The sequence below is a fragment of the Vibrio sp. 1078-1 genome, assembly GCF_033340475.1.
The window spans coordinates 173,015-634,387 of the sequence record NZ_JAWOWM010000002.1 but is presented as its reverse complement, the minus strand read 5'-3'; the positions used below and the strand labels follow the sequence as shown (position 1 = coordinate 634,387).

Genomic DNA, 461,373 nt, shown 5'->3' with positions numbered 1-461,373 from the left:
TTCAGAAACAATCAACATACATGCAATATTAGCCTTAATGTTTGGCTGAAGGTCGCACAAACAGTGTTGCTCAGAAACCTGGCAATATTGGCAACGAACCACTTTACATCCACGCGCGTTGAAAGGCTTGGTTGAGATAGATTGTCGGTACTGATATAAACGGTGGAAAGCGTGAATTCTCATGGTAAGTAATGCCAAGTAAAAAGTAGAGCGCGATTCTACTGATATTATGGTTTCGCCTCAAGATAAGCCCATCAGCAGTGTGTTGAAATAATTTCACACTTATCTCGGTCATAGATAAAGAAATAAATAAGGGAATGACAGTGACAGAAACGACATTTCAAGAACCCTCATGGCTCAGATTAGGCTTTTTCCTTGGCGTATTATTGCTTTGTGCCATTTGGGAGAACAAATTGCCTAGAAAAACACTGACCGCTTCGCGCAGGTTTCGCTGGGTCAATAACTTGTCATTGGTTGCTTTTAACAGCCTAGTTATTGCTTTAATCATGCCTATCGCCGCCTTTCAAGCTGCGGTCATAGCTCAGGAGCAACAATGGGGGCTGCTGAATATTCTGTCCCTCCCCGATTGGTTAAACATTTTCCTAACCGTCATTTTGCTTGATTTCGTCATTTACGCTCAGCATGTTGTCTTTCATCATGTAAAACCGCTGTGGAAGATTCACCGAATGCATCACGCCGATCTCGACATAGACGTCACTACAGGCGCACGCTTTCATCCCTTCGAAATAATCATTTCAATGGGAGTAAAAATTGCAGCCGTGTTTATCTTAGGTGTTTCACCTATCGGAATTGTGGTATTTGAAATTGTGCTTAATGCGAGCGCGATGTTTAATCACAGTAATGCAAAACTGGCTTTATCTATGGACCAAAAACTGCGAAACGTCATCGTTACACCAGACATGCATCGCGTGCACCATTCAGTGATAGTAAAAGAGACCCACTCAAACTTTGGTTTTTTCCTTTCAGTTTGGGACCGCTTTTTTGGGACATACCGAGCTCAGCCTAAGTTGGGTCATGAAGATGTTGTTATTGGTGTGCCGGAAATTAGAGACGAAGAAGAGCAAAGATTAGATAAGCTGTTAACGCAGCCCTTTCGCTACAATAAAGAGAAGAAGTAATGGTTGAAAAAATATTGTTGGATGAAGTATGTCAACAAAACGAATAGACCAAGCCTAAACCCCAGTTAAACACTACTTCATCCTCATGATGTGTAAGAGCAGATTAGTTTTCTGCTAGCTGACGCTTTTTGTTTAGCTGAGTAATACCAACAAATAAACCAACAACACCAAGCACTGCACATGCCAAAGCATTGGTGTTCATTACTTGCTGTGCCTCTATTGAGCTGTATAGAAAAGCAAGGCTGAAGAAAGTGGTGGCAAAGCTCAAACCTGTCAGTACGCTGAAACCAGCAAAACTGGCCAAGTCTTTAAAATCGTTCATAACGAGTCCCTGTTTACAATCCTTAATCGAGTGTTGTGAAAATAATAATTAACGAAATATTTGGCGCGATTGACTATGTTTTCGCGCATTCCATAACCAGATAGATACCCCAAATGAGAACCCTAAAAACAGTGTCTTCATTTGTAGGGCGACGTTGTTATCTAATATTTCTAATGTATAGTGAGCGTGGGAACTAAAGATAACATTGGTTATAAGAATCAATAACATAACGACTATGCCAGAGCGGTGATGCTTGACCAATAGATACGCTGCTAATAAGTCCAATAGTCCCAAAGCGCTCCAATACATATTCAACCAGCGTGGCGCAAAATCGTAAGGTAAAAAGCCACCAACAATGTTGTCATAAAGATGAACCACTCCGCCAACTGTCATAAAAAGGCATAAGAGAAACAAGACGAATTTATCCATTACCGTTTCCTTATCTGAATGAATGAGCAAAGCATATAGAAGTCACTTAAACATTTGTAATCTCATCGCCATTTTTGAGATCGACAGTGCCATTATCAACACGATGAGAACAGTAACGGCTACTCTACCTTCTTTATTTGCTTCTAGTAGAAGCATAGTGTTTGCTTTGTCATTGTCCCAAATCCGCCAATGCAACGACAGAATCCTCCTTTAAATCACGCCTTGGTTTAGCAACTCTCGTACCTTTTCCAGCCCGCGCTGAAACACAGTATGTGCATTCGCGGGAAGGCCGCTCTCGACATCGTGCCAGAAGAACGCGAAATCATGTCCACCATCGTCTTGCGTATGAAACAGCCATGAATTAGCGAGATCAGCACACTCACACAAAACAAAATGCCATGCTTGATTTTGAAAGCCACTGTCCCATGAGCATAAATATCGTGCGGAACGAACATGTGTGATACCAGACTCCTCAGCGAGCTCCCGCTTGGCCGCTATGATGTAACTTTCATCAAACACTTCAACAGTACCCTTGACGAGCTGAACACCCGCCAACGGATGTTTAAAAAGTAGGATCTCTTGATTTTGATTACGTAGAACGACGGGGCAAACTTTATCGATCACAAAACCACTCCTTATGGTTCAAGCAAAAGGCTTTAGCTTTCTCTGGATATAAAGAAATCGAGTGAAGCTGCATGATTCGTTCCTTTGAATTCTGGCGACATTCTAGTCAACGAGTCCCTCGAACAAAGCATTAACATCACGTTGTGATAGCTAAACCCTTTAGAAATGAACGAGATGAGATGTAACTCACTCTTGCAATGCAAATAGGAGCCATTGAATGGGTAGCCGTAACAAAAAAGCAGAACCGAGGTTCTGCTTTTAGTCGGTGGAAACATCTCATTTACTTGGTCTGATGAAGCTCATACTTGTGCAGCATTGCTTGCTGGTGCCCGGCAATTTCCGCCACTTGCTCAGAACTCTCAACCATAGACTCAAGCTGCAGCTTTGTGCGTTCGCCAAGATCAGAAATATGCGTGATGGATTGAGATACATCTGCCGTCGCTCGTTCTTGTTCTTCTGTAGCAACTGAGATTTGCTCAACACGTTCTTGAATGTGCTTAACCGCGAGGTTGATATCAGAGAATGTCGATTTCACTTCATTACTGGACTTTAGCGCGTGGGTCATTTCTTCTCTTGAATCATTAACTGCTTGGCGCGAACGCTCTGCGGCAGTAATAAGCTCGCTCATCATTTCTCGGATGTTCGTAGTTTGTTGAGAGGTATCACTTGCAAGTTTGCGAACTTCATCAGCGACAACCGCAAATCCACGCCCTTGCTCACCAGCACGGGCAGCCTCTATTGCCGCGTTGAGAGCAAGCAAGTTGGTGTTGTCCGCGATCCCACTGATCATATCCACCATTTCACGAATCTGTTTAACACGCTGGTCTAGCTCTAACATTGACTGTTCATTTACATCCAAAGAGCTTTCTAATGACTCCAAACGTTCGCGGTTTTGTTCCACGACTTGAACCCCTTTTTCAGTGTGTTGGGTTGCAAGGAGCGAGTCCTGTGAAGATGCATTTGTCACCATTGCTATTTCACGAATAGAGGCTTCAAGCTGCGTTATGGTCGTGATCATACTAGACAACGCTTCATTTTGTGTTGCCAACCCATCACTTGTTTGTTCGGCTGCACTGTGACTTACTTCTGCCGTCTGATAAAGCGTTTCACAATTGCGCGTCACCGTTTGAATGGAGTCATGTGTGGAATCGATTACTTGATTCAACTTTCGTGCTACTTCTTTCAGCTCATAGGGGCCGACTTCTTCTGCCTTGTCACGAAAATCATGTTCGGTAAGTGCTGAAAGACGCGTTAGTACATTCCTTAACCCTCGGTTTGTCCATGACTTGAGACTAAACCAAGTAACCAGAATAATAAAAGAAATCACACACGCCGCAAACACGAGCACAACGCTCACCGATTCAATGGTCTCGTTGACCACCCGCTCTTTTTCATCGATCAACTGACCAGCGGTTTGGGAGATTTGATCAAGTAACCGCATGGTTTCATCCGCAAGCATCGAAGCCTGTTTAAACTCTGAACGTTGCAATTCCCCTTGTTCTAGTTTGGCGAGGATCAAACGCAGCACGCCCTTTTCACTAAAGCCTTGTTTCACCATCTCATATGGTGCGGTTAAGCTTGCATATTCACTTACTTCAGGATGGAAAGATTGGAAGTCTTCATAGGCGAGTTTAATACCTGCTATGCGATTTCGCATTTCTCGGTATTCTTTTTCGGCTTTGTTTAATTCTGAGTGCATCATCATGACTAAGAACGTACTTTCCATTGAGCTTGCAGAAGCAATGAAACGGTTAGCGGCATCGCTCGACTCAGGATTATCAGCACTAAGGAACGAACTGATTCGATTCATTTCCGGGCCGATAGAGCTAAGCCCATAGCGAAACCCACCTACAGCGGCATCAATATCCATTTGAATTTGTATCACCGAAGATTGCTTCAACAAAATGGACTGCGTGATGTTATGTAAACGCGCTAGTTTGGTGTCTAACTCCTCCGAGAGTTGCTGAGCTACACCAGACGCTTCCACAACCAAAGTTGTGCTTTGAGTTGCAAGAGAGTCGATTTGCTCTTTTATGAGAGGCAACTCTTTCGGCTCAGTAATCTGCATACCATGGTTGAGTAGCTTAACCATCTCCAATACATTCCTGGTTAACTTTGCGTTTGCCATCGCGATTGGTAATGCTTTTTGCGACAAGTCTTCAAATTGTTCCCCTACCTGTTCCATTCCTTTGAAACTTGAGACAGAAAGGGCTATAACAAGAACAATGATAGTTAAAAATGTTGCACTGACAGCCTGAATCAGTGAAAGTGATGTGCGTGAGCGTTTTCGCTTTGCCATAATCAATTTTTATTCTTTCTTAAGGTTGAATCGGTTCTGCAGTGATTCCGTCACATTTGTGAGACAAAACCGTGATTTGCAGCCCATACTATGGATTGGTTATGACACTAATATTTCAGTTGTGAGTCATAGAGATGACAGGTGGTGATTTGCGTCGAGTATATTTTCCTTTGATAATCAGTGTGCTACTAAGCGCCTGCTCTTCTGGGCCTGAGCCTAGTGAGCAAGCACAGGTGACAACACCTACAAATCAGCTATTGTCGGACAACCCTGACTTGTTCGACTTTTACTCAGAGTGGCACGGCACGCCTTATCGCTTAGGCGGGACACAGAAATCTGGAATTGATTGCTCAGCATTTGTACAAAAAGCGTTTATTGAGGCTTATCAGCTCTCGTTACCAAGGACAACGAAGCAGCAATCAAAGCAAGGTGTGGAGTTAAGTTGGACGGATGCCAAGCAAGGGGATCTAGTGTTTTTTAAAACAAGACGTACAACTTATCATGTCGGAATTTACTTGGGTAACAAGCAGTTCATGCATGCATCGACGTCTAGAGGTGTGATTATTTCAAGAATCGACAACCCATACTGGGCATCTAAGTTTTGGCAAATAAGAAGAGTTACAATGTAACTCCTCTCACTCTTTAACCGGACATTGCTGTAAGTTAAAACAATATCAGTCGTAAGTCGCAACAGCATTATCGAACAGATTTTTGACCAGAGCGATGTATTCATCAAGGAACGTGATCTGTTCATTGGTCGCTTTTTTATGCCATACCCCAGCCAATATCTCACCAAGATCTTCAACAACTGCATCAGCCTCTTTCAATAATTTGAAGCGTACGCTCGAGTGAAGTTCTGGATTTTGCTCAAAAATCGCCATGATGTTTGAAGCCACCATATCGGTGACAACATCTTCGATGCTTTCGGATCCAGTGTCGCCAATTTCGGTCGTAAAAATATCTAGATTTAGAGACAAGTGCTCGATAAGAGCGAGATATCCATCGGTTTCTAAAACCACTGTTTTTCTCCGTTTATTGCAAGCCTTCGAAGCTGAAAGCAGAATAGTTTCAATAGTAAGACATGCCGAGAAAATTTCATTAACTTATTTCATATTAACAAACATTCACGAACCAACTGGATGATTTTCAAACAATTGAGCTTTGCTTCACTGAATTCGGATACAGGGTTTCTTCAAACCTTTTTATATTTCAGTCATTTTCATGCAAACAGGTTTGGTTACGACCATTTTCTTTTGCACGATACAGCGCAGCATCGGCACTCTTTAACCATTGAGTGTGAGTTTCAAAATAAGGCTTATACTCGCAAACACCAATACTTATCGTGTAATTAATCAAAAAATCTTCCACTTTCACGATCTCTTGCTCAATTCTTTTGCGCAAACGCTCTGCGAAATAGCAAGCTTGCTCCTGGTTTGTGTGAGGAAGTAGTACGGTAAACTCTTCACCACCAAAACGACCGCAGATGTCACTGCTCCTTGCTGTTTTTCTCAACAAGGCAGAGGTTCGACGAATGACTTCGTCCCCTGTCGGGTGACCATAAGTATCATTCACCTTCTTAAAGTGGTCGATATCGAATATTACTAATGAGCATGGTCCGTCGATAACTTTTAAGTGAGCAAACTCATCTTTCAATGATTGCTCCCAATAAGCGCGATTAAATAAACCTGTTAAACCATCTTTGCGACTGATTTCCGACAAATGTTGATTTGTTTCTTTCAAATGAATGCGATTTCTCGCAGTTTCAGAAACATCATTGACTTGAATCGCTATGTGGCTGACCTCTCCTGAAAGCCCAATTAACGGCGTGATCACGATATCTTGATACATAAAATCACTGCTGTTTGAAACCGGAGAAAAATTGTTGAACTTAAAAAGGTACGGTCGGTTTTCCCAGCTAGAAAAAGAACGAGTTTCCAGATCGGCGGCAGCTTTTATCTTGGTTTCTAGCCAAGTTCTTGGCAGCTCTTCAAAATGCTCAAATAAACATTCACCAAGAATTTCTTGTGATAGAACGCCACTGTATGACTGCATAAAACTGTTCCACACACACACTTTATACTCTTGATCCAAAACAATAAGCCCTGAATCCATCGTATCGAGAATTTGTGTGACCCAATGAAAGTCTGCTATGTCCAGCGTGATATCGGACATTAGATTAGCTCCATGATTTCATAGATTATTTCTACGGATGGCTTATCAATTAAAAACAGTACCTCGCACTCGAAATCGAGCGCTTCTGCCATGTAGGTGTATTCGATAGTAAAGAGCTCACCCAACTCGCCTTGCTCTTCACAATAAGGTGTTAAGGTATCCACAATGCCTGGCTGACGAAGTGAGAACTGCTTGTCGAGTTGATCGCCCAATGATGTGAGAAATGACGAGACCAGTAGGTTAGAGATATTCAAGATGATTTCATTATGAGGCGTAAACTCAAGGAGGTAACCTAATTTTTCCCCAATCTGATTGATATCCCTACCACGTAAGCACACCAGTGCCTCTCCGTGAATACCACCACCGACAAACCTCTGCGCTACCGCAACGGAACTGTCACGCCCAACCACATCAACCAGTGTCATATGAAGCTCGCCGTAGGACAACGGTCCAACATGAGGAACAGGAAGTTGGATGAACTCATGTAAATGGTCAGCCATAATCGCAGCCCCTTTACCAAGGGCAATGTTCGCAATTTCACGGAATTTGGCTAGTAAGGAAAGCTCTTCGCAACCCTGGTTTTTAGAATCAACCGAATGACTAGGTTTGAACGCATAATGCAGCCCTAATTGTTCGTATAGTGGGAGCACCTGCTCTTCTGTCAGAGGCTTAGCGATAAAAGCTTGAGCACCAAGATCGAGACAGCGCTGTTTTGCCTCTTGTTGAACATCTCCAGAAATAATGACGATTTTGGTCGGGTACTGACTAACAGGTAATGATTCGAGGACCTCAAAACCATCCATTATGGGCATCGTTAAATCGAGAAACAAAATATCGATATTTTGCTCAGCAAGAATATTAAGCGCCTCATAACCATCTTGCGCTTCAATAAGATGCAATGATGTATCTTGTACGATAGAACGCGCAATAAGCTTTCTTGCAACAGCTGAGTCATCACATATCAGTATTTTCATGCCACCAATGGAACTAACGTCAAAAAAATCATAATACCTGTTGTAAACGTCCATCTCCATATGCTAAGCCAACAAATCAGAGGCTTATAAGCGATTTGATTCACATTTATACAAATTGACTACACTAAGAGGAAGGTTTCTTTACTAAGTATGCTCAACATAGCGCCAACTCCCTGCTATTTATCCTAAACTATTGGTGGTCAAATAGATTCGCGAGGTTTTGTATGTGGCAAGCAATATCGCAACAGCTTTCTGATACTTTATTGTTCGATTACCAGATCACGGAAAAAGTAAGGCTGTCTGGTGGGGATATCAGTGAAAGCTACATGATCAATGATGGCGAGCAACGTTATTTTGTGAAAATTAACGATCGCGAGTTTTTGTCGAAATTTGAGGTAGAAGCTGAAAGCCTGCATCTTTTGCGTGAAACATCCACCCTATTTGTACCTGAGGTGGTATTGGTTGGTAAAACCAAAAATGCCTCATTCTTAATTCTTAACTACCTTCCAACGAAACCATTAGAAGATGGTCCCAACAGCTTTAAATTTGGGCAGCAATTAGCTCACCTACACCAGTGGGGCGAGCAAAAAGAGTTTGGTTTTGATACCGACAACTATCTCGGTTCGACTCTACAGCCCAACAAATGGCACAAGAAATGGTGTGTATTCTTTGCTGAGCAACGTATAGGATGGCAATTACAGCTCCTTAAAGAAAAAGGCGTCACCTTGGTTGATATCGATGACTTTATCGATGTCGTAAAACAGCGGCTAGCAAACCATGCTCCGGAACCTTCTTTGTTGCATGGCGATTTATGGAATGGAAATGCGGCACTCACTGCATTCGGTCCTATCTGTTACGATCCTGCGTGCTATTGGGGGGACAGGGAGTGTGATATTGCGATGACGGAGCTTTTTGGTGGATTTCAACCAGAATTTTATCAAGGCTACGAATCGGTTATGCCACTTTCTTCAAGCTATGAAGAGCGTAAAGATATCTATAACCTTTACCATGTTCTCAACCATTGTAATTTGTTTGGCGGCCATTACTTGGAACAGGCTCAACTGGTTATTAATAAAATCATTTCTTATTAATTTGGAAGCCACTGCATATTTCAATATGTAAAATCTCGAGGCACATCACTACAGAAGATCACCCTAAGCTCAAGGTTGAGTTTGGGGTCAAGTTTTGTACTTATTTCGACTCAATTAGCAACAACTCGACCTAATATCAAAGGAGACTTAACTTTGGATTGTGCCTATTTTCCTTGTAGGCAAAGTAAGTAAAGGGCTGTACTTCCTTGATGAATAGTGTGTTTAAAAGCCCTGCGAGATTAGGAGTTGTTGTATGAAAAATTATACCGAAAGGTATGTAAAGTGCCCGCATTGCGGACACTCTATCGGCATTACATTGGATGCAAGTAATGGTGACCAAGAGTTTTATGATGATTGCCCAGCTTGTTGCCACGCTATCCACCTAAATATGCGAGTGGATGAGTTACAAGATAAGGTCGAACTAATTATCGATGACAATTACGAATAACAGCTCGAGCATGTGAACATCAGAAATATAAAAACGCTTAAATGAAAAAGGAGCATTAGGCTCCTTTTTCTCATTCTAAAGCTGTTTTGCTGCAAGAACGCGCTCAACAGTATCAACAATTGCTTGAGTCTGAGGATCAAACTCAATATTAACACGCTCCCCTACTTGTCTCACTCCGAAAAGCGTTCGCTGCAAGGTTTCTGGAATTAGGTGTACCGAAAAACGACACGCTTCAACTTCACCAATAGTTAGCGAGCAGCCATCTAAACCAATGTAACCTTTCGCTAATACATATTTCATTGATTCTTGCGGCAGTTGAAACCAAATCGTGCGGTTATTGGGCGTATCGATGATATCGACAATATCTGCCGTCAAACTAATATGACCAGACATGCTATGCCCGCCTATTTCGTCACCAAACTTAGCCGCGCGCTCAATGTTTACGCTATCCCCTTCCACCAGCCGACCTAAATTAGTAAGAGCCAATGTCGCTTGCATTAAATCAAAACTGATAAGGTTGCCTTCGATCTTAGTCACAGTTAGACAACATCCGTTGTGTGCAACGGATGCACCAATTTCTAACCCTTTACAAAGTTCATCGCTTAACTCGACAACGTGCGTTTGAAAGCGTTCTTTTTTATCAATTTTAACGACCTTCGCCGTACCCTGAACTATTCCTGTAAACATTTCTTTTTACCTATTGATTTCATACCAACTGTAGTTGAAGACTAAGCCTTAAACACTGCGCTACGGGCCGGAAATAAAGACCGCAGACGATAAAGCAACGGCTTAATGAACACTGGTCTGCTCTCATGCATGTTTCAACATTACCATGATTCGCTGCTGTTCTCAGTAAAAGCGTATCCTTAGCGTGGAGAGCGTCCAGTCAGTGTTATCGACTATTCACTACCTAGCTATGGAATATAAACATACAATTGTTTATCATTTGCGCGGAGTTTCTCCGAGGCATTTTTTCACCTTATCGTGACTAAAATCAACCATCAGATCCGTTCACCACATCTTTTGCCCTCGAGTACTCTCATTCTTTCAACTTATTGTTCCGCTCTGGAGTATTTTTCGTGCATCGCTATAAAGAAGAAGCATCAAGTCTTATCAAATTGGCGACCCCGGTATTGATCGCATCTGTCGCTCAAACTGGTATGGGGTTTGTTGATACCGTAATGGCTGGCGGCGTTAGCGCCACCGACATGGCTGCGGTTTCTGTCGCTTCAAGTATTTGGCTACCATCCATTTTGTTTGGGGTGGGTTTATTAATGGCATTGGTCCCTGTTGTCGCACAGTTAAATGGCTCTGGTCGTCGAGTGAAAATCCCGTTTGAAATTCAGCAAGGCGTCGTTTTGGCATTGCTGATCAGTGTGCCGATAATTGCAGTCCTGCTTCAAACCCAGTTTATTCTCGGGCTGATGGATGTTGAAGCACTGATGGCTGAAAAAACGGTGGGATACATTCATGCCGTTATATTAGCAGTACCCGCTTTTTTACTTTTCCAAACGCTTAGAAGCTTTACGGATGGTATGTCATTGACGAAACCGGCAATGGTTATTGGCTTTATCGGTTTGCTGCTCAACATTCCTCTAAACTGGATTTTCGTGTACGGCAAGTTTGGTGCACCTGAATTAGGCGGTGTTGGCTGTGGTGTCGCAACCACGATTGTTTACTGGGTCATGTTTGCCATGCTATTGCTGTATGTGATGACATCAGAGCGATTGAAAAGCATCAACCTATTTGGAGAATGGCATCGCCCACAATGGAAAGCGCAAGTTCGTCTATTCAAGCTCGGCTTTCCTGTTGCAGCAGCGCTGTTTTTTGAAGTGACACTGTTTGCTGTTGTTGCACTGCTCGTTTCACCACTGGGTCCTATCATTGTGGCAGCGCATCAAGTCGCGATTAACTTCTCCTCGTTGGTATTTATGCTACCAATGAGTATTGGTGCAGCAGTAAGCATTCGTGTCGGCCATCGACTTGGTGAAGAAAACGTAGATGGCGCGCGCGTAGCGTCACGAGTCGGCATTATGGTTGGTCTAGCTTTGTCCGTTCTCACAGCGATTTTAACCGTCTTGTCTCGTGAGTGGATCGCCGAGCTTTACACTAGCAACCCAGAGGTAATCACTCTAGCGATGCACCTGCTCGTGTTTGCCGCTGTTTATCAATGTACGGATGCGGTTCAAGTGATCGCAGCTGGTGCATTACGCGGCTATAAAGACATGCGAGCTATCTTCAACCGTACTTTTATTGCTTATTGGATTCTTGGGCTGCCAATTGGTTACGTCCTTGGCCGTACAGACTGGATTGTCGAGCCAATGGGAGCACAAGGCTTCTGGCTTGGTTTTATCATCGGCCTATCTTCAGCGGCCTTTATGTTAGGCGTCAGAATGCGTTGGATGCATCGCCAAGAGCCAGAAGTGCAATTGAACTTTTCAGTTCAATAAAAAGTAAAAAAAGCCAGCATCCGCTGGCTTTTTTGATCGAATAATCACACGGTTGAGTATACTTATAACAAGATTACAAAGCGGTTGATTTTGCTCTCTAGACAACGGATACGAAGTTAGAAAAAAGGATATTTGTGCGGTCTATTTTATTGTTCTTAATCTTGATTCTTAATGGTTGTGATAACTGGTTCAATCCAGAGAACGCCATGTTTGATAAGTATCATCAACGTGTAGCCAATGTATTGGACGTTCCTGCTATTCCAATAACACTACAGTCTACGGTAACGATTCCTGCGAAACGCGTTTTGTTCGAGCCATTGCCAAGGCTATCTATTGGCCTGCTAGAGAGCTATCAATTACGACAGTGCGGACTCTTTAATTTACTTGCCGAGAAAAACTCACAACTTGGCAAGGTGCAGGATGCCTTTCATGATTTTGATTATCAAACTGCCCTTTTAAGAGTCATGAATCGATGTTTATCCGAATTTCCACTTAGCGATGAAGAACGCGCGACATTGGCAGAGCTTTACGCAACCAAGTGGCAACATTTAGACATTCATCTCGACAACTTACTACTCGTAAGTGACGCCATGCAAAAGCAACTAACTGCCTCTGATTGGCTATCTCAAAATACGACGAATGATATTGCACGCATTAACGATGTCTATCGTATTTTCAGCGAAATGTATGATTTACCCCACCGCGCCGTCTCACGTCTACCCGATGTAGAAGTTACGCAATATCAAGAAGAGTTAGAGAAATCTCGTTTACTCGGACGACTTTACTATTCAATGGTAAATACATCCCTTTGGTTAAAAGCGACAACTCAGCTACTTGAGCAGAACCAGAGCAATGTATTGTGCGGGCCGAACAGAGACACCACTCAGTTCCGCTACTTAAGAAATGTCTTTCAATCCATTTACGTTGAAGAAGTGCAACCTTATTTGGCTTATTTAGACAGTACCTATCAACAACTTAATGATGGTGCCACTTTGGTGGAGAACCGTATGCAACTCCATGGTCACCAGTATGGCATAATTGAGGCACATAGGACATTTAGGCAAGAAACCCTAAACCACGTTCAGTTTTGGCAGGGTCTCTTCAAACGATGTGGCGTAACCGTTGGCAACTAGTAAGTGCAGAGCGTTCTATTCCTTCAACCTTTCACGCAAGAATCGAGCAAAACGCGGTTTACCAGTATGTGTAAAACCGTTATATCTAAATGTAATGGTTGAACCAATTTTCGGAGGCTGGCGACGCACTTCATCGGTAAATCCGCTACCGATGTAAAACTCAATGCCATTTGGTAAGCGAACTAACATTGCTCCCATCATACCTAATAAGCGCCCTGTTCCTGGCTTATAACCCACAACTAACGCTTCATCATCTGCGTATCGTTTTAGTTTAAGCAAATCACTACCGCGTCCAGCCTGATAGCGGCTTGATACCTTCCGCAACATCACCCCTTCACCGTCGGATATTGAAATTTTATCCAACTGTGTAAACAGATGAGCTTCATTTTGAATCGCTCGGTGCTCGACATATTTGATATGAGGCTGGTCGACTTCAAGCACTAAATCTTTGATGTTGTAATAACGCTTCCGATAATCACCAGCGGAATATGGCATATCAAAGATCATAAAGTCGATGTGTCGCCAAGCAGACTCTACAGGAGTTTTATCTAATACCGTTTGCTGAACAAGATGGAAGTTACCTCTCCCAGCCCAAAGTTCACCGTCCAACGGATAATCAGGCAAAGGTCCTGTAAACCAGTCTGGGGCGTAGATTCGATTACCATTTCTCGTCACGAGATGTTGCCCAGTCCAATAAGCGCGAACACCATCAAGTTTTTCGCTATACCAATATTCAGACACATCAATGCCATCCTGATAGCTTTGTGCAAGAGAAACTGGTGGTGCGAGAGACGTATCCGCTTGAGGCTGTGAAGACGCAGCCATAACAGCCAACGCAATTAATGTCATTTTTAATGGCATAAGAAGACCTTGTACAAAAAATCGCCTTTATTGAAACGTAAGTCCTCTCGATGACCTATTTATTACTAGTTATTCTTCGACTCATAACAATCAACATTAGTAATAATTTGCAAAGGTAATCATAAACTTTATGACAGGTTTTGCATTTAGTCGTTACACGTTATTCACGTAAGGCGGATGGTTCGTCAATCGAGGTGGAATCTAATTATGATGCCCCCGCTCTAACGACTTCTTTCGGCTCAACACCTCTTATAAGCAAACCATTTCTGTGTGCGTTTTTGATTCTCAATTTGAGAATCAGTCCTTTCTCAAATTGAACAATATCATTAACAATATTTAACTATTTGATTTTTAATTAATTTCAAATTGGCACGTTACCTGCTCTATATCCAATTAGAAAAACAAACGGAGACAGAGTCATGGAATTACGCAAACTAGAAATCAATCAAGACAAGTTAGCCATTGAGTTTTTTGGTGACTTAGACGCAAGTGGCTGTCGACAAGCACAACATCACATTGATGAAGTAATTCACAACAATCATCACAAAGAAGTCGAAATTAACCTACAGCACGTCCAATTTCTTGATTCTTCAGGGATTGGTGCCATTGTTTACTTATATAAGCGTCTAGTTGAACGTGAAAGAAGCATGAGTATTGAAAACGTATCAGGCCAACCTTTAGAAATCATGAGCTTGCTTCGTATCAACCATGCCATTCCCGTTAACTCAAAAGGACACTAAAAATACCGGTTTAAACGGAGGTTGGCATGGTAAATCTTATACGACGATATGCAGTAAGCGGTCTTGTTGTCGGCATGTTTGGTTGTTCGTCGTTTGACTACCCAGAACACGGGAAAGGTGGCTTGGCGGAAAGCTATCAAGATATCTCGATCGAGAATTATCAGTTTTCCCCAGTGATGCCTGACGAGCCTTTAGGTCCAGAACATGGGTTAAGGTTTGATTGGCAACTGACCAAGTTACATCTAGACGCACTAATCCAAGAGGGCGCGCGCTGGTGTTTTCCTGCGGCAGTTGTTCAGGCCCTTGAAAAACAAAATAGAATTGCGCGCGAGTTAGAAGGTGGGCTTTTACTCGACGCTGCCAACGACCTTGTGATTCAGCGTCGACGCTTAAACCAGCTCGAACAACAACTCGACTACGTACTGAGCCAAACCACTTGCACACCGCCCGATGATATTGAAGCTCTACGTAGCGACCTAAACATAGTCTCGGATATCTATGCACTACTTAATATCGACAACCAGTTTGCTGTCGATTCAGCAGAAATCAACCCGAAGTACATGGGACATTTGGCAGAAGCAGCCTACATTTTACGTGACCACCCCAACCTATCTCTTGTAGTAACGGGGCATGCGGATGCAACTGGAACACCCGATTACAACCAGAAACTTGCTCAAGCGCGTGCGGAACAAGTAAAGCGTTACCTAACCGTATTTGGTATCACTTCAGAGAGAGTCACTACCAAATCTGTCGGAGATAACCTGCCACTCTATGAAGGTGAAACATCCGCCGTGCGTTTAACTAATCGTCGAGTAAGCATCGAGGTTATTAGCCCTAATTCAGATAGCGATAGCTCAATAAACCGCAACCCAACGGCAGGAGGCGCGCTATGAACACGATGAAACCATTTATCCTCTTAATGTTGTTGTGTCTGGTCGCGTGGGTACCTTCTTCCATAGCGGATGAGAGCAATACTGTTAAGGTCGGTGATTTAATACAGATTAACTTACCTGGAGAGGCGTCGTTAAACCAAGGGTTTCAGGTTGATCGTCGTGGACGAATTAATTTACCAGAAGTCGGCCCTGTATTAGTGGCCGGCTACAATGAAAAACAACTCCAAGACGTGATTATCGACAGGCTAAAGACCGTGTATCGTGACGTTAACAACGCTCGAGTTTTTATTAAACAGCAACAGTTGTTAGTGTCCGTTCAAGGCTACGTGGTCAAACCCGGTGAATATACCTTACCTTCTGGGTCCAACATTCAAATGTTTGTGTACGAAGCTGGCGGCCTGCGCGCTGGGGCTCAGCTTGATAAAATGATCGTGAAACGTGGAAATAAAAACATTGAATTTGACTACAAACGCTTCCTTGATACGGGTGACAATAGCCAACTGCCAAAACTAGAATCACTGGATGTCTTATTTGTCCCCGCTTCCCCACTCGTAGGGAATATTGAGCAAGAGTTTGATGCAGCAAAACTCGCGAATTCAGGTGACAGCGCAGATTCCGCTCGTGCAATCAAAGTCTTTGGTGAAGTCAACGCACCTGGCTCGTTCTCATACAAGCCAAACACCACGCTAGTTGATGTCGTAATGCGAGCTGGCGGCGTGACACGATATGCCAGTGTTGAGCAAATTCGCGTGATAACAAACAATAACCCAACCATGTTTAACCTGAAAAAGTACCTTGATACTGGAGACCAAAGCCTACTGCCAGAGATCCTGCCAGGTGCCACCATCTTTGTCCCAAAACAGGAAGAAGAAATCAAAGCAGGTGCAAATGTGGTTTACGTGATGGGTGAAGTCGCCCATCCTGGGGCATACGAAGGCAAGCAAGGCGCTAGCTTCATGGATATCCTCGCCAACGCTGGCGGGCCCACTCGCTACGCAGAATCTCGCCAAATTCGCGTTATAAAAGCCGATGGCAAAGTCATCAAATTCGATCTTACCGCGCATACAGAAGGACTATCTTCAGCCAGACCACCAAATGTTGGACCAGGAGATGCGATTTTCGTGCCGGAGAAAACCGATTTCAATGAGAAGTCTTGGTTAAAAGTAGCACCTAGTCGAGCGGTCGCAGTGATGGGAGAAGTTGTTCGCCCTGGACGCATCGAGTGGTCAGACGAAATGGATTTGATTGATCTGCTTGCACACGTTGGTGGCCCAACTCGACGAGCTGATACCACCAAAATTGAAGTCGCCAATAACGGTCAAATGACACAATTTGACTTAGACCAATACATTCTGGATGGCTCACCAACATCAAGCCTACCTCGAGTTTCCGCTGGTACAGTCGTAAGGGTACATGCATTGCCTGACGACCCATCCGATAATAAGTCGCAATGGGTAAGCCAAAGCTCTGACGCATCGATATACGTTTTCGGGCAAATCAATGCACCTGGGCGCTATCGTTTCACCGAAGATATGCATTTTCTGGATATTTTGTCTGCCGCCGATGGACCGACAATGGATGCAGATATTCACAACATTCGTGTCACACACCGAGGCCTAGGTTATGCCAAAGTGAGTAAATTGAATTTATCGATGTACTTTGAAACAGGCGATGAGTCAATTCTGCCCCACGTTCGTCCTGGTGATACCATTTACATTCCAGAAAAAAACAAAAACTGGTTAGATCGTTCAAAAGAATCCACGGTACGCGTATTAGGTGAAGTAAGAGACCCGGGGCGGTACGTATTCAATGACAACATGACTGTGCTTGATCTCTTAGCGGAAGCAGGAGGACCAACTGATAATGCCTACCTTGAAAAGATCAGTGTGGTCAATATGTCTTGCTGCCAGGGCCAAGCCCGAACATTTGATTTGGTGAACTTTAGTAAAACAGCCAACATTTATGAACTGCCAGTCATTCGCGCAGGCGACACGATTTACATTCCCCATAAAGACGAAAGCTTTGTTGAAAAAGCGAGGGCCGGATTAAGAGATATTTTACAAATCACCACAACCATCGTGTTAATAGGAGCGTTGTAATGACTATTCCTGCAACTCACGCTGAGATTGAGCAAATTTATCTTCAGAGTGAACAGAAAGGCCACAAAACGATTTGTGTTGTGGGTTGTAAATCTGAAGATGGTGTCACTTCCGTGGCGTCATCTCTTGCAGAGCGCTTGGTTTTAGCAGGCCACAATACTTTGTATGTAGACCTTAACTTATTCAAACCCGCTTATCACACTGTTCACGAATTTGATGATGACGAGAAGGTTGGCCATTTGATCACACGAGAGAATACACATCAAACTTTAGTCGGCCTCCCTGCTCCGTCTCTCGCCAGCACTCAGTTAGCGTACCGAGACCCAACAACGCTGAAACAAAACATTGCGCAATGGTTAACGCAGTACGAGCGCGTCGTGATAGATACATCGCCACTTCTTAGTGTCAACCGAAGCAATATTGCGCCTCAAGTGATTGCTGGCGTATGTGATGCTACTTTGTTAGTAGCGCATTATGGCTCTACGACTGCAACCCAGCTCGAGCAAGCCAAAAAGCTACTCGATGCTAGCGATGCGAACTTGATTGGTTCTGTACTGAACATGAAGCACACTCCAAGCCTGAAAGATGAGTTAATCCGCCAAGTTTCCAAGCTGCGTTTCTTACCAAAAAAGTGGAAAGAAAAACTGTCTCAGCAAATTAAAAAAAGCGAACTGTTTATGTTATAGGGAGCGCTATTATGACGATAAATAACACATTGACTATCGAGCAAGAATTAGTGGATGAGCATATTCTTCAGCAAATGATCAAAGATACGTGCGCCGAAATCATCCCTACCTTGATTGATCACTATGTCGAAGAGTCACGCGATCGCATGGAGAAAATAGAGCAAGCATTAAGCACAAAAGACCTTCAAACATTAGAGTTCGAGGTTCACACACTGGGCAGTTCTGCTCTCGCTCTAGGCAATCGAACGCTTTCAAGACAAGCAAGAATGATTGAGAAGTACTGTGTCGAAGGAAAAATACCAAAAGCATTGGAGCTTTGTGAAACACTTCCTCAACTCGCCAATGAATCGTTTGATGCGTTAGAAAAGCGAAAAGCTCAAGGGTTTGAGTAGTATCAGTGTCTTACTCCCTAGCAAAGCATCGCGTTTGATAAAGCGCGATGCCGACATCATCTCAGAAATTTAGGCTCCAAATTCAGTCACCCTCGCCAAGCCACACACCTTGAAATTATTTGGGTATAACTTAATCAATTAAAAAGTATGGATTTTTCGCAAATTTCCTACCTTGTGCTAATACTTAAATAACGCTTTTCTCAAATTGAGAATTTTCAGCACTAGAGAGCTATAAACCACTCATAATGCCAAATAGTAGTGCTGACAAAAATCATAAAAAATGAAACAAACTACGTTGGGATGGGACTATGAGACCAAGGGTGTTACTGGTAGAGGACTCTACTTCACTAGCCATACTTTATAAGCAGTATGTGAAAGACGAACCTTATGACATTTTTCATGTCGAGACAGGTCGCGAAGCGATTCAATTTATTGAAAGAAGCAAACCTCAGCTCATCATTCTCGATTTGAAACTGCCCGACATGTCTGGCGAAGACGTGTTGGATTGGATCAACCAGAATGACATTCCTACGTCCGTTATTATTGCTACGGCACACGGCAGCGTCGACTTAGCCGTTAATCTAATTCAAAAAGGTGCGGAAGATTTCTTAGAAAAGCCCATAAACGCTGATCGCCTAAAAACATCAGTCGCATTGCACCTTAAACGCGCCAAATTGGAAGATTTGGTGGAAAATATTCAGTCCAAGTTTGATCGCCACAACTATCACGGATTCATCGGTTCAAGCCTCCCGATGCAGGCGGTATACAAGACCATTGATGCTGTTGCGCCAACTTCTGCCAGTGTGTTTATTGTGGGAGAAAGCGGCACAGGTAAAGAAGTTTGTGCTGAAGCCGTCCACCGCCAGAGCGACCGTAAAGACAAGCCTTTTATTGCAATTAACTGTGGGGCTATTCCACGAGATTTGATGGAAAGTGAGATTTTTGGTCACGTTAAAGGGGCCTTTACTGGAGCAACAACAGATCGAAAAGGTGCGGCGACGCTGGCACATGGTGGTACGCTTTTTCTTGATGAGCTGTGTGAAATGGAACTTGAGATGCAAAAGAAGTTGCTCCGTTTTCTACAAACGGGCACTTACACCCCTCTTGGTGGCACTAGAGAAATGAAAGTAGATGTGAGAATCATTTGTGCCACTAACCGAGATCCATTAACAGAAGTAGAAGAAGGTCGTTTTCGTGAAGACTTATACTACCGTGTGCACGTTATACCTATCGATATGCCCCCATTACGTGAACGAGGAAGTGACATCGTCACGCTTGCCAAGCACTTCTTGACCACTTACGCCAAACAGGACAAAAAGAAATTCTCAACAATCGACAGTGAAGCTCAACATATCATCAAGCATTACGAATGGCCGGGTAATGTAAGGCAACTACAAAACATCATACGTAACATTGTGGTGCTTAATAACGACGAAAAAGTCACGGTGAGCCACCTACCCGCTCAACTTACTAAAAAGTCTAAAGTGACGAAAACAACGACGCCTGCGCATGTTGCTCAAGAGTCAACAAACATTGCACCAATCACACCACCACCTGTTTATACTGAGGAACCTTCACCTTCTGCGGTCGAACCGTCGATTACCGCAGCAGAGCAGCCTGGTACACCGGCCTCTGCTGCTACCTCACCGTACTTTAACTCTGATGGAACCATTCGCCCTATGTGGCAAGTAGAGCGTGAAGCAATTCAAAACGCAATTGCGTACTGTGATGGCAACGTCCTCAACGCCGCTGTCATGCTGGAGTTAAGCCCATCTACGGTTTACCGAAAAAAACAAGCGTGGGAAGCGGATGAAATTAATCTCGAACAATCTTGATAAACCTGCCATTGGTGAAATTTGGATCTTGCTTGATAGCCGTCTATTCGGCGGCATTGAAAGTCACGTTATCGAGCTAGCTCGGGGATTAATCGCCTTTGGAAACAAAGCTCGAGTTGTGCTAACCACTGAGTATTCGCCAGCCGCTCAAATTGTACAGAAGGCAAAAGAAGCCGCGATCCCTGTGAGTTACTTAAACTATTTGTCTGGCGAGCCCAATAAAGCTTTAAAAATTAAACACCTAACAAGCGCTGTCGCCAATAACCAACCCTCAGTGGTTCACTCCCATGGTTATAAAGCGTCGATTTTGTCGCGCTGCGCCAAACTGCTCACCCGTACGTTTCCTCGTTTGATTTCAACTTATCATGCTGGTGAATCGTCCTCAGGGAAGCTATGGCTATACGATTGGCTTGATAGAAGCTCAGGCAGCCTATCTGACTATTGCTTTGCTGTCAGTCCAAGTATTCAGCGCAAAGTTTTTTGTTCTTCAGAACTGCTGAATAACTTTGTTTCGATTCCCAACAGTCAACTCAACTATCAGGAGATCGCTTTTGTCGGCCGATTGAGTCAGGAAAAAGGCGCCGATCAATTTATTGAGGTAGCGAGGCTCTGTCCAACATTACAGTTTAGTGTGTACGGTGATGGCCCAGAAAAAGAATCGCTTAATCAAACTGCCCCTCCAAATGTGACTTTCTTCGGCCATCAAACCGATATGGAAGGTGTTTGGGAAAATATCAGCGTACTTATCATCTCTTCTCGTTATGAGGGTCTTCCAATGGCGGCGCTTGAAGCCATGTCGAGAGGCATTGCCGTGATGAGCTTACGTGTAGGTCGTCTTCCAGATATTATCCAAACGGGTAAAAATGGTTTTATCGTCGAAGACATTCCCTCTCTTGCTAAATGTCTTCATGACTGGATGTCGATTGGTGAAGCGCAACAATCACTCATTCGCCAGAATGCTCGACAAACCATCATTGATGATTTCTCAGCGCAAAGTGTGATTCCCGTATTGCTACAAAAATATCAAATTGAAACGGATCACTAATCCATATTGGTTCTCAATATGAGAATGATGAGTTCCAAACATAAATATCACATAAGATTCAATCACATAAACTAATGGCATATTTTGGCATCTCTATTGCAGCTCAGCAGTTAACGCAGATTAATGATGAGACAGAGGTGACTTATGACTACGCCAAAACGCATTCTATATGTTCATTATGGTGATAATTGGATTCGCGGCAGTGAAGTGGTGCTTCTGGATCTCATTTCAGGAATCGACCGCGATAAGTTTGAGCCATTCGTATGGTCCAACTGCCAACCATTAATCGATAAGTGCCAATCGCTCGGAATTGAAGCGGAACATTCAGCCTTCAATTTGGTGGGTGGTTGGAGCGCTCCGCGCTGGGATATTAGCGGGTGGAATAGCCTTATCAAACAAGGCTCAGCATTGATCGAAAAGCACAACATCGACTTGGTACACGTCAATAGCGGCGGCCCTTGTCAATGGATGTGTTTGGCTGCTCGCATGAATCATATACCACTTGTCACGCAACTTCATTGCCATTATACATTGCGCGATCGCTTCTCTCTCGGACTTCACCTCTCTCCAAAATTGATTTGCGTTAGCAAAGATGTTGGACGCGAAATTCTTCAGGACGGCTACCCACAAAACCAACTTCATGTCGTACACAACGGCGTGTCACTTCAAGGCGTGGATACACCCATCGACATTAAAGATCGCCTCGGAATCCCATCACAGGCCTTTACCTTTCTGTCGGTGGGTTCGCTGATTAAGCGCAAAGGGTTCGACCGCCTTATTCGCGCAATGCGCATGCACAACTACCACCACAACAACCCTCACCTTGTTATTGTTGGTGACGGCGAAGAAAGAGAAGCATTGCAACAGCTTGCATCGGATCTTGGTATCCAAGAGCGAGTGCACTTTGTCGGGGAGCAACACAATGCCGGAGAGTGGATGTGTGGTAATGCAGACGCTTTTATTAGCGGCGCCTATGAAGAGGCCTTTGGTCTCGTGCTCGGGGAAGCGGCTTTAGCTCAACTGCCTATCGTGGCTCCTAAAACGGGAGGCATTCCTGAGTTGTTCGAGCATAATCACTCTGCATTGCTGTACCAGAACAGTGGAATGGCGAGCCTGTTAAACGCGATTCAACAAGTCATGCAAGACGCGGCATTAAGAAACAAGCTGGCGGAAAACGCTTACCTACATGCTAGCCAGCACTTAACGACGACTGCATCTATCAACGCTATTGAACGTATTTACGAAGGTGAACTTAATAATAACGCCATTACACCAATGCCAATGACTCACTGCATGAAGCCTCTTTCACGCTGGTTGAGCATCAATTGAGGAGCCCGGTCATGAAACGTGTATTGATGTTCGACGCCATCCCAATGCAAGGTGGATCCAAAATCGCGAATGCAGAGCTCCTTAAGCAGTGCGATAAGCTGAACGTGATTGGTTATCTACTCACTACAAATCCAGAGCATTGGGCGTCACTGCTTAGTGATACACCGCGTGTGCAAGTTATAAAAATAAAACCATCACCATTTAACTCGACTCATGGCCTGACCTACTGGTTGATGAACGCTTACTACTTTCTCCAACTTCTCTACGCGTGCATGAAGCTGCCAAAAATAGATAGCTTTTTGGGCCTATCTTGCCCAAGTAATGATATGCCTTTGTACTTACTACGATTAATTAGCAAAAAGCCTGTGGTACAGATGGTTCATGGCCCTATCGGACGATCGAGATCTGCTGGCTACTGCTTAGTAAAAGCATCGGCAATTTACTACTTGGCAAACACCCGCGAATCAATGGTAGAAGCATTACAGGCCTACCTCAAAACAGAGAAGCCAGCCACCGAACGCTATTGGTGTGGTTTGAATACATCTACGTTTGTTAATGGATTATCGAAAGATCGCTGGCCAAAACAAGCGAATCCGATTTCAAGCCGCGTTTTCTGGGCAGCTAGCTTACTAAAATGGAAGAACATCGATCTTTTGCTTGATGCTTTAACACTTGATGAGTCGAAAAAGATCAAATCCACCGTGTGTTACATCAAACCTAACGTGGCAGGTGTGGAATATTCAACACCGGACTTCAACACACAAGGTGTTGAATGGCATGAGTGCCCAAACAACTTAGATGAATTGCGTTCACAGTGTGGTGTGTTTGTTTCCACCAGTCTCAACGAACCTTTTGGGTTATCTATTTTGGAAGCGCTCGCTGCAGGTATGTGTGTCGTCATTCCACATGATGATAGTTATTGGGACCGCGTGTTAACTCACGGCCGAAATTGTATTAAATACTCGCCTAACAATGTGGCTTCGTTACACAACGCAATTCGCCTTTTGAATGAATCGCCGTGGATGAAAGTAACGATGGGTATCGAAGCACTCAATGTTTCTCAACTATACACAGCCGAACGTTGTTATTTGCCAATCGCCCAGCACCTTGCTGCCGAAATTGCTACCAACAATGATTGCACACTCAAGACACCGCGAGACATCAAAGGATATGATCATGTCTAAAGCAATGACCAACATGACGCTATTTGCTATCGCCTTAGTGATCAATAAAAGCATCAGCCTAATCATGCTGCCTGTATTGCCCCACTTTCTCTCACCAGAACAAATGGGCAAGCTTGAGCTTCTAACAACCTTTGGTGTTGTTACGACCTTGTTTGTCAGTTTCGCTTTGCATGAAGCGCTTTATCGATTCGTCGGCGTTGAAAAGGATAAAAATACGCGCACAAGCCTACTAAACCAGCTGTACTCACTTGCTTTACTCATCGCTGGCGTCGTCGCTCTTAGCTTGCTCACTATCATTTTAATCGCCCCCATTCCCGCGCCTTTTACGCGAGTCGAATTTGCTATTGTTATGTTTGCCATCGTTCTAGAAGGCAGTATTGCAATCGGCACTGCCTGGTTAAGAACACAAGACGACAAAGCAAGAACTCTGCTTAACGTCATGGTCACTACCACCATTTTTCAGGTCATTTTTATCGTCGCGGCGCTGTCTGTTCATCCCCATGTTATTTCTGTTTTGTGGGGTGGCTTGTTGGCTGCTATTACTCAATTTGTTTGGCTGCACATCGTTAACCGTTACAATGTCACCCTGCCTAAGCTGACATTGGCAAAACAATACCTAAACTACTGCCTACCAATGATGATGGCCGGTTTAGTAGCATTTTGTCTCAATGGCGCTGAACGCTGGTTCATTGGTGCCAACACTTCTCTTGCGACGTTAGGGATTTACGCGATAGCGGTAAAATTTGCAGTGGGCATGTGTATTTTAGTGCAGCCGTTTGGCATGTGGTGGATGCCACGTCGATTTAACTACTTAGAAGGGCGCAAGAACACTGAAGCAGTGCGCATCACACACTTAGGTATGATTTACATTACAGGTTTGAGTGTAGTGGTCGGTACATTAGCAATGGTGATGATCACCTACTTACTGCCAGAAACCTATCATGAGGCGGTACTATTCAGCTTATTCTTGCTACCTATCGCCATGTTAAAAGAATGGAGTGAGTTGATTAACATCTCCATTTTGTACAAGCGTCGTACTCGCTGGCTACTGGGTATAAATGTCGTCTCTGCGTGCGTTGCGATTGCTTTGCTGTTTGGCTTATCTTCTCTGGGTATTTATGGTGTGTTCATTGCGCTTTATTACGCACAACTGTGTAAGCTGGGCCTGACTTATGTAGTAGGCCAACAATGTATGACGTTGCCTTTTCACCTAAGTCTGATGGTTTTATTACAGATTATATCCGGTGTGGCACTGTTCCTGCTTCACTCTTCACAATCAATAGGAATCGCCATCGCAATTTGCATTTTGACATGCAGTTTGCTGGCAGGGATAGCCACTCGCTACATGACTAAAGAGACGCTCAATGCTCTCACTCGATACATAGTGAAACGGCGTGGACAGGTGAAGAGATACTCGTTATGAATGAAACCAAGGTGAGAACAAAACAGTCCATCGCAGCACTGACGATCACTGTCGGTATCGGCCTGCTTTGGGTTGTTATGCCTCATCCCATTTTGATTGTTGCGTTGTGTTTCGCACCACTCGCGTTACTGTTTGTTCTCAATCAAACGTTTTGGCTTGTCACACTGTTCGTTATTTTTTCATTCTTTCGTATTCACGAAGCCTTTCCTGTTATCTATAACTTCAAGATCCCATTACTGTTATCATTGGGGGCACTCGCCGCACTCGCTTTTCACCTTCTTATAAGCCGCCAGATTACAGCTTTTTGGCACCCTTCATTAAAGTGGCTGTGTATATTTTGGGGTCTGGTGATCATCGGAATCATATTCGCTTCCAGTCGTGATATCGCAATAACGGTGTTCAAAAACACCTATTGGAAAATCATCATTATGACGTTGGCCATCACCTGGCTTATTACTAAACCTTCACAGCTCGCTCAGATGTCAAAAGCAATTATTTTCGCCGGATTATTGATTGGTCTAGTGGCATTACAAAACGCTGCGAATGGCATTGATCTGGTTGAAGGGACGCGCGTGTCGATAGGACGATCCATAGGTTCCGTACTTGGTGATCCTAACGATTTGGCACTAGTGCTGATGTTTCCCCTTGCCTTTACCGTTAGTCAATTGATGGAGAAACATTCCCCCAAGCATCTCAGACTCTTTGCCCTTATCACCTGTTTGGTTTTGTTCTTTGCGATCATCGAGACGCAGAGCCGCGGGGGGTTACTAGGTTCACTGTCTGTATTTGCCTACTTTGCTTTTAAACACATCAAAAGCAAAACATTAGTCTTGGTATTAGGCGCTATCGCAGCGATCGTACTCTACGCATTCGCTGGTATTTCAGGACGAGAATCGGGGGGAGCCGCTGAGGATGGTATAGATGCCTCTGCGATGGGGCGACTTTATGCGTGGGAAGCGGCATTTAAAATGGCGCTGCATCACCCGTTGACTGGCGTAGGTCTAGATAACTTCTACTTTAATTACTATTTCTATAGCCCACACTGGGATGGTATCAACCACGCCGTCCATAGTACTTGGTTTGGCGTGTTAGCAGAAACGGGTTTTGTCGGGCTCGCGGTGTTCATTACTTTAATTGTGTCATTGATCCGCACCTCTTTGCATTCCATCTCATTGCTGACACCAAAATCAGATTACACCCTCTCTGTAGGAGCAAACGCCGTGTTAAGTGGGCTTATCGGTACCATCGTATCAGGTACGTTTCTGACTCAAGGTTTCACTTGGCCAATTTACATTCTAGCGGCGTTAACGGTTGTCGTTAGCCGAATCGTTCAAAGTGATTGTCAAAATGAGAAATCCTAGTTTCAAACATAAACAAAACCCATAACTCACTGTTTTAAAATGGCTAATTCCTTGGCACGCATTGTGATTACTCACTTAATTAGTAATCAAATAACCAAGACTCAAGGAGAGCCACATGACGGACATCGTAGTATTTGGAGAAGATTTTGGTGGGTTACCCTCTTCCACTCAGCATATTGTCAAGCAACTAGCAGCGAACCATCGAATCCTTTGGGTGAACTCCATTGGCCTTCGTCAACCTAAGCTGGATTCTAAAGACATACAGCGTGCGTTAAACAAACTCACTCGTGTATTTCATAACGTAGGCTCACACAAGCCAACATTGGACTCTGAAACAAACCCAAACATTCACATCATCAACTTGCTCACCATTCCTGCCCCTAGTTCTGCATTAGCAAGAAAAGTGGCCGCTAAGATGATGAAACACCAACTCAATAAACAATTACAAGCTCTTGGTTTTGATAAGCCTGTATTTTGGACGTCGCTCCCGACTGCTGCCGATCTTTGTGCAGAAATGAACCCACGTGGACTGATTTACTATTGTGGCGATGACTTTAGCGCTTTAGCTGGTGTTGACCACGACACGGTGGCCAAGCACGAACGTACTCTTGTTAATGCGGCCAGCGTTATCTTTACGGCAAGCGAAACACTCTCCACCAAATTTCCATCTGGTAAAACCGTCACTTTGCCTCACGGTGTCGACTTTAGTCTGTTTTCTGAGCCAGCACCTAAGGCTGAAGATTTTCCTAATAATGGTCGCAAAGTGCTGGGCTTTTATGGCAGTTTGTCTGAATGGTTAGACTACGACTTAATTGCCCAAGTCGCAGACCAAGCGCCTGACTGGGATCTCGTGTTCATCGGCCCTAACGAGTTCAGTGATAATCCACTTCCACAAAGATGCAACGTATACTACCTGGGCCCGAGAGCGCATCACACTCTGCCACGTTACTCCCAACACTGGGATGCCAGTTGGTTGCCCTTTGTTGATAACGCTCAAATCAAGGCATGTAATCCGCTTAAACTTCTTGAGTACTTGGCAACAGGAACCCCTGTTATCAGCACACCGTTTCCTGCATTAATGCCCTACAAACATATGCTTCATGTGGTTCAAGATGTCGAAGACGTGCGTGCCAGTCTCGATCACCTCCTACCGCCACCGACAGATTCAAAGTCATTTGTTCAACAGCAAAGCTGGGAAGCAAGAGCCAACCAAGTTGATAAATTAGTGAGGGCGCTATGAACGATTTAAGAGAAAACCTCAGCGTACTGTTACATGGAGCTTGGAGACGTCGCTACATGATCGTTATTCCTATGCTTGTATTGCCTGTGCTGGGTTTCATCGTAAGTAAACTGGTTCCGACGACTTATGTTGCTCATACCAGCATGCTTATTCAAGAGACAGCGAAAATGAACCCGTTCCTTCAAGACCTTGCCGTCTCAACAATGCTTAAAGACCGATTGAGCGCACTCAGTACTCTGCTAAAAAGCCGACACGTTTTGTATTCTGTCGCAAAAGAACAATCGCTGATCAATGACGAGATGAGTGCAAAAGAGCAAGAGTTCATCATAAAAGATCTTGCGTCGCGCCTGTCTGTTCAGCCACTCGGTAAAGACTTCATTCAAATTCAATTGCAAAGTGGTAAATCAGAAGGAATGGAGTCGATGCTGCTGTCTGTCAGAGAGCATTTTGTCGAACAGCTTTTGGCTCCTGAGCGTTCTTCGATTAAAGATTCGAGCCATTTTTTGACTATCCACATCAACAAACGCAGGGAAGAACTAGACAAGGCAGAGCAAGCCTTTGCAGAATATAAAAATACTTACTCAGACGCGACACCCGAAATGCAAGCTCAAAGCCTTACTCGCCTTGCTAGCCTCAAACAAACGCTAGCCGAAAAGGAGGCGGAGCTTGCTGGTGTTTCACGAAGTCTAGGCAGTTTGGATCAACAACTATCCAAAACGAACCCGGTTATCGGTAAACTGGAAGAGCAAATCATCGACATTCGTAGTGAACTTACCCTGCTTCGCGCTAAATACACAGAGGCGCATAGTTTAGTTCAAGGTAAGTTGCGAGAATTAAACCGGTTGGAGCAGGAACGCTCGGTACTCTTAAACTCCAAACAACCAGAACTAAACAGTGCTCAACTATGGGATATCGCGAGTAATACCACAGTAAATAGTCTTGGCGAAGCACAGCCTCTACTTGTCTCCCAACTACATCAATTACAAATGATGCGCGGACGTTTTGAAGCACTTACGGAAGAAACCAACAGCTTGCGAGACATGATCCAAGAATTAGAGCGAAATGCGCACCAATTTGGGAGCACGGCAACAGAAATCAACCGCTTAGCTCGTGACGTCGCAGTGAAGAGAGAAATGTATGATGAACTCGTCGAACGCTATGAGATGGCCCAACTAACGGGTTCTTTGGGAGAGTTTGAAGAGAATAAGCGCGTAAAAATCATTGATGAACCGTTCACGCCAACGATTCCAACTAACTTACCTAGTTTTGTATTTGTCATTTTAGGATTTATTGGTGGCGCTGGTTTAGGCATTGGATTAGCGACGATACTTGAGTTAGCCGATAACTCTATCCGCTCAAAAAGAGCATTAGAAAAACACCTTGGTGTTCCTGTCATTACCACTTTACCTAACGTAGTGTACGGAAACTAACCGCCATAAGAACCCATTTACAAGCACTCGGTCGGCGAGTGCTTTTCTTTTACTACTGCCTTATACAGCCTCATAGCATGTCCACTAATATGAATCTCAAATTGAGAATAAACATAAAATCTCACAAGCATTAATATTAACTTATTGTTTTTAAATGATTAATTTTTTGGCACACAGTCTGCAATTCCTAAATAAACAAAGAACTCAACGAGGGTTTGAAAATGGAAGTCAGACAAAAACACAATAACACTAAGCACAGCAAAAAAGTGATATTACACGTCGTGCAACACTTAGCTCCTGGCGGTTTAGAAACGCTCGTACTAGAAATGCTTCGTTTTGCGCCGCCAAACCATTCCGTTTTTGTCGTGAGCTTAGAAGGAAGCAAAGAACATGCACTACAAGGCTGGCAAAAACTATTGCCCTACCAAGGCCAACTGCACTTTCTTAATAAAAGACCTGGATTCAGCGGGAAGACCATCGCTACACTGACTTCAATGATAAAAAGAATGCGACCAGACGTGGTCCACACCCATCATATCGGCCCACTTCTGTATGGTGGTATTGCTGCACGTTTAGCGCACGTACCTGTAGTTATTCATACCGAGCACGACGCATGGCACCTTAATAACAAAAAATCAGCTCGACTACAGTCCCTTTTGCTAACGATGATTCGCCCGCAAGTAGTTGCCGATGCGAACTTTGTCTCCTATCAAATACAGACTAAGCTAAAGTATCGCAAAGTTTGTACTATCCATAACGGGATTGACTGTCAGAAGTTTAAAAGCGGTGACCAAACGGCAACAAGACACTTGTTTGGACTTCCAACCGACAAAATCGTGATTGGCGTTGCCGGGCGTCTAGAAGCAGTTAAAGGCCATAAAGTGCTTATCGAAGCCTTCTCTCATCTTACGCCAAACACACACCTAGCCATTGCTGGAGATGGTTCTCAGCGAGCTCAATTGGAAGCACAAGTTAGAACGTTAAAACTTGAAGATCGAGTAACCTTTTTAGGCTTGGTCGACGATATGCCCAGCTTTTACCAAAGCCTAGACTTGTTTTGCTTACCATCACTTCAAGAGGGATTTCCTCTCTCAACCCTCGAGGCTCAAGCATGTGACATTCCTTGCGTCGCGACGGATGTTGGCGGCGTGAAAGAGACGCTCTGTCCGAACAACAGCACACTGGTTGAAGCAAATCGCGTGTTTTCGTTGGCCGAAGCGTTATCACAGCAACTGGAATCATCACACCATTCTCCTCGAACTTTTATTCTCAAACACTTTGATATCAGAGACATGGTGAGTCGCTACTCACGTTTGGCCAAGGAGGCTAGCTATGAATGATTTACTTTGGATTATAGGGTTTGGTTTATCCGCGTTTTTGATTGTCTATCATCACGTTGGGTATCCACTGCTCCTTAAGTGGCTTCCTTTAAAACAGCAAGACGAAACCAAAGCACCATTTGTAGAGCGAGCTTACAAAGCCTCCAAAACAGACAGCCAGCTACCCTCTATTACTGTCATCGTGCCCGCCTACAATGAAGAACAATGGATAGCAGAGAAGATCCGTAACCTTGCGAGCCTAGACTACCCGAGGGATAAATTAAGAGTAGTGATCGCATGTGATGGCTGCACAGATAACACAGCCGAGATTGCTCAAGCGACAATTCAAGAAGCAATCTGCTCTGATACTCTGTTCATTATTAATGATCACCAAGTCAATCGCGGTAAAGTTGCCCTACTCAACGAAGAAATGCGTCATGTTAGCTCGGACATTACCGCACTGAGTGACACGTCGGCATTGATTTCTTGCGATTCTCTATTGCTAGCTAGTCAGCATTATCAAAATGAGAACGTTGGAGTGGTTAACGCAACATATCAAATAATGAGCACTGATAACCAAGGTGAAGCGGCGTATTGGCAATACCAGTCTCGAGTAAAGCACCAAGAATCTTTGTTAGGTTCAACGATTGGTTCCCACGGTGCGTTTTACACTTTCAGAACTCACTTATTTGAACCACTGGAAGTTAGCACCATTAATGACGACTTTATTCTCCCTATGAGAATCGTTTTGCGAGGCTATAGCGCTATTTACGAGCCAAACATGCTGGCTCTTGAACTAGAACAGAGCTCAGACAACGCAGATTTCAAGCGGCGCCTAAGAATTTCAGCGGGTAACATGCAGCAGCTCATGCAATTAAAGAAATTACTGCTACCTCGTTATCGTGGCACTGCCTTTGCATTTCTATCGGGAAAGGTTCTGCGCTTAGCAACACCCTATTTGATGATTGTTTGCTTTATTTGCTCACTACTACTGGCACACAATCCGCTGTTTCAAGTAATGCTGTTCGCACAAGTTGGTATTTACAGCATCGCGCTTATTACTTACTTAATGCCAGCACTTAACACTATTAAACCTTTTAAGCTGATTAGCTACATCGTCATTGGTCATCTCGCCAACTTTATCGGCGGTATGAAGTATTTGCTCGGAATGGAAAATGGACGTTGGAAACGCGTCAACCAATAAGGAAAGCATCATGAAAAACTCACGCTACGATTCAAATGTATGCCACGCAAAAAGAACGTTTGATGTACTGGTTGCAATGCTTATTTTGGTCGTCACTGCACCACTATTCCCATTTATCGCGCTAGCGATCAAAACCACATCGAAAGGCCCTGTGATTTATCGCCAACTGCGAGTAGGACGCTGCACACCAGAAAAAATGGATCTTTTTCAAATCATGAAGTTTCGCACCATGTATATTGATGCAGAGCAACGCTCTGGCGCAGTATGGGCAACTGAAAATGATCCCCGCATCACGCCAGTAGGACGCTTTTTACGCAAAACGCGTTTAGATGAACTACCTCAACTGTTTAATGTGTTGAGAGGTGAAATGTCGATGATTGGGCCGCGCCCAGAACGCCCAGCTTTCTACCAGAAATTAGAAGATGAAATCCCCTATTTTGTAGAGCGCACATATGGCGTGTTACCGGGTATCACAGGCTTAGCTCAGGTTAACCAAGGCTATGATGCATGCATTGAAGATGTAAGACGCAAAGTTGGGTTTGACCACAGTTACGCACTAAGCTTAGGTTCGTTTTACTCTTGGATTTCAATGGACCTTTCAATCATGAGCAAAACATTCGTTGTGATGATTGACGGACGAGGTCAATAGCTTCCGGTTCTGGTAACGGTCACTCTTGCCACTGGCGGCGCATCTTTTCTATCGTCGCTGGTGGCACGTCATGAATGCTTTGATACGCTCCGTGACACACTTTAATTTCCACCTCGATGCGCTTCTTCATGCAGTAGTCCATGTAACGCTTCATCTCCCAATGTCGAACAAACGTATTGCTCACAATCACGACTCTCCCTTTGTTCAACCACTTTCTAGTTTGCTGAAAACACCACTCATGCGCTTGAGGTAATTGAACCGGTTCAAAGTGATAATCACCTTCATCATTTTCAAAATACATGTCAGCTTCAAAATGCTTAGCACCAAGCTCTATTGCCAGTTGTTTTGCTAAGGTTGTTTTACCTGAACCCGGAAGTCCACGAATAAGAATGAGTTTAGCCAGTGACATAATGCAGTTTAATGAGGTGGAAATAAGCCTAAACTGTAACGAAATTATTGGAAAAGAAAAGTAGAAATAAAAAATGCCGAGCACATAAGGCTCGGCATTTAAACTCAATCATGGATCGCGTTGTATTTATTTGTAAGCTGGCAGTTCAGTTCTTAACCCTTTCACCAAACTTACGCACATCAACAGCAGAACAAAAGTAAACGGTAACCCTGTTGCAACAACGCCTGATTGCAATGCTTGCAAGGCTTCTTTACCACCAACCCAAAGCATTACGGCTGCAATTGCGCCTTCAATACACGCCCAGAAAATGCGTTGCGGTACTGGTGCATCAATCTTACCACCGGCGGTAATACTATCGATAACCAGCGAGCCAGAGTCTGACGATGTAATAAAGAATACCAGAATCAGCACGATAGAAAGAATTGAAATCACTGAGCTATACGGAAGCGCATCGTAAACATGGAACAGAGTCAATGAAATATCAGTTAGGCCATTTGCACCTAGCTCACCAACTTTATTCACCACTTGGTCAAGCGCGATACCACCAAACACAGACATCCAAATCAAAGTAACAACTGTAGGAATAACGATGACTGCGAATAAGAATTCTCGAACCGTACGACCTTTAGACACACGCGCGATAAACATACCAACAAACGGTGACCAAGATACCCACCAAGCCCAGTAGAATACCGTCCAGCCGTGCATCCAAGTTTCATCTTCACGACCGTGAGGGTTACTCAATGGAATAATATTTTCAATGTAAGCCATTGTTGTGTCGCGTAGCGAGCTCCACGCCGTATCAAACGTGATGAAGGTAATGAAAATAAGCAGCGCAAACGCAACCACCATATTAACGTTACTCAGTAGCTTAACACCACCATCAATACCACGAATCACTGATAGCACCGCGATAAAGGTAACGAAGGTGATCACAATCATTTGTGTACCAATGCCGCCTTCTAGACCAAAGACATGGTTAATACCACTGGTCGCCTGCTGAGCACCTAGACCTAGCGACGTTGCAAGACCAAATAGCGTCGACAAAACGGCAAGGATATCAATAACGTGACCTAACCAACCCCATGCACGGTCACCAAAAATTGGATAGAACGCCGCGCGCAATGAAAGTGGTAAACCTTTGTTAAAGGCAAAAAACGCTAATGCTAGTGCAACGAGTGCGTAAATACTCCAACCATGTACACCCCAGTGGAACATAGTGGCACCCATCGCGAGGGATTTTGCTTCTTCGGTGTATGGTACTGCGTTAAGTGGCATTCCCCACCAATCAGTGAAATACGCGGTCGGCTCAGCCACACTCCAGAACAGAAGACCAATACCCATACCCGCGGCGAAAAGCATCGACAACCAAGAAACGGTTGAGTGATCCGGCGTTGCTTCTTTGCCTCCTAAGCGGATTTTACCTAGCGGAGAAAAAAGAAGAGCAACGGCGAACAATAAGAAGAAGTTTGTCGACCACATAAAGAACGCATCAAACTGTTCGATAATTCCGTTTTTTAGACCGTTTAATACGTCACGAGCAGTGGTTGGCTCAACAAGAAGAAGTGAAATCAGACAGAAAACAACGAGCCCCGCACTAATGCCAAAAACCGGGTTATGTATATCGAATCCCCACTTTTGAACGTTATCCTGTCCAACCTGATAATCGGTTGTATCAATACTATATTTTTTAAATGCATTATCCATAAATACAAATTTAACGTGAATTTGAAACGCCCCTCAGGTGAGAAGAACTCCAATACCGCCCTCCATTAATTTGAACTCTAAAGTTTTAAAGCGGGACGAATTTTAGCAGCAATCACATATTTTTGCAAAAAGTCGTGGTTTATTGCATTTTAGGCTCAATTCGAGACAGATGAAGGGGAAATAATATCAACACAAAAATTATGAGGTCTAACGATTGATTTTGTCGTAGGTTGTAGACTAGAAAAGACACAAGAAATACTTAAGTTCATAGCCAGTCACTGCGCAAATAGAGAAGACCTGCGCTGATTTGGTTTCACAATTAACGACGAAACCAAATCAGCAAACCTTTCATCCAGCGAGCGTTATAAGAAATGGAAGGTGATGTTCCCTGTTACGCTGCTAACGGTATCGCTATCGCCTTCAATATCCACGCCAAACGCTTGATAACTCGCGCCCACAGACACATTGTCAAGCAAGAAGTATTCGGCACCAACACCATACATGTAAGAGACGCCGTCATCTTTGTCTAAGTTTCTCAGTCCGCCGTCATAATCAACGTTGAATGCATTGATGCCGCCTTTTGCGTAAACGTGTAACGGGCCGAAGTCGATACTAGGTTTCGCCGCTAAATAGAATGAATCAAAATCAGCACTACCCCTGCTGCCACTCAAAGATAAATCCACTTTGCCGTGGTTAAAGTAGCCTGCTTCAATGCCAATGAATGGCAAAATACCAGTACCGACATGAATACCATAAGTTGTATCATTTTCGCTGTCGATATCGGACTGACCAATTTGACCACCAGCGTAAATCCAAGAGTCAGCCATTGCTGACGTTGAGCACAACGTTAGAGCGAATAACGAGAGTGTTTTTTTCATACTATCCCTTCCTGATCGATTCCTAAGCGAAACATTACGCAAATATGCGCATTTAATCGCCACTATATATTGGAAAGCATAGGCATTTTAAGACTCTAAAAGTGAATAATTTATGTTCAACTTTTGTTTTGTGACTTCCAGACAAAAAAACACCGACATAAAGCCGGTGTGTTTCATATGGTGTTAGAAAGCTTGACGCTTATAGGAAATGTAGTGTTGCGTTAACAGAGAACGTGCTGATATCGTCTTTACCAGCAGTGTAGTTCATGTAGCTAGCACCAACAGACATTGGGCCAAAAATGAAGTACTCAGCACCCACACCGTACATTAGGTCCAAATCGTCATCGTCTTTGCCGCCTTTCACTTTTTTGTCCCACTGATGGAAACCACCTTTTGCGTACACGTGTAGCGGACCGAAGTCGATGCTTGGCTTAAGTGCTGCGTAGTAAGAAGTTAGCTTAGTGTCTTGACCATTTACGTTGAACTCACCGTGTTGTGTTACACCAGCTTCAACACCAATGATAGGTAGAATGCCTGTACCAACGTGAACAGAGTATGATGTGTCCGTTTCACCTTTGTAGTCAGACTGACCTACTGTTGCACCACCGTAAATCCAAGAATCCGCCATTGCCGCAGAAGATGCGCCAAGTAGCGCCACTGCTAATAGAGTTTTTTTCATCATCTACCTTTACTCTTTATTATTCCCACGTCTGCATAACTCAGTCGTTGGTACTACAAATAAAGGGAGGCGAACTATTGCCTCCCGGAACTAAAAAATAATGCTTATTGAGTTACTAGCAATTAGTGTACCAGCAACTTCTTAAGCGATAATTACAAATCTGACACTATTTTACTGGTTGATTAGCAAGCATCAATCGCGTTTTTGACTCGTTTATCAGAAACAGGATAAGGAGTGCCTAATTGTTGAGCAAAGTAACTCACGCGAAGTTCTTCAATCATCCAACGCACTTCTTTTACATTTTCAGGAATGGCCACACCTTTCGGGATCTTGTTCAGCAACTCTTTATAGTCTTGAGTCACAGATTCAATCTTCAGCATATGTAAACGATCTTTGTTTGGATCGATTGGCAACTTCTCCATACGGCGCTCTATCGCGCGCATGTAGCGAAGAATATCCGGCAAGCGCTTCCAGCCACATTCCGTTGCAAAGCCTTTGAAGATCAAGCCTTCAATTTGTGCTTTGATATCGGACAGAGCAAACGCCATTGTGAAGTCGATCTTGCCTTTTAGCTTCTTATTGATGCTAAACGCCGTGGTCAGAATAGTCTCAACCTGTTGAGCGATCTCTACAACGGTGTCACCCAATTCAGCACGAACGTGTTCTTTCAACGCTTCGAACTTCTCTGGCTCCCAAACTAAACCACCCTGCTCTTCAATAAGCTTATCGACACCGCAGGCAATGCAGTCATCTATCAGATCAAGCACCTTGCCGTAAGGGTTAAAATACAACCCCAACTTCGATTTGTTCGGTAAGTTAGCGTGCAAATATTTAATTGGAGACGGTACATTCAACAAAATCAAACGACGCTGGCCAGCGCGCATTGCGGTGATCTGCTCAAATTCGGTTTCGTAGAGTTTGATTTCAACGCTGTCTTTGCTATCAACAAGCGCCGGATACGCTTTTACATCGTAGCCGCCACGTTTTTGTTGATACACTTTCGGCAATTCGCCAAAACTCCACGTATGCAGACCTTGCTGTTCGATATCGTCATCCGCAACTTTGGAAAGCGTTTCTTGAACTTTGTCTTTCAAACTTTCTTTCAGTTCATGAAGGTCTTTATGTTCCTTCAGTTTACGATTTCGATGATCAACCGCGCGGAACGTGACTTTCAAGTGCTCAGGTACTTGTTCCAAGTTCCAGTCTTCACGCAGTACCTCTACGCCCGTCATGCGTCGCAACTCTTTCTCTAATGAATCTAGCAGCGGCGCTTCCATTGGCGTGACACGTGCTAAGAATGCATCGGCATAGTTTGGCGCAGGCACAAAGTTCTTACGAATTGTCTTTGGCAACGATTTAATCAAGCTAACCACAAGCTCATGGCGTAAACCTGGGATCTGCCAATCAAAACCCGCTGGTTCAACTTGGTTTAAAATCGGCAACGGCAAATGCACTGTGACACCGTCACTATCATCGCCTGGTTCAAATTGGTAACTCAATTTGAGCTTCAAACCATTTTGATGCCAGAAGTTCGGGTAATCCAAATCGGTCACATGGCTAGCATCACCCTTGAACAGCATCTCTTTTTCAAAGTTCAGCAGTTCCGGATTTTCTTTAGATGCCTTTTTCCACCACGTATCGAAGTGTTTGCCAGAAACGACTTCAGTACCAACACGTTGGTCATAGAAATCAAACAGCTCATCATCATCCACCAAGATGTCACGACGACGAGATTTATGCTCAAGCTCTTCCACTTCTTGCAGAAGCTTACGGTTTTGCTTAAAGAACGCGTGTTTGGTTTCCCATTCCCCCTCAACCAATGCACTACGAATGAAGATTTCGCGACTTACGGTCGAATCGATACTGCCGTAGTTGACCAAACGTTTCGGTACGATTGGTACGCCGTAAAGCATCACTTTTTCGTGCGCCATCACCGCAGCGCGTTTCTTCGACCAATGTGGTTCGCTGTAACTACGTTTAATAAGGTGTTTAGCTAACGGTTCAATCCATTCTGGCTGAATCTTTGCGATGATACGACCCCAAAGTTTTGAGGTTTCCACCAACTCAGCAGACATGATCCACTTAGGCTGTTTCTTGAATAGACCTGATGCAGGGAAGATATGGAAACGAGCATTACGCGCGCCTTGATATTCATTCTTTTCTTGGTCTTTCATGCCGATGTGCGACAGCAAACCAACCAAAATGGCACTGTGTACGCCATGGTAAGAAGCGGGCTCATCGTTAAGCTTGAACTCCATCTCACGCATCGACTGATGAATTTGGAAGTACACGTCTTGCCACTCGCGAACGCGCAAGTAGTTCAAATAGTCTTGCTTACACTGTTTGCGGAACTGATTGCTAGACAAGGCTTTTTGCTGCTTTTGGATGTATTCCCACAAATTCACAAATGTCAGGAAGTCCGACTCTTCATGGAAGAAGCGACGATGTTTATCGTCTGACGATTGTTGTTTGTCGGAAGGACGCTCGCGTGGATCTTGAATCGACAAGGCCGCTGCAATGATCATCACTTCTTTAAGCGCACCATATTTTGGTGCTTCCAATACCATACGCGCCAAGCGCGGATCGATTGGCAAACGCGCTAATTGGCGACCAATGGAAGTCAGGCGTTTTTTCGGGTCTTTTACCTCAGAGTTAATCGCACCAAGCTCTTCCAGCAAACGTACGCCGTCTTGGATGTTACGTTTATCCGGTGCTTCCACAAATGGAAACGCTTGAATATCACCCAAACCAAGTGCCGTCATTTGCAAGATAACCGACGCTAGGTTGGTACGCAGGATTTCAGGATCAGTAAACTCTGGGCGCGACTCAAAATCTTCCTCTGAGTACAGACGAATACAGATACCCTCTTCCACACGACCACAACGACCTTTACGCTGGTTCGCACTCGCCTGAGAAACTGGCTCGATTGGAAGACGCTGAACCTTAGTACGGTAACTGTATCGACTGATACGCGCCGTACCCGGGTCGATAACGTATTTAATGCCCGGAACAGTTAGCGAGGTTTCTGCCACGTTGGTTGCCAGTACAATTCGGCGACCAGTGTGAGGTTGGAAAATCTTATTCTGCTCACCTGCCGACAAACGCGCGTAAAGCGGCACAATTTCCGTGCTCTTCAGATTACGTTTGGACAATGCATCTGCGGTATCACGGATTTCACGTTCACCGTTCATGAAAATCAGGATGTCACCTAAACCTTCATCGCACAGTTCATCTACCGCTTCGAAGATGCCTTCAAGCTGGTCACGATCATTGTCGTCATCACCGCTTAGTGGGCGGTAACGTGTTTCTACTGGGTAAGTACGACCCGATACTTCAATGATTGGTGCATTGTTGAAGTGTTTTGAGAAGCGTTCTGGGTCGATGGTTGCCGACGTGATGATCACTTTCAAATCAGGACGACGTGGCAGCAACTCTTTCAAGTAACCCAAGATGAAATCGATGTTGAGGCTGCGCTCGTGCGCTTCATCGATAATGATGGTGTCGTATTGATTCAAGAAACGGTCATGCTGAATTTCAGCTAGCAAGATACCGTCCGTCATCAATTTGATTTGGGTATTTTCAGAGATCTGATCGTTGAATCGAACCTTGTAACCAACAAACTCACCAAGCTTGGTTTCCATCTCTTCGGCAATACGGTTAGCAACCGAACGCGCTGCAAGACGACGAGGCTGAGTATGACCAATCAGACCAAATTTACCGCGACCAAGCTCAGCACAGATTTTGGGTAGCTGAGTGGTTTTACCTGAACCGGTTTCACCCGCGACGATAACCACTTGGTTTTCTTCGATCGCTTTCGCAATATCGTCGCGTTTTTGGCTGACTGGAAGAATTTCAGGGTATTCAATCGTTGGTTTGTAGCTACTACGTTGCTCCACAACCATCATGGATTGGGCGATGTCTAATGCGATTTCGTCGAACACAGCATTACGCGCTGCGTCCTTCTTAATTTTGCTTGCACCAGAAATACGTTTACTCAAGCGGAAACGGTCGCGCATCATGCACTGATTCAGCGCTTTACGCAGAGATGCAGCACTATTCACTTGAGCCTGAGGTGTTTGAGCTTGTTTCGCTGTCGCTTTTTGCGCACCATTTGACGGTGTCGCTTGCTCTTCAGCTAGATTCTTTTTTGGGGGCTGTGACGAAGTCAAAGCGTTTCCTATTCTTTTCATTACAAAAACTGCGCGGATTGTATCACACAAGATCTGTAACAAGATAACCGAAAGCTCATTCAATTTTTTCGAACATGTTCAGCGAATCGCTAGGCTTTTGAACTCACTTACGTTGCTTATAATAGCTCCCATAGTCGAAAGCACTTATTTAAGGAATAACCATTATGTCTCGTGTACTAGCTCTAAAATCAAGCATCCTTGGCGATTACTCTCAATCAAACAAATTGGTTGAAAACTTCATCAAAAATGTAGACCAAGACAAGCTTACTGTTCGTGATTTGGCTGCAAACCCTCTACCTGTTTTGGACTTCGCCGTTGCGACTGCACTGCGCGCTACGGAAGATCTTTCACAAGAACAGCAAGCGGTGGTCAACTTGTCTGACACCCTTATTGAAGAAGTAAAGGCCGCAGACACTTTGGTTATTGCCGCTCCAATGTACAACTTCACCATCCCGACTCAGCTTAAAAACTGGATTGATTTGATTGCTCGTGCAGGCGTGACATTCAAATACACAGAAAACGGCGTTCAAGGTTTGATTGAAGGTAAAAAGGCGATTGTAGTAACGACTCGCGGTGGTATCCATAAAGATTCACCAACTGACAACGTTACGCCATACCTACGCACTGTGCTGGGTTTTGTAGGAATCACTGATGTGGAATTTGTTTACGCAGAAGCGCTAAACATGGGTGAAGATGCGGCTGCAAAAGGCATTTCAGAAGCGCAAAGCCAACTTGCAACAATGGCGTAAGTTAGAATAAACCAGAATACAAAAGGGATTGGTTCGCGCCAATCCCTTTTTGGATCCTGATGCCTTAATCGTATTTATAGGGTCTCTTACATCGTCAAAAACGATTCACTTTCTCCAAGTTGCGTATTGCATCAAGGTAGACTTTTTCTAAAGACCGCTCAGCTTCGCTTATCATATTCTCGATCATCGCATTAAACGCGACATCGCTACGGATTTCTATATTGTCTCCCGCCTTAACGTCAAGAGAGTTGACGTACAACACCAACCATTCATCGCCCTCCAAGTGCCCTTCTCCGTGAATGGCAAAAAAGCGTTTGGCAAATTCAGCGTTGGTACAATTTATCGCTTCAATTTGAAGATTGAATGAGGAGTCGATACTCATGGTGCTCATCCCATCCGATTCATCAGATGCATCACAAACAGCCTTAACTCTGGCACGATATACGAAATTTCTCGTTGAAAGCAGCATAGTATTATTCATCATTACTCATAATGGGCGATAAATAAGTCAGTTGCAAATCCGACTTATATGCATCTCGCGATGCGCTAAAACTCGAACTGGAAATAAATAGTATTGTAGTTACTCCCACCTTTAATTCGCCCAAACTGGGAAGCGCTTTCAAAAATCGCCGAGCGGTGATGCAATGAATAGCCCACCCACATATTGTTCCAGCTCTTTTGGTTGAAGAGATCGCCTACATTGACATCAAACGAGAAATCTAAGTAGTTGAGCAACTTGCTTGGTGTATAACCCTTGTCTTCCATTTCTGTGCCTTCAATATAGGTAATGCTATCAATGTATGACACACCTTCCGCTACACCAAATCGCCAAGTCGTAGGCCAATTAACCGTATAATAAGCCTTAATCGCCATGACGTATTCTGTGCTCGCAGACTGAACACTGGACGACCAGTGATGAACCAACCCTGGCGTTAAATAAATATCAAGAGGAAAACCAAACAGCTCATCCGTTAATGGATGCCCATAAAACAATGAAGTAAGTTGATTGTCGTATGGGTCTTTTTCTCTCTCAAAGCTAAATATTTCACCGATGTTCGAAGGCGTCGCCCAACCATGCGCAATACGTAGATATGCTTTATTGCTCAGTGTCGGTTTCGGAGCTTTGCTTTTATCGTTGAAAAAGCCAAAACCGACAAACACTTCTCCCTGATATCGATCTTCTACAAGCTGACTGTTGTAGGCGTTATCATCTAAGCGAGTAACACTCGTCTCACCCAATAAATACAAATTTGAAGTTACATGGTAACGCGCTTTAATACCAAGATTGGTGTCAAGCCCAGCTCCAATTCTCTCGCCAGTAATATCCTTAAAGGAATAATATTCACTATTGAAATCAGCGTCTTTGTATCGAATCGTAATCGATGGCTCTAATTCCCAATCACCAAATACATAATTGGCAGCAAGGCGGTAATTAGAGTGAAACTGGAGTTCGTCGTCCGTCATCAACTCTACTTCTGCGCGCCAAGTGTCGTTAATGCTATAACGCACTTGCCCACCGAAATCGACTCTGTCCCCTTCATTAGCATTTTGTAGCGACATGGGAATATCGACAAATCTCAATCGCATGAGTGCGCTCGCGCGCCAGTCGGAATCACTCTCGTTATACAAAAAAGCGCCACCTTCAATGCCATTGATATACACATGTTCGTTTTCAAAGAACATCATTGGTACAAATGTACTCACCGTAGAGTCATTATCGGCGGTGTAAAACGGAATCGATGCTGTGCGATACATCGCAGCAATCCCCCACGTTTGTTCGTCTGCACCATGCGCAGAAGAAACTGCCGCAGCTAAAGGTAAAGCGAGTGTTGTTAGAATTAATCTCTTCATGAGTTCGAAAAATGTTGGTTGAGAAGCAGGCAAACATCAATGATTTGCCATTAAAAGCTTATGTTCTGCTGATGATAGCCGTTACAATGGCAAATGTTGTCATCCTCGTGACAGTTTGAGTCCCAAGATCATATTAATATTGCACGACTAGGTGAGCTTGTTTGCGAATATTTTACCATTACAACAAGCGCTTAAACTCTAGCTTAGTTCTAAATCAAACATAATGAAGTAAAAAGTGAAAGCATCAGAACTCATCTCTACCTTGAATCATTTACCCGCAGACACAGACCCAGACATTGTGATGGGAGAAGCATGGCTGCCAGAGAGGTTGATAGGGACTCAACTCGATGGTGACATGTTGTTTTTGCACTTTGATAATGCACCAGAAGATGGTCAAGGTGACGAAGAAGGGCGTGGCTTCGTCGAACACGAAATCGACCTAATTAGAACTCGGCTTCAGCAAATTTTGGATGAAGACAGTAATAACGCGTCAAAAGCCGATGCGATGCTTGGTTTGTTCCTTATGGGACATGAACTTAGTAGCTCGCAAGTTATCGAAATATTAGAAGAAGAAGCTGACACATAAGGAGCCGTTTTGCCAGCATTGATGAACACGACTGAAATTTCTTCACTTCCTCTTGTCGTTGCAGGTCCGATCCTACGTAAAGTGACCGCAACTGAAATCAATATTTGGCTAGTCACCACCCAACGCTTGGAGGGTATGGTGCAAATTACGGATGAAAATGCCTCCATCCTTTATCAAGCCCCTTTAAGTGAACAAAAAGAACAGCTTCAAATCGGCCTCAATGCGTGGTGTTGCTTACTTAAATTAGAAGGCGAGTTTCCAACCCATCAAGCGTTACGCTATCAAATAAAAACGCAATATGGATTAGTGACGGAACTGCTCCCTCACCTGACTTATGAGCGAGATAATACGCCAAACTTGGGTATTGAGTTCCTCGTTAGTGAAAAAGCGGATTATCTCCTACATGGCTCTTGCCGTAATCCCCATCACTTCAGTGATGATACATTGGTCGCTGCGGATCATAAAATCGCGTCTCAATCCATTGAAGAAAGACCGGATATGCTCATCATGAGTGGTGATCAAATCTATGCAGACCATGTTGCAGGCCCCACTCTCGATGCCATTGAGCAAGTCATAGCTTTATTGGGTTTGCCAGGCGAAGAATTCGATCAAGCTCCGATAAAAAATACCAATGAGCTCTACCAACACCCTGCTTGCTATTATGGTCGAGATAAATTGTTGCCTCATTATGTGAGTGATGACAGTTTACTAAGTAAGTTTTTTCCACACCGAGGGACACCAATATTCAGCGCCAAAGAGTGTGAGAATCACCTAATAAGCTTTGCTGAGTGCTTTGCAATGTACTTATTGGTTTGGTCTCCGACCTTGTGGAAGCTTGTTCGAACGGATCGTTTGTTAGAAAACGAATTTACTGTCGGCGGAGAAGTTCTTGAACCCAAATGGCAGCAGCAATGGCGCGAAGAAAAAAAGCAAATTGATAAATTCGTCGCAGGTCTGGACAAGGTTCAACGCTTACTCGCTCACATTCCAACCTATATGATTTTTGATGATCACGATGTCACCGACGATTGGAATCTCACCATAGGCTGGGAACAAGCCGCATACAGCAACACGTTTGCAAAACGCATTATCGGTAATAGCTTGATTGCTTACTGGCTTTGCCAAGGTTGGGGAAATGCGCCAGAAAAATTCAATGATGAATTTATGAGCCTCGCTCAACGCTTTATCGATGAGCGAACCTCGCAAACCCAAGATGCATTTATTCAATATTTGTATCGCTTTGAGAATTGGCACTACACCATTCCTACGACACCAAAAGTTGTCGTGCTAGATACACGAACCAGACGCTGGCGTTCTGAGTCTAAAATGAACAAACCTTCTGGCTTAATGGACTGGGAAGCGATGATTGAGTTCCACCAAGAACTCGTGCACCAAGACAAAGTTGTTATTGTTTCTGCCGCGCCAATGTTTGGTGTGAAATTTATCGAAGCACTACAACGTGTGGTGACCATGCTTGGTAAACCATTGATGGTTGATGCTGAAAACTGGATGGCTCACCCCGGAAGTGCGAATACTCTTATTAGTATTTTCACACACACAAAGACACCAACTAACTTTGTTATTCTCTCTGGCGACGTACACTACTCTTTTGCATACGATATTAAGCTCCGCTATCGAAAAAACAGTCCGAATATCTATCAAATCACCTGTAGTGGAATTAAAAATCAGTTCCCTACACAACTGCTCAATATTTGTGATGGCCTAGATAGACTGCTATACAGCCCTCGCTCACCTTTAAACTGGTTCACAAAACGTAAACGACTCAAGATTTACAAACGCGCACCAAGTACGCACAACTTTTATCGCTTGGTTAACCATAGTGCCATTGGTGAGCTACGTCTTGATGATGAAGGCAAACCAAGTCAAATTAGTATTCTGACGAGTGATGGTGACGAAGTTCATTTTCCACCGACACGTGCTGAAAGCTGAGTATCAATCCCAAAATGACTTGCCCTTTGTAAGAGGCAAGTCACCTTGAACTAACTCAGGAGTTTAGGTTTTTTGGGGAGAAAGTGGCCGTGCTTAAATGTCAACGGCGTGCTAAATTTGGTATCGCACCTTGAGATCTTCCGTATTTATTACCATGTTAACCAAATAAACAATAGCTCGGTGTTCATTATGTTTAATTCTCTCACATCATTATTTAAACAACTCATTGATGGCTCTGATTTAAGCCAAACCAACACACTTTCCCCTAACATGGCTATCGCGTGTTTGCTTTGTGAAGTTTCTGGTGCAGACCATAGTGTCGATGATAGAGAACAAGAAACAAAGCGCTCTTTATTGATGAAACTGCTTTCGTTAAATGAAGAAGAATCAAATACTTTGTTAGAGCAAGCGCAACAGAAAATAAAAGATTCCGCTTCGCTGTACGACTTTACCTCTCAACTAAGAGAACTGACTCAAGAAACTCGTTACAACTTAATCAAAAGCATGTGGGAAGTCGCTTACGCAGACGGCGAAATTGACCCGCTAGAAGACGCGGTGATCCGTAAAACAGCAGAGCTACTCTATGTTGATCACAGCGAGTTCATTCGAGCGAAGTTACAGTCTCAGTAAAGTGACGAGATGAGTATATAAGTCGCTGGCTAACTCTAAGCTACCCCTAGGATGACAACAGATATCGCTTCTGTAGCCATAAAAAAACGCGCACTCTGCGCGTTTTTCAATAAGCCAACGACATTGTTATTAAAATACTGGTCAAGGTATGTGTTTAGCTCTTTCCACACTAAACAGACTGCATGACAAAACAACAATGGTTGGATGATAATTTAATTACAAGCTAGCTAGGTTCGAATAACTAAAACATGGTCAAAGCAAGCTTAGCTAAGTTGTATGCATCTACATAGCCAGAGTGTTGACGCCCTTCCCAGTCTATTCCTTTTGCTTCTTGAGCGGCTCGATGGCCTATACGTTTATCTTTAAGACGATTTTGAATACGGTAGAGTGTCGCTAAGTTGATGAACTCTGTGAACGGTGCTTCAATACCTTTTTGCTTACACTCTTCTAGAAGAATGAGGTCATCTCGCCCCCAAGATGCAAAGATTTTGTTGCGACCACCGAAGTTCTTAACCATGGATTTAAGCACTTCTTCTAGTGGGCGTCCTTGTTTTTCAATCTTACGTGGTGTGATGCCCGTTAACTCAGCGCAGAACAGAGACACTTCATCGTGTTCTGGTTTCACGTAGTATTGAGCACGCTTGACTATCTCACCTTTAGACAAATCTATTTCAGCTAACCCCACTTCGATAATTTCACCCGTGCTGCCGACGCCATTTTCGTTCCAGCAACACATTTCTAAATCGAAGCATACAATACGGTTATGGTTCATAGTTTGCCTTGGTTCCTAACATAAAAATTTAAAGCGTGCGATTCTATCGTAACACGGCGTAAAACTCGAATTTGTGCGCCCATTTAATCGCCGATCGACACATTATTACGGCCGTTTTTTTTACTCAAATAGAGTTGACTGTCCATTTTGTGATACAAGCTCTCAGGATCTTCTTCTTTATGGATAACCGCACCGATACTCAACGTACAGATGATTGACGCATCACCATAATCAAAAGCCGTACTTGCCACAACACTCCGTAATTTTTCTAGGTAAGCTTCTAGCACTGCTCTATCAATGACTTTAGAAATAATACAAAACTCGTCACCACCAGCTCGGTAAAACTTATCTCCCGGTTTTAAATTAGCACTGACCAGCTTAGTGACATGTTGTAACGCTTCATCTCCACCTAAATGGCCGTGTTTGTCATTAATCACTTTGAAGTGGTCGATATCAAAACCAACCAAGGCGAAGTTAACACCTTTGTTTATCTGATTAAGCAAATGATCGTTGAATGCTCGGCGATTCAGTAGTTGAGTTAGAGGGTCTCGCTCTGCCATTCTTTTTAATTCAACGGTTTTGAGCTCCAACATGACCGCTAAGCGCTCTTTTTCTCGAGACTGTAAATTCACAATCCAACTGATCAAAAAGGCGATTACCAATCCGGCTAGCGTCGTGCCCGCTAAAATAGAACGCTCCCAAGCTGAGACTGCGTCAGAAAGCTTAAAGTCAATACGCCATTCACGGTTAGGCAGTTGAATGGTTCGGCTTATAACGGTTCCTCGAATGTTATCCCAGCTAGCACTTTGAAAGAGAACAGGGTCATCTGCTGCGTCGAATCCCAAGTCTTCTACGCGCACCGACATATCGAGCTCCGTCGCGGTTTTCGTAATCAAATCCTCAAAGTAAACCGTACTTCGGATAACGCCGGTCACTACTCCTAATAAATATTTGTTCTCGAAGTCGAACACTGGATGGAACACCAGCAACCCAGTCTTAGGTATGGACTTGTCATAACCATCTTGCAGTAAGCGAACTTTATCCGAGACATTCGCTCGCCCATTTTCGGAAATATCATCCAAGATTAAATCGAAGCGTTTGCGCGAAAAATAGAAACCCAATAGAGAAAGGTTTTCCGGTGTTCTTGGGTAGATATCCGACGCGATAAAAATTGGCTCATTGTGTTCAAAAATGTACCCGTAGGTTTTGGGACCATCTTTAGGAACGGTAAACGGTTGGAAGTTTGGAAATTTTTGACGGGTCTTTAAAATATGTTCATCAAGATCTTCGAATTCGACCTTTTGCATCCATTGAAGTCCAATAAGACTTCGTGAGCTATTAATCACTTGTTCCGCATACATGGGAAACGATGGCCAATAGCTTCGCTCAATCGAATGGAAAAAGTTTGCGCCCGCACCAATGAACTTTAGATCATTCTCGACGTTTGCTTTAAGTGATTCTGCTTGTCGGTCGGCTAAAGTATCAAACGTCGTCTGTGTATACCGTTGCTGCATTGTATAAGCAGCACCAACTACACCAGCAGTGACACATAAAGTCGCCAAAAAAGCTAAAATAGAGTCTGAATGTCGTTTTATAAAGCTCTTATGAGCGGTGCTTTGTGTCATATCGTAATTTTTGATACTTCCGTAAGTTAAACTTCGGGATCTATTGAAATACTGCGTTAGCAATGCACAAACATCAAGCAACAACCTATATTGGGGAGTCTGATCGTCGATTTTTCACGCTGTTCGTACGGTATAGTCACGAATTATTACAGCCTTAAGCCTTGAATATGCTACCATCCGTCATCATTTTAATGTCTAAACTTGGTGCAAGATCGCAAAGACGATCGTTTTAGTGAACAAATATGAGCCAATACTGAGCACCAATAAATCAATAGAAAGAGAAAAAACGTCATGAACATTGATTTGAACCTAATTCCTCAAACGTTCGATATGCTTCACGCTGGCCTAACCGCATCGAGCGTTTTGCTTCTTCTAGTTGCAGTGTCGCGCAAATCAAAAGTGGTCGAGAAAGTGGTAGAAAAACCAGTCGAGAAAATCGTCGAGGTTGAGAAACCAGTTGAGAAGATCGTTGAAGTAGAAAAAGTAGTGGAAGTAGAGAAAGTCGTAGAGCGTGTTGTAGAAGTTGAATCAAAACTTGCAACCGCATCAACAGACTCTGCAATGCAGCTGCTTTCTATCATGCAACAAGAAGCTCGTCTGATTGACTTCTTAAAAGAAGACCTAACGTCATTCTCTGATGAAGAAGTAGGCGCAGCCGCTCGCGTAATCCACACTGGTGGTCAGAAAGTACTGAACGACTACGTGACGCTAGCGCACGTTCGTAACGAAGACGAAGAAACTCGCATTACGGTTGAAGAAGGCTTCAACCCACAAGAAATCCGCCTAACTGGCAACGTAACAGGCAGCGCGCCATTCAACGGCACACTAGTTCATAAAGGCTGGAAAGCAACATCAATGACGTTGCCTAAACTGGCTGAGAACTACGATGCATCTGTGATCGCTCCAGCTGAGGTTGAGCTGTAATGGAACACATGAACCAAGAAAACCATTCTCAAGAAGCGTCTGTTGAAACTCAACAGACACCTAAATTCAGTGTTGGTATCGACTTAGGTACAACACACTGTGTCATGTCTTTTGTTGATACACACAACGAAGACGCTCGCGTTGAAGTGATGCCAATCCCGCAGTTAACTGCGCCAGGTACGGTAGAGACTCGTAGCCAATTAGGCTCTTTCCTTTACCAGCCGCACGAACACGAAATGAACCCGCAATCACGCGTTCTTCCGTGGTCGAGCGAGCCAAAAGCTCTAGTTGGTGCAATTGCACGTAACCTAGGCTCAAAAACACCAATTCGTCTTGTTGCAAGTGCGAAATCTTGGCTTTGCCACGCAGGTGTGAACCGTCGTGATGCTTTCCTGCCAGCAGGTAGCCCAGAAGAAGTGGAAAAAGTCTCCCCTCTTCGTGCGACAGAGCTTTACCTAGAGCACCTAAAAGACGCTTGGAATCACGCGAACCCAAATCACAACCTTGCCGATCAAGACGTAACCATTACGGTTCCTGCTTCTTTTGATCCTGCTGCTCGCGATCTAACTGCAGAAGCAGCACGCAACGTTGGTTTTGTGCACCTAACACTTCTAGAAGAGCCACAAGCTGCACTTTACAACTGGATCGATAACAGCAACGACAAATGGCGCGACGAAGTTGAAGTTGGCGACATCGTGCTTGTGGTCGATATCGGTGGTGGTACAACCGACCTTTCTTTGGTTGAAGTAACTGAAGACGACGGCAACCTAACTCTGAACCGCATCGCGGTAGGTGAACACATCCTACTTGGCGGTGACAACATGGATCTTGCACTTGCGTACCGCTTGAAGATGAAGCTAGCCCAAGAAGGTAAAGAGCTACAGCCATGGCAAGTTCAGGCAATGACACACGCATGTCGCGACGCGAAAGAAGCGCTATTGAACGACAGCGAACTTCAGTCAGTGCCAATCGTAGTACCAAGCCGTGGTTCTAAACTGCTTGGCGCAACGCTGAAAACAGAACTGACTCAAGAAGAAGTACAACAAACACTGGTTGACGGCTTCTTCCCTCAAGTTGCGATTACTGACCACCCTGTTCAACGTAACCGTGGTGCACTAACGCAAATGGGTCTGCCTTACGCGCAAGATGCAGGTATTACTCGTCACATCGCAGCGTTCTTGTCTAAGCAAGCTAATGCCCTTTCTGCTTCAGGAAATGGCGGCGAAGCAGCAGCTCAAGATTTCAACCCATTCGCTAACATGCCTAGTATGCCAGGTGCGGATGCGGCGCAATCAGCTGACTTCATCAAGCCAACCACAATCCTATTCAACGGTGGTGTTCTGAAATCGAAACTTCTAGCATCTCGTCTAGAAGACACGATCAACGAATGGCTAATTGAAGCAGATGCGGAAATGGCTAAACGCCTAACAGGTGTAGACCTAGACCTTGCGGTTGCTAGCGGTGCGGCTTACTACGGCTCTGTTCGTCGTGGTCAAGGTGTTCGTATCCGTGGTGGTATTGCTTCTGCGTACTACGTGGGTATCGAAAGTGCGATGCCAGCGATTCCGGGCATGGCGCCTCCAATGGAAGCACTTTGTGTTGCACCATTTGGTATGGAAGAAGGTTCAAGCGTTGACGTACCAAGCCAAGAGTTTGGTTTGATCATCGGTCAGCCGGTTAACTTCCAATTCTTCGGCTCAACGGTTCGTCGTGATGACCTAGCAGGTACTCACCTAGACTACTGGGCACCAGAAGAGCTCGAAGAGCTACCAGAAATTCAAGTAACGCTGCCTGTATCTGAAGGTCGTCGTGAAGGTGAAGTGGTTCCGGTAACCCTAGCCTCTCGCGTCACAGAGCTTGGTACGCTTTACTTAGAAGCCATTGCCGCTGATAACGGTCAAAAATGGCATGTTGAGTTCGATGTGCGCGAAGACGCGAAAAGCAACTCAAACGAAGAAGAATAAATAGAAATCAAACGGCATCCAATCGGGTGCCGTTTTTAAATACGCGAAGGTTTGTATGGCATCTCCTCGTTTTCTTGTTGGTATTGACCTTGGCACCACAAACACTGTGGTGGCGTACTGTGAAATCACCGACAACCTTGAACAATCCGAAGTATCCCTATTCGACATCGACCAATTGATTGGCCCGGGTGAAGTGGTTCGTAAGCCATTGTTGCCCTCTTTCCGCTATCACCCAGCGGTTGGTCAAATCTCCCCTTCTGACCTAACACTTCCTTGGGAAAACGAACCTGTATCTGGCGACATTAGTAATGTGATCGTGGGTGAATGGGCTCGTGAATTAGGCGCTAAGGTGGAAGGACGTCAAGTATCCAGTGCTAAAAGCTGGCTATCGCACCAAGCAGTGGATCGTAGTTCAGACATTCTTCCTTGGGCTGGTGCGCAAGACGTAGATAAAGTCTCTCCCGTCATTGCCAGCGCAAGCTACCTCAACCACATTCGCCAAGCATGGAACTACCGTCATCCTAGCAATAAGTTAGAAGACCAAGATGTGGTTGTGACCGTTCCAGCGTCGTTCGATGAAACCGCTCGTAAACTCACGCTTGAAGCGGCACAGCTAGCTGGTTTAAAGAAAATCGTCCTGCTCGAAGAACCACAAGCCGTATGTTACGACTGGTACGCACGCCACCAGCAAACCGCAGCTGATAAACTCAAAGAGTTACCGCTGATTCTGGTGTGTGATGTGGGCGGTGGTACTACCGACTTGAGCTTGATTGAAGCCAGTTTCTCTTCTCAAGATGAGCTAGCCCTTGACCGCATTGGCGTTGGCGAACACTTGATGCTTGGTGGTGATAACCTCGATTTAGCATTAGCACACCTTGCAGAAAGCCGCTTCAACCAAAGTAAGAAGCTCACTGCCGCAAGCCTGACTAAGTTGATTCAGCAAACGCGTAAAGCGAAAGAAAACCTGCTTTCAGCGAATGCACCTGAAGAAGTGAAAATCACCATGCTGGGCAGCGGCTCGAAACTTCTTGGCGGAACAAAGAGTATTGGGCTGAGCAAACAAGAAGTGCACCAAATCGCTTTAGATGGCTTCTTCCCGCTTTCTGATTTCAGTGAAGTACCAGATAAACGCCGCAGCGCGGTTGTCGAGTTTGGTCTTCCATACGTTGCCGACCCAGCAGTGAGCAAACACGTTGCCGAGTTCTTAACGACGCATCAGCAAGTCTCTCGTGCCGCACTTGGCATTGAAGACGACAAACAAAATGCCATTCCAGTCGGTTTGCTACTCAATGGTGGTGTGTTCAACAGTGAGCTTGTGACTGAGCGTGTCACTACCCTACTTTCCGATTGGCGCGGCGCACCAGTTACGGTATTAGACAACCCACATCCAGATTGGTCGGTTGCACTGGGTGCTGTTGCATTTGGTAAAGCGCGTCGTGGCGCACAACTTAAAATTGGTGGTGGCGCAGCGCGTTCTTACTTCTTGCATCTTCAAGAAAAGAACAAGATGGGCAAAGCGCTCTGTTTGCTTGCAAAAGGCACAGAAGAAGGACACGAGATCCGATTAAGTGGTCGCCGCTTCTCGCTTACCCTAGGTGAGCCCGTTCGCTTTAACCTGCTGACTTCTACCCACGACACCTTAACCAATAACACCGCCATTCAAAACGGTGTAATGGTTGACGTTGATCCGGACTTGTTTGCTCCCCTGCCGCCTTATATCACCACCCTTGAAGGTGAAGGTGCCGAACTGCAAGCCAACCAGAAAGAGCGCGTAGAAGTGCAACTGGCGTGTCAGTTGACTGAAGTCGGCACGCTTAAGATGGAATGTGTCAGCGCAGAAGACGACAACAAACGTTGGGAGCTAGAATTCGAAGTTCGTAACAAGCAAACCGATGACAGCGAGCAAGTTAAACTTCACCCTAAGTTGAACGAATGTAAGGAGCTGATCGCTCGCCTTTACAGCGGTAATAAGAAAAGCGCGGAAAGCAAAGAGATCAAAACCTTAGCCAAAGATCTTGAGAAGAAACTTGGCAAACGCGATGAATGGGATTTCACGACCCTACGTCAACTGTTCGATACCTTTGCACAAGGTCGTAAGCGTCGCCGCCGTTCAGAACAACACGAGAAAAACTGGCTTCGTTTGGCTGGCTTTGCACTGCGTCCGGGCTTTGGCGATCCAACCGACTCATGGCGTATTGAGCAAGTTTGGGGTCTCTACCAACAAAACATTCAGTTTAAGAACCATCAAGGTTGGACCGACTGGTGGGTGTTCTGGCGTCGTATTGCCGGTGGTTTAAGCCAAGAGCAACAAGAGACCATCTTGGCGGACATCGCGAAATACCTACATCCTGGTGCGATGAAAAACCCACAATCCGCCAAAGCGGCACAAGATATGGGTTACGAGTCGATGGTGCGCTTGTCTGCCTCTCTGGAGCATTTAGAAGTCGAAGACAAAGTTCTATTGGCAACGTGGTTCTTGAGCAAAGCCATCAACCATAACCAGTTCGAACAAGCACACTGGTGGGCAATGGGTCGCTTGGCATCACGTACGCCTTTATATGGCAGTCAGCATAACGTCGTTCCTCGTGAACAAGCGGAACAGTGGTTGCCTAAGCTGCTAGAGCAGAACTGGCAGAAAGAGCCAATGATCGCTTTCGCAGCCGTAATGATTTGTCGTAAGACGGGCGACCGCCTATTCGATATCTCAGACGACTACCGTGAGCAGGTACTGGCTAAGTTGAAGCAAAGCAAGGTACCTGAATCTTGGGTATCACTGGTTGAAGAAGTCAAAGAGCTATCTGAGAGCGAATCGAAACGTATCTTCGGTGATGCACTCCCAAGCGGTCTGACACTGGTAAATAACTAGGCTCTCACGCTTATAAACGCAACAAAGCCCTTCTCGTGAAGGGCTTTGTTTTATCTGATTCTAATAGCTGACGAAAAACGACTCGTTAGTTCATTTCCGTATTGATCACCACATCACGCGTTTCATTATCCATATCACTAATGCCGACAACTGAGATTTCACGGTCAGATAAATTCTCAATCATGCTGTCTTCTAACCCACCGTCCGTCATCCACGCATAGAATTTTTCTGCAATACGATCCGAACCTTCCCCGACAAACGTTAATGTGACCTTCTTCATTTGTGACACTCCATCAATTTACGATTCAGCCACTTAAGCGTAGTATGTTTCACAAATATCGACATAAACTAGGACTAACTTCTTTTATGAGTATCGAAAAATTTGACGCGATTTATCAGCGCGCTGCCGAGCGTAAAGGTGGTGAAGATCAACTTGAAGCGCTTTTGTCTCATCCACTAAGCAAAGAAGAATTGGCAGCGATTCCCGACGACCGTTGGCTAGCCGCTTTTTCGATGAAGGTATTCCAAAGTGGGATTTCGTGGAGCGTGGTTCGCAACAAGTGGCCGAACTTCGAAGAAGTGTTCTTTGGGTTTAAGATTGAGCCGCTATTGATGCTGTCAGATGAGCAATGGGAAACCAAAGCAACCGACAAACGCATCATTCGCCACCTCACTAAAGTCATGTCGATTCCTGCCAACGCTCGTATGATCCACGAAGCAAAAATCGAATATGGCTCGTTTGGCAAAATGGTTGCCGATTGGCCGCAAGAGAAAATCACCGACCTATGGGCGTATTTGAAGAAACGCGGCAATCGCCTAGGCGGAAATACTGGCCCTTACACACTTCGTCAAATGGGCGTTGATACCTTTATCTTGTCTAGCGACGTGGAAGCTTACCTGCGTAATTGCAAGATCATTGAAGGTGGCAAAGATACGAAAAAATCGCTCGATGCAACCAACAAAGCGTTTGTTCAATGGCAGCAAGAAAGTGGCAGAAGCCTGTCTGAAATCAGCCAAATCATTGCGTTCAGTACCGGCGATAATCGCATTTAATCCAGACTGAACCCAAAATACAAACGGCGCACTGATCATTGGATTTAGTGCACCGTTTTTATGTTCATTGGTTCAAGTACACACTTACTTTAAAGCCAGTGATTCCCACTCAGTCAGTAGCTGCATAATACGGTGAGAGTCTTCCCATGTTGCACAAGGGTTTTCTAACGAGGTACGCCCCTCTTCAACCGCTTGGCGAATATTGCGCACTTGATAGAAGAAAGCGTCCCCAGTTGCCGGTACAGACACTTCCCGCTTCGACGTCTCGTAAATTTCCACACTAAACTGGTTATCTTGCGTTGGTAGCCATGGGTTTGAATCTAAGGTAATACAGCCTTTGCTACCCAGAATGGTGAACTGGTGTTTCAATCCATGATCTTCGGCAGTATGTACGCTCACCGTTTGTTGCTCACCAAATTGCATCATCAAGCTCGACTCGCAGATATTCCCATCATTACCTCGTCGGCCAATCGCTTTCATTGAACGGTTCTCAAAGGTTTGTTCACCCAACATGGTTTTAACCACCAAATGCACTAATGACATTGGATAGCAACCTAAGTTATACAAAGCACCTTTGCTGTCTGGATTAACAAACTGCGCAATCGACGCAATATAAGACGTATGGATGGAGCGAAGTTCACCAATCTCTCCCGATTTAAGCACCGAAACCAACTCACTGATCAATGGGTGATGCAAGTACATTAAGCCTTCAGCAAAGAATACCTTGTGCGCTTCTACGGCTTGAAGTGCCAGCTCGGTTTTTTCCATATCTACCGAAAGTGACTTTTCACACAGGATCGCTTTGCCCTGCTCAGCCGCTTTGACGATAAAGTCATGATGAAGGTGATTTGGCAATGCGATATAAATAATGTCGACTTGCTCATCAGCAATCAACGCATCGTAATCGTTGAACGTATTCTCGATGCCATATTGCTCAGCGAATGCCTGTAAGTTCTGCTCCGAACGCCCAGCAACCGCGTACAGTTCACTCTTGTCATCGCCTTGGATTGCCTCAGCCATGACTCCTGAGATAAAGCTTGTGCCTAAAATGCCCCATTTCATGTTCACGTCTCCTATTGAGCTTGGGTTTCGAATGCTTGAACTAACTCTGCCATTTCAGCCGCAATAAACGCTTGTGTATGCGGCATAGCAAAATGCGCTTCAATCGCGGCGCGGTTTTCATATCGCTCCCAAAGAATCACACGTTGTGGAGCTTTAGAATCGTAGGTCGCATTCGCTTGCAAGCACCCCGCTTCGCTTTGCATATCAAGGCAAAATTGTTCAATGGCTTCAACCACTTGTTGTCTTGGCTTATCGGCATTCATTTTCAGTTCGGCGGTAACAAAAATCGTCTCGCTCATGATGGCTCTCTTTCTCCATTCTTAATCATACGCCCACTGTAATTAACCTCATTTGATTGATAAACTCTGCTTTAGTTATTTCTTTATCAACTCTGGGTGTGCAATGGATAAATTAACAAGCATGAAAGTTTTCGCTTACGTGGTCGAACACGGCAGCTTTCGTAATGCAGCACACCACTTTGATATTTCACCGACCATGGTTGGCAAGCACATGAGCTTTCTTGAGCAAAGCTTAGGTACGCAGCTGATTCATCGCACCACGCGCAAACAGTCCTTGACCGAAGCTGGCAGACTCTACTATCAAGAGTGCCACCGCATTATTGAAGACATCACCAACGCAGAGAACCTAATCCAGACGCTGATCAACCGCCCAACTGGAACAGTAAAAGTTAACTGCCCAGTTACCTATGGTAAAAAGGTGATTGCGCCCATCGTGGCTGACTTCTTAGCAGAATTTCCCGAACTGAACGTTGAGTTAATGTTGGATAACAGTTTGATTGACCCATATCGAAGCGAAGCAGACGTGATTATTCGTATTGGTGAGTTGGTCGATTCATCGTTAGTTGCAAGAAAACTCGGGCAATACGACATGACTTACTGCGCCTCACCCTCTTATCTTAAGCTGCATGCCCCTATCCAATCGCTTGATGACCTTGAACATCATCATTGTTTGGGATTTCAGTACCACCAAGGGGAAAGCCAACAGGTGTTGAACATGCCATCTAATACCTTTGGAAACAGCAACACCCGATTAACGTCTAATAATGGTGATGTGCTTAAGTTTGCCGCGTTAAAAGGCTCTGGTGTTCTTCTTCAACCAAAGATCTTAGTTGAACAGGAAATTCAATCTGGTGCCTTGGTAGAAATTCTCCAGCAACATACTCCCAAGCCAAAACCGATCCACCTGCTTTACCGTTCAAAACAGCTTTCCCTTGAAAACCGCACCTTGGTTGATTTTGTTCTTTCGCATGTGAATCCGTAACACCACCTCATAAAGCGGCGGCAATTTAACCATTTAATTAACTTTTATTGTCGATATGACAAATATTATTACTTGTTAATTGTCGTTATTTTTCATGTTGTTAGTCAGAGATACCCATTAACTAGGCATAATTTATTGATTCACACCAATTGCATTGCTCTGACAAAGTGACTAGGATTGCCGCCTTTCCTGAGTGAACTATCAAAAAAATATCGAGAAATTTAATCTAATTTCTCTTCCTGTTCGTGTGCAATCACAACATTTACACTCATTTCAAATTGCATAAGCACATTCCTTTGCTTATGAAAACGACATTGATTTCTCAACGCTTTTAGTCACGTATGTGACTTTTTGGCTTGAGAGAGATTTTTATTCAAGGTAGGTCACAAGGACGCTACCCCTTGACTGCATTTACTGGAGGATAAGATGCCTAAAGGTCTAATGCTGACTGACTTAGCCATCGCTGGCTTACTATTGATTTTGGCAAAAGTCATTCGCGTTCACGCGCCATTACTACAGCGTATGTACATTCCATCGGCGGTTCTCGCAGGATTATTCGGTCTAATTTTTGGACCAGCCCTGTTAGACGTACTGCCTTGGACCGATACGTTTACCGCTAACGCAAGCCTATTAACTGCTGCACTTTTTTCTGCGTTAGGTCTGGCAACGGATGTTCCATCACCTAAAACCGTCGCACAGCGTGCTGGCTCATTGTGGGCGTTTAACCAAATCGCTTCTGTTTCTCAGTGGTTGTTTGCGGCAATGTTTGGTCTAGTTCTCACAACCTTCTTCTGGCCAGAGATTAATCCCGGCTTTGGTGTGACAATGTCTGCGGGCTTTATGGGCGGACATGGCTCTGCATCTGTTGTTGGTGAAATCTTCACGGGGCTTGGTTGGGAAGATGGCTTCACACTTGGCTTAACGTTCGCAACCGTGGGTATTTTCATTTCAATTTCTGTCGGCATGCTCATGCTGCAATTCGCATTGAAGATGGGTTGGATTCGTAGCTTTACGACCTTCGACAGCATGGATGAACACGAACGCAAAGGCCTTGTTAAGCCTGTTGATCAAGAACCGGTAATGAAAGACACCATGTCTTCCCTGTCAGTCGATTCTTTCGCGATTCACGCGGCGTTGGTTGTAGTGGTAACGGCTTTCTCGTATGTAGCGGCTAACTACTTATCCTCTTTCCACGATAAGGTACAAATTCCTACGTTCGTAACTGGCTTCCTTGGCGGCATGCTCGTGCGAATCGTCGCGAAACAAACGAAAGCTTCACGCTATCTTTGTGACGGTGCATTCAAACATGCTGCGGGCATCAGTACCGATTATTTGATTATCTTTGGTATCTCAGCCATCAAGATTACCGTCTTAGCCCAGTTTTTAATGCCGATGGTCGTGCTTGCAATCGGCGGTATCGCCTTCACACTATGGCTAATCTTCTGGGTTGCCCCACGTATCATGGGAGAAGATTGGTTCGAGAAAGGCATTTTCTCTTGGGGTTGGTTAACCGGTACAGTTGCCATGGGTATTGCGTTGCTTCGCATTGTTGATCCAAAAATGCGTAGCAAGGTGCTTGATGATTACGCCATCGCTTATGTCCCTGGCTCAATCACTGACATCTTCATCATCTCTTTGATGCCAATCGCGATGTATAACGGCATGCACTGGCAAGCGCTTGGTGTAGGATTAGGTTACATCGCAATTGTCTTATTTATTTGGCGATTCATTTTTAAACGTAACAGCAGTGCTCTGACACACGAATCTTAGTCGCTTTACTCGGGAGGATTTTATCCTCTCGAGTTCATTCCTTGGTTTTTATCAAAATCACTCCTCATCTCGAAAGCAAGCAACTTGTTTTATATTTGAGATTTGCAATCCCGATCTCTTACTATCATCCTTTTTTAATACTTGACCTGAAAGTTTCTATATCAGAATAGCCGCCTATTCGTTTCTAAAACATGGAGAAAGGCTGTGCGTCGCTCTCAAGGATTTACTCTTATTGAACTCATTGTGTGCATCATCATTCTTGGTATTGTAAGCGTCGTTGCATTTCCTAAATTTCTTGGCTTACAAAAAGATGCCAGAGTGGCGGTTCTATATGGAGCCAGAGAAGCACTCATGACCGCCAACAACTTTGTCTACACCAAAGCAGTGATTCAATCTCAAGAGACAGTAGATGGCGGCATACAATATAACATTGATCTAGATAATGACGGCCATAACGACCTAATTGGTTACTTTGGATTTATCAAAAATGTTATTCCAGCAAAAGAGCTAGCAGGCTTTGATCCGCAACTCACTATCAACACTTGGTATGGGGTAGATAGCCCAGACGAGCCCTACTTCCTTATTGGTTTTGCAAACAAGCCTGTTGGTCCAGAACATATGTGTTATGTCGAAGTTTACTACCCAGAAACTCCTGGTGGCCAAGTGAAATACAAAATACAAACTGACGATTGCTAATTCCCATAGAGAGTGGCAGTAACACTTTTACTTTTGGTGTCTTCATCGTTATTGCAAGGTCATGGCTCCAAAACCACCATTAACAACTATTTCACATAATGTCGTCGCACAGTTAGCTCATAGAGATAAAACCAGTAATTTGCGCCGACACATGGTTATAATTGAAACAATCTATCGTTTTTAAACCCGCCTATAACTTGTGCTTGTAAACTCATCATTTCGCTCAATAATAGTTCTATAACAAATTCAATAATTTAAAGCGGGAGGCGTAATGAGAATATTCTGGCAGCTACGTTGGTATTTCCAACAAAAGTGGAGGCACTATGTCGGATCCATTCTGCTTTTCGCTGTGATATCAGCACTACAGCTTGTTCCGCCCAAAGCAGTTGGCATCATAGTTGATGGCGTCGTAGACAACACTTTAGATACAAATACGCTGATTCTATGGCTCTCAGGGTTAACTGTACTGATCTTTACTATTTATGGGTGTCGCATCTTATGGCGAATTTGGCTTTTCGGCGCAAGCTGGGAACTCGGGACCATTCTACGTAACCGTCTATATAGGCACTTATCGACACAGCCACCTCGTTTTTTTGAACGTTACAAGACGGGGGATCTGATGGCTCGTGGCACTAATGATGTGCGTAATATCGTTATGACAGCCGGCGAAGGGGTTTTAACCGCCGCAGACTCTTTGATCACTGGTATTGCGGTTTTAATCATTATGGTAACGCAAGTAAGCTGGAAGCTCACCGTAATGGCGCTTCTTCCAATGCCATTTCTTGCCATCATCATCTTCTTTATTGTGCGTATCCTACATCAACGCTTTCGTGTCGCTCAGGAAGCCTTTTCTACCATGTCAGACATGACACAAGAGTCACTTAATGGCGTGCGAATGCTGCGTGCTTTCGGATTAGAAAACCAAGAGCAGCAACGTTTTGAAGAGGTTGTGGATGATACTGGCGAAAAGAACATCGCTGTCGCAAGAGTCGATGCTAGATTTGACCCGGCAATTCAGTTAACCATCGGTCTTTCTTTCCTTCTTAGTGTCGCTGCTGGTGCTTACCTTGTTGATAAAGGTGAGATCACGCTTGGTGATCTGACCGCATTTACGATGTATTTAGGGTTGATGATATGGCCGATGTTGGCATTCGCATTCCTATTTAACATTTTAGAAAGAGGCTCTGCTGCATGGAACCGATTACAAGAGATCTTTGATGAAAAGCCAGAAATTATCAGTGGCAATAAGCCAATAGAAAATAAACCACTTCCGTTAAAAATTGATATCGACGATTTCCATTGGTCTAGTGATTTACCGCCCGCTTTGACGGAAGTAAACATCGAACTGGAACCCGGAAAAATGTTGGGAGTTGCAGGGCCGGTAGGAAGCGGAAAATCGACCCTGTTAACACTACTTTTGCGTCAACATGATTTAGAAAACGGCTCAATTAAATTCGGGGATGTCGAGATCAAGAATGCCCTACTACCGCAGTGGCGCAACCGTTTTGCTGTCGTTAACCAAAGTCCGTTTCTATTCTCCAAATCTATCTTCGAAAATATTGCCTTAGGCAACCCTAATGCAGAGAAAGAAGAAGTCTATAGAGCAGCAAAGTTAGCCTGTATACATGACGATATTGAAAAGTTTCCTGAAGGCTATCAAACAGAAGTTGGTGAAAAAGGCATTACACTCTCCGGCGGGCAAAAACAACGTATTGCGATAGCACGCGCTATGCTGATGAATGCCCAAGTGTTGGTTTTGGACGATGCACTTTCCGCTGTTGATGGACGGACCGAACATCAAATCCTTAAGAATTTGGAAACATACTACCGTAATCAGGCCCTAATCGTTATTGCGCACCGCCTCACCGCTTTGGAAGCAGCAGACGAGATCATTGTATTGAATCACGGACACATTACTGAACGTGGGCAACATAGCGCGTTATTAGCGCATAAAGGCTGGTACGCCGAAATGTTCGAGTACCAAAAACTAGAACAGGCGATGGAGGAATAATGAATGAACCAGACCAGCACGTTTAAACGGTTAATGTCTTACCCATTATCTCAACCAAAGCCAATGATTAAAGGACTCGCCTTGCTGTTTATTGCTGCGTTAGCCAGCGCCGGCGGCCCTTGGTTGATTCAATATTTCATTGATGAGCACATCGCTAAAGGTGACTATTCACAAAATGTTCTGATTTCGCTAGCAGTATGTTATATCGCTCTTCAGATCGTATCGGCAACATTCCAGTATTTTCAGTCATTGCAATTTAGCATTGTCGCGGCTAACACGATCAAAGCGATTCGTAAGCAAGTATTTTCTGGCGTGATTAAGCAGCCGTTATCTGCGTTTGATTACACTCCTGCTGGAAAATTGGTGTCGCGAATCACCAACGATACGGAATCTTTACAGCAATTTTATGAGCTTTTGATCGCGACCGTGGTGAAAAACGTGGTCATGATTGTCGTAATGCTTGGCGTTATGTTTTTCATGAGTTGGAAGCTCACACTCGTTGTGCTTGTATTGCTGCCGATCGTCATCGGCTTTATGTACTTGTTTAAGCAGCTAAGTACAGAAAGCTACCGAAAGATGCGTGACCTATTGACCGATATAAATGCGAATCTGAGTGAATCCATTCAAGGGATGAGTGTCATCCAATTAATGCAACAAGAAGAGCGTTTTAATAAACAGTTCAACGAGCTAACCGCAGAGCATCTGGTGGCATCTAAACGAGTGATTCGGCTAAACGGCTATCTGCTAAGACCATTAATGGACTTACTCGCTGGTCTTGCGTTGCTTTGCTTGGTTGCGATCTTTGGTTTTAATGGTATTGAGTTGATTGGTGTGGGGGTACTGTATGCATTTATCAGTTATCTTGCGCGAGTTACTGAACCACTAATTGAGATGACTCAGCAACTTGCTCTACTTCAGCAGGCGTTAGTATCAAGCGAACGTGTTTTTGAATTGATTGATGCGAAAGAACAAACTTACGGGGGCGATCATCAACCATTAAGGTCAGGTGCTATCGAACTTAAAGACCTCTCATTTAGCTACGATGGTAAACAGGACGTCCTAAAAGACATTTCGTTGAAGGCCAACCACCAAGACTTTATCGCGCTTGTCGGGCATACAGGAAGCGGTAAAAGCACATTAGCGTCACTGTTAATGGGCTTTTATCCAACGCAATATGGTGAACTGCTCATAGATGGTCGTCCACTTAAAACATTAGGGAAAGACGTACTTCGCAAAGATGTGGCAATGGTTCAACAAGATCCACATATTCTCCCTGCTTCAGTCAGAGAAAACATCTCTCTCAGTCGGGCGGTTGATGACAATCAAATATGGGATGCGTTAGACAAGGTAGGTTTGGCAGAACAAATTCATCGTTACCCTAACGGGCTAGACACGCAGTTAGGTCAAGGCGAAACTAATTTATCTGCAGGTCAGAAACAGCTTTTGGCGTTAGCACGTGTGCTTGTGGTAAAACCTAAGATATTGATATTAGATGAAGCAACCGCAAATATTGACTCAGGAACAGAGGCTTTAATCCAAAAGAGCTTGGCGGTCCTCAGACAAGACATGACGCTCGTTGTTATTGCTCATCGGCTTTCAACTATCTTAGATGCAGACCAAATCATTGTTCTTCATCATGGGGAGTTAGTCGAGAAAGGCACACACAAAGCACTCTTAACGCAAAATGGTCGTTATGCTCAAATGTATCAGTTACAGCAAGCAAACCGACACCTACAACAGATTGAAGAAGACACCAAGCAACTCGAAGAAGCGGTGTGATTTTATGCCCGTGCCTTCTTTTTATTTAGTCGGCATGGGCATAATTGGTGTAACTTCAAAATTTAACCTGTTAGCTTCCAATTTCTTCATAATGTGAACTAATTTTCTATTTCTTACCTATTATTGACATAACCCCTCGCTATATCGCGCAAGGTCGTTGTAAAATCGTACGGTACTTAAGTCTACTGCCTGTGGCATTGGACTGAATTCCGCTTTCTAATTATGCACATTAATCTCATGACACAAGTCCATGGACAAAGATAAGTTTACTAACATCTATCGCTTGCCTGGTTCGATTCAAATTCGTATCGGTAAATGGCAAAAGACGTTCCGCGGCACCTCTGATTTAGTTTTACATCAGGCGCTAATGGAACGTAATAAGCAATTTAAGAAGCCAGACTTTTTACCTAAAGGCTGGTGTGTCACTCCTATTGATGAAAACGACATTACCATTACGCATCACGGTAAATATATCCAAACCGTTATGCGCACAATGCTGGACAGAAAGGTCTCATACAAGCGACTGTTCCTATCTCGAATGGCTCTCGAAGAAGGTGAAAAAGTGCTCCACAATTACAAGCTGGAGTGGGTAAGAAAACATAACCAGATCGCCAAAAAGTACAATCAAATTAAAAAGAAACAATATATGAACTTTGCAAGAGAAGAAGAGGAAACCCTCTACCCTTCGATTCCAAAGGGTGAGTTTGACAAAACATTATGGAACAAACTTGTCATATCATCGTTTGGCCCGCAGAAAAAGTACAAAAACCCGCACTTTGTCCGTAAAGCCGATTTCTAAATAAACACCCCTAAAGTGAGGGGTGTTTATTTATACGTTAACTCACCAGTCGTAAGTTAAACTTGCAATAACATTTTGTCGGTCGCCATACCAACAAAAGCCATCACATGTCGCTATGTACTTTTTATCCGCGATGTTTTTAGCTGCGACTTGTAGCTTGTAATCGCCGATTCGATAACTGACCGTCGCATCCATTAAGAAATAACTTGGTACTTTTAGTCTCTCTTCGTTGTCTCCGTATGACTCACCTGTATAGCGCGCGCCCAAGCCAACAGCAAAGCCATCAAGAGGTCCATCAAAGAAACGATATTGTGCCCAAGCTGATGATACGGTATTCGCCACTTGGGAAGGTGTTTTGCCAACCCATGCCTTATTGATGTCTTCTTTTATCTCTGCATCAACGTACGCAATGTTCCCGATCAATGTTAAGGATGGTGTCACATTAGCTACAGCTTCAAACTCAACGCCGTTATTTTCTATTTTTCCTATTTGCGTTAATTCACTCAAGTAGATACGAGCCAAGTTTTCTTTTGTTGCTCGATACGTTGCAATATTGAAATAACCATCAAATGAATCCGGTTGGTATTTCATACCGATTTCAAATTGATCACCGCTTTCAGGCTTCGCTGGCTTACCATTGCTGTCTTCTTGAATAATTGGATCAAAGTACTGAGAGTAACTAAAGTATGGCGTGAAGCCAGAATCAGAAATATAAGCCGTTCCCACGCTAAACGTCCACTCTCCATGATCGACTTTCGTGCGAGCCCCCGTGGTAACATTATGTACTTCATTACTTGTATCGTCGTAACGTGCGCCCAATAACATCGCCCATTTATCGTTGATCAGCATATGATCTTGAAAGTAGACGCCGAGCTGCTGATTATCGATTTTCGTTCTTTGTTTATCGGTTTCGCTCAATGGTTGTAGCGTATTCGGATCGAGTAACATTATGTTATCCGAATAAGTAGGATTAAATACATTAAACCTAGGATCGGGCAAAGCTCCCATTGGTGTGTTTAATAATGCATTACCATTAGCAACGATAGGGTCATTGGCAAAATCTTTACCATCGATACTGATCATTTGAAAATCTATGCCCAACATCAAGTTATGCTCAACACTTCGCCAATTTACTTGGTGCATCAAACGATTATCGATATTAAAAGCATCAGATGACCCATCTTCTGTTGAAGCACCCCGAAGTATGGTTTTGCGTTCATTTGATGGGTCCAAAACCGGCCCCAACGCAGGCACGTCAGCCGAGTAAACGTACGAATACATTTGTCTTAGCTTAACATCCATTTCGCTGTAACGAGCTGCTTGAACAAATGAAGTGGTATCATTAAATGCATGAGAAAACTCATAGCCTAAAGACACCTGCTCACGCTCAAACGTCTCCCAGTTAGGATTGCCTATCGCTAAACTATCACTGATCTTTCCATTTTTGTTTGGCGTTAACGTTCCTTCAACTGGCAAAAATTGCAGATAAGGATCTGAGTCGTCTTTTTGATAGCTCGTTAGAAAGGTAATTTCAGACGTCTCATTAAATTTGTACGTTATCGATGGAGAGAGAAGAATGCGCTCTGCTTCTACCCCACTAATTCTCGTCCCATTTTTTCTCGCTAACCCTTGAAAGCGGAAAGCTAGCTGCTCACTCACCTCAGAGTTTACGTCAAGAGAAAGTTGTTTACGGTCTTCAGAACCGTACTCCAAAGATACAAGTCCTGACCCCCCATCAAATTGAGGTCGCTTACTGACAACATTGATAACCCCACCTGGAGGGTTTTGCCCATAAAGAACAGACGTTGCACCACGTAAAACTTCAACCCTCTCTAACGCAAACGGATCTATTTGCCAACTATAGAAGCCAGAAGAATATAAACGGGTACCATCTTGATACAACCCACTGTTCGCTTGTTTAAAACCACGAATAATAAACCAATCTTGCTTGTTATCTTCGCCGAAATAATTAGTTTGAATGCTTGGTGTGTACTGTAGTGCGTCAGAAATGCTAATAGAGGCACGATCATCCATTTGCTCTCGCGTAACAACAGACACCGCTCTTGGAGTCTCATTGATAGCAATATCAGTTTTCGTCGCTGCCCGACTCTTCGCTCCGAGATAACTAAAATCTGGACCAACTGCACTGTCTTGCTGCTGTCCAATCACAACTATATTTTCATCTTCCTGAGCCAAGACATTTGGCGTTGATACAGCTAATACAACCGCCATCGACGTTGGTGTCAGCATAAACTGCCGAGTCATATTCTCTCCTTTTTATCGGTAGCCAAACCAACCCTTCATGACTTCAGCGACCGCTGAAAGAAAAGCGAGTTACGGCATCGCCAGTTGTTTCCGTAAAAGACAAACCAGAGGTTTTGCATAAAGCACTCGCATAGGTTACGAATGCCACTACGAGTGCTTATTTGTATAAGTACTTTCTTGGTTGAGGCTTAACTCATCTCTATAAACGGCGTAAACCCCACATTAAATACAAACCGCCAATGAGAGACGCCATAAGTCCTGTTGGTATTTCTTGCGGGTAAAGGACCTGTCGTCCCAACCAATCAGCCAACAACATCACCCCTGCCCCCAGTATCGCGGCGCATAACATGTGTTGTGACGCTTTGTTAAAACCAAATAAGCGAGCTAAATGCGGAGCCAACAACCCAACAAAGCTAATCGGGCCAACAACCAATGTCGCACTGACCGTGAGACAAGCAACTAAAAGAAGCAGTATTGCGCGTGAACGATCAACTCGAATTCCAAGTGCTTTAGAGGAAGCGGCACCGACAGGAAGAATATCTAGCCATCTTACGCAGAGAAAACTCAACCCTATAAAGACAAGCGCAGATAAAGACAATGGGAGTAACGTTTCAACCGAGACATAGTAGGTAGACCCAGACAACCAAGCCAATGCTTGATAACTTCTTGGGTCACCAGTGGCTAGAATAAAGCTCTGTATTGCATTCATCAGTGCGGTTATCGCAATACCAGTCAACAAAATACGCTCCGGCTGAAAGCCTGACTTACGGTTTAGCAGCACAATGACTAATACCGTCGCTAATGCGCCTACGAGCCCGCCTAGAGAAAGAGTGAAAATTGACGAACCAAACCCAGTAAACATCGCGATGATCAATCCCATCGCTGTCCCTGAACTGATACCGATCACTTCAGGACTTGCCATTGGGTTTCCACTTAGGCGTTGAATCATGGTTCCAGCAATCGCTAACATTGCCCCCGCAATTGCTGCTGCAAATAATCTAGGTGCGCGCCATTCCAAAAAAATCCAATTTTGGCTAGCAAATAAGTTTGTCCACCCTTCATTTTGCACAGCAACCGTGGCAAAAAGAACAACAGAAATTAACGTGCCGATCAACGCCAATGAGATCGCTTTAGGGTTTAGCTTGTAAACATGTTGACGGTGTCGAGTTAACACTGTTTGAGTATGGCCCTGCGTCTTTTGTGATAAACGAGGTAACAGCCATAACAGTAACGGAGCGCCCAATGCAGCCGTTGCTGCTCCCGTTGGTATAAAACTCGCCATTAGCCCTGGCAGTTGCTGAATAACCAAATCGGTTAAAGTCAATAACATGGCACCAATAAGCATTGATACCCAAAGCTTATGCTGGACTTTATTGATACCTATCAATCGAGTAATTGCTGGCGCCGCTAACCCGATGAAACCGATGATTCCTACGGCAGAAACCACCCAAGAAGTGATTAACACCGCAAGCCCAAGACAGACAAAACGCAACTTAGCTAGCGAGACACCTAAACTCTTGGCACCTTGCTCGGAGAGTTCCAACAGACTTAACGGCTTTGCAATCACAAATGCAACGACCGTAGCAAGTGCGATTCGAGGGGCAAGATACGAGAAATCTCCCCATCCACTCTGAACAAGCGAACCGGCTCCCCATATCATTAACCCATTCAGCTTTTCGGTATTCATCATCAGAATAACCGTACTTAATGATGCAAAGTACAGGTTTATCACTAACCCAGAAACGACGACAACCGTTGGAGATAACGCTCGTCGCCATGACAACAGCATCACCAACCCCATCGATATCACACCGCCGATGAGAGCAACCAAATTAGGCGCGATATCCAACATCCAAGGTGCGAATAGCGTAGCTAACATCAAAGCAAAACTTGAACCGCTCGCCACACCAAGTGTCGTGGGTGAAGCGAGAGGGTTACGCAGCACTTGCTGCATCAATACCCCAGCAACCGCTAATCCAGCACCAGATATAATCGTGGTGAAGACTCGAGGCCACCAGCTAAAGTGAAGTAAAACAGAATCGATAGATTGAAAGTTAGGCTCCCATAAACTGATTAGAGCCAACGAAAATGAGCTTACTTGGTACAATTGGAAAGCACCAATAGAAAAGGTAAATGCCGAAAGTAACACCACAAAGCTTAAAGGCATCGTTTTCATTGTGTTAACTCCTCGACCTTACTCGCCGTAACTAACTCTGCGAAACGGAGGGCTGAAGGCATAGAACCAAAACTCCAAACGGGCGCGACTTGCATGACCTTTTCACCAGATTGTTGAACAACATATTGCCAAAATGGGTCTTGAGAGAGCTGCTCCGCTCCACCATAAGGTAATGGCTCTACGATAACGATTTGAGCTTTTATGCCAGCTAACTTGTCGATGCCAACTAGGCTGAAGCCCCAGCTATTCGTCTTTTCATTCCATGCATTACTCAGCCCAATCTTTTCGATAGCCTGGGAGTAAAGACTATTTTGACCAAAAACACGTACGTGCTTTGTATCCATAAACTGAATCATTAGAAGTGGCGGCTGGCCTTTATTTATACGCTGTTTTAATAAAGACAAACGTTTTTCATATTGTTGGATAAGCGCCTCTGCTTCCGCCTCTCTTCCCAGCTCTTCACCAAACCTCCGAGTGAAACTGGTAAGTACCGACCAATCCGTAATCCCGCTTTCATATAAGTCAATGGTGGTAACCGGGGCGATATCAACTAAGCGATGCTTCATTGAGGAGAAGTACGGGGCAATAAAAATACGATCAGGTCTGAGCTCGTAAATGCGCTCTATATTGGGTTGAGTCCTTAACCCTACATCCTTTGTTTGAGGCGGTAACGGTGGTGACTTTACCCAAGCATCGTAATCTTGCCCTTGAGCAACGCCTACAGGTACGACCCCTAAAGCCAACATCGTTTCAGTTTGTGTCCAATCAACCGACATCACCCGAGGTGATGCGTCAGCTAGTGCTTGAAAAGAACTGACCAAAAGCGCACTAAGTGAGAGAGCGAAAGAGAAATGTTTAAGTCGAGTGTTTGTACTGCTCATTATTCCAACCTTTAGCTTGGCATCGCCACCGGATAACCCGCAGGGTGGTCAGAGATCATCATCTCTATCCCATATATGTCCCTCAGCTTAGGTTCAGTAAACACCTGTTCAACATTGCCTTGTGCAATCAAATCACCTTGATGTAATGCAACGATGTAGTCGCAAAATCGTGCAGCCAAGTTGATGTCGTGCAATACGATAATAACGCCCAAACCCAGTTCTTGACTGAGTTTAGAGATAAGCTTCAACATATCTACTTGATGGCTGATATCTAGCGCAGACAAAGGCTCATCAAGAAGCAAATACTCGGTTTTTTGGGCTAACAGCATAGCTAGCCACACACGTTGACGCTCTCCTCCAGATAACGTGTCCACTAAGCGATCTGCGTATTTTAGTGTGCCTGTCATCGCCATTGCTTCTTCAACAATGTCGTGATCTTTCTGACTCAAACGTCCAAGTAAACCATGCCATGGATAACGACCAAAACCGACTAAATCTCGACCTAAAATACTGTCGGTCACTGGAAGATGCTGAGGCAAGTAGGCAATGTGTTGGGCGAACTTTTTCGCTGAGAGATCGTTAATGCTCGTGCCATGCAAAACCACATCCCCTGCAGTATATGGCTGTTGCTGTGCCAGCAACTTTAACAATGTGGATTTTCCTGAGCCATTATGCCCAACAAGAGCGTATGTTTTTCCGGGTTCAAATGTCACATCAAACGCTTTAAGCAATGACTTGCCTTCAATCTCAAACTGGAGTGCTTTAGCTTCCAACATCCCTACTTCACCTAATAGCCATTTACGAATAACAGTTATTCAAAGCTCTCATTCGTTGATCACGTTTGCCGTTCTTATTCAACAGAACGATTAATAAGGGAGGTTTTATATAACAACAAAGATACAAATGCAAACCGTTGTCATTATCATTACATCAACAAAATCATTGAGAGAATTGCTAAGTGTTAGTGATGATTTGCTCGGCTGAACTTCATTAGTAAATTATCGGCAGGTCAACGAGAGCAGCGGTCTCACACTGCTCTCGAATAAATTTGAACGAATACTGCAGCGTATGAAGAAATGAAAAATGCCGCAGTGAATACATTAATGACGAGCGTCAGCGCCAAACTCTACTTCTTTATAGATATCGGCCAGCGACTTTTTACCTTGTTTGTCTTTGGCTGAACGCTTTTTCTTAGTTTGATAATGGTATTCTTGCTCCTGAAGTGCTTGTTCGTGCTCTTTTGCTGACTCAACAAACTCAGGATTTGCAAGTGCTTGTTGGCGTAAGCGGTTTACTCTTTCAAGGGTTTCCCACAACATACTTCACCTCCAAACTTATTACTGTATATAAAAACAGTATTGTTTAAATATTCCTCCTCGTCAACATTTCAACTCCTTTACTGATCTTCACATCAGCCCCAAGCCTGTATAGTGCTCGGGATATTTGTGGATGATTTGCTTTATATAACCTTGATGCTCTCGCAGAGCATTAACACATTCTCGAGATAACCATCCCTGATATACCCATTTTTCAAGCTCTAACAATGCGTATGGGATGGACCACGCTTGTCTATACGGATGGTGCGTTGTCATAAAATCAAAGGCATTCGCGACAGCCGTAATTTGCGCGGCGATTGGTATATCGTCACTGGTTAAACCATACGGATAACCAGTACCATTTAAGTTTTCGTACTGATAAGTAACCATCTGCAAAAACAAAGTCATACTCGGGTGAACCGGATTTCCGATACGGGCAACTATGTCATCCGCTGAATCGATACAACGCTCAATATGTTGAATCAATATCGCCTCTTGTTCTTGAGAGTAATTTGTTCGGCGGCTAGCAATTTCAACTGGCAGCTGACTATCACCGAGCGCATGGAACTGAGCAAAAATACCAATATCTTCGACCATTTCGTCATTCAGGTGATAACGATCCGCTAACTGCGTTGCGATGATTTGACTGTAGTACTTCATGCGTTTGGTATGCGCGTAATACTCAGGTGAATAGCCTGGCATCATACATTGCATTCGGTTCGCTAGCGTTTCTATCGCATTGACTACTTGAGTTTCTGATTCAACCGCAAATCGAATCATTTCGAAATAAGGTTTAAGACCATTCAGCGCTTCTAAACTAAACGCATCACGTTGAGTGGAGTTCAAAAATACAAAACCAGTAAAAGCTTTATTGTCATAACAAGGAATAGCAGCCGACGACTGATATCCGTGTTTGAGTAAAATTTGAACCCGAGGACAGTGATTAATATCATGAAGGTCTTCGACGATACGAGGAACCGCGTTTTTAGAGGCAATATTGAGGTGGTGGAGTTTACGGAATGCTGATTCGTGATGGGCTAAACACCAAGTGTCAAACTCACTTTCTGCAAATGATTTGAGCACATCTTGGTCTGGGTGATATTTTGCAAATGACACCCTATCAATACATGGCAAGTGCGCCTGCATCCTGCCTTTTAGCGTTTGCAGTTGCTCGTTAAGCAGTTTTGCAAACGGGTAAAAACTCCGGTGCGCCATGCTTCACCTCCACACCAAAGCAGAGAAACAAGAAAAGCTCATTGTGTTGCAAATTCAATGGTATTTTGAGCGGTTTTCTCCACTTAAATTATCGATATACCACAACTTAAGTGTACGAAATAAAAGCACATTTCTACCAATTTTTTCACCGGATATCTTACGGTAATTTGATCCAGATTAAAAAAGCCAACGAGCGAAACTCGTTGGCCTAACAATACTGATTGATTACGATGGATTCAGTAACTAGAAGTTGTTCAAAGAACGTTCTAAACAACTAGCCTAGAGCAGGAAGCACACCCAGCGTAATTAACACCTGAGCGAATACGATGCCAGTGCCAGCGATGCCCGTTATCACTAACGCACCTTGACCACCTGCGACGCGGTACTCCCCAGTAAAATCATCCGATTTACGAACCTTGATCACCATAACCAAAGGCAAAAAGATGGCTAAAATCGCTAAGGCAATCGCTGCATAGCCCAAAGCCATAATAAAGCCTTGAGGATAGAAAAGTGCGAAGCCTAGCGGTGGAGTAAACGTCACTAGTGCCGCAATCAAACGATTAGGCTTATCGTTACTTCCTTTGATGGTATCACCCAAAAATTCGAATAGACCCAAACTCACGCCAAGGAACGATGTCAACAATGCCAAGTCAGCAAACACACCAACAATGCTACCCAAATTTGATTGGTGTACTGTCTGAGATAGTTGACCAATCAGTGCGCTCAACCCTCCGTTCTCAACAAGCGTACTTTGGCTAACCACACCCAACGTCACGATTTGCCAAAAGATATAAATAACGAGTGGAATCGTCGAACCAATAATAACGGCTTTGCGTAAAGAAGAAGTGTCACCGTCTAAGTAATTCACAATTGCAGGTATACTTCCGTGGAAACCAAACGAAGTAAAGATCACCGGAATCGCCGCTACAACAAGGCCTTGTTCGATTGGCATACTTAACAAGTAAGATTCCGTAACGTTTGGAGCAAGAAAAGAAAGCACCGCAACCATCGCAATAAGCTTCATCGCGAACAGAACTCGGTTTACTTTATCGACCGTACCGGTACCCACTGTCACAACTAAAGTCACAATCAAGGTAAAGATTATCGTTGATGTAGGCCCTGAAATATCGAGGTCAAACCATTGTGCAAGGCGGTCTCCGAACTGAGCACCACCGCCAGCGATATACGCTGCACACAACGAGTAGAAAAGGAACAACATCGCAAAACTTGCCACCCACTTGCCTTTTTGACCTAGGATCTGTTTCGCCAAAGTATGAAGTGTAGCACTACTCTCCGCATGTTGATGAAGCTCAAGCATAAGCAAGGCAGTGAAAGCCATCAGAGCCCATAAGCCTAGCATGATGATAATAGAAGTTGAAAAACCAATGCCGGCAGAGGCAAGTGGAAGCGCTAGCATACCAGCGCCTATTGTAGTGCCCGCAATAATTAGCGTACTACCGAATACTTTAGAACGACTCATTGTATATTAATCTTTACACTTTATCAGAAATTATCAGTATTAGATCGGGCAACGGCGGACCGAAACCAACACCATATTTGTATTGCCGTCGATATTGTAGGATCTTTAGCAGAAGATCAAGCAAAGTGTAAGGATAAAAAACCACACATGTAAACTATAATTTACACCTCGCTGATATTTAACAATAACTGTGTGCATTCTTCCCTGTTCATGAACTTGGGAACAGGGTAATTCCAGTGCGCCTCTTTCAGAATTAAATCAACAAGCGCATCAGCCTCTTCACGTTGAATGAGCGCACTGGTTTGCTCAATATCAATAGTTGAAAACAAGGACTCCAGATTCGCCAAAAAATGCTGAGCACTTGCGTTACCTAACTGCCCCTCGGCCGTCAACTCATCGAGCTTTCTTAGTTGAGGCTCAATCTCTGATAATGAAAAGCGCAGCACAGGCAACAAGGCTAATCCGTTTGCCATACCATGAGGTATTCCATATCTCGCACCGAATGTGTGAGCAAAGGCATGAACATAACCCAAACTCGCTTTGGTAAATGCTAAACCCGCGTAATAGGATGCCATAGCCATTTTATGCCGAGCTTCGACATCATCCCCTTGCATCACAGCCCTAGGAAGATATTTAAAAATGAGTTTAATAGCGGCAACCGAATAAGCCATCGTTTCTTGAGTAGCGTTTTTCGATACATAGGCCTCAATAGCGTGGGTTAATGCATCAACGCCAGTATCAGCCGTGATCTTAGGAGGTAAACCAATCATTAAATTCGCATCTACAGCTGCCATTAGTGGCACCAACTTTGGATCCATTAAAGGGGTTTTAATGTGTGAGGAGGGATCTGACACGACCGCAGCGATAGTAACTTCACTTCCGGTTCCAGCCGTTGTTGGAATAGCAAAAAGCGGCGCTGGCATTCGCCATACCTTCAATAGTCCAGCTAATTTTTTTATTGGCCGTTTATTGGTAACTTTCGCAGCGATGACTTTTGCACAATCCATTGCAGAGCCGCCACCCAAAGCTAATATGCCCTCACAATGAAAACGATGATAAGCCTCTAGACCGCTCTCAACCTGATCATAGGTAGGATCGGGCTTAACTTGCGAGAATACATCTAACTGTAAATCGAGTTGTGCTGCTGCCTCAAGCACCTTATCTACAATACCGACTTGGACTAACCCTTCGTCGGTAACTAACAAGACGCGTTTAAATCCCAGCTCGGTCATCGATTCTAATAGCTCATTCATCGAACCAGGGCCGGAAAACAAGGTTGGTCTCGGCATAGGAAGGATAAGGGCTGCTATTTTTAACCCTGCGGTGTAACTCCGATATAAACGATGCTTCAACATACGAAATCCTTTTCATTTAGAGCTATCATTCTAGCTACTTTTACTACCTATGCTTACTTTGCAATCACACATTTTCAATAAACTTATCTCACTAAAAGGGCTAGCATCGCTGGGAAACCGTACCATTTTATTATCTTTCCTCAACGACATGAGCTACAGAGAAAATGTTTTCAACGACGCTCTATTGTCATGTAGTTAACAAGCTGCTTTCCCTATTACTCTGTTAGTTACAGAGCAAGCCTCGAAGAAGTCCTCTTATTTTTTGCCTTCAAAAGCAACAATATGAATTCTGTTAATCACACATCAATACCGTGTGTCTCTGGTTAAGCCCGAACACGATTTACAAAAATAAAAATAAGAATGCGTTACATCATGATTTATTGTCGTTTTCAAATAAGTCAACAAGAGCAACAATAATCTTTCAAAACTTATACTTAGTTCAAATATCTGACTCTTAACCATGAGCTTCAGGTGATATTATTATGCAACTAGGATTATTATCCCGCCCATAATCAAAACTATGTCTAAACGCCCACCTTTTTGGGGTCTATTCGCTGTCGTACCCAATTTTTCCTATCACCTTCTGATTTGGGTTTAGCGTGGGCTAATTAGCAATGTCGGTATAAACCATGAATCATTCTTGCCATTCCCATACGGACATGGGCTTTGAAGTCGATCTGAAACAAGCACTTATCTGGGTTGCTCGAGCACTCGACTATGTCGGTGTTGATGATACGCACCATAGCCATCGTGTCGCTTACATCGCTTACCAATGTGCTCGGGTCATGAACTGGGAACCAGAAAAAGCGGAGTTTTGCTACTTCGCAGGGATGATCCACGATTGTGGGGTCTCCGAAACACAAGAACATAAAATGTTACTTGAGGAGTTGGTGCCACAAGATGTAAAAACACATTGCTTAAGAGGATACCGAAGCCTCAAGCAGTGTCGTTTGTTGCGTCAGTTTGCTACACCTGTTCTTTACCACCATACACATTGGAGTGAATTAAAATATCTTGATTTACCGCCTTTTGAAAAAGAGGTCGCTGCCCTACTCTATTTAGCCGATCGTCTCGATTTTATGCGTTCCAAATACGTCATGAACTGCCACTGTGACATTGTCACACTTCATGAAGAGCTAATTGCAGAATGCATCATGGCAAACGCTGGAACTTTGTTTAATCCAGACATGGCTAAGGCAATGGTTAAGCTCGTTATGACCGACGCATTTTGGTTCGCGATGGAGTCTGAAAATATAGAAACCATCGGATTAAACTTTAAAAGCATTGATTGGCTTCAAAAACAGCTCACCATCCAAGATATGAATAGTTTGGGAATGTTTATCGCTCGAATTGTTGACGCAAAAAGCCCATTTACTTATCAACATTCGCAAAAAGTGGCGGAGTTATCTCGGTATCTAGCCATCAAGCTTGGGTTTTGTGAGCACGACCAAGAGATGTTATTTATTGCTGGGTTGGTGCATGATATCGGAAAGTTAAAAACACCAGATGAGATTCTTCATAAAGAAGGCTCTCTTAATAAACAAGAGTATACGCGTATTAAACGCCATACAATTGATACTCAGCTCGCATTACACAAAGTGTTTCCCAACGCTAAAATAGCGGAGTGGGCCTCTAATCATCACGAGCGTTTGGACGGTTCTGGCTATCCTTATCATAAAACAGGAGACGAACTCGATGTACCATCGCGTATTGTCGCGGTTGCCGATGTTTTTCAAGCTCTGTCTCAGGACCGGCCCTACCGAGGACGAATGGCTCAAGCACAAATCGCCGCGATTATGGGTGAGCAAGTCGCTAAACAAGAACTTTGTTCTGACGTCTATGCAGTGCTAGAGCGAAACATGACCGAGTGTTACGAGCTATCAACTAATGTTTAATCGATAAAGGGCGTATCTACGCCCTTTGCTGATTTTATGCTGGTTGCAAACCAATCATTTTGCAATATCAAGTACATTGTCTCGCACACCATTGATTCTGAACCAACCTGCAATACTGAAACGCTCAGCATTGGTCGGTAAAACCTCATGCGGGAATTGCTCAGATAAGAATAAAAGTAAGCGTCCCGATTGAGGAGGGATGGTTGCTATCTTATTATCATTTAGATCGTAAACCACCAATTCACCTGCATCCTTTTCCGTCCAAGATTCGTTCATGTAAAAAACGGTTGTCAATCGACGGTTTTCATTGCCCTTAAAACAATCTAGATGCTTTTGGTAGAAATCCCCTTCCTCGTACTTGGCAAAGTGAGCTTCATACTCAAAAAGCCCCAGAAACAAGTGACGGTTCACTTCTTGGCGTATTTCTTCCATCTTATCTAAGTAAGAAGTAACCGCGTGCCCCATATTGGGCGATAACCATTGAATTTTGTCACTTCGAATTGACTCAATACGAGTCACATCGTCATTACGACCAATACGCGCTTTTTTCCAGTTACTTGGAATGCAGTCTCGTAATTGAGCCACTTCTTGTTCAGAAAGAAAATCATCCCAGATGTAGTAGCCATGGGTTGCTAACGCATCGATCATTTTATCCATTATTGTCGTTCACTCATATTAGTTGGGCGGTCTATATAAAAAATCTTCAACCTCACAACAAATGCGATTTTTTGTCGAAACGACAACAAAATAAAAAGAGAGTAAAAATAGGTGATGACGAATATAAAAATGCCGCTCATATGAGCGGCAATATCTTTTATTATTGACGAGCTTCTAATCTGGTTGGATGAACTCGCAACGGACTAAGACGTTTAATAGTCGGGCGTTGTTTGTTTTTTAACTGGATATGACAAAGTTCCAGAATTAAGCCGAATGCCATCGCAAAATACACATAACCTTTGTTGATATGAATTTCGAAGCCTTCTGCCATCAATAAACCACCTAACAAAACGAGGAATAACAAAGCAAGTGTCTTAAAACCAGGGTAACACGACACCAGGTTATTGATTTTTTCTGCTGTCATGACCATCACGATAGCAGAAGAAACAATCGCTGCGACCATAAGTGGGACATCACTTGTCAAACCAACGGCGGTTATCACCGAGTCCATCGAGAATACAGCATCCACGGCAACAATCTGCAACAGAACTACCGCTAAACCAGTACGGGCGTGAGTTGAGTGAGCAGACTCGTTGTGATTTAACCAACTCCACAACTCTTTCAGGCTTTTAGCCAAGAGGAATGCACCACCCGCAATCATGATGACGTCTCTTCCGGTAAACGCTTGGTTCGCCAAAGAAAATAGCGGTTGAGTCAATTGCATGATCCAAGAGATTGAAAACACTAAACCAATACGAGCAATAACAGCAAGACCAATACCAAGGTTTCTTGCCAGTTTACGTTGGTGCAGCGGCAGTCTTTCACATAAGACAGAGATAAAAACGACGTTATCAACGCCTAAGACAACTTCAAGCGCAAACAAAGTGGCGAAAATAGCCCAAGCTTCTGGTTGCATAAAAAGTTCTAGCATGAGCATGTCTCCAATAATAAGAAGACATATGGTGAAGGGTTTTGTCGACTAAAGGGGTCGTCCATTAATTATTTATACCTTTGTTACTGAGGGAGCATGAGTAAATCACCAAACAATCAACAAAACAATATCTATTTTAATTAACAAGGAACAAGTTTAATTCGTGTACAAATCAATCAACTCCTCCAAATTGATTAAAATTACATAGAAGCTTTAGAATTGAATAAATGAAAGCATTAAAGTCCAACAAAAATAAGATAAATTTCTAGACTTATAAGCACCATCAATCCTTATGCAACCCATTAAATGCATTGAGCTCAAAGAGAAACAGGCGTATTTCCGAGATAAACAATAGTAAAAATTTGTTTCATGCTGATATACTGCCAAAAATCATAAGAAACCATGCTATTTATGGACTACATTGCTCTTTCGCGTATAAGCCTTAAACATCTAACTGTTTTACATATGTTGTTAACCACTCACAGCGTCACACTTGCGGCAGAACGCTTGTGTGTAACACCATCGAGCGTCAGTAAAACGCTCGGACAGTTGCGCGAAACGCTAAAGGATGACCTTTTTTACCGTGATGGCACTCGCTTAGTGCCGACAGCATTTGCGCTGCATATAGGCCCGTCAATCCATGGCATACTCTCCAGTATGAATGGGTTATTACATCAAGGCTCTTTTAATCCGGCTTACTATCAAGGTAGTTTTTCATTAGCAATGCGTGAAAGTTCGTTTGAGCTCTTTGCGCCAGTTCTACAGCACTTGTCCCAACAACTGAGCAATCACGCGCACTTGAATGTCCATGCGAAAGAAGAAATGAGCTTCGATGCATTAGCAAGAGGTCAAGTAGATTTTTTGTTGCTTCCTCACGATCTCAGCCAACCACCCACACAAAATAAAGACTTGGTCTGGAAAACCATTTTGAAAGACGAAATGGTTTGCTTAATGAGAGCATCGAACCCACTCGCTGAGCAACCCTTATCTGTTGAAAGTTACCTTTGTGCAAGACACATCGGTATTCATGATAAAGATCTGTCACAACCTTATTTTGAGCAAAATCTCACCCAAAGGCATTCAAAACGAAACTTGGCCATGCGTGTAGCCGACTTTGGTTCAGCTGCGGTGATGTGTCAGCACTCGGATTACTTGTTCACATGCTCCAAGCTTTGGGCAAGAGCGGCAATGCAAGCAAAAGGTTTGGTTGAGCAAGCTCTTCCATTCGATTACGGGCAAGTAGCCTACAGCCTCGTTTGGAACAAAGCGAGCTTAAACGATCCCGCTTTAAAATGGTTACAGCAACAATTACTCGACGCTTGCGCCATGTTAGATGCCTGTGATGCGTAAGCATAGATAAACAACGGTACTACGTGAGTACTGTCGGCACTGTGATAGGGTTACTCACGTAGCATCGAAGCTCTGATTTTAAGCGTTCGATATCATGATGAGAGCACATATCCCAAGTTAACGCCTCCCCCACTACTCCATGATGCTGAAAGGCATTTAAACGGATAAGCACCGATTCAGGAAGAGTACTCAAGTAACGTCCAATTGCTACGATTTCTATATCTAAATCACTTTTTTGGGGAATATGCAGTAAGCGGACCTCGTACAATTTTTCGTGTTCAACTAGGTATTGAAGGGTTTTAAATACACGATGATTATCACGCCCAGTTAGCCACTGATGCGTCTCCGTCTGCCACGCTTTCAAATCGATCATTGCGCCATCCAGAAAAGGTAGAATACGCTGCCAACCAGCAACCGCTAAAGAGCCGTTACTGTCGATGAAACAAGAGAGGTGCCGTAATTCAGGATCTTGTTTTATCCCTTTAAACAGCTCAATAATGAAAGGAAGTTGTAAGGTAGATTCCCCACCGGATACTGTAACACCACTGATGAAAAAGCGATGTTTGCGTATCAAATCGAGCATTGTTACTACAGAGTAGTCAGTAATTTTTGGATTAGATTGGTTCTGACATATCTCTATACAATGATCGCAGTGGGTGCACTCCTCTTTAAGCCAAACAACGTTGTTGTTTTCGTCGAACTTCAATGCGCCTGCTGAACATTCACTCACACACTCACCACAATGATTACAATGGTTTATCGTGTGAGGATTGTGGCAGTTCAAACACTGATAGTTACAACCCTGTAGAAAGATGACTAGACGATTTCCTGGCCCATCAACACAAGAGAAAGGAAGGATACGAGTGACTTTTGCCAAAAGGCTTCCACTTCGTCTAGACATCTTGTTCTTTCCTAAACCGAACTTATGCCTGCGTGTAAGTCGGTGTTACTTCATGACTCACCACACGTGGTGAGCGTTCTAAAATTTTGGTATTTTTTGCTGCTTCTGCACCTAGAAACGTCGTGTTGGTTCTCGAACCTTCTTCATCATATTTCGCGACGTCTGAAAGTTTGATCATGTAGCCTGTCACGCGAATTAAGTCATTTGAAGTGACATTCGCGGTAAACTCACGATAACCAGCATTTAGTGCCCCTTTACATAAATTGAACATCGCTTCTGGGTTAGATTTCACCGTTTCATCAATCGTCAAAATATCGCTGATACCCGCACGATAATGCTGATGATGCTTCGCCGTTGCTTGTACATAAGTGACAGGGTCTAGCTCTGCACCATAAGGCAGACGTACACCTGGCGTAACATCATGATCTAAGCTAATGCCGCCTTGTGCATGTAAGAGCGCTTTGCCATCTAAACCATATTTCACCGGGGTTGAGTCCACCAGTTTAGCCAGTGTTGCTGAAACATCATGAGCAAAAGTATTTGCTCGATCATTTTTTCCGTATCGCCCTATTTGCCCTTCTTTTTCAAATAGAAGGTTTACCGCTTCGGCCATGCCGTAAACGCCATACATTGGCGCGAAATAGGACTCTTTTATCAACCCTTCTTGCGTCAAAAAGCCTTGAAAGAAGTTCGATTTTTCATGCAAGTGCGTGCTTCTTGCGTTTATGAGCTCGACCATTAATCGATGGTAAGAAGGCAACGCATTTAAGAAGTCGTTACAGTCTGATGCTCGTTTTGCAACTTCTTTTAAATTCATTCGCACCAATGTGTTCGAGCCACCTGCTAATGGAAGCGAGTTGTAGCAACTTACAATACCAAAGCGTGAGCCGTTGTAGGCTTTCGCGTGCATTGGGTAATTGGCGATATGCGGTTTACTGCATTCACAAATGTTCTGTGTCGCTTGACGAAGTAAATCATCAGGTGTAACTGTCTCGTCGTACATAAAGGTGAGATTCGGTGCGATCTGCTTGAGCTCCGCATCTACTTTTAAAACAGTGCGACAAATAATGTTGTCTGTCGGTCCGACATTCACATGCATAAACGCATCTGGCAATGTGCGATCCAGCATGATCCAAAAATGTTTTAACTTTTTGTAAATCTGGCTCTCTGTTAGGTCGCCTATGTAAGGCAACAAGACATCATCTAACTGGCCTAAGTAAACCGGAATGTTCGTTACCGAAGGAACATGATGGTAAATGATGGTCAGCATGTTCAACGCATCATCGAAATCATCAGCCGGAGACAACTCTAAATAGTCTGAGCCTTGCGATAGAAATTTAGCGTAATCAGGCAACACATAGCGAGGTTTAAACGGTGCATGACCTTCAAACATATCGCAGATGATGCCTTCATCCATTGCTTGTCTCAGTGATGGAGATACGGTCATGTAAGGAATGCACGCTTCCGCTTCTAAAGCTAAAAAACTCGACTTCTGTTTTGGAGAAAGACGGACGTCGGTCGCGATATCTAGAAAACGTTGTTGTAGTTTAGAAAGGCTTGTCATCTAAGATATTCCTACAAAGTAACCACAAGCCCACAAGACAAAATACGAGCTCTACCCCTAAAGAGTAACGTGATTTTACTCCTGCTTGGCTGTTGCCACTAATGAAAATAAACAAAACGTCTATTTCCATTCTGGAAATAAGACAAAGCTAAATTAGCGCATTCCAACTTACTATATGGGAAAACCTAACTGCGTACCGAAGTCTGTCTTATTTATCGGTTTGCCGTCGACAACATCACGCCAGCACCAATAAATACTCCACCAGTCAAACGATTGAACAACTTCGCTCTTCCAGCGACAAACAACCAATCAGAGGCTTTTACCCCTAACAATGCATAAAATGTTAGCCAGCTAAGCTCAAAAACCACAAATGTAGACGCGAAAATCGCGTATTGAGCCAGTAGCGGTGCGGAAGGTTCAATGAATTGAGGAAACAAAGCGGTGAAAAAGACTATCGCTTTGGGGTTACTAGCGCCAACAATGAAACCACTAGTGAACGCGCTGAACGCTGTCGCGGAACTTTGAGTCGTTGCCGTTTTATTAAAATCTGTCTGAGATGAGCGCAACGCTTGAATACCTAACCAGATTAAATAAGCGGCACCACACCATTTGATAATATTAAAAACTAACTCAGATGAAGCAATGACAACTCCCAGCCCGGTAAATGAGAGCGTAAGGATGATCGTAATCGCAGACAAACTGCCAAGTGCAGTCATGAAAGCAATACGAAACCCACTACTCACTCCTTTACTTAAACACAACAGTGAGCTTGGTCCTGGTGAAGCTGTGAGCACGAGAATGGCAAGAGTGTAAAAAATCCATGTATCTATTTGCATTGGCATCCCTTCCAGCAAAATGAGGTTTATAGCCCATTGTGTATAGAACTATTTTATCGCCCGGTTTCTATCCATGAAGCCGAGGTCTTAATAACCATCTTGCATCTAAATAACTTAGAAAAAATTAATAGATAGTTATGCAAATAAAATACGATCTACATGCAAGGATGTAAAGCCTGTTGTATAAGCTTATCTATTTCTCTTAATCATAAAAAGGCTTAGGATCGATCTCTAACGATGAAGGCGCTATCGCTCTTTCAATTTTGTACGCACTCGTTTTTAAGTCCACCATCGTGACATCAATGTATCGTTTATACTTGCGGGAGTAGAAACATTTCACTTCTGGCTTTAATGCTTGAGATTCATTTGAAGACCAAACAATACCAACACGCCCATCGTTCAACTCAACAATGGAGCCTACGGGGTACATCCCAATGCAATTAATGAATTTGTAAACTAAGTCGGCGTCTAAATGAAATGGCGTTAGACTCAACAAGATTTTAAACGCTTCCGCAGAACTCATGCCTTTTTTGTAACAGCGATCAGCCGTTAGCGCATCGTAGATATCTACAATACAGCTCATACGGCCGTGAATTGGAATCTCATCCCCCTTCAAGCCTCTAGGATAACCATTGCCATCTAACTTCTCGTGGTGCATCAAACAAACATCACGGCTTACGTCACTAAGTCCTTTTACGTGAAGGATTATCTCACCTGCGAACACTTGATGTAGCTTCATATGTTCAAATTCTTCAGGCGTTAGCTTCGCTGGCTTGTGCAAGATCTTATCATCGACTTTAATTTTACCTACATCATGAATAATGCCACCTACAGCAAGCTGTTTTAGCGTTGGCTTATCCAAGCCCAAGTACTTACCGAATGACACTAAAAGACAAGCGACATTGACGGAGTGTTCCAATAAGTAAGAGTCTTTTTTTCGGAGTGCAGAGACACACTGCAACGCATCTGAGTCAATCAAAACACTTTCAATGACATCGTCAGCCCAAGCTTCTACTTCATCAACTTCAATGATTTTTCCTTCAAAAGTTTGATTCAATAGTTTCTGCGCCAAATCTTTTGCTTCGGCGATCAGCTTTTTGGCTCGCTTGTGTTGGATGTCTCTCGAACGATAAGTTCGTTGACCCCTCTTAAAATCTGAGTGTTTCTGCTCTCTCGTCTCTTTAGTGGCATCAGTTGATTCATCTACAGGCTTGAAGACACACTGCTGCGAAGATAATGTTTGATCTACCCAAACATACTTTACGCCACTTGTAGCAAGCTTCTTAATGCCTTCAGGGCTAGATATCCGCCCTGCATTGGCTAAATTGACGCGCTTGTTGTGCTCTATCGCGGTAACAAACATACCAACGCCGATATCAGCGAGCGCAATTTTGATTGAATTTTTCGGATCGTACTGCATATAAAGAAGGCTTACTCGATATTAACGTCCGCATTATAAGAGATTTGATTACTTGGCGTGATAATAAATTTGAATTGATTACAATTAATGAGCATCCTGTCAATTAATAATCGGTCGCGCTCATTAAGTCCTTTTTGTTATTATGGTTTTATCCAAGATAACATATATACAAATGACGTTAGAAAACAACACATTGATACCGACACAACTGAAAATAACTTTAGGATAATTATTCATAAATATTTATAGATTGCGGACGGCATCAATAACTGTATTTTATAAATGATTTTTACTGTTGACTATTTTTTATAAATGTCGATGATTAGCCGCCTAATCTTAGTATGTTATTAACCTAGTAGCGCATAAAATGATAGCCAAACAATTTGAACTGACACTTTTGTGATTGTAATGTACGCCAGCAGATCAACTCTATGTTATCAACCCCAACACTCATCTCTGATGCTAAAAGGCTCGAGGAGGAAATATCTTGACCACCATATTTGACCAACAAGTCTCAGATAGTGACCGAGAGTTCCTAAAAATCGTCGAAGAACGATTCATTCATATCTTCGATGTATTTAACGAAGGCCTCTTTTACATGGATGAGTTTGGCACCATGGTATTTTATAACAAGGGCTTTTATGAGCAGCTTGGTATCAACGCTGGTCGAATCAGCTTAGAGCAATGGTTAGACCTTGTTCACCCTCTCGATCGAGAAAGACTCTCCACTCGGGTCGATGCTCACATCATTACCAACAACACGAGGGTCACAACGACCTACCGCGTGCGTAAACCCAATGGACAGTACGTCTGGATTGAAGGCGTAGCCATGACCAAAGAAACAGAACATGGTCATTATATGGTTGGTAGCCACCGTGATATTTCTGAACGCAAGCTGATGGAAAGCTACATTCATCAAGTCGCATTTCATGACAATGCGTCAGGTATGGCTAATCGCGCCCATCTCTTGCTGGATATTGAAGATAGTGTGCGAGCCACCGATTCTTGTGCATCTATCTGTTACATTCAGATAGAAGAGATTAAATCTTACTTAAATCAATATGGCAGCGAGTTGGTCGATGGGTTAGTGGAAAAATTGCTACAAACTCTCAGTCACCTACCTTCTCCAAATAGTTCTGTATATCGCGTACATGATGATGACTTTGCGATTTTGATTCACGATGAATGCTCGGTAGAAACGCTGCAAAGTTATGCCGAAAGTTTAAAGGAAACCTACCACGAGGCAGTGATTGAAGAGGGCCAATACTTAGGAAGTAACATTAGTATTGGTTTGTATCCTTGCATAGATCCAAGTCACTCAGCAGAGGAAATATTACGTAAAGCAGCACGAACTTGTCAGTACGCAAGCGAGCAGAATAAAGACCGTGTTGCGGTTTACAGTGAGAAAACTCAGCATGCCGTAGACCGTTATTTCTTTATTGAACAAGGTCTAAAAAGTGCACTAGAAAAACAGACATTAAGCGTTAAGTTTCAGCCAATTATTGACGCCAAAAGCTCAAAAGTGGTGAGCTTCGAATCTCTGGTTCGCTGGCGTAGCAAAGAGTTTGGCGAAATTTACCCAGACGAATTCATCCCCGTCGCAGAGAACAAAGGTTTGATTGTCGAGCTCGGATATCAAGTCTTTGCCAAAGCGTGTGAATTTATCAAAAACTACCGTGAGCGTTACCAAAACCAAGTTCGCGTCAACGTGAATGTTTCTGTACTTCAGTTAATGAACAGTGAATTCCCTGCGCGAATTAAAGCCATGGCGGATGAGGTTGGTGTCGATCCTGAGTCTATTGTGTTGGAACTAACAGAAACGTTTATTTTGGATAATAATCAGACAGCCATTGCCCCTCTGAATACCCTCAGGGAACTAGGATTTGCACTCTCTCTGGATGACTTTGGATCTGGTTACAGTTCATTAAATAGCTTCTTCGACCTCCCGATGACACAAATCAAAATAGATAGGTCGATGGCGTGGAAAACACTAACCAACCGCTCTTCACAAGAATATCTGAAGTTTCTTATCACTATGTGCCAGGAAAATAATATTGAAGTAGTGATTGAGGGAATTGAAGACGCCAAAATGTGTGAATTTTTTACCGAAATGGGCGTCGATTATCTGCAAGGTTATTGGTTCTCTAAGCCACTTTCTGTTGCCAGTGCAAGCCGCTATTCGTTGAGTTAAGCATACTAGAGCAATATTCCGCACGGCCACGTTAAACATGCTGAACTATTCACTATAGATTTCAGACACTAACTGGCCGTGACGAAAACAAGCTTAATGTCCCCCGATTAACGTAGACGTTCAAACACCACACTCTGATCTAAATGTTCGTGATACTGAGTGTAATCTAAGCCCACATCAAAGATATATTGGGTCACCAGGTTTCTAACGCACTCTATTAATTGGCTTGCTTGCCATGGTTTTTCAAAGTAGCGGTCAATGCCTGCGGAGTTGATCGCATTAATCGTATCGGTGTGCGTCGCTTGCCCGGTAAGAAGCACTTTCCTCGTAAAGCCAAAACGACCGTCCTTTGATACATCGGTCAGCAGCTCTACTCCCGTTTTACCTGGCATCACATGATCGGAAATAATCAATGCGATCATCTCGCCTTCTGCATCAAATTCATCCATCAGTTCTAGAGCCTCACCTGCTGATTCGCAGTCTTCGACATTCAACCACTGATTTAACGGCTCTAAATCTTGTAGAACCGCGCTTAGTACCTCTCGTTGGTCATCAACGCAAATTACATTAAGCTTCTCCATGTTCACCCTCTACTGGTAACTTGATTCTAAAAATCGTTTTTTCACTGTCGCTCTTTACTACAATAGAACCGTTATATCCGGCGATAATGCGCTTCACAATCGACAGACCTAACCCTAAACCAAACGACAATCCCCCCTTTTTAGTGGTGAAGTTTGGCCGGAAAATTTTTCTACGTGTCGCTTCATCAATTTCTGGTCCGTTGTTAGCAATCGTGACCAAAATTTTACCCTTACTCTCCCGAGTATGTATTTCGATACCGGGTTTCTCCGTTTCACCAAGTGCATCGCACGCATTCTTTAATATATTTACCCAAACTTGGACGAGTTCGGTTTGAGAACCAATAAAAGCAGGTAAATCCGCAGGGCTAAAACGAACACTCACTCGTCTTAAGTCACTTTGCAATAGAGCCAAGGCGCGATTGATTGAATCATTGATGTTAATCGCTTCATCCAAGTCGATATCCGTGCGCCCCAATTGTTTTACGGATCGTACAATGCCAACGGTATGTTTAGAGGCAATGCGTAAGTCATGGAGATCTCGTCCCATTTGCCAGAAACGTATCGCTTCTTCTGGTCTTTTTAGCCAATGTTCCGAAAGGAAATTATTTGGAACGGCACGTGCAAGATCACGAGCAACCTCCTTGGTTAAACCGTAGTATTTTTCGAAGTGGCGCCCCCACTTTCTCGCTTCGCTAGAAGAGACTTTCTGCCCTTGCATTAAACCAAAATCAAAAAATTGACTCGCTTCCGGATGAACTTCTTCAAGCAGTTCCATGATAACTGTCTCTAGCCGTTCTGATTTACTGCTTACAACGCCTATCGCATTGTTCAACTCATGAGCAATACCCGCTGCAAGCTGCCCCAACGTTGTCATTTGCTCTGCGGTATGAAGCTTTTGTAGTGCTTTTTCTTTAGCCAATGCCTCTTGCATTGCGCGCCGTTGACGACGAGATAATTCGTTAACCATCACAGGCATAAATTGTGTCGTCAATGGTCCGTATGTCGCCTCTTCCACGGCAGGCGTATCACGCTGTATCCAAGCCAATTCAACATCTGTTTGAGCAATCACTGTCGAAGAGGCAGTCCACGTACCAGAAAAGAAACTATGTACGCCAATAAACGCACCTTGAGACGCAGAAAATACCTGAATCGGTTTCTTGTCATCTTCCGCGTAATAGCCCGCCAGTTCTCCCGACAGCACATAGTACAAGCGATCGTTGTAGCCAGCTTGCTCAATAAGCACCGACCCGGATAAAACCGTTAATCGGCGTTCAAGGTGATTAAAGTAGCGTTGTACTAACGCGTCTAACTTCGTTTCGTACATGGGTTATCCAATATGCCCAACAGTATGTAAAATCCACACCATCACAAAGCTGAGTAATACGCCAATCACGCCTAGCACGGCACCGATACGAGCCATTTGGCCGCTCTCGACATGCCCTGTTGCATGAGCTAACGCGTTTGGTGGCGTACTGATTGGTAACGACATACCGAGTGAAGCAGCAAATGTCACGACCAAGATCAGAGTAACTTCACCGCCGAGAGGCGTTAGCGAAGCCATAGAAGTACCCAGCGCAGCCATAATCGGCATCAGCAAGTTTGCGGTGGCTGTATGCGACATAAAGTTTGCCATTAACAAGCACAAGAAAGCCGCACCAAACAAGACAACATATGGCGAGAACTGATCAAACGGAATGCTGTGTACCACCAGCTTCGCAAGCCCGGTTTTATCTAGAGCAAGGCCCAGAGCAATACCGCCTGACACCAACCAAAGCACATCCCAAGAGATTTTCTTCAAGTCTTCTTTGTTGATGATGCCCGTCAATGAGAACACTGCCACCGGAATTAATGCTACTGTGTAAGAATTCATTCCATGTGCAGAACCCATCAACCAAAGAATAATCGTGCCGGCAAAGGTGACGTAAACCATTATTGCTTTGGGTGTTTTCAAAAACTTGCTTTTAATGTTCAGATCGATGGTGGTTTGTTCGGCTTTATACAAAAAGCCAATCAGAAACCAAGCTAACGCCATCATCACAATAACGAATGGCACACCAAATACCATCCATTCACCAAACGTAATTAAGTTGTCACCAACCAAATATTTTAGGGCGATGGCATTCGGTGGCGTGCCGATTGGAGTACCAATGCCACCAATGTTGGCTGCAACAGGAATACACAAGGCGAATGCAATTCGACCTGGGTCTTTAGGCCCGAAAACCGCTATCACAGGGGTTAAAATGGACAACATCATCGCTGTTGTTGCGGTGTTTGACATAAACATGGAAAAAACAGCGGTGATCAGCATCAACCCCAGCATAACGAACTTTGGTTTTTGTCCAAATGGTTTGAGTAACACTCGGGCTAAGTTGACATCTAACCTGTACTTTGTCGCCGCCATAGCCAAAAAGAAACCGCCGAGGAAGAGCATGATAATCGGACTAGCGAAGGTCGCCATTATCTCGTTGTATTGTAATGGCTCACCAAAATGTGGCTGCCCTTCTTGCAAACGAAAGAGCACAATACCTTTATTTGATACAAGCAATAGCTCTAGGACAATGATCACAACCGAAGTGGCGTAGATTGGAATTGGCTCGAATACCCAGCAAAGTGCGGCAAGCAAGAAGATTGCAATCACTCTTTGCTGGACGATAGTAATGCCATCAAATGGGAACGCAGAGAGAGGCATCAACCAAACAAGCAATGGTATCAATGTTGGAGCAACGTATTTGAGATAAGGGCGCATAGTACTACTTCTCTTCCTGAGATGGTTAGCCAGACACATTTGGCGTTTGGAACGCTATTACCCGCCGCAAAACCAAAACTTTCAGACTGTTTTTAAGCCTTCAGAGACGAAATGCGGTAATGGCGTTCCAGAGAAGATTATGTACACTGTTTTCAAACAAAACATTGGTGCGAGATCAATGAACTCGTTTTCACATTGGAAAACATTTTATATCTGTGTTCAAGCTCACTATTTAAGTTAAATATACTTTTCCATCATAAAGTTAGTTAAGGTTTCTCCCCTAACCTCAACATGTTGTCGAGACTTAACTGTGAAACCCATTTTCTCGTAAAAAGGTCGGGCGGTAATACTCACTTCAGAATACAGTCGTTTTATCCCCTGTACTTTCGCCTGTGAACAAAGAAAAGACATCAAATCACGACCTACACCTTGTCCTTGGTATTCATGATGGCAAAAGAAATGATCAATCAAGCCGTCACCTTGCAAATCACAATAGCCAACGACCTGCCCTTCTATCTCCGCGACGTAGGGTTGAATATCGTCCATTTTGCGTTGCCACACATCGAGGTCAAAATCTGATGGTGCCCAAGCGGAAACTTGTGATTCCGTATAATCACGACGATTAATGATTCGCACAGTATGGTAAAAGAGTGCCCACAGTGTTGGGGCATCCTCGGTGCGATAGCAGCGTATTGAGAGCATCAATTTCCTCATTCCTATTCAATAAATACTAAGCATTAACGCAAAGTGATACTAGTGAACTCATCATTTTCAATGCCAATCACTAAAGGCTTCCCAATCTGATCACTGTTCATCAATACGGTAGTATTCAGCTCACGGCTTGATCTGCGTATATTGCTTTTTCTTATGATATGAATATTCACAATATAATCGGAATACTCCTTTGTGATTCCGCCGGAAAATTCTACGTGCTCACTTTCATTGTCTCGGACAACATGAAATTTTCGATTGGCTTGAATATCAGTACTGATGGAGGAGTCGCCATAGCTCAGCACAACGGACGTTGGTTCGCTATCTTGATTGGCAAAACAGCCAAATGCGAACATGCTTAATGCGAGTATACTTTTTGATTTAAACATTAATTATTCTATTTCTAGTTATTTTTCTGCTATTTGCATGACCAAACAGCACTTGTTCTGTGAGCGCCTATTGTGCCATAGCTGAACGCTGACTCTAAACGCGCAAAAAGATGAGCGATGAAAATTCCGCCCAAAACAAGCAAATGTGAGACAATGTGAGGGTCCCAAACTCACTCAATCAGTGAAAACATACTGTAAACCTCTGTTTTTTAATGCTTTAAATTTATTTAGCCGTGTAAGGAATACATACAACCTCTTACTTTTTCATACGCAACTAGACGAATAGTTCGAGAAATACGGCATCGTCTATGCCACATGTTACAAATCGGCTTACCTTATTATTACGTATGAACTTGAATTATGGCACTAACTTCCCTCTCTCTTTTAATAAGGAGAGGATTTCAACAATCAGACTTGCCACGTTTTTATAGCTAAAATCAATAGAGCGTTACCAGCATCGGTTGGTCTAGGAGCAATAAATGAAAGACCCTCTCAACTTTACTCACCATGTAAAAATTTGGCTCATGTCAATCGCGGTTATGCTGGGTGGATGCACTCAAGGAGATTGGCGTACCGCTAGCAGAGAACCTGCGGGTATCGCACCCGATCCTTCCAATGTTAAGCATGCTGTGATTGAGTTTTACGCCGCAGACGCGTTTGGTTGGCGAGGCTGGTTTGCTGTTCATACATGGTTTGCAATAAAGCCTGAAAATGCGAACGAATATACAGTGTATGAAGTAGTCGGCTGGAGAGTGAATCGCGGACAACCCGCTCTATATCAGTACCAAACTGGGACGCCAGATCGATATTGGTATGGTGCAAAACCAGAAAAGATCCTCTCCATACAAGGTGAAAAGGCCCGCCAGCTTATCCCTAAAATACAAAGTGTTATTAACCAATACCCTTGGGCTGAAGAATATACGCTGTTTCCAGGGCCAAATAGCAATACATTTCCGGCTTGGGTGGGTAAACAAATTCCAGAATTAGAGCTGAGCTTGCCGTTTCGCGCAATTGGTAGTGGTTACGCCAGCGATTAACAGCAAAGGTTAGTCACTGGCTCGTTTTATGTTCAGCATAAAGCGCAATATCTATTGTGCGTCGTCACCCAACTCCGTTCTATTTCTTCCATTATGTTTCGCTTTATAAAGTGCATTATCGGCGTCTTTCATTACCGCTTCAATTGGTGTGTCATTGCCTTTCCAGTGAGAAACGCCCAACGAAACCGTGACTTTACCAACCACCTGGAAGTCATGTTGTTCCACGTTGTGTCTAATACGCTCTGCAACATCCATAGCGTGGTTTACGTCTGTTTTTTCCAAAAACATCATAAATTCTTCACCGCCAGAACGACACAGGTGATCATTAGAGCGAGCTTGGTCTTTCATTAACTGCGCAAACTCTCTAAGTAAATTGTCACCCACGTCATGGCCATAGTTATCGTTTACGCTCTTAAAGTGGTCAATATCTAGCGCCAAAACAGAGAACGCGGTATTTTCCTGCTTAAACAAACCAAGAACTTTATCTAATCCACGTCGATTCAATAATCCAGTCATCGAATCTGTTAATGTATCCAGTTGCAGCTTATCAATGGTTTTTGACACGATACCAAATGCTTTAAGAAAGCTAAGCTTCAAATGTGAGACCTCAAAATACCAAGACTTAACCAGTTTGAGATCATCGATAGATGATGAATGTTCTTCGACACCTCGCACAGCACCAGCTAACTGCCAAAGTGGTCTAGAAATAAGAAGGGACAAGAACCAAATTAGCAGCAAAGTTAATAAACCAATTGGAATCGACTTAAGGAAAACATTCCACATCTGTTCATCTAGCACAGATAACGTCATCGATTTCGGGCGCTGAGCAACAATTCCCCACCCTGATGACTTTACTGGTGCATAACCAGCAAGCATTTCGACGCCGCGAGAGTTAACAATTTCTTTGTTACCGCTCTGCCCCATCGTCACCGCTTTGATTGCCTCATTATCGTCGATTACTTCACCAACTCTCGATTGATCTGGGTGATAAATCAGAGTGTTACTCTCATCGACAACGTAAAGGAAAGAACCATCTTTGTATGCGTGCTGGCTGAGTAACTCTGCGAGAATATTTTCTTTTTCTAGATAAATAGTGCCGCCGATATAACCTAAATATTCATTAGATTGAGAAAATATAGGGTATGAGATGGTTAACAAGTAATTTCCAGCGGGCGATATAAATGGTTCAGTAACAACCGGTGCTTGAGCGTTTAAAGACTGGCGTTTTCTTTCACCCACTAACCTTACACCTTTCACCTGAAGTGTTTCAGGTGATACAGAAATAATAACCCCTTTTGCATTAACGACAACCACGGAGTTAAATGATTTGGTTTGCGTTCTTAATCTCTCAGCCTCTTTATCAAGAAGCTGAGCGTCATGCATCTTGTCTTTTAGCACGTTCGCACTGTATTTTAGCTGCGACATTGAGCTTTCTATGAAAGAGTCTGTCATTTCAGACATTTTTTGGGCGTAAACACGGTTTGATTCTAACGTGTTATTGATGATGAGATCCCTTTGAACACGATAAATCGAGTAGAATGCGTTGATCAAAGTGACAAGCACACTGAACACACATAGGGTGACAATAAGATTTCTAAGATTGAGTTTTTCTTTTCTTCTAAAAGACATTGCCAATGGCCAACTTTGAAGGCTTTCTATATGAATGAGCGTATAGGTTATATGAAATTGATTTGATTTTCAGGTAGTAAGTTGGGATCAATGTTAATATTTGCTCACATTAAAGAACACTTTATGAGCTAAAAAGAGAATTCAGTAGCACGATAAAGAAACCGTGCTACTTTCATATTTGGCGTTTAAGAGGGTTTTGTCTCTGTCATCGTTTTTAATATCTCCACAACTAGCTGATGATCATCTAACTGCGGTAAACCCGATACCGTCACAACCCCAACCAAACCAGACCCAGAAAGCCGAATTGGGAACGCGCCACCATGAGCACAGTACTCACGAGCATCGAGATGAGGCTGGTTTTCGAAATCACGTTGCTTTTGCTTGTTGTACAGAGAAAGATAGTAAGAGCTGTGGCCATACCTTAACACTGAGTTTCGCTTCCTACGGACCCAATCTACATGATCAGCGCAGGTTCCTGCCATCGCGTATTGAAATAGCGTTTGTCCAAAGCCGTAAACCTCAATAGCAACAGCCGCGCCGCGAGCTTCAGCCTCTTCTTTTAGAGCGAGGCCGATAGACCACGCAATATGGTGATTAAATTCGGCCAACTGAAGTTCATGCTCTTGCAGGGCCACGAGTTCAAGCGTCAAACTCATGGTTTCACCTGAATCGTTTTACCCGTTTTACTGCTTTCCAATGCCATCTCAATCAGAGCGATATTCTGTACTGCTTGAGCGGCAGGAACCGGGTTATCAGTGCCCAAACGAATGGCGTCTGCCACACCAACAAAGTAAGCTTGGTACGCGCCTCTCTCCGTTTTGATAGTTTGCGCACCGTCTTCGTCGTAACGGACGCCGTATAACGCCTCATCTTCTTCCGACCAAGCATCGTTTTCCGGCAAACGGCCTTCTTTTAAGTAGCCCTCTTGAGGATCTAATCCGAACTTTTCATATTTAGCTTCCGTACCCAATACTTTGTAGCGGAGATTCGGCTCTGGGCTATACAAGTTTGAATGCAAGTGCACAATATGCTCAGGGTAATGAAGTATCAAGTTGTAATAATCAATCGTTGTCGCACCCGGGCGCATCATTCGACATTGTGCGTCTATCGCATCTGGCAAGCCAAACAACACCAATGCTTGATCGAGAAGATGAGGAGCAAGGTCGAATAGAATACCACCACCATCTTGGGCTAGCTCTCGCCAGCGTTGACGAACTTCAGGGCGGTAACGGTCAAAGTGTGACTCGAATAGCTTTATATCACCTAACTTACCTTGTTCGATAAGAGATTTAACCGTGAGAAAATCTCCATCCCAACGTCTATTGTGAAAAACGCTCAGCACCAGACCTTTCTCTTCCGCCAAGGCGATAAGTTCATTACCGTCTTCTATACGAGTAACAAACGGTTTCTCGACGATGACGTGTTTCCCATTGTTCAACGCACGCTTTGCAAGTTCGTAATGTACGTCATTTGGCGCAGTAATGATTACGAGCTCTGCATCACTATCATCGAGTAAAGTATTCGCATCAGAAAACCACTTAGCATCTGGCCAATCATTTTGAACCGCCTCCTGTTGACGAGAGCTTATCGCGCTCAGCGTTAAATTTGGTAGCGCTTTAATGAAGGGTAAATGAAACGTTTTTGCTGAATATCCGTAACCAATCACAGCGGTTTTTACGGGATCGTAAGCCATTCTAAGATTCCTTATTTCGGTGACACAACAATACATTCAATATCATTGTGATCGAGGAGTTGTTGAAAATCTGATTGAGGGGGATGATCGGTAATAATGATGTCGATCTTTGACAAATCACATACGTGGTGGAAATTGTCGCTACCAATTTTTCGGGATTCACAAACGACGATGACCTGCTGAGCTTGAGCAATCATCGCTTGTTTCATTGTTGCTTCTAACAAACTATTTGTTGTCAGCCCTCGGGATGTCAATGCACACACGCCAATGAACGCTTTGTTCACGTGATACTGCTGCATTTGCTGCTCTGCTTGCGCCCCTAAAACTGCTCTGGCATAAGGGTCAAAGTGTCCGCCTAAGAAATAAACGTCCATTGTGTCGTTTGTCTCAGCAGCGGTCAGCACATCAATGCTGTTAGTAACGACGTTGAGCTTGTTTTCTCCACAACGCGCTTTTCCTGCATAGAGTGGGAGCAGAGATAAAATGGTGCTGGTATCAATAACAAGATGGTCGCGCTCATCCAACAACGCTGCGGCAGATTGAGCCAGTCGATGTTTAACGTCACTCACGGGTCGACTCGCGTATGCCTCGGTATGGGAAGAGATCGGCGCAAGCATGACACCACCTCGTATTCTTTGTAACCCAGGTTGCTGACTCAACTTAACTAAGTCTCGGCGAGCTGAATCTCGCGAGATACCAAAGTACTCACAAACTTCAGACAACGTTACTTTGTTTTGCTGCTCCAGCTTCGCTCTGAGCGCTACGAGTCTTTCTTCTTGTGTCATAACTTAAATTCACTTAAGTAGTTTTAAGTAAACTTGCCACAATGATAGAAAAATTACCAACAAAACCACTTACAACCAACTCAATTGACCAAAGGTTAACCAAAGATAAATGAGCAGCAAGGCAAACTTCCTAGAGCGGTACGTTCACTCAAGCCCACATAGTTAGGCGTATGAAGTTTATTTATACCCGTTTAAAACAACTGGCTCATCTAGCCCTAACTTCACCCTATTTATTTTAATAAGCGCTTTTGGTAGTGGAATAAACCCAGCATTTCGTACCTGTTGTGTATTGTTGTCGGTTGTAAGGAGTTCAAATAGCTTTGATTTTTTGATCTTCTGATTAGTGTCGAATTGTTTATTTATATAAACGTAATAGACCACGGAAAATGGATAGCGAAGAGAATAGATGCAATCTGTGCTCAAAGAGCATGAGTCATCGTTATGATGAACAGAGAGAGCCTTGTAGCTCGACCACTGTTCTGAGTATTTAAAATCGGAGTATCGCATATAAGCTTTGGCTGACAAGTCGTCGCTTAAAGCCCGTTTCAATCGGTCTTCATCAAGCATTTGAATCGATGATTGACAACCATTAGAGCTCACATCTGGGTTACTTAAACGCATCTCCCCGAAAGCATACGTATTTGCATCACAGCGTTTCAATTCACTAACGGAAACACTATCTACCGTACTCTTTTGACTATTGATTACGACAATAGCGTTTGCCATTAAAAACAAACGTGTAGGCCTGTGGCCTCTTTCTCGTTGAAATCGGGAGATGTTTTCATCTGACCATTTCTTAGATGTGATCGCAATAGAGGCTCCGTCATTTAGCATGTCGTTAAAACCACCAGACTGAGATGCAAGCGCTACATTTACACTTGGCTCATCTATCAATGTTTCTATCGTTTCTAGTATCTCTGGTTCGACAAAAATCGATGTTCGAGCCTCAGAGTCAGCAAATGCCAGCGGTGAAATCAAACATGAAGCTAGAGTAAAGAAAGGTAAGACTTTAATTTTCATAATTCAGCTCCAACTTCGAATTAGGTGTCAACTCGCTGTCCGAACTAAATATAGTCCACGCTTGTTCAGTACTTTCAGCTTTCGTGTTTACAACAGCAATTGTGCGCCTTTCCCGTTTTTTTAGTTGTACCGTCAATGCCGTATTCTGATAAAACTCTTGCTCTTCAATTCGATTGTCTTGAATGCCGTTTCTCACTAGCAATTCTCGTATAGCTGCCGTTCTTTTCTTTGCCAACGCTTTGTTGTATTCGAGTGACGCTTCAGGGCTTGTGTCTCCTATCAGTATGACTTGCGCATTTGGGTTACTCTGAAGCAATGCTTTCAACTCGCTTAGCGGCATATCATGAGATGACGTTACCTGATGCTCATCCATCGCAAAGAAAAAACTGATCAGGTGTGTCTGCGAGTCGTTGACCCAATTCGCACAGCCTTCACTGTCAACAACGACACCTTTTGGCGTATCTGCGCAGTTATCTCGTTGGTTTATCACGCCATCACTATCATTGTCTTTAAGGTCGTTGTACTGGTAAGTGGTCAACGTCGTATTCGGTGATTCAGCACAGCCTGCTAACATAAAAACTAGAAGACTCGTCACTGCGAATTTATCCATTATTGTTCTCCTTCCAGTTCTCTGGATACTCAACTCGCAACGCATAAGTCAGAATCCCCATCGAGTTGAATAAACGGTAAGTGGCAACCAAATGATCGTACTTTGTTCGGGTATAGTTCCGTCTCGCAACAAACGTTTCAACTTTGGCATCTAATACATCTAACAAACTGCGTCGCCCTACATTGAACTGCTGGATGTACCCTAATTCAGTTACTTTCGCCGCATCAACGTTGACTTTTAAAAACTCCATTTGCTGTTGAAGCAATGTATGTGCGTCCCATGCCAGCCTTACACCTTCATTCGCATCTAGTTCTGCATTTGCTCGAATAGCCCTCGCCTCCTCTACTCGCCAGGCAGATGACTCCACTCGGGAGTCTGTAGAAAAGCCGTTAAAAAGATCGTAGTTGACCGTCAGCATAACCTTTGCATCTTCGTTAATGCCTTCAATATTATCCACGTTGTCTGTTTTGTTGGCTGACAGCTCAAGCTTGAGCTCTGGGTAGTAATCCCCCTTTTCTCTTTTTACTTCATGTCGAGCCGCCTCTAAATCTTTCATCGCTGACTGTATGGATGGGTGCAACCTAACCGCTTGTTTGAGTGCTTCGTCAAGCTTATTCGGAAGCAACTCCTGCGGGTAAACAGGTTCAACTAAGTTTTGCGGCGCTCGACCAACCAAACGTACAAATCTTGTTCTAGCATCGGAAAGATTGTTTTGGGCGGCAATCAATGAGGACTGTGTTGTCGCGACACGCGAAGAAACCTGCGCTAAGTCGGAGTTGCTGGTTAAACCTTTTTCTTTTTTATCTAGAATGAAACGGTAGATCTCTTGGTGTTCACTTAGGTTTCTTTCTGTCAGTTTCATCAACTCTCGGGCATGTAAAACGTCCACATACGCTCTGACAGTATCTAATGCGACATTTTCCGCAGATGCCAATAAGCCCAAGCGTTCAGCTTCAGCCTCGTAAGATAAGCGATCAACGTCAGCACTTGTTTTAAATCCATCAAATAACAGTTGGGAGATTCTTACGCCCATCTCCGTTCTTTCTAATGTTCTATCTTCACTGTCGATGTAGTTTCCGTTGTTATATCGAGTACCTTCGTACCCTGCTGCTGCATACAAATTAACCTGAGGAAGAAATGAACCATTTATGGCATTTCGGTCTCGTACCATCGACTCATAGCGAGAATAGCGAGCAAGCAAACTTGGGGAGCTATCGAGAGATAACGTAACTGACTCTTCTAAAGTCAAAGCGTTTGGCGACGATGATACTGCAAACAAGACCAATAACGTTGATTTAAGCCGCATCTTATATCCTTATGTCTATCTTTCTCTGAGCGAATTCTCTTTCGCACGTAATATAGGTTTTAACCAATAATTCAGTACTGTTTTTTCTCCTGTAAGAATGTCTACCACAACCTGCATTCCCGGGATGATCGTAAACTTATCATCAACCTTGAAAGTAACGTTGGCACGGTAGTAGGCATTGCCCTCTTCATTTTGAAGTGCATCGGCGCTTACGTAGGTCACTTCTCCTTCTAGGCCTCCGTAAATGACAAAGTCATAGGCAGACAACTTTACCGTTGCCGGCAGGCCAGGCCTTATAAAGGCGATATTCTGAGGAGAAATTCTCGCTTCAACGATTAACGTGCTATTACGAGGGACTATTTCTAAAATAGGCTCACCCGGCTTAACCACACCTCCGATGGTTCTGACAAAAACATCTTTGATGGTTCCATCGACCGGAGAAAGTAACTGCGTTCGATTCAACTGATCCGCAATCGCCTGACGACTTTCATTGAGCTGCGCTAGTTGCGTCACAACTTCATTGAGCTGCCCTTGTGCCTCTGCCCTAAAAGCAAGCGCAGTACCACGATAATCCGCGATGGATTCAGAATACACAGCCCTTTGCTTTTGGGCAGCAGCTTGTGAACTCGCGATGTCTCCTTTGAGCTTTATAACGTCTCTATTCAGTTTTAATAATTCCACTTCAGCCACCGCGCCACTAGAAACCACCTCTCTCAGCATATCTCGCTCTTTCGAGACAATAACCAGACTGCTTTTTAGTGTTTGAATGGTATTCAAGGTATCTAGATAAGCTTGCGATTGTTGCTCAATTCGCAATTTAGCCTCCTCCAGCTCAGACTCCAGTTGGCTCAACCGCTCAAGATAGTTTGCTTTGGCATTCAGATAGGCAGAGTGGCCGGTCATCGAAATATCAAATGGCTGAGGCTCGATACTCACTTGTTGTTTCCAATCCAGTTGGAGGCTATTCACTTTTACCGTTTCTAATTCAATTTGAAGCCTCTGCTTTCTGGCGAGCAAAGATTCTACTTGTTCAGAGGTCTCCGAATAGGTCGACTTAAACCTTGTATCATCCAGAATGGCGATGGTTTGCCCCTTAGTGACGCTTTCACCAGGCATGACAAGTAACTCCTTTAGAATGCCTCCCTCTAAGCTCTGAATCGTCTGAACAGACAAAGTAGGAACAACTTTTCCTTCGCCGACAACCACTTCGTCTAACCTCGCCCACGAGGCCCAAATAATCACACTCAGCACTAACGCGGCAGACAACCAAATCAACGTTCTCGAACGGTTTGCTAAATGAGCATTACTCCAACGAACTGTGCTCATCATTGACCTCCTTCGCGTACAATTGATACTGCGCGTACTCTGTTCGTCTTCGCGTTAGACTGTTGTTTAGCAAAAATTTCTTGGGGCGATCCTTCCCTCAAAATTGCGCCTTTATCAAGCACAACAATTCGATCACAAAGCGATAATAAGGAATGTTTATGAGAGCTAATAATCATCGTCGTCGAGTGCGGCAACGATTTAAGAGCATTAAACAACGCATTCTCAGCAGGTTGGTCTAAGGAACTGGTTGGCTCGTCTAAAATTAATGCTGCTGGGTTTCGATAAAAAGCTCTTGAAATCGCTACAGCTTGCCTTTGCCCCCCCGACAAATAACGCCCTCCTTCTCCGACTTGCGTTTCTAGACCATGAGGAAGGCGACTCATGTACTGGTTCAAACCCGATAATTCTATCGCACGGCGTAAACGTTCTTGATCAATAACATGATGTCCTAATACTATGTTTTCCATAATGCTGCCGTATATAAGATGCGAATCTTGGCCAACCCAACCCGTTTTCTCTCTTATCAATTCGGCGGGCCAAAGCTGACTGTCAATGTCATCAAAATAAACGCTACCCTGTAAGGCACTGAGTTGATTGGTCATAATGGAAAGGAGTGTAGACTTTCCTGCTCCTGCACTACCAATAACGCCAACGCGTTCGCCTTGCTTGATAGTAAGATTAATATCTCTCAAACATGGCATATCAACATCTGGGTATTGGAAGCTCACGTTTTCTAAACGTATATTCCCTGTAAATTCGGCAGACGTGATGACCTGACTGCGTTGCGCCTCCTGAGGTAAAGACATGATAGAATTTAAGCCTTCAACCGCTGTTTTTGTCTGTTGATAGCGAAGTAACAGCATAGCTAACTGGTTAATCGCCCCTGCAGCACGACCGCTAAGCATGACAATAGCAATGAGCCCCCCCATGCTGAGCAATCCCTCAGAAATTCTGTACACGCCTGTTACAAGTAACATTACGGTAATTATCTGCTGGCTAGATTGAATGGAGTAAGCAACGATATTCGAATAGTTTCGCGATTGATTTTGCCAATCAGAAAGCATGGATACCGTTTGCTCCCAACGCTTTTGTGCTTCTCCCGTAGCGTTATTTTGCTTAATCTCTTTTAAAGAGGACAATGAATCAAACAAGTGAGCTTGTCGCTTCATGGATAGTGCAGCACTTTCCGTATGTGATTGTTCTATTTTTGCTTTTACCGCAAAGCCAAGGATCAGCAGGATAAACATGACGGCAATAGGTATGAACATCATTGCCCCACCTAGCCAACCTATTAAGACTAAAAATAATAACGTAAATGGGAGATCAACTAAGGTCACAAGAGATGCAGAAGTAAAAAAATCGCGAACACTATCAAAATCTTGTAGTTGTCGAGCGAATGCACCGACTGATGCAGGACGGTGTTCAAGTTTCATCCCCATAACTTTAGAAAAAAGTATCGAAGAAAGCTTGTTATCGATGTACTTACCCGCGGTATCAGTGACAACTCCCCTTGCTTTACGCAATAGCCAATCAAAAATAATGATGACGGAGACACCAGCGACCAAAACCCATAATGTACTGAAAGCTTGATTAGGCACTACACGATCGTAAACGTTCATAGTGAAAAGCGGAATAACTAGCGCTAGCGTATTGATAAGGAAAGAGGCAATCAAAAGATCTCGATACCACGGAGACATTTCTTTCACTACGGCGAAAAGCCAATGTTCATTATAATCCGCTTGAATAGAACTTATCCGTTTGTCCAGCTCTGGACGCATAGAAACTTGCCATGCTTGAGGCTGGAATTGATTATGCAGCTCCTCGCTCGTGACGTATTGCGTTTCACCTTGATCTTCATTAAATAACGTGACTTGATAATCGCTGTTATGTCGCTCAGATATAATAGCGGGTTGTAACGTCTTCCTATTGATTACCACCAATGGAAAGCTCAACATTGCGGTGGATTTTAAATCGATTAATGTGAGTTCAAGATCGGCTCGCTCAGCGGCTCTGATGAATAAGTCACTATCCAATCTACCCTCAACAAGAGGTAATCCAGAAAGCACCTTTTTTGTATGGTGTCTAACCTCAAAATAACGCATCAACCAAGTTAACGATTGCCCCCAAGGATCGTTAGTCAGCTCACTTGATGAGGATGAGTGATGCTTCATGACATACCACCTACTAGCAAGTTGTTGTCATCAATCATCTTCTGTAAGACATTTTCTTCGGCTACGCCAGTCGAGTCACCTTTGTAAAGCTGATCGAGAGTGACGCCCTGCATAAGAATCTGTTGTTTTGTCCCCGTCTCTTCTGGTTTTATGTGAAGCGTTACGCCATCATCATTCTCTGTTAAATCGAGCTTATTATCGACTTCTGTTATCGAGGTAGCGGTGATTATCGAGGCGATGTCAATTGTGTCATTATCATCACCAATAACGGATATTTGGAAATCGTTGATCACATCGTACGAGGGCTTTAACTCGTTACCGAGCCCTGAACTGTCAAACTGGAATACATCGCTGCCACTTCCTCCAATAAGCAAATCATTAGCATCTGTCGCATGTAATGTTTGGCCCCCTTCTTCCACTAAGGTAACATTGACTGTCTGAGCAGCACCTTCTGCGACTGTAGCACCCAGTGTTGCAATCGGTTTTATCGACAACGTAAAATCACTTGCACCGCTAAACCCGCCAACGATGGAAAGATCAGCGACATCCTCTTGATCAACAGTATAAATGCCGTTCAATCTTTCACCATGACTCAACTCTAGATCTGTTGGTAATCCGCGAATCTCCACACTTCCAAACTCTTCGGGTGCAGGATTGACTAAATTCATGCTCAACCCCAAAGGAATACTCCCAGACGCTTCAGACACAATAGACTGATAATCGGCCGTTAGTGTTGGCTCATCAGCTTCAGGGGTAACAACAATGGTTAGATCGGTAGTTTGCACATCTCCAAAATCGGTTTCGAGTGTCTCTGACACTATCGCTTGATCAAACGTTCTAACATTGAGAGCAACATCCATCGTTCCAAATGCATCCTTCGGAATGAACTCCAAACCTGACACTTCATTTGCTCGCACTAATACCGTCGCCACGGCATTGCCCGCGTCATCGAAGGTAAAGGATGAGAATTGAGTTCCAATACGAATCCTACCTAAGCCTTCCAATGCAGAGGGTTCAGAGCTTGCTTTGATCAACATCGACACTTCTATATATTCGTTGCTATTTGTTTCAAAACCGCTCGCTAAAAAGTCAATCGAAATGGAATCACCTTCATCTCCAGTGAACGTGTTAGAGGTTGTATTCAACGATACATCGTCGCCAATCGGTTTTACGCCGACGTTGAACTGAGAAGTGGTATAGTTATAGTCGTTTGATCCAGACTCTTGGGTAATAGCTTGCAGTGTTAGTGAAATATCCCCACTAAAATCTAGTGGCGGTAGAAAGTAAACCTTATCAAGTTGCGCTTGAGTTAGCTGCCACTCCTTGCTCTCACCATCCGTTGAACCGTTATCAGGGAGTAATTCGAACGTCCCATTATTGTCCCAAACCAACACGGCTCCGTCTGGCACTCCTGTCATGACCAAAGACATCGACTCAGAACCATCTTGATCGATTAATGATGCAGATAAGTTTCCTAAATAAATATAATTATCTTCATTACCAACTACGTCTTCTGTTTCCAGAACCGCTTTATCAACCACTGGGGCAATGGTAACGGTAACTTCTGTTGATTTAGTTTGAGTATCTTTCGCACTGTCAGTACTTAAACAACTTCCCGTGACTTCATCAGTAATGTTTGCGTCAACGGAAATAACAAGCTCTCCACTGTAGTTTTCAGGTGGGATTAACTGAATTTCGTTTAGACGCGTAACATCTGTCACTACCCATGTTCCATCACCGTTGTCAATGAGTAGGCTCGGGTCCACGGCAGTAAACCGCGCATTCTCGTCAGACACCGATAAAGAAACCCAATTGACACTTTCAAGGCCAGTCGCTGCGTCACCTTCTCCAGTAATGGACTGCATTGGTCCTTCACTATCGCCCAATACAAGAGCAAGATTCAGGTTGGTTATAGTATCTTCTTGAACCGTAACTTGGCTTGGTGCTATCGCAATATCATCGACAACAGGAGAGATTTGTACCGTAATGGTCTGAGCGGTTGTTTTCGAGTCACCATCGCATGGGGCCGTTTCTGTCACTTCTAAATTGAAAGTAATGCATCCAGCAAAGTCCTCATCCACGCCAGTAAGCGTCAAGGAAGACAATCCAGCGCTAGAAATTGAATAACCCAACAGATTGCCCGCATTATCATAAGCAGGTATCACACCTTCGCCAGTAAGCTCGACTCCTTCAGGTAAAGAATCTGCGGCGACAAAGAAGGAAACTAAGTTACCGTCACTACTCGCTACATCAGGGTTTAAAAACGCCCCAATTGAGACATCTTCACCTTCTTTACCTACAATATCCCCACTTTGAACGCTTCCTGGTTCACCAGGATCAGCACACTGGTCTCCATCTCCTTCATGGCCAGTAATTTGAATTTGGAACTGACCAGTGATGTATTGAGCATCCGTTCCATCTCGAACATACGCTAACACATTCACATCAAGTATCTCTGTGTTAGATGGGCTATAAATCGATGCGCTAGCAAGCAAATCTTGAGCGGTTTCCAACACGCTATCACTTGTGATTCCTTCCATTGGAATCAGCCAGTTCCCATCGGCATCTTGAGAAGCACCGTTCGGATGAGTAACAATGAGGTCTTGACCCTGCGGTATCTGTAAAACGATGTAATCGAGATACTCTGAACCATCAATATCCGCTTCTGTAAATGTAATGCCTCCACTCACGTCGACAGCAGACCCATCGGTACTTGTGAATACTTCAGTCGCACCTTCTAAACGTGTTTTGTCAATATCTTCATTACCAATATCCACTTTGCCAGAAACCACGACGCTCAAAGAGCCATTGATTGCCTTTACATCAGTCTCCATCGTCGGAGACGTGTCTGTCACTTCGTACTGAACTTCCAGGCTAAATGTCCCACTTAGGTCTTCATTAGCTTTTACAGTGATTCGTCCACTGTTTAACAACTCAGATAATGTTGCCGAGCTACCATCAAGTAGTTCATTGAGTTCTAACGGTAAGTTACTTTCCTCTACTGCATTACCATCAAAGTAAAGTGTTAAGCCATCTGGAATGGATACAATGGTGTATCCTGTCAAGGACTCACTAGAATCTATATCTTGATTAACGACAGGCTCAAGATTTAGTGTGATGAAATTGTCCTCAATACCATTGCTTTGTAATTCTTGGCCGTCAGTTTGATCAACAATAGGTGATATTTCCATTTCCACTTTAAGAGGGGTTTCAGCAGAATCACCATCCGGCTCTGTTGAAACGACGATAACATCCATGCTCAGTGTTCCACTAAAATCTTGCTCTGTTTTGAGGTAAGTGTTTTCAAGAACAGCGTTTGAGACCTGATAAACTGGCCCCGTTATCAGGTCCACGTAAGCAATTGGAAGAACAATAGGGTCACCATTTACATCTGTCAGTTGTGTTCCCAAAGGGATGTTCTGAAGCAAGATATTAATTTCTTCTGATAGATCGTCGTCTGATGTCTGGATGATAAAATCCAGTTGTATCAGGTTATCTTCGTCTAACGTAGAGAGATTACTAATTACTTTAGTCGCTTGATCATATTGCCAATTCCCCTGTCCACCATCTAGGACAATTGGTTCATCGACCACGCCTTTTAGCTTAATGTCAATGGTTGCAGATTGGCTCTCGGCGGTTTCATTAAGAGGTGCTAAGCCATCAATAGTCGACTCTGTTGAAATGGCGGTTACTTGAAGGGATAGAGATTCAGTAAATGAGCTGATATCCGATTTTGGTTGAAGTAACGCCTCCGAATTGGCTAGAGCATTGGAGGTCACTAGGTAGGTATTAATACCGATAAGCGTAATCCCAGCTCCGACAGGCAATGTCCAACCATCTTGAACTTCTATGCGATAAGACAGAGACTCCGAGCTATCTGTGTCAGTGAGCCGCCCTAAGATGTACTCTTTTAAGTCAATCGCTTGGTCTTCAAGCCCCTGAATGTTTTTAACGGTCAGCGTAGGCACATCGGCATCTGGAGATATATCGATAACAACTTGCTCAGTAATCTCCGCTGTTTTATCTTGCTCATCGGCAAACACACTACCCGACTCAGTCGTTACTGCCGTTACATCAAAAGTAAATCTTCCGGCTAAGTTTTCGTTAGATGTGATTTCAATTTGATCTAACTCGGATTGGCTATACGCTTTCCCTTCCTCAATAGCACTTCCGTTAAGTGTTAATATAAGTCCATCTGGAATATTCGAAATTTGGTAGTGGAGCGTTTCAGAACCGTCTTGGTCAAACTTTTCAGCGACAATATTGAGTGAAAGTGATTCAGCGGAATCTTCAACACTTTGATAAGAAAAGTCCGAATCATTAGACCACTCTGGCAAATCTGCAACCGGTAAAACGTTAACATTTAACGTATTATTGCCTTGTAATACAAAACCATCCGGTTCGACATCAGATACGATTAATGCAGACACTGCTAACGAAACTTTGATAGTGTTGCCCGACAGGTTTAGTGCTGGTTGATAAGTGAGATCACCATTTGGAACAGTGAATATACCCACCCCCATTAGCTCTGTACCAGAAAGACTAATAAATCCGTCATTATCATCATCTTCAAGGCGCGCTCCGTCTAAAAACAGAGCCCCTCCTTGTAGAGATTCAACAGAGATCCTTATCGCTTCAACACGCTCATTATTCTCCGTATCCCCAGGAGAAACTCTAATCGGTAACGCGACTGGCGTAGGGTCTCCACTGTTATTCGCGCCATTATCTTCTAACGTATCTACATTAACGGTTCGAATAAAGCCCCTGGCATCATCAAGAATTAATTGAGCTTCACTGCTTGCTTGGTCACCGTCTGCATCCGTCACAGTTATCGTTAGATCATCAAGCAAACCACCTACAGGCGTATTAACAATAAGCTCGGTAGTTAGCGTAAATGTCCCATCTTGAGCAATAGTCAGCGTTCCATATTTTAAGTTACCATCACTACTATTGATTAAATCGATGGTCCAAGCATCATTGCTAAATACCGAACTCGCCGTATCGTATGTTTCACCTGCATAGGTCAAACTTGAAATCAACGTGCCATCTGAACTGATTAAGTCGGCATTATTGCTAAACCAGTTTCCCGAAAACTCATCCCCCTCGGTAAGTTCAATTTCTATTGGTGAGCTTGTGTCTTCAGGGATATCATCCACTACACTAACGGTATATGTCTCAGCTTCAGACTGGTCGCCATCCTTATCAACGGCATAAATTGAAAAACTGAGTTCTAATGTGTTCTCGTCCGCTGGAACACCGTCAGGTTCATCGTGTTCAAGTGCACGGTATAGATCAAACTCGACAGTCCCATCGGTATTAAATCTAATTCTAAAGACGTCTTGCTCGCTTTCATCTCTTGCATATAACCAACCATTCGAGTCCGGTGAATCAAGCGAAACCAAGCTACCACTACTTGTTTTATAGCCGAGCGCATTGAACATATCGATATTCACGCTCACACTGGCGATAGAGTCTGAACCTTGTAATAGCGTAATGGATGGTGACGAGCCCTCGATGCCAGAATCAAGCGAATCATCATTCAACCCGCTTTCATTGACTGTGATTCCCTCTGTAATTACTAGTTCCGGAAACAAGCCATCATAGACCAGTATGTTGGACTCCGTAGAGATCTCGCTTCCATCAGAATCTCTCGCCACGATGGGCATAGAGATCGACAATTGCGTCCCATCACCTAAAACATGGTCAAGCGAGTGATAAAGCTCTACAGTTATATTAACGGTAGACGTATCATTTGATGGCAAAGAGAAGTCACTAGGTAACGTGACCCTAAATACAACGTCTCCAGTGTCTGAAATTGCGTCAAAGCTTCCATCATTGTTATCGTACCAAGTGACAGCCTCTCCGTTATAAGTAACAGCATCACCAAGTGTAGTTTTGACAGTATCTCCATCATTTATGTCAACACCCAGATACACAATCGGATCGAATGATGACGTAACTATCACATCCGTATTCGCTATGGCTGAAACCCCATCAGGAGCAATGTTTGTATCGACAGGTGTTTCGGTTAACTCGACATTGCCACTATTGATTAGCGCTTGTCCATTGTCGTTATCTATAACATTAATGTCTAAAACGACCGACGTGTTATCTTGGTCTGAGTCGATTGCAGTAACAACGAGAGGTACGTTTGGATCAGTATTTTCTTGTTGGTCGAGAGCCTGAAAAAGCTCAAAGGAGTAGGTAATGTCGCTATTTGCATCAATAGGTAATGAAGCATTAAGGGTAGCTTGAAAGATGGGAATCTGAGTTTGCCCATCTTCGTCAAGAATATAACCATCAAGTGTTTTGCCATCCGCAGAGACTTGATAAAGCACAACTTGTTCACCACTCGTCAACAAGGGTTGTTCAGAGACGATGAACGACAAAGATTCGAGGTAATCACTGCCAACCTCAACTTGAAAATTCCCTGAGCTCAACACACTTCCATTTGCGAGATCAGATTCTTTTACTTCTACCCCATTCAAATTATTTAAAGTTGGGTCTGCGCCATCCTTTAGAACATAGTCAATTTCATTCTCTACAAGCGGTGTGGCATCTAAATCTACGCCACCAATGGTCAACGGGAAAGTGACCGTATCACTGCTATTGAATTGATCGATAGGGTGCTCAAGAGTAAGTGAAATTGAAGCTAATACATCGTTACCCGACTCAACGCCACTCAATGTTAACGTAAATACAGTGACACCATTCGCAAATGCTGTAATTTGCTTTCCACTGGAACTTAACGTGTAGCTAAGCTCATTATCAGAGACTGAGCTTGTAAGCCCTAATGCTTCTAACTTAGTAATAGATGACCCACCGAAATACAAACTACTCGGATCCGGATTGTCAGATCCCGCGACAATATTGACAGTTCCTTCAAAGTTCAATATCGGGCCATCCAAAGGGACTTCTGTTACGTCTATAGTCGCATTGCCTACGTAACCTGCTTGTCCATCAGTAATGTCAATGGTCGCGTTAGCCAAGCCATAGTCTTGGGAGTCATCTGCAGCTAAATAGCTGAAAGAAACACTTTGCTCGACCGAATGATCTAGGTTTCGACCTGCATCAAACTGCCAAGAGCCATCAGAAAATACGGTTAATTCGCCTTTTTCTAAACTAAAACTTACGGATCCCCCCTCTAGAATTGACTTCTGCTCCCCGCCAGCCTCTACAAATTTCACATAAAGTGTTCCATCAAGATCAATATCATTTTCAAGTAGATTGCCCGTAATTGTTTGATCTTCTAAGACTGAGTATGTGTCATCTCTAATCACCGGATCAGAGTCATAAATAGTAATCGTTAACGGTGCCACAACCGTCTCTTGTGTACCATCAGCATCACTTTGAGTGCTTTCAACCAATACGTTAGTCACCAGCTCATCTTGACCTACACCATGATCAATCGCTTCATAAAAAGTAATTTGAACCGTACCATCATCATTGACTTCTGCTGAGAAAACTAATCGGTCGTCAGTCGATGTTCCTTGTAAGCTCAACCCATCTTCTGCAACAACAACGTTAATAGATTGACCGACCGATGTAAGCGCGCTCAAACTTGGCTGCTCTGCATGCAGTGCTGGCACACCATTTTCTATGTTGATGGCTGCCGAGCTGCTTTGCTCACCAAAAAATCCAACGATGTTTTCAGAAAATACCGTTGAACCGGGTAGCACTATTGTCGGCATGGTATCTACCGCGTGGTTGCCGGCGGTATCCAACACTTCTGCTTCAATGGTCCACGTGTTGTTTAGATTGAGAGTGTTTACGTCAATTCCGGTTACTGTCCACGAACCTGATGCATCAACAAGGCCAGTAAAATTCAGCGTGCTGTCTCCGTCACTTACCCGAATCGTCACTGCCAGACCTTGCTCTACACCACTGGTTGTCCCTCTCATTTCCGTGACTATACCCTCACGGAAATCATCAATGGCAAGACCACCGCTAATATAAAAATCCGTATCGATATCAATGGTGGGAGCAGTGGCATCTATGGTCGTAGCCTCATCCATCGCTTTCGCTTGGTTGCCCGCCACATCATTCACGGAGGCAGATACGGTTAACGCCCCATCGGCTAACGTGGATAAGTTCGCCCCTTCGACTTGCCACATACCATCAACGACAACGGCATTGAACGAGAGCATCACCCCCAAGCTGTCTTGAACCGTGACAGAAACCGTCTGACCATTTTCAACATCACTGACTTGCCCTGACAAAGTGACAGATTGGCGCTCTTCAATGTTTAAATAGCCGTCTCCGCCATCGTCAACGTCCACCGTCACACTTGCGAGCGTATCTTTGATGATGGTGTTTTCACTGGTTGCAGGGTTGCCCGCTATATCTATACTCTCAGCAACAACGGTCAGCGTACCTTCAGACAATCCAGAAAGGTCAACGTCGTCCAGAGACCAACTTCCACCAGTCACCACCGTTTCTAAGTTTATGACCGCTCCTAACGAGTCGGTTACCGTAACTTGGATACGCTGGCCATCTTCAATGTTTTCAATCGTCCCTTCGAGGCGAGTAGTCGCGATTTCGTACTGATTTAAATACTCATCCCCTCCACCATCAAAATTGACGTTCACCGTTGCAAGCGTATCTTTAATGGTCGTATCGACGGCGTTCAGGTTATTGCCATAAATGTCAGAAACCACAGAAGTCACCGTAAGCGGCCCTTCAGCAAGAGAAGACAGATCAACGCCTGATAGGGTATACGCCTCATTCTCTACGGTCGTTGTAACAGTAATGGAATTATTGAGGCTGTCGGTAATGGTGATAGTAACAAGCCACTCATCGCTTATCTTGAGTGCGTCACCTTGAATCGTGACACTAGGAACTTCAAACTGGTTTTCGTATCCATCGCCGCCATCAAGAATATCCACCGTTAATATAGCATCGGGATTCAACCGCTCAGGAGCCTGAGTCTCAGAAGTTGGGTTCTCTCTTTCTTGCACTGCTGGCCTAGTAACATAGCCATTAGAAACGAGTTGTTCAGGTAAAACAGCGCGAATATAGGCAACAAAACTTAACCCACCAGAAGACTCACTAAAATCTCGAACGCTCTGATTAAAAGTGGATTCAATACCGTTTTGAGATGCAATTAAAAGATCATTCGAACTCGATTCATCCTCACTTGTTGTATCTTCATTAAATGCAATATCGAGAATGTCAGTATTAAGAACAACCACCTCTACTTCTGGAACTAATTGTTCGTTGGGCAACATTTGGATCCAAGAACCGTCACTTAAAACCGCCCAAAGAACATTACCGATTTGAATGTAGAGTATTGGCTGCATAATTCGCCCCATATGAAACAACGAACTTTAAGTATGGTCGACGAATATGACTGTTCAAATGAAACTAGAAAAAACATGGCCCTAAATGGCTCTAATGAGATATTGAACCAAAAACATACCTCATGTATGCGAGAAAGAGCCATTGGGGTAAACTACTTCTGGCGTAATCCATCCACTGGAAATTGATTGAAATTCCCCTTGCTACAATCGGGCTCATATCCAAATGGAGCAGGGAAAGGAATCGTATCGCAGCTTGTTGAAACGGAAGATTCAAACTTTACTCTCTTTCCTATCATGATAGGAAATAACCATGTGGCATTATTTCTTAAATCAAACTCCTCTTTAGGGTCATCAATCAAATTGTATATTTCAGGGATCTGTAATGGGCGCCCTTTCTCCGGCATGATATCTTGATCAATAAAGTGCATCTTGTAATTTTCCCACTTATAAGCGTAGGTTTCAGATCCATTGTTAACGATGAAACCATCTCGATTAGACTTTTCACTATCTCCCTTTAAAAAGGCCCACTGATCAATACTATCTATTGTTCTATCGCTTGGTAATTTGTATCCACCGACATGAGAAAGTGAGGCAAATAGATCCACAACATGGATAATTTCATCACTCACTCTGCCCGGTTTGATGTGGTTAGGCCAAGAGGCAATAAATGGTGTTCGGAGAGAGCCTTCAAGAGCCGTAAAGTACGCACCACGCCATGGTCCGCTAGAGCCTTGGTATGGCATATGCCACTCTGGACCGTTGTCAGAAAACCAAATCACTAGTGTATTGTCTTTAATTCCTGCTTTTTCTATTGCACCAATAACTTGCCCAGCTCGAAAATCTATCTCAGCTAACACATCTGAGTAATTTCCTTTGCCTGTTTTACCAATAAAATCAGGATGAGGTAGCGTCGGTAAATGTGGTTGAGTAAAAGTAATTACAGAGAAAAATGGCTTATTCTCTTTCACATTTCGATTTATAAAATCTGTGGCATGTTCAACTAGCTCACTGTCAATCGTTCTACGTGAGTCCAAATTATATTCTTTGACCCCTTTAGGATCCTGCCCTGCTCTAGCTGAAAGGATTTGAGGTTTAGGTAATATAGCTTTATAACCGGGTTGAGAGCTATATTCTGACTCATCCGTCGTATTTGCAATGCCATACCATTCATCAAAGCCTTGATCCGTTGGAAAGCGCCCTTTTTGGTCTCCCAAATGCCATTTCCCGTAAAGGCTCGTGTTATATCCTTGTTCCTTAAACTTCTCTGCAATGGTTATCTCCCAGTTCACCATACCGTAAGGCACTCCCCAAACAACCTTATCTGTCCCAGATCTAAGCGCTCGCCTCCCCGTCATGAATGAGGAGCGAGTTGGCGTGCATTGCGGTTCCACATTAAAATTAGTAAGGCGTACACCTTCTCTAGCAAGTTGATCTAAGTTTTTAGTTTCAACACCTCTGGTACTCCCATAGGAACTTAGTTCCCCCCACCCAAGGTTATCAACCAACATTACCACGACATTTGGTGTCTCTTCCGCAACCACTTCTAACGGGATACATAGAAACAGGATAGTTGCTAGTTTATTTTTCATAGTGTCGCCTTTCATTGAAATTCAATCCTGTAAGTGCGTCTTATCACACTTAAAACACACTAAAGTCTAGTCCATGTTAGTTAACATTTTTGAAAAACAGGGATTACTTGGAAGCAACAAAAAACCTCTACTATATTCAACTGACTACATTGTCTCATTTGGTGTCATCTCACTCGACTTCGCCATGATGAACACAATTAGTAACGTTATATAACGATAATGGATTCATTTATCGCGGAGGATTTTCATGCGAAACTCGATTAAAAAGGTAATGGCATTGGTCGGTACATTAGCTGCGTCCACAGCCTTTGCTGCCGATAAGCCCAACATCCTTGTGTTCTGGGGTGACGATGTAGGTGTATACAACATTAGTGCATATCACAATGGTATGATGGGAGGGAAGACTCCTAACATTGATAAAATCGCCAATGAAGGTGCCATTTTCACAGACGCTTACGCACAACAGAGTTGTACTGCCGGACGAGCCTCATTTATTCTGGGTCAACATCCGTTTCGTACCGGTCTATTGACTATTGGTATGCCCGGCGCAAAAGAGGGTATTCAATCGAAAGATCCTACTATCGCAGAGTTACTTAAAAATCACGGCTATGTGTCTGGTCAGTTTGGTAAAAACCACCTTGGTGATCAAGATGAGCACCTACCAACTAACCATGGGTTTGATGAGTTCTTTGGTAACCTATACCATTTAAACGCGGAAGAAGAGCCTGAGTCTGAGTTTTATCCAAAAGATCCAGAGTTTCGTAAAAAATTCGGACCTCGAGGCGTGTTGAAGGCGACTGCGGATGGCAAAATCGAGGACACAGGTCCCCTTACTCGTAAGCGTATGGAAAACGTAGACCGAGAGTTCATGGATGCTAGCTTGGCCTTTATGGAAAAAGCAGTAAAAGAAGACAAACCATTCTTTATTTGGCATAACTCAACCCGTATGCACGTCTGGACACATTTGAGTGAAGAATATCAAGGGAAGTCAGGTTACGGCTTATACGCCGATGGCATGATGGACCTAGATGATCAAGTAGGTGTCATGCTTGATAAACTTGAAGAGCTAGGCGTAGCAGATAACACCATTGTTGTTTTTAGTACTGATAATGGCGCTGAGAAATTTACCTGGCCAGATGGTGGTACTACACCGTTCAAGGGCGAAAAAGGTACGACTTGGGAAGGCGGATTCCGCGTTCCGATGATGGTACGCTGGCCTGGAAACATTAAACCAGGAACGGTTATCAACGATATCTTTTCACAAGAAGACTGGATGCCAACTCTACTCGCAGCTGTGGGCGAACCTGATGTGAAAGAAAAACTATTGAAGGGTCATAAAGCAGCGGGCAAAACCTTTAAAGCACATTTAGATGGCTACAACCAACTTGATCTGCTGACTGGTAAAGCTGATGAAGGCGCACGCAAAGAAATCTTTTACTTCGATGCTGGTGGTAATTTAAACGCCGTTCGTTATAAAGACTGGAAGATCCACTTCAGTATTATGGAGGGTGCCATTAATGAGGCATACCGCAAAACACCTAGTTGGCCTTTGATTGTAAACCTTCGTATGGATCCATTTGAGGTCGGTCCAGATGCAGCACTTTACGTCAGACATTTTTACGCTGATCAAATGTGGATGTTCGTTCCTGCTCAAGCTATCGTGCGTAAGTTCCTAGAGACATTTAAGGAGTTCCCTGCAACGAAAGGTAGCTCGTTAAGTATTGAAAAAGTGGTAGAAACAATGACACAGCAACCTAGAAACTAGACCCTAGGTATCGAAGCTATTGTGGAATTAACTAAGGCCTCAATTGTGAGGCCTTTTATTTCGTTGCAATTGTTTGGTTGCAGCAAGTTATGGTCAAACAAAGATTATCATTTAGTGCTCTCTTTAAACACTTGATTCCAATCTTGTTTCATATCGACAAATAGCCAACCTTGCTCTTCACCTACTTTAAACGATTTATCTAACTTACCAACATGCGAATCTTTATCATACGCCCATTCACGCTTGTCATCCGTGTGATGGATAATCGCAGAAAATCTTGGACCTGAACCTGCTTTCGTCCACTCTAACATCTGTAAATCACCATCAGAATTACCAAACGCCATTACCGGACGTTTGCCAATGAAGTTTTGAATCGTCACAGGCTTTACTGCTTTGTCATTGACAAAGTCTATTTCCGGCATGCGTTGGATGGTAGGTTTTCCATCAACACTTTGATATTCCGCCTTTAACGTCGTTCCCACGATGTTTTGCGTTGGAATGCCGTATACTTCCGGCGCCCAAACGCGCATAAATTCAATTCCGCCTCCAGAAACGATGTAGGTCTGATAGTCGTTCGCTCTTAAATAGTCGAGCAGTTCGAGCATAGGTTGATAGACCATTTCAGTGTATGGTCTACCCGTTGTTGGATGGACAGCCGTTTTCAACCATTCCTTAACTTCTTGATGAAACTGTTCAGTAGACATTCCAGAATGGGTTGCCATAACAAGCTTCATTACACCTTCGAGTCCTTGTTTACCAATCCCCTCCATGTCACCTTTTAATGCGGAAGCAAAGGGTTCGGTTGTCTTCCAATCAGGATGCTCAGAGGCCATTTCTTTTACTCTATCGATCGCAAAAAACAACTGTAGATAAACAGGCTTTTCTGCCCAAAGTGTTCCATCATTATCAAACGTCGCGATTCGTTGGCTTTCAGGAACATAGGAATCCGAACCTTGGGTCGTTGTTTTCGTAACAAACGCCACAATAGCTTGCTTAGCGTCAGTGTTGTTCCATGACGGAAGTGGATCTTGCATATCAGCAGCAACAGCGTAACTAGACAGAGCAAAACCTGTTGCTAAGACAATCGCCTTTAACTTTATAGCCATCTTAATTCCTTATATTGAGGTGCTAGGTGCGAATCCAATCAAAAGTATAGTTCAATTGAAACAGGCGCATATTGAACTGAAATATGCAACGGCTACCAAAAAGTGACAATGTCACCAATCTAGTCCACTATTTTATTAAAATAGAAACATGGAATTTAACGATTAGAGTTTAAATTCATTGGCTTCAACTGATGTAGGGGCACTTTTACGTCCCTTTTTCTGATTGAGCTCTTCAATAACATAGTCGGGAGCGACCTTCGTTAGCTCTGTTAAACAGTCATCCGTTTTAGGGTTGCCGTATCTAACATAGATGTCACACACGGCATACAATTGTTCTGGAGCACCGGATATCAAATACGCTTGCTCAAAAGCGTTGACAGACTTCTTCAAGTCTAACTCTTCTTGCAGAACACCATTTAAGTACCAAAAGTAACTGTTCGTCTTTGCCATCGTCGCAGCTTTGTCTATTTCAAACGCCGCTTCTTTCTTTTTGTCTAATCTAACCAAAGCGAGAGATTTAGAATAATGCAGCGAGGCATCTTCTGAATTTAGCTTGATACCCTCGTCAAGCACGTTGATAGCTTTTTGGTCTAGCTGTTGCGCTCGGAAGTTGTCTGCGTAGCTTAACCAAACTTGAGGGTTGTTTGGCTCAAGCTTAGTTAACTCTGGGTATATCAGCGCCGCTTTATCCCAATCACGATGCCAACGGTAAACGTCTGCAAGTAATAACTTGGAAACATTATCGTTCTTACTGGACAAGTGTGCTGTCAGCTCTGAAACAGGCCCTTCAAGTGACTGCTGTTGCTCTGAACTCAAATTGGCGTAATCTCGAACGAGGTTAATCGCTGCTGTAATTCGCACCATGGCGGCGTCATCACTCAATAATGGTGAAATCAAACGCCAACGGTGCTCAATCATATATGGCTGTGCTCCCACAATCGCAGCTTCGCGAATACCTGCATCTTCATCCTGCAACCCACGCGCAACTGCAACCAATGCATTTTGGCTTGGATAGTTGGCTAACTCACGTAAAGCATCAATACGTTTTTCTGAAGACAACTTTTTATTTTGCGAATCATAAGACAGCTTTTCGACTCGTTGCGCCGGTGTCATTTTCGCTTCTTGTGGAGTGACAACCGTTGTCGGCGATACTTGATCTGGGTCTAGCAATGTTGTTTCTTGTGCCACTGCTGCTTGACTCGCAGCAATGCCGATCGAGATCACGAGTAATGATTTAGAGAGCAGCTTAATTTTTTGCATTCAATAACCTATATTCTTTCATTTCCGGGCCTGTAGCAGGCGTAGTGACTATCTTAAAACTTCGTTTCAAACACAGTCTGTGTTTGAGTAGCTTGCTGGCGTAGAATCTGTTCACTGTATTTACCGTGAACAACTGGGTTACCTGTCGCTCGTAAGATGTACGCCATCGACTGATCAACATGGGTAAAAAACTTCTTCCAACCCGCGCAGAGATAATTAAGACCAGGCTCACCTTGCCTAGTACGGATAAAACGGTTTTTGGGACATTCTCCAAAACATGCAAATTGATAATCACATTGAAGGCACTGTTGGGGCAGCGTACGACTTTTAGCAAACCCAAATTTCTGCTGCTCAGAGCTATAAGCGAGCGTATCGAGCTTTTCGTGATGAATGTTTCCAACCTTATATTCTGGGTACACGTAATGATCACACGCAAACACATCACCATTAGGCTCCATTGCTAAGCCCTTCCCGCAGATTTCACCTAACGTACACAGTGGGTTTTTTCTGCCCATCCAGGTTTCGATACTGGCTTCAAAGTACTGCACAAACACGTTGCCGATATCGTGTAAAACCCATTCATTGAAAATCGCGATCAGAAAATTTCCCCATGCTTCATCCGCAACGCAAAAAGGCTCAACAACGGCATCTTTATGACCTGGGATCAACCGTTTATCTCCTTGCTTTAGTTGCTCGTTTGGCTCCCAAGTTTGAGGGGCGGTTGTTCTGAATGTTTTCTGCTCAACTATTGGAATAAACTGCATTTGAGGGGAGCGTACTTCATCTCGCAAGAATCGGTACACTTCAAGTGGGTTACGGCTGGTCAAGTTGTTAACACAAGTGAGCGTAGCAAACTTTACTTCGTGCTTATGTAATAGTTCAACCGCATTCATGACTTGCCGGAATGTGCCTCTACCAGCTCGGTTTGTTCGATAAGCGTTATGCATCATTTCTGGACCATCAATGCTTAAACCGACGAGAAAGTTTTTCGCCTTTAAAAACTCACACCATTCATCGTTAAGCAGTGTGCCATTAGTCTGGAGATCATTGGAGATCGTAATGCCATCGGGACGGTATTTATTCTGTAGCTCAACAATTGTCTTGAAATAATCCAAACCTAGCATTGTCGGCTCACCACCCTGCCAAGAGAAAATAATTTCAGGTGTATTTTGTCCCGCTATATATTGACGGATATAGGTCTCTAGCGTTTCCTCATCCATGACTGGTGAGCAGCCTGGCTTGTACTCAAGTAAATCTTGTTTGCTTAGGTAATAACAATAGGTGCAATCGATATTGCACACTGCACCGATAGGTTTCGCCATGACATGTAATCGCTTGGATGCTTTTCCATTGAACTGCGGACCTTGAGTTATGTGCATTCATCACCTTCTTAGTTGCTAGCCTGTGCCCAACGGCGTTAAGACTAATCATTAAGTTAATCGCCTAGTGTGATGATAATGTTCAATTATTCGTGGCGCTTGTTATAGTGTGTATAACTGTTTTTCATAGACTTGCCTGATAAAATTCTTTGATCATAAATGTTGATGGAGCTCCCCTATGAAGCATTCCAAAAGTAATACTCTTTACCTTGGTGCCGCTATTTCGATTTCGCTAATTATGACTGGATGTGCAACAACACAACCTAGCCCTCTTGCTCAAAAAATCGATCAAGATATGGTTCTTATTGAAGGTGGACAATTTATGATGGGCTCGGATAATCCATCAGCAAATAAATCCGAGCACCCGGCTCGCACCGTTCGCGTGGATGATTTCTATTTGGCAAAATTTGAGGTAACCCAAGAGTTATTCGAATCGGTTACAGGCTCTTCTCTGAGTTATTTTAGAAACCCAAATACGCCCGTGAATAACATTAGCTGGCAACAAGCCAATTATTTTATAAAGAAATTGAATGAAAAAACGGGAGAGCACTATCGTTTACCCACCGAAGCAGAATGGGAGTTTGCAGCGAAAGGGGGGAATCTAAGTCAAGGATTCACTTACGCGGGGTCTGATGATATTAACGACGTTGCCTGGTATGCCAGTAACTCAAACAATAAGGCACACAAGGTAGGTCAGAAAAAACCGAATGAGCTTGGCTTATACGATATGACGGGTAATGTTGGTGAGTTTGTTATTGATGCGTTTGATGAAGGCTATTACAAATCAGCACCAAGTGATAATCCGGTAAACGCAAAAGATGAAAAAGAAAGCCTTGCACACAAGTCTGTACGAGGTGGTAGCTTTGCCTATAATGCTGACGAATCCGAAAACTATCGTCGCGATTTTGCTAGCCAGTCAGTCATCATGTCCGACATGGGGCTGAGATTAGCGAAAGACGCTGATTAAACTAAGCAAGAAAAAAGTGGAGCGATAAAAGCTCCACTTTTGGTAATTAGCTCCTATTGACCCCGACAATAGAGGCTTTAAGCTGATCAATAGCTTGTTTAGGTGCATATTGACTAAGCTCTTGTATGCACCTATCGAAAGCAAAAGCGACAGCACCTTTTTTATGATTTCTCGCTAGAACCTCGCATTGAGCATACAAGTGCTGTGGATTGCCACCGACTTCAAATGCTGTTTGCAACGCTTTACTAGCTTCTAGAACATCGCTTTTTTCTAGAGCTAGACCGTACACGTACCAATAATGAGCATTAGTTTCACCAATTTCTGCGGCGCGTCTAAGTAGCTTTTTCGCATCATCAGCTTTGCCTTGACGCAACAAAGAAAGACCTGCGCTGTATGGTAACGTGCTGGATTTAGGTTGAGCTTTCATCCCTTGTTGTAGCACCGTGAGCGCAGCTTCTTCTTTACCTAGGTGACGATACAAATCTGCTAGGTTAACGTAGCTATTTTCGAAATAGGGTTCGATGCTGATCGCTTGTTTATACAGCTCGGCCGCTTTGTCGATTTCACCTAAGCTGCGGTACACATTCGCCAAATTGGTTCTTCCGAAACCACGATCGGCATTAAACTCTTGAATTTCCATGTACTCTTCTAAGGGCAATTTAATGATATCTTTTTGTAAAGGGGTCATTTGTTCGTAGTTCGCTACCAGCACCGAGGCAGCTTCCGCTCTCACTGAAAGCACCGGGTCACCAAGCAATGGCTCTAGAATCCGCCACCGATCATGAAATTCATAACCAGACGAGCCTGAAATTGCCCCTAATCGAACCATTTCATTCTCATTCTTAACGGCCCTAGCCAAAGATACTGTTGTATTTTGGTCAGTGTTGCCCCCCATTCTCTCCAGGGCTGAGGCGCGAATAATGTCTTTTAAAGACGAATCCTGAGCAGAGTATGCCAACGCATTTGCTGCTTCTTGATGACCAATTGAATCCGCATAAAATGCGACAGCAAAATGTTGTTGATTACGATACTTCGAATTCGGGTACCATTCTGCTATCTGTTCATCGGCCCATTGATTGCTTTTATCTTCATGGCATGACATGCAAACATTGGGCGTTCCAATGTGTTTGCTCAAATCCGGTCGTGGAATATGCCAACTGTGGTCTCTACGAGGATCGACTTGCATGTAAGTCGTTTCTGGCATGTGACAAGCCGTACATTGCGATGCTTCAGATCCAGCCTTATGAAAGGTATGCTTTTCAGGTGTATATTCCGATGCAATATGGCATTGCGAACATACTGCCTCTTCTGGGATCGTTAACTCTGCCGTGTGTGGATCATGGCAATTAGTGCACGTGACCCCCTTCTCCGCCATTTCAGATTGAAGAAACGAACCATAAACATAATCTTCGTCGTAAATCTGTCCATCATGATAGTAGAGTTCAGGTGTTATAAGACTTAAGCGATATTTATCAAAAAAAGAACCTTTAACATGATCACCTGTTTCATTTAACTGGGTTCGGCGACTATGGCATTGAGCGCATGTTTGCACTTGATTGGTTGCTTCAATTGATTTCGGCTGTAACGTACTATGGCCTTCCTCAAACACCCAATCCGACACTGCTTTAGACAAATTTCGATCAAAGCCATAATGGCTGTCATGCTCAAAAGAAGTGCCAGCATTTTTGTATTTCTTGGCCAGTTCTATGTGCTGACTAGCGGGACCATGGCATGCTTCGCATCCCACATTAATCTCTGACCATGAGCTGTTGTAAGTGTTTTTGTCAGCGTCGTAATTCTTCTTTAGGTTCGTTGAATGGCAATCAGCACACATGAAGTTCCAATTTTGCCCGGTATTGGTCCAATAGAATTCATCCGTTGTTGTCGTTTCTGGATAAAGATGAAACCAACGCTGTCCCCCTTCAACTTTAGCTCTTGTGTCCCAAGCAAAAGGAATAAGCTGCACGCGGCCATCTTCAAACTCGACCATGTACTGCTGTAATGGCTCCCAGCCAAATGTATAGCTGATCTTATAGTCACGCCATTGCCCGTCAGCACCTTGAATATTAACCCAAAATTCGTCGCCTTTTTTAAAAAAACGATTAGGCATTCCTTTGTGCGTTACAACATGGTTATCAAAATCACCACGCACAGAGGTTGTACTTGCATGCTTCATGGCCATATCGTGATGTGACCCTTTCCAGGCCTCCACCTCGTTTTGGTGGCAATCTATACAAGCTTGTGTGCCAGCATATTCTGGATTTAAGCCTGAAGGAATATTTGGTTTCTCTGTTAATAACTCTTGAGAAAAAGCCATAAAACTGACAACAACGTTGACCAGCAATAAAATGCGAAACCGGCCTGCCCACTGACTCATAGATATCCTTATATTTATAATGTACAACCTAAATCAATATAGACACTAAATCACTGGTTATACAAATAATTACAAGCAATACATAACGACTTTAGTATTGCTTTAGGACCGTAAAACAAGCGAGCATCCTATTGTTTTTCATTTCCATCCCCTCTTCTACTACGCAATAAAAATAAGGCTCTTAAGTGATCTAAATCTACTTTACGAATCTCTACAAACTAACAGAACAATCCTATTTCTTTTTAATTAACAAATGGTTACAACCTAGCAATAACTTATGGTTATATCGAGTATAAGAGGATTTTTCTATATACATCATTAACTTATGCAGCAACTAAGCATAAGGCTCACTTGTGCTTATCTTTACTCTCAACAATCTGGAGTTTTTATGGCAAATCAATTGAGCAAAATCGCTGTAGGCGCAGGAATGTTAGCGGCGTCCAGTGCCGCTATGGCAGCCGACAAACCGAATATTCTGGCAATTTTTGGTGACGATATCGGCTACTGGAATATCAGCGCATACAACCAAGGTATGATGAGTTACAAAACGCCAAACATCGACCGTATAGCGAATGAAGGCGCGTTGTTCACAGATCACTACGGACAACAGTCTTGTACTGCTGGTCGCGCGGCCTTTATTACAGGTGAAGAGCCATTTCGTACGGGTTTGTTAACAATTGGTATGCCAGGCTCTGACCACGGTATACCTGATTGGGCGCCAACCATTGCAGATCTGTTAAAAGAACAAGGTTACATGACGGGTCAATTTGGTAAAAACCACTTAGGTGACCAAGATAAGCACTTACCGACCAAACACGGCTTTGACGAATTCTTCGGTAACTTATATCACCTAAACGCAGAAGAAGAGCCTGAAACTTATTACTACCCTAAAGACCCAGAGTTTCGTAAAAACTATGGCCCTCGTGGTGTCATTAAGTCTTATGCCGACGGTAAGATTGAAGACACTGGCCCGATGACACGAAAACGTATGGAGCACGCAGATGAAGAGTTCCTAGAGAGCTCTTTGGCATTTATGGAAAAAGCAGTTAAGGCGGATAAACCCTTCTTTATTTGGCATAACGCCACTCGTATGCACGTTTGGACTCGCTTGCAGGAAAAATACCAAGGTAAATCAGGTGTAAGCATTTATGCCGATGGTATGCTGGAACATGATGATCATGTAGGTGTTTTACTCGACAAGCTGGATGAGCTAGGTGTTGCAGACAACACTATCGTTATCTACTCAACGGACAACGGCGCAGAAACCATGACTTGGCCAGATGGTGGCGCAACACCATTCCATGGTGAAAAAGGTACAACTTGGGAAGGCGGTATGCGTGTTCCTCAACTGGTTCGTTGGCCAGGCGTCATTAAGCCAGGAACCAAGATCAATGAAATGATGGCACACCAAGACTGGTTGCCTACATTATTGGCAGCTGCTGGCGTACCTGATGTAAAAGAAAAACTGGCAGAAGGCTACAAAGCAAATGGCAAAGAATGGCGTGTGCATTTAGATGGTTACAACTTCATGCCATACTTTGAAGGTAAGGAAGAAAAAGGCCCTCGTGAGTCGCTGCTTTACTTTACGTCTAATGGTGAATTAAACGCTGTCCGCTGGAATGACTGGAAACTTCACTTTGCAACGCTTGAAGGGAACCTAAGTAACGCAGTTCGTTTTGCTCCGAACTGGCCTAAAATCATCCACCTACGCGCTGACCCATTCGAAAAAGGCCCAAGCGAATCACAAATGTACTTGCGTTGGATGGCTGACAACATGTGGCTATTTGTACCTGTACAAGACGTTGTGGGAGAGTTCTTTAAAACACTTCCAGAATACCCAATGCAACGTGGCACAGCGATGAACCCTGCTTCACTAAACTACGACTCTCTAAAAATGCAAGAGAAGCTGCAACAACTAGACAAAGTTGAACAAGAAATCAGCAAGTTTAAGTAAACTAAGTTAACGTTAGTTAATCAGTAACATAAGCCAGCAGACCATTCTGCTGGCTTATGTGTATCGCCACATAGGAACTTACTTAAATCGCCTGTTTAGCCTATACAAAGTGGGCATTGTGAGTACAAACTGAAAAACAAAAAAAGGAGAGCTAACCTGCTCTCCTTTGTATTTTAACCGTGGATAAACTAAGCCACATTAACCGATTTAGCTAAACTGCTACTTTGGAAAAACTCATCATGCAATGCGCAAATCGCGTGCTGGTATTCCTTATCACCGACAACAAATTGAACATTTACATTTCTCAATGATGAGTGCAGTGCAACTGGCGTAACGCCATTATTCATCAATGCAAGCACACCTTTCGCCAACGTCTTATTGGTATCAATTTGAGAACCGATGGCTGAGATAAGCGCGACCATACGGCCTTTAATCGAGGCATTCGGATAACGTTTCTCTGCTTTGTACAATACTTTGTTTAAGCTATCAGTACTGCCACCTAGATAGTAAGTAATAGAGTTCGCGTTCATCTCTTTACCAACCAAACTTACACGAGCATCGGAGATGATTTCCATCAATTCGTAACTAACGTTATCGGCTTTTCCTACCATTGCTTGGTCAAACAAATGCAGTGCAAATACTTTTTCTTTACCTGCGATGATCTCGACTTTGTCTTCTTCCGGACGATAGCTTGAAGAGATCAAAGTACCTTCGTGTTCAGGTTCGAATGTATTTTTAATCTGTAGCTCAATACCACTTTCACGCAAACCCGCAGCGGCATTTGGGTGAATCGCTTCCATGCCAAGGTTGGCAAGTTGGTCTGCTACGTCATAGTTTGTACTACCAATTGGTAATACTTTTTCAGGGCCAACAACGCGTGGGTCCGCTGAGCTCAAGTGGTACTCTTTGTGAATTACTGCTAAATCCGCTTTTGTTATTGCTGCAATTCGGCTAAATGTCATCTCACTATAACCTCGGTCATAAGTGTGCATTAGGCCCTCTTTACAGTAAGCATAACCTGTCACGATTGGCAGTTCTTTTGATACATCGATATCAGCAAACGCGTCACTGATCGACTCATCAAGGCTTCTTGGCGCTTGATTATCCCAACCAGACAGGTCAACGAACTTAGCGTTAATACCCATATTTTTTAGTTTTAGTGCTGTGTTGTAAGCACTATGTGCCTCACCGATAGACGAGAGAAACTCTCGAATTTGAGGCAAGTACTGGCGCAACGAAAATTGACCGTACTGACAGGTTTCTAAAATATTCGCGATACAGTTTTTCGCTTCAGCAATACGGGAGCGAATGAATTTATCCGCACGGATACGATTCATTGGGTCCGCAAAAATATTTTCATTGGTCAGCAACATACGGCTTTCAACGTACGCTAACGCTTCTTCCCATTTGTCGTCGCGTTTCGCGATAAGCTGATAAACGCCTGGTTTACTGGTTTTTTTACACTCGAGCAGCGCATCGGTCATACCACCGTATGCAGATACGACAAAAATACGATTGTATGGTGTTTTGGGACGAAGAATAATATTGTCGAGAACAGCATCAAATGCTGTCATTGATGTACCGCCGATTTTTTCTACGGTAAATGTCATGATAAGCCTTTTTTGATTGGTAACTTTAAAAAGAAAAAAGAAGAGATAGTAAAGTGTGGGGTGGCAAAGCACCCCACCATCATCTTTTAGTCAACGAGAGGATAAACACCGTTTTCATCGTGCACTTCAGCGCCAGTAATCGGTGGGTTAAACACGCACGCCATTACCATTTCTTTATTCTTATAAGCTCTCAAGTAGTGCTCATCGTGTTTATCAAGGATGTATAATGTACCTGGTTTGATTGGGTACGTTTCTCCACCTACAACTTCAATCTCACCTTCACCACTCATACAAAACACCGATTCAAGGTGGTTTTGATAGTGAATATGAGTTTCTGTATCTTCATAAATCGTTGTGATGTGGAAAGAGAAACCCATGTTGTCGTCTTTCAACAACATGCGGACACTTTCCCAGTTATCTGAAACAACACGTCGTTCGCTGTTGCGGCATTCATCTAGAGTTCTGACGATCATAATTAAAATCCTTATTAAGATGCTTGTTTGAAATGTTTCGCAGCGATAGTCTCTACTGCATTTTCAAAGATGCTTAGTCCTTGATCTAGCTCTGATTCGCTGATGGTTAGTGGACAGAAGAACTTCACAACTTCATCGTCTGGACCCGCTGTCTCTATCACCATTCCATTCTCGAAACAGTTTTTCGCAATTTCAGATGCCATGTCACCATTGATACATTCAATACCAACCATCATGCCGCGGCCTTTTTTCTGCACAAACATTTGTGGAAAGCGACGAACACAACGGTCAATAACTGCACTCACCTTGTCTGAACACTGCTTGATGTGTGTTTCAAAATCATCGTTTGCCCAGTAAATTTCTAGTGCTTTTGCAGCAGTAATAAAGGCGTGATTATTGCCACGGAACGTACCGTTATGCTCGCCTGGCTTCCACTGGTCAAGCTCAGGCTTAAGTAATACGACAGCCATCGGCAAACCGTAACCACCGATCGACTTCGATAGCGTCACGATATCCGGTTGGATACCAGACGGCTCGAAACTAAAGAAAGTACCGGTACGTCCACAACCTGCTTGAATGTCATCGACAATCACAAGAATGTCATTGGCTTTACAGATTTTGCTCAAACGTTGTAACCACTCGTTTGAAGCAGCATTTAAACCACCTTCACCCTGCACAGTTTCAAGAAGTACAGCAGCTGGTTTATCCATACCTGCAGAGTTATCATTTAGCATGGTTTCGAACAGCGCGAGACCATCTACGCCAGCGTAACCTTCAAATGGAATACGAGTGACGTTACTTAGGCTAGAGCCGTTACCTTGTCTGTGGTGCTGGTTACCCGTTGCAGCCAGTGCGCCAGCAGTACAACCATGGAAACCGTTAGTAAACGCAACGACGCTGTCGCGGCCTTTTACTTTTTTAGCCAGCTTCAATGCCGCCTCAACAGCGTTAGTACCTGTTGGGCCCGTAAACTGAACCTTGTAATCCAAGTTTCTTGGTTTAAGGATGTAAGTATCCAACGCTTCCAGAAACGATGCTTTCGCTTCTGAGTGCATATCCAAACCGTGAGTAATACCGTCCATTTCAATGTACTCAAGCAACGCTTGTTTTAGTACTGGATTGTTATGGCCGTAATTTAGAGATCCCGCTCCAGCAAGGAAGTCTAAGTATCGTTCACCTTGTTCTGTTTCTAGCCAGCAGCCTTTCGCTTTACGAAAAACGACCGGGAAATTGTTTGAATATGAGCGTACGTTGGATTCCTGCTTTTTGAAAATATCCATGATGAGACCGTTTTTAATTCCTATTGTTTGAGGATTATTTGAGAGGAATGCGATACAAATATTCTGTATCGTGTTTGCCTTTAAAGTGGGCTTCTTCATCCAAAAATGTGCTTACTTGGCCAGAATTGCCGTTCATCGCATCTAACTTTTTGAACAGTGCCCAAGAGGCTTTATTATCTTCCGTGATGGTAGTTTCTACCGATTTAACACCGCCTAATTCCTCTCGGGTGAGAAGTTCTTTCAACATGCGGAATGCTAAACCATGACCTCTAAAGCGAGGTGAGACTGCAACTTGCCAGACAAATAAAACGTCTTGCTCGTCTGGTTTCTGATAACCGGAAATGAAACCTGCGATTTCGCCTTTTTGCTCAACCAAAATACTGGTTTTGCTGAAATGCGTAGACTGTAGGAAATTGCAATAAGATGAGTTCATGTCCAATGGAGGACAGTCTGCAATCAAGCTGTAAATGTCGTCACCATCAGAGATTTTAGGCTCACGAAAAATCCATTTTTTACTTGAGTCTTCTCCAATCTCTGGATAAAGGACCCAAGGTGCTGATGTGATCATGTGAAAATACATATCCTTTGAGGTCTAATTAAATTTCCTTTTTATTATGGCCATCCCTCGCGACTAAAAATCAAATAATCCGCCTTTTTATCGGTATTTTTGTGATACAGATCACAAAAATAAACCTATTAACCAAAAATTAAAATAGTTCGAGGTCTAATTTATTAAATAGTCACCTAAATGCACAGTACAAAAAACAACCAGAATAAGACCATTTTCCATGCTGTTCATTTCTCAGAGAAAAATAGAAATCCAAAAAAAAGCGGCATGCTTTCGCATACCGCTTTTATCAATAATTTAACTGCTGATACTAGTTATTTTGATTTCTTAGAAACCGCCTTTGGACGAGGTTCATCCATCAAACCTTTTATCAAAGATACCGTTGCAACAAGCAAAACAATAGTAAATGGTAAACCAGTCGTCACCGCCATTGCTTGAGCAGCAGCTAGACCACCACCCAACATCAATGCAATCGCAACCAGACCTTCAAACGTACACCAGAACACGCGTTGTGGCGTTGGTGCATCGACCTTACCGCCCGCAGCAATAGTATCAATAACCAGTGATCCTGAGTCAGAAGAGGTAATGAAGAACACCACGACTAAGATAATGCCGACAAAAGATGTTATCTCAGCCAATGGCATAACATCTAACATGGCAAAAAGTTTTAAAGGCAGTTCTGCGTTAAACACCGCCTCGTAGCCATCATTAACGTATTGGCTAATTGCGTTACCGCCAAAAGCCGTCATCCATAACACACAAACTGAAGATGGGATAAGAATAACGCAAATAATAAACTCACGAACTGAACGACCGCGAGACACACGTGCGATGAACATACCCACAAATGGTGACCAAGAAATCCACCACGCCCAGTAAAACGCCGTCCAGCCTTGAGAGTAATTCACATCCTCTCGTCCAAATGGCATAGATAAGGCAGGGATATTAGCCACATAGGAAACGATGTTCTCGAAGAAACCAGTTAAAATCGCAATCGTCGGGCCAACAACAATAACAAATAGCAATAGCAGTGCTGCAAGACCCATATTGATTTCAGATAAGATTTTCACGCCCTTATCGAGTCCAGCCACAACAGAGATTAAAGCGAGCGCAGTAATACCAATAATCAATATAACCTGCGTCGTATTGGTCATTGGGACATCAAACAGGAAGTTCAAACCCGTTGCGGCTTGAGATGCACCGTAGCCTAGCGATGTTGCTAAACCAAAAACCGTCGCTACCACTGCAAGAATATCGATAATATGACCAGTCCAACCCCATACACGCTCACCAAACAAAGGGTAAAAAATTGAGCGCATGGTGAGTGGCAAACCTTTGTTAAATGAAAAGATAGCCAGCCCAAGAGCCAAGAGCGCGTATATTGACCACGGATGAAGTGCCCAGTGGTAAATCGTCGCAGCCATCCCTAATGCCGAAGCTGCAGTTGCATCGCCCTCTGCACCACCTAGCGGTGCCCAGTCAGTACGTACACCATTCTCAACGCTCACGCCACCAATCGCAGAACTAAAATGGGACATCGGTTCTGATACACCGAAGAACACGAGACCAATGCCCATACCTGCAGCAAATAGCATTGCCAACCATCCGGCATAGGAGTAATCCGGTGTTGCTTCAGTACCACCGATTCGCACACGGCCCAATGGTGTGAAGATCAATCCGACACAGACAATGACAAAAATATTACCTGAAGCGAGAAAAAACCAGTCTAAATTGTGTAACAAACCCGCTCGTAGGTCTGCAAAAAACGGCTCTACCTGTTCTCGGAATAATAGTGTTATCACAACAAACATGACGATTGCTAAGCCAGAAATTGCAAAAACACGGTTGTGAATATCAAGGCCAAATGGGCCTACCTTTAGCGCAACGTTATCCTGACCAATTTGATAGTCAGTATCTATTGCGTTTACTTTTCCATCGGGGCGTTGAATGCCACCGTTATTATCGGTGCTCACGGATAATCTCCTTAAAAATACGTGACCAAGTTTAAATTACTTTCGTCGGAGTTCGAGTAATGAAACGTCTTCATCACTACCAAGCACATGTTCATAAAACATTGTTCTTATAAGCGGTTACTCAATCCGCCATCATAATCTTAAAGCCCCCTATCTCTCATTGCATTTTATTGTTTTCACCATAAATAACGCCTATTGCCAAACCGAAGATATTGGCATGTTTCGATTAAAGTGATACTGCAGTTGTGCTTGAAACAGCTCCGCAGTTGCTAACGCATCCGTCAGGGCATGGTGAGGTTGATAAGCAGGGAGGCCATATCTTTCACGAGCGTGCCCTAATCGTACAGAACCGGGTTTCTTGCCTTTCAACTTATTGATAAAACCTCTGCATTCACGGCGTTGTATCGCATACTCAATATCTAACGTATCAACAACAGGAAACTGTATCCCCTCTCCTATGCTATTTAGCAAGGCGTTATTAAAGAACTGCCTTTCAATGTTCTTGTAGTGAACAAGTACCACTTTGCCTGACAACGCATCCAATATTTCACCCAAGATCTGAGACAGCTGCGGCGCGTTTTTAACCTCAGAGTCAGTGATACCGTGAATAATGACAGACTCGTGGTTTAACTCTCTGTTTGGGTTAACGACCCAATGAGCAGAGCCATTACATTGAACACGATCAATAGTAAACGGGACAAGTCCGATCGTGAGAATGACATCCTCTTCCGAGTTCAATCCTGTTGTCTCAAAGTCTACCGAGACAAATGGCACTTGTTCAATTGGTGTTTCCCCATTAACCATCGGTGTCGAATAATAGCGTTTGAGCCTCTCGTCTTTCGCTTCTTTAGCGAGTTGCTTGAACAACATTGACCACTCTGGCGTCTGGGATGTATCCAACAACGGATGTTCTTTTTCTGCCTTTTTTGAGAACCACATCATTTGCTACTTCTCTGGTATCGAAACTTAATGAAGTTCTGTGCGTTACTTAGAATTTGAAATGCTGCTTTTAAGTTTCGACGTTCAAATTCAGACATGTTCTCCGGCTCAATATTGTTGTCTGGCTCTTCTCCATTTTCTATATCAAGGGCTTGGTGACGAATTCGAACCATGTAGATTAGCTCCATCGCATCCCTTAAATCCAAACCTCGACCTTTCGGTAAAATGCCAGCATCATTAATGTCATCTAAACGGTCGAAAGAGTTTTGCGATCGCGAACCGATTGCCAGAGAATGCACCCGTATTAAATCGGCCAACGGAGCCGTCCCCCTTCGCTTCAAGTTAATCGAGTTGCGATGACGACCATCTTTCTCCATCACAAAGTCTTTGAAAAAGCCCAGTGGAGGCGTCCTACGTATTGCGTTATACGCCATACAAGCAAGAAAGCGGTTATTTCTTTTCGCTCGTCTCACAATAAAGCTGCTTAATTGCTCCGCCCACTTCACTCGCCCATGCACACCGAGGAGATCAAAAAAGATATTACTATTTAACAATCTCTCAGGGGTTGGATTGTCTATCCAGTTTCCAAAGCATTCTTCCCATTCTGCACGAGTTTTTCGCCATTCTGGGTTGGTAGCCATAATGTCTCCAGTACAATAAGCATAGCCGCATGCCGCTAAACCATCACAAACAAATTTAGCAAACTTTTCAAAGTACTCTCCGTGAATCTCAACGTCATAACTGTTATCGAGAATAAGCGCGTTATCTTGATCCGTTACAATTAGCTGCTCATCCCTCGCCATTGAACCCATTGCGACTAAACAATAAGGAATGGGCGCTGGGCCGAACTCTTGCTCAGCTAATTCAGCGAGGCGTTGTTTGAAACTACTGCCTATAACCGACATGGCTCGACCAATCATGTGCGCGTTGGCATCTTCATTGACCATTCTTACGAAACAGTCTTTTACTTGTTCAGAAACCTGCTTGAGATCCTCGACACTGGTTTGCTGAAAAATAGAGCTCACTAGCAATAGGCTGTTCTGAGATTCGTAACGAACGATGTCCGTCATGCCAATAATTCCTATCGGCTTTTTATCTTTTAAAATTGGTAAATGATGCACGTTGTAACGCAACATGGTTAACATGGCCTCAAACACATAGGCGTTATAATCCAATGAAACCACGTCATAACTCATGACCTCACTCACTGGAATATTGGTATCAATACCCTGAGCTAGTACGCGAATGCAAAGATCGCGATCAGTCAATATTCCAAGCAGCTGTTCGTCATCTTCTTCTGTGAGCTCCTCTGTCGGGCGAATAATGAGCAGAGAGGTGACATTTTCCTCTGCCATTAGTATCGCAGCTTCCTGAATTGAAGCCGTTGCCTCCAGGGTTACTGGATCTCTTGCTAAGATTTTACGTGCCTTAGCGGTGGTAAAGTCATTGCTTTCGGAGCGGCTAGATATTGCGCTTCGCAAACGCGCGCTATCTTCCAGTTCCATGTAGTCCGCAAAGTTTTCAAACTCATCACAAAGTTCATTGAAGATGTTTTCCGGAATACAGTAAACGAGAGTGTCTTCTATCGCTTTGGCTGGCATCCGTACGCGGTTGTTCATCAACAACCCCATCTGACCAAACAGTCCACCAGCATCAATCCTGTTGTAAAGTTCACCTTTACGCCGATAAATCTCTACCGCCCCACTTCTCACCATATACAAGTCGCGGATCGTATCTCCGAAGTTAAGGATTTTTGTTCCTTGCCGAAAGTATGCAACCTCGGCATTGAGAGCAATTTTTCTAAGCTGCTCTTCAGGTAGGTCATCAAAAGGTGGGTACTGGCTAATGAAATTGAGCACTTCTAACTGTTCGGCTTCCATTTTTTATTCCATACGTTGCCTAAACTACAGCGATAAATATCACCCTGAGTGAAATCAAGCAATAAATAAATCTAAGGATAACAGTACCTAACCGATTTCACAGGACCAAGTCTTAATCAAAAATTAGAGCTCTAACCTTTTTATATGTAGAGTTCTAAGCTATCACAGCTTATATCTATGCAAGCGAGTTGAGTTGAAATGTACAAAAAAATTCAAAATAAATTCAACCCTACGTCAGGGCAACGTTATGGCGGATAAAAACACATCACAAGCAATTGTTTTAAATATAAAAAACAAGAATTGAACATACCTTGCTCAACGAACTCTCTATGCACGGCAGAACTAGTTAACCAACCCCCTTTCGTTGAAAGTTGAACTAAAATTAATTAGAGTACAAATCGTTAAACAGTTATAAACACACGAAAAAGGACAGATAACATGGATCCCATACTGGAAGTTAAGGGACTGTATAAAGTGTTTGGAGAAGACCCAGAGAGAGCCTTCTCGCTTATCGACAAAGGCGTCGATAAAGACGGTATTTTTGAACAGACAGGTTTAACAGTCGGCGTAAACGATGTATCTCTCACCATAAATGAAGGGGAAATTTTCGTAATCATGGGCCTTTCTGGCTCCGGGAAATCCACCCTTGTTCGACTTCTTAACCGGCTCATTGAGCCGACTAAAGGTAGTGTTTATCTCAAAGGAAGAGATATCGCCCACATCTCCGAAAATGAACTTCGAGAAGTTCGTCGTAACAATATCTCAATGGTGTTTCAAAGTTTCGCACTCATGCCACACATGACGGTGATTGAAAATGCCGCCTTTGGTTTAGAACTTGCCGGCATCGACGTTAATGAGCGTCAGAAAAGTGCCCTTTCCGCCTTAGAAAGAGTGGGTTTAGACCCTTATGCAGAATCTTTCCCTGACGAATTATCCGGTGGTATGAAACAGCGCGTTGGTTTAGCGAGAGCGTTAGCTTGTGATCCAGACATCCTATTAATGGACGAGGCGTTTTCCGCTTTAGACCCATTGATCCGTTCTGAGATGCAAGATGAGCTTATTCGTCTACAGAACGATGACAAACGCACAATTGTCTTCATTTCTCATGATTTGGATGAAGCAATGCGCATTGGCGACCGTATCGCCATCATGCAAAACGGTGAGGTTGTTCAGGTTGGTACACCTGATGAAATATTACACAGTCCAGCAAATGATTATGTCGAAGCCTTTTTCCGCGGCGTAAACATCGCAAGTGTCTTGACAGCAAAAGATATCGCGCGCAAGAAGCCAGCGGCTGTTTTTAAGAAATCGGAAAATGACGGTCCAGGCTCTGCGATGCAGATTCTGATGGATCACGACCGTGATTACGGTATTGTCGTCGATAAATCTAGCCGATATTCCGGCATCGTATCTCTTGATTCACTACGTTTGGCTCATAAAGAAAACCGTTCGTTAGCCAGTGCTCAATTACCGGATGAAGTTACTCTTCAGCCTGATCAGTCAATTAATGACATTTTGGGTCTGGTTGCTGGTGTTCCTTATGCCGTGCCTGTCGTAGATGAGCAAGGAACTTACTTTGGTGTCGTGACTAAATCACGTCTTCTACAAACACTAGATAAGGATTAACACGATGTCTTCAGAGCAAACTAACAATGATCCCTGGTCAAATACTGCTCCTGCGCAAGATGATCCTTGGTCGCAAGGTACAGAGGCCGCGCCAAGTAATGATTGGCTCAACTCAGAAACTGTAGAGCAAGCACCATTCGATATTATGAACCCATTCCAAGATGCGGTTTTACCCCTCGATAGCTGGGTAGAGTCCGGTTTGAACTGGCTGGTGGAACATGGTCGACCTGTTTTCCAAGCAATACGAGTTCCAATCGACTTTATTCTAACGTCGTTTGAAACTGCTTTGGTGTCTACACCTGCGCCTATAATGGTACTCATTTTATTTTTGCTAGCGTGGCAGTTTTCCAATGTAAAACTTGGTTTTTCTACTCTTGTATCCCTTGTTTTCATCGGCCTAATTGGTGCGTGGTCACAAGCGATGACAACGCTAGCACTGGTGTTAACCGCCGTTTTCTTCTGTTTGCTTATAGGGCTACCAATGGGGATATGGTTGGCAAGGAGCCAAACCGCTGCCAAATTTGTTAGGCCAATATTAGATGCAATGCAAACGACTCCCGCGTTCGTTTACCTTGTGCCAATTGTTATGTTGTTTGGTATTGGTAACGTTCCTGGCGTAGTAGTAACGATCATTTTCGCCCTGCCTCCCGTTGTGCGCCTGACTATTTTGGGTATTCAGCAAGTACCTGAAGAGCTTATCGAAGCTGGCCACTCTTTCGGGGCAAACAAAAAACAGATGCTTTATCGCATCCAGTTACCGTTGGCGTTACCAACCATCATGGCAGGTGTAAACCAAACCTTAATGCTGTCACTTTCTATGGTAGTGATTGCTTCAATGATTGCTGTTGGCGGCTTAGGCCAAATGGTACTTCGTGGTATTGGCCGACTTGATATGGGTCTTGCTGCCGTTGGTGGCTTAGGCATCGTTATTCTTGCGATTTTGTTAGACCGTATCACCCAGGTGTTAGGGGTTAATGCGGGCAACACTAAACTTCGCTGGTATCACACAGGTCCTGTTTCATACCTATTAAAACTGAAAACAAAGACGAACCAAGACGATCTAAAACTTAGGAGAAACATCAATGAATAATTCATGGAAGAAAGCGCTCTCTGTTGGAGCTCTAAGTACTATCGCATTTTCAACTTATGGTGTGGCAAGTGAACTACCGGGTGAAGGTGTCACTGTTCAGCCTGTTCAATCAACCGTTGCAGAAGAAACATTTCAAACGTTGATCGTAAACCGCGCACTTGAAGAGCTTGGTTACGATGTTAAACCGACCAAAGAAGTGGACTACAACGTAGGCTACACCTCTATTGCTAAAGGTGATGCTACTTTCTTAGCGGTTGGTTGGTTCCCTCTTCACGCCGATAAGTACACGATGTCTGGCGGTGATGATAAGTTCTTCCGTAAAGGCCAATACGTAAGTGGTGCTGCGCAAGGTTATTTGATCGATAAGAAAACCGCGGAAAAATATAACATCACGAACATTGGTCAGTTAAAAGATCCAAAATTGGCGAAGCTATTCGATGCAAACGGCGATGGCAAAGCGGACTTAACTGGCTGCAACCCAGGTTGGGGTTGTGAAATGGTTGTTGAACATCAGTTGGATGCTTTCAAACTTCGTGACACAGTAACACACAACCAAGGTAACTACGCGGCGATTATCGCTGATACAATCTCACGTTACAAAAAAGGCGATCCGATTCTTTACTACACTTGGACACCGTACTGGGTAAGTGGCGTTTTAGTTCCAGGGAAAGATGTTGTGTGGTTAGAAGTGCCATTCTCTTCACTTCCTGGTGAGCGTAAGGACATTGATACGACACTAGAGAACGGTAAGAACTACGGCTTCGAGATGAACTCTATGCGCATCGTTGCTAATAAAGAGTTTACAGAAAACAACCCTGCTGCTGCAAAGCTGTTTGAAATCATCAAACTAAATATCAATGATGTTAGTGCTCAGAATATGATGATGAGCCAAGGTAAGAACAGCTCAGCGGACATCGAGTCTCATGTAAATGGCTGGATCAAAGCGAACCAGAAAAAGTTCGACGCATGGGTCGAAGAAGCGAAGAAAGCCGCAATGTAATCATGCCTTTATCAACCTCTAGAGCCAGTTGGTGTTATCAACTGGCTCTTTTTTTTTACACAAACGCCCCTCCCCCTTACATAGACATACCAACACTTACACTACTCGACCATAAACCCACATTATAATTCACGTTTATTTCACGCTTGCTTTGCTAAAAACAACACAACATAACAATTAAACTATTCGAATAAATATGAAAAACTTATCAAAGAGCTCTGTGTGGGGGCCTTTGCAGCCAATTGCTGCCTTTTCTTTGTTTTCGCTTCTATTTCTGTCTATCTCAAGAGTTTTGCTAGCCTTTTGGAAGATTGACCGTATTGACTCTCTAAACGACTTAATTTACATCCTAGGTCAAGGTTTGCGCGTAGATATTGCAACGCTTTGCTGGTTATTTATTCTTCCAGCACTGGTTTCAACCTTCATGCCATTAACCGGTAAGATGGGAGAGTGTTGGAAGCGAATATTACGCATATGGATGGTTTTAGGGCTTTGGGTGCTTGTATACATGGAGCTAGCAACAGCGCCATTCATTCAGGAATACGACCTACGTCCAAACCGCCTGTTTGTGGAATATTTAATCTACCCAAAAGAAGTCTTGAGTATGCTCTGGATTGGCTACAAATTAGAACTGTTTATTGGTGCGTTAGGTACAGTTTTAACCATCACTTTAGGTTGGAAGTGGAGTAAGAAACTGACCGATAAGGCGCAGCAGGTCAACTGGAAATGGCGACCACTATTGGCACTTTTCGTTGTTCTTTTTGGGGTTGCAGGTGCTCGCTCATCTTTAGGGCACCGCCCGCTAAATCCTGCTATGGTCGCCTTTTCTAACGATCCACTGCTTAACGACTTAGCACTGAACTCATCTTACTCATTGTTGTTTGCGGTTAATAGCATGAAGTCAGAAAAGAGTGCGGAGCAGTTCTACGGAAAAATGGACACTCAAAAGATGTTGGAATTAGTTCGCACTTCATCAACAAAATCCGACTTCAACCCTTCATTACTCCCAACCATGAACAGTAACCCCGCGACTTACCAAGGTAAACATAAAAACTTAGTGATTTTGCTACAAGAAAGCTTAGGCGCCCAATTTGTCGGTGCTTTGGGTGGTTTGCCTCTAACACCAAACCTTGATGAACTCATGAAGGAAGGTTGGCAGTTCACACAAATGTACGCCACTGGTACTCGTTCTGTTCGTGGAATTGAAGCTGTAACCACGGGCTTTCCTCCATCTCCGTCTCGCGCGGTAGTGAAGCTGAGTAAAAGCCAAACGGGTTTCTTTACCATCGCGGACTTACTGAAAGCTCAAGGCTATCACACGCAATTTATTTACGGCGGTGAAGCCAACTTTGACAACATGAAAACTTTCTTCTTTGGTAACGGTTTTGATCAAATAGTAGAAGAAGACGATTATAACAACCCAAGCTTTGTTGGCTCTTGGGGTGTTAGTGATGAAGATCTATATAACAAAGCAAACGAAGAGTTTGAACGCCTTTCAAAAAGCGACAAACCTTTTTTTAGCTTAGTTTTTACGTCAAGTAATCATAGCCCTTATGAGTATCCAAAAGGCAAAATTGAGCCATACGATTCAGAACATATGACGCGTAACAACGCCGTAAAATATTCCGATTACGCTTTGGGCACTTTCTTTGAAAAGGCGAAAAAGTCATCTTATTGGGATGATACCATTTTCATTGTAATTGCAGATCATGATGCACGTGTTTCTGGCGCTAACCTTGTTCCGGTTAAGCACTTTCACATTCCAGCATTGATCCTTGGTAAAGGCATTCAACCACGTAAAGATGACCGCATAGCAAACAACATCGACATGCCGCCTACACTGTTATCTCTAATTGGGGTAGATGCTAAAACACCGATGATTGGTCGTGATTTAACGAAGCCACTAGCTCGCGAAGATGAGCGCGCAATGATGCAATACGACAAAAACTTTGGTTATTTAACGCGCGACAATCTCGTTGTGCTTTCACCTGGTGAAAAGGTATCGACCCTGGCGTACGACTTTAACGGCCAAACCATGGAGCCGCTAGAGGTGGACGAGTCTATTGTCGAGCGTGCAAAAGCAAACGCATTATTTGCATCTAAAGCTTATCAAAACAACTGGTATTCTTCCAAACACACTCATTAATACCAATGATTCCGCTGATAAAAAGGAGCTAAACGGCTCCTTTTTCTTATTCTTTCACTTACCTTCGAGAATGTGCTACTGACAACTCCTGTCGTTCCTTTCCGTTAGATTGCCCCTACTATTTCTAATTGATTAAGGAACAAACCATGCTGACTATCAATTCATTCGTTCTCTACGTTGAGGACATCCACATAAGCCAAGTTTTTTATTCGAAACTGTTCGAACGCAAAGTCACGCAGTTGTCTCCAACCTTCGCCGCTATTCCACTGACCGAAGGCTTAACGTTGACACTCAAGCAAAGAGATAATCTTTCACCCTACAGCGGCATTCGAGGTGGTGGTACCGAGTTGTCTTTATCAGTGCCCAATAGTCATATGCTAGAGCGCATTTACAAGCGCTGGAAAGACCTAGGTGTTGAGTTTGTTCAACCACCAGCGACATCAGTGTATGGGTTAAATTTTATGGCTATCGATCCAGATAAGCATCGCATTCGTGTTTTCATAAATGAATAAAAATGCGTTAAAAATGCTTTTTACCCATTCCCAATGTGACTTCAATAAATTAGACTCAAGGAAACATCAAAAGCGGCGTAGTAATAAGAAGGAATGCCCATGAGCTCAAGTATGATCCTTAGCGAATCCCTAATCGAGAGCGGAAGAGATATCCCCCTCAAAGAACTGCTTTATGCAAAGCGCGTGCTGGATAACTACATGGCAGTAGCCAAAGAAAGTAGCCCGCTTGAGCTATTAACTGAGATGAAATCGGCAGCAAAGCAAGTAGAATACTTTACAACGACGAGTAACCCGTGTGAGGCTCGTAATGTCATCAGTCAGATGATTGATAAAATCGACACCGCGGAATCTTTTGCTTCGTTCAAAGCATTAGCAGGTAAGCCATCTCAAGCACTCAATGAACTAATTGAAGATCGAGCTCAGCTGATTAAACACGAACGAGAACTCCTGCTCGCCTCAGGCTATGACGCCTCACGAATCTAATATACGCGATAGGCTAAAAGTCATAGCTAACAACGAAAAAGGAGCTCTTAAAGAGCTCCTTTTGCTTTTCAAAAATCGGATACAAAAGACTTAAAGGCCGATATCTTCCGTTATTGCTTTGATTTGTTTGAGGTCCATTTTATAGACTTCAATCATTTGATCGACCTGACTTAGTCGTGAATTAGCTTCATCATGTTTATCACACGCGTCCGACTTCACGTCCCAAGATTTGCCTTCTAAAAATACGTCACACTCTTTCTTGAGTTTCTCAATCTTAGGTAATAATTTTGACCGTTCTTTCTCGAGAGACTCTAATTCTTGCGAAATTTTTAGCTCTTTCTGGAATACTTCGCGGGACCGCTCAAACATAGTCGCTTGCATATCCGCTTGACGACTCAACTTCTCATTTTCTGACTTCGTCGTGTTGATCTTATCTGCCTGCTGCTTCAATTGAGACTCTAGTGACAAGTTGACCTTCTCGACCTCAGTCAATTGCTTTTGCAACTTCTTAAGTGCTTTCTGATGAGCTTCATCTTTCGCGGCGAGTAACTCACTAACTTGGTTTTGTATTTCTTGGTCGAGCGCCTCTTCCCGCACTTTTACTTGAGATGCCAACTGGGTTCTATCTTGCGTTAGTGCTTGATACTTTTCTTCTAATACGTGGTAAGTCGATTCCCACTTGTTCGCAGTGACAACCGATCCAACAAGGCCACCAAATGCCAAGCCTAACACCGCAGCGATTGCGATATAGATATGCGTACGTTTGTCACGCTCTTCAATGACAACTACGTCGTCTTGCTCTTCCATTTTGTTCTGAGAACTCACCGTATACTACTCCAAGGACTCTTTTACTTTGCTAGCGGATCAATTCCGCAAACATAATTGATGCTGTATAAATCAGAAATGCGCCAATTAATGTTATAACGGTCGCTTTTTGGACTTTTTCATTGGTTCGATAACGAAACAGCACAAATGCTACTGCAATCAACACCGCAATGGCTAATAATCTGGTCATACCGCCTCCTTGTCCACTCATGAAAAACTGCCTAGGTCCGTAGACTGTTTCACAAAGATTCATTGTAACCCATTTATACGTACCATAAGGTCAACTTAGCGTAGATTTTAAAATAAGTGCTCCGATTTTAATCAATTTTGTGTTCTTAATTGAATAACTTATGTCGTAACGATCGAAACACATTTATCGTTCTGAAGTGTTTTTGGGTTCCATTCCCTAACCCAATAAATTTTATTTATGCCGTGACTCGCACAAAAAGATTGGCAAACATACCTTCATGAAAATAGATGAGGTTATTTCATTGAAAATAAATTGACATAGGGTGTTGAAATGGACCAAAAACATGATAGAGTTCACACGTTAATGATGACCAGCATCATTAACTAACCTTTACTCATTTAATTGAGTAATTGTTCCGATGAAGACTGCAGGAGAGTGGTTATTAATCAAATTTTAACATTTGATTAGCATAACTCGCCGAAGAATTAACTATTTCAGGTGCTACCTAGGTAGCGGAGACTGTAGTTGGAGGAACCTCTGGAGAGAACCGTTAAATCGGTCGCCGAAGGAGCAAGTCTTGCACTCACGCAAGGTGAAACTCTCAGGCAAAAGGACAGAGGAGTGGAAAGTTACAACCTAACTATTTTGGCTTGGCCTTCCCGCCTACAACCAATAGCTTAGTTCTTTTAGAGATCGTTGATCTCGTCCTTTCCCTCTTCTCCTTATTAGTTGTTTTATTAAGGGGAAATCATGAACAACCTACAATCTTTACTACAAACCATCGATAATTTTGTCTGGGGTCCACCGCTGCTTATTTTGCTAGTAGGTACAGGTGTTTACTTCACTTTTAGCCTTGGCTTGATCCAGTTTAAACACCTCCCAACAGCGCTAGCGATGGTATTCAGTAAAGATAAGTCATCTAATACTCAAGGTGACGTTTCTAGCTTTGCAGCTCTTTGTACTGCGCTCTCAGCAACAATTGGTACTGGTAACATTGTTGGTGTTGCCACAGCAATCAAACTCGGTGGACCAGGCGCTCTATTCTGGATGTGGCTCGCTGCCCTTTTCGGAATGGCGACTAAATACGCCGAATGTTTGTTGGCGGTTAAGTACCGAAGAGTCGATGATAAAGGCCAAATGATTGGTGGCCCAATGTATTACTTGCAATACGGTGTTGGCTCAAAAGCTCTCGCGATCATGTTTGCAGTGTTTGCTTTGGGTGTTGCTTGTTTTGGTATCGGTACGTTTCCACAAGTAAACGCGATTCTGGATGCAAGTGAGATATCTCTTGGTGTTAACCGTGAGCTATCTGCCTTTGTACTAACTCTTTTGGTTGCTTTCGTAACTTTGGGTGGCATCAAATCCATTGCTAACGTTGCAGGAAAAGTGGTTCCTACCATGGCTGTATTTTATGTGTTGGCGTGTTTAAGCGTGATCATCATGAATGCAGACCAATTGTTCAATGCCGTTGAATTAGTGCTGGTTTCAGCCTTTACATCAACAGCAGCGACTGGTGGTTTTTTAGGTGCAAGCATCATGCTGGCAATCCAATCAGGTATCGCTCGCGGTGTGTTCTCAAATGAATCAGGTTTGGGTAGCGCGCCTATGGCAGCAGCAGCAGCGAAGACAGACTCTTGTGTTAAACAAGGCCTAATTTCAATGACGGGTACCTTTTTCGATACCATCATTATTTGTACCATGACAGGCCTTGCTTTAATCCTGACCGGTGCATGGCAAAGTGACCTAGCAGGCGCCGCGATGACGACTCATGCTTTTGCGGTGGGTTTAAATGCAGATACATTTGGCCCTATGCTCGTCTCAATCGGTTTGATGTTCTTCGCTTTTACCACCATTCTTGGTTGGAACTACTACGGTGAGCGTTGCGTTGTGTTCCTGTTCGGAACTAAAGCTGTGCTTCCATACAAACTGATTTTCGTTGGCTTGGTGGCATCTGGTGCATTCCTTCACCTCGATATGATTTGGCTACTGGCTGATATCGTAAACGGTCTGATGGCAATTCCTAACCTGATTGGTTTGATCGCACTGCGTCACGTCGTACTGGCAGAAACCAAACTGTTCTTTAGCTCAACATCGCAATCAGGTGAAGTTGAAGCAGTGAAAGCTTAGTGAAACGACAGCTGTTCGGTCACAAACTACCAGTAACGGAGAGCAAAGCACATTAGAAATGGTAAAAACATAAAGCCCGCTATTATTTAGCGGGCTTTATTTATCTTCGGTTAAATGGTTAATCTCTCAACCATTGATGCTCAACGTTTTCTCCACGTTCTTCAAAAAACTTCGCATTTTTTTGCTTGAATTGATCCGCTTTCAACTCTGATAGCGGCCAGTCTAAAAATGCTTCTGTTACAAACGAGTCGCCGACACCAACCTCAATCGATTCCAGATGTTTCCCGATGTAGCGATAAAAGTAGCCTTGCCCAAACGCATCGCACACCATAGGTACATGCCTGACACGTTGATGATTGACAGAGACCGAAGCCCAAGTCGTCGTTTTAGGTTCACAGGTTTGCTCTTTTACAACGTCGACCTCAAATTTATTGTCCATAGTTGTCGAAACAAAAACGACAATAGCGTCATGCAAATACACACGCCTGAGCAATAACTGTTTAGTGTCTTGAGTTCGCGTTTGTTGTATTCCATTAGCAAAAGGCTCGAAGTAGCCCCAGTGCCAAGACCAGATCATGCCGCGTTGCGCAAACTGTACTTGTGGCCACGTATGCCAAGCAACAGCGGCACCTATCCCCACAATAAATACAGCGAGTAGTATCAACAATCGATAAATATTACGCATTAAACGGGTTTTTCAATTAATAACTTCACACCAAGTGCGACTAATACTGCGCCCGTCGCGCCTTCCATCCACTTCATAAAGCTTGCATTCTTTAGTAGATTTTTAGCCGAGTTAAGCGCGCCAGCTAAACCACACTGCCAAACCATCGCAATAGCAAAGTGTACAGATGCCATCATCATTGATTGAAGCAAGGGTGAACCTTCTGGATTCACAAACTGTGGCAAGAAAGCCAAATAGAAGACCGCCGTTTTCGGGTTCAAGACGTTAGAAAGAAAGCCCTCTCTAAAAGAGCGCTTACCATTAAACACTTCGTGAATCTGCTCGGTCACGGTCAATCCATCTTTCGACGACATTAGCGCTTTTAAACTGCTCAAACCAAGCCAGATAAGATAAGCTGCGCCAATCATTTTTACGATTTGGAACAACTCTGCTGATTGCGCAAGAATCGCCGAGATACCAACCGCAGAAAAAAAAGCATGTACGAATAAACCAAAGCAAATCCCTAGACTGGTTGTACATCCATCTTTTAGGCCCGAGCGGCTAGTGTTACGGATAACAAGTGCAGTATCTAAACCTGGCGTTAACGTTAAAATCGTAATGGCAATAATAAATGCCTCGAAATTCAAAATATCCATATTATCGTGATAATTAATTGTTAATCCTTCATCAATACCGCCAATCCACAAGATTCGCAAGCTTCTTTTTTAAGAGAGCTATACAACTGGGTGAGTTTATGGACAATGGGTTGGAGTTAATTGTTAATTATTAGTAAATTAACGCAGGTTGCTTAGTGCACACCATATGAAGGACCCGTTATCGGGTGTTTAGGGAAAGAACAAAAGAATAAGAGTAGTCACATGAACGCATTTACAAAACTCGTTGAACATTCCAAAAAAGTGGCAAATTTTGAGCATCTATCAGCCATCATAGATTGGGATCAAGCGGCGGTCATGCCACCTGGTGGCGCTGAAGCACGCTCGAATGCCACGGCAGAGCTCGATGTACATATCCATTCTTTAATGACTCAACCGCACTTGGGAGAGCTTTTCGCTCAGGCAGAAGAAGAGACGCTGTCTACAAAAGAAAAATCTATCCTAAGAGAAATGAAGCGTGGGTGGCAGCAAGCTAACTTACTACCAGAATCATTAGTTCAAGCTCAATCTCTTGCTGGCTCCAAATGTGAACATGCATGGCGTACGCAACGTGGAGAAAATGACTGGGCTGGTTTTGAAAAGAACTGGGCTGAAGTCGTAAAGCTATCGCAGGAAGAAGCGCAAATTAGAGCCGAAGCAAATGGCACGACTCCTTATGATGCCATGCTCGATGTTTATGAACCTGGCACAACGTCTGCGTCGTTAGACATTCTTTTTGCTGACGTGAAAACCTGGCTTCCTACTTTGATCGATGAAGCGCTTGAAAAACAACAATCAGACAACATCTTATTGCCAACTGCACACTACCCTGCGGAAAAGCAAAAAGCGCTCGGTTTGGAAGTCATGAAGCTACTTCAATTCGATTTTGAACACGGTCGACTTGATGAGAGTACCCACCCATTTTGTGGCGGTGTACCGACAGATGTGCGTATTACGACACGTTATAATGAAAACGAGTTTGTCCAATCATTGATGGGGATTGTCCACGAAACTGGCCATGCTCGATACGAGCAAGGGCTACCAAAAGATTTATCAGGAACACCCGCGGGAGAAGCTCGCTCTATGGGTATTCATGAATCACAATCACTCTTCTTTGAAATGCAAATAGGACGAAGCAGCGCGTTTATCGATCACCTCGCTCGACTGGCTTCTAACCATTTTTCTGGTAGTGAATTCGAAAAAGACAATTTAGCCAAAATTTACACTCGCGTAGAAAAAGGCTTTATTCGCGTAGATGCTGACGAACTAACATATCCTGCTCACGTTATCCTTCGATATGAAATTGAGCGAGATCTCATGAACGGCGTCATCAAACATACAGATGTACCAGAACTCTGGAACGAAAAGATGAAAGCGTACTTGGGGCTATCAACCGAAGGAAACTTCAAAAATGGCTGTATGCAAGATATCCATTGGACAGACGGAAGTTTTGGCTATTTCCCGTCCTACACGCTCGGTGCGATGTACGCTGCACAATTTATGGCAGCAATGAAACAAACCGTCGATGTAGATGCGGTTATTCGTTCTGGCGACTTAGCTCCGATATTCAATTGGCTCTCGGAAAACATCTGGAGTAAAGGTAGCTTATTCACCACTGATGAGTTGGTAAAACAAGCCACGGGTGAAACACTGAATGCTAAACACTTTCAAGCTCACCTAAAAGATCGCTACTTATAAAGCGAAAAGAATAGAAAGTAAAAGCCCAAGGTTCGTATGTTCCTTGGGCTTTTTGTAGGCTCTCTATGTGTTATGCCAAGCTAGGGATGAGCCTAGGCTTGTACAAACAGTCCTCACCCTCTGGTCTAGTTTTAAACCGACGATGAAGCCACATATACTGGCTCGGACTTGCCATGATTGATGTTTCAACTATTTGATTCACGAATGCGGCGGCGCGTTGATGATCCTCTTTCGGGAAACCTTCGACGGGCGCACTAATGGTTAGGGTATAGTGTCCGTCTTTTCCTCTTACCATCGTAAAAGGCACAATGGCGCAATCTGTAGAATCAACCAACAAACTTGTACCTGTCGTAGTACAAGCATTTTTAACGGCAAATAACGGTGCAAATGTCGAGCGTCGGTTACCATAATCGTGGTCCGGTGCATACCAAACCCGCTCACCCGCTTTAAGTGCTTCAAGCATGGCTTTGACGTTTTTACGATCAATCAGTGTACGATTAGAGCGAGAGCGTCCCTTATACTGAAAATAATCAAAGCACGGATTATTGTTTGGGCGATAAACACCGGTTCCAGACTTTTTAATGCCAAAAGCTCGAGCACCTAACTCTAGATTCATTGAGTGTACGGCCAACATTAATGCACCTTTGCCTGACTTCTCTAAAGCCTCTAGATGCTCCATGCCTTTTATCGTGACGTGTTTGTTTACCCGTTTATCTGACCAAAACCATGCCATTGCGGTCTCAAAAAGTGCGATGCCAGTATTGTCGATGTTGTCTTTTAGAATTGCTTCGCGTTGGCATTTTTCCATATGAGGGAAGCAAAGCTCAAGATTGCGTCTGATCGTAACTTGACGTTTTCTCATGAATCGCATAGCTAAACGACCAATGTTGCGTCCCAAAGCTAGTTGAACTTTAAAAGGAAGGAGGCTAAGTAAGTACATCACGCTAATGATAATTAACGTTCCCCAGTAACGAGGCAAAAGAAATTCGGCCTTGAATGCAGGCTTTTTGTATTTGTTCATGTAAGTATTGTCAGATGTGCCCATCTATAAGTGATAAAAACAATGATAATGGACTGCACTTTTATCATTGATAACGCTAATAACATAAATTAAAGCGCGCGGATTCTATGGTTCTTCGACACACTACACAATAAGAACTTTGCAGAAATATGTAGGGAATGAAAAAGCAGTAAAGATGAGTCGCCACGTTAACATCTATCGGAGTGATTTATCTACTGCCCTTTCCTAAAGTTTGAAGAAACATAACTTTGTATTTTCAATGCGCTAAATAATGTCTATTTTTCAATCACATAATGCGACCGTTATGAATACAACAATAAGACGTCATATCAATACTCGCCATTAGCGATTGAATTTGCACTAAAAAGCCGCAGCAATTTCTCGCTGCGGCTTCTTATTCACTTAACAAGTAGAGTGGCGTTATTCGTGCCCTACTGTTTTGGATAATAAATTTACGATCAACACACCAGCGATGATAAACCCAACACCAACTAGGGCTGGTAAGTCTAGACGCTGTCCGTAAACAAAGTAACCAACCGTCGCAACCAAAACGATCCCAGCACCACTCCATATGGCATAAACAACCCCAACAGGCATTGTTTGCACTGTGACGGAAAGCAAGAAGAAAGCGATGCCGTAACCAATCAAAACGACTGTGCTCGGCATTACTTTCGTAAATTGCTCTGTTTTGGGAATATAAGAAGTGGCAATCACTTCACATACAATCGCTATCGACAGCGCCAACATTGGTGGCATAGAGACAAGCATTTTGAACATAAGGCATTAACGCTCAACAGAAATGTAACCGACAACATGTCCGGATAATTAGGCCGCGCATTATACCCAACTCATCTCACGATGGAATACCACTAACGATGTTTACACACCATCACTTTCGCTTACTTTTTGATGACCAGGTGAAAGGCTGACGTTTTGGTGCTGACGAGAAATTTCAAAGTAGATATGCATATCAATCGGCTCAGGTGTATTGAGTAGCATCTTACCTACTTCACGTTGGAAATGACCATAATTACCTAGCTCATCCGTTAGTTCTAGGAGCTCGTAAGAGGCTTCATCGGCAAACATTCCATACGCATACTGATAATGACTGATATCCTTGCTCTTATCATAACCCAGCTTTTGAAGAGCTTGATCAATCTCTTCCGGCGTATAAATGTCTTTATCACCAAACGAATGCAGTAGCACGCAAGGAACTTCTTGAGCGATGCCCTGAATCTTTGTCTTTCTCTTGAAAATACCGAACATAATGTCCTCCACTGACGATGTTTCCAAATATGCACATTAATGCAAAATGGTGAGCTGATTGTTTTTAGTATGGCTCATTAATTTGAGACTTCCTTACTACGAAGTCACCTTCACATATTAACGTGATCGCATAATTACCAGCAAATAGTACACACTGCGTTTCAAACCTATCTCATCAGAAACTCTGCTTTAGTCACAATTGTGTGACAACCCCGAGTACGGTTTACCATAATGTAAAGAGTAGATTGAAAAGTCGGATTTCGTATCGACATCTAAACTTAATTAAGTTAGCTTTAGAAGTATAGACGTCTAGATTGACTATACTTAGGGAGAGAAAGTCGTGCCAATTAGAATTCCAGATCAATTACCAGCTACCGATGTATTAAGGACAGAAAACATCTTCGTGATGAGTGAAACGCGTGCAGCGAGTCAGGAAATACGTCCTTTAAGAGTGCTGATCCTTAATCTGATGCCAAAAAAAATAGAGACTGAAACTCAGTTTCTGCGTCTACTCTCAAACAGCCCACTACAGGTTAACGTCGAATTACTGCGCATTGATAACCGCCCGAGTAAAAATACGCCAACTGAACATTTAGACACGTTTTATCGCCAATTTGAAATGGTGCGAGATAAAAACTTCGATGGCATGATCATTACTGGGGCTCCATTAGGTTTGGTGCAATTTGAAGATGTCATTTATTGGGATCATCTCAAAACCATCATGGAGTGGGCAAAAGATCATGTGACATCCACTCTTTATGTTTGCTGGGCTGCGCAAGCAGGGTTAAAGCTACTCTACGATCTACCTAAAAAAACGCGTAAAGAAAAACTTTCAGGCGTGTATCATCATCAAATCCATCATCAGTTTCACCCTATCTTACGCGGATTTGATGACACGTTTTTGGCTCCTCACTCGCGTTACGCAGATTTTTCGCCTCACTTTCTAGAAGAGCATACTGACTTAGACATTTTAGCGACATCGGATGTCGCAGGTGTGTACTTGGCCACCACAAAAGACAAACGCAATGTCTTTGTCACAGGACACCCTGAGTATGATTCTCACACCTTACATAATGAATATATCCGAGATTTAAGCGAAGGTATGGAGCCCGCTATTCCTGTCAACTATTACCCAAACAACAACCCAGATAACCCACCAATTGCAAGCTGGAGAAGCCATGGACACCTCCTCTTTTTAAACTGGCTGAACTACTGTGTTTATCAGCAAACACCGTACGATCTCGATCACTTCAGTGAAGATGCTTTCACTAAAGACGATTAGCTTCAAAATAAGCAAACAAAGCACTCATCATTACCGAAATGTAATATGTGAACCAAGCCGCCATATGGCGGCTTTTTCATAACAGTTTGCAAACCTGATCGCATAGTGTTTTTTCCTCAATAGGTTTTTGCTAAGTAATTCATATCATGCAGAAAGATTCAGGGATGTAGGGATAAAGAATGAAAACAGCAAAGCTCGGTGCACTAATATTATTGTCTCAGTTTGCACTCGTGGGTTGCGTGACGGTGAAAGAAGATGGAAGCCCTGTCGTTAAAGCCGATCCTGTGGCAATGGCAGAATCACGTATCGCACTTGGCTTAGGTTATTTAGACGGCGGTAACATGATTCGCGCGCATGATAACTTACAACAAGCCTTAAACCACGCACCTCAATACTATCGCGCGCAATTATCTATGGCTCACTACTACGAAACGGTTGGTGAAGATATTAAAGCCGAACAGATGTATAAACGCTCTCTACGCCAACACACTAAAAACGGAAATGTGCTCAATAACTACGGTACTTTTCTTTGCAAGCGAGGTGACTTCGAAAAAGCCGATCAGATGTTTAATCGAGCCATTGAGCAGCCTTATTACTACCTTATTCCAGCAAGCTATGAGAATGCAGCTTTTTGTGCGCTAAAATCACAAGATAAAGACAAAGCGAGATACTACTTTACTAGAGCTATCGATCATGACCCTCATAGACCAAAATCGATTTTGCAACTCGCTAAAATAGAAATTGATAGCGGTGATTATACTGAAGCTAGAATTCGATTAATGAGATTCAATCAAATGTATGGCGTGAAGAAGCCCTCTTTGCAACTCATGATTCAACTTGAACGTGCAGCAGGCAATGAAGCTCTCGAGAAAAAGTATCAAAAACAATTGGAAAAATTTTCTTAGTACAAAATAGCGATACATAAGGCGCATTAGCTCACAGCCAATACAGCGCTTGACCAAGAATCCAGTGAATTCAGACTCACGGTGATACATTCATCCTGTACATAAACGTCAAATTCGGTACTATTTGAACGGAATAAGTGACCAAGTCACATTATAAAAAGTGCGCACACAACGAAATTTGTACATCATACTGTTTTTAAGATTGATTTCGGCACATTGATAAATACTAAATATTACTGACATGCACCAGAAGGAAGTTGAAGCCGGATGAAACCTGCCTGCACTCTGTTATTACTCACTTTGCTGAGTTCACCTTTTGTTGTCAGTGCACAAGAAAATATTGAGAAAACATTCACATTTGGCATTGTGTCCAATAAAGCCCAAAGCAAAATCAAAAAAGCGACGCCCCTTACTCAGTATGTAACTGAAAATATGACTGAATATGGTTACGCAAAAGGGGTGGTAAAGGTATTTAAAAATTATCGTCAGCTCGCGGTTGCGCTTGAAAATGGCACCGTTCAAATTGCAACGGCGACCCCCTTTAATGCGATGACCTTAGAAAAGGAGTCTAATAGCCAAGTTCTTGCTATACGATGGAAAAAAGGCCTGCAAAAATATCATACGGTGTTCTTTACTAATAAAGAGAGTGGCATTGAGTCACTTTCTGACCTGCGCGGAAAAACGCTTGTTTTCGAAAAGCGCACGTCTACCAGCAGCTATTACCTACCTGCGATTACATTGCTGAATCACGGAGAAAAACTGCAATACCTTCCCTCTCCTGATGACAAACCGGCCAAAGACAGTATTGGTTATTTATTCCTTGATGAGCAACTCGCTCAGTCAAATGAAATCAACCTATCTGTATGGGTATATAAACAGAGAGTTGCAGCAGGAGCATTCAGTAACTTCAACTGGAACAATCCCAAAGATTTGCCAGAAAACATGAAAGACAAACTAGCGATTTTTTCTCGTTCTGTTGAAATACCCAGGGATTTAATTCTCGCTTCTCCAAGCATGAGCCTAGAGCAACAGCGTAAAATCACGTCCATACTGCTTGATATGGATACAACTCACGAAGGCTCTCTCGCACTTAAAAAGTTTCAGAACACCAAAAAATTCAGCGCGCTTACTCCAGAAATGCGAGCCTCCTTAAGTACAGTGCGCAAGTCAGTTCACTTATTACCGAAGGTGGATTGATGTTTCAAAAGCTCTCACTCGAAACCAAATACATTTGCTCGACAATGTTCGTTGTCTTGTTTGTTGTGGTGATAAATCTTGCGTTATACATGCACGGTTACGATGCGTATTCAAATAGCTTAACTCAACAAATCACGAACAACTCTCAAGAAAAAACAGAATCTTACGTTAAGCAAAAAGGGTTGGTTTATGCAGAGCTATTATCAAAACAGCTTTTTGATCCACTCTATACAGACAATATCAGTCAAGCGTATGAGCAAATTAAGGCAACATTGAGCCAGCCAGATGTCTCGAAAATACATGTTGTTGACAATGAAGGGCTAATCTTTCACGACGGCACTACTCAGCTAAGGATGTTTGCCCAACCTCATTACCGCTCTCCTTTTATTTTGAAAGCAATAGAAGAATCTAGAACTCTCGTTTCCTTTTCCAAGCATCAGTTGGAGATCGCAGCGCCGATTCAGCAATCAAACATTACTCTTGGGGCGGTGTATCTTGAGCTTAACTTGATACACCTACTGGAAGAGAAAGAACAGAACATTGAACAAGTCCAAGCGATTACCTCAAACGATAAACAGAAGATGTTTAACTTGCTGCTAACGATCAGTGGGATATCCGTTCTATTCGGTAGCATCATCGCTTATGCTTTGGGGCGGTCGTTAACTAAGCCACTCAAGCAACTAAAAGATCAATTTTCAGAGTCAAATACCCAAGCGCTGCCAGTCACCGACATACAAAGCAAAGATGAAGTGGGAGAACTTATTTCAGCGTACAACAAAATGTCAAACAAAGTGAACCGATACACCAGCCGAGTTGAGTTCATGGCATACCACGATATTCTGACTTCCCTGCCAAACCGAGAAAAGTTACTCATTGATATTCAAACGCAAATAACTGACCACAAATCCCCCTCACTCGCGGTTGTGTTTATTGACTTGGATGACTTTAAGCACATTAACGATAACTATGGACATAACATTGGGGATAAATTGCTAGGCCATCTTGCCTCAGAGCTTCAAGGCCGTTTGCCGAGTTATTTTAAGCCGCTTTACCGCCTTTCTACCATCGTAAGTCGAGTAGGTGCGGATGAATTTGTACTGGCCTTTCCGTGCTCGGACAATCATGAAGCTAGAGAAAAAGCGAACGATATTCATCGCCAACTACTCTCTCCCTTTAGTTTGGAAGAGAACGATATTCAAATTACGGCAAGCCTCGGAATTGCCGTGTATCCAGAATTTGGTTCAAACGCTGAGTCTCTTTTACAGCTTTCCTCTCTTGCGGCGCAGGAATCTAAAAGACGCGGTAAAGACATTATGACGATATACGATTCCACGTTTGATGAAACGATTAAACAACGTTTATACATAGAACGAGAACTGCGTCGTTCAGTACGTGACTTGTCTCAATTCGAGCTGTGGTATCAACCACAATTTGATCTAAAAACCTATCGCCTAATTGGGGTCGAAGCATTGGTTAGGTGGAATCATCCCGAGAAAGGTTATATCAGTCCAGAATCGTTTATCCCGATCGCAGAACAAAGTGATTTAATATTGGAGCTTGGAGAACATATCATTGAGACGGCAGTTGCTCAGCGGGCAATGTGGGCAGAACATTTCGGTACTGATTTTCACATCGCACTAAACTTGTCCCCAAGACAAATCTATCGCCAAGATTTAAGTCAATTATTTTCTAAGTATTTACGACGACATGATGTCGCCCCTCAAACCATTCATGTTGAAGTGACAGAGTCACTTTTTATTGATGATACAGAGAAAGCTCAATATGTGCTTAAAAAACTACAAAGTATCGGAGTGGAAGTTTGGCTAGATGACTTTGGTACGGGGTATTCAGCCCTTGCCTACCTACAACATATGGCTTTTGACGGGCTCAAGATTGATCGTTCATTTATCGCTCAAATCCGAAAAAGCGATCAAGACGATTCATTAGTTCGCGCGATTGTATCCATGGCTCACAACCTAAGAATGAAAGTAGTAGCCGAAGGCGTAGAAACTCAAACTCAACTCACACGAATGGAGTCTCTCCACTGTGACATCGTACAAGGTTTTTTCTTAGGTAGACCTGTACCTGCCGAGGAATTGATTGCATTTGAATACCAACGAGGGAGTGGCGCTCAAAACGTCAATCACTTTGCTTAGAACGCCGTTTTGTTAACTATTGCCGCTTAGCGCGTTAGTACTCGTAATGCAATATCGGTCACACTTCCCCCACCTCATTAATATGAATTTTCTCTTAAAATCTAACATCTGAGATAAATAAACTACACTTTTCATATCAACTTCTTGGATATGGAAATGCGCGTGGTAGGAATCTTTTCTTGGAACAACCTGTCGGTAAAACAAAAGCTATTTGGGTTGGTTTTGCTGCCAATTTTATTGTTGCTTGTCCTCGCGGGTAAACATGTACAAAGCCTTTCTATCCAGGCTCAGGAACTACAAAAAGCACAGTTATTCTCTGTCTACATAGACCGCGTATCTTCGCTTTATCACCTACCGAATAACCCTGATGTAATAGATAAGCAACTAAAAACTCAGCAGATATCTCAATTGTTACGCGACACCGCTGCACCAGTATTCGGTGAAAACGCTGAGATACTAAACCAGTTGACAAGCTTTGAGGAAGCAACCCTCTCGATGCTCTCTTCGCAAAATCAAGAAGAAAAGTTAGATGCGGCAGAGTGGCGCGCTGATACGTTCAAAGAAATCCTCATGAGCTTAGACAAAGTCTATTTTAGAAATGTGAGTTATGAAACAAACACTCACCTTTCTTCTTTGATGCAACTTGAATGGTTGATGTTTTGGTCCACTGAAGAGCATAGATTAAGCGAATATTTGATTCGATCTTCAGAGGAAAATAACGAGTACGACCTCACAACACAGGCTTCTATCCAATCTTTAATCCAGAACCAACAACTATTTCTAGAGCGTTTTGTGACGCTAAATGCCAATCAACAACAAGTAGATCTGCTCATTGAGACGTTTACGGGTGAAGTCTTTATCAAAAGCCAAGAGTTTCGTGCTTATTTATTGCAACCAGCTCAACTCAAATCATTAACCCCGGATGAGATTGATGCGGGGTTATCTGCACTCAACAAACGCTTATCGTTATTACAAAGTGTTGACGACAAAATGGAACAACAGCTGAGTGATGATATATCAAAGACAATCAACACGACGACACAGCACCGCTTTACCTTTATCGCAATGATGAGCCTTTTAACGCTGTTGGTCGTAAGTTTAACGCTAAGATTGGTGCGAAAAGTTACTGGAAACTTGAATCTAGTCCTCAAATTTCTCAGTAACGAAAGCAATGAACAAAGTAACACTGAAAATTCACCTCTTGCTCAACTAATAAAGGGTAAAGACGAGCTGAGTAAGTTTGCTCGAGAGGTAAAAAAGCTTAGTGATGAGCGGATGTTGTCCAGACTAAAGCTCACACAAGCTAAAGAAGATGCAGAACAAGCAAAAGATGATGCAATTAAGGCGAGTAAAGCCAAAAGTAGCTTTTTGGCCAACATGTCCCACGAGATCCGCACGCCGCTAAATGGCGTTATTGGTATCTCTGAAGTCTTATCCGATACTTCCCTGACTGCCACACAACGCGATTACGTCGACACGATTGAAACCTCCTCCCAACTGCTTTTGAGTTTAATTAATGACGTTCTAGACTTCTCAAAAATTGAATCTGGGATGTTGCTCATTAGCCCACATTCAACTTGTGTTCGAGAGTCTATCTATGACATTGCTTCTATCATTTCACCGAAAGCAAAGGAAAAAGGCATCGATGTGCAAGTCAACATTAGCCGTAACACGCCTTACCACGTAATGTTGGATGACCATCGTATACGCCAAGTTGTCATGAACTTCATGTCTAACGCGGTAAAATTTACCGAACAAGGCAGTGTTGAGCTATCGGTCATCACCCGCGAAATAAAAAATGGTGAAGCGGTCATCGAGTTTTCCGTTAAAGATTCTGGGATTGGTATTGATGCCCAGCAGCAAAAGAAAATATTTGCTCCATTTGCCCAAGAGGATAACTCTACTACCCGACAATTTGGGGGAACTGGACTTGGGCTTGCCATTAGCACGCAATTAGTTGAGCTAATGGGTGGAGAAATTCAACTTGAATCCGAGAAAGGTAAAGGCAGTCGCTTCTTCTTTGAACTAACTGCTCCTGTTGTGACGCAAGAGTTTAACGCTTATCACGCTCTGAATCACAACGATATATGGATTGTATGCAGCAGTACTCAACTAGAACAAAAACTGCGTAACGAGTTAAGTTTTTTCAACATCAATATAACGCAGTCAGTAGATACCTTAAGTGCGTTGCCAACGTGGATTGATAACGAGCGCGTTATCGTTATTCATGTAGAAGCATCACCAAATGCAGCGGCGATGCATATCGATGAGATAGAAAGCCTTTGTAAACGAAACATTCGTGTCTGCCTTATCAAGCACCTTCATAGCCCACAATTCGACTTTAGAAGCAGTATCAGCGCCTTGGTCACTCAGCCACTACTAGGGCAGCGCTTAATTAAAGCACTTGAAAGTTGTGCGGCAAATTTCTCGCACGCACAACAAGAGAGCATTTCAGCGCAACATGTTAAATCTTTGCCGAAAATTTTGGTCGTTGATGACAATACGGTCAATCAAAAAATCGCGGGGCTACACGTCACAAAAGCTGGCTTCGACTTTGATGTCGCAGTAAACGGACAAGAAGCGGTTGAGAAATTTCAACAGAATCAATACAGCCTAATTTTAATGGACTGCATGATGCCCGTAATGGATGGATTTGAAGCCACCCAAATAATTCGTCAAATAGAAGTAAAAGAAAAACGCGCTTTCAGAATTCCGATTATTGCTCTAACGGCAAGTGTGGTCGATGACGATATACAAAAATGCTTTGACGTTGGAATGGATGACTATGTGCCCAAACCGTTTAAAGCAGGGTTGCTTAAAGAGAAGTTAGATAAGGCAATTGGGTTACGTGTTTCCAACACGACGCCTGCTGAACCACACCAAGAGAACACCACCCCCGATAAAACTCATGAACTACCTGCAAGTTCTGAGCAACCAGAAGCAACGGTAACGCCTATTCGCTCCGAACGCATCTTGCTTGTCGAAGATAATAGAGTGAACCAGAAAGTGGCTTCTCTATTGCTATCTAAAGCAGGCTATCAATTCGAAGTCGCAGAAAACGGTCAAATTGCAGTCGAAATGTTCCAAAAAGATGGAAAGTTTGATGTTATTTTGATGGATTGCATGATGCCCATAATGGATGGGTTTGAAGCTTCTAGGCAAATTAGAGCTTATGAAGCGAGTAAAGGATTAGCTAAGACGCCCATTATCGCATTAACAGCAAGCGTCGTTGATGATGATATTCAACGCTGCTTTGATTCAGGAATGGATGCCTACGTACCAAAGCCTGTGCGCAAAGAAAAACTGTTGTATCAAATTGAACAAGCAATGTAGGTGGATTCTATGAGTAGAAATCATTCTCGCGTTGCTTTTCCTTTGCGTTACATAAAACGCTATCTGTTTATTCTGATTGCCCTTCTTTCATTAAATTGCCAAGCTCTCGCTGCAGAGAGCTACGCCGTTTTCTCATTTAATGACGAATTCTCTCCGCTCACTGTCAATAAAGCGCGAAAGTTGTACAGAGGGAAGACGCAACTTTTACAAGGCCAGCGAATTGAACTCTCTGACTGGCCTGCGACATCAACAGAAAGAGCTGAGTTCTATCGTTATCTTCTCAACAAAAATTTAGCGCAAATGAACGCGCATTGGGCAAGCTTGTCTTTTTCAGGTAAAGCTAGACCGCCAAAAGTGATTGCACGCTCCAGCATTGATGACCTCATAGCATGGATGCAAGAGAAGCCGAATAGAATTGGTTATGCCCCAACATCGAGCGTCCCTAGTAATGCTCATGTTTTATGTGTGGTTAGCTCGGAGAATTGATATGAAAAAATATTTAACCATGTTATCGCTGAGTATCGCGACCTTTCCGAGCTCAGCCACGATTGAACTAACAGAACAACTTTCTTTAAGTGGTTTTGGCTCTACTTCGTGGGCAAAATCCGATAACCCAACTACGGTACTAGTTAACCGCTTTATTGGCGATGAATCTTGTTTCGATTGCGATACCACTTTCGGCATGCAGCTCGATTATTTTCACAAGGCATTTCGGGCATCCGCACAAGTCGTAAAGCGCCCGCAAGACCATTGGAGCTCGCCTCAGCTCGAGTGGGCGTATTTGGCTTATACCTATAAAAACATAGAAATAAGAGGAGGACGCTTAAGACTGCCACTGTTTTTGATGTCTGAGTACAACTATGTCGGTCACGCTTTTACCCAAGCCCGCCCACCGAATGAGGTATATGACAGCATTCTAGGTATCACGGCTTATAACGGCCTATCTGCACGCTGGATTCATGACCTTAATGAGCAAGTCGTACTTACCGCCATGCCGTTTGTCGGGTTTAAAGACAATAGTGACGTAACCATCAATGAACGTACTGAATTGGAAATTGAGTCAAACAACACTGCAGGGATGAACTTAACGCTAAGCGGAGAGAGCTATCGTTGGAATTTTTCCTACCTCCACGGCGATTATGATCAAACAACGACGCTCTCTAACATTGAGCAGTCCACTCCCGGTGGCGGAACCACAATCATTGACCGTCTAGTTGAAACAGAAAAAAACAACACGATCGATCTGTTTTCTCTAGGGTTAAGATACGAGCTCGATAACATTGTGATTATGGCAGAAGGACAGACCAGCAATCTTTCCTCATCTTGGTACGCGACAACAAGTTATAATGTAAACAAGCTGACTCCTTATATTGTTTACGGTCAGCAGTTTAATAGTCGGGATAAAAAAAGTGGAGACAGTTTCTTACTCGGGTTGAGATATGACCTAGATTACAACGTTTCCCTGAATGCAGAATGGCAAAGGTTCAACGCCTACAATAATAGCTCTGGCGCGTTTTCATCAGCCCCAAAGGATGACAGTGCGAGCCTTTATACGCTAATGCTCAACTTCGTTTTTTAATGTTTCTTACAGTACCAATTTCCACAACACTGGGGGCTGTTGTATTAAGAAGGCTTTTTGCAACACGTAACTAAACGCTAAACGACTGGAAGGGATAGAATCGATCAGATAGGTAAGTGGCAATCCAAACAGAGACAAAGGTTACTCTATTTCGGTTTGTTTTGATTGCCTTTTAACCGCTTTTCTTTGCGTCGCAGTGCCCGGAAAAACTTTGACTCTTCGTGGTACCAACCAAGGACACTAATTGGGAAGCCCACGAGCATCATAATAAAAACATCCGCAGGGAGTTGTTCCCAAATGTCGCTTAAAGAATGCAGCTCTCCAAAAATGAACAAACCGATGACTTTACCAAGCAGTAATGCACAACAAATCATAAAGAAGGACTTTAATATATAGTGCCATTTGCCTTTTTTACGCTCTTCTCTCCAATAGGCATATTTATATTGTCGGTCGTACATTCATCCCCCTAAAGTAAACTTGCCGTAAGTTTAAGTATCTCGATAGCGTAAAGTGCGTTGGCACCTCTTTAATCATAGTGCGTATCTAAAGTGAATGCTTGTCGTGGCAATAAGAAGGTGAGGTATTCTGTAGTAAGAGCTACATAATCTCTGAACGTTATATGTCTTGTGTAATTCGGATGATGCGTGATTTTGCTTATCGCTAGTGTTTTCTGAACACCCAAATCGGGCCGATGAGTAGAAACTGTAAATCCTCAAAAAACGACGGTTTTTTACCTTCAATCTTGTGACCGATAAATTGCAATATCCACAATACACCAAACAAGAGCATAGAAATATGCAGAACGGGCAACATCAATACCTCTAGAGACCAAATAAGGCCAATGCACGCTAATGTGTAGCCGATCATCATCATGAATACGCTCAGAGACAAACGAAAATAGAAAACCCAAGTGGGGATCACCGCTACCCAAACCCAATTAAGTTCGAAGCCTAATAATGAAATCTGGGGAATCGACCAAATAAGTCCAACCACAGAAAGGTAAATACCTGGAACTGCGATTGTGTGAATCTTTTGGTTGATAGGGTTTTGGTGACTCTCCCCGTATTCTTTTAGCCATTCAGATAATGCTCGCATATCATTCCCCTTTTCCACCTTCTTATTCTTATATAGCCCGAGGATGAAAAAGGTGCGAATTTTTCCGTAAAGGCTACGAGCAACGAGCGACAAAACAACAGAGGCCAGTGCGTTGCCGATTACTCACCAAGCAACGCTCGTTGTGCTTTCGGCAGCTTGGCAACGACAAGAGCATAAGAGCGTTCACACAAGTCTTGAATCAACCCATCCTCGACATCACCGTTAAAATAAACCGTTATCCAATGACGCTTATTTAAGTGATAACCCGGGATAATATCCGTAAACTGCGACGTTAAGACTTCTCCATCTTCTGGTTTTACTTTTACGCTGACATACTCCCGACCGTTTCTCTCTGCAATGATGGCAAACATCTTGCCTTTGATTTTGTATACAAGCGCTTCAGGCCCAAATGGGAAATCGCTTTCTGCACACATGAAGGTACTTAAGTATTGTTCTAGTTCTTTGCTTTTCATATCCCCTGCCTCCTTCTGCGTTCTCATTCAAATTGTGGCAATAGCAATTTTAACGCCTGGTTAACCTGCTCTTTTTCATTGCCTTCTAAACCATGCAATAACGATTGCTGAACGTCTACATGCTCCAAAATTAGCTTGTCAATTAAGGTTAAGCCTTGCCCTGTTAGTTCAACGGTGACGCTACGTCGGTCTTCTTTACTATGGGTTCTGGTGATAAACCCTTTCTTCTCTAGTTTATCTAAGCGATTAGTCATCGCACCCGAAGTGAGCATCATCGACTCTATTAACGCTGAGGGAGTAAGACAATATGGTGAACCAGCTCGACGCAGTGTCGCTAACACATCAAATTCACCCATTTTCAGATCGTACTTCTTATGTAGCTCGGCGACCCTAGATTCCATGTGTTTTGCAATTCGCATTAGTCGACCCATTATTGCCATCGGTTCAGTGTCGAGGTCTGGCTTCTCCCTAGCCCACTGCTCTACCACTCTATCAATTGCATCCATTATTTCTCTCCAAACATCATATATTTTTTATTTTAACATAAAGATACTTTACAAAAAGCCACCTTACCGATATCGTTACATTTAATTATCTCTACATAAAGATATTTAACATGAACATTTTACTTGCGATGATTCCTGCCTTTTTTTGGGGGACGACTTACGCTGTTACTCAGTTTACTCTACCGGATTGGCCTCCCGTTTTACTTGGCGCTCTAAGGGCACTGCCTGCGGGTCTTTTGTTGCTGGCAATAAAGCCGTCGTTTCCGAAAAGAAGTGAGTGGAAGGTGCTGCTTGTTTTAGGAACCATCAACATCGCTTGCTTCTTTGGTCTCATTTTTGTCATGGCGTTGACGCTTCCTTCTGCCATCTCTGGTGTTGGTATGGTTTCGGTCCCCGTTTTTGCGATGCTGTTTGGTTGGGCGGTCTACAAACGCCAGCCTAGTGGCATCCAAGCTATAAGCGGCGCAACTTTGATTGCTTTAGCTTGGTTCTTATTTGATCCTAGCTCTATTTCTCTCGACCCCGTGGGATTACTTGCGATGATCTCCGCCATTATGTGCATCGTGATAGGAAGTAGCGTAACAAAGTCACTAGGTACAAAAATGCACTGGTGGACAGTGTTAACATGGCAGCTCATTTTGGGTGGCGTGATTATGTCTATCGCAACAAGTGTGCTGGCGATAAACAATCCAGAGCCATATGTTACTGTCGTTCAGGACGTATCCATGACGAATATTCTAGGGTTACTTTGGGTAATTATTCTGAACACCGCATTAGGGTATGGCATGTATGTATGGTTATTACAGCGGATGTCGGTCGTAGATTTTACCTTTGGTGGTATTGCAAACCCAGTCGCAGGCATTGTTTCGGGCCTACTGCTATTGGGGGAAACGTTCACTCCTCTGCAATACAGCTTAATGCTAGGAATGATCGTAATGTCATTACTACCTCAGCTCATTACGTCAATCAAAACGAAAAGAGCCGCGCTAACCTAGGAAACTGGCACCTTTAAAGCGGGATGTTATGACGTTATGGCTGTTAAGCGCTTGCAAGGTTAGTCAGGGGCTCTGGTTTAGCGTAAACATAACCTTGAATAAGGTAAATCGCATGCTGAGCCAGATATTCGACTTGAGCCTGGCTCTCTACACCTTCTGCAATCATCTCACATTCCGCTTTGTTCGCTGCAGACACAATTGAGTCCAGCACTTTCAACTTTTGATCGTCAGATCCTATTGGATCAATGAACATCTTATCCACTTTTACACACCGGATGCCCAAATCTTGTAGGTAAGAAAAGCCACCATATCCGGTACCAAAATCGTCAATTTTGAACTTGTAGCCTTTATTCGTTAAATACAAAATCTCTTTTTTCGCGGCCTCAGTGTCTTTTACTGGTATTCTCTCGGTCAACTCAAAATGAATTCTATTCGAGATTGGCCAATTTAACTCCGACAGCAACTTCGTTAATACGCCTGACTCTAAATGGGAGGAAACAATATTGATGCTGACCCACGTATGCTCGGGCAAGTCACTTAAGTCTTGTATGATTTTACGAATGAGCTGATTGGTCATCGGGATAATCAGGCCACTTTCTTCTGCAGCACCAATAAACATATTTGGTGGCACCATTCCATCACGTCGCGACCATCGAATCAGAGCTTCATATCCTACTGTCTTACCATCGCGACTATCGACAATCGCCTGGTAGTAAGGAATAAATTCTGTATTACTAATCCCATTTTCAATTAGACCTGTAATGGATTTTCTCAAGCTTTTACCAGATATGTATGCAAAGGCAGTCACAAGACCAGCAAGCACACTTACAAGACCGCCCCACAAAAGTACTCTTTCCTGAGCATAATGTTTAAGTTTTTCACCGCTGTATATCTTTATGAGCATGTTGGCTTGAGAATCTCCTGAAAAGAAAAACTCTTTTGACAGTGCGTTTTCTTCTCCTGCAATATTCGCTTTGCCACGGCTTATCGTTAAATCACCAAATATTGGTTCATCATACTTAAACTCTATAAATAGGCAGTCTTTGCAAGGCGTTTTTATTACCTCGTTAACCCAACTGTTATCAAGTACCCAGAAGACTTCAACGTGTTCATTATCATAAATGACCATCCACTCTATTTGGTCATTCTGTTGCGGCAAAATAAGTGATGCGAAAAAGTTTTCATCCATCTGAAATCGTTCACTACTAGATGGGCGAGACACTTCACTACCAACCGTGGAACACGTTTTTCCGCCTTCTGTGGTCATCGCAATAAAACGAATGTAACGGTTATAAAAACGTGGGTCGCGTAAAGTTCTTACATCACTATCACTACAAGTAAAATCTAACTGAGCAATCTGCTTCACTATTGCTCCGTCCAAATAGGCAGACCTTTGATTTAAATAATCTACGTAAGCATCTATTTTCGACGCTTTTACCGAGTTGACGTAAAAGTTGGTTATCGAATGAAAGGCCACTACAAATATGGCGATGGGAACTAAGCCGAGTAAAATGGCATACCTTGTATTCTTTGTTATCAAAGTTCGTCCTGCTAATCTGTCAAGCAACCTAAGTGGGATATGAATACTATCTCATTTTTATAGTCCAAAAAGTGAGGAATGACGCTCAATAAAATTATAGACTCAAGTGGCTTTCAGATGTCGGGATTTAGAATGTGAGCACCAAACCACATTCGAGGAGAACAAAGTAGCGACTAAGTGGAAAGTAAGAACGAGCCCAATTGTTAAGTCATCCGTAATAAAAGTGACGACTTGGAGCTTGAGCAATACTTTTTAGATAGGCAGCAGATACGCTAAAAAACAAAAAGGAAACGATTGATACCAACCGCTTCCTTGATTTGTTATTGCTATTTAAAAGCGCGTGAATTACGCCACTTCAAGAATCACTTTTTCCAACTTATCTAAACCTTCACTAAGCACTTCAGGCTCAATGGTTAGCGGCGGCAACAAGCGAATCACGTTCGCTTTTACCCCACAAGAAAGCAAAATCAGACCATTTTCTTGCGCTTTAGAAATCACCGCTTTGGTCATCTCTTGTAGCGGCTCACCCGTTTCAGGATCAGTAAATTCAATCGCCATCATCGCACCTGTAGTACGGATTTCACCGATAGCAGGCACTGACTGTTGCAGTTTTGTCATACGAGCATTGACCACTTCACCGATACCCATTGCTTTAGCACACAAGTCTTCTTCTTCGATAATTTTCAGTACTTCAAGACCAGCAACACAGCCAAGTGGCGAGCCCGCATAAGTGCCACCTAAACCACCAGGTAGTGCAGAATCCATCACATCCGCTTTCCCAACTACCGCTGAGATTGGGAAACCACCAGCAATGCCTTTCGCCATTGTCATTAGGTCAGGTTCAATGCCTAGGTATTCTGTTGCAAACATTTTACCGGTACGAGCAAAACCCGTTTGGATTTCATCGGCAATCAGCATAATACCGTGCTTATCACACAGCTGACGCAAGCCTTGTGCAAACGCTTCAGGTGCTTTGTAGAAGCCGCCCTCGCCTTGTACTGGCTCGAAGATGATCGCCGCAACGCGTGAAGGTTCAATATCGCACGCAAATAGGTCGTCGATCGCTTGTAAGCTTTGCTCAATGCTGATGCCGTGGAACGCATTTGGGTACGGCGCGTGGTAGATTTCATTCGGGAAAGGACCAAAACCTGCTTTGTACGGCGCTACTTTACCGGTTAACCCCATCGTCATATTTGTGCGACCGTGAAAGCCGCCTTTGAACGCTATCACGCCGCTACGACCAGTATGAGCGCGCGCTACTTTCACTGCGTTTTCGACCGCCTCGGCGCCAGTGGTTAGAAAGATCGCTTTCTTCTTAGTCTCACCCGGTGCAAGTTCTGTCAGCTTTTCAGCCAGCTCTACGAATGACGCGTATGGCGTAACCATCGCACACGTGTGTGAGAAATTGTCCAGCTGAGCTTTTACCGCTTCGCTAATGCGCTTGTGAGAATGCCCGGTGTTAGTTACCGCGATGCCCGCTGCAAAGTCGATGTATTTATTGCCTTCAATATCCCATACGTAAGCGTTTTCTGCTTTCTCGACGTAAAGTGGGTACAGTGCGCCCATACCTTGAGCGATAACTTGGCTTCTTCTTTCGTGTAGTTGTTGGTTTGTCATTGTTTTGTCCTTAATTAGTTGCCGCCAAAGCAGAGATATTTCACGTCCATGTATTCATCGATACCTTGTTTTGCACCTTCACGTCCGATACCGGACTGCTTAACACCACCGAAAGGAGCCACTTCAGTAGAGATCATACCTTCGTTAATGCCGACCATGCCGTATTCGAGCGCTTCTGCGATTTTCCAAACACGGTGAATGTTTTGGCTGTAGAAGTACGACGCGAGACCGTAGATGGTGTCGTTCGCCATTTCGACTAGCTGTTCGTCGCTGTCAAAACGAATCACTGGCGCGACAGGGCCAAAGATTTCCTCGGAAACAATCTTCATGTCGTGAGTAACGTCTTTGAGAACCACTGGCTGCATAAATAGACCATCGAGCTTTTTAAGCTCTGAAACCGGCTTCGCGCCTTGCTCGATAGCACCATCAATAAGCGTCTGAATGCCTTGCTTCGCTGACTCGCTGATCACTGGACCAATGTTGACCCCCTCTTCCAATCCGTTACCAACTTTGAGCTGCTGAACCGCAGCGTCAAACTTAGCAACGAATTCGTCATACACTTTGCTGTGTACATAGAAACGGTTCGCACAAACACACGTTTGACCTGCGTTACGGAATTTCGACGCCATCGCGCCTGCCACAGCTGCATCAATATCCGCATCATCGAATACGATAAATGGCGCGTTGCCACCGAGCTCCATTGATGTACGTTTGATGTCAGCCGCGCTTTGCTGCATCAGCACGCTACCGACTTGAGTAGAGCCAGTGAAAGACAACTTACGAATCAACGGGTGTGAAGTGAAGATAGCACCGACCTGACGGGAGTTTTCCCCCAATACCACTTGCAGCACATCGCGTGGGATACCCGCTTGATAGGCAAGCTCTGCAACCGCAAACGCAGACAGCGGCGTAGATTCAGATGGTTTTACCACAAAGCTACAGCCTGCTGCTAAAGCTGGCCCTGCTTTGCGCGTGATCATCGCAATTGGGAAGTTCCAAGGTGTAATCGCACAGGCGACACCAATTGGCTGTTTGATGGTCACCAAACGCTTGTCCGCACTTGGCGCAGGAATCGTCTCACCGTAGGTACGCTTCGCTTCTTCAGCAAACCATTCGATAAAGCTCGCGCCGTAAAGCACTTCACCTTGAGCTTCCGCTAGCGGCTTACCTTGCTCTAACGTCATCAAACGGCCAAGGTCGGCTTTGTTTTCTAACAGGAGTTGGAACCAACGATTGAGCATGCCAGCACGCATTTTTGCTGGCAGTGCCGCCCACTCTTTCTGCGCCACACTGGCACGTTCAATGCCATTTAAAATGTCGTTTTCGGTTGAAACTGGTGCGTACCCGAGGAGTTCTCCGGTCGCCGGATTAGTCACTGCAATGCCCTGTTGTGGATTCGCTACCATAAACGAAACAAGGCTTTGGTTTTGTATCTGTTGCATGGTCATTCCTTTTGACAACTCATCATCGCCGCTAAGCCAGCGGCGAGTTCATGTTTAAGCAGGGATCTGCTGCGTAATACAGTGAATGTTCCCTCCGCCGAGTAGAACCTCTCTCGACGGTATCGCGATGATTTGGTATTCCGGCATCGCGTTTTGCAAAATATCGATCGCCATAGCGTCGGTCTCTTCGTCCAGCATCGGCAAGAACACATGCTCGTTGACGATAAGAAAGTTCGCATAAGAGGCACTTAGGCGTTCGCCAGCTTGTCGACTCATTCCCGAACTGGCGTCAATGCCATTGGCTTCGCGCTCGCTGTAATGCAACGGACCCGGTAATGGCAAACGGACAATTTCAATATTGCGCCCTTTCGCATCGTGCTGAGATTTCAGTACTTGTTCCGCTTGACGAGATAACGCGTATTGCGGATCACTTGGGTCATCGGTCCAACTCAGTACCACCTTACCCGGAGCGATAACGTGCATCAGGTTGTCAACATGGCCGTCTGTTTCGTCATTGAATAAACCATTTGGCAACCAAATGACTTTTTCGATACCGAGATACGCCTTTAACTGCTCTTCAATTTGCGCTTTGCTCAACTGTGGATTTCGCCCCGGACTAAGTAAGCACTCTTCTGTGGTGTAAAGGGTGCCTTCACCATCGGTGTGAATCGCCCCACCTTCAAGTACAAACGGTGCGCGGTAATGATCAATACCGATGATGTCGCACACCGAACCAGCGACAAGATCGTCCTGCTGCCAGTTGTCGTAAAGGCCGTTGTATTCGCCGCCCCACGCGTTGAATTGCCAACTAATCCCACGGCGCTCGCCCGCTTGGTTAACAAGCACGGTCGGCCCGATGTCTCGCATCCACGCATCGTTAAATGGGATTTCCACCAAACGTACATCTGAGTGAAGCATTTGACGCGCTCGGTCAAAGTTGTGCGAGCACACCGCCACACACACTTTGGTCACTTCCGCGATTAAGTTCGCGATTCTGGCGAAGGTTTCTTGCGCGGGTAATGCGTCATCACGCCAATTGTCTTTCCTTTCTGGCCACGCTAGCCAAACTTCACTAACCGGCTGAAACTCAGCCGGAAAATAGAAGCCATCTTGCGCTGGTGTTGTCGATAACTTCATACTAACGCCTCTTTAAACAGCTAGCTTGCCAACGCTGGTGTAGAGGTCTGGACGACGGTCGCGGAACAAGCCCCACGCATGACGCGCTTTCGCTATCGCAGCGAGATCGATTTCTGCGTAAATGATGGTTTCACCTTCACGTGGTGCTTCGGCAATTTTTGCACCAGTGTGGTCAGTGATAAAAGAAGAGCCGTAGAACGTGGTCTCGATACCATCATCGACCTCAGTACCAACTCGGTTTGACGCGATGACTGGAACGAGGTTTGCTGCCGAGTGACCTTGCATTGTACGTTGCCAGTGATCACGTGAATCCAGTGTCGGATCTTGAGGCTCAGAACCGATTGCAGTTGGGTAAAAAATCGCTTCCGCGCCGTGCAGAGCCAAGCTGCGTGCAAGCTCTGGAAACCATTGGTCCCAACAAATGCCAGCACCGAACTTACCGAACTTGGTTTGCCACACTTTGAAACCGGTATCGCCAGGGCTAAAATAGTACTTTTCGCTGTAGCCCGGGCCATCAGGAATGTGTGACTTGCGGTAGTTATCTAGTACCGTACCATCGGCATCAATCATCACTAGCGAGTTAAAAAACGTGTTGCCCGCTTTTTCAAAGTAACTGACTGGAATAACGACGCCGAGCTCTTTAGCCAACGCACTCATCTCTTTAATAAGACGACAATTCTCCGTTTCTTCTGCAAGCTCGAAATACTTTGCTTCCTGTTTTTTGCAGAAGTAAGGCGCAGCGAACAGCTCTTGCGGAAGAATCACGTTCGCACCGTTTTGTGCTGCTTCACGAATCGCCTTTTTTGCTTTGGCTAGGTTATCTTCCAGATCCCAGCTTTTCGTCAGTTGAAGGGCTGCAAATTTCACCACTTTGCTCATTGGATATTCCTTATCTCTTAAATCGCCAGTTTGTCACGTAGGTTGTAGTAAGCCGCGCCCATTGCCGTAAACGGAATTTGGAAGTGGCGGCCACCTGGGAAGGAGTAATGTTTCAGTGCAGCAAACGCATCGAAACGTTCAGCGTGTCCGGTCAATGCTTCTGCCAGCAACTTGCCTGCGAGGTGAGTACACGTTACACCGTGACCGCTGTAGCCTTGTAGGTAGTAAATGTTGTCTGCAAACGAGCCAAATTGCGGCATGCGTGAGTAAGTCAGCAAGAAGTTACCCGTCCAGGTATAATCAATCTTGATGCCTTTCAATTGTGGGAAGACTTTCTCCATCTTCGGACGAATCAATGCTTCAATGTTTTCTGGGTCACGTGCGCCGTAAACCACGCCACCTCCGAATAACAAACGCTTGTCGGCGGTTAAGCGGAAGTAGTCAAGCAAGTAGTTACAGTCTTCAACGCAGTAGTCACTGGTCAGCACTTGTTTTAGCTGCTCATCACTCAAAGGCTGAGTCGCCACCACTTGTGTGCCACACGGAATCGCTTTGTTGCTGATGTTTGGTGCCAACCCACCAAGATACGCGTTACCTGCCAAAACCACGTACTTGCTCTTCACGCTACCTTGCGCCGTTTTGACTACTGGGTTAATCCCTTTGTCAATCGACACGACCGCCGACTGTTCGAAGATTTGGCCACCCAGAGAAATAAACGCAGCGGCTTCACCTAACGCGAGTTTAAGCGGGTGAATGTGACCACCGCGCATATCCAACAAGCCACCAGTGTACACTTTGGTCCCTACCGCTTGTTCTACTTCTCCTGCGTCAAGCAGAGTCAGTTGGTCGTTGCCGTAACGCTCCCAGTTCTTCTTATGCTCTTCTAGCCCTTTGAGTTGTTTACTATTCAGTGCCGTGAACAAGCCGCCTTGCTTGTAATCACAGTTGATGTCGTATTTGTCGATCAGACCACGGATGATATCGCCGCCTTCAAAAATCATATCGCACAGAGCTTTGGCTTGGTTTTGGTCGTAACGGCTTTCAATCACGTCAACATCTCGGCTGTAGCTATTAACGATTTGGCCGCCGTTACGACCAGTTGCCCCAAAGCCCACTTTTGCGCTTTCTAGCACAACAACTTTAAAACCTTTTTCTGCAAGGTGTAGTGCAGAAGAAAGACCAGAAAATCCCGCACCGACTACACACACATCGCACTCGATGTCGTTTTGCAACTGTGGGTATTCCGGCATGTTTGGCACAGAGTGCGCGTAGAACGAATCCGTATGCTTGTTCATAGAACTATTCCTTTATTTATCGTAATCGTCAGCAGGCTTAAGGATGGAGGCGAATCCAAGTGGTTTTGGTTTCGGTGAATTTTTCAATCGCGTGGAGAGACTTGTCTCGACCGTTTCCACTCATTTTGAATCCACCAAATGGAACCGTCATGTCACCTTCGTTGTAGTTGTTAACCCAAACCGAGCCGGCTTGCAGTCGTTTTGCTACGCGATGAACGCGGTTGATATTGCTACTCCAGAGTGCCGCGCCTAAGCCGTACTTCGAATCGTTAGCGATCTCGATTGCTTGCGCTTCGTCTTTGAATGGAATGACACACAGCACCGGACCAAAAATTTCCTCTTGGGCGACACGCATCTTGTTGTCGACGTTGTCTAAAATGGTTGGGGAAACAAATGCGCCCTGCCCATCGACATCGCCGCCACAACGTACGTTTGCACCTTCTGATTCACCTAACGAGATGTATTCCAATACTTTTGATTTATGATCTTGGTCGATGAGCGCACCCATTGATGAACTTGGGTCCATTGGGTCTTTTGGCGTGAACGCTTTCGACGCTTGAATAACTTTTTCTATAAACTGCTCTTTGATGCTTTCGTGAACAAGCAGGCGGGTTGCCGCGACGCACACCTCACCTTGGTTGTAAAAACACCCTGCAGCGGTGTCTGCTGCTGCGCGGTCTAAATCATCACAATCTTCAAACACGATGTTCGCGTTCTTGCCGCCCGCTTCTGCAAACACACGCTTTAGGTTGCTCTCACCCGATCTGACCATCAGTTGACCTGCAATGCGCGTCGAGCCTGTGAAGGCGATGCAGTCTACGTCTTGGTGTTTCGCCAGCGCGTCGCCAGCTTCATGACCAAAACCCGTAATGACTTGGAAAACGCCTGTTGGTAAGCCCGCTTGAGAAGCAAGTTGACCTAGAAATATCGCGGTGAGAGAAGATTTTTCTGACGGTTTTAGAATCACGCTGTTACCAGCGGCTAAAGCAGGACCAAGCTTCCAGCACGCAAGCCAAAGGGGGAAGTTCCACGGTACAACCGCAGCAACCACACCAATTGGTTGATGAGAAATAAAAGCGTGTACATCTTTTTCGGTTGGGGCAACTTCGCCGTATACTTTGTCGATTGCTTCTGCGTACCAGCGTAATGCACTCGCCGCGCCAGGAATATCGGTAGAGAAGCTGTGAGAGATAGGCTTACCGGTATCAAGCGTTTCTAGCAGAGCCAATTCTTCTTGGTTTTGATCAATCAAGTCAGCAAACTGTTTAAGCACTGCTTTGCGATGAGCTGGGCTGCTCTCGCTCCACTGACCGGATTGAAATGCTTGGCGAGCGTATGAAACCGCGAGATCAACATCTTCATTTTGGCAACGGGCGATTTCGGTGAATATCTCATCTGTTGCTGGGTTAACTACCGGGATGGTTTGCCCTGTTAAAGCGGCACTGTATTCACCGTTAATGTACGCCCTGTTTTCGATGTTTAGATTGTTTTTTAGTTCAATCCATTGCTCTTGGGTTTTCATACGCTCTCCTTGTGATCACACAAGGCAAGCCCCCACTAAAATGTGGTTGGCGTATGCGCACTTATCATTCGACAAGCCTTGTCTGTGTGATTAGTAAATCGATGGGGCTTCGTCGTATCAATAATGTACGACTCGCCCGCTGTTATGACATGAGATTGCCCTTTATATTCCAGAGTGATTTCACCCTCTAATACGGTGCCAATCTCTTCGCCTTCGTGTTTGATTTCTGCCGCACCAGTGGTTCCATAAGGTGCGTATTCCTCGATCAAGAATCCGATGACTTGATCTTTGTCGCCATTCGTTACCAGTTTCATGGACACCGTCTCGCTCCCGATTTCCACAAGATCTGACGGCTTGATGACTACTTTCACTTCATCGTTCGAAGGTTGTTCAAAAGTGAAAAACTCTGATAACGATAAAGAAAATACATTAACGATTTTTTGTAGTGAGCTGACCGACGGGCTCACTTTGCCATTTTCAATGGATGAGATTGCACTGTGGGTAATACCAGCGCGCTCGGCTAGTTCCCTTTGTGACAATCCATGTTTTTTTCGTAACTGAACAATATTTTTACCAATCTCTTGATTGTCCATTCATACAGCTCCAAACGTTTAACGAGAGGTAGCCATCATAAATTCATTGAACAAAATTTGAGAGAAATGATTGGTTTTTGCTTCCCATTCTGGGTGCCACTGCACGCCAACGAAAAATTTTTGATTAGGAAGACTAAATGCTTCTACCAAGCCATCCGGGGCTTTAGCTTCTACTTGTAATAGAGGAGCAAGCTGATCGACGCCTTGGTTGTGTAGTGTGTTCACTTCAAAGAAGGTGGTATTTTCCCAATGATTTTGCACCAGCCATTGTTCAAATAAGCTCTGCTTTTGAACTAGTACAGCGTGTGCTGGCGCGTATTTTTGTTCGAAATCTTCAACAGGCGCTTCACGATGGTCATTGAAGCCGGAGTCATGAACGGCTGGGTTTAACGAGCCACCAAGTGCGACATTCATCTCTTGAAAGCCACGGCAAATACCAAGGCACGGAATGTTTTGGTCAACCGCATGACGAATTAACGTGAATGAGAGCTCATCACGAGCTTCATCTTTGTAGCTCTCTTCGTGCGTTGCATTGTATCGATGTGGCGCAACGTTAGAGTGGCTGCCAGGAAAAAGAAAACCATCACATATGTCTAGGATGGTGGTTACGTCATCGCCCGACATGTCGGGAGCCAACATAATCGGTAGCCCTCCAAAATCCTTTATGGCGCGAAGGTAAAAGTCGTTGACCGCTTGTATCTGATAGCCACCCAACTCTTTAGCGCAGCTAACCACACCAATGATGGGTTTGTGTGTATCTGCCATGATATGTCCATGTTCAATTTATTTAACACAAACCCTACAAACCATGTACAAAATTATCAACACAGATGACCATTATTATCGTCACAACGTGATCTGACGCACTTTTTAGGCTTCAAAACTGAATATTTATGCTCATTATATTGAACAAAACAAAACCAACTGTTACAAAATAGTTAACAGAAAGACATAAGAACCAGCCGTTAAACATCAAAAACACAGTGTAAGTGCATGTTTAAATTAAAAATAACCTAAAAAACAAACAACTCGCTCAGAGTACTGTAATTTATTTGTTAATTTGGTTATTTCTAATTTCTACTCGTCAGGCTATTTGGAGAAGAAAATGGAATCGTATCTACAGGAAGTACAAAATTTTAAACAAAAATGGCCCGATATTGAATTTATCGATCTCATCTTTACCGATATAAATGCCACCCCAAGAGGAAAACGCATCCCGATAGATGCTCTAGAAAAACTGAATAAAGGTGTTGCCCTCCCCCTTTCGACCATCACCCTAGATACCAAAGGTAACGTCGTTGAAACAGCAGGGTTGGGAGAAGATCTCGGAGAACCAGATAATCTCTGCTATCCAATCAGCGGCACCTTAATGCCGACGGCAAAAGAACAAGTTGGTCAGCTACTGCTTAGTATGATGGATGAAACCGGGCAGCACCCTAACCCACTGTTCATCCGAAACATTCTCGCTTCTATATTGCAAACACTGCATGCTAAAGACCAATATCCTTGCGTCGCGCTCGAGCTGGAGTTCTATTTAATAGACAAAACCCGCGGCGAAAATGGCGAACCATTAACGGCAATTAACCCCACGAAAAAAACTCGAGAAAAAGATACCGAGGTTTACGACCTTGATGGACTAGATGACTACGCTGATTTCTTGGCCGACCTTAATCGAATTGCATTAGAACAAGGTTTAAACACTTCCGGAGCCCTATCTGAATCGGCACCAGGGCAGTTCGAAATCAACTTCAACCATTCTAAAGATGTACTTCGAGCATGTGATGAAATCATCATCGCAAAACGCTTGATTCGCCAGGTCGCTCATCAGCACGGATTTGACGCCACATTTATGGCGAAACCTTTTAGTGAGCAAGCGGGTAATGGCATGCACATTCACCTCAGCTTGGTTGATACAGATGGTAACAACCACTTTAGCCAACCAGACGGTCAAGCGAGCGCCTTCTTCTATCAAACCATGGCAGCGATGCTGTCACAAACATCCGATGCCATGGCCCTAATCTGTCCTAACGTTAACTCTTACCGTCGCTTTGTTCCTGGCGCTTACGTCCCAACCAAAGCCGATTGGGGAGAAAACCACCGCGGTGTTGCGTTGCGTGTGCCTATCAGCGATAGCAAAAATCGCCGTATAGAGCATCGTATAGCAGGCGCTGACGTTAACCCATACATTCTCGCTGCAGTAGTACTTTCCGCAGTATTAGCGAGTGAAAGCTACACCAAAGATCAATGTCCACCGACTCTCAGTGATGATGCAATTGAGTTACCTCTGCGTATGTCAGAAGCTCTAGAGCGACTGGAGCACAGTGAGCTGGCTCAATACATCTCAAGAGACTTTATCGATTTGTATCTAGCTTGCAAACAGAGTGAACTCGCAGAATTTGAGCGAGCGATTACTCCATTGGAAATCGACTGGATGTTGCACTCGGCATAAACAAAGGAAATGAACTTTATGACTACGCAGACCAAGGCGCTGGATGCGCCTCTTAAAATCAACTCTCAACACATTATTGTTTCTTTAATCTCGGTTGCGACGTTTGTCTTTTTTACCACAATCGGTTTGAACCATGAGGAAGGCGAAGCCTACGGATGGATGAGTCTTTTACCAACGGCGTTGGTATTGGTCTTTGCGCTGACAACACACCGAACTGTGGAAGCCCTCTTTAGCGGCGCTATTGCCGGTGTTCTTCTGCTTAACCCAACTGAAGCGGTAGAACAGATTGTTGATATTTCCATGAGTGTGATGATGGATGAAACTATTGCCTGGATCATCCTAGTTTGTGGTTTGATGGGCGGCCTAATTGCTATTTTGGAGAAAGGCGGCAGTATCTTAAGCTTCTCCGACATGCTAGTCACGAAAGTAAAAAGCCGTAAGCAATCGATGCTGATGACCTTTGCTTTAGGTATTCTGATCTTTATCGACGATTATTTGAATGCGATTGCAATTTCTTCCTCAATGAAAAAAGTTACGGACGGCTACCAAATCTCGCGTGAAAAACTCTCATATCTTGTGGATTCAACCGCCGCACCTATCTGTATCCTCGTACCAATTTCCACTTGGGCAATTTTCTTCAGTTCTTTGCTAGAAGCAAACGGAGTAGCAGAAGCGGGAGATGGTATCAAAGCATACATTGAAGCTATTCCATACATGGCTTACGGCTGGGTAACGCTGGTGATTGTTTTGCTGGTTGCAATGGAAAAGATCCCAGATCTAGGCGCGATGAAAAAGGCAGAGAAGCGTGCGAAGAATGGTCAAGTTCGTCCAGACGGTGCAACAGATGTCGACTTTGGTCCCGATGTCTCTGCACATACCAACCCAACCATGGGCCTTGTCAACTTCTTGTTACCAATGATCGTACTTGTTGCCGCAAGTTGGTATTTTGGTATCGATCTACTTGCTGGTGTTTTCGTCGCGTTAATCTTTACTATTAGCTTTTACGGCGCACAAAAACTGATCTCGATGAACGACATGTTCGAAGCTGTTTATGATGGCATTAAGGTTATGCTACTGCCGCTTGCGACCGTTATTGGTGGTTTCATGTTGAAATCGGTCAACGACTCATTGGGCGTCACGCAGTATGTCATTGAGACCGTCAGCCCTTACCTGTCAGCGTCTTACTTCCCTGCGATTATCTTTATGATTACGGGCGCGTTGGTATTTGCAACGGCATCGTCTTGGGGAACGTTTGCAGTAGCGATGCCAATTGTTCTACCTTTGGGCGAACAGCTTGGTGTGCCTCTACACTTAACCGTTGCAGCGCTGCTTTCAGCATCAGCGGCAGGGAGCCACTCTTGTTTCTTTAGTGACTCAACCGTGTTATCTGCACAAGGTTCAGGCTGTACAGCAATGCAACACGCAACCACACAGTTTCCTTATGCGTTGATTGGTATTGTTGCAACCGCGATTTTCTTCTTCATCATCGGTTAGCCCCTTTATCTAATTGCAAAGCCCTGCTCAAAAATAGCGGGGTTTTGTTCTATCAAGTCAAATGATCCTCTTAAAACGACTTTACGTCCGTTCAGTATAAAAACACTCAAAGATATACATCTGCACTCAATAAGGGTTTGGTAAACCTAATATTTTTGGTTTACGCTTAGCGAAGCGTTTATTGTGCAGCAAGGCAGCTTTTGAGTAACTTAAATGCCGCCTTAATACAGTGTTAACGGTTGGAGAGACATGAAAAAGTTAGCCCATGAGATATGGATATTTGACGGAGATCCCGTCCAATTCTTAGGACTCCCATACACCACTCGTATGACTATTGTTAGGCTTTCTGATGGTGGCCTTTGGGTTCATAGTCCAATTAAGTTATCAAATTCGATTAGAGAGCAAATCAACAATCTAGGCCAAGTGAAATACTTAATCGCTCCTAATCATTTACACCACTTGTTCTTATCTGAATGGGTATTTGCCTATCCTAGCGCAGAAGTTTATGGCACAGATGAAGTCATTAAGAAGTGCCGTGATATACACTTTCACGCTTCACTTAACCAAGGCGGTAATGCTTGGAACTCTGAGGTTGAACAAGAACTATTTTCTGGCTCTCCATTAATGGAAGAGTGTGTGTTTTATCATCGACTTTCAAAGACCTTAATTGTTACTGACCTCGTCGAGAATTTTTCTGGCCAGGACTTTAACTACTGGCAGCGGTTTGTGGCTAAAGGGGCCGGTATTCTTGCTCCGAATGGAAAAATGCCTTTGGATTGGCGCCTAAGTTTTATGTTTAGCAAACAAGAGGCTCGAAAACACTTAAATAAATTGCTGTCTTGGAAACCTAATATATTGGTTATGGCTCACGGTGAAATCGTCCTTGATAATGCAGACGAGTTCTTACAGCGCTCTTTTAAGTGGCTAGTATGAGACAACATTGAAAACTCACACAACAGAATAGACAAGAAGCTATTTTAAAACATTAGGCCCTTTTAGCTTAGTCTTAGGGACGAATTTACAGCACTACACGTTATGTTTAACGATAAGCTCCCCTATTCCTCTTAATTGAGCATTATGCAGCAATTTAAAATTCCGTTAGAATTGCACTTCAAAAACTTCAATGCGAAGAATTCTGGACATTGATACGGACATAAGTTCAAGAGTTAACATAACGCAATAGCAATCTCTTACTAATTATTTTGCATCGAGACATTGGCATACTCCCGAAACAAACCCTTCTACTCTAAAGGTTTTGTTAATAACAGTTGCCATGCTTGTTAGTTATTCTCGTTGAACTCAGTATCTTGAAGTTGTTTGAATATATAAATTTAAAAAAAAGAGACATAAGATGCACAAAAAACTCATCATTCTAAGCTTGCCTATTCTATTAGCTGCATGTGCGGCACCAAAGTATACGGTAGAAACAATCTCGAAAGAAAATCAGAGCAAGGAAATCACCATCGTAAAAGACAACGCCACGCGAGATGTTTTCTTAGATTCGATGCAAGACTGGTGTTTGGATACCGCCCATAAATGCACAGTCGTAAGCGACGGCACGCCTCCTGTTAGCTCTGAGCTAACACTTACTTACGTATCACGCTGGAGCTGGGATTTTAGAACATTTATCGCTGATGCTCAGATCAAAGCCTACAAAAATAACGAAAAAGTAGGACAAGTTGAATTTAAAGCACCAAACAGCGCGAATCCAGATAAATGGGGTAAAGACAACAAACGAATCATTTCGATGATGGATCTGTTATTCGGTAAACAAACCGTGAGTGAGGCTCAATCCAAGATTAAGCTGGGCGAAATGTAATGAGCCGAACAATTGCCCATTTAACAAGCATCATATATTTGTAGAGAAAGATAGGAATGTTTAAGTGACTGAAGTCAAAACCATTGGGCTTTTCTTTATAACCGCCATTGCAGAAATATTAGGCTGCTACTTACCTTATCTCTGGTTAAAGGAAGATAAGTCAGTTTGGCTTTTGGTACCAGCAGCGCTATGCCTTGCTATGTTTGCTTGGCTTCTATCTTTACATCCTACCGCAACTGGCAGAGTTTATGCCGCTTACGGTGGTGTCTATATTTTTGTCGCAATTCTATGGTTGTGGTGTATCGACGGCGTTCGACCAACGCTCTGGGACATAGTGGGGGTTTCTGTCGCTATGCTTGGCATGTCAATCATCATGTTTTCACCCAGAGCATCCTAAACGTAACCGAGGGAAACCCTTACGCTTAGTATTTTGGCTATGTGCTAGATTTATTGATTAATAACATTATGACGTAATTGCTACATAGCCAAAGTACGCTTGGGCTTCACCCCAAAACAGCGCTATTTATAGGAGATACTAATGAACCATGCAGTGAAGGCAAGATTTGATGAGTATCCAAAACATGTGCGTATTCGGATAGAAGAGCTACGAAATATCGTCTTAACTATCGCTTCTGAATTAAAACTGGGGGAAGTTGAAGAATCTCTAAAATGGGGAGAGCCAAGCTACAGTGTGAAAACAGGTAGCCCGGTAAGGATGGATTGGAAACAGAAAACGCCTAGTCGTTATTATCTGTTCTTTAATTGCCAAACTAAGCTCGTCGACACATTCCGCGAACTGTATAGTGACTCACTTGAGTTTCAGGGTAATCGAGCAATAATTCTATCTTTATCAGCACCTTTGCCAGAAGCTTCAATCAAGACCTGTTTAGAATTAGCATTAACCTATCAAAAGCGAAAGAACTTACCTCTTTTAGGTATGTAAGATCGCTTAATAAAACTATTTACGGCCGATTAACCATATTCAACTACTCTACCTTTGTATCCTTTTTAATGCTTCCGCAGTAAAGTTTTAGATTAAGTGGTCACGTTAATAGCGCCGTAACCAAACTAGTAATATCGAAATAAAGAAGAGTTTATGAAATCAAAAATCTTGTTCTTACTTATGCTTGGAGCTCATTTCAATGCTTTTTCAGCGACGAACTATCAAGTCAATGTGGTAGTAACAGAGCCTCAATCAACATTCATTTTTCCGACTTTTGAAATATCCTCTAAAGGAAAAAGCAAAACCAGTTTTGTCGACGGCTGCACGTACTTAGGGACCCTTTCAGAACCGAGCAAAAATAGTATACAGCTTGAAGCTACCATGTCATGCAACCAAGATGGCTCTACGTCAAGGATGGAAATGCCGGTATTTGTGCTCAACTCCGAGGGTCAAAGCGCGAGTTATGATCTTGTAGAAAACGGGATCGTGATGTGGAAATATTCTGTAGAAGTTAAGCCGTCACTTAAAAAGTGATATATCAGAAATACTAAAGTAACAATCAGCACGATTAACCGCCGTTTAAGTGTAATAGGTATATTCTTTACGACTTAATGACGTTACTTGTTGCCGCAAGTCTCCAACTCATGTACAAAGCAGCCCTAATTTTAATAGGAGCTAAGTGGCATGAATTTAATTGTACGTCAGGTAACTTTAGGTGATGCTGAAGGCATTACAAACGTCCTCAACCCCATCATTATTGAAGGTTTATACACTGTATTAGATACGCCTTTCACACCTGAAGAAGAAAAAGAGTTCATTACTCATTTCCCAGAACGGGGCGTGTTTACAGTCGCTTTATCCGAAAATAGCTCACAAGTCATAGGTTTCCAAAATATCGAGCCATTTGCACAATATACAAAAGCTTTTGACCATGTTGGCATAATTGGTACGTTTGTTAGTGACGGTGCTCGTGGCCAAGGTGTGTCTAAACAGCTTTTCAAATCGACATTCGAAGTAGCCAAACAAAAGGGTTACGAAAAACTATTTGCGTACGTTCGCGGCGATAATGAGCGAGCGTTATCAGCCTATCTCAAACAAGGCTTCGAAATCGTAGGGACCGCGAAGAAGCATGCAAAAGTTCGTGGGAAATACGTAGACGAAGTCCTCATTGAGAAGTTTTTGTAGGTGTTAAGTCGCTAAACACTAAGCACGCATATAAGAACATTTGAACCAAGACTCAATTTCCGTCGTAGAAATCTCTTTTCTAAAATAGGTTATTTGAAATGAAACTGACCTCGGAAACTGAGTCAAGAATAATAGAAATGGCATGGGAAGACCGCACCCCATTTGAGGCTATCGAATTTCAATTTGGTTTGAATGAATCCGACGTGATTCAGTTTATGCGTAGCCGGCTCAAATCAAGTAGCTTTAAATTGTGGCGTAAAAGGGTTTCGGGGCGCAATACAAAACACAACAAGCTACGAAACTCAGACATCATTAGAGGTTATTGCCCAACTCAATATAAGCCGCGATAGCGAACTGCACTTGGCATAAATTTTTATTACGAATCGCAACATTTATCGCCCTACCTTTGAACCAACTTCATGATTGGAGGGGAATAGTCACCACTTAATTCAACCTAGTGTTTCAGGGCGATAATAAATTCAATGGGAGTCATCTTAACGTCCTCAGTCGCCATCAAACTAATGATTCCACAGAAAAGATTGATACAAAACGCCCACTAAAAGTAACTCAGATTAAGGCGTCATTTAATCCGTGTATCAATCTCTTTTACCTTCTGTTTAGGCACTAGAATCACTAACCTTCTATTTTATCTTTGAAGGCACAGATAAAAAGCTGCATGATTAAAAAGGAAAAATAGCGGATAACGGTTTAACAAGCACTCGGAGCTTGGAGGCAATTTTGAACAAATTACTTATGATGTTTGCGTTGGTTTCTTTACCTTGCTTGGCTTCTGATGATGTTGAAGATCCCTGCAAAGTAAAAGGCGGGGGCGTTATGGCTGGTTATCAGTGTGTAGAAAAGAAGATGGAATCTGCAGATAAAGAGCTTAACGAAAGTTACAAGGAAGCAATCGCTAGAATAGGTGAGGAAGAAAAAGCACTAAGGAAAACATGGTCTCAGACCGAACTGGTAGAGCCATTTCGAAAGGCCCAAAGAGCTTGGCTAAAATACAGAGACGCCGAATGTGAATTTACGGGCCTGTCTTCCACACCCTCACCCTGGCAAGGTGTCCAGATTGAAGAGTGTAAGTTAAGAATGACGTTAGAACGCGTCGAGTACTTCAATGGAGTATACGTAGGCTAAACGGATTACATCTAACAAAGCACTTCAATAAGATTCGCAACTCTTGGCAATTTCAGTTTAAATGTACTCGGTGTTTAAGATGCAAACGTTCAGGTTGAGTGGTCGCTCCGCTTACTACTTAACCCTGCGTTGTGCGTAAAGCTAATATGGGTGTGAAATAATTATGGAAAAAGACGATTTAGTTGGGCTAGTAGTTAAGTATTTCGAGAAAATAGATGCCGGTGATCCTAGCTATCTGGATCTATTCTCAGAGGATGTTGATTTTTTCTTTCCTAAATTTGGGCAAGCGAAAGGAAAGAGTGCCTTAGTGGAGTTTGGCAATAGGATTGGTAGCTCGTTGATTAGTATCTGGCACGACATAGACGGCTTTCAAATAACGACTGCTGGAAACAAGGTCATTGTTGAAGGACAGGAAGGCGGCGTAATGAGTGATGGTACCTCTTGGCCGGACAACAAAGTTTCCACAGGGCGTTTTTGTAGTGTATTTGAGTTTGAAGGAAAAATGATAAGTCGTATGTTTGTGTACGTAGACCCTGACTTCCCGAGTCGAGATTTTGAGAGAATTTCCGTGCTGTCAGGCGAGAGCAACGTGCGACAAACTGTTCAAGCCTGAATACTACCGCTACCGCATAGCATCTTTGTTATGCGGTAGTATTCGTAGTTAAGGTGTGTTAAGGGCTTTGATATCGCTTTACTCACACCTTATCAGTGCGTTAGCTATATTCCCTTACTGATAGAAATGCTACTTTCTTCAATCGTCCTGTATTATGATAATGAAAAAGATTGCACTAATTTTAAAATTAAAATGAACCAAAAATTTTTTCTAAAACTACTCCCTGTCCCTTTTCTTCTAACCGGTTGCCAGTCTACGCAAAGCCAGCTTCAGCCTATACCTGAAAACGTATTATCAAACCTATCGACTCAATGGGCAGTGGTAGAGGCCTGTTTTCACTCCGATGCTTATAGCTTAGAGCAATCCGTAAACTATCGAGAGGCCATTAACTATTCTTTTTCTACTTGGCTAGTCGATCAGTCCGATATCGATCAGTCTGTAAATGAAGCTCGTGTAGCGTTATCAGAATATCAGTCTCAGAATGATGGTTTAGGAACAACATGTAAGGATTGGCACCTACCCTTAGAATCTGGATTGCGAGAAGTTAACAATCACAAGAATCAAGTGGCGATAAACCAGCAGCGAGCACATGAAATACATAAAGCAAACGCTTCTAAACCTGTGACGTATTCAACACCAGCATCTACTTCGACTAGTAATGTTGTTCACTGTTACAAATTGGAAGACGTTAGCTTGAATAAGAACATTCAAACCTTTAATGGAATGATATGCCCTATAGGCTGGCTTAAATATTATGGCTATTAATGTATTTGATTAATACAGCACTTAAGAATGAACTCTAAGTTTAATTTTTAGTTCAAGATTGGGTTTCTTGTTTACAATGTTATGTTTCCAGTTGGATTACCGTATTCGAATAGATTGACGAAGTTAATCAATATATGTGTATTGATGCTTACTTTTTATCGAGTTATCTTTGTTTGATAGCCATTAAAACGAGTAAGGAAACAAAGTGACTGTGTTAACAAAAGGCATACACCACGTAGGTTTAACCGTATCTAACCTAGAAGCAAGCGCGAAGTTTTTCACTGAACAATTAGGTTGGAGTGAAGTAAAAAGAAACCCAGACTACCCGGCAATATTTGTGAGTGATGGGCATATCATGCTTACACTATGGGCGGCTAAGGCTGATGCCGCCACTCCATTTGACAGAAAAACGAATATTGGTTTGCATCACTTAGCTTTACTCGTAGAGACTGAGAAGCAACTCGATGAGTTGCGTGATCAATTTATGGCGTCGGGAATCGAAATTGAGTTTGGTCCCGAGCTTGTTAAGACAGGACCCGCAAAACATTTAATGTGTTACGACCCAAGTGGTATTAGGGTTGAGTTTTTCTGGGCGGGCTCGTAAAACAAACATAACAAAGTTTTATAATAGGGATTTGGCACACATGGCATTGTTAGTTTGCACCGCGTTTGGTGTTTAAGGTGCTTAGCAGAAGCTTGTGTATCGAATACCCCCTCCTACTACACATTTTGCGACTTACGAGTAAGTCCAAAAGGATAAATGTTATGTATAAAATCGGCGTTGTTTTATTTGATGATTTCACGGATATCGATTTCTTTCTTATGTATGACTTGCTGGGGCGCACAACCGACAGTTGGACAGTAAGTATACTTGGAACTAAATCTGAACATCATTCCCACCTCGGTATGAAAGTTAAAACAGACGGACACCTTTCTGAGGTGACGAATCAAGATGTCGTTCTTATTACAAGCGGCAAACGGGGTATTCCAGCCGCTTTAAAAGATGCTGAATTTATGTCAGCGTTGAATCTTGATCCAAATAGGCAGCTAATAGGTTCGATTTGTGCGGGATCATTCATCCTCCATGAACTAGGTTTACTAAAAGGCAAGCGATTAACAACAAACCCAGATGCAAAGGATGTTCTACAAAGTATGGGAGGAGATGTTCAGGATCTGCCTCTCGTGATAGACGGTAATGTAGCGACGGCTGGTGGCTGTCTTTCACTGATGTATCTAATTGGTTGGTTAACAGAGCGGCTATTTGACTCAAACAAACGAAAAGCTATACAAAATCAATTGATACCTGCTGGGCAATTAGATCTATTTGAAGAGCTTATTACCACAACTATTCAATCAGCAGAGTTAGCAAGCTCGGATAACAAGGCGTTAAATAATCATTCATAACATGTGGTGTTTTACATTACGTTAGTTTTAGTGTTTAGGGTAAGTCACACATCAGTCTTGTGTGACTTACCCTTGAACATAACGCCACTTGGGGAAATTAACTTACAGGGAGTAAATCAATTGGTAAAAATGTACGGTTCTGAAGAGACAAGAGCGTTTTGCTGTAATTGTAAAGAAGTAACGCTACATCGGTACGAAAGCTTCTCTAAAGCGCAGGAAAAGACCGAGAAAAAAGCTAAAGGTTTCTTCTCTGGTCTATTTGCAGCAATAATTAGCTCATTAATGGAAGGCGAAGCGACTGGTGACTACAAATGTACAATATGCGGCACCAATCTTCACACGCCAGATAATTTAGATTAGTAGTCAGTGTCTCTAAAGCCACAGCAAGTGGCACGCAACATAATTTATAGACGGCTCTAGTGGGTTTGAAGTGTATGCACCTTATGCATTGCATTTAGGGTTTTGAGGTTGTGTTGCGGATCAGGTAGTGCGCTTTTATCTTTAACAAGGGGCTAACGCAGAGCAAAAACAAGGGACAAGAAAAGAAGTAGTTTTACTTGAATATCAATGAATTACAGACACAAAAAAGCCCACCAAAAGGTGGGCTTTTTTAAAATTTGGTGGGTCCGGGCGAACTCGAATCGCCGACCCCTACCATGTCAAGGTAGTACTCTAACCAACTGAGCTACGGACCCAAATTTTTATGTTCCTAACCATTCAATTCAGAATGGTGCGTCCGAGTGGACTCGAACCACCGACCCCCGCCATGTCAAGGCGATACTCTAACCAGCTGAGCTACGGACGCATTTCTCTGGAACGACGAGGATATTAGCTATAAGCGAACGACGGTGCAAGCACAAATTTACCAACTTTGAACCGTTTGGCGAAAATGTAAACTCAACACGCGTTTTCAGATGATTTTATCGACAAGGACTGAGCCTGCAGGGTTTAAAAGTGTGATCTATATAACTTTTATTATCTCACTTAATTGTCGTAAGGCACTTCACTGAGCATCCAAATCTGTAAGATTTGCGATACCTTAGGGCAAGTGCCGAACAAAATCTGATATTTAGGTTTAAATGGTTCGCCGATATAGGTTGTACGGATCAACTCTCCTGTTTTGACGTCTACTTGAGTGCTCACCCTGCCTTTGAAGTTTTGAAATATGACAAACTGCTCACTGTGGTAAACCATTTGCTCTCGGTAAAACAAGAAATGATCTTGGGGTGTCTCTGTCAATTCACACTCCAGTGGTTTCAAATTAGGTATCGCACTAACATTCGATGTGATGAACAACGCCGATAAAATCCATCCGTATCGCATATGGCTGCCCTATTCTGCCCTCTTTTTCAAAGTATAGGCCCTGCCTTGATGACTGATACAAAAAAGGCTTTGATCATCTCTAATCAAAGCCCCTTGTTTCTGCTGGTTAATTGTCGTGTTTAGTCGTCCGCCTCAAACACAACGTTATAATTTTCGGTGTATGTACAATTCGGCTGACGGCTACAAGTAAAGAAACGTCTCCCTTTGAACTCACCTTGGCTTGCGGTTTTAATGATCATCGGACTGCCGCATTTTTTACAAAAACGCACTTCTTTATCGGGCTCAATCAAATCAATGTGTGCCGCAAGCAAACGACGTAATCGCCCAACTTGATAACTGTGCTTTATCGAGGCGCCAATTAAAGGCAGGTTGGCCGTCTTACAAACATGAATCAATAACTTTTGTCTTTCTATCTTACCCTTGTTTAGCTCCTGCCCATTATCCAATTCAACGATAACGCGCGGCTCTAGTGTCCTTGGGTCACAAATAACGTAATCAAAATAGCTTCGAGATATACGATTGTTCGCGACAAAAAACTGCTTCTTATTTTTGATTTCTTTTGGCGTAACCAAACTGGACATGTTTACTTTCGCGAATACTACGGCATGCTCCCCTACCGCCGCTCTTAACGCATTATAGAACGCACCCTCTTGACCTCTGAGCAGAGGGCCTTTCGAGCGATAAGGATAATCACGCGTGTCATCGTGCTTAATCACGTACTTTTGAATAACAAAGAAGAATAAAACCAGAAGAACAACAATGATAAAAATGTTGGTCATAAATAAAGTGCATCCAAAACAACTCGTTGCTCAAAGCGTAAATGGAAATGTTATGCAGAGCAACAAAACCTCGCAATTTTGAGGCGCCACGACGATAGCGAGAAACAGAAAATTTTGCTCACCAATAAAAACGAGCCAATCACACACTTGGATTGGCTCGTTTAAATTTTGTTAATACATTATGTATGCTAAGAATCAACTATTAGCGTCTGGCTGATTCTCTGGCATCGCATCAATAAAAGCTGGCAGTTGATTGCATGACTGCACAACAGCGTTAATGGTTGGATAAAGAGAAGTATCTACACCAAAGCGTTGTGCGTTATAAAATTGTGGTACCAGACAAATATCGACAATAGATGGCGAGCTTGTCAGGCTAAACTTGCAATCACCATTTAGTTTACGATGCTTCTGAAGTTTCTCTTCTAATGCTGTAAAACCTTTGTGGATCCAGTGATGAATCCAAGCGACTTTGCGCTCTGGTTCGCAAGCTAGCTCCCCCTCTAAATACTGTAGAACTCTTAAGTTATTCAGGGGATGAATCTCCATTGCAATATCCTGAGCCAAAGCTAGCGCTTGGTATCGAAGCGGCGTTTGCTCGGGGATCACAGTGACATCCGGGTAGTGTTCTTCTAAGTATTGAATGATCGCCAGTGACTGGGTTAACTGAACCTCCCCATCCACCAGCAAAGGAACCAGTTCAGAAGCGTTTAACTCATGGTACTCGTCACTGTGTTGTTCGCCACCATTGCGCACCAAGTGTACCGATTTTGAATCATACGATAACTCTTTAAGATTCAAGCAAATACGCACACGATACGCCGCCGATGATCGCCAGTATCCGTATAAAATCATGCTATCGCTCATATCGTCTCCCAACCAGCATTGTTAGTGCTTGAGATATTGGCTAACTTGTTGGTCAATCGAGCCGAATATGTTGTTGCCATCCGCATCGAACATTTCCAATCTAATTGAATCTCCAAACGACATGAAGTTAGTCGACGGCTTACCATCACGAATGGTTTCAATCATGCGAACTTCCGCGATACATGAATAGCCAACGCCACCTTCTTCAATAGAAGTGCCATGTTCCGTTCCCTGCTTGTTGGATACCGTACCTGAGCCTATAATCGCCCCAGCAGATAGCGGGCGCGTTTTAGTCGCGTGAACAATTAAGTCTGCGAAATCAAACGTCATATCGATACCTGCATTCGGGCGACCAAACGGCTTGTGGTTGTAGGTCGAGACCAATGGTAAATGCACTTTGTTTTCGTACCACGCATCGCCTAGTTCGTCTGGTGTTACTGCCACAGGAGAAAACGCAGAAGAAGGTTTAGATTGGAAAAAACCAAACCCTTTAGCTAATTCTGCGGGAATTAGCCCACGCAGTGAGACATCATTCACCAGCATGATCAAACGAATCGACTCCTGAGCCTCTGCAACACTCGCGCCCATTGGTACGTCACCTGTTACCACAGCCACTTCACCTTCGAAATCAATACCCCATTCATCACTCGCAAACTCGATGTTGTCACAAGGACCAATAAAGGCATCAGAGCCTCCTTGGTACATCAACGGATCCGTCCAAAAACTCTCTGGCATTTCAGCGCCGCGAGCTTTTCGAACCAACTCAACGTGGTTTACGTAAGCACTGCCATCAGCCCACTGATAAGCGCGAGGAAGCGGCGACTCGCAGTAGTGCGCTTCAAACTCTTCATACCCTGCAACCGTGCCATTGTTCAGTGCAACGTATAGCTCTTCCAGTTGCGGTGCTAGCGTATCCCAGTTATCAAGTGCCACCTGCATCGTCGGTGCTAAGTTCATGGGGTGGAAAATTTCTGTCGCTGGTACGCAGCGCGTTAAGTCTTTGCTCACGACCATCAACAAACCGTCACGAGTGCCATTTTTCTTGGTTGCTAATTTCATCCTTGCCTCTTACTTCTCTTGCCAGCTATAGACGTATTCTTTGTTTTCTACTTTTTCCAGCTCATCCGAAAACTGAAGTGCGTGACGCGTATCAATCATGACCGCAACTTCGTCGGTGAAAGTCTTCTTATGCTCTCGCCCTGCTTTGAATGCTTTCGGGTGAGGACCATGCGTAAATCCTGCTGGATGGAATGTCACCATGCCTGCTTCAATGTTGTCACGGCTGAAAAAATCACCTGCATGGTAGAACAAGACTTCGTCATAATCGTCATTGTTGTGGTAGAACGGTACTTTGAGCGCTCCAGGATCACTTTCAATTGGACGAGGAACGAAGGTACACACCACAAATCCTGCTCCTACAAATGTAGTATGTGCAGAAGGCGGTAAATGGTAACGATGTGACATAAGTGGACGAATATCACGCCAGTTCACTTTTACTACCGCCAAATCACCATGCCACCCAATCGCATCCAGCGGGTTGAATGGGTAAGTGATAACACTGACTTTATCGTAGCGTTTCACCTGAACCTGTGTTTGATTCTCAGAATATTGAGCACGGAACTGATCGTTGATCGACGGCGTTTCTAAAACCGCCGGATCAAACACCGCGTGGTTTCCAACCATGCCTTTTTCGGGCAATGTATAAGCCGCATCGGTGTTTTCAATCATCAGAATGAACATCGGCTCGCTTGGTTCTAAACGCCAGCTCGTTGAGCGCGGGATCATGACATAATCCCCTTCGCTCACTTTCAAATGACCATAATCACAGTAGAGATCTGCCGTACCTTGGTGGATGAATAGCAGTTCGTCGCCATCTGCATTTCTCACCAAGAAGTCCATTTTTTCATCCATACGCCAAACACGAACTTTACAATTCGCGTTGTGTAATAGATGCGGGACTGCCCAAGGGGTAATATGGCTGGCTTTTTCGACTAGATTAAAATCAAACGCTCGTGGACGTAGCTCGCCCTCCCACTCAGACCACCCCGTTGGGGCATGTTGATGATGAAAATGTGTTGCGGGGCCGAAGAAGCCACTTCGACCTGCCTCACGTTCATAAATTGCCTCTTCCGGGAAGTCAGCATGTGCTTGTTTAGAGCACACTCCCTCCCGATGAGGGAATGTGATCCATTTATGCATCGCTCAATACTCCTCGGCGAATTTGGTCTTCTTCTATCGATTCAAACAACGCTTTGAAGTTACCCTCGCCAAAGCCTTCATTGCCTTTACGTTGGATGATTTCGAAGAACACAGGGCCGATAACGGTTTGAGTAAAGATTTGTAGCAAGATGCCATCTTTCGTTGGCGCACCATCAATAAGAATCTGCAAATCACGAAGCTTGCTTACATCTTCGCCGTGGCCTTCAACACGCTGATCGACTTTCTCGTAATAAGTATCTGGTGTTGGCATAAAGTCCATGCCTCGCTCACGCAAGGTTTTGACCGTTTCGTAGATGTCGTCAGTGGTCAATGCGATGTGTTGAATACCTTCGCCATTGTATTCACGGATAAACTCTTCAATCTGTGATTTATCATCTGACGACTCATTGATAGGAATTCGGATTTTGCCGCAAGGTGCGGTCATCGCACGGCTGACAAGACCAGTCAGCTTACCTTCGATATCGAAATAACGAATTTCGCGGAAGTTACCAATGCGCTCATAGAAACCTGACCAGACATCCATGTTGCCTTGCTTAACGTTGTGCGTTAAGTGGTCGATTTCGTAAAGACCAACATTCGCTTTTGATAAACGCTCATCAGCATCATCATAAAAACGAAAATCGACATCATAAATGCTCTGCTTTCCATAACGATCGACAAAATAAAGCAAGCTTTCACCGATGCCATAAATAGCAGGAATGCTAAGCTCCATCGGCCCAATTTCCGTTTTATATTCTTTACCGCCATTCTCTAACGCATGCACCAGAGCAACGGTGGCGTCTTTCACACGAAATGCCATGCCACAAACCGACGGACCGTGAACTTTGGCGAATCCCTCAGCTTGGCTATGCGGCTGCGCATTCACAATAAAGCTAATGTCACCTTGTCGATATAACCACGCTTCTTTTGAGCGATGCTTTGCAATCTCCGCAAAACCTAACGATATAAACAGATCTTTAAGCTGTTGAATGCCTTTGTTGTCAGCAGCGGTATATTCAACAAACTCAAATCCGTCTGTTCCTAGTGGGTTATATGCATCAACCATGACTTTCTCCTTGTCTCAGTAGCTTTTGTTTGGACTTATTTTTCTAACTTGGCGCAGGTCTTGAGAAATTGGAATACGTGGGGAGAAATCTTTATCTTGGCGATTTTTACGCATAATTGTAAAATATATGTTACACACAGAGAGCACGTCGAACCCACTTTCGTAAACATCAAACAAACTGCTTATTTTCAATATATTAGATTGATATTTTCGGCTTTACGCCACCACATAAAATGTAAACAAGTTGTTACTTTGGCATTTTATCTTGGCAACGTAGCTCAAAAAGCAAAAGGGGATGGAAAGTCTATTGCACCCTATCTCTATCCGATTTATTCATTTGATCCTGCAAAACATCAAAAGTAATATTTCGTGACGCTTCATACAGTTCGAAAGGCTCATCGGTCAGAATCGTGTCATGGATACCCCTTTATTGATTCACCTCAGTTTTATTCAAAAGTAACTGTGCCATAAGTGGTGCTCTGTTCCCTATCGAGCCGAGCCACAAGGCTTCACGCTCGATCAGAAAAAGAGACATCTAATGACACACATCAATCAAGAACGCTTAGTTGAACACTTTTGCCAACTAGTACGTATCGACAGCGAATCAAAAAACGAAAAACAAATTGCAGAAACACTGGCAGAACAGCTAGGCGAGCTAGGCTTTACCGTACGCAAACTTCCAGTACCTGAGCACATTTCTAACGGTTTTAACGTGTACGCCCGTTTAGACGGCAAAAAAGACGGCTCTATTCTAATGAGCTGTCATATGGATACGGTCACTCCAGGTATTGGCATTGAGCCACTCATCGAAGACGGCGTTATCCGTTCAAAAGGCAATACGATTCTTGGTGGCGATGATAAATCTGGTATTGCTGCCATCATGGAAGCCGTTCGTTGTATTCAAGCGGAAAACCGTGAGCACAAAACGTTAGAACTTGCTTTCACCGTGTATGAAGAAGGCGGTTTATTCGGTTCACAATACTTCGATATGTCACACGTCACTTCAACGGAAGCAATCGTGTTAGATACGGGTGGCCCTATTGGCACCATTGTGACCGCAGCCCCAGGCCAGCAAAAGATCATGGCAAAAATCAAAGGTCGACCAGCACACGCAGGGCTTGCGCCAGAAGAAGGCATCAGTGCGATCATGGTGGCGGCAGATGCCATCAACCAAATGAAGCTGCTTCGAATCGACGAAGAAACGACAGCCAACATCGGTATGGTTAACGGCGGTCAGGCCACAAACATTGTTATGCCCGAATTAAAAATCGTGGCAGAAGCACGCTCCCTGAATGGCGATAAACTAGATGCTCAGGTCAATCATATGATCTCAACATTAGAGTCTGTCTGTAAAAAACACGGTGCAGAAGTCGAAATTGAATCTAGCCGAGCCTACGACGCTTTTGTTATTGAAGAAAACCACCCACACGTAAACGCTATAAAAGCAGCGTTTTCAGAGTTGGGCATTGACGCCTTCACAAAAGGCACTGGCGGCGGTAGCGATGCCAACAACTTTAACAAGAAAGGTCTCACAACGGTCAACCTTTCAACTGGCATGGCAAAAGTACACACGACAGAAGAGTTTATCGCGGTAAGTGATATGGTCAAAATCACTGAGTTCGTGAAACATTTCCTAGTCAGTTAACGTCGTGCCTTTTGAAGAGCAGACTGACTATCTTCCCCTTCTAGCCTGTGCTTGAAGGGGATTTTAATTTGTATCGAAGCAAAATTACTTCCCGTCATGCCAACTTGATATCAGATCTTCAAAGAAATTCCCCTAGCTCACTTTTTGAGACCAGACAGCTCAACACCCGACACCCTGTTACAGTAATGTTAAAACTCGATTGTGTAGACAATTTATACAATATACATTTTTGGCATCTTTCAGGATGAAAAGAGTGAGACAAGGATGAAATTACCTAAGTTGCTTTTATTAACGTCGATGATGAGTCCAATACTGGCAACATCAAGCTATGCCGCGCCGTATCCCGCAGGTGTGACCCTCGATGAGACACAAGAAATTACGCTAAACAATGGGGCTGAAGTTACTTCTATTGACCCAGCCAAGCAAGCCGCAGAGCCCGCTTTTAATCTTGGTCGAGACCTGTTTGAAGGTCTGGTCATTCAAGATAAGCAAGGTAAAACCATTCCTGGTGTTGCTGAGTCTTGGTCAGTCAATGACAACAATACGGTTTATACCTTCCACTTACGTGATGCAAAATGGTCAAATGGCGAAACGGTCACTGCACAAGATTTTGTCTACAGCTGGCAACGCTTACTGAATCCAAGCACTGCTTCACCGTACGCTTGGTTTGCGGCCATTCCAAATATCGAAAACTCGCAAGCCATTATGAAAGGCGACGCCGCACCCGAGTCTTTGGGCGTGAAGGCGCTGGATGAAAAAACGTTCCAGGTAACACTCGAAGAGCCTATTCCCTTCTTTACGAAACTATTAAGTCATCCAGTGCTTGCCCCCGTTCATAAAGCGACCATTGAAAAACATGGCAACCGTTGGACCCAGCCAGAACATATCGTTACAAATGGTGCGTTTACTGTCTCTGAATGGAAAGTTAACGAAAAACTGGTGATGGTTAAAAATCCACATTATTGGGACGCAAGCAATGTAGTGCTGGAAAAAGTCACCTGGCTACCAATTGGTGATGCAAACGTAGTGCTAAACCGCTACCTAGCTGGTGAGATAGACCAAGCGGTTTCCATTCCTGCCGCTCAGAAGAAAAAGTTAATTCAACAACGCCCGCAAGAAGTGGCAAGCACCAGTGCGTCTCTTGGCTCCACATTCTATTACCTCAACACTCAACAAGGGCCAACAAAAGACGTGCGAGTTCGTAAAGCCCTCTCATATGCCATTGACCGTCAACTGTTAACGAGTGCTATTTTGAGAAACGGTGGGGTTCCAATGTATACCCTTGTGCCACCTCAAACAGATGGTTTTAAATCTCACACTCCTGAGTTCGCAACTTGGAACCGCCATAAACGTATCGAAAAAGCGCGGCAATTACTGTCAGAAGCTGGATACGATAAAAGCAATCCGCTTAAGTTAACGTTTACCGTACCAACTTTCTCGATGGACGTAAAAATGGCAACCACCATGGCAGGCATGTGGAAAAGCCGATTGGGTGCGCAAGTCACGATAAAACAGCTAGAACCGAAAGTGTTCTACGCACTTAAAGAGCCGACCGACGTTACTCGCGGCGGCTGGACGGCCGACTACAATGAAGCCTCTACATGGTTGGATATCTTCGTTTCTAGTGGCGAGTACAACGATTCTCGATATAACAACCCGCAATACGACGAGTTAATGGCTCGCTCAAAGACCATGAGCAACCCATCAGAACTGTATCTACAAGCAGAAAGCATGCTGATTGAAGACATGGCCCTTATTCCTATTTATCGTCCGGGTAACGATCAATACCTCATCAAGCCTTACGTGGGCGGCTACGAACTGACAAACCCTGAGTCGTCGTACTACCGCAAGAATGTCTATGTAAAAGCCCACTAAAAGCATGTTTTCGGTCTGAGTCGGCAAGTTCAATGTTTACTTGCCGTTCCTCATATCTCTCGGTGGAGAAGGCAACCTGAGCTCAGACCATTTTTTATTCATAACCGTTCGAAGTGATTTCGGATGACCAAAGGATGATGGATCATGATTTGGTACATTGTTAAGCGATTAGCTATCGCTATCCCCACGCTTCTATTCATCGCACTCGTATCATTTTGGCTGATGCACATTGCACCAGGGGGGCCATTTGATATGGAACGGCCTATGCCAGAGGTGGTACGTGCGAATATCGAAGCAAAATTCCATTTGGACCAGCCCTTCCTTACTCAGTTTTGGATTTACATTGGTAATTTCATACAAGGAGATCTCGGTCCGAGCTTCGTTTATCAAGACTTCAGTGTTACACAGCTCGTCGCACAATCATGGCCAGTTTCAGCAGTATTAGGCGTACTCTCCTTTTGTATTTCCGTTCCACTTGGCATGTTGCTTGGCACCATTGCGGCATTGAACCGAAATAGCCGCCTAGATTACGGCCTGATGACACTTTCGATGACTGGAGTTGTGGTTCCGGCTTTCGTGCTTGCTCCAGTTTTAGTCATGATCTTCGCTATTCAGCTCGGCTGGTTCCCTGCTGGTGGTTGGGAAGGAGGAAAGCTGGCTTTTCTTGTTCTTCCCGTGCTCAGCCTAGCGATTGGCTCCATTGCGAGTATTGCACGCGTCATGCGTGGCGCAATGATTGAAACGCTCAACCAACCATACATTCGAACGGCAAAAGCCAAAGGTTTGTCCACAACCTACATTTTATTCCATCACGCTTTGCGACCATCCCTGATTCCCGTCGTTGCGATGCTCGGCCCTGCGTTTGTGTCTGTCGTGACAGGCTCGGTAATTATCGACATTTTCTTTGGTACAGGTGGCATGGGACAACACTTTGTGTCTGGTGCTCTCAACCGCGACTACGGCCTAGTAATGGGCATTACTCTGATTGTCGCTTCACTCACTATCTTCTTTAACCTTGTGGTCGACTTGCTATATACGATTATCGACCCTCGTATACGCGTTTAGGAGTCCGGCATGTTAACGATCAAAAAACTGGATACACAAGCTCTTCAAGATCAAGTCGTCGACAATATTGAAGCCGTCGAAGGTCGCAGTCTTTGGCAGGATGCATGGACTCGATTTCGTAAAAACAGAGCCGCGATGACATCAGTGTATGTTTTGGCGTTCATTACCTTATGCATCACTTTCGGCCCCTCTCTTGCCGCTTTTGGCCATGATGAAATTGACTGGGAAGTACTCATCGATCCATACGAGCTAGGGAAACCTTCACTGAGCAGTGGCCATTACTTTGGTACCGATGATCTCGGGCAAGATGTTTTCGCTCGCACGATGCAAGGTGGCAGGCTCTCTATTTTGGTAGGTTTTGTTGGCGCCTTAGTCGCCGTTGTTATTGGTACGATTTGGGGAAGTATTTCCGGCTATCTTGGCGGCGTTGTCGATAGCGTAATGATGCGCATTATTGAGGTGCTCGATTCGGTGCCATTTATGTTTATGGTTATCCTGTTTGTTACCCTTTTTGGCAACAACATCTACCTGATTTTTATCGTGATCGGAATGGTATCTTGGCTGGGCATTGCCCGTGTTGTACGTGGTGTCACCTTCGGTCTAAAAAAGAGAGAGTTCATCGAAGCCGCACACTCTATTGGGGTTTCTAAATTGACAATTGTCCGACGCCATGTTCTGCCTAATGTGCTTGGAATCGTGATGGTTTATTCCTCCTTAATGGTACCAGGATTCATTATGTTCGAATCGTTTTTGAGCTTCTTAGGGCTTGGTGTTCAACCACCAGACACGAGCTGGGGAATCCTAATTTCCGAAGGCGCAAAAACGATTGACGTTGCATTATGGATGCTGCTTTTTCCATCTCTGTTTTTAGTTGCCACCCTCTTTTGTTTTAACTTCATCGGCGATGGCTTACGTGATGCTCTTGACCCGAAAGACCGATAAGGACAAACCCATGCTATCTATTGAAAACATGAACGTGCGCTTCGATACGCCAGATGGGCAAGTGCAAGCGGTCAGTAATCTCTCCTACTCGATTAAAGCGGGCGAAACTCTTGGGATTGTTGGGGAATCAGGTTCGGGAAAAAGCCAATCTGTTTTCTCATTAATGGGGTTAACCGCGGACAACGGCGCCGTGTCTGGAAGCGCAATGTTCCACGGTGATGATTTACTCGCGATGTCGAAAAAGCAGCTCAACCGCATCCGTGCAGAGAAAATCGGAATGATCTTTCAAGATCCGATGACGTCACTTAATCCATTCATGAAAATTGGCAAGCAGCTTTGTGAAGTTCTCATGATTCATAAAGGAATGAGCCGAAAACAAGCAAAAATGGAATCGATTCACATGTTGGATGCGGTGCGTATTCCCTCTCCCGAAACTCGGATGAATCAATACCCTCACGAATTATCTGGCGGAATGCGTCAGCGAATCATGATAGCGATGGCGTTGTTGTGTAAGCCCGAGTTGTTAATTGCAGACGAACCAACCACCGCATTAGATGTAACCGTTCAAGCTCAAATTTTGACGCTATTACGAGACTTACAACAAGAGTTCAACACCGCAATTTTACTGATCACTCACGATATGGGCGTCGTCGCCGAGATGTGTGATCGCGTATTGGTCATGTATGGTGGTCAAAAAATGGAGCAATCAGATACCGAGACATTGTTCGCTCAACCTGCGCACCCCTACACTCAAGGCCTGCTAAAGGCTATTCCTTCTATCACTGAAGATATGCCACGTTTACCAACCATCCCAGGTAACCCACCAAGTGCGTTGATTAACCATCAAGGGTGTCCGTTTAGAGAGCGGTGCGAGCATCGAGAGACGCGTTGCCAATACGAAACCCCACGGTTTTCTCCATTAAACACGAGCCAGTCCATTGCCTGTCACGTTAACGCACCCAGTGTTATCACTCCTATTCAAATAAAAGCTTAAGGAGGCGTTATGAATAAAAAAGAAGTCCTCATGTCTGCTCGTGATTTAAACGTCCACTTTCCTGTGTCGCGTCACCTTATTCCAAGTCGACGTAAAATCGTGAAAGCGGTCAATGGTATCGACTTAGATGTTTACCGAGGTGAGACACTTGGCATTGTGGGGGAATCAGGCTGCGGAAAATCAACACTTGCACGCGCCTTACTTCGCTTAATTGAACCTACACATGGCGAGTTGACTTGGAAAGGTCAAGACATGCTCGGGTTTAGTAAGAAAGAGCTTTCCTCTCGACGTAGAGAATTTCAGATGGTGTTTCAAGACCCATCCGCTTGTTTGAATCCGAGGTTAACCATCTCAGAATGCATCGCCGAACCACTGCTCACCCATGAGCCGCAACTTAAACGGGCTGAGGTAGAAAAGCGTGTCATCGCTATGATGGATAAAGTGGGTCTCTTGGCGAGCCAGCGAAACCGCTATCCACATGAATTTTCCGGAGGTCAATGCCAGCGTGTGGGCATTGCTAGAGCGTTAATTCTCAATCCAGATTTGGTCGTGTGTGATGAACCCGTTAGTGCACTAGATGTCTCCATACAAGCTCAGGTCATCAATCTTCTAGATGATCTTAAACAAGAAATGGGGTTAACACTGGTGATGATTGCGCATGACTTAAGCGTGGTGCGCCATATCAGCGACCGCGTTATGGTGATGTATCTTGGTAAACCTATGGAAGTAGGACGTTACGATCAAGTATTTGATGATGCACAACACCCCTACACCAAAGCACTGTTATCTGCTGTCCCGATAGCTAATCCGCAATTAGCACGTGACCGTGAAATACAACTATTGCCCGGCGACCTTCCTTCTCCACTTAATCCACCGAGCGGTTGCGTTTTTCGTACTCGATGCCCAGAAGCAACAGAAGTATGCGGGCAACAGAACCCAATAAAAACAGGCTCGGAGCAGCATCATATCTATTGCTCAAATATGACTTTAGGAACCATTTAATGAACAATACTAACTCAGTAAACCAACGCCTTACGTTATTGCGTGAGGCAATGTCCTTTCACAACGTGTCTGCATATATCGTGACCAACAATGACCCACATAACAGTGAATACTCAGCGGATCATTGGTTAGCGCGAAGCTGGATTTCAGGTTTTACCGGCTCAGCAGGCGATGTCGTCATTACCCAACAAGGTGGTGGCCTGTGGACTGATGGTCGTTACTATATTCAAGCTGAAGAACAGTTACACGGCACAGGACTTGAACTGTTTAAAGCCAAACAACCAGAAACGCCGACAGTTGCCAAATGGCTGGCTACCACGCTACCAGAAAACAGTATTATCGCGGTTGACGGGCGCGCCATCAGTTACGCTTTTTATCAAGGCCTCAAACAAACCTTTGAAGCGAAAAACATTAAGATCATTCTCGACCTGGATTTACTCACACCGATTTGGCTTGAAAGACCACCTCGCCCAAGTGCACCCGTATTCGAGCACCCCACCGCTTTTGCTGGCGTTGACACTGAAAATAAGTTAGCGAGAATCCGTTCTTGGTTAACCGAGAACCAAGTAGATAGCTTATTAGTGTCAACGCTAGATGATGTCATGTGGACAATGAATATTCGAGGTGGTGATACGAATTACTGCCCAGTTTCTGAAGCCTATCTAGTCGTAGAGCAATCACTTGCGACACTGTTTATTGATAAAGCCAAACTGCCTCAAGACGTTGAAAGAGCGCTGACCGATCAGAGTGTACACATTCGCCATTACAACTACGTAAGTCAGTATTTGAATCAGCAATGTGAGGGATTATCGCTCGCTTTTAACCCGACCCACACAGACAGCTTATTGGTGAGTTCGATTGAAGGGAATGTGAATCTAAAGCCAATGGCTTGCCCTGTAACGGCAATGAAGGCCATAAAAAATGCGACCGAGCTAACTAGCCTAGAACAGGCATTAACAGATGATGGTGTGGCAATCGTAAGGTTTATGAACTGGCTCGAAGAGCAAGTTCCAAGCGGACTCGTTACAGAATTGTCTGCTGAGGCACAACTGAATCACTATCGCCGTCAAACCCGACATTATGTGAGTGACAGTTTCCGCACTATCGCAGGCTTCGCAGCTCACGGGGCAAAAATGCATTATGCCGCCGATGAAGAAAGCAATGCGGCAGTCAATGAAAGCAACTTCTTTCTCGTCGATTCTGGTGGCCAATACCTTGGCGGGACAACAGACATCACCCGTACTTTCCACTTCGGGTCACCGACCATTAAGCAGCGCAAAGATTATACCTTGGTGCTCAAAGCGGTCATCCGACTGACTCAGACTCGATTCATGAAAGGCTCTACGGGTGCCAATCTTGATATCATGGCGCGTGGCGTCTTATGGCAACATGGTATTGATTACAAGTGCGGCACTGGACACGGCGTGGGCATTTGCTTGAATGTTCACGAAGGCCCACAAAATTTCTCGCAAAGCCACCACGAGGTTGAACTAAAACCGGGTATGGTCATTACTAATGAGCCAGGCGTTTATCGCGAAGGTGAGTACGGGGTAAGAATAGAGAACATTCTTAAAGTTGTAGAAGTAGAACAAAATGAGTTCGGCACGTTTTACGGTTTTGAGACCATCACTCTTGCTCCAATTGCGACCAACGCCCTTGATTTATCAATGCTAGATCAAGCAGAGCTAGACTGGCTCAATCATTACCATTCACGAGTCTATCAAGCACTTAGCCCTTTTCTTGATACGCAAGATAAAAACTGGCTTCAACGCACAACCCAACTTATTGAGAAATAGGATATCAGCAAGCTTTATAACGTTTTCATTTTCATCTCAAACTCCTTGTTTGCCAGCCTTCGGGCTGGTTTTTTTATAGAGATAACGGCGTGAAAAACAAAAACGCCCCGCAATGTTAGCGAGGCGATCAATTAAATTAAAATGATGCAGTTAAAATGCCCTACTGACGACACTTCTGAGCATCAAAATCAACGACGATGGCGGCATTCTCAAAGTCACCAGAGACTTTAACGTAGCCCCAGTAGTTACTCTGATTTGACAACGTAATACACTCTCCATTACCAATATTATCTGACCACCCGTGAAGATTAGCACCATCCGGCCAACCAGAGTTACTGTATTCAAGCTTTAGGTTGCCCATACCGTTCCCCGTCGTTATCGCCAGATTTGAGCTCTCATTCACCGCTGGCACGCTCAGCCAAATGGTTTGTTGATTTGCCAAGCAAACAGGCTCTCCTGCTGTTAGGCGCCCACCGCTTACTTTACTTTGCACCGCGCAGTCTTGTGGCAATGTGTCATTACCGCCCAACGTTGAGATAACAACACTATGAGTGGCGGTTGCCGTCAAGCCTTCACTGTCTGTCACACTTAGACTGACCGAATACTCCCCTTCACTCCCATATTGGTGCGTCGGCTTGGTTTGTGTACTTGTCGAGCCATCACCGAAGTCCCATAAGACGCTGACGATCTTCCCGTTTGGGTCTGTACTGTTTTCACTGCTAAATGTAATGCTTTCACCGACTTTCCCCTTGTTGTTTGCGGTTATGACTGCATTAGGTGCACCATTTGAGACAAGGGCTTGCTGCCACTGCTCAAACTCACTTTGATATAAATTCGCCCATTGGGTGATCGTTGCTTTGTAATTGCTCCAATTCCCTTGGCGTGTTTCCACCAGCATTTGGTTTACGTCATCTTTATGATTTTCAAACATAAAACGTACAGCTAAGTACCCCCAACGATAAATTCGATCGACATCAAACCCATCATAAGTAGTCTCGAAAATCTCACTTAAGGTATATGTCGAGCCGTCTAAAATCGTCTCAAGTGCTGCTTGGTTGTCATTTTCTTGAGCGACATACTCTGCAATGCCTTCACTCCACCACACTATTTTTTCAGTTGGATGACTAAACCCTCCATAGAGATCAAATCGACCATCTAAGTAATGCACGTATTCGTGCTCTAAGTTCCAGACAAAGTGATCCGCGTTCGCATAAGAGGCTTCATAAGCAATAAAGTTGGGAATATTCCCCGGCTGGGAAGGATCGCCTTCCAAGTACATACCGCCATTGTCAGTACTAATATCGAAAATTGGCCCTGCGTACTTACCATAATCGGTGCTTGAATCGAAGATATTGACTTGGAGCTGAGTATTGTGGTCATCTTTTACTGGCTGTTCACCAGTTTCTAATGACTGATGAAAGTAACCCTCTTCGTAACCCATTTTAGAACATGCGGCCGCGTGTTGCTCTTGCGTCATATTCTGGGACAATATTCGAATTGTTGGACTACAAGTATAAGTTTGCGATAGCACTAAGCCTTTTAGCTCAGTTTCGAAATTACAAATTCCGAACTCACTACAATCTGCGTAATATGAGGCAGTGTCCGCCGCCGCAAGCCAAACCGCGTCACCCCGACCATACATTTCATACTGTTCAAAGATTCGACTCAGCTGACTCTTCACAACAGAACTCGCGTTACCCGTATACTTGGTTAAACGCCCGAGCTCTCGCCCCGCATTCGCGGCCATGAACTCATCTTCAGCACCGATTGATGATGCCCTCAGAGCAAAATCGCCTAAAGCTTTGGCAAGGTCCGTTTGGTTGCCAATTATTTGCACAAATTGCTCGTTCCACTGCCCACCAAACAAAATAGTGAAAACACCGTTAACTGCATTGCGCATATACCAGTGCTGGGCGTATTGATCATTCCAACGTGTAAGCCACTGGGTCACTTGCGGTAAGTACGCGTGCTGCAAGCCCGCACTATCCATAGTGATGATGACTTCACTAAGCACTTTGCCGTGACGGTCGCTGTTCTCATAGAAGTTTGCGTTATTAACAAACGCATCCACGGATTCTTTCACCGCTGGGGTAACCCATTCAATAAATGAGATGTTGTCATTGTAAAACTCGGCGTAATAACCCGCGCGCAAGTATAAGAAAAACGTTTCGAGTTCATCGCTCCCGCCACCTGTATACCCCTTCGCCAATGTCGTAGTGCGCTTCGCAATGTTGTACATATGATCGGAGCTAAATACCGACTCCTGAATCCGACTTTCAGCAGAGAATAACTGGTTCACGCACGTCGCGCCCTGACTTAAAATTTCGCTGATCAATTGGTTACTGCTTTCGGTAACCAATGCTTCCAAATCACAAGCAGTGCTCGACTCATCAAGGCTTTCAAGTGACTGTACTCGAGTTGCCTTGGAGGGCTGAATAGGGAGAGTTGCGGTTGGTTGGTATTCAACTCGATTGGATTCAACACCGTGTGTATGAGCCGAATGTGCATGTTGCTCTGTAACTTGAGAAACTGGCTCGCTTAACGCAAATACGCCAGTGCTGGTTAATGTTGTCGCAATCGCGACACTCAAAGTCTTCAGTTCCATCTAATTTCTTCTATATTGAGTTTTCCTTAAATGCATTACGTCTTTTGCATCGCCACTGCCCTTATTACTGCAAGAGCATCTCCATATAATCTACTCGCAAGACAAGATGAAACATTTTGTTAACAACTGAACGTGACGGTGTCAGTTTTTGGTACTCGAGTTGCCGTTGCACGAGCTTGCCAGAAATCGATTTGCTTTAGTAATATTGATCAACTAGTTGTTTATCTTTCCATTCAAATATCTTTTATTGCTCCTCACAAAAGCGATAAAATGGTTTCTTTTCTTTTTGCTAAACAACTCCTATGACCGACGCTGATATTGAGCTACAACATCTTTGGTTAGAAGTCCAAGCCGAACGCTGGCAAAACCTGCCACGCTTTTTATTCAGTTACTACTGCTACAAGCACAACCTTGTCAGTAAAACCAACAAAGTTTGTTGGGAGACGGCACGTGCAAGACTGCCCGCTTCAACATCAATAAAAGAGCGAAAAAAGGCGGTGGTTGAACCGTTAGTCTCTGAGGAAACCGTCGTTGGGTTATTGAAATCCATCAGCAAAGATGGGGAAATGACGTTTAACGTGATGGTAACCACACTTAATGCGTTTTTGCACTATGTTGTGATTAGCAAGGAAGAGAAAGCCCGACTTAAACCAAACATGCCAGCTAGTTGGTATCAGCGATCAAACAAGTCGCCTTTGGCACGTTTCGAGCAGGCTGGCATTAATCTACAGGAGTGACATGTCAGTCATCGCTGATGATAAACACAAAAGACAAGCGCCTACAATGAGGCGCATTTGGTCAAAAATTGAGGAGCACCTAAACAAAAGTGCGTAGCGAGCAACAAAGAAAAAGTTTGGTTATTCTTGAATGCCTCGAATGCGTACATTACGCCTACGTAGAACTTCTAAAGTCACGAGCAAACACACCGACATAAAAATCAGCAACGTAGCGACCGCCAATATAGTCGGACTGATTTGCTCTCGAATTCCTGACCACATCTGCCTAGGAACGGTTTTTTGTTCTGCCCCAGTCAGGAATAACGCCACCACAACCTCGTCGAACGAAGTGCCAAAAGCAAACAAGCCGCCAGAAATCATCCCCGGACGAATCAGAGGAAAGGTAATGTGTCTGAAAGTATAAACAGGGTTTGCTCCTAAGCTAGCCGCCGCTTTTACCAAGCTATGGTCAAAGCCGCTTAACGTCGCAGTAACGGTAATGACGACAAAAGGCGTACCTAACGCAGCGTGTGCCAAAATGACGCCTAAATAAGTTTGTGATAAGCCAAGGCGTGTGTAGAAAAAGTACATCGCAGCAGCAGAGATAATGACTGGTACGATCATGGGCGAGATCAACAGCGCCATAATCGTATTGCGAAAAGGCAAGTTACTACTTGCTAAACCCAACGCCGCCAGAGTTCCCAGCCCTGTTGCAACGAGTGTCGCCATAAAAGCAATGAACGTGCTATTTTTCAGCGCCAACAGCCACTGATCACTAGTAAACATTTCTTGATACCAGCGAGTAGAATACGCTGCAGAGTCAAGGTTTAACATCCCCTCGGTAAAAGTAAAGTAAGGCGTTGCATTAAACGATAACGGGATGATGGTCAGAATTGGAGCGATTAAAAAGAACAGCACCCCCCCACAAAAAGCTAAGTAACCTGCGTAAGCAACTCGCTCTACTTTTGATGCATAGTTTGGTAATGCCATGGTTATCCCCCTACCTTAAGGTTGTTAATGCCAATCACACGGTTGAACATATAAAACAGAACCAGTACAACGAACAAAAGCAGTCCACCCAATGCGCCAGCCATCCCCCAGTTCAGTGATGTCTGCATATGATAGGCAATCATATTGGAGATCATCTGTCCGCTTCTTCCACCAACCAAAGCGGGCGTAATGTAGAAACCAATAGAAAGAATGAAAGTGAGCAAGGCCCCCGCACCTATCCCAGGTAACGTAAGCGGCATATAAATTTTCATGAACGCAATGAAAGGCGTCGCGCCTAGAGAACGAGCGGCACGGAAATAAGTTGGGCTAATTCCTTTCATTACACTATACAGAGGCAGGATCATAAACGGCAACAGAATGTGAACCATAGACACCACCGTTCCGAAGGTATTGTGAATCATCTGAATTCGCTCAGAAGTAAAACCCGACCAAATAAGGAGATCATTAATGACCCCTTGGTTTTGCAGCAGAACAATCCAAGACGTGGTTCTGACTAATAATGATGTCCAAAATGGCAGCAGCACAATAATTAAAAGTAAGTTCGCGCGCTTATCAGGTAAATTGGCAAGCAGGTAAGCAACGGGGTACGCCATCACCAAACAAATTAAGGTGATTGAGATAGACATCCAAAAAGTTTTAAAGAAAAGGTCGACGTATATTTGGCGTTTTTCTGGTTGGGGCTCAATGTCTCCAAACTCATTCACTTGCAAGTCTAGCGCTGCAAGATAATGACTGAATGTTAATGCGCCACTAAGATTCTTAAACGCCGCCCAATATTTAGGATTAGCCCAACGCTTATCCAGCTTAGCTAGCTGTGTCACCGAGATCGGCAGCGACGTCAACCGAGACAACTTTCTGCCGGTTTTCATGAGTAAACTGCGCATACCAGACTCTTCAATATTCATCCGGTTGGCTATTTTCGGTAGCTCTTTGCTTTGATAAAGCGCAAGTACCTCAACAGAGAATGCCTCAATGACTTCTTGATGAGGCTGACCTTGATAATCCCAACTTTCTAAAGCTTGAATAGTTTGTGGGAGTGACTGGGATATTTCTCGGTTATCCACGCTTCGAAAAAGCATGTCGAGGATAGGAAAAGCAAACGTAAGCAGAATAAAACACACCAATGGCGTTGTGAGCATAATGGAGCGAAGCTTTTTTCGGCGCTCTGCCTTTTGCAGCTGCGCTTTCAGATTGGTTTCTTGCTCATGAACTTGGCGTTCGATTTCCAGTACAGAATCTAATGCGGTTAGCTCTCGACTCATGCTGCTACCTCGCTACTTTGAGTTTGTGTCCCATCAAGAGCATGGCAATCGTCACTTTGCCAACCAATACGACAAATTGAGCCAGGCGTTAACTGCAAGTGTTTACGATTATCGTTAGGTACTTTAACGATGAAGTGACCAACGCTCTCTACTTCGACGACCAGACGATAATGATCACCGTGATAAATCAATTCTCGTAGGACGCCCGAGACTTGGTTCTCACAAGACGCTTTCTCTGGTTGAATAACAATCTTTTCTGGTCGAATGGAAAGTGTTGTTCTCTGCCCTTGCTCAGAGACTCTGACAGGTTTCGCAGTAAATAACTCTTTCCCAACGAGCACTTGGCAATACTTTCCGTTCCACTCTTTGACTAAACCTGAGAGTTGGTTGTTTTCTCCGATAAACTGCGCAACAAACGTATTACTCGGAGATTCATAAAGCTCGGTTGGTGTCGCGAGTTGTTGCACTTCGCCGTGATTAAAAACCGCAATACGGTCGGACATAGTGAGAGCTTCGTCTTGATCGTGCGTCACATACAAAATGGTAATGCCAAGCTTTTCATGCAAATGTTTAATTTCCATCTGCATTTGCTCACGCAGCTGCTTATCTAACGCGCCTAGTGGTTCATCCATCAACACGAGTTTAGGCTCAAACACTAATGCTCGCGCTAACGCAACACGCTGTTGTTGACCACCTGATAACTGCTTCGGGTATCGAGTCGCAACATGCTCAAGCTCGACCATTTCTAATACACTCTGAACTTTGCTTTGAATCGTGTCACTGTCGAGTTTTCGCACCTTTAAAGGAAACGCAAGATTCTCAGCAATGGTCATATGTGGAAACAACGCATAGTTTTGAAACACCATACCAATATCGCGCTTGTGCGGCGCGAGATGATTGACAGGAACGCCATCGATATAAATGTCTCCACCGGTCGCAGTTTCAAAGCCTGCTAGCATCATCAAGCAAGTGGTCTTGCCCGATCCTGACGGCCCCAACATAGTAACGAACTCTCCAGGAGTAATATCTAAGTTGAAGTCTTTCACCACCAAATTCGTGCCATCGTAGGTTTTCTTAACGTGTTGAAAGCTGACATAGTCCTTGTTTTCCGTGCTCATGACTTCCCTCTTCTCATTTTTTGAATATTACGAATGAGTAGAGCGTCAGTTAACGCTCTACTAAACAGCACAATTACAGATTGTATTTGGATAGGTCTAAGCGGGTTTCTAACGCATGTTCAACCATTTGAATGACTTGTTGACGCTCTTCACCTTGTAAGAGTTGGCGTGGCGCACGAACTTGTTCAGAGCCACGTCCGCAGACTTGCTCGGCCAATTTTATGCACTGAACCAGCGTAGGAATGGTGTCTAAACGCAGTAGGGGTAAGAACCAACGGTAGATCTCTAACGCTTCAGCATAACGACCTTGGCTTGCCAGTTTATAAATCGCAACGGACTCTTCTGGGAATGCGTTGGTTAAACCAGAAATCCAGCCGGTCGCACCTAGCATCAATGATTCAAGAGCGATGTCATCAACACCACTGAACACGGTAAAGCGGTCATCAAATTTATTGTAAAGCTCGGTGATACGACGAGTATCAGTGGTCGACTCTTTGATAGCTACAATACTTTCAAACTCAGCCAGTTTCGCCATGATATCGAGGTTTACATCGACACCATAAGCAACCGGGTTGTTGTAAATCATGATTGGCATTTCTGGCGTTGCTTCTGCTAGCGTGCGGTAATATTCGAACGTTTCGCTCTCAGACGTGCGGTAAACCATGGCAGGCATCACCATACAACCATCGATACCAATTTTGTACGCATCCTGCATGTAATCAACAGCTGCTGTGGTAATAGACTCTGCTGTACCAGCAATCAAAGGCACACGGCCATTTACGACTTCTTTTGCCGCTTGCAAAACCTGGCGTTTCTCCTCCGGGTACAACGCGCAGTTCTCACCGACAGTACCCAAGCAGATAATGCCATTCACACCATCTTTAATCTGGTTGTCTATAACGGTTTGCGTTGCGTCTAAGTCAATTGACTGATCTTGACGAAATTGCGTACTGACCGCCGGATAAACACCTTTCCAATCAATTTTCATGAACTACTTTCCTTATATGTATATTGTATGCAATTTAAATGAACGAGCGAAAATGCTCAGACATGGCTATCTATGCCATTTTCTAACAACACCGCCTTTACAGCGGCCAAATCAGCCAAAGCACTGCCAACTGATTTGTATAAAGTAATGACCTCATCGTTTTGACGTCCTGAGATTTGTTGGGCGCAAAGCTGCGGTAATTCCCCTTTGATATCGTCTGACGTGAATACGCCCTCTTGAATTGGAATGAGAAGATCGCCCGCTTCGGCTAATACATTAATACGGCTATCAACATACACCTGTGCTCGTTGCACTGCTTCGGAGTCACATTCACGCTTGTCCAAGTCATGATTACCGACCAAATCAATATGGGTGCCCGGCTGCACGTCTGCGCCATTAAACAAAGGCTCTGCTGATGCAGTAATACAGCTGATGATGTCAACGTGTTTGATAACGTGGTCCACTTTTTCTACGACTGAAACGCGAAACCGACGCTCATCAGGAAGCGACTGATACTCTGAAGATGACACAATGGCATCTACCGTCGCCTCGGCTTTATCTGAGTTACGCCCCCAAATATAAACCTGCTTAAGTGGGCGAACCGCAGCGTATGCCCACGCAAAATAAGGCGCAAGATTGCCCGTTCCGCAGATCAACAGACGATCAGCATCGGGACGCGCCAAATAGTCCGCTGCCAACGCAGAAGCTGCGGCGGTGCGCCAAAACGTTAAAACTTTACCGTCCACGAGTGCGAGCGGCTCACCATCGTTTCGTCTAAAAACAAGCAGCTTAGATGCAAGCGTATCTTTGCCTTGCTCAGGGTTATGCGGGAAATACGTAAAGGCTTTCACCGCAATCAACTCCTGGTTCCAAGCTGGAAGTAGCGCAAACGCCTCGTATTCTCCCTCTTCTAAGGGCATGACTCGGCGTTGAGGTATTGTTGCTGGCCGCGAGTACATTTCACGCATCGTTTCAATAAGAGACTTCATTGTTAAACATTGCGCGACTTGCTGTGCTTCGATGACTTTCATCATTTCTCCGAAAACATAAATACAGTTGAGGAAAGTACGGAACCTCGCTTATGGATGAAAACTCGACCCCATACACAAATTAACGCCTAGTTAAGCAGCCAGGTATTGAACTCTTCATTGAGTTCATCCGCGTAGTCTGACCACCATTCATCGTTAATCAGGAAGGCGGTTTGGAAGTTTTGAGGTGCGGTAGGAAGGTTCGCTAAAATGTCTGGGTTCACCTCCGCCGAAGACGACTTACGCGTAGGCCCATAGGCAACGTACTTAGCTTGATCAGCTAATGGTTTTGTTCCTGAAGAAAAAGCAATGAAGTCCAATGCAAGCTTTGTGTTCTCACTCCCTTTAGGTATCGCCCATCCATTCATGTAACCCATTTGACGGTCCCATATAATCCGAAATGGTTGACCCTCATCTTTACGGGCATTGTGGATTCGGCCGTTAAACGCCGAGGCGATCACCACTTCTTTGTCTGCAAGCATTTGAGGTGGCTGGGCACCTGTTGTCCACCACAGTACTTCTGATTTGATCGTATCCAACTTAGCAAAAGCACGCTCACGCCCCGCTTCGGTTTCGAGCAGGCTGTAGACCTCTTCTGGCTTTACACCATCAGCCAATAGTGCCCACTCAAGATTGCCCTGAGGTTGTTTTTGCAATGCACGTCGACCTGGAAAAGTTTTTAGGTCAAAAAGATCGGTCAACTTGCTTGGCAAAGCCTTACCTTTAAACGCGTCTTCGTTCACCGCTAATACAGTGGACACTACGATGGTATTGATTGCGCACTCGTGAATCGCACCATCAATAAAATCCTCTTGTGCTGGTGTTCCATCTGCGCCCGGAGGCAAAATACTTGGGTTCACTGGTTCTAGTAACCCTTCGGCGCAACCACGAACAATGTCTGGCTTGTCGAGAGAAACCAAATCCCAGCGCACGTTGTTCGCTTCCACCTGTGCTTTAATTTCAGCTAATCCGCCGCTGAAATCCTCGGATACGATCTCAACACCTGTTTTTTTAATGAAAGGCTTATGATATGCCTCCACTTGGCTCTTGGTGAATGCACCACCCCAAGATACGACCGTCAATTTGTCTTCAGCATAAGCAGAGGCCCCCAACAGCATTCCTGAAATCAACAGCGCCAATGGTGCTTTGGTCATTCGTGACATGTTTTACTCCTTTTGGTTGTTTTTCTGGAGGCATCCGAGTACGGCTGTTGGACACCATTTTTGTTAAAATTAAGTTAACATTAGCATTTAATATATTTTATACAATATTTAATATTAAATTTTTCAGGCGAATCGTTGTAATGAAAAAGGTGATAGATCAATCGATGTCGGCTTTCCTTCGATAAGCTCTAAAAGGAGATCTGCCGTAATCGCCGCTTGAGTTAATCCAAGGTGTTGGTGGCCAAATGCCAGTAATACATTTCCATCCCAAATGCTATCAATAACCGGTAACGAGTCGACTGTTGAAGGCCGATTACCCATCCACTTTTCTCCTTGCTTGAGTGGATTTAACTCCGATTCAAACATCTCATCACCTAACTGAAAAAGCATTTCTGAACGTTTCATATTGGGTGGTGATTCTACATCGGCATACTCAACAGTGCCTGCCAAGCGTAGCCCGCCAGACATCGGAGTCATGATGAATTTTCTATCGGCAGAGCTAATAGGAAATGGCAGTACATCACGCTTGTCATCCACCATTAGGTGATAACCACGCTCGGCTTGCATAGGCACTTTGACTCCGGTTAGCTGCCATATCAAAGGCTTAGAATGTACACCAGCGGCAACAATGATTCGGTCAAATGAATGTGTTTGAGACTCAACCAACACATCACCATTTTTCTCCAACGCAGATACACCTTTTTGTAAAATCTTACCGCCAAGAGCTTCAAAAGCTTCACTTAGCTCAACACAGATCTGATAAGGGTCTAGCGTATGTCCTGTATCGGGAAAAAAGACGCCGACACGAACCTTATGGCTGAGATCAGGTATCCGCTTTCGAATCGCCTCTTGCGTCCAAACTTGATACGCCACACCGTTTTTGGCCAGTGAGTTAAGCGTACTTTGGTAGTCTTTAAACAGTTTCTCGTTTTCAAAAGTGAGCAATGAACCATTCATTTTTATTAGATGCGCTTTTCCGATTGAATCAAGCACGCCACGCCAACTTGCCACTGACCGCTCGTTAAGAGTTTTAATCGCGTTTTTTGCCTGCTCCGCGGCTGATGGCTTTGTTTGTAATAGAAAACGAATCATCCACCCGATAGTGCTTGGAATATCTTGCCAACGGATCGAAACCGGACTTTTGGGATCTAGCAGCATTTTAGGTAATTGTGGAAGCAGCGCTGGCGTTGCAAGAGGGAAGATTTGCTCAGTCGCGATATGACCTGCATTTCCCTTAGAGCATCCATTCCCCACGCCATTGGGATCAAAAATTGTGACTTGATAACCTTGCTGCTGCAACTTCAATCCAATTGATAAGCCAATAATCCCCGCACCTATCACGGCGATCCTTTCCTTTTTTGTTTCATCCTTGACCAACATAAATATGCTCCGAGTCACACTTGAAAACGTAGATTGTATACAATATATTTTACATTACGTTAACATCACTATTGTTTAATTCAACCATTTTTTCAGCAAGGAGCGAAAAATGAGACAAGGAACTTTTTTCTGTATTGATGCCCACACCTGCGGCAACCCAGTTAGGCTGGTAGCAGGCGGTGTGCCTCCACTCGAAGGCAATACCATGAGCGAAAAGCGCCAATACTTTCTTGAGCATTATGATTGGATTCGTCAGGCACTCATGTTTGAACCTCGCGGACACTCAATGATGTCGGGGTCAGTTGTCTTGCCTCCTTGCAGTGATAACGCAGACGCTTCTATTCTGTTTATTGAAACCAGTGGCTGCTTACCAATGTGTGGCCACGGCACCATTGGAACCGTCACCACCGCTATCGAAAATCGCCTTATCACTCCCCAAAAAGAAGGTCGTTTGATACTTGATGTCCCAGCAGGACAAATCGAAGTGCACTACCAAACAAAAGGTGACAAGGTCACGTCGGTAAAGATATTTAACGTACCGGCTTACCTTGCCCACCAAGACGTAACCGTGGACATAGAGGGCTTAGGTGAGCTCACTGTCGATGTTGCTTATGGCGGAAACTATTACGTAATCGTCGATCCTCAAGAAAACTACGCCGGACTTGAACACTACTCTCCAGATGAAATTTTGATGCTTTCTCCAAAAGTTCGCGAAGCGGTATCTCGAGCGGTTGAGTGCGTACATCCAGAAGATCCAACAGTGTGCGGTGTTTCTCACGTGCTATGGACCGGAGAGCCCACTCAAGAAAACGCTACCGCTCGAAATGCTGTGTTTTACGGCGACAAAGCGTTGGATCGCTCGCCATGTGGTACGGGTACTAGTGCACGCATGGCGCAATGGCATGCAAGAGGCAAACTCAATCAAGGAGAAGACTTTGTTCACGAAAGTATCATCGGCAGCCTATTTCAAGGACGTATAGAAGGCATTACCGAAGTGAATGGCAAAGCCGCTATTTTGCCAAGCATTGAAGGATGGGCACAAGTATACGGTCACAACACGATATGGGTAGACGATGAAGACCCATATGCGTACGGATTTGAAGTGAAGTAATAAGGATAGTAAGGAAGAATGATGACCCCACAAGAACCAACCACTTTTTACGCAGTCAACGCCTTTACTGGTGAGCCTCTACCCACAGCGTTTCCGGTGCATGGGGAGCAAGAAGTTAATCAAGCCGCCTCAGCCGCCCAAAGCGTTGCGCGTGAGTTTCGCCAACTAAGCAATGCAAAGCGAGCGAGCTTACTTTGCTCTATCGCCTCTGAATTGGAAGTGAAGAGTGAAGAAATCGTTGCTCGTGCTCATTTGGAAACTGCCCTTCCCGAAGCACGTTTAAGCGGTGAAATAGGACGTACAGCGAGCCAATTAAGACTATTTGCCGAGGTTGTGAGATCGGGTAATCACCATCAAGCAATTTTCGATACGCCAAACCCAAACCGTCAACCACTGCCAAAACCAGATATTCGCCGTCAACAAATCGCAATTGGCCCTGTCGCCGTGTTTGGTGCGTCTAATTTTCCGCTCGCATTTTCTACGGCAGGTGGTGATACGGCTTCGGCACTGGCTGCTGGCTGTCCTGTGATTGTAAAAGGCCATACCGCCCACCCTGGCACCAGTCAACTTGTTGCCGAGTGTATTGAGGCTGCACTTGAGAAAGAGTGCTTACCGCAAGCCATCTTCACGCTATTGCAAGGCAACAAACGTGCACTTGGCCAAGCACTCGTTACCCATCCAAAAATTAAAGGGGTTGGGTTTACAGGCTCCGTCGGTGGTGGCCGCGCGCTGTTCAATCTAGCTCAGCAAAGACCAGAGCCAATCCCCTTCTATGGTGAACTAGGGGCGATTAACCCAACATTTATTCTCCCTTCAGCCATACGAGCAAACGCCTCATTGGCTGAAGAGTTTGTGGCTTCTATGACTTTGGGCTGTGGACAATTTTGTACAAAACCAGGCGTTGTATTTGTCTTGAATAGCCCAGAAACGCAAGCCTTTATCGAAATCGCTCAAGGGTTAATTCGACAACAATCAACGGCCACTTTGCTAACGCAAGGTATCCGAGAAACGTATGAATCCGAAGTGGATAAGCGAGCTTCCGAAACAGGCATTAACGTCACTCGTTCTGAACAAGCAGAAGCGACCAATGTCTCACCAGCGCTGTTCGTGACGGACAGTAAAAACTGGCGTGAAAACCCGCAATGGGAGGAAGAAATATTTGGTCCTCAATCGTTAATCGTAATCTGTGAAGATTTCGATGACATGTTGAAACTGAGTGATTCACTGACTGGATCGCTCACCGCAACCCTTCACGCTACCGCTGAAGACGAAGAACAAGCCAAGCAACTGCTTCCAAGTTTGGAAGAAATCGCCGGACGCCTTGTATTCAACGGTTGGCCAACTGGCGTCGAGGTTGGTTACGCTATGGTTCATGGTGGACCATATCCGGCTTCAACCAATTCTGCCTCAACATCTGTCGGTGCGGAGGCTATTCATCGTTGGTTGCGTCCGGTCGCTTATCAAGCTTTGCCAGAATCTTTATTGCCGGATTCATTAAAAGCGTCGAACCCACTGGGTATCCAACGCGCCATAGATGGCAGTGTGTCCCAATAAGATCAACAAATGGCTCAAAAAGGCATCAACTGATGCCTTTTATTTCACTCTACTTCTCAAAACCTTCTTTCCTAGTTGGTTTGTGCCAGAAAAACAATAAACTACTAAAGTAAAATGGATTGGATACAATATTAATTTCACGGGAGACTTCAATGTCACAGAAACCTGTTTTTAAAACGCGCACTCAGCTCGTTGAGGAAGCAATTCGAACTCAGATCTTGAAGGGCGAGTTAAAAACTGGTCAACCTTTACGTCAAGATGCGTTAGCAAAAGAGTTTAATGTTAGCCGAATTCCTGTGCGTGAAGCGTTAGTTCAATTGGAAGCACAAGGACTCGTTAGCTTTGAACCTCACAAAGGTGCGACGGTCACTGAGCTATCTCCAGAGAAAATCAATGAGCTATTTGAACTGCGCGCTGTCGTGGAATGCCACATTTTAGAGCGCGCGATTCAAAATATGACAGACGCTGACCTTGAACGCGCGCGCGAAGTTCGCGAACGTTTCGAGTCAGTAGTGAACAGTGGCGACGAAGTAGAAGAATGGAGCAACTACAACTACGAGTTCCACAAAGCCCTATATGCGCCAGCCAACATGCCTGAAACTATGGACGTCATTTACAACCTGAACACAAAGTGTGACCGATACATACGCATGCAGCTATTGTTTACTACAGGCATTAAAAAGGCAGAAGAAGAGCACTTAAACTTGTTTGAAATGTGCCAAAATCGTGATATCGAAGGCGCCAAGTACCTGCTGAAAAAACACATTCTAGAAGCGGGCACAGCGATTCGAAACCTGCTGCTTGAAAGGCAAAATATCAGCCAGTAAACGGAATAACGAATAAGGTGATATTCAAGGATGAATGTTGGACCAAAGTTTTTACTCGCAGCGCTACGACAAAAGATTAAAGAAGAAGGGCTTTGCTACAATTCCTTGTCAGAGAAAAGTGGCATCCCTTTATCTAGTATTAAACGCCACCTACATAATCCAGCTTTAGGTTTGGATAAAGTACTTATTTATCTGAACTACCTGAATACCGATCTCATCGAACTCGCAACCTTAGCCAACGAGCTTCAGCACCAAAACGAGCAAATGCTAACAGATGAAGAGAGCGCCCTTTTCGTTGAGCATCCTTACTTACTTGATTTTATTTATATGCTGACTTCTCGTGATATTAAACCGCAAGAGATAGCCCAAACTTACGGACTTTCTGATACAAGCTTACGATTCTATTTGCGTATCGCGGAAATTCTAGGATATGTCGAAAACTTCGGAGACGGCTTGTTTTACCGTTCTGGTCGTCGATTTATTATGGAAGAAGGTACGGCATTAGACACCTTATTCAAAGAGCGATTTCAACAAGATTCGCTTTCTCATGATATCAACCCAGGCGTATGTATAGGTCGCATTAGGCTCACCGAAGAGCAGAAAGTGCAAATAGAGGACGAGCTTTGTAATAAATTAGCGAAACTTAACGCAGTTAACACTTCCAACAATGAAGGTGAACTAACAAATATATTAATGCGCTGCACTCCCGGTGCTCAGATATTTTTCGCTGATGATTTACCTAACATTGACGGAAGCTTATTAAAGCACGTCGCTCAACTCACTAAATTAAGTTAAAGCATCAGATAAATAAATCAAACACCCCCGAGATAACATCATATATCCCTACCAAACTATTGATTCAAAGCGTTTCCTGAATCTAATTCTGATTTTTTATTTAGCAAGCGTCGCTTAGTCAACTAAGAACTTGTCTTAATTTCACACTTATTAATTGTCTTGTTAGCTCTTTTGAAATAGACAGAAAACTTAAGTAATGACTAATTTAGCTTAAGTATAAAAGACAACTTTTTTACGTTATTTACCTCACACTATTTAACTATAAATTTGCAGACGAACAAATTAAATTAATACATTCACCTAGCTAATAAAAACAAAAGCAAAACACATAATTATAATTCTATTATTTATAAGGACATAGAAAAGTGAAATTTAAGTATTCTTTAGCAACGGCAGTCACTCTCGCATTATTACAAGGCTGTGGTGGCGGTGATAGCTCATCACCTACTCCGTCCACTAGCAGTGCAAACGGTCCAACGTGGAAAGTTCATGATTTTAGCCAACCGTCGAAAACGTTTATCAACCAATGTGAAACGCCCCGCGTCGGACTGGACCCATATGACAACTATGCCGCCTATCCAGATAAATTGGGCTCTGCATTACACGAAAAACTCTTTTTAAGAGCTTTTACTAACGAAACGTATCTATGGTATGACGAGGTTCCTGATAATAATCCAGCAAACTACAAAACTGTTACTGATTACTTCAATACGCTGGTCACCTCTGCTACTACCGCGACGGGTAAACCAAAAGATCGCTTCCATTTTACCGTCCCTTATGAGGATGATATGAAATCATCGCAATCCGGTTTAGTTGCTGGATTTGGTTTTAACTGGGCATTCCTACGTGGCGTACAACCTCGAGACGTTCGTATTTCCTACACTGAAGAAGCCTCGCCAGCTGATAGAAGCGGCATTGCTCGTGGTGATAAGCTTCTGAAAATCAATAATATTGATGTGGTTAACACCGGTAGTCAGTCCGACATTGATTTTATTAATAAAACGCTCTTTAACCCTGACATCAATCAAGATTACACCTTCACATTTGAGAGTGTTGGCGGTCTAGAGAAAACCGTGACGCTTACCGCCTCTGATGTCATGACCTCTCCAGTTAAAAATGCCAAAGTGATTACACAAAATGGTATGCGGATCGGCTATCTGCAATACAACTCCTTTGAACCAAGCGCTCAAGCCCCGCTTATTGAGGCGTTCAGTACGCTCTCAGCAGAGAATGTTGACGAGATCGTCGTTGATTTACGTTACAACGGCGGTGGCTTAGTCCTTCAGTCCTCGCAAGTAGGCTACATGCTAAGCGGTGCTGGTCAGAACCGAGTCTTCAGTGAGTTGATTCATAATGACAAAGTGATGCGTACCATTAAAGATGGGGATAACATCTATCGCTTTACAAATCTAGCAATAGACTGGGCAGCACAGAAATATTCGGACCAAGTGCTTCCGACACTGAACAAAAAGCGCGTATATGTGCTGACTTCAGGAGGCACGGCTTCCTCTAGTGAACTGCTAATCAACGCTTTACGCGGCATTGATGTGGAGGTTATCCAAATAGGCTCAACAACCACAGGTAAACCGTATGGGTTCTCACCAGAACAAAACTGCGGCACTATGTACTACACTATTCAGTTCAAGTCGGCGAACGAGAAAAAATTTGGCGACTTCGCTGATGGTTTTATTCCTACTCCAAAGAGCCAAATCAATACCGAGCTAGGCTTAAACAATAGAGTGGAAGGTTGCTGGGTCAATGACGACCTAACAAAACCGTTAGGCGATCCGTCTGAAGGTATGCTTTCTGCGGCGCTAAACTACATGGAAACAGGAACCTGTCCGCCAGTATCCCCTTCAAGTTTCAACGCCATGCCGCGTAACATTTCATCTCCGGAGTTAAGCGATCTTCGCTCTCCGCTACGAACAGAGGCAATTCATGTTGAGATCAACTAACTTTTTACGAATGCTGATTCGGGTTGCGCTTTTCTTAGGCACTTCGATTTCTTTGATAGGATGCCAAGCTATGTCACAAGAACCCGTTGAAGCATTGAGTAAAAAGAACTCTCCGGAAACAGTCATAGAGATTCAAAACGCGATCGCAGAAATCCAAGGGACACCAGCACCTAAAATCGCAAATAACGTATTTGAATCCTCACCGCATTTGTTGATTGAAAAAGGACGAGTAAAAGGGAACAACAATCAACTGTTGGATGGCAGCTATACGGATCTTCCAGACCAATATACGTTGCAGATAAGAGGTGAAACCTGTGGCTTGTACTATGCCAAAACAGATACTTTTGTCTCTCTCAGTTCACTAGATTGTGAGCCCATCATTAAGTTTTAGATCTCCCAAAAGAGAAGCCCGCTGATATCAGCGGGCTTCCTACTTTATTGTTCAGTGTGAAACGGTCAACGTTACTTTAGTTCAATCCATGCTTTGCGCTGTTGCTTATCCATGTATGACCAAGCTACAAAGCGGCTCACTTTCTGTCCTTGGCTCATTTCAACCACACGAATGGCTTTCACACCCAATTTTTCAAGCTGCTTGCGCATCGGGCGAACGTTGTCTTTTTTGGATATGAGTGTTGTAAACCACAAAACCTGCGCGGCAAAAGCTTGGCTTTCATTCGCCATTTTTCGGATAAACGCCGCTTCTCCGCCTTCACACCACAATTCAGCGTTTTGACCGCCAAAATTCAACGCAGGCTTACTTGTCTTTACTGGTGCGGTTTGAGGTTTTAGCCCTTTCTTGCGCTGGTTTGCTTTTAGATTATCGATTTTACGCTGGCTGCCCATAGCGGCATCTTCCGCCGAACGGTGGAATGGCGGATTACATGTCGTCACATCATAACGATCATTCGGTTGAATGATACCTCGATAAATATTGGCATCATTGTATTGCTGTACCAGTGCAATTTTTCCCGTCAAAACACGATTGTGCTCTACGATCGTTTGAGCCGATTGGATGGATTTTGGATCGACATCGCTGCCCGTATAGTGCCAACCGTATTTTGTTACACCAACAATCGGATAAATACAGTTTGCTCCCACGCCAATGTCCAACGCTTTCACTTTTTGGTGCGCGTACTGACCTTTTGCTTCACCATCAAGTAGCTCTGCCACTCGGTGAATGTAATCAGCGCGGCCCGGAATCGGCGGGCAAAGGTAGGTGTCGGGAATGTCCCAGAACTCGATACCATAATACGCAGCAAGCAATGCTTTATTGAGCATTTTAACAGCATTAGGATCAGAGAAGTTTATGGAGTCTTCCCCTTTCGGATTTTTGATAACGAATGGCTTTAACTGTGGTTCACTTTCCACGAGTTTTTTGAAATCGTAACGACCTCGATGAACATTACGCTCATGCAAACCATTCTTCGCTATTTTTATGAACTCGACTTCGCTCTTTCCTGCAGGCTGCGAGGATTTGCGCGCAACTTTGTCTTTAACACGCTTCGGCTTGGCTTTATTCGCGTCTTTATTCTGACCCGCCATTGAAGTCTTTGGCTTTGCTTGCTTCGCGTTGTGATTATTGTTCTTCATTCAAATTCGCTTTTAAATCGAGGTAAATCATAAACAAACGAGCATCAAATTCGAGTTGGTGATACTCAGGCTCCATATAGCAACATAGCTGATAGAACGCCTTGTCGTGGTTTTTCTCACGAGTATGTGCCAACTCATGTACCACCAGCATTCTTAATAGTGGCTCGGGCGCATCCTTAAATACATTGGCAATGCGAATCTCGTTTTTCGACTTCAGCTTACCGCCATGGTTTCTACTGATTACACTGTGCAAACCAAGCGCGTTGTTTACCGCGTGAATTTTCTTATCGTAGACAACTTTACTGATTGGCGCGGCTTTCTTCATGTAGCGGTTTTTGATTGCCATGGCGTACTCATAGAGCGCCCTTTCGCTTTTGATTTGGTGCCTATCGGGATAACGCTTTTCGAACCAAGGAACAAACTTGCCACTCGCTATCAATGAGCTCACCTGCTCTACGATGTTTTGTGGGTAGCCCTGAATGTATCGAAGTGACGGATGCATAGAGTTAACGTCTGTTATGACAAAATAAAGGCGCTCAATATACCTGAGATAAAAGACAGTTTCACCTTAGCTTTCGCCTTTCATTTATGGTGAAAGGCCGTTAAACTTCGCCTCCCAATGATAATGGAGAGAAATTCAATGAAACGTGTCGTTCTTTATGTCAAAGACAAATGCCCTCACTGCAAAGATGCTCAACGTTATCTGGATTCGAAAAATATTAACTATCGTTTGTGCAATGCTAAGATGCAACGCGGTCGCAAAGAACTTGATGCGCTTGGTGCTCGTTCAGTGCCAGTTTTAAAAATTGGTGATCGGGTAATGATTGGCTGGAACCCAAAGAACTTCGAGAAGATGTACAAAGGCGACTAGTGCTCGGACGATGAATCTGCGCTGCGTTTAAACGTAGCGCTTGATAAAGTCGATAAACGTTCGATCTGCTATTGATAAATACCCCTGCTTGCGCCAAGCAAGTGCCAGATCCAGCGTCACTGGTGGTTCAAACGGTAAGCCAACAACGCCCGACTCATGTTGAGTCACCAATTCCAGTAACGCGGTAATCGCAAACTCTTGTTTTACAATACTCAAAATCAAAGGCAGTAAGTTGGTCTCGAATGATGACTTCATGGTAAACCCATGCTCCTCACTCACCTGATCCAAAAATTCGCGGTGAAAATAGCCATGCTGAAACATAACCAAATCGTGTTCAAAGAACTCATCAAAAGTAAGAGCGTGTCGCTGGGCTAACTCATGCTCAGGTGAAACAACTGCGACCATTTGGCTAGTAAACAAATGGTCAGTTTCTAGATCATCAGGCACATTATCACAACTGATCACACCAATATCGAGTTGACCATTGAGCAGCATACGACGAATCGATTGAGTCCCAGCTTCGACCAAGGTCAATTTTAACTCCGGGAACTGGCTTTTAAACGCCATCACAATTCGTGGAAAGAAATAACTGCCCATCATTGATGGCGTCCCGAGCCTTACTTCGCCTTTCGCTAAGCCTTTCAACTCATCAATCGCGAGCTGCGCGTCGTGCAACTGTTGAATCACCCGCTTGGCATGTATAAGTAGCGTTTCGCCCTCTTTCGTTAAGCTGATTTTTTTATCATCACGGCGAAATAGGGTAACGCCCAAAGACTGCTCAAACTTTTTGATAGAAATGCTTAATGCGGGCTGGGCAATATGCAGGGCTTTCGCCGCATGGGTAATGTTTCCGTGTTCAGCGACCGCCAGAAAATGTTTAAGTTGTTTCGATTCCATTAGATCAAAAATATATGGTGTCCATATTTTTAATATATTTTTTTAATTTATAACGAACTGATAGATTGATCACAGTCTCTCCATTTGCTCACATTAGGCAGGATTCATGGTCAGTTTTGGCACACCGGAATACAAACGCATTACGCTCTCGCTAGCGCTTGGTTCCTTCTTGGTTTTTTCAAATTTATACCTACTACAGCCAATGCTGCCCACTTTTGCTCAAATTTTCACGATCTCAGAAACGCAAGTGAACTGGTTATTTGCGGCCTCAACACTCGCTCTCTCTTTTAGCCTCGTTCCAATGGCTGTGTTATCAGAATCAGTGGGACGAAAACCAGTCATGATGGCCGGTCTGTTTTCGATTCCTACCCTTTCCGCTTTGATGCTGTTTGGTGACTCATTCCTGTTTTTGGTGGTATGTCGAGCACTGATCGGTGTCGCGCTCGCCGCTTTTGCTGCGGTCGCCGTGGCTTACATGGCAGAAGAGCTCGACAAGCACGCTTTCTCGATGGCAATTGGAACGTACATTGCGGCTAACTCATTAGGCGGTATTGCAGGACGTATTAGCGGCGGCTTATTGGCGGACAATTTCAATGTTGATGTCGCCATTGAAGTTATGATGGTGTTCACTCTTCTTGGTGTCATTGGCGTTCACTATTTATTGCCAACACAGCGCAACTTCACCCCGTCATCAAGCAGCTTGCGCCATCAAAATCGTGCGCTTATTGGTCATTTTAAAAACCAACGCGTATGGTTCGCGATGCTGATAGGAGGACTCAACTTTGCTTTGTTCGTCAACCTTTACTCCGTAATGGGGTTCCGTCTGGTGAGTGAACCTCACAATGTGCCCGTCGGGTTGGCCTCACTGATCTTTATTTGTTACTTGGGAGGAACTTTCTCCTCTCGTTGCGCAGGCCACTGGAGTAAACGTTATTCATCAATCCTCGGCATGTTCTTGGGCGCGATAGTGAGCATGACGGGGATGTGGATTGCGGCGGTTGAAAGCTTGACTGCAATGCTATTTGGGTTGTTGCTGATAAGTTTTGGTGCCTTCTTTACTCATACCCTCGCCTACGGTTGGGTCGGTCAGAATGCCACTCGTGCCAAAGCCACCGCGACAGCGCTCTACTTAGTACACTACTATGTAGGCGGTAGTTTGGGAGGATTCTTACTTCTTTATTGTTGGCAACATGGTGGTTGGTCGAGTGTTCTCATGGGGGGAAGCGCCGTCTACCTAGCGATGTTTGCTGCGATTGCGTATTTGAAACACATTGCCGAAAGAAAGCATACTGACCAAACACCTGACGCTGCGAGTTTAAAGAGTAGCTAAGGTACGCTCATTTGCGTAATACCTCTCTGGTTACTTGGATAACCAACTCTGCTATGCTTGGGCTACTTTAATAAAAACCAGAAAGTCGTATGTCAACGCGTTCAACACAAAACACAGATATCGAAGCGATCACTCAACAGGTCGATCAATGGCTCAACGATGTGGTAATCGGACTCAACCTTTGTCCGTTTGCTGCCAAACCGCAACGTAATAAACAAATCAAAATTTTTGTTAGTGAAGCGACTCAAGAAGAAGCGCTTCTTGAAGATATTTTATTGCAGCTGATTGAGCTGAGTAACACAGAACCCGAACAACTTGAGACCACGTTGGTTGTGGTTCCCAACATGCTACAAGATTTCTGGGACTACAACTTTTGCATAGATTGGGTTGAAGGATTAATTAAGCAGCAAAACTGGGAAGGTATTTTCCAAGTAGCGACTTTCCATCCTGATTACTGTTTTGGCGGCGCAAGGCCTGAAGACGACGAAAACCTGACCAATCGTTCTCCTTACCCGATCTTCCATTTGATTCGCGAAGAGAGTATGGAAAAGGTACTAAAACACTATCCTGATCCTAAATCCATTCCCGATACGAACATCGCTCGTGTTTCCGCCCTTTCAGAGGAAGAACGTAAAAAGCTGTTCCCTTACCTATTTCGTTAAGCACCACCATTCCCCAAAGGCAGATTTATCACCAGTTAGATGCAATGCCCTTGGGGTTCAAAGTGCGGTTTGGTATCATTGCCGCTTCAATCGATTCAATGGAAATTAGAATGCAACTGTCAAAGCTAACCCAAGAGATTTTTGATCACTTATACCGTGATATCACCGAGTTCCGTAGTACGTTCGACTTACCAGTCGCAGACGCTGCAAGCCTTGATGCACAAGCAGATACACTACACACCTCTTTGGCGATCGAAGAGCTAACAGAGCTAGCAGAAGCAGATTGTAAAACTGAGCAAGCAGATGCCATCGTAGACAGCGTGTATGTATTAATGGGCCGTCTCGTTCATCTTGGCCACAGCAAAGTAGAAGACAACCTAGCGATCAGCTACTTAATTGATCTTCTATTAAACGTTGCAGTAAACCGTGGTATTGAATTTATTCCTTGCTGGGATGAAGTGCACTCAAGCAACATGAGCAAAGTATGCCGTAACGAGCAAGAGTACTCAGAAACAGAAGCATTCTACGCAGAACAAGGCATCAAGTTGATGGCGGTGCAGAAAGGTGAATACATCATCGCGAAATGCGCCGAAGATTTCGTATCGGAAGGTAAAACCATTCGTAAAGGCAAAGTACTCAAATCTGTTTACTACCGCCCTGCAGATCTAAAACCGTTAACTCAATAAGCGTTGAGTTTGGCTATCTCGATTAAAAAAAAACGACCTCAAGTAGGTCGTTTTTTATTGTCCCTAAACATTAATCAAAGATTAAATAAGGTTGCTCATCTACGATGACCTTTTTGACTTGAGTATTGAACACTTCCCCGAGAGCTTCTTCCGTTAGCACAGTATCGGCACTTCCTGATGAGTGCAGCACACCGTTGTTAAGCAGCAATACTTTATCTGCGTGCTTTAATGTGCGATTGAGATCGTGATTAGCAACCAATACTCCAATTCCCTGCGCCGCCATAGTGTTAATCAATTGATAGAGCAGACCCTCTTGCGCAATATCTAACGGTGCTGCTGGCTCATCCAAAATTAAAAACTGCGAAAAAGGATTAATGGTACGCCACACCTGCAAACATACACCTGCTAATCGGACACGCTGCCACTCACCACCGGATAATGTTTGAATACTGCGATGAAGCTTATCTTGCAGTTGTACTAGCTCCACCACCATATTGACAGCATCACGCACTTTGATATCCGCAATCTCAGCACCACTTGGCAGAGATAAAGCGAGATACTGAAACACATCAACATTAAACGCTGGGCGCGATTGCTGACACAAATAACCTCGAACATGAGCTTGCTCTGACAACGGTAAAGTAAGCAAGTTTTTGTTGCCAACGTACACTTCACCACTCATACCGTCTCGGTGACTTAACGTACCAGAAATCGCAGCCAATAAAGTACTCTTACCGGAACCATTAGACCCAACGATATGTACGATTTCGCCAGCTTTGCATTCAAAAGAAAGAGGCAATAATCGACTACCAACCGACATATGTTTAACGTGCATCATGACTCTTCACCAGCATCCAGATGAAAATAGGTGCGCCAATCGATGTTGTCATGACACCTAAAGGTAACTCTGCGGAGTCCAATAACAGTCTTGCGCCGATGTCAGCAAATACAAGCAACGCAGCACCAGATATTGCAGAAAGTGGCAATAAATAACGGTTTTCCGTACCAAAAGCCAAACGCAACAAGTGCGGCACCACCAAACCAACAAAACTGATGATGCCACCCAAAGCGACTGAGCTACCCACCAAAACAGAAATGGCGAGGATCAATTTCCAACGCATTTGATGCACATCGACACCCAATTGGGTCGCATGAATCTCACCCAGCATCAATTTATCAAGCGACTTGCCTTTACAACATAACCAGATAAGCACCGGTAACATCACCAAAGTAACGGTATGTTGATACCAACTTGCACCGCCAATACTGCCCATTAACCAATACATCAGTTGGCGTAAACTGAGATCATCACTAAAGTAAAATGCCCACGTCACAATCGCGCTCGATAAAATACCCAATGCGACCCCAACCAAAAGCAATCGAGCCGTCGTCAGGTGCATTGCCCTTGCTATCGCCACCAAAACAAACGTGAATACCATCGAGCCAGCAATCGCTGCCAACATAAAAACAATCGGGGTAGGAAGAACAGGTGACGCGAACATGATTAAGACCATTGCTAAGCTTGCGCCACCAGAGATACCAAGCACGCCAGGTTCAGCCAACACGTTCCCAAGCAACACTTGTAACGTCGCGCCAGATACCGCTAACGCAGCACCAATAATTGCCGCAGACACTAACCTCGGTAAACGCAAGTCCACCAATAACTTCTGTTCAAATGCAGATAAGGATTGAAAAGGAGAAAGGAAAATTTCTCCGACCATCAAGTGAATGGCAGAGAGTACAGCGAGCACGATCGACATAACCATCAGGTTACGTTGCCAGCGTCGTTCCTTGTTCAGGATAAGTTGTTGAAAATCCATAGCGGCCGATAAAAACAAACGAGGCTTAACCTTACAGTTAAGCCTCGGTAAATTGCAATTAACTTCTCAAAGCAATGTTGGATTAATCGTAAACCAACTCACCCTCTTCAAAACGGGTTTTCACTTCACAAACCATCAGAGCTGCACGTTGACCTATTGCGACGTGGCGGTTCGGGAAGACAATCGCTTCGTTTTCATTCTTCGCCATTAATGGTTTGTCGCCATCATGACCAAACACTTCGCCGTGAACAAATGAGGTGAAGTTTTCAACATTGTCGTCGAACATAAAGTCAAAGTCTTCGTTCAAACGAACGATTGTGCGACTTACGCGATACTTAATGCATGGTTTTGGTAAGTGTTCTGGCTTCGTTTCCGCAATCAAATTACGTAAAGACAAATCAAACGCGGTCAGTTTATCGAGGTCATTTTCACCGATACGAGCCACACGGCCAAGCTCCATTGTGAGAGCCTGCGCACCAAAATTCTCGGCACTGTACCAGCTAAACGTGCTCGATGGTGAGTTTGACAGGAGCACTGCTTCAATGTGTGCACTGTCCAAGAAATCGATCAATGCCTTGCTGCGCACAGGATGACGAGTCTTAGGACTTACTGCAAACGTATAGTGCTTCGAGCCTCTAATCGCGCAGTGTAAATCAAGGTGCCAGCGTGTTGTCGGGTCGGTATCCTGATAAAAATCTCGAACAAGCAGCTTAAGCGTATCGGCGATAACAAGCTCTTTTGTCTGTTTGTGTTCTTTTTCGTCAAACAGACGGTTGAGATTTTCTTCGAGGAATCGCGTGTGCGCCAGAGTGGATTCTGGGTGAGCGATAATGAACAGACAACGGGTATCGACCGTCTGGAACCCAGATTCTATGTCTTGAATAATGGAATCCACCAGCTCCATCGGTGCGGTTTCGTCTCCGTGAACCCCACAAGAGATGATGATGTTCTTCGTATCCTGAGTATAATTCGCAGGGATTACTTCTAATACACCACGCTGATAGAGTTTAAGTTTTACACCGTTAGAAAGCACCTGCTCCGCTGGTGCAACATCAATATGAACATCTAACGTGTCAGTTAAAAACGATTGGCGAAAGAGAGACTTCGTCATGCGTTACTCCTTAATAGCACGGCGGATATGTTAATAAATTGTACAAAGGATTTTTGTTGCTGCGATCTCACTTATGAGTAGAAATCACTATTTCCCTCGAAAATCCGATGCCTTTTCGCGCCAGGCACTCAAATCAAGCATTGAGGCGTTTAATTTTCAAACAATTACAAAGTGTTAGGGCTGTGAACTTTACCACAGCCCTGATTAAGATCATTATGATTTGATCAAATTTTTGTAGCTATAAAGCAGATTATGCATCAACACTGCGAAAAACTTAGCCGCGCTGTGCGAGCAAACGCTCAAACTCATCGACTTTTTCACGCACTAGCTCAACACTCTGCTGCCAAAACGTTGGCTGGGTTAAATCCATCGACAAATGCTTTTCGACGACATCTTCCGCCATCATGCAGCCTGTATCGCGCAGCAAATTGATGTAATCGGTGTAAAACGCTTCGCCTTTGGTTTCTCGCTGTGCATAGATACCCTTGCTAAACAAGAAACCAAATAGGTATGGGTAGTTATAAAAGCTCACGCTATCAATAGAAAAGTGCAGCTTGCTTGCCCAGAAGTACGGATCCGGTTCGCTCATTACGTCGCCATACCATTCTTTCCAAGTTTCTGACATCAACTCACAGAATTCATCTGCGGTTAACTCTCCATCCTGGCGGCGTTCATAAAACGATTTTTCAAACTCGTAGCGAACCGGAATGTTGATCATTAAAGCTAGCGCAGATGACAACTCTTCCCACAACATCTCGAGCTTTTCATCAACGCTCTCAGCTTTCGAAATCAAATGATCACGAACGATGTTTTCTGCAAAGATAGAGGCGGTTTCTGCTAACGTCATTGGGTAGTAAGTTTGGCAAAGTGGCAAATCACGAATAACCCAGTTATGGAACGCATGGCCAAGTTCATGTGCCAGAGTCATAAGGTCTGACCGGCTGCCACTCCAAGTCATAAACACAAGCGGTGTTCGCGTTGCTGGCAGTTTGGTGCAGTATGCGCCAAGACGCTTGTTAGCATTTGGCGCGGCATCAATCCAACCATTTTGTACCATCAAACGGACAAATTCCGACATCTCAGGGTTTACTGTTTCAAATGCTTCACAAATAACCTCAATCGCTTCATCAAAGTCGTAAACCTTCGCTTCACCGCTCAAAGCAGGCATAGCCGCCAGATGATTCCAAGGTTTCATCTCATCCAGACCATGTACTTGCGCCATCAATAAACCCGCTTTCTGACCAATAGCTCGACTGTCTTTGGCTACGGTCATCATCGCATTTAAAGTTTCAGCTTGGATTCGGCTACCATGCAAACTCGGCTCTAGGAAGTGAACTTCACGCTTCGTAGAACGCTTTTTGTTTTCAGTTAAGCGCCATCCTGCTAACGCATTCAAAATCGCAGCGAATGATTCTTGGTGCGTTTGCATTGCATCTTGTACGCCTCGCCACGCGGCTTCTTGACGCTCGAATTCAGAACCATAAAGAATGCTTGCCGCTTGAGAAAACCCAAGCTCTTCACTATTACCATCTGTGTACTCAAGCTTCACTTTCAATGAGCCAGTCAGGTTATCGTATAGGTTACCCCAAGCCGATTTGCCATCCACACTCATCGCAGCCAGTAACTGTTCTTCTGCGTTGCTAAGACGAGTATCCGCCAACTTTCTAGAATTCAAGATAGAAAAAGCTTGCCCACTGATATCAGGATTCTCATGGTCTAACACGCGCAAGATAAACTCTTCGTCGGCATGAGTTAATGTCAAATCAAAGGGACTGAACGCTTGGGAAAGCTCCGAAAAGATGCGGGTCATTTTACCAAGTAACGATTTCGCTTCGGCGTTTGTTGCATCAACAGAAGCATAACAACTCGCAAAATTTGCAACTGTGCCCGCTAAACGACTCGCAGCTTCATTGGTCAAAATCGCATTTTGCATGATCTCTACGTTGCCACAATCTGCTGATTGTTTATTCAAAAGATCAATACATTGTTCTACAAGAGCAATATCGTCTTGAATTCGTGGGTCAGAAAGGTCGTTATAAACGATGGACAAATCCCAACTCGGCGTTGTCATTTCTATATTTCCTTTTTATGTAACTGAGTCAATTTTCGCTTCCTGCACCTAGCAGATGGGCTTCCACTGACATCTTCCGTGACTATGCCCGTAAGCAATATCGTTCTGGGCATTTTAATATTTATAAATTAACGAGTTAAAAGAGGTACGCCAATCGAACGCACCGAGGCGTAAATTTGCTCATCTATGGTAATTGTTAAATGCGTGACAGAAGCGTTTCCTATCGACAACGTCGAATACCACTTTGGGTTACGCCAATCTAACTCCAATACATGAGCAAGAATCATACGAATGACGCCACCATGCGTGACGATAAGTAGATTGTCATTGATATCGTTGATGATTTGAGACCAAACGCGACATATGCGCTCAGAAAATGTGCTTAAGCTCTCAGCATTCGGCAACGTATGTTGTGCTGGCGATTGCCAAAAAGCATCTAGCTTTTTCCACTGCTTAGTGAGCATATCAAAAGGCATACCATCAAAATCACCAAATGCCATCTCTTGTAAAGACTCATCCGTCATTACTGGTAATAATTGCTGTTCAGCAATGATGTTTGCCAGTTCTTGACAGCGTGAAAGCGGAGAAGAAATTATTCCACCCACACCTCGTCCACTCTCGGCCCAAGCCCGAGCAATACTCTCTTGATCAGCAGGCGTAACTTTTACATCTGTTTGGCCATGGAGTCCTGGTGGAGCGTCTACTTTTCCATGACGCACAAGATAGATATTGAGTGTTTTCATTTTGTTCCATCCTACTCTTTAAGAACCAACGGCAAACCAGCAGCAACAAAGGTAACGCGATGGCAAACACTGGCTAGTTTTTGATTCATCCGTCCTGCATTATCCACAAAATAACGACTAACCGCCCCCAAAGGTACAATGCCCATTCCAACCTCGTTAGAGACGAATATTAACGTCGCATCTGAGCCACGTACCACCTGTATAAGCTTTTCAATTTCTGCTTCTAGCTTCTCATTGGAACATTCATCACCTAACTCAAATATCCAATTGTTGAGCCACAAGGTTAAACAGTCGATCAATACAACATCGGTGATAGCGAAATTTGTCAGTAACTCAGATAAATGAAGGGGGCATTCATGCTCTTGCCACTCGCCCCCGCGTTGCTTTTGATGATGCGCTATTCGCTCTCGCATTTCTTGGTCAAATGGCAGCGCGGTTGCAACATAGTGTAATGCTCGCTGAGAAGCGACCGATAATTGCTTAGCTGTTTTTTCTGCCAAATGCGACTTCCCAGAGCGCGCGCCACCGAGTATCAATTGCTTCATGAGGAGTGATACAACCCAATCATAGTGAGATAAATAAGCAGTTCCGACAACTGTTGCGCTGCGCCAAGGCAATCCCCCGTAAAGCCGCCAATTCTCTTGGTTAACCAACGTTTGAACATCAAACGAAATACCACGAGAACAAGCGATATCAAGATCGCATCCGCGATACCAAGCACAAGCAATGTTACGCCACCAGTAAACAACAAAATGGAGACTTCTAGAGAAGACTGGCGACTTGCTAGCGGTTTACTTTTCGACGTATCACTGTCACTGACATAAGGCATGTCATAAATAAGCGTCGCTGCTAGTGCTCGGCTTGCGGTGTAAGCGACGACAATGACCAACCAAAAGTGCGGCAAGTTAGCCAGTTCACTCCAAAAAACATACTTAGCCAATAACGCCATAATGAGAGTGGCGGCACCATAAGTGCCAATACGACTGTCTTTCATAATAGAGAGGCGTCGCTCTACGGTCATGCCACCGCCAATGCCATCCGCCATATCGGTCAAGCCGTCTTCGTGAAAAGCCCCAGTTAACAATAAGCTAAACACCATCGTTAATACTATGGCAACCGACTCTGGGAAAAAAATTGAGGTGAGCGAGAATACCAAAGCGCAAAGTGCTCCAAGCACGAGACCAACTAACGCAAAGTAACGGCCTGCCTGATTCATGCGTTCTTCACTGTAAGGCAACGCTTGGGGCACGGGTAAGCGGCTAAAAAAACTGGTAGCTAATAGAAATAACTCCCACTGGTATCTTAACGATGACGGCGTGACTTTCTCAGAATTATCAGGGACTGACACTATACTGTAACTCCTGCACTCTCGAAGCTCGCCATTTTGTTGTAAAACTGAGCGGCAGCTTTTAACAAGGGTAAGGCAAGAGCGGCTCCTGTTCCCTCCCCTAGCCGTAAACCAAGGTCGAGCAGAGGTTCTGCTTTAAGATGTTCCAATACAAATTTATGTCCATTTTCTTCAGAGCGATGGGCAAACAACATGTATTCACGCGTTTCTTCGTCTAACAACGTCGCAATATAAGCCGCTACCGATACGATAAACCCATCCACTAAAACTGGAGTTTTAAGCCGCTTGGCTTCTAAAAAAGCGCCCACCATTTGTACGATTTCAAAACCCCCAACCTGTGCGAGAATCGCTTTGGTATCAAGACCTCGACATCGGTTTACCCCCTGTGCTACCAGTTTATATTTGCGGCTCAACTGCTGTTGATTGATTCCGGTGCCAACGCCAACACAATAATCAATATCTAATGAGCTCAGCGCCGATAACAGTGCTGAGGCCGAACTGGTATTACCGATGCCCATCTCGCCGAACATTAAGAGGTTTGAACCATGCAAAATGGTATGCTCAGCAATCTTCGCACCATATTCTAAACCTAACGCCACTTGTTCTGGGGACATCGCGGATTGTTTAGAAAAATTAGCCGTACCGTTACCCAACCGTTGTTCAACCAAGTTGGGATGGGATTTAAATTCTGGAACCAGCACATCAATAGGAGCCAACATGCCGCAATCTATTACTTTGAGTTGAATGCCATTAATGTCGCAAAAACAGTTGATGGCTGCGCCGCCAGCGAGAAAGTTAGCCACCATTTGCTGAGTGACTTCGCTTGGCGCAATGCTCACACCCTCCTCTGCAACGCCGTGATCTCCAGCAAATACCAGCATGCTCGGTTTGCAGATAGCGATGGAATCAACTGGCTGAGGTTTATTCTGACTTTGAATAAGAGCTAACTGCAGTGCCACCTTTTCCAATAAGCCTAAAGAACCGACGGGTTTGGTTTTGTTATCTATGCGTGCTTGTATCTCCGCAGCAAAAGAGTCATCCATTTTTTACGTTCCTTTGATGTTGTCTGGGTGAGAGGTGTTCTGTTGTTCAAGAGGTCTTGTTCAGCGACAGTTTTTGCGCGCCCACTATTGTATACACTTGCATCCAATTGGGGCAGCGCTAATCAAGTTTATCTCAGGATAGTCTGCCGAGTTCGCAGAGCGTCTCACCTTTCTTGCACGAGATTATAAGTAACTCGTTGAAATCCGCTACAATAGCTTAGACTATGTTCCCATATAGGAGAAAAGATATGGATAACAACACCTGCGCAATCATCGCCGGTGCAACTGGCTTAGTAGGCTCAAAAGTCATTGCAAACCTCATAAATCAATCAGGTGTTGGAACATTATATTATCTTTCTCGCCGCCCACTCGATGGCGTCCTAGATGTGGACAACAAGCTTATTCCTCTCATTGATGCAGACCTTTCTATCCACCAATGGGATGAGAACCAACCAACACCAACCATCGGCTTTATCTGTTTAGGCACGACCCTTAAGCAAGCAGGCAGTAAGGATAATTTGCGTAGAGTAGATGTTGATCTGGTGTGCAAAGTCGCCCAACAAATGAAAACAATCGGAGTCAAACGCCTTGCGGTTGTTTCTAGCCTCGGTGCAAATAGTAAATCGCCATCCCATTACTTAGCTTGTAAAGGACAAATGGAACAACGAATCGAAGCTATGGATTTTGAGGAAATCGTATTTGTTCGCCCAGGCCCGCTTGTTGGTCAACGTCAAAACCCAAGAATGGACGAGAAGTTAGTACAAACTCTGTTTAAGGTAATTCGCCCACTTATGCTAGGCAAACTGTCCAACTTTTTACCTATTCGAGCAGAAGATGTCGCCAAAGCGATGATTTATCAACTTTTCAGTTATCAAGAAGACTCGGTGGTTTACTTACAAAGGAAAGAAATGCGTGAATTACTGCATCACTACGAATAACCATTTTGTACAATTAACGTGCTAATTCACACTCTCACGCGACTTAGATCTCGTTTTTATATTCATTTTAGATCTAGCTAATACCCGTTTGTCATTTTTAAAGTTATATCACGAGCGTTATCTTACGCTCCATAAATAAATCCGTATAAAACCCCGTATAAAAAACAACCGCCACTTCGGCTGGTTGATAAGGTCAAATTATGAATTTTGCAGTGATAGCCTCTCTAGCCGTCTTTGTTGGAATATTGTTCTTTCTATTTAATCAGCAACAAAAGAAACACACTCTTTCACGTCTCGTTTTGATCGGTCTTGTTACCGGTTCTCTTTTTGGTCTTGCTTTGCAACTCATTCACGGTGAAGGCAACAGCGCAATTGCTCAAACACTTGAATGGGTAGGCATTGTAGGCAGTGGCTACGTTGGTCTACTGAAAATGGTCATCATGCCACTAGTATTGGTATCGATGATCTCTGCAGTTGTTAAGTTGGAGAAAGGTGGATCTTTAGGTAAAATTTCTGGCCTGACCATCTCTGTTCTTCTAGTAACGACTGCAATTGCTGCACTTATCGGTATTTTGGTGACAACGACATTTGGCCTGTCAGCAGAAGGGTTAACTGAAGGTGCGCGTGAAACCGCTCGTATCGCCGTTTTAGAAAGCCGTGCCGGTACAGTAAGTGACTTAACTATTCCTCAAATGCTAGTTAGCTTCATTCCAACCAACCCATTTGCTGATCTAACAGGTGCTCGCTCGACATCAATTATCGCTGTTGTGATTTTCGGCGTGTTAACTGGTATCGCCGCTCGTAAAGTGATGATGGAAAAAGCAGAGTTGGAATCACCGATTCGTACTTTCGTAGAAGCAGCTCAGTCAATCGTTATGCGATTAGTGAAGATGATCATGGCGCTAACGCCATACGGCATCGCAGCACTGATGGCAAAAGTGGTAGCGACATCAAGCGCAGGCGACATCCTAAACCTACTTGGCTTTATTGTGGCGTCTTATGTTGCTATCGCACTGATGTTTGTTGTTCATGGCGTATTGGTCTCTTTTGTTGGCGTTAGCCCTGCGGAATACTTTAAGAAAATCTGGCCTGTACTGACCTTCGCGTTTACATCTCGTAGCTCAGCAGCAACAATTCCACTAAACGTAGAAGCGCAAATCACCAAGCTTAACGTTCCACCAGCGATTGCAAACCTATCAGCATCGTTTGGTGCCACTATCGGCCAAAACGGATGTGCAGGTATCTATCCTGCAATGCTTGCAGTGATGGTAGCTCCGACAATGGGCATCAACCCACTTGATCTACACTTTATCCTGTCATTGATTGCGATTATCACCATCAGCTCATTTGGTATTGCAGGTGTCGGCGGCGGTGCGACGTTTGCAGCCTTGATTGTTCTTCCTGCAATGGGCTTACCTGTGACCATCGCGGCACTGCTTATCTCTATTGAACCACTGATTGACATGGCACGTACCGCACTAAACGTTTCAGGCTCAATGACTGCGGGTACAATTGCTAGCCGAGTGCTGAAGTCACCAGAAAGTGAAGCAACATTGGAAGAAACACGAGCATAGAACTCAAATTCCTTCCAAAGCGATAAAACATAAAATATCAAGCCGATGGTTCGCCATCGGCTTTTTTCATTTTCACAAATTCAACTTGCATCTTTCGTTGCTAGTCAAGGCGTTGAATGGTCTAATACTGTCATCGGTTTTGTAAACGGTAAGCAGAATGCACCAAGATAATCAGCCCACTTTTTTCTTCTTTGATTATGAGACATGGGGAACCAACCCCGCGAAAGATCGCCCAAGCCAGTTTGCTGGTGTTCGTACAGATGAAAACTTTAATATCATCGGCGAGCCTTTAGTCATGTACTGCCAGCCACCTGCTGATTATCTTCCGTCTCCTGAAGCTGCGCTTATTACTGGTATTACTCCGCAAAAAACGGTTCAAGAAGGCCTTTCTGAGCCAGAGTTTATCGCTAAGATTCACGCTGAACTCGCGAGACCAAATACCACCAGTTTAGGCTACAACAGCATTCGCTTTGATGACGAAGTGACCCGTTATACTTGTTATCGCAACTTTATCGATCCATACGCATGGAGTTGGCAAAACGGTAACTCGCGTTGGGATTTACTCGATGTACTACGCGCGTGCCATGCCCTTCGCCCAGAAGGCGTAGAATGGCCAGAAAACGAAGATGGCTTCACTAGCTTTAAATTAGAACACTTGTCTGTGGCTAACGGCATAGAACATAGTAACGCGCACGATGCCATGGCAGATGTGATTGCGACTATCGAAATGGCAAAGAAAGTAAAAGCAGCGCAACCAAAATTGTTTGATTACTTTTTTTCTATGCGCCAAAAGCGCAAGCTCAATGATTTAGTCGACATCGTCAACATGACACCGTTGATGCACGTTTCAGGCATGTTAGGGCGCGAATGCCAGTACACTAGCTGGATTGTGCCTGTTGCTTGGCATCCAACCAATAATAATGCCGTTATCACCATCGATTTAGCGAAAGACCCTCAACCTATTCTTGAGCTATCCGCAGAAGAGCTGCACGAAAGACTCTACACTAAGCGCGAAGATCTTGGTGAATTGCTACCAGTGCCAGTTAAACTAGTTCATTTGAACAAATGCCCTATTCTCGCCCCTGCAAAAACGTTAACGGCTGAAAATGCAGAGTCTATTGGCATTGATCGCCAGCAATGTCTCGCTAATCTCGCTTTGTTGCGCCAACATCCTGAAATTAGAGAAAAGCTGATTAGCCTCTTTTCAGTCGAGCGTAAATTCGATAAAAGTGATGACGTCGATACACAGCTTTACGACGGGTTCTTTTCTCCGGCTGATCGCGCAGCTATGGATATCATTCGAGAAACCGACCCGAATAATCTTGCTGCATTAGACATTGAATTTGATGACAAGCGTATTAAACCTCTATTGTTCCGCTATCGTGCGCGTAACTTCCCAGGCACATTAGACGAGCAAGAACAAAGACGCTGGGCACTACACTGTCGAGAAGTGTTTGAAAGCCAAATTGAAGAGTACATGCTGAATTTAGAAAACTTAGTTCACGAACATGAAAGTGACGAAAAGAAGATTGCGATATTAAAATCCGTGTACTGTTATGTAGAGAGCTTAGCTTCCTAACTCCTCCTAATACAAGCGCACCTTATGGTGTGCTTGTTGTTTATATACTGTCAAAATGATTAAAGAACGATTCTTACAACTGATCCAACTGCTCATTTCAATCTTCCTCATCATGGGAGCACTTGGCATCGGAATTACCATTCAAAAGTTCACTGGCGTTTCCGTTCCAGGAAGTGTCATCGGTATGCTCGTACTGTTTTTCTCCATGACTCTTGGGCTTGTAAAAGTCGACTGGGTCAAACCGGGCGCCACGCTATTTATCCGCTATATGATCTTATTGTTCGTTCCTATTAGCGTCGGATTAATGCAACATTTCGATATGCTACTCGCTAATGCCCTCCCTATCATTGCTAGCGCAGTTGGAGGCTCACTCATTGTACTAGTCAGCCTCGCTTGGCTGCTGGACTACTTGTTAAAGGAGAAGCACTGATATGTGGTTAGTTGTTACCATTGCGGTTTTTCTTGTCGCGCGCCAAATTGCAATCAAAGTGAATAATCCTCTAGCAAATCCTTTGCTGATCAGTATTGCAGTGCTCATTCCTTTGCTTACTTACTTAAATGTACCGTTTGAAACGTATTATGCGGATAACGAAGGGATCAGTTTTTTACTTCAACCAGCCGTAGTTGCTCTGGCTTATCCACTATATGAACAACTACCACAGATTAAAGCAAACTGGCGAATCATCACTTTTGCTTGCACAGTAGGCAGTGTGATGTCGATGATGACAACCACCTTGATCGCAGTCGCTTTCAAAGCGGATATTAGTTTAATCGCGAGTCTAGTGGGTAAGTCCGTCACTACACCAATAGCGATGGAAATATCGAGTCACCTCGGTGGTGAAGCCGCCGTTGCAGCGATCTTGGTTCTGATTGTCGGTTTATTGGGCGCAATTTTGGCATACCCAATTTACAATTTGATTGGAATTAAACACCCGATTGCACGTGGTCTGACAATGGGTACAGTCTCTCATGCCTTAGGCACCGCTACTTGTGCAGAGAAACAGCCCATAGATGCCGCGTTCTCATCACTCGCATTGGTTTTATGTGGGATCATAACTTCTATTTTGGCTCCAAGCTTTTTTGCTTTGGCTGTCTGGCTATATCAATAGTTAAGCGCTCTCGGTCTGCCCTCCTTCCGGCAGGCCGTAGCCTTTCCGCTTCTTCCTTACCCTTTTCAAAACCCTATCTTATCTATCAACCTCACCCAGTAATATCGTGAAGGGACTTGATCGAGATATACATTCATAGCATTAGCATTCTAGGTGCTACCACTCGCTCTAGATTACGTAGGTATAAAGTAGCATAGCGGTAAAAGTCGCGTTAGTAACATACTCCTGCTCCTTGGTCATATGAATATATACTGATATGGTTAATTGTGAGACGGAGATAACGCTTCACACCTGTGCAATCGAATACATGTGTGAGCTCACTCTAATTATGTAACAGAATTATCAATTGCATTATTTATCGTGATCTAACGCACGGAACATTTCTATCTTTCACATAGAATAACTGTCCATGCAATAACAAGGATTCAACATGAAAAGTCGCATTGAACAGGCGCTAGCAGGCGCTCCAGAAGCACTTTCCAAACAACTTGCTCCTATCATCCAAGCTGATGATTTTGATGCTACGCTTTCAGTTCAACAATTTGAGCAGTTGCTTTCAGCTACCGGTCTATCAGACAAAGAGCTTCGTGTTGCGCTACTTCCTTTTGCCGCAGCGTACTCCTATGCTCCCCTTTCTGACTTTTATGTCGGCGCTATCGTTCGTGGTCTTTCAGGTCGCCTTTACTTCGGTGCCAACATGGAATTCTTTGGTGTACAGTTGGGTCAAACGGTTCACGCAGAGCAGTCTGCGATTAGCCATGCTTGGATGAAAGGCGAACGTGGTGTTAAGGATATCACTATCAACTTCAGCCCATGTGGTCACTGCCGCCAGTTCATGAATGAGTTATCTACCGCAAACGAGCTTAAAATCCAGCTCCCAGAACGCGAAGAAAAGTCACTTCATGAATACCTGCCTGAAGCCTTTGGACCAAACGATCTCGGTATCGAGTCCGGCTTAATGGCAGAAGTTAAACACCAATTCTCATGTGATGATGAAGACGCACTCATCCAAAGTGCAGTTGAAGCGATGAACATGAGCCACTCTCCATACACCAACAACTTGAGTGGTTTAGCATTAGAGATGACTAGCGGCCGTGTATTCCAAGGCGCTTATGCAGAAAATGCAGCGTTTAATCCTAGCTTGCCACCGCTACAAGTTGCGCTAATCCAAGTTTTACTTGCGGGTGAAACCTTTGACAGCATCAAAGCCGCTGCATTGGTAGAAAACTCTGAAGGTAAGATCAGTCACTTAGCCGATACGCAATCAACGTTGGAAGCGTTGAATCCAGATATTCCGCTTAGTTTTGTCAACGTATAAACGACAAATTCAACAAAAAGCTCTACAACATGTAGAGCTTTTTTATTACCTAAAAACCAAAAGCAAACGTTTGCTTTGTCATAAAACTTCAGTATGATCTCCTGCAATTTCTGTCTCATCACTCTATTTTGTAAGGGAACACTATGTTTGGCACTGCAACTAGCGCAAATGCTACCCGTGTATTACTTTTAGGCTCTGGCGAACTCGGTAAAGAAGTCGCCATTGAATGCCAGAGACTTGGTTTAGAAGTGATTGCTTGTGATCGCTATGCCAATGCTCCAGCGATGCAAGTCGCTCACCGTAGTTATGTTATCGACATGTTAGATGGAAACGCCTTAGAAGAAGTTATTACGAAGGAACAACCTACTTACGTCGTACCAGAAATTGAAGCCATCGCAACCGGCAAACTGGTAGAGCTTGAAGAGAAAGGACTGAATGTTGTTCCAACCGCTAAGGCAACCAGGCTAACAATGAATCGTGAAGGTATCCGACGTTTGGCAGCAGAAGAACTGGAATTGACGACTTCACCTTATCGTTTTGCAGATAACTTTGAAGACTTCAAAGCCGCGGTTGAGCATGTGGGTCTTCCGTGCGTGGTGAAGCCTGTGATGAGCTCTTCAGGTAAAGGGCAAAGTGTTATCAAGACCGAAGACGACGTTACAAAAGCATGGGATTACGCTCAGGAAGGCGGACGTACGGGTGCAGGTCGCGTTATCGTGGAAGGTTTTATCGACTTCGATTACGAAATCACTTTATTGACCATCAGAGCCGTTGACGGTGTGCATTTCTGTGCTCCAATTGGTCATCGTCAGGAAGATGGCGACTACCGCGAATCATGGCAACCGCAAGCTATGTCAGAAAACGCAGTAAAAGCAGCTGAATACACGGCTGAGAAAGTGGTAAACGCGCTCGGTGGCTACGGCATCTTTGGTGTAGAGCTGTTTGTCAAAGGCGATAAAGTCATTTTCAATGAGGTCTCTCCTCGCCCTCACGATACGGGTATGGTTACAATGATTTCGCAGGAAATGTCTGAGTTTGCTCTCCACGTGCGCGCGTTTACCGGAATGCCAATTAATAATATTGTGCAATATGGCCCATCTGCGTCTGCTGTTATTCTTGGACAAGGGACTTCCACAAACATTCGCTTTGAAAACCTAAGCAAAGCTTTAGCTCAACCTCAAACACAAGTTCGTCTATTCGGTAAGCCAGAAATCGATGGTCGCCGCCGTTTAGGTGTTGTCCTTACGCGACGAAAAACCACCGAAGAAGCCGTTCAAGATGCTGTTGAAAGTGCTTCAAAAGTGAATATCATTTATTAAATACGAACCACTCATACAAAAATAGCGCAGCTCAAATTGCTGCGCTATTTCGTGTTCCAAACCGAAGAGAGCCTATTCACTCTCGATTAAGTACACTTCTTCAGAGAAGCGACTTAAGCCTTTTTTCGCAATTTTAGGATGATTCTCGTCAGCTTCATCTACGTTCAAACAAGTAACTTTGTAACCTGAAAATAACTGCTCAATCTCTTCGACCGGCACGCTAAATGGAGGCCCCGCCATCTCTTCTTGAGGATAGTTGAGTGTAACAAGCAAAATACGACCGCCTGGGTTCAAAAGTTGCTTGAGACGCTCTACATACTCCTCTCGCATATCTTGCGGTAAAGCAACCAACGCGGCGCGATCATAAATGATATCGGCTTGAGATACTGGTGCAGTGAAAAAGTCCCCAGTATAAATAGAGAGCTCATCAAATTGATAAAGCTCGTGCATGCCATTAAGAGGCGTTACCGTTGGCGTGTAAAAATGTTCAGCAAAAAAGGCACGCACAGCAATATGGCTTAGCTCAACGCCTTCAACCGAATCATGCTTCATCGCTAGCCAAATCAAGTCTTCTGACTTTCCACATAAAGGAACTAACACTTTATCTTCACGCTTTGGATTAGTGTGTTTCCAATATACTGGTAATAGCGGGTTTACATCTTCCAAGTGAAATCCGATTTGATTGCTGGCCCATTTGTTATGCCAAAATTCTTGGTCTCTCATTTTACTTTCTACTTGTCGGCTGTTTTCATTTTGAGAGGTAAGACTAACGTTTTTTTTCAATTTGTCTATGCCGTTCATCTTTGGTTAATACTGCGGTGATAGGATGTAATCGGTCTCATAGGAGACGCGCCTTTATCTGATAATCAGAATAAAGAAAAGAGAAATGGTGATCTAACGCACGATTCTACTTCAAGATAAAACTGAAACCTTGGAATCTTTCGTAATGGCCCCATTTATAAGTTAGTACCTGATTTGCCGAACTTAGCGACCTTTATGTTCCCTATTTTCTAAGTACAAGCAAGTTAAGGAGAGTGAATGAGCTTATTTCTTCGTACTACAGCATTGATGCTTTTGGTACTTAGCCGTGCACCGGCATTTGCCGCACTTCCAATTACCCCTGCGCCTAGTGGCGAACAAAATCGTTCAACCAGCCAAAACGAAGTTTGTTCGAAACTTTTTAAACACAGCCTTAGCGGTTTATATGGCATTCAGTCAATCGACACCACACCAACTCAGCCATATTCTGACTTCGACATTCTTTACAGCAAAGCTCACCAAGCACAATTTGAACTTGAAACTATCTGTAAGAGTACCGCACTTCTTAATGACGCTCAGCCATACTTCGCAGGCGTGAAATCCAAACAACGAGCAGAAGAAAAGATAGCTTTAGAGTTAGATGGGAAAGTTGAACGTATTACTGACCTAGCACGTGCAACGATTGTAGCTGAAGACGTCGCGAGCTTAGTCTCCATTTATGAAACGTTAGAGCGTGAAACAACTATTGTGAAAGTAAAAAATCGATTCAAAAAACCTGGCCCTTCAGGATATAGAGACTTGAACTTGCTCGTTCGTTTACCAAAAACAAACCTAGTAGCCGAAGTTCAACTGCACTTGAAAGCAATCGCAGATGTAAAAAGCGGTCCCGAACACGACCTATACGAAAAAATCCAGAAACTAGAACGTCAAGCGATGTTGGAAAAACGTGAGCTAAGCGAAATAGAGCTTGCCTCTATTCGCAACATGCGTACACAGTCTAAGAACTTGTACCAACAAGCATGGCAACCATACTTAACAACGCATCTAGAAGCGGCGTAACCGATATCATTAAGCGTCTCTCATAAACAGAAAAACCACCGCATTGCGGTGGTTTTCATTTGTATGCACACGAATTTTACGCAAAAAAAGACCACGCCTTAGCGTGATCCATTTATTCGGCTTACTGTACTTTCTTCAGGTTTTCTACACGAGCTTTTAACTTCTGACCCGGGCGAAAAGTCACTACACGTCGAGCAGTAATTGGAATATCTTCACCAGTTTTCGGGTTACGACCAGGTCGTTCATTCTTGTCACGAAGATCAAAGTTACCAAAACCTGACAGTTTTACCTGTTCGCCACTTTCCAGTGCCTTACGAATCTCTTCAAAGAACACTTCCACCGTTTCCTTGGCGTCCCGCTTACTAAATCCTAATTTATCAAACAGGTTTTCTGCCAGTTCGGCTTTTGTGAGCGCCATAAAACTTTCCTCAAAGCTATGTTAAACAATGCTACGTTAGTGTAGCGCCAGAGCAGTTTTACCCTACCAATTCAACAACATATCGGGGTTACATCAGGAAGTGTATGACAAGCTTATGATTTTCGCCAACTTTTTTCTTGGCGAACAAAAGGAATAGCACTACGTAAATTATTGTTAAACGCCAGAAATTTGATATTTTTGTTTTTGTTTCATCTTTATCAGGAAAAACATCCAGATTATAAAACTAAAAGTAGTTTAAATATCAACATTAAACACTATTTAATAAAAATATCAGATATTGGTTATTTAACAGACACTTGACATAGAACTTGTCGTAAATTCAGTGATTTGTATGTAACTCGATACGTAACAATTAGATTAAAAGGTATGACCACCTGTACTTTGCAACTGTGCTTTGAAAGCTTGATTAAACCCACGCTTCTCGCTGTTTAACGATGACGCCATATATAAAGATTGATAATGTGGAAGTTCGTGTATTTCCTCATTAGCTTCTTACACTGCTTCTAGGCGACCATGATTAATCAAATCATAAATATTCTTTTCCCTGTTTTTGCTCTTGTCGGAGTTGGCTATTTGGTCGGTCGTTACATCAAGCCTGACTTTCGCCCAATAAACCGCATTAATATTGAGGTTTTTACGCCAGCACTGGTATTTTCGTCACTCGTTAGCATGCCGCTCGATTCAAATCAGGGGCCGCTTCTTTTGGCGGCAATTGTTGCGGTTTTAATTCCCGCACTACTCATGATCCCGGTATGTCGATGGACGTCACTCTCGTTTAAAACCTGGGCGCCACCACATATGTTTCGGAATAGCGGAAATCTAGCTATTCCTTTGTTTACCTATACGTTTGGAGAAATTGCGCTGTCGTCAGCAGTGCTTTTATTTGTCGTGTCAGCATGCTTGCATATCAGCTTAGGCGTAATGCTGCTTAGTCATGGCAACCCTTTTAAGCAAATAGTCAAGATGCCAATCTTTTTAGCAGCGTCGTTGGCTCTGTTTCTCAACGTGTCAAATGTGGGTGCATGGGCGCCTTTATACGAAGCCACTGCTCTACTTGGGCAAGCGGCCGTACCCGTGATGCTTTTATCTCTGGGGGCACAAATGTGTCATTTACGGTTGGACGGTTTAAAGATTGGTGTGTTGTGTACCGTGCAGTCACTGGCAACTGGTGCTGTCGCTTTTGCACTTATTTATTGGTTAATTCCCCTTCCAACGATGCAATTGCAAATGATGGTGCTCTTCACAATGCTGCCGCCAGCCGTCATGAATTACCTATTTGCGGAAAGACTGAATATAGAACCCATGAAGGTGGCGTCAATGGTACTATTTGGCAACTTTTTCAGCATTCTTACGCTGCCTCTTCTGCTTAGCTATACCCTCTCACTCGCTGCCTAACCGCCAATAAGCTATCGTTAGCGTGTATTAGCTGAAAAACAATACGTTCCTAATCTCGGGTAAGGGCCATCCCTAGTTTGGTCTAGTATTTTAAAATAATGAGGGGTGGTGCGAGCAGTAAGGAACTTGAACAACGATAAGGTAATCCTAAAAATAAAAAAACCCTGCCAAACTAGCAGGGTTTTCATTTCTTAAGAAGATACGTTACGCGAGATTAGTCACGTAGAGACGCACCAAACTTCTCAGAAACGTGAGCAACGATAGCGTCAACCGCACCAGCGATATCTGCATCTTCAAGCGTACGCTCAAGTGACTGTAGAGTCAGAGCGATTGCTAGGCTCTTCTTACCTTCTTCAACGCCTTTACCTACGTAAACGTCGAACAGTTTTGCATCTTTAAGGAACTCGCCACCTTGCTCTAGACAAGCGTTAACAATGTCACCAGATGCAACAGCTTCATCCACTACTACCGCGATATCACGACGGTTTGAAGGGAATTTAGAAAGTGCTACCGCTTCTGGGATCACTTTGCTGTTAATTGCAGACCATTCGATTTCGAATACGATAGTACGACCATTTAGACCGAACTTACGCTCAAGCTCAGGGTGAACGGTACCGATCACGCCCACTTCTTTGCCATCTACGATGATTGCCGCAGATTGACCTGGGTGAAGTGCTGGGTTAGCTTTTTTGCTTTCAGGTGACAGTGCAGCGAAAGAGTACGCTTTTTCGTTCGCAGATAGCTCTAGAATCGCTTCTAGATCGCCTTTAAGGTCGAAGAAATCAACCGTGTTAGTTTCGATATCCCAATGTTCTTCACCGCGAGTACCAGCGATAACACCCGCTAGCATAGGCTCTTGGCGCATGCCGTTTTCTGCAGATTCACATGGGATGAAACGTAGGCCGTATTCGAATAGACGAACGCGTGGCTGTTGACGCTTCTGGTTGTGAACAACCGTGTTCAGCAGACCTTGGATAAGACCAAGACGCATTGCTGACATGTCTGCAGAAATTGGGTTTGGAAGTACTAGAGGCTCAACACCAGGTACAACTAGCTTTTGCTGCTCAGGCTCAACGAAGCTGTATGTGATTGCTTCGTGGTAACCACGGTCAACAAGAAGATCACGAACGCGTTTCAGTGGAAGATCCGCTTCAACGTGGTTGTGCATCTTAAGTGCTGCTGCTGGGTTTTGGTTAGGAATGTTGTCGTAACCGTAGATACGGCCAACTTCTTCAATCAGATCTTGCTCGATAGCGATATCGAAACGCCATGTTGGCGCTACTGCCACCCAACCTTCTTCTGAAGCTTCAACAGTCAAACCTAGGCGCTCTAGGATTTCTACTACATCAGCATCAGCGATGTGGTGACCTAGTAGGTTGTCTAGTTTCGTGCGACGTAGTGCAACTTTGTTTGGCTTAGGTAGGTCTGCTTCAGATTCTACAGCTACAACAGGTGCTACTTCACCACCACAAATTTCAACAAGAAGCTGTGTTGCACGCTCCATTGCGCTCACTTGTAGTGCGTAATCCACACCACGCTCGAAACGCATTGAAGAATCAGTGTGAAGACCGTAGCTACGTGCGCGGCCACGGATGTGGTCAGGTGCAAAGAATGCACACTCTAGTAGAACGTCTTTAGTCTCAGTTGTTACACCAGACTCTTCACCACCAAAGATACCTGCGATTGCAAGTGCTTTGTTGTGGTCAGCAACTACTAGTGTATCTGCGTTTAGTTCTGCTTCGTTGCCGTCAAGAAGCGTTAGCTTCTCACCTTGCTCAGCCATACGAACTACGATGCCACCTTCGATCTTCGCTAGATCGAATGCGTGCATTGGTTGGCCTTGCTCTAGAAGAACGTAGTTAGTGATGTCTACTACAGGGTCGATAGAGCGAATACCACAACGACGCAGTTTCTCTTGCATCCATAGTGGTGTTTCAGCTTGAACGTTTACGTTCTTAATAACACGACCTAGGTAACGAGGACACGCAGCAGGAGCTTTCACTTCGATAGACACTTTATCGTCGATTGAAGGGGCAACTGCTTCTACTAATGGCTCTGTCACGTCAGCACGGTTTAGTACGCCAACTTCACGAGCTAGACCACGAATGCTGAAACAGTCAGCGCGGTTTGCCGTTAGGTCTACGTCTACTGTTACGTCGTCTAGACCTAGGAATTCACGGAAATCGGTACCGACTACTGCGTCTTCTGCTAGTTCCATGATACCGTCTGACTCAACGTCGATACCTAGTTCAGTGAATGAACAAAGCATGCCGTGAGATGGCTGGCCACGTAGTTTCGCTTTTTTGATTTTGAAATCACCTGGAAGAACAGCACCAACTGTTGCTACTGCTACTTTCAGACCTTGGCGACAGTTAGGTGCGCCACAAACAATGTCTAGAAGCTCTTCTTCACCCACGTCAACTTTAGTTACGCGCAGTTTGTCTGCATCTGGGTGTTGACCACATTCAACAACGTGACCGACTTTAACGCCAGTAAAAGAACCTGCAACAGGAAGAACGTCGTCTACCTCTAGACCGGCCATTGTAATTTGGTGAGTTAGCTCGTCAGTAGTAACCGCAGGGTTTACCCACTCACGAAGCCATGATTCGCTGAATTTCATGTTGATGAACCCTCTGGATTACTTGAACTGTTTTAGGAAACGAAGATCGTTCTCGAAGAACGCACGTAGGTCGTTCACGCCGTAACGAAGCATTGTTAGACGCTCAACACCCATACCGAATGCGAAACCAGAGTATTTTTCAGGATCGATACCTACGCTACGTAGCACGTTCGGGTGAACCATACCGCAGCCTAGTACTTCTAACCATTTACCGTTCTTGCCTTTCACGTCTACTTCAGCTGAAGGCTCAGTGAATGGGAAGTAAGATGGACGGAAACGTACTTCTACTTCTTCTTCGAAGAAGTTACATAGGAAATCGTGCAGGATGCCTTTCAGCTGAGCAAAGTTTACGTTCTCATCAACCAGCATGCCTTCCACTTGGTGGAACATTGGCGTGTGCGTTTGGTCGTAGTCGTTACGGTATACACGGCCTGGTGCGATGAAACGGAATGGTGGTTTACCATTTTCCATCGTACGGATCTGTACGCCTGACGTATGAGTACGAAGCATCAAGTCTGGGTTGAAGAAGAAAGTATCGTGGTCAGTACGCGCTGGGTGATCAGCTGCGATGTTTAGCGCATCGAAGTTGTGGAATGCATCTTCGATCTCTGGGCCTGCCTCGGTGTTAAAACCGAGTTCGCCAAAGAACTTCTCAATACGCTCTACAGTACGAGTTACTGGGTGTAAACCACCGTTTTCAATACGACGACCTGGTAGTGTTACGTCGATTGTTTCTGCTGCTAGTTTCGCTTCAAGCTCAGCACGTTGTAGTGCATCTTTACGAGCTGCGATAGCTTGCTGAACTACGCCTTTCGCTTTGTTGATCTCTTGACCAGCTTCACGGCGTTCTTCTGGTGGTAGTTTGCCTAGGCTTTGAAGTTGAGCAGTTAGCTCACCTTTTTTACCCAGATACTGAACACGCACTTCATCAAGTGCGACTAGCGATTCGGCAGCTTCAATTGCAGTGCTCGCGCTAGCAATGATCTCTTCTAGATGTTGCATCGTTTCCTCATCTACCTGTAGGTAGTGTCCATAAGGGAGTGATTGGTTTTTTGATAGCTGTACATAGTAGCCAAACCGGGCACCAATGCCAAATTGAATTACGAAAAGAAGAGGTTATTGAATAAAAAGAGCACAAAAACGTCAAAAATGTCATCTTTAGTTAATCTGCCGTTTAGTTGTGCCCTTTTGTTTTAGAAATAGTATTGAATAGATAGCTCGATAAAATCGTCATCTCTAGCAAAGTAGAGCAAATCATTTGGTGTTTCATTTTTAAACAACCAAGCATCAATTTGCCACTTAACGTGATTCGATATTCGGCTCGACGCCTCTAACTTAGCATTGTAAACATCAGCGTTATCTAAATCCTTCGTGATTCCCGTCAATACTTCCGTTCCGTCCTCATCATTGAGCGCCCAACGAATACCTGCAAACACATCATTTTGACCGATAGTTTGTGCGTTGTTCCCTCGACTGTCATAGAGGTACTCACCAATAACTCCCACATCCCAAACCGTGTCAAATGCACCGACGAAGGTATACTCAAAACCCGTCACAAGACCGACATGATTATCAGCGCTATCTCGATAAACACTTTCTAGTTTCCATAACCAATCGCCAACAATTCCTTGCACATCGAGACCGACATGACTCATCAGAGCGTAGTAAGGCTTTAATTCTCCGTACTCAAAACGAAAGTAGGGATCCCGGTTTGTTCCATATAAATAGCTTAGGCCTACGTCCCAATCGCCAAGCATTTTCGAATATCGAAAAGCCACATCTACGTGCTTCTCTTCTCTGCTTGATTCATAGATAGCATCATCAGAGACAACGGGTTCGGTTCGCAAGCGGCCATCTGTACCCGCAAACGTTCGTTCCCTAAAGTAAGGTAACAACATTGCGTGGACGGTACCCCAGTCTTTGAAAGAGGTAAAATGTAACATCGGCTGACCGAGCTTATCTTCACCATCAACGGCTTCAATAGAGTCTGTTTGGTTTACTACATCAACTAAATGGGCTGATTCAGTCACTCCCCAAAAGACCTTACTAATCCCAACTCGAAGCTCATAATCATCCCAATAAGTCAGATAAAGTGCCTCTCGTATGTCACCATGACTTCGCTCATCGTCTAGACCATCCAGACGATAGAAAGGTGTGAAAGTAAAGTTTGCATCACCATTTTGCATCTCCCAGTAAAATTCTGGCTGCAAAACCAATGACGTTTGCGCTTTGCTCTGACCCTGAGAGCCCGTTTTAAAAAACTGACGATGCTCAATATTGACTTGTCCTGCGAGCTCGACGGCAGTCAGAGGCATCGAGTAAAAAAAGGCTGCTGCACTAAGCAACAACCCAACATTTAATCGCTTCATTTTTCCTCCACTACCTCACTCGCTTCAACACATTCTTATGAAAGTCATTGTCTTGTAATCCAGTGTTAAAACGCATTTCGCTAGTCGTTAGCTCAGTACTTTTTCCTGTTTGATGGTTTGTCATCGCCATAGTGTGCGCTCGCCAATATTGGTTGAGATATTGCTTGTAATCGGAAAAAGAAAGCGTTTTTAACAAAGAGCCTTTGCGGTCGTAAAACTCAACTTTAAGTGGACGATAATGCGCTTTATCTAACCACACCGTTTGCTTGGTATAACCTGAGTTCTTATCGGTCGGAATTTGCTCTACGACGAAAACATCTTGCCCGTTTATGCTGTCATCTTTTAGGTAGTTGAAACGGTATTTTTCAATCTCAAAGGAACTGAGATCCTCATACGCGAATTCACTGCCCATAAAAGGACCTGATTTGTTACGCGAGGAAATACGTTTCACACGTTTCAGTGCAGGAAGGTAAAGCCATTGGTCATCGGCACCCACCGTATGAGAATGGTTGAGAAACGCCGTGCCTTTTACATCTCTCGGTTCATCAAATATCGTGAGCCCTTTGTCACCATCGCCATCAACTTCAAGTGATTGTAAGCGCATTAAACGTGTGCTGCTTTCTCCTTGCGCGTTTCGCAGAATCATTTGCATCGTAGCAACAGAATCCCCCCACCCTCCATCACGGGCTTTGCGCTCTTGGGCAATTTCTAGTCCTTTGGCTTCATCCGCCAACACCGCATGACTCATAATAAGCGAGACAGAAAGTACTGATACTTTTAAGGCATTTTTTACTAAATTCATGTTCAATCCTTTAATTCGTTATGACTGAGTAACAGTCTTGGTTTGAGAGTCAGTTGATTTAAGCTTATTTCGGCGCTCTACCTCGTCGTAAACGCCTTTGTCAAACAACATCAGTAGAGTCGGTAGAAAGATGAAATCCACAACAAGAGCAATGAAGATAACAATGGCACTCAACTGTCCCATATCGGCATTTAAGCGGAAGCTCGACATCGCCAGAACAGAGAAACCAGCAACAAGCACGACCGTCGTAATCCAAAGCGCGCGCCCCACGGTGCGAAAGGCGTAGCGAACCGCTTGCTCCGCACTGTGGCCATCTTTACGAGCGTGTTGATATTTAGAAAGAAAGTGAACGGCGTCATCGACAACAACACCAAGCGTTAATGTCACAACGACAGACAATCCCAAGTTAATCTCGCCAGAAACCAGCGCCCAAATACCAAAACCAATAAGCGCAGGAGCAATATTCGGGACAAGACTAATTAAGCCAAGCTTGAACGAACGCAAGGCAAAGATCAGTAATGCAGAGATTAAGACAAGAGTAATGGGCAAGGTTGACAGCATGCTGGCCATATTCGTTTCACCAATATGCGCAAACATCAATGAAGGACTAGACGCAACAACATCATATTGAGGCGCGTTTTCGTTAAACCATTGGTAAATGCGATTTTCCAAATCAACAAGCTCGACGCTGCCCAAGTTCTCCACGGTGAGAACCATCTTGATCGACGACTTATCTACATTGATTTGGTTGTTCAAATCTAAACCATACGGTAGTGACATTTCATAAAGCAGCAGATATTGAGCCGCTAATTCTCTGTCTTGAGGGAGCGAGTAATAAGCCTGATCATCTCCATGCATGTTCTTGTTTAGGCGCTTATAAACATCGCTCAAGGTCGCAACATGGTCCGTTTCTGGCTGCAACCTTAGCCAGTCAGTAAATTTACCCACGGAATTGAGAAAATTAGGATCGGCAATGCCCTGCGATTCGTTAGTTTTTATCGCGATACTGATGTTCGCCATGCCACTGATTCGCTCTTCCATAAAATCAGCCGCTCGGCGAAATTCATTGCTATGGCCAAAGTACTCGACGGATTCATCATTGACTTTGTTCAGCGGAATCAAGCTCGCACTCGCGACAATAACAAGCACCGACAACGGCAATAACGCATGTCGCTTTGACACCACGAAATCTCCTAAATGATCCATAAAGTGCTTTCTTTCATCAGAAGTATCCGACTTCACCGTAACCGGAAGGATATTAAGCAAGGCGGGAAGTAACGTGATGGAAAGGAAACAAGCAACCATGACGCCAAGGGCTGATAGGTTGCCGAAATCTCTCAGGATTGGAGAATCCGACATATTCATCATTAAAAAGCCGATCGCGGTGGTAATGGAGGTAATCAAGATAGGCATGAAATTGAGCGCAATACTTCGCTCAATAGAGTGGGCTTTACTAAAGCCGTTTTGCATAGACTGACGCATTGTCGCGATGATGTGTACACAGTCTGCGACGGCAAGCGTCATCACCAAGGTAGGCACATTAACGGTCGCCGTGCTTAAGAACATACCAGCCCATCCTGACAAGCCCATTGTCACCATAACCGAGCCGATAATAACGATGAGCGTCGCGATGACGCTAAGCAATGAGCGCAACATGATGGTCAGAAACACCAATATCACTAGTAACATAGTAGGCACTAATGTTGCGCTATCATCTTGGGCTGCGGTCATAAATGCGTAGTTCATTGCAATAATACCAGCCTTGTGGAATTCCGTGTCTGGGTACACTTGCTGATAACGTTCAATCATTCCGTTTATGTAAGCAACCACCTCTTGTACTTCAGCAGTTTTATCTATTTCAGGGAGTTGGACCGTAATGTTTACGACCGTGACATCTCCTTTTTCAGAAATCAGTGAACTTTTCAAAACCGGCTCACTCAACGCAATACTTTTGACTTTCTCTATTCGTTGAGGTGTCAATTCATATTCGCTATACAGTAAGTCTTCGACAAGAAGATCATCTTCAAACGCTTCGGTATGCTGGTAGTTGGCGAGGGAATCAACGCGGGTGGAGTATGGAACTTGCCACGCCTCGTCAGTGATCTGCTGAATAAGAGATAATGTACTAGGAGTAAAAACAGTGCCGCTCTTTGGCGCTATAACCAAAGCAAGACTGTCAGATTTTGCAAAGGTGGTTTGAATTTCATCAAACGCAAGTAACTGCTCATTTGTTCCATCAAAGAAGATGTCGTAATCTCCTCTAAAGTAAAGATTTTTTCCTCCAATAGTTGCTATGACAATCAATAAAACGGTAGCAAGCATCACCAATACACTGTAATTCGTTGGTAGCTTACCCCACCCTGAACGGGCGTATTGTTGAACGTTGTGATGTGGCATCACACTCTCCTTTTGTGACGTTTCGTCAAATTTAAAAACTAAAAAAACAGCAAATGCTGTAAATAACCAGACAAACTCGACATGCAAACTTTAGATCGAATGAATTTGGCTACATAAGTCAGTTTTTAGTAACTTCCTATGCTTCTCGTGATCATTGGCTGAACGCCAACCCTCGAGATTTAATGACGATTCGTCACAATAGTGCGATAAAAAAGCCAACCATAACGTCAGATTGGCCTTTCCAGTTTATTAGCGATTCACTGACTCTAAATAAGCAAGCTCTTCACTAAATAACTCCTGCTCCACTCGACGCCAGGTTTTACGGTAGTCCCATTCTGTAGATAAAGGCGACCAACCTAAACCATCAAGTAACATATTCGCGTTGTGCAGTACTGAGAATGGGTCTTGAATTCGCTGAATACATCGACTGTTCGATGCATTTTGCGCCAAAGCGTTTGAACCGAATGCAATAGACCAGTTGGCGAATACAATAGCATCAGAACCAATTGCGGGAGAAAACTTAAGATCACCACATTCTACCGCATTGTTCACCAGCGCATCAGCACCATCTATTACTTGTTCTTCCAAGTTATTCAGTTCATTCACACGTTTAGGCGAAGCCTTCTCTAGAACCCAAGGCGTCTTTGCAACAATCGCACAAGTTGATAGTACTGGCTCCATACGAGCGTAAATACGATAACCTACATGCATCGCAATGATTTTTTCTCTGGTATTGCCATTAAATTTGGCGGTACGTTCGAAAAATATTGCTTCGCTTTTCAGCGAATGAATACAAAGCGCAAGAATCACATCTTCTTTGCTGCAAAAATGATTGTAGATCGTCCCTTTAGAATAAGGGCTTGACGCTGTAAGCTTGTCCATCGTTAAGTTGGCAAAGCCTTGCTCTTGAACTAAAGACTTAGCCAATTGAATAAGCTCTATCTCACGATCAGCAATCGCCTGTTGCTTTTTTGTTAGCCCTGAAGACACACGACATCCGTCTTGCTTGCTATATTTTTTACAGCGAAAGTTAAACATAATCCTTTGATCCGTATACCAACACACTCCCAATAATTGTAACACGATTCTTTAATACGGGAACGCAACTAAAGTTGACGAACCGTCACAAATGACACTTCGTCATAATAGATCAAAAAACAAACATTTCAAGTATGAATTTATAATTAGAAGATAAATAGCTACCAATTATGCATACCCAAGTAGCTACAGGATGCTTGGTTCAACGAGAATGGTTTCTTTGTAGAGGAAGCGAGAGAGGCTTTGGGAGGAACAACGAAGGAAATCAGCATGTTAAAAATAACGAAAGTAGATGCTGAACAGGTATTATTCGAAATAAGCCCAACACACTTTAAGTCTGAATTAAGAGCAAACACCGCTGAATGCCCTACTTACAAAGTATTTGCTGTCTTAGGCTTTTTCTTTTGCAACGCCCTTTCAGAAACTCTCTTCAAAAAAGGCTCAAAATCTATATAGATAGGCTTGGCTTATCACCTGCAGCTGCGATGGCATAACGAATATCATCAATAAATCGCCCCTCTGTCTCAATAATGCCGTCAGAGAATGTGACTGGCTGATGTGGCCCAGCAAGTAGAACAATATTAGTAAAATCAGAGACATTAAAGTTCTCTGCTACAACATTTTTGGAATGAAAATCAATGACGGTCTTTGCAACTTGATCTTCCAGTAACAAAAGCTGTTCTTCAGTAATTTTCATACGCGCCAAAGCAACGCGAACACACTTATCGTGGGTAGTCGTCTGCTCTTTTATGATTTCGGTATATTTGTCGTTGAGCTTGGAGTTCTCTGCATAGCTATAATATAAAGGCCCGTGCAGCGTTATATTTTTATCTTCATCAACGTAAACGAGATCCAACAACTCTAATGCTTTTAAGTAATCAGACATGCTCTGCTCAGACAAGTCATACTTTTTCTTTAAAATAGAATAACCGTCTTTACCTCGAAGCATTCTCAATTCACGATAAAAGTCGTAAAGGTGAGGGAATTGAAAGAATACTTCATCCTGTGTGCGACTAAAGTAATCCTCGTCTTCACCTTGCAATTGATTTGCGAGCTTTTGTAGTTCATCTAACGTGCAATCAACCGCTCTACAATATTCCAGCAACTTATCTAAAGCGAGATTCGTGCTTGTAAGATGTCTCTTAAAGGTAGATAGTGGCATACCCATTTTCTCAGATAGCTCTCGATATGTTAGCCCTTTTGTTTTAATCGCTTGGCGTAATGCGGCTAGCAAGTATTCGGGAGTCAGATCTCTCATCTACAATTCCTTTTGGCAATGTTACAGCTGTATAGTATTTGTAACAATTTAGAACCGCTTGGCAAGGTATAAGTTCATATTTTTATAAGAAAAACATGAATTAATATACCGAAAAGAGAATTCACACAACAAATGAAAAATTCAATATGAATTCAATTTCATTATAGATATAAAATAATATGCAAAATAAAAGTAAAGCAATTACTCTAAATCATCGTGATTAATTTTAATAGTAACGTAAAGTTGAGAATATAAACCTATTCTCTCTACAAAAATCTAGAATAATTAACCTAAAAGGAACAGAACGGTAAATGCATAATAATTCACCGCTCTCTATTAGCATTTTTGCAATGCTATTCAAGTAGACTAGTCCGCTAGTTTCACTGCAGTACCAAATGCCAAAATTTCCGAAGAACCATCTACGATTGAGCTTGTGGTAAATCGAATCCCTACTATTGCATCGGCACCTTTAGATTCAGCGTCCGCCACCATGCGCTGTATAGCAATATCACGCGCGTCGGTCATCATTTCCGTGTAACCACGAATTTCGCCGCCAACAATGCTCTTGATACCCGCCATGAGGTCACGGCCAATATGCTTTGATTGAACAACATTACCAGTTACAACCCCTCTGATTTCAGAGATCTGCTTGCCAGGAATGCTTTCGGTCGTTGTGTAGATCATTTTTAATCCCTTATAAACGTAAAAATTTATACCCAAGCTACCTTATAACTAACATAAGATGCTAACCAATAAATTGAGAACACTGATAAACAATACTCTAAATAGCCAAGCTAAAAGTCATTTGGGTATAAATTTTAGCAATAAAAAAGGAGAGCTAATGCTCTCCTTCTCTTAATCCTAAACTGCTAATTAAAGAGCAGCTTTCGCTTTTTCAACTAGAACTGCAAATGCAGCTTTGTCGAATACAGCGATGTCCGCAAGGATCTTACGGTCGATCTCGATAGATGCTTTCTTCAGACCGTTGATGAAACGGCTGTAAGATAGACCATTTTGACGAGATGCCGCATTGATACGTGCAATCCATAGTTGACGGAATTGACGTTTCTTAGCGCGACGGTCACGGTAAGCGTATTGACCAGCTTTAGTAACTGCTTGGAAAGCTACGCGGTAAACACGTGAACGCGCACCGTAGTAACCTTTAGCTTGTTTTAGAACTTTCTTATGACGTGCACGAGCTTGTACACCACGTTTTACGCGAGGCATTATGCTTCTCCTAAACTAAACGATTGATAACTAAAAAGAATTAAGCGTATGGCAACATACGGATTACTGCAGCCACTTCACATTTTGGAAGGATTGCATTCGGACGTAGTTGACGCTTGTTCTTAGTAGTACGCTTAGTCAGGATGTGACGTTTTGTAGCGTGCTTGTACTTAATACCACCAGCAGTTTTCTTAAAACGCTTAGCAGCACCTTTGTTGGTTTTCATCTTAGGCATGATGAATAACTCCGCATTGAGTAGGTTTAATAAACAACGTAATTAGGGCGAACAAAACCCAGCCATATGCCTTTATATAAAGGAAAGCGGCTAGGTTTTAATTACTTGATGAGCCGTTAATTACTTCTTTTTAGGGGCTAGCACCATGATCATCTGGCGACCTTCAATCTTCTTAGGGAAAGATTCAACTACAGCAATTTCTGCAGTATCTTCCTTAAGACGATTTAGAACGTCAACACCGATGTCTTGGTGTGCCATCTCTCGGCCACGGAAGCGAATTGTTACTTTCACTTTGTTGCCTTCTTCAAGGAAACGCGTCAGGTTGCGTAGTTTTACCTGATAGTCTCCAATATCAGTTCCAGGACGGAATTTTACTTCCTTGATCTGGACCTGCTTTTGCTTCTTCTTCTGCTCTTTAGCAGTTTTGCTCTTCTCGAAGAGGAACTTACCATAGTCCATCACACGACAAACAGGTGGCTCGGCGTTAGGACTGATCTCAACGAGATCCATACCAGCTTCTTCAGCAGCTGCAATGGCTTCTTGAATCGATACAACACCAACTGATTCACCGTCAGCGCCTGTTAGTCGAACTTCACGAATACCACGAATTTCACCGTTGATACGGTGCGGGTTTTGTTTTACCGGCTGTTGGCCACGTCTTCCGCCTTTAATAGCTTATTCCTCCAGATTGAGCTTACGGCTAGAGATCTCGTCTTGGATGTATGCAATAAAATCATCCACTTTAAATTTACCAAGATCTTTACCTTTACGAGTACGCACTGCAATTTCGCCAGCTTCCATTTCTTGGTCACCAACAACAAGCATATACGGTACACGCTTCAAAGTATGTTCGCGGATTTTAAAGCCAATCTTCTCATTTCTCAAGTCCGCTTTAGCTCTAATTCCACTTTTTTGTAGTTTTTGTACTATTTCTTGAACATAACCTGACTGTTTATCAGTAATGTTCATAAGAACTGCTTGTTCTGGCGCCAACCAAGTTGGGAAGAAACCAGCATATTCTTCGATAAGGATACCAATGAAGCGCTCTAGTGAACCTAGAATCGCACGGTGAATCATTACCGGTACAAGACGTTCATTGTTTTCACCTACATAAGTTGCACCTAAGCGACCTGGTAGGTTGAAGTCTAGCTGGACAGTACCACACTGCCACGCACGGTCTAGACAATCGTATAGTGTGAATTCAATCTTAGGACCGTAGAACGCACCCTCGCCTTCTTGAATTTCGTATGGGATATCCATCGATTCAAGAGACTGCTTCAATGCTTCTTCAGATTGATCCCAGATTTCATCTGAACCTACACGTTTCTCTGGACGAGTAGACAGTTTCACTACGATGTTGTCGAAACCAAATGTTTGGTACGTATCGTACACCATCTTGATACAGTTTGTTACTTCTTCTTGAATTTGGCTCTCAGTACAGAAAATGTGAGCGTCATCCTGAGTAAAGCCACGTACACGCATAATACCGTGTAGTGCACCAGATGGTTCGTTACGGTGACATGAGCCAAACTCAGCCATACGTAGCGGTAGGTCACGGTACGATTTTAGACCTTGGTTGAAGATCTGTACGTGACCTGGACAGTTCATTGGCTTAATCGCGTATTCGCGGTTCTCAGAAGAAGTTGTGAACATTGCATCAGCGTATTTGTCCCAATGCCCAGAGCGTTCCCAAAGAACACGGTCCATCATAAGTGGACCTTTCACTTCTTGGTAACCGTACTCATCTAGCTTAGCGCGGATGAATACTTCTAGATCACGGAAGATAGACCAACCATTGTGATGCCAGAACACCATACCCGGTGCTTCTTGCTGCATGTGGAATAGGTCTAGTTGCTTACCAATCTTACGGTGATCACGCTTCGCCGCTTCTTCTAGGCGAGTTAGGTGCGCTTTCAGTGCTTTCTTGTCGTGGAAAGCCGTACCGTAGATACGTTGAAGCATTTTGTTGTCGCTGTTACCACGCCAGTAAGCACCTGCAACATTCAGCAAAGTGAAGTGTTGACAGAAGCTCATATTAGGAACGTGAGGACCACGACACATGTCGATGTATTCTTCATGGTGGTAAAGGCCTGGACGATCATCGCGAGATACGTTTTCGTCTAGGATTTCAACTTTGTATGGTTCGCCACGTGATTCAAACGTATCACGCGCTTCCTGCCAGCTTACTTTTTTCTTAACCACTTCGTACTTGGTTTTCGCTAGCTCTTTCATACGCTTTTCAATCTTTTCAAGATCTTCTTGCGTTAGAGATTCGTCTAGGTCGATATCGTAGTAGAAGCCATTGTCGATGGTTGGACCGATCGCCATTTTAGCTTGAGGATAAAGCTGCTTAAGAGCGTGACCAAGAAGGTGAGCACAAGAGTGACGAACGATTTCTAGACCGTCTACTTCATCTTTAACTGTGATGATTTCAAGGCTTGCGTCTTCTTCAATTAGATCACACGCATCAACGCGGTTACCGTTTACACGACCAGCGATAGTTGCTTTTGCAAGACCAGGACCGATCGATTGCGCAACTTCCATAGTAGAAACTGGGTTGTCAAATTGACGCTGACTGCCGTCAGGAAGAGTAATAATAGGCATGCTATGTCCTTTACAGTGGTGTTGCACACCAAGCAACACATGTTATTCAAATTAGAAGCTATTTGTTGAAAATAGTTGAGAGTCAATAAAGGCCTCTCGGTAACACGAATACCGGACCGTTATCGAAAATGGGATTGTACCTAGCTCACATTTAGAATGCAAAGCGCGATTTTGTTTTGTCATAAGAACTTAACCGCAGACCCGTCACGACAATCTGATCATGCTTTTTAAGAGACCGCATAACTTGTAAACGGAATTGCCCCCCAATGAACTTACACAACAAATTACAATATCGCCTATTACGTTTGAACCGATACAAAGCTTAACACGCTTGGCGAGAGCTCAACGTGCGATTTAGGTATATAGTTGTTTTATAGAGTAGTTTGTATGTAGGTATTCATCATGGTCTATTTCAAATCGCGCTTTATGGTACTTCTAAGCACCTCGATATGTTCTTTGCAAGCCTTCGCATCAAATGACTTATATGGCCCGCTGCGTTCTTACGCACAATCCCCAATGCAAGTGGTTAGTCACACCAACATACTGCGTTCAGGGCATAGTCTGCCCTCTGGTTTTGTCGAAGCCTATGGTTCGGGAACCGTGGCAAGTGTTTGGGCTCATACTGATGAATACGCACTGGATTATTACCACAATCAAATCGAATTAGGCAGCAAATGGCAAGTCAGCAACCGTTGGCAGTGGGAGCTCAACTATCGATGGGTCTTTGCCGCTGACAACCATTTAGATGGACTGACGAAAAGCTTCCATAAACTTTTCGGTATCGGACAAAATGGGCGGGATAAAGTAGACAGAGATCGTTTTTACATTTCAATGCCGCAATATAATGTGCTTGAAGATGATTTCGAAGGACAAACACTAGCCAATAACCTATCTACTTACTTACAGTATCAAGTGTTCCAAAATGAACATCACGGCCTATCGATTGGCGGCAGTTTGTATTTTAACGATGTGGCTCACGGTACTTTTCAAGGTAGCAGTTTCGAGCAAGGCTTCCAATTAAACTACAGCTACTTAAGTGATGCTCATGCATTTTATTCGATGATTGGCATGACTTTTCGCTCGGATGACCGTGCCTTGCTCGATCTGCCCTATCGACATAATACGATTGCCATTGCGGGTGGGTACCGTTATGCCTTAGAAGATAACCATCACCTGATGTTGGAATATCATTGGTATCAAGGGTCAACAGAAGGGCCCACAGAGTTTGCTGATGCCTCTAATGAACTGGTATTGGGCTATCGATATCTAATGGAAAATTCAGCGCTTGAGTTTTTAGCCGTAGAGAACGCAAGAAACATGGATAACAGTACCGATATCGCTTTCACAATAGGATATCGGTACATATTTTCATCAAGGTGATGAGAGCTATAGATTTAGCGTTGGTGCCACTGCGGCTGCGACTTGAGCATCGGTTGCATTGATCGGCAACGTAAACGAGCGATATTGGTCACCAGCCAAACTGAGCGAACGGTCAATCTCTGCCAAACAATGCATGACCTGCCCTTCCAGAATAAAAGAGAGCTCAATTTCTTTTGATGAGATAAAGCCGCTGTTACGGAACTCTAGCTCTTGATAAATACCAGAGCGAGAAGCAAACGAGCCACCGCGCAAAAAGCCTTTTTCAACATCGGCTTTAACCATAGTGAAGCCAGCTTGCTCGATCGCTTGAATAACCCGAGATGCTACTGGTAGTGGTTTCACTTCAATATAGTCACGGTCACGCGGGTCAATCGCAAAATCAATATCTAACGTCGTCTCGACCCAAACATGACATTGATTCTTAAGTGCGCTAACCGCAGTAATTGGCGTTTCATCATGCAGTTTTAGCTCAAACGGAACCTGCTTTTCTTCATTAGGTTGAATCACAAAAGGGTCAACTGCTTTCAATTGATCAATAGTGAAGGTTTGGTAACTTACGCTATCATCCACTTCGACTTTCATTTCCGTGTTCAATTTAATCGTAATAGCATCAATTTGTTGTTCGACGTCTCCGCCTTTGATATGAACATGCCCTTTCAGCGTCGCTCCTTGAAACACGCTCATTTCGTCCAAAATGGTATCTACTTTTGCAGAGCCGATCCCCAGTGATGCTTTCAATTTTTTAAACATACTTTTCCTTTTTTAACGACTTTTCTTCTAATAATCGTTTGTTTACACAATTGTTTTCTGCTGTGCAAGCAATAGACCACAAGAAAATGTTTGAATTCAATCATCAATCCAAATAATGCTCAACAGCAAGAGTCATTCAGCTCTGCAATAGGATTGTTCGGTCACTAAGCGGTACATTCGTCGAGAAATGTTTGCAATTTGTACCTAAATTAAGCAGTATTTGTATAGTCAAATAAAGGGAAATCATTATGTCTGCACCACTCTACATTCAAATTAAACAATTTATCCTGGATAAAATTGATGCTGGAGAGTGGGTAGTTGGTCATCGCATCGCCACCGAGATTGAGCTTACCGAGCAATTTGGTGTCAGTAGAATGACAGTGAACAAAGCAATTCGGGATTTAGTAAATGAGGGCCGATTACAACGTCGCCCACGCTTAGGCACGTTCGTGTGTGATCCTGGTGAAAAGTCAGAATCTCCCCTGCTAGACATTCGAAACATTGCCGAAGAAGTCAGCGATAGAGGGCGAAAGTATGGCAGTAAAGTGCTCAAACAGATTGCCATAAAAGCAGATGACAACATTGCGATAAAACTCGGCGTTATGCTAGGCACGACAGTGTTTTACAGTGAAATTATTCACTATGAAGACCAAACGCCGATTCAATTGGAGCTCCGCTGGGTGAATAGCCAATATGCCCCGAGTTATTTAAATCAAGACTTCACACAAATCACTCCAAATCAATACCTGTCAGATAATTGCCCACTCAGCGCGATAGAACATACTGTAGAGGCAATTGTGCCTGAAAGCCGTATTAAGCAAGACTTAAAAATGCAAGCCAATGAGCCTTGCCTTCTCTTGAATCGCAGAACGTGGAGCCAAGATAAGTTAGTCAGTACCGCCCTACTTTATCACCCTGGTAACAAATATAAGCTGAGCTCAAAAGTGCTCATTTAAGGGCAAGATTGGTCCTCTAGATCTACGTTTTGATCACATTTTAGCAACATCAATCTTGTCAGTGTTCTTATTTTGCTCTATTTATTTGTATATACATTTAATGATACAAATAAACACAGGGACACAAACATGGATTTGCTGATTGAAAACGCACGTCTGGTCACCATGCAGTCGGGAGAGCGCGGTTATCTGCCAACGTCTCCTGCTCGTATTGGCATTCAATCTGGAAAAATCGTTGCGATCAGCACCTGTGCAATTGGTGAAGACGAACCGCAAACCGAGTCTCTGCTGTCTGCCCAACATTACGCTCAGAGTATCGACCTTCAAGGCAAGTTAGTTCTGCCAGGTTTGATCGACTGCCACACTCATCTTATTTACGCGGGCAATCGTGCCAACGAATTTGAAATGCGCTTAAGCGGCGTGCCATATCAAGAAATTTCCAAACAAGGCGGTGGGATACTTTCAACGGTGCATGCGACGCGTTCAGCAACCGAAGCGCAGTTAGTTGAGTTAGCGTTGCCACGTTTAGACGGGCTACTCGCGAGCGGCGTCACTTCTGTCGAAGTGAAATCAGGCTACGGATTGACACTGAATGATGAAGTAAAAATGCTCCGTGCAGCCAAAATGCTTGAACAAGAGCGCAAAGTTAAAATCACGACTACACTTCTCGCCGCTCACGCCATTCCGCCAGAGTTCCAAGGTCGTGCAGATGATTATATTGAGCACATTTGTCAGGACATAATCCCTGTTGTCGCAAAGGAAGAATTAGCTACGAGTGTCGATGTTTTTTGTGAATCGATTGGTTTCAATCTTGAACAAACAGAAAAAGTGTTTGTAGCTGCAAAACGCCACGGCTTAAAGGTTAAAGGGCATACTGAGCAACTTTCTAATCTCGGTGGTACAGCCCTCACTGCGCAATACAACGGTCTGTCAGCGGATCACATCGAGTTTTTAGATGAGCAAGGTGTTAAAGCACTTGCTCGATCAAACACCGTCGCCACTCTATTGCCTGGCGCTTTTTATTTTCTAAGAGAAACTCAGTTACCACCGATTGAGTTGTTGAGAGAGCATAACGTGCCGATGGCAATTGCTACGGACGTCAACCCAGGTACATCACCATTTTCTGATCTCACACTCATGCTGAATATGGCGTGCACGCTATTTCGCCTTACACCGCAAGAAGCACTGCGTGGTGTAACGCAACATGCAGCCAAAGCTCTGGGTTATCAAAACTCACGTGGCGAAATCAAAGTAGGGTTTGATGCGGACTTCTCTATATGGGATATCGAAAGCCCTGCGGATTTAAGCTATCAAGTCGGAGCAAAACGTCTGGTAGGTCGTATAGTAAATGGTGAATACATTTCACACGGAGGCCAATAATATGTCTCAATTCGACCTACACTCTCCCCTATTTCATTGGCAAGGCCGTCATGATGCCGAGGACGGCAAGCTTGGTCAGCGAATTCATCACGTTGTTCAACGCCAAAAAGCAGATGAGTTGAGTGCCGTTGCGCATGGCGTCTCATTACTCGGTTTTGCTACCGACGCTGGCGTTGCGAGAAACAAAGGACGCATTGGCGCGAAAAAAGCGCCAGACTTAATCCGACGAGCACTCGCTAATTTAGCATGGCACCAAGACGCCCCACTATATGACTTAGGTACTGTGGTGTGTGAAGACGACTTACTGGAAGAGAGCCAAGCTCTATGTGCAGCAACCATTTCAAGCGCACTGCCCCATACGCCAGTCATCGTGCTGGGTGGTGGGCATGAGATTGCGTGGGCCTCGTTTTCCGGCTTAGCGGAATATTTTAAAGCGCACCATCCAGAGAAGAAGCCTAAAATCGGCATTATCAATTTCGATGCGCATTTCGATTTGCGCGCATTCGAGAGTAACCTCGCCGACATAAGACCGAGCTCTGGTACACCCTTCAACCAAATTCACCATTTTTGTCAACGTAACGATTGGGACTTTCATTACGCTTGTATTGGTGTAAGCCGCAGTAGCAACACTAAAGCGCTATTTGAAAAAGCAGATGCGTTAAATGTTTGGTATGTAGAGGACAATCAGCTCTGCTACTTAAACCACAGTTATCACTTAACTCAGCTTCAGCATTTTATTGACGACTGTGACTACCTCTATTTGACTATTGATCTGGATGTATTCCCTGCTGCAACCGCACCTGGAGTCAGCGCACCAGCAGCTCGGGGAGTGAGTTACGACACAATTGCCCCCTTTTTAGATCGAATTCTTCATTACAAAAATAAGTTAATGCTGGCTGATATCGCCGAATACAACCCAAATTATGACGTCGATAGTCAAACAGCACGATTAGCTGCCCGTTTGTGTTGGGATATCGCCAACGCAATGGCGGAAAAACAGCACAAACCATAATGCATCCCAGATGCCACTGATTATTACGACCAAGCAAGTACTTGGTCATCACGAGAAACTAAAGGAGTCTGAAATGACACAGCGCCAGGGACAAGATCCACGACTTGATACAAGCAGAACAATTCGTGCACCTCACGGAGATAAACTGCGCGCAAAATCTTGGCTAACCGAAGCCCCTCTTCGTATGCTGATGAACAACCTTGATCCTGATGTTGCAGAACATCCACATTCACTGGTTGTATATGGCGGCATTGGCCGAGCAGCGCGAAACTGGGAATGTTACGACAAGATTGTTGAAGTACTTGAAAGACTCGAAGATGACCAAACGCTTTTAGTTCAATCAGGCAAGCCTGTTGGTGTTTTCCCTACTCATAAAAATGCCCCACGCGTGCTTATCGCAAACTCAAACCTTGTTCCGCATTGGGCAAACTGGGAACACTTCAACGAGCTCGATAAACAAGGCTTGATGATGTACGGCCAAATGACCGCTGGCAGCTGGATATACATTGGCTCGCAAGGTATCGTACAAGGCACATACGAAACGTTCGTATCTGTTGCAAAAAAACACTTTGACGGTGACGCAAATGGCCGTTGGATTCTAACAGGTGGTCTTGGTGGCATGGGTGGTGCTCAACCTCTCGCTGGTACAATGGCGGGCTTCTCCATGATTGCAGTAGAGTGTGATGAATCACGTATCGATTACCGCCTACGTACAGGCTATGTCGATAAGAAAGCGACTTCTTTAGATGAAGCGCTAGCTATCATTAAAGAGTCAGACACACCAGTATCGGTTGGTCTACTAGGTAATGCAGCAGACGTTTTCTCTGAGCTGGTAGAACGTAATATCACGCCTGATGTCGTAACAGACCAAACGTCTGCACACGACCCGCTCAATGGCTATTTACCACAAGGCTGGAGCATGTCTCACGCAGCAGAAATGCGTTTGCAAGATGAAGCAATGGTCGTAAAAGCAGCGAAAAAATCCATGGCTGTGCAAGTTCAAGCGATGTTAGAGCTGCAAAATCGCGGCGCCGCAACACTCGACTACGGTAACAACATCCGCCAGATGGCCTTGGAAGAAGGCGTAGAAAACGCATTCGATTTTCCTGGCTTCGTTCCAGCCTACATTCGTCCTCTATTCTGTGAAGGTATCGGTCCTTTCCGTTGGGCTGCTCTCTCTGGCGATCCTGAGGACATTTATAAAACCGACCAAAAAGTAAAAGAGCTAATTCCAGATAATCCGCACTTACATAACTGGCTAGATATGGCTCGCGAACGCATCCAGTTCCAAGGTTTACCTGCGCGTATTTGCTGGGTTGGTCTTAAAGATCGTGAGCGTCTTGGTCAAGCATTCAACGAAATGGTGAAAAATGGCGAACTTAAAGCGCCCGTTGTCATTGGTCGAGATCACTTAGATTCTGGCTCTGTAGCAAGCCCGAACCGTGAAACCGAAGGTATGATGGACGGTTCTGACGCCGTATCAGACTGGCCATTATTAAACGCGCTACTCAACACGGCGGGCGGCGCAACTTGGGTTTCACTACACCACGGTGGTGGCGTAGGTATGGGCTTCTCGCAACACTCAGGTATGGTTATCTGCTGTGACGGCAGTGAAGATGCCTCAGAACGTATTGCCCGCGTGCTGCATAACGACCCAGCAACAGGCGTGATGCGTCATGCTGATGCGGGATACGATATCGCTAAACAATGTGCAGCAGAGCAAGGGCTAGATTTGCCAATGCTCAACGAAGAACTGAAGAAGCTCAAGTAAGGATGAAAGAGATGTTAAATTTAACGCTAAAGCCAGGTCATATTAGCTTAAACGAACTACGCCAAGTGAGCCGTTCACCAGTCAACCTTACTTTGGATCCTGAAGCCATTCCGGCCATTGAAGAAAGCACACAGGTCGTAGACCGAGTCATCGCGGAAGATAGAACGGTTTACGGAATTAACACTGGTTTTGGGCTATTGGCTAACACACGAATAGCACCAGAAGATTTAGAAACACTGCAACGCAGTATCGTTCTTTCTCATGCGGCAGGTATCGGTGAGTTTATGTCAGATGAAACGGTTCGTCTGATGATGGTATTAAAAATCAATAGTCTGTCTCGTGGCTTTTCTGGGATTCGCCTAAAAGTCATTAATATGCTGACCGACCTAGTCAACGCACAAGTTTACCCTTGCGTACCTAAAAAGGGCTCTGTTGGCGCATCAGGTGACTTAGCTCCTCTAGCCCATATGAGCACTGTATTACTGGGAGAAGGACAAGCTCGCCACAACGGTAAAATCATTTCCGGGCAAGAAGCATTAAAAATCGCAGGTCTAGAGCCTATCACTCTGGCGCCAAAAGAAGGCTTAGCGCTACTAAATGGGACTCAGGCATCCACAGCGTTCGCATTGGAAGGCCTGTTTATCGCGGAAGACCTTTTCGCGTCAGCAACCGTTTGTGGTGCAATGTCTGTTGAAGCCGCTCTCGGCAGCCGACGTCCATTCGATCCGCGCATTCACCGTGTACGTGGTCATCGCAGCCAAATGGACGCAGCACTCGCATACCGTCACTTGTTAGACACATCGAGTGAAATAGGTGATTCGCACACTAACTGTGAAAAAGTACAAGACCCGTATTCTTTGCGCTGTCAGCCTCAAGTGATGGGCGCGTGTTTACAGCAAATCCGCAATGCGGCGGAAGTATTACAAGTAGAAGCGAACTCCGTATCAGATAATCCGTTGGTGTTTGCTGAAGATGGTGACATCATCTCTGGCGGTAACTTCCATGCGGAGCCTGTTGCAATGGCAGCCGACAACCTAGCACTTGCGATTGCCGAGATCGGCAGCTTGTCTGAACGTCGTATGGCATTACTTATCGATAGCGCGCTATCAAAACTGCCACCGTTCTTAGTCGACAATGGTGGTGTGAACTCTGGTTTCATGATTGCTCAGGTTACCTCTGCTGCGTTAGCAAGTGAAAACAAAACACTCGCTCACCCAGCGTCAGTAGACAGCTTGCCAACATCTGCAAACCAAGAAGATCACGTGTCAATGGCAACATTCGCGGCTCGCAGATTGAAAGAAATGGGCGAAAACACTCGCGGTATTCTGGCTGTCGAATACCTCTCAGCAGCACAAGGCCTAGACTTTAGAGCGCCAAACAAGTCCTCTGAGCGTATTGAGATTGCGAAACAAATGTTGCGTGAAAAAGTATCGTTCTACGATAAAGATCGCTACTTTGCGCCGGACATTGAACAGGCAAACACTCTGCTTAAGCTGGCTATCCACAACACGCTCATGCCAGAGAGCTTGTTACCAAGTATTCAATAATTAAGCATAACTGGCATTTCATCGAATAAACAGATGATGACTTGAAGGCTCTACGTTCTGCGTGGAGCCTTTTTACATACGATTAAACATGTTGATGGCACTGTTTATGAACGCCTGTCTACTTTGATGGCTATACTTTAAAAGATAGGCGAGCGAAAAGGTCGTTGTTTATTGCTTTCACAAAAAAAAGCGTTGCTAAAGTATGCGTTTTTAACGGTTTATCCGCCGAAATAGTGTCTTATTGTTAGGATACGGTGAAGTTTTCACTGGATGGACCATTGCTACGCAGATATTCGCATATAATCCCACACAGTTTTGGTTACTACGTAAAAATTATGTTTCTAACACCTTATTTTTCAAACACTAATCACCAGTTTCAGTTCACTCGCGAACAAGCAAGCCACTTTGCAAAACGTGTCGCAGGTGACTACAACCCAATTCATGATGAAGACAACAAACGCTTTTGTGTCCCTGGGGATTTACTTTTCGCAGTGCTCCTTAGTAAAGAAGGCGTTAGCCAAAAGATGCGTTTTAACTTCTCTGGCATGGTAAACGATGGTGTAGCACTTCATATTGAAAATAAGTGTGACAAAGAAAGCGCTGTTGTTGACGAGGCAGGTAAAGAATACTTACACATGTCCCGTGAAGGTGAAACTAACCACGATCCGGCATTTATTGAGCATGTAGTGACAAATTACGTGCAATTTTCTGGTATGAACTTCCCTCACATCATGGTTCCTCTTATGGAAGAGAAGCAAATGATGATTAACTGCCAGCGTCCATTAGTTATTTATGAAAGCATGGAAGTCGAATTTTCACGCTTAGACCTTACGCATCCAGAGGTGGATTTCACTGGCGCAACATTCGATGTAGAAGGAAAACGAGGTGTAGTCACCTTAAACTTTGCGTTCAAAGAAGACGGTGAAGTCGTTGGTAAAGGTATTAAGCGCATGGTTGCAAGTGGCTTGAAGCCATATGACCAAGAAGCGGTTGACGACCTTGTACGCCGCTTTAATGAACGTAAGGATGCATTCCTAGCAAAGTTCGTTAAGGCAGCCTAGTCGACTGCCCTATCAGAAGCGCACAAAAAACGTGTTTACTAAAAGAAAGCCCAACGTCGACCGTTGGGCTTTCTTTTTATGTCTCATCCAAACAAAACTAAACGCAATGCTTAGAGCCAACGACGAACATGGTTTTTATAATCCACATACTCTTCACCAAACAATCGCTCTAAAACGCGTTCCTCAGGCTTGATTTGAAACCGATTCATATAACTGACAAATATCACGCCACAAAGCACCACACTCAAGTGCTGCCACCACAAACCAGTTGCTATGATTAGAAGCAATAATGCCGTGTACATAGGGTTGCGTGAAAAGGCAAACACACCAGTTCTTACAACAGAAGATGCCGCTTCAGGTTTTACTGGGTTCACTGTGGTTTTTACTTTGCGAAATTCATACACGCCAGCAATGCCCATGTAGCCAGACAACAAAGTTAATACACCTACTACAAATTCAACAAAGGGGACTCGAATGTTCATGCTCGGCGTCAAAACTTTAAGTCCGTACATCAAAAGTATGACTAGCAAAAACACCGCAACAGGTGGGACTTTGAGTTCAAGTTTTCTCAAGATTCATATCCTTTGAAAGGGTCTAAGTACGGTTTCTAAAAAGCCCAGTAAAACTGGGCTTGATTTAGTCCGATTACAACAAAGTTAACAATGCCTGAACGGGATGCTTGGGCTTCGTTCCTTCAAAGCGTTTCACTTGGCTGCGGCAAGAATAGCCTGTAATCAAACATCTCTCGCTATCCAACTTATCTAAGCTTGGCTTCCAGCTTAAATTGTAAATGTCTTTCGACATCGACAACTTATCAACCTCATGACCAAACGTACCCGCCATACCACAACAACCAACAGGTACCGTATTCAAAACTGCACCAAAGTGAGCAAAAATAGCGCCCCACTCTTTTTCCGCATTTGGCATTTTGGTTTTTTCAGTACAGTGCGCAAACAGATACCAAGGTTCCTGCGCCTTATGCTCTCCGCTTTCAAACGCTTCTAGTCTTGGGTAAAGCCATTCGTGGGCTGTTAGTACATCGAAATTACCTCGCTTACTGCCAAGCACTTCAGCGTATTCATCTCGATAACACAGCACCAAAGCAGGATCGACGCCAACTAATGGAATATCCAGATCCGCTACCATCGCCAAGAACTTCGCTGTGTCGGCTGCTGTGTCCTTAAACTGACGTAAAAACCCTTTAATGTGTTGTGCTTTACCATTCGGCTTAAACGGCAGAAGCACCGGATTCATACCCAGCTTTTTCAATAACTTAACGAAGTCTTCAACGACATCAGCGTCGTAGTAACTAGTGAATGGGTCTTGAACAATTAAAACATGTTTGCTCTTTTCAGACGAAGACAAACCACTGAGCGCTTGCAGATCATAAGGCGTTGTCAGCGACTCTACTCGTTGTTTCAAGGTGGGTACTGATAACAACGGCGCATCGACATACCCGACCGTAGATGCCGTTAAACTTTTCACCCACGACTGCTTCAAAACACCATTTACGACACCTGGCGCTTTCGCCATCATCGGCAGCATAGTCTCAATGTTCGCAACCAGATAGTCTTTTGCAGGACGTTGGTAACGAGAGTGATAGATGTTTAAAAAGCGCGAGCGAAAGCTCGGAACATCGACTTTAATCGGACACTGACTCGCACACGCTTTACACGCCAAACAACCATTCATCGCTTCATACACTTCGTGAGAGAAGTCATACTCGTGACGACGATTGATAGAATGACGTACGCGGTCAATCATGGTTTTGATTGATGTTTTGTTTTCTAGTGTTTGCTTTTCTAAGTCAAGAATATCAATGCCTTGCTCAGTAAGCTGACGCAACCACTCGCGAACCAAACCCGCACGACCTTTCGGTGAATGACGACGATCGGCTGTTACTTTCATCGATGGACACATTGGCGAGCTGGTATCGTAGTTAAAACACAAACCGTTACCGTTACATTCCATCGCTTGTTTAAAGCTGTCACGTACTTGAACGTCAATCTGACGGTCATAGTAACCACGTTTGGTATCGGTAACTTTGACAAGCTCTGCATCACTATCCAGCGGTGTACAGATTTTGCCCGGGTTCATTTTGTTGTGTGGATCGAATGCCGCTTTCACACGTCTCAGTTCAGTAAACAACTCGTCGCCGAAAAACTCAGGGCCATATTCTGAACGGAAACCTTTGCCGTGTTCACCCCACATCAAACCGCCGTATTTCGCCACCAGCTTGACCACTTCATCAGAAACTTCGTGCATCAATGCTTCTTGGTGCGGGTCACACAAATCCAACGCAGGACGTACGTGAAGCACCCCAGCATCGACGTGACCAAACATGCCGTAATTCAGAGACTTGCTGTCTAACAGTTCTCGAAACTCTACAATGAAGTCCGCCAGGTTTTCTGGTGGCACACAGGTATCTTCAGCGAATGCGACCGGTTTAGCACGACCTTTTGCTGCGCCTAACAAACCCACCGCTTTTTTACGCATGTTGTAAATACGCCCAATGCTCGCTACATCGTTACAAACTTGGTAGCCGATAATGCCCGCTTCTTCTGTTTCCAACATGGTATCGAGCTTGGCGGTCAACGCTGCAACCTGAGCAGCAACTTCCTCTTCGTCCTGACCTGCGTATTCCACCATATTGATGCCAAGCATCTCTTTATTTGGAACATCGGTAAGTAAATCGCTCACGGTGTGCCAAACGATATCTTGCTTCGCGAGATTAAGCACTTTTGAGTCAACGGTTTCTACAGACAGCGCTTTCGCCTCTACCATAAACGGTGCATTACGCAGTGCAGAATCAAAGCTGTTGTATTTAACGTTAACCAACGTACGCGCTTTCGGAATTGGCGTCAGGTTCAGCTTTGCTTCGGTAATAAATGCCAATGAACCTTCCGCGCCGCAAAGTACTCGTGTGATATCGAAACGGTCACCGTCTTCATTCAAGGCATTTTTTAAATCGTAGCCCGTTAAAAATCGGTTAAGAGGAGGAAACTTATCTACGATCTGCTGGCGTTTTTCACGACATACGGATTCCGTTACACGTAGCGCCTTGGCAGCAAACTCGCCTTCTTTTGGGTAACCATGGGACAAGTCCGACTCTAAAATTGAACCATCAGCAAACACCGCTTGTAGCGACAAAACATGATCGGATGTTTTTCCGTATTTCAGAGAACCTTGACCAGAAGCATCGGTGTTGACCATGCCGCCAATCGTTGCACGGTTACTGGTAGATAAGTCTGGAGAGAAGAAGTAGCCATAAGGGCGAACAGCGTCATTTAACTGGTCTTTCACTACACCAGTTTGTACACGAACCCAGCCTTCTTTCTCATTAATCTCAAGCACTTTGTTCATGTGGCGAGACATATCCACCACAATACCTTTGGTTAGCGACTGACCATTGGTCCCTGTGCCGCCACCACGAGGTGAAAAGGTAATTCGTTCGTACTTTTCTTTATTGCTCAGTTTCCCGAGGAGAGAAACATCTTCTGTCGTTTTGGGATGAACGACAGACTGAGGAAGTTGCTGGTAAACACTGTTGTCAGTGGCAACCGCTAGTCGGCTTGAATATTGGCTTTCGATATCACCAGTGAATCCGGCGTGCTCAAGCTCTTTCAGAAAACTAAGAACAAGAGGATCGACATCAGTTTGCGAGTGTAATCTTGGTAACATTTGCTTCCTGCCCCTACGACGCTGATCCGATCAGCTGCGGGTTGTGTAATTATTTGCTCACTTCTCATACAAATTGGCGCTAAGCGAAAAAACACCACAAAAGAGTTAGTGAAGTAATATTCTTTGAATTTCGTCACTTTACAACATTTAAAAAGACGAGCAAATCAGAATCTCGATACAATAATTAAACTTATGCTTTATTTTTTCACGCTTGATGCCTACATTGGGGAACGAATCGCGTTTCTAGATGAGTTTTCAGAATGAAAAAAAATAAAATTGTGACCACTGAAGATATCCTTCTCAAACTTTGCCAGTCTGTTTCTGGCGTACTTACTTCGGCGACATCTTCTCAAGTAAATTATTCAGCAATGGTGCAAAAAATCCACAAGACTAGCCTCAAACCAGATTTTGGCTGTTTTGTTCTGTTTGATGGCGGATTTACCGGGCTAGTTGTGATTAATTTTACGGCAAAAGCCGCACTGGAGATCTACACCAACTACATGCGTAATATGGGCATGCCAGAAGAAGAACTGGCAATATCTCATACTTCTGACGAGGTAGGCGATGTTCTGGGTGAACTCATGAATCAACTGGTCGGAGACTTCACTAATAAAATTCGTAAAGACCTGCAAACGAACATCACACAAAACCAACCAAAAATGCTGGCGCTGAATAAGCAAGTTATCTTACAAGTTGATACCAACCTTGACCGCCCTCAAGCGCGCAGAGTGACGTTCTCCACCGAAAACAACAATATTTTCTATCTCGAACTAGCAATGGATAAAACTGAGTTCATCCAACTGGAAGAGTTTGAAGTTGCTGAAGACGAAAACCCAGACGACATTTTAGAGGCAACACGTAAACAGTTGGCTGAGAAAGAATCTAAATCGTCGGGATCAAACGATGATGCCGATGACTTGCTCAACCAGCTCGGGTTGTAATTCTAACGAATCTTAATGAAGAATGGCTTCTTAGACACAAGTACGACTTCATACTGATTACGACGAACTAAAACGCCAGCCTCGCTTAATGCGAGGCTTCTTTTTATGTGCTGAAATTATCTTCAGTCCCACCTTGTATTTCGTTTTTATGTCAAAAAAGGTAATATGTCTGACTTCATAAATTTTCTGCTTTCGTTACTGGTTGTCGATGGATAAACAAAAAGCTCTGAAAAAAATCGCCAAGTGCTTAGAACTGGGCAATTCCGCTAATGTTAATGAGGCTGCCAATGCTATCAAAATGGCACATCGCCTCATGCTTAAATATGGTCTCGATAAAGACGATATTGAGTTCATCAGAATGGGAAAAACACAATCTTCTCATCTGCTACCAGCGAACATCAGTTCTACCATATTGCGAGTGATTCGCGGCATTAACACAAAATTCGGTGTCGAAGCAGTATTGTTGAATCACAAAGGGCTCAAACGTGTCGAATTTATCGGTGAAGCAGATCGCGCTATTTTTGCTGCATTTGCTTTCGATATTGTTTATCGCGAGATGAACGAAAGTACCGGACAATTCCGAAACAGCTTTGCTGGCACCGGCACCTCTTCTCAGGAAGTGACTCGCCGTGTGAACTCATTTGTATCTGGCTGGGTGGAAGGCGCGATTGAAAAATTGCCAATTATTTCTCCAGATGAAGAGTCGGCCAATAAAATTAATGACTATATTGATAAAGAATTCCAAAACATTGACCGCGAAACGTTCAAGAAGCAATTGAAAGAAGCAATGAAAAACCTAACTGAAGACTACGAAGTGGGCTTAAAGAAAGGTAGAAAGGTTTCAGTTAACCGTGGAGTGGGCGGCGAACAAGCACGCAAAATGTTGGGCGATTCATCGAAATAGCCAGAATAGTAAAGGATTCACATAAGCAGCAATGACTTCGATGTCGATGGGGCTTACTTTGAGAGCTTTGGCAGTATTGGTAGGAATTTTCTTACAGAAACTCTTATCAATCTTACTTTCTCATAACAAATATTAATGCTTGTTTATTCATAATTCGCATCCCATTATGAGGCATGGTTTCGCCTCAGTTTTATACGGAGATTTTCCCTTGAAAAAGATGCCTATTGCACTAGCTCTAGTGCTAGCTCTTACTGGCTGTCAAGCCACTCAACGCCAAAATGCAACAACGGGTGAATACGAAACTAACTCCACCACGCAAGGCGCGCTTATTGGTGCGATCGCTGGCGCAGCAATCGGCCTAGCAACGGGTGATGATGCTAAAGAACGTCGTCAGCATGCACTCATTGGTGCAGCCGCAGGCGGAGCGACTGGCGCTGGCGTTGGTTACTACTTTGACCAACAAGAAGCGGAGTTACGTCGCGCTTTGCTAAACTCTGGCGTACAAGTTCAGCGTGTTGGTGAAAATCAGCTTTTACTGCGTATGGAAAACGGTATCGGCTTCTCTTCAAGCTCTTACCAGCTTGATGCTAGTATCCATAATACTCTACGCGGTGTTGCTCGCATCCTAGTTGAGTACCCAGATACCAGTCTCGTTATTGACGGTTACACGGATAGCACAGGTAGTGAGTCATACAACCAAACGTTGTCAGAGCGCCGTGCAGAGTCCGTACGTCAATTCCTAGTATCTCAAAACGTTGCACCTGGTCGTGCAATTGCACGCGGCTACGGCGAACGTAACCCAATTTGCTCAAACCAAACTTCTGAAGGTCGTGCGTGCAACCGTCGTGTTGAAATCCAGATCTTGCCACTGAAGTAATTTGGTTGCACCATAACGGTAATAATAAAAAATTACCGGAGCAGGCCTAACCATTATCGTTAGGCCTGACATATTAATGTCTGTCAAAACGTCTGCCCTACTCTGCTTATTTAGCCTCAGCTTTTCTGGTTACTCGCTTGCCTCTCAAGCTCCAAATGACCCCATCGAACAATACGAGTACGCACAACAATTATTGGCATCAAACGAAGCTGAAGCCTCACCAGAAACGCGCTACTGGCTAGAGCAATCCGCCAACCAAGGTTACCTCCCTGCACAAAAACAGCTCGCGAACGACTTTGCTAAAGGGATCAATGGTGAAAAAAATGAAACACAAGCGTTATATTGGCTAACCTCTATCGCACTCAATGACCCAACCGATCGTGGCTTTCTTCTCGCCGATTTTATTCAGCGCAATCCAGATAAGGTCACAACTTCTCAATTGACTGAAGCCTTGTATCAAATGGCTTCTCAGCATAATCCAGCAGCAGAACAGGCTTATAATCAACTGTTAGAGCAGCGCTTCAACCAACTGCGAGCTAAACAAGTCTCGCAAATAAAGTCGCTCGATAAAAAGGCGGAGCAAGCACAGGAAGAGAAAAGCACAGTTGCAAACCCCAAAGTAGAACACTCGCCGTTTCTATGGCTGATTTGGCTAGCGGCGATACTCATCATCAGCGGCTTAAGTTTCCTCGTGATCAAAAAACTCAAGCAGAATAGAAAAGCGCGTGAAGCCAAAGGGGAAAGCCAAAATCAACGAATGGCGGAAAAAATAAAAGAGCTAGAGTTTACGAACAAGCAACTGAAGCGTCAGTTAGAGAAAGTATTCAGAGAATTTAAGAAATCCAAAACTCAGGCAGAAAACCATAAGCTAAGCGTCGCGTGTGCTATGTTTGGCTACACACCACAAACCATCCCTGATTTACAGGCAATCAAGCTACGCTATAGACAGTTATCAAAGCTTTATCATCCTGACACAAGGGGCAGTGAAGAAGAAATGAAGCGACTCAATCATGCCTTTAAGCTCGTCTCACAAAATGTTACAAAACAGTAAAAATAGGTCAGGATACTTTGGCTACCATGCTTTTATTCCCATATAATCAAACACCGCAATCGATCTCCCTCTCAAAGAAATTAACAGACATTTAACTTAAGTCGCGCTTTTATGCCATAATGCCCGGCGCAAAATAACACCTAACGACTCAAATTAATCTAGGTGGGGAGAAAATCAATGTTCACTGAAGAAGGCACCTGTGATTGGTGTAAAAAACCTAGTCTTGTAACTCGTCACGATTATTTAGATGGCAAGCACCACTACTCATGTAAAGCTTGTTACGATATGGCAAAAATCGACGTGCGCCTATTTAACCAAGGCGAATTGCAAATGCGCGAACGTTTGCAACGAGCGAGCTAAGCAAGACGGAATCAATGGAACTGATTTTCAAAAGCGCCTTTTATAAGGCGCTTTTTTGATCTCCCAAGCCTATTTCCAATCTCTATCTCGTATTCCCTCCTATCCTACATAGCATGTCGCATCGGTTATCAGCCCTCTTCCACTGTATACAAACCACTGTCCGTGAAAAACACCTGTATATACAGTAGTAAACCCCTGTATGTCTCTCGTCCAACTTTCTACTCACCTCACATTTTTAAATTGATGTTAGACATATCAGAAATAAAAAATAAACAAATAAATTCAATTACTTAAAGTAAAATTCTTTTATTTCCTTTTCAAAAAACCGCAAATAACTTTTGAGAAACTTGTTGATCAGGTCGCCAAAACAAACTACTGTATAGGCATACAGCATGTATAAAGGAACAGTAAGATGCAGTTACAAAGTCAATCTCATACATACTCTCGTTACAACGTATTGGCACAAGCAACTAAGCCCATGGCCGTTTCGGATCAGCTTCTATCTAAGCTGGCTGTTTTATCGCAGCAGAAACAATGGATTTTGTTTACAGCAGACTGCCCTCGTCCAGACTTTGAACAACTCACTGCTTCTAATATTTGCTGTAAAAACGTTATTCAAATGAAGCCCTCTCAACAGCTTTCAGAAGTCGAGATCGTGATAAAAGCCATCCGATCAGGCAATGCCAGTGCTGTTGTCGCATCCAATAAAATTGCACTTATGAATCAATCTATGTTGCGCGACATGGCGCAGCGCTATCAGTGTGAAGTCTTTTTCGTCGAAGGCAGAGTTAATAAGTACCACTAATAAGTTCGACGTTATCCATCCTGCATCTCGCCTCCTTTTTAAGGGGGCTTTTTTTGTATTAAAGAAAATAGGCAAACGTTTGCTTTTTCTCTGGCGAGTTAAAATAGTTCTGGTATGATGCCCACATTCGATTTATTCAGCGCCCACATTTTGCTGAATATCTTCTCTTTCTGACGTTTGATTAAGATGATAGGAATGTCGCAATGAGCCTTGCTAATCAAGTACTTGCCGTCAATGACGACCTGCCAATTCGCACCCATAAACCCGTTCATAGTGGAAAAGTTCGTTCAGTTTACTGGTTAACTGATGAAGACAGCGCCCGACTGATCAAAGAAAAAGGATACAATGTCGCGCCAGATGCGCCTTTGGCTATCATGGTGATTAGCGACCGAATCTCTGCGTTCGATTGTATTTGGCATGCTGAAGGTGGTCTTAATGGTGTCCCGGGTAAAGGGGCTGCGCTTAATGCGATTTCTAATCACTGGTTCAAACTGTTCAAAGAAAATGGCTTAGCAGATAGCCATATTCTAGACATTCCTCACCCTTTTGTTTGGATTGTACAAAAAGCCAAACCGGTAAAAATCGAAGCCATCTGCCGCAAATACATCACGGGTTCGATGTGGCGCGCTTACGCAAATGGCGAGCGCGAGTTTTGTGGAATCCAACTTCCTGAAGGGTTAGAAAAAGACAAAGCACTGCCAGAGTTGCTAATGACCCCATCCACAAAAGGCATTCTAAAAGGCATTCCCGGTGTGCCAGAAGCGGATGACGTTAATATTACTCGTCAAAATATCGTAGACAACTACGAAGCATTTAACTTCTCAAGTGCGGACGATATCGCACTCTACGAAAAACTGCTGAAAGAAGGCTTTAACGTTATCAGCCAAGCATTAGAAGCAATTGACCAAATCTTTGTCGATACCAAATTCGAATTTGGTTATGTTCATGATGCTGCTGGCAATGAAAAGCTGATTTACATGGATGAAGTGGGTACACCAGACTCGTCTCGTATATGGGATGCTAAAGAGTACCAAGCAGGTCACATCGTAGAGAACTCAAAAGAAGGTTTCCGCCAGTTCCTACTTAACCACTTCCCTGACCCAGATATCTTGCTAAATAAAGAACGTATGCCAGAGCGTGAAGCACTCGCTCGTGATAATGCTTTACCCGTCGAATCTTTGATGGCGATTTCGAGCACCTACATTGGTATTGCCGAGAAGATTACAGGCAAGCCGATTCATTTGAGTGAGAATCCGAAAGCGGAAATCATCGAAGTTCTGAGCAAAGAATACGGATTGATTGACTAGCACTGTCGCTAGATTGCTAAATGCTTTCCAATAAAAAGTCCGCACTAGCTTGCGGACTTTTTTCGTATTAGGCTCAGTTTAGCCGATATTTAACGTAGTGCCATCTGTTGTAGAGGCTGACTTGGTCGTCACCTGATATGTTTTGTCTTTAATCGTTGATACGAAATACCAGGTCGACTCTGCCTTGTCGGGCGTAAAAGTAACGCGCATAAAGCCACGCTGTTTGATGTCTGCCCACTGTAATTCTGACACTAAGTGCGGCAGCGTGTATTCCATTTGAGCGATCGCAACAGGGTCTAACGCGAGGTAGGCCTCTAACCCAGGGGAACTCACAGAGCTAGTCGCAAACTCTACCCCGATAGGATGCTTAGATACGTCTTTAAGCTCACTTGCCCATGCGTTGTGCGTATCTCCTGCCAAACAGACAAAGTTACCACTGCTGGCTTTGGCCAGTTGATAAACGTTCTCTCGCTCAACGTAGTAACCATCCCATGCATCTAGGTTATATGGCAAAGCAATGGTATCTAAACTTGGGTCAGAGAGATAACCCGTAATCGCAGAGTTTACCGCTAATAACGCCTCTGTTTTTTGTTCTTCAGTGGCAGTAAACAATTGAAACATCGCGGTCATAACCGAACTTGGCAACTCCATACGAGACATTAACACTTGTTGCCCTAGCACATTCCAAGTTGCGTCGTGCGTACTGAACGCATCCATCAGCCAAGCGAGTTGGTCAGCGCCTAACAGCTCTCGGTCTTGACTGCGCGACTGGGCAACTAAACCGCCAATAGCTTCCATCGTTGGTGAGCTGAGCGAGAAATAATCCAACGGTTTATCACGCCCCACAAGTCGCGTGTCGAGCATCATCAAATTGACTAAACTTCCAAACGAAAACTGACGGTAAATCAGCATGTTTGAGAAAGTGTTTTCACGAACGGGCAACCATTCTGTCCACGCGGCAGCCGCAGATGCACGACGATCATTAAAACTGCCTTCCTCTTCTTGATGGTTTTCCGCACCATTTTTCCAAGTATCATTTGCAAGCTCATGGTCATCCCAGACAGCAATCATTGGTAGGCTCGCATGTAACGCTTGCAGATCAGCATCTTGGCGATATTGCGCATACCGTTTTCGGTAATCATCTAAGGTAATACATTCAGTGCCTTTGCTTGGCTCTCGCCCTAGTGCCTCAGCATCTTCACTAGCGTAGCCACCAGCACCATACTCATAAATGTAATCACCGAGATGAAGCACCACATCAAACGGGTCTTGCTCATGTTGATTTAAAATCTCTCGATACACATGGAAATAGCCAGCAGGATAGTTTGCACAAGAAACAACCGCCATGGATGCCTTTTCTACACCATCCTCTGGTAATGTTTGAGTTTGCCCGACTTCGCTAGTGACATCTCCAACCATGAATCGATAGTAGTAGCGAGAATTTGCGTTGAGATTTTGAACATCGACTTTTACCGTGAAATCTCGGCTCGTGTCTGTGGCAAAAGTGCCACTTTGCACGATATCAGTAAAATTTTCGTTAGATGAAACTTGCCAGCTTACATCTGCGTAGCTTGCTGAGGTCGTAACACGAGTCCAAATGATTACTTGTGTTTGAGTAGGATCTCCACTCGCCACTCCGTGCTCAAAGGTAACCGCAACAGATTCACTAGCATCGCTACCACAGCCCACCAGCCCGGTAACAATCGCCGTTGAAGAGGCAGCTTTCATAAAGTCTCGACGAGACAAAGACATATTGACTTCCTTTCTTATTGTGTTTGTTTTTATGCCCAAATGACGTGGTGACTCAATCATCCTTGTATGCCAATAAGGGACGTTAATTCGAACTTACAGTACCAACCACTTAGTCGGTAATTTGTCCTAAAAACACAAAGTTAGAAGCTAGTTATGACAATTGCATTTCCAAACGTTACATTTTTGTTAATTTAAGTGCAAATACTCTATATTCATCACACTTCCTAAGACCTGTGACAAAAACCTCAAAATAAAAAAGCGACCTACTTTGAGGTCGCTTTTCATTGCACTATTGTTAAGTAGTACATCGATGAAGTGGAAATACTCAGCCTAAAACTTGATGTTAAGAACATCTTGTTCTGACGTGTCCACCTTCAACTGACTGCGAGATTCTATGTACTCGATTTGCTGAACATCGAGCGAATATGGCATAACGACTCGCAATTCATTGATCCCTTCATGTTTAGCTAGCTGGGTTAAGCGGACCAAATTGGATTCATCACTTTTACGAGAAGACATCGATTTTAATGCGGCATCCCACAACCGATCTTCAGGCTTGCGCAATTCCGCAATGTTCTGTTTCCACATCAAACCGAAAATAGGCGCGATGGTGGCAAATGCCTCTAAAAAGGTCCATTTTTTACTACCTGTCGCTCCTAAAAAGCTAGTGTAGTCGAATTCAATGCACGTCTTTCCTTGTTGATCCATTCTATGCCCCCGACACTCGAAAATGAGATATACCAAATATCGTTCAACTGTTTTGATATAGCAATGGGATATAAAACATTCGTCTTTTATGCCCTAATTTACATACAAAAGGAAATATTAAAACCAGCTTTGTAACAACTGATGTACAGCTTCGCCATATATAAGCATTCAATTGATTAATATTTCAATTAAGAAACTAAAAACAACACGCAAGTAACGCTATCAATATGAAATCATTATAGATTCACCAAGAAAATATCAATTCTTGTCACAACGTCATCCGCCGACCTACTTTACATCAATCACTCGACTGGCCTTTTTATACTGTATCTTCCAACCAGCCCAACGTGGCAGCTCCCAACGCTTCGGGTCTCCCTTACGGTTTCCCTCTCGATAAACGACCTGTACTAGCTTGCGAGACGCGTAATACTCAACATCCAGTTGGAGTTCTGGCAGCGAAAGTTCTAAAGGGTACTGCTCCGTGAAATCGTCGTATTCCCATTCTGGAACACCGTTAAATGTTAAGTCTTCCGGTTCAAACAACGCCATATCATCGACATTTTCAACGCCTAATGTTTCCAACTGATCCTTTAACCAGCTAGAAAATGTCAAGGAGGCCAAGTCGTTAACCTCTTCTCCTTCGACATTAAGGCCCAATGCGTTGTAGAGTTTCCAGTGTTGGATTTGTTGTTTTCTTTGAGAAGCAAATCCTGGTAACAGTGTCTCGTCTTCTATCATTTCGACAATAGACTGAACAGCAACATCACCTTTTAACGCTTGATGTTCAGTACAGATTGTTCGTCCGGCGTAGACCAAATGCATCGTTGCTCTTGGGGTCTCCTCTTCATAATTCGTCTCACCTTGTTGCCACTCCCCTAGCTCAAGTTCGCGTAATAATGTCAGCGGGATAGGCATCATAACCGATGCGAGGTTCAGTGTTTGCTTAACGCCTCGTCCTGGCACGCTATGGCTATCTAGCACGATGGCCGCTTCTTCTTTATCAGGAAAGCGGCTGTTACGCCCAACCAGCATCTCGACTACGCCATTTCCTAGAGCATCCCTTCGACGAGCTCGTCGGACAAACACAAGCTCAGGGTGCAATGAGGCGATGGAGAAAAAGAGCGCTTCACGTTTATATCGAGAGGCAACGTCAAGTTCCGGTAATTCAAATACTTCTCGCATTTGTTTCGCTAAACCTTGTGCCTCTTCGAGTGCGCTGGCATCAATGACAATGCCCGGAAGTCGCTCCCCCCGAACCAAACGGATCAACAAAGAGACATCACATCCGTATGGCTCCTCTTGAGATAGAAGCTCAGCAACTTCACCACTTTGTCGCTGATAGAGCTGCGCAGGCACAGATAAGGCGGCAGCCAAATCAATCATTGCTTCCTTCTCTGGCTTCGCTTGAATTCTGGTAACGAGATCGGCAAACAGTGCATCAATGGGTAGTGGATATACTTTTCTACCATGCTGCGTGACATTGCCATCCTCATCAATCGCTTCCATAGATAACAACGTCGAATGAGATGCCTCTAGCGACTTTGGAGGAATTGAGTCGAGAAAATCGAGTGTTGAAAGACGGTACCCACAACAAGCCGCTGCCAGCATGGGCTCGACGAGCTCTTCTCTGTGTAATTCTGGAGGTGTCACCAACTCTAAAGGCGCGTGCTCACCATATAGACGAATACAAGCCCCTTCGGTAACGCGACCTGCTCGCCCCATTCGCTGCGCGGCACTGGCCTTAGAAATGTTGGTTAATGTCAGTGCTGTACGTCCATTTCGTTGTACAGTTCTGCGCTCTAAACCACTATCGATTACCACACGGATATTAGGAATGGTCAGAGAGGTTTCCGCGACGTTGGTTGCCAATACGACTTTCCGTTGCTTTTGTACCGTCAGCGCACGATGTCGTTCTTCATCACTGACCGAGGCATGAAGTTTAACCACCATGACATCACTGCTGCTTTGTAGCATCTGCGCGCATTGGGCGATCTCTTTACGTCCTGGGAGAAAAACAAGAATATCGCCATCTTCATCTTCCAGTGCTTCTTTTACCGCTCCGACAACTTCCTGTTCACATCCCTTTTTGTTCGGTAAATAGCGGCTGTCTGTGGAACGATGTGTCACCGTGACTGGAAAGCAACGTCCCTCCGAACTCAGGCGCTTAGCATTCAGGTAACGAGCAAGCTTTTCGCCTTCTAAGGTAGCGGAAGTGACGATCAATCGATGTTGATTTTCTTGCTTCAAAATGGCGGTTAATAGATCAATATCCCAGCGTCGCTCGTGAAATTCGTCCACTATCACGACATCAAAGTCTGCTAGCTTGTTTTCCGAAAACCAACGCAGTGCAACCCCCGGAGTCACAAATACAACTTCGGTTTTTTCATCAAAGTAGGCATGAAGCTTGATCGCGTAACCGACTTTGCGACCTATTGGCCCTCCAGATTGCTCCGCAAGAAATTCAGCCAGCGAGGTACAAGCAATTCGACGTGGTTCAATAACCAGAACGCGTCCGTGTTTTGCCGCCCACATGGGCAAGCGGGTAGATTTACCCGACCCGGTTTCGGCTTCCACCACAAGATGGTTAAGGCTTACATGATGGTCAAACTCGGCTTGCAGGCTGTCGATAGGTAGTTGAAACATAGAAATTGGATTTGATTTGATGATGCAAAACATTATACCCAAGTAAAAAAATCCTGCTTTAGGTATCTCTAAACAACCAATATTGCCGATATTTTCGTCGGTATCTGAATTTTTTTGCGACATTACATTGATGTGCATCAACGCATGTTTACAACTAAATAGTGAACCCGTTAAAATTTGGTGCGCATCCTTCAACCCTACATAAGGCACCCAATGAACAACGATAAACGCCCACTATATATTCCATATGCGGGTCCGGCTCTTTTAGCAACCCCTCTTTTGAACAAAGGCAGTGCATTCTCTGCTGAAGAACGTAGTTCATTCAACTTAGAAGGTCTGCTTCCAGAGTCGACCGAAACTATCCAAGAGCAGGTGGAACGTGCCTACCAGCAATACAAAAGTTTCGAAAGCGATATGGATAAGCACATTTATCTGCGTAACATCCAAGACACCAACGAAACATTGTATTACCGCCTAGTGCAAAATCACATTTCTGAGATGATGCCTATCATCTACACGCCGACTGTTGGCGCAGCATGTGAAAACTTCTCTAACATTTACCGTCGTGGTCGCGGTCTGTTCATTTCATACCCGAACCGTGACCGTATTGACGACTTGCTGAACAACGCAGCAAACCACAACGTTAAAGTGATTGTTGTGACAGATGGCGAACGTATCCTTGGCTTGGGTGACCAAGGTATCGGCGGCATGGGTATTCCAATCGGTAAACTGTCACTATATACCGCGTGTGGTGGTATCAGCCCTGCTTACACGCTACCAATCGTTCTTGATGTGGGTACCAATAACCCGCAACGCTTAGCTGATCCGATGTACATGGGTTGGCGTCATCCTCGTATTACGGGTGCAGAATACGATGCATTTGTAGAAGAGTTTATCCAAGCGGTACAGCGCCGTTGGCCTGATGCTTTGATCCAGTTCGAAGACTTTGCTCAGAAAAATGCGATGCCTCTTCTAGAGCGTTACAAAGACCGCGTGTGTTGCTTCAATGATGATATTCAGGGTACTGCAGCTGTTACTGTTGGTTCCCTACTTGCAGCTTGTAAAGCAGCAGGAACTCAGCTTTCTAAACAACGTATTACCTTCCTAGGCGCAGGGTCTGCTGGTTGTGGTATCGCAGAAGCGATCATCGCACAAATGGTATCGGAAGGAATTTCTGACGAGCAAGCTCGCTCACAAGTTTACATGGTTGACCGTTGGGGTCTGTTACAAGAAGGCATGCCTAACCTTCTTGATTTCCAACAACGCTTGGTGCAAAAGCATACCAATACGAAAGAGTGGGAAAATGAAGGAAATGGCTTCTCACTACTCGATGTTATGCGTAGCGCCAAGCCAACGGTATTAATTGGTGTTTCTGGTGCGCCTGGCCTATTTAGCCAAGAAGTCATCGAAGAAATGCATAAACACTGTAAGCGTCCGATTGTCTTCCCACTGTCGAACCCAACAAGCCGCGTGGAAGCGACACCGAACGACATCATTCGTTGGACAAATGGTGAAGCACTGGTTGCAACAGGTAGCCCATTTGAGCCAGTGGTTCATGAAGGTCGCACTTACCCTATTGCACAATGTAACAACAGCTACATCTTCCCAGGCATTGGCCTTGGTGTACTTGCTGTCAATGCAAAACGTGTCACTGACGAGATGCTAATGGAATCAAGCCGCGCGCTCGCAACATGTTCTCCTCTAGCAATCAACGGTCGTGGGGCTCTACTTCCACCACTGGAAGAAATCCACTTAGTGTCGAAAAAAATCGCATTCGCCGTTGGTAAAAAGGCAATTGAACAAGGTGTCGCATTAGAAATTACTGATGAAGCATTGAACGTGGCGATTGAACAGTCGTTCTGGCAACCTGTTTACCGCCGTTACAAACGCACTGCGTTCTAAGCTTGAGACAATTCGTTTAATAATTAGCCCCTACCATGTAGGGGCTTTTATTTTTTTATCATCCTAACCAGATTTTGGCATAAATGGGCTTCTCTCTTTTTGTTTCTATCAGATATGATGAGAACTACATTTTTAGTTAAGGATATAAAACGTTTTGTTGTTTTCTCGCATAAGATCAAAGTGGAAGCTGAAATTTTCCTGGAAGCGATTTGCTTTGATTTTGTCGATCTCTGCACTTAGTCTGCTTGTTTCTGTTATAGCCATCGACCGGTGGGTGGTTTTACAAGCCAAAGAGAGCATTTTCACTGAATACGAGCAAATCCCTCAACATGAGGTTGCCGTAGTTCTTGGTACCAGTAAATACATCGGAAAGATCCTCAACACTTACTACACTCATCGCATTAATGCGGCGATTGAGCTTTACAACCAAGGCAAAGTAAAACAGTTTTTATTGAGTGGTGATAACGCCCACCGTTCATACAACGAACCGTGGACAATGAAACGCGACTTACTTAAAGCAGGCGTGCCTGAAGAAGTGATTCACCTTGATTATGCTGGCTTTCGTACCTTAGATTCGATTGTACGAGCAAAAAAAATTTTTGCTTCGGAGCGATTTCTGATTGTGACTCAACGCTTTCACTGCGAACGCGCACTGTTCATCGCTGATGCTTACAGCATTGATGCGCAGTGTCTCGCGGTAGCAGGGCCGACGGCCAACAAGCAAAAAACATCGATGCGTGTTCGAGAACTGCTAGCCCGTGTGAAAGCGTTTTTAGACCTGTACATTATCAATACGCAGCCTAAGTTTCTTGGCCCTCAAGAACCTATCGTCGCAGTAAAAGAGCCAAATAAAGCAGCTAACGAGCCTCTTCAAGTCCCCGTCGAATAGAGGAATAACGTGGCTCACAAGCCTAGTAACATTTCTATAAAACAAATGGGTAGTTTTCTACCCATTTCCAATTCTCAACATCACACTTTCTAATTTGCTCTACGATTCAGGCAAAACTCTTTTTCGCATTCAAAGTAACATTTCATCAATAAATAACTACAAGTCAGTTACTTTGCCATAAAAAAACCGACAAAAGGCAATGCAAAAGGAGCACTACCCATGACCGCACTCGCTGTGACATTGAAGAATTGGTTCTTCACTCGCAACAGCATGATTTTGAACGCGAATATCCTATTGTTCATTATCTTGTTTAATACCTTACCCTTTGAACCACAAGTAGTAACCGGCCTGAGCATCTTAGTTTTTGTTGCTATTTTGTGGCTAACCGAAGCGATTCACGTCAGCATTACTGCGCTGCTCATACCACTACTTGCGGTATTTTTGGGTGTGTTCAACACTCAAGCCGCACTGAATAACTTTTCCAACTCCATCATTTTTCTATTTTTGGGTGGTTTTGCACTAGCTGCGGCTCTACATAAACAAAAGTTAGATCAAGCTATTGCAGATAAAGTACTATTGCTGGCAAGAGGAAAAATGTCTGTCGCTGTATTCATGCTATTTGGTGTGAGTGCTGGCCTGTCAATGTGGATTTCAAACACCGCCACCGCCGCGATGATGTTACCGCTTGTGCTGGGTGTGATGACAAAGCTAGACGCCAAGAAAAACCACAACACCTTTTTGTTTGTTCTACTCGGTATCGCTTACAGTGCTTCAATTGGTGGTATTGCAACACTGGTTGGTAGCCCACCAAACGCAATTGCAGCAGCTGAAGTTGGCCTTAGCTTCACTGAATGGATGAAGTTTGGTGTACCTATTTCCCTAGTATTAATGCCAATCGCTATCCTCGTATTGTACACGATGACTAAGCCTGACCTTAGCCACAAGTTTGACCTTGACCATCAACCAGTCGAATGGACAAACGGCAAAATGATTACGTTGGCGATTTTCTTACTGACCGTAACTTTGTGGATATTCAGTAAGCCTATTAACGCTATGCTGGGTGGCTTCGCGAAGTTCGATACTCTTGTAGCCATTGGCGCCATCCTTCTACTTGGTGCTTCTCGCGCCGTCGAGTGGAAAGATATTGAGAAAACAACCGACTGGGGTGTGTTAATCCTATTTGGTGGTGGTATCTGTCTGAGTAACGTCCTAAAAGCAACCGGAACAAGCGTATTTTTGGCTCATAGCTTGTCAGGCTTCCTTGAGCAAGCCGGTATTCTCTTAACGATTCTTGCAGTGGTTGCTTTTGTTGTCTTCTTAACTGAGTTTGCGAGTAACACCGCCAGTGCTGCGCTACTTGTCCCTGTATTTGCGACCATTGCAGAAGCCTTAGGCATGTCTCCGGTTATTCTCTCTGCACTGATTGCCGTCGCTGCATCTTGTGCATTTATGTTACCTGTTGCAACACCTCCAAACGCGATTGTGTTCGGTACGGGTCATATCAAGCAAAAAGAAATGATGCGAATTGGTTTCGTATTAAACATTGCCTGTATTGCTGCACTAACGCTTTTCGCTTGGTTGTTCTGGTAAAAATAGCAAGTTCGATTAGCACTACACTGCTGCTCACGGTAATCGTATCGATAACCCAAACTTCCCCCCTAAGTGGTGTTCAGCAGTTTCCCTCTTGGTGGCCAGTTGGCCACCTTTTTTCTTTCCTTTTAGTGAACGGCTATCAGGCTTGCTTCTTTTCGCAAGCAAGTAAACCATAATGAGCTTCCACTCGGTTGCGACCATTGCGCTTCGCCTGATACAGCACTTCGTCAGCTCTCGCCATGGTTTCTGAGACGCGTTCATTCTGCATTTGGGCAACGCCAATACTGCAAGTTAATGATTCACCGTGCACCCACAAATGATCCTCCACATTTTTGCGAATCATTTCTGCCTTCTCTAGCGCTTGTTCAATATTGGTATCAGGGCAAAATACGACAAACTCTTCGCCGCCCCAACGAACGAGTCGATCGTCTGAGTAAATAGAAGTCGCTACCACCATGACAAATTCGCGCAATATGTCATCCCCCATTTGGTGCCCAAATTTGTCGTTCACCTTTTTAAACTTATCCAAGTCCAAATAGAGAATACTGAAGGTGTTATGCCCCCAGCGAACCTGACGAGATTGTTGTTCCAGCCAGTGTTGCACAGCATATCGGTTCATCGCGCCCGTCAAAGCATCTCGATGCGCTAACTCTGCAAACTCATAGTTTTGAGCTCGCAAAGTATCATTCACCTTTTCCAAATGACGGTGACGCTTTTGCGCTTTTTCATAAGCCACTCTATTTTTTCGTAACTCATGCAGTGAAAAAGCCAGTCCAAGCGCCATCCAAGAGAGTAATAATGCATACAACAATGTTTCTTGCGCAAGGTAAGCGCCTTCAAACTCAATTTTATCAATCACAATTCTATGTTTACCAAGTGCCGCACCAGACCCAGTTGCAATATCAATACGTGTGATGTTTGAAAATTCAGGTGCAGAGTGCTCAATCGCGACTCCGTTATCCGCTAACCACCAGGTCATCACCTGAAGATTTTTAATCGGAATTTCGACAATATCGCTCGAACCCGACGGAGAAAACTGCATGCCATTATATTTAATGGTGTACTCGTCGTCCGGCTTGGAATACTCAGAATTATAATTGCGAAGATACAAACGTAGGTCGTGGCTAGGGTTAGCCCCTATTCCTGCCTCTTCATATCGCACCTTCAATCGAATCGTATGGTAGTTGGAAAGGTCAATACCCTGTGTTGGCGTTGCTGAATCGGTATAAACCGAGATTCCGCAGTAAGGCCAAGCATACGAGCTCTGCTTTAGTTCACAGCTAAGAACTAGGCTTTGCCGATCGTATGTGATATCAGCCTCACTCACACCTCCTTCACTGGCATCTTTAGTTGCATAGATATTGAAATGCTCAGGTGTAATGGTCAGCTTTCGCGTATCGCCAAGCACACTATAAAGGGCAACCAAACTGATAGTGCAAATAGAAAGAGCAAAGATAAAGTTATGGATCCACTTCATGGGCAAGTGACCTGCTGAGATTATATGCAATACGTGAGGTTCAATAATTTCAAAAAATGAAATCAAGGTGATTTATCAAGAAATAAAATCACTTTCTCATTCAATTCTTAGTTTCGACACATAGTAACGGATTTTGAACCGTTATCACGTTTTAAAATTTCTAAAAAGTGCAGCTCAACTTCTATTTGCGAAGCATTTCACAGCCATAATTTTTAGAAAATAAAACACGATGCATAATAATTTAGTGCAAGACATTTACTTTAAAGCTCCTGTCAACCCTGCATCTCTTCTCCACTTCAGTATATACTGTGCAAAAACACAATAATGAGTAATGTCATGTCATTAATTGCAACTGGCACGCTAAACAAAATGCGTGCTTCTCTGGACGGTGCCGTCAACTACCGTCTTCCTGTCGGTGAGGAAGAAATCGACTTAACTCCGTTTCTGGGTAAAACGCTCACACTGACTCACACTGGCAATATTTTTTGTTGCTCATGTGGAAAGAAAACGAAAAAGAGTTATTCGCAAGGCCACTGTTTTGTATGCATGAAAAAGCTAGCAAGCTGCGACATGTGTATCATGAAGCCAGAGACCTGCCACTACGATCAAGGGACTTGTCGCGAACCACAATGGGGTGAAGAGAATTGCATGGTGGATCACTTTGTCTACCTGTCCAACACATCCAGCTTAAAAGTTGGTATTACTCGTCATACTCAAATCCCGACTCGTTGGATTGACCAAGGCGCGACTCAGGGCTTGCCAATTTTTAAAGTAAAAACTCGCCATATCTCCGGTTTAATTGAAGTTGAACTGGCGAAACATATCGCAGACAAGACCAATTGGCGCACACTGCTTAAAGGTGACGGTGAACCTATGGCATTGCAGGACCGTTTTGCTGAGCTATTGCCTTTAGTCGAAGAGAAAATTGCCGAGATAAAACAGCAATTCGGCGAAGATGCCATTGAAGTATTAAACGAAAGCATTACCGACCTTAGCTACCCGGTACAACAGCACCCAACGAAGATCACTTCGCATAACTTCGATAAAAACCCGGTTGTTACTGGCACTTTGCAAGGCATCAAAGGTCAATACCTCATCTTTGATACTGGCGTTATTAATGTAAGAAAATTCACTTCCTATGAAGTTGAAGTTAGTGAGTAATCGCTTGTAAAACGCGTTGATTCAAATAAAAACGAAAAAAGCTCGAGTTTGACTCGAGCTTTTGTTTTTCTATTAGGAAGAAATCGTTAGTTATGCGTCAAGGATGCTTTCTAGCACATCGAATAACATATCGACTTCTTCTATTGTGTTGTAATGCATACAACCAATTCGCACTACACCACCCGATTCTTCTAAACCAAGTTGACGAACTAAGCCCAACGCATAAAAGTGACCATTCCATACACAAATGTTATGTTCACCCAGTGTTTTCGCGATGAACTCTGGAGAATATCGGTCAAACGTTAGCGCAAAAGTTGGCGTGCGGAGTTGGCTATCTTCCTTTGCGATACCGAATAGATTGACACCATCTAATGCATTCAAACGCTGTAAGAAACGCTCACTCAAGCGCTGCTCATGTTGTTCATACAGTTGGTAGCTTTGCTCCAACCGTTGGCGAAGAGGTAAACCGACTTCACCAAATTGAGCCAGATACTCAACCGCAGAAACGACACCAGCAAGACCTTCAAAACTTTGCGTTCCTGTTTCAAATCGACCTGGACCTATATTAGTGGCAGGCTCGACTTTGTAAGGGCGAATACTGTGGAGCCACTGATCGGCTATGTAAGCAATACCAACGTGCGGTCCGAAAAACTTGTAAGCTGAGCAAGCTAAAAAGTCACAACCTAACGCTTGAACATCAACCAAATGATGAGGCGCATAATGGACGGCATCCACATAAACTTGTGCCCCAACATTGTGCGCCATGCTGACTACTTGCTGTACATCCACAATAGAGCCCGTCGTGTTCGATGCATAAGTCACAGCGACAAGGCGCGTTTTATCAGAAAGAAGGCGGCTTAAATGCTCCATATCCAGCGTACAATCTTCTTCGTTGATACGAACTTGATGAACCGTAACGCCTTTATCTTCTGCCGCTTGCTGCCAGCTGGATACATTTGAATAGTGATCCAAAGCGGAAACAATGATCTCATCTCCTGCTTGCCAATCTCGACTAATCGCGCGACTAAGCTGAAAGGTTAGCGAGGTCATATTGGCACCGAAGACAATATTGCCAGATGAAGGGGCATTAAGTAGAGCCTGAGCCGACTCACGCGCATTTTGCATTACGTCAACGGTCACTTGGCTAGAAAAATAATGCCCGCCTAAGTTAGCGTTGAAACGACCTAAATACCCTACCATGCTGTCTAGTACTGATTGAGGCACTTGTGAGCCACCTGGACCATCAAAAAACGTCACGGGCTTGTCGTTGTGGTATTGAGCCAACGCCGGAAATTGCTCTCTGATCTGATTAAGATTGAAGTTCATTACGCTTATCCGTAGCCGTGAGTACAAATACATCCATATGGCCCGCTTCGTCATCAATAACAGAGCGGATTGGGCACGCGTTATGCCACAGCTTGCTATCAGCCAAGATTGCGACCTCTCCGGTTTCTAGCACTTTACGGAAAAATGGGGCTTGGTTATGGCTGCTGTACAGCATGATGTCGCCACCGATGATGTTATGGCGTCCCACACCAACCATTGCAATGTGATCAAAACCGTCTTGGTGCACACCTTCAGGTGCTACTTGGGTTTCTTCTTCCAGTGCCCTGATACGGATTTGGTGAATTTCTATTTCTTGACCGTTTGGCAGATGATTCGCATTGACAAACAATTCACACATTTCTCGAAATCCATCGCTGGTAAGAATATCCTTCTCAATTGGCTCGAATTGTCTTACAACATCACCTTGAAATCGGTTGATATCAGAGGATTGAACAAAGCTATTTTTATTTAAGTCGATGACTTTGCCGTTATCAAAACCAACCACAGAATAACGTCGTAGTCGATACTGACCATCTGCATGTTCGGTACGAGGCAGTTCTTCAAACGATGGGGAAAGCTGCTCAATTGCTGCCATGCTGAGCTGTGTTAAATGTAGAGTATTCTCACGTGAATGTAACATCATTTGCTCCTTTAATGAGGCACATTAATTAACATTTAATTTACACACTAGGTTACGCAAATATTCTGCAATTACCAGCTTTTAACGTTGATAGCTTCAACAAAACGACGAAAACAACATAACAAACCAAACCAAACCACAAAAACAGAGCCATGTTTCAGTTTTACGCTTTGACAATATTTGAAACTAGACTTCTCTACTACGAATAGAATTTTATGCTAGAAGTCAACGTTCTCAATCAATATTTAGTGGGTTCTAATCTATAACCAATTATTCGATCACAATCGTTGTTTATGCTTTTAAAGCACTAAGAATTTCCATACAATCGAGGGAAATGTTACGCCCTTTTTGGAGCCATAATGAGCGACGTAAAACACTGTAAATTATTAATTCTTGGTTCTGGTCCTGCAGGATACACAGCTGCCGTCTACGCAGCGCGTGCAAACTTAAACCCTGTGCTTGTGACGGGAATGCAACAAGGTGGTCAGCTAACCACCACAACTGAAGTTGAAAACTGGCCAGGCGATGCTGAGGGACTGACAGGTCCAGCATTGATGGATCGCATGAAAGAACACGCCGAGCGTTTTGAAACTGAAATCGTATTTGATCACATCAATGAAGTAGAGCTATCACAACGCCCATTTCGTTTAAAAGGCGACTCAGGTGAGTACACTTGTGATGCCTTAATCATATCTACCGGCGCATCAGCAAAATACCTTGGCCTTGAGTCTGAAGAAGCATTTAAAGGTCGCGGCGTTTCTGCTTGTGCAACCTGTGACGGTTTCTTCTACCGTAATCAGAAAGTTGCAGTTGTGGGCGGTGGTAACACGGCTGTTGAAGAAGCGCTATACCTATCTAACATTGCGTCAGAAGTTCACCTGATCCACCGCCGCGATTCATTCCGCGCAGAGAAGATCCTTGTGAAACGTCTGATGGATAAAGTTGAAAGCGGTAATATCGTTCTTCATACCGATCGCACTCTCGATGAAGTACTGGGTGACGATATGGGCGTAACGGGCGTCCGCATTAAAGACGTGAACAGCGGTGCGACAGAAGATATCGATGTAATGGGTGCATTCATCGCAATTGGCCACCAGCCAAACACACAAATCTTTGAAGGCCAAGTAGACATGAAAGATGGCTACATCATCGTTCAATCAGGTCTTGAAGGCAACGCAACACAAACTAGTATCGAAGGTGTATTTGCAGCTGGCGACGTAATGGACCACAACTACCGTCAAGCGATCACCTCTGCAGGTACAGGTTGTATGGCTGCATTAGATGCTGAACGTTTCTTAGACTCACTTGGTGACAAATAACTTTTCACATTTGTGTCATATCCTTAAAGCCCAGCGGTATTCCCGCTGGGTTTTCTTTTGTATACTACCGCCTCATTAAAACAATTATCATTAAGCCTTCACGATGGATAAGAAAAAGCAAAGCAGCTTGAATAAGTGGCTGAAGCAACAAAGTAAGTTAGCCAAGCGCTGGCTTATGATTGCGATAGGCCTAGGCGTACTTTCAAGCGTGTTTTTATTGGCTCAAGCAGCCCTGCTCGCCTCCATTCTGCACCAGTTAATCATTGACCAAGTCGACAAAGCCGACCTCATTTGGCATTTTGTTGGGCTCGGTGGCACGGTTATCGGTCGAGCTGCTTGTACCTGGGGTCGAGAGCTTGCCGGTTACCGTTGCGGGGAGCAAATTCGAGTTTATATTCGCCAACTCATTTTAGATAAAGTTCATAAACTTGGGCCAGCTTACATCAAAGGCAAACCTGCTGGCAGTTGGGCAACGCTCATCTTAGAGCAGGTAGAAGATATGCAAGATTTCTTCTCACGCTACTTGCCTCAAATGTCATTATCGGTACTAGTGCCTTTCATCATTTTGGTTGTCGTATTCCCAGTAAACTGGGCAGCAGGCTTGATCTTCCTGGTCACTGCACCACTAGTGCCTATTTTCATGGCACTGGTTGGGATGAAAGCCGCAGAAGCAAACCGTAAAAACTTTAAAGCAATGCAGCGTTTGTCGGGTCACTTTTATGACCGCTTGCAAGCAATGACGACCATTCGCTTATTCGATAGAACAAAATCTGAAACTGAAACTCTTAAGGGTGCTTCGGAAGTCTTTCGTACTCGTACCATGGACGTTCTGAAAATCGCGTTTCTGTCTTCTGCGGTGTTAGAGTTTTTCACTTCTATTTCTATCGCAATTACCGCTGTCTACTTTGGCTTTAGTTATATCGGGGAGCTGGACTTCGGCTACTACGGCGCAGGTGTTACGCTCTTTGCTGGTTTGTTCATTCTGATTCTTGCTCCAGAGTTTTATCAGCCATTACGTGATTTGGGCACGTTCTATCATGCGAAACAGCAAGCGGTTGGCGCAGCAGAAAGCATTGTCGAGTTTCTGGATTTGGAAGTCGATCAAATCAAAGATGGTACCCAAGCGTTAGATAAAAACAGCCCTATCCATATTGAAGCGGACCAGTTAACCATTTTTAGTCCGGAAGGTAAGCAGCTCGCAGGTCCCCTATCCTTCTCTCTTGAAGCCAACAAAAGTACGGCTTTAGTTGGACCAAGTGGCGCAGGTAAAACAAGCTTGGTAAACACCATCCTCGGTTTCATGCCTTATCAAGGTAGCTTGAAGATTAATGGTTGTGAATTGTCGCAACTGGATCTAGCCACATGGCGAGAGGCAGTAAGCTGGATTGGTCAAAACCCGATGCTATTACACGGTAGCATTCGAGATAACATCACACTAGGTAAGCACAATATTCAGGATGCAGACGTACATTCTGTGTTGAATGACTCTCACGCTGCTGAATTTGTTGAAATGCATGGGTTGGATTATCCGATATCTGATCGTTCTGGTGGTTTATCTGTCGGCCAAGCGCAGCGTTTAGCACTGGCTCGCGCCATGCTACAAAATGGTCGTTTTTGGTTATTAGATGAACCAACCGCAAGCTTAGATGCTCGCAGTGAAAAACTCGTGATGGAAGGCATTAACAAGTATGCGCATGCCACAACGAATTTGATGATTACTCACCAACTTGCGCCTTTACAAAACGTATCGCAAATTCTTGTTATGCAGGACGGCCAGATTGTTCAACGTGGTGATTACGCCACACTGTCGACAGAATATGGCTTATTTAAAGACATGTTGGAAGCGAACCTCGCACAACGTGAAACAGACAAGGGGAACTTAGATGCGTGATTTACTCCCTTATCTAAAACTCTATAAGAAACACTGGTTTGGTCTTTCGCTAGGTATGCTACTGGCATTTCTGACCTTAGCGGCATCTATTGGCTTGTTAACGCTATCAGGTTGGTTTATTTCAGCCGCAGCGGTGGCAGGCTTGACGGTTGCTCGTGAGACCTTCAACTACATGTTACCAGGTGCCGGGGTACGCGGCGCTGCAATGGCTCGAACCGCAGGTCGATGGGGAGAACGTGTCGTTAGCCACAATGCAACGTTCAAGCTGCTTACCGATCTACGTATCTTCTTCTTTAAGAAACTTGCACCACTGATTCCGGGTCGTGTTTCTACGATGCGTGATGCCGATCTGCTCAACCGCCTAGTAGCGGACGTAGATGCGATGGATCACGTTTACCTTCGACTTATCAGCCCTGTCGTGATTGGTGTTTTTGGCATATTGAGTTTAACGGCTGTCCTGGCGTTCTTTGATTGGCATCTCGCCCTACTGCTTGGCTCGATTCTTACCGTCATGTTGTTTGTATGGCCAGTACTGTTCTATAAACTGGGTAAAAACAATGGCGAGAATCTCACTCATCATAAAGCGCAATTGCGAGTGGCGACACTGGACTGGCTTCAAGGCTACAGTGAACTGAGTATCTTTGGAGCAGAAGAACGTTATCGTAATCTCATTCTAGAGAAGCAGAAGCAGTTGCTGTCTAACCAATTTGTGAACGCGAATTTAACGGGCATGGCTTCAGGCCTGCTTATGCTGGTGAACGGCATTACACTGGTTGTGATGCTTTGGTTTGCTGCAGACGGCGTAGGTGGTCGTGCTCCTGATCCTTGGATTGCGCTGTTCGCGTTTGCAACCATGGCTAGCTTTGAGATTCTGATGCCTATCGCGGGCGCATTCCAGTATCTCGGTCAAACGTTGACCTCTGCTCGTCGTTTAAATGAAGTAATTTTGGCTGAACCTGACGTTGTCTTCCCTGAGCAGTCGAAACATAAAGACACAACGTTAGACATTGAATTCGACAACATAGATTTTACTTACCCTGACGGTCAGCAAAAGGTGCTGAAAGACTTGTCACTCTCACTACCGTTGGGCACTAAAACTGCAATTGTAGGTCAAACAGGTTCAGGTAAATCAACACTGATTCAGCTTCTTTGCCGCTACTGGGATGTTAACCAAGGTGAAGTTCGAATCGGTGGTACAAAACTGCAAGATTGGAGCGAGTCGGACCTGCGAGCAGCAATGACTGTGGTCAGTCAACGCGTAGATGTACTAAACGGGACACTACGTGACAACTTACTCATGGCCGCTCCGGATGCAAGTGATGAGCAACTGTCTACTATTTTACAAAAAGTCGAGCTTGGCGGACTTCTTGAAGAGCCGGGGTTAGACGCTTGGTTAGGCGACGGCGGTCGTCAGTTATCTGGTGGTGAGAAACGTCGAATCGGTATTGCTCGAGCATTGCTACGTGATGCCCCAATCCTACTCTTAGATGAACCGACTGAAGGCCTCGATAAGCGTACGGAACAAAAAGTGATGGCGCTTTTCAATGAACACTTTGCTAATAAGACAGTAGTATTCATTACACACCGACTGATAGAGCTAGAAAGTATGGATAGCATCTGTTTGATGGAACAAGGTGAGATCATCGAACAAGGCGACCATCCAACGCTACTCGCTCAAAAAGGTCGTTACTACCAGCTATTACAATCTCTATAATTCGATTTTCAGTGACGAGAAGGGCTCATCAAACGATGAGCCCTTTTGTTATTCCTGTATTATTAGTTACCTAATTAAGCACGTATACAGTGCTGATTTACCGACCAGATTTTTTGAGATAAGCCGCCATTTCATCTTCCGGAACCATGCCCCCACCTGTTGCCCAAACAAGATGTGTTGCGTTTTTGAGTTTTTCTTCGTCAAATTTCATTCGAGACTGGTAAGCATGGTTATTCGAGACGTGCACTGCACCAATCATACCGGCTAATGCAGAAGGCTCTAGATTAATACCTTCCAGTTCACTTAACTCACCCAAGTGGTGATACATACGAGCGTCATCAATGGTGTAAAAACCATCAAGTAGCCTTTCCATCGCTCTTCCGACAAATCCCGAGGCACGCCCGACTGCCAAACCATCAGCTGCGGTGATGTTATCGATACCCAAATCTTGTACCGAAATATCGTCATGCAAGCCTGTATGTACGCCCAACAGCATGCACGGTGAGTGCGTTGGCTCTGCGAAAATACAGTGGACATGCTCGCCAAAGGCTACCTTCAAGCCAAATGCCACGCCACCAGGGCCGCCGCCAACACCACAAGGAAGATAAACAAACAATGGATGATGCTCATCAACAACGATTCCCAAGTCATCAAACTGCTGCTTAAGACGCTCACCCGCAACAGAGTAACCTAGAAACAGCGTCCGTGAGTTTTCATCATCGATAAAGAAACAGTTGGGATCTTTTTCTGCCTCTTTACGACCTTGCTCGACAGCAATACCATAATCTTCTTGGTGCTCTACGACATTAACACCATGTGACCGGAGCTTATTTTTCTTCCATTCCCGCGCATCCGCAGACATGTGGACTGAAACTGAAAAACCCAGCTTCGCACTCATGATGCCGATGGACATACCAAGATTGCCGGTTGAGCCAACCGCAATACTGTACTGCTTAAAAAACTGCCGAAACTCATTGCTGAACAATTTGCTGTAATCATCGCTTTCACAGAGCAAGCCGGCATCAAACGCCAACTTTTCTGCATGAGTGAGCACTTCATAAATACCACCTCTCGCTTTGATCGAACCAGAAATTGGCAAATGACTGTCTTTTTTGAGCATTAAATGGCCCAATATTGGTGTGCCGTATTGCTGCTCCAAACGCACTTTCATATTGGGAATATCCACCACTGCGGACTCAATAACGCCACGCGACGTTTCCGTTTCGGGAAACGCTTTCATCAAATAAGGCGCAAATCGTGCTAGCCGTTTACTCGCCGCTTGAATATCTTTTTCATCTAACCCGACATGAGGTAAGCCTTCCTCCAAGGAAGTGATATGGGGGTTAAACCAACAAACCTCTTCAAGATCAATAAGTGCTGTCAAGAGTGGGAACTGCTTAGTCAGCGCTTCAATATTTGCCTTGGTCATTTTACCTTCCTGGAATGATGTGAGTTGAGATAAACAAAAGCGCCGCAATAGCGACGCTTTAGAGAACAACTATCAGTTTGAGCTTACGCGTAGTTTTTCTCAAACTCTTGCATGAAGTCTACTAACGCTTGAACACCTTCTAGCGGCATTGCGTTATAAATGGATGCTCGCATACCACCAACTGCTCGGTGACCTTTTAGCGCTTTCAGCCCTTTAGAGTCTGCTAGCTCAAGGAAGGTTGCATCCAGTTCAGGTTTAGCAAGTTGAAATGGCACGTTCATCAAAGAACGGTTTGCTGAGTGCACGCCATTACGGTAGAAATCAGACTGATCGATGTAATCATACAGTAGCGCGGCTTTAGCGCGGTTCACTTGCTCAATTGCTTTTACTCCACCCTGTGCCTTCAGCCATTTGAAAACAAGACCAGACAGGTACCATGCAAAGGTTGGTGGTGTGTTGAACATTGATTCTTTTTCTGCCAAAACAGTGTAATCCAAGATACTTGGTAGAACCTGCTTCGCCATACCTAATAAATCATCGCGCACGATAGCAATAGCAATGCCGGAAGGACCAATATTTTTCTGAGCGCCCGCGTAAATCACACCGTATTTAGACACATCGATTTCACGAGAAAGAATTGTCGAAGACATGTCAGCAACAATCGGTTTGTCGGTGATAGGAAGATCGTTAATCTCAATACCATCAATGGTCTCATTTGGACAGAAGTGAACGTAAGCCGCTTCTGGAGCAATTTTCCATTCACTTGCAGGTAGAACCGCGACTTTCCCGTTGATTTCTGTTTTTGCATCAAACACGTCTGGTTCGCAGTATTTTTTCGCTTCAGCTACCGCGCTTTCAGCCCAATAACCACCATCGATGTAAGTTGCCGTATCGGCATCACCAAGTAAATTTAGAGGAACAGCAGCAAACTGAGCACGAGCACCACCTTGGCAGAACAGCACTTTATAGTTGTCCGGAATATTCAGAAGATCACGTAAATCCTGCTCGGCTTCTTCTGCAACTTTGATGAACTCTTTGCTTCGGTGGCTGATTTCCATGACCGAAGTGCCAAGACCTTGCCAATCGATTAGTTCCTTTTGTGCTTGCTGCATAACTGCTTTAGGCAGACCTGCTGGCCCTGCACTGAAGTTAAATACGTTGTCCGTATTTTGTTCCATGATGCTCATTGCTCCTGCTATGTAAATATTACGAAATTAATATCACGTTTTCGCAGTGATAAAAACAAGAAAAGAGGTCTTACGACCTCTTTTTAAAGACTAAGCGTTGAATTGGAACAAATTCGCAACAACACGAATTACTGTTGTTGCATCAAAGCAGGCATAAGTAGAGCCACCAATGGGAACTCATGCCCATTTTCGAACTTCAATTTGCCTTCACCAATTTCTGCTTTTAATTGATAACCGCCCTCTACTTTTTCGATCAACTCCATAATAAGGAGCTCATCAATCCCTTCTTGAATAAATGGGTAATGCGTTACTAACTCATCAGAGAAGTAAGTGCTAAGTTCACCAGTAGTGGCCGTCACCAACTTCATTGGATCTTGAGTAATATGCTCAGTACCTTCAGGGATGGATAGTTGCCACTCATTGTGGAACTTGCCGTCACCGAACGCGAGTGAAAGCTCGTTCACGGATAAATCAAAACCTTTGCTAAACAGCGTATCGACATGCGGCAATAAATTCGCAATTTCCTGCTCATCTAACATAGGAGAGCTTTGATAGATAGACATAATTTGATCAAAAGACTGGCTATCCACATCTGCAATTGAGAAATCCAACTTAAAGTTATCGACATCCGTCCCATCAGTTAAACGTAGTTTCTTAGCATCTAGGTTTAATTGACTGTTCAGCTTATCACCAGACTCACTCATCGTAGTGTTACCACGGTAGCTCGCATTTTCAATCAAAAAGACAGGCGTTAAGTTCGCATCAACCACATCTAGCTTCTCTAGAGAGAAAGATTGCTCGCCTAACCAGTAGCCTTTTGCTTGCTTTCCTTTACCTTGCCCTGTCAATGCATTCAGATGAAGCTCTTCACCGTTTTCAAAATCCACTTGAACAGAAGGAACGGAAACTTGGTAATTGAGATCACCCAATACCGTCACATCACCTGTTACTTTTGCAGGGCTTGTAGAAACAGAAACGCCTTGCGCTTCGTTACGATAATGCCAACTGTCTAGGTCGAGGATAAATGCTGTATTGCCATTTAGTTGAGTCTGGCTATGCATCGTGAGAGGCAAAAAGTCATTGTCCACCAATTTTGAATCTGCTGTTAGGCTTGTTAGACCGTGGCTAACATCACTGGTTACGTCAAACGTCGTTGGCATACCATCACGCTCTAGCTGCGTTTTAAGCTCAGGATCAACAACTGAATAACGAGTCAGCACGACTGAAGACAAGTAGCCACGCTGATACTCGACCACTTCACCTTTAATCATTTCATCATTCATATTGGTAATACCATCTTCAATGATGGACTGACCAATTTGTCCGACAGCCAATGGCCAACACAGTGCTAATGAGATAGCACCACCAATGGCGCCGATTTTTTTAAGATTTTGCATAACGTCACTTATTAGATATTTTCGGTCAGTCTACCCCAAACCACCTGCGGAGAAAACATTGAGACAAATCAGACTATTGATGCTTATTCTAGTCCATTAATCAGGAATCATACTTGGCTCCCACTCATCATGTCCTTTTATTGTTAAAGTTTGCGTGGCGAAGTTTTAACCGGAGCTAAAACATCTGTGAATCGTTATGCTGTGTTGTGTCTCGACAACAACCCAATCAGTGCTGAACAGTTTCGATTGGAGCTGTCTGCCTTCTCAAGTAAGTTTGATATTTTTTCTGTCGAATCGATAGAAGAGGCTCAAAGCGCTTTAGAGTATCTAGAAGAAAGAGAACAGACTGTTGCTTTAGTTATAGCGAGCCATCACGCTCATTTTAACGGCGTGGATTTTCTTATTGGTTTAGACCGGATGCCACATACCGAGCAAGCAAGAAAAATTCTTATTAGCTGCTCGTCTGATATAGAGGCAATTCTCACTGCCGTTAATGAGGGCAGGCTCGACCACTGCCTCACTAAACCTTTGCCAGATCACGTCTTATTTAACACAGTGCAAAAAGAGCTGACCCAATTTATCTTGCGAAATGGCAAAGAAGACCTGCTAAGTTACAGTCAGATATTGGATCATCACAGCTTGTTGCGAGCGCACATCAATAACCAGATGAGCCATTATCAAGCCGGATTCTTACACGACTACCACTCGATGTCTGATGCCGAGTTAGCCGAGCAAGTGATCTCCGCTCTCCAGCAATTTTTCAAAGATAATGACGAAACAAGAGCGTGCCGTACATACTCACCTGAACACTTATTAACCGTGGAAGGCGAGCCAAATTGCTTTTTGTGGTTTATCACCGAAGGTGAAGTGGCTCTGTACAAGCGCGATGAGCAAGGCATGCAGCGAGAGGTTGTACGCCATAACAAAGGGAATATTGTCGGAGGCATGTCGTTTGTTACTGGGGAATGTTCTTTCTCGACAGCTCTGACACTAACCAAAACAGAAGTTATCAAACTCGATCGCAACGTATTCAATAAAGTGATGCAAAGCGACTCAAACTTACTGCCTCTTTTTACAAACTTGCTCTTACGCCACTTCAACCGCCGATTGCAAAGAAGCATCAACACCAAACTGCAACTTCAAAAAACGCTCGAATCTTTAGAATCAGCCCACCAGCAGCTCATTGAAAGAGAAAAAATGGCGATGCTTGGTCAATTGGTTGCGGGAGTGGCCCACGAACTAAACAATCCAGTAGCCGCGATATTAAGGGGCGTAGAGAATTTAACGCATACACTAGAACGATTACTTAACGATGCGCCCAGTTCCGATATACAAACCAAAGGCATTGAATTACTGAACAAAGCGCAAACCTCAAAACCCGCTTCAACCGCCGAGCTCAGATCACGCGTAAAAGCGCTTAGCTATACTCTTCCAGAACGAGCGTTGGCAAAGAAAGTGGTGAGCCTTGGTTTAGAATCCGATCACGAGCTACTTACCCAACTAACGAGAAAGCAGCAAGCGTCTTATCATGCCCTCAATACACTAGAGCAATACCACAAAGCAGGTTCCACACTTCGCTCAATTAATGTCTGTGCAGCACGAATTGCTGATATGGTAAAAAGCCTGAAAGGATATGCTCGGTCAGATGATGAAACCCTGCACTATGCCGATATTCATGAGGGTATTGAAGACACCTTGGTGATTTTCGAGAACAAATTAAAAATGCACCAAGTTTCAACCGACTATGCAAACTTGCCTTCCATCCTTTGTCAACCGATCGCACTCCAACAGGTGTGGACGAACTTGGTCTCTAACGCCATTGACGCATTTCCAGAGAAAGGTGTGTTAAACATACAAACACGCCTTGTAGAAAAAGAGCACACACATTATGCCGTTATCTCATTTGAAGATAATGGATGTGGCATTCCTGAATCGCAAAGAGACGCCATTTTCGAGCTGAACTTCACCACAAAAAAAGAAGGTAATTTTGGCTTAGGCATCGGGCTGTCCATCTGCCAGCAAATCGTAACAGCACACAGAGGGTGGATTGACGTCGAATCAGAGATCGGCCAGTTCACACGAATGACCGTCTGGTTACCAGTCATCGAAGAAGGAGATGAAACATGACCAAGTATCTAATTTTATGTGTCGATGACGAACGAGAAGTCTTGGATAGCGTGCTCCAAGATCTTGCTCCCTTCGAGGAGAACTTTGTTGTCGAAGGAGCGGAATCAGTGACTGAAGCTCGGCAAGTGATTGAGGAGATGGCGGAAGAAGAAGTTCAGCTTGCTCTCATTTTATGTGACCACATTATGCCGGAACAAACTGGGATCAGCTTCTTAATCGAACTCAGTCAAAATGGTGACACAAAAGCAGCGCGCAAAGTTTTACTCACAGGACAAGCCGGTTTGGAAGACACCGTAGAAGCCGTAAATAACGCGAGTCTCGATTATTACATTGCCAAACCTTGGAAAGGCGAAGCGTTGAGAAAGGCAATCGTGTCTCAGCTTACCGCGTTTGTGATTGAGAATGATGATAACCTGCTATCCTGGACTCAAATCCTTGATTCTGAGGCAATCCTCAACGCCATGGCAGAAAGAAGAGCAAGCTTTGGCGAGTAATAAAGTGTTTGGTTCTAACTTGAACTCAACGATGCTCATTGCACCACCTAACCTCGCATAGTCGAATGAGGTTAGAAAAACATCGTTACTTGTCCGAGTGAAATCCTCGGACACTACGTATATGGCGTAGTTTTTGCTTAAACCAAGGAACTATTAAGTTAATTGACAAAACATCGACACATTTTTGTTGGTCGTGGACCTTCCTTTTTATTATGATGTCGGACAAATCAGATTACGGTTCAAGTGGTTGCTTGAATCCATGGAAATAATGAACAAGGTTTATCGTTAGTTATGCGTAAAACACTATTAGCCGCTGCCTTACTAGTGGCATCAAGCCATGCCCTAGCTGCAAACGATCGCAATGCGCCAGCAACTATGAGCAACTTTAGCTACGACTATTTCGAAGCACGTATTGGCGCAAGTCCTGTGACATTTGGTGCTGGATTCAGCAAATCAATTCACCCGAACGCGCATGTTATTGCTCGTATTGACTCTGAGTTTGAAAGTGATTTTGATTCAGCTGCAGGCTTTGGCTTCCATTCTCCGCTAAACAACTGGGCAGATCTTACTGGTGAAATGCTAATGCGCGTTGTGCAACCTTCGAATGAGAGCAGCACAGATGTTGGTATGGAGCTTAACTTAGGTGTTCGCCAATGGTTAGGCCCTCAATTAGAAGTAGGCGGCAAAGTCGGCTACGTTTCTATCGATAACGATGACGATTGGACTGGCTCTGCTTACGCTCGATTCCACTCAACAGAGCTTTTCTCTTTGGGTGCTGAAGCACGTATCAACGATTTTTACGGTGATCAGGTAATGTTCACTACGCGTTTTAAGTTTTAAGATTTGTGCTGTAAGAAAAGAGCAAATTAAAAAAACAAAAACCGAGGTCTCTGCCTCGGTTTTTTTGTCTAATTTAATGACTAACTCAATGAAGTGGTAAAAAACTTCAACGTCCTTTTTCCGCTTTTCACACTTGCCTTTACGACCCGCTAACTCCATCGAAACGAGTCAATCATTGTGCGATCAGCTTCGCTTAGTCACACAGTGCCAATAACTGTTTTTTACGCGGCTCTTGGATCAGTTTCCAATGTACGCCATCAGTTGCACCAGCAAATTTCCACAGTAGCTTTACATCAACATCATTACCGTAAGCCGTTTTAACTTTGTTGAAGACTTTTACAGGTCCAAGTTCTAAAAAGGTTTCTACGTCATCAACACCGGCTTTCTTGACCATACGTTCAAGGGTTAGTTGCATGTTGGGTAAGTCTCTTAAGCGTCTACTGGCAGAGGACTTTTGATATTTCCGTTCCTTAATTGAGTATTCAATTGATTTCTGTACCAGTTCATCAAGCCCTACATATCCGGATTCGAATAAATCGGTTACATCATAATAATTTACGGTTGCCGTCGTCTGTTTTTTGACGTGCTTATACTTCTCACAGCTCAGTTGAGTAAACACTTCATCTAGCCCATTACCACCACGTAAGTAGCAGCAATCATTGCTGACAAGCGCAAACATAGCATCATCGGTGAATAAACCAATACCACCGAACATAGAACGTTTTTGGTACTCACTGAAGGTGCGTACATATTTAAAAAAAGCTTGGTCTGTCATGTCCATTGACCTCTTTAATCTGAATAAATTACCCCGATTAGCGATGTCACCAGATAAACAGCAGCTTATAGCGAATTATAAATGTCGATTTGTTGGCGATATTTTTGTGAGTTGTGCTCACCAACTTGCTTAATCATACTTAACGTTGAAAAATAAGTTAGGACATAGGTCACATATAAAAAAGTATAAATTCTGCATACGTGATTAGTTTCACACTTATTGTTTGTGTGGTGATATTTTTTTGACGCATAGCATGCCTAAAACACGCCATCATTATGATCTCGCTGGCAATTACGGGCACATAATACGCATTTAATTGATAAAGAATACGCTGTAAGGGTACACTGTACGAAAGATCTCAAGTACAGCGTCACAATGGAACATTTATCATTTTTTTGGCTGCCAAATAATAAAGATAAGCTTATAAACGCACTGGAATCCGAGTTTGCTCAGCTGGTAGAACAGTCCATCGCCACGGGTAAGATTTCGTTACCTCCTATTCCTGATGTCGTGCTTAAAATTCAGCAGTTATGTGTCGAAGAACACACCACGATTGCCGATGTTGCTAACTGTTTATTGGAAGATCCCGGATTAGCAGCGGTCGTTTTACGAGTCGCTAACTCTGTGATTTTCAATCGCAGAAATATCACCTGCAACGACTTAACTACAGCGGTATCTCGTCTCGGAATACTTCGTGTACGTGATATTGTTACCGCACAAGCGATCGAGCAACTTAAACACTCAGTTAATCTCACTAAAGAATGCAATGCCATCTTGGTGAAGAGTGCAGCGATATCGCGTGAGCTCGGTGCCGTCATGGTGATGTTGGTTCAATCGTTTCGTAGCCACGAGCCAGGCACTTATGGTCATCTAGAGCAAGAAAAGGCGTTATTGGTCGGTCTATTAGCCGATATTGGGTTATTTTGCCTAATTAATGAGTACCACTTGTACTTAGATAGGGGCAATTACTTAGACCCAGATATTGCATTGCAGATCTTCCAAACACGTTGTTCTGCCACAAGTAAACTGGTACTTGAGCGTTGGGGGTTTGACAACGACTTCAGAGAAGTATCCTCAAACGAAAAATACGAATTAACGCGACCAGAAGTGAGTTATCTCGACATCGCTAGAATTGCGCATCATTTATTGATGTTCCGCAATCACGATGAACGCATTGACGAACATGAAGTTGAATTCAACTTAACTGGTGCAGAAGTCTTGTATGAACTTAGTAACATGAGTGATACTGACTTCAATGATCAAATCCGTGCTGTACTGAATGCTAGCGGTTTGTAATTTATCGTTTTCTGATAATACCTTATCCGTGATAAAACGATTCGCTCAAGGCTGAGCTGTGTGTGGTGAAATGTCTCTAATTTCAACCGATAGATAATTTGATTTATGCGTGTTGATGTTATCTCAAAAAGGAATCATTGAGCTTTATGTTCTCAGGGATGCTATTTATTTTCGCTCCGCTTGTGGTGGGGTATCTAATTCCTATATCTCGATCTTCGTTATTGGAGAAGATCAATCAGTCAACGTCCTACCTTATTTACGTCATTTTGTCGTTGATGGGTCTTAGCTTAGCGGCGCTCGATAATTTAAGCAGCAACTTACAAAGTATTCTCCTCTATGCGAGTACGTTTTTTTTGTGTCTAAGTGCATGCAACCTGTTGGCTCTGCCTATTATTGATAAAATTATTCCACTCCAGACCAATCAGAATCAAAAGAAGTTACCGTTATCTTCGATGGCTTTAGAGTCTGTTAAGCTTATCGTGGTCGTTGGCGGCGGGTTAGTGGTTGGCCTGCTGTTACCCATTGATTTAAGTTGGGTAGATACAGCAAGCGAATGGATACTCTTTCTACTTCTATTTTTTATTGGTATTCAGCTGCGCAATAGTGGACTTACTCTGCGTCAAATCCTATTAAATAAACAAGGAATGGCCATTGCGGCTGTTGTCATCGCAACATGTATGCTTGGTGGCGTTCTTGCAGCGGTGCTTTTGGATCTTCCTCTTTATCAAGCACTCGCAATGGCTTCAGGTTTTGGCTGGTATTCACTCGCAGGTATTTTAATGGGTGACGCTTTTGGTCCGGTATTTGGTGGCGCGTCGTTCTTGATTGAATTGATGAGAGAGCTAGTCGCACTGGTTGCCATTCCTCTCTTTATTCGTAGCTATCCGTGCACCGCAATTGGTTACGCCGGTGCAACAGCAATGGACTTCACCCTACCCGTTATTCAAACCACCGGTGGTGTGCGTTGTGTTCCTGTTGCTATCGTTAGCGGCTTTATTTTGAGTTTATTGGTACCAGTTATGATGCTTTTCTTTGTATCACTTGCTAGCTAGATCTCAGGTTTTCGCTTTAACATCCATTACAATACGGCAAAAATTTAAATACCCAGTTAACGTCAAAGTGGTCAATATTTTTTGGCAAGACCCCTCTTTCTTTTCGTCATTCAGCCCAACGATTTGTCACGACCAAATAGAAAGAAGGGAGAAACATCAACTGATGTGCATTGCGTTAATAAAGGGATAACAACCAGAAGGAAGAAGAATGAAACGCTTTGTCGTTGCAGCGCTCCTCGCTACAAGCTCAACTTTTACGCTTGCCGCAGATCAACAATGTCTTGCTAGCAAATACGATGGCTACGTCGATGCCTCACTACAGTGGTATCAAGATCTTGTTGATTTGACGGTTACCCAATATCCAGATCTGAAAGAAGTTAGTCAATGGTTCTTGGATGGACGTAAACATCACTTTGAATTAAACCGCGAAGCGGTTCACTACTTTCTAGAGAACGACCCTAGCCGCGTTGCGACGGAACAGCCAATCGAAGCATGGTTAAAACTAGAGCAACATGACGTTAAGCAGTTAGCGACCCGAAGCGATAAGTTAGGTGAAGTTGCAAAACAGACATTTAGCGACCGTCAATCAACTAACCACCCAAAAAACTACGAGCTTCGTTCAGCATTCGCTGATCTGCTTAGTCATCCCCAACAAATTGATACCGCACTTAATAAGTACAATCAGTCAATAGAAAAGATTGAAAAGCAGAAATGTGACTAAGATTGCTCGCATTAGTCGTTGATTAGCATTCGATAACATCAGAGTGTTTTAACGTACTCAATCTAGAATTTTTTAATGTGAATATCGTAACCTTCACCTAAAATTTTCATTTCTACAACTTGGGTTTCAACAATTAAAACGGGACTTTGCGCCCGTTTTAGTTTAGATTGTGCCGCTCGCATTACCAAAATAACTACAAAGATTCTTTGCTATGGTTAAGGAACAAAAAACCGCTGATGTTAGCTTTGAGAGCTTGCTAAAGATCTTCACTGTCCCAGAAGGTCCGGACTCAACGTTAACTAAAATTGACGAGAGCCTCTCGCGAAATCTAAATCAATTTCTTCGTGAACACATCGTGGCAGAAGAAAAGCCTTTACGCGAAATCGAAAAAGACTTTTCTTCTGCTCAGATTCCTGAGCAGCCAGAGTTCGTGTCAGATCATACAGAGCACTTACTCGACACTTTGGTGTCGCACTCAGTTCACACATCTTCACCAAGCTTCATTGGTCATATGACATCGGCACTGCCTTATTTCTTGATGCCACTTTCAAAGATCATGATCGCCTTAAACCAAAACCTGGTAAAAATAGAGACTTCCAAAGCCTTTACGCCACTTGAGCGTCAAGTTTTGGGTATGCTGCATCGCTTGATATATGGTCAGAATGATACGTTTTACAATCAGTGGATGCACAGTGCAAACCACTCATTAGGCGCATTTTGTTCCGGCGGCACCGTTGCCAATATCACTGCGCTTTGGGTAGCACGTAACAAAGCGTTAAGAGCCAATGGCTCATTTAAAGGCGTGGAAAAGGAAGGCCTTTTTAAAGCCATGAAGCACTATGGCTATGATGGCTTAGCGGTGCTAGTGTCTGAGCGTGGTCACTACTCCCTTAAGAAAGCAGCCGATGTATTAGGGCTAGGCCAAGAGGGCTTGGTTGCGGTTAAAACCGATGCCAACAACCGTATTATTGTCGACGACCTTAAAGCGAAAATTGTTGAGCTCGAAAAACAAAATATCAAGCCTATTGCTGTTATTGGTGTGGCTGGCACAACAGAGACAGGTAATGTTGATCCATTGCCTGAAATCGCTGAAGTCTGCCAAGCTCACGGCTGTCACTTCCATGTGGATGCCGCATGGGGTGGCGCAACACTTATGTCTAACCATCACCGTCACCTTCTCAAAGGTGTGGAAATGGCAGACTCAGTAACTATTGATGCACACAAGCAGCTCTATATCCCGATGGGCGCTGGTATGGTTCTGTTCAAAGACCCTGACGCAATGAAATCCATAGAGCATCACGCTCAATATATATTGCGCAAAGGTTCAAAAGACCTAGGCAGCCATACACTAGAAGGCTCACGTTCGGGCATGGCGATGTTGGTCTACGCCGCAATGCACATCATAAGTCGCCCAGGTTACGAGCTTCTGATTGACCAAAGCATTGAAAAGGCTCGATACTTTGCGGATTTAATCAAACAGCAAGATGATTTCGAGTTAGTTTCTGAACCAGAGCTTTGTCTGCTCACATACCGTTATTTGCCGCCATTCATCCGTGAAGCATTAGCACAAGCAGAAGGCTCACAAAAAGAACAACTGAATGAGCTGATCAATGAGTTAACACAGTTTATTCAAAAGCGTCAGCGCGAAACGGGCAAATCGTTCGTTTCACGTACAAGACTGAACCCAGACCAATGGCAACGCATGAATACGATAGTGTTTCGAGTGGTTTTGGCAAATCCACTGACCACAAAAGAAATTTTGAGCTCAGTGCTTGATGAACAACGCGAAATCGCCAAGCAAGCACCGAATTTGATGAAAAGAATTCAACAGCTGGTTGTTGATATTCAATCGTCTTAACAGCCAGATCGAGTTACATCAATTTGAAATTTTTTTTCGTTTTGATGTAACTCAAACATCATTATCGTGCGACTAGCGCAACAAAACTTCGTTTACACATCCAATTCTGTAGTTTTTACAACATTTTGTTTGAGGCCTGTCAAATTCTCACTAAATAGTACCCGTTATTGGTTTAGACTGATTGAAGATCAGGTTTATACTGATTCTATGGCGCTGGTTGTTTTCGTTAACGCCCCACTCTACTCCGGAATCTTCGTGTTTCCTTTCGTTAGCAGAGCCAGCGAGTTGTTCTCTATACCCTCGTGAACACTATGAATACATTAGAAAAAATTCAAAAAAACCTGGAGAATTTCAGTAAGTCAGAGCGCAAAGTTGCGGAAGTAATTATGGCGTCTCCACAAACTGCAATTCATTCAAGCATTGCAACGCTGGCTAAAATGGCCGACGTTAGTGAGCCCACTGTAAACCGCTTCTGTCGTCGTCTGGACACCAAGGGCTTTCCAGATTTTAAGCTTCACTTGGCACAGAGCCTAGCCAACGGCACCCCTTACGTTAACCGTAATGTGGAAGAAGACGATGGCCCAGACGCGTACACCCATAAGATTTTCGAATCGACGATGGCGTGTTTAGATGTCGCGAAAAATAGCCTAGATCCAATGCAAGTGAACCGTGCGGTCGATTTGCTAACGCAAGCGAAGCGCATTTCATTCTTTGGCCTTGGTGCATCATCTTCTGTTGCCCGAGACGCACAAAACAAGTTTATTCGCTTTAATATTCCAATTACTTGTTTTGAAGATATTGTTATGCAGCGCATGAGTTGTATCAACTGCAGTGATAATGATGTTGTGGTTCTTATTTCTCATACCGGTCGAACAAAGAGTCAGGTAGAAATAGCGAACCTTGCTCGTGAAAATGGCGCAACGGTTATTGCGATTACAGCGAAGGATTCTCCTCTAGAAAAGGCAAGCTCGCTGGCCATCACGCTCGATATTCCAGAAGATACCGACGTTTACATGCCAATGGCAAGCCGAGTTGTACAAATGACAGTGATTGATGTGCTAGCAACTGGCTTCACTCTTCGCCGTGGTACAGGTTTCCGTGAGAACCTAAAACGCGTAAAAGATGCGTTGAAAGACAGTCGCTATGACAAATTAAGCCAGTACTAAGCACTAAAGCTTAGTCAATACTTTATCTAGGGGAGCTCAAGGCTCCCCTTTTGTTTTAATGCTGCTAAGGGAGCAATCACCCTAAGTCGTTGACACTCGATAAGTCCGTTCTTGATTCCAGTACTTCAACAGAACTGACATGTTGTGCACTCTCAGCTGCGCACTCTCCGCTACAATCACAGACTTGCTGCAATATGTGTATCAAACGTTCCTGATTAAGAGGTAAAGGATTCCCTTTGATTGCCATTGATTTAAGCGCATCATTCGCCACTTGCTCAAAAGAGGTTTGGCATACTCCAAATTGAGCCAGTAGCGGTAACGCTAACTTATCTAGCACCATATTTACCCAAAGAATTCCATCGTGTTCGTTCGCGTTTACTCGCTCAGTGACTAATTGGGCCAGCTTGCGATAACGACTTATCACATCATTCCTACCCGCGAGTTTAGCGGCGTTAATGTTCTCCTGCATCACGTGCGGAGCTAGGCGAGCCGTAATAACGCTATGAGGGGCGTCTAACTTGCCTCCTAACGCCGATGCTAACCCATGAGCGGCACCTAATTTGGCATTAGTAATCGCCATACCACCAAGCAATGCAGCGAACGATAAATCAGAGCGCGCCTTATGATTATCTTGCTTACAAGCGGCAATCACTGAACGGCTTAAACGGCGTAGCCCCTCTTCGCAGACCATATCAGTAAGAGGGTTTGGCTCACCACACACATACGCTTCCATTAAATGAGTGAACGCATCCATTGCGCCACGTCCAGATGTGTATTGGTCGGTCCCGTAAGTAAGTGTCGGGTCTACAATGGCAACGTCTGCGAGCATATCAGGGCTTCGAAGACTCACTTTCACTTTATCTTGTCCAGATTTCAGCACAGCATTTCTGGTCACTTCTGAACCGGTGCTTGCTGTCGTAGGAATTGCAATAAAATGAAGAGGCTTTGCTTTTAAAGGGACGCTTCTTCCTACCACTTCTACGTAATCGTAAACATTGCCTTGATTGGGAATAATGGCAGCTAAGGCTTTGCCCATATCGATGACGCTGCCACCACCTATCGCAACTACCATATCAGGTTGGAATTTTCTACCGAGCACTGCGGTCTCTTCTACCATCGTGATGTATGGTTCACCAACGATAGCTACGTGCTGGTAACGCATATTTTGAGCTTTAAGATATTGGATAATGGGGGCGGCTCGTTGGGTATCCTGCCCAGTAACCAGCAAAACACTGTAGCCAAATTGGTTAATAACGGATAATGAAGATTGAAGTGCACCTTCACCAAATATAATCCTTGTTGCAGTCATAAACTGAAACATACACACCCTCCCAAAAGAATATACCCAAATAACCTCTCGCCCTCTGATTTAACACTTATGTAAGAGTTGAAGTTATTTGCGTATAGCCAAAATAGATTGCTATTTTTTTAAACAAAAAAAATTGACCAATTCCACCTTGCCATCATTAACCCTTTAGAATGTATGTTTTTTATGCGTCACTTCACATACTTCAGAGTCGTAAAATAAGCACGTGCGTTTAGTTTTTATTCGATAGATTTCACCTATAGAACCAAGAGGTAATTGCCGCTTTATTTCCGTATCTGGATCGGGCATAGTTACTCCAACAAAAGAAAGCGCACTCAGCCGCTATGTTTTGTACGCTTTCAAAAAAGAATAGATTTAGGAGAAATAAGATTATGTTCGTTGTTATCTTTGGTCGCCCTGCATGTCCTTTCTGTGTTCGTGCAAAAGAGCACGCAGAAACGCTAAAAGCAAAACGTGATGACTTCAACTACCGTTACGTTGATATTCACGCTGAAGGTATTTCTAAAGCAGATCTTGAGAAAACAGTTGGTAAACCAGTTGAAACCGTTCCTCAGATCTTTATCGACCAAGAGCACATCGGTGGCTGCGACGAGTTCGAAGCATACGCGAAAGAGCACCTAGGTCTATTTGACGAGTAATAAAGACTGTTTTCAAAAAAGCCGCTTCATGCGGCTTTTTTATTATTTTTCAGCTGGTTATTACGTTAAGTCAACTAATGGTAAAACCTAAAAAAATTCACTTATCTTTTTGCTATATTTAGTTACAATTCACAGTTCTTAATCTTTTTTGGCACACACTCTACCGAGCCACACAGTGAACATAGACGTCGTATACCTTCTCGAGCAAAACCCTATCCTTCTAATCTTCGTCGTATTAGCCATTGGCCTTGCCATCGGAAAAATTCGATTTGGCAAATTACAATTAGGCAACTCTATTGGCGTTCTTATTACCTCTTTGGTAATGGGCCACCTTGGTTTCTCATTTAATGCAGAAGCTTTAACCATTGGCTTTATGCTGTTTATCTACTGCGTTGGCATTGAAGCTGGACCAAACTTTTTTGGTATATTCTTCAGAGATGGTAAGCATTATTTTATTTTAAGCATGACTGTTCTCGTGTCTGCGGTCAGCTTAACGTATGGCTTGAGTCACTATTTCGGCCTCGATTTTGGCTTATCCGCCGGTATGATGGCAGGCGCATTGACCGCAACGCCAGTACTGGTTGGTGCACAAGATGCTCTTAACTCTGGCCTTGCGACTATACCGCGGAATATGGAATTTTCTCTGGTATTAGAAAATCTATCCGTAGGCTACGCGATGGCTTATCTGGTCGGCTTAATTAGCATGATCATGTTTGCTAAATTGTTGCCAAAACTGCAAAAACAAAACCTTTCTGATTCCGCGCAGCAAATCGCACAAGAGCGTGGCCTTGGAAATTCAAGCCAGAGAAAAGTGTATTTACCCATTATTCGAGCTTACCGAGTGGGCCCAGAGCTAATTGACTGGACTGATGGTAAAAACTTACGAGAACTGGGTATTTATCGTCAAACTGGCTGTTACATTGAACGAATCCGCCGAAATGGTATTCTCGCCCACCCAGATGGTGATGCTATCTTGCAAGAGGGAGATGAAATTGCACTGGTTGGCTTCCCTGACAGCCATGCTCGCTTAGACCCTAGCTTCCGTAATGGTAAAGAAGTATTCGACCGTAACTTGCTTGATTTACGCATCGTTGAAGAAGAAATCGTCGTAAAAAGTGACGCAATCGCTGGTAAGCGTTTATCGGATTTGAATTTGTCTGAGTTTGGCTGTTTCTTAAACCGCGTAGTTCGCGCTCAGATTGAAATGCCTATGGACTTAGACATTGTGCTCGCTAAAGGGGACGTCCTTCAAGTGAGCGGCGAGAAAAGCCGAGTACATGGACTGGCGGAAAAAATCGGTTTCATCTCGATCCACAGTCAAATGGCCGATTTGCTCGCTTTTTGTAGCTTCTTTATTTTGGGTATTCTGTTTGGCCTCATCACAATGACGTTCGGTCAGGTGTCTTTCAGTTTGGGTAATGCGGTGGGTCTTCTGTTGTCCGGTATTACGCTTGGTTTCTTACGAGCAAATCACCCTACTTTCGGTTATGTCCCACAAGGGGCGCTGAATATGGTCAAAGATCTAGGGTTAATGTTCTTTATGGTCGGAATTGGTCTAAGTGCAGGTGGAAAGATGTTCGAGCACCTAACGCAAGTAGGACCAAAAGTCATTGGTTTGGCATTTATTGTCAGTGTTGTACCTGTAGTTCTGGCTTACTTAGTTGGCGCACACGTACTCAAGATGAACCGTGCCCTGCTCTTCGGAGCCATTATTGGCGCCCGTACTTGCGCTCCAGCTATGGATGTCGTTAACGACTACGCTAAGTCCACCATCCCTGCCCTTGGTTATGCGGGTACCTATGCGATTGCGAATATTTTAATGACGCTAGCTGGTACGATTCTGATAATACTAAGTTAATACTCACTTTGACTATGAAATACAAAAAGGCGCTCAATGAGCGCCTTTTGTTTATTGGTTATCTAGTCTGTGATTCGATTAGATTTGAATGAAGTCTGCTTCAACTGCTGGATTCACATCCGCTTCGTAATCTACGCCTTCAACGCCGAAACCAAATAGTTTCAAGAACTCTTCTTTGTACTCAACGTAGTCAGTCAGCTCTTTTAGGTTCTCAGTCGTAATTTGAGGCCATAGCTCACGACAGTGCTGCTGAATGTCGTCACGAAGTTCCCAGTCATCCAGACGTAGGCGGTTCATCTCATCAACTTCTGCCGCGCTACCGTCTTCTTTGTATAAACGTTGGCTGAACATACGGTAGATTTGTTCCATACAGCCTTCGTGTACACCTTCTTCGCGCATTTTCTTGAATACCATTGCGATGTACAGTGGCATAACAGGAATTGCAGAACTCGCCTGAGTTACAACAGATTTAAGTACCGCAACATTGGCACTGCCGCCTGTTGCTGCTAACTTGTCGTTTAGCGCTTTCGCTGCACGGTCTAGGTCCATTTTTGCTTTACCTAGTGCACCATCCCAATAAATTGGCCAAGTTAGCTCAGTACCAATGTAGCTGTACGCGACGGTCTTACAACCTTCAGCAAGAACACCAGCATCAGACAACGCATTGATCCAAAGTTCCCAATCTTCACCGCCCATTACAGTGACAGTGTCTTTGATTTCTTCTTCTGTTGCAGGCTCAACGCTAGCTTCGATGATCACATCTTTGTTGGTATCAACAGCCGTTGATGTGTAAGTTTCACCGATAGGTTTAAGAGATGAACGAACTAATTCACCAGTTTCTGGCATTTTACGTACTGGAGATGCCAGTGAGTAAACCACCATATCGATTTGACCTAAGTCTTCTTTGATCAGCTCGATAGTTTTCTGTTTCGCTTCATTTGAGAAAGCGTCGCCGTTTAAGCTTTTTGCGTACAGACCTTCTTCACGCGCTAGCTTTTCAAAAGCAGCGGCATTGTAAAAACCTGCTGTACCTGGTTTCTTCTCAGTACCTTCTTTTTCGAAGAAAACACCGATAGTTGATGCACCGCCACCAAATGCCGCAGCGATACGAGAAGATAGACCGTAGCCACTTGATGCACCAACAACAAGAACACGCTTAGGTGCGTTTTTGATTGGACCTTGCGCTTTGGTGTACGCAATTTGTTCTTTTACGTTAGCTTCACAACCAACAGGGTGCGTTGTAGTACAGATAAATCCACGAATTCTAGGTTTGATGATCATATTCAACTTCCTTTAAAAAACCTTGTTAGGATAAAAGTTTCGTTGGGATTTCGCATCTAATTTCTGTAAAAATGCTCTTAAAAGGCAAGTGGTTGGAGCACTATCCCACCATCCACTCCCCAAGAATACAAAAAAGCACCTCATTGAGGTGCTTTTCTTAACATTAGTTGTCTATTATGCCGCCGGATTCAACTGCGACTTTTTTGGGCTATGAGTTCGCACTTCAGAAAAGTCATGACTAAAGTGGTCAACTTGAATCGCCTTGTAGCGCAATTTATCTGCAGCCATGATTTGATCAATTTCTTGTTCAGTTAACACGCCTGCTTCAAATGCTTGCTGCAAACGATCATGTAGCAGACCTTTACGAGCCACTTTACCATCCTTCGCAGCCTTCATAAGTTTACGCTCCAAAGGTTTAATGTCGTACATTGCAAGGAATGCATTCTCCATTAAGCCTACGCTGTCATCCTCTGATTTTCCGATGTAGCACAGATGCGTGAGGCGATCACGTTGCGCGCCTGGCGTCATCATCGCTTCAGCCAAATTCACACACAGCTCATCACTTGGCTTATTGAAATGATTACCAAGCGGGAACAATAGCCCCTTAAGCACACCGCCAACGTATTTCACAGGGAAGTTGGTGTAAGCCTCATTTAATGACTTAGAAGCGTTATACAAACAGTGTTGAACAGCGTAATGAACGAAGTCTAGATCGCCTTGTTGACGACCTTCATCTTCATACTTTTTCAAGGCAGCAGATGCCATGTATAGATAGCTTAATCCATCACCCAAACGTGCGGAGATCATTTCTTTACGCTTCAAGTCTCCACCTAAGGTTAACATCGCAAAGTCTGCACTTACTGCAAGTGCACGACTGAGACGAGTAATGTCTTTGTAGTATTGCTGCGTTGGGCCACTCATGTGCGCGTTAACAAATCGAGAACCAGTTAGTGCTGCACCAAATGCACCGAATGTATTACCGAGCGCGTGCTTGATGTGTTTAAAGAGTAAGTTGTCAAATTCTTTCGCACCTTGTTCAGAATCTGGATTCGCCGCGGCTTCCATTTCTTTTAGAACATATGGGTGACATCGAGTCGCACCTTGACCAAAAATCATCAGGTTACGAGTCAGAATATTCGCGCCTTCAACGGTAATAGCAACCGGGATACCAAGGTAATGTTTAGCAAGATAGTTCATTGGGCCATCTTGAATCGCACGACCCGCATGGATATCAAACGAATCATTTAGAATGGTACGCGCGATTTCCGTCATGTGGTACTTGGCAATCGCGGTTACAATCCCAGGTTTTTCTTTCATATCGAGAGAAGTCGTCGTTAGCGTACGCGTCGCTTCTAGTAGGTAAGTAAGACCACCAATGCGCCCCATCGCTTCTGCGACGCCTTCAAACTTACCGATCGACATTCCAAACTGTTTACGCACGTAAGCATAAGCACCTGTTGTACGTGTAGTAAGGTGACCAATCGCAGTGCCAAGCGCTGGGAGAGAGATACCACGCCCCGCAGAAAGACACTCAACCAGCATACGCCAACCTTTACCTGCGTAATCAGCGCCACCAATCAACCAATCCATAGGGATGAAGACATCTTCACCACGAGTTGGACCATTCATGAACGCAGACCCCAGAGGATCATGGCGTTCACCTATCTCGACACCTTCATGGTCAGCGGGAATCAACGCACATGTAATGCCAACCTCTTTCTTGTCACCAAGTAGCCCTTCAGGATCCTGCAGTTTAAATGCTAACCCGAGCACTGTCGCAACTGGCGCAAGCGTGATGTAGCGTTTATTCCAACTAACTCGCACGCCAAGCACTTCTTTGCCTTCATGGGTGCCGTAACAAACTACGCCTTGATCAGGTATGCCACCCGCATCAGAACCCGCTTCAGGGCCAGTTAGGGCGAAACAAGGGATGTCTGTACCATCAGCTAAACGAGGCAACCAGTAATCTTTTTGCTCTTGCGTACCATAGTGCGATAGCAGCTCACCAGGGCCAAGAGAGTTCGGTACCATTACCGATACCGCGGTACTGATACTTCGAGTCGCAATACGAGAAACAATGGTTGAGTTCGCCAAAGCGGAAAATTCACGACCACCATATGCTTTCGAGATGATCAAAGAGAAAAATCGCTCTTTACGTAGGTACTCCCATACTTCAGGCGGTAAATCCCTGTCTTCTTTGACAATCTTCTGGTCATCAAGCATTTCTAGCAGGGTTTCAAGCTCATTATCCATAAATGACTGCTCTTCTGCCGTCAGTGTAGGCGTTGGATAATGATGCAATGTTGTGAAGTTTGGCTTGCCTGAGAATAGTTCGGCATCCCACCATACACTACCCGCTTCCATCGCCTCTTTCTCGGTGCTAGACAGAGGTGGCAATACTTTTTTGAACACTTTAAAAGCCGGGTCACTAATCCATTTTCTTCGTAGAGAGCTCATAGTTCAGATCCTTTTGTTCACGTAACCGCTCGGGGTATAATCTTATTATTGGTTTAACTTTCTTATTTGTCTTATGCCAACTGCTTTGCTGACATTCCTGCTGACAAATATGGAATCAGTAAATCGACGACAGATTTCACATCGACTTCCTTTTCAAACTTACTTTCTGCCAGCTCCGAAAGAGCTTGGCTTGAAGCCATCGTAAATACACAGGTTCCTAACGTGAAGTGCAGTCGCCAAAACAACTGTTCTTCACATAGTTCCGGGTTCGCCTTCATTATCGAGAAAGTGAAAAGGTTCAGTACCTCTTCGTATCTGGTGGTAATGAACCAGCGCAGATGACCTTGAACGTCTGTATAACCGCGGCCAATTAACAACATAAATAGCGCAGTACCATTTGGGCGTACATCATTTAATGTACGTAAAGGTAATCGCAATGACTCAAAGACATCGTCCATGTTGTAGCTATCGCGCGTGTTTAGCTCAATTAATGAAGTCTTAATGCTCGGCATTAGTGCTTCTAAATACCTATCTAAAACCGCTCTAACCAGCGTTTTTTTATCGCCAAAGTGATAGTTTACCGATGCTAAGTTAACGTTAGCTTTACCTGTTATCGTTCTTAGCGAAGTATCATTAAAGCCATGTTCAGCAAAGAGTCCTTCTGCGACATCGAGTATTTTTTCTTTTGTTGATGTTCTCGGGGCCATTTTAATCACTCGTATTAAACAACTGTTTGAAAATATACTCCCGAAACTTAAGATTAACAAATGATTAACATCACACTTTAACCAATTGGTCTGACCAGACAGTAAAAGGTGTGATCTAATCTTTTGAAATTCAATCGAATACTCCAGTGAAGCTTGTCAGAAGAAAACGATCAAACTTCTCAGTCCATCGCAATTGAAATGCTAACAATAGCCTTGGCGGCTTGGAGTGAGCGACGAGAGTATGAAATACATCTTCGGTTCTAGGGGAGATAAAATGAGAAACACAGAAGTTAGTAACTTCGCCAAGTTGGTAATCCATCTCGATTTTTCTATTACTTTCGGGTGTGTAAGAAGCTAGAAAGCATTAAGTAGAAATTTTTTGAAAAAAAATGGAACTGTTTGGAAAAGGCTCGGTCTGAATATACGTAACAGTTAGGGCATTTGAAGTTTCACTGGCCGTCAAACTTGTTTCCATCTAATTGTTACGTTGCTGCTTTTTTCTTATTAACTCCTATGTTTGTATCCGCCCAGTCAAATTTTCGGCTGGGCTTTTTTTCGCCTATAGATTTGCCAAGCGCCTCTTTCGATGATTTGCCCCAACTCCATAAGCTAGACCTTAGTTGGTCACAAAAGTAACCATCCTGAAGTAGTTGATGTGCCGATCTGCAGACATAAAAAAGCCTCCCGAATGGGAGGCTTTACTAAACAGTGTGTATCTTACGCTTGCGCTTTCTTAGGCAAAGAAAAGTGCAGTAACGCGTAGCCAAGTAACGCGGCTGTCGTCGAGCCCATTAAGATACCGAGTCGAGCATAGGTATCAAACTCAGGGCTTACATTTCCAAACGCTAAAGAGGAAATGAATATAGACATTGTAAAACCGATACCACACAACACAGAGACCGCAAAGATATGCTTGAAGTTAATGCCTTCCGGTAACTTAGCTACACCCATTTTCACAGCTGCCCAACTAAAGGTGAAGATACCTAGAGGCTTACCAACCAGTAGCCCCAAAGCAATACCTAATGGCAGCATTGAAGTTAGGCCTGACATCGATACGCCTTCTAGCGAAATCCCCGCATTTGCAAATGCGAATAGAGGTAAGATACCAAATGCCACGTATGGATGAAGTGCGTGCTCCATGTGCTTAAGTGGAGAATGTTCGCCCTGTTTACCCTTAAGAGGAATAGCAAAGCCGATCACTACGCCTGCAAGTGTTGCGTGAACACCAGATTTAAGTACCGCAAACCATAAGATCGCGCCGACTATCATGTATGGCGTCAGTTTCGTTACTTCCTTCGCATTCAACATGAACAGGACACCAGTCATGATGAAGCCAACAAGCAGCGCCATGCTAGAAAGATCACCTGTGTAAAACAGTGCAATAATAACAACCACGCCTAAATCGTCGATGATAGCGAGAGCTAACAAAAACACTTTAAGGCTTACTGGTACGCGCTTACCTAGTAGCGCCATGATACCTAGAGCAAATGCAATATCCGTCGCAGCTGGGATGGCCCAGCCAGAAACCGCCTCTGGGTCGTTAGCATTAAACGCAACGTAAATAAGAGCAGGGGCTAACATACCACCAACCGCTGCAATCGCAGGGAAAATTGCGGTTTCTTTTGATTTTAGCGCTCCTTCAAGTAGCTCTCGCTTCACTTCAAGGCCAATAAGTAAGAAAAAAACAGCCATTAGGCCATCATTAATCCAGTGAGAAACTGACATACCGAATACATAAGTATGCAGTACAGATTGATAAGTTTCGCCCAGCGGTGAGTTAGCAATGGTCATCGCAATTGCCGCTGCAATTACAAGAAGAATACCACCTGCTGATTCCATTTTGAAAAAGTCACGAATGACATCGTTCATGGTTTCGTCCTTATATTTATTATCTTAATAAACGATTAACAAAGAGTGATAAGAGTGTATAGCTGTCGAAAACTTTAGAATAATCGCTTCTTCAGAGTATAAACTTCGGTTTTTTCGATGTTAAGTTTACTATACATCGTATTTTCCAACATGACACTCAATTTTGATCGGAGATCGTATTTGTACTTGTCGCACCAAATATTTATCAAGATGATGAGAAAATCAGCATAACACGGCTTGTACCATCATGATAACCCCGTACTTTTGAGAAAAAGCCAGGAAGCTTCGCGCACTAAAAAACCACCCGCAGGGGGTGGTTTTCTTCACAACTCAATAGCCTGTCAGCTGCATAAAGCCCCAAGCCTCATTGGAGCCGGAGGCTAAAGTAGGCCCTTCCCAGTAAGGTATTACAAAGGGTAGCCACATATCTGACTTGATAATGCGGGTAGTCAAATTAATTTGATGCTTCGGAATATTGATAATCCATTGCAAAGGTAACCTTCTTCCATTGGATAAACTGGTCACTTGCATTGGCTTGATACTGATATCATCGTCTGAGAGGTTGATGACTTTACCTGAGCGTGTCGACAACGTGCCAAACACGTGCGGTGTTTGCCCATGGTGACGATAACGGCTAACAGTTAATGCTCGACCATCATCTAAATTGAAAACAAACCAATCCCAGCCTTGTTGCCCCTCACCAATTAAGCCGCTGCCCCACTCTTTTTGCGCCCAAGCAGAACCCGTCACTAAGAATCGCTTACCATTTAAGCTTAAGCTGCCTTTTACTTTTAAAAATGGAGCACTGAAGCTGAAAGAAGCAACAGATTGCAACGCATGTTTAACTTGGAAACCTTTGTCTCCATTCACGACAAAGGGGCCGTTTGTCATGGTATTGAGCTCAAGTCCAAACGTATCAGTATTCACATTCAAGTTACCCGGGAAAGGCGTCGCACCGAGTGATCGCCAAGTCCAATTATCAATCCATAACCTGAAAGGACGATTGATCATACCAGCTTGGCCTATCCCTCCTCTAGCTACCCGTTGCTCTTTCCATACATGCGAGCCATGACTGACGACAACATGTGAAATGTACAATTGAGGGTTCTGCCAACCGCTGGTTTCTCGCTCGTCCGTCGCAACCCTGAAATAGCTCCATTGAACATTGTAGATCTTGCCTTGCTCATCTTTTAGCTTCGCAAAGTAGTGCCACCATTCATGCTGGTACTCGGGATGAAAGCGAAAGTCTGAGGGTAAAGAGACATGCTCATTAGGTAGTACAGGCTCGAAAATCGTTTGATTTTCACGCGTTAAGATAGAATCAAGTTCGCTTTCTCGTGTTGCTGTCGCCTCTAACCAAAAAGTTGAGTAAAAAGCAGCCCCAGTCAGAAAAGCGAACGTAACAACAATGAGCGTTGAAACCAACAAGCGTTTTTTAGAGCCCATTTTTTTCATTACAACGCGTCCCTTAATGACTTCATCGGTGTACTTTTGATCATTCTAATAACTGGCAATGCGCCAGCAACCATGATGGCAAGCATCGCCCAAGCAATGGTTTGAGCATACTCCCATGGAATCGTTTGAAGCTCTAGAGACCAGCCAAATGATTGCTTAATGATAATATCAACGATCAAATGTGCGAGCGCCAAGCCGAGCGGCACTGCAATAATCGCAGAAATGGCTCCGAAGACGAATAGCTGCAAACCACCTAATACGACAAGTTCTTTTCCGGACACACCCATGCACCTTAATAAGGAAAAATGCCGCTGCCGTGAAAGTTCTCCTGCCAACGTCGCAAAGAATAAACCAAACACTGCAATAATCAGCGTGATATTGCCCAAGGTTCCTGCTATCGCAAAGGTATGATCAAACACTCTCATTGCTTGGCTATAAATATTACCGTTATCAAACACACGATCTTGCGGGAGACGGAATACATTCTCTAAGCGATTTTTCAGCCCTTCTCCATTGACGTTATCTTTTAATACTACGCCAAGACCAACATTACCCGTACCTGCAAATGCATACAGCCAATTCCGGTGCGACATCATCACCTGGTTATATGGGTTTCCATAATCGTAGTAAACGCCTACGACTTGCCAGTCACCACCAAGCGGTTCTTGCAAGTTAATGAAATCGCCAGGGCGGATATCCAGCTTCAAGGCCATCGACTCACTGACCATTAAGCTCTTGGTAGCGTGCAGTTGATACCAGTAATTTGGGACACCTAACTTGACGGTAAGTGAGTCTAACTCACCTTCAGAAGAGCCCGTACTCACAACTTGCAGAGCACCATGCTCGGTCGGCATATCTTTTTCCCAGCGCCACCAAACCGAGTTCACCTCTGGCTGATTCTGGAGCCATGCGCTCATCCTAGCGGCTGAATTGTTGGTCGGATAGATGTACACATCAGCGGCTAATCGCTGATTTAGCCACTTATCGGTTGTATCTCGAAAGCTTCCGACCATTGTTTCTACACCAATGTTTGCCGCCAGCGCTAACATAAACGCCATCGTAGCCACACCGCGATAGCTCATGCTGGCTGCTGCATCAGCAAAAAACCAACGGACACGAACCCATCGCATGGTATAAGAAAAACTTTGGAACATATGCCACATAATAAATGGCATAAACAACGCCACACTAACCAACATCAGAGCAATAATAGCAAAGCCGGTTTCTTGTGTTTTCGGCGCCTGATACACCGCTATTGCAGCGACACAAAACGCACATGCCGCAAGCGCCTGCCAAGAGAACTCTCTTCCAGCAAATCGCATTAGCGACAGTCGAGAAGAAAGGCGGATTGGTTGTGACTTCAACAAACGGATTAATGGCCACAGACACGATATCAACGCACCCATCGCTGCCATGATTAGACTGTATAAGCTAGATTGCCATGACCATCCTATGGTTAAGCCTACGTTGGCATCATACAAATCACTCAGGCTCGAAGACACTGCTGGGATAAGTTCATTTGCTAAGATCAAGCCAAAAAAGTTACCACACGCCCACGCAATAAAGACGAGCAAAGACAACTCTAGTAATAAAGCTTGCGCTAACTGTGTTCCGTTAACACCAGTCTGTCTCAAAATACCTACCAAACGTTGTCGCTGGATGAAAGACAGAGACATCGCTTGATAAAAAATAAACAACCCGACCAAAAACGACAGCATTCCCATCGCGGTGAGATTCATATGGAATGCGTTAGTTAGCGACTCAAGCTCAGTACGCGTATTCCTAACAAGCGTCATTCCGTTTGGCAGCATGTTTTTCAGTGCTATTAGCTTTTCCTCTGGCATTTCGCCACAAGAAATCGCAGACAAACCTGAGCTCCGCTTGAGCATACGCAACAACGATATATCAGTAACCAGCCGAGTACCTGAAAGCATCTTGTCCTTATCTACTTGAATAGGCCCAAGACGGCTTCCATCATTCATCTCAATGAAATCCCCATCCTGCCAACTCATGTAAGCGGCCAAATCTTGACTAACAAGAATAGGATAAGGAGGCTTCATTAGTGATAAAACAGGCATCTCACCTAGCGATTTTCCTTGTTGTAGTGGGATCATCGCGACAGGATCTATCCCCACCAACATCAGGCTCATATCGGTCTTGGCATCTAGATGAAGCACGTCAAACGGTGCACATTGGTTGAACCCAGCTCGACGTAACTGAATATAGAAACCTTGAGGAATTTTATTGGCAGAGTGCTTCGTTCGGATTCGGTATGGCAAAGGATTGGAGAAAAGCTTTTCCCCAGTAGCATAACTTTGTTTTGCATGCTGGTTGATAGAAGTAACACCAACAAGGAGGGACACGCCTAAAGTTAATCCCAGCCAGACAAGAATAATTTGTAGAGGGTAACGACGGTAATGACCGAGTAGTGCCTTAACTACGGGCCATAACATGTAGCTGCCCTCCTTGAAGTCGAATCTTTCCTTCCATATGGGCGGCCACTTTTTCACTGTGCGTCACTAACAGCAAAGTACACTCCAGTTGGCGAGCGAGACTCGTTAGTAAGCGCATTACTGCTTCTGCGTTTCGCTCATCTAGGCTACCAGTTGGCTCATCAGCAAGCAGGATTTTGGGTTCCATATAGAGTGCACGAGCAATCGCCGCACGTTGTTGCTGACCACCAGACGCCTCTTCCGGATAACGTCCTAGTAATGGCATTAAGTCCAAAGCAGAAAGAATTTGACGCCACAACTCTTTATCTTCCGGCAGACCTTTTAACTGACGACAAAAACGAATATTGTCGGCAATATTAAGTGTAGGAAGCAGGTTGAATTGTTGGAAGATATTCCCAATATTGTTGCGGCGATAAAGGGTTCTTAAATGCTCCGGTGCTTCATGCATAGCAAAATTTGGAAACTGCACTTCACCAGAGTCAGCAGTATCTAATCCGGCGATTAAATTCAGCAGAGTACTTTTACCCGAACCACTTTCTCCCATCAGAGCGACTTGGTCACCTTGCTGCAATGTTAATTCTGCCCCTTGTAATACAGGGTGAAACTCTCCCCCGTCTACATAGCCTTTACATAGGTCTGACAGTTTTAACATTGATTATGCCGCTCGGATGGTGTTTAAAAATTGGGATCAGAATCTACACTAAAATCCTGTTAGTAGAAAGTATTTTGAATGCTTGATCACACTATGGAAGTACAAATGCAACTCGATTCACTTTCTGTTGCTAATTTTGTTGACGTTTTGAGCAGATTTTTGCAGCCAAAATAAACTCTGTTCCTCTTTACTGGCCAATCAGGTTTCTCATCCATTTTCGGCTAACCATTCTTGGCAAGCAAATCGCCCACTTCACAACTTCTTCCGTCAAAAAGAGTAAGTAAACCCATTGTGGATCCCAATTGAGATAAATCGCTGCAAATGCTGCGAGTGGAATCCCGATCACCCACTGCGCCAAGATGTCTTGATACAAACAAAACTTAACATCACCGCCCGCACGTAATACACCAACAATCGCCATCATCGGCACCGAGCGTAGCACGACACCCAACGCTAGAATCACCATAAACTGTTCAGCTAACTCGCGAGTGTCTGTCGTCAGCGCACTAAACGCATTAAGGATCCATTGATTTGACACTATCAACAAGACGGCGACCACAAATGCGATAAGCACATTCAAAATGACCGTAGCCCATGCTTGATAATAAACGGGTTCAAAATTACGAGCGCCGAGCTGGTTCCCGACTAGAACTGCAGCCGCATTCGATAAACCAATCATCATCGCCAATGCGATCGACTCTACAGGTGTCATTACGGAAAGTGCCGCCAAACCTTGTACACCTGCTTGCCCCATGATGGCATGATAAGCAAACAGCCCACCAGCCCACGCCAAGAAGTTAAATGTGGTTGGCAAAGAGAGGCTCAAGAAACGCGTAATTTTATCTAAGACCAATCCTGCGCGTATATCATCCCAACCAAATGCGATTATGTGTTTTTTCAACCATAGATAACCAAACAAGCAACCTACTTCGATCGCGCCACTGATTACCGTTGCGATCGCTGCTCCCGTAATACCCAGAGCAGGAAAGCCTAATTGACCAAAAATTAAAACCCAGTTAAGAAACACATTAGATAAAATGCCTATACCACTAAAAAAAGTGCTTAGGCCTGGTTGGTGCATCGCCCTTAGGCCCACCGACATACTGGCCACACATGCAACAGCAAACATGCTAACCGACGAAATAATGAGATAGCTGGCCCCTAATTCAATCACTTCTTGTGAATCGGTAGTCAAGCTCATGATAGGCTGTGGAAAAACAACAAACAAAGCAACAGCAATCGCAGCAAACATCATTGCGATCATCCATGTTAAAGCGGTACTGCGACGCACCCCAACTTTATCGCCAGCCCCCCAATATTGAGCAGTTAACAACGCACCGCCCGTTGTCACCCCAACTAACATGATGGTGGTGACGAAAGTCGCGCGCGCAGCAACTCCAACTGCGGCAATTTCTGCTTCGCCAAGTTGACCAAGCATAAGAACATCGACGAGGCTTCGGCTTGAAAACATCATGCTTTGCAGTGTAATTGGTAACGCGATTGCAAATAAACGACGTAAGAATGCTTTATCTGCGTGTATTGAGAGTTGAGAAAGAAAAGTCACAAGCGCTCCAACGACAACTTATTGATAGAATGGGGAAAGTGTCTCATGATTATACTCTGTGGTGTTTATTCCACCAACGATAAAAGGACAGATAATGAAAAAGGTGTTGGTGCTAGGCGCCTCGGGTTACATTGGCTCTCAACTTCTTCCGTTACTTTTAGATAAAGGTTACGCCGTCACAGCAGCGGCGCGACATATTGATTATTTAGAGTCAAGAACTCAGCCTCACCCTAATTTAACGTTAAGGTATCTCGACTTGGCTGACGCAGAGACCACGAAGGCTGTAGTGAACGATTTTGATTTAGTCTTTTTTCTCGTGCACGGGATGGCTCAAGGTGATGACTTTGTTGAGTACGAACTAAACCTTGCTTTGAACTTCAAATATGCGTTGGAACAAAGCTCCGTCGAGCATGTTATCTATTTGAGTGCCATTCAACCTCAAACCGGAAACTCTCGCCATTTAGCCGCTCGTAAAGCCACGGGAAAAATAATTCGACAGTCTGGTATTCCAGTAACTGAATTGCGTGCAGGCGTTATCATCGGCCCCGGCTCTGCTGCTTTCGAAATCATGCGTGACTTTGTCTACAACTTACCTATTTTGATCGCGCCTAAATGGGTCGACTCAAAAGCGAACCCTATTGCCTTGCCCAATCTCAACCACTATTTGTTGAAGTTAGCAGAAGCCCCCTCTCCAGAAGAAAGTCAAATTTATGAAGTTGGTGGGCCAGATACACTTAGCTACCGCGAACAGTTCAAAGTCATTTGCCTAATCACCAACAAGCCGTATCGACTGTGGTCGACCCCGCTACTTACTCCGAAAATGGCATCGTACTGGCTAGGTTTAGTTACCTCAGTGCCAACTAGTATCGGTAAAGCATTACTTGCGGGCTTAGAACACGACTACATTGCAAACTCCAAAGCGATTGAAGAACGATTTCCTCAAACGCTGATCAGCTACGAGCAAGCGGTAACTGATACCATTCAAGATGAAGGCACATTTGTACGCAGTAATGTCTGGGGGTTTGAACCCGCAGCGCTTCGTCGATGGCAACCAGGATATGGCTATTACCCAAAACAAGCTGGAGCGAGCATTAAAACTCATGCCTCCGCTGCGGCATTATGGAAAGTGGCGCAAAAGATCGGGAGTCGCGAAAAAGGCTATTACTTTGCCAACATCTTGTGGCGTACACGTGAATGGCTCGATATCTTTTTTGGTGGCGGAAAACCGATTCGCGTTTCTCCTCCTGGACCAGAGCTTAAAGTCGGTGATTTTATTGACTCTTGGAAAGTGATTCGCTGCGATAATAATCAGTTTCTTTCACTGTTTTTTGGTATGAAAGGCCCAGGCCTTGGGCGTTTAGAAATTACCATCAAAGATCTCGGTGACGAACGAGAGCTGGATATTACCGCCTGGTGGCACCCGCAAGGGTTTCTTGGGCTGCTTTATTGGTTTGCAATGATGCCAGCCCATCTTTTCATATTTAAAGGCATGGTCAAAGCCATCGCGAAAGAAGCAAACCGTTTAGAAAACAAAAAGCCCCAATAACAGGGGCTTCTAAACACTCACAATGTCACTTTAGTCAGCTTTGAACGAGAGTGGAATTTCGGCTAACTGGTTGCCTTCGTTTGCTGGAAAAATAAGGTACTCGCCATGGTATTTCACCATCGATTTGTAGTCTGTTACCTTATGTACCATAAAGCCCGCTTGCGCTGCTTTCTCAACAAACTCAGCATGATTGCCGCGTACAAACCAACTCATTGGCTTTACGAGCAACTCGCCATCAAAACAGCTTTCGCATTGGTCTGCACATAACGCTAAAGAGTTTTGACCTTCAGTGAAGATTTGTACTTTGCCGCACCCAATCAGTTGCTCAGATGTTGAGACTTCCCAGCCTGCTTGCTCCATCAAATCAAGAAAAGACTCAATATCTGAATCTTTGAACACTTTGGAGTCTTCACCTTCAGGGAAGAATTGCGCATAAAAAGCAGAAATACGCTTGAAGATAAACAACAAACCAGCATCGTTCCCCTTTGAGCGACCTGCTTTTTGCCAACGCGTTAAGTCATCGCCCACTGTACGTCCGAAGCGTTGTGATTTTAGCGCCTTTGTTACCCAACGCACTAAATAATGGTTATTCGCAACAGGGGCATTGGCTAACTTACCTGAGCGATGCTCTTGAGCTAACTCTTCAAGTGCTGAGTTAACCAAGTTTTGAATTTCTTTGGTGTAATTCGACATTACGCCTTTCTTCCTAAAGTCCAATAAAACAGTGCTGAAAGCACAGAACAAGCAAACATCACGATGATCATCGGCCAAGCAACATTCCCGGGCAGTGATGCCACCAGCGCACCAACCAATGAACCGATACCGAATCTTAATGTCCCCGCTAGAGACGACGCCGTACCCGCCATTGATGGGTAACCACTTAAAAGCAGCGCCATCGCGTTACTACCTATCGTCGACAATGTACCGATAAACAGCACAACAAAAGGCACAATGCCCCATAATCCGAAGTCCATTAACCAACTTACGAATAAACCAATCCCCGCCAAAAGTTGCACGAGCAACCCAAAACGAAGCATGGCATGGGAACCAACTTTCTTCACCAAGCGACCATTAATACTGGTCATGATGATCATCGCCACAATGTTCAAACCAAATAGGTAACCAAAGTGGTCTGGTCGAACACCATATAAATCAATATAAACAAACGAACCCGCCGTCAAAAATGCAAACATTCCGGAAAATGAAAACGCACCTGAGAGCATCAAACCGATCGCTTCAGGATTGGAGCATAATCTGGCGTAGTTTCTCAGCGTCGTGCGGAAACGAAGAGGCTGACGATTTTCAGGCTGTAACGTTTCAGGGATTTTCCAAAGTACGAGAAAAATCACAACTACAGCGAAAATAGCTAGTACCCAAAAAATGGAACGCCAACCAAACCAAATCGCGAGATGGCCACCGATCATCGGTGCCACCAACGGCGCAATAGTAATGACCAGAGTAACGAAGGACATTGCGCGTGCAAAGTCTTCACGGTCAAACATGTCACGCACGACGGCTTGGATAATGACCGCCGCTGCCGCGCCAGCAAAACCTTGTGCCGTACGTACATAGGTCAGCGCATCAATGCCATTTGTTGTCGCACTCACAACGGCAGCCAAGCCGAAGAAAAGTACGCCTAAAATCAACACAGGTCTGCGACCAAAGCTATCGGCGAGCGGCCCGTGAATTAACTGGCCGATCGCAAAACCCGCGGTATAAGCCGTCAACGTAATCTGAACCGCGCCAGGCGCGACCCCCAAATCTTTCGCAATTGTCGGCATCGCAGGCAAATACATATCGATCGCCAAAGGCGTCAAAGCACCAATCGCTCCTAGTACCAGAAACAATAGAAAACTGATTTGGGATTGCGGAGCACTTTGAGCTTTTTCTGTCATTCTTTTACCTCTTGTTGGAGCCCTACCGTCAATACTTGCAGAACAAAGTGAAAATAACGGACAGTTCTCATATCGCTGAATGTAGAAGCCAAAAACCTGTTCTATCCAACGTTCGAGAATCATAAGGGCAAATATGTACCAAGGAGTGACCTTGACGAACTCGACATAGAAAAGCATGTGAAAGCGAAATGTGTTTATGGGAAACAAACACAATGCAGTAAAAATGATGGCGTTGACACCATCATTCCATTCACCGTAGCCGAAGGCTTTGCAATAAGAGTATGCATGCCTCAGCTAAATGCAAAGGCGTATCACTGAGATGAGTAAGCACACCGGAATTGTCTAGGCACTAATTTTGGTAGGAAAATTTATTTTGAGCCAATTCCTACCAAAAGACTAGTTCCTATTAGGAACTAAAGAATTTCCCATGCCGACAATTAATTCCAAATAGAATCGATTTCTTCTTGCGTGAGGTAGCGATAATCACCTGGTTCTAGTGCCTCATCAAGTTCGATAGAACCAATACGCTCACGATGTAAGTACTCAACTTTATTTCCTAACGCCGCGAACATACGTTTCACTTGGTGATACTTACCTTCCACGATAGTTAACAATACTTCATTCTCGGCCTCGTTCACGATTTCCAAACGAGCAGGCAATGTTGCTTCTGATTCATTGCGCAAAATGATGCCTTGTTCGAGCTTTTCCGCATAATCAGGCTGAATAGCATCGACGAGCCAAACACGGTACGTTTTCTCACACTTATGCTTAGGTGAGGTAATACGGTGAGACCACTTACCATCATCCGTAATCAACACTAAACCAGTTGTGTCGACATCTAATCGGCCCGCAAAGTGAAGGTTTTCAATTTTAGGCTCATCAAGCAATGCGAATGCAGTTTGGTTGTAGCCATCTTCATGTGAACAAACAAAGTCAGCAGGCTTATACAACATAATGTAACGAGGACCAGGAGCACCAATAACACGGTCTTCCCACATCACTTCCGCACCTTTAGGTACTTTAAATGCACCACTTTTTTGAACCTCACCGTCAACAGTGATGTCTCCACTTTTGATGATCTTTGTTGCCTGTTTGCGTGTTGCACCCAGAGCGTCACACAAATATTTATCTAAACGCATGAATACCTCATTGAATTATACCCAAGTGATCTCTAAATCTTGGTTTAAAGGTCACTTGGGTATAAAAGTCAGGTATTATAGCGTTCCTCGTTCGAATAGTTGAGCAATTTCACATATTTTCATGTACACACTTCGTCCTTATCAAGCCGACTCGGTTAAAGCCGTTATTCATTACTTTCGTAAACACTCGACACCAGCAGTGATCGTGCTGCCAACCGGTGCAGGAAAAAGCTTGGTGATCGCAGAACTTGCTCGCCTTGCGAAAGGACGAGTGTTAGTCCTCGCCCACGTAAAAGAACTGGTCGAGCAAAACCACGCAAAGTATGAAGGTTATGGTTTAAAAGGTTCCATCTTCTCAGCAGGATTGGGACGAAAAGAAACTGACCAGCAAGTCGTGTTTGCTTCGGTTCAATCGGTCGTACGTAACTTAGATTCGTTCAAAAACCAGTTTTCTCTGCTCGTTATTGATGAGTGCCATCGTGTGCCAGATGACAAAAACAGCAGCTACCAAAAAGTTATTACTCACTTACGAGAACTGAACCCTGGCATTAAGGTGCTAGGACTAACTGCAACGCCCTATCGTTTAGGAATGGGCTGGATTTATCAGTATCACACCCGAGGTCAAGTGCGAACCGAAGAGCCTCGATTCTTCCGCGATTGTATTTTCGAACTGCCGATCCGTTACTTGCTCGACGAAAACTTCCTCACTCCAGCCCGCATGATGGATGCGCCCGTTTTGTCTTACGACTTCTCTCAGCTGAAGCCCGCTAACACCGGACGCTACAAAGAAGCAGAAATGGACATGGTGATCGATAAAGCCAAACGTGCGACTCCACAAATTGTTGAGCAAATCATGCAATATGCGAAAGAGCGTCAAGGTGTCATGATCTTCGCTGCAACTGTTCGACACGCACAGGAGATACACAGTTTATTGCCAGAAGGCGAAACTGAAATCGTCATTGGTGATACACCTACGCCGGAGCGCGATGCGATCATCCAAGCGTTCAAGAATCGTCAAATAAAATACTTAGTCAATGTTTCGGTACTGACAACCGGGTTTGATGCGCCGCATGTCGATTTAATCGCGATTTTGCGACCAACAGAGTCAGTCAGTCTGTACCAACAGATAGTAGGACGAGGATTACGCTTATCAGACGGAAAATCAGAATGTTTAGTGCTTGATTACGCAGGCAACAGCTACGATTTATACCAACCTGAAGTCGGTGATCCCAAACCAGACTCTGACAGTGAAATTATCACGATTCCTTGCCCGGCTTGCGGATTCAATAACAACTTCTGGGGTAAGTTGGATAGTAACGGTTTCTTGGTTGAACATTTTGGCAGACGTTGCCAAGGTTACTTTGAAGATGAAGACACAGGCGAACGTGAACACTGTGGCTACCGTTTTCGTGCCAAATACTGCGGTGAATGTGGTGCAGACAACGATATCGCTGCACGAATTTGTCATGAGTGTGATGCGACGCTCGTAGACCCAGATAAAAAGCTAAAAGAAGCCCTTAATCTCAAAGATGCATTAATCTTTGAATGCACAGAAATGGACCTATCTGTATTTAAGTCCAGTGATGGTAAATCTCAGCTAAAGGTGACGTATTCTGGTGAACCATACCAAGGCGAAGGCAATGCGTTAGTTCATGAGTTTTGGTCATTGAGTACCAAAAAACAAAAACAAACGTTTAAAGATCAGTTCGTACGCCCCCACTTAGCAGACAAGCATCGCCCTTTTGAAGAGGCTTCACCGACACGCGTTGTCGCTAATCAACATCGTTTCCGTTTGCCTCAGTTTGTTATTGCTAGAAAATCTGGTCGCTTTTGGAAGCTGCGAGATAAAATTTTTGAAGATGAGTTGAAATAACATCCACAACACATGGCAAAACTTAATTAGCTGATTCACTCTCTGTTCATCTATATCCGATATACTGCGGCTAACGCTCCAGAAAAGGTTTGACTATGTATAAAGCAACGACTTCTCTACATTCTGCGTTACTTTTCGGCCTTATTGCGACATTCATGTGTGCACCAAGTTTTGCCAAGCATGACAACGAGTACACATCACAAAATGGCCACGCCATCGTGCAAGATGTCGAAAAGCCAGGAACACGCATCGAATTCGATGAAGATCAAGATGAGGTCTATCGCGCGGTTCAACAAGGATATATACGACCATTTTCGGAACTTTACGCCGCAGTAGAAAACGACCTATACGGCCGAATCATCAAGGTCGAGCTTGAAGAAGATGATGATGCTTGGGTGTATGAATTGAAAATTCTGTACAACAACAGCGTCCTGAAAGTTGAGTACGACGCCGCCACGCTAGAAATGCTTGAGATCAAAGGTCGCAGCTTTAACAAAGCGTTAAAGCCGCAAAACAACTAAACTTGTCTAATGCGTCATCCAGACACGATGCGTAGCTTACTTCGATAAAAATCCAAACATAATAAGAATCATCAATATGAAAATACTTGTTGTTGAAGATGATCCTCGTTTAGGCGAGCAAATCATCGAAACATTAGAAAGTACCGGCTGGGTACCAGAATTGTCCCAAGATGGCATAGACGCTCTGTATCGCGCGACTTCGGAAGAATGGGACGCCATTGTTCTTGACCTCGGCTTGCCAAAACTGGATGGTCTTACCGTCCTAAAAGGCATCAGAGATGAAAACATTAATACTCCTGTCGTGATTCTAAGCGCTCGCGACACCCTAACGCAGCGAGTTGAAGGCTTAAACGCAGGTGCAGACGATTACCTAACTAAACCATTTGAAATGGTTGAGCTTATCGCTCGTATTCGTGCACAGCTTCGAAGAGCCTCTGGTAATGCCTCTCCTGTGATGCAAATTGGCGACTTGAGCTTGGATACACGCACTTCTAAAGTCATGTGGCAAGGTCAAGCGATAAGCTTGACGGCGCTAGAGTATAAAGTGGTCGCTTACTTTATGCATAACCCGGAAAAAGTGATTTCTCGAACCGAACTCGTCGAGCACATTTACAAACAAGACTTTGATCGTGACTCCAACACAATCGAAGTTTTTATCGGCCGAATTCGCAAAAAAATCGCACCAAAGATCATCAAAACTGTCCGAGGGTTGGGATACCAATTAAATGCCGAATAGAAACAGGCTACCGTTGAACGCAATAAAACGACTGAGTATCAAAAGTCGCCTCGTTTTAGCGGCGATCGTTTGGTTAACGGCAATGATCCTCGCCGCTGGTGTGACGATACCGACGCAGGTCTACAACTATATGGTTGATGACACTCGCTCACAGCTCAGCATTTTTATGGATGAAGTCGCCGCACAGTTAGAAGTCGATAACACCGGGCATCTTTCACTCGCAGCTCAGCTATCAGACCCTCGATTTAACCGACCTTACAGTGGTTTGTATTGGAGCGCCTCTACAGAGGCAAGCCTCGAACGTTCTCGTTCGTTGTGGGACAAAAAAATCGAATACAAAGGTTTGGATAAAGATGCGTATGGAGCAAGAGGCGAAAAACTAATTACGCTAGAAAAAGCGCTGTATCTTCCTGATTACGATGGTCCTATTCACATTATTATTGGTATTGACGAAGAGCCCATTAAAAATACCCTTCAGACGTTAATCGGCCAACTTTGGCTTATTTTGGGTTTATTATTCGCGGGCGTACTTACCGTCATTTTACTGCAAATTGCTTGGTCATTGAGTCCGCTTACAAAGCTACAAAAAGAATTAGCCGAGCTGAAGTCTGGTAATAAAAAGAGTCTAGAAGAAACCTACCCAAAAGAGATTTCTCCTCTAATCTTCGACCTCAACGCTCTGCTGTTCCATTACCAAGAATTACTAGAGAGAGCTCGCAATCATGCAGGTAACCTATCTCATGCACTTAAAACGCCACTTTCTGTTCTAAAAAATGAAGTTCAGACGTTAGAACCTGAGGCACAATCCCGTCTCCGAGCTCCAATCAATCAAATACAAGACCATATCGATTACCATTTGGGTCGTGCCCGTATGGCCGGATCGATGAACATATTATCAGTGAAGTCGAACCCAGCAGATCGTGTGGACGCTATCTCAATGGCGTTTGATAAAGTGTATGCGAGCCGAAGCATTACCTTAATTAATGAACTTGATTCAGAGCTGAATGTAGCAGTAGAGCAGACCGATCTCGATGAAATGCTAGGTAACTTGCTAGAAAATTGCTATAAGTGGGCCAACAGCATGATTCGTGTGCACTCCTCTCAGGATAAGGAAAATATACACATCATTATTGAAGATGATGGGCCAGGCATCCCTAAAGAGAAACTGAGTCAAGTAATCAAGAGAGGAGTTAGATTGGATGAAACAACCCCTGGCTCAGGTCTTGGTCTAAACATAGTCAGTGAAATGGCACACAGTTACCGAGGTCAATTAACATTGGATACAAGCGCTTTAGGTGGATTAAAAGCATCTTTAGTCTTACATCTCAGCCGAACATAAAGCATATAACACATAAACTTTGTTTTTCGGACCATGATCAGTAAACCGATGAAAATGAAGTCGATGTGAACAAAATCCAAGCAAAGCGTTAAAAGGGATAGCCTTCCACCCCGCTAAATCATACCTTTTTGTTGATTTGGATACGATTTGGGTTGCCCATTTATAAGTGGAATGATAGTATCCGCGCTCGCTTGAACAGTTCCTGTTTCAAGCTTTACCACGAACAACAAGGTCGCATTGTTGATTGTGAACATTTGATTTTTACTAATTTGAGAGTAAATACTATGAAATTCGAAGCAGTAGTACGTACTGAACTAGGTAAAGGTGCGAGCCGCCGCCTACGTCACGCTGGCAAATTCCCTGCAGTTGTATACGGCGGTGAAGAAGCAGCAGTAGCTATCGTTCTTAACCACGACGACATCGTAAACCAAATGGACAAGCCTGAATTCTACGAAGGCATCGTTCTAGTTATCGATGGCAAAGAAGTTAAAGTTAAGCCACAAGACGTTCAACGTCACGCGTTCAAGCCAAAAGTTGAACACATGGACTTCATCCGCATCTAATTCCCTACCAAGGAATTAATCGGATTAAATCCAAACCTTTTGCATAAAAGATAATCGGACTTACCAACCGAGACATCTAAAAAATTTCAAAACCCCGGAGTCTTACCACCTCCGGGGTTTTACTATATTTGGCATATAGCATTTGATTTATGAGCGGGCAATATACTTCACTAAAGTGAGATCGGTCAGCGTCATACTCTCAATCACTTCCGACTCTTCCTCTCCAGTACGCACAAAACCACACTTCTTGTAAAAGTTAAGCCCCTGTTGATTAGTATCCAGTGCTTTCAAACTGATCTGCATAACTGACGTAGAGAGCAAACGTGTCTCTAACTCATCTAACAGTGCACTTCCTGCTCCTTGCCCATAATGTAGCGGCGTAACGTAGCAACATGTCACTAATGCCGTTTTATCTTCGCTGGTGTGGTTAGGTAACTCGTAACTTAAAAAGCCAACAATTTCTCCTTGCCTCTCAACTACGATCAATTGGGCCAGTTGCTCCGTCATCACTCGTGCCCACATCCTTTCTCGACGCTCAATCGTAAACTGCTCTATGTAGCTCTTTGGCATTAATCCTTTATACGCCACCTGCCAAGAATCAACGTGTATCTTGGCGATTTGGGCTGCTTCCTTTTTGAGTGCGTCCCTTACTGTGTATCTCATAAGCATCCTTTATTAGCGTTCACCACTTACAAATTCTTTTAACCCTACCCTTTAAACCAAAGCTCAAAGATAACAGCTACAGTCGCAACGCTTTACATTAATCCATTTCATTTTCATTAATTAAATGATAGTTCACATCATAATATTCGAAGAAGAACGATCCATTATTTACTTTTCATTTTGACTCATTAGGTTGAATCTATTTGTTTAAACACTCGAGTGTCAAATGCGGAATAAGCACGATAAGGTATCGGATGAGGATAAATAAACGATGCCTAAAGCATAAGGTTTCTAAACGATCGCAATTATAGTAAAGAGATAAATACAATTTTTGATAGAGTTAGGCAGAATAAAGCCATAATCAAATGAGTTTCAATTCTGTGCTGTTCATTATGCATACAAACCGAGCCCCTCATCATTAGAGCGAAAATTTATAACGATTTGTGTCATACCTATTAGGGAAAACATAAACTTGGCAAAATTATCACCAAAATCAGCGTAATACTTCGCAAAAATGCGCATTGATTCACACAAACAACACACATTCAATTAACTACCTCACAAAAAATAGAGCTAGCTATATAAAATAAATACTAAATACCAATTCTGTTTATTTATAGACGTAGTTTGCAGGCTTATTAATTCATTTCTCCGATAGAAGTATAAATAAGAGATAGATCACTAAAGTTTCACATTAATTCCGTATATTTCACGCCGTAACAATAACAAAATCACAAAGAAAGGATCCCTTATGAAGTTTTCCAAATCTCTTTTGGTAGTGGCAGTTGGCGCTGCGCTAGCAGGATGCGGCTCAGACAGCGACAATTCTCCAGTAACCTGCGAGACTGCAGATTCTTGTACTAAGTTCACCGTTCTCCACACTAACGATAACCATGGTCGCTTTTGGCATAACAGCGACGGCGAATACGGCATGGCTGCGCGTCACACTTTAATCGAATCTATCCGCGCAGAAGTCGAAGCAAAAGGCGGTGAAACCATTCTGCTATCTGGCGGTGATATTAATACCGGCGTACCAGAATCAGACATGCAAGATGCGGTTCCAGACTTCGTAGGGATGAACCTACTTGGTTACGATGCAATGGCTGTCGGTAACCACGAATTTGATAACTCACTAGATATTCTCGATATGCAAGCCGAGCTAGCTGACTTCCCTATGCTGGCTGCGAATATCTATAAAAAAGATACAAACGAGCGTTACTTCGACCCTTACAAAGTATTTACTATCAACGGCCTTAAGATCGCTGTTATTGGTCTAACAACGCAAGACACTGCGAAGCTAGTCAATCCAGACAACGTATCAAACATCCACTTCGAAGACCCTCAAGTAGAAATCAAAAAGGTACTGAAGGAAATCGAAGAGAACGAAAAGGTAGACCTAGTATTTGCAACGACGCACATGGGTCACTACGAAGATGGTAAAAACGGTAGTGAAGCACCAGGTGACGTGAAACTCGCTCGCTCTCTTGAAGAAGGACAGCTAAACGCTATCATTGGTGGTCACTCGCAAAACCCTGTATGTATGGAACCAGGTACCAATGAGTATGCTGATTTCAAACCTGGGGATGATTGTGCCCCAGACCAACAAAAAGGCACTTGGATTATGCAAGCGCATGAGTGGGGTAAATATGTGGGTCGTGCAGACTTCGAATACTACGACGGCAAGCTTCACTTAGCGAATTACGCACTGATTCCTGTAAACCTTCTAGACGAAAACGATGAAGTTATCGGTGAACGAATTCAACAAGATGCAACGGTAAAAGCGTTACTACTGCCATACCAACAACAAGGTCAAGAGTTATTAGATGAGAAGATTTCTAATACGACGGGTAAGTTAGAAGGTGATCGTAACGTAGTTCGCTCTCAACAAACTAACCTAGGTCACCTACTCGGCGAGGCATACCGTACTTACAAAACGGTAAATGCTGACTTTGGTGTGATGAACTCTGGCGGCGTGCGTGATTCAATCCAAGATGGTGATATCACTTACCGTGACGTACTAACGGTTCAGCCATTTGGTAACTTCGTGACTAAAGCAACTATGACAGGTAAAGAAGTTAAAGAATACTTAGATGTGGTTGCGACGAAATCTGCAGGCTCTGGTGCTTACGCTCAACTAGATAACATCACTTTAGATGTAAATTGTGATGCTGGCTCAGTAACCATTACCGATATTAACAATAAAGGCTTCGATCTAGACGCAACGTACACATTCTCTGTAATCAGCTTCAGTGCTGCTGGTGGCGATAACTATCCAATCATCGATGTTCAATCTACACAGCTAACCGATGCATACGTTTTGCGCGAGTTCTTCGTAAACAACCCACAAATCTCTGCGGATAACTACAACAAGAACTTAGAGAACATCAAGTACTTCAGTAATGGCCAACCAGTAAAAGGCTGTCCTGCATCTGGTAGCTAATACTCAACACCTTACCCCTGGCACTAAGAGCTTTTACAAGCAATTTCGTCAGGGCTTTCCTCAAAACCGAAGCTTTGTGCTTCGGTTTTTTATTTTCGATAAATTACTGAAAACTCGCCACCTTCACAATATGTTCAAAAATTGTTCATTTGTGTTATTGACGCCCCTGTGTTGGGCTTCTATGTTTGATAAGGTCTTTTAAATATGCAGGTTCATCGGCTAAATTTCGCGAAACATTTTTAATCGCACAGTCAATGATTCTGAGAAAGATGTGAATGGCGTTACAAACACTGCTCTCAAACAATTTGTCTTTGGACTTCAAACGATGGTGATGTGCCTCCACGCGCACACTAATGAGCAGCGATCTGGACGTCAATGTGTTCAAACTGCTGCCATCGAGTTCTGGAGGTCAAAAATGAAACGAGCCAGCAATAGCTACAGACTCCAAATGATCAAAGAAGTAGTTACCCGTAGAGAGCGTGAAGCTTGTACGGATCCTATGGCGAGATACATTCATCAACTCATGGATGAACGCCCAACAAGTAAATTAGATGTTGAATTCAATCATCGATTTTCAGGAAATCACTTCGACGAACAAGCGGGAGGCTGGGTTAGCGACCGTTGGTCGATGAAATAACGCCAATTACCGCTTTATAGGGAAAATGGATAAGAGATTCCCGGTTCTTAAAGGACACCTTGCAGGACCGGGAATATGTCAAAGCCTAAGCAGAACCGAAAGCGAAGGCGTAACACCACAGACTGAACAAGAGTTCTAGAATAAGTCTTGTTGAGGCGATGACTCATCTTGAAGCTGTTCTGGCTTCGTCTTCCCCGCCAACATCTTTCTTCTGTACCTTTGACGACACAACTTAATAACGTGCAACTGCTGAGCGGGGGTTAAGTTAAGCCAATTAAACCTTTCCTCTCTCTTTCTCATACATCCCTTGCAATACCCTTTTTCATCGGAGGTACATACTCCAACACAAGGGCTTGGGACAGTAAAAAACTCCAGTTGCTCCATACTAAAACCGCTCTTTCCATATTAGGGCGTATTGGCCTAGTTTAAATAATGAGAAGATTAGTCAGCAACAAAATCTGCTATATACTTCGTTATGTCAAAAACATACGAAACCATAACCTTATGCTGACAAAAACAGTGTTTTATTACTTATACTTACCGCGTATATAAAAACGGAGTCTATAAAATGAAGCTTAGCCTAAAAACGTTAGTTACAGCAATCTCTCTCCCTGTTCTTATGACTGCTTGTGCTAGCAACGGTGATGATGTGAAAGAAATAACGGCTCAAGATTTGCAGCACCACAACTGGGAACTTGTTCAAGTTGATGGCAAAAATATCGTTCTAGACGAACACCAAAAAGCTGCTCGCCTAGAAATCGGTGAAAATCTAACCGCAAACGGCAACGCAGGTTGTAACAACTTCTTCGGTCAAGCCGAGCTGAAAAACAACCAACTACGCATCGAAAAAATGGGCATGACCATGAAGATGTGTATGGAAGATCAAATGAAGATCGAAAACGCAATGACACAAACACTATCTAACTGGAGCGATATCACGCTAACTAAAGATGGTCTTGTTCTGAAAAGTGCCGATCACGAATTGACGTTTACACTACGTGACTGGGTAAACTAATCCCAACTAAGTAAACCAAATAGTATTTTGAAAGCAGCCAGACGGCTGCTTTTTTATATCGATGAATCGTTAGTCATGCATGCTAAAGTCATTTAAATGGCCAACTTTCTTTCTCTTTTCGCCCTCAATTCCATGCTTTAGACATCAATTTTGCTCTGTAAAACAACCTATTCATATCTCTGGGGACAATAATTTTCAATTACTTGAAAGAATATCCTCAAACAAACGGTCCGCTCCTAAATGACACCAAATTTGTCCTTTCTTCGTTTTGCTTCACATTGAGAGTAATTCTTTGAATCAATAAGTGATTCCGTTTGGGATTGGCATTGATAATAGAGAGAGATGAATTACTATCCTTGTAACAGAGCGGAACGACTTGCGAAAACATCAATAGAAACGAAAGCAAGCACCAAAAGACATAACACGGAATAGATATGAAAAAGCTACTCAGCAGCATTGGCATTTTAGCCACGACTTTTGCGACACCTTCTTTTGCCGATTCATCAGTGAATAGCGAATGGCAAAAAATCGAACAGCAAGCCGACGGGCAATCCGTCTACTTTCATGCTTGGGGCGGGAGCCAAGAAATTAATCGCTACATACAGTGGGCGAGTAGAGAGCTAAAATCACGTTATAACGTGACGCTAAACCACGTTAAAGTAACTGATATTTCTGAGACCACTACTCGACTTATCGCAGAAAAAGCGGCAGGCAAAAACAGCGGTGGTAGTGTTGATATGGTTTGGATCAATGGCGAAAACTTCAAATCAATGAAGGATAACCAATTGCTATTTGGTCCTTTTGTCGAAGGTTTGCCAAGCTGGCAATATGTGGATAAATCTCTACCAATTGATGTGGACTTCTCCGAGCCAACAGAAGGTCTAGAAGCACCTTGGGGAGTAGGACAATTAGTGTTTATCCATGACGAGCAAACCCTCCATAACCCTCCAAAATCATTCTCAGAAATGCTGAGCTATGCAAAAGCGTTCCCGAATCGCCTGACTTACCCTCGACCACCAGAGTTTCATGGCACAAGCTTTATCAAAGCATTACTCATTGAACTGTCTAACAACGCCCCTGAGCTGCAACAACCAGTTACCGATGACACGTTTGAACAAGTCACTCAACCGCTGTGGTCTTATCTAGATGAGTTCCATAAAGTCGCTTGGCGCGGTGGTAAGCAGTTTCCAGGCGGTACAGCAGAAACCCTTCAGCTACTAGATGATGGTCAGACTGACCTGGCGATTACCTTTAACCCGAACGCGGTTTTCTCTGCGCAGTCGAGCGGTAATCTTGCAGAGAGCACCAAAGCGTACGCAATGGACGCAGGAGCACTCTCAAATATCCACTTTTTAGCGATTCCTTGGAACGCAAATGCCAGTGCTGGTGCACAAGTTGCGATAAACTTTTTATTGAGCCCTGAAGCACAGTCTCGCAAAGGTAACCTAAACATCTGGGGCGACCCTTCGGTACTAAGCAACCAATACCTAACTGGTTCGGCCAAAAACACTCAACAATTCAAATCTATCGCTGAGCCACATCCAAGTTGGCAAGCGGCGTTGGAAAAAGAATGGTTGAAACGCTACGGGAATTAGTAAGAATCCATGTTAAGAGCGCTGTATTTAGTCATTATCGCAGTTTGTATTTTGCCTACCATTCCGGGACTACTTGGAGTGGTGGTCTCTGCGCTCGGTTATGTACCTCCTATCGGTCTACACCACTTTTCTTTTGATGGCTTCAATGCCGTCTTTGATTGGGAAGGTGTTTGGACATCCATCGGGCTTACTTTCTACTCCGCCATTTTCAGTAGCTACTTGGCTTGCTTCATCGCATTTGCAATTCTACAAGCCTCTTGGGGCAGTAAGTTTTGGCGAAAAATTGAAGTTAGCCTTTCCCCACTTCTCGCGATGCCGCACGTCGCGTTTGCAATTGGCTTTGCGTTCTTGTTTGCCCCAACTGGTATGGGCGTTCGTGTTCTCAACCAACTGTTTGGTTACGACCCGAATGCACAAACGGTGAATGACTTAGCATTGCTGATTAAGGACCCACATGCACTCGGTTTGGTCATCATGCTTGCGATTAAAGAAGTGCCGTTTTTATTGTTGATGAGTATTCCGATCCTTCAGCAATTGAAAGTCGATAAGGTTGAAAAAGTCAGTCACTCGATGGGCTACAGTTCCGCGCAAGCGTGGTGGAAATGCGTATTTCCGCAATGGTTAGCAAAACTTCGTTTCCCAATGCTGGCGGTATTGGCTTACAGTTTGTCCGTTGTCGATGTCGCCCTGATTATTGGCCCTACCAACCCACCCACGTTTGCGGTTTTGGTATGGCAATGGTTTAACGATCCAGATTTATCGCTCCTACCAAGAGCGGCCGCTGGCGCAGTAATACTGTTTGCGTTCGCAAGCCTTTTGATTGGATTTGCACGCTTAATGGAATGGTGTATTACCAAAGGGTTCAAACGCTGGCAGTACTCTGGTCGAAACGGGTTTCGTTTACCCGGTAAAACCCTATTTTCACTGGTCGCGCTACTTGCACTTCTAATGATTCCACTCATGGTGCTGTGGAGCTTTGCCCAACGTTGGCGCTTTCCAGATTTGCTCCCAAGCCGTTACAGCCTGCGTTTTTGGGAATACGAATGGCACAGTATTCTAGGGACTCTAGAACAAAGTATGTCAATCGCCCTAATCAGCGCGACTGTCGCGCTAGTTCTTGCTTTAATAGCACATGAGTATCGTCTCCGTTATCGCTGGCAGGTGCCCGGTTACATCATCGCCATCCCAATGCTGATTCCTCAGCTATCCGTGCTATTCGGTATGCAAGTAGTGACGCTGTACTTAAACAGTAATGCGTATTTCTTTTGGGTATGTTGGGCGCATGTATTCTTTGCGTTCCCATTTATTTACCTCTCGCTAGACGGTCCGTGGCGCAGCTTCGATAACGGCTTAACTCGCGTCGCACTCAGCTTGGGTAAATCACCGATGCAAGCTTGGTTAAAAGTGAAACTGCCAATCCTCCTGCCTGCAATTGCATTCGCGTGGGCTGTCGGTATTAGTGTCAGCCTGGCGCAATACCTACCAACATTGGTGCTAGGGGCTGGGCGCATTAGCACCATCACAACCGAAGCCGTTGCACTATCCAGTGGTTTTGACCGACGTGTCACCGCTATTTACGCCATTTGGCAAGCTCTGCTGCCATTCTTGTTCTTTTCTTTTGCGATACTGCTTAGCCACTTGCACAGGAAGTATCGCCGCTTGTCTATAAAAGGTTTACTACTGAATGAGTCTTTGTCTCGAAAACCTCGCCATCCGTAAAACCAATGGCGACGCGCTTTTTTCAGCGTTCAACATGACCGTAGAAAAAGGTGAAATCGTTACCCTGATGGGGCCTAGCGGTTGTGGTAAATCCACTTTGTTGGATGCCATTGCCGGGCACCTATCCGCCGAGTTCAACTACTCTGGATCCATTACGCTTGATAACGAAAAGTTGGATGCCCTCCCTGCCCATAAGCGTCAGGTCGGTATTCTATTCCAAGAAGATTTGCTCTTCCCTCATTTAACGGTGTGGGAGAACCTTGCCTTCGCGCTACCAAACTCAATCAAAGGTGAAGAGCGTAAAGCTCACGCTATGCAAGCACTGAAGAACATTTCATTGACCAAACTAGCAGAGTCCTTTCCTGACCAAATTTCGGGAGGGCAACGTGCCCGTATCTCATTGACTCGTATGCTGCTAGCAAAGCCGAAAGTTGCGCTACTTGATGAGCCCTATAGCAAGCTGGATAAAGACCTGCGCGTGCAATTTCGCAATTGGGTGCTCGAACAATTGCAGCAAGCGAACATCCCTACTTTGATGGTAACGCACGATGAAGACGATATTCCTGATGGCAGCCGCTGCCTAAACTGGCCGTGGGAGAAAAATCATGCTTGATAGCCTGAGTATAAAGCTCATCCGCAAACCGCTGGCACTCAGTGCGACATATCTCGATAAATGTGGTATCACTGCAAATCAGACGACAGTATTTGGTTTTGTGCTTGGCTGTTTTGCCCTGCCTGCTTTGATCGCCGAACAGTACTTGTTGGCGTTGCTGTTTATTTTGCTGAACAGAATCTGTGATGGGTTAGACGGTGCACTGGCAAGGATTCAAGGCATTACCGATGCGGGTGGTTTTCTTGATATCAGCTTAGATTTTTTGTTCTATTCGTTGATTCCTTTTGGCTTTGTGCTTGCCAACCCAGAGCACAATGCCGTTGCAGGCGCATTTTTGATTTTTTCCTTCATCGGCACTGGTAGTAGCTTTTTAGCTTTTGCCATCATGGCAGGAAAACAAGGCATCGATAATCCGGTATATAAAAACAAATCGCTTTACTACATGAGCGGCTTAACCGAAGGTACAGAAACCATTGGCTGTTTGGTTTTATTTTGTTTGCTACCGCAACACTTTGCCGTCATAGCATATATCTTTGGCGCGGCATGCTGGTTTACCACTTTTACACGTATTTATTCAGGGTTTCATACGCTTAACGATCATTAATACTGCTTAGACAATCGCGTTTCCTTAAGGGACAGGCCGCTAAGCCACTGTTTTATAAAGCACCAAAACGCAGGTTAAATTGGGGTATATACTCTTTGAATGAAGAAACCATTCGGAGGCTATATGAAAAAACAGATCAATTTAGGCATGTTGCTCACCATTACTTGTGCGCTCGTGCTTGGCGGCTGTAGCTCACCTAACCCGTACGGAGATGCATACGGCTCATCCGACACTCGCAAAGTTCAGCAGGTTTACTACGGCACAGTAGAAAAAGTAGAACCCGTAACCATTGATGCCTCTACCCAATCCAATGCCATTGGCACCATCGCTGGTGCTGCCGTGGGCGGGATCTTAGGCTCAAAAGTTGGGGGCGGTTCTGGCTCGGATATCGCTGCCATTGGTGGTGGTCTATTGGGTGGCTATGCAGGCAGCAAAGCGGCTGAAGCAACCGCGAAAAGAAATGGCGTGAATCTGACCATTCGTTTAGAGGACGGAAAGATTATCTCTATTGTTCAAGAAGCAAATCCAAACATGATTTTCCAACCAGGCCAAGCGGTCCAAATCAATGTTTCTGGTAATGACGCCAGAGTCGTTCCTCGTTAATTCGGACGAACCAAACCTTTGGCCTGCTTTAATTCAAACACCTAACCCGCGCAAGCTTACATCACTGGCTTGTTAACTTGCGCGTTTCTTTTCGTATCAAACTTGATCGTCGTCAATGGAACATCAATCTCCCATACCTTTCGATGTTCAAATGATATCAAGTTGCTAGCATGAGCCCATTCCAGATAACTTTGGGCTTGTTATGACACCGACTGTTGACCACGTACTCCTTAATATCGCGCTAAACCTCAGCTCTAATCGCTCTCATGAGCAGCAATATCAAAACCTCATTGATGGGGTCGCGCAAGTATTCCCATGTGATGCGAGCTGCCTGTTTATCTTCGATGAGGATGGGTTTCTAACTCCTGTCGCGGTAAAAGGCTTATCCAGCTCGGTCTTAGGTCGTCGCTATTTCCCCAAAGCGCACCCTCGCTTAGATGCCATTATTCATAGCCGTGAACCGGTGCGTTTCGATGCCGATTGTTCACTGCCGGATCCTTTCGACGGCACACTATTAACTGAAGACCAATGCATTGATGTTCACGATTGCATGGGCTTTAGCTTGTATGTCGAAGGCCAACTTGTTGGCGCACTAACGATGGATGCACTAACGGTGGGCGCGTTTGATGGCATCGATCCTGTCGCTATCGAAACCTTTGCGGCTTTGACCGCTGCGACATTGCGTAACATTGCTCAGTTAAAAGCGCTCAAAGCGCAAAACCAGAAGCAAAAAAGCGTCACTCAAACCCTTATCCAGCAAGCCCGTTCTCAACATGGCGAAATGGTGGGTTTGAGTCCACAAGTCAACCAGTTACGAAACAACATTGCGACTGTTGCTCAATCAGATTACGCAGTACTTATCACAGGAGAGACCGGTACTGGTAAAGAACTGGTCGCGCACTCGGTACACGCGCAATCTCATCGTAGCGATAAGCCGATGATTTACGTCAACTGTGCGGCCCTGCCTGAAGGTCTGGCTGAGAGTGAACTGTTTGGCCATGTCAAAGGCGCATTTACAGGTGCTAATAGCCACCGTGCCGGTAAGTTTGAACTGGCAGACGGTGGAACGATTTTCCTTGATGAAGTGGGCGAACTGCCTATGATTTTGCAAGCAAAATTGCTGCGCGTAATTCAGCAAGGCGAGCTGCAACGTGTGGGTAGCGATCAGCATTTGATGGTCAATGTGCGCATCATCGCCGCGACCAATCGACAATTAGAAAAAGAGGTCGAAGCTGGCACGTTTCGAGCAGACCTTTTCCACCGTTTAAACGTATTCCCAATCCAAGTCCCCCCACTTCGTGCCCGTGACGGTGATATTCCCGTTTTAGCCGGATATCTGTTAGAAAAGGTACGCCAACAATTTAATGCGTCCAATCTTCACGTTCACCCTAAAGTGTTGACTCAACTGGAGTCTTTACCTTGGTACGGAAACGTACGCGAGCTCGAACACACTTTAACTCGCGCGGCTTTACACGCCATTCAACAAGGTGCAAGCACGATCATGCTTAACCATTTTGACACCTCATTGGCTCTCGGTGATGTAAAAAACACATCGCATTATTTACCCAAAGAAAGCCAACCAATGCGAGAACTGATAGAAAGCTATCAACGTGATTTAATTGAACATGCTTTAAGCCAAACTGGTGGCGTTTGGGCAAAAGCAGCGGAGTTTTTGCAAATGGATCGCGGGAACTTATATCGGATGGGTAAAAAGCTCGGGATCAATAAATAACCAACCACAAGAAGCCGATGTAATTAAGACATCACCCCCGTTGTCTTAATTACATCAATCATTCACCTAAAAACAATAAAATCCTATATAAATCAACAAAATAAAAATTGGCACACATTCTGCTCTCTAGCGGTCAACATCACGACTATTAAAACAATCACTGGAGAACCCAATATGTTCTGTATTCAATGTGAACAGACAATTCAAACCCCTGCTGTTAAAGGTTGTTCTTTTGCACAAGGTATGTGTGGTAAAACTTCTGAAGTATCTGACCTGCAAGACGTGTTGGTTTACACACTGCAAGGGGTTTCTTTTTGGGCATCAAAAGCACTTGAATTCAACATCATTAACGATGAAATCAACCAATGGGCACCAAAAGCATTTTTCTCTACATTGACGAACGTAAACTTTGACCCTGAACGTGTCCTAGAGCTAACTTCTCAAGCAGCAACGTACAAAGCATTGCTAAAAGAGCAAGTGATATCGGCAGCAACGCTTGCTGATACCGAAGTTGCAGACATCCCTGTTGTTGCTCACTTTGAGCTACCAAATAGCGCAGAAGCGATCTTAGCTTTTGCTCCTCAAGTTGCCGTTAACCGTGGTAAAGACCAAGTACATGAAGATGTGATTGGCCTGCGTCTACTTTGCCTATACGGCCTTAAAGGTGCAGCCGCGTACATGGAGCACGCACGTGTTCTTGAGCAAACCAACAACGATATCTATGCCGAATACCATGAAATCATGGCGTGGTTGGGCACAGACCCTGAAGATCTCGGCGAACTACTTGATTGCTCAATGCGCATCGGCCTGATGAACTACAAAGTGATGGAAATGCTCGACCAAGGTGAAACAATGACCTTCGGCCATCCAGAACCAACCACGGTGAACGTCAAGCCAGTAAAAGGCAAATGTATTCTTGTTTCTGGCCATGATTTGCATGACCTAGAAAAAATCCTGCAACAGACTGAAGGCAAAGGCATTAACGTTTATACCAACGGTGAAATGCTGCCTGCACACGGCTACCCTGAGCTGAAGAAATATCCTCATCTTGTCGGCAACTACGGCAGCGCATGGCAAAACCAACAGAAAGAATTCGCAAACTTCCCTGGCGCAATCGTAATGACGTCAAACTGCTTGTTGAATCCAAATGTGGGTCAATACGCAGACCGTTTATTCACTCGTAGTATTGTTGGCTGGCCTGGTGTGGCTCACATCGAAGGCGATGATTTTAGCCAAGTGATTGAATGTGCTCTAGCGCAAGATGGTTTCCAACACGATGAAATCGAACACCACATCACGGTTGGTTTTGGTCGAAATGCACTGATGAACGCCGCCCCTGCGGTTATCGACCAAGTGAAGCAAGGCAACATCAAGCACTTCTTCCTAGTCGGCGGTTGTGACGGCGATAAAGCGGAACGTAGCTACTACACCGATTTTACGGCTGAAGCACCAGAAGACACGCTAATCCTGACCTTGGCGTGTGGTAAGTTCCGCTTCAACAAGAATACGTTTGGCGATATCAACGGCATTCCTCGCCTATTGGATGTGGGCCAATGTAACGATGCTTACTCTGCAATCCAGCTTGCACTTGCACTGGCGAAAGAGTTTGACTGTGACATCAATGAACTGCCACTCACGCTTGTGCTTTCTTGGTTCGAGCAAAAAGCGATCGTTATCTTGCTAACGCTATTTGCATTGGGCGTGAAAGGCATTTACACAGGCCCTACTGCACCGGCATTCCTAACGCCAAACCTAATCGCCATCATCCAAGAGAAGTTCGATATGCGCAGTATTGGCAATGTTCAGGATGATCTAAAAGCCATCCTAGCAGCTTAATAAACTTGCTTGTTACGCGCCTCCTTACGCGGAGGCGCTATCTATTTCGAACCAAAAATAGCCACAACCAAAGAGATTGTTATGTTTTTTGAATGGCAAGGTAACCAACCCGTCACACTCCGTTGCATCGACAAATACTTCGAAACACACGACACCGTCAGCATAAAATTGGCCGAACTAACCGAATCACTTCTGTTTCAGTTTAAGCCTGGCCAGTTTATTAACTTGGGCGTCGAAATTGATGGAAAAATGGAGTTTCGAGCCTATTCAATCAGCTCTATCAATGAGGACGATCACCTTCAACTCACCATCAAACGAGTATCTGGCGGTAAAGTATCGAACTACATCGTTGACTCGCTGCTGCTCGGTGATACCGTTCAAGCATTACCACCAGCAGGCGAATTTAACTGCATCGACCATCCACCCGTGTTACGTGATGGCGAAACAAAAGCCTTGCTTATCAGTGCAGGTTGCGGCGTCACGCCCGTATTTTCGATGGCAAAACACTGGCTGAGTAATCAAGATGAAAACGACAACGATGTGGACATCGCATTTCTTCATATCGCACGCAGCCCAGAAGAGACGATTTACTACGATCAGCTAGAAACGTTAGACGCTGTGTATCCCAACTTCAATTTAAAGTTGTTGCTGAAAAACCGCGAAGGAACATCGCATCCACAAGGTCGTTTGAATGCCGACTGGCTTAAAGAGCTTGTTCCTGATTTCAAACAGCGCACCGTTTACCTGTGTGGTCCAAGCCAGTTTATGCAAGATGTTCACGGCTATTTGAATGACCTTGGTTTTGACATGACGAACTTCTACCAAGAGAGTTTTACGCCAGCGACTGGCGCAGAATCATCGGTCTCCGATGAGACGGTTAACGTTTCTGTTCCTGATTTTGCTCAAAGCATCGATGCTCAAAAAGGTCAGGTACTGGCCGATGTGCTCGAAGGCGCAGGTTTACCATTAATCGTCGCTTGTCGAAGCGGAATTTGTGGCTCGTGCAAATGCAAGGTTCGTAAAGGCAACGTCTCTTCCACTAGCCTAGAAACATTGACGCCAGAAGAAATTGAACAAGGCTATGTGCTCGCCTGCTCATCAATCATCGAAGCGGATCTTGAAGTGCAGATCGGTTAATGCTGCTGGTATCGATCTTTTATTGTTTCCCGTCATTCCGACGAGCCTAGGCGAGGTCAGGAATCTAATATCAGCGTGTTAGGAATAACTCACTCTGATAATAGACTCTGAATCACACTCGCGTCTCGCTATTCAGATTGACGGGGTATCGCGGAGATGCCAGCCGTACTCAAACGGCTGGTATTATAGATAGGTACAACTTTCGTTTCGTCGTCATTGCTTCTCGCTAAACAACAACACTTTCAATGCTGCTTCGCTGTCTACGTCCATAAACTCTGGCGGGTTATCCAGACGCTCACGGAATGTCAACTCTGGCGCTTCTTCTTTCATGCTTTCAATCAAGAAGTCGCTTGTCACAGATGGTGAGTTCACACATGCCATCACTTGACCGCCTTCTGCCAACAAATCCGGCAATCGACGTAGAATCTTTTTGTAGTCTTTAGTCAGCGCAAAGCTGCCTTTCTGGAATGAAGGCGGATCGATAATGATCAAGTCATACTGACCAGATTTCTTAATCTTACCCCAAGATTTAAAGATATCGTGCCCCATAAAGCTTACCTGGTTGATGTTATGACCATTTAGCTTGTGGTTCTCACGACCTTTAGACAGCGACGCTTTCGCCATGTCGACGTTAACCACTTTATCTGCGCAACCCGCAATGGCAGCGACAGAAAAGCCACACGTGTAAGCAAACAAGTTGAGCACGTTTTTATGCTTGGCATTTTCGCGTACCCAATCACGACCGTAGCGCATGTCCAAAAACAGACCGAAGTTTTGGTTGCGGCCAATATCCAATTGGTATTTCAAACCACTTTCTTCAACGACAGGGCGAGCGTCTAATTCACCGACAAGCACTTCTGAAGGCGCACCATCGGCATAACGGTGCTGAAGAACCATAGTGCGACCTTGCTTGTCTGCCCACAGTGGTGATAGTGCCAACGCATTGAGGCCGCTTTTCAGCTCAGCGAGAAACGCGTCGTCGACTTCTTTAAACAAGTTGATGATCAACTGACCTTGTAACCAGTCACAGGTGATTTGCTCTAGGCCCTCAAAACGACGGCCACGACCATGAAACAGTCGACGAATTTCGTTCGGAGCTTGCGCGAGCTCGGTTTCTAGATGCTGAAAAAACAGCGGAAGTTGTGATACTTGCATCGAGTTCTCTTATTAGTTTTCTTTGTGACGGTTATTTGATCGTAGGCCAGCTCAGTTCCCAAGGGGAAAGCCAAGTATCCAACCCCTGAGAGACGATTTCATTGTGCCATTTGTTACCCAGCACTTGGTATTCTCGTGGATCGCAAACAAAGCGATATTGCTCATCTCGGTATTGGAAGCAAAGTGAAAATGCATGCAGGTAACCGCGATCAGCCTCATTGCCTGCATTGTAAATCGGGTCGCCAACAATACCTGAGCCAACCGATTTTAATGCCACGCGGATTTGATGCGTTTTACCAGTGTGTGGCTTACATAAAAATAGGCGCTCTCCGGGCTCTGCCGCAAGAGAGAAAAACTGGGTGACGGCTGGGTTATTTTTGCTGTTGACCAGCTTCCATGATGAACGGCGCGAACGCTCCATATCACCAACGACCAAACCTTGTTTCTTTTTCGGCTTTTTAGAGCCAATCGCTAGGTAGAACTTTTCTACTTGGCGGTCAGCGAAGGCTTGCGATAACGCACTGGCCGCTTTGGCGTTGCGTCCGAGGAGCAGAATACCCGATGTCATTTTATCCAAGCGATGGATAAGATAGAGCTGCTGATCACCACTCTGCTTAGCCACTTCTTGCAGCAGCATTGTGTCGCCATCGTCTTTATGAACAGAGACGTTGGGATGCTTATTGATGATCAGAAAATCGGGATGGGTATGTAGAATATCGAACATAAAAAAAACTGGCTCCACGTTTGGAGCCAGCAGTATACATAAGTTATCGGACAAAGCTATCGAGGCTTGCCCTAAGGCCTGAGCTAGAGCTTTCTAGAGAAAATACCAGCAAGACCAATGATTGCGATACCCAGCAGCATGATTTCACCTTTACCACTATCAAAGCCAGACTTAATCCCCATGAAGGCAACAATAGCAATCGCAACAGGAATCAGGTATTTAACTAGGTTGTACCACAATCCAAATAACGGGAAGGATACTTCGCCGTCATTAGTGATCTCTTTTTCTAGCTCAGCACGGCTTAGGCGCCATCCAGCAAAGATACAAACCAACATACCACCAACCGCTAGGAAGATTTTGTCCGTTAGCAAGTCGAAGATATCAAAGGCACCGGTACCAAACAGCGTTGGTCCCATTCCACCTAACGATAGTGACGCAAAAATACATAATGCCGCCATAACTGCACTTGCAGACAGAACTGCGTTAGAGCGCTTCATGCCTTTCTCGTCAATTAGGTAAGACACGACAACTTCCAATAGTGATACTGAAGAAGTTAATGCCGCCACCGTCAAACCGATGAAAAATAACAACGCGAATAGCAACCCAATCACACCGCCCATTTCAGCAAATAGCTGAGGAACGACAACGAATACAAGACCAGGGCCTGCCGCAGGCTCCATGCCAAAGGCAAACATTGCTGGGAACATAGCAACACCAGCAAGAATCGCGACACCAGTATCCATCGCTGTAACCATACCGGTTGTTTGAACTAGGTTCTCTTTCTTCTTCAGGTAAGAACCGTACGTCATCATACAACCCATACCTAAGCTAAGTGAGAAGAACGCCTGCCCTAGTGCAGCAAGAACTACGTTGCTGTCGACTTTAGAAAAGTCCGGCATGAATAAGAACTCAAGGCCAGCCATTGCACCTGGCAGCATCAAGCCTTTAACAGAAACAACGATTAGGATTAAGAACAGAAGCGGCATCAGAACCTTACCGGCTTTCTCAATACCACCCGAAATCCCTTTCATCACGATCATGACGTTAAGGAACAGGTAAACACCCATCCACATTAAAGGTTGAATCGGATCTGAGATGAAACCGCCAAAACTGTCGCCAATTGCTTCTGGCGCGCTGAGTAGACCACCACCCACTTTAAAGATGTAGGCCAATGCCCAACCACCAACCACAGGGTAGAAGCCCATGATCAAAAGACCACTGAAGACTCCCATAACGCCAGTGAACGTCCAGCGTCGGTCAGTTGTTTTGAATGCACCTACGGCAGAAAGACCTGTCTTACGACCAATAGCGAACTCTGTCAGCATCACGCTAAAGCCGATAAAAATTACAAAGATAAGATAGATAGCAACGAATGCACCGCCGCCACTCTCACCTGCTGTGTAAGGGAATTTCCATATATTGCCTAAACCGACAGCGGAACCCGCTGCTGCCATTACGAAGCCTAGTTTAGACCCCCACGTATCACGTGGTGCTGCTGTATTAGTTGTAGCCACGCTTTTTCTCCAAAATTAGTTTGTTGTGTATGCATAGAGATAGGCGTCTAAAAAGTTTATGTAAAAATTATTGTACACTTATAAAATAAGCGTTCGACGCACTATGTCTAGAAAGTAAAGCAGCTCCCCTTTAAAATTGGAACCCCAAAAAAGTACATTTATCGCACAAGTGTCGAGTTACGCAGGTTAAATGCTGTTTTTTTGTTCAAAAGTTAAAGAATGACCTTATTTTTCACATTAAAATAACAGAATCAGCTGTTATGAAATTCGTTCCTCATATAAGGTCAATCCCACGTCTGAATGGGAAATCTATTCCCCCAACCCACTTTTATGCTTAATATCCTAGAAGGGCATATTACTCTGAGCGTATATGGACAAGTTTTATCACTTTCTTACTTTAGCTGGCATCGGGCTATATTGGTTACTGGTCGCAGGTGTGACCATTCGTGTCGTTTTAAAGCGCCGTGCAGTGAGCGTGTCTTTAGCTTGGCTAATGATCATTTATATCCTTCCCGTTCTGGGTGTCGCATGTTATTTCCTCTTCGGTGAACTGAACTTAGGCAGAAAGCGAGCCGAACGTGCGAAAGAGATGTTTACACCATTCGAGAAGTGGTTCAGTCAGCTTAACGACTGTAACGCGCACAACCCAGAAACGATGGGAAGGCACATCTACCGAATTGATGAACTTTGTAACAACCGCCTTGGTCTTCCCGCATTGAGCGGTAATACATTGTCGCTGCAACAGTCACCTAATGAGATTTTGCATTCCATTATTGAAGACATCGAAAACGCGCAGAGCAGTATTCGAATGGTATTCTACATTTGGCATCCAGGTGGTTTGGCTGACTCTGTCGCTTCTGCACTTATCCAAGCGGCTAAACGCGGCGTAGATGTCAAACTATTGCTCGATTCAGCAGGTAGCCCGCGTTTTTTCAGAAGTCCTTGGTATCGAATGATGCAGGATGCTGGAATTGAAGTTATTCAAGCGTTAGAAGTGAAGATGTGGCGTATTTTCTTACGTCGTCTTGATCTTCGCCAGCATCGCAAGATCATCGTAATTGATGATGAAATTGCTTATACAGGTTCAATGAACTTGGTTGACCCGGCTTACTTCAAGCAAAATAGTGGCGTTGGGCATTGGGTGGACATCATGGTTCGCATTACAGGACCAACGGTAAACGTATTGAGTGCCATCCACTGTTGGGATTGGGAAGTCGAAACTGGCGAACGCCATTTACCGAGACTACCTGAATGTAAAATCGATGAGAGTGAATTCCAACACCCTATTCAGGTTGTGCCTTCTGGCCCAGGTATGCCGGAATATCTGATCTATCAAGTATTAACATTGGCAATAAACCAAGCCAATCGCTCGGTACGAATCACAACACCATATTTCGTGCCCAATGCTGATTTACTCGAAACGTTAAAGATGACAGCACAACGAGGCATTGACGTTGAACTCATTATTCCCCATAAAAATGACTCTATGATGGTGCAATGGGCGTCACGCGCTTTTTATAGTGAGCTCTTGAGTGCAGGGGTCAAGATTTATGAGTTTTATGGTGGTTTGCTGCATACAAAATCTGTCGTAATTGACGACCAATTCTGTTTAGTTGGCACCGTAAACATGGATATGCGCAGCTTGTGGCTGAACTTCGAAGTGACCCTCGCCGTTGATGACGAAGAGTTCACCAAGCAAATGTCTTGGTTACAAGATAGCTATATTAAGCAATCTCACACTGTTGTATTGGAAGAATGGGAGAAAAGGAGCCTATTTTCTCGGTTCTTAGAGCGAGTGTTCTATCTCTTCAACCCACTCCTCTAATACCTCAAATACACAGGCTAAAAAACCTCCAGCGCAACATGCATCCTGCTGGAGGTTTGTTCTTTTAGCTCCCTATCTACACGATACCTCTCGACATCATTACCTGTTCATCTTGGCTGTTATTGGCTGATAGTTGACTTTTCCCTTGCATAACCTACGTCGTCCATGTTTTAAATATTCCAAACCGCAATATTTAAGACAGGGAACTTTTATGTCAGAGGGAAAAAAAACCAAACTCATTACCGCTGGCCGCGATAAAAAGTGGACAAATGGTGTTGTAAACCCACCCGTTCAACGCGCTTCAACTGTGGTATTCAATACAGTTGCAGAAAAGAACCAAGCCACCATTAATCGTGCAAACAAAACGTTGTTTTATGGTCGCCGAGGCACCAACACGCACTTTGCTTTCCAAGACGCAATGGTTGAGATTGAAGGTGGAGCTGGTTGCGCGCTTTACCCTTGTGGAACGGCAGCAATTTCAAATGCCATCCTCTCTTTCGTTGAAACTGGCGATCACATTCTAATGGTGGACACTTGTTACGAACCAACTCGTGACTTTTGTAACACCATCATGAAAAAGATGGGCATCGAAACCACCTATTATGACCCAATGATCGGTGAAGGTATCCGAGACTTGATTCAGCCGAATACCAAAGTCCTTTTCTTGGAATCTCCTGGTTCAATAACCATGGAAGTCCAAGATGTACCTACATTAGCGCGCATTGCCCACGAGCAAGATATCATTGTGATGCTTGACAACACATGGGGAGCTGGCGTGAACTTCTCTCCTTTCGAGCATGGCGTAGACATTTCCATTCAAGCGGCGACTAAGTATATCGTTGGACATTCAGATGTCATGCTAGGTACTGCTGTGGCTTCTGAAAAGTATTGGGATCAGCTTCGTGAACAAAGCTACCTGATGGGTCAGTGCGTTTCTCCTGACGACGCATACCTAGGTCTTCGAGGTATTCGCACGTTGGATGTTCGCCTAAGACAGCACGCAGAAAGCAGTTTAAAAGTCGCTCAGTGGCTCGCTTCTCGCCCAGAAGTTGATCATGTCCGCCATCCAGCTTTAGAAACAAGCCCTGGCCATGAGTTTTTCAAACGAGACTTCACAGGTGGAAACGGCTTGTTTTCATTTGTTCTCAAAACGTCTTATCCAAAAGCGACGACGGCTCTGCTTGATGGTATGAAACACTTCAGTATGGGTTACTCTTGGGGCGGTTATGAAAGCCTCATTCTAGCTAACGAACCTAAGAGCTTTAACAGCCTGAGAACCGTAGCTCACCCACACTTTGAAGGTACTTTGGTTCGTATTCATATTGGCTTAGAAGACGTAAATGACTTGATCGCTGATTTAGAGGCTGGTTTTGCGCGTTATAACGCCTTAATGCTTGAAAAAGAAGTCTCCCTATAACAATGATTGAATCGCCCTGCATTGCGGGGCGCTTTTATAAACCCCTGACTTAATTAGAATTAACTAACATTCACCCGAACCATTAATTGATGTTAATCATTTGTGTTGTTTTTCAATTGAGCAGTCACAGAATGAAATAATGTGCCATAAATAGGCTTTTCAAATTTAGAGTTTCTCTCCTACTTTTTATCATTCATAAGAGGTCATACCACAAGGAGATAGTTTTGAAACTCAAATTTATAGCGCTAATGCTTTTTACCTTAGTTACCGTCCCAATAACCTCCGTATACGCTGCAACAGGTTATACCCAAACCAAGTATCCGATTGTTCTGGTTCACGGTTTGTTTGGTTTTGATACCCTGGCAGGCGTTGATTACTTTTTCGGAATACCACATTCCTTAACAAAAGATGGCGCTACGGTTTATGTTGCACAGGTATCCGCGACCAATAGCAGCGAAGTTCGAGGGGAGCAACTGCTTGCTCAAGTAGAAACCTTACTTGCAGCAATAGGCGCAGAGAAAGTCAATCTCATTGGTCACAGTCATGGTGGTCCAACAACGCGCTATGTTGCCTCTGTCCGTCCTGACCTAGTCGCATCAGTTACGAGTATAGGAGGCGTTAATAAAGGGTCTAAAGTGGCAGATTTAGTTCGTGGCACCGTATCTGAGGGTTCGGGTAGTGAGCAGCTCGCGGTAAAACTGGCGCAAGGCTTAACTACTCTTATTAATCTTCTATCAGGTGGTTCTGATCTCGACCAAGACCCTTTAGCCTCACTAGCAGCATTAACCACGGAAGGATCATTAGCGTTTAACCAACACTACCCGGAGGGAGTCCCTACCAGTGAATGTGGTAATGGCGACTTGCTAGCTTCAAATGGCGTTTATTACTACTCATGGACCGGATCATCCACTTTTACAAACGTTTTCGATCCGACTGACGCTGCCATGATGGTACTTGGCTTAGCCTTTGATGGGCCGAATGATGGCTTAGTTGGTGCGTGCAGCACACATTTAGGCAAAGTCATACGTGATGATTATCAAATGAACCATTTGGATGAAATTAACGGTCTACTCGGTATTCATCATCTTTTTGAAACCGATCCAGTCACGCTTTATCGCCAACATGCAAATCGTCTCAAACTTCAAGGTTTATAAGAGGTCATCACAATGAAGAAAGTCGCTCTCACCACTTTTATCCTGCTCTCGATATTTGGCGTGGGAGCGCTTTCTCTGTTGCAAAGCGACAAACAACAAGAGATAACCTCTAACCATTCGCCATCTCAGCAAGATATAGCCGCCGATGTCTCTTCTCCAAAAGATTTCTTCGAATATTCTCTTAGCCGGCTGGGCGAAGAAGATCTCGATACGATCAAAGCGGAAGTCAATGATGACACTTTAGCAAAGCAAACTCTGAATATTGATGCCACACTTTTTCAAGCCTACCTTTCCTACAAGCAAGCACTCACTGCATTAGAGCCTTTTGAGCACAACCACCTAACGCTTGAACAGTTAACCATGCTGAATGAAGCAATACTGAACTTACAGCTTCAATACTTTAACGAGGTGCAGATAACCCAATTGTTTGACGAAGAAAACCGACTTCGCCAACTTGCTTTAGAAAAGCTGACGATTAAAACACAGGCATCGGATATCGAGAGTCAAGCACACCTTCTCAATCAAGCGTTATCAGAACAACCGGATTACATACGAGAAAGTGAACGCAATAACGCATTAGCAGAGCAGCTCGAGCAAGCTTCTCAGCTTGATTCACAAGACAAGTACATCGCCCGTGTTGCTCTGGTAGGAGATGCCGGAGCGCAGAGGCTGCAAAAGCTTGATGAGCAAAGAGCATCATTTAAAACTCAACTCGCCACTTACTTAAAGCAGCGTCAAAATATTCTGAATAGGGATTTTCTAGGGCAAGACGAAAAACAGGCAGAAATCATTGCTTTAAGAAAACAAAGCTTCGATGCCACTCAATGGCGTCGAATCGAAGCTTTGGAACGTATTCATGATAGCCAGAACTAACAACATTAGCTTAATAGCCAAACGTCACTTATTCTGCTTTTTAGGACATCCAACGATATGGTCATCCACCATGCCGACGGCTTGCATGAAAGCATAACAGATGGTTTCACCGACAAACTTGAAGCCTTTCTTTTTTAGGAATTTACTCATGGCTTTGGATTGCTCTGTCGAAGCTGGTACGTCACTCATATGTTGCCATTGATTGACGATTGGTTCACCGTCCACGAACTGCCACAACGCGTCTGATAAACTCCCGTACTCAGCAATTAACGCTTTGGCCGCTTTGGCATTACTGAATACCGAGTTAATCTTTCCGCGATGTCTCACAACATCGAAGTTTTCCACGATGTATTCAGCGCGTTCTTCATTTCTTTGTTCCAACGCATCTAGATCGTAATTCTCGAACGCTTCTCTGTAACCTTCGCGCTTTTTAAGGATGGTGATCCAACTAAGACCAGCTTGCGCACCTTCCAAAGTAATAAATTCAAACAGGACTTGGTCGTCATATACTGGCACGCCCCATTCGGAATCATGATATTCGCGCTCTAATGGGTGATTCATCGCCCACGCACACGTTTTTTGTTCTGTCATTATTCTTCCTTAAAAAGCGCCTCTAACTGATGAGCTAGAGGCGCGATATTTTTCATCGTTATATCAGTAGCACTAAGCCTGTTTCGGTACTGCCACTTTATGGAACAAACGATACAACACTGGCACGACAATCAGTGTCAGGACTGTCGCAAAACCCAAACCAAACATAATCGTAACCGCCATTGGTTTGAAGAAAATATCTGGCAACAGTGGGATCATACCAAGGATCGTCGTGATAGCTGCCATACAAACGGGACGGACGCGACTCACCGCAGCATCAACGACCGCGTCATAAGCCTCTTTACCGGACTTCATTTCAATTTCAATTTGGTCAAGTAATACGATGCCATTTTTGAGCACCATTCCCGATAAGCTTAAGAAGCCGAGCAATGCCATAAAGCCAAACGGCGTGTTGAGTGCCAACAAACCGGTGGTGACACCAATTAACGCCAGCGGCACGGTAAGCCAAACAATGAGTGGTTCTTTGATAGAGTTAAATAGGAATACAGTGATCAAGAACATGAACAAGTACCCCATTGGCATGGTAGTAAACAGCGACTCTTGAGCATCACCAGAAGATTCGTATTCACCACCCCACTCTAGTGAATAGCCAGGAGGCATTTGAATCGCTTCGATTTGGGGCTGTAAACGTTTTTGCAACGTCGATGCGGTTTCTTCACCTAGAATATCAGGGTCTGCCATCACAGTGAGCATACGCTTACGGTTCTTACGCACAATAATAGGATCCTCCCAACGCATGTCGTAACCCATTGTGACTTGTTGAAGTGGAATAAACTCACTCTGTGCTGGACTCCATATTTTCATGCCTTCGATGTTACGAATATCAATGCGCTCATCTTCTGGTAAACGAGCCACGATAGGCATGAGCGTCGTGCCGTCTCGGTATAAGCCTATCGTCATTCCAGAGAATGACATGGACAAGAAATCATCGACGTCCGATTTGGTAATGCCATAGCGACGTGCCTGACTCTCGTTAAACTGAGGTTCAAGAACTTGGGTTCGTTCACGCCAATCATGCCTGATATTTGTTGCCTGAGGGTCGGCGTACATGATGTCCTTGACCTGAGCGGCTATCGTGCGAAGGGCGGTTGGATCTGAGCCAATAATGCGAGCTTCAATTTTTGCACCACCACCAGGGCCTAACTCAATCTGTTTGAGCTTGTAATTGATTTCTGGGTAGTTGGCTTTTAAATACTCTCGAAACTTCGCCATTAATGGTTTTAACGCTTCGTAATTTTCCATACGAGTGGTTATCTCACCATAAGCCGCATAACTTTTCTCTGGCGCGTACGTTAACATGAAGCGCTGTAAGCCTTTACCCGCGGTCGTCGTGATATGGTCAACATGCTCTTGCTTAGCTAACCAACTTTCTAACTCTTTAAGCGTTGTGTTAGTTGCTCGAATATCAGTTCCTTCTGGCATCCATACATCTAACTGAAAAATCGGCGTTGTCGAAGATGGGAAAAACGCTTGCTTCACAAAGGTGAACCCGTAAACACTTGCCGCTAATCCCGCAATCAGCACCACAACGGTAAACCAAGCACGACGCATACAAAACTGAAGAAACTTTTTATAAATAACGAAAATAACCCCGTTATATGGATCATTTTCTTCCCCTTCACCTTGTTTAATCTTCTGGCCTTTAAAGAAGATGTCAGCAAAGAATGGTGTCAACGAGATAGCGGTAAACCAGCTCAACATTAAAGAGATCAGCAGAACCGTAAATAAAGTGCCACAGTATTCGCCCGTCGAGTCTTCAGACAGTCCAATGGGCGCAAATGCAGTTACCGCAATCACAGTTGCCCCAAGTAATGGCCACTTGGTTTGGGTAACGATGTCAGTCGCCGCTTGGAGTCGAGTTCGCCCTTTTTGCGTACCAATCAAAATCCCCTCAACCACGACGATTGCATTGTCCACCAACATACCTAACGCGATAACCAAGGCACCTAATGAAATCCGCTGCAAATCTATCGCGAGATACTTCATGAAAATGAACGTACCTAACACCGTCAGCAGTAAAATTAAACCGATAAGCAGACCTGAACGTAGCCCCATAAAGAACAGAAGTACGATAATGACGATACCGACAGCTTGAGCCAAGCTGACAACAAAACCGCTAACCGATTTATCCACCTCTTTAGGCTGACTGTAAATTTCCGAGATTTCGATACCAACAGGTTGTTGGTACTTTAGCTCTGCAAGGCGATGATCAAACGCTTTTCCGACTTCAACGACGTTGACGCCTTCAGCAAAAGAAACACCCACGTTTAGTGCGAGGCTGCCGTTAAAATTAATAATATTATTCGGGACTTCTACATACCCGCGTTTTATTTCCGCCACATCTTTCAAGAAGATGAGCCCCTGAGCACCCGACTCAGTAATCAACAAATCACCCAGCTCCTCCACACTCTGGAACTCGCCAGTCGGCTGAATTCTGATGTACTCGTCACCAATTCTGATCGCTCCTGCGTCAGAAACCACGTTTTGCGTCGAAAGAAGATTAAACACGGTATCCGGAGCAAGACCTATACTGCTCAGCTTTTTCATCGATACTTCGATGAAAACTTGTTCTTGCTGTTGCCCGGATACCGAAACTTTACTCACACCATCAACCAGTTCGAGCTCTCGGCGTAAGTAATCGACGTAATCCAGTAGCTCTTTATAGCTATAACCGTCGCCAGTCACCGCTAACAAAATCCCGTAAACATCACCAAAATCATCGATCACTTGAGGTTCATTCACACCTGGAGGCAACGTCCCTTTAAGGTCGTTCACTTTACGGCGCAACTCATCCCAAATTTGTGGTAGATCATCAGGGCCATAATTGTTCTTCATCGTGACCGTGATTTGAGATAAGCCTCGGCTAGAAATCGAATTTACTTCATCAACATAAGTAAGCTGCTGAATCGCTTTTTCGATTGGGTACGTCACTTCTTCTTCGACTTGTTGCGGTGTCGCACCAGGGTAAGAGGTCACTACCATCGCATCTTTAATAGTAAAAGCAGGGTCCTCAAGACGCCCTAAACCAAAGAATGCGGCGATACCACCAATCAAAAATATCAGTGCGAACATCCAACTGATGACGCGATTTCGGATGAAGTACGCAGCAATACCGGTCACATCATCATCACTTTGAGGCGCTGATTTATTAAGATCGCTCATAGACCGGCCTCCTGCGTAGCCATTTCCTGTATCACTTCCACTTTCATGCCATCCCTTAATCGAGAAACACCGGCAATCACAACTTTGTCTTTGAGCATGAGACCATCAAGGATTTGAATGGACGTTTTAGATGCCTTACCTGCTCGCACCTGTTTGCGCGATACCGTATTGTCGTCATTCAGTACCCAAACAAATTTGTTTTCGCGCCCCAGCTCGTCACCATCCGCATTAAAAATGGCTTCGATAGGGACATTAATTCCTAGGTTGAGATCAAGCCCAACATTCTCGTCTTTAGACGTTACTTCAACAGCCATCCCATCTAGGATGTACTCTTCTTCCGGCATAGGAAGCGACAGTGTGACAGTAAACGTACCTGTTGTTGGGTCGGGTTCGGTTGTAAATTCTTTTACCGTCGCGTTATATTCGTTACCACTGGGCACGCGCACTAATGCTTTGATCGCGGTAAGCCTTTCTTCCGTTGGCGGTTGGTTCACATAGAGTCGGTCAGGAAGCTGAATCAACACTTCGACTCGCTCCAAGCTGTGAATATTAACGATATGCTGTCCGACTTGAACATTTTCGAATTGGTCGATATTAACTCGCGAAATAATCCCATCCACGGGCGCTTTTAAGGCAGTAAATGATAGACGAAGTTTGGCTAACTGAAGCTCAGCTAAGGCGATTTGTCGTTGTGCTGCAATTTCATCAAACTGAGACTTAGCTAATAGGCCTTTATCGACCAAAGGGCGTGAGCGGCGATACTGACTGTCGACAACAGAAAAACGCGCACTCGCATTATCTACATCCAACTCATAGTCAGTGGGATCTAGTGTTGCAATAACATCACCCTTCGTGACTTTGTCGCCCTCTTTTACCATGATGCTGCTGACTTCTCCTGCCACTCTGAAGCTCAAATGAGAGCGATCCGCTGCATTCGCAACCGCAGGGAAGTACAAGTTGTCATCCACCTTGCTTCCCGCTAATGACGTAACTCTAACTCGTGGCGTTTCGAGCTCTTTTTCTGGCGCCTTATCCCCACAGCCAACGAGAAAAAGCGTTGAAAGTAAAGTCGCTAGAGAGATGATTCCTTTCATATTACAACCCTCTTTCCTTAATCCACGCTCTTACCTTAATTCCGGGTTCAATTACACTGACACCCGAGATAATGATTTGGTCGCCATCGTTAAGCCCAGCTAACACTTGATTTTTGTCATTCATCTCAATTGCGGCTTTGGACACAATGCCTTGCTCATCGACACGCCAAACGTATGTTTTGCCGTTCTCTTCTAGCAACGCGGAGTTAGGAATCTTTGTCGCTCCTGCACTTTTGGACAGGAGGTAAGCATTGCCAGACATTCCCGGCAAAAGGCCTATTTCTGCTGGTCGCTCCATGACCATCGTGACTTTGTAACTGCCCGTTTTAGGATCGGCCTCTGTATCGATTTCCTGAAAGGTTAAATCAAAGGCTCGCTCGGGGAACGCATCAAATATCATTCTGGCAGAGACATCGCTCCCCTGCGTGTAACGATTTAGAAGATAGTCTGGGATTTGGAATATCACTTTGAGGAGTTGGTTGGACTGAATATTCATCACCCCTTCTTTCGCGGCAACATATTCATGGTTTTCTGCTGGAATGTACGAAATGGTTCCATCATATGGCGCGACAAGTTTGGTATACCTTAAGTTTGCCTTTGCTTGATTCCATTGAGCTTTTGCCGAGTTGTGGTTCGCTTTTGCCTCATCAAAATCTTGCTCAGATACTACTTGGTCTTTACGTAGCTTTTGGTATCGCTTGTATTGCACATCTGCGAGCAAAAAATTTGCCCGAGCTTGCTGTTCGAGCAGAGAATATTCATCTGGGTTTAATGACGCCAAAACATCACCTTTACTGACGACTTGACCTTCATTCACTTCTATCGTTTGAAGAAGCCCAGGAACTCGAAATGTCAGTACTGCTCTATCGCCAGCTTCCGTCGTGGCAGGAAAATGTCGCTCAAACTGGGCATTGCCAACAGATACTGTAAATAGCTTCGCAGGGCGCGATTCAGGTTCAGGAACAGGAGGAAGTTCTTTACCGCACCCCGACAAGACAGCCGAGATGGCAATAGGAATGAGCAATTTTCTCATTACATTCATCCATAAAAATTGGGGGATTATTTTTAAAGTAGATGAATTTTGAACGAACTTCCAGAGCAGAAAAGATTAATAGTGCTTTAAAATTAGTAATTTGTGATAAAAAAGCAGGCTTTATGCCTGCTTCAGTTAAATCTTCTTTGGATACAAAATGCCTAAAGCTTACTGAATTCTCTGTTCACCCTATATGTATCAGACGTAACATAAGCTTCCATGTTACGAATTTTGCCATCAAGACGGTCAAAATCCCTTTCCAACACACTGAGCAGTTGATCAGGGCTTTGCCCTTTCTGCCAAGGCTTACTTTTGAGCGTATGCTCTTGCTGCGCTCTGATATTTTCAGAATACGTTACTGGTTGCTTTTCTAACATAAACGCCATCGCGATGTACGCTAACAATACCAAAAACGTACCACCTAACAGCGCTGCAGAAATCACTACAATACGAATCAACCAAACTTCTGCACCAAAGTAGTTGGCAATTCCGGCGCAAACACCGGAGATTTTGCCATTTACTGGGTCACGATACAGTTCTCGATTATTCATACTTTCGTCTCCATGTTGGTGACTCAGCATCCAAGATGCGCTCCAATGTATCAACTCGGGACTGCATCGCTTCCGCTTTTTCAGATAGTACCTGAAGGCGCTCTAAATCTTGGCTCGACAGTGCACTATCTGTTTTGCGTTTGCTGCGATAGTGTAAGAAGAGCCATAGTGGAGCGACAAAGATTAAAAAGACAATCACTGGTCCTGCTATAAAAAATGCCGACATAAATGGCTCCTTTCTTATTTATCTTTCGATGACATCTGTTCTTTCAGCTTTGCCAACTCTTTTTCAATTTCGTCTTGTGCCTGCAACTCTGCAAACTCTTGTTCTAGCGATTTAGCATTACCAGTTTGAGCATACAGGTCTGCTTCCGCTTCCATTTCATCCACTTTACGTGAGTACTGCTCAAATTTCGCCATCGCTTCATTAGTACGGCTAGTGTGCAGGTGTTTTTGCACATCACGACGGTTAGATGCAGTTTGGTTACGAATTGCTAGTGCTTGCTGTTTTGCGCGCGTTTCAGCAATTTTGCTTTCCAACTTACCAATCTCGCCAGTAAGCTTATCGATCGTTTCTTCCACTAAGGTTTGCTCAGTGTGGAGGCCTTTAATCACTTGCTCTAGCTTTTGCTTTTCAATTAACGCTGCACGAGCTAGATCTTCACGCTCTTTAACTAATGCTAAGCTCGCTTTTTGGCCCCATTCGCCAATTTGCTCTTCTAACGTTTCAACCTTACGAGCCAACTCTTTCTTGTCTGCAATCGCTTTAGCCGAGTTAGTACGCACTTCAACAAGTGTGTCTTCCATTTCTTGAATGATAAGACGGATCATTTTTTCAGGATCTTCCGCCTTGTCCAGTAATGCACTGATGTTTGAGTTAACGATATCTGCAAATCGAGAAAAAATACCCATAACGGAACTCCTCTTTTTTCCTATTAAAACTCGACAAGGTGGTGATTAACCTTGTGTCTCCCTGAATATATAACAAGTAACGTGCCAACTTATAATTTTCTTTTAAATCAGAGCGTTATTCATTTTGTTGTCGTTACACACTATTGTGCTATGATGTTTTTCACCAACTGTTGGTGAAATTTACCAACTCTATCTCTAAATCATGGCTCGGCTGTTAAATAAGAAGGACTTTATGAAGCAAAACCTGATTGGTGAATCACCTGCTTTTCTCGCTGTACTAGATAAAGTATCACAACTTGCACCCATTGAGCGCCCTGTCCTCATCATTGGTGAACGAGGTACGGGTAAAGAACTCATCGCTCAGCGTTTGCATTATTTATCAAGACGTTGGGATAAACCACTACTATCACTCAACTGTGCGACATTAAGCGAAGGGCTAATAGATTCCGAATTGTTTGGACATGAATCCGGCTCCTTCACGGGCTCTAAAGGTAAGCATAAAGGGCGTTTCGAGCGTGCCGAGGGCGGTACTTTGTTTCTTGACGAACTGGCAACCGCACCACTTTTAGTTCAAGAAAAGCTATTACGTGTCATTGAATATGGTGAATATGAGCGAGTTGGCGGTCATACCGCTCTCAATGCGGATGTTCGACTTGTTTGTGCAACCAATGCCGACCTACCAAAATTAGCAGAGCAAGGTGATTTTCGTGCAGATCTGCTCGACAGGCTAGCCTTCGATGTCATTATGTTACCGCCTCTTCGCGAGCGCAAAGAAGACATTCTCTCTTTAGCAGAGCACTACGCGATGAAAATGTGTCGTGAACTGCAACTGGAATACTTTGTCGGTTTTACCCCAAAAGCGCAGCAGTCGCTTATTGAATATGAATGGCCCGGTAACGTCCGCGAACTAAAAAACGTGATTGAACGTGCGATTTACCAACATGGTCTGAATGCTCACCCAATTGATGAACTGGTTTTCAATCCTTTTGAAACGGTTTGGCACAGCGCGCTTGGCCATAGTGCAAAACAAGCAGAGCAACAAGAAGAGGAAGCATCAAGCAACACCATCCAATTCCCTCTAGACTATAAACAATGGCAAGAGGAACAAGATATCCATTTACTCAATCGTGCATTGGAAGAAGCCAAGTTTAATCAACGACAAGCAGCCGAGCTACTTGGCTTGAGCTATCACCAATTACGAGGGATGGTTAGAAAATATGGTTTGGTCGGACAAAGCTAACTTGACCGAGAGTACTCAATCAATACACGAGCTCGTGACTGCGCTCTAATTCGCATGCATTTATGGCATAACACCTTACAGTGTATGGATTTTATGTTTGGAGCGAGTTCACAAAGGTGATAAATTAGCGAGATCATTTTCGCTTGTTAGCTTTGAAAGAGTAAGATCAAACGAAACGAGCAAGATCCAATGAACATTTCATATTATGAATGCTTTTATAAGATTATCGCTGAGCCTTATTGGGATTAGCCTACTGACCGCTTGTGGCGATGAAATTGACCACAATGATATTCGCAAAGCTGGCTTTGTGTTTTGCGGGCAAGGTAAGCCGACCACGTTTAACCCTCAGCTTATTGATAGCGGTATTACCGCAGAGGCTCTGAGCCCGCAGCTGTACGATACGCTGCTCACGCTCGATCCTAAATCACATCAGCCCGTGGCAAGCATCGCCGAGAGTTGGTCAGTAAATGAATCAGGGACGGAATACACGTTTAAGCTTAAACGTGGTGTTAAATTCCAAACCACGCCTTGGTTCACACCCACTCGCCCATTGAATGCAAAAGATGTGGTATTTAGCTTCAAGCGAATCATCGATGTAGACCATCCTTTTCACCAAGTAGGTGGTGGTTTTTATCCATGGTTTGCAGGGTTAGATTTTCAAAACCTACTCCAAGACGTGGTTGCAATAGATGAGCATACGGTAAGGTTTACGTTATCTCAGCCAAACTTTTCTTTCTTGGCCAATATTGCCACCAGCCATGCGGTTATCTTGTCTGCGGAGTACGGACAGCAATTGGCTGCAAAAGATCATAAAGAAGAAATCGACCAACTTCCTATCGGTACCGGCCCTTATCAATTAAAAGAGTACCAAGTGAACGATTTGATTCGATTAGAGCGTCATTCTAATTACTGGAAGTCACCAGCAAAAATGGAACAAGTGGTGTTCGATATCTCTCACAGAGGCACGGGTACATTAGCTAAACTTTTAAGAAACGAGTGTGACGTACTCTCTTCACCTATTTCGAGCCAAATACCTGTCATTCAAGAAAATGACAACCTTGAGCTGACGGCTACACCAGCTAACAACGTTTCCTTTATTGCGATAAACACAGAAACCACCGCGCTGAGTGATGCTCGAGTTCGCCAAGCACTTAACTTAGCGATCAACCGTCAAAATATTTTAGATTCGGTTTACTACGGAACTGGCTCCCAAGCTTATACCTTGCTACCACCAAATTCATGGGCTTATCAAAAAGACAGCGTAAAAATTCGTTATGACCGGAATTATGCATTGGCACTACTTCGAGATGCAGGCTACGAAGACGGCCTAGAATTGACCATGTGGGTACCACTTGAACCACGTGCTTTTAACCCAAGCCCTCGTAAGACTGCGGAGTTAATCCAAGCGAATTTTGCCGATATTGGGGTTAAATTAACGCTACTGACCGATGATAGGTTTGAACGTGTGGATTTGGAGAACATCAACGATATCGATTTACTTTTAACTGGTTGGATTGGTGATACCGGGGATCCTGACAACTTTTTCCGCCCTTTATTATCTTGCGAGTCTGACCGCGTTGGCCTTAACGTGTCCATGTGGTGTAACGATGACTTCGATTTCTTGCTCGATTTGGCGTTAGAAACTCAAGAACCGCGTTACCGTTTGAACCTATATCGCCAAGCACAGAACATTTTGAATCAAGAGTTCCCGGTTATTCCTCTGGCGCATGGCGTGCAGTTCCGTGTGCACGACAAATCGCTGACAGGCTTCAAATCAAGCCCTTTCAATGCCCAACCGTTTGATAGAGTTGAGAGAATTCACTGATGTTTTGGTATACCGTTCGACGCTTTAACCTATTTATCATCACTTTGATGATCCTTACATTAGTGGGTTTTTCTCTGCTTCGCCTTGACCCTCTCTCGCACTGGGCAAACGTTGATTTTTGGTCTGGTTGGCAAACTTACTTAATCAACCTTTCTCAGCTTGATTTTGGCATAAGTAAAAACGGCAACGCGATTTATGACGAGCTCGCCGTCGTATTCCCTGCCACTTTGGAACTGTGCTTTTTTGCCTTTTTGGTGTCCCTTTTGATCGGTATTCCACTTGGAACCGTGGCTGGGATGAAGCAAGGTAAATGGCTCGACACCAGCATTTCATTCATGTCGATGTCTGGTTATTCCGCCCCAATTTTTTGGGTAGCTCTGCTACTTATCATGGTCTTTTCATTGGAATACCAACTCTTTCCCGTTGCGGGACGGTATGATTTACTTTACGAAATTGATCATGTAACCGGGTTTGCCATTATCGACGCATTCATGGCGAAAGGCGAATACCGCGCTCACGCACTGCAAAGCGTTATTGAGCATATGGTACTGCCATGTTTGGTGCTCGCTTTGGCTCCAACCACCCAGGTTGTCGGACTAATGCGCTCCTCGGTAGCGGAAGTGATGAGCCAAAACTACATCCGTGCAGCGAGAATCAAAGGTCTTTCGAACCGCGAAATCGTAACTCAACATGTATTGCGGAATGCGATACCGCCTATCATTCCCAAAGTTGGTGTTCAACTTTCGAGTATGATTACCTTAGCTATCATCACGGAGTCTATTTTTAACTGGCCAGGTATTGGTCGTTGGCTTTTAGATGCGCTAGCAAGCCAAGACTATGCATCTATCCAAGCTGGCGTGATGGTACTTGCGACTTTGGTTCTTACCGCTAACATACTCTCGGATTTGATTGGCGCGATGATTAACCCTTTAGTTCGAAAGGAATGGTATGCTAACAAATAACGTTTATCAGGAAGAGCGCATTCCAACACAGTTTGAGCGTTTTTGGCGAAGCTACCGCGCCAACGGACTAGCCATGTTTGGCTTGTGGTGCTTGGTGTTTATCGTCCTTATTACCATTTTTGCCCCCCTACTTGCACCATTTGACGCCCAAGCACAGTCAGGTGAGTTGCTTGTGCCGCCATCATGGGCCCCAGCAGGAACGGTTGATTACTTTTTGGGGACCGATGACTTAGGTAGAGATATTCTTTCGCGCCTGATTATGGGCTCTCAGCTAACATTTGGCGCTGCTGTCGCCATCACCGCAATTGCTGCCGTTGTAGGCTGTTTAATTGGCGTATTGGCAGGTATGACGAAAGGCTTACTGTCGAGTACTCTCAACCACTTGCTCGATACCGTCATGTCGATCCCGTCGCTCTTATTAGCAATCATTTTTGTGGCATTACTAGGCTTTGGTGGGTTCAATATTTTACTCGCAATCTGCTTGGCTTTGATTCCGCGTTTTATTCGCTCCGTTTATATCGCAGTCCACACCGAAGTTGAAAAAGACTACATAATGGCAGCACGCCTTGATGGCGCTAATGATTTCTACTTACTGTGGAGTTCAATTCTTCCTAACATTCTGACGGTCATTGCCGCTGAAATCACACTCGCGCTCTCTGCTGCGATTTTAGATATTACGGCACTGGGTTTTCTTGGCCTAGGCGCACAGGCCCCAAGCACCGAGTGGGGAGCAATATTAGGTGACTCTGTCGAGCTTATTTATATTGCACCTTGGACAGTGACCCTACCCGGCCTGACCATCATGTTTACTGTTATTACCCTAAACTTAGTAGGTGAAGGTGTACGTCAAGCGCTTAATGCGGGGATCGAATAATGCCGTTGTTAGATATTCGACATTTGACCATTGAGATCGAAACACCTCAAGGGTTGGTCAAAGCCGTTGACCGAATGAGCCTAACTTTGAACGAAGGCGAAATTCGTGGTCTTGTAGGTGAGTCTGGCTCTGGAAAAAGCTTAGTTGCAAAAGCGATTGTCGGGGTAAGTAAAGATAACTGGCGCATCACCGCTGACCGTATGCGCCTTGGCAATATTGACTTGCTTCAGCTTACGCCAAAAGAGCGTCGGCGCGTCATTGCTCGTGATATTGCGATGATTTTCCAAGAGCCTTCAACTTGTCTTGACCCTTCAGAGGAAGTCGGGCGTCAATTGATTGAATCCATTCCATCTCGCGCATTTGAAGGGAAATGGTGGGAGCGATTTAAATGGCGTAAAAAACAGGCCATCGCGCTTTTGCATAAAGTGGGTATTAAAGATCACAAGCGTTTAATGGGTAGCTACCCTTATGAACTGACTGATGGTGAGTGTCAAAAGGTCATGATTGCCATGGCGATTGCGACCAAACCTAAATTGCTGATAGCAGATGAACCAACCAACGACTTAGACCCGATTACCCAATCGCAAATCTTGCGTCTGTTGAGCCGCATGAACCAACTTAATAACACAACCATTCTGCTTATCGGCCACGACTTAGCGACCATAACACAGTGGGCAGGACGTATTACGGTAATGTATTGTGGTCAGTCGGTGGAGTCTGCCGATACAAGTAAAATCATTGCGGCACCCAAGCACCCGTACACCGATGCCTTGCTTAAAGCGATGCCTGACTTTAATGATTGGGTACCACACAAGCAAAAACTCCAATCCCTACCGGGCTCGATTCCGCCATTGCAGCATCTACCTATCGGTTGTCGCCTCGGACCACGTTGCCCATATGCGCAGAAACAATGTGTAGAAATTCCACACACCAGACGAATTAAGAATCATAAATTTAACTGCCACTTTCCATTGAACACGGAGAAAAAGTCATGAGTGCGTTACTTGAAGTCGATAATTTATCGAAGCAATTTGTTACGCGCTCCCGTCTGTTCAAACGCCAGGTTAATGAGGCAGTAAAACCGGTAAGCTTTACTTTAGAGCCAGGGCAAACTATTGGTTTTATTGGTCAAAACGGGTCAGGAAAATCCACACTAGCTCGTATGCTTGCTGGCGTTGTTGAACCAAGCTCCGGAGAGATCCGTGTGAATGGCGAACGATTGGAGCACAAAGATTACGCGACACGCTGCAAGCTCATCCGCATGATTTTCCAAGATCCAAACACATCGTTAAACCCACGTATCCAGATTGGTCGTATTTTAGAAGGTCCGCTAAAGCGAAATACCAACATGCCGCCAGATGCGCGCATGCAGCGTGTAAAGAACACCCTGCTCCGCGTAGGATTGCTGCCTGAGCACGCCTATTTTTATCCACAAATGCTAGCTGCCGGTCAAAAACAGCGCGTATGTTTGGCTCGTGCACTTATTCTTCAACCTTCCATCATTGTCGCTGATGAGGCGTTAAACGGTTTGGATATGGCAATGCGCTCGCAGATCATTAACTTATTCCTCGAGTTGCAAGAAGAGATGGGATTGTCATTTGTGTACGTGTCTCAGCACATTGGCATTGTTAAGCATATTACTGATAAAGTGATGGTGATGCATGAAGGTGAAGTGGTCGAGTTTGGCGAGACCAACCAAGTACTGACTCATCCCGAGCATCCTATTACTCAAAGACTAGTCGAAAGCCACTTTTATAAAGCGCCAAGCCATCAAACAAAATAGCTTATCAAAAATGTAATCGTGCAAATGTAAAGAAGCCTGCTTTAACGCAGGCTTCTTTATTGCATGGGGACTAATCAAAAAACTAACGGCGGCTCGCTTGTTTGCGTAGTTCAAAATCAAACTCGTCAGGAAACAATACGACCCCTTCTTCATTTTGATTTGGAAATACAACAATCGATAGCTCGTCATCCTCTAGACCAGAGGTCCAACGGCTGTGCCACTTGTTTAGAGAGATCGCTTCTGGCTCGCAATCTTCCCAATCACCATTCGCCCATTGCAAAGCAAACTCTTCGTTTGGCCATACTGGTACACAATCATCATCTTCTGTATTTAGCATGACACAGCCATGTTCGTCTTTCAGAATCCAAACCTTACGATTCGCGACTATCTCTTTTACGCAGTACTTTAAACGTTGCTCTTCATTGTAGCGATTAATGGTATCCATCTGCTCTTGGGTCAGTTGCTCAGACATATTCGTCTCCTATTTCCCATAGAAAAATGCCCGCAGCTAAGCGGGCATTTAAAGTATATGCTAGAAAATTAAGCTAGTTCAGTTTGAAGCCAAGGCCAACCTTGCTTCTTACGGCTTAGCGTGTTTTCCATCATTAACATGCCGTCTTTTTCGTGCTTAACAAGCTTCTCAGCCCACTCACCTTTGTATAGAAGACGAGTTTGAGCAGTCGTGATGTCTGTTAGCATTACGGCAGCGAACGCTAAGTTATCTTTCTCACAACGAGATTCTAGGTCTGCTTCTAGTGCTTCGATCATACCGTCAACTTGCTCAAGAGTTGCAAGTTCAACCTGACCAACCACTACGTCACGACCGTTGAATGGGTAACCTTTAAGGTCTTTCTCAACAAGCTCAGCCGCTGATAGACCTTCGATGTTTGTTTTAGCAATTAGAAGATCTTTAGTGAACGCGTCAACATCTTGTACGTCTGCGATTGCCGCTAGTTCAGCAACGGCATCTTTGTCTTTTTGTGTACAAGTTGGAGAAGCAAAACCTACTGTGTCAGATAGAATTGCTGACATCATTAGCTTAGCAATTTGTGGAGTAATCGCGTGACCTTCAATCTTGAACATGTTGAATAGAACAGTGTTGGTACAACCAACAGGCCAGATCCATGCTTCCATTGGGTTTACTGTCATCACGTCACCTAGACGGTGGTGGTCAACAATACCCGCAATTTCAGCTTCTGCGATATCGTCTGGTGCTTGTGCTAGATCTGAGTAATCTACTAGCCAAACGGTCTCACCCGCAACTGATGTGCGAAGCTCAGGAACTTCAGCGCCAGCAACTTCTAGGATGTGCTGAGTTTCACGGTTGATTTCGCCTTGGCGAATTGGCATAGCTTCAACGCCACGCGCTTTTAGAAGTTCAGTTGCAACGAGTGCACTACAAATACTGTCACTGTCTGGGTTCTTATGACCTACAACTAGAATCATGTTTCTTCCTATTCAAGTCAATTTTATACGCCGCCTAATACAGTTAATTAGGGCGTGTTTGCTCACAAAGGCCGATACTTTACCTGATTTCAGAGAGTTTGACACGAAGAAAAGTTCACAATGCTATTGCGAATAAATCTCATTTACATATAATGATAATTATTCCTATTTGCATTTGAGTAAACGATGAACGCGACCCAATTATTACACTCTGCACAACAGTTGTTTCAGCCTACTCAGTTTCGTTTAGCTTATAAGCGATTGCTGATCCCTATCGTCATGCTCATTTTGCTAGGCAACGAAAATACACGTGACGTAGCCGTACAGACGCTATCCGACTCATTCTGGGCAGTGTCATGCTATGTTGCTGCCACATTGGCTATTTATCATTATCTTTCAAACTTTATGTCGAAAACCAATCGAATTACCGAGCTCTACCATCGCTCGCGTAATCATCAGGTTTTCTTTGCTTCTTTATTGGGTGCTTTGCCTGGCTGTGGTGGCGCTATTGTTGTGACAACGCAATTTATTAGTGGCCGAGTGGGATTTGGTGCGATTGTCGCGGTACTTACTTCAACAATGGGTGACGCTGCCTTTTTACTTCTGGCCGCCAAACCAAGTGTTGGATTAGGCGTGGTTGGATTAGGCATTATCGTGGGTACTCTTTCAGGGTTAGTCGTTAATGCTTTTCATGCTGATAACTTTCTGCGACCAGAACCAAAAGAAGCACCTCAGACACATGCTTGTTGCCAACACCAGACAGACCGACACACGCCTCTTGAACAACGTGCAATCAATCTACAAGGCGCATTTTGGAAATGGCTTATTGTGCCTGCTAGTGTCGTTGCTGTGTTAATGTCTTTCCAAATAGATATTAATCAGTTGCTATCTTTGAAAGCCAACACCATTGAATGGCTGGGCGCTATCTTCGCGGTGATCACAATGTCGTTGTGGGCTATGACAAAAGAGCTCGGCGATTATCAGTCAACGGTCTCTGAAGATGAAAAAATTGTGGACTCGCATCCAATTCAAAAAGCGGCTCAAGACACAAACTTCGTCAGTGCTTGGGTGATCGTCGCTTTTCTGGCGTTTGAACTGACGACCTATTTTTCTGGAATCGACCTCGTAGAAACCTTTTCTCATTGGGGGATATGGATGCCATTAGCTGGCTTAGCCATTGGTATGCTACCTGGTTGTGGTCCGCAAATTTTAGTCACTAGCCTGTACATCTCTGGTGCAGCGCCACTTTCGGCGCAATTGGCAAATGCGATTTCTAACGATGGTGACGCCCTATTCCCCGCCATTGCAATGGCACCGAAAGCTGCTTTGGTCGCGACTATTTACTCGTCCATTCCTGCGTTTATTGTTGGATACGGGTATTACTTTTTATTCGAGTTCTAACGCTCAGAGCATCAAACGAGAAAGGAGCCGCAATAGGCTCCTTTCTTGATCTTGGTATTGGGCGATTTACTTCACGTTATGCTGTAACGATCGCTTTCGCATTGAGCCCTTTATCCACGCTCACCATTAACAACTGGCAAGGTTCTTGGTTTAGCTTTTCGCCTGTCCAGTAATCATACCAGTCCACCGGTTGATCAGACGTCAGCGTAAATTCCATCGCTCCGTAACTCGCATAATTAAACAAACAATGGAGGTCATTCTTCGTCGTTAGTTTTAAAAACGCGTGATTTAAACTCAAAGCGGTAAACTTTGCAGATTGCTGGTTACGTTGTTGACGTAACATGAGCTTAGCCAGTGTCTTCTTAGCAAACGGCGTAATCTCAGGGAGCGGGTCACCAGACAGCAGCAAACCACCACTCGCTAATAACACCGTGCGATGAAATTCATACTCTTCTCTGGATGCAGATTGATTAGCTAATGAAGTGAACGTGGCGCAATCCGGATCAATTTGCCACAGTTTTCGGTGCTGCCAACTACGGTAAAAGGTTTCTCTGGCTATCTGCTCGAATCGACGACTATGACGCTCTACATCGTCAGAAACACGCATTGCATCCACAAGTCCCAGAGATGGCCACATTGGCGCGTTGCAACCTAAAAGCCACGCATCACCAGCGCCTTTGGCAATCGCTTCCATTCCTAAGCGATACGCCTCAACGCCTGTAATACCAGATTGTTTACGCACACCTTTTAAGGTGCCCCAATAGTTCGCGTCTAGCTTGAACAACTCAACGCCCCACTCTTGTCTCATGACAGAGACTATATTCGTCAGATGGTCTTGTACTTCTGGGGTTGAGGTATCGAGTATGTACCAAGGCGTGCATCGCCAACCACCGTATGTGACATCTTCTGCTTTAAGTAAGCCACCATCCTTGTGGCGAACAAACCAATCTGGATGCTGTTTGAAGATCTCCGACTCAGGCTGTGCAATGAAAGGCGCCATCCAAATTGCCGGCTTTTTTCCTTTTGCACGGATATTATGAATGAGCTCTTTTACGCCACCAGAAAACTTATCTGATGGGGTTAACCAATCGCCCATAAAGGCTTGATAGCCATCATCCAGAAGTACCCACTCTAGGTCTTCGAGCTTATCTTGCATGCAATCCACGTTCTGCATGATGTTTTGCTCTGTCACGTCTGCGTAGTACGCGTACCACGAACACCAACCAACAGGCGCATCTTGTGTCACACCTTGGCGAGCAGGATGATGCTTTGCAATCATCTCGCCATAGGTTTGATAAAGCTCGGACAGCGATTGACCACAGAGTACCGCCACGGATTCAAGTTGATTACTTTCCCAATCCGCCACTTGAGTCAACTCACCATCAATTGCGGCTGATAAAACCCAATGCCCATCACGCAGTACAACATCAAAATAGCCAGCAAAGCGATGACATGATGTGAAGCCAAATAATGTGTAGCCCGCTGAACCTTCCACCACTAAATAGTTGTAATAACGCTTAGGGGCATCTTTAGGGTAGATTCGATAAGAAGGATTATTGTCTGGACAGCGACCAATATCAACGGGGTGATTGATCGTTCCCGCCGTTTGCGCCAACATTTGAAAACCATCCCCAATTACGTTGGCCTCGTGCTCGTACAAAAACGGCATTTCGAGCAACACTTCACGGTCGGTAAAGGTTTTATTGTGGAGACCAGCAAAAGAAAAATGTAATTGATTACCCTCGACTTCAACTTGGAAGTCATTGTTATTCACAGTGATCTCAGTGTGATTTGCCAATTGAATGCTCTGAGCCATAAAGAGTCTACTCACTTAATTATTATTGTTTAGCTTGGCGCATTATCTCCTGCTTGTCTCACCCAATTCGTTACCATCATCACGAATACCAGTCTCGTTTAACGTTATGAAGTTACTATTGAGACAACGCTCACTGAAATTTTGAAAAAAAAATACCAGCCCTGAGGCTGGTATTTCGATTTATGCAAACTGCACTAATTAAGCAACTTCGATCGGACCACCAAATGAAGTGACTGGCGGCACTTTACCTGTGAACTTCTCGAAGTCTACGATACATGTGTTCGCAGAAGTCGCCTGTGCAAGCTCAGAAGAACCGATGTCTTGCGTTAGCGTGTTAGGATCACCGTAGGTACAGATTGCGCCCTCTTTCTCGTTTAGAGGACCGTACCATGCACCTTCTTCGATACGAATAACGCCACGTGGGTAGCTGTCAGTCAAAACAGCACCAGCTAACAGCTGACCACGACCGTTGAATACACGTACCAAATCACCATCTTTGATGCCTTTTGCTTTGGCATCCGCTGGGTTGATGTAAACCGGCTCACGACCTTGTACCGCGTAAGTCGCGCGGAACTCTTCAGACTCACACATTTGAGAGTGAAGACGCTTATCAGGGTGGCAAGACTGCAACCAGAATGGATATTTATCTGAACCAGGACCACCGTGTGAACGCTCTGATTTTTCGAACCACATTGGGTGCTCTTGACAGTGTTCGTAACCGTAACGGCCGATCTTACGAGACGTGATCTCGATGAAGCCAGACGGCGTACCTAGTGGATTCAGCTCAGGGTCTTTACGGAAGTCCGCATGACGAACCCAAGGTTTACCTTCACCGAAGTCTAGTACGCTCTTCTCCCAGAACTCGTTGAATTCTGGCATTTCAAACTTACCTTCGTTCGCTTTTTTACAATCGTTGTAAAGGCTTTCGATCCATTCCATCTCGCTCATACCACGAGTGTATTCTTCGCGGCGACCAAAACGCTGAGTGAGTTCACTCATGATTTGGAAGTCAGGCTTAGATTGGAACAATGGATCAACGAGACGATGCATCGCAATCAGACCTTTGTTCGAGTATGAACCGTATACGTCGATGTCGTTACGTTCCCATTGCGTACACGCCGGTAGAACGATATCTGAGAAACGACATGTCGCAGTCCAAGCAAACTCGATCGTTACAACCGTTTGAAGTTTGTGGAACGCTTTCTTCATGCGGTTACGATCTTGATGGTGGTGCCATGGGTTACAACCCGAGATAACCATCATCTTGAAGTCAGGCAGTTTCACTTTACCGCCGTTGTAGTTGATCTCTTTGCCAGGTTCTAGCAGACAGTCGATCCAACGTGCAACAGGGATAGTACGACTGTAACCGTTAAAGTCGTTGTTGTCCCACTTAGGTTTCATACCTTGGTCAAGGTTACGAGGGAAACCACCAGGGCCCGCGAAACCAGTAGAAGGCACACCGATACTTGAGTAATGGTGACCGTAAGAGATACCACCGCCAGGTAGACCGATTTGACCAACCATTGCAGCAACCACAGCCGCTGCCCAGTATGGCTGCTCACCGTGCTCTTGACGCTGGATACACCAACCCATCAGGATCTGTGTACGGCCGCTGACTAGCATGCGTGCGAATTCACGGATCTTGTCCGCTTTCACGCCACAAATCGCCGCTGCCCATTCAGGCGTCTTCTCTACTTTGTCTTTTGTCTTACCTTGAACGTATTGAATGAACTCTTCAAAGCCTAGACAGTAAGTATCAATGAACTTCTTATCGTACAGGTTTTCGTTGTACAACACGTGTGCCACAGCGAGCATGAACGCTACGTCTGTCAGCGGGTTGATGTACAAGTGATCGTTCTCTAAGTAGCGCTGAGTTTTGTTCTTCACTGGGTCTACAGATAGAACGTTGATCTCACCTTTCGCCACTTTTTCTTTTAGTTGTGCAAGGTACTTAAACGACTCATGCGTTTCACAGTTCCAACCTACTTGAAGGTTTTTCACTGGGTCGTTAGCCCAAAGAACGATGTTGTCAGAGTTTTCTAGGATCTCAGACCAAGACGTACCTTGTGCGTACACTTCGGTTGAACCTAGCACGTACGGCATAATGGTTTGGCCTGCACCCGTCGAGTAGTCACCTACTTTAGTGATGAAGTTGCCGTGCATACCTACTGCACGTTGCATGTGCGCTGTACAGTTGTTAAATGAACCCGTTTGGTTCCAACCTGTTTGACCTGCATGCAGCGCCCATGGGCCGTAGTCTTTTTGAATACGTTCTAGCTCACGGTAGAACAAGTCTAGCGCTTCATCCCAAGTTACTCGGATGAAACGGTTGTTACCGCGAGTATCTGCGCTGTATTTATGTTTCTTCAACCAATCTAGACGAACCATTGGGTAACGAACACGTGAAGGGCTGTAGATAATACCCTTAATGCCGTTCAACATTTCTGTTGGGTTTTTGTCTAGCTCTAGCGGCTTGATCTCTTGAACTTTACCCGCGTAGATGTGGGCGCGGAACGCGCCCCAGTGAGAACCGGTTACTTTCCAAGTACCTGTCGTCTCAACGGCATTTGCAGAGGCGGACGCCAATAAGCTAGGACCAATTACTGACGCTGCACTTGTGGTTGCTACACCTTTAAGAAAACTTCTTCGTGTAATAGCCATTTAAAATTACTCCAATCCGACGCTTATTAGTGGTGACCTTCAGCATAATCTGAAGAGTGTTTCTGTAGATACTTCAAGATCAGTGCTTCACTGTCTGTATCTAGGTTAACGAACGCCAACATACCGTCGAACATACCTGGCCAGGTGTTCGCGTCGAAGTGCGCTTCCGCAGGTTGAGTGTGACATACAGAACAATTGGTCTTGTAGGCTTCACGAGATTTTTCCCAAACAGGATTGATGTCGTTCAGCATAGACTCTTTCTTAATCCATACTTTCGCCGCTACTTTTTCCCAAGGAAGGCCTGTTAGCTCATCCACTTTTTTCTCACCAGTCGTCACAATGTTGCTGTCTGTTGCTGCTTCTTTCATCAGAGACGCAGTCGCAATGTTCTTACCGAAGTCTTCTTGAATTACACGACCAAAACCTTTTGCTTTGCGCCAACCGTCAATTTCGATCTCAACAAACTCGCCTTTGTCTTCAAGAACTTTAACGGTCGATGCAGGATTAAGAAGACCAGCTTCTTTACTGCCTTGCGCATCAAAGTAAATTGGTAGGTGACGAACGCTCACGAGTTGCTGACCAACGCCGTAATCCGTGTTAGAAGTCATACCCTCTAGATCACCCACGATACCGCCAATGCTGTCCATGCCTGCTGGTAGGTTGTGCGCAATACCCTTGTGACAGTCAACACAGCTTTGATCTTTCTCAGCGGCTTGCTTCATTTGGATACGAGCCGTAGGAGACATTTGCTCGAAATCCATCGATTCGTAGTTGTGACAGTTTTTACACTCCAGAGATTTGTTTGCCGAGAAACGATCCCATTCGTGTTTAGCAAGTTCGATACGACGCTCTTCGAACACACCCGGTTCGTCGTAGTTGCCAAATACTTGTGCAAATACTTCTTTAGAAGCTTGCATCTTACGAGCGATCTTATCTGTCCAGTTATGTGGAACGTGACAATCAGGACAGGTAGCACGAACACCAGAGTGGTTTTTCCAGTGCACCGTTTCTTGTAGCTCAACGTACACGTTGTCACGCATTGTGTGACAACTAATACAGAATTCTTCTGTGTTGGTTGCTTCTAGAGCGGTGTTAAAGCCACCCCAAAAGATAACACCAGCAATAAAGCCGCCCATAGTCAGCACACCTAGGCTGATATGTACAGCTGGGCGCGTCATGGTACGCCACAGTTTAATGATTAATGATTTCATTATTTGCTCTCTTAAAATCTTTTCAAAAGTGTGGTTATGAGCTCACTGGCTTACATGCCGTGCGCGCCTGGAGGTCCAAAGAAGAAGACTTGCAACATCCAAACGATGAACCCGTAGCCGCCAACAAAGGCCACACTCAGAATTGGGAAGAGAACAACTGCAATGAAGAGGAACGACTTCCACTCCAGGGAGCGTTTTTCACCACTCTCAATTTTATTAACATCACTCATACATTTGCCTATTTTGTATCTAGTGTTATTGAAAAGCCCGCGTAACCAAGCTTAAGTTTTTTACAATCTCTAATGGAAAATGTTAGACCATACTAATAGTAGGGTTCAATCAAATAAGCGACCTCAGACCTTGTAATTCAACACTTTTTTGAGCTCATCCAGAGATATGATGGATTGATGTTATTTATTAAAAAACATGAACAGATGTGACAAAATAAGTCTTTTAAGGAGTTGTTAAATAACCAACATTTAAGAAACATCGATCACATTTAAATCGTAATTACCATGCCATAAATCGACTTAAAAACTCCGAAAAAGATAACCGTTTGTAAACAAAATGCTGCGTATTAATGTCGAAAATAGCACTCAAGATTTACTTTAAGAACAGCAAAAAGTGCACGTAGTGGTTCATATAAAGGGGAGGCTTAGATACAATTATTCGCGTATTTTCAAGGAGCGATTATGGACAACGTGGTGGATATAAGCTGGGTCAAACTGGCACTGTTTGGTTTGATTTTATTGGTCCCCTTCTTTATCAATGCCCGCTACAAATTAGGGATAGCAAAAGACACCATAATCAGTGTTATCCGAATGACACTTCAGCTCATATTGATTGGCGTGTATTTAGAATATCTTTTTCAATTAAACAGCTTACTTGTCAATATACTTTGGCTTGCCATCATGCTACTGATTGGTGCCAGCTCAATTGCGGGAAAAGCTCGCTTACCTAAAAAGCCACTTATGCTTCCGCTACTAACGGGCCTTACCTGTGGTCTAATACCACTTCTGATAGCAATTACAGCAGGCTTAGTGCAACCATCCCCTATTTACAATGCGCAGTACATGATCCCACTTGCTGGTATGTTATTGGGTAACAGCTTGAGTAGTAATATCATCGCTCTTCAGAATTTGTTTACGGCTTTTGAGCAGAGACAAGCAGAATATGAGGCTGCAATCTCACTTGGAGCCTCTCCTCGCTACGCATCCTTCCCCTTCATTCAGGAGGCTCTTAGAAAGTCCCTTGCCCCGACTTTAGCTTCTATGGCCACTACAGGGCTGGTTACCTTACCGGGTATGATGACCGGTCAAATTCTAGGTGGCGCGAGCCCGATGGTTGCGATTAAATACCAGTTAGTAATTATGCTGGCTATTTTCGTCATGTTGAGTGCCTCCGTAACCATAACGTTAGAAATGACATTGCGCTGGGTACAAACCAAAGAAGGCCGAATAAAGATAAAAATCGAGCAACCCGAATCGACCAAAACTCATGGTTAGCTGGCGCTTGTGGGTAAAGACCGTTAAACAACTTATATTGCCAAGTCGAACATACTTATAACTGAATAACTCAACTATTCTTCGAGCACTCATCAAGACGCTTTCAGATGAAAAGTCAGGCAGAATTCTTTTTGATATAAGCCTCTAATTTTATGAAATTTTCTTTGCAAGTTTAGATACGCACGACCTTTGATACAGGTTATCCACAGAAAATGTGGATAAGCCCCCAAAACCCATACGCAACCAGAAACATAGCAACATAAGTGATCAATCGAATCGTCATGCATTGATCACGTGACTGACATGTTCTAATTTTAAAGTAAAGGCAGTGACCACAAACTTGGAGAGACGTACATGGATGTCTTAATGATCAAAGAAAATTACGATGAACTCCTGTCCGATGCACCTCTGGATTGGCTCGTTCAAGAACCAAAGGAAGTAACTTCTCATTGGCTCCCAACCGATTTTGGCATCAACGAAGAGTTGATTTAGCATGACTCGACTTATTTGACATTTGCAGAGACAAATAAAAAGAAAGGCGAACCATCTGGTTCGCCTTTCTTGTGATCTTCTAAACTTATCGCAAATGGTTATCTTCATCGCGTAGATAAATCATCCAATACCACATGCCAACAAATACGCCACCACCAATAATGTTTCCTATCGTAACAGGAATTAGGTTGTTTACGATGAACCCCATCATGTTTAAGTCCGCGTAGTTTGCAATATCTGCCCCTGTCATTTGCCAAAACGCTTCTGGCGCAAAGTACTTAATACCAATCGCCATAGGTACTTGGAACATGTTCGCAATACAGTGCTCGAAACCTGCCGACACGAACATAGCTACTGGCAGAATCATGACCGCTATTTTGTCAGTTAATGTACGTCCACTAAACGTCATCCAAACTGCAATACAAACTAATACGTTACACATGATGCCAAGCGCAACAGCAGCAAAGAAACCATGATGTAATTTGTGTTGGGAGATCGCCATCGCGTTAAGACCAACTTGGCCATGATCAAACATATATTGCTTGGTAACTAGCATACAGGCCACGAGCAAAATGGCCCCAACCATATTGCCAAAGTAAACCACCAACCAGTTTTTGATAAGTGCTTGCCAAGAGATTTTTCCACTCGCACGCGCAACTAGTGTCAGCACAGAGCTAGTGAAAAGCTCGCCGCCAGTAACCACCACCAAAATCAAACCAAGGCTAAATGCCAGACCACCAATGAGTCGTGTAATGCCCCAAGGCAGCTCGCCTGCGCCTGTCGTTACCGTGGTATAGAAGATGAAAGCAATACCAATATGAAGCCCCGCAGAAATGGCGAGCAGAAAAGATTTGATTGGAGCTTTCGTTGCTTTGCCTACCCCCACTTCAGCCGCGCGTTCCGCAGCTTGTGGCGGTAATAGTGAGTCAAACTGATTAAAGTTCATTCTGGTGTAACATTTAGAAACATTTAAAGAGGCGCGGATAATCGCTCTATTTCCCTATTTTTTCAAGTGCTATTTGGCGTGTTTACTAAAATCGTTGTTATTGGGAGATCAAGCAATAAATGGCGCCTATCATTCGCTACCGTAAGTATCAATGATACTTAACAAGTATTCGGCCTTTCGAACAAAGATCCTGCGTTATATCAGCCTGATAGCGCCATACTTAACACTTCTTGTCGTTGAATGTTGCCCAACGCTACTTTTCAGACTAGCTTGGTAAAAAAAGCGCAAAGGAATCATTTATGAAATATTCAGCTGAACATATCGCCGAATTGAATCTACTTCTTCAGTTCGACCTAAGTAGTGCTGCAACTGGTATTAAAGTTCATACAGACGCGTCAGAAGAAATGCAGGCAGCCGTTGCTCGTCTATATAAGAAGCAACTTTGTACACAGCCTGACGGTGGTTATCTCACAGACGAAGGCATTGAAGTTGCAGAACATGCAGATAAGATTTTAAGAGTTTTGTCTGTGTAATTTGAACAAAAAACGCCACCGAACTCGGTGGCGTTTTTTAGTCCTATATTTTTCCTGTCGATGCCTGTGGCAATAATCGCTTTTTCATTTTGCTAAATGGTTGAACCTTGTCATACAACCAGTTAAAACCAGTGGCATAAAATAGGAAGAAAACGAGGAAGCCGGCTTCCAGCATCAGAGCTTGAAGAAGCGTAATTTCTAAGAACCAGGCAATCACAGGTAGAGAGATAAAGATTAATCCTCCCTCGAAACCAATAGTGTGTCCAAGCCGCATCGCTAAACTTCGCTCAGCTCGATTGTCACCAAACCACTTATCAAAATACAAGTTGTAGATGTAGTTCCATATCACGGTATACATGCTCAACCCGACCCCAACCAACGCGAGATCACTAGAACCCTTTCCAGTGATCAATGAAGCCGCTGGTACAATAATCGCGAGTGCGATTAACTCAAAAAGTACTGCATGAAAAATTCGTTCATTACGAGTCATATTTCTCTGTCCAAATAGTTCTACTCAATGCTTAGAATTTTATCTATTATTTAGATAATCAAAAGTTAGATACCATCGGTTTAAGCGATATGTTTACCATCGAACAACTGCAAGCTTTCATTGCTACATCAGAAGCAGGATCATTTTCAGGAGCAGCTAGAAAACTGGGGCGAGCTCAATCTGTAGTGAGCCAGCACATCATGAATATGGAGATCGACTGTGGTGTTGAGCTTTTCGATCGATCAGGCAGGTACCCTAAATTAACTGAGAATGGCCTCGCGCTCGTACCTTATGCACAAGCAACAATCAGCCAACTCGACCGCCTAAACAATAGGGCATCACAGCTCTTTTCCACGCCAACGAACAAATTAGTCTTAGCTATTGATGAAGGGATTCCTCTGACTCGCTTGCCGGATGTGCTAAAGAAGTTAGAGCAACGCTTTCCACACTTACAAGTTGAATGCTTAACGGCATCAAGCCCTGATATCATTGAATTGGTTAAGTCGGAACGCGCCACGACTGGGATTATTTTGAGTGATTTACAAATGCCAAGGCACATCGATTTCACCAATCTTGGCAATATTGCATTTGATGTCTATGTCTCTTCAACACATCCTTTAGCAAAGCAGCAAATCACTCACATTGATCAACTAAAACAACATCGTCAATTGGTCATACGATCCAAAAGTGCAGAGCCATGTGGTCTCAATCAAGCATTTAGCCCAGATATCTGGTACGCTGATAACTACTATATTTTGTTGGAATTGGCGAATAAAGGGTTTGGTTGGTGCTTTCTACCACAGCATTTAGTCGCGTATTCACCTAATACATTAAAAAAGGTTGGGGATGATTTCACAAAACTGGCTTGGCAAGTCAATGTTGACCTTATTCAGCACCAGAAATGGCATTCAGATCCCCTCCATCAACAAGCTAAAGCAGAACTGCTCAACCTATTCGGGCAGACATAAGTAAGTAGGAAGACCCAAATGGCAAATACATTGATCGTAGGTGCAGGCTGGCTCGGAACTCCGCTAGCAGAAACATTGATGAAAGATGGACACTATGTTGTCGTCACTCGTCGTAGCCAAACTCGATTAAAAGAGTTACCCACCTCATTAACTCACTCCGCATTGTTCGATTTCAATCAATTGAACGCCACAGCACGGCTAGATGAACTGCTCAAACAGCATCAAATTACGCACGTTATCGGCGCTTTTCCTCCAGGATTTCGTAAAGGACGCGGTCAAGAATATGCCCAGCAATGGCAAATACTTGCCAACGCAGCTAAGCAAAACAACGTTGAAAAACTTCTCATGATCAGCTCTACCACGGTTTACCCTAACCTTGCTTCCGATATGGAAGAAGCTGACGCGTCAATCTCTTTAGCAGCCGAAAGCCCTTATTTCTCTGACAATGCACGTATTATGCTTCAAGCAGAGCAGCATGTTATCGACTCGAATATTAGCTTTGTTATTCTGCGTTGTAGCGGATTAATCGGGCCAGATAGACACCCATCTCGCTTTGCAGCAAGGCTTCAACAAGTTAGTCGTAAAGCACCAGCTAATATGCTTCATCAAGATGATGCTGTCTCGGCTGCGAAATTTGCCTTAGGCAATTTAAGCAACCAAGTCATTAACGTTACGACACCTCATACTGTCAGCAAGGCTGAGTTCTACCAAGCTGCCATAAACAAAATCGGAAGTGAGATACCTCTTCCACCCGTCACAGAGCAAGCTGACAAGCGTATTCTTGCTGACAAACTACTCTCACTTGGTTATCGATTTCACTTCAATTCAACTTTGGATGCGCTATGAGACTCTATAGACATATAGAAACGCTTTGGGATTACATGCAACTCAAACATAAACTGAAGCCTGCGGACTGTTTGTTTGTGATGTGCAGTAATGATGTGCGTGTAGCGGAGCACGCTGCCAAGCTCTACCACCAAAAGTTGGCACCTTTGATTGTATTTTCAGGGGGTGAAGGTCGCTTCACAGATGGACTGTTTGAAAAAAGCGAAGCAGAAACCTTTGCCGAGATTGCAAAGATGTCGGGCGTTCCAAGTGAAGCAATTTTGCTCGAAACTGAATCCACAAACAGTGGAGAAAATGTTCGCTTTACTGAGCAACGATTAAAAGAGGAAGGAAAACAGTGTTCCTCGTTTATTCTGGTACAAAAACCGTTTATGGAGCGTAGAGCAATCGCGACATTTGAAAAACAGTGGCAGTCACCCTACACTCAGCTCCAAGTAAGCTCTGCGGCTCTTCCATTTTTTGAATACATTAATGAAGACATGCCATTAATGATGGTGCTAGAAGCACTAATGGAAGATTTCTCTCGCGTAAAAAGCTATCCAGAGAAAGGATTTCAAACCGAGCAGAACATCCCTCAGCAAGTCGAATCTTCTTACCAGGTTTTACTCGAGCGGTTTGGTTTTGACTTAGTCTAACTTTTTCTAACCGACAACAAAAAGCCACCAAGTTCGGTGGCTTTTCTGTATCAATACGGCTTATTTACCGAGCGCTTCTTTGTAATGTTGGCGGCATACGGAGACATACTTATCGTTACCGCCGATCGCAACTTGATCGCCTTCTTTAATTGCCACGCCGTGTTCATCGGTACGAATAACCATATTCGCTTTGCGGCCGCAATGGCAGATTGTTTTGAGCTCAACCAGCTTGTCTGCCCAAGATAATAGATACTTACTGCCTTCAAAAAGTTCGCCTAGAAAATCGGTGCGAAGGCCGTAACACAATACTGGAATATGCAACTTATCAACGACTTCAGTAAGTTGATAAACTTGTTCTTTCGACAAGAACTGACACTCATCAACAAGAATACAGTGACGTTTTTCAACCTCATTCAGATCTGCGATCTCTTGATACAAATTGGTATCCTGACGAAATAAATGTGCGTCAGATTGAAGACCAATACGAGAGCTCACTTTACCGACACCAAAACGATCATCTAGCGCAGCCGTAAAAATAACTGGCGTCATGCCGCGTTCTTGATAGTTGAAAGAGGATTGAAGAAGCGTTGTTGATTTACCCGCATTCATTGCTGAGTAATAGAAATACATCTGAGCCACAGAGCATTACCTAAAGTTAAAGTTTTAATTTATGGAAATGGAAAATAAAAGGGCTGAATTATCAGCCCTTTAAAAATGAAAATTCAATTACTTACGACGCCACGTTGTGCCTTCTGGACCATCTTCCAGAACAATGCCCATTTCGGTCAGCTTGTCACGAGCCATATCTGCATTCGCCCAATCTTTCGCAGCGCGAGAGTCATTACGCAGCTTGATCAGAGCTTCAATTTCAGCCACTTCATCATCGTTACCCGCATCACCTTTTAGGAAGGCTTCAGGATCTTGGTGAAGAATACCGATCACGTCAGCTAGTTCACGCATTAGCGCACCGAGTTCGCTCGCTTTCTCTAGGTTTTCTGTCTTCAGACGGTTAACTTCTCGCGCCATGTCGAACAGTACAGAGTAAGCTTCTGGTGTGTTGAAGTCATCGTTCATCGCTGTAGTGAAGCGAGATACGTATTCTTCACCACCAGCAGGCGCAGCGTTTAGGTCTAAACCACGTAGAGATGTGTACAGGCGCTCAAGCGAAGCACGTGCTTGGTTTAGGTTATCTTCGCTGTAGTTTAACTGGCTACGGTAGTGACCAGACATTAGGAAGTAACGCACTGTTTCAGCATCGTAGTGACCAAGAACGTCACGGATAGTAAAGAAGTTACCTAGAGATTTAGACATCTTCTCACGGTCTACCATTACCATGCCGCTGTGCATCCATGTGTTCACGTATTGTGTATCGTGTGCACAGCATGATTGTGCGATTTCATTTTCATGGTGTGGGAACTGAAGGTCAGAACCACCGCCGTGAATGTCGAAGTGGTTACCTAGGATTGAAGAGTTCATTGCTGAACACTCAATGTGCCAACCTGGACGACCTGGACCCCATGGTGACTCCCACGTTGGTTCACCCGGCTTTGACATCTTCCAAAGTACAAAGTCTAGAGGGCTGCGTTTTGCTGTTTCGATATCAACGCGCGCGCCAGCTTGAAGCTGATCAAGGTCTTGCTTAGAAAGCTTGCCGTATTCGTTGAATTTACCTACTTCAAACATTACGTCACCGTTATCTGCAACGTATGCAAAACCGCGCTCGATTAGCTTCTCAACCAATTCGATGATTTCAGCAATAAACTGTGTCGCACGAGGTTCAACGTCCGGACGTTTCATGTTCAGCGCATCAAAATCAGCGTGCATTTCACCAATCAAACGCTCAGTCAATGAATCGCAAGACTCACCATTTTCTGCGGCACGTTTGATGATCTTATCGTCGATATCTGTGATGTTACGTACAAACGTCAGATCGTAGCCCAAGTAGCGAATGTAACGTGATACAACGTCAAAAGAGACGAAAGTACGACCGTGACCAATGTGACAGAGATCGTAGATGGTAACTCCACAGACATACATACCGACTTTGCCAGCTGTAATTGGTTTGAATTCCTCTTTCTGTCTTGTGAGTGTGTTATATATCTTTAACATGATCTCTATCTATGATTGTGAATGAATAAAAGAAGATGAGTATATCAACTCCAACCTAGTTAGGTAATAGCAATTAACCGATAAAACGATAATCGGCTAAACTTCAAGCACAAAACGAAGAATTTCCTCTTCCTGAGTTTTTAAAGCACTAGAACTTAGGCTAGAATCTCGGGCTCAACACAACACAGTAAAGGAAAGTAGCATGATCACCCTTCACACTAATTTTGGTGACATCAAGATTCAACTAAACGAAGAGAAAGCGCCAGAGACAAGCGCAAACTTCCTTCAGTACTGCCGCGACGGTTTCTACGACAACACGCTTTTCCACCGTGTTATTGACGGCTTCATGATCCAAGGTGGTGGTATGGAGTCTGGTCTACGTGAAAAAGCGACTCGTGCACCTATCAAGAACGAAGCAAACAACGGCCTAAGCAACAAAGTGGGTACACTTGCTATGGCACGTACTATGGAGCCGCATTCAGCAAGCTCTCAGTTCTTCATCAACGTAAACAACAACACATTCCTAGACTTCCGTAGCGAAAGCCTAGATGGTTGGGGTTACTGTGTGTTCGGTGAAGTAATCGAAGGCATGGACATCGTAAATAAGATCAAAGGCGTTAGCACTGGTTCTTACGGCATGCACCAAGACGTACCTCTAGAAGACGTAGTAATCACTGGTACAACAATTGAAGAGTAATTCTTAGGAATTATTTTTAAAAGATAAGTTAATGGGGAGGCATAGCTTCCCCTTATTTCTATGACGACATTATTTATTTCCGATCTTCACCTTACCCCATCACGTCCTGATATCACGGAATGTTTTGTGACGTTCATGCGAACAGAAGCAACAAAAGCTGATGCACTTTATGTACTCGGCGATCTGTTTGAGTTCTGGATTGGTGACGATGACAACACCCCTTTTGCAGACCAAATCCGTGCAGAATTTAAAGCACTGACGGATGCGGGTGTGCCAACTTTTTTCATCCAAGGCAATCGAGATTTTTTACTCGGCAAACGCTTTTGCAAAGAAACCGGTATGACATTACTCGACGATGTCTGCACGATTGATCTTTATGGTCAAAAAGCCGTAATCCTACATGGCGATACGCTCTGCATTGACGATGTGAAATACCAAGAGTTTAGAAAAACCGTTCACAAGCCATGGCTACAATGGTTGTTTAACCGTATTCCTTGGTTCATTAAGAAGAAAATTGTCTCAAAAGTTCAATCCGATATTCGTGATGATAAAATGAGCAAGTCATTAGATATCATGGACGTTAACCAAAATGAGGTCGAGAAAGTGATGTCTCAGAACTGCGTCAACATAATGATTCATGGTCACACACATCGCCCGAACACACATTTTTTTGACGTCGATGGCATTAAAAAGACCCGAATTGTTTTAGGGGATTGGTATACGCAAGGCTCAGTTTTAAAAGTAAATTCTGATAGTTTTGACCTGCAAACGAGACCGTTCATACAGAATTTGCGTTAAGCATGTAGAGCGTGTAGAAGATTCACGCTCAAGTCGTAGATATTTTGTAAAAAATCGCTATTATCATAATACTAAGTTAAACAGAACGAAGTACCTAATTGAAGTATTCTTACGTAGCTCGCCAACCGATTCTGGATAGAGAAAAACGAACCATAGGTTACGAACTCCTCTTTCGAGACGGCCCTAAAAATACCTTCCCTGAAGTAGAACCAGAGCTGGCTACTAGTCGACTGCTATCCGATCATTTTTTGTCGACGCATTACAACACATTAGGAAACAAACTTGGCTTTGTTAACTTTCCGCATCAAAGCTTGGTGAACTTGGTCCCAACTTTGTTTCCTAAAGAATCTCTCGTCATTGAAGTCCTTGAAGACTGCCAACCGACAGAAGAACTGTTAGAAGCCATCAAGCACCTTCATGAGTGCGGGTACAAAATTGCTCTGGATGATTTTGTTCCGACGAAAGCTTGGAAGCGTTTTCTTCCATACGTTTCCATGATCAAGTTTGATATTAGACTTGTGCCGATCAAGAAAGCTGCCATTTTTATTCAGGCGTTGAGCCCATTTAAAATCGACTTTCTTGCGGAAAAGGTAGAGACCTATGAAGAGTTTGAGCAAGCTCTAGAAGCCGGTTTTAACTATTTTCAAGGGTATTTTTTTAGCAAACCTGAGATGATCCAGAAAAAACGGTTGAACCCCGCGTTTCTTACCGTCATCCAACTTTGTAAAGAGATTGCAGATAAGCCCATCGACTTCAATGAGGTTGAACGTCTGTTTTCGATTGATGTGACGCTGTCATACAAGCTGCTTACTTACGTAAATTCAGGATATACATTAACGACTAAGATCAAATCGTTCAGACAGGCGCTTATTTATCTGGGTGAAGAGCGACTACGACGCTTTATTTCCTTAGTTGCAATTGCCTCCGTTCAAGAAGATAAACCTGACTCTCTTTACTCTTTAGCGATTCAGCGTGCACGAATGTGTGAACTGCTACTTAGTCAAATGAACACTAGGTATGACCCTGGGCAGGCTTTTTTGACAGGCATGTTTTCTTTGCTCGGATCTTTGCTCGATCAACCGCTCTCGGATGTCATTGAAGATATCCCCGTTGACGAAGATATAAAACTCGCATTAACCAGTCGAAAAGGCGTACTTGGTCACTTACTTTCGATGACGATCGCCTACGAACAAGCGGACTGGGAGTTAGCCGAGCGATATTGCACCGTTCTTAAATTAACCGAACCTCAATTAGCAGACGCTTTTAATCAATCGACGGAATGGGCTCAAGAACTGCTGTCTCAAACGCCCTAAACGGCTATAATGCCCCAAAGAATACCTGCGACCTCACTTATGTGGGGTTGTTTGTTTTTACCGCTTAATTAATCGAGATTTCATTTTATGGCTTCTTCTTGTCCTTGCGGCTCTAACCGCACCTACCAACAGTGTTGTGAAATTGCCCACAATAACCACGCTGACGTCACCACTCCGGAGCAGCTAATGCGTTCTCGTTACAGCGCGCATGTGTTAGGTCTAGTGGATTACGTGGTGAACACATACCACCCAAGCTGTAATGCAGAAGAGCAACGTGAAGGCATTGCCCAATCTATCGACAGCGATTGGTGCAAGCTTGAAGTTGTAAAAACAGAAGCTGGCAGTAATGACAATGAAGGCTTTGTAGAGTTTAGCGCTTATTTTGATGAAGACGGCAAACGCTACTGTATGACAGAGCGTTCTCGTTTCGTGAAAGAAAATGGGCTTTGGTACTACATTGACGGCACGTTTCCAGAAGAAGAGCTAGAAGAAGAACCAGAACAAGATCCTCGCCTAAACCAACCAGTGAGTAGCCTAAAAGTAGGTCGTAACGACCCGTGTATCTGTGGAAGCGGTAAGAAATTTAAGAAGTGTTGTGGGTAAGATCATCCACTCCTAGCTTATTGAGCTCGATTTAATTGGATTCTTGACTTCGCCTAGGTTCGTTGGAGTGACGTGAATATATGTACCTATTTGAAGTAAATAACTCTACTGCAAGTACCATTAGAAAATATACCGTCATTCTGAACAGCGAGGGACGAGCGTGATTCAGAATCTAATCGCCACCAGCACTGTTGCCGGTTTTTGCCCCGAATCAAGAACACTAAAGTAAAAAGCCCCTAGGCTCGAGAGCATAGGGGCTTTCACTTATCGCAAGCTTACTTATGACGCTCTTTCAGTTTGTTCACTACGTCATTCATCGATAAGCCTTGGTCTTGAAGCAATACCATTAAGTGATAAATCAAGTCTGCTGATTCACACACTAACTCCGCCTTATCGCCCGACGTCGCCGCAAGCGCGACTTCAACGCCTTCTTCGCCCACTTTTTGCGAAATACGCTTGGTGCCACGGGCATAAAGACTGGCAGTATAAGAGGAATCTGGGTCGGCACTCTTGCGGGCAGCCAATAGCTGCTCAAGTTGATGAAGCCACACCATTTGTGACTCCTCTTGAGGGTCCACATCCCAGCAAGTTGTGTTACCCAAGTGACACGTAGGACCAATGGGATTCACTTTCACCAGTAGCGTATCGTTGTCGCAATCGAGCTGCATGTTCACTAGTTGCAATACGTTGCCGGAGGTCTCACCTTTCGTCCAAAGACGCTGCTTGGTACGAGAGAAAAACGTCACTTGACCTGTTTCGCCCGTTTTTGCCAACGCATCTTGGTTCATATAACCCATCATCAGCACTTGGCTTGATTGGAAATCTTGTACGATAGCAGGTACCAGACCATCCACCTTTTCCCAGTTGATTCGCTCAACTAGCGAACTTACTTCGGCGGCTTTCACACTCATAGTCGTACCTCAATGCCTTGTTGTTTCAAATACTGCTTTAGTTCACCAATATTGATGACTTGTTTGTGGAATACCGATGCGGCAAGCGCGCCATCCACATTTGCTTTTTGGTAGGCTTCTGCGAAATGCTCCATAGCACCTGCCCCACCCGATGCAATCAATGGCACGTTACACACTTCACGCACCATGTTAAGTTGTTCAATATCGTAACCGTTACGTACGCCGTCTTGGTTCATCATGTTCAGTACGATTTCACCAGCGCCACGCCTTTGTACTTCTTGCACCCAATCACGTGTTTCCCATTGCGTTGCTTTGGTTCGTTCTTCATCACCAGTAAACTGGTAAACCTGATACTTGCCCGTCTCTTTGTCGTAGTATGAATCGATACCAACGACGATACATTGCACACCAAACTTATCAGCAAGGTCAGTAATCAGCTGTGGGTTCGCTAATGCAGGTGAGTTGATAGACACTTTGTCTGCACCAAACTCAAGAATGCGCGCTGCGTCTTCCGCTGATTTAATACCACCAGCCACACAGAAAGGAATATCAATAACTTCTGCAACGCGAGCGACCCAACTTTTATCGACGACACGCCCATCACTTGAAGCGGTAATATCGTAGAACACAAGCTCGTCAGCGCCTTCTTCCGCATAACGCTGTGCCAGAGGAACGATGTCGCCAATGATCTCGTGATTGCGGAACTGAACGCCCTTCACCACTTGTCCATCACGGACATCAAGACATGGAATTATTCGCTTTGCCAACATGCAAACGCCTCCTCTGCTGTGAACTTACCATCTAACAGCGCACGACCAACAATCACGCCAGCCACACCGCTGCCTTTTAGCGCTTCGATATCTGCTAATGAGCCAATGCCACCTGAAGATTGAAACTGCACTTGTGGGTACTGTTTACATAGGTCAACGTAAAGCTCTACATTTGAGCCTTCTAGCGTACCGTCACGAGAAATGTCCGTACAAAGCACGTGCTGCAAACCTACCGTCAGGTAATCGTTGATCAGAGCTTCGATAGTCACGCCTGAATCTTCTTGCCAACCAGAGATCGCTACTTTACGCGTGCCGTCTTGGTCGATGTTGATGTCTAGCGCGAGAACGATTTTCTCTGCACCGTATTTTTCCATCCAACCTTTCACAAGCTCTGGCTGTTTTACTGCTGTTGAGCCAACGACAACACGCTGAGCCCCCGCTTCTAGCAGATCAATCACGTCTTGCTCTGTGCGCACTCCGCCACCGATTTGGATGTTCGCTGGCGTGCTTGCTAGTAGCTTTGCAATTAAATCAAGTTGACGTGCTGTCGTGTCTTTCGCGCCAGTTAAATCCACCAAGTGCAGCCAGTTAGCACCAGCTTGGTGGTACAAGTTGAACTGCTCTGCTGGGTCGACTTTGTACTCAGTTACTTGGCCGTAATCACCTTGATAAAGGCGAACCACCTGTCCTTCAATTAAATCAAGAGCTGGAATAATCACACTAAATCCCTTTTATAATTCTAAGAAGTTTTGAATAAGCTTCGCGCCCGCTTTTGAAGAACGCTCAGGGTGGAATTGCACGCCGTAATAGTTACCGCTTTGTACTGCTGCTGTGAACGGGTTGCCGTATTCACATTCCGCAATCGTGTAATCCCCAACAGGCATCGCAAAGCTGTGCACGAAGTAGAAATACTCTCCTTCTTCAATATCTTTGAAAAGTGGATTACCTGCTTTTGCAGAGACCGTGTTCCACCCCATATGCGGCAACGGCAAATCGCCAGTTTGTAGTAGCTTCACTTCGCCATCACAAAGTCCAAGACACTCAACTAACTCGTCGGCTTTCTGCCCTTTCTCTTGAGACACTTTGCCCAACAGTTGCATGCCTAAACAGATACCTAGTAATGGCTTTTCTACCTGTTTTACCAAGCTGATCAGATCGCGCTCTTCTAGGTTCTTCATCGCTTCGCTGGCGGTTCCCACACCCGGTAGGAATAGCTTATCTGCGGATAATACGACTTGCGGATCTTTTGAAATCGTTACGTCATAGCCTAGGCGTTCAATGGCAAACTTCACCGAAGAAACGTTGGCACAGCCAGTATCGATAATGACAACTTTCTGTTCTGTCACTGTTTTTCTCCTTGCTAACGTTAGCCTTAAAGCACGCCTTTACTACTTGGTAGCTCAGTGCCTTCTACTTTGATTGCTTGGCGTAACGTACGACCAAACGCTTTAAATAGGCTTTCAATGATGTGGTGATCATTGTTGCCCGCAGAAGACAGGTGCAGCGTACACGCTAATGTGTCAGTCAGAGAACGGAAGAAGTGAACCACCATCTCTGTTGAAAGATCACCCACTTGCTCACGGCTGAATTGCGCGTCGAACTTAAGGTAAGGACGACCTGATAGGTCTAGTGCGCATTGCGCCAAACACTCATCCATTGGCAAGCTAAAGCCAAAGCGACCAATACCACGCTTGTCACCCAGTGCTTCTTTCAACGCTTGACCCAACGCAAGAGCGGTATCTTCTACTGTGTGGTGATCATCAATGTGCAGGTCACCTTCCACTTTGCACACCATTTGGAATCCACCGTGCGTCGCAATTTGATCCAGCATGTGGTCAAAAAAGCCAAGACCTGTAGAAATATCGTTACCGCCTTGCTCGTCAAGATTAACGAATACTTTAATGTCTGTTTCTTTTGTGGTGCGAACCACTTCAGCAACGCGAGCCTTCACCGTGAGATCTTTTAGGATCTGTTTCCAACCCATGGTTTCTGGGTTGTATTGAATGCCACGAATTGCCATGTTTTCTGCAAGTTGAAGATCGGTTTGACGATCGCCAATCACAACAGAGTTTTGAAAATCCACTTTGCCACCTTGAAGGTACTCTTTTACCAAGCCCAATTTAGGCTTACGGCAAGAGCAGTTATCTTCATCGAAGTGAGGACAAATCAGCACATCATCAAACTTCACACCTTGAGATTCAAAGATCTCCATCATCATGTTGTGTGGTGCATCAAAATCAGCTTGTGGGTAGCTGTCGGTACCCAAACCATCTTGGTTCGTGACCATCACTAGGCGGTATCCTGCATCCTGCAACGACAGCAGGCTTGGGATAACAAATGGTTCTAGTTTTAGCTTATCTAAACGGTCTACTTGAAAATCAATCGGCGGCTCAACAATTAAGGTGCCATCACGGTCGATAAAAAGGATTTTTTGTTGTTTGCTCACTCGAACTTCCTTATTGCTATTCTTTTGGCGCTCCCGCTATTGAGCGAGAGCGATAAATTCTGTCTCTATTTATGCGTAGTAGTTTCTGATAAATCCAAGCGTTTTTTCGCACTCGTCACGGTTACCCACACTGATACGCACACAGTTTTCAATTGGCGAGTTACGCAAAATAATGCCCGTATCCCAAGCCGCTTTGAAAAGGTCATCGCCATCTGGGAATTTCACCAATAGGTAGTTCCCCCACCCTTCAAACACTTCCAAGTCCGGAATCATTGAAAGGCCAACTTGCAAGTAAGCACGGTTTGCATTCAAATCGAGAACTTGAAACTTCGCTCGCGCTAAACCAGCTTCCGAAAGCGCCTGAGTCGCAATTTCTGCCACTGGAACTGGGACTGGGTAAGGTGCGATAACTTTAAGAAGTACATTAATCAGCTCTTCGTTCGCAAGCGTAAATCCACAACGTAGACCTGCAAGCGCAAAAGCTTTCGACAGAGTACGCAGAATTGCAAGGTTCGGGTATTGCGCCAGTAGGTCTACCGTTGACGCTTCTGGACAAAAATCGATGTACGCTTCATCCATCACCACGATTGCACGGTCTTTTGTCATCTCAAGCAGAGACACAATGTCCTCACGCTTAACCAAGTTACCTGTTGGGTTGTTTGGCGAACATACAAAAACCAGTTTCACGTTATCCAGATTAGCTTCGATGCCTGCAAGGTCTAGTTGCCAATCTGACGTTAGCGGCACGGTTTTGCGCTCTACACCGATGGTTTCTGCACTGATGGCGTACATACCGTAAGTCGGTGGGCAGTAAAGAATCGCATCTTCACCCGGCTCACAGAATGCACGAATTAACAACTCAATACCTTCATCCGCACCACGAGATGTTAATGTTTGCTCTGGTTTCACACCCGCATAGGCTGCGTAAGCAGAAATCAGTTCTTTAGGCTGACATTCGCTGTAACGATTAAGACGAGCGAAGTCTGTTTTGTATTCATTATTGAATGGTGATTCGTTGGCGTTTAGCCATACGTCACCGGTACCACCAATTCGACGAGCCGACATATAAGGGGTAAGTTGTTGGACTTGTTTGCGCGCTAGCTTTTCCATCTCAATATCCTCTTACTTAGCTGCCAGTTTTTCTACGCGAATGGTCACTGCACGTTTGTGTGCATCCAGACCTTCTGCTTCCGCCATGGTGACCACCGTTGGTGCAAGGTTCTTTAGACCATCAGCAGACAGCTCTTGAACCGTCATACGTTTCGAAAAGTCCGCTAAGCCTAAGCTTGAATACGTGCGTGTGTAACCGTAAGTAGGAAGAACGTGGTTAGTGCCCGATGCATAATCACCTGCTGATTCAGGCGACCAATCACCTAGGAAGATAGAACCTGCGTTATCTAATAGAGGTAGAAGCTCACGAGGGTTCTTAGTCTGAACAATCAAGTGCTCAGGACCGTAGTAATTGGAAATAGAAACTGACTGCGTCATCGACTCAGAAATAATGATCAAGCTTGATGCCAGAGCCTTTTCTGCGATGTCTGCACGAGATAGCTCCTTAAGCTGACGTTGAACCACATCCGTCACTTGATCAGCAATCACAGGAGAAGGAGTCACAAGTACCACTTGAGAATCAGGACCGTGTTCCGCTTGGCTCAAAAGATCCGCAGCGATAAAGTCTGCATCTGCGGTTTCATCGGCAATTACAAGAACTTCTGATGGACCTGCTGGCATATCAATCGCAGCACCACGGAAATCATTACTTACCTGACGTTTTGCTTCGGTCACGTAAGCGTTGCCCGGACCAAAGATCTTATCTACTTTCGATACCGTCTCGGTGCCATAAGCCATTGCAGCAACTGCTTGGCCACCACCGACGTTGTACACTTCATCAATGCCACACAGTTTCGCGACATAAAGGATCTCATCAGCGATTGGCGGTGGAGAACAAAGAACGACTTTACGACAACCTGCAATTTTTGCAGGAACGCCGAGCATCAAAACAGTCGATGGCAAAGGCGCACTGCCACCCGGAATGTACAAACCCACTTTTTGAATTGGGCGTGTTACTTGTTCACAAAGGACACCTGGCTGGGTTTCCACCTTGATCGGTTGCGGCTTTTGCGCTTTGTGGAACTTAGAAATATTGGCGTAAGCTTGCTCTAATGCGCTCTTCATTGACTCTGACAAACGCTCTGACGCTGCCTTAATTTCCTGAGAAGAAACACGAATGGATTCAGGCTTAACACGGTCAAACTTTTCTGTCAGCTCAATAAGAGCAGAGTCACCTTCTTCTCGAACTTTAGCAATAACTTCGGCCACAGCAGTGGTGATATTGGCACCTTCTGCAATAGCAGGGCGCTCCAAAATAGAGTCTTGCTGATTCTCACTTAATGATTGCCAAACGACTGTTCTCATGATGCTTACTCCATCATTTTTTCAATTGGTAGAACGAGAATTGAACTTGCGCCCAACTCTTTCAGCTGTTCCATTGTTTCCCAGAACAGGTTTTCAGAACTCACTAAGTGAACAGCCATTTTCTGCTTATCTGCAGAAAGAGGAAGAACAGTTGGGTCTTCAGCACCTGGCAGTAGTGCTTTAATTTGATCTAACTTCTCTGCTGGGGCGTGAAGCATAATGTACTTAGATTCTTTCGCTTGCTGCACGCCTTGCATGCGAGTTAACAGCTTTTCGATTAGCGCCACTTTGTCTGCGTCGAACTCACCTGTGCGTTGAATCAATGTCGCTTTTGATTTGAAGATAATTTCAGCTTCTTTAAGGCCGTTCGCTTCCAGTGTTGCACCTGTAGAAACCAAATCAGCGATAGCATCAGCGAGACCCGCGCGAGGCGCAACTTCTACAGAGCCTGTCAGCATACATGTAGAGAATGGAACGCCGGCTTCATCCATGTACGCTTTTAGAAGTTGAGGATACGTTGTAGCAATACGCTTGCCAGCTAAGTCTTGTGGACCGTTGTACTCTTCGTCCTTGTCGATTGCGATAGATAAACGACAGCCACCAAAATCAAGTCGACGAAGCTGAACAAACTCGCAGGGTTCACCTAATGCTTTGCGGTCAAGGCGAACTTCTTCTAGTTCATTTTCGCCAATAAAGCCAAGGTCAACCACGCCATCCATAATTAAACCTGGGATGTCGTCGTCACGAACCAAGAGTAAATCAATTGGCATATTTTCAGAATGGACAACTAAACGCTCGCCCATTACGTTGAACTTTACGCCGCACTGTTTTAGTAGAGCTTGACTCTCTTTGCTAAGACGACCTTTTTTCTGAATTGCGATTCTTAAACGTTGTGTTTGCATTGCTTTGTCCCTATGCAAGATTTTGATATCTAAGTATTTTTCAAACTAATAAAACTAAAAAACCCTCGGGAGATTGAAGTCTCCCGAGGGTTTAAAATCTGCTTTTACTTTGATTTTACCTCCGGGAGTTTCCTGCCTCCCGGGTATGCGTACATCGCCCGAAAGACTAGATTGGGTGATGATGGTGATGAATGTTCATTACAAAATTACGCATACTTATTTCAAGGCTCTTCTCATTTGCTTTGTTACCAACCACACTAACCAAGCTGATTACTTTTTTCAACCCTTAATTTTAAAAAAATTCGAATTGTATAATACAAATAAAAAAGGAGGCCGAAGCCTCCTACAATTTCACCTTTTAAATCAGTGAATTACGCACTCTGGCAAGACGCTATTTTAGACTTTGAAAGCCATGACAAAATAGCGCAAACGATAACGAATGTTATCGACGCTGCAATAAACGAAAACGCAATTGAAGCAGTCATACCAAGGGCAATAAAGCCCACGCATGAAACAAGCGCGACTGATAATGCATAAGGTAGCTGTGTTGATACGTGATCAATGTGGTTACAACGTGCACCCGTCGATGACAAGATAGTCGTATCTGAGATTGGTGAACAATGGTCACCGAATACCGCACCAGCTAAAACCGCACTCAGCATCGGTAGCATTAGCGCTACGTCTGTTGCGCCAGCCATGTCACCCGCGATTGGTAGCATAATGCCGAACGTACCCCATGAAGTACCTGTTGAGAACGCCATTAGGCCAGACAACAAGAATAGGATAACTGGTAGCCAGTGTGGGTTAATGTTGCCCTGCGCCATTGTCGAAAGGTAAGTACCAGTCTTCATATCACCGATAACAGAACCAATGGTCCAGGCAAATACTAAGATTAGAATCGCACCAAACATAGACTTAGCACCAATCCAAAGTGTACGTGCGATCTCAGCCATTGGTAGACCTTGCTTCACAACAGTAAACAGTGCAACAGCTAAGCCAAGCAAGCTACCGTAGATTAGTGATGTACCTACATCTGTATTTTCAAAAGCACCAAGAAGCGCAAACTCCTTACCATCAGCAGCCAATGCTTGGCCACCCGTGTAAAGCATTGAAGCGATAGTCGCGATAATCAGCGTTACGATAGGAAGTATCAAATCTGACACTTTACCCTTTTCACTTTCACGGATATCTAGCTCTTCGTTTAGGTCATGCGCTTCTTGCGAGTCATTTTCTTTGTCTTTATCAAAGCCACGACCTTGCGATGCAGAGATTTCATGCTCACGCATTTTACCAATATCAAGACCAAACCACGCAACAGCGAACACCATTAGCAGCGCAAAAACGGCGTAGAAGTTCATTGGGATAAGACGAACATATGCGCCAAGAGCCGAATACTCTGTGATCCCATGTGAGACTAAGATCCCGCCAATAATAGTAATAATGTAAGCACCCCAGCTAGAAGCAGGCATAATTACACACATTGGAGCGGCGGTTGAGTCTAGAATGTACGCAAGCTTAGCGCGAGACACATAAAAGCGATCGGTTACTGGGCGAGAGATCGCACCAACAGCAAGGCTATTAAAGTAATCATCGACAAAAATGAATACGCCTAAAAAGGCGGCAAGAAGTTTGGAGCCGCGTTTACTCTTCACTCGAGATTGTGCCCATTCAGCAAAAGCACGAGTACCGCCAGATAGCGTTAATAAAGCTGTTGTCATACCTAATAAGATTAGGAAACCAACAATGCTCATGTTCCAAGTGTTAATTCCGCCATCTTCAATAAAGACAGAAGAAACTTGAGAACTGACGTAACCTGCGGTGTCGCTGATAGACCAGCTATTAAGTAGCACCGCACCTAGCACGATACCTACACCCAAGGAAACTAATACACGTCGAGTCAAAATCGCCAAAGTCAAAGCGACAATAGGTGGCAATAATGAAACAGGAGAACTAGAAAAATCTATTAAATTCATGATCTTCAAAAACCAAAGTTTGGCTAGAGATCTACTGCAGACAAGTCACGTAGCATACGATACGTGCTCATGTTGAACTTAGCGACAGGGAAGCGAACACTCCACCCAACCCTACAGTAGCGCTCCATAGTTTAATGTGAATATATACTATGGCAGTGTTGTTCCTTTCAGATACAACCCCAGCAAGTAACTTTGATGAGTTACTTACTTCGGCAATCTTCGCCTTCCACTATTATTCATTGGCATCACCCCAATAATAGCTACTCTTCGAGACCGCGCCTCTACGGCAACAACAAACAATTAACCACTAACTGTACAAATTAACAACAAATTGTCTGCAATATTGCATCAGGTGGCAGCCATTGTACTTATGATGAGAGTCAATGCAACACATCAAACTAAATTAAACAAATAAATAATGACTGAGATAATTTATAAACCTTGCCTACTTCCATAAGTTTTGTGCAACTGAAATCACATCAATCATGTTATTTATGAAACATTATTACTACCTTAGAAATATCATGGTTTATCTTATATCAATAAATTAAGGATATATGACACAGCATTAAAGATGGATGCTTCATATTTTTAAGTAATAACTCAAATTTTTTTATAAAAAACCAAGCTATCACTCTCTCTATACAATAATGATTGTTGATTTTAGTTCTCATCTAATAATGATTTATTTCGAGTGTAATAATATTAATTGCTTTAAAAAATAGTCAAATTTAAACAAAATCTTGATTTAGCATTTGCACATAAGGAAAAGATAAAGTTAAATATAAGGACTCTTTGTTTATTTATAGATTGGCATTATTTAATCGTAACGATAAAAAGTGCCCAACACATTAACCTTTTAATAGGAATCGTTATGTCAGAGCTGACTAAAACCCTTCTAAATATCCGTAGCCTTCGTGCATTTTCTCGTGAGCTGACTCTAGAACAATTGGAAGAAGCTCTAGATAAACTCACTACTGTCGTAGATGAGCGTCGTGAAGCAGAAGAAGCAGAACGCGCAGCACAAGCAGAGCAAGAAGCTAAGCTTGCAGAGATTGCTGAGAAAATCGCTCAAGACGGTATTGACGTAGAAGCACTTATTACTGCGCTATCTGGCGAAACTAAGACGAAAGGCAAAGCGAAGCGCGCACCTCGCCCTGCTAAATACAAATACACAGATTCAAACGGTAATGAGAAAACTTGGACTGGCCAAGGTCGTACACCTTCGGCGATTCAAGAGCAACTTGATGCAGGTAAATCTCTGGATGAGTTCCTAATCTAGATCCGTGCTATTTTTTAAAAGGCTCCCATAGGGAGCCTTTTTTATTTAAACCATTACAAATAAAAAAGGCACATTTCTTAATGTGCCTTTTACTTTAGTTACAGAATAGTTAATTAAATCGCTTCGTATTAACGTTCCCAGTATGCTTCTTCTAGGCTATCTTCTCGCTCAGGAAGTCCGCGCGACAATCGTGGTGAATGTTGCACGAGAACTTCGTAGCTAGCACGGTTTGCGTATTTGCAGACTTGAGAAAAAGAAGAGTAAGTTAAATACTCGTTACTGTGCTTGCTTGAATTAGGCACATTTTCTTTATGGTATTTATTTGCTGCCATATCATGAAGAACAGCAGATAACGCAGCATCACCTGCGCCATTTGTATTCTTAATTTTTTCTGGGCCACCCATATATGGCGAGATATGCGAGTACACTTTTATTGGCGTCTCGCATGAGTCTTTTTTCGCCGGACGACTGAATTCATAACGATTAAATTCAGCAATTGACCCTGGAAGTAATGGCAAAGAAGTTTCGCGCTTCGCGCTATCCTCCGTATACCCAGCCATAAATAGACCTACAGGACCCGCCGTGCACAATACTAGATCAGCCCACTCCAATGTTTTATCAGACGCAGCAAGTGGATCAGATTCCCCCGTCAGTGCTTCTGCTTCATCTTCATTCATCGCAACGACTGAAACGTTATCTCGAATGAATTCTTGCCAATATTTAGGGTCATCTTGAATAACAAACTTTGTGCCTAAAGTCAGAACAACAGGCACATCATTCTTTTTCGCGTACTCAATTGCTTTCATTGTTGCTTCCGGCATTGGGTCGCCGTCTTTGCAACGTACTAGATATGACGTCAGTACAAGTGCTGATGCATTTTTAAAGATTTTCTCTGGAATGCTATCAGGATGGAGTTGGTTCATTTGCCCTTCGCTGATAGCAAAAGTACGTTCACCGTCTTCTGTGATAAGAGCAAAACAACGGCCAATTGCACCATCTACACCTTGTAGGTAGTTCAAGTCCATGCGGCTTGATGTATTACAAAGATAACGGTAACCGTAGCTGCCAATCTTAATATCCTGGCTCATCACTCCAAGTAGTGTGGAGCGGTCATCCGCTAGCACGGAGTAGTTATGTAGCGTGTTACCAATTGTACCGCCCGCATACTCATTGGTAATCAAGTTCTCTTCTTTCAGTTGCTGGTATAACTCTTCTGCTCTTTCGTCATCGATAACCAGAGAGTGACCTTTACTCAGACCGTACTTTTCAATCACATCCGTTGTAACTTTTGCTTCAATATCAACCAAGGTTTGGTCAATACCAATGATGTGAGTGCGCGTCATCTTCTTGCTTTCTTGTGCTTGGCTCACCAGCGGGTCACGAGCATGAACAGGAAAATAGTGCTTCGATTTGCGTTGTCCAGGAAATTTCATATTGTCAGTCTGAGTAAGGGGATGAAAAGGAGAGCGGATTCTATACCGCTAATAATAAAGCAGCAATAAAAGCGATTATAGCAAACGTTTGCTGACTACTTTTTTCTTTTAGGTGGCTTATTCACCTTCCATAAAGCTGAGATCTGGTAGTTGCTCAAGGTGCTCGCTATAACGCTTTAGGTTGAACTCACCCTCATTCTTCATTACATCAAAAATCTCAATTGACATCGCACATGCCATCATCGCAACCGCATCTTCACGTGGTGTGCCAGTCATCATTAAACGCATAAGGGTTTCTTTTACTTTAAGCGGGTTACCATCTTCGAGCTGATTTTCAACAATTTCAATCAACTCACTTTCTTGCATAAATTGGTTTTCTTCTGTCATTTGATGTTTCCTCTTGGATTTTGGCCAACTATGCCATATATACCTCTTCTATACTTGCGAAATTACTCGTTCGAATCTTTGTTGAAGAAAAATCCAGCGAAACGAATTGTGATTTCGATCTCGGATCTGTCACCGGTCTGTGGATTCTGATAGAATCTGCATCCCGTTTATTTAAGTGGTGTTTAGTAATGTCTGATAACAGCCAAAAGAAAGTCATCGTCGGTATGTCCGGCGGCGTTGATTCATCTGTTTCCGCGTATCTTCTAAAGCAGCAAGGCTACCAAGTAGAAGGCCTTTTCATGAAGAACTGGGAAGAAGATGACAACGAAGAATATTGTACAGCGGCAGAAGATCTTGCTGACGCTCAGGCAGTATGTGACAAGCTAGGCATCCACCTACACACTATCAACTTTGCTGCCGAATACTGGGATAACGTATTTGAGTACTTCCTTGCTGAATACAAAGCGGGCCGTACTCCGAACCCTGACATTCTTTGTAACAAAGAAATCAAGTTCAAAGCATTCCTAGAATTCGCTGATGAAGTACTTGATGCTGATTACATTGCAATGGGCCACTATGTGCGTCGCTCTTTCCCAGAAAACGGTGAAAAAACACAAATGTTACGTGGTCTAGATGGCAACAAAGATCAAAGCTACTTCCTGTACACATTAAGCAACGAGCAAATCGCACGTAGCCTATTCCCTGTTGGTGACCTAGAGAAGCCAGAAGTACGCCGCATCGCGGAAGAGCAAGATCTAATCACGGCGAAGAAGAAAGACTCTACGGGTATTTGTTTCATCGGCGAACGCAAGTTTACTGAATTCCTAGGTCGCTACCTTCCAGCTCAACCAGGCAACATCGAAACACCTGAAGGCGAAGTGATTGGTCAACATCAAGGCCTGATGTACCACACGCTTGGTCAGCGTAAAGGTCTACACATCGGTGGCCGTAAAGGCGGCGGTGGTAACGAGGACCCATGGTTCGTTGGTGAGAAAGATCTAGAACGTAACGTTTTGATTGCCGTTCAAGGTAAAGACCATCCAATGTTAAAATCAGAAGGTCTACTTGCATCACAACTTCACTGGGTAGATCGTGAGCCAATTCGCGATGTTATGAAGTGCACAGTGAAAACTCGTTACCGTCAGGAAGATATTCCTTGTACAATCATCCCTATCGATGATGAAAACATTAAAGTTATCTTTGACGAGCCACAAATTGCTGTAACTCCAGGTCAATCAGCAGTGTTCTACAAAGGTGACGTGTGCCTAGGTGGCGGCATCATCGAGCAACGCATTAAATATTCTCAAGCTTAGGAGTCGTTACGTGGCGAATACACTTTATGACCGTACTATCGCTTTCGCTGGGATTTGCCAAGCTGTTGCTTTAGTTCAACAGGTAGCGAGAAACGGACATTGTGATCAAGATGCTTTTGAAACATCAATCAACGCTATTTTGAGCACGAACCCTGCTAACACAGTTGGCGTATTCGGTCGCGAAGCCGATCTAAAGCTCGGCCTAGAATGCTTGGTTAAAGGGATTGATAGCACACCATCAGGCAGTGAAATTACTCGTTACATTATTAGTTTAATGGCGTTAGAACGTAAGTTAAGCTCTCGTAACGATGCTATGTCTCAGCTTGGCGATCGTATTCAAATGGCCAAGCGTCAGTCAGAGCACTTTGAGCTACTAGACGATCAAATGATCAGCAATTTAGCGAGCATCTATCTGGATGTCGTTAGCCCTATTGGCCCACGCATTCAAGTAACGGGCACGCCATCTGTACTGCAGCAGACGGCAAGCCAACACAAAGTTCGTGCGCTGTTGTTATCTGGCATTCGTAGTGCAGTTCTTTGGCGTCAAGTTGGTGGTAAGCGTCGCCACCTAATCTTCGGGCGCAAGAAGATGGTAGAGCAAGCACAAATCCTTCTTGCTCGTCTGTAGTAAAATATCAAATAAGCAGCTCGCGTTTATCGCGAGCTCATTTTTTTCGACTAAAACAAATCTCGCGCAAACGTTTGCGCAATATTCGTGACAATTGCCACAGTTATTGGTATAAAGCTCACGAAATTTAGAAACCCAATTCAGGAGAACATCATGGAACTGTCAGCATTGACTGCTGTTTCACCAGTAGACGGCCGTTACGGAAGCAAGACAATTGCGTTACGCGAAATTTTCAGTGAATACGGTCTACTAAAGTACCGTACTATCGTTGAAATCCGCTGGCTACAAAAGCTTGCTGCTACTGCTGAAATTGCAGAAGTGCCAGCGTTTAGCGCAGAAGCAAACCAATTCCTAGACGACCTTGCTGCAAACTTCTCTGAAGAAGATGCACGCCGTATCAAAGAGATCGAGCGTACAACTAACCACGACGTAAAAGCGGTTGAGTACTTCCTAAAAGAGAAAGTAGCAGACGTTCCTGAACTGCACGCAGTAAACGAGTTCTTCCACTTCGCATGTACTTCTGAAGACATCAACAACACATCACACGCTCTAATGCTTAAAGAAGCGCGTGAGAACGTGATTCTTCCAGAAATCCGTAACCTAATCGACGCTATCAAAGCACTAGCAGTGGAATACCGCGACATTCCTCTTCTATCTCGTACACACGGTCAGCCTGCTTCTCCATCTACTATGGGTAAAGAAATGGCAAACGTGGCGTACCGTATGGAGCGTCAATTCAAGCAAATCGAAAACGTTGAGATCCTAGCGAAAATCAACGGTGCAGTAGGTAACTACAATGCACACCTTTCTGCTTACCCAGAGCTAGATTGGCACAAGTTCTCTGAAGAGTTCATCACAGAGTCTCTAGGCGTAACTTGGAACCCTTACACAACTCAAATCGAACCGCACGATTACATCGCTGAGCTGTTCGACGCTATCGCTCGTTTCAACACTATCCTGATTGACTTCGACCGTGACGTTTGGGGTTACATTGCACTGGGCCACTTCAAGCAAAAAACTATTGCAGGTGAGATCGGTTCTTCAACAATGCCTCACAAAGTTAACCCAATCGACTTTGAAAACTCAGAAGGTAACCTAGGTCTTGCGAACGCTGTATTCGGCCACCTAGCACAGAAACTGCCTATCTCTCGTTGGCAACGTGACCTAACTGACTCAACGGTTCTACGTAACCTTGGTGTTGGTGTTGGCTACGCTATCATCGCTTACACTTCTACGCTTAAAGGCATCAGCAAGCTAGAAGTAAACCGTGAAGCGCTTCTTGCTGAACTAGACAAGAACTGGGAAGTACTAGCTGAGCCAGTACAAACAGTTATGCGTCGTTACGGCATCGAGAAGCCATACGAGAAGCTGAAAGAGCTAACTCGTGGTAAGCGTGTAGACGGCGAAGCAATGCGTAACTTCATCGACGGTCTTGAGCTTCCTGAGCACGAGAAAGCACGTCTGAAAGAGATGACGCCAGCGAACTATATCGGTCAAGCAATCGAGCTGACAGATAAGCTGTAATCCTCGTGTAACGACCAGATACCTAAAAGGTTGACGCGAAAGCGTCAACCTTTTTTAGTTAGGAGAGTTAGGTCGGGAGAAAATAATTTTAGTTATATGGAATGGATTATTAATTGAAGATCAGCCCCATTTGTTATGGCTGCTTTTGGAAGAACAAGGTTATTGTTCCTACTTCCACACCAAACTTTTTTATTTTCGTTAGATTGAAAACGTGTCTGTCATCCTGACGATAAAGCCAATCATCAAAAGCAACCGTCACTGATGAATCCTCCATTTGTAGCTCAAAGTCATATTGCCACTGTAACGCATTGCCCTGCTCTTCCCCTGTTGCTACACCTATAATATCGTCTGCCTTACCTTCATAACGACCGTCTTCTAATCTAGTGATAACCCAAATTCGCTGGTCCACCTCTCCGTCATCAAACACGAAGTCTTCCACCAGCGTCAGCGTATCACCCGCTACAGTACCCACTATATCGACTTCAAAGCGACGCGTTTGCTGTCCGGTATAATCTTGCACCATCCCCCACGCCTTTATGTCGCCTTCGAAATAACCGAATACGTCAAAAGTCGGTGTAGAAGAGCGGTAATTATCAATGTCTGCGGAACATGCCGAAAGAAAAACAGCTGCCACTAAAGTCGCTGATTTAAAAATTCGTTTAAACACTATCTAACCTGCCCTATCAATTGTTTTCGGAGTTTCGGAAATTCTGTGTTGGGTGATAACCATATAGCCAAAAATGCATCGTTCATTCGTTCGTCTTCAATGATACCAACGTTCTTTACTTGCACGTCCCCAACCTGCTTATAAAAAAGCTGACCAGATTTTCCATCTGTTAGATAAGTAAGCTCGTCACCTTTTTGAATATCAGGAAACATACGATCGAGCTCGCTAATCCAATCTTTTCGATATGAGTCAGTAAAACCCAATTTCGCCCACTGCTCATCCGTCACATCAAGCAGCTGTTGCTTACTGATGTCTCTCTTGTAATTAATTTCCAATGCAAGGGGATGTGGCGATACGTCATCGCTTACGATGAACTTTCCATCAGGCGCTTTTAATCTTGAGTGATAAATATCGAAGATGAACCAAGTAAGTTGGGCTTCTCCAACAGTTTTCCACCCCTTCCAATTCGCAATGTTGCTGGCAGCTTCGCTATTTCCAACAGGTTGAGCTTGCAGAGCAAAAGAGCCAGTTACTATTACCAACGCAAGCAACCTAGTCAGTCTCTGAGTTAAAACTCTCTTCAAGCTTTTCATTTCCGTACACCTTGAGTATCAAGAGCATCATGACGCACCATTCGACAAACAACATTGCCAGTGTAGCGCCAGTGCTAAATCCAAATTCAACGGCTTGGAGCTTATAGCCAGCAAAGTAGCTCACTGTTCCTCCGAGTCCGCCTACTATTGATACGTAGGTTTTTGGGAAACGGTACAAAATTGACTTAAGTTGATAGGCATACCAAGAAAACAAAACCCACAAGCATAATAACCAGACTGGCAGCCATGGGGTTGGAAAGACAAAGACCGAGAGTTGTTGATTGAGCGTATCAAGCACGAGCCCGCTCGTGACGATAACACCAATACTTTTGAGCGAAGATGCATCGCTTTTCAGACAATATAGTAGGGTTGCCAAAGTAAGGAATAACGTGACCCATTGCCATTGATAGGTTCCAAGCACCGCTGCAAACCAGCAGAGTTGGAACCATGTCGAAGCAAGAAATACCTTCATAACGAACTACGGGCGTTGAAACGTCATGTGAACTGCACTGATCGTGCGAGCCAAAAAGCCACCTTCACAGTAGCTCAAATAGTAGCGCCACATACGCACAAAGCGGTCGTCGTAGCCAAACGAGCGCACTTCATTCTCTGCTCGATTAAAACGAAGGTGCCATTCGTTCAGCGTCTTGGCGTAGTCCAAACCAATATCGAACAAGTCTCGCGTCACTAAGTCACTGTACTTTGTTGTTGCTTGGGTTAGTGAGGTTACCGACGGTAAAAAACCACCCGGGAAAATGTACTTTTGGATAAAGTCGACGTTGTTACTGTAGTAATCGTAACGCTGATCGGCAATCGTAATCGCTTGAATCGCCATCAAGCCACCAGACTTCAATAAAGACTCACAGACCTTAATGTACGAAGGCAGGAATTGTTTGCCCACAGCTTCAATCATTTCAATAGAAACGAGCTTGTCATAAGTGCCGGTTAGGTTTCGGTAATCTTCTTTGAGTAGAGTGATTTTGTCTTCTAAGCCACGCTCTTTGATTTTTTGCTCCGCGTACGCGTGTTGCTCTTCAGATATCGTTGTTGTGGTGACCTGACAACCGTATTGTTCAGCCATGTAAATCGCCATAGCGCCCCACCCAGTGCCAATTTCAACAACATGATCGGTAGATTTCAGCTCAAGTTGCTGACATAGACGATCCATTTTGTTGATTTGAGCCTGCTCTAGAGAGTCATCCGCATGATTGTAAAGCGCCGACGAGTACAGCATATTGGTGTCAAGGAACGCTTCGTATAGGTTGTTACCCAAGTCGTAATGCGCATGGATATTTTTACGTGAGTTCTCTTCAGAGTTTCTGTTTGACCAATGGCTGAACTTGTACAGTATTTTAGTCAACCAACTGCCTTGCTCTTCGAGTTTATCTAGAGCACGCATGTTAAGGGCCATCAGTTTCATTAATGAGGTTAAATCGGGGCTATCCCACCACCCATCCATATAAGCCTCACCAGCAGCAATACTGCCGCCCTGCAAGATCCGTGAATAAAAGCCTGGATGTTTTACCTCTATAGTAGCGACAACAGGTTGACCACTGTACTCCCCATTTGGCGCACTAAAACGCTCGCTTCGCTCTGTCGTTTCCGTCTTAAAACTTTCAATAACTGTTAAGCAGCCGATTTCCATTTTTTGCAGACATTGAAAAATAACTCCGCGAGCCGCTTTTTGCGTTGTCGTCAATTTACGCGGCAATGTCATAGAACTAGTATTTAACATGCAGAATTCTCCTTGTGCTTTTTATTTTTTTTGTCTGTTTTTTCAGTATCGGCTTCTATTTCTTCATGCGTTGAATATTTAGGATGAGAATAAAAAGGTGCGCCTTTCACCCAAAGTTTTAATGCGTGCCAATAAATACCAACCATTACTTTTACCGTTTGTATTGGTGTAACGATCAAACACCTCAATAAGGTTTTGCTTGAAAGTGGCTTGGCTTTCATAACCATGGTGGCATCAAAGTGTTTCTCTCCTTTGTGACATTCAAGATGAATGTTCAACTTGTCTGTCAAAGGTTTAATTCTCCAGCGGTAGAGTTGGTCAATCGGGTTGAATGGTGAAACATGGAATGCTTTAACTTGTTCCCAACCAAACTTTTCTTCTTCTTTATCTGCTGACACCACGTAGTAATGTCGTTCATTCCAAGGAGTGTTACTCACCTCTGCGAGGAGATACTTCCATTCTCCTTCCGTGTTATAAACGTAGTAGAAATTAACGGGACTGAAATAAAGTCCTAGATAACGCAAGTGACAGACTGCGATTACCTTGCCGGTACAGCGAACACCTGTCAGTTCTTCAATTTTGCTGTGCACTGCCGACTTGACGCTACCTTCACCAATGTAATCACTGCGCTTGAAGCGAGCCCAATGCCACCAACGCGAACCAAAACCCCATACTTTTTTCTCTAAAGCATCGAGCTCGTCTACATCGATGGCGGGCATAAATAAAGAGTAGTTCAACTCATGATTCACCGGCGTGAATCGACGGTGACGAACGTTGCCTATAAACAATCGGCTGTTCATTTGGCTATCCATATCACGCTGCGCCTTTTTCGAAAGGAACCACATTTTGTTCGCGGTACTTTTCTTCTAGTTCTTTCACAACATCAAGCGCGCTACGCACGCCATCTTCATGAAAACCGTTGTACCAATAAGCGCCGCAGAACCAGGTACTTTGTTTACCCTGTATCTCATTTTTGCGCTGCTGCGCTGCAATAGACTCAGTGGTGAATACTGGATGATGATAAGTGAACGAACGCAAGACTTTATTTGAGTTAATTTGCTCAGTACTATTCAACGTTACACAAAACGTGTGTTCTGATTGAATATGCTGAAGAATGTTCATGTTATAAGTTAGCGAAGGGAGGCGTTGCTGTTCCTCCTCACTGCCTTCCAATAGGTAGTTCCATGATGCCCATGCTGCCTTACGTTTTGGTAGTACGGCAGAGTCGGTATGAAGAACAACTTCATTTGCTTGGTATGTCATATCCCCCAAGATTTCCTGCTCAATTGGGCTGATATCCTCTAGCATTCTCATTGCTTGATCACTGTGACAAGCAAAGATAACGTCATCAAACCAATGCGTTTCTCCGCGAACTTGAACGCCAACCCCTTTTTCGTTGCGAACCACTTTTTCGACAGGACTATTAAGACGAATATTCTCGGCAAAGCCTTTGGTCAATGGTGGAATGTATGAACGTGAACCACCTTTAATCACATACCATTGTGGTCGGTTAGTCACATCTAGCAGACCGTGGTTGAGGAAGAAACGTAAGAAGAACATAAGAGGGAATGCGCGCATGTCAGCTAAAGTCGACGACCAAATCGCAGCACCCATCGGTAAAATGTAGTTATCGGTAAAGAAAGCACTGAATTTGTGTTCGTCAAGGAACTCACCTAACGTCTGAGATTGCGAGGATTGCTCGCTAGAGAAGCGCTTGGCAAGTTTATTGAAACGAAGTATCTCGAAGATAAATCGATAAAATTTGGGGTTTGCCCAGTTGCGTTTTTGAGCAAACAATGTCGACACTGTGTGGCCGTTGTACTCTAGTCCGTTCCCATCGTTTCTGACACTGAAGCTCATTTGAGTCGGCAGACCTTCAACGCCAATCTCGCTCATCATTTTAATGAAATTAGGGTACGTACGATCGTTATAGACGATGAACCCGGTGTCTATCGCGTATTCTCTACCATCAAGGATCACATCAACGGTTGCAGTATGGCCACCGATGTAATCGTTCGCTTCAAACAGCGTTACATCATGTTCTTTATGCAAGTAATAACCACAAGTAAGGCCAGAGATTCCCGTTCCCACAATCGCTATCTTCTTTCTTCCTGCTGTTTTCATTTTTATTCCTTCTTATGATACGAGTTTAGCAGTTAGGCGAGCTTGCCAACTGTATGGAAGTAACGAGATAAAACGTAAAATACTGGTAAATCTCGCTGGGAAATAGATATGGGTCTTGTTGGCGGCTAATTGCTTCCTGATAGAGTCCGACGCTTGCTGAGTAGAAATGATCATTGGCATTTCGAAGTCGTTTTTGTCAGTCAACGGCGTTTCAACAAAACCAGGAAACACCGTTACCACATTGATCCCTTTCTTTTTCAAGTCGACGGCGAGCGTGCGTGCAAAATAACTGACTGCCGCTTTGGATGCGCCGTAAGCTTCTGCACGAGGCAGTGCCACTTCTGATGCGATAGAGCCAACAATAACAATGCGGTGCCCTCTCTCTAAATGTACTTGGCAGCCTTCAACGCAGTTGGCAACACCGACAACATTTACGTTCATCACACGCGCCATGAGTTTCGCGTCGACCACTCCCTCATCCATGTACTCACAATCGCCTGCGTTAAAAATCCATGTGTTTGGCGTAAAGGGCAAATTGGAGAGAGCCTGCTGAGTTTCCTCATAATTTGTCACATCAAACTGCAGTGTATGAATTTTGGAAGAAACTGCCTCCAGTTCTGCAAGAACATCTTGATTCCGACCACAAGCAATCACATTCCATTCTGAGTTCGCGTAATCTAGCGCAAGCTGTCTTCCTATTCCGGAGGTGGCGCCTGTGATTAAGATGGTGTTGTTCATTGTCCTAACCTCTGCTTGATGGTTTTAACGACTGAACCTAGTAATGGTAAATGCTCATAGAGCATCTCTCCGAGATCAAAATAGTCCCGGTGATAAATGACCTGACCTTCGCTAAATTTGAGGTGCGAAACACCATTGACGAGAATAGGCGCACCCTTCTGAAGTTTGGGATGCTGAAGGTCCATTGTCCAAGTTAGGAAGCCTGTATCTCCGACTTGTTGATGCTCATGGATTACAAAATCACAACTGATGACGTTGGCATATAATGAGGTGAAATAATCCGAAAGTGCTGGCCATCCTTCTAAACGATGCGCTGCGTCCTCAAATACTACATCTTGGTGATATATATCCTTAAGCAGATGTAAGTTCGCTTTGTTGAGCTTTTGATAGATATTGCCAACAGACTGTATGTCCATTTTTTACTCCTACACGCCCATTAAATTGTACAAAATTATTATATGTACAAGATAGTTCATTCCACCAAAGTTGTACAAAAATAATTTTGTATAACTTTATTTCTGTAAGTAGTACGTGATGAAGTTCGCACGCGATCAATCGGCGAAAAAAAAAGGCTTGGTCAAAACCAAGCCTTTTCAGCAAATTAACAATTATTTAAGTAGACATAGTTAGTATTGCTGGCCTCGCAACGCTGCAATACGTTTATCTAGCGGAGGGTGGCTCATTAGTAGCTCAGTCAGCGACTGCTTGCCGTTGATACCAAATGCCATCATGGTGCCATCCAGTTGAGATTCATGACTCACCTTCAAACGCTCTAGAGCCGCAATCATTTTTTCTTTGCCAACGAGGCGCGCAGCACCTGCGTCCGCGTGGAATTCGCGATGACGGCTGTACCACATAGTCAAGAAGCTAGCTAGGAAACCAAATACCAGTTCAAGCACCATGGATACGCCAAAGTAAACCATCATATTTGTACCTTGGCCTTCTTCATCATCGTTCGATGCCACGATATTGGCAATAAAGCGTGATAGGAAGATAACAAACGTGTTCACGACACCTTGCATCAACGTCATCGTGACCATATCACCATTTGCAATATGGCTCACTTCGTGTGCAAGTACTGCCTCTGCCTCATCACGAGTCATATTGTGTAAAAGACCAGTAGAAACTGCGACAAGAGAGTCATCTCGCTTTGCACCTGTCGCAAATGCATTGATATCTGGTGAATCATAAATAGCCACCGTTGGCATACCAATACCCACTTGTTGAGCTTGACGACCCACAGTTTCGACTAACCAATGCTCCGTTTCGTTGCGCGGGCTTTCAATGACCATACCACCAACCGAGCGTAGTGCCATACCCTTTGACATCATCAACGAAATAAATGCGCCACCAAAACCAAATACAGCAGCCATTACAAGTAAACCTGACAGACTGCCTGGTTGCATTCCAGTTACAGCGTAAACAATATTCAGAACAACACTAAGCACTAGCACGACAGCTAGGTTAGTTGCTAGGAATAACATAATTCGCTTCATTACTTTTCTCCGAGGAAGCTTATCGTTTTTTTAAAACGGATTGTTATAAGGAACAAATGGTAATCGCTATAAAAGCCAATTCCGTTGATTTTCATGTTCCGTGCGTTATAGATATAGTCTATCCGCGATAAAAACAAGGTTAAGCAATAAATTGCAACATTTGTTTTCGAGACTGAAATATTTGATTCAAGCGATTTCAAAACATGCTTTGGTAGGAGCTGGAACCTCCGTTCATATACATTTATCAAAATGATGAAATAAGCTCTGACCTACCCATCATCTATTGATAGATGATCTTGGTGTTAAATCTATCACCTCTTAGCAACTTAGCTAGAAATTTTTTAATAGACCAAAAACAGTACGTTAGCTCTGCTATAGACTTTGGTCTTATTGTGCGGCTACATGGACATGCTAAATTCGAATGAGATGAACAAAACAGAGCTACTCTAAGTACATTGCAAAAAGTGCATTGGGTGAGCTCAAAAACTCCATGTATTGAGGGAAAAACCATGGTAGAAACTAACGACTATCAAATGGCTATTGATTTACTACGTTGTCACCTAGGCATCTCAGAGGACGAGGCAAAGCAACAACTTGGTATTTCAACCGATCATCATATGTCTCAGCGTGTTGCAGAAACACAACAAGCATTGATGGGGCTCAGCCAAGATAAGTAATCTGACTTTTTAGGTTACACCAACAAGAAAGGGCTGCATTGCGCAGCCCTTTGGGTTTTTTAGTCTTTTATCCTAAACACCATTAGTCAGTGTTTAGCAACGGCTCTACATTAATGTACTTGCCTAGCTCTTTGCGTTTAGCACTTGGAATATATGGAATTTCCCCAAGCTTAGGTGCATCGATACGTGCTTCTAGAATCTCGATAATGTCAGCGTAGTGCTCTGTGCCTGGGTTGACGCGGTTTGCCACCCAGCCAACAAGATTCAAACCATCCGCTTTAATACTCTCCGCTGTGAGTAAAGCGTGGCTCAAACAGCCTAATTTAATGCCAACCACCAGTACAACAGGTAACTGCTCTTCTTTTACCCATGTAGATAAACAGTCCGTATCGGATACTGGCACACGCCAGCCTCCAGCACCTTCAACGAGAACAACATCGGCTTGCTGCTTATGTTGAGCCAGTTTTTGACTCAGAACATCGTAACTTATTTCGACATGTTCATGCTTCGCTGCAATGTGGGGAGAAGCAGGCAACTCTAAAGCGTATGGGTTCACATCATCATAGTCCACATCGAGTGTTGCGACGTCTTGTAAGTGTAAAGCATCAGAGTTGCGCCATCCCGCTTCAGTCTTGTCACTCCCTGCTGCCACTGGCTTATAACCAATAGTGTTTAGTCCTTTTGCTGCGATCGCTTGCAAAATGGCTTTAGACGCTACCGTCTTTCCAACATCAGTATCCGTACCAGCAATAAAAAAAGCATCAATCATAGATGTATTACTCCAAAACAAACCTGATAACTTGCAGGTAGAAGACCTTGATCGTTTTTAAACGCTTGGTACGCATGCTCAACTTTTAACAAAGTCTCGCGACTAGTTAAACCGTGTGAGCGCCCGCTTACGTGATTTGCACCTATACCTTTGAGGTCACGCATAACTGAAAATGCAGAGTCGTACCAAACTGTGATGGTGGTCAAGTCTAGTTGATGGCTGTCACATCGAGATTGCGCTAACGCAATTTTTACCTGATTGAGCGTTAGAAAGTTATTGACGTGTTGATATGCATCAATTTTTTCCCATGATGCACGCAGCTCATACAGTGATCCATCAACCAGTGTAGAGAACCACGCTTTCCCACCATTTTTTAGCACGCGGCGCACTTCTTTTAGTGGGTAACTTAAATCTGTACACCATTGCAGCGCTAAACTTGAAAACACGTAATCGAAGCTATCATCGTCAAATGGTAAGTTTTCAGCATCAGCAACTTGGTAATGCATTCGTACTGCACCACAACGCTGCTCTGCTTTATCTAACATGGCTTGAGAGATATCGCCGCAGACTACTTCCGCACCGCGTTGTTGAAGTAGTTGGGAGAAATAACCCGTGCCACAACCTAAATCCAATACACGTTTTCCCGTCAAGTTTTCAGGAAGTTTATCAAGCAGCTGATGCCCGACATCACGTTGAAAAGCCGCATATTTATCGTATGTTTCTGCTGCTTTACCAAACGAAGAGGCAATCGCGCCTTTATCTTGATGGAAACTCTCTAACGCGAGCGTTTGCGCTAATGCGGTAGTTGCATTATCCATTACAGCGCTCCTAATGCTTGCTTCAATGCGATTGAAAGCGTTTTAACTTGTTCATTAGTGTGATTGGCAGTGAGTGTGATTCGAAGACGAGACGTTCCTTTAGGCACCGTCGGAGGGCGAATAGCAGTCACCCAAATACCGTTTTGGCGACAAGCACCTGCTACTCGCAAAGCCAATTCAGATTCACCAATCAAAAAGGGCTTAATCGAAGTTTGAGTCTCAACAAACCCCTCAAGGCCGCTAAGGCTATCTCGATACACTTCACTAAGCTCAGAGAGCTTTTCACGTCGCCAAGACTGCTCTTGAACCATCGAGACTGCATGAGTCAACGCATACGCTTGTGCCGGAGGCATCGCTGTGGAATAAACATGGTGACGAGCAAACTGAGTCAAAAAGTCTCCCGTTGAGTGGTCACATAAAATAGCCGCGCCAGACATACCAAACGCTTTACCGAAGGTAACGACCAATAACTCAGGCTTAACCGTTGCCAACTCGCAAGAACCACCACCGGATTGACCGAGAACACCAATTCCATGAGCGTCATCGACAGCAAACCAAGCATCATGACTGCGAGTGGCTTCAGCTATATCGCTGAGCGGCGCGCAGTCACCGTCCATGCTGAATACCCCTTCCGTCACAACTAGATGGTTGTCTTCGCTATTAATCAGCGACTTTAGGTGCTCGATGTCATTGTGTTTGAAGCGCTTCATCTTAGCTGGTGACAACGCCCCCGCTTCTATCAATGAAGCATGATTCAAACGGTCTTGGATCAATACGTCTGACTTTTCTAACAAGGTGAACAACAAGGCTTGATTAGCACTGAATCCAGAACCAAACAGAATTGCTCTGTCGTAGCCCAACCATTCAGTTAGTGCGGCTTCTAAATTGCTGTGTGCTGCACTAAAGCCAGTGACCATTGGCGATGCTCCACTGCCACTGCCGTATACGCTTAAACCTTGCTGCCACGCACGAACGAGCGCTTGATCATTGGCCAAGCCCAAATAATCATTACTTGAGAAATTAATGTAGCGCTTGCCTTCGTGCTCCAAAACGGACTGGTTACCGGCAAACACCACATTCATAGAACGATTCAACCCTTGCGTTTTACGCTTAGCAAGAGCGGACTCGATACGAGATTTAAACGCTGGCATCGTAGAAAAGGTCGTCTTTTGTCGGACGGGCAGCAACACGCTCTACAACGCGATCCAGCAACTCGTTTTCTTCGATTTCATCAGGTTTTTGAGACACTTCTTGGCTGTTAATGCCGAGCTTATTGAACAGCATCATGTCCTTATCTTCAGAAGGATTTGGAGTCGTCAGAAGTTTGCAGCCATAGAAGACTGAGTTTGCACCCGCCATAAAACACAGCGCTTGCATTTGTTCGTTCATGTTTTCACGGCCAGCCGATAGACGAACCGCTGATTGAGGCATCATGATGCGCGCAATCGCAATCAAGCGAATGAAATCGAATGGCTCAACATCGTCCACCTCTTCCAGTGGTGTGCCTTTCACCTTAACCAGCATGTTGATTGGCACACTTTCAGGATGCACTGGCAAGTTAGCTAATTCAACCAACAAACCTGCTCGGTCGTTAGCACTTTCACCCATACCGATGATGCCACCGGAACAGATCTTCATGCCAGCATCACGAACATGAGACAAAGTATCTAAACGGTCTTGATAAGTACGTGTGGTAATGATGTTGCCGTAAAATTCAGGAGACGTATCTAGGTTGTGGTTGTAGTAATCCAAACCTGCGGTTGCCAGTTGTTTTGCTTGATCTGGTGTCAACATGCCTAATGTCATACACGTTTCTAAACCCATGCCCTTCACGCCTTTGATCATGTCGGTCAAATGCGGCATGTCACGCTCTTTTGGATTTTTCCATGCTGCGCCCATACAGAATCGAGTAGAACCAGCATTTTTGGCTTTTTGCGCAGCATCGAGTACGCGTTCTACTTCCATCAGACGCTCTTTCTCGATGTCTGTGGTGTAACGAGCACTCTGAGGACAGTACTTACAGTCTTCTGGACAAGCACCTGTCTTAATCGACAGAAGCGTGCTTACTTGAACATGGTTGGTTTGTTGATATTGACGATGTACAAGCTGCGCTTCGAATAGGAGATCCATGAATGGTTTTTCCATGAGATCGCGCACTTCAGCATGCGTCCAGTTATGACGAACTTCCACGTGTATTCCTTTAGTCACTTTTGTTGTTGTGTTGACAGTCTACTGAGTCTCGATAAACTGTCAACACAACGCAAAAGATCAAAGTTTACACCTGTCTGTTTTTTAACCTTAATTATTATTGGAATCGCACATGGATCTCGCCTTCGACCGCCAGCATATCTGGCATCCTTACACTTCGACATTGACACCTCTGACCTGCTACCCAGTGGCATCGGCAAATGGTGTTCATATTAAATTGGAAGACGGTACTGAGCTGGTCGATGGCATGTCTTCTTGGTGGTCGACGATCCACGGCTACAACCATCCGCATTTAAATCAAGCCGCTCACCAGCAAATCGATCAGGTCTCTCACGTGATGTTTGGCGGGATTACCCACCAGCCAGCAATCAGTTTGTGTAAGAAGCTATTGTCCCTTGCACCAAATAACCTTGAACATGTATTCCTTGCCGATTCAGGCTCCGTTGCCGTAGAAGTCAGCTTAAAAATGGCACTGCAATATTGGCATGCAAAAGGCGAACGCCGACCGAAGTTTCTTACTTTGCGACACGGTTATCACGGCGACACCTTTGCGGCTATGTCGGTTACCGATCCTGATAACTCAATGCACTCTCTTTACAAAGGCTTTTTGCCTGAGCATATCTTTGCGGAGTCAGCAACTTGTGGTTATTGGGATGAATGGAAGCCAGAGGACCTTACCGACTTCGAGCACAAGATTGAAACGCACCATGAAGAACTTGCTGCGGTGATCCTAGAACCTATTGTTCAAGGCGCAGGCGGCATGCGCATCTACCATCCAGAATTTCTCAAAGGCGTGCGTAGGCTTTGCGACAAATACGGCTTGTTATTGATTGCAGATGAGATCGCTACCGGATTTGGTCGTACCGGTAAGTTGTTTGCCTGCGAACATGCAGACATTCAACCAGACATTCTGTGTGTCGGGAAAGCACTCACTGGCGGCTACATGACCCTCTCTGCGACCCTGGCGAGCAAACACGTAGCAGACACCGTTTGTGGTGGTGATGCAGGCTGTTTTATGCACGGCCCAACCTTTATGGGTAACCCACTTGCCTGCGCTGTTGCCACTGCAAGTTTGGAATTGATTGAACAAGGTAACTGGCAACAGCAAACCCAACAAATCGAAGCGTTGTTTTCTGAGTTACTGCCAAAACTTGAAGAACACGAGTTGGTAAAAAACACCCGTTGGTTAGGTGCCATTGGCGTAGTGGAGACGTATCGCCCTGTGAATATGGAAACCATCCAAGCCTTGTTTGTTGAACACGGAGTGTGGATTCGTCCATTTGGCAAACTGATTTATATGATGCCGCCGTTCATCAGCAAGCCAGAAGATATTGAAAAGTTAGTGAATGCGATTGATGCTGCGTTACAACGTAAAGACTGCTTCGCTTCATAGTTCAATTGAACATGAAAACGGTTTGAGTATGAGACTCAAACCGTCTCGTTATTTATTAGAGCAGTAAAGTTATCGAAGTTGACTGTCTTTACTCGCTCGTCTATTGAACAATGCTTGGCGTTGAGACACCAATTCGATTGTTGACTGACATTCGATACACAAACGAACGCCTTTCATAGCAAAACGACGTGCTTCTGGGACCTCATCACCACACTCATCGCAATAATGGGCGCTTTCACCCCTTGCGATACTGCCACGAACACGGGAAATCTCGTCGTCTATTGTGTTTTGAATTTGTTGGCTGACGCTATCGTCATTGGCCCACCCTACGGCCATAAGCCCTCCTCGTTACTTGAATGAGAAAATCTACTTACCGTGGTAAGGTGGATGATTATATCAATTACAAATAACAAGATAATTAAGGTAAATACGAAAACACTATTACGTTTTAGTAATAATTACTCTGTAATCGATTATTCGGCGCTCTCATGGAAAAGCAATGCAAGGTTACTCATACTCCCTTCCTCGCATTCAAAATACTGCGTTTGCTCAGGCTCTCTCAAAGTAACACTGAGTATCTTCTCAACCTCATCAAACTCCTCGCTAAAGTACTCACTAACCAATATGACGCGCTCACCAATACTAAATTCCAGTGACTTCTCATCTACCAACGCTCGATGATACTGGTCTAATTTAAAGTCCTTTATAACTAAAGATCTTTCAATACTGCTCCCCCCTAAGCTAAGCTCCGACAGTAGAACCTGACTGTTTATGTTTTCTATTGATATTTCTAGACGGTTAGGATGTGAAGCATCACACTTAAATAGCGCAGTATTAGTGTGGCTGAAAGCACAAGCAGATGAACTAAAAATAAGTCCAAGCAAAGAAATGTTACGCAGCATTTTTAATCGAAGCATATTTTTTGTAAGCCTTTTCTAATTTGACGTCGTATTGATTTTTCTGATACTCAGAACCATTGTAACCACGAGCAAAGGCAGCCCAATTTTTATCTCTTATATGCTCACCTAAGCCAGACTTTTGGATAAACGTAACAAAAGCCTCAAGTTGTTTCTTCTCCGACTCGAATACAGCTTTAACAAAGGATTCAGCGGTAACATGACCAGCTAACTTGAAATTAAAGCCCATAATTTGGAAACGTCCCCAAGATGCGGAGCGGATTGCTGCATTTGAATTCAGTTCAATCGCTTTATTTAGACGTACGTATTCTGAGATACCACCAACATAAAGACTTCGATTCCAATGCCGACTTGAAATACTTGGATGACTGTTATCGTAGGCTCTTGAAGTGAGTCTCGAAAATATATGAGCCTCAAACAAAATCTTTGGCTTACCATTGCTAAAGTAGGCTTCTCCTCGGCTCTCAACTTCCGCTACAGCTTTAATAGCAGCGACTTCGCATCCAAGAGTTTCAGCTACTTTGCGATAATCCAAGTCCGTCAACGCATCTCTTGAGCCAACCAAAGGTAACGTATATGCCACCGCGGTCTCAGGTGTTCGTTTTAAATAATCATTCAGCTTACGATGGCTTCTTCCATTCACATCTATCCTTCCATCTGGACGAGCCATCCCAACAAGGTTTTTCTGAAAAGCTTTAATTGCGCCGACAGTTTTGGAGTTTTCCGGTCTAGAGCCTAGTTTCCCATCCACTTTAAGTTCCTTTACTCCCTTTAAAGAACCAAGCAATTGGTTAATAGACCTTTGTACCGTACGAATGTCACCATCCACATTTTTACCACCCAAGCCAACAGAGCCGCTTACTCTTATTGAAGCCATGAAAGTACCTCCTCTTTATATTTTGGAGGAGCTTGTCATGCTCAATGAAGCTTAGAAAAATATCATTAGGGACTGGTTTTAATAATTTAGGCTAACTATGCAATACCTCATCCTACATTTACATAACAACGTATTTTCACTCGACGCAGATAACAAAAAACCCAGCACTAAGGCTGGGTTTTGGTGTTCTAGTGGTTAATGAATTAACCGATGTGCGTTGCGCCCGCCATGTACTTCTGAAGTACTGTAGGGATTGCAATACGGCCGTCTGCTTCTTGGTTGTTTTCTAGGATAGCAACCATTGTACGACCTACAGCTAGACCAGAACCGTTTAGCGTGTGTACAAGCTCAGGTTTCTTCTCGCCTTTACGACGGAAACGCGCTTGCATACGACGAGCTTGGAAGTCCCACATGTTAGAACATGAAGAGATTTCACGGTAAGTTTCTTGAGCAGGAACCCAAACTTCTAGGTCGTAAGTCTTACGAGCGCCGAAGCCCATGTCACCTGTACATAGAACCACTTTACGGTAAGGAAGCTCAAGAAGTTGTAGAACTTTCTCAGCGTGACCTGTTAGCTCTTCTAGTGCGTTCATTGAATCTTCTGGCTTAGTGATTTGTACTAGCTCAACTTTGTCGAACTGGTGCATACGAATCAAACCACGAGTATCACGACCGTAAGAACCTGCTTCTGAACGGAAACATGGCGTGTGAGCTGTCATCTTAATTGGTAGATCCGCTTCGTCAGAAATCGTGTCACGAACTAGGTTCGTTACAGGTACTTCTGCAGTAGGGATTAGAGACAGTTTACGTGGCTCTTCGTCGTTTACTTTTTCTACTAGCGGCTCAGTGTGGAAAAGATCTTTACCAAACTTAGGAAGCTGACCAGTACCGAATAGGCTGTCAGAGTTTACTAGGTAAGGTACGTACATTTCTGTGTAGCCGTGCTCTTCAGTGTGAAGATCCAGCATGAACTGAGCGATTGCACGGTGTAGACGAGCAAATTGGCCTTTCATCACGATGAAACGTGCGCCAGTGATCTTAACTGCACTTGCGAAGTCTAGACCGTCGCCCATTTCGCCTAGGTCAACGTGATCTTTCAGTTCGAAGTCGTAAGACTTTGGCTCACCCCAACGAGAGATTTCAACGTTGTCGTTTTCATCTTTGCCATCTGGCACTTCATCTGCTGGGATGTTTGGTACAGAACGCGTGAATTCGTCTAGTTGAGCAATTACTTGCTCAAGTTCAACTTTCTTCGCATCAAGATCGCTACCTAGCGTACCGATTTGTTTCTTGATCTCTTCTGCGCCTTCTTTGTCGCCAGCCGCCATTTTTTGGCCGATTTGCTTGGAGATGGAGTTACGCGTGGATTGTAAATTTTCTACTTCTACTTGAATGGACTTACGTTGTTCTTCAAGTTTACGAATAGTATCTACGTCTAGCTTAAAGCCACGACGCGCCAGTTTAGCAGCTGTTTCATCCAGCTCTGTACGAAGTAATTTAGAATCCAGCATTGTTAATCCTATGCTTTTTGTTGTGAAATCACGCGCACTTTCCAAGCGTACGCGTTAAAAAAATTTACTAAACAAATGTATCCAAAAACGCCTACTTTTCATAGCGCTTTTGTGGGCTATTTGCGTCTAAAGTAGCCAAGTAATCTAACTTTTCGCCGATTTTGGTCTCCAGACCACGATTTGTCGGCTGATAGTACCTACGATCGCCCATTTCAGGCGGCAAATATTGCTCACCTGCTGCGTAAGCACCAGGCTCATCGTGAGCATAACGATACTCAGCCCCATAACCCATGTCTTTCATCAAACTGGTTGGCGCATTTCGAAGGTGATGCGGCACTTCATATTCAGGTAAGTTATGAGCGTCCGTTAGCGCTTGTTTCCAAGCAACGTAAACGGCATTACTTTTTGGCGCACACGCTAAGTACACGATCGCCTGTGCAATCGCACGTTCACCTTCTGCTGGACCAACGCGTGTAAAACAGTCCCACGCGGAGAGTGCCACTTGCATGGCTCTAGGGTCCGCATTGCCGACATCTTCCGATGCTATCGCAAGTAATCGACGGGCAATATAAAGAGGATCACAACCCGCAGCAATCATACGTGCAGCCCAGTAAAGCGCCGCATCTGGGTTAGAGCCACGAATGGATTTGTGGACCGCAGAGATTAAGTCATACCAGATATCACCTTTGTTATCGAAGCGAGAGACCTTCTCCCCTTCCACTTCAGCCAGCAACTTAAGCGTGATCTCTTTTTCACCTTGCGCATTATCTTCTGCCATGTCGTAGAGCAGCTCAAGATAATTGAGAGACATGCGAGCATCACCGTTGACCAGTTCTGCTAGGCGGTCTAATACGTTATCAGCGAAATGTGCGGGTGTATTGCCCAAGCCACGCTCTTTGTCACTGATCGCTTGATTCAGCGCCAGTGAGATTTCATCTTTATCGAGAGACGTTAGCTTGTAGACACGTGCACGTGACAGCAATGCGTTGTTTAACTCAAACGATGGGTTTTCTGTCGTCGCACCAATAAAGGTAACCGTGCCATCTTCGATATGCGGTAAAAACGCGTCTTGTTGAGATTTGTTGAAGCGATGCACCTCATCCACAAATAAGATGGTGCGGCGACCCGCCATTTTGTTCTCACGTGCTTTCTCGATTGCAGCACGGATTTCTTTCACACCAGACGTTACGGCAGACACACGCTCTACTTCAGCATTGGCGTAGTTTGCAGCCACTTCCGCTAATGTCGTTTTGCCTGTGCCTGGTGGTCCCCAAAGGATCATCGAGTGAATGTGACCCGCCTCTAGCGCACGGCGCAGTGGCTTACCAGGGCCTAAAATGTGCTGCTGTCCAATGTATTGCTCGATTGTTTCCGGTCTCATACGAGCAGCAAGGGGACGAAAATCTTCGTCCCCCGAGAAATCTAATGTGTAATTACTCACTACCAATTAATTCCTTTGGTCATCCACTTCCACACCTTTTGGAATTGTGAATGTGAATCTGTCTGCTTTTGGTTTACCCAGCTTCACGTTGTTAAAGGTGAACAAACCTTTTTGACCGTCTTGCTCAACCACGTTGAAGCCTTTCACCACACCTTTGGCATCAATATTAATCTGGAATTGACCTTGTGTGGAGTCTACTGCGGTAGGAATGAGAGTGAACTGGTCACCTTTTTGAGATATTTTGTAGTTATTCCAATCACTTGCTCGGTTACGCGTTAGCAAAACAAATGGCGTTTGCTCTGTTGCTTGCTCTTGCCAGTAGATGCTCACTTGCTCGATGAATGGGCTGTAGTACCACAATGTCTTACCGTCAGAGACCAATAGGTTCTCATCGGGGAATGTTGTACTCCAACGGAACAGGCTTGGGCGAGCGATTTCAACCGTACCTTCTCCTTCCATCACCGTTTCGCCTTCAGGGCTGATAACCTGCTGAGAGAAATCCGCACTGAAGCCATCATTCATAGAAAGGCGTTTGTTTAATTCATCTTTAGGAGATGCTGCGTGTGCGGTAGAAAAGAGGGAAAAGCTTAAAACAAGCGCAGAGAAAAGTTTCGCTGAAAATAGTTTTTTCATTCAGATACCTATTATTAGAACCACTCACCTCAGTTGGACTGAGGTGAGTAACACAAGTTCATTAATCTTTTGGTGGCGCAGGTGCCAGTACTTCACGATTACCGTTATGACCCGGAGCACTTACGATGCCCTGCGCTTCAAGCTGCTCTACAATACGGGCGGCACGGTTGTAACCTATCTTAAATCGGCGCTGAACACCGGAAACCGAACCTCGACGTGATTGAACCACGTGCTCAACAACTTGATCGAAGAGCGGGTCTACATCTTCATCCGCTTCCATTTGCTCACCTGGCAATAGACTTTCTGGAGTTTGATCTCCACTGATGATCTCTTCAATGTAGTTCGGTTTACCACGCGCTTTCCAGTTGTTTACAACAGCATGAACATCATCATCTGATGCAAATGCACCGTGAACACGAGTTGTATGACTTGATCCCGGCGGTAGATACAACATATCACCCATACCAAGTAGTGATTCTGCGCCGCCTTGATCTAGGATTGTACGAGAGTCCGTTTTAGTCGATACCGTAAACGCAACACGAGTTGGAATGTTCGCTTTAATTAGACCGGTAATAACATCAACCGATGGACGCTGAGTCGCAAGAATTAAGTGAATACCTGCCGCGCGCGCTTTTTGCGCCAAGCGAGCAATCAGTTCTTCAACTTTCTTACCTACCACCATCATTAGGTCAGCAAATTCGTCAACAACAACGACGATGTAAGGCAGCTTTTCTAGCAATGGCGGTTCAGTATCCATGCTGTCGCCTTCTTGCCAGAACGGGTCATGGATTGGGTGGCCCGCTTCTGCTGCCATCTTCAATTTTTCGTTGAAGCCCTTCACATTACGTACACCTAATGCCGACATCAATTTGTAACGACGTTCCATCTCGCCCACACACCAACGTAGAGCATTTGATGCGTCTTTCATATCAGTCACAACTTCAGAAAGAAGATGAGGGATACCTTCATAAATAGAAAGCTCTAGCATTTTCGGGTCAATCATGATGAAGCGTACATCTTCTGGGCCTGCTTTATACAGCATGCTCAAAATCATCACGTTCACACCTACCGACTTACCAGAACCTGTTGTACCTGCTACTAGCACGTGTGGCATCTTCGCAAGATCTGCCACCACAGCTTCGCCCGCAATGTCTTGACCTAACACAACCGTTGTTGGTGACGTTGCTTGCTCAAACTGAGGGCTACTGATGACATCAGATAAATAGACCGTCTGACGACTCATGTTTGGCAGTTCCAAACCGATGTAAGGCTTGCCAGGGATTACTTCCACAACACGTACCGCCATCGCAGACAATGCACGCGCTAAGTCAGTTGAAAGACCAGAAATACGACTTACTTTCACCCCCGGCGCCAAATCAAGCTCAAAACGAGTGATCACTGGACCAGGATAAATACCAACCACATCGGCTTTGATTTTGTAGTCAGCGAGTTTGCTCTCTACCAATCGAGCGACCTGCTCTAGCGCATCACGGTCGATAAAGTTTTCACGTTTTTCTGGATGATAAAGCAACTCGAGCGTTGGGAGTGGCTCTTCCGGAACTGGCAAGTTTTCTTCTTTCTGTACCAAAAATGGGTTCTGTGTTGCAGCGACTTTGGCTTGCGCATTGGAAACCATATCTTGGAATGCGGTAACGTCTTGGTCGTTGTCTTGGACCTCTTCTACTTCCACTTTTTGAGGTGCAGGTTCAAATGTTGTTGAAGGTGTTGCTGCTTGCTGATGAGGCGTTGTTGGCTGTGCTTGCTGTGCAGGCTGAGATTCCACTTCGTCTTCATCATCTAACACATCAAAGTCAGAGATCGTAGGCTCAATATGTTGGCTCGATTCTGTTTGCGCCGTGATGCTATCTAATACAGCAGAATCAATTGCAGGCTCTTCATGTACAGGATGCTCAATACTTGGCTGCTGTACTTGCTCTGCTTCAAATTGTTCGTACTCCGCATAATCTGGTTCAACACTGATCGGTTCTTCTGTAGCTGTATGTGGCTCTACATAGGAAGAGTAAGTGTCTGCAAATGATGGGGCTGCCTGTTCTTCAGTTCCCCAGTCATCTGCTTGTTGCGCCGCTGCTTCAAGCTCTTCTATCGTAACATTCAGTTGCTTGGTGCGTTCCAAGAGCGGATCAACGTTATCAGTGTTAACCGTATGGATAGGTTGTGTTTGAGGCTCAGGTTCAGCATAAACTGGCGCAGCATTAACCGTAGACTTGCGTTGTGGTGGCGTCGGTTCTACCATCGCCTGTTGCGCAGGCTTATCAGGTTTAGCTTGCGGCATATAAATAGGGTACTCATGCGCTGGCGCCGACTCTTTCGGTTCATCGACATCGTACGCCGTTAAATGAGGAAGCGGCTCATCATCAATTTCATGGTCTACATTATGTTTAGGCGTAGAGACTTTGTCTTCTACAAACTCATCAAGCTGAGGTTCTAAAACTTCCTGCTCTGAACCTCTTGCCTTATTTGCAAGCGCGGCAATTAGTGCTAACGCACGATCACCAAGCCATTCCACGATGTTAAGCCATGAGATGCCAGTGAAGAGCGTAAAGCCCGCTCCCCACAAGAACAGCAGTACCAATGTGGTACCGAGTACATTCAATGTAGGTAAAGCGAGGCTAGACAACACATCCCCGACCACACCTCCGGATGAAAAATACCAAATGTCATCAAAATTAATATCGGCAAGACCGCAACTGGTCATAATAAGGACGACAAGACCGAGCAGCCTTGTACCCCAAAGCATGAAATCAATGGGCTCATCTTCTCCTCGTTTACGGCAAATCACCCATGCAGCCGCCGCTAGCAAGAAAGGGATTGGGTAAGCGAGAGAGCCAAATGTGAAGAATAGAGTATCGGCTAGCCAAGCGCCGAAAAGGCCACCAGCATTATCGATATCCCCTCCCCATGCGGTTTGGGACCAAGAAGGATCGGCCGGACTGAAGGTAAATAGTGCAACCGCAAGCAATACCGAGCTAAGAACGCCAACGATAAAGCAGCACTCTTTTAAGCGTTGGAAGCCATTTAAGCGTGAAGACTGGGGCTCTTCACTGGTTTTGATAATGGTTTCGACTTTCTTTGCGTTCTCTTTGAACATAAATCAACTTGAATATGGAAATGAAATAGGAAATTGCAAAACATTCCGAGCGGCATCAAGCCGCTCGGTAAATTGATTTAACCATATCAAGGAGAAAAACCCAATTACTCTCTGGCGAAAGCGGAAGCATATACCGCTTTCTTTGCAAGAAATTAACGAGTTTTGATCACAAGCTGGTTAGATTGTTTCACTTCTTCCATAACAACGTATGTGCGAGTGTCATTTACGCCAGGTAGACGTAGTAACGTATCGCCCAATAGTCGGCGGTAAGCACCCATATCTGATACACGGGTTTTAAGAAGATAGTCAAAGTCACCTGAAACAAGATGACACTCTTGTATGTCGTCTAGCTTTTGAACAGCTGAGTTAAACTGCTCAAACACATCCGGCGCACCACGGTTTAGCGTAATCTCAACGAATACTAATAGTGATGCATCCAGGAACTGCGGATTCAATAATGCAGTATACCCTGTGATATAACCCTGACGCTCTAAGCGACGTACACGCTCCAAACATGGCGTTGGAGAAAGTCCCACACGTTTTGAAAGCTCAACGTTTGAAATACGACCGTCTTTCTGCAGCTCATTAAGAATGTTGCGGTCGATACGGTCTAGTTCCTTGGACGGCTTTTTATAGTTGTCTGCCATTTTTTATTCCACCTTATTACTTCCTTGCAAAAAAATATACTACAACTTTTTAATATTTGGTGCCAAATTTTACAAATCTATAACTATACTAGTTATTAATTCGACAATAACACCCTACTAACAGTTAATACAACCATTATAGAAAGAGGATACAGGATGATCATTGGCGTACCTAAGGAAATCAAGAATCACGAATATCGTGTTGGTATGATCCCAGCTAGCGTGAGAGAACTCATCTCACATGGTCACCAAGTTTTAGTTGAGACCAATGCAGGTGCCGGCATTGGTTTTTCAGACGATGATTACATCGCTGTCGGCGCATCCATTCTCCCTCATGCTGCTGACGTATTTGCGCAAGCAGACATGATTGTAAAAGTAAAAGAACCCCAAGCAGTAGAGAGAGCAATGCTCCGCGAAGGGCAAATTTTATTTACTTATTTACACCTAGCACCAGATTTTCCACAAACTGATGAGCTAATCAAGAGCAAAGCTGTCTGTATAGCCTATGAGACTGTAACAGATAATATGGGTCGTTTGCCACTGTTAGCACCAATGTCAGAAGTGGCAGGTCGGATGTCTATCCAAGCTGGTGCGCAAACGTTGGAAAAATCGCACGGCGGTCGTGGTCTGCTCCTAGGCGGCGTACCTGGTGTTGAACCTGCAAAAGTCGTTATCGTTGGTGGTGGCGTTGTTGGTGCAAACGCTGCTCGTATGGCGGTTGGCCTTCGCGCTGACGTCACCATTCTAGACCGTAACGTAGACACACTTCGTAAGCTTGACGAAGAATTCCAAGGTCGCGCAAAAGTGGTTTATTCTACTGAAGACGCTATCGAGAAGCATGTTCTAGAAGCGGACCTTGTTATCGGTGCCGTTCTAATTCCTGGCGCAGCAGCACCTAAACTGGTCACTAAAGAGCACATTGCTAAGATGAAGCCTGGTGCAGCAGTGGTTGACGTGGCAATTGACCAAGGCGGTTGTTTCGAAACTTCACACGCGACAACTCACGCAGATCCAACTTACATCGTTGATGAAGTGGTTCACTACTGTGTAGCAAATATGCCTGGCGCAGTTGCTCGCACTTCAACATTTGCACTCAACAACGCTACGCTTCCATACATCGTGAAGTTAGCAAATAAAGGCTACCGCGAAGCACTTCTAGAAGACAAAGGCTTCCTTGAAGGTCTAAACGTTATTCACGGAAAAGTAACATGTAAAGAAGTAGCAGAAAGCTTTGACTTGGAATACGTTGAACCAACTCAAGCTATCGCTATGTTTAATTAATGACAAAATAAAACATAACTTGTCACGTTTTGTTTACAAAAGCCCACTCATAAGTGGGCTTTTTCATATAGAGCGTTTGGCTATAAAGAATAACTAAATCTTATATGCACAAATTAAAATATTTCTAGGTGTGACCGATTTAGGGCAAAACTCTGACAATCTAACACGGTAACCACGTTCTTCAAGATAAAGCACTTTGTCTAATGCGAGCCAGATCTCCAACGGACGTTGAAAAACAAGTTGCACTAAGCTCATTCTCTCCATTTGCCAGAAGCGTTGTTCGCTTAACTTTTCAAAATGAGAGAAATCGATTTCTTGAGGAAGAACAATGCCTTTTTGCTCCGCTGCCCAGCGACATAAAGATTCAAAACCATCACTTAATTGCGACTTACGGATACTCGGCACAGGCTGATACTCTGCCATTCCCAAAGCTTGTCGCGTGATCAAATCAAACCCAAGACGAAACATCATTTCCTGCTGACGATGACGACGCACGCGCTCTCCTCCTGTCACCGTTTGTTGTAATGGGATACGCAGTTCTTGCTTAGACAATGAGAGAGAAGAAGCCCTGCCCGATTCCGACATCGGCTGGTATTGTTCCGACTGAATCAAGTGGTAACAACAAGGTGATATGGTCATCGCAGCAATCCCATTTTCACTGCCGTACTGCATTAGACGAGCGTGAAGGTCACCGCATGCATGCAGTGCTACTGCGTGTTGCGTTGGCTTAAACACGGCTTTCGCTTTGCTATCAAACGCGTCGCCTTGAATAAACGTCATCTTCCAATGATGTTCATTGGCTGCTTGTTGCCCCGAATCGCACAGTGCTTGTTGGTATTCAAAGCTGGTTACAGGCTGATCGGTTTGCGTTGTCAGGATTCGCCCCAAGTAACCTTTACCTGAGCACCATTCTAGCCATTCTTCGCCACAGTGTTGTTGAATTGCAGCTTCACCCATCGAGCTAATTTGCTCCAACTTACGTCCCGGAATACCGTTATCTAAACCACGAGCGAGTTCCAAGCCGTTTAACGACAAAAGCTCTAAATGAGTCAGTTCTGCGAGTTGTTCAAGCTCAGGCAAAAACGGACTAAGTGCTTTTAACGCGAGTTCTGGTGCTGCTTTGTATTCTTCGATTTGAGAGGGAGTAAGAGACGCTAGCCATTGGCACAGTCGAGGATGTTGCTCCTGCCAAGGTAATGATGTGTGAATGCTGCTTTTAAAAGGCTCGAATCGCCACAAAGATTGGTTTTCGATTAAGCAGTCATTAATAAACTGAAATTGCGTTTTCATAGCTCCCCCTACAACGAGCGCATTGTAGAGGGAATCGAAACATCAATGAAGTGTTATCTCACCGGAAGCTCGATGTCTTTAAACATCTCTTCGATTTCTGCATTAGACTTCAACGAAATCGCCTGCTCAACCACTGGACGCGTTAAGTGCGGTGCAAAACGCTCCATAAAATCGAACATGTAAGAGCGTAAGAATGTACCACGGCGGAAGCCGATGCTCGTGGTGCTCGCGCCAAACAAATGGCTCGCATCTATTGCAACCAAGTCACCGTCCTGCTCTTCATCCACAGCCATGCTTGCAATCACACCCACACCAATACCCATACGAACGTAAGTTTTAATGACGTCTGCATCAGTTGCCGTGAACACCACTCGCGGGGTTAAACCTTCGCGGTTGAATGCTGTATCCAGCTCTGAACGACCAGTAAAACCGAACACGTAAGTGACTAATGGGTAAGCGGCAAGATCACTGATCGTTACTTTGTCTTTCTTCGCTAGTGGGTGGTCTTTAGGCACAACTATTGAACGATTCCAGTGATAACAAGGCAGCATGATGGCATCTTGATATAAGTGAAGAGCTTCTGTCGCAATCGCAAAATTCGCAGTGCCTTTAGCTATCGCCTCAGACATTTGTGACGGTGTACCTTGGTGCATGTGTAACGACACTTTTGGATAACGAGAAGTAAAACCTTTGATGACATCTGGCAGTGCATAACGAGCCTGCGTATGTGTCGTGGTGATATTCAGCGTCCCCATTTCTGGATGGGTGTGCTCTCCAGCCACCGCTTTGATACTTTCTACACGAGCGAGAATTTCTTGAGAGATACGTACAATTTCTTCTCCAGCTGGCGTCACTTGCGTTAAGTGCTTACCGCTACGTTCAAAAATCTGAATACCTAACTCGTCTTCCAGCAACCGAACCTGTTTACTAATACCTGGCTGAGAGGTATATAAGCTTTCCGCCGTTGCAGATACATTCAGATTATGGTTTACAACCTCAACAATATACTTCAGCTGCTGCAGTTTCATCGTAATCCCTTACTTATTCATGAGAGAGTTTATTGGCCACTCAAGCGAGCGATATAATAATTAGTTATAACGCGTTCAAATCGAAATGAACAGCAATTTCTAACTTATACCTCAATCACATACTAATAATCTTCAAGCAAGAAACAATATGCACAAAGTTGAGCCAATAAATGACCGAAGTTCTATGATGTGACTTCTATCAGTAACTAAAACGTGGGAGAGACAAAATAATCAAACAAATAAGGTGCCGAGTAAGATAAGATTCATGTATTCTTTAACGCTAGCCGCAGAAAAGTAAAGCAGACGCAAAGATATGAATATTGGTTTAATAATCGCTTTGGTAGCCATCCTACTGGTGTTAATCCTAGGCTATAACATTATGTTGCAATATAAGGTTAAAGTTGAAACCGCAAAAAGGCAGGAATCAGCGCGATATGTAGCCTTGATAGATGGTACTGAAGAGTTGATTGGTCATGCGCACCATATCCCTTTTAGTAAAGAGCTGTTGCTGTGTCTAAACAATCGTATTCTTGACGCGCTAGAGAGCATGCATGAGCTGGACCCGAAGAACAAGCAACTTGCTCAACGTATCGAAAATATGAAGCAGCAGATTACGCAGCTAAAAGAGAATGGTCCTACTGGCGAGAGTACCACTTTCAAGATGCCGAGTAGTGATAAACAAGCTATCGTCATGCTTAAGCTGGTTAAACGACTTCGCGACACTATCCGTAACGAGCACAACAAAGGCCGATTGGATACCCAGACTTACGTCACCGAAAATGCGCGCTTGGAAACGATGCAAATTCGCATCAACATTGAAAATGTCATCAAAAGAGCAAACGACTCTATCGCTCGTGGCCAACCAGGCACCGCGCTTCAACTGCTGCGTAAAGGTATCGATGCTTTGAGCACTAAGAGCGATCCTTATTCTATTCAAGCGAAACAAAAGCTTGAAGAGATGTTAGGTGACTTAGATAAAAAGCGCCAAGATAAAAGCGATGCCGAAATGCAGCAGATTGCTGACAAAGAGCGTGACAATGACATGGAAGCTCTCTTCGGCGAGAAGAAAAAGTGGTAACATTCACTTCAGGTCAAAAAAGGCTGCAATTGCAGCCTTTTTTCTATCCGCAAGACAACGGATATGCCCAATAAAAATGTGAAGTACTAAAACTAAAATGATGAATCTAGACGCCTATCAAGATCTTCTTGCTCCCATTAACCAATTTCTGCGATGCAGTACACCTGATGAATGGGTAGAGGAAGCAAAGAAACCAGAGAACCTTCAAACCATTTTGTTAGACCACCTACTGTGCGAACTAAAAGCTGGCCAATCTGCCATGTTTTTAATTCGTAAGTATGCCGTTGACCAATCCAGTTCACATGCTCTACTTGACTGGTTTAAGCCCTACGAAGATTTTGCTTACCGTAACGTAGGCTCATTGGAAACTTTAAAAGGCAAGAGCAATATTTCTAAGTCAATCATGGCTAAGTCCGACTCACCATACAGCCAAGATTTGATCGATAAGATGGTGCTTTTGATAAAAGAGGAGTTACACCACTTTTATCAAGTTTTAGAGATCATGGAAAGTCGTGGAATTGAGTACAAAAATATTCCAGCAAGTCGTTATGCTAAAGGACTGATTTCGCATATGAAGACTCATGAGCCGGAAACGCTGATCGATAAACTCATCATTGGTGCGTACATCGAAGCCCGATCTTGTGAGCGTTTTGCCAAACTAGCACCACATATGGATGACGATATCGCAAAGTTCTACATTTCTTTATTACGTTCAGAAGCACGCCATTACCAGGATTATCTTGTATTAGCGGAGCAAATCGCAGGCAAAGATATCAGCGAGCGCATCGCCTACTTTGGACGTATAGAGGCAGATTTAATTTCTACGCCAGATACAGATTTTAAGTTTCACAGTGGTATTCCAGCCTAGCGAGCATATTCTCCCAAGGTTGAGCATACTCTGAACTTATATAGACAGAGAATAAATAAGCCGGACATTTCGTCCGGCTTATTTATTGTAGCAATGAGGTTAGGAATAAAGCTGAAACACAACAACTAGAGCTGGAATGAACCCATTCGAGTTTTCAAGTTGTGCGCTAGGCTACTAATCTGCTGACAAGCCACAGCCGTTTGTGAAGCTCCCTCAGCCATCTCTGTTGAAGCACTATTAATATGCTCCACGCTGCGATTCAGCTCTTCGGATACAGAATTCTGCTCACTGCACGCCGTTGCGATTTGTGTACTCATTTGCGCTATGTTATCGACAGAATGTTCAATTTCTTTTATCTGGCTATCAGCATCATTAACTTGCTCAACACACTGAGAAATACCCTCCTGACAATCACGGCTTGAATGCCCTATTTTACTGCTGCTCTCTTGTAGTTGATTAACAATTTCCACAATTTGTGAAGTGGAGTCTTGAGTGCGTTGCGCCAGAGAACGAACCTCATCTGCCACAACAGCAAACCCACGTCCTTGTTCACCAGCCCGAGCGGCTTCAATTGCGGCGTTCAGTGCTAACAAGTTTGTTTGCTCGGCAATCCCGCGGATCACATCTACGACCACATTGATATTGTTTGAGCTCGATTCAAGCTCACGTGCCAGTTCATCTGATTCTTGGATCGTATGTGATACACGCTCAATTACTGCGATAGTTTGTTGTAACGTCACCGTTCCTTGCTTTGCCACTTCCGCAGCCGAATAAGCAGAGGTTGCGCCAACTTCGGTATTTTGTGCCACTTCACTTACAGCAGCTTGCATTTCTGTCATCGCAGAAGCCACCGAGCTAAGTTCAATTTGTTGATTTTGCATACCAGAAGCGGTCTGAGAAGAAATAGCACTCACTTCCTCTACTGCTGCCGTTAGCTGAATCGTTGAGTCATTAATCTCAGAAACCAACGAATGTAAGTTTGTTTGCATACCGACAAGCTCTTTGAGCAGCGTTCCTAACTCGTCTTTGCTCAATTCGCTTTCGTCGATTTGATTATTCAATTGACCCTTGGCGATTTTGGAAGCGAATTCCAGTGCTCGATCAACAGGCCCGCAGATGACTCGAGAAAGCAACATGGCAGACATTACCATGACCAATGCGACGACAAGCGCACCAACAGCAGCGCTGTATTGTGTAAATGCCGCTTCACTTTGTACTTCTTCGCCAATCAAATTCACCAACTCATCGTTCAACGCGAGGGTATCATCCAAGCTGCTCAACGCTTTTGAGTAGGTATCGAAACTTGATAAAATTACATCATTTGCACTTTCAGCATCGCCTTGGCTTAGCAATACGTTGTAAGTCTTCGTTTCTTTGATGTATTGATTCCAAGTTTCTTTAAAAACGCTAAAGGACTGCGTTTCACGCTTATTAAGGTCGAGCTTTTCGTATTCTGCAATACCAGCCTGCACATCAGAACGCCATTGGTCGAGGCCTTTTAACCATTCACCAATTTTGGGGTGATTTGCGTTTGGCAATAAAGAGAACTCATCTTTACGCACTTTAGTAATATCAACTTGGATACCTTTCAAAATCGCAACAGAAGGTAAACTTTTATCTGTTAACACTGAAATGTCTTTATTCAGTGTTAACAAACCTTGCACCAACATTACTGACACTAAACCAAACACGGCAAAAACGGTTAAATAACTAACCGATATTTTCTTTACGACACTTAAGTCTTTAATACGCATGCACTTTCTCCCCGCAGCCTTTCCAAACCTCTCACTTAAGTGAAAGCTTAACCTCTAAAACACACTGTTTTTTGCGCTCGATATCATTGAACGCTCTTATATACATCGGCTTGAGAGATCAAATCTTGACCAGTAATTGATAGTTTTATCACATGCTATTTTAGAGATAGGCTCGCATGCTCCGTATTGTGTCTACATCTTTTCATGAGCGCTTCTCGGCGCAGATCCAAGATCTCATCGATGAGCTTTTCTTTCGCATTTATCCCAAAATGCTGGGCATAATTTTTTACTTTTGCTATCTCATTAGGTTGCAAGCGGTACACCTCTTTCTTTAAACGTGCTTCTGCTTCACTTCTAATCAAACCTTGCTCTTGTAACAATTTAATGATGGTTTCATCGGTTGGATTTACTGCTCTAGCCATGGTGCTCCATCTATCAATTTGAGTTCTAGCCATATGGCTAGATGAATGACGCCGCACAACTTATAGAGCAAAGATGACAGCTTGATTGCAGTGAATGCAATTCGTTGACTGTTGGTATTATTTTTCCACCGCTTCAACGGCCACACACTCAATACCCCCATCCTAACCATTGAATAAAGATCACATTCTGATAACAATTTTCAGCGCTGGCTTAGATGTCATCCATATTTAACGTGCAAGTAACATTTATAAACAAGAATGATTGCTCTAGTTCAAATGATGGAAAAATAAGATGAAATTTTCGCAGTGGAGCCTTTTATTAAGTAGCTTGATAGCGTTACCCTGCATTGCAGATACCGACGTTTACCTAACGAATAACTCTGATCAACCGTTAACTATTCAAGTAAAACATGAAGGCAGTGATTTGCTTCAATACGGAGAAGAGTGGCAACAACATGTGCAGGTACTTGGTCCGTGGGAAACTAAATCTGTATTAAGCTTCAACCGTTGGGAGGGCGTGAAATCAAATCAAACTTACCGTTTTGAAACGGTGGTTTCTAGCCCTGAAGGTGAAAGCATAACACTCAATCAAATAATGGAAGGCCATTGGTACAATTCGACCATTGAATACGGCTTGTCCGCAGCCGATGTCGAGTTATCACTCAAAGATGATCGTAACATTCATCGTGCCAACACTAACGCTTTTGGTGCGAGAGAAACCGAACTGGCATTTAAGTCAGACAGTACCGCTCGATATGATGATCTTTACTACACCATCACGCCAAGCAAGGTAGCGGAGTCTGTCGACAACGAAGAACAAAACCTTAAGTTGATGACTTATAACATCTGGGCGTTGACGGCTATTGCATCGCACATTGGAGATCGTTACGAACTGATTCCTCAACATGTAAAAGGTTACGATGTTTTGGCGCTGCAAGAGGTGTTTGCCAGCGGCCGTGAAGCATTCTTACGTGAGTTAGCCAAGGAATATCCTTACCAAACAAAGATGTTAGATAAAGAAGGCGTTAATATTCATGATGGTGGCGTAATCATAGTTAGTCGCTACCCTATCGTGAACGAAGCGCAATATGTCTTTCCCGATTGTTCTGGTACAGACTGCTTTGCCGATAAAGGCGTAAATTATGCGGAAATAATTAAAGGTGGTCAGGCTTACCATGTGTTTGCTACCCATACCGCATCTTTCGATACAGACACCGCCCGTGAGTATCGTCAGCGCCAGTTCAAACAAATCCGCGCACTCGCCCAATCTCTTAACATTCCTTCAAGCGAAACTGTGGTATACAGCGGCGACTTTAACGTAAACAAAAGAAAGTTCCCTGGTGACTACCAACAAATGATCGCTAACTTAAGCGCCATCGAACCTCAGTACTCTGGTTACACGGAGTCAACCTTTGATCCCCGTATCAATAACTTTGCAGGTGAAGCGTTATCAGGTGGCGAAAACGTGGAATACCTTGACTATGTTATGGTGAGTAGTGAATACGGGGTGAAATCATTCAATGACAACCGTGTAGACGTGCCGCGCACAACCGCAGAGAGTTTATGGAAACACTATAACCTTTCTGACCATTTCCCAGTAAGCGCAACAATCAAGCCATGAAGAAAATCGCTTTGATAATCATGTCCGCCCTTATGGCGGGCATGATATTTTTAACTTTCAGTCACGATGTTCAAAAAGAAGAGCTCGCTTCCTCTCCTTTCCCTAAGACAAAAAATAAGAGTGTCTCCAGTACATCACTACAAACGAGTAGCATCGTGCCCGATACAGATACTTCACCACAAACCGCTAAGCTCCCTTCCACAGTTCAAATAACGACTGAGCGATTAACTCAACTCAAAGGCAGGAAACTTGTCGCCGAACTTGAGACGTTTTGGCAAGAGTGTATGTTGAACCGTAGTTGTGAAGAGCAGATCGCCTTGTTTGAGGCGCATTTATCTTTAGCTCGATTCCAGCTTTTGGCGAACTACCCTCAGCTCAGCAGCCAATGGCAAGAGAGTGTAGGAAATTTGTTATTTGATGAGCAACAATCACTGGCATCGCGTATTGCACAGCTGAAGAACGAAGCAAGAAGCATCTGGGGAGAATTGGCTGATGTTGTTTTCGCGGATGAGTTCGCGCTGTACGATTTCAACTTAGAAGCCCAAAAGCTGGACACTCAAAGCCCAGATAACTTTTTGCGAGCTTTCGAGCAACTCACCATTGACTGGCAAGAACATGCAGGTGCTATCGGGCTAACAAGCGACCAGGAAAAATATGAGCGTGCGGTCACCCTGATTCCTAATAGTATAAGCCTACCAGATCGCTTGGCGCTCATCGCAGAGCTAGAACGAACTTACTTAACGAAAGAAGAAAGTAAAAACATTCATGCTCGTCAGCAGCAAATTACAGAGCAAAAAAAACAAGTCAAAGATTATCAACAAGCATTACAACAACTTGAGTCCAAGCTAAGAACGCAAAGAGCTTCTAGCCATTCAAATTTGTCAGAACCGGAATGGCAAAGCTATTACCAACAAGAAGTCGCGGATTTTCGTCGTGAATTTTTTTCTTCTTAACAATGCGCTTTGACTGACTGGGAACTTAAAAAGGCACGTTGCTAACCAGCCGTCGTGCCTTATGTTCAACTCTCTACTTTTAATTCAGAACAAATTTAAACCAAATACATCTTTCACATCAAATAGCACTTTTTCGGTTTTCTCGCGAGAACGCTCACTACCTTGTTTTAAAATATCAATCAGCTGCGCTTTATCATTCAAATACATAGCGCGCTTTTCTCGAATAGGGCGAAGCATCTCTTGTAAGCATTCTTCTAACACTTTCTTGGTCAAACCATCACCTAACCCACCTCGTCGATAATGGTCTTTTAGCTGTTCGACATAATTTTTATCAGGATGAAAAGCATCGAGGTAGATGAATACAATATTCCCTTCGACTTGGCCAGGGTCCTCAATTTTCAGATGATTGGGATCGGTATACATAGATTTCACCGCCGCAGAAATCTCCTTTTCAGACGCCCCTAGGTTGATTGCATTCCCCATGCTTTTAGACATCTTATTTTTGCCATCAGTACTCGGCAAACGAGGTGCATCACTAAGTAATGGACGGCATTCCCTAAGAACCTCTTTTCCACCCAGATGGTTTATTTTTCTCACGATTTCATTAGTTTGCTCTAACATCGGCAGTTGGTCATCACCCACTGGTACTAGCGTCGCATGAAACCCCGTAATATCGGCAGCTTGAGAAATTGGATATGTTAAAAAGCCAGCAGGAATAGAGCGTTCAAAGCCTTTACTTTGAATCTCATTTTTAACCGTGGGGTTTCGCTCTAATCGTGCGATAGAAACAAGATTACTGTAATACATTGTCAACTCGGCTAACGCTGGAATTTGAGACTGCAACGAGATCGTAGTTTGAGTGGGGTTGATACCAACAGCCAAATAATCTGCAACGACATTGAGAATATTAGAGGATACCTTTGATGGATTATGCGCGTTATCCGTCAACCCTTGCATGTCCGCGACCAAGATCGTTTGCTCGTGCTCCGTTTGCAATTTGACTCGTTGTTGCAATGAACCAATATAGTGCCCGAGGTGTAATGGACCTGTTGCTCGATCTCCGGTAAGTATAATTTCACGCTGAGATGTATTTTTATGGGTATTCATATTTGTCTCCAAGTATTTAATAGATCGCTACTGGAGATAAAAAGATCAAACACTCTTAGCTACCATCCAGCAGCTTAAGAATGTAAGTATTCCGCGCCGCTCTATTTAGAGCGCCACCAAGAGAAGGTTGTTAATGAAGGGCGAACGTGTATTTTCATGTTTTTTAAACTAACAGCACACACCGCAGAACTCAATCTGTTTTGTACTGAATTAGTGTGAGTGTTCCAACAGCCAATTAAGAGGATTACATTGGTAAAGACATCGCAATGACCAAAACCGCACCAAATACCGAACCAGAGACAAACGCACACAGTACAGTTTTGTTGTGTTTCCTTTTCATTGATGAACTCCTATCCATAACTACGATGACCAGCCCTCACATCTAATACGCATGTGGATGCATCACGACAACGAGTTAACCAACATATCGCACGTAGGACCAGTACCGCTTTGTTAAATTGGGACCTCGTCCATAACTTGGAGTGTAAATGACTCCGGAACCTACAACAGAAGAAAATTTCATCACGTTACTGTCCTACCCTCCGGGTTTGTGGCTTAATAGGCAACAGGAACACTTTTTTCTTTTGCTGCGGATACTTACATGGAAGCTGTTTTACATCAGTTGCAATTCTCTTTGTCGATAACCGGACCTATCTGTTTGATGTTGGTACTTGGCGTTCTTTTTAAGCGCTTTGGTCTAATCAACGATAATTTTATCGAAGTAGGCTCTAAACTGGTGTTTCAAGTTACCTTGCCTGCAATGTTATTTGTCAGCATTTTGGCTTCAGAACACGACTTTTCCGCGGCAAGTGGATTTGTCAATTTCGGCGTCATCGCTAGTATTTCGTTTTTCATTTTCACCTACCTTTCCGTCAAACTTCTGTTCAAAGCATCGCCTGACCAAGGCGTTCTTATCCAAGGTGGGTTCCGAGCAAATACAGGTATTATTGGCATCGCTTACGTTGCCAATGCGTATGGTTCTCAAGGTGTGGCGCTAGCAGCGCTCTATGTCGCGGTCACCACATTTATTTATAACGTCCAAGCGGTAATTTGCTTATCGCCCAAGGGGGCAACGTCTGCCTCGCAAGCAGCAAAGATGATGGGCCGAACACTGACTAGGAATCCGCTCATAATCTCCATTGTTCTAGGAATGGCTTTTTATTTACTCGCTATTCCAGTACCGAATGTGGTTATTGACGCAGGAGACTACTTGTCCAAAATGACATTGCCTTTGGCGCTGTTGTGTACGGGCGGCTCACTTGACTTTAGCTTGATGAGAAAAGAGAAAGGTCCATCTTGGTTTGCGAGCAGTTACAAGCTCATCGTAGCGCCAGTCATCATCACCATGGGAGCTTACTTAGTAGGGTTTCGAGGAATTGAGCTAGGTATTCTTTTCTTTATGAACGCCTCTCCAGTCGCTGCTGCCAGCTATGTCATGGCGCGTTCCATGGGAGGCAATGCCACGTTAGCTGCAAATATCATCGCACTCACTACGGTGCTTTCTACCGTGACCTGTACGTTGGGCATCCTATTTCTTAAGTTCTACAGCTTAATATAATTGGTCCGCGATAAAATAAAGACGCTAAACGGCATTGATGTCAGTTACTGGTCGTGATTCGCAAAAGTGAGCTTTCTTACCAGACGAAAAAATTCACTCGCTTCAGATTCCGACAAACAAGAAAAAAACTCTTTCTGTAAATTCGTCATGATTTGATGAACTTGCTTTAAAGCATTTGCTCCCTCTTTTGTCATGCTTAGCATTTTAAGGCGCTGATTCGATTTACTTTTAGAAACTTGAACAAACCCTCTCTTTTCCAGATTGTCCACCATCCGCTTTGCTACACTTCGCTCAGTTCGAACCGCATCAGCCAACGCTTGCTGGCTCATAGGTTGAAATTCTTCTAAAGCGGCCAGTGCACTTGCCATTTCTAGTGTCATCAAATTTTGCCGAGACAGCTCGGCTTGGGCACGATTGCGGTACATGCGCTGCATCACACCGCAGACAAACATAGGGCTTTGATCCAAAACGGAAATTGGGGAAATTTTCTGATCTTTCATCGTCGTTTTTCTTCTTTAGGCTTTCATTCGGCCGAAAAGGCTGTGCTGATACTGCACACAACACGCCGTCTTTCAGGCTCGCGTCATAGACGGTAACCACCAAGTGAAAACATAAAATAAAGAGCGCCGAAGCGCCCTTTAATCGTGTTTATTATCACTAGTATAACTCAGTTAAAACAAGCAAGTCCTACTCGCTTTGCTGAGTGGGTTTAGTGCTGGTCTCAGACAACTCTGCCTCCGACTCTTTTCTCGCACGTCGATCAAACAATCGCTCAACCACTACAAAGAAGATTGGGACGAAGAATATACCCAATATCGTGGCACTGATCATGCCACCAAGTACGCCGGTACCTACTGCGTTTTGACCTGCCGATCCCACACCTGAACTGATAGCAAGTGGTACCACACCCAAACCAAAAGCAAGCGATGTCATGATAATTGGGCGCAGACGAACGCGAACAGCATGTAAGGTTGCTTCGATAAGCCCAGCGCCTTTCTCATAGTAGTCCTTTGCAAACTCAACAATCAGAATGGCGTTTTTGGTTGCCAAGCCGACCGTCGTTAATAAGCTCACCTGGAAGAACACATCGTTGTCCATACTTCGCGTCATTACCGCGAGCACAGCACCAAGCACACCAAGAGGCACAACTAACACCACGGCGAAAGGTACTGACCAACTTTCATACAAAGCGGCGAGAACTAAGAATACGACGAGGATAGATAGCGCATATAGCATCGGCGCTTGGTTTCCGGAAAGGCGCTCTTCATACGAAATACCATTCCAGTTCACCGTGAAACCTTCTGGTAGCTTTTCTACCATTGCTTCAATTTCTTCCATGGCTTCACCAGTACTTACACCAGGAGCTGCACCGCCTTGAATATTCATTGCTGGCAAACCATCAAAGCGCTGCAAAAGAGGAGAACCATAGGTCCACTCGCCACTCGCAAAAGCAGAGAAAGGCACCATCTCTCCTTTAGCGTTGCGTACGTACCATGAATCGAAGTCTTTTGGCTGCATGCGGTATTCCGCATCACTTTGCACCATCACTTTCTTCACACGACCGCGATCAATATAATCGTTAATGTAAGCCCCGCCCCATGCAGCTGACAGGATTTGGTTTACGTCATTGATACTGACATCCAAAGCACGAAGTTTGACGTGGTCAATGTTAACTTTGTACATTGGCGCATCTGCCTGACCGTTTGGACGAACACCGACAAGTTTCGGGTTTTGTGCTGCCATGCCCAGAAGTTGCCCTTGAGCCGCAACTAATGCATCGTGCCCTTTATTCAACGAGTCTTGGAGATAGAAATCGAAACCTGTCGAGTTACCTAGCTCTTGAATCGCTGGAGGGGCGAACGCAAACACCAAAGCTTCTTTAATGGTAGAGAAGTACCCCATCGCTCGACCAGTAATGGAAGCGGCATCGGCGCCAGGCGCTTCACGCTCAGACCAATCTTTCAGACCGATAAATGCCATCCCCATGTTTTGGCCTTGGCCTGCGAAACTAAATCCAGCAACGGAGAAGACTGACTTTACATTGTCTTTTTCGTCTACTAGGTAAAAGTCACGCATTTTCTCAAGTGTTTTTTCCGTCTGTTCTTGTGTTGAGTTAGGCGGCAAAATAGCCATTGAGAATACTGTGCCTTGGTCTTCATCTGGCAAAAATGACGTTGGAAGGTTCATAAATAACCAGCCAGCACCTGCACTCATTGCCAAAAATACAACCAACATGCGACCTGTGCGTTTTAGAAGTTTGGCAACGCCGGTTTCATAGCCTGCTGTCATCGCATCAAACTTGCGGTTAAACCAGCCAAAGAAGCCTTTCTTCTCTAGAAGCTCAGCATCGCCTTTTTTCAGCAACGTAGCACACAATGCTGGAGTCAGAATTATCGCAACCAAAACGGAAAGCGTCATAGCCGCCACAATAGTTATTGAAAACTGACGGTAAATAACCCCGGTAGAACCAGACATAAACGCCATAGGGACGAATACCGCTGAAAGCGTCAAACCGACACCAATCAGGGCACCAGTGATCTGTCCCATCGATTTTTTGGTCGCTTCTTTGGGCTCTAACCCATCCTCATGCATCACACGCTCGACGTTTTCCACCACAACGATGGCATCGTCCACCAACAAACCGATAGCCAGAACCATCGCGAACATGGTTAACGTGTTTACGCTAAATCCAGTCGCGTACAAAATAGCGAAGGTGCCGAGCAGTACGACAGGCACTGCGATCGTTGGAATGATCGTCGCACGGAAGTTCTGCAAGAACAGATACATGATTAAGAACACAAGAAGAATGGCTTCTAATAGCGTTTTAACCACTTCTTGAATCGAGGCTTTGACGAATGGCGTCGTTTCAAATGGGTAAGCAATCTGCAACCCTTCTGGGAACGTAGCACTCAGTTGGTCTAAGCGCTCTTTTACCGCATTGGCTGTCTCAAGCGCGTTTGCGCCAGTACCTAATGAAATACCTAAACCCGATGCTGGGAAGCCATTATATTGGCCTCGAATATCATAACTTTCTGCACCACGTTCAACACGAGCAACATCTTTCAAATAAACATTAGAACCACTGGCGTCAGACTTAAGAATGATGTCTTGGAATTCTTCCACACTGCTCAAACGACTTGCAGACGAAATCGTTGCATTCAACAACTGGCCTTCCTGCGCAGGTGCTGCACCAAGTTGACCTGAAGAAACTTGCGCGTTCTGTTCACTGATCGCGTTCGCTACATCGATTGCGGTCAAGTTGAATTGCGTAAGCTTAAATGGATCCAGCCAAACTCGCATCGCATACTGCGCACCAAACGCCTGCACTTGTCCGACACCAGTTACACGACTTATCGGGTCTTGAATATTCGTTACAACAAAGTCGCCGATATCGTTTTCTGTAAAGTCTGGATCTTCAGAATAAACTGCGACAACCATGAGAAATGCCGTATTGGATTTATTTACGACAATACCTTGGTTTTGTACCTCCATCGGCAATGAAGTCAATGCCAATTGCAGTTTGTTCTGCACCTGTACTTGCGCGATATCAGGATCAGCTTCGCTATCAAACGTCAGGGTAATTGTCGCATTACCAAATGCATCACTGCTCGATGATAGGTAGCGAAGGTAATCTAATCCTGTCATGTTTTGCTCGATAACCTGCGTTACCGAGTCTTCAACGGTTTTTGCTGATGCACCTGGATAGCGAGCACTGATGGTGATCGTCGTCGGTGAAATCGTTGGGTATTGCGAGACGGGTAAATTGAATAATGACATTACCCCCGCCAACATCGTTAGAATCGCGAGAACCCAAGCAAATACCGGACGATCGATAAAAAATCGTGCCATGATTACTCCTGTTCACCGTTTTGGATAGTTACCGAACTGCCTGGCCCTACCTTTTGTAAACCGGCGGTAATGACTTTATCACCCGCGTTCAAACCATCAATAATGCGCCATTGGCTATTGATCGCTTCGGCAGTCTTCACTGGTTTCGCTTCCACTTTGTTCTCGCCATTAACCGTCATCACTGTCGCTTTACCTGTCGCATCACGAGATACCGTATTTTGTGGTATTAGAATCGCATCAGGGTCGACACCAGTAATGACCGTCGCACGAACAAACATTCCAGGTAGCAACAAACCGTCAGGGTTTGGGAATTCGGCACGAAGCGTCACGCTGCCCGTACTTTCGTTCACATTGACCTCAGTAAATTTCATTGTGCCTTTGTGTTCGTAAGTGCTGCCATCTTCAAGCATCAATGTAACTTGCGCAGAGTCATCTTCTTGCATATGGCCTTGGGAGAGTGATGCTTTCAAACGCAGCAGTTGCGCGGATGATTGCACAATATCAACATTGATAGGGTCAAGCTGTTGAATGGTCGCTAATTTGGCAGCTTGGTTAGCCGTAACCAACGCACCCGCTGTCACACTCGATTTACCGATCACCCCGCTAATCGGAGCTTTGACTTGCGTATAATCTAAGTTGATTTTTGCTGTGTTGATCTTGGCTTTTGCGACTAGGACCTGCGCTTTCGCTTCTTTGTATGCCGCTTCTGCTTCATCCAAGTCTTGTTGGCTGATGGATTTTTTGGTGATCAAGGTTCTGTAACGCTTCACCGTGGCATAGGTCGACTCTGCCGCAGCTTGCGCACGGATTAATTCCGCTTCAGCGCTCAGCAAATCCGCCTGAAATGATGAATCATCAATTTGATATAGCGACTGTCCTTGTTCAACAAGGCCACCTTCAACAAAATTTCGCTCCGAAATAATGCCAGTGACTTGCGGACGAACTTCTGCTTCTTTGAATGCTCTGCTACGACCCGGCAACTCTACTGTCAATGCTTGGCGCGTTGGCTGCACTGTTAACACTTCTACTTCGGTTACGGGCGCAGCCCCCCCACCTTGGCTCGATCCTTCTTCGCTAGGTTGACATCCAACCACAAAAAGGCTCGACGCAATCAGTAGAGATAGCGTGGTTTTACGTCTCATGAATTTTTCTCTCTTATCTACCGACAAGCCTTCAAGATTCCTTATTAAAAGCTTCTAGAATGACTTAATAATGACTAATGGATGTATATCCAGAACAAATTAATTAGGATGATAAATACCCAGTGTTGTACATACAACAAAATTTACAGTTCTATACGCTTACGAAAAACGTTTATGGTAAAGGTGTTATGAAGTTCTCAAATTTGAAGATTTTGGGTTGGAAATCACATTTTCCTGTGTGCAATTGCAATGGTTAAAAAGCAGCAAAAGTGATGATAAAAGCATCATCACGCTGTACAGAGTTTGTTACCGCTGTCTAGGGTTATTTGCCCACTCTGGTATACGAACTAAAGTGAGAAAGGAATGTAAATATAGTCGAAATTTCACAAGTCAGGTTCGCCACTTATCTAAAAAATAACCCGCTAAGAAGCGGGTTATTTCGTCAGTGAGATTGCTGTTCTCAAGCTTATACTTTGAACTGACTGACCTGATGATCTAAACGTTGAGTTTGCTCTGACAACATGGCTAAAGAAGCTTGCGCTTGGTTTACGATTTCCACAATTGAAGTGCTACTGTCTGCAATGCCTTGTACGTTGCTATTTACTTCGTCACTTACTGTACTTTGCTGGCTCGCAGCCGTTGCAATGTGTGTATTCATCTCGTTCATACGTGAAATCGCGTTCAAGATTTCAGAAAGGGATTCACTCGCTCGGCCAGCGGACTTGATCGTTTCATCACTGCTATTTTGGCTACCGCGCATCACTTCTACAGCTTGTCCTGCACCAGATTGTAGCTTTTCAATCATGGTTTGGATTTCTCCCGTACTCTGTTGCGTACGACTGGCTAAAGAACGAACCTCGTCCGCTACCACAGCAAAGCCTCGCCCTTGCTCTCCAGCGCGAGCCGCTTCAATGGCTGCGTTAAGCGCTAATAAGTTTGTTTGCTCGGCAATACCACGAATTACATCCAGTACGGACGCAATGTTACTCACATCATGATCCAATGTGTTAATGACGTGGCTTGCGCTTTCGATTTCACTTGCGAGGCTACGAATTGAGCTAACCGTTTGATCCAAAATAACATTGGTATTGGTAAGTTCATCATTCGCTGTTTGGCTCGCAACCGCAGCTTCGTTAGCGCTATCGCTTACATTTCTGCTGGTGACTTGCATTTCATGCACTGCCGCCGCTACCGCCTCGCTATCTTTTTGCTGAGAAACGGTCGAGTTCGCGATGGTCGTAGTCAACGAGCTAAGATTTGCCATTTCGTTACGTAAGGTATTTGAGCTTTCAATTACCTGAGCGACTGTCACTTGAATTTTAGACACAAACTGGTTAAATGCGTCTGCTAAATTGCCAATTTCGTCTTGTGTTTTTACATCGATTCGCTGACTTAGATCTCCTTCACCGGACGCAATTTCTGTCATCGCATTTTTAATATCATTGATAGGCTTCACAACCGTTTGCAACAACAAAAACGCCATCGCAATAGCGGCCAGAATAACAATCACAATGCCCGCTTCAAGAATGAGTTCTGCTCTTGTTGCAGCCGCTGATATTTCGTCCTTCAATTGGCTTTGCTTTTCTTCTATTGCATCTTTTACAACGTTAAGCTGCGCTCTAACCTCGATAAATTGGTCTTCAAAGATATGTTTGTGCTCATTGTAGTAACCACGCCATTGAGATTGAGGTAAACGTAGCATCGCCTCATAACTTGCTAACCATTTTTCACCCAAAGAGACAAGCGTTCGAACTTCATTACCATGTGTAGAAGGCGTCACACCGGCTTGCGATAGCTCAATCATTTGTTCCATACGCGGCAGCGCTTTGTATGCGTTGTCTTTGTATTCACCGATGTGGTGATCAATATCGGTTTGAGTATCAGAAAGAGCAACACCTTGGATTGCAGATGTAGCTTGGTAAAGATCGCGGTAAGCATCCTCAATCGTTAATAAGTTCGGCACGATCTGTTCGTTGAGTGTCTCACTCAATTCAGATTGCTTCCAACTTGTCATAACGTTTAATACAGAGCTCACAATAAACAATCCAATAATCAATGACAGCGGAATCACTATCTTCTGCTTGATCGTTAAGTTCTGGAACATGAATAGACTCTCTTTATTTATGGTATACAAACTGCCGGAAATTATATCAAACAAATAGAGTATACTATTAGGTAAAAGAGGCTATTCAACATGAAATCTAATGACTTTTTGACAAGGGTTCTAATTTCAACAATTAGTTGATTTTATACAAAATTTAACAAAGAGATCTTTTCAAAAGATGCAAATTAAAATGCTCTTTCAAAACGAAAAATATGTAACAGAAAGTGAATTAAAAGGGACCACATTTTGAAGAATAGATCGACTCAATGATTTACTGAGAACACATACAAAACACAGTTCTAGGATTGAGCACCACCGCGGAATATGCAAAGGTCCGAACATTTCTTCTAAAGCTCAAAAAAAAACCATTGTTTATCTGACGTATTTAGGGTTACTCCGTGAGGATATTAGTCGTGATGTTGGCAGACAGGATGCTTACAAGTTTTCGAAGTTAACCCGTAGCACAGTGAACGATTCAGATTTTCTTGAGCGCCAAGGCAATAAAAAAGTTTGCTATTTTCCTCTCAAGAGACGCATTAAAGAAAATAATGCAACCTAGTCACAAAGTCTTGCTACATCTTCAGAAAAGAATGATGTTGCTAAACAAATCTGGTGCAGCATACACATTGAAGCTAAACTCGTTTAAGGAACTTTTTCATATCAATATGAGAAAACATAGATTTCTCAAAGTTACACCGAACATTCAACGATTAAACTAATGTTAGCGTACCGGTACGTCCGAAAACTCCATGCATGAACCATTTGAAAGAGCCAAAATGTTCCAACCCAACTTCGCCTCAGTGGAGTGGCGAGTCGTTTCGCTCGCTCTCCTACTCTCTCTTCCTAACACAGCTCAAGCGGATCCACTAGATAAGGAAATTAGCAACCTTCTCCAACAACGTTTTTCTATCGCGGTTTTGCTGTCCGACACTGACGCAATTGCGTTTGGTATTGGCGACTTTGATCCGAATGCATTATTTGATACCGCCAACCCAGAGTTCGGGACTGACGAGTCAATCAATGAACGTCGAAGCAAATCCGTATATGTTCTCCCTTACACGACTAACTTTGACATAGAGGGCAGCGAGGACTTACATGAGCTGTCGTTTAAGGCATTTACGATACAAACAGAGAATGATCTCAAACTATTCGGCACAAGTAAGGATCTTCTCAAGGAAAGGACATACGGTGCATCGATTGGTTATGGGTATCTATACAAAGCAAGTGAAAACGTCACCCTTAGCACCAGAACGACGACTCACCTTATGCGTTATAAAAACTCATTCTCTACCGATAATAAACTTTCATCCATCATTGGAAGAATCCTAGACGGCCGTGCCGTTAACGTTTCAGCATGGGCGGCAATAGTTCAACCATCCATTAAAGCCAAATACACGTCTCCCACAAGTTGGGGGAAATGGCATGCCAGTTCGACATTGAATTCATTCATTGGGCACAGCTGGGGAAGCGCAAATAACGGCAATATAGGCAACCCTAAAGGTTGGTACCTATCTAATGAAATCACCGGTTACTACAATATTTATCACGGTGAGCAAGCTTTATTTACTGGGATTAAAAGAGTCGACCTTTCGCATGATTTAAGCGACGAACTTGGAAGTCCGCATTACTACGAAGCTTCTATAGGATGGCTATTTTATGCACCAAAGCCCTTTGATTGGTTGGACAATTTCGGCATAGGTGTTAACTTCAACTACGGCTCGACTCTCAGAGGTGGCAGCATTCAACTTTACTACAACAAACAATAAAGCCGTCAGTACAGGAACCAGTTGGTAGCATATATAACAAGAAGAACTAGAAGACACAAAAGGAATGGCAGAGTTAGCGTCTTCGCAAACTTTTTCATGAGACTTGGGTTATCAAACACCACACCTTCCGCTTCTCTTACCCTTCGCTCTTCGTCAAAATGCCATTTAATGGCTAAGTAGGCTCCTATCCCTAATACAATAAGCTTAAAAGCTCCAGCAAAGTAAGGAAAGAAATTAGCCCAACTGTCGTTCATTATCCATCTCCATCAAATTCAATATCAGCTTTGCGGTGGCAGAATCCAAGATTCATGTAGAATGCCCCCCTCAAAGTCAGACTCTCTGGCTAACGCCAGTCTACTGCTCGAGATAGCTGTCCACAACTCTCTTTACCAGATCGGCATTTATTAATTATTTAATAAATAACAAGAAAGACACTAGCACACTTGCTGAAAAGTAAGTGTCAGTTTGGATTGAAACTCATCAGGAATCGAAAATGGTCCACAGTCGACTTGTTGATCTAGTGAAAGCCGAATTACCTAGCTTTAAATCGTTCGCTAGTATAAAAATGTAGCCTATCGCACTTCTGGTCGAGTCCTAACAAACTTATGATGCATATGTCATTAGCGGTGCAATTTTAAGTTTATCAATTAGCTAAAGTTTCCCACCTTAACTGTCAGTAAGCTTGCTGTGTTTGAGACGATCTCGACATGACTAGTGTATAAATAGTATGGAGGTTCAAAGTGAAGGCAAGGCAAATTTCCTTACTAAAAATATTGTTTATGTAATTTTATTTCAGGATTATCGAAACCATCATAAGGATAATTCGAACTAATCTTAATCCATGCTCCTTCAGTTACATTTGCTTTCTTTTACTCACTTCTCGCGACTATTAGTGGCATTTTGAGACAATTTCCTACACTCCTTTCTTTCCCTTAGTTGATATAAATCATGGTTAGAAGAAAACAGAATCACCTGTATTTCTCGATACATGAATCCAAACTGCCTGACTTTTCGTAACTAAATTACAGATAGACACGATTTTTAGTATGGCACGTTTTTGAGGAACCAAGATGTTAGATACCCTCATGCTGTCGCGGATCCAATTCGCGGCCAATATCAGCTTTCACATTCTCTTCCCGACCATCACCATTGCGTTGGCATGGATGTTGGTGTTTTTCAAATGGCGATATAACCGCACACAAGCCCCCGTATGGCTCGATGTTTATTACTTCTGGGTCAAGATATTCGCTCTCACTTTCGCCTTGGGTGTGGTATCCGGCATTACGATGAGTTTCCAGTTTGGTACCAACTGGCCAGGCTTTATGGAACGAGTCGGAAACGTCGCTGGACCATTGCTCGGATACGAAGTGATGACCGCCTTCTTTATGGAAGCCACCTTCCTGGGTGTAATGCTTTTTGGGCGAGGACGAGTACCGGAATGGGTTCATACTCTCGCCACCGTTCTGGTTGCTGTTGGGACAAGTATGTCCGCATTTTGGATTCTGGTGCTTAACAGCTGGATGCACACACCAAGTGGCTATGAAGTGATTGACGGCATTGTTCATGTGACCAGTTGGAAAGAAGTCATTTTCAATCCTTCTTTACCGTACCGTCTTCTACACACGCTATTAGCATCGGCGCTGACTGCCAGCTTCTTGATTGCGGGTATCTCGGCTTATCAAATAATGAAAAAGCCAGATCATCGCTCAGCCAAACTTGGCCTAAAAGTCGCGTTGTTCGCGGCGGCTGGGTTCATCCCGGTACAAATCTTTGTCGGTGACCTTCACGGGTTAAACACGCTTGAACATCAACCTGCAAAAATTGCAGCGATGGAAGGTGTGTGGGAGACCGAGCAAGGCGCGCCTCTTCTTCTGTTTGCGATGCCAAATGAAGAAACTCGCAGCAATGATTTTGAAGTGGGCATCCCTAAGTTGGCGAGTTTGATTCTTACGCATGACTTAGACGGGGAAATCCAGGGGCTTAACGAGTTTGCGCCTGACCACCCGCCAGTGAAGCCCTTGTTCTTTGGTTTCCGCGTGATGGTTGGTGTAGGTGTCCTTATGCTGCTAGTTAGCTGGTATGGCGCGGTGAAGCTAACACGCAAAAAATCGCTACCTAAACCTTACCTATACACAGTATTAGCCATGACGTTCTCTGGTTGGATAGCCACACTGGCGGGTTGGTATGTTACTGAGATTGGTCGACAACCTTGGTTGGTCAGCGGTGTATTGCGAACATCCGAAGCCGTCACCACGGTTGCGAGCAGTAGCGTGATGACTTCGCTCATTATGTACTTAGCCATTTATGCTGCATTGCTGGTTGCGTACATCCATACCCTATTCTATTTGGCGCGCAAAGACGTTGCAGCCCATGAAGTCCCACCGACACAACAAGAGGCCTAATCATGCTCAACTATCTACCAGAAATTTATCTTCTGCTGCTTGGCTTCTCGGTCTTTATGTATGCCGTGCTCGACGGCTACGACCTTGGCGTCGGTATCCTGTTGCCAAGTGATAATGAAGCGCAACGTGACCGAATGATAGCATCTATCGGCCCTTTCTGGGACGCGAATGAAACGTGGTTGGTGTTAGCCGTCGGTATTCTGCTGATTGCCTTTCCTACCGCTCATAGCTTGATTTTGACGGAGCTTTATATGCCGACCGCCATCATGCTTATCGCACTGATCATGCGTGGCGTGGCATTCGACTTCCGAGCCAAAGCCAACTCGGATCATAAGCCTCATTGGGATTGGTGCTTCCGAATTGGCTCGCTAATCACCGCACTAACTCAGGGTTACATGGTGGGTCGTTACATCATGGGGTTTGAGCAATCAACCGAAGCATTTGGCTTTGCATGGTTAAGCGCACTTTGTGTAACAGCGGCGTACGTTTACATCGGTGGCGCATGGTTGGTACTGAAAACGGAAGGTGATTTGCAAATACGTTCGGCGCGTTGGTCTCGCCGTGCTGGTTGGTTAGCGGCTCTGGGTATCTTGGTAGTGAGTGTTGTAAACCCAATTGTAAATCAACAAGTTGCCTTGCGTTGGTTCAGCTTCCCAGAAATCTTGTTGCTTGCCCCAGTTCCGCTGATTGTGTTTGCGACCATCTTCCTCGTTGATCGCTATTTGCGTCAGGTTCCAATGGTGAATGATCTGGGTGTGCGCTGGCCTTTCTTTGGTGTCACCGTCATTTTCGCGTTGAGCTTTCTTGGTCTTGCGTATAGCTTCTTCCCAGAAGTTGTGCCGGGGTTGATGACCGCACAACAAGCGGCCTCCTCACCTGCGACATTAATAATCGTGGGCTACGGTGTGATGATTGTTATGCCGGTGATATTGCTTTACACCTTTGTGGTATACCGGATCTTCAAAGGCAAAGCGACAGAACTTAGCTACAAGTAGGAAGGTAATTCCTCAACAAAGCGCCGCTGCTCATGCGGCGTTTTTTTGCAGTACTCACGACTAAAGTATCTACCCAAGGCGACTGAGTGGGAACGCTGAGAGAATGTAGCGGCAGCCAGTAGTTTGTTCCTAACTAGAACGAGATAACCGTTTCTCAACTATAGCGATACAGGCACAAAAACAGAAAGAACATTTGATGTTACAAAAGGTAGACCGCCACTTTAAAACGCTTTGAGTATTTTTTGCGCTCAATGAGGTACAAGTATACTTATGCTTTTTATGACTTGTGAACACTCAATTGCATGTTATGTTGCTGTTGAAATCGTACATAAAATAAGGACAAGAACATGAAGATAAGATGCAAAACGACGCAAAGCATTGAAAAATTTAACCCTGATGACCTCAATCCAAACACAGATCTCTTTGGTATGATTGCTGTTGTATTCGTGTTCATGGCTGTTTTGCTTAGCATCTAGTAGCAATACGTTCATTCTTGTGGCCGTATTCATACCTCATGTGATATGGGTGCTAAATTCTAGATTAAAGCGGATGTGCTAACCCGCACCAATCAGATTATGGCTGCCTCTGTATAGCATCTTCAATTTTGGCGTTGTATAGAGGTGAGATGTGAATAGTTGGCTTGTAGATAGAATGGCGCTTGCACCTTGAGCACTCTTGTGTACTTTCAATGACGCATTACTTTAGTGCAGATATGAAAAAAGGCCTGATAAATCAGACCTTTTAGAATGTGGCGGTGAGTGAGAGATTCGAACTCTCGATACGTTGCCGTATACACACTTTCCAGGCGTGCTCCTTCAGCCACTCGGACAACTCACCGAATCAAATTTTGGTTAGCATCATTGGCTAACGAGGCGCTAATTTAATGATTATGTGCCTGATGGTCAAGGCTAAACATAAAAAAAAGCGCCCTTTTCGAATCGATTGCTCACTAAGTAACTAAATTGAGCAAAACTGGGGCATTTACATGCTTTGAGAATAACCGGGAACACGGAACCAACGGCGGCACATATCCAAGAAGTACCCATACAACACACCCATGCCACAAGAAATAACAGCGTTACTTGCCACTGCGGTCACAATTTGATCTGTAGACGCGCCAACCGCGAATAAGATACCCGCATAAACTGGAGATTGAAATAGTACATAAGCGACCAGATCAGAGATGTTTTTCATAAAGGAAGACGGTGACACCTTACTACCTTGATGCAGCACCCAATCACGAAAAACCCCATACGGCCAAGCAATAGCGATATTCACTGGAATCGATAGCGTACGCGATGCTAGAGATTGCTCAAATGTCATCCCTGAAATCAAAATCTCGACAATCATCCCTGTGATAAAGCAAAAAACAACCATAGCAAAGGTATCCGCTGCGGCGTGACGAATACAAAATGGTCCACGAGACTTCATTTACAAAACCCTTAAAATCAAACACTGCAATTAATAAGAATAATAAAACTATTAACCACTAAAAAGACATCAAGCCAGTTAATGATGCAATTAGAACACACAAAAACTAGCTTATGGTTCTGTATTTAAAATTAAGTTGTAAATTTATAACCAACTTTTACAGTAAAAGTAGTTTTTTTCACCAATGGCGAGTAAAAACGCCTAAAATCACGTAAAAATGGTACAAAAACACGGATTTCACTTACATAAAAAGGGGTTACGATAATTATTTTGACGTAAAGTTAGAACAAAACTCGGACCGAAAACAGTCACTCCTATAGCTTATGCTACCAAGCTGCGAAAATTCAGAGTATTACCGATATAATCACAGTAGAAGGTCTTGCTGTTTTACTCGTAAAAGTAAAACTGCAAGCCTGTTCATTGCGGGTTAGAAGAGTTTGTCACGAAGCTGGATGACGTATGAATAGTAAGAACAATTCACAGTTGCGCCATATTGATTAAATTATGGTGAGGCCAGCAAAATCGTTAATGTATCGATATCATCTTGGTCTGGGGATTGCTGACGCTTTAAGTTACTTCTTATCCGTTCGGCGACTGAAGAAACGTCGCCACTGAGTTCAAGGGGAGCCTCCGCAATGATCGCTGAAATAGCCTCAAGTGCTTCATTAAGATGTCCATTATCTAGAGCGACATAGAAGTTGAGTAACCACTTTTCAGCATTAAAGCTATCTGCTGCATTTCCATCAAAGTCCGATTGGTACTGATATAACTGTGTCGCATGAAGATACAGTGCATCATTTAATTCAGACTCCACTATTGGTTTCGCTATTATGTGATCTGCTCCTACATTAATCATACGCTCTTGTGTTTCTTTGAACACATCCGCTGTACAGCCAAAAATCAGTACCGACTTAGCAGGTGAACTCATTGCTCGAATGGCTGATATGGCCCCAACGCCATCTAGAACAGGCATATGATTATCCATCAGTATCAAATCAAATGGTTTGATCGCAACCTCATCGACTGCAAGCTGACCATTTTCGACACTTGTGCACTCAAAGCCCTTGGCTCGGAGGAAAGTTTCCATAATGATCGCATTTGTTCGGTTGTCTTCAACAATGAGTGCTTTCAACCCTTTACAGTTCAATTTATGTGTATTGATTGACTCTACTTTACCTGGCTTGCAAGGTGTAAGGGCAATTTCGACAGTAAAAGTCGTTCCAGCGTCCTCCTGACTCTCTACAACCACTTGCCCACCCATATGTTCCGCGATTTCTTTGACTATTGCTAAACCAAGCCCTGTTCCACCAAACCGTCTAGTCGTTGATGACTCCGCTTGCTCAAAAGGACGAAAAATGCGTTTTTGTGCCTCTTTTGAAATACCAATTCCTGTATCTTTTACCTTTAGTATCAGCTTGGTGCCTGCCTTACTCGATTTCTCGGCTAGCTCTACCTCTACGATGCCACGATCTGTGAACTTAACAGCGTTATTGAGTAGATTGAACAGTACTTGACGCAAACGGGCTTTGTCATTGTTGTACCAACGACCCGTTGGTAAATGCGAGACTACTCTAAAGCGAAGACCTTTTTCTGCACATAGAGTTTGATAAACACTCTTGATACTGCCGATAATCGACTCAATTGGGAAAGGCTTATTTTCAAACTCAACATGCCCTTGTTCAATTTTTGAGTAATCTAAAATCTCATTGAGTAATGTCATCATGTGATCACCTGAATCATAAAGTGTTCTCAGGTGCTTACGTTGCTCATCGGTAAGTGGTGTTTTTAACAGTATCTGGGCAGTTC

The 461,373-nt window shown here is 44.2% G+C and carries 400 protein-coding genes, 3 tRNA genes, 2 riboswitches and 1 other annotated feature (2 of these 406 only partly in view); of the genes, 187 read left to right on the top strand and 216 right to left on the bottom strand.

Going from position 1 to position 461,373, the window contains the following annotated elements; genetic code table 11:
- Positions 1-183, bottom strand: partial view of a tRNA-uridine aminocarboxypropyltransferase gene (locus R7190_RS06730; protein ID WP_053350551.1) — the beginning only. Its footprint begins 567 nt before the window's first position; 183 of the gene's 750 nt are visible here — the first part of the coding sequence; it begins with the start codon at positions 181-183; the stop codon falls past the left edge of the window.
- A 140-nt stretch (positions 184-323) separates the two neighbouring features.
- Here R7190_RS06730 and R7190_RS06725 point away from each other — a divergent pair, with 140 nt between their 5' ends.
- The gene (locus R7190_RS06725) at positions 324-1,139 is read left to right on the top strand and encodes a sterol desaturase family protein (RefSeq protein WP_025766660.1); all 816 of its coding nucleotides are present in this window, start codon (positions 324-326) and stop codon (positions 1,137-1,139) included.
- A 103-nt stretch (positions 1,140-1,242) separates the two neighbouring features.
- Here the strand turns inward: R7190_RS06725 and R7190_RS06720 are convergent, their stop codons facing one another.
- The 4 genes from R7190_RS06720 to R7190_RS06705 form a co-directional block, all read right to left on the bottom strand.
- Positions 1,243-1,461 carry a hypothetical protein gene (locus R7190_RS06720; protein ID WP_005389537.1) on the bottom strand — a complete coding sequence of 73 codons (219 nt, stop codon included), beginning with the start codon at positions 1,459-1,461 and terminating at the stop codon, positions 1,243-1,245.
- A 48-nt stretch (positions 1,462-1,509) separates the two neighbouring features.
- Positions 1,510-1,890 carry a hypothetical protein gene (locus R7190_RS06715; protein ID WP_053303078.1) on the bottom strand — a complete coding sequence of 127 codons (381 nt, stop codon included), beginning with the start codon at positions 1,888-1,890 and terminating at the stop codon, positions 1,510-1,512.
- 210 nt (positions 1,891-2,100) lie between these two features.
- Positions 2,101-2,514, bottom strand: a complete 414-nt coding sequence (locus R7190_RS06710) for an NUDIX hydrolase (protein ID WP_025766662.1) — start codon at positions 2,512-2,514, stop codon at positions 2,101-2,103.
- 280 nt (positions 2,515-2,794) lie between these two features.
- Positions 2,795-4,813, bottom strand: a complete 2,019-nt coding sequence (locus tag R7190_RS06705) for a methyl-accepting chemotaxis protein (protein WP_186584266.1) — start codon at positions 4,811-4,813, stop codon at positions 2,795-2,797.
- 134 nt (positions 4,814-4,947) lie between these two features.
- Between R7190_RS06705 and R7190_RS06700 the strand changes: the two genes are divergently transcribed.
- On the top strand, positions 4,948-5,442 hold the full coding sequence (locus tag R7190_RS06700; protein WP_186584267.1) for an NlpC/P60 family protein: 495 nt from the start codon (positions 4,948-4,950) through the stop codon (positions 5,440-5,442).
- 45 nt (positions 5,443-5,487) lie between these two features.
- Here the strand turns inward: R7190_RS06700 and R7190_RS06695 are convergent, their stop codons facing one another.
- From R7190_RS06695 to R7190_RS06685, 3 genes are all read right to left on the bottom strand, one after another.
- Positions 5,488-5,832 carry a DUF3802 family protein gene (locus R7190_RS06695; protein ID WP_005377620.1) on the bottom strand — a complete coding sequence of 115 codons (345 nt, stop codon included), beginning with the start codon at positions 5,830-5,832 and terminating at the stop codon, positions 5,488-5,490.
- Positions 5,833-6,022: 190 nt separating this feature from the next.
- Positions 6,023-6,985 (bottom strand): GGDEF domain-containing protein, encoded by a 963-nt coding sequence (locus tag R7190_RS06690; protein WP_025766666.1) that lies wholly within the window; start codon positions 6,983-6,985, stop codon positions 6,023-6,025.
- Positions 6,985-7,959, bottom strand: a complete 975-nt coding sequence (locus R7190_RS06685; RefSeq protein ID WP_021033872.1) for a response regulator — start codon at positions 7,957-7,959, stop codon at positions 6,985-6,987. Before R7190_RS06685 ends, R7190_RS06690 begins: the two co-directional genes overlap by 1 nt.
- Positions 7,960-8,183: 224 nt before the next feature.
- On the opposite strand from R7190_RS06685, the gene R7190_RS06680 reads away from it, so the two are divergent.
- Together R7190_RS06680 and R7190_RS06675 are read left to right on the top strand one after the other, a co-directional pair.
- A complete protein-coding gene (locus tag R7190_RS06680) occupies positions 8,184-9,050 on the top strand; it encodes a fructosamine kinase family protein (RefSeq protein ID WP_005377623.1) in 867 nt (288 codons plus the stop codon).
- 253 nt (positions 9,051-9,303) lie between these two features.
- Positions 9,304-9,498 (top strand): CPXCG motif-containing cysteine-rich protein, encoded by a 195-nt coding sequence (locus R7190_RS06675; protein ID WP_005377624.1) that lies wholly within the window; start codon positions 9,304-9,306, stop codon positions 9,496-9,498.
- Positions 9,499-9,573: 75 nt separating this feature from the next.
- Here R7190_RS06675 and R7190_RS06670 read toward each other — a convergent pair whose 3' ends face one another.
- Positions 9,574-10,185 (bottom strand): riboflavin synthase, encoded by a 612-nt coding sequence (locus R7190_RS06670; protein ID WP_005377625.1) that lies wholly within the window; start codon positions 10,183-10,185, stop codon positions 9,574-9,576.
- Between the two features lie 392 nt (positions 10,186-10,577).
- Here R7190_RS06670 and R7190_RS06665 point away from each other — a divergent pair, with 392 nt between their 5' ends.
- Positions 10,578-11,948, top strand: coding sequence for an MATE family efflux transporter (locus R7190_RS06665; protein ID WP_005377626.1), 1,371 nt, complete (start codon positions 10,578-10,580; stop codon positions 11,946-11,948).
- 134 nt (positions 11,949-12,082) lie between these two features.
- Positions 12,083-13,081: a DUF3080 domain-containing protein gene (locus tag R7190_RS06660; RefSeq protein ID WP_047102254.1), complete on the top strand. Its 999-nt coding sequence runs from the start codon at positions 12,083-12,085 to the stop codon at positions 13,079-13,081.
- Positions 13,082-13,096: 15 nt separating this feature from the next.
- On the opposite strand, the gene R7190_RS06655 is transcribed toward R7190_RS06660, so the two are convergent.
- Positions 13,097-13,942, bottom strand: coding sequence for a DNA ligase (locus R7190_RS06655; protein ID WP_017634928.1), 846 nt, complete (start codon positions 13,940-13,942; stop codon positions 13,097-13,099).
- 419 nt (positions 13,943-14,361) lie between these two features.
- Here R7190_RS06655 and R7190_RS06650 point away from each other — a divergent pair, with 419 nt between their 5' ends.
- The 16 genes from R7190_RS06650 (at position 14,362) to R7190_RS06575 (ending at position 32,771) form a co-directional block, all read left to right on the top strand.
- Complete coding sequence (locus tag R7190_RS06650) at positions 14,362-14,682, top strand: STAS domain-containing protein (RefSeq protein WP_017634929.1); 321 nt, start codon at positions 14,362-14,364, stop codon at positions 14,680-14,682.
- 26 nt (positions 14,683-14,708) lie between these two features.
- Positions 14,709-15,575 carry an OmpA family protein gene (locus R7190_RS06645; protein WP_065274524.1) on the top strand — a complete coding sequence of 289 codons (867 nt, stop codon included), beginning with the start codon at positions 14,709-14,711 and terminating at the stop codon, positions 15,573-15,575.
- Entirely contained in the window at positions 15,572-17,674 is a 2,103-nt protein-coding gene (locus R7190_RS06640) for an SLBB domain-containing protein (RefSeq protein ID WP_186584268.1), read from the top strand. The genes R7190_RS06645 and R7190_RS06640 overlap by 4 nt, the downstream gene beginning before the upstream one ends.
- Positions 17,674-18,360: an AAA family ATPase gene (locus R7190_RS06635; protein ID WP_005377635.1), complete on the top strand. Its 687-nt coding sequence runs from the start codon at positions 17,674-17,676 to the stop codon at positions 18,358-18,360. The genes R7190_RS06640 and R7190_RS06635 overlap by 1 nt, the downstream gene beginning before the upstream one ends.
- 11 nt (positions 18,361-18,371) lie before the next feature.
- Positions 18,372-18,752 carry an Hpt domain-containing protein gene (locus R7190_RS06630; protein ID WP_005377636.1) on the top strand — a complete coding sequence of 127 codons (381 nt, stop codon included), beginning with the start codon at positions 18,372-18,374 and terminating at the stop codon, positions 18,750-18,752.
- Positions 18,753-19,060: 308 nt separating this feature from the next.
- The gene (locus R7190_RS06625) at positions 19,061-20,587 is read left to right on the top strand and encodes a sigma-54-dependent transcriptional regulator (protein WP_186584269.1); all 1,527 of its coding nucleotides are present in this window, start codon (positions 19,061-19,063) and stop codon (positions 20,585-20,587) included.
- The gene (locus R7190_RS06620; RefSeq protein WP_318137531.1) at positions 20,562-21,632 is read left to right on the top strand and encodes a glycosyltransferase family 4 protein; all 1,071 of its coding nucleotides are present in this window, start codon (positions 20,562-20,564) and stop codon (positions 21,630-21,632) included. Before R7190_RS06625 ends, R7190_RS06620 begins: the two co-directional genes overlap by 26 nt.
- Positions 21,633-21,776: 144 nt before the next feature.
- Positions 21,777-22,961: a glycosyltransferase gene (locus tag R7190_RS06615; protein WP_186584270.1), complete on the top strand. Its 1,185-nt coding sequence runs from the start codon at positions 21,777-21,779 to the stop codon at positions 22,959-22,961.
- An 11-nt stretch (positions 22,962-22,972) separates the two neighbouring features.
- Positions 22,973-24,145: a glycosyltransferase gene (locus R7190_RS06610; protein ID WP_186584272.1), complete on the top strand. Its 1,173-nt coding sequence runs from the start codon at positions 22,973-22,975 to the stop codon at positions 24,143-24,145.
- Positions 24,138-25,568 carry a lipopolysaccharide biosynthesis protein gene (locus R7190_RS06605; RefSeq protein WP_213986341.1) on the top strand — a complete coding sequence of 477 codons (1,431 nt, stop codon included), beginning with the start codon at positions 24,138-24,140 and terminating at the stop codon, positions 25,566-25,568. The genes R7190_RS06610 and R7190_RS06605 overlap by 8 nt, the downstream gene beginning before the upstream one ends.
- Positions 25,565-26,929, top strand: coding sequence for an O-antigen ligase family protein (locus R7190_RS06600; RefSeq protein WP_162497020.1), 1,365 nt, complete (start codon positions 25,565-25,567; stop codon positions 26,927-26,929). The genes R7190_RS06605 and R7190_RS06600 overlap by 4 nt, the downstream gene beginning before the upstream one ends.
- Positions 26,930-27,044: 115 nt before the next feature.
- Positions 27,045-28,169, top strand: a complete 1,125-nt coding sequence (locus R7190_RS06595; protein ID WP_186584276.1) for a glycosyltransferase — start codon at positions 27,045-27,047, stop codon at positions 28,167-28,169.
- Positions 28,166-29,599, top strand: a complete 1,434-nt coding sequence (locus tag R7190_RS06590) for a GumC family protein (RefSeq protein WP_005377649.1) — start codon at positions 28,166-28,168, stop codon at positions 29,597-29,599. Before R7190_RS06595 ends, R7190_RS06590 begins: the two co-directional genes overlap by 4 nt.
- 221 nt (positions 29,600-29,820) lie before the next feature.
- Positions 29,821-30,939, top strand: a complete 1,119-nt coding sequence (locus tag R7190_RS06585; protein ID WP_186584278.1) for a glycosyltransferase — start codon at positions 29,821-29,823, stop codon at positions 30,937-30,939.
- Positions 30,932-32,122 carry a glycosyltransferase family 2 protein gene (locus R7190_RS06580; RefSeq protein ID WP_064376584.1) on the top strand — a complete coding sequence of 397 codons (1,191 nt, stop codon included), beginning with the start codon at positions 30,932-30,934 and terminating at the stop codon, positions 32,120-32,122. Before R7190_RS06585 ends, R7190_RS06580 begins: the two co-directional genes overlap by 8 nt.
- A gap of 10 nt (positions 32,123-32,132) precedes the next feature.
- Positions 32,133-32,771: a sugar transferase gene (locus R7190_RS06575; RefSeq protein ID WP_005377654.1), complete on the top strand. Its 639-nt coding sequence runs from the start codon at positions 32,133-32,135 to the stop codon at positions 32,769-32,771.
- A 19-nt stretch (positions 32,772-32,790) separates the two neighbouring features.
- Here the strand turns inward: R7190_RS06575 and R7190_RS06570 are convergent, their stop codons facing one another.
- The 5 genes from R7190_RS06570 to hrpA all read right to left on the bottom strand — a co-directional run bounded on the left by R7190_RS06570 (position 32,791) and on the right by hrpA (position 40,613).
- Entirely contained in the window at positions 32,791-33,180 is a 390-nt protein-coding gene (locus R7190_RS06570) for an ATP-binding protein (protein WP_005377656.1), read from the bottom strand.
- Positions 33,181-33,306: 126 nt separating this feature from the next.
- Positions 33,307-34,887, bottom strand: coding sequence for a BCCT family transporter (locus R7190_RS06565; protein WP_186584282.1), 1,581 nt, complete (start codon positions 34,885-34,887; stop codon positions 33,307-33,309).
- 362 nt (positions 34,888-35,249) lie between these two features.
- Positions 35,250-35,765, bottom strand: coding sequence for an outer membrane beta-barrel protein (locus R7190_RS06560; RefSeq protein WP_005377661.1), 516 nt, complete (start codon positions 35,763-35,765; stop codon positions 35,250-35,252).
- 199 nt (positions 35,766-35,964) lie between these two features.
- A complete protein-coding gene (locus R7190_RS06555; RefSeq protein ID WP_021033871.1) occupies positions 35,965-36,444 on the bottom strand; it encodes an outer membrane beta-barrel protein in 480 nt (159 codons plus the stop codon).
- 182 nt (positions 36,445-36,626) lie between these two features.
- Positions 36,627-40,613: an ATP-dependent RNA helicase HrpA gene (gene hrpA, locus R7190_RS06550; RefSeq protein ID WP_005377665.1), complete on the bottom strand. Its 3,987-nt coding sequence runs from the start codon at positions 40,611-40,613 to the stop codon at positions 36,627-36,629.
- A gap of 185 nt (positions 40,614-40,798) precedes the next feature.
- On the opposite strand from hrpA, the gene R7190_RS06545 reads away from it, so the two are divergent.
- A complete protein-coding gene (locus tag R7190_RS06545) occupies positions 40,799-41,383 on the top strand; it encodes an FMN-dependent NADH-azoreductase (protein WP_318137530.1) in 585 nt (194 codons plus the stop codon).
- Positions 41,384-41,477: 94 nt separating this feature from the next.
- On the opposite strand, the gene R7190_RS06540 is transcribed toward R7190_RS06545, so the two are convergent.
- Positions 41,478-41,765: a hypothetical protein gene (locus R7190_RS06540; protein WP_005389458.1), complete on the bottom strand. Its 288-nt coding sequence runs from the start codon at positions 41,763-41,765 to the stop codon at positions 41,478-41,480.
- A gap of 164 nt (positions 41,766-41,929) precedes the next feature.
- On the bottom strand, positions 41,930-43,234 hold the full coding sequence (locus R7190_RS06535; RefSeq protein WP_033905356.1) for a MipA/OmpV family protein: 1,305 nt from the start codon (positions 43,232-43,234) through the stop codon (positions 41,930-41,932).
- Positions 43,235-43,469: 235 nt separating this feature from the next.
- Here R7190_RS06535 and R7190_RS06530 point away from each other — a divergent pair, with 235 nt between their 5' ends.
- The 3 genes from R7190_RS06530 (at position 43,470) to R7190_RS06520 (ending at position 46,400) form a co-directional block, all read left to right on the top strand.
- A complete protein-coding gene (locus R7190_RS06530; protein WP_017634942.1) occupies positions 43,470-43,820 on the top strand; it encodes a hypothetical protein in 351 nt (116 codons plus the stop codon).
- A gap of 9 nt (positions 43,821-43,829) precedes the next feature.
- Positions 43,830-45,770 (top strand): alkaline phosphatase D family protein, encoded by a 1,941-nt coding sequence (locus R7190_RS06525; RefSeq protein WP_033905249.1) that lies wholly within the window; start codon positions 43,830-43,832, stop codon positions 45,768-45,770.
- 189 nt (positions 45,771-45,959) lie between these two features.
- Positions 45,960-46,400, top strand: coding sequence for a TerB family tellurite resistance protein (locus R7190_RS06520; protein WP_017820644.1), 441 nt, complete (start codon positions 45,960-45,962; stop codon positions 46,398-46,400).
- Between the two features lie 241 nt (positions 46,401-46,641).
- Here the strand turns inward: R7190_RS06520 and R7190_RS06515 are convergent, their stop codons facing one another.
- Complete coding sequence (locus R7190_RS06515) at positions 46,642-47,172, bottom strand: 3'-5' exonuclease (protein WP_005377684.1); 531 nt, start codon at positions 47,170-47,172, stop codon at positions 46,642-46,644.
- Positions 47,173-47,255: 83 nt separating this feature from the next.
- Positions 47,256-48,797, bottom strand: coding sequence for a sensor domain-containing diguanylate cyclase (locus tag R7190_RS06510; RefSeq protein ID WP_005377686.1), 1,542 nt, complete (start codon positions 48,795-48,797; stop codon positions 47,256-47,258).
- A 291-nt stretch (positions 48,798-49,088) separates the two neighbouring features.
- Here R7190_RS06510 and R7190_RS06505 point away from each other — a divergent pair, with 291 nt between their 5' ends.
- Genes R7190_RS06505 through R7190_RS06495 form a run of 3 tightly spaced genes read left to right on the top strand, consistent with a single transcriptional unit; the run spans position 49,089 to position 54,551 of the window.
- Complete coding sequence (locus R7190_RS06505; protein WP_017634945.1) at positions 49,089-49,721, top strand: DUF2760 domain-containing protein; 633 nt, start codon at positions 49,089-49,091, stop codon at positions 49,719-49,721.
- The gene (locus R7190_RS06500) at positions 49,721-51,685 is read left to right on the top strand and encodes an Hsp70 family protein (RefSeq protein WP_186584284.1); all 1,965 of its coding nucleotides are present in this window, start codon (positions 49,721-49,723) and stop codon (positions 51,683-51,685) included. Before R7190_RS06505 ends, R7190_RS06500 begins: the two co-directional genes overlap by 1 nt.
- A 55-nt stretch (positions 51,686-51,740) precedes the next feature.
- Entirely contained in the window at positions 51,741-54,551 is a 2,811-nt protein-coding gene (locus R7190_RS06495) for an Hsp70 family protein (protein WP_186584285.1), read from the top strand.
- 85 nt (positions 54,552-54,636) lie between these two features.
- On the opposite strand, the gene R7190_RS06490 is transcribed toward R7190_RS06495, so the two are convergent.
- Positions 54,637-54,831, bottom strand: coding sequence for a hypothetical protein (locus R7190_RS06490; protein ID WP_005377692.1), 195 nt, complete (start codon positions 54,829-54,831; stop codon positions 54,637-54,639).
- An 86-nt stretch (positions 54,832-54,917) separates the two neighbouring features.
- Here R7190_RS06490 and R7190_RS06485 point away from each other — a divergent pair, with 86 nt between their 5' ends.
- Complete coding sequence (locus R7190_RS06485) at positions 54,918-55,604, top strand: DNA-3-methyladenine glycosylase I (RefSeq protein ID WP_005377694.1); 687 nt, start codon at positions 54,918-54,920, stop codon at positions 55,602-55,604.
- A gap of 84 nt (positions 55,605-55,688) precedes the next feature.
- Here R7190_RS06485 and R7190_RS06480 read toward each other — a convergent pair whose 3' ends face one another.
- A complete protein-coding gene (locus R7190_RS06480; protein WP_186584286.1) occupies positions 55,689-56,666 on the bottom strand; it encodes a Gfo/Idh/MocA family protein in 978 nt (325 codons plus the stop codon).
- An 11-nt stretch (positions 56,667-56,677) separates the two neighbouring features.
- On the bottom strand, positions 56,678-56,965 hold the full coding sequence (locus tag R7190_RS06475; RefSeq protein WP_025766691.1) for a putative quinol monooxygenase: 288 nt from the start codon (positions 56,963-56,965) through the stop codon (positions 56,678-56,680).
- Positions 56,966-57,068: 103 nt separating this feature from the next.
- On the opposite strand from R7190_RS06475, the gene R7190_RS06470 reads away from it, so the two are divergent.
- The 6 genes from R7190_RS06470 (at position 57,069) to R7190_RS06445 (ending at position 65,002) form a co-directional block, all read left to right on the top strand.
- Entirely contained in the window at positions 57,069-57,947 is an 879-nt protein-coding gene (locus tag R7190_RS06470) for a LysR family transcriptional regulator (RefSeq protein ID WP_318137529.1), read from the top strand.
- A 426-nt stretch (positions 57,948-58,373) separates the two neighbouring features.
- Positions 58,374-59,717: a sodium/glutamate symporter gene (locus R7190_RS06465; RefSeq protein ID WP_213986340.1), complete on the top strand. Its 1,344-nt coding sequence runs from the start codon at positions 58,374-58,376 to the stop codon at positions 59,715-59,717.
- A gap of 204 nt (positions 59,718-59,921) precedes the next feature.
- Positions 59,922-60,413 carry a type II secretion system protein gene (locus R7190_RS06460; protein WP_005377704.1) on the top strand — a complete coding sequence of 164 codons (492 nt, stop codon included), beginning with the start codon at positions 59,922-59,924 and terminating at the stop codon, positions 60,411-60,413.
- A gap of 271 nt (positions 60,414-60,684) precedes the next feature.
- Positions 60,685-62,424 carry an ABC transporter transmembrane domain-containing protein gene (locus R7190_RS06455; protein ID WP_186584290.1) on the top strand — a complete coding sequence of 580 codons (1,740 nt, stop codon included), beginning with the start codon at positions 60,685-60,687 and terminating at the stop codon, positions 62,422-62,424.
- A gap of 3 nt (positions 62,425-62,427) precedes the next feature.
- Positions 62,428-64,203 (top strand): ABC transporter transmembrane domain-containing protein, encoded by a 1,776-nt coding sequence (locus R7190_RS06450; RefSeq protein WP_186584292.1) that lies wholly within the window; start codon positions 62,428-62,430, stop codon positions 64,201-64,203.
- Between the two features lie 250 nt (positions 64,204-64,453).
- Positions 64,454-65,002 carry a hypothetical protein gene (locus R7190_RS06445; RefSeq protein ID WP_064353890.1) on the top strand — a complete coding sequence of 183 codons (549 nt, stop codon included), beginning with the start codon at positions 64,454-64,456 and terminating at the stop codon, positions 65,000-65,002.
- A gap of 42 nt (positions 65,003-65,044) precedes the next feature.
- Here R7190_RS06445 and R7190_RS06440 read toward each other — a convergent pair whose 3' ends face one another.
- The 8 genes from R7190_RS06440 to R7190_RS06405 form a co-directional block, all read right to left on the bottom strand.
- A complete protein-coding gene (locus tag R7190_RS06440; RefSeq protein WP_213986339.1) occupies positions 65,045-67,267 on the bottom strand; it encodes a TonB-dependent siderophore receptor in 2,223 nt (740 codons plus the stop codon).
- Positions 67,268-67,466: 199 nt separating this feature from the next.
- Complete coding sequence (gene fhuB / locus R7190_RS06435) at positions 67,467-69,443, bottom strand: Fe(3+)-hydroxamate ABC transporter permease FhuB (protein WP_064353888.1); 1,977 nt, start codon at positions 69,441-69,443, stop codon at positions 67,467-67,469.
- On the bottom strand, positions 69,440-70,324 hold the full coding sequence (locus R7190_RS06430) for an iron-siderophore ABC transporter substrate-binding protein (protein WP_005377718.1): 885 nt from the start codon (positions 70,322-70,324) through the stop codon (positions 69,440-69,442). Before R7190_RS06430 ends, fhuB begins: the two co-directional genes overlap by 4 nt.
- Positions 70,325-70,335: 11 nt before the next feature.
- Positions 70,336-71,100: an ABC transporter ATP-binding protein gene (locus tag R7190_RS06425; protein ID WP_064353887.1), complete on the bottom strand. Its 765-nt coding sequence runs from the start codon at positions 71,098-71,100 to the stop codon at positions 70,336-70,338.
- 324 nt (positions 71,101-71,424) lie between these two features.
- Positions 71,425-71,643, bottom strand: coding sequence for a hypothetical protein (locus R7190_RS06420; protein WP_005377723.1), 219 nt, complete (start codon positions 71,641-71,643; stop codon positions 71,425-71,427).
- An 87-nt stretch (positions 71,644-71,730) separates the two neighbouring features.
- The gene (locus R7190_RS06415) at positions 71,731-72,855 is read right to left on the bottom strand and encodes an HD-GYP domain-containing protein (RefSeq protein ID WP_132936641.1); all 1,125 of its coding nucleotides are present in this window, start codon (positions 72,853-72,855) and stop codon (positions 71,731-71,733) included.
- 274 nt (positions 72,856-73,129) lie between these two features.
- A complete protein-coding gene (locus tag R7190_RS06410) occupies positions 73,130-74,335 on the bottom strand; it encodes an aromatic amino acid transport family protein (RefSeq protein ID WP_033905238.1) in 1,206 nt (401 codons plus the stop codon).
- A gap of 161 nt (positions 74,336-74,496) precedes the next feature.
- Entirely contained in the window at positions 74,497-75,690 is a 1,194-nt protein-coding gene (locus tag R7190_RS06405; protein ID WP_132936640.1) for an iron-containing alcohol dehydrogenase, read from the bottom strand.
- A gap of 629 nt (positions 75,691-76,319) precedes the next feature.
- Here R7190_RS06405 and R7190_RS06400 point away from each other — a divergent pair.
- Positions 76,320-77,585 (top strand): HD domain-containing phosphohydrolase, encoded by a 1,266-nt coding sequence (locus R7190_RS06400; protein WP_025766702.1) that lies wholly within the window; start codon positions 76,320-76,322, stop codon positions 77,583-77,585.
- A 54-nt stretch (positions 77,586-77,639) separates the two neighbouring features.
- On the opposite strand, the gene R7190_RS06395 is transcribed toward R7190_RS06400, so the two are convergent.
- Together R7190_RS06395 and R7190_RS06390 are read right to left on the bottom strand one after the other, a co-directional pair.
- Positions 77,640-78,242 carry a 2OG-Fe(II) oxygenase gene (locus tag R7190_RS06395; RefSeq protein WP_005377733.1) on the bottom strand — a complete coding sequence of 201 codons (603 nt, stop codon included), beginning with the start codon at positions 78,240-78,242 and terminating at the stop codon, positions 77,640-77,642.
- A 160-nt stretch (positions 78,243-78,402) separates the two neighbouring features.
- On the bottom strand, positions 78,403-79,173 hold the full coding sequence (locus R7190_RS06390) for a TerC family protein (RefSeq protein WP_005377734.1): 771 nt from the start codon (positions 79,171-79,173) through the stop codon (positions 78,403-78,405).
- A 411-nt stretch (positions 79,174-79,584) separates the two neighbouring features.
- Here R7190_RS06390 and R7190_RS06385 point away from each other — a divergent pair, with 411 nt between their 5' ends.
- Positions 79,585-80,523: a LysR family transcriptional regulator gene (locus R7190_RS06385; protein ID WP_005377737.1), complete on the top strand. Its 939-nt coding sequence runs from the start codon at positions 79,585-79,587 to the stop codon at positions 80,521-80,523.
- A 19-nt stretch (positions 80,524-80,542) separates the two neighbouring features.
- On the opposite strand, the gene R7190_RS06380 is transcribed toward R7190_RS06385, so the two are convergent.
- From R7190_RS06380 to R7190_RS06365, 4 genes are all read right to left on the bottom strand, one after another.
- Positions 80,543-81,424: a YjjW family glycine radical enzyme activase gene (locus tag R7190_RS06380; protein ID WP_021033867.1), complete on the bottom strand. Its 882-nt coding sequence runs from the start codon at positions 81,422-81,424 to the stop codon at positions 80,543-80,545.
- A 22-nt stretch (positions 81,425-81,446) separates the two neighbouring features.
- Entirely contained in the window at positions 81,447-82,988 is a 1,542-nt protein-coding gene (locus R7190_RS06375; protein ID WP_005377740.1) for a YjjI family glycine radical enzyme, read from the bottom strand.
- Positions 82,989-83,200: 212 nt separating this feature from the next.
- Positions 83,201-83,824, bottom strand: a complete 624-nt coding sequence (locus R7190_RS06370) for a LysE family translocator (RefSeq protein ID WP_005377741.1) — start codon at positions 83,822-83,824, stop codon at positions 83,201-83,203.
- A gap of 202 nt (positions 83,825-84,026) precedes the next feature.
- The gene (locus R7190_RS06365; protein ID WP_005377742.1) at positions 84,027-85,244 is read right to left on the bottom strand and encodes an HD-GYP domain-containing protein; all 1,218 of its coding nucleotides are present in this window, start codon (positions 85,242-85,244) and stop codon (positions 84,027-84,029) included.
- Positions 85,245-85,731: 487 nt separating this feature from the next.
- Between R7190_RS06365 and R7190_RS06360 the strand changes: the two genes are divergently transcribed.
- Positions 85,732-87,435, top strand: coding sequence for a putative bifunctional diguanylate cyclase/phosphodiesterase (locus R7190_RS06360; RefSeq protein WP_005377743.1), 1,704 nt, complete (start codon positions 85,732-85,734; stop codon positions 87,433-87,435).
- Between the two features lie 107 nt (positions 87,436-87,542).
- Here R7190_RS06360 and R7190_RS06355 read toward each other — a convergent pair whose 3' ends face one another.
- From R7190_RS06355 to R7190_RS06335, 5 genes are all read right to left on the bottom strand, one after another.
- Positions 87,543-88,016, bottom strand: coding sequence for a response regulator (locus R7190_RS06355; protein ID WP_005377744.1), 474 nt, complete (start codon positions 88,014-88,016; stop codon positions 87,543-87,545).
- Positions 88,003-89,340 carry a sensor histidine kinase gene (locus R7190_RS06350; protein WP_005377745.1) on the bottom strand — a complete coding sequence of 446 codons (1,338 nt, stop codon included), beginning with the start codon at positions 89,338-89,340 and terminating at the stop codon, positions 88,003-88,005. Before R7190_RS06350 ends, R7190_RS06355 begins: the two co-directional genes overlap by 14 nt.
- 3 nt (positions 89,341-89,343) lie before the next feature.
- Positions 89,344-90,762, bottom strand: a complete 1,419-nt coding sequence (locus R7190_RS06345) for an SLC13 family permease (protein WP_005377746.1) — start codon at positions 90,760-90,762, stop codon at positions 89,344-89,346.
- Positions 90,763-90,999: 237 nt separating this feature from the next.
- Positions 91,000-91,464, bottom strand: a complete 465-nt coding sequence (locus R7190_RS06340) for a GNAT family N-acetyltransferase (RefSeq protein WP_005377747.1) — start codon at positions 91,462-91,464, stop codon at positions 91,000-91,002.
- A gap of 35 nt (positions 91,465-91,499) precedes the next feature.
- A complete protein-coding gene (locus R7190_RS06335; RefSeq protein ID WP_005377748.1) occupies positions 91,500-91,862 on the bottom strand; it encodes a hypothetical protein in 363 nt (120 codons plus the stop codon).
- A 479-nt stretch (positions 91,863-92,341) separates the two neighbouring features.
- Between R7190_RS06335 and R7190_RS06330 the strand changes: the two genes are divergently transcribed.
- Positions 92,342-92,899: a DUF3750 domain-containing protein gene (locus R7190_RS06330; RefSeq protein ID WP_005377749.1), complete on the top strand. Its 558-nt coding sequence runs from the start codon at positions 92,342-92,344 to the stop codon at positions 92,897-92,899.
- A 51-nt stretch (positions 92,900-92,950) separates the two neighbouring features.
- Here the strand turns inward: R7190_RS06330 and R7190_RS06325 are convergent, their stop codons facing one another.
- The 11 genes from R7190_RS06325 to R7190_RS06275 form a co-directional block, all read right to left on the bottom strand.
- Complete coding sequence (locus tag R7190_RS06325) at positions 92,951-94,528, bottom strand: sensor domain-containing diguanylate cyclase (RefSeq protein WP_005389121.1); 1,578 nt, start codon at positions 94,526-94,528, stop codon at positions 92,951-92,953.
- Positions 94,529-94,713: 185 nt separating this feature from the next.
- Positions 94,714-95,184: a heme-degrading domain-containing protein gene (locus R7190_RS06320; protein ID WP_005377751.1), complete on the bottom strand. Its 471-nt coding sequence runs from the start codon at positions 95,182-95,184 to the stop codon at positions 94,714-94,716.
- Positions 95,181-96,221, bottom strand: a complete 1,041-nt coding sequence (locus tag R7190_RS06315; protein WP_005377752.1) for an oxidoreductase — start codon at positions 96,219-96,221, stop codon at positions 95,181-95,183. Before R7190_RS06315 ends, R7190_RS06320 begins: the two co-directional genes overlap by 4 nt.
- Positions 96,222-96,232: 11 nt before the next feature.
- Positions 96,233-97,006 (bottom strand): DeoR/GlpR family DNA-binding transcription regulator, encoded by a 774-nt coding sequence (locus tag R7190_RS06310; protein ID WP_005377753.1) that lies wholly within the window; start codon positions 97,004-97,006, stop codon positions 96,233-96,235.
- Positions 97,007-97,183: 177 nt separating this feature from the next.
- Positions 97,184-98,026, bottom strand: a complete 843-nt coding sequence (locus R7190_RS06305) for a phosphate ABC transporter substrate-binding protein (RefSeq protein WP_186584294.1) — start codon at positions 98,024-98,026, stop codon at positions 97,184-97,186.
- Positions 98,016-98,636, bottom strand: coding sequence for an OmpA family protein (locus tag R7190_RS06300; protein WP_054574113.1), 621 nt, complete (start codon positions 98,634-98,636; stop codon positions 98,016-98,018). Before R7190_RS06300 ends, R7190_RS06305 begins: the two co-directional genes overlap by 11 nt.
- Entirely contained in the window at positions 98,629-99,942 is a 1,314-nt protein-coding gene (locus R7190_RS06295) for a TolC family outer membrane protein (RefSeq protein WP_064368370.1), read from the bottom strand. The genes R7190_RS06300 and R7190_RS06295 overlap by 8 nt, the downstream gene beginning before the upstream one ends.
- A 15-nt stretch (positions 99,943-99,957) precedes the next feature.
- A complete protein-coding gene (locus tag R7190_RS06290) occupies positions 99,958-101,271 on the bottom strand; it encodes an HlyD family type I secretion periplasmic adaptor subunit (protein WP_021033865.1) in 1,314 nt (437 codons plus the stop codon).
- Positions 101,268-103,439 carry a type I secretion system permease/ATPase gene (locus R7190_RS06285; protein WP_186584295.1) on the bottom strand — a complete coding sequence of 724 codons (2,172 nt, stop codon included), beginning with the start codon at positions 103,437-103,439 and terminating at the stop codon, positions 101,268-101,270. Before R7190_RS06285 ends, R7190_RS06290 begins: the two co-directional genes overlap by 4 nt.
- Positions 103,436-112,738, bottom strand: a complete 9,303-nt coding sequence (locus R7190_RS06280; protein WP_318137528.1) for an Ig-like domain-containing protein — start codon at positions 112,736-112,738, stop codon at positions 103,436-103,438. The genes R7190_RS06285 and R7190_RS06280 overlap by 4 nt, the downstream gene beginning before the upstream one ends.
- 152 nt (positions 112,739-112,890) lie before the next feature.
- On the bottom strand, positions 112,891-114,327 hold the full coding sequence (locus R7190_RS06275; protein ID WP_225478180.1) for an arylsulfatase: 1,437 nt from the start codon (positions 114,325-114,327) through the stop codon (positions 112,891-112,893).
- 247 nt (positions 114,328-114,574) lie between these two features.
- Between R7190_RS06275 and R7190_RS06270 the strand changes: the two genes are divergently transcribed.
- Positions 114,575-116,092: an arylsulfatase gene (locus R7190_RS06270; protein ID WP_005377761.1), complete on the top strand. Its 1,518-nt coding sequence runs from the start codon at positions 114,575-114,577 to the stop codon at positions 116,090-116,092.
- A 107-nt stretch (positions 116,093-116,199) separates the two neighbouring features.
- On the opposite strand, the gene R7190_RS06265 is transcribed toward R7190_RS06270, so the two are convergent.
- The 3 genes from R7190_RS06265 to R7190_RS06255 form a co-directional block, all read right to left on the bottom strand.
- Positions 116,200-117,198 (bottom strand): HAD family hydrolase, encoded by a 999-nt coding sequence (locus R7190_RS06265; protein ID WP_054579698.1) that lies wholly within the window; start codon positions 117,196-117,198, stop codon positions 116,200-116,202.
- Between the two features lie 162 nt (positions 117,199-117,360).
- Positions 117,361-118,458 carry a hypothetical protein gene (locus R7190_RS06260; RefSeq protein ID WP_186584297.1) on the bottom strand — a complete coding sequence of 366 codons (1,098 nt, stop codon included), beginning with the start codon at positions 118,456-118,458 and terminating at the stop codon, positions 117,361-117,363.
- A gap of 53 nt (positions 118,459-118,511) precedes the next feature.
- Positions 118,512-119,837, bottom strand: a complete 1,326-nt coding sequence (locus R7190_RS06255; protein ID WP_186584298.1) for an anaerobic sulfatase maturase — start codon at positions 119,835-119,837, stop codon at positions 118,512-118,514.
- A gap of 238 nt (positions 119,838-120,075) precedes the next feature.
- Here R7190_RS06255 and R7190_RS06250 point away from each other — a divergent pair, with 238 nt between their 5' ends.
- The gene (locus tag R7190_RS06250) at positions 120,076-120,804 is read left to right on the top strand and encodes a formylglycine-generating enzyme family protein (protein WP_372009301.1); all 729 of its coding nucleotides are present in this window, start codon (positions 120,076-120,078) and stop codon (positions 120,802-120,804) included.
- A 46-nt stretch (positions 120,805-120,850) separates the two neighbouring features.
- Here the strand turns inward: R7190_RS06250 and R7190_RS06245 are convergent, their stop codons facing one another.
- The gene (locus R7190_RS06245; RefSeq protein WP_186584299.1) at positions 120,851-123,181 is read right to left on the bottom strand and encodes a tetratricopeptide repeat protein; all 2,331 of its coding nucleotides are present in this window, start codon (positions 123,179-123,181) and stop codon (positions 120,851-120,853) included.
- Positions 123,182-123,569: 388 nt separating this feature from the next.
- On the opposite strand from R7190_RS06245, the gene R7190_RS06240 reads away from it, so the two are divergent.
- Positions 123,570-125,135: an arylsulfatase gene (locus R7190_RS06240; RefSeq protein WP_186584300.1), complete on the top strand. Its 1,566-nt coding sequence runs from the start codon at positions 123,570-123,572 to the stop codon at positions 125,133-125,135.
- 188 nt (positions 125,136-125,323) lie between these two features.
- On the opposite strand, the gene R7190_RS06235 is transcribed toward R7190_RS06240, so the two are convergent.
- The 7 genes from R7190_RS06235 to R7190_RS06205 all read right to left on the bottom strand — a co-directional run bounded on the left by R7190_RS06235 (position 125,324) and on the right by R7190_RS06205 (position 133,858).
- Positions 125,324-126,745 (bottom strand): aspartate kinase, encoded by a 1,422-nt coding sequence (locus tag R7190_RS06235; RefSeq protein WP_005377768.1) that lies wholly within the window; start codon positions 126,743-126,745, stop codon positions 125,324-125,326.
- Positions 126,746-126,831: 86 nt separating this feature from the next.
- Entirely contained in the window at positions 126,832-127,218 is a 387-nt protein-coding gene (locus R7190_RS06230) for an ectoine synthase (protein WP_005377769.1), read from the bottom strand.
- Between the two features lie 14 nt (positions 127,219-127,232).
- A complete protein-coding gene (gene ectB / locus R7190_RS06225; RefSeq protein WP_017820939.1) occupies positions 127,233-128,498 on the bottom strand; it encodes a diaminobutyrate--2-oxoglutarate transaminase in 1,266 nt (421 codons plus the stop codon).
- A gap of 34 nt (positions 128,499-128,532) precedes the next feature.
- A complete protein-coding gene (gene ectA / locus R7190_RS06220; RefSeq protein ID WP_005393379.1) occupies positions 128,533-129,066 on the bottom strand; it encodes a diaminobutyrate acetyltransferase in 534 nt (177 codons plus the stop codon).
- 314 nt (positions 129,067-129,380) lie between these two features.
- Positions 129,381-131,039 carry a BCCT family transporter gene (locus R7190_RS06215; RefSeq protein ID WP_005377772.1) on the bottom strand — a complete coding sequence of 553 codons (1,659 nt, stop codon included), beginning with the start codon at positions 131,037-131,039 and terminating at the stop codon, positions 129,381-129,383.
- 192 nt (positions 131,040-131,231) lie between these two features.
- Positions 131,232-131,981 (bottom strand): 3'-5' exonuclease, encoded by a 750-nt coding sequence (locus R7190_RS06210; RefSeq protein ID WP_025766719.1) that lies wholly within the window; start codon positions 131,979-131,981, stop codon positions 131,232-131,234.
- Complete coding sequence (locus R7190_RS06205; protein ID WP_005377775.1) at positions 131,978-133,858, bottom strand: DUF294 nucleotidyltransferase-like domain-containing protein; 1,881 nt, start codon at positions 133,856-133,858, stop codon at positions 131,978-131,980. Before R7190_RS06205 ends, R7190_RS06210 begins: the two co-directional genes overlap by 4 nt.
- A gap of 438 nt (positions 133,859-134,296) precedes the next feature.
- Here R7190_RS06205 and proV point away from each other — a divergent pair, with 438 nt between their 5' ends.
- The 6 genes from proV to R7190_RS06175 all read left to right on the top strand — a co-directional run bounded on the left by proV (position 134,297) and on the right by R7190_RS06175 (position 140,715).
- Complete coding sequence (gene proV / locus R7190_RS06200; RefSeq protein WP_017633996.1) at positions 134,297-135,484, top strand: glycine betaine/L-proline ABC transporter ATP-binding protein ProV; 1,188 nt, start codon at positions 134,297-134,299, stop codon at positions 135,482-135,484.
- Between the two features lie 4 nt (positions 135,485-135,488).
- Positions 135,489-136,574: a glycine betaine/L-proline ABC transporter permease ProW gene (gene proW / locus R7190_RS06195; RefSeq protein ID WP_005377778.1), complete on the top strand. Its 1,086-nt coding sequence runs from the start codon at positions 135,489-135,491 to the stop codon at positions 136,572-136,574.
- Entirely contained in the window at positions 136,567-137,574 is a 1,008-nt protein-coding gene (gene proX, locus R7190_RS06190; protein ID WP_005385703.1) for a glycine betaine/L-proline ABC transporter substrate-binding protein ProX, read from the top strand. Before proW ends, proX begins: the two co-directional genes overlap by 8 nt.
- 196 nt (positions 137,575-137,770) lie before the next feature.
- Positions 137,771-139,720 carry an LTA synthase family protein gene (locus tag R7190_RS06185; protein WP_186584302.1) on the top strand — a complete coding sequence of 650 codons (1,950 nt, stop codon included), beginning with the start codon at positions 137,771-137,773 and terminating at the stop codon, positions 139,718-139,720.
- A 146-nt stretch (positions 139,721-139,866) separates the two neighbouring features.
- Positions 139,867-140,232: a VOC family protein gene (locus R7190_RS06180; protein WP_005377781.1), complete on the top strand. Its 366-nt coding sequence runs from the start codon at positions 139,867-139,869 to the stop codon at positions 140,230-140,232.
- 99 nt (positions 140,233-140,331) lie between these two features.
- Positions 140,332-140,715: a hypothetical protein gene (locus tag R7190_RS06175; protein ID WP_005377782.1), complete on the top strand. Its 384-nt coding sequence runs from the start codon at positions 140,332-140,334 to the stop codon at positions 140,713-140,715.
- Between the two features lie 90 nt (positions 140,716-140,805).
- On the opposite strand, the gene R7190_RS06170 is transcribed toward R7190_RS06175, so the two are convergent.
- Both R7190_RS06170 and R7190_RS06165 read right to left on the bottom strand, forming a co-directional pair.
- Entirely contained in the window at positions 140,806-141,540 is a 735-nt protein-coding gene (locus tag R7190_RS06170) for a chromosome partitioning protein ParA (protein ID WP_054865581.1), read from the bottom strand.
- Between the two features lie 31 nt (positions 141,541-141,571).
- Entirely contained in the window at positions 141,572-141,730 is a 159-nt protein-coding gene (locus R7190_RS06165) for a hypothetical protein (RefSeq protein WP_005377784.1), read from the bottom strand.
- Between the two features lie 527 nt (positions 141,731-142,257).
- Positions 142,258-142,357: riboswitch (glycine riboswitch) on the top strand.
- 123 nt (positions 142,358-142,480) lie between these two features.
- Here R7190_RS06165 and R7190_RS06160 point away from each other — a divergent pair.
- Positions 142,481-143,857: an alanine/glycine:cation symporter family protein gene (locus R7190_RS06160; RefSeq protein ID WP_005377785.1), complete on the top strand. Its 1,377-nt coding sequence runs from the start codon at positions 142,481-142,483 to the stop codon at positions 143,855-143,857.
- A 118-nt stretch (positions 143,858-143,975) separates the two neighbouring features.
- On the opposite strand, the gene R7190_RS06155 is transcribed toward R7190_RS06160, so the two are convergent.
- Together R7190_RS06155 and R7190_RS06150 are read right to left on the bottom strand one after the other, a co-directional pair.
- The gene (locus tag R7190_RS06155) at positions 143,976-144,542 is read right to left on the bottom strand and encodes a hypothetical protein (RefSeq protein WP_005385713.1); all 567 of its coding nucleotides are present in this window, start codon (positions 144,540-144,542) and stop codon (positions 143,976-143,978) included.
- On the bottom strand, positions 144,542-145,177 hold the full coding sequence (locus tag R7190_RS06150) for a LysE family translocator (RefSeq protein WP_017820932.1): 636 nt from the start codon (positions 145,175-145,177) through the stop codon (positions 144,542-144,544). The genes R7190_RS06155 and R7190_RS06150 overlap by 1 nt, the downstream gene beginning before the upstream one ends.
- Positions 145,178-145,399: 222 nt before the next feature.
- Here R7190_RS06150 and R7190_RS06145 point away from each other — a divergent pair, with 222 nt between their 5' ends.
- Positions 145,400-146,872: a carboxypeptidase M32 gene (locus R7190_RS06145; RefSeq protein ID WP_005377788.1), complete on the top strand. Its 1,473-nt coding sequence runs from the start codon at positions 145,400-145,402 to the stop codon at positions 146,870-146,872.
- 70 nt (positions 146,873-146,942) lie between these two features.
- Here R7190_RS06145 and R7190_RS06140 read toward each other — a convergent pair whose 3' ends face one another.
- The 3 genes from R7190_RS06140 to R7190_RS06130 all read right to left on the bottom strand — a co-directional run bounded on the left by R7190_RS06140 (position 146,943) and on the right by R7190_RS06130 (position 149,159).
- Entirely contained in the window at positions 146,943-147,893 is a 951-nt protein-coding gene (locus R7190_RS06140) for an LpxL/LpxP family Kdo(2)-lipid IV(A) lauroyl/palmitoleoyl acyltransferase (protein ID WP_042522548.1), read from the bottom strand.
- 420 nt (positions 147,894-148,313) lie between these two features.
- Positions 148,314-148,649 (bottom strand): DMT family transporter, encoded by a 336-nt coding sequence (locus tag R7190_RS06135; protein WP_175413481.1) that lies wholly within the window; start codon positions 148,647-148,649, stop codon positions 148,314-148,316.
- 123 nt (positions 148,650-148,772) lie between these two features.
- Complete coding sequence (locus R7190_RS06130; protein ID WP_053303128.1) at positions 148,773-149,159, bottom strand: hypothetical protein; 387 nt, start codon at positions 149,157-149,159, stop codon at positions 148,773-148,775.
- A gap of 340 nt (positions 149,160-149,499) precedes the next feature.
- On the opposite strand from R7190_RS06130, the gene metA reads away from it, so the two are divergent.
- The 7 genes from metA to R7190_RS06095 all read left to right on the top strand — a co-directional run bounded on the left by metA (position 149,500) and on the right by R7190_RS06095 (position 159,611).
- Positions 149,500-150,441 (top strand): homoserine O-acetyltransferase MetA, encoded by a 942-nt coding sequence (gene metA, locus R7190_RS06125; protein ID WP_005377792.1) that lies wholly within the window; start codon positions 149,500-149,502, stop codon positions 150,439-150,441.
- Positions 150,442-150,620: 179 nt separating this feature from the next.
- Entirely contained in the window at positions 150,621-151,346 is a 726-nt protein-coding gene (gene pilW, locus R7190_RS06120; RefSeq protein WP_017820928.1) for a type IV pilus biogenesis/stability protein PilW, read from the top strand.
- Between the two features lie 267 nt (positions 151,347-151,613).
- Positions 151,614-152,543 carry a phosphate/phosphite/phosphonate ABC transporter substrate-binding protein gene (locus tag R7190_RS06115; RefSeq protein ID WP_186584303.1) on the top strand — a complete coding sequence of 310 codons (930 nt, stop codon included), beginning with the start codon at positions 151,614-151,616 and terminating at the stop codon, positions 152,541-152,543.
- On the top strand, positions 152,543-154,699 hold the full coding sequence (locus R7190_RS06110; RefSeq protein WP_186584304.1) for a GGDEF domain-containing phosphodiesterase: 2,157 nt from the start codon (positions 152,543-152,545) through the stop codon (positions 154,697-154,699). Before R7190_RS06115 ends, R7190_RS06110 begins: the two co-directional genes overlap by 1 nt.
- 156 nt (positions 154,700-154,855) lie before the next feature.
- Positions 154,856-158,032, top strand: a complete 3,177-nt coding sequence (locus tag R7190_RS06105; protein WP_186584305.1) for a response regulator — start codon at positions 154,856-154,858, stop codon at positions 158,030-158,032.
- A 9-nt stretch (positions 158,033-158,041) separates the two neighbouring features.
- Positions 158,042-158,518 (top strand): hypothetical protein, encoded by a 477-nt coding sequence (locus tag R7190_RS06100; RefSeq protein WP_017633987.1) that lies wholly within the window; start codon positions 158,042-158,044, stop codon positions 158,516-158,518.
- 1 nt (position 158,519) lies between these two features.
- Positions 158,520-159,611, top strand: coding sequence for a hypothetical protein (locus R7190_RS06095; protein WP_054577886.1), 1,092 nt, complete (start codon positions 158,520-158,522; stop codon positions 159,609-159,611).
- Positions 159,612-159,757: 146 nt separating this feature from the next.
- Here R7190_RS06095 and R7190_RS06090 read toward each other — a convergent pair whose 3' ends face one another.
- The 4 genes from R7190_RS06090 to R7190_RS06075 all read right to left on the bottom strand — a co-directional run bounded on the left by R7190_RS06090 (position 159,758) and on the right by R7190_RS06075 (position 161,685).
- On the bottom strand, positions 159,758-160,069 hold the full coding sequence (locus tag R7190_RS06090) for a hypothetical protein (protein ID WP_005377799.1): 312 nt from the start codon (positions 160,067-160,069) through the stop codon (positions 159,758-159,760).
- A gap of 202 nt (positions 160,070-160,271) precedes the next feature.
- Positions 160,272-160,706: a DUF962 domain-containing protein gene (locus R7190_RS06085; protein ID WP_005377800.1), complete on the bottom strand. Its 435-nt coding sequence runs from the start codon at positions 160,704-160,706 to the stop codon at positions 160,272-160,274.
- Positions 160,707-160,825: 119 nt separating this feature from the next.
- Positions 160,826-161,179 (bottom strand): MmcQ/YjbR family DNA-binding protein, encoded by a 354-nt coding sequence (locus tag R7190_RS06080; RefSeq protein ID WP_017633985.1) that lies wholly within the window; start codon positions 161,177-161,179, stop codon positions 160,826-160,828.
- Positions 161,180-161,202: 23 nt separating this feature from the next.
- Positions 161,203-161,685, bottom strand: a complete 483-nt coding sequence (locus R7190_RS06075; RefSeq protein ID WP_005377802.1) for a MarR family winged helix-turn-helix transcriptional regulator — start codon at positions 161,683-161,685, stop codon at positions 161,203-161,205.
- A gap of 110 nt (positions 161,686-161,795) precedes the next feature.
- Here R7190_RS06075 and R7190_RS06070 point away from each other — a divergent pair, with 110 nt between their 5' ends.
- Positions 161,796-162,680: a DMT family transporter gene (locus tag R7190_RS06070; protein WP_025766728.1), complete on the top strand. Its 885-nt coding sequence runs from the start codon at positions 161,796-161,798 to the stop codon at positions 162,678-162,680.
- Positions 162,681-162,723: 43 nt separating this feature from the next.
- On the opposite strand, the gene R7190_RS06065 is transcribed toward R7190_RS06070, so the two are convergent.
- From R7190_RS06065 to R7190_RS06025, 9 genes are all read right to left on the bottom strand, one after another.
- On the bottom strand, positions 162,724-164,046 hold the full coding sequence (locus tag R7190_RS06065) for an EAL domain-containing protein (RefSeq protein WP_318137527.1): 1,323 nt from the start codon (positions 164,044-164,046) through the stop codon (positions 162,724-162,726).
- A 519-nt stretch (positions 164,047-164,565) separates the two neighbouring features.
- The gene (gabT, locus tag R7190_RS06060; RefSeq protein WP_025766730.1) at positions 164,566-165,837 is read right to left on the bottom strand and encodes a 4-aminobutyrate--2-oxoglutarate transaminase; all 1,272 of its coding nucleotides are present in this window, start codon (positions 165,835-165,837) and stop codon (positions 164,566-164,568) included.
- Between the two features lie 14 nt (positions 165,838-165,851).
- Positions 165,852-167,279 carry an NAD-dependent succinate-semialdehyde dehydrogenase gene (locus tag R7190_RS06055; protein WP_017633980.1) on the bottom strand — a complete coding sequence of 476 codons (1,428 nt, stop codon included), beginning with the start codon at positions 167,277-167,279 and terminating at the stop codon, positions 165,852-165,854.
- Between the two features lie 54 nt (positions 167,280-167,333).
- Positions 167,334-168,416 (bottom strand): agmatine deiminase, encoded by a 1,083-nt coding sequence (gene aguA / locus R7190_RS06050; protein ID WP_017633979.1) that lies wholly within the window; start codon positions 168,414-168,416, stop codon positions 167,334-167,336.
- 12 nt (positions 168,417-168,428) lie between these two features.
- Positions 168,429-169,295, bottom strand: coding sequence for an N-carbamoylputrescine amidase (gene aguB, locus R7190_RS06045; RefSeq protein ID WP_033905196.1), 867 nt, complete (start codon positions 169,293-169,295; stop codon positions 168,429-168,431).
- Positions 169,296-169,312: 17 nt separating this feature from the next.
- Positions 169,313-170,590, bottom strand: coding sequence for an NAD(P)/FAD-dependent oxidoreductase (locus R7190_RS06040; protein ID WP_054574096.1), 1,278 nt, complete (start codon positions 170,588-170,590; stop codon positions 169,313-169,315).
- A 37-nt stretch (positions 170,591-170,627) separates the two neighbouring features.
- Positions 170,628-172,112, bottom strand: a complete 1,485-nt coding sequence (locus R7190_RS06035) for an aldehyde dehydrogenase (RefSeq protein ID WP_186584306.1) — start codon at positions 172,110-172,112, stop codon at positions 170,628-170,630.
- A gap of 35 nt (positions 172,113-172,147) precedes the next feature.
- A complete protein-coding gene (gene puuR / locus R7190_RS06030) occupies positions 172,148-172,705 on the bottom strand; it encodes an HTH-type transcriptional regulator PuuR (RefSeq protein ID WP_005377813.1) in 558 nt (185 codons plus the stop codon).
- An 18-nt stretch (positions 172,706-172,723) separates the two neighbouring features.
- Complete coding sequence (locus R7190_RS06025; RefSeq protein WP_005377814.1) at positions 172,724-173,470, bottom strand: gamma-glutamyl-gamma-aminobutyrate hydrolase family protein; 747 nt, start codon at positions 173,468-173,470, stop codon at positions 172,724-172,726.
- A 340-nt stretch (positions 173,471-173,810) separates the two neighbouring features.
- Here R7190_RS06025 and R7190_RS06020 point away from each other — a divergent pair, with 340 nt between their 5' ends.
- From R7190_RS06020 to R7190_RS05950, 15 genes are all read left to right on the top strand, one after another.
- Positions 173,811-175,154, top strand: coding sequence for a glutamine synthetase family protein (locus R7190_RS06020; RefSeq protein ID WP_017820915.1), 1,344 nt, complete (start codon positions 173,811-173,813; stop codon positions 175,152-175,154).
- A gap of 18 nt (positions 175,155-175,172) precedes the next feature.
- Positions 175,173-176,648, top strand: coding sequence for a Na+/H+ antiporter NhaC family protein (locus R7190_RS06015; protein ID WP_005377816.1), 1,476 nt, complete (start codon positions 175,173-175,175; stop codon positions 176,646-176,648).
- A gap of 249 nt (positions 176,649-176,897) precedes the next feature.
- Complete coding sequence (locus tag R7190_RS06010; RefSeq protein ID WP_186584308.1) at positions 176,898-177,581, top strand: DUF4336 domain-containing protein; 684 nt, start codon at positions 176,898-176,900, stop codon at positions 177,579-177,581.
- A 418-nt stretch (positions 177,582-177,999) separates the two neighbouring features.
- On the top strand, positions 178,000-178,467 hold the full coding sequence (locus R7190_RS06005; protein ID WP_005385757.1) for an Sbal_3080 family lipoprotein: 468 nt from the start codon (positions 178,000-178,002) through the stop codon (positions 178,465-178,467).
- Between the two features lie 64 nt (positions 178,468-178,531).
- Positions 178,532-178,864 (top strand): YnfA family protein, encoded by a 333-nt coding sequence (locus R7190_RS06000; protein WP_005377819.1) that lies wholly within the window; start codon positions 178,532-178,534, stop codon positions 178,862-178,864.
- 141 nt (positions 178,865-179,005) lie between these two features.
- The gene (locus tag R7190_RS05995) at positions 179,006-179,410 is read left to right on the top strand and encodes a DUF1801 domain-containing protein (RefSeq protein WP_017633973.1); all 405 of its coding nucleotides are present in this window, start codon (positions 179,006-179,008) and stop codon (positions 179,408-179,410) included.
- Between the two features lie 153 nt (positions 179,411-179,563).
- A complete protein-coding gene (locus R7190_RS05990) occupies positions 179,564-179,944 on the top strand; it encodes a hypothetical protein (protein WP_138939935.1) in 381 nt (126 codons plus the stop codon).
- A 150-nt stretch (positions 179,945-180,094) separates the two neighbouring features.
- Entirely contained in the window at positions 180,095-180,595 is a 501-nt protein-coding gene (locus R7190_RS05985) for a GNAT family N-acetyltransferase (protein WP_053306918.1), read from the top strand.
- 98 nt (positions 180,596-180,693) lie between these two features.
- On the top strand, positions 180,694-180,945 hold the full coding sequence (locus tag R7190_RS05980; RefSeq protein WP_005377824.1) for a TIGR03643 family protein: 252 nt from the start codon (positions 180,694-180,696) through the stop codon (positions 180,943-180,945).
- Between the two features lie 403 nt (positions 180,946-181,348).
- On the top strand, positions 181,349-181,738 hold the full coding sequence (locus tag R7190_RS05975) for a lysozyme inhibitor LprI family protein (RefSeq protein WP_065274430.1): 390 nt from the start codon (positions 181,349-181,351) through the stop codon (positions 181,736-181,738).
- Between the two features lie 163 nt (positions 181,739-181,901).
- Positions 181,902-182,351: a nuclear transport factor 2 family protein gene (locus R7190_RS05970; protein WP_005377826.1), complete on the top strand. Its 450-nt coding sequence runs from the start codon at positions 181,902-181,904 to the stop codon at positions 182,349-182,351.
- Positions 182,352-182,477: 126 nt separating this feature from the next.
- Positions 182,478-183,116, top strand: coding sequence for a hypothetical protein (locus R7190_RS05965; protein ID WP_054865570.1), 639 nt, complete (start codon positions 182,478-182,480; stop codon positions 183,114-183,116).
- 205 nt (positions 183,117-183,321) lie between these two features.
- Positions 183,322-183,720 (top strand): VOC family protein, encoded by a 399-nt coding sequence (locus tag R7190_RS05960; RefSeq protein ID WP_017820909.1) that lies wholly within the window; start codon positions 183,322-183,324, stop codon positions 183,718-183,720.
- A gap of 161 nt (positions 183,721-183,881) precedes the next feature.
- Positions 183,882-184,520 (top strand): DJ-1/PfpI family protein, encoded by a 639-nt coding sequence (locus R7190_RS05955; RefSeq protein ID WP_025766741.1) that lies wholly within the window; start codon positions 183,882-183,884, stop codon positions 184,518-184,520.
- Between the two features lie 129 nt (positions 184,521-184,649).
- On the top strand, positions 184,650-184,880 hold the full coding sequence (locus R7190_RS05950) for a hypothetical protein (protein ID WP_017820907.1): 231 nt from the start codon (positions 184,650-184,652) through the stop codon (positions 184,878-184,880).
- 258 nt (positions 184,881-185,138) lie between these two features.
- Here R7190_RS05950 and R7190_RS05945 read toward each other — a convergent pair.
- From R7190_RS05945 to hppD, 8 genes are all read right to left on the bottom strand, one after another.
- Positions 185,139-185,215, bottom strand: a tRNA-Val gene (locus tag R7190_RS05945).
- A 33-nt stretch (positions 185,216-185,248) separates the two neighbouring features.
- A tRNA-Val gene (locus R7190_RS05940) sits at positions 185,249-185,325 on the bottom strand.
- Between the two features lie 179 nt (positions 185,326-185,504).
- Entirely contained in the window at positions 185,505-185,843 is a 339-nt protein-coding gene (locus R7190_RS05935) for a hypothetical protein (protein ID WP_025766742.1), read from the bottom strand.
- 119 nt (positions 185,844-185,962) lie between these two features.
- The gene (locus R7190_RS05930; RefSeq protein WP_005377831.1) at positions 185,963-186,622 is read right to left on the bottom strand and encodes a DUF2726 domain-containing protein; all 660 of its coding nucleotides are present in this window, start codon (positions 186,620-186,622) and stop codon (positions 185,963-185,965) included.
- A gap of 195 nt (positions 186,623-186,817) precedes the next feature.
- On the bottom strand, positions 186,818-187,486 hold the full coding sequence (gene maiA / locus R7190_RS05925) for a maleylacetoacetate isomerase (RefSeq protein WP_005377832.1): 669 nt from the start codon (positions 187,484-187,486) through the stop codon (positions 186,818-186,820).
- 21 nt (positions 187,487-187,507) lie between these two features.
- Complete coding sequence (locus tag R7190_RS05920) at positions 187,508-188,545, bottom strand: fumarylacetoacetate hydrolase family protein (protein WP_025766743.1); 1,038 nt, start codon at positions 188,543-188,545, stop codon at positions 187,508-187,510.
- Between the two features lie 9 nt (positions 188,546-188,554).
- Positions 188,555-189,685 carry a homogentisate 1,2-dioxygenase gene (locus R7190_RS05915; RefSeq protein WP_186584309.1) on the bottom strand — a complete coding sequence of 377 codons (1,131 nt, stop codon included), beginning with the start codon at positions 189,683-189,685 and terminating at the stop codon, positions 188,555-188,557.
- Positions 189,678-190,751 carry a 4-hydroxyphenylpyruvate dioxygenase gene (gene hppD, locus R7190_RS05910; protein WP_186584310.1) on the bottom strand — a complete coding sequence of 358 codons (1,074 nt, stop codon included), beginning with the start codon at positions 190,749-190,751 and terminating at the stop codon, positions 189,678-189,680. The genes R7190_RS05915 and hppD overlap by 8 nt, the downstream gene beginning before the upstream one ends.
- A gap of 538 nt (positions 190,752-191,289) precedes the next feature.
- On the opposite strand from hppD, the gene R7190_RS05905 reads away from it, so the two are divergent.
- From R7190_RS05905 to R7190_RS05875, 7 genes are all read left to right on the top strand, one after another.
- Positions 191,290-192,396: a M20/M25/M40 family metallo-hydrolase gene (locus R7190_RS05905; protein ID WP_025766746.1), complete on the top strand. Its 1,107-nt coding sequence runs from the start codon at positions 191,290-191,292 to the stop codon at positions 192,394-192,396.
- Positions 192,397-192,660: 264 nt separating this feature from the next.
- Positions 192,661-194,271: a peptide ABC transporter substrate-binding protein gene (locus R7190_RS05900; protein ID WP_025766747.1), complete on the top strand. Its 1,611-nt coding sequence runs from the start codon at positions 192,661-192,663 to the stop codon at positions 194,269-194,271.
- Between the two features lie 144 nt (positions 194,272-194,415).
- Positions 194,416-195,336, top strand: coding sequence for an oligopeptide ABC transporter permease OppB (gene oppB, locus R7190_RS05895; RefSeq protein WP_005377838.1), 921 nt, complete (start codon positions 194,416-194,418; stop codon positions 195,334-195,336).
- Between the two features lie 9 nt (positions 195,337-195,345).
- Positions 195,346-196,278 (top strand): ABC transporter permease subunit, encoded by a 933-nt coding sequence (locus R7190_RS05890; protein ID WP_005377839.1) that lies wholly within the window; start codon positions 195,346-195,348, stop codon positions 196,276-196,278.
- Between the two features lie 10 nt (positions 196,279-196,288).
- Complete coding sequence (locus R7190_RS05885; protein ID WP_186584312.1) at positions 196,289-197,272, top strand: ABC transporter ATP-binding protein; 984 nt, start codon at positions 196,289-196,291, stop codon at positions 197,270-197,272.
- Between the two features lie 9 nt (positions 197,273-197,281).
- Entirely contained in the window at positions 197,282-198,274 is a 993-nt protein-coding gene (locus R7190_RS05880) for an ABC transporter ATP-binding protein (protein WP_158173840.1), read from the top strand.
- Positions 198,274-200,070, top strand: coding sequence for an aminopeptidase P family protein (locus R7190_RS05875; RefSeq protein ID WP_017633962.1), 1,797 nt, complete (start codon positions 198,274-198,276; stop codon positions 200,068-200,070). The genes R7190_RS05880 and R7190_RS05875 overlap by 1 nt, the downstream gene beginning before the upstream one ends.
- Before the next feature lie 160 nt (positions 200,071-200,230).
- Here the strand turns inward: R7190_RS05875 and R7190_RS05870 are convergent, their stop codons facing one another.
- Positions 200,231-202,675, bottom strand: coding sequence for a collagenase (locus R7190_RS05870; protein ID WP_017820899.1), 2,445 nt, complete (start codon positions 202,673-202,675; stop codon positions 200,231-200,233).
- A 302-nt stretch (positions 202,676-202,977) separates the two neighbouring features.
- On the opposite strand from R7190_RS05870, the gene R7190_RS05865 reads away from it, so the two are divergent.
- The gene (locus R7190_RS05865; protein WP_042521922.1) at positions 202,978-203,412 is read left to right on the top strand and encodes a hypothetical protein; all 435 of its coding nucleotides are present in this window, start codon (positions 202,978-202,980) and stop codon (positions 203,410-203,412) included.
- Between the two features lie 120 nt (positions 203,413-203,532).
- Here the strand turns inward: R7190_RS05865 and R7190_RS05860 are convergent, their stop codons facing one another.
- The 7 genes from R7190_RS05860 to R7190_RS05830 form a co-directional block, all read right to left on the bottom strand.
- Positions 203,533-204,381, bottom strand: coding sequence for an ABC transporter permease (locus R7190_RS05860; protein WP_104975268.1), 849 nt, complete (start codon positions 204,379-204,381; stop codon positions 203,533-203,535).
- Positions 204,382-204,383: 2 nt separating this feature from the next.
- On the bottom strand, positions 204,384-205,664 hold the full coding sequence (locus tag R7190_RS05855; RefSeq protein ID WP_186584313.1) for an ABC transporter permease: 1,281 nt from the start codon (positions 205,662-205,664) through the stop codon (positions 204,384-204,386).
- The gene (locus R7190_RS05850; protein ID WP_005377849.1) at positions 205,661-206,782 is read right to left on the bottom strand and encodes an ABC transporter ATP-binding protein; all 1,122 of its coding nucleotides are present in this window, start codon (positions 206,780-206,782) and stop codon (positions 205,661-205,663) included. The genes R7190_RS05855 and R7190_RS05850 overlap by 4 nt, the downstream gene beginning before the upstream one ends.
- 73 nt (positions 206,783-206,855) lie before the next feature.
- Positions 206,856-207,770, bottom strand: coding sequence for a dihydrodipicolinate synthase family protein (locus tag R7190_RS05845; RefSeq protein WP_005377851.1), 915 nt, complete (start codon positions 207,768-207,770; stop codon positions 206,856-206,858).
- A 56-nt stretch (positions 207,771-207,826) separates the two neighbouring features.
- A complete protein-coding gene (locus R7190_RS05840; protein WP_005377853.1) occupies positions 207,827-208,801 on the bottom strand; it encodes an ornithine cyclodeaminase family protein in 975 nt (324 codons plus the stop codon).
- Between the two features lie 86 nt (positions 208,802-208,887).
- Positions 208,888-209,961: a polyamine ABC transporter substrate-binding protein gene (locus R7190_RS05835; RefSeq protein WP_017820893.1), complete on the bottom strand. Its 1,074-nt coding sequence runs from the start codon at positions 209,959-209,961 to the stop codon at positions 208,888-208,890.
- 123 nt (positions 209,962-210,084) lie between these two features.
- On the bottom strand, positions 210,085-211,341 hold the full coding sequence (locus tag R7190_RS05830; protein WP_104975267.1) for an NAD(P)/FAD-dependent oxidoreductase: 1,257 nt from the start codon (positions 211,339-211,341) through the stop codon (positions 210,085-210,087).
- A gap of 109 nt (positions 211,342-211,450) precedes the next feature.
- Between R7190_RS05830 and R7190_RS05825 the strand changes: the two genes are divergently transcribed.
- The 6 genes from R7190_RS05825 (at position 211,451) to R7190_RS05800 (ending at position 217,974) form a co-directional block, all read left to right on the top strand.
- The gene (locus R7190_RS05825) at positions 211,451-212,452 is read left to right on the top strand and encodes a 4-hydroxyproline epimerase (protein WP_047008677.1); all 1,002 of its coding nucleotides are present in this window, start codon (positions 211,451-211,453) and stop codon (positions 212,450-212,452) included.
- Positions 212,453-212,473: 21 nt separating this feature from the next.
- Positions 212,474-214,006: an aldehyde dehydrogenase (NADP(+)) gene (locus R7190_RS05820; RefSeq protein ID WP_186585045.1), complete on the top strand. Its 1,533-nt coding sequence runs from the start codon at positions 212,474-212,476 to the stop codon at positions 214,004-214,006.
- Between the two features lie 152 nt (positions 214,007-214,158).
- Complete coding sequence (locus tag R7190_RS05815; RefSeq protein WP_053303155.1) at positions 214,159-214,833, top strand: GntR family transcriptional regulator; 675 nt, start codon at positions 214,159-214,161, stop codon at positions 214,831-214,833.
- Between the two features lie 30 nt (positions 214,834-214,863).
- Entirely contained in the window at positions 214,864-215,628 is a 765-nt protein-coding gene (locus tag R7190_RS05810) for a hypothetical protein (protein WP_005377865.1), read from the top strand.
- 365 nt (positions 215,629-215,993) lie between these two features.
- Positions 215,994-217,583: a S41 family peptidase gene (locus tag R7190_RS05805; protein ID WP_186584314.1), complete on the top strand. Its 1,590-nt coding sequence runs from the start codon at positions 215,994-215,996 to the stop codon at positions 217,581-217,583.
- A gap of 70 nt (positions 217,584-217,653) precedes the next feature.
- On the top strand, positions 217,654-217,974 hold the full coding sequence (locus R7190_RS05800; RefSeq protein WP_186584315.1) for a hypothetical protein: 321 nt from the start codon (positions 217,654-217,656) through the stop codon (positions 217,972-217,974).
- Positions 217,975-218,045: 71 nt separating this feature from the next.
- Here R7190_RS05800 and rlmF read toward each other — a convergent pair whose 3' ends face one another.
- Both rlmF and R7190_RS05790 read right to left on the bottom strand, forming a co-directional pair.
- Positions 218,046-219,173, bottom strand: coding sequence for a 23S rRNA (adenine(1618)-N(6))-methyltransferase RlmF (rlmF, locus tag R7190_RS05795; RefSeq protein ID WP_186584317.1), 1,128 nt, complete (start codon positions 219,171-219,173; stop codon positions 218,046-218,048).
- Positions 219,160-219,675: a M48 family metallopeptidase gene (locus tag R7190_RS05790; protein ID WP_005377870.1), complete on the bottom strand. Its 516-nt coding sequence runs from the start codon at positions 219,673-219,675 to the stop codon at positions 219,160-219,162. Before R7190_RS05790 ends, rlmF begins: the two co-directional genes overlap by 14 nt.
- A gap of 138 nt (positions 219,676-219,813) precedes the next feature.
- On the opposite strand from R7190_RS05790, the gene R7190_RS05785 reads away from it, so the two are divergent.
- Positions 219,814-220,044, top strand: a complete 231-nt coding sequence (locus R7190_RS05785; protein WP_005377871.1) for a glutaredoxin family protein — start codon at positions 219,814-219,816, stop codon at positions 220,042-220,044.
- A 27-nt stretch (positions 220,045-220,071) separates the two neighbouring features.
- On the opposite strand, the gene R7190_RS05780 is transcribed toward R7190_RS05785, so the two are convergent.
- A complete protein-coding gene (locus tag R7190_RS05780) occupies positions 220,072-220,941 on the bottom strand; it encodes a LysR family transcriptional regulator (protein ID WP_017820887.1) in 870 nt (289 codons plus the stop codon).
- Positions 220,942-221,047: 106 nt separating this feature from the next.
- Between R7190_RS05780 and R7190_RS05775 the strand changes: the two genes are divergently transcribed.
- The 3 genes from R7190_RS05775 to R7190_RS05765 all read left to right on the top strand — a co-directional run bounded on the left by R7190_RS05775 (position 221,048) and on the right by R7190_RS05765 (position 223,619).
- Complete coding sequence (locus tag R7190_RS05775; RefSeq protein ID WP_005377873.1) at positions 221,048-222,271, top strand: MFS transporter; 1,224 nt, start codon at positions 221,048-221,050, stop codon at positions 222,269-222,271.
- Between the two features lie 89 nt (positions 222,272-222,360).
- Positions 222,361-222,933, top strand: coding sequence for a DUF1415 domain-containing protein (locus tag R7190_RS05770; RefSeq protein ID WP_042521931.1), 573 nt, complete (start codon positions 222,361-222,363; stop codon positions 222,931-222,933).
- Between the two features lie 110 nt (positions 222,934-223,043).
- Complete coding sequence (locus tag R7190_RS05765) at positions 223,044-223,619, top strand: nucleoside triphosphate pyrophosphohydrolase family protein (RefSeq protein WP_005397767.1); 576 nt, start codon at positions 223,044-223,046, stop codon at positions 223,617-223,619.
- Positions 223,620-223,689: 70 nt separating this feature from the next.
- Here the strand turns inward: R7190_RS05765 and btuD are convergent, their stop codons facing one another.
- The 8 genes from btuD to cobT form a co-directional block, all read right to left on the bottom strand.
- Positions 223,690-224,457, bottom strand: a complete 768-nt coding sequence (gene btuD / locus R7190_RS05760) for a vitamin B12 ABC transporter ATP-binding protein BtuD (RefSeq protein WP_186584319.1) — start codon at positions 224,455-224,457, stop codon at positions 223,690-223,692.
- Positions 224,444-225,439 carry a vitamin B12 ABC transporter permease BtuC gene (gene btuC, locus R7190_RS05755; protein ID WP_042521936.1) on the bottom strand — a complete coding sequence of 332 codons (996 nt, stop codon included), beginning with the start codon at positions 225,437-225,439 and terminating at the stop codon, positions 224,444-224,446. The genes btuD and btuC overlap by 14 nt, the downstream gene beginning before the upstream one ends.
- A gap of 82 nt (positions 225,440-225,521) precedes the next feature.
- Complete coding sequence (locus tag R7190_RS05750; RefSeq protein ID WP_005377878.1) at positions 225,522-226,550, bottom strand: succinylglutamate desuccinylase; 1,029 nt, start codon at positions 226,548-226,550, stop codon at positions 225,522-225,524.
- A 274-nt stretch (positions 226,551-226,824) separates the two neighbouring features.
- Positions 226,825-228,621 carry a M3 family oligoendopeptidase gene (locus R7190_RS05745; protein WP_042521938.1) on the bottom strand — a complete coding sequence of 599 codons (1,797 nt, stop codon included), beginning with the start codon at positions 228,619-228,621 and terminating at the stop codon, positions 226,825-226,827.
- 128 nt (positions 228,622-228,749) lie between these two features.
- The gene (gene cobC / locus R7190_RS05740; RefSeq protein WP_042521940.1) at positions 228,750-229,364 is read right to left on the bottom strand and encodes an alpha-ribazole phosphatase; all 615 of its coding nucleotides are present in this window, start codon (positions 229,362-229,364) and stop codon (positions 228,750-228,752) included.
- A gap of 11 nt (positions 229,365-229,375) precedes the next feature.
- The gene (cobU, locus tag R7190_RS05735) at positions 229,376-229,909 is read right to left on the bottom strand and encodes a bifunctional adenosylcobinamide kinase/adenosylcobinamide-phosphate guanylyltransferase (protein WP_042521941.1); all 534 of its coding nucleotides are present in this window, start codon (positions 229,907-229,909) and stop codon (positions 229,376-229,378) included.
- Positions 229,906-230,712 (bottom strand): adenosylcobinamide-GDP ribazoletransferase, encoded by an 807-nt coding sequence (locus R7190_RS05730; RefSeq protein WP_054576446.1) that lies wholly within the window; start codon positions 230,710-230,712, stop codon positions 229,906-229,908. The genes cobU and R7190_RS05730 overlap by 4 nt, the downstream gene beginning before the upstream one ends.
- Positions 230,712-231,755 (bottom strand): nicotinate-nucleotide--dimethylbenzimidazole phosphoribosyltransferase, encoded by a 1,044-nt coding sequence (gene cobT / locus R7190_RS05725; protein WP_005377883.1) that lies wholly within the window; start codon positions 231,753-231,755, stop codon positions 230,712-230,714. The genes R7190_RS05730 and cobT overlap by 1 nt, the downstream gene beginning before the upstream one ends.
- Before the next feature lie 248 nt (positions 231,756-232,003).
- Here cobT and R7190_RS05720 point away from each other — a divergent pair, with 248 nt between their 5' ends.
- The 7 genes from R7190_RS05720 to purT all read left to right on the top strand — a co-directional run bounded on the left by R7190_RS05720 (position 232,004) and on the right by purT (position 239,592).
- Positions 232,004-232,693 (top strand): NAD(P)H-binding protein, encoded by a 690-nt coding sequence (locus R7190_RS05720; RefSeq protein WP_005377884.1) that lies wholly within the window; start codon positions 232,004-232,006, stop codon positions 232,691-232,693.
- A gap of 200 nt (positions 232,694-232,893) precedes the next feature.
- The gene (locus R7190_RS05715; protein WP_005377885.1) at positions 232,894-234,267 is read left to right on the top strand and encodes an L-cystine transporter; all 1,374 of its coding nucleotides are present in this window, start codon (positions 232,894-232,896) and stop codon (positions 234,265-234,267) included.
- Between the two features lie 157 nt (positions 234,268-234,424).
- Positions 234,425-235,846, top strand: coding sequence for an exodeoxyribonuclease I (sbcB, locus tag R7190_RS05710; RefSeq protein ID WP_047100708.1), 1,422 nt, complete (start codon positions 234,425-234,427; stop codon positions 235,844-235,846).
- Between the two features lie 55 nt (positions 235,847-235,901).
- Positions 235,902-236,276 (top strand): CidA/LrgA family protein, encoded by a 375-nt coding sequence (locus R7190_RS05705; protein ID WP_005397786.1) that lies wholly within the window; start codon positions 235,902-235,904, stop codon positions 236,274-236,276.
- A 1-nt stretch (position 236,277) separates the two neighbouring features.
- Positions 236,278-236,955 carry an LrgB family protein gene (locus R7190_RS05700; RefSeq protein ID WP_005377888.1) on the top strand — a complete coding sequence of 226 codons (678 nt, stop codon included), beginning with the start codon at positions 236,278-236,280 and terminating at the stop codon, positions 236,953-236,955.
- 430 nt (positions 236,956-237,385) lie between these two features.
- On the top strand, positions 237,386-238,273 hold the full coding sequence (gene cdd, locus R7190_RS05695) for a cytidine deaminase (protein ID WP_005377892.1): 888 nt from the start codon (positions 237,386-237,388) through the stop codon (positions 238,271-238,273).
- A gap of 143 nt (positions 238,274-238,416) precedes the next feature.
- Positions 238,417-239,592: a formate-dependent phosphoribosylglycinamide formyltransferase gene (gene purT / locus R7190_RS05690; protein ID WP_054866055.1), complete on the top strand. Its 1,176-nt coding sequence runs from the start codon at positions 238,417-238,419 to the stop codon at positions 239,590-239,592.
- A 72-nt stretch (positions 239,593-239,664) separates the two neighbouring features.
- Here the strand turns inward: purT and R7190_RS05685 are convergent, their stop codons facing one another.
- Positions 239,665-240,315 carry a thiopurine S-methyltransferase gene (locus R7190_RS05685; protein ID WP_021707633.1) on the bottom strand — a complete coding sequence of 217 codons (651 nt, stop codon included), beginning with the start codon at positions 240,313-240,315 and terminating at the stop codon, positions 239,665-239,667.
- A gap of 315 nt (positions 240,316-240,630) precedes the next feature.
- Here R7190_RS05685 and R7190_RS05680 point away from each other — a divergent pair, with 315 nt between their 5' ends.
- Positions 240,631-241,410 (top strand): phosphoribosylglycinamide formyltransferase, encoded by a 780-nt coding sequence (locus R7190_RS05680; RefSeq protein WP_025766820.1) that lies wholly within the window; start codon positions 240,631-240,633, stop codon positions 241,408-241,410.
- 121 nt (positions 241,411-241,531) lie between these two features.
- Here the strand turns inward: R7190_RS05680 and ihfA are convergent, their stop codons facing one another.
- Complete coding sequence (gene ihfA / locus R7190_RS05675; RefSeq protein WP_005377899.1) at positions 241,532-241,828, bottom strand: integration host factor subunit alpha; 297 nt, start codon at positions 241,826-241,828, stop codon at positions 241,532-241,534.
- A 534-nt stretch (positions 241,829-242,362) separates the two neighbouring features.
- Between ihfA and R7190_RS05670 the strand changes: the two genes are divergently transcribed.
- The gene (locus tag R7190_RS05670; RefSeq protein WP_005377901.1) at positions 242,363-243,244 is read left to right on the top strand and encodes an AEC family transporter; all 882 of its coding nucleotides are present in this window, start codon (positions 242,363-242,365) and stop codon (positions 243,242-243,244) included.
- Positions 243,245-243,458: 214 nt separating this feature from the next.
- Here R7190_RS05670 and pheT read toward each other — a convergent pair whose 3' ends face one another.
- The 6 genes from pheT to R7190_RS05640 all read right to left on the bottom strand — a co-directional run bounded on the left by pheT (position 243,459) and on the right by R7190_RS05640 (position 252,470).
- On the bottom strand, positions 243,459-245,864 hold the full coding sequence (pheT, locus tag R7190_RS05665) for a phenylalanine--tRNA ligase subunit beta (RefSeq protein ID WP_053303165.1): 2,406 nt from the start codon (positions 245,862-245,864) through the stop codon (positions 243,459-243,461).
- A gap of 18 nt (positions 245,865-245,882) precedes the next feature.
- Positions 245,883-246,866: a phenylalanine--tRNA ligase subunit alpha gene (gene pheS, locus R7190_RS05660; protein WP_005385470.1), complete on the bottom strand. Its 984-nt coding sequence runs from the start codon at positions 246,864-246,866 to the stop codon at positions 245,883-245,885.
- A gap of 191 nt (positions 246,867-247,057) precedes the next feature.
- Positions 247,058-248,233, bottom strand: a complete 1,176-nt coding sequence (locus R7190_RS05655; RefSeq protein ID WP_064353839.1) for a hypothetical protein — start codon at positions 248,231-248,233, stop codon at positions 247,058-247,060.
- Positions 248,234-248,243: 10 nt separating this feature from the next.
- Positions 248,244-249,035, bottom strand: coding sequence for an outer membrane lipoprotein-sorting protein (locus R7190_RS05650; RefSeq protein ID WP_064353838.1), 792 nt, complete (start codon positions 249,033-249,035; stop codon positions 248,244-248,246).
- An 18-nt stretch (positions 249,036-249,053) separates the two neighbouring features.
- Entirely contained in the window at positions 249,054-251,432 is a 2,379-nt protein-coding gene (locus tag R7190_RS05645) for an efflux RND transporter permease subunit (protein WP_064353837.1), read from the bottom strand.
- 249 nt (positions 251,433-251,681) lie between these two features.
- Positions 251,682-252,470 carry a TetR/AcrR family transcriptional regulator gene (locus R7190_RS05640; RefSeq protein ID WP_005377913.1) on the bottom strand — a complete coding sequence of 263 codons (789 nt, stop codon included), beginning with the start codon at positions 252,468-252,470 and terminating at the stop codon, positions 251,682-251,684.
- Between the two features lie 270 nt (positions 252,471-252,740).
- On the opposite strand from R7190_RS05640, the gene R7190_RS05635 reads away from it, so the two are divergent.
- A complete protein-coding gene (locus R7190_RS05635) occupies positions 252,741-252,926 on the top strand; it encodes a hypothetical protein (RefSeq protein ID WP_031780965.1) in 186 nt (61 codons plus the stop codon).
- Here R7190_RS05635 and R7190_RS05630 read toward each other — a convergent pair.
- The 6 genes from R7190_RS05630 to thrS form a co-directional block, all read right to left on the bottom strand.
- Positions 252,919-253,728, bottom strand: a complete 810-nt coding sequence (locus R7190_RS05630) for a helix-turn-helix domain-containing protein (protein WP_005385480.1) — start codon at positions 253,726-253,728, stop codon at positions 252,919-252,921. The two genes, R7190_RS05635 and R7190_RS05630, sit on opposite strands and share 8 nt — an antisense overlap.
- Positions 253,729-254,094: 366 nt before the next feature.
- Complete coding sequence (locus R7190_RS05625; RefSeq protein ID WP_005377919.1) at positions 254,095-254,412, bottom strand: heavy metal-binding domain-containing protein; 318 nt, start codon at positions 254,410-254,412, stop codon at positions 254,095-254,097.
- 189 nt (positions 254,413-254,601) lie between these two features.
- Entirely contained in the window at positions 254,602-254,955 is a 354-nt protein-coding gene (gene rplT / locus R7190_RS05620) for a 50S ribosomal protein L20 (protein ID WP_004727974.1), read from the bottom strand.
- 40 nt (positions 254,956-254,995) lie between these two features.
- A complete protein-coding gene (rpmI, locus tag R7190_RS05615; protein ID WP_005377932.1) occupies positions 254,996-255,190 on the bottom strand; it encodes a 50S ribosomal protein L35 in 195 nt (64 codons plus the stop codon).
- Between the two features lie 120 nt (positions 255,191-255,310).
- A complete protein-coding gene (gene infC / locus R7190_RS05610; RefSeq protein ID WP_080276913.1) occupies positions 255,311-255,862 on the bottom strand; it encodes a translation initiation factor IF-3 in 552 nt (183 codons plus the stop codon).
- A gap of 3 nt (positions 255,863-255,865) precedes the next feature.
- On the bottom strand, positions 255,866-257,794 hold the full coding sequence (gene thrS, locus R7190_RS05605; RefSeq protein ID WP_005395892.1) for a threonine--tRNA ligase: 1,929 nt from the start codon (positions 257,792-257,794) through the stop codon (positions 255,866-255,868).
- 402 nt (positions 257,795-258,196) lie between these two features.
- Here thrS and R7190_RS05600 point away from each other — a divergent pair, with 402 nt between their 5' ends.
- On the top strand, positions 258,197-259,174 hold the full coding sequence (locus R7190_RS05600) for a DUF3187 family protein (RefSeq protein ID WP_017821819.1): 978 nt from the start codon (positions 258,197-258,199) through the stop codon (positions 259,172-259,174).
- Positions 259,175-259,180: 6 nt separating this feature from the next.
- On the opposite strand, the gene R7190_RS05595 is transcribed toward R7190_RS05600, so the two are convergent.
- Positions 259,181-259,924, bottom strand: coding sequence for a sporulation protein (locus tag R7190_RS05595; RefSeq protein WP_017821818.1), 744 nt, complete (start codon positions 259,922-259,924; stop codon positions 259,181-259,183).
- A gap of 248 nt (positions 259,925-260,172) precedes the next feature.
- On the opposite strand from R7190_RS05595, the gene hutC reads away from it, so the two are divergent.
- The 6 genes from hutC to R7190_RS05565 all read left to right on the top strand — a co-directional run bounded on the left by hutC (position 260,173) and on the right by R7190_RS05565 (position 267,651).
- Positions 260,173-260,880 (top strand): histidine utilization repressor, encoded by a 708-nt coding sequence (hutC, locus tag R7190_RS05590; protein WP_042521962.1) that lies wholly within the window; start codon positions 260,173-260,175, stop codon positions 260,878-260,880.
- 129 nt (positions 260,881-261,009) lie between these two features.
- Positions 261,010-262,260: an imidazolonepropionase gene (gene hutI / locus R7190_RS05585; RefSeq protein WP_053306946.1), complete on the top strand. Its 1,251-nt coding sequence runs from the start codon at positions 261,010-261,012 to the stop codon at positions 262,258-262,260.
- A 1-nt stretch (position 262,261) separates the two neighbouring features.
- Positions 262,262-263,272 carry a formimidoylglutamase gene (hutG, locus tag R7190_RS05580; protein WP_033905138.1) on the top strand — a complete coding sequence of 337 codons (1,011 nt, stop codon included), beginning with the start codon at positions 262,262-262,264 and terminating at the stop codon, positions 263,270-263,272.
- A 73-nt stretch (positions 263,273-263,345) separates the two neighbouring features.
- On the top strand, positions 263,346-265,043 hold the full coding sequence (gene hutU / locus R7190_RS05575; protein ID WP_033905347.1) for a urocanate hydratase: 1,698 nt from the start codon (positions 263,346-263,348) through the stop codon (positions 265,041-265,043).
- An 11-nt stretch (positions 265,044-265,054) separates the two neighbouring features.
- Positions 265,055-266,590 carry a histidine ammonia-lyase gene (gene hutH / locus R7190_RS05570; protein ID WP_064368094.1) on the top strand — a complete coding sequence of 512 codons (1,536 nt, stop codon included), beginning with the start codon at positions 265,055-265,057 and terminating at the stop codon, positions 266,588-266,590.
- Between the two features lie 335 nt (positions 266,591-266,925).
- Entirely contained in the window at positions 266,926-267,651 is a 726-nt protein-coding gene (locus R7190_RS05565; RefSeq protein ID WP_017821813.1) for a DUF3581 domain-containing protein, read from the top strand.
- 110 nt (positions 267,652-267,761) lie between these two features.
- On the opposite strand, the gene R7190_RS05560 is transcribed toward R7190_RS05565, so the two are convergent.
- The gene (locus tag R7190_RS05560; RefSeq protein WP_033905135.1) at positions 267,762-268,223 is read right to left on the bottom strand and encodes a methyltransferase family protein; all 462 of its coding nucleotides are present in this window, start codon (positions 268,221-268,223) and stop codon (positions 267,762-267,764) included.
- Positions 268,224-268,296: 73 nt separating this feature from the next.
- Positions 268,297-271,332, bottom strand: coding sequence for an FAD-binding and (Fe-S)-binding domain-containing protein (locus tag R7190_RS05555; protein WP_064368092.1), 3,036 nt, complete (start codon positions 271,330-271,332; stop codon positions 268,297-268,299).
- A 260-nt stretch (positions 271,333-271,592) separates the two neighbouring features.
- Here R7190_RS05555 and R7190_RS05550 point away from each other — a divergent pair, with 260 nt between their 5' ends.
- The 7 genes from R7190_RS05550 to R7190_RS05520 all read left to right on the top strand — a co-directional run bounded on the left by R7190_RS05550 (position 271,593) and on the right by R7190_RS05520 (position 277,577).
- Positions 271,593-272,273 (top strand): DUF3334 family protein, encoded by a 681-nt coding sequence (locus tag R7190_RS05550; protein ID WP_005388843.1) that lies wholly within the window; start codon positions 271,593-271,595, stop codon positions 272,271-272,273.
- 208 nt (positions 272,274-272,481) lie between these two features.
- The gene (locus R7190_RS05545; RefSeq protein WP_005377954.1) at positions 272,482-273,177 is read left to right on the top strand and encodes a DUF2786 domain-containing protein; all 696 of its coding nucleotides are present in this window, start codon (positions 272,482-272,484) and stop codon (positions 273,175-273,177) included.
- 217 nt (positions 273,178-273,394) lie between these two features.
- A complete protein-coding gene (locus tag R7190_RS05540) occupies positions 273,395-274,054 on the top strand; it encodes an OmpA family protein (RefSeq protein WP_005377956.1) in 660 nt (219 codons plus the stop codon).
- A gap of 76 nt (positions 274,055-274,130) precedes the next feature.
- Positions 274,131-275,105, top strand: coding sequence for a J domain-containing protein (locus R7190_RS05535; protein ID WP_186584321.1), 975 nt, complete (start codon positions 274,131-274,133; stop codon positions 275,103-275,105).
- 177 nt (positions 275,106-275,282) lie between these two features.
- Positions 275,283-275,465, top strand: coding sequence for a hypothetical protein (locus tag R7190_RS05530; protein ID WP_005377960.1), 183 nt, complete (start codon positions 275,283-275,285; stop codon positions 275,463-275,465).
- A 412-nt stretch (positions 275,466-275,877) separates the two neighbouring features.
- Positions 275,878-276,270 (top strand): SulA-like leucine-rich domain-containing protein, encoded by a 393-nt coding sequence (locus R7190_RS05525; RefSeq protein WP_005377962.1) that lies wholly within the window; start codon positions 275,878-275,880, stop codon positions 276,268-276,270.
- Positions 276,271-276,473: 203 nt separating this feature from the next.
- Positions 276,474-277,577: a phosphoribosylaminoimidazolesuccinocarboxamide synthase gene (locus tag R7190_RS05520; RefSeq protein WP_064376418.1), complete on the top strand. Its 1,104-nt coding sequence runs from the start codon at positions 276,474-276,476 to the stop codon at positions 277,575-277,577.
- A 78-nt stretch (positions 277,578-277,655) separates the two neighbouring features.
- Here R7190_RS05520 and R7190_RS05515 read toward each other — a convergent pair whose 3' ends face one another.
- From R7190_RS05515 to R7190_RS05505, 3 genes are all read right to left on the bottom strand, one after another.
- Positions 277,656-279,329 carry an alkaline phosphatase D family protein gene (locus R7190_RS05515; protein WP_158173811.1) on the bottom strand — a complete coding sequence of 558 codons (1,674 nt, stop codon included), beginning with the start codon at positions 279,327-279,329 and terminating at the stop codon, positions 277,656-277,658.
- Between the two features lie 330 nt (positions 279,330-279,659).
- A complete protein-coding gene (locus R7190_RS05510) occupies positions 279,660-280,037 on the bottom strand; it encodes a hypothetical protein (RefSeq protein ID WP_005388859.1) in 378 nt (125 codons plus the stop codon).
- Positions 280,038-280,325: 288 nt separating this feature from the next.
- On the bottom strand, positions 280,326-282,680 hold the full coding sequence (locus R7190_RS05505) for a helicase-related protein (protein ID WP_161441510.1): 2,355 nt from the start codon (positions 282,678-282,680) through the stop codon (positions 280,326-280,328).
- Between the two features lie 213 nt (positions 282,681-282,893).
- On the opposite strand from R7190_RS05505, the gene R7190_RS05500 reads away from it, so the two are divergent.
- The 3 genes from R7190_RS05500 to R7190_RS05490 all read left to right on the top strand — a co-directional run bounded on the left by R7190_RS05500 (position 282,894) and on the right by R7190_RS05490 (position 287,061).
- Entirely contained in the window at positions 282,894-284,582 is a 1,689-nt protein-coding gene (locus R7190_RS05500) for an NAD-dependent malic enzyme (RefSeq protein ID WP_186584323.1), read from the top strand.
- A 154-nt stretch (positions 284,583-284,736) separates the two neighbouring features.
- Positions 284,737-285,471, top strand: coding sequence for a vancomycin high temperature exclusion protein (locus tag R7190_RS05495; protein WP_005388862.1), 735 nt, complete (start codon positions 284,737-284,739; stop codon positions 285,469-285,471).
- A gap of 219 nt (positions 285,472-285,690) precedes the next feature.
- The gene (locus R7190_RS05490) at positions 285,691-287,061 is read left to right on the top strand and encodes an SLC13 family permease (RefSeq protein ID WP_017634863.1); all 1,371 of its coding nucleotides are present in this window, start codon (positions 285,691-285,693) and stop codon (positions 287,059-287,061) included.
- Positions 287,062-287,203: 142 nt separating this feature from the next.
- Here R7190_RS05490 and R7190_RS05485 read toward each other — a convergent pair whose 3' ends face one another.
- Positions 287,204-288,541, bottom strand: a complete 1,338-nt coding sequence (locus R7190_RS05485) for a GGDEF domain-containing protein (RefSeq protein WP_031781257.1) — start codon at positions 288,539-288,541, stop codon at positions 287,204-287,206.
- Between the two features lie 336 nt (positions 288,542-288,877).
- Here R7190_RS05485 and R7190_RS05480 point away from each other — a divergent pair, with 336 nt between their 5' ends.
- On the top strand, positions 288,878-289,702 hold the full coding sequence (locus R7190_RS05480) for a DUF2797 domain-containing protein (RefSeq protein WP_005377984.1): 825 nt from the start codon (positions 288,878-288,880) through the stop codon (positions 289,700-289,702).
- Between the two features lie 90 nt (positions 289,703-289,792).
- Here the strand turns inward: R7190_RS05480 and R7190_RS05475 are convergent, their stop codons facing one another.
- Both R7190_RS05475 and R7190_RS05470 read right to left on the bottom strand, forming a co-directional pair.
- Complete coding sequence (locus R7190_RS05475) at positions 289,793-291,028, bottom strand: cysteine desulfurase-like protein (RefSeq protein WP_085569570.1); 1,236 nt, start codon at positions 291,026-291,028, stop codon at positions 289,793-289,795.
- The gene (locus tag R7190_RS05470; protein ID WP_005377989.1) at positions 291,012-291,668 is read right to left on the bottom strand and encodes a 2OG-Fe dioxygenase family protein; all 657 of its coding nucleotides are present in this window, start codon (positions 291,666-291,668) and stop codon (positions 291,012-291,014) included. Before R7190_RS05470 ends, R7190_RS05475 begins: the two co-directional genes overlap by 17 nt.
- Before the next feature lie 359 nt (positions 291,669-292,027).
- On the opposite strand from R7190_RS05470, the gene trxB reads away from it, so the two are divergent.
- The 3 genes from trxB (at position 292,028) to cydC (ending at position 296,592) form a co-directional block, all read left to right on the top strand.
- Positions 292,028-292,987 (top strand): thioredoxin-disulfide reductase, encoded by a 960-nt coding sequence (gene trxB / locus R7190_RS05465; RefSeq protein WP_005377991.1) that lies wholly within the window; start codon positions 292,028-292,030, stop codon positions 292,985-292,987.
- 103 nt (positions 292,988-293,090) lie between these two features.
- On the top strand, positions 293,091-294,878 hold the full coding sequence (gene cydD, locus R7190_RS05460; protein ID WP_167415146.1) for a heme ABC transporter permease/ATP-binding protein CydD: 1,788 nt from the start codon (positions 293,091-293,093) through the stop codon (positions 294,876-294,878).
- Positions 294,871-296,592: a heme ABC transporter ATP-binding protein/permease CydC gene (gene cydC, locus R7190_RS05455; protein ID WP_047100726.1), complete on the top strand. Its 1,722-nt coding sequence runs from the start codon at positions 294,871-294,873 to the stop codon at positions 296,590-296,592. The genes cydD and cydC overlap by 8 nt, the downstream gene beginning before the upstream one ends.
- 97 nt (positions 296,593-296,689) lie before the next feature.
- Here the strand turns inward: cydC and R7190_RS05450 are convergent, their stop codons facing one another.
- The 3 genes from R7190_RS05450 to R7190_RS05440 form a co-directional block, all read right to left on the bottom strand.
- Positions 296,690-298,021 carry a D-serine ammonia-lyase gene (locus tag R7190_RS05450; RefSeq protein ID WP_167415145.1) on the bottom strand — a complete coding sequence of 444 codons (1,332 nt, stop codon included), beginning with the start codon at positions 298,019-298,021 and terminating at the stop codon, positions 296,690-296,692.
- An 83-nt stretch (positions 298,022-298,104) separates the two neighbouring features.
- On the bottom strand, positions 298,105-299,199 hold the full coding sequence (gene serC / locus R7190_RS05445; protein ID WP_031781349.1) for a 3-phosphoserine/phosphohydroxythreonine transaminase: 1,095 nt from the start codon (positions 299,197-299,199) through the stop codon (positions 298,105-298,107).
- Positions 299,200-299,336: 137 nt separating this feature from the next.
- The gene (locus R7190_RS05440) at positions 299,337-300,605 is read right to left on the bottom strand and encodes a DUF945 family protein (RefSeq protein ID WP_005389614.1); all 1,269 of its coding nucleotides are present in this window, start codon (positions 300,603-300,605) and stop codon (positions 299,337-299,339) included.
- Between the two features lie 186 nt (positions 300,606-300,791).
- Between R7190_RS05440 and R7190_RS05435 the strand changes: the two genes are divergently transcribed.
- From R7190_RS05435 to R7190_RS05425, 3 genes are all read left to right on the top strand, one after another.
- Positions 300,792-302,732: an ATP-binding protein gene (locus R7190_RS05435; protein WP_086047128.1), complete on the top strand. Its 1,941-nt coding sequence runs from the start codon at positions 300,792-300,794 to the stop codon at positions 302,730-302,732.
- On the top strand, positions 302,729-303,226 hold the full coding sequence (locus tag R7190_RS05430) for a response regulator (RefSeq protein ID WP_005378005.1): 498 nt from the start codon (positions 302,729-302,731) through the stop codon (positions 303,224-303,226). Before R7190_RS05435 ends, R7190_RS05430 begins: the two co-directional genes overlap by 4 nt.
- A 291-nt stretch (positions 303,227-303,517) precedes the next feature.
- Positions 303,518-304,066: a hypothetical protein gene (locus tag R7190_RS05425; RefSeq protein WP_005378006.1), complete on the top strand. Its 549-nt coding sequence runs from the start codon at positions 303,518-303,520 to the stop codon at positions 304,064-304,066.
- 193 nt (positions 304,067-304,259) lie between these two features.
- Here R7190_RS05425 and R7190_RS05420 read toward each other — a convergent pair whose 3' ends face one another.
- Positions 304,260-304,847: a TfoX/Sxy family DNA transformation protein gene (locus tag R7190_RS05420; RefSeq protein ID WP_005378007.1), complete on the bottom strand. Its 588-nt coding sequence runs from the start codon at positions 304,845-304,847 to the stop codon at positions 304,260-304,262.
- Positions 304,848-305,216: 369 nt separating this feature from the next.
- On the opposite strand from R7190_RS05420, the gene R7190_RS05415 reads away from it, so the two are divergent.
- The 5 genes from R7190_RS05415 (at position 305,217) to R7190_RS05395 (ending at position 310,934) form a co-directional block, all read left to right on the top strand.
- Entirely contained in the window at positions 305,217-306,137 is a 921-nt protein-coding gene (locus R7190_RS05415; protein WP_005378009.1) for an HDOD domain-containing protein, read from the top strand.
- Between the two features lie 146 nt (positions 306,138-306,283).
- Positions 306,284-307,189, top strand: a complete 906-nt coding sequence (locus R7190_RS05410; RefSeq protein ID WP_005378011.1) for a lysine exporter LysO family protein — start codon at positions 306,284-306,286, stop codon at positions 307,187-307,189.
- A gap of 208 nt (positions 307,190-307,397) precedes the next feature.
- A complete protein-coding gene (locus R7190_RS05405) occupies positions 307,398-307,910 on the top strand; it encodes a hypothetical protein (protein WP_017634875.1) in 513 nt (170 codons plus the stop codon).
- Positions 307,911-308,121: 211 nt separating this feature from the next.
- Entirely contained in the window at positions 308,122-309,768 is a 1,647-nt protein-coding gene (gene panP, locus R7190_RS05400; protein WP_167415143.1) for a pyridoxal-dependent aspartate 1-decarboxylase PanP, read from the top strand.
- Positions 309,769-310,079: 311 nt separating this feature from the next.
- Positions 310,080-310,934 carry a MurR/RpiR family transcriptional regulator gene (locus R7190_RS05395; protein ID WP_005378021.1) on the top strand — a complete coding sequence of 285 codons (855 nt, stop codon included), beginning with the start codon at positions 310,080-310,082 and terminating at the stop codon, positions 310,932-310,934.
- Positions 310,935-311,010: 76 nt separating this feature from the next.
- Here the strand turns inward: R7190_RS05395 and R7190_RS05390 are convergent, their stop codons facing one another.
- Entirely contained in the window at positions 311,011-312,255 is a 1,245-nt protein-coding gene (locus R7190_RS05390) for an iron-containing alcohol dehydrogenase (RefSeq protein ID WP_017820842.1), read from the bottom strand.
- Between the two features lie 377 nt (positions 312,256-312,632).
- Here R7190_RS05390 and R7190_RS05385 point away from each other — a divergent pair, with 377 nt between their 5' ends.
- A complete protein-coding gene (locus R7190_RS05385; RefSeq protein WP_005378026.1) occupies positions 312,633-312,899 on the top strand; it encodes a GrxA family glutaredoxin in 267 nt (88 codons plus the stop codon).
- 175 nt (positions 312,900-313,074) lie between these two features.
- Complete coding sequence (locus R7190_RS05380; RefSeq protein WP_005378028.1) at positions 313,075-314,757, top strand: aspartate:alanine antiporter; 1,683 nt, start codon at positions 313,075-313,077, stop codon at positions 314,755-314,757.
- Positions 314,758-314,835: 78 nt separating this feature from the next.
- On the opposite strand, the gene fabV is transcribed toward R7190_RS05380, so the two are convergent.
- From fabV to R7190_RS05340, 8 genes are all read right to left on the bottom strand, one after another.
- A complete protein-coding gene (gene fabV, locus R7190_RS05375) occupies positions 314,836-316,038 on the bottom strand; it encodes an enoyl-ACP reductase FabV (RefSeq protein ID WP_005388648.1) in 1,203 nt (400 codons plus the stop codon).
- Between the two features lie 174 nt (positions 316,039-316,212).
- Positions 316,213-318,495, bottom strand: a complete 2,283-nt coding sequence (locus tag R7190_RS05370) for an acyl-CoA dehydrogenase (RefSeq protein WP_017634878.1) — start codon at positions 318,493-318,495, stop codon at positions 316,213-316,215.
- Between the two features lie 71 nt (positions 318,496-318,566).
- A complete protein-coding gene (locus R7190_RS05365; RefSeq protein ID WP_005378033.1) occupies positions 318,567-319,202 on the bottom strand; it encodes a TetR/AcrR family transcriptional regulator in 636 nt (211 codons plus the stop codon).
- 717 nt (positions 319,203-319,919) lie between these two features.
- Positions 319,920-321,071: a Na+/H+ antiporter NhaA gene (gene nhaA / locus R7190_RS05360; protein WP_005378034.1), complete on the bottom strand. Its 1,152-nt coding sequence runs from the start codon at positions 321,069-321,071 to the stop codon at positions 319,920-319,922.
- A 330-nt stretch (positions 321,072-321,401) separates the two neighbouring features.
- The gene (locus tag R7190_RS05355) at positions 321,402-322,526 is read right to left on the bottom strand and encodes a lipocalin-like domain-containing protein (protein ID WP_025766852.1); all 1,125 of its coding nucleotides are present in this window, start codon (positions 322,524-322,526) and stop codon (positions 321,402-321,404) included.
- A complete protein-coding gene (locus tag R7190_RS05350) occupies positions 322,526-324,979 on the bottom strand; it encodes an ABC transporter permease (protein ID WP_005378038.1) in 2,454 nt (817 codons plus the stop codon). Before R7190_RS05350 ends, R7190_RS05355 begins: the two co-directional genes overlap by 1 nt.
- Complete coding sequence (locus R7190_RS05345) at positions 324,960-325,631, bottom strand: ABC transporter ATP-binding protein (RefSeq protein ID WP_005378040.1); 672 nt, start codon at positions 325,629-325,631, stop codon at positions 324,960-324,962. Before R7190_RS05345 ends, R7190_RS05350 begins: the two co-directional genes overlap by 20 nt.
- A 187-nt stretch (positions 325,632-325,818) precedes the next feature.
- Complete coding sequence (locus tag R7190_RS05340; protein ID WP_033905119.1) at positions 325,819-327,195, bottom strand: MATE family efflux transporter; 1,377 nt, start codon at positions 327,193-327,195, stop codon at positions 325,819-325,821.
- Between the two features lie 94 nt (positions 327,196-327,289).
- Between R7190_RS05340 and R7190_RS05335 the strand changes: the two genes are divergently transcribed.
- Entirely contained in the window at positions 327,290-328,741 is a 1,452-nt protein-coding gene (locus R7190_RS05335) for a DUF2867 domain-containing protein (protein ID WP_213876563.1), read from the top strand.
- 30 nt (positions 328,742-328,771) lie between these two features.
- Here R7190_RS05335 and R7190_RS05330 read toward each other — a convergent pair whose 3' ends face one another.
- From R7190_RS05330 to rsuA, 3 genes are all read right to left on the bottom strand, one after another.
- The gene (locus R7190_RS05330; protein WP_318137526.1) at positions 328,772-329,434 is read right to left on the bottom strand and encodes a DUF2913 family protein; all 663 of its coding nucleotides are present in this window, start codon (positions 329,432-329,434) and stop codon (positions 328,772-328,774) included.
- Complete coding sequence (locus tag R7190_RS05325) at positions 329,434-330,636, bottom strand: Bcr/CflA family multidrug efflux MFS transporter (RefSeq protein ID WP_318137525.1); 1,203 nt, start codon at positions 330,634-330,636, stop codon at positions 329,434-329,436. The genes R7190_RS05330 and R7190_RS05325 overlap by 1 nt, the downstream gene beginning before the upstream one ends.
- Before the next feature lie 437 nt (positions 330,637-331,073).
- A complete protein-coding gene (gene rsuA / locus R7190_RS05320; RefSeq protein WP_005388670.1) occupies positions 331,074-331,775 on the bottom strand; it encodes a 16S rRNA pseudouridine(516) synthase RsuA in 702 nt (233 codons plus the stop codon).
- A 121-nt stretch (positions 331,776-331,896) separates the two neighbouring features.
- Here rsuA and R7190_RS05315 point away from each other — a divergent pair, with 121 nt between their 5' ends.
- From R7190_RS05315 to rplY, 5 genes are all read left to right on the top strand, one after another.
- Positions 331,897-333,648: a DEAD/DEAH box helicase gene (locus R7190_RS05315; protein WP_021707635.1), complete on the top strand. Its 1,752-nt coding sequence runs from the start codon at positions 331,897-331,899 to the stop codon at positions 333,646-333,648.
- Between the two features lie 155 nt (positions 333,649-333,803).
- On the top strand, positions 333,804-334,169 hold the full coding sequence (locus R7190_RS05310; RefSeq protein ID WP_372036143.1) for a PepSY domain-containing protein: 366 nt from the start codon (positions 333,804-333,806) through the stop codon (positions 334,167-334,169).
- A gap of 76 nt (positions 334,170-334,245) precedes the next feature.
- Entirely contained in the window at positions 334,246-334,905 is a 660-nt protein-coding gene (locus R7190_RS05305; RefSeq protein WP_238952273.1) for a response regulator transcription factor, read from the top strand.
- Complete coding sequence (locus R7190_RS05300) at positions 334,895-336,244, top strand: ATP-binding protein (RefSeq protein ID WP_137281869.1); 1,350 nt, start codon at positions 334,895-334,897, stop codon at positions 336,242-336,244. The genes R7190_RS05305 and R7190_RS05300 overlap by 11 nt, the downstream gene beginning before the upstream one ends.
- A 284-nt stretch (positions 336,245-336,528) precedes the next feature.
- A complete protein-coding gene (gene rplY, locus R7190_RS05295; RefSeq protein ID WP_005378066.1) occupies positions 336,529-336,807 on the top strand; it encodes a 50S ribosomal protein L25 in 279 nt (92 codons plus the stop codon).
- Positions 336,808-336,954: 147 nt separating this feature from the next.
- Here the strand turns inward: rplY and R7190_RS05290 are convergent, their stop codons facing one another.
- Positions 336,955-337,470, bottom strand: a complete 516-nt coding sequence (locus R7190_RS05290) for a GNAT family N-acetyltransferase (protein WP_017634886.1) — start codon at positions 337,468-337,470, stop codon at positions 336,955-336,957.
- 751 nt (positions 337,471-338,221) lie between these two features.
- On the opposite strand from R7190_RS05290, the gene ushA reads away from it, so the two are divergent.
- The gene (gene ushA / locus R7190_RS05285) at positions 338,222-339,910 is read left to right on the top strand and encodes a bifunctional UDP-sugar hydrolase/5'-nucleotidase UshA (protein WP_017634888.1); all 1,689 of its coding nucleotides are present in this window, start codon (positions 338,222-338,224) and stop codon (positions 339,908-339,910) included.
- Between the two features lie 415 nt (positions 339,911-340,325).
- A complete protein-coding gene (locus R7190_RS05280) occupies positions 340,326-340,547 on the top strand; it encodes a hypothetical protein (RefSeq protein WP_005386686.1) in 222 nt (73 codons plus the stop codon).
- 135 nt (positions 340,548-340,682) lie between these two features.
- On the opposite strand, the gene R7190_RS05275 is transcribed toward R7190_RS05280, so the two are convergent.
- A complete protein-coding gene (locus tag R7190_RS05275; RefSeq protein ID WP_005378062.1) occupies positions 340,683-340,931 on the bottom strand; it encodes a DUF1289 domain-containing protein in 249 nt (82 codons plus the stop codon).
- 184 nt (positions 340,932-341,115) lie between these two features.
- On the opposite strand from R7190_RS05275, the gene R7190_RS05270 reads away from it, so the two are divergent.
- From R7190_RS05270 to R7190_RS05230, 9 genes are all read left to right on the top strand, one after another.
- Entirely contained in the window at positions 341,116-341,562 is a 447-nt protein-coding gene (locus tag R7190_RS05270) for an META domain-containing protein (protein ID WP_005378077.1), read from the top strand.
- Positions 341,563-341,996: 434 nt separating this feature from the next.
- A complete protein-coding gene (locus R7190_RS05265) occupies positions 341,997-343,157 on the top strand; it encodes an ABC transporter substrate-binding protein (RefSeq protein ID WP_005378079.1) in 1,161 nt (386 codons plus the stop codon).
- A 9-nt stretch (positions 343,158-343,166) separates the two neighbouring features.
- Positions 343,167-344,876, top strand: a complete 1,710-nt coding sequence (locus tag R7190_RS05260) for an ABC transporter permease (RefSeq protein WP_213986320.1) — start codon at positions 343,167-343,169, stop codon at positions 344,874-344,876.
- Positions 344,842-345,489, top strand: a complete 648-nt coding sequence (locus R7190_RS05255; RefSeq protein WP_017634892.1) for an ATP-binding cassette domain-containing protein — start codon at positions 344,842-344,844, stop codon at positions 345,487-345,489. Before R7190_RS05260 ends, R7190_RS05255 begins: the two co-directional genes overlap by 35 nt.
- A complete protein-coding gene (locus tag R7190_RS05250) occupies positions 345,482-346,093 on the top strand; it encodes a CDP-alcohol phosphatidyltransferase family protein (protein ID WP_033905112.1) in 612 nt (203 codons plus the stop codon). Before R7190_RS05255 ends, R7190_RS05250 begins: the two co-directional genes overlap by 8 nt.
- Positions 346,094-346,216: 123 nt before the next feature.
- Entirely contained in the window at positions 346,217-346,696 is a 480-nt protein-coding gene (locus R7190_RS05245) for a glycine zipper 2TM domain-containing protein (RefSeq protein WP_005386695.1), read from the top strand.
- A gap of 202 nt (positions 346,697-346,898) precedes the next feature.
- Positions 346,899-348,428 carry a nitric oxide reductase transcriptional regulator NorR gene (norR, locus tag R7190_RS05240; protein WP_213986319.1) on the top strand — a complete coding sequence of 510 codons (1,530 nt, stop codon included), beginning with the start codon at positions 346,899-346,901 and terminating at the stop codon, positions 348,426-348,428.
- A gap of 174 nt (positions 348,429-348,602) precedes the next feature.
- Positions 348,603-350,264, top strand: coding sequence for a hydroxylamine reductase (hcp, locus tag R7190_RS05235; RefSeq protein ID WP_213986318.1), 1,662 nt, complete (start codon positions 348,603-348,605; stop codon positions 350,262-350,264).
- Between the two features lie 81 nt (positions 350,265-350,345).
- The gene (locus R7190_RS05230) at positions 350,346-351,401 is read left to right on the top strand and encodes an FAD-binding oxidoreductase (protein ID WP_005378100.1); all 1,056 of its coding nucleotides are present in this window, start codon (positions 350,346-350,348) and stop codon (positions 351,399-351,401) included.
- Positions 351,402-351,614: 213 nt separating this feature from the next.
- Here R7190_RS05230 and R7190_RS05225 read toward each other — a convergent pair whose 3' ends face one another.
- The 3 genes from R7190_RS05225 to R7190_RS05215 all read right to left on the bottom strand — a co-directional run bounded on the left by R7190_RS05225 (position 351,615) and on the right by R7190_RS05215 (position 354,734).
- Positions 351,615-352,556 (bottom strand): class I SAM-dependent methyltransferase, encoded by a 942-nt coding sequence (locus R7190_RS05225; RefSeq protein ID WP_213907836.1) that lies wholly within the window; start codon positions 352,554-352,556, stop codon positions 351,615-351,617.
- A gap of 31 nt (positions 352,557-352,587) precedes the next feature.
- Positions 352,588-353,280 carry a TIGR01621 family pseudouridine synthase gene (locus R7190_RS05220; protein WP_086046635.1) on the bottom strand — a complete coding sequence of 231 codons (693 nt, stop codon included), beginning with the start codon at positions 353,278-353,280 and terminating at the stop codon, positions 352,588-352,590.
- Between the two features lie 83 nt (positions 353,281-353,363).
- Positions 353,364-354,734 carry a sodium-dependent transporter gene (locus R7190_RS05215; protein WP_043884644.1) on the bottom strand — a complete coding sequence of 457 codons (1,371 nt, stop codon included), beginning with the start codon at positions 354,732-354,734 and terminating at the stop codon, positions 353,364-353,366.
- Between the two features lie 430 nt (positions 354,735-355,164).
- Between R7190_RS05215 and cls the strand changes: the two genes are divergently transcribed.
- The 4 genes from cls to R7190_RS05195 all read left to right on the top strand — a co-directional run bounded on the left by cls (position 355,165) and on the right by R7190_RS05195 (position 360,063).
- Entirely contained in the window at positions 355,165-356,619 is a 1,455-nt protein-coding gene (cls, locus tag R7190_RS05210) for a cardiolipin synthase (protein WP_005378105.1), read from the top strand.
- A gap of 211 nt (positions 356,620-356,830) precedes the next feature.
- Positions 356,831-358,036 carry a cystathionine beta-lyase gene (locus tag R7190_RS05205; RefSeq protein ID WP_017820862.1) on the top strand — a complete coding sequence of 402 codons (1,206 nt, stop codon included), beginning with the start codon at positions 356,831-356,833 and terminating at the stop codon, positions 358,034-358,036.
- 248 nt (positions 358,037-358,284) lie between these two features.
- Positions 358,285-359,190 carry an esterase/lipase family protein gene (locus R7190_RS05200; protein WP_054574033.1) on the top strand — a complete coding sequence of 302 codons (906 nt, stop codon included), beginning with the start codon at positions 358,285-358,287 and terminating at the stop codon, positions 359,188-359,190.
- Between the two features lie 12 nt (positions 359,191-359,202).
- Positions 359,203-360,063, top strand: coding sequence for a lipase secretion chaperone (locus tag R7190_RS05195; RefSeq protein ID WP_213907834.1), 861 nt, complete (start codon positions 359,203-359,205; stop codon positions 360,061-360,063).
- A gap of 24 nt (positions 360,064-360,087) precedes the next feature.
- On the opposite strand, the gene R7190_RS05190 is transcribed toward R7190_RS05195, so the two are convergent.
- From R7190_RS05190 to pspA, 7 genes are all read right to left on the bottom strand, one after another.
- Entirely contained in the window at positions 360,088-360,654 is a 567-nt protein-coding gene (locus R7190_RS05190; RefSeq protein ID WP_005378109.1) for a DNA-3-methyladenine glycosylase I, read from the bottom strand.
- Between the two features lie 72 nt (positions 360,655-360,726).
- A complete protein-coding gene (gene vmeI, locus R7190_RS05185; RefSeq protein ID WP_213907832.1) occupies positions 360,727-363,837 on the bottom strand; it encodes an efflux RND transporter permease subunit in 3,111 nt (1,036 codons plus the stop codon).
- Positions 363,834-364,931, bottom strand: a complete 1,098-nt coding sequence (locus R7190_RS05180) for an efflux RND transporter periplasmic adaptor subunit (RefSeq protein ID WP_205460897.1) — start codon at positions 364,929-364,931, stop codon at positions 363,834-363,836. Before R7190_RS05180 ends, vmeI begins: the two co-directional genes overlap by 4 nt.
- A 1-nt stretch (position 364,932) precedes the next feature.
- Complete coding sequence (locus R7190_RS05175; protein WP_005378114.1) at positions 364,933-365,964, bottom strand: efflux RND transporter periplasmic adaptor subunit; 1,032 nt, start codon at positions 365,962-365,964, stop codon at positions 364,933-364,935.
- A gap of 161 nt (positions 365,965-366,125) precedes the next feature.
- Complete coding sequence (gene pspC, locus R7190_RS05170; RefSeq protein WP_025766867.1) at positions 366,126-366,515, bottom strand: envelope stress response membrane protein PspC; 390 nt, start codon at positions 366,513-366,515, stop codon at positions 366,126-366,128.
- Positions 366,508-366,741: an envelope stress response membrane protein PspB gene (pspB, locus tag R7190_RS05165; protein ID WP_005378117.1), complete on the bottom strand. Its 234-nt coding sequence runs from the start codon at positions 366,739-366,741 to the stop codon at positions 366,508-366,510. Before pspB ends, pspC begins: the two co-directional genes overlap by 8 nt.
- 14 nt (positions 366,742-366,755) lie before the next feature.
- Positions 366,756-367,427 (bottom strand): phage shock protein PspA, encoded by a 672-nt coding sequence (gene pspA / locus R7190_RS05160; protein ID WP_005378119.1) that lies wholly within the window; start codon positions 367,425-367,427, stop codon positions 366,756-366,758.
- A 232-nt stretch (positions 367,428-367,659) separates the two neighbouring features.
- On the opposite strand from pspA, the gene pspF reads away from it, so the two are divergent.
- From pspF to R7190_RS05130, 6 genes are all read left to right on the top strand, one after another.
- Positions 367,660-368,667 carry a phage shock protein operon transcriptional activator gene (pspF, locus tag R7190_RS05155; protein ID WP_017820869.1) on the top strand — a complete coding sequence of 336 codons (1,008 nt, stop codon included), beginning with the start codon at positions 367,660-367,662 and terminating at the stop codon, positions 368,665-368,667.
- Between the two features lie 205 nt (positions 368,668-368,872).
- A complete protein-coding gene (gene sapA, locus R7190_RS05150) occupies positions 368,873-370,492 on the top strand; it encodes an ABC transporter substrate-binding protein SapA (protein ID WP_017820870.1) in 1,620 nt (539 codons plus the stop codon).
- Positions 370,492-371,454, top strand: a complete 963-nt coding sequence (locus R7190_RS05145) for an ABC transporter permease (protein ID WP_005378122.1) — start codon at positions 370,492-370,494, stop codon at positions 371,452-371,454. Before sapA ends, R7190_RS05145 begins: the two co-directional genes overlap by 1 nt.
- Positions 371,441-372,328 carry an ABC transporter permease subunit gene (locus R7190_RS05140; RefSeq protein ID WP_205460895.1) on the top strand — a complete coding sequence of 296 codons (888 nt, stop codon included), beginning with the start codon at positions 371,441-371,443 and terminating at the stop codon, positions 372,326-372,328. Before R7190_RS05145 ends, R7190_RS05140 begins: the two co-directional genes overlap by 14 nt.
- Positions 372,328-373,323: an oligopeptide/dipeptide ABC transporter ATP-binding protein gene (locus R7190_RS05135; RefSeq protein ID WP_005378126.1), complete on the top strand. Its 996-nt coding sequence runs from the start codon at positions 372,328-372,330 to the stop codon at positions 373,321-373,323. The genes R7190_RS05140 and R7190_RS05135 overlap by 1 nt, the downstream gene beginning before the upstream one ends.
- The gene (locus R7190_RS05130; protein WP_005393308.1) at positions 373,320-374,111 is read left to right on the top strand and encodes an ATP-binding cassette domain-containing protein; all 792 of its coding nucleotides are present in this window, start codon (positions 373,320-373,322) and stop codon (positions 374,109-374,111) included. Before R7190_RS05135 ends, R7190_RS05130 begins: the two co-directional genes overlap by 4 nt.
- An 82-nt stretch (positions 374,112-374,193) precedes the next feature.
- Here the strand turns inward: R7190_RS05130 and R7190_RS05125 are convergent, their stop codons facing one another.
- Both R7190_RS05125 and R7190_RS05120 read right to left on the bottom strand, forming a co-directional pair.
- Positions 374,194-374,583 (bottom strand): DUF2750 domain-containing protein, encoded by a 390-nt coding sequence (locus tag R7190_RS05125; RefSeq protein ID WP_005378129.1) that lies wholly within the window; start codon positions 374,581-374,583, stop codon positions 374,194-374,196.
- A gap of 68 nt (positions 374,584-374,651) precedes the next feature.
- Positions 374,652-375,557, bottom strand: coding sequence for a manganese-dependent inorganic pyrophosphatase (locus tag R7190_RS05120; protein ID WP_017634678.1), 906 nt, complete (start codon positions 375,555-375,557; stop codon positions 374,652-374,654).
- 186 nt (positions 375,558-375,743) lie between these two features.
- On the opposite strand from R7190_RS05120, the gene R7190_RS05115 reads away from it, so the two are divergent.
- Entirely contained in the window at positions 375,744-376,958 is a 1,215-nt protein-coding gene (locus tag R7190_RS05115; RefSeq protein WP_025766868.1) for a putative manganese transporter, read from the top strand.
- A 76-nt stretch (positions 376,959-377,034) separates the two neighbouring features.
- On the opposite strand, the gene R7190_RS05110 is transcribed toward R7190_RS05115, so the two are convergent.
- The 4 genes from R7190_RS05110 to torE form a co-directional block, all read right to left on the bottom strand.
- Entirely contained in the window at positions 377,035-378,774 is a 1,740-nt protein-coding gene (locus R7190_RS05110; RefSeq protein ID WP_213986316.1) for a glycoside hydrolase family 36 protein, read from the bottom strand.
- 198 nt (positions 378,775-378,972) lie between these two features.
- On the bottom strand, positions 378,973-381,435 hold the full coding sequence (torA, locus tag R7190_RS05105) for a trimethylamine-N-oxide reductase TorA (protein WP_262631775.1): 2,463 nt from the start codon (positions 381,433-381,435) through the stop codon (positions 378,973-378,975).
- 26 nt (positions 381,436-381,461) lie between these two features.
- Positions 381,462-382,646 carry a pentaheme c-type cytochrome TorC gene (torC, locus tag R7190_RS05100; RefSeq protein WP_005378139.1) on the bottom strand — a complete coding sequence of 395 codons (1,185 nt, stop codon included), beginning with the start codon at positions 382,644-382,646 and terminating at the stop codon, positions 381,462-381,464.
- Between the two features lie 50 nt (positions 382,647-382,696).
- Positions 382,697-382,876 carry a trimethylamine N-oxide reductase system protein TorE gene (torE, locus tag R7190_RS05095; RefSeq protein WP_005378141.1) on the bottom strand — a complete coding sequence of 60 codons (180 nt, stop codon included), beginning with the start codon at positions 382,874-382,876 and terminating at the stop codon, positions 382,697-382,699.
- 462 nt (positions 382,877-383,338) lie between these two features.
- Between torE and R7190_RS05090 the strand changes: the two genes are divergently transcribed.
- Both R7190_RS05090 and R7190_RS05085 read left to right on the top strand, forming a co-directional pair.
- A complete protein-coding gene (locus tag R7190_RS05090; protein WP_047100766.1) occupies positions 383,339-384,151 on the top strand; it encodes an ABC transporter permease in 813 nt (270 codons plus the stop codon).
- Between the two features lie 354 nt (positions 384,152-384,505).
- Positions 384,506-384,643, top strand: coding sequence for a hypothetical protein (locus tag R7190_RS05085; protein WP_005378145.1), 138 nt, complete (start codon positions 384,506-384,508; stop codon positions 384,641-384,643).
- An 85-nt stretch (positions 384,644-384,728) separates the two neighbouring features.
- Here R7190_RS05085 and focA read toward each other — a convergent pair whose 3' ends face one another.
- Positions 384,729-385,589 (bottom strand): formate transporter FocA, encoded by an 861-nt coding sequence (focA, locus tag R7190_RS05080; RefSeq protein WP_005378146.1) that lies wholly within the window; start codon positions 385,587-385,589, stop codon positions 384,729-384,731.
- A 299-nt stretch (positions 385,590-385,888) separates the two neighbouring features.
- Here focA and R7190_RS05075 point away from each other — a divergent pair, with 299 nt between their 5' ends.
- Complete coding sequence (locus R7190_RS05075) at positions 385,889-386,122, top strand: TIGR02647 family protein (protein WP_005387662.1); 234 nt, start codon at positions 385,889-385,891, stop codon at positions 386,120-386,122.
- 43 nt (positions 386,123-386,165) lie between these two features.
- Here R7190_RS05075 and R7190_RS05070 read toward each other — a convergent pair whose 3' ends face one another.
- Positions 386,166-386,612 (bottom strand): PACE efflux transporter, encoded by a 447-nt coding sequence (locus R7190_RS05070; protein ID WP_042522041.1) that lies wholly within the window; start codon positions 386,610-386,612, stop codon positions 386,166-386,168.
- A gap of 89 nt (positions 386,613-386,701) precedes the next feature.
- Between R7190_RS05070 and R7190_RS05065 the strand changes: the two genes are divergently transcribed.
- Genes R7190_RS05065 through R7190_RS05055 form a run of 3 tightly spaced genes read left to right on the top strand, consistent with a single transcriptional unit; the run spans position 386,702 to position 389,061 of the window.
- Positions 386,702-387,580 (top strand): LysR family transcriptional regulator, encoded by an 879-nt coding sequence (locus R7190_RS05065; protein WP_005378151.1) that lies wholly within the window; start codon positions 386,702-386,704, stop codon positions 387,578-387,580.
- An 18-nt stretch (positions 387,581-387,598) separates the two neighbouring features.
- Positions 387,599-388,426: an NAD-dependent epimerase/dehydratase family protein gene (locus R7190_RS05060; RefSeq protein ID WP_017634682.1), complete on the top strand. Its 828-nt coding sequence runs from the start codon at positions 387,599-387,601 to the stop codon at positions 388,424-388,426.
- Positions 388,423-389,061 carry a YdcF family protein gene (locus R7190_RS05055; protein ID WP_104978978.1) on the top strand — a complete coding sequence of 213 codons (639 nt, stop codon included), beginning with the start codon at positions 388,423-388,425 and terminating at the stop codon, positions 389,059-389,061. Before R7190_RS05060 ends, R7190_RS05055 begins: the two co-directional genes overlap by 4 nt.
- A gap of 60 nt (positions 389,062-389,121) precedes the next feature.
- Here the strand turns inward: R7190_RS05055 and R7190_RS05050 are convergent, their stop codons facing one another.
- Both R7190_RS05050 and cysS read right to left on the bottom strand, forming a co-directional pair.
- Positions 389,122-389,700 carry a thymidine kinase gene (locus R7190_RS05050; protein ID WP_042522050.1) on the bottom strand — a complete coding sequence of 193 codons (579 nt, stop codon included), beginning with the start codon at positions 389,698-389,700 and terminating at the stop codon, positions 389,122-389,124.
- Positions 389,701-389,787: 87 nt separating this feature from the next.
- Positions 389,788-391,170 (bottom strand): cysteine--tRNA ligase, encoded by a 1,383-nt coding sequence (cysS, locus tag R7190_RS05045; protein WP_318137524.1) that lies wholly within the window; start codon positions 391,168-391,170, stop codon positions 389,788-389,790.
- A 202-nt stretch (positions 391,171-391,372) separates the two neighbouring features.
- Between cysS and R7190_RS05040 the strand changes: the two genes are divergently transcribed.
- From R7190_RS05040 to R7190_RS05025, 4 genes are all read left to right on the top strand, one after another.
- Positions 391,373-391,867 carry a peptidylprolyl isomerase gene (locus tag R7190_RS05040; protein ID WP_005378156.1) on the top strand — a complete coding sequence of 165 codons (495 nt, stop codon included), beginning with the start codon at positions 391,373-391,375 and terminating at the stop codon, positions 391,865-391,867.
- A gap of 60 nt (positions 391,868-391,927) precedes the next feature.
- Positions 391,928-392,665 carry a UDP-2,3-diacylglucosamine diphosphatase gene (gene lpxH, locus R7190_RS05035; RefSeq protein WP_005378157.1) on the top strand — a complete coding sequence of 246 codons (738 nt, stop codon included), beginning with the start codon at positions 391,928-391,930 and terminating at the stop codon, positions 392,663-392,665.
- Between the two features lie 98 nt (positions 392,666-392,763).
- Positions 392,764-393,978, top strand: a complete 1,215-nt coding sequence (locus R7190_RS05030; protein ID WP_017821720.1) for an EAL and HDOD domain-containing protein — start codon at positions 392,764-392,766, stop codon at positions 393,976-393,978.
- An 87-nt stretch (positions 393,979-394,065) separates the two neighbouring features.
- A complete protein-coding gene (locus R7190_RS05025) occupies positions 394,066-394,581 on the top strand; it encodes a YchJ family protein (RefSeq protein WP_031812834.1) in 516 nt (171 codons plus the stop codon).
- Between the two features lie 275 nt (positions 394,582-394,856).
- On the opposite strand, the gene hisIE is transcribed toward R7190_RS05025, so the two are convergent.
- From hisIE to tet(35), 9 genes are all read right to left on the bottom strand, one after another.
- On the bottom strand, positions 394,857-395,492 hold the full coding sequence (gene hisIE / locus R7190_RS05020; RefSeq protein WP_005378160.1) for a bifunctional phosphoribosyl-AMP cyclohydrolase/phosphoribosyl-ATP diphosphatase HisIE: 636 nt from the start codon (positions 395,490-395,492) through the stop codon (positions 394,857-394,859).
- A complete protein-coding gene (hisF, locus tag R7190_RS05015) occupies positions 395,489-396,262 on the bottom strand; it encodes an imidazole glycerol phosphate synthase subunit HisF (protein ID WP_017821717.1) in 774 nt (257 codons plus the stop codon). The genes hisIE and hisF overlap by 4 nt, the downstream gene beginning before the upstream one ends.
- Complete coding sequence (hisA, locus tag R7190_RS05010) at positions 396,244-396,981, bottom strand: 1-(5-phosphoribosyl)-5-[(5-phosphoribosylamino)methylideneamino]imidazole-4-carboxamide isomerase (RefSeq protein ID WP_005390889.1); 738 nt, start codon at positions 396,979-396,981, stop codon at positions 396,244-396,246. Before hisA ends, hisF begins: the two co-directional genes overlap by 19 nt.
- 12 nt (positions 396,982-396,993) lie before the next feature.
- Positions 396,994-397,608, bottom strand: a complete 615-nt coding sequence (gene hisH, locus R7190_RS05005) for an imidazole glycerol phosphate synthase subunit HisH (protein ID WP_017821716.1) — start codon at positions 397,606-397,608, stop codon at positions 396,994-396,996.
- Positions 397,609-397,634: 26 nt separating this feature from the next.
- The gene (gene hisB / locus R7190_RS05000) at positions 397,635-398,708 is read right to left on the bottom strand and encodes a bifunctional histidinol-phosphatase/imidazoleglycerol-phosphate dehydratase HisB (protein ID WP_005389832.1); all 1,074 of its coding nucleotides are present in this window, start codon (positions 398,706-398,708) and stop codon (positions 397,635-397,637) included.
- A 69-nt stretch (positions 398,709-398,777) separates the two neighbouring features.
- Positions 398,778-399,818 carry a histidinol-phosphate transaminase gene (gene hisC, locus R7190_RS04995; RefSeq protein ID WP_017821715.1) on the bottom strand — a complete coding sequence of 347 codons (1,041 nt, stop codon included), beginning with the start codon at positions 399,816-399,818 and terminating at the stop codon, positions 398,778-398,780.
- Positions 399,819-399,830: 12 nt separating this feature from the next.
- Positions 399,831-401,123, bottom strand: coding sequence for a histidinol dehydrogenase (hisD, locus tag R7190_RS04990; protein WP_017821714.1), 1,293 nt, complete (start codon positions 401,121-401,123; stop codon positions 399,831-399,833).
- Positions 401,124-401,128: 5 nt separating this feature from the next.
- Positions 401,129-402,025 (bottom strand): ATP phosphoribosyltransferase, encoded by an 897-nt coding sequence (hisG, locus tag R7190_RS04985; RefSeq protein ID WP_005378180.1) that lies wholly within the window; start codon positions 402,023-402,025, stop codon positions 401,129-401,131.
- 53 nt (positions 402,026-402,078) lie between these two features.
- Positions 402,079-402,216 (bottom strand) — a sequence feature (His leader region).
- A gap of 180 nt (positions 402,217-402,396) precedes the next feature.
- Positions 402,397-403,998: a tetracycline efflux Na+/H+ antiporter family transporter Tet(35) gene (gene tet(35), locus R7190_RS04980; RefSeq protein WP_005378182.1), complete on the bottom strand. Its 1,602-nt coding sequence runs from the start codon at positions 403,996-403,998 to the stop codon at positions 402,397-402,399.
- A 109-nt stretch (positions 403,999-404,107) separates the two neighbouring features.
- Positions 404,108-404,290, bottom strand: a riboswitch (Lysine riboswitch).
- Between the two features lie 582 nt (positions 404,291-404,872).
- On the opposite strand from tet(35), the gene R7190_RS04975 reads away from it, so the two are divergent.
- Complete coding sequence (locus R7190_RS04975; RefSeq protein WP_005378185.1) at positions 404,873-405,280, top strand: H-NS family nucleoid-associated regulatory protein; 408 nt, start codon at positions 404,873-404,875, stop codon at positions 405,278-405,280.
- 128 nt (positions 405,281-405,408) lie between these two features.
- Here R7190_RS04975 and R7190_RS04970 read toward each other — a convergent pair whose 3' ends face one another.
- Positions 405,409-406,713: an inosine/guanosine kinase gene (locus tag R7190_RS04970; protein ID WP_005378187.1), complete on the bottom strand. Its 1,305-nt coding sequence runs from the start codon at positions 406,711-406,713 to the stop codon at positions 405,409-405,411.
- A 117-nt stretch (positions 406,714-406,830) separates the two neighbouring features.
- The gene (locus tag R7190_RS04965) at positions 406,831-407,100 is read right to left on the bottom strand and encodes a hypothetical protein (RefSeq protein ID WP_005378190.1); all 270 of its coding nucleotides are present in this window, start codon (positions 407,098-407,100) and stop codon (positions 406,831-406,833) included.
- A 188-nt stretch (positions 407,101-407,288) separates the two neighbouring features.
- Here R7190_RS04965 and mnmA point away from each other — a divergent pair, with 188 nt between their 5' ends.
- The 3 genes from mnmA to purB all read left to right on the top strand — a co-directional run bounded on the left by mnmA (position 407,289) and on the right by purB (position 410,565).
- Entirely contained in the window at positions 407,289-408,413 is a 1,125-nt protein-coding gene (gene mnmA / locus R7190_RS04960) for a tRNA 2-thiouridine(34) synthase MnmA (RefSeq protein WP_054576398.1), read from the top strand.
- A gap of 10 nt (positions 408,414-408,423) precedes the next feature.
- Positions 408,424-409,041: a high frequency lysogenization protein HflD gene (gene hflD / locus R7190_RS04955; RefSeq protein WP_005378194.1), complete on the top strand. Its 618-nt coding sequence runs from the start codon at positions 408,424-408,426 to the stop codon at positions 409,039-409,041.
- Positions 409,042-409,194: 153 nt separating this feature from the next.
- Positions 409,195-410,565, top strand: a complete 1,371-nt coding sequence (gene purB, locus R7190_RS04950; RefSeq protein WP_005378198.1) for an adenylosuccinate lyase — start codon at positions 409,195-409,197, stop codon at positions 410,563-410,565.
- A 133-nt stretch (positions 410,566-410,698) separates the two neighbouring features.
- Here purB and R7190_RS04945 read toward each other — a convergent pair whose 3' ends face one another.
- The 9 genes from R7190_RS04945 to htpX all read right to left on the bottom strand — a co-directional run bounded on the left by R7190_RS04945 (position 410,699) and on the right by htpX (position 417,918).
- Positions 410,699-411,232 carry a DUF3833 domain-containing protein gene (locus tag R7190_RS04945; RefSeq protein ID WP_017634388.1) on the bottom strand — a complete coding sequence of 178 codons (534 nt, stop codon included), beginning with the start codon at positions 411,230-411,232 and terminating at the stop codon, positions 410,699-410,701.
- Positions 411,232-411,825, bottom strand: a complete 594-nt coding sequence (locus R7190_RS04940; protein WP_171345317.1) for a chalcone isomerase family protein — start codon at positions 411,823-411,825, stop codon at positions 411,232-411,234. Before R7190_RS04940 ends, R7190_RS04945 begins: the two co-directional genes overlap by 1 nt.
- On the bottom strand, positions 411,785-412,297 hold the full coding sequence (locus R7190_RS04935) for a DUF2878 domain-containing protein (protein ID WP_171345316.1): 513 nt from the start codon (positions 412,295-412,297) through the stop codon (positions 411,785-411,787). The genes R7190_RS04940 and R7190_RS04935 overlap by 41 nt, the downstream gene beginning before the upstream one ends.
- A gap of 6 nt (positions 412,298-412,303) precedes the next feature.
- Positions 412,304-413,560 (bottom strand): SAM-dependent methyltransferase, encoded by a 1,257-nt coding sequence (locus tag R7190_RS04930; RefSeq protein ID WP_025766883.1) that lies wholly within the window; start codon positions 413,558-413,560, stop codon positions 412,304-412,306.
- On the bottom strand, positions 413,554-414,372 hold the full coding sequence (locus tag R7190_RS04925; RefSeq protein ID WP_005378205.1) for a DUF1365 domain-containing protein: 819 nt from the start codon (positions 414,370-414,372) through the stop codon (positions 413,554-413,556). Before R7190_RS04925 ends, R7190_RS04930 begins: the two co-directional genes overlap by 7 nt.
- A gap of 1 nt (position 414,373) precedes the next feature.
- Positions 414,374-415,684: an NAD(P)/FAD-dependent oxidoreductase gene (locus R7190_RS04920; RefSeq protein ID WP_213986312.1), complete on the bottom strand. Its 1,311-nt coding sequence runs from the start codon at positions 415,682-415,684 to the stop codon at positions 414,374-414,376.
- Positions 415,685-415,696: 12 nt separating this feature from the next.
- Positions 415,697-416,422, bottom strand: coding sequence for an SDR family oxidoreductase (locus R7190_RS04915; protein WP_213986311.1), 726 nt, complete (start codon positions 416,420-416,422; stop codon positions 415,697-415,699).
- Positions 416,419-416,838 carry a nuclear transport factor 2 family protein gene (locus R7190_RS04910; RefSeq protein ID WP_005378211.1) on the bottom strand — a complete coding sequence of 140 codons (420 nt, stop codon included), beginning with the start codon at positions 416,836-416,838 and terminating at the stop codon, positions 416,419-416,421. Before R7190_RS04910 ends, R7190_RS04915 begins: the two co-directional genes overlap by 4 nt.
- A gap of 210 nt (positions 416,839-417,048) precedes the next feature.
- The gene (htpX, locus tag R7190_RS04905) at positions 417,049-417,918 is read right to left on the bottom strand and encodes a protease HtpX (protein WP_005388085.1); all 870 of its coding nucleotides are present in this window, start codon (positions 417,916-417,918) and stop codon (positions 417,049-417,051) included.
- Between the two features lie 509 nt (positions 417,919-418,427).
- On the opposite strand from htpX, the gene R7190_RS04900 reads away from it, so the two are divergent.
- Complete coding sequence (locus R7190_RS04900; protein ID WP_005378215.1) at positions 418,428-418,595, top strand: hypothetical protein; 168 nt, start codon at positions 418,428-418,430, stop codon at positions 418,593-418,595.
- 82 nt (positions 418,596-418,677) lie between these two features.
- On the opposite strand, the gene bioD is transcribed toward R7190_RS04900, so the two are convergent.
- Genes bioD through bioB form a run of 4 tightly spaced genes read right to left on the bottom strand, consistent with a single transcriptional unit; the run spans position 418,678 to position 422,372 of the window.
- On the bottom strand, positions 418,678-419,364 hold the full coding sequence (bioD, locus tag R7190_RS04895; protein WP_213986310.1) for a dethiobiotin synthase: 687 nt from the start codon (positions 419,362-419,364) through the stop codon (positions 418,678-418,680).
- Complete coding sequence (gene bioC, locus R7190_RS04890) at positions 419,361-420,182, bottom strand: malonyl-ACP O-methyltransferase BioC (RefSeq protein WP_213986309.1); 822 nt, start codon at positions 420,180-420,182, stop codon at positions 419,361-419,363. The genes bioD and bioC overlap by 4 nt, the downstream gene beginning before the upstream one ends.
- Positions 420,182-421,333: an 8-amino-7-oxononanoate synthase gene (gene bioF, locus R7190_RS04885; protein ID WP_213968594.1), complete on the bottom strand. Its 1,152-nt coding sequence runs from the start codon at positions 421,331-421,333 to the stop codon at positions 420,182-420,184. The genes bioC and bioF overlap by 1 nt, the downstream gene beginning before the upstream one ends.
- On the bottom strand, positions 421,320-422,372 hold the full coding sequence (gene bioB / locus R7190_RS04880; RefSeq protein WP_005378222.1) for a biotin synthase BioB: 1,053 nt from the start codon (positions 422,370-422,372) through the stop codon (positions 421,320-421,322). The genes bioF and bioB overlap by 14 nt, the downstream gene beginning before the upstream one ends.
- A gap of 130 nt (positions 422,373-422,502) precedes the next feature.
- On the opposite strand from bioB, the gene bioA reads away from it, so the two are divergent.
- Positions 422,503-423,783, top strand: a complete 1,281-nt coding sequence (gene bioA, locus R7190_RS04875) for an adenosylmethionine--8-amino-7-oxononanoate transaminase (protein WP_213986308.1) — start codon at positions 422,503-422,505, stop codon at positions 423,781-423,783.
- Positions 423,784-423,852: 69 nt separating this feature from the next.
- Here the strand turns inward: bioA and R7190_RS04870 are convergent, their stop codons facing one another.
- The 8 genes from R7190_RS04870 to lrp form a co-directional block, all read right to left on the bottom strand.
- Entirely contained in the window at positions 423,853-424,119 is a 267-nt protein-coding gene (locus R7190_RS04870; RefSeq protein ID WP_213986307.1) for a DksA/TraR family C4-type zinc finger protein, read from the bottom strand.
- A gap of 137 nt (positions 424,120-424,256) precedes the next feature.
- Positions 424,257-424,685 carry a hypothetical protein gene (locus R7190_RS04865; protein ID WP_054575142.1) on the bottom strand — a complete coding sequence of 143 codons (429 nt, stop codon included), beginning with the start codon at positions 424,683-424,685 and terminating at the stop codon, positions 424,257-424,259.
- Entirely contained in the window at positions 424,675-425,577 is a 903-nt protein-coding gene (locus R7190_RS04860) for an N-acetylmuramidase domain-containing protein (protein WP_186584342.1), read from the bottom strand. Before R7190_RS04860 ends, R7190_RS04865 begins: the two co-directional genes overlap by 11 nt.
- 203 nt (positions 425,578-425,780) lie before the next feature.
- Complete coding sequence (gene serS / locus R7190_RS04855; protein ID WP_054576393.1) at positions 425,781-427,088, bottom strand: serine--tRNA ligase; 1,308 nt, start codon at positions 427,086-427,088, stop codon at positions 425,781-425,783.
- A 91-nt stretch (positions 427,089-427,179) separates the two neighbouring features.
- Positions 427,180-428,535: a replication-associated recombination protein A gene (locus R7190_RS04850; protein ID WP_318137523.1), complete on the bottom strand. Its 1,356-nt coding sequence runs from the start codon at positions 428,533-428,535 to the stop codon at positions 427,180-427,182.
- Complete coding sequence (lolA, locus tag R7190_RS04845; RefSeq protein ID WP_005388103.1) at positions 428,536-429,162, bottom strand: outer membrane lipoprotein chaperone LolA; 627 nt, start codon at positions 429,160-429,162, stop codon at positions 428,536-428,538.
- 61 nt (positions 429,163-429,223) lie between these two features.
- Positions 429,224-432,271 carry a DNA translocase FtsK 4TM domain-containing protein gene (locus tag R7190_RS04840; RefSeq protein ID WP_186584344.1) on the bottom strand — a complete coding sequence of 1,016 codons (3,048 nt, stop codon included), beginning with the start codon at positions 432,269-432,271 and terminating at the stop codon, positions 429,224-429,226.
- A 152-nt stretch (positions 432,272-432,423) separates the two neighbouring features.
- The gene (lrp, locus tag R7190_RS04835) at positions 432,424-432,918 is read right to left on the bottom strand and encodes a leucine-responsive transcriptional regulator Lrp (protein WP_005378234.1); all 495 of its coding nucleotides are present in this window, start codon (positions 432,916-432,918) and stop codon (positions 432,424-432,426) included.
- A 156-nt stretch (positions 432,919-433,074) separates the two neighbouring features.
- Between lrp and ald the strand changes: the two genes are divergently transcribed.
- Positions 433,075-434,199 (top strand): alanine dehydrogenase, encoded by a 1,125-nt coding sequence (ald, locus tag R7190_RS04830; RefSeq protein ID WP_005378241.1) that lies wholly within the window; start codon positions 433,075-433,077, stop codon positions 434,197-434,199.
- 93 nt (positions 434,200-434,292) lie between these two features.
- Here the strand turns inward: ald and R7190_RS04825 are convergent, their stop codons facing one another.
- The gene (locus R7190_RS04825) at positions 434,293-435,489 is read right to left on the bottom strand and encodes a methyltransferase (protein ID WP_017634951.1); all 1,197 of its coding nucleotides are present in this window, start codon (positions 435,487-435,489) and stop codon (positions 434,293-434,295) included.
- 53 nt (positions 435,490-435,542) lie between these two features.
- Positions 435,543-436,517, bottom strand: a complete 975-nt coding sequence (cysB, locus tag R7190_RS04820) for an HTH-type transcriptional regulator CysB (protein WP_005388967.1) — start codon at positions 436,515-436,517, stop codon at positions 435,543-435,545.
- 313 nt (positions 436,518-436,830) lie between these two features.
- Here cysB and R7190_RS04815 point away from each other — a divergent pair, with 313 nt between their 5' ends.
- Positions 436,831-437,595, top strand: coding sequence for a hypothetical protein (locus R7190_RS04815; RefSeq protein WP_005378247.1), 765 nt, complete (start codon positions 436,831-436,833; stop codon positions 437,593-437,595).
- A 97-nt stretch (positions 437,596-437,692) separates the two neighbouring features.
- Positions 437,693-438,463 (top strand): tRNA isopentenyl-2-thiomethyl-A-37 hydroxylase MiaE, encoded by a 771-nt coding sequence (gene miaE, locus R7190_RS04810; protein WP_017634952.1) that lies wholly within the window; start codon positions 437,693-437,695, stop codon positions 438,461-438,463.
- Positions 438,464-438,588: 125 nt separating this feature from the next.
- On the opposite strand, the gene R7190_RS04805 is transcribed toward miaE, so the two are convergent.
- Both R7190_RS04805 and R7190_RS04800 read right to left on the bottom strand, forming a co-directional pair.
- Complete coding sequence (locus tag R7190_RS04805; protein ID WP_017634953.1) at positions 438,589-440,217, bottom strand: methyl-accepting chemotaxis protein; 1,629 nt, start codon at positions 440,215-440,217, stop codon at positions 438,589-438,591.
- Positions 440,218-440,372: 155 nt separating this feature from the next.
- The gene (locus tag R7190_RS04800) at positions 440,373-440,639 is read right to left on the bottom strand and encodes a hypothetical protein (RefSeq protein ID WP_017634954.1); all 267 of its coding nucleotides are present in this window, start codon (positions 440,637-440,639) and stop codon (positions 440,373-440,375) included.
- Positions 440,640-440,931: 292 nt separating this feature from the next.
- Here R7190_RS04800 and R7190_RS04795 point away from each other — a divergent pair, with 292 nt between their 5' ends.
- Positions 440,932-442,260, top strand: coding sequence for a sphingomyelin phosphodiesterase (locus R7190_RS04795; protein ID WP_017634955.1), 1,329 nt, complete (start codon positions 440,932-440,934; stop codon positions 442,258-442,260).
- Positions 442,257-443,213, top strand: a complete 957-nt coding sequence (locus R7190_RS04790; RefSeq protein WP_186584346.1) for an ATP-dependent dsDNA exonuclease — start codon at positions 442,257-442,259, stop codon at positions 443,211-443,213. The genes R7190_RS04795 and R7190_RS04790 overlap by 4 nt, the downstream gene beginning before the upstream one ends.
- An 84-nt stretch (positions 443,214-443,297) precedes the next feature.
- Here R7190_RS04790 and trpS read toward each other — a convergent pair whose 3' ends face one another.
- A complete protein-coding gene (gene trpS, locus R7190_RS04785) occupies positions 443,298-444,320 on the bottom strand; it encodes a tryptophan--tRNA ligase (RefSeq protein ID WP_065274365.1) in 1,023 nt (340 codons plus the stop codon).
- A gap of 601 nt (positions 444,321-444,921) precedes the next feature.
- On the opposite strand from trpS, the gene R7190_RS04780 reads away from it, so the two are divergent.
- Positions 444,922-445,878, top strand: coding sequence for an AEC family transporter (locus R7190_RS04780; RefSeq protein WP_318137522.1), 957 nt, complete (start codon positions 444,922-444,924; stop codon positions 445,876-445,878).
- Positions 445,879-445,922: 44 nt separating this feature from the next.
- Here R7190_RS04780 and R7190_RS04775 read toward each other — a convergent pair whose 3' ends face one another.
- The 4 genes from R7190_RS04775 to R7190_RS04760 all read right to left on the bottom strand — a co-directional run bounded on the left by R7190_RS04775 (position 445,923) and on the right by R7190_RS04760 (position 452,973).
- Entirely contained in the window at positions 445,923-446,378 is a 456-nt protein-coding gene (locus R7190_RS04775; protein WP_017635039.1) for a MarR family winged helix-turn-helix transcriptional regulator, read from the bottom strand.
- Positions 446,379-446,565: 187 nt separating this feature from the next.
- Positions 446,566-449,727, bottom strand: coding sequence for an efflux RND transporter permease subunit (locus R7190_RS04770; RefSeq protein ID WP_054576391.1), 3,162 nt, complete (start codon positions 449,725-449,727; stop codon positions 446,566-446,568).
- A 2-nt stretch (positions 449,728-449,729) separates the two neighbouring features.
- Positions 449,730-450,869 (bottom strand): efflux RND transporter periplasmic adaptor subunit, encoded by a 1,140-nt coding sequence (locus R7190_RS04765; protein WP_054576390.1) that lies wholly within the window; start codon positions 450,867-450,869, stop codon positions 449,730-449,732.
- A 466-nt stretch (positions 450,870-451,335) separates the two neighbouring features.
- Positions 451,336-452,973, bottom strand: a complete 1,638-nt coding sequence (locus R7190_RS04760; protein WP_318137521.1) for a methyl-accepting chemotaxis protein — start codon at positions 452,971-452,973, stop codon at positions 451,336-451,338.
- 749 nt (positions 452,974-453,722) lie between these two features.
- Here R7190_RS04760 and R7190_RS04755 point away from each other — a divergent pair.
- Positions 453,723-454,739: a Solitary outer membrane autotransporter beta-barrel domain gene (locus tag R7190_RS04755; RefSeq protein WP_318137520.1), complete on the top strand. Its 1,017-nt coding sequence runs from the start codon at positions 453,723-453,725 to the stop codon at positions 454,737-454,739.
- A gap of 5 nt (positions 454,740-454,744) precedes the next feature.
- On the opposite strand, the gene R7190_RS04750 is transcribed toward R7190_RS04755, so the two are convergent.
- Entirely contained in the window at positions 454,745-454,993 is a 249-nt protein-coding gene (locus R7190_RS04750; RefSeq protein WP_005378271.1) for a hypothetical protein, read from the bottom strand.
- Positions 454,994-455,809: 816 nt separating this feature from the next.
- Between R7190_RS04750 and R7190_RS04745 the strand changes: the two genes are divergently transcribed.
- The 3 genes from R7190_RS04745 to R7190_RS04735 all read left to right on the top strand — a co-directional run bounded on the left by R7190_RS04745 (position 455,810) and on the right by R7190_RS04735 (position 458,612).
- A complete protein-coding gene (locus R7190_RS04745) occupies positions 455,810-457,141 on the top strand; it encodes a cytochrome ubiquinol oxidase subunit I (RefSeq protein WP_318137519.1) in 1,332 nt (443 codons plus the stop codon).
- 2 nt (positions 457,142-457,143) lie between these two features.
- Positions 457,144-458,136: a cytochrome d ubiquinol oxidase subunit II gene (locus tag R7190_RS04740; protein WP_318137518.1), complete on the top strand. Its 993-nt coding sequence runs from the start codon at positions 457,144-457,146 to the stop codon at positions 458,134-458,136.
- A 347-nt stretch (positions 458,137-458,483) separates the two neighbouring features.
- On the top strand, positions 458,484-458,612 hold the full coding sequence (locus R7190_RS04735; RefSeq protein ID WP_017635045.1) for a hypothetical protein: 129 nt from the start codon (positions 458,484-458,486) through the stop codon (positions 458,610-458,612).
- 273 nt (positions 458,613-458,885) lie between these two features.
- On the opposite strand, the gene R7190_RS04730 is transcribed toward R7190_RS04735, so the two are convergent.
- The 3 genes from R7190_RS04730 to R7190_RS04720 form a co-directional block, all read right to left on the bottom strand.
- Positions 458,886-458,973: transfer RNA gene (locus R7190_RS04730), tRNA-Ser, on the bottom strand.
- A 144-nt stretch (positions 458,974-459,117) separates the two neighbouring features.
- Complete coding sequence (locus R7190_RS04725) at positions 459,118-459,567, bottom strand: L-alanine exporter AlaE (protein ID WP_005378276.1); 450 nt, start codon at positions 459,565-459,567, stop codon at positions 459,118-459,120.
- A 502-nt stretch (positions 459,568-460,069) separates the two neighbouring features.
- A protein-coding gene (locus R7190_RS04720; RefSeq protein WP_158157380.1) for an ATP-binding protein crosses the window boundary here: on the bottom strand, positions 460,070-461,373 show its 3' portion. Its footprint extends 1,117 nt past the window's final position; only the last 1,304 of its 2,421 coding nucleotides appear in the window; its start codon lies beyond the right edge, outside the window — the gene reads right to left on this strand; its stop codon occupies positions 460,070-460,072.

Bases quoted from the DNA above. Each gene is read 5' to 3' on its own strand.
- R7190_RS06720 (WP_005389537.1), bottom strand. From the start codon at position 1,461: ATGAACGATTTTAAAGACTTGGCCAGTTTTGCTGGTTTCAGCGTACTG.
- R7190_RS06715 (WP_053303078.1), bottom strand. From the start codon at position 1,890: ATGGATAAATTCGTCTTGTTTCTCTTATGCCTTTTTATGACAGTTGGC.
- R7190_RS06705 (WP_186584266.1), bottom strand. From the start codon at position 4,813: ATGGCAAAGCGAAAACGCTCACGCACATCACTTTCACTGATTCAGGCT.
- R7190_RS06700 (WP_186584267.1), top strand. From the start codon at position 4,948: ATGACAGGTGGTGATTTGCGTCGAGTATATTTTCCTTTGATAATCAGT.
- R7190_RS06690 (WP_025766666.1), bottom strand. From the start codon at position 6,985: ATGTCCGATATCACGCTGGACATAGCAGACTTTCATTGGGTCACACAA.
- R7190_RS06685 (WP_021033872.1), bottom strand. From the start codon at position 7,959: ATGAAAATACTGATATGTGATGACTCAGCTGTTGCAAGAAAGCTTATT.
- R7190_RS06680 (WP_005377623.1), top strand. From the start codon at position 8,184: ATGTGGCAAGCAATATCGCAACAGCTTTCTGATACTTTATTGTTCGAT.
- R7190_RS06675 (WP_005377624.1), top strand. From the start codon at position 9,304: ATGAAAAATTATACCGAAAGGTATGTAAAGTGCCCGCATTGCGGACAC.
- R7190_RS06670 (WP_005377625.1), bottom strand. From the start codon at position 10,185: ATGTTTACAGGAATAGTTCAGGGTACGGCGAAGGTCGTTAAAATTGAT.
- R7190_RS06655 (WP_017634928.1), bottom strand. From the start codon at position 13,942: ATGCCATTAAAAATGACATTAATTGCGTTGGCTGTTATGGCTGCGTCT.
- R7190_RS06650 (WP_017634929.1), top strand. From the start codon at position 14,362: ATGGAATTACGCAAACTAGAAATCAATCAAGACAAGTTAGCCATTGAG.
- R7190_RS06645 (WP_065274524.1), top strand. From the start codon at position 14,709: ATGGTAAATCTTATACGACGATATGCAGTAAGCGGTCTTGTTGTCGGC.
- R7190_RS06640 (WP_186584268.1), top strand. From the start codon at position 15,572: ATGAACACGATGAAACCATTTATCCTCTTAATGTTGTTGTGTCTGGTC.
- R7190_RS06635 (WP_005377635.1), top strand. From the start codon at position 17,674: ATGACTATTCCTGCAACTCACGCTGAGATTGAGCAAATTTATCTTCAG.
- R7190_RS06630 (WP_005377636.1), top strand. From the start codon at position 18,372: ATGACGATAAATAACACATTGACTATCGAGCAAGAATTAGTGGATGAG.
- R7190_RS06625 (WP_186584269.1), top strand. From the start codon at position 19,061: ATGAGACCAAGGGTGTTACTGGTAGAGGACTCTACTTCACTAGCCATA.
- R7190_RS06620 (WP_318137531.1), top strand. From the start codon at position 20,562: ATGAAATTAATCTCGAACAATCTTGATAAACCTGCCATTGGTGAAATT.
- R7190_RS06615 (WP_186584270.1), top strand. From the start codon at position 21,777: ATGACTACGCCAAAACGCATTCTATATGTTCATTATGGTGATAATTGG.
- R7190_RS06610 (WP_186584272.1), top strand. From the start codon at position 22,973: ATGAAACGTGTATTGATGTTCGACGCCATCCCAATGCAAGGTGGATCC.
- R7190_RS06605 (WP_213986341.1), top strand. From the start codon at position 24,138: ATGTCTAAAGCAATGACCAACATGACGCTATTTGCTATCGCCTTAGTG.
- R7190_RS06600 (WP_162497020.1), top strand. From the start codon at position 25,565: ATGAATGAAACCAAGGTGAGAACAAAACAGTCCATCGCAGCACTGACG.
- R7190_RS06595 (WP_186584276.1), top strand. From the start codon at position 27,045: ATGACGGACATCGTAGTATTTGGAGAAGATTTTGGTGGGTTACCCTCT.
- R7190_RS06590 (WP_005377649.1), top strand. From the start codon at position 28,166: ATGAACGATTTAAGAGAAAACCTCAGCGTACTGTTACATGGAGCTTGG.
- R7190_RS06585 (WP_186584278.1), top strand. From the start codon at position 29,821: ATGGAAGTCAGACAAAAACACAATAACACTAAGCACAGCAAAAAAGTG.
- R7190_RS06580 (WP_064376584.1), top strand. From the start codon at position 30,932: ATGAATGATTTACTTTGGATTATAGGGTTTGGTTTATCCGCGTTTTTG.
- R7190_RS06575 (WP_005377654.1), top strand. From the start codon at position 32,133: ATGAAAAACTCACGCTACGATTCAAATGTATGCCACGCAAAAAGAACG.
- R7190_RS06570 (WP_005377656.1), bottom strand. From the start codon at position 33,180: ATGTCACTGGCTAAACTCATTCTTATTCGTGGACTTCCGGGTTCAGGT.
- R7190_RS06565 (WP_186584282.1), bottom strand. From the start codon at position 34,887: ATGGATAATGCATTTAAAAAATATAGTATTGATACAACCGATTATCAG.
- R7190_RS06560 (WP_005377661.1), bottom strand. From the start codon at position 35,765: ATGAAAAAAACACTCTCGTTATTCGCTCTAACGTTGTGCTCAACGTCA.
- R7190_RS06555 (WP_021033871.1), bottom strand. From the start codon at position 36,444: ATGAAAAAAACTCTATTAGCAGTGGCGCTACTTGGCGCATCTTCTGCG.
- R7190_RS06545 (WP_318137530.1), top strand. From the start codon at position 40,799: ATGTCTCGTGTACTAGCTCTAAAATCAAGCATCCTTGGCGATTACTCT.
- R7190_RS06540 (WP_005389458.1), bottom strand. From the start codon at position 41,765: ATGAGTATCGACTCCTCATTCAATCTTCAAATTGAAGCGATAAATTGT.
- R7190_RS06535 (WP_033905356.1), bottom strand. From the start codon at position 43,234: ATGAAGAGATTAATTCTAACAACACTCGCTTTACCTTTAGCTGCGGCA.
- R7190_RS06520 (WP_017820644.1), top strand. From the start codon at position 45,960: ATGTTTAATTCTCTCACATCATTATTTAAACAACTCATTGATGGCTCT.
- R7190_RS06515 (WP_005377684.1), bottom strand. From the start codon at position 47,172: ATGAACCATAACCGTATTGTATGCTTCGATTTAGAAATGTGTTGCTGG.
- R7190_RS06510 (WP_005377686.1), bottom strand. From the start codon at position 48,797: ATGACACAAAGCACCGCTCATAAGAGCTTTATAAAACGACATTCAGAC.
- R7190_RS06505 (WP_017634945.1), top strand. From the start codon at position 49,089: ATGAACATTGATTTGAACCTAATTCCTCAAACGTTCGATATGCTTCAC.
- R7190_RS06500 (WP_186584284.1), top strand. From the start codon at position 49,721: ATGGAACACATGAACCAAGAAAACCATTCTCAAGAAGCGTCTGTTGAA.
- R7190_RS06495 (WP_186584285.1), top strand. From the start codon at position 51,741: ATGGCATCTCCTCGTTTTCTTGTTGGTATTGACCTTGGCACCACAAAC.
- R7190_RS06490 (WP_005377692.1), bottom strand. From the start codon at position 54,831: ATGAAGAAGGTCACATTAACGTTTGTCGGGGAAGGTTCGGATCGTATT.
- R7190_RS06485 (WP_005377694.1), top strand. From the start codon at position 54,918: ATGAGTATCGAAAAATTTGACGCGATTTATCAGCGCGCTGCCGAGCGT.
- R7190_RS06480 (WP_186584286.1), bottom strand. From the start codon at position 56,666: ATGAAATGGGGCATTTTAGGCACAAGCTTTATCTCAGGAGTCATGGCT.
- R7190_RS06475 (WP_025766691.1), bottom strand. From the start codon at position 56,965: ATGAGCGAGACGATTTTTGTTACCGCCGAACTGAAAATGAATGCCGAT.
- R7190_RS06470 (WP_318137529.1), top strand. From the start codon at position 57,069: ATGGATAAATTAACAAGCATGAAAGTTTTCGCTTACGTGGTCGAACAC.
- R7190_RS06465 (WP_213986340.1), top strand. From the start codon at position 58,374: ATGCCTAAAGGTCTAATGCTGACTGACTTAGCCATCGCTGGCTTACTA.
- R7190_RS06455 (WP_186584290.1), top strand. From the start codon at position 60,685: ATGAGAATATTCTGGCAGCTACGTTGGTATTTCCAACAAAAGTGGAGG.
- R7190_RS06450 (WP_186584292.1), top strand. From the start codon at position 62,428: ATGAACCAGACCAGCACGTTTAAACGGTTAATGTCTTACCCATTATCT.
- R7190_RS06445 (WP_064353890.1), top strand. From the start codon at position 64,454: ATGGACAAAGATAAGTTTACTAACATCTATCGCTTGCCTGGTTCGATT.
- R7190_RS06440 (WP_213986339.1), bottom strand. From the start codon at position 67,267: ATGACTCGGCAGTTTATGCTGACACCAACGTCGATGGCGGTTGTATTA.
- fhuB (WP_064353888.1), bottom strand. From the start codon at position 69,443: ATGAAAACGATGCCTTTAAGCTTTGTGGTGTTACTTTCGGCATTTACC.
- R7190_RS06430 (WP_005377718.1), bottom strand. From the start codon at position 70,324: ATGAGCAGTACAAACACTCGACTTAAACATTTCTCTTTCGCTCTCTCA.
- R7190_RS06425 (WP_064353887.1), bottom strand. From the start codon at position 71,100: ATGTTGGAAGCTAAAGCACTCCAGTTTGAGATTGAAGGCAAGTCATTG.
- R7190_RS06420 (WP_005377723.1), bottom strand. From the start codon at position 71,643: ATGTTGTGGGAAACCCTTGAAAGAGTAAACCGCTTACGCCAACAAGCA.
- R7190_RS06415 (WP_132936641.1), bottom strand. From the start codon at position 72,855: ATGGCGCACCGGAGTTTTTACCCGTTTGCAAAACTGCTTAACGAGCAA.
- R7190_RS06410 (WP_033905238.1), bottom strand. From the start codon at position 74,335: ATGAGTCGTTCTAAAGTATTCGGTAGTACGCTAATTATTGCGGGCACT.
- R7190_RS06405 (WP_132936640.1), bottom strand. From the start codon at position 75,690: ATGTTGAAGCATCGTTTATATCGGAGTTACACCGCAGGGTTAAAAATA.
- R7190_RS06400 (WP_025766702.1), top strand. From the start codon at position 76,320: ATGAATCATTCTTGCCATTCCCATACGGACATGGGCTTTGAAGTCGAT.
- R7190_RS06395 (WP_005377733.1), bottom strand. From the start codon at position 78,242: ATGGATAAAATGATCGATGCGTTAGCAACCCATGGCTACTACATCTGG.
- R7190_RS06390 (WP_005377734.1), bottom strand. From the start codon at position 79,173: ATGCTAGAACTTTTTATGCAACCAGAAGCTTGGGCTATTTTCGCCACT.
- R7190_RS06385 (WP_005377737.1), top strand. From the start codon at position 79,585: ATGGACTACATTGCTCTTTCGCGTATAAGCCTTAAACATCTAACTGTT.
- R7190_RS06380 (WP_021033867.1), bottom strand. From the start codon at position 81,424: ATGTCTAGACGAAGTGGAAGCCTTTTGGCAAAAGTCACTCGTATCCTT.
- R7190_RS06375 (WP_005377740.1), bottom strand. From the start codon at position 82,988: ATGACAAGCCTTTCTAAACTACAACAACGTTTTCTAGATATCGCGACC.
- R7190_RS06370 (WP_005377741.1), bottom strand. From the start codon at position 83,824: ATGCAAATAGATACATGGATTTTTTACACTCTTGCCATTCTCGTGCTC.
- R7190_RS06365 (WP_005377742.1), bottom strand. From the start codon at position 85,244: ATGCAGTACGATCCGAAAAATTCAATCAAAATTGCGCTCGCTGATATC.
- R7190_RS06355 (WP_005377744.1), bottom strand. From the start codon at position 88,016: ATGGAGAAGCTTAATGTAATTTGCGTTGATGACCAACGAGAGGTACTA.
- R7190_RS06350 (WP_005377745.1), bottom strand. From the start codon at position 89,340: ATGTACGAAACGAAGTTAGACGCGTTAGTACAACGCTACTTTAATCAC.
- R7190_RS06345 (WP_005377746.1), bottom strand. From the start codon at position 90,762: ATGCGCCCTTATCTCAAATACGTTGCTCCAACATTGATACCATTGCTT.
- R7190_RS06340 (WP_005377747.1), bottom strand. From the start codon at position 91,464: ATGCTCTCAATACGCTGCTATCGCACCGAGGATGCCCCAACACTGTGG.
- R7190_RS06335 (WP_005377748.1), bottom strand. From the start codon at position 91,862: ATGTTTAAATCAAAAAGTATACTCGCATTAAGCATGTTCGCATTTGGC.
- R7190_RS06330 (WP_005377749.1), top strand. From the start codon at position 92,342: ATGAAAGACCCTCTCAACTTTACTCACCATGTAAAAATTTGGCTCATG.
- R7190_RS06325 (WP_005389121.1), bottom strand. From the start codon at position 94,528: ATGTCTTTTAGAAGAAAAGAAAAACTCAATCTTAGAAATCTTATTGTC.
- R7190_RS06320 (WP_005377751.1), bottom strand. From the start codon at position 95,184: ATGAGTTTGACGCTTGAACTCGTGGCCCTGCAAGAGCATGAACTTCAG.
- R7190_RS06315 (WP_005377752.1), bottom strand. From the start codon at position 96,221: ATGGCTTACGATCCCGTAAAAACCGCTGTGATTGGTTACGGATATTCA.
- R7190_RS06310 (WP_005377753.1), bottom strand. From the start codon at position 97,006: ATGACACAAGAAGAAAGACTCGTAGCGCTCAGAGCGAAGCTGGAGCAG.
- R7190_RS06305 (WP_186584294.1), bottom strand. From the start codon at position 98,026: ATGAAAATTAAAGTCTTACCTTTCTTTACTCTAGCTTCATGTTTGATT.
- R7190_RS06300 (WP_054574113.1), bottom strand. From the start codon at position 98,636: ATGGATAAATTCGCAGTGACGAGTCTTCTAGTTTTTATGTTAGCAGGC.
- R7190_RS06295 (WP_064368370.1), bottom strand. From the start codon at position 99,942: ATGCGGCTTAAATCAACGTTATTGGTCTTGTTTGCAGTATCATCGTCG.
- R7190_RS06290 (WP_021033865.1), bottom strand. From the start codon at position 101,271: ATGATGAGCACAGTTCGTTGGAGTAATGCTCATTTAGCAAACCGTTCG.
- R7190_RS06285 (WP_186584295.1), bottom strand. From the start codon at position 103,439: ATGAAGCATCACTCATCCTCATCAAGTGAGCTGACTAACGATCCTTGG.
- R7190_RS06280 (WP_318137528.1), bottom strand. From the start codon at position 112,738: ATGCAGCCAATACTCTACATTCAAATCGGTAATGTTCTTTGGGCGGTT.
- R7190_RS06275 (WP_225478180.1), bottom strand. From the start codon at position 114,327: ATGAAAAATAAACTAGCAACTATCCTGTTTCTATGTATCCCGTTAGAA.
- R7190_RS06270 (WP_005377761.1), top strand. From the start codon at position 114,575: ATGCGAAACTCGATTAAAAAGGTAATGGCATTGGTCGGTACATTAGCT.
- R7190_RS06265 (WP_054579698.1), bottom strand. From the start codon at position 117,198: ATGGCTATAAAGTTAAAGGCGATTGTCTTAGCAACAGGTTTTGCTCTG.
- R7190_RS06260 (WP_186584297.1), bottom strand. From the start codon at position 118,458: ATGCAAAAAATTAAGCTGCTCTCTAAATCATTACTCGTGATCTCGATC.
- R7190_RS06255 (WP_186584298.1), bottom strand. From the start codon at position 119,837: ATGCACATAACTCAAGGTCCGCAGTTCAATGGAAAAGCATCCAAGCGA.
- R7190_RS06250 (WP_372009301.1), top strand. From the start codon at position 120,076: ATGACTGGATGTGCAACAACACAACCTAGCCCTCTTGCTCAAAAAATC.
- R7190_RS06245 (WP_186584299.1), bottom strand. From the start codon at position 123,181: ATGAGTCAGTGGGCAGGCCGGTTTCGCATTTTATTGCTGGTCAACGTT.
- R7190_RS06240 (WP_186584300.1), top strand. From the start codon at position 123,570: ATGGCAAATCAATTGAGCAAAATCGCTGTAGGCGCAGGAATGTTAGCG.
- R7190_RS06235 (WP_005377768.1), bottom strand. From the start codon at position 126,745: ATGACATTTACCGTAGAAAAAATCGGCGGTACATCAATGACAGCATTT.
- R7190_RS06230 (WP_005377769.1), bottom strand. From the start codon at position 127,218: ATGATCGTCAGAACTCTAGATGAATGCCGCAACAGCGAACGACGTGTT.
- ectB (WP_017820939.1), bottom strand. From the start codon at position 128,498: ATGGATATTTTCAAAAAGCAGGAATCCAACGTACGCTCATATTCAAAC.
- ectA (WP_005393379.1), bottom strand. From the start codon at position 129,066: ATGATCACATCAGCACCTTGGGTCCTTTATCCAGAGATTGGAGAAGAC.
- R7190_RS06210 (WP_025766719.1), bottom strand. From the start codon at position 131,981: ATGATGTGGTTCTCAAAAAAGGCAGAAAAAGAACATCCGTTGTTGGAT.
- R7190_RS06205 (WP_005377775.1), bottom strand. From the start codon at position 133,858: ATGGAAGCCGAACAGTTAGAAGTGCTCAATTTCATTAGCCAGTACCCA.
- proV (WP_017633996.1), top strand. From the start codon at position 134,297: ATGGATCCCATACTGGAAGTTAAGGGACTGTATAAAGTGTTTGGAGAA.
- proW (WP_005377778.1), top strand. From the start codon at position 135,489: ATGTCTTCAGAGCAAACTAACAATGATCCCTGGTCAAATACTGCTCCT.
- proX (WP_005385703.1), top strand. From the start codon at position 136,567: ATGAATAATTCATGGAAGAAAGCGCTCTCTGTTGGAGCTCTAAGTACT.
- R7190_RS06185 (WP_186584302.1), top strand. From the start codon at position 137,771: ATGAAAAACTTATCAAAGAGCTCTGTGTGGGGGCCTTTGCAGCCAATT.
- R7190_RS06180 (WP_005377781.1), top strand. From the start codon at position 139,867: ATGCTGACTATCAATTCATTCGTTCTCTACGTTGAGGACATCCACATA.
- R7190_RS06175 (WP_005377782.1), top strand. From the start codon at position 140,332: ATGAGCTCAAGTATGATCCTTAGCGAATCCCTAATCGAGAGCGGAAGA.
- R7190_RS06165 (WP_005377784.1), bottom strand. From the start codon at position 141,730: ATGACCAGATTATTAGCCATTGCGGTGTTGATTGCAGTAGCATTTGTG.
- R7190_RS06160 (WP_005377785.1), top strand. From the start codon at position 142,481: ATGAACAACCTACAATCTTTACTACAAACCATCGATAATTTTGTCTGG.
- R7190_RS06155 (WP_005385713.1), bottom strand. From the start codon at position 144,542: ATGCGTAATATTTATCGATTGTTGATACTACTCGCTGTATTTATTGTG.
- R7190_RS06150 (WP_017820932.1), bottom strand. From the start codon at position 145,177: ATGGATATTTTGAATTTCGAGGCATTTATTATTGCCATTACGATTTTA.
- R7190_RS06145 (WP_005377788.1), top strand. From the start codon at position 145,400: ATGAACGCATTTACAAAACTCGTTGAACATTCCAAAAAAGTGGCAAAT.
- R7190_RS06140 (WP_042522548.1), bottom strand. From the start codon at position 147,893: ATGAACAAATACAAAAAGCCTGCATTCAAGGCCGAATTTCTTTTGCCT.
- R7190_RS06135 (WP_175413481.1), bottom strand. From the start codon at position 148,649: ATGCCACCAATGTTGGCGCTGTCGATAGCGATTGTATGTGAAGTGATT.
- R7190_RS06130 (WP_053303128.1), bottom strand. From the start codon at position 149,159: ATGTTCGGTATTTTCAAGAGAAAGACAAAGATTCAGGGCATCGCTCAA.
- pilW (WP_017820928.1), top strand. From the start codon at position 150,621: ATGAAAACAGCAAAGCTCGGTGCACTAATATTATTGTCTCAGTTTGCA.
- R7190_RS06115 (WP_186584303.1), top strand. From the start codon at position 151,614: ATGAAACCTGCCTGCACTCTGTTATTACTCACTTTGCTGAGTTCACCT.
- R7190_RS06110 (WP_186584304.1), top strand. From the start codon at position 152,543: ATGTTTCAAAAGCTCTCACTCGAAACCAAATACATTTGCTCGACAATG.
- R7190_RS06105 (WP_186584305.1), top strand. From the start codon at position 154,856: ATGCGCGTGGTAGGAATCTTTTCTTGGAACAACCTGTCGGTAAAACAA.
- R7190_RS06100 (WP_017633987.1), top strand. From the start codon at position 158,042: ATGAGTAGAAATCATTCTCGCGTTGCTTTTCCTTTGCGTTACATAAAA.
- R7190_RS06095 (WP_054577886.1), top strand. From the start codon at position 158,520: ATGAAAAAATATTTAACCATGTTATCGCTGAGTATCGCGACCTTTCCG.
- R7190_RS06090 (WP_005377799.1), bottom strand. From the start codon at position 160,069: ATGTACGACCGACAATATAAATATGCCTATTGGAGAGAAGAGCGTAAA.
- R7190_RS06085 (WP_005377800.1), bottom strand. From the start codon at position 160,706: ATGCGAGCATTATCTGAATGGCTAAAAGAATACGGGGAGAGTCACCAA.
- R7190_RS06080 (WP_017633985.1), bottom strand. From the start codon at position 161,179: ATGAAAAGCAAAGAACTAGAACAATACTTAAGTACCTTCATGTGTGCA.
- R7190_RS06075 (WP_005377802.1), bottom strand. From the start codon at position 161,685: ATGGATGCAATTGATAGAGTGGTAGAGCAGTGGGCTAGGGAGAAGCCA.
- R7190_RS06070 (WP_025766728.1), top strand. From the start codon at position 161,796: ATGAACATTTTACTTGCGATGATTCCTGCCTTTTTTTGGGGGACGACT.
- gabT (WP_025766730.1), bottom strand. From the start codon at position 165,837: ATGACAAACCAACAACTACACGAAAGAAGAAGCCAAGTTATCGCTCAA.
- R7190_RS06055 (WP_017633980.1), bottom strand. From the start codon at position 167,279: ATGCAACAGATACAAAACCAAAGCCTTGTTTCGTTTATGGTAGCGAAT.
- aguA (WP_017633979.1), bottom strand. From the start codon at position 168,416: ATGAAGTTATCGACAACACCAGCGCAAGATGGCTTCTATTTTCCGGCT.
- aguB (WP_033905196.1), bottom strand. From the start codon at position 169,295: ATGAGCAAAGTGGTGAAATTTGCAGCCCTTCAACTGACGAAAAGCTGG.
- R7190_RS06040 (WP_054574096.1), bottom strand. From the start codon at position 170,590: ATGAACAAGCATACGGATTCGTTCTACGCGCACTCTGTGCCAAACATG.
- R7190_RS06035 (WP_186584306.1), bottom strand. From the start codon at position 172,112: ATGAAAACCCAAGAGCAATGGATTGAACTAAAAAACAATCTAAACATC.
- puuR (WP_005377813.1), bottom strand. From the start codon at position 172,705: ATGGACAATCAAGAGATTGGTAAAAATATTGTTCAGTTACGAAAAAAA.
- R7190_RS06025 (WP_005377814.1), bottom strand. From the start codon at position 173,470: ATGGCAGATACACACAAACCCATCATTGGTGTGGTTAGCTGCGCTAAA.
- R7190_RS06020 (WP_017820915.1), top strand. From the start codon at position 173,811: ATGGAATCGTATCTACAGGAAGTACAAAATTTTAAACAAAAATGGCCC.
- R7190_RS06015 (WP_005377816.1), top strand. From the start codon at position 175,173: ATGACTACGCAGACCAAGGCGCTGGATGCGCCTCTTAAAATCAACTCT.
- R7190_RS06010 (WP_186584308.1), top strand. From the start codon at position 176,898: ATGAAAAAGTTAGCCCATGAGATATGGATATTTGACGGAGATCCCGTC.
- R7190_RS06005 (WP_005385757.1), top strand. From the start codon at position 178,000: ATGCACAAAAAACTCATCATTCTAAGCTTGCCTATTCTATTAGCTGCA.
- R7190_RS05995 (WP_017633973.1), top strand. From the start codon at position 179,006: ATGAACCATGCAGTGAAGGCAAGATTTGATGAGTATCCAAAACATGTG.
- R7190_RS05990 (WP_138939935.1), top strand. From the start codon at position 179,564: ATGAAATCAAAAATCTTGTTCTTACTTATGCTTGGAGCTCATTTCAAT.
- R7190_RS05985 (WP_053306918.1), top strand. From the start codon at position 180,095: ATGAATTTAATTGTACGTCAGGTAACTTTAGGTGATGCTGAAGGCATT.
- R7190_RS05980 (WP_005377824.1), top strand. From the start codon at position 180,694: ATGAAACTGACCTCGGAAACTGAGTCAAGAATAATAGAAATGGCATGG.
- R7190_RS05975 (WP_065274430.1), top strand. From the start codon at position 181,349: ATGATGTTTGCGTTGGTTTCTTTACCTTGCTTGGCTTCTGATGATGTT.
- R7190_RS05970 (WP_005377826.1), top strand. From the start codon at position 181,902: ATGGAAAAAGACGATTTAGTTGGGCTAGTAGTTAAGTATTTCGAGAAA.
- R7190_RS05965 (WP_054865570.1), top strand. From the start codon at position 182,478: ATGCTACTTTCTTCAATCGTCCTGTATTATGATAATGAAAAAGATTGC.
- R7190_RS05955 (WP_025766741.1), top strand. From the start codon at position 183,882: ATGTATAAAATCGGCGTTGTTTTATTTGATGATTTCACGGATATCGAT.
- R7190_RS05950 (WP_017820907.1), top strand. From the start codon at position 184,650: ATGTACGGTTCTGAAGAGACAAGAGCGTTTTGCTGTAATTGTAAAGAA.
- R7190_RS05935 (WP_025766742.1), bottom strand. From the start codon at position 185,843: ATGCGATACGGATGGATTTTATCGGCGTTGTTCATCACATCGAATGTT.
- R7190_RS05930 (WP_005377831.1), bottom strand. From the start codon at position 186,622: ATGACCAACATTTTTATCATTGTTGTTCTTCTGGTTTTATTCTTCTTT.
- maiA (WP_005377832.1), bottom strand. From the start codon at position 187,486: ATGAGCGATAGCATGATTTTATACGGATACTGGCGATCATCGGCGGCG.
- R7190_RS05920 (WP_025766743.1), bottom strand. From the start codon at position 188,545: ATGAAATTAGCAACCAAGAAAAATGGCACTCGTGACGGTTTGTTGATG.
- R7190_RS05915 (WP_186584309.1), bottom strand. From the start codon at position 189,685: ATGCATAAATGGATCACATTCCCTCATCGGGAGGGAGTGTGCTCTAAA.
- hppD (WP_186584310.1), bottom strand. From the start codon at position 190,751: ATGGTTGATGCATATAACCCACTAGGAACAGACGGATTTGAGTTTGTT.
- R7190_RS05905 (WP_025766746.1), top strand. From the start codon at position 191,290: ATGACACACATCAATCAAGAACGCTTAGTTGAACACTTTTGCCAACTA.
- R7190_RS05900 (WP_025766747.1), top strand. From the start codon at position 192,661: ATGAAATTACCTAAGTTGCTTTTATTAACGTCGATGATGAGTCCAATA.
- oppB (WP_005377838.1), top strand. From the start codon at position 194,416: ATGATTTGGTACATTGTTAAGCGATTAGCTATCGCTATCCCCACGCTT.
- R7190_RS05890 (WP_005377839.1), top strand. From the start codon at position 195,346: ATGTTAACGATCAAAAAACTGGATACACAAGCTCTTCAAGATCAAGTC.
- R7190_RS05885 (WP_186584312.1), top strand. From the start codon at position 196,289: ATGCTATCTATTGAAAACATGAACGTGCGCTTCGATACGCCAGATGGG.
- R7190_RS05880 (WP_158173840.1), top strand. From the start codon at position 197,282: ATGAATAAAAAAGAAGTCCTCATGTCTGCTCGTGATTTAAACGTCCAC.
- R7190_RS05875 (WP_017633962.1), top strand. From the start codon at position 198,274: ATGAACAATACTAACTCAGTAAACCAACGCCTTACGTTATTGCGTGAG.
- R7190_RS05870 (WP_017820899.1), bottom strand. From the start codon at position 202,675: ATGGAACTGAAGACTTTGAGTGTCGCGATTGCGACAACATTAACCAGC.
- R7190_RS05865 (WP_042521922.1), top strand. From the start codon at position 202,978: ATGACCGACGCTGATATTGAGCTACAACATCTTTGGTTAGAAGTCCAA.
- R7190_RS05860 (WP_104975268.1), bottom strand. From the start codon at position 204,381: ATGGCATTACCAAACTATGCATCAAAAGTAGAGCGAGTTGCTTACGCA.
- R7190_RS05855 (WP_186584313.1), bottom strand. From the start codon at position 205,664: ATGAGTCGAGAGCTAACCGCATTAGATTCTGTACTGGAAATCGAACGC.
- R7190_RS05850 (WP_005377849.1), bottom strand. From the start codon at position 206,782: ATGAGCACGGAAAACAAGGACTATGTCAGCTTTCAACACGTTAAGAAA.
- R7190_RS05845 (WP_005377851.1), bottom strand. From the start codon at position 207,770: ATGAAAATTGATTGGAAAGGTGTTTATCCGGCGGTCAGTACGCAATTT.
- R7190_RS05840 (WP_005377853.1), bottom strand. From the start codon at position 208,801: ATGAAAGTCATCGAAGCACAGCAAGTCGCGCAATGTTTAACAATGAAG.
- R7190_RS05835 (WP_017820893.1), bottom strand. From the start codon at position 209,961: ATGTCACGAATGACCAAAGCACCATTGGCGCTGTTGATTTCAGGAATG.
- R7190_RS05830 (WP_104975267.1), bottom strand. From the start codon at position 211,341: ATGTTGGTCAAGGATGAAACAAAAAAGGAAAGGATCGCCGTGATAGGT.
- R7190_RS05825 (WP_047008677.1), top strand. From the start codon at position 211,451: ATGAGACAAGGAACTTTTTTCTGTATTGATGCCCACACCTGCGGCAAC.
- R7190_RS05820 (WP_186585045.1), top strand. From the start codon at position 212,474: ATGACCCCACAAGAACCAACCACTTTTTACGCAGTCAACGCCTTTACT.
- R7190_RS05815 (WP_053303155.1), top strand. From the start codon at position 214,159: ATGTCACAGAAACCTGTTTTTAAAACGCGCACTCAGCTCGTTGAGGAA.
- R7190_RS05810 (WP_005377865.1), top strand. From the start codon at position 214,864: ATGAATGTTGGACCAAAGTTTTTACTCGCAGCGCTACGACAAAAGATT.
- R7190_RS05800 (WP_186584315.1), top strand. From the start codon at position 217,654: ATGTCACAAGAACCCGTTGAAGCATTGAGTAAAAAGAACTCTCCGGAA.
- rlmF (WP_186584317.1), bottom strand. From the start codon at position 219,173: ATGAAGAACAATAATCACAACGCGAAGCAAGCAAAGCCAAAGACTTCA.
- R7190_RS05790 (WP_005377870.1), bottom strand. From the start codon at position 219,675: ATGCATCCGTCACTTCGATACATTCAGGGCTACCCACAAAACATCGTA.
- R7190_RS05785 (WP_005377871.1), top strand. From the start codon at position 219,814: ATGAAACGTGTCGTTCTTTATGTCAAAGACAAATGCCCTCACTGCAAA.
- R7190_RS05780 (WP_017820887.1), bottom strand. From the start codon at position 220,941: ATGGAATCGAAACAACTTAAACATTTTCTGGCGGTCGCTGAACACGGA.
- R7190_RS05775 (WP_005377873.1), top strand. From the start codon at position 221,048: ATGGTCAGTTTTGGCACACCGGAATACAAACGCATTACGCTCTCGCTA.
- R7190_RS05770 (WP_042521931.1), top strand. From the start codon at position 222,361: ATGTCAACGCGTTCAACACAAAACACAGATATCGAAGCGATCACTCAA.
- R7190_RS05765 (WP_005397767.1), top strand. From the start codon at position 223,044: ATGCAACTGTCAAAGCTAACCCAAGAGATTTTTGATCACTTATACCGT.
- btuD (WP_186584319.1), bottom strand. From the start codon at position 224,457: ATGATGCACGTTAAACATATGTCGGTTGGTAGTCGATTATTGCCTCTT.
- btuC (WP_042521936.1), bottom strand. From the start codon at position 225,439: ATGGATTTTCAACAACTTATCCTGAACAAGGAACGACGCTGGCAACGT.
- R7190_RS05750 (WP_005377878.1), bottom strand. From the start codon at position 226,550: ATGACGAAGTCTCTCTTTCGCCAATCGTTTTTAACTGACACGTTAGAT.
- R7190_RS05745 (WP_042521938.1), bottom strand. From the start codon at position 228,621: ATGACAACGCCGAGTTGGGATTTGTCCATCGTTTATAACGACCTTTCT.
- cobC (WP_042521940.1), bottom strand. From the start codon at position 229,364: ATGAAAACACTCAATATCTATCTTGTGCGTCATGGAAAAGTAGACGCT.
- cobU (WP_042521941.1), bottom strand. From the start codon at position 229,909: ATGAAGCAATTGATACTCGGTGGCGCGCGCTCTGGGAAGTCGCATTTG.
- cobT (WP_005377883.1), bottom strand. From the start codon at position 231,755: ATGGATGACTCTTTTGCTGCGGAGATACAAGCACGCATAGATAACAAA.
- R7190_RS05720 (WP_005377884.1), top strand. From the start codon at position 232,004: ATGGATAACAACACCTGCGCAATCATCGCCGGTGCAACTGGCTTAGTA.
- R7190_RS05715 (WP_005377885.1), top strand. From the start codon at position 232,894: ATGAATTTTGCAGTGATAGCCTCTCTAGCCGTCTTTGTTGGAATATTG.
- sbcB (WP_047100708.1), top strand. From the start codon at position 234,425: ATGCACCAAGATAATCAGCCCACTTTTTTCTTCTTTGATTATGAGACA.
- R7190_RS05705 (WP_005397786.1), top strand. From the start codon at position 235,902: ATGATTAAAGAACGATTCTTACAACTGATCCAACTGCTCATTTCAATC.
- R7190_RS05700 (WP_005377888.1), top strand. From the start codon at position 236,278: ATGTGGTTAGTTGTTACCATTGCGGTTTTTCTTGTCGCGCGCCAAATT.
- cdd (WP_005377892.1), top strand. From the start codon at position 237,386: ATGAAAAGTCGCATTGAACAGGCGCTAGCAGGCGCTCCAGAAGCACTT.
- purT (WP_054866055.1), top strand. From the start codon at position 238,417: ATGTTTGGCACTGCAACTAGCGCAAATGCTACCCGTGTATTACTTTTA.
- R7190_RS05685 (WP_021707633.1), bottom strand. From the start codon at position 240,315: ATGAGAGACCAAGAATTTTGGCATAACAAATGGGCCAGCAATCAAATC.
- R7190_RS05680 (WP_025766820.1), top strand. From the start codon at position 240,631: ATGAGCTTATTTCTTCGTACTACAGCATTGATGCTTTTGGTACTTAGC.
- ihfA (WP_005377899.1), bottom strand. From the start codon at position 241,828: ATGGCGCTCACAAAAGCCGAACTGGCAGAAAACCTGTTTGATAAATTA.
- R7190_RS05670 (WP_005377901.1), top strand. From the start codon at position 242,363: ATGATTAATCAAATCATAAATATTCTTTTCCCTGTTTTTGCTCTTGTC.
- pheT (WP_053303165.1), bottom strand. From the start codon at position 245,864: ATGAAATTCAGCGAATCATGGCTTCGTGAGTGGGTAAACCCTGCGGTT.
- pheS (WP_005385470.1), bottom strand. From the start codon at position 246,866: ATGCAACATCTAGAAGAGATCATTGCTAGCGCGAGCACTGCAATTGAA.
- R7190_RS05655 (WP_064353839.1), bottom strand. From the start codon at position 248,233: ATGAAGCGATTAAATGTTGGGTTGTTGCTTAGTGCAGCAGCCTTTTTT.
- R7190_RS05650 (WP_064353838.1), bottom strand. From the start codon at position 249,035: ATGAATTTAGTAAAAAATGCCTTAAAAGTATCAGTACTTTCTGTCTCG.
- R7190_RS05645 (WP_064353837.1), bottom strand. From the start codon at position 251,432: ATGCCACATCACAACGTTCAACAATACGCCCGTTCAGGGTGGGGTAAG.
- R7190_RS05640 (WP_005377913.1), bottom strand. From the start codon at position 252,470: ATGTTTAACTTTCGCTGTAAAAAATATAGCAAGCAAGACGGATGTCGT.
- R7190_RS05635 (WP_031780965.1), top strand. From the start codon at position 252,741: ATGTTAAAAATAACGAAAGTAGATGCTGAACAGGTATTATTCGAAATA.
- R7190_RS05630 (WP_005385480.1), bottom strand. From the start codon at position 253,728: ATGAGAGATCTGACTCCCGAATACTTGCTAGCCGCATTACGCCAAGCG.
- R7190_RS05625 (WP_005377919.1), bottom strand. From the start codon at position 254,412: ATGATCTACACAACGACCGAAAGCATTCCTGGCAAGCAGATCTCTGAA.
- rplT (WP_004727974.1), bottom strand. From the start codon at position 254,955: ATGCCTCGCGTAAAACGTGGTGTACAAGCTCGTGCACGTCATAAGAAA.
- rpmI (WP_005377932.1), bottom strand. From the start codon at position 255,190: ATGCCTAAGATGAAAACCAACAAAGGTGCTGCTAAGCGTTTTAAGAAA.
- thrS (WP_005395892.1), bottom strand. From the start codon at position 257,794: ATGCCTATTATTACTCTTCCTGACGGCAGTCAGCGTCAATTTGACAAC.
- R7190_RS05600 (WP_017821819.1), top strand. From the start codon at position 258,197: ATGGTCTATTTCAAATCGCGCTTTATGGTACTTCTAAGCACCTCGATA.
- R7190_RS05595 (WP_017821818.1), bottom strand. From the start codon at position 259,924: ATGTTTAAAAAATTGAAAGCATCACTGGGGATCGGCTCTGCAAAAGTA.
- hutC (WP_042521962.1), top strand. From the start codon at position 260,173: ATGTCTGCACCACTCTACATTCAAATTAAACAATTTATCCTGGATAAA.
- hutI (WP_053306946.1), top strand. From the start codon at position 261,010: ATGGATTTGCTGATTGAAAACGCACGTCTGGTCACCATGCAGTCGGGA.
- hutG (WP_033905138.1), top strand. From the start codon at position 262,262: ATGTCTCAATTCGACCTACACTCTCCCCTATTTCATTGGCAAGGCCGT.
- hutU (WP_033905347.1), top strand. From the start codon at position 263,346: ATGACACAGCGCCAGGGACAAGATCCACGACTTGATACAAGCAGAACA.
- hutH (WP_064368094.1), top strand. From the start codon at position 265,055: ATGTTAAATTTAACGCTAAAGCCAGGTCATATTAGCTTAAACGAACTA.
- R7190_RS05565 (WP_017821813.1), top strand. From the start codon at position 266,926: ATGTTTCTAACACCTTATTTTTCAAACACTAATCACCAGTTTCAGTTC.
- R7190_RS05555 (WP_064368092.1), bottom strand. From the start codon at position 271,332: ATGTTACCAAGATTACACTCGCAAACTGATGTCGATCCTCTTGTTCTT.
- R7190_RS05550 (WP_005388843.1), top strand. From the start codon at position 271,593: ATGAAAAAAAATAAAATTGTGACCACTGAAGATATCCTTCTCAAACTT.
- R7190_RS05545 (WP_005377954.1), top strand. From the start codon at position 272,482: ATGGATAAACAAAAAGCTCTGAAAAAAATCGCCAAGTGCTTAGAACTG.
- R7190_RS05540 (WP_005377956.1), top strand. From the start codon at position 273,395: ATGCCTATTGCACTAGCTCTAGTGCTAGCTCTTACTGGCTGTCAAGCC.
- R7190_RS05535 (WP_186584321.1), top strand. From the start codon at position 274,131: ATGTCTGTCAAAACGTCTGCCCTACTCTGCTTATTTAGCCTCAGCTTT.
- R7190_RS05530 (WP_005377960.1), top strand. From the start codon at position 275,283: ATGTTCACTGAAGAAGGCACCTGTGATTGGTGTAAAAAACCTAGTCTT.
- R7190_RS05525 (WP_005377962.1), top strand. From the start codon at position 275,878: ATGCAGTTACAAAGTCAATCTCATACATACTCTCGTTACAACGTATTG.
- R7190_RS05520 (WP_064376418.1), top strand. From the start codon at position 276,474: ATGAGCCTTGCTAATCAAGTACTTGCCGTCAATGACGACCTGCCAATT.
- R7190_RS05515 (WP_158173811.1), bottom strand. From the start codon at position 279,329: ATGTCTTTGTCTCGTCGAGACTTTATGAAAGCTGCCTCTTCAACGGCG.
- R7190_RS05510 (WP_005388859.1), bottom strand. From the start codon at position 280,037: ATGGATCAACAAGGAAAGACGTGCATTGAATTCGACTACACTAGCTTT.
- R7190_RS05505 (WP_161441510.1), bottom strand. From the start codon at position 282,680: ATGTTTCAACTACCTATCGACAGCCTGCAAGCCGAGTTTGACCATCAT.
- R7190_RS05500 (WP_186584323.1), top strand. From the start codon at position 282,894: ATGAACAACGATAAACGCCCACTATATATTCCATATGCGGGTCCGGCT.
- R7190_RS05490 (WP_017634863.1), top strand. From the start codon at position 285,691: ATGACCGCACTCGCTGTGACATTGAAGAATTGGTTCTTCACTCGCAAC.
- R7190_RS05485 (WP_031781257.1), bottom strand. From the start codon at position 288,541: ATGAAGTGGATCCATAACTTTATCTTTGCTCTTTCTATTTGCACTATC.
- R7190_RS05480 (WP_005377984.1), top strand. From the start codon at position 288,878: ATGTCATTAATTGCAACTGGCACGCTAAACAAAATGCGTGCTTCTCTG.
- R7190_RS05475 (WP_085569570.1), bottom strand. From the start codon at position 291,028: ATGAACTTCAATCTTAATCAGATCAGAGAGCAATTTCCGGCGTTGGCT.
- R7190_RS05470 (WP_005377989.1), bottom strand. From the start codon at position 291,668: ATGTTACATTCACGTGAGAATACTCTACATTTAACACAGCTCAGCATG.
- trxB (WP_005377991.1), top strand. From the start codon at position 292,028: ATGAGCGACGTAAAACACTGTAAATTATTAATTCTTGGTTCTGGTCCT.
- cydD (WP_167415146.1), top strand. From the start codon at position 293,091: ATGGATAAGAAAAAGCAAAGCAGCTTGAATAAGTGGCTGAAGCAACAA.
- cydC (WP_047100726.1), top strand. From the start codon at position 294,871: ATGCGTGATTTACTCCCTTATCTAAAACTCTATAAGAAACACTGGTTT.
- R7190_RS05450 (WP_167415145.1), bottom strand. From the start codon at position 298,021: ATGACCAAGGCAAATATTGAAGCGCTGACTAAGCAGTTCCCACTCTTG.
- serC (WP_031781349.1), bottom strand. From the start codon at position 299,199: ATGGAACAAAATACGGACAACGTATTTAACTTCAGTGCAGGGCCAGCA.
- R7190_RS05440 (WP_005389614.1), bottom strand. From the start codon at position 300,605: ATGCAAAATCTTAAAAAAATCGGCGCCATTGGTGGTGCTATCTCATTA.
- R7190_RS05430 (WP_005378005.1), top strand. From the start codon at position 302,729: ATGACCAAGTATCTAATTTTATGTGTCGATGACGAACGAGAAGTCTTG.
- R7190_RS05425 (WP_005378006.1), top strand. From the start codon at position 303,518: ATGCGTAAAACACTATTAGCCGCTGCCTTACTAGTGGCATCAAGCCAT.
- R7190_RS05420 (WP_005378007.1), bottom strand. From the start codon at position 304,847: ATGGACATGACAGACCAAGCTTTTTTTAAATATGTACGCACCTTCAGT.
- R7190_RS05415 (WP_005378009.1), top strand. From the start codon at position 305,217: ATGGAACATTTATCATTTTTTTGGCTGCCAAATAATAAAGATAAGCTT.
- R7190_RS05410 (WP_005378011.1), top strand. From the start codon at position 306,284: ATGTTCTCAGGGATGCTATTTATTTTCGCTCCGCTTGTGGTGGGGTAT.
- R7190_RS05405 (WP_017634875.1), top strand. From the start codon at position 307,398: ATGAAACGCTTTGTCGTTGCAGCGCTCCTCGCTACAAGCTCAACTTTT.
- panP (WP_167415143.1), top strand. From the start codon at position 308,122: ATGGTTAAGGAACAAAAAACCGCTGATGTTAGCTTTGAGAGCTTGCTA.
- R7190_RS05395 (WP_005378021.1), top strand. From the start codon at position 310,080: ATGAATACATTAGAAAAAATTCAAAAAAACCTGGAGAATTTCAGTAAG.
- R7190_RS05390 (WP_017820842.1), bottom strand. From the start codon at position 312,255: ATGTTTCAGTTTATGACTGCAACAAGGATTATATTTGGTGAAGGTGCA.
- R7190_RS05385 (WP_005378026.1), top strand. From the start codon at position 312,633: ATGTTCGTTGTTATCTTTGGTCGCCCTGCATGTCCTTTCTGTGTTCGT.
- fabV (WP_005388648.1), bottom strand. From the start codon at position 316,038: ATGATCATCAAACCTAGAATTCGTGGATTTATCTGTACTACAACGCAC.
- R7190_RS05370 (WP_017634878.1), bottom strand. From the start codon at position 318,495: ATGAGCTCTCTACGAAGAAAATGGATTAGTGACCCGGCTTTTAAAGTG.
- R7190_RS05365 (WP_005378033.1), bottom strand. From the start codon at position 319,202: ATGGCCCCGAGAACATCAACAAAAGAAAAAATACTCGATGTCGCAGAA.
- nhaA (WP_005378034.1), bottom strand. From the start codon at position 321,071: ATGAACGATGTCATTCGTGACTTTTTCAAAATGGAATCAGCAGGTGGT.
- R7190_RS05355 (WP_025766852.1), bottom strand. From the start codon at position 322,526: ATGAAAAAAATGGGCTCTAAAAAACGCTTGTTGGTTTCAACGCTCATT.
- R7190_RS05350 (WP_005378038.1), bottom strand. From the start codon at position 324,979: ATGTTATGGCCCGTAGTTAAGGCACTACTCGGTCATTACCGTCGTTAC.
- R7190_RS05345 (WP_005378040.1), bottom strand. From the start codon at position 325,631: ATGTTAAAACTGTCAGACCTATGTAAAGGCTATGTAGACGGGGGAGAG.
- R7190_RS05335 (WP_213876563.1), top strand. From the start codon at position 327,290: ATGAAAAAGGTGTTGGTGCTAGGCGCCTCGGGTTACATTGGCTCTCAA.
- R7190_RS05330 (WP_318137526.1), bottom strand. From the start codon at position 329,434: ATGTCGAATTACACCAAAGAAATTCAAAACTTGGTTAACTCAGCACTT.
- R7190_RS05325 (WP_318137525.1), bottom strand. From the start codon at position 330,636: ATGACAGAAAAAGCTCAAAGTGCTCCGCAATCCCAAATCAGTTTTCTA.
- rsuA (WP_005388670.1), bottom strand. From the start codon at position 331,775: ATGCGTTTAGATAAATATTTGTGTGACGCTCTGGGTGCAACACGCAAA.
- R7190_RS05315 (WP_021707635.1), top strand. From the start codon at position 331,897: ATGTACACACTTCGTCCTTATCAAGCCGACTCGGTTAAAGCCGTTATT.
- R7190_RS05310 (WP_372036143.1), top strand. From the start codon at position 333,804: ATGTGTGCACCAAGTTTTGCCAAGCATGACAACGAGTACACATCACAA.
- R7190_RS05305 (WP_238952273.1), top strand. From the start codon at position 334,246: ATGAAAATACTTGTTGTTGAAGATGATCCTCGTTTAGGCGAGCAAATC.
- R7190_RS05300 (WP_137281869.1), top strand. From the start codon at position 334,895: ATGCCGAATAGAAACAGGCTACCGTTGAACGCAATAAAACGACTGAGT.
- rplY (WP_005378066.1), top strand. From the start codon at position 336,529: ATGAAATTCGAAGCAGTAGTACGTACTGAACTAGGTAAAGGTGCGAGC.
- R7190_RS05290 (WP_017634886.1), bottom strand. From the start codon at position 337,470: ATGAGATACACAGTAAGGGACGCACTCAAAAAGGAAGCAGCCCAAATC.
- ushA (WP_017634888.1), top strand. From the start codon at position 338,222: ATGAAGTTTTCCAAATCTCTTTTGGTAGTGGCAGTTGGCGCTGCGCTA.
- R7190_RS05280 (WP_005386686.1), top strand. From the start codon at position 340,326: ATGAAACGAGCCAGCAATAGCTACAGACTCCAAATGATCAAAGAAGTA.
- R7190_RS05275 (WP_005378062.1), bottom strand. From the start codon at position 340,931: ATGGAGCAACTGGAGTTTTTTACTGTCCCAAGCCCTTGTGTTGGAGTA.
- R7190_RS05270 (WP_005378077.1), top strand. From the start codon at position 341,116: ATGAAGCTTAGCCTAAAAACGTTAGTTACAGCAATCTCTCTCCCTGTT.
- R7190_RS05265 (WP_005378079.1), top strand. From the start codon at position 341,997: ATGAAAAAGCTACTCAGCAGCATTGGCATTTTAGCCACGACTTTTGCG.
- R7190_RS05260 (WP_213986320.1), top strand. From the start codon at position 343,167: ATGTTAAGAGCGCTGTATTTAGTCATTATCGCAGTTTGTATTTTGCCT.
- R7190_RS05255 (WP_017634892.1), top strand. From the start codon at position 344,842: ATGAGTCTTTGTCTCGAAAACCTCGCCATCCGTAAAACCAATGGCGAC.
- R7190_RS05250 (WP_033905112.1), top strand. From the start codon at position 345,482: ATGCTTGATAGCCTGAGTATAAAGCTCATCCGCAAACCGCTGGCACTC.
- R7190_RS05245 (WP_005386695.1), top strand. From the start codon at position 346,217: ATGAAAAAACAGATCAATTTAGGCATGTTGCTCACCATTACTTGTGCG.
- norR (WP_213986319.1), top strand. From the start codon at position 346,899: ATGACACCGACTGTTGACCACGTACTCCTTAATATCGCGCTAAACCTC.
- hcp (WP_213986318.1), top strand. From the start codon at position 348,603: ATGTTCTGTATTCAATGTGAACAGACAATTCAAACCCCTGCTGTTAAA.
- R7190_RS05230 (WP_005378100.1), top strand. From the start codon at position 350,346: ATGTTTTTTGAATGGCAAGGTAACCAACCCGTCACACTCCGTTGCATC.
- R7190_RS05225 (WP_213907836.1), bottom strand. From the start codon at position 352,556: ATGCAAGTATCACAACTTCCGCTGTTTTTTCAGCATCTAGAAACCGAG.
- R7190_RS05220 (WP_086046635.1), bottom strand. From the start codon at position 353,280: ATGTTCGATATTCTACATACCCATCCCGATTTTCTGATCATCAATAAG.
- R7190_RS05215 (WP_043884644.1), bottom strand. From the start codon at position 354,734: ATGGCAGCAGCGGGTTCCGCTGTCGGTTTAGGCAATATATGGAAATTC.
- cls (WP_005378105.1), top strand. From the start codon at position 355,165: ATGGACAAGTTTTATCACTTTCTTACTTTAGCTGGCATCGGGCTATAT.
- R7190_RS05205 (WP_017820862.1), top strand. From the start codon at position 356,831: ATGTCAGAGGGAAAAAAAACCAAACTCATTACCGCTGGCCGCGATAAA.
- R7190_RS05200 (WP_054574033.1), top strand. From the start codon at position 358,285: ATGCTTTTTACCTTAGTTACCGTCCCAATAACCTCCGTATACGCTGCA.
- R7190_RS05195 (WP_213907834.1), top strand. From the start codon at position 359,203: ATGAAGAAAGTCGCTCTCACCACTTTTATCCTGCTCTCGATATTTGGC.
- R7190_RS05190 (WP_005378109.1), bottom strand. From the start codon at position 360,654: ATGACAGAACAAAAAACGTGTGCGTGGGCGATGAATCACCCATTAGAG.
- vmeI (WP_213907832.1), bottom strand. From the start codon at position 363,837: ATGAGCGATCTTAATAAATCAGCGCCTCAAAGTGATGATGATGTGACC.
- R7190_RS05180 (WP_205460897.1), bottom strand. From the start codon at position 364,931: ATGAAAGGAATCATCTCTCTAGCGACTTTACTTTCAACGCTTTTTCTC.
- R7190_RS05175 (WP_005378114.1), bottom strand. From the start codon at position 365,964: ATGAGAAAATTGCTCATTCCTATTGCCATCTCGGCTGTCTTGTCGGGG.
- pspC (WP_025766867.1), bottom strand. From the start codon at position 366,515: ATGAATAATCGAGAACTGTATCGTGACCCAGTAAATGGCAAAATCTCC.
- pspB (WP_005378117.1), bottom strand. From the start codon at position 366,741: ATGTCGGCATTTTTTATAGCAGGACCAGTGATTGTCTTTTTAATCTTT.
- pspA (WP_005378119.1), bottom strand. From the start codon at position 367,427: ATGGGTATTTTTTCTCGATTTGCAGATATCGTTAACTCAAACATCAGT.
- pspF (WP_017820869.1), top strand. From the start codon at position 367,660: ATGAAGCAAAACCTGATTGGTGAATCACCTGCTTTTCTCGCTGTACTA.
- sapA (WP_017820870.1), top strand. From the start codon at position 368,873: ATGAATGCTTTTATAAGATTATCGCTGAGCCTTATTGGGATTAGCCTA.
- R7190_RS05145 (WP_005378122.1), top strand. From the start codon at position 370,492: ATGTTTTGGTATACCGTTCGACGCTTTAACCTATTTATCATCACTTTG.
- R7190_RS05140 (WP_205460895.1), top strand. From the start codon at position 371,441: ATGCTAACAAATAACGTTTATCAGGAAGAGCGCATTCCAACACAGTTT.
- R7190_RS05135 (WP_005378126.1), top strand. From the start codon at position 372,328: ATGCCGTTGTTAGATATTCGACATTTGACCATTGAGATCGAAACACCT.
- R7190_RS05130 (WP_005393308.1), top strand. From the start codon at position 373,320: ATGAGTGCGTTACTTGAAGTCGATAATTTATCGAAGCAATTTGTTACG.
- R7190_RS05125 (WP_005378129.1), bottom strand. From the start codon at position 374,583: ATGTCTGAGCAACTGACCCAAGAGCAGATGGATACCATTAATCGCTAC.
- R7190_RS05120 (WP_017634678.1), bottom strand. From the start codon at position 375,557: ATGATTCTAGTTGTAGGTCATAAGAACCCAGACAGTGACAGTATTTGT.
- R7190_RS05115 (WP_025766868.1), top strand. From the start codon at position 375,744: ATGAACGCGACCCAATTATTACACTCTGCACAACAGTTGTTTCAGCCT.
- R7190_RS05110 (WP_213986316.1), bottom strand. From the start codon at position 378,774: ATGGCTCAGAGCATTCAATTGGCAAATCACACTGAGATCACTGTGAAT.
- torA (WP_262631775.1), bottom strand. From the start codon at position 381,435: ATGGCTATTACACGAAGAAGTTTTCTTAAAGGTGTAGCAACCACAAGT.
- torC (WP_005378139.1), bottom strand. From the start codon at position 382,646: ATGAAATCATTAATCATTAAACTGTGGCGTACCATGACGCGCCCAGCT.
- torE (WP_005378141.1), bottom strand. From the start codon at position 382,876: ATGAGTGATGTTAATAAAATTGAGAGTGGTGAAAAACGCTCCCTGGAG.
- R7190_RS05090 (WP_047100766.1), top strand. From the start codon at position 383,339: ATGGACAACGTGGTGGATATAAGCTGGGTCAAACTGGCACTGTTTGGT.
- R7190_RS05085 (WP_005378145.1), top strand. From the start codon at position 384,506: ATGGATGTCTTAATGATCAAAGAAAATTACGATGAACTCCTGTCCGAT.
- focA (WP_005378146.1), bottom strand. From the start codon at position 385,589: ATGAACTTTAATCAGTTTGACTCACTATTACCGCCACAAGCTGCGGAA.
- R7190_RS05075 (WP_005387662.1), top strand. From the start codon at position 385,889: ATGAAATATTCAGCTGAACATATCGCCGAATTGAATCTACTTCTTCAG.
- R7190_RS05070 (WP_042522041.1), bottom strand. From the start codon at position 386,612: ATGACTCGTAATGAACGAATTTTTCATGCAGTACTTTTTGAGTTAATC.
- R7190_RS05065 (WP_005378151.1), top strand. From the start codon at position 386,702: ATGTTTACCATCGAACAACTGCAAGCTTTCATTGCTACATCAGAAGCA.
- R7190_RS05060 (WP_017634682.1), top strand. From the start codon at position 387,599: ATGGCAAATACATTGATCGTAGGTGCAGGCTGGCTCGGAACTCCGCTA.
- R7190_RS05055 (WP_104978978.1), top strand. From the start codon at position 388,423: ATGAGACTCTATAGACATATAGAAACGCTTTGGGATTACATGCAACTC.
- cysS (WP_318137524.1), bottom strand. From the start codon at position 391,170: ATGTTAAAGATATATAACACACTCACAAGACAGAAAGAGGAATTCAAA.
- R7190_RS05040 (WP_005378156.1), top strand. From the start codon at position 391,373: ATGATCACCCTTCACACTAATTTTGGTGACATCAAGATTCAACTAAAC.
- lpxH (WP_005378157.1), top strand. From the start codon at position 391,928: ATGACGACATTATTTATTTCCGATCTTCACCTTACCCCATCACGTCCT.
- R7190_RS05025 (WP_031812834.1), top strand. From the start codon at position 394,066: ATGGCTTCTTCTTGTCCTTGCGGCTCTAACCGCACCTACCAACAGTGT.
- hisIE (WP_005378160.1), bottom strand. From the start codon at position 395,492: ATGAGTGTGAAAGCCGCCGAAGTAAGTTCGCTAGTTGAGCGAATCAAC.
- hisF (WP_017821717.1), bottom strand. From the start codon at position 396,262: ATGTTGGCAAAGCGAATAATTCCATGTCTTGATGTCCGTGATGGACAA.
- hisC (WP_017821715.1), bottom strand. From the start codon at position 399,818: ATGGAAAAGCTAGCGCGCAAACAAGTCCAACAACTTACCCCTTATATG.
- hisD (WP_017821714.1), bottom strand. From the start codon at position 401,123: ATGAGAACAGTCGTTTGGCAATCATTAAGTGAGAATCAGCAAGACTCT.
- hisG (WP_005378180.1), bottom strand. From the start codon at position 402,025: ATGCAAACACAACGTTTAAGAATCGCAATTCAGAAAAAAGGTCGTCTT.
- R7190_RS04975 (WP_005378185.1), top strand. From the start codon at position 404,873: ATGTCAGAGCTGACTAAAACCCTTCTAAATATCCGTAGCCTTCGTGCA.
- R7190_RS04970 (WP_005378187.1), bottom strand. From the start codon at position 406,713: ATGAAATTTCCTGGACAACGCAAATCGAAGCACTATTTTCCTGTTCAT.
- R7190_RS04965 (WP_005378190.1), bottom strand. From the start codon at position 407,100: ATGACAGAAGAAAACCAATTTATGCAAGAAAGTGAGTTGATTGAAATT.
- mnmA (WP_054576398.1), top strand. From the start codon at position 407,289: ATGTCTGATAACAGCCAAAAGAAAGTCATCGTCGGTATGTCCGGCGGC.
- purB (WP_005378198.1), top strand. From the start codon at position 409,195: ATGGAACTGTCAGCATTGACTGCTGTTTCACCAGTAGACGGCCGTTAC.
- R7190_RS04940 (WP_171345317.1), bottom strand. From the start codon at position 411,825: ATGAAAAGCTTGAAGAGAGTTTTAACTCAGAGACTGACTAGGTTGCTT.
- R7190_RS04935 (WP_171345316.1), bottom strand. From the start codon at position 412,297: ATGAAGGTATTTCTTGCTTCGACATGGTTCCAACTCTGCTGGTTTGCA.
- R7190_RS04930 (WP_025766883.1), bottom strand. From the start codon at position 413,560: ATGTTAAATACTAGTTCTATGACATTGCCGCGTAAATTGACGACAACG.
- R7190_RS04925 (WP_005378205.1), bottom strand. From the start codon at position 414,372: ATGGATAGCCAAATGAACAGCCGATTGTTTATAGGCAACGTTCGTCAC.
- R7190_RS04920 (WP_213986312.1), bottom strand. From the start codon at position 415,684: ATGAAAACAGCAGGAAGAAAGAAGATAGCGATTGTGGGAACGGGAATC.
- R7190_RS04915 (WP_213986311.1), bottom strand. From the start codon at position 416,422: ATGAACAACACCATCTTAATCACAGGCGCCACCTCCGGAATAGGAAGA.
- R7190_RS04910 (WP_005378211.1), bottom strand. From the start codon at position 416,838: ATGGACATACAGTCTGTTGGCAATATCTATCAAAAGCTCAACAAAGCG.
- htpX (WP_005388085.1), bottom strand. From the start codon at position 417,918: ATGAAGCGAATTATGTTATTCCTAGCAACTAACCTAGCTGTCGTGCTA.
- R7190_RS04900 (WP_005378215.1), top strand. From the start codon at position 418,428: ATGGTAGAAACTAACGACTATCAAATGGCTATTGATTTACTACGTTGT.
- bioD (WP_213986310.1), bottom strand. From the start codon at position 419,364: ATGATTGATGCTTTTTTTATTGCTGGTACGGATACTGATGTTGGAAAG.
- bioC (WP_213986309.1), bottom strand. From the start codon at position 420,182: ATGGATAATGCAACTACCGCATTAGCGCAAACGCTCGCGTTAGAGAGT.
- bioF (WP_213968594.1), bottom strand. From the start codon at position 421,333: ATGCCAGCGTTTAAATCTCGTATCGAGTCCGCTCTTGCTAAGCGTAAA.
- bioA (WP_213986308.1), top strand. From the start codon at position 422,503: ATGGATCTCGCCTTCGACCGCCAGCATATCTGGCATCCTTACACTTCG.
- R7190_RS04870 (WP_213986307.1), bottom strand. From the start codon at position 424,119: ATGGCCGTAGGGTGGGCCAATGACGATAGCGTCAGCCAACAAATTCAA.
- R7190_RS04865 (WP_054575142.1), bottom strand. From the start codon at position 424,685: ATGCTGCGTAACATTTCTTTGCTTGGACTTATTTTTAGTTCATCTGCT.
- R7190_RS04860 (WP_186584342.1), bottom strand. From the start codon at position 425,577: ATGGCTTCAATAAGAGTAAGCGGCTCTGTTGGCTTGGGTGGTAAAAAT.
- serS (WP_054576393.1), bottom strand. From the start codon at position 427,088: ATGCTGGATTCTAAATTACTTCGTACAGAGCTGGATGAAACAGCTGCT.
- lolA (WP_005388103.1), bottom strand. From the start codon at position 429,162: ATGAAAAAACTATTTTCAGCGAAACTTTTCTCTGCGCTTGTTTTAAGC.
- R7190_RS04840 (WP_186584344.1), bottom strand. From the start codon at position 432,271: ATGTTCAAAGAGAACGCAAAGAAAGTCGAAACCATTATCAAAACCAGT.
- lrp (WP_005378234.1), bottom strand. From the start codon at position 432,918: ATGGCAGACAACTATAAAAAGCCGTCCAAGGAACTAGACCGTATCGAC.
- ald (WP_005378241.1), top strand. From the start codon at position 433,075: ATGATCATTGGCGTACCTAAGGAAATCAAGAATCACGAATATCGTGTT.
- R7190_RS04825 (WP_017634951.1), bottom strand. From the start codon at position 435,489: ATGAAAACGCAATTTCAGTTTATTAATGACTGCTTAATCGAAAACCAA.
- cysB (WP_005388967.1), bottom strand. From the start codon at position 436,517: ATGAAACTGCAGCAGCTGAAGTATATTGTTGAGGTTGTAAACCATAAT.
- R7190_RS04815 (WP_005378247.1), top strand. From the start codon at position 436,831: ATGAATATTGGTTTAATAATCGCTTTGGTAGCCATCCTACTGGTGTTA.
- miaE (WP_017634952.1), top strand. From the start codon at position 437,693: ATGATGAATCTAGACGCCTATCAAGATCTTCTTGCTCCCATTAACCAA.
- R7190_RS04805 (WP_017634953.1), bottom strand. From the start codon at position 440,217: ATGCGTATTAAAGACTTAAGTGTCGTAAAGAAAATATCGGTTAGTTAT.
- R7190_RS04800 (WP_017634954.1), bottom strand. From the start codon at position 440,639: ATGGCTAGAGCAGTAAATCCAACCGATGAAACCATCATTAAATTGTTA.
- R7190_RS04795 (WP_017634955.1), top strand. From the start codon at position 440,932: ATGAAATTTTCGCAGTGGAGCCTTTTATTAAGTAGCTTGATAGCGTTA.
- R7190_RS04790 (WP_186584346.1), top strand. From the start codon at position 442,257: ATGAAGAAAATCGCTTTGATAATCATGTCCGCCCTTATGGCGGGCATG.
- trpS (WP_065274365.1), bottom strand. From the start codon at position 444,320: ATGAATACCCATAAAAATACATCTCAGCGTGAAATTATACTTACCGGA.
- R7190_RS04780 (WP_318137522.1), top strand. From the start codon at position 444,922: ATGGAAGCTGTTTTACATCAGTTGCAATTCTCTTTGTCGATAACCGGA.
- R7190_RS04775 (WP_017635039.1), bottom strand. From the start codon at position 446,378: ATGAAAGATCAGAAAATTTCCCCAATTTCCGTTTTGGATCAAAGCCCT.
- R7190_RS04770 (WP_054576391.1), bottom strand. From the start codon at position 449,727: ATGGCACGATTTTTTATCGATCGTCCGGTATTTGCTTGGGTTCTCGCG.
- R7190_RS04765 (WP_054576390.1), bottom strand. From the start codon at position 450,869: ATGAGACGTAAAACCACGCTATCTCTACTGATTGCGTCGAGCCTTTTT.
- R7190_RS04760 (WP_318137521.1), bottom strand. From the start codon at position 452,973: ATGTTCCAGAACTTAACGATCAAGCAGAAGATAGTGATTCCGCTGTCA.
- R7190_RS04755 (WP_318137520.1), top strand. From the start codon at position 453,723: ATGCATGAACCATTTGAAAGAGCCAAAATGTTCCAACCCAACTTCGCC.
- R7190_RS04750 (WP_005378271.1), bottom strand. From the start codon at position 454,993: ATGAACGACAGTTGGGCTAATTTCTTTCCTTACTTTGCTGGAGCTTTT.
- R7190_RS04745 (WP_318137519.1), top strand. From the start codon at position 455,810: ATGTTAGATACCCTCATGCTGTCGCGGATCCAATTCGCGGCCAATATC.
- R7190_RS04740 (WP_318137518.1), top strand. From the start codon at position 457,144: ATGCTCAACTATCTACCAGAAATTTATCTTCTGCTGCTTGGCTTCTCG.
- R7190_RS04735 (WP_017635045.1), top strand. From the start codon at position 458,484: ATGAAGATAAGATGCAAAACGACGCAAAGCATTGAAAAATTTAACCCT.
- R7190_RS04725 (WP_005378276.1), bottom strand. From the start codon at position 459,567: ATGAAGTCTCGTGGACCATTTTGTATTCGTCACGCCGCAGCGGATACC.